Source organism: Streptomyces sp. G5(2025), from assembly GCF_049542075.1.
In the GTDB taxonomy this organism is placed as follows: Bacteria; Actinomycetota; Actinomycetes; order Streptomycetales; family Streptomycetaceae; genus Streptomyces.
The window spans coordinates 5,422,240-5,839,035 of sequence record NZ_JBMUZT010000006.1 but is presented as its reverse complement, the minus strand read 5'-3'; the positions used below and the strand labels follow the sequence as shown (position 1 = coordinate 5,839,035).

The following is a 416,796-nucleotide window of genomic DNA, read 5'->3' as shown; positions in this document are numbered from 1 at the left end:
GGCTCGGCGTCGGATGGTCGCCCGGTGGCAACTCACCGACCACCAGGCCCTGTTCCGCGATGCGCCCGATCAGCTCGGCGTGCCCGCGGGGGTAGGCCCGGTCCACCCCGCAGGCCAGCACGGCCACGGTGGCCCCGCCCGCTCCGAGCGCTCCGCGGTGCGCGGCACCGTCCACGCCGTACGCCCCGCCCGAGACCACCACCCAGCCGCGCTCCGCCAAGCCCGCGCCGAGCTCGGCGGCCATATGCGCGCCGTACTGCGTGCAGGCCCGGGCTCCGACGACGGCCACCGACCGCACCGCCCATATCCGCAGGGAAGGCTTCCCTCGCACCCAGAGCCCGATCGGCCGCGCATCCCCCAGGTCGTCCAGCGGCAGCGGCCACTCCGCGTCCCCCGGGCACACGAACCGCGCCCCGACGTCCCGCGCCGCTGCCAGGTCCTCCTGCGGCCGGGCCCTGGCGGCCCGCGCCCGCAGCCCCTCCCACCGGCGCGCGGTCACGCCCGAGAACCGCTTCGCCCCTCCGCCGAGCCGGCGCAGCACCTCGACGGCCCCGGCCTCGCGGAGCCACCGGCCGCCGACCTCGTCCCCAGGTTCGAGCACGCGGGTGAGGGCCACCCGCGCCAGGCGGTCCTCGGCGGTCGGGGGGCCCACGCTCACCTCGGTGCCCCGATCGGCTCGATCGCCGTCGGCACGCCGCGCGAGATGCCCGTGCGCAGTTGCAGCGCCAGGGCGACGTCCTGCGCGGAGGGCCGGTCGTGCCCCGCCAGGTCGGCGACGGTCCACGCCACCCGCAGGACGCGGTCGAGGCCGCGGGCGGTCAAAAAGCCGCGCTCCAGGTCCAGCTCGGCCGCGTCCAGTGCGCCGGGGGCGGCGGGCCACCGGGTGCGCAGCGCATGGCCGGGCACCTCGCTGTTGGTACGCCAGCCGGTGCCGGACAGCCTGGCCGCCGCTCTCTCCCGAGCGGTACGGACGCGGTCGGCGACGGTGCGGGTGGACTCTCCGGGCGTGCCGTACCCGGCCAGTTCGGACCGGGTGACGGCCTCCACCTCGACTTTGAGGTCGACGCGGTCGAGCAGCGGCCCCGAAAGGCGCGCCTGATAGCGGCGGATGACGGACGAGGGGCATTCGCAGCCGTCGCCCAGCAGCGTGTGCCGCCCGCAGGGACAGGGGTTGGCCGCCAGCACCATCAGGAACTTCGCCGGCAGCCGCACCACCCCGGCGCTGCGCGCGATCACCACATGGCCCGATTCGAGGGGCTGGCGCAGGGAGTCCAGCGCCCGGCTGCTGAACTCCGGCGCCTCGTCCAAAAAGAGCACCCCGCGGTGAGCCAACGAGACCGCTCCCGGCCGCGCCAGCCCCTGGCCACCGCCCACGAGCGACTGCATCGTCGCGGAGTGGTGCGGCGCGCAGTACGGGGCGATGTCCACCAGTGGCTTGCCCGGAGGGAGCATGCCCGCCACCGAGTGGACCGCCGTCACCTCCAGGGAGTCCTCGCGGGTCAGCCGGGGCAGGATCGCCGGCAGCCGCTCCGCGAGCATGGTCTTGCCCGCGCCCGGTGGCCCCTGGAGGAAGAGGTGGTGCGCCCCCGCGGCGGCCACCTCCACCGCGGTCCTCGCCGACGTCTGCCCGACGACGTCCGCCAGATCCAGCGTGTGGGCGTCGTCCAGCGCGCCGCCGACACCGAGGCCCGCGCCCACGCCTGCGCCCGGCACGCAGAGCCCGGCGAGCATCGGGTCGGGCCGTCCCGTCTCGTCCGGCTCCTCCAGCGGCACCGGCTCGTCAGTGAGCACCGCGATGAGCTGCCGCAGGCTTCGCACCCCGAGGACCGAGACGCCCGGCACCAGCGAGGCCTCCGCGGCCGTGCACTCCGGGACCACCACCTGTTCGTACCCCGCGTCGGCCGCCGCCAGGACCGCCGGCAGCACGCCCCGGACGGGTCGCACCCGTCCGTCGAGCCCCAGCTCACCGATCATCACGATGTCGGCCAGTACCCGTGGGTCGATCCGTTCGGCCGCCCCGAGGACGGCGCACGCGACCGCGAGGTCGAAGCCGCTGCCGCCCTTGGGGACCGACGCGGGGCTCAATCCCACCGTGAGCTTCTTCTGGGGCCACTCCGCGCCCGAGTTGACCACGGCGGCCCTGACCCGGTCCCGGCTCTCCGTCAGGCTTTTGTCCGGCAGCCCCACCAGCGTGAACGCCGCCACGCCGGGCTCCAGATCGGCCTGCACCTCGACGACGACGCCTTCGACGCCGACCAGCGCCACCGAACACGTACGCGCGAATCCCATCAGGCCACCCCCCGCGCGTGCTCGACCACGGGAGCTCCGCGCCGCGGCAGCAGAACGCCGATCAGGTCGATGCGGACGCCTCCGGGCGGTGGGCCGCCGCACTCCTCGATCCAGCGCTCCGCCAGGCGCCGCAGCCGCTCCGCCTTGGTCCGGCCCACGGACGCCATCGGATGTTCGAAAAGCGCCGAACCGACCAGGCCCGGCGCCCTGCGGGTCTTCACCTCGCAGACGACGAGGGCCTCGCCGTCCATGGCCACGATGTCGATCTCACCGGCCCTGCCCGCGCGCCAATTGCGCGCCAGGACCGTCATCCCCGCCTCGACCAGCCGCCGTGCGGCCAGGTCCTCGCCGTACTTGCCGAGTGCTCCCCGTGCGTTCATGTCGGCACCTCCGGCACCCACACTCACGGGTTCACCCGCACCTATTGGATCTTGGTGCACTACTCGCCGGTTGTGGATAACTCCGCCACCCCGACGGGTGAAACTCAGCCGCCCGGCAGCTCCAAGTCGCTCTTGTTCAGCTCTTCGATGTTCACGTCCTTGAACGTGAGGACGCGCACCTGCTTCACGAACCGAGCCGGCCGGTACATGTCCCACACCCAGGCGTCCGCCATCGACACCTCGAAGAACACCTCGCCCTGGACCGAGTGCACCTGCATCTCGTAGTCATTGGTGAGGTAGAAACGCCGCTCGGTCTCGATCACGTATTTGAACAGACCGACGACATCGCGGTACTCCCGGTAGAGCTTCAGCTCCATCTCGGTCTCGTACTTCTCGAGGTCCTCGGCGCTCATGGCATGTTCCCCTTCAGCCGTGCGTCCCCCTATTGTGCGTCAGCCCCGCGAACCCCTACACGATTTCCGTGTCGAGGATCTCGGGCCGGTCCGGGGGCCCCTCGTCGAGCAGTCTGCGAAACAGCTCGGCGAGTCTGGTCGGGTACACCGTCTCATGAGCCTCGGTCAGTTCCCGGCACGTCCACCAACGTGCTCCGGCCACACTGCGGCGTTCCAGCTCCGTCAGGCCCTCGGCCGCGGTCGCCGTCTGCGTCGTACGCGCCAGGTAGTACCACTCGTCCTGGTCCCAGCGGCGCCCGGCGAAGGGGAAGGAGCAGACGCGCCGCCACAGCACCGGGCCGAGCTCGACCTCCCTGATGCCGGTCTCCTCGCGCAGCTCGCGCAGGGCGGCCTGCTCCCGCGTCTCGTCGCCCTCCAGGCCGCCGCCCGGCGTGAACCACCAGTCGTCCCCAGGGTCACCCGGCTCATGGCCGTGCAGCAGCAGGATGCGCTCGGCCGGGTCCAGCAGCACCACACGCGCGACCTTGCGCAGCGGCCGCCCCGTCGCTGACGACTCTGCCGGGGCCGTCTCCTCCATCGGCGCCGACTCGGCCCGCGCGGGCTCCTCAGCCGACACCGACGGCCTCCCCCGCACGACCGCGCCCCCGCCTGCGGCCCAAACGCTTGGCCACCGGGCCGTACGCGGCGCCGCCGAGGACGAGCACCATGCCCGCCACGACCGCGCTCACCACCAGGCGCAGCGGCCCGGGCTCGGAGAGACCGCCCGGCATGTCCGCGAAGCCCGCAGGCCGCTCCAGCATGCCGAATTTGCCCATCGGCCACGCCACCGCGTCGACCCGCGCCCGCACGGCGTCGCGCGGGACCGTGCCCCCGTCCGCGTCGCCCAGGTGCGTACTGGAGTCCAGGGAGCCGCCGCGCTCGTCGCCGAGCAGGAACAGGCGGCCCTTGGGGACGGTCGTGGCGGGGATGCCGGTGACCGCGGCGTCCTTGCCCTCGGGCAGATACGGTTCTGCGACGGCCTTGCCGTTGACGGTCAGCTTTCCGTCCTGGCAGCAGGCGACCTTGTCACCGCCCACGCCGACCACGCGCTTGACCATCGGCAGGTCGCCCCACGTCGACTGCTCGAAGACGACGACATCACCGCGGCGCACCGCATCGCCCCCGATCCGCTGCGCGAGCACCCGGTCGCCCGCGTCGATCGTCGGCGTCATCGACCCCGTGGGCACGGTGTACGGCTGGTACAGGACCGCGCCCCACACGAATCCGCCGAGGAAGAGCACACAGCCGAGGGCCACGGCGATACCCGACAGCACGCTGCCGAGCCGGCCCTGGCCCTCGTCCGTACGACGTGTCCTGCTCATCCCGGTGCTCCCCCGTCTCGGAGACGACCCCGCCGCCCGTGCGTACGGACGGCGGAAGATCGGCGATCTGGGACGGCACCCTACCCGGCGGTACTGCCGCCAGAAACCCTCGCGGAACGGTCGCCGGAAACCCTCGCGTTCCGTGCGGCGGCGACCGTCAGCCGCCGCCTGCGCCACAGCACGAGCGGAGCCGCGCCCGCGAGGCCGAGGACGCCGGGGGCAGCGCTCGACAGGGCGTTGATGCCCGGCTGGTCGAAGGTGTCCGGCTTGGGCAGCGTCGACCAGCGGGTGGGCGGCCAGGCGACCACGATGGCGCGGCCCACGACGTTGTCCACGGGGACGGCGCCGCCGCCGGGCTGGTTCTGGTGGTAGCGGGAGTCCAGCGAGTTCTGCCGGTGGTCGCCCATGACCCAGATCTTGCCCTTGGGCACGGTGACCTTGAACTGGCCGCCCTGGTCGTCGACCGTGCAGGGGGTGTTCCCGGCGAAGACGTACGGCTCGTTCAACGCCCTGCCGTTGACCTTCACCGGGCCGGTCCCCTTGCACTCCACGGTGTCGCCGCCGACGGCGATGACGCGCTTGATCAGGTCCTTCTCGTCGGCGGACGGCATCAGGCCGATCCAGCCGAGGACCCTCTGGACCGCGTTCGGGTCGGGTGTGGGCTCGCCGTCCAGCCAGTGGCCCGGGTCCTTGAAGACGACGACCTCGCCGCGCTCGGGCTCGGAGCCGAACCACGGCGTCAGCTTGTCGACGAGGACGCGGTCGCCCTGCTGGAGGGTGTTCTGCATCGAATCCGACGGAATCGAGAACGCCTGCACCAGGAAGGACTTGATCACCAGCGCCAGGACCAGCGCGATACCGATGAGAAGCGGCAGTTCCTTCCAGAAGGACCGTTGCTTCTTCGGCGGCTTGGCGTCCTGGCCGCTCCGCGCCTCGTCGCCGTCCGCGGCGTCACTCCCGGGGTTCGTACCGCCCGCGGCGGCCTCGACGCCCGGCTCGTCGGATGGTCCCGGCCGCTCCTCGGGCCCCTCGTGTCCGGATCGTGCGCCGACCGCCAAATCCCCCACATCCACTCCTCAGTCCGTGCCGCCGCCTGCCCCAGATGCGATGCAGGCCCACCACTCCCATAACGAGCGGGAGTTCCGCAGGGGTCGGGAGTCGGATCAATCCATATCGATCGCCATGTGCCACCCTATGCGACACGCCTGTGGCGGTGTCCGATCCCGCACGCGCGTCGGGTACGGACGCATATGTCGCGGGTTCCTCCAGTTTGCGCCAGTGGCCGAAGGGCCAGGCGATGACGAGGGCCCGCCCGACGACCTCGTCCTCGGAGATGGTCCCGGCGAACTTCTCCGAGCGGTGGAAGCGGGAGTCGGCCGAGTCGCTGCGGTGGTCGCCCATCATGAAGAGGCGCCCCTCGGGGACCTTCACCTCGAACTCGAAGGCCGAGGGCTTGTCGCCGGGATGGATGTAGGGCTCGTCGAGCGGTACGCCGTTGACGGTGACCTTGTCGTTCTTGTCGCAGCACTTCACGGTGTCGCCGCCGACGCCGACGACACGCTTGATCAGGTCCCGCTCGCTGTCGGAGGGCAGCAGACCGATCTGGGTCAGCCCCTCCTTGACCTGCTTGACGACCACCGGGTCGTCCTTCTTCTTGCCCTGTTCCTCTTCGAGCCAGTTGCCCGGGTCCTTGAAGACGACGACGTCACCGCGCTCCGGCTTCGACCCGAACCAGGGGGTGAGCTTGTCGACCAGGACCCGGTCGCCGATCCGGATCGTCTGTTCCATGGAGCCCGTGGGGATCACGAAGGCCTGTACGAGGAAGGTCTTCAGTACGAGGGCGATCAGCAGGGCCACACCGATGAGGAGGGGTATCTCCTTGATCGCCGAGCGTCGCCTGCGCCGCTTGACCTTCTTGGCGAGCTTGCGCCGATCGGCCCGGCCCGGACGGGCCGGACCGCTGGTCGGCCGGGAGCCCGTGGGCAGCTGGGGCTCGGCCCCCTGGTCCGCTGCGCGTGTCCGCCCGCGGTTACCCATGCGCGCCGCCCGGCGCCGGCACGCGCGCGTAGCTGTCGGGGCGCTCCAGGGAGGTCCAGTGACCGACCGGCCAGGCGATCCAGTCGGCCCGGCCGATGACCTCGTCCACGGGGATCATGCCGCCGCCGGGCTCCCCCAGGTGATCGCGGGAGTCCCGTGAGTCGCTGCGGTGGTCGCCGAGCAGGAACAGGCTGCCTTCGGGGACGACGACATCGAAGGGCACCTGTGAGGGGCTGTCCCCCGGAAACAGGTACGGCTCGTCGACAGGCTCGCCGTTCACCTTGATCCTCCCCCGCTCGCAGCAGACCACCCGGTCTCCCCCGTGCCCACGACCCGCTTGATGTAGTCGGCATCTCCGAAGTAACCGCTGCCGTCAAAGACGACCGCGTCACCCCGCTGCGGCTCGGAACCGAAACGGTACGCCAACTTGTTGACGAGTACCCGGTCCCCGACCCGGAACGCGGGCTCCATGGAGCCGCTCGGGATCTGGAAGGGCTGCACCACGAAGGTGCCGACGAGGAGCAGTGCCGCCGCGCACAGCAGGAACGTCAGCGTGAACCCGCCGCCCGGCAGCCGGGAGACGAACGACATGAAAACGGAGCGCGACCGCTCCTCCGGCTCCTCGGCTGCTTCGGCGACGTGCGGGACGTCTCCGGAACCGGAGGGTGGGGAGGAGCGGTCGCGCTCCGTGTGCTGTGCTTCGGTGTCCATCGGGGCCAGATGCTATCCGGCCCCGCCGCGGACCCGCGCGGGAGCATCAGCGCTCGCGCTTCTCCTTGATCTTCGCGGCCTTGCCGCGCAGCTCACGGAGGTAGTACAGCTTCGCGCGACGGACGTCACCGCGGGTGACGAGCTCGATCTTCTCGACGATCGGGGTGTGCACCGGGAAGGTGCGCTCGACGCCGACGGAGAAGGAGACCTTGCGGACCGTGAAGGTCTCGCGCACGCCGGCACCCTGGCGGCGGATGACTACGCCCTTGAACTGCTGCACACGGGAGCGGTTGCCCTCGATGACGCGGACGTGGACGTTGACGGTGTCACCCGGGCGGAACGCCGGGATGTCGTCGCGCAGCGACGCGTTGTCGAGGGAGTCGAGCAGGTTGGCCATGATCGTCTGCTTTCTTCACTGATGCCACAGGTCATCAGCGGTACGTGGTGATGAGGATTCGGTAGCTGATCGCGTCGGACGGGCGTCTGGACCATCCCGTGGATGCGGGGAACAAGCTTTGGTCGATCCCCCTGTGGCAGGGGCGCACGCTGGACGTACAGCGGCCGCCTATTCTTCCACGGCCTCGGGGTCTCGCCCAAATCGGCCGTCCGGTCCCGGCCGCCACCCCAGGATCGAGAGCATTTCGCGGTCCTTCTTGTCGAAGGCCCTGGGGTCGCAGCGCTCGATGAGGTCGGGCCTGTTGCGGGTGGTGCGGCGCAGCGCCTCGTCCCGCCGCCAGCGGGCGATCTTGCCGTGGTGGCCGCTGAGCAGGACGTCCGGGATGCCGTGGCCACGCCACTGGGGAGGCTTGGTGTAGACGGGGCCTTCGAGGAGGTTGGCCATGGCGCCCGGCGCGAAGGAGTCGTCCTGGTGGGACGCGGCGTTGCCGAGGACGCCGGGCAGCAGCCGGGCCACCGCCTCGGTGATGACGAGGACGGCCGCTTCCCCGCCCGCGAGGACGTAGTCGCCGATGGACACCTCGTAGACCGGCACGCGGGTGGCGTACTCATCCGTGACACGGCGGTCGATGCCCTCGTAGCGCGCGGGCGTGAAGACCAGCCAGGGGCGCTCGGAGAGCTCGACGGCGAGTTCCTGGGTGAAGGGGCGGCCGCTGGGCGTGGGGACGACCAGAGCGGGTCCGTGGGCCCCGGACTCGTATCCCTCGGCGAGTACGTCGTCGAGGGCCGCGCCCCAGGGCTCGGTCTTCATGACCATGCCGGGGCCGCCGCCGTAGGGGGTGTCGTCGACCGTGTTGTGGCGGTCGTACGTCCACTCCCTGAGGTCGTGGACGTTCACGTCGAGCTGCCCACGCGCGCGTGCCTTGCCGACGAGGGAGACGTTCAGGGGCTCCAGGTACTCGGGGAAGATCGTGACGACGTCGAGCCGCATTAGGCCTTGCCCTCCGACGCCGACTCGCCCTCCGGCCCCGACCCGTCCTCCGGCGCTGCCCCGTCCCGCTCGGCCGCCTCGGCGTCACGGGCGGAAGCGATCTCCGCGCGGTCGTCGATGAGGCCCGGCGGCGGGTCGATGACGGCGCGCTGCTCCTCCAGGTCGATCTCGGAGACGATGTCCTCGACGAAGGGGATCATGACCTCGCTGCCGTCGGGCCGCTCCACGATGAACAGGTCCTGCGAGGGCAGGTGGGAGATCTCCGTGATGCGGCCGACCTCGACGCCGTCCTTGGTGACCACGTCGAGATCCATCAGCTGGTGGTCGTAGTACTCCTCCGGGTCCTCCGGGAGCTCCTCGGGGTCGACTTCCGCGATCAACAGGGTGTTGCGCAGCGCCTCGGCGCCGGTGCGGTCGCGTACGCCTTCGAAGCGCAGCAGGAGGCGGCCGCTGTGCACGCGGCCGGTCTCGATGGTCAGCGGTCCCACCGAGGCGGGGTCGGTGGCGAGCACGGCGCCGGGTCCGAGCCGCAGCTCCGGCTCGTCGGTCCGTACCTCCACGGTGACCTCGCCCTTGACGCCGTGGGCGCGGCCGATCCGAGCGACTACCAACTGCACTGCGTTCTCTCCTGTCGTGTGCCTACGGCTCTGCGCGCCCGCGGAGGCGCTCCGCAGACGACTACGGGCCGGGGAGGGCCCTGAAGCCCTCCCCGGCCCGAGCCGGTGCTGCTGTGGTTCTGTGAACCCGGTTCAGCGAACCTGGTCCACGTCGACGAGGTCGACGCGGACACCGCGGCCGCCGATGGCGCCCACGACGGTGCGCAGAGCGCGCGCGGTGCGGCCGTTGCGACCGATCACCTTGCCGAGGTCCTCGGGGTGAACCCGGACCTCGAGGACGCGCCCGCGGCGCAGGTTGCGCGAGGCGACCTGCACGTCGTCGGGGTTGTCGACGATGCCCTTCACGAGGTGCTCGAGAGCCTCCTCGAGCATGCTCAGGCCTCGGTGGACTCGGTGGACGCGGCCGCGTCAGCAGCCTCGTCCGCCTTCTTGTCAGCCTTCTTGGCCTTCTGAGTGATGGCCTCGCCCTTGGCGTCGTCGCCCTCAAGACCCTTGGTGAAGGCCTCGAACGCGGCGCGCTTGTCCTTGGGCTCAGCGACCTTCAGCGGCGCCGGGGCCGGCAGGCCCTTGTGCTTCTGCCAGTCGCCGGTGAGCTTGAGGATCGCCATGACCGGCTCGGTCGGCTGGGCGCCGACGGACAGCCAGTACTGGGCACGCTCCGAGTTGACCTCGATGCGCGAGGGGTTCTGCACCGGGTGGTACAGGCCGATCTCCTCGATGGCCCGGCCGTCACGGCGGGTACGGGAGTCGGCGACGACGATGCGGTAGTGAGGCGAACGGATCTTGCCCAGACGCTTCAGCTTGATCTTGACTGCCACGGAAGTGGTGTCTCCTGGTCTTGACGTGGGTGGGCACAAGAAGATGCCGCGTGGGGTTGCGGTACTCGAGTGCCCGATGGACGCGTCAGCCGGAGGAGAGAGGGGTCCTGTGCGGCTGTCGAGTACAGCTAGCCATTGTGCCATACGCCGCCGGGGCACCCGCACCCCGGACCGGGCGCCCCGGCGCTGCTCAGCCCACGCCCGCGCCGATCGCCTCCGGGATACGGAAGGGCTTGCCGCAGCCGCCGCACATGATGGGCGCCTGGGCGAGCACGGACGGGACGACGCGGACGTTGCGCCCGCAGTCGCAGACGGCCTTCACGCGCACGCCGCCTCCGGAGGAGCCGTGCCGGGCCGCCGGGCCCCGGAAGCTGCGGGCGGTGTCCGCCGTGGTCGCCGCGGTGTGCGCCTTGAGGGCACGCTGTAGCCGTTCGATCGTCGGGCGGTACCGCCTCTTGGCCTCGGGGTTGAGCGTGACCAGGGAGAAGCCGCTGCTCGGGTGCGGCTCCTCGGGGTGGTCGAGGCCCAGCTCCTCGGCGATCGCGAGGAATCTGCGGTTGTGGTACCGGCCTGCGCGTGAGGTGTCGCGTACGCCGCGAGAGGCGGCGATGCCATGGACTGCCTCGTGAAGCAGTCGCTCGAAGGAGAGCTCGGCGCCACACGCGGACGACGACTCTCCGATCAGGGATTCGGGCGCGGCAAGGTCGGGCAGCTCGGGGTGGTGCCGCTGAATGTCGGCCCACGCCTGTGCCAGCTCTGCGGCGAGAACAGGTGGTGTCGTGCTCACGTCGTGACAACGAGCCGGATGCCCCGGGGGTTCCATTCCGGGGCATCTCAAATAATTTGCACGTACCCGTCAGTTGCCGTTGATGCGTCCGGACGAGGGCGGGTGCGCTGATCTGCGGAGAAGCCTCGCAGCTCGCATCAAGCCGGTACGTAGCGGCGCGTACGCCCCGGCGCGTAGGGAAAGCCCTCACGCCGGGGCTTGTGTTGCCTCTAGCCGCGTACGAGACGAAAACGGGCACCCGCCGCCGGAATGGCGCTCCTCAGTAGGAGCGGGCCACGACAGCGACGTTACCCGGGGTCTCATCCGCGCCCGGCACCGCCCCGCCCTCGGCGACCAGACACCGTACGGTCACGGCCTGCTCGGCCGGGCTGGCCTCGCCGTCTTCACCGAGCGAGCGAGGTCCACAGGACCCGCACCGGTCGGCTGTGGGGGGCGTGCATCCGTTTCGCCCGGGGGGCGCACGGCGGTGGCACGCAAGCATTGGGCCACAACCTCTGGACGCCACGACGGATGCGGAGTTCTCTGGCATACGGGGGGAGTGCGAGCGCACTACACGGGGGCGAACGAACCGTTGAATTACGGCACGGCATTTACTCTCGGCGGATTGGGGCGCTTTCGATGACACCAACACTCGTGCAGTCGCACCTCCCTCACGCGGGCACCGCGCTCCGTGTGGACCTCGGTGCACGCGCGCGTGACTGGGCGGAGATCCAGGAACGGATGCTGGTCCCGCTCTATGAAGCGGTGTACGAACGGCTCGACGTGGGCGACGGCACCAGGCTGCTCGGTCTGGGCTGCGGATCCGGGCTGGCCCTGCTGATGGCGGCCTCCCGGGGCGCGACGGTGACCGGTGTCGATCCGTCGGCGCCCGAGCGGCTGGCGCTGGCACGGAAGCGGCTGCTGCCGGACGGCGCGCCGCAGGCGGAGGCCGGTGGGGCCAGGCTTGTGGCAGGCGGCCCCGGGGACGCGGCGGGCCCGGGCGTGCCCGCGTACAACCTCGTCACCGCGTTCCAGCCGATCGGCTGCATGGCGGGCGACTCCGAAGGGCTCTCCGGCCTCCTGGAGGCGGCGGCTCCGCTCACCGACCGGGGCACTCCGGTGGTGCTCGCCGGATGGGGCCCTCCGGAGCGCTGCGCCACGTCCTCAGTCATGAGGGTGGCGACCAAGCTCGCCGATCCGTTGCGCAGTGCGGGCAGTTGGCGTCCCGCCCTGCGGGACGACCTGGAGGAGGTCGCCCAGCGGGCGGGCCTCAAGCCGGACGGCTCCGGCCGCGTCGCATGCCCGTTCGGGTACGCGGATGTGGAGAGCGCGGTCCGGGGGCTGCTCTCGACGGGCCTGTTCGACGCGGCGGTAGGCGCGACGGACAAGGCGCAGGTCGACAAGGAGCTGACGGAGGCGCTGCATCCGCACCGGCGGCACGACGGGACGGTGTGGATGCCGAACGTCTTCCGGTATCTGATCGCGCGTACGCCGTAGCGCGGGGTGGTGCTCGGCGCGTTCGGTGGTTCAAGGTGGCCCGGGGTCCGCGGTCGTTCAGCCGACGGTCATCCGGCCGCGGCCCTTGACGTGATCGAGGCCGCCGGCGAAGCACTTCCGCACGTCGTTGGTCGGGACTGCCGAGCCGGTGACGGAGCGGCCGGCCATGCGGCCGGAGACGATCTTTCCGGAGAGGAAGGAGTCGACCGGCGTGTAGCCTCGGCGGCCGTTCGACACGGGGACGACCTTGGAGCGTCCGACGACCCGGCCGGTGCGGTGGGCTCCGGAGTACCACGTGAACGTACCGGTGCCCTTGACGTCGGTCACCTTCGAGCAGCTGGCCCGACCGCTGCCGCTCACCTCCAGGCGGCCCGACCGGATGCGGGGCTGACGGCCGTCGGGTGAGGTGCAGTTGTTCAGCTTGAGCGTGCCGCGGGCCGAGATCTGGCGCGGGGTGGTGGAGACGGCCCGGGAGAACTGGATCCGGCCGCGCGGTCCGGTGGTCAGGGCGCACTTGAGGGTGGCGCTCGGCCGCGCCGCCTCCACGACGGACGGCCGCAGCGGCGTGGAGGCGTGGCCGGCGGTGACACCTGTCGCCAGCAGCACGGCCACCGTGCCGACGGCGGCGAGCGCGCGGGTGCCCCGCCGCGACCAGGCGGTGCGAGCACCACGGATGGCATCGGCCTTTGCAGCCATGAGGACTCTCCCTTACGACGGCGAGACGGTCACCCGTCACGCGTTTCCGATCATTTGCCGCGCCGAACGTAGCTCACGTAGACCTTGTTTCATGACATAGCTACTGAAGGCGTGCTCCATACGGGTTGCTTTCTGTTTGCCGCGTTTGCTCTGTTTGCTCATCTTGGTGCCTCTTCAGAAGGATGTGCGGACCGATGAAAGGGCCCGCACATGCGAGGACACTTGCTCACGAACGCACCGGCCGTACGGCGTCCTTGGCCGGTGCTGTGGGCGGCGCTCGGCGTCGGCCTGGTACTGGCGCTCGCCGGGTTCGGCTCCCAGGGCCGGTTCTCCAACGGCGGCTACATCGCCGACGGCACCGAGGCGGTGCGTGCCGAGCGCATGCTCGCGCAACGCTTCGACGCCGGAATCCCCGACATCGTCCTGCGTGTCAGGGCCGAGCGCCCGGCCACCGATCCGCGGGTGGCCGCCGCGGGCACGCGGTTCGCCGAGCGAGCCGCCCGGCAGCCGGGCGTGCGCCGCGTGCTGTCGTACTGGACCGTCGGCGATCCGCGGCTGCTGAGCCGGGACGGACGAACGGCGCTCGTCACCCTCGATCTGCGCGGCGGCGAACACGAGGCCGCCCGGCGGGCGACGTCACTGGTGCCGCGGCTGACCGGGGCTCAGGGGCCGTTCCGGATCACGGCGACGGGCCGGCCTGGGTCATGGCCCAGGCCACCGAACTGAGCGAGCGGGAACTGCTGCGGGCCGAACTCATCGGCGTACCGCTGGCCGCGCTGCTCCTGCTGTTCTTCTTCGCCTCGCTGACGGCGGCGCTGCTGCCGGTGGTGGTCGGCGCCCTGGCCGTGGCCGGCACGTTCGCCGTCCTGCGCCTGCTGACGGCGGTCATGCCCGTCTCGACCTTCGCCTGCAACATCACCACCGCGCTCGGTTTCGGTCTGGCCGTCGACTACGGCCTCTTCGTCGTCACCCGCTACCGCGAGGAACTGGCCGCCCGCGGCGATCCCGCCGAAGCCATCGACCGCACCATGCGCACGGTCGGACGGACCGTGCTGTACTCCGCCGTCACGGTGATCGTCTGCCTCAGTACGCTGCTGCTCTTCCCGCTGGGTTTCCTGCGCTCGCTGGCCGTCGCCGGGATCAGCGTGGTGGCGCTGGCCGCGGCGGCGACCCTCCTTGTCCTGCCCTCACTGCTCGCCGTCGTCGGGACCCGCATCGACCGGGGCGATGTGTTCGCCCCGCTGCGGCGCAAAGGCCGGGGCGGCACCGTCGCGCCGTGGCGGCGCCTGGTTGTGATCGCCACGGCCCGCCCCGTGCTGGCCGGTGGCTGCGCCGCTCTCGTCCTTGCCGCGTTCGCCCTCCCCTTCGCCCATGTGCGGTTCGGCGTGGCCGACGAACGCGTTCTGCCCGCGCGGGCGGAGTCCCACGCCACGGCCGCCCGCATCGAGCGCGAGTTCGACCTGCCCTGGAACCGCGCCCTGGCGGTGCTGCTGCCCCGTGCCGACGTCGTCGACCGGCAGGAGGCGGTGGACGCCTACGCGCGACGGCTCTCCGCCCTGCCCGGCGTCGAGAAGGTGTCCGGTGGCCTCGGCGTCCACCGGGACGGCCGGCTCACGGCGGGGCCCGGCATGGAGTCACTGCTGCACGTCAGCAAGGGCGCGACCTGGTTGTCCGTCATCGGCAGCGGCCCGCCCGCCGACGACGAGCGTCTGGTGAGGGAGCTGCGGGCGCTGCCGTCCCCGGGACCGCACCTCGTCGCCGGCCGCCCCGCACGGGTGCTGGACACGAAGGACGCGGTGTTGCGCACCCTGCCCCTGGCGGCGGCCGTCGTGGTGGGCAGTGTCCTGGTGGTGCTGTTCCTCTTCACCGGCTCGGTCCTCATCCCGCTCAAGGCGGTGGCGATGGGTGCCCTCAGCCTCGGTGCCAGCTTCGGCGCCATGGTCCACGTCTTCCAGGACGGACATCTGCGGCGCCTGGTGGGCGACTTCACGGTCACCGGGGAGCTGGAGACGTCCATGCCGGTGCTCGTCTTCGGCGCCGCGTTCGCCCTGTCGGTCGATTACGAGTTGTTCCTCATCGCCCGCATCCAGGAGGAGTACCGGTCCACCGGTGACCACCGGGCCGCCGTGGTGGAGGGCATCGCCCGCTCCGGACGGGTGATCACAGCCGCCGCGGTGGTCTTCGCGGCCGCCCTGATCCCCCTGGTGTCGTCCGGCGTGAGCCTGCTCAAACTCTTCGGCTGCGGGCTGGCGCTGGCCGTCCTGATGGACGCCACCGTCGTACGAGGTGTCCTCGTGCCGGCGTTCATGACCCTGACCGGCGCCGCCAACTGGTGGGCGCCCAGGCCGCTGGCCGCCGCCCACCGGCGCTTCGCCCGTCGGCCCGAGGCCCGTCCCGCCGACCCCGCGTCACACTCCGGAGACGGCCTCCGCTCCGGCGCGCTCAGCGCTTCCGGCCGCCGCTGACGTGCCGCCCGTCAGGCCGAGGCGCAGCAGCACCAGGTGGGAGATGTCGGTGATGGTCCCGCCGCTGCGCAGCAACTCCAGCGGCGGGATCTCGATGTCGAAACGGGTGCGCAGGGACACCAGCATCTCGGCGAGCATGAGGGAGTCAAGGCCGTACTCGTCGAGCCGGCGGTCGGGGTCGAGGTCCTGCTCGTCCATGTGCAGCACCCCGGCCAGCAGGTGCGCGAGCGTCTCGGCGACGGCGCGCACCGCGTCCTGCGGCTCCATGGCGGCCAGCGCCGCCATGATCTCCTCGCGCGTGTGGCCGGCCTCGTCCATGCGCTCGGGCAGCAGCGTCGAGCAGCGGGGTGACGCGAGGGACGGCAGGAGATTGCGCAGCCGGGCCCAGTGGTAACGCCCGACTCCGGCCACCTCGGTGTCCTGCGCGGCCAGCAGCTCGGCGGCGGCGAACGCCTCGCGCGGCGAGACGGGTTCGATGCCCACCGAGGTGAGCGCCCCGGTCAGTCCGTTGCGGGCGACGTACCCGGTCTCCCCGATGGCCCCCCAGGCGATCGCCTGCCCCGCGGCGCCCGCTTGCCGGCGGCGACGCGCGAGCGCTTCCAGCCAGAGGTTGGCCCCCACGTAGTTGGCCTGGCGGATGTTGCCGATGAAGGTCGTGCCGGAGGAGTACAGGAGGAACAGGTCCAGCTCCCGGTCGCCCAGCAGCTGGTCCAGCACGGCCGCGCCGGCCGTCTTCGGGGACAGGGCGGCGGCGAAGCGTTCATCGGTGAGCTCGGTCAGCAGGTCGTCCTCCAGGCACATCGCGCAGTGGACGACTCCGCGAAGCGGGTGTGTGCCGGAGCCCCCGGAGTCGATCCTTGCGAGCACCTCTCGTACGGCGGACATGTCGGTGACGTCGGCCGCGTACGCGGTGGCCTGGACGCCGCGTTCGGCGAGCCGGGCCAGCACCGCCTCCGCCTCGGGTGACGTCGCGCCGCGTCGGCTCATCAGCGCCAGGTGCCGTGCGCCCCGGTCGGCGAGCCACGCGGCGGTCGCGGCACCGAAGCCGCTCAGGCCGCCCGTCACCAGGTAGGTGCCCCCAGGGTCCAGGGCGGGCGCCTGTGTCCGCCGCTCCACGGGCACCGGCTCGTCCAGCGGGTCCATCGCCACGACGACCTTGCCGACGTGGCGGGAGTGCTGCATGAGCTGGAACGCCTCGGCCACGCGGGCCGCGGGGTACACGCTGTGGGGCAGCGGGCGGTACGACCCGTCGCGTACGCGCTCGGTGACGTCCGCGAAGAGCTTGGCTCCACGGTCGGGGTCGAAGGCCAGCGTGGTCAGGTCGACTCCGAAGAAGCCGATGTTGTTGCGGAAGGGCCGCAGCAGCAGGGGCTTGTTCTCGTAGATGTCGCGCTTGCCCAGCTCGATGAACCGGCCGCCCGGGCACAGCAGCTCCAGACTGCGCGTGATCGCCTCCCCGGCCAGGGAGTTGACGACCACGTCGACCCCGCGCCCGTCGGTGATCTCCATGACACGGACGGCGAAGTCCAGGCTGCGGGAGTCCAGGACGTGTCCGGCCCCCAGGGTGCGCAGTAGTTCCCGCTTGGCGGGTGTGCCCGCGGTGGCGATCACCCGGGCGCCGCACCGGTGGGCGTACTGGAGGACGGCGAGGCCGATGCCGCCGGCGCCGCCGTGCACCAGGACCGTCTCCCCGGCGCCGAGCCGCGCCAGGTGATCGAGGCTGTAGTGGACGGTGGAGAAGACGACGGGCAGGGTCGCGGCCTCGGTGAAGCTCATCCCCTCGGGCATGTGTCCGAGTGCCTGGGCGGCGGTCAGGGTGTGGGAGGCCAGCGACGCGGGCGCCAGGCCGTACACCCGGTCGCCCGGCCGGAACTCGGTCACGTCGGGCCCGACGGCCGTCACCACCCCGGCGCACTCCAGGCCGAGGCCGACCTCCGTGGACGTCCCTTCGATCGCCTCGGCCGGCAGCAGACCGACCGCCTGCATCATGTCTCGGTAGTTCAGCGCCGCGGCCCGTACGGCCACGGCCACCTGGCCCGGCCCCGCGGGCAAGGGGGTGTTCTCGACCCAGGCCAGTCGGTAGGAGAGCCCGGGGGTGCGCACCTCAAGACCGAAGGGCGTCTCTCCCCCGGCGGTCGCCCGCGTACGACGGGCGGGCAGCTCCCGCTCCCGGGGCACGAACCGGCCGCCGCCCGCGGTGAGCACCACTTCCGTCTCGGCGTCGTCCGCCAGCAGTTCGCGGGCCACCCGGTGGGCGTCGATGGCGACCTCGCCGGAGCGGTCCAGTGAGACGGCACGGACGGGCAGGCGGGGCTCCTCGTTGGCGAGGGTGCGGGCGATGCCCCACACCGCCGCGTCGTGGGTCGCCTCGGCGCGCTCCGGATGCGGCAGGGCGCCGCTGGGCCGGGTCACCAGGGTCAGCGAGGCCCGCGCGGTGCCGTCGAGAGCCGCGCAGGCCCCGCTGAGCGACCGCAGGAGCGCCGCGCGCCGGGTGGTGAGCGCCACCGCCCCGGCCGGTTCGACGCCGGACGCGTCGCCGAGGAGTACGCACACGTCCGCGCCCTCGGCGCCAAGGGTGTGCGGCCAGTCGACCGTGTCGTCGCCGGTCACGTACACCGCGGGCCGGGCTCCGTCCCCGGAGGGCGGCAGGAGGTCGGCGACCGCGCGGGCAAGGGCGAGTTCACCGGCCGTCTCGGCGGCGATCACCCGACGGCGGCCGGCCGGGGCCGTCGGCAGCGCGGGCGGGGCGACGGCGCGGCGGGGAGTCGCGGCCAGGAGTACGGAGAAGTCGTCGCGGCACTCGGGGGTGTCGTCACCGGTGCGCACGGCGTCGACGAAGCCGCACCTGGTCAGCAGATCCGGCCAGCGGTCCCCGGGCAGCAGCGGTGCGGCGGGCCGCTCCTCGTGGTCGGTTCGGTCCCAGAAGGCGTCCACGGTGCCGAAGTAGGGCGCGAGGAGGAGCGTGTCATGGCTTTCGGCGGCTAGGAGCAGGCCGCCGGGGGTCAGGAGGGTGGCGACGCGGCGCACCGCGGCTGCGAGGTCCTTGGCGGTGTGCAGGGCGTTGGCGGCGATCACGATGTCGAAGCCCGCCTCGGGCAGCCCCTGCTCCGTCGGGTCGGCGTCGAGGTCGAAGGTGCGGTAGGTGACGAAGTCGTAGGCGGTGAAGCGGCTTTCGGCGCGGGCGAGGAACCCGGCCGAGACGTCGCTGTAGACGTACTGGGTGCGCTCGGCGGGCAGGAGGGGGAGCACAGCGGCCGCCATGCCGCCCGTGCCCGCGCCCACTTCCAGCACCCTCAGGGGCCGGTCCCGTGGCCACGCCCGTACCGTCTCCCGCAGGAGTGCCTGCGCGAGACGGTTGTGGAAGCGGCAGATGGCGGCGGTGTCGTAGAGCTGTTCGACGTCCGCCAGGCTTCCGTCGGACGCCACCAGGCCCGCTGGGTCGCCTTCGTCGGGGACCAAGAGGCAGCGCATGCGGCTGATGGCCAGTCGGCTCTCGGTGGAGTAGCGGGGGAAGTCCAGGGTCAGTCGGCGCAGGAGTTCCCTGTCCTCGAACCGCGACCGGGTCAGCCGCAGCCGCCCGCCCTCGGCTTCCTCGGCCAGGCCGTGGCGGATCATCTCGGGGCACATCGTCTCGGCGAACGGGACGCGCCGCGGATCCATCCCGGCGGCGACCAGGTCGTCGATGTCGAACGTGGCACCGGGGCCGGGCACCAGGGCGGCGACGGCGGCGGCGTACCGGTGGGCGGCGGCCTGCTTGAAGAGCGTGACGAAGCGGCCGTAGTCGGCGTCGTGCCAGGCCGCGCGGCAGGCGGCGATGCGGTCGGCGGCGGCCGAGGCGATCTGCCGGGGGGTGACCGGCGGGCCGTCACCGGGCCAGGGCTGCGGGCCGGACGCGGCACGCATCGTGGTGTGGTGGGTCGTCAGGGCGGTGCGGTGGGCGCCGGCCAGCTTGCGCAGGCGGCAGCGGAGCAGTTCGACGCAGACCCGTCCGTCCTCGTCGGTCACCACGATGTCCCAGCAGGTCTCGGTCGCCGAGAAGGATCGCCGGCGGACGTGGACGAAGCCTCGGGAGGCGGGCGCGCGCCACACGCGGGCGGACCCCACGGCGGCGGGCAGGTAGACCGTGCCGTCCGCCACGGCCGCGCCGATCAGCGGCGCGCCCGCCTGCAGGGCGCCGTCCAGCAGGGCGGGGTGCGCCTCGTACTCCTGGCTCGGGGCGTCGTGCAGGTACGACGCCAGCACTTCCCCTTCTCCGACGCGCAGTTCGCGCAGGACCTGGAAGGCGGGGCCGTACTGCAGACCGGCGCGGCCCACCGCCTCGTAGTGCTCCGCGCCGTCGACGGCACGGGGGCAGCGGGCCCGGACGGCGGCGAGGTCGACGTCCACGGGCGCCCGGCCGAGCAGTGCTCTCACCCTGGCGCGTACATGCGTGCGGGGCTGGGCGGTTCGGGCGTCGGTGCTGGTGATGCTCACCAGGCCGTCGTCCGGTGTGACGGCCAGTTGGACGCGTACGCTGCCGGCGTCCGCCCAGGCCACGACCAGCGGGCGGGTGATCTCCAGGCAGTCGACTTCCGCCGGGCCGTCGAGGATGAGACGCCCGGCGGCCATCGCCATCTCCACGTAGGCCGTCGCCGGTACCACCACCGAGCCCGCGAGGCGGTGGTCGGCGAGCCAGGGAGCAAGCGCCGGCTCGATGGCCCCCTGCCAGGTGGGGACGGGGGAGGGCAGCCGCTCGCCGAGCAGCGGGTGGTCCAGGTGCCCGGAGCCGCTGGTGCGCAGCCAGGTCTGCGGCGTCCCGTTCCAGTGGCGCTCGCGCTGCCACGGGTAGGCCGGAAGGTCGGCCACGCGGCCCTGGTGCGGGAAGTACGCGCCCCAGTCCAGCTCGGCGCCCTGAGCCATGAGCGTGGCCACGGCGTGGTCCAGGGCACCGGGTCCGGCGACGTCACGGCGCAGGGTCGGCGTCACCGCGACCGCGTCCCGTGTGCGGGAGCGGGCGACGCGGTGCAGGTAGGCGCGGAGGACCGGATGCGGGCCGATCTCCACGAAGACGTCGGCGCCGTCCTCCAGCGCCTTCTGCGCGGCCGCGGCGAAGAGGACGGGTTCGCGTACGTTGCGCCACCAGTAGGCCCCGTCCAGGCCGGGGCCCTCGACCCGGTCACCGGTCACGGAGGAGAACATCGGCAACCGGTCGGCGGCCGGACGCAGTGCGGACAGTCCCCGGCGCAACGGTCGCTCGATCGGGTCCATCGCCGCGCTGTGGAAGGCGTGGTCGAGGTCCAGCTCCTTGCAGGCGACTCCCTTGCGGGTCAGCTCGGCGAGGAACGCCCGCAGCACGTCGGTGGGGCCCGCCACGGTCACGTCCTGGCCGCTGTTCACCGCCGCCACTTCGACCCCGGGGAACACGGCCGCTTCCTTGGCCACCTCGTCGGCGGGGAGCGTCACGGCCGCCATCCGGCCCGCCCCGGCGGTGGCGGCCTGGGTGCGGCTGCGTTCAACGATCACGTGGGCGGCCTGTTCCAGGGTCAGCGCGCCGGCGACATGGGCGGCGGCGACCTCTCCCACGCTGTGGCCGAGCACGCTGTGGGGCCTGATCCCCCGCGCCTGAAGCAACCGCACCAGGCCGACCTGGACGGCGAACAGCAGGGGTTGCGCCACCTCGGTCAGCGCCAGCCGCGACCGCTCGGCCGGCGCCGCCAGCTCCTCGGCCACCGACCAGCCAAGCCGGGGGGCGAGTGCCGCGTCCACGTCCGCGACGGCGTCACGGAAGACGGTGCTGTCGGCCAGCAGGTCGGCCGCCATGCCGGGCCATTGCGAGCCGTTGCCGGAGAAGACGAACGCGATACGCCCCCGGGACACCGCCTGGGAGGCGGTGGCGACCGCGCGGCACTCCTCGCCCGCCGCACGCGGCGGCGGGATGAACGGCGGCTGTTCCGCGCAGGCCGTCCCGTCGGCGGGCATGGGGCCGCCGAGTGCCCGGAGCCGCTGCGCGGCGGCTTGCGGCCCGGCCAGGACGACCGCGCGGTGCGGGTGGGCGCCGCGGCGCAGGCAGCTGGTGTAGGCGATGTCGTAGAACTCCCGCTCGTCGCAGAACTCCCGCTCGGTGGCCGCGTCGAGCCGGTCCGCCATCCGCGCGGCGGCCTCGACCAGCGCCTTGGGGGTACGGGCCGTGACCACGACCGGCAGCGCCCGCACGTCCTGCGCGGTGCGGCGCGGGCCGGGCTCCTCGCGCCGGGGAGGCGGCACGGTCGGGGCGGCGGTGAGCACGACGTGGGCGTTGGAGCCGCCGAAGCCGAAGGAGTTGACCCCCACGACAGGACGCTCGACAGGCCCCAGCGGCATCGCGCGGTCGGCGGTCACCAGGTTCAGCGCCACGAAGTCGATGTCGGGGTTGGGCGGGGAGGCGTGCAGTGACGGCGGGATCGTCCGGTGCCGCAGGACGAGCAGGGCCTTCAGCAGGCCGGCGATACCCGAAGCCGGCTCCAGGTGCCCGATGTTGGTCTTCACGGAACCGATCGGCAGCACCCCGGTGGTGCGGCGGCGCCCCAGGGCGCCCCCGATGGCCCGGCACTCCAGAGGGTCGCCGACCAGGGTTCCCGTGCCGTGCGCCTCCAGGTAGACGAGTTCGTCGGGGGAGACACCCGCCTGGTCGTACACCGAGCGCAGCAGGTCCTCCTGCGCGTCCGGGTTGGGCAGTGCGAGTCCCCTCGTCCTGCCGTCGCTGTTGGAGGCGCTCGCGAGGATCACTCCGTGGATCCGGTCGCCGTCCGCCAGGGCGTGCGCCAGCTTCTTCAGGACGACCAGGCCGCCGCCTTCCGCCCGCACGAACCCGTCGGCCGCCGCCGAGAAGGAGGCGCATCGGCCGCTCGGCGACAACATGGCCGCCTGGGAGAACCCCACGTAGTGGTACGGACTGAGCAGCACGTTCACGCCGGCGGAGAGCACCACGCGGCTGCTGCCGTCGAGCAGGGTGCGACAGGCCCGGTCCAGTGCCACCAGGGACGAGGAGCAGGCGGTGTCCACGGCCATGCTCGGCCCGCGCAGGTCGAAGTAGTGGGAAAGCCGGTTGGCGGCGATCGAGGAAGCGGCGCCCGACATGGTGTAGGCGTTGACCGTCTCCGGCGCCATCATCTGCAGGCCGCCGTACGAGGTGTCCGACACCCCTACGTAGACGGCCGCGTCGGTGCCCGCCAGGCGCTCGGGGGCGATTCCCGCGTCGTCCAGTGCCTCGACCGCCAGCTCCATGAGCAGGCGGTGCTGGGGGTCCATGCGGGAGGCCTCCTTCGGCGCGATGCCGAAGTAGGCGGCGTCGAAGCCGGCGACGTCATCGAGGAAGGCGCCCGCGGCGGTGTAGCTCTTGCCGGTGCGCGGCATGGCGGTGTCGACGAACCGGGACGACTCGAACCGGTCGCCGGGGATCTCGCCGACCACGTCGCGCCCCTGCCGCAGCGCGTCCCACAGCCGGCCCAGGTCACTGATGCCGCCCGGCAGGCGACACGCCGCTCCGACCACCGCGATGGCCCGCTCCGTCGGTGCCGCCTCGTCGTCGTACATGCACAACCTCCCGGGAGGTGGAACGCCCGCGTATCAACACGATCCACACGATCCACACGTCAGCGCGCTATTTAACGCATTGGGACCGTTCCACCACAAACAGTCACTGAGCCGTGCGGGTTGCCCGCATGCTCGTCTACTCGTCTGCTGGTCTGCTCGTCGGAGGGGGCACGGCTGATCAGTGGGCCCCCGGCGGCTTGCGCGGGATGCCGGCGACCCGATAGGCCTCTGCCTCCTCCAGGGTCTCGTTCGCGAGCAGCGCCGCGGCCAGGGCGTCCAGCCGGTCGCGGTGGTCGCGCAGTTGGCGGCAGGCGTTCTCGTAGCACTCGTCGACGATCCGCCGCATCTCGCCGTCGATCACGTCCAGCGTCTGCGGGGCGGCGGACAGTCCGTACGCCTGCTGCGCGTCGCCCGGCAGGGCGGACAGGCGCCCCACGAGTTCGCTCATGCCCCAGCGGCCGACCATGCCGCGGGCGATGTTGGTGACCTGCTCCAGGTCGTTCTCGGCGCCGGTGGTGATGACTCCGTAGACGACGTGTTCGGCGGCCATGCCCCCCAGGGCGCCGATGATGCGCCCGCGGAGGTACTCCTCCGTGTACGCGTACTTGTCGGAGTCGGGGGTCGACAGCGTGACGCCCAGGGCGCGGCCGCGCGGCACGATGGTGATCTTGCGGACGGGGTCGGCGCCGGGCTGGAGCATGCCGAGCAGTGCGTGGCCGCTCTCGTGGTACGCCGTCCGCCGACGTTCCTCCTCCGGCATGACCAGCGGCCGTTCGGCGCCGAGCTGGACCTTTTCCATGGCTTCGGAGAGGTCGGACTGCGTGACCGTCTTCTTCTTGCGCTTGACGGCGATCAGAGCGGCTTCGTTGGCGAGGTTGGCGAGTTCGGCGCCGGTCATGCCCGGTGTCGTGCGGGCGACCTGCGCGAGGTCGACGTCGTCGGCCAGCGGGATGGTGCGCGTGTGGATGCGGAGGATGGCCTCGCGCCCACCGCGGTCCGGGGGCGAGACGTTGACGACGCGGTCGAAACGGCCGGGCCGGGTGAGGGCGGGGTCGAGGACGTCGGCGCGGTTGGTGGCGGCGAGGACGATGACACCCTCCGCCCCGGAGAAGCCGTCCATCTCGGTGAGGATCTGGTTCAGGGTCTGCTCGCGCTCGTCGTGACCGCCCATGCCGCTGCCGCCGCCCCGGGCGCGGCCGATGGTGTCGATCTCGTCGATGAAGATGATCGACGGGGCGACCTTGCGGGCCTCGGTGAAGAGTTCGCGCACGCGCGAGGCGCCCACGCCCACGATCATCTCGATGAACTCCGAGGCGGAGGCCGAGAAGAAGGGCACGCCTGCCTCGCCCGCGACGGCGCGCGCGAGGAGGGTCTTGCCCGTGCCGGGCGGTCCGGCGAGCAGGACGCCGCGCGGCATCTTGGCGCCCATGGAGCGATAGGCGTCGGGATTCTTGAGGAAGTCGACGACGTCGTTCAGCTCCCCCTCGACCTCGTCGATCCCCGCCACGTCCTCGAAGGTGGTCCGCTTCGCCCCGGGCTCCAGTTCGACCGGCTTGGGCGGTGTCTTGCGCCCGAGCATGCCGCCACCGCCCATGCCCGCGCTCATCCTCCGCGCGATGAAGAGCCACAGCGCCACGAGGAGGAGCATCGGCGCGAGCGAGATGAGCAGGTTGGAGAGGAAGCTGCGCTCCTGCACCACGGGCTCGGCGGTGACGGTGACGCCGTGCTTGGTCAGGTCGTCCCAGAGCTTGTCGTCGGCGAAGGCGGGCCGCTGCGTCGTGAACTTGGTGTACGTCCCCTCGTCGTCGCCCGGCTTCTCCTGCCCCTTCTTGAGCTGCCCCTGGATCGCGTCGCCCTTGGAGTAGATCTTCGAGACGTTCCCGGCGTCGACCTGTTTGCTGAACTCGGTGTACGAGATGGTCGGCTCGTCGCCCTCGTTGAAGAAGGACAGCACGAGGTTGGCGATGAGGTAGACGATCAGCGCCGTCAGGATCAGCCCGCCCCAGCCGCCCGGCATCTTCTTCTTCGCAGGCGGCGTCGGGGCGGGCGGAGGCGCACCCTCGGAGCGCCATGGCTGATCGGGCGCCCGGCGCGGCGGCACAGGGTTGCTCATATGCGGACGTTACGTCACAAAACACACCGCGGCACCCGCTCCGGTTCACCCGGAAGACGCCTGGGGCGCCCCTGTTCAGAGGGGCGCCCCAGGCGGTCGTACGAGACGCTGGTCCGTGCCCAGCGGCGGGACTCAGCCCATGAACTTCTTGAACTCGTCCGGCAGCTCGAAGTTCTGCCCGGCCTGCCCGCCCGGAAGGCCGAAGGCGCCGCCCTCCTGGCCGGCCTGCTCGCGGCGCGTGGCCGCCTCCAGCTCCTCCTGCTTGCGCTTCATCGGGTTGCCGGAGCGGCGCTTGCCCTTGGCCTGCTTCTGCTTCTTCTTCTGCTTGCCGGCGCCACCGCCCATGCCCGGCATCCCGGGCATACCCGGCATGCCGCCGCCCTGGGCCATGCGGGACATCATCTTCCGGGCCTCGAAGAACCGCTCGACGAGGCTCTTCACCGCGCTGACCTCGACGCCGGAGCCCTTGGCGATACGGGCGCGGCGCGAGCCGTTGATGATCGTCGGCTCGTGACGCTCGGCGGGCGTCATGGACTTGATGATGGCGGCGGTGCGGTCGACGTCACGCTCGTCGATGTTGTTGATCTGGTCCTTGATCTGCCCCATGCCGGGCATCATCCCGAGCAGCTTGCTGATGCTGCCCATCTTCCTGACCTGCTCCATCTGTGCCAGGAAGTCGTCGAGCGTGAAGTCCTTGCCCTTGCTGCTCGCCAGCTTGGAGGCCATCTTCTCGGCCTCTTGCTGCGAGAAGGTCTGCTCGGCCTTCTCGATGAGCGTGAGCATGTCGCCCATGCCGAGGATGCGGGACGCCATGCGGTCCGGGTGGAACGCGTCGAAGTCGTCCAGCTTCTCGCCGTTCGAGGCGAACATGATCTGGCGGCCGGTGACCTGCGCAATGGAGAGCGCGGCACCACCGCGGGCGTCACCGTCGAGCTTGGAGAGCACGACGCCGTCGAAGCCGACGCCGTCCCGGAAGGCCTCCGCCGTGTTCACGGCGTCCTGACCGATCATGGCGTCGACGACGAACAGGACCTCGTCCGGGCTGACCGCGTCGCGGATGTCCGCGGCCTGCTGCATCAGCTCCTGGTCGATGCCGAGGCGGCCGGCGGTGTCGACGACGACCACGTCGTACTGCTTGGTCCTCGCGAACTCGACGGAGTCCTTGGCGACCTGCACCGGGTCGCCCACGCCGTTGCCCGGCTGGGGGGCGTACACGCCGACGCCGGCGCGCTCGGCGACGACGCTCAGCTGGTTGACGGCGTTGGGGCGCTGGAGGTCGCAGGCCACCAGGAGCGGCGAGTGGCCCTGCCCCTTCAGCCAGAGGCCGAGCTTTCCGGCGAGGGTCGTCTTACCGGCGCCCTGGAGGCCCGCGAGCATGATGACGGTCGGCGCGGTCTTCGCGAAGCGCAGGCGCCGGGTCTCGCCACCCAGGATGCCGATGAGCTCCTCGTTGACGATCTTGATGACCTGCTGGGCGGGGTTGAGGGCCTGGGAGACCTCGGCGCCGGCGGCGCGCTCCTTGATCTGCTTGATGAAGGCGCGTACGACGGGCAGGGCCACGTCTGCCTCAAGCAGGGCGATGCGGATCTCGCGCGCCGTGGCGTCGATGTCCGCCTCGGACAGGCGGCCCTTGCCCCGGAGGTTCTTGAATGTCGCTGCGAGGCGGTCGGAGAGAGTATCGAACACGGCGGTCGCGAATCCTCAGGTCTGGGGGCGGGCTGACAGGTCGCCTTCCAGAGTATCTGCCGCGGGCCAGTGCCTGGGGCTCCGGTTCGGTTCTGCAGGGGCTGGGGGCGCTGCCCTGCCAGAACGGATACCCGGCGGTATCCCCCAGCCCGCCGCTACGCGGCGGCTGTCTCCGACCCACCCGCCCGTCAACCGGCGTCGAGATGTCGGGGGTGGGGGGTGGGCGGGGGCGCCCGTAGCTCGCGGCCGAGGTCGGGGCGGGCGAAGGCCCGTAACCCGGAGCCGAGACGTCGAGGTCGGGGCGGGCGGGGGTGCCCGTAGCTCGGAGCCGAGACGTCACGGTCAGGACAGGCGAAGGCCCGCAACCCAGAACCGAGACATCACCGCCAGCACAGACGAACCCCCGCAACCCAGAACCGAGACATCACCGCCAGCACAGACGAACGCCCGCAACCCAGAACCGAGACATCACCGCCAGCACAGACGAACCCCCGCAACCCAGAACCGAGACGTCGCGATCGAGGCAGGCGAGGGCCACACCCGCCTGAGGGAAACATGAGCCGACGCCGGCCCGCAGCCGCGTACGTGGCCGAGGGGACGTGGGGGTATGTGCGCGCGGAGCACAGTGGTGGTCATGACGGCGCCGAAGCGGCAAAGGGCCCGCGCCAAGATGGCGAGCACGGACATACCCCCACGTCCCCGCCCCACAGACGAACCCCAGGCGCCCACCCGCACCACCCACGCCCACCCACCGCTACCTACCCAGCGCCCCCTCCACCTCCCGAGCCACCCCCACCGCCCGCTCCCCCGCCAACGGCCCCCCATCCACCCCAGTCACATAAAACGCGTCCACCGCATTCGCCCCCAACGTCGACACATGCGCACTCCGCACCACCACCCCCGCCGCCTCCAACGCCCGCCCGATCCGATGCAACAGCCCCGGCGCGTCCTGGGCCCGTACCTCGATGACCGTCGCGAGACGTGACCCCGCCGAGGCCACCGTCACGCGCGGCGGCGGTGCCACCGTCCCCCGCCGCCGGGGATACGCGGCGTCCCGTTCGGCCAGCCGCCCCGCGATGTCCAGTGTCCCGTCCAGCGCCCGCACCAGATCGGCCCGCAGCCGCGCCGCCTGCGGCAACGCCCCGTACTCCGCCGCGACCCGCCACTCAAGCAGCAGGACCGAGCCCCCCGCACCCCCCACGCCACCCGCACCCCCACCCGCACCCGCACCCGCACCCGCACCCGCACCCGCCACACCTTCCACCCCGGCCGGCAACGGCACCTCCCGCAGCTCCGCCGCCCGCACAGTGAGCCGATGCAGCGCAAGGACCCCGGCCACGGCGGACAGCACCCCCGCCCGCTCCGGCACAGCCACCAGCAACTCCACCCCAAGCGGCTCGGGCTCGGCCTCAGCCGCCGGCTCCTCCGCCCGCAACGCCACCACCGGCCCACCCATACGGAACGCCTCCACCGCCAACCGCTCCTGCTCAGCGGTGGGCGCCGCCCCCGTCGCCCCCTCCGCTCCCTCCGCTCCCTCCGCCGACAAGCCACCCCCCGGCTCAGCCCCCGACAGCACCGCCGTCACCCGCTTCACCAGGTCGTCGACCAGCGCCCCCCGCCACGCCGACCACGCCGCGGGCCCGGTCGCCAGAGCGTCCGCCTCCGTCAGCGCGTGCAGCAACTCCAGCGTCCCCACAGACCCGACGGCCTCGGCGACCCCCCGTACCGTCGCCGGATCGTCGAGGTCGCGCCGCGTGGCCGTCTCCACCAGCAGCAGATGGTGCCGTACGAGACAGGCGACCACGGCCACGTCACCCGCGTCGAAGCCCACCCGTGCCGCGACGTCCCGCGCGATGATCTCCCCGGCCACGGAGTGGTCCCCGGGCCACCCCTTGCCGATGTCGTGCAGCAGCGCGGCCACCAGCAGCAGGTCGGGCAGGCCCACCCGCCGGGTCAACGCGGCGGCCCGTACCGCCGTCTCCACCAGATGCCGGTCGACCGTCCACGTGTGGACGGCGTTGCGCTGCGGCCGGCACCGCACCCGCTCCCAGTCCGGCAGCAGCCGCGTGACGAGCCCCTCGGCCTCCAGCGCCTCCCACACCTCGACGGTCGGCGGCCCCGCGCCGAGCAGCGTCACCAGTTGCTCGCGGGCCTCGGCGGGCCACGGAGTGGGCAGCGGCCGCACCGCCGCGGCCAGCCGCCGGACGGCGTGCAGGGAGAGCGGGAGCCCGGCCTGGGCAGCGGCCGCGGCGGCCCGCAGCGGCAGCACGGGATCGCGTTCGGGCCGGGCGGCGCGGGCGAGCACGACCTCCCCGTCCTGCTCCACCACCCCCTCCGCCAGCGGCGTCCGCTGCGTCCGCTCGGCCGCCGCGCCCCGTCCGCCGAGCATGGCCCGCAGCCGGGGCCGCGCGGAACGGGCCCGCAGGACGCGTCCGACCTCGCGCCAGGTGACGTCACTGGCGTAGGAGACGACGCGCGCGGCTTCGTACACCTGTCGGAGCAGGGTGTCGGCGTCCAGCAGGCCGAGCGCGGCCGCGACCTGGTCCTGTTCCTGGAGGGCGAGCCGGTCGGTGGCCCGCCCGGTGGTGAGGTGCAGCGCGTCGCGGACGTCGAGCAGCCGCCGCCGGGCGTCGGCGAGGCCCTCGCGCGGCGCGTCCGCGAGCCAGGACGCGGCGACGGCCCGCAGCGCCGTGGCGTCGCGCAGCCCGCCCCTGGCCTCCTTCAGGTCCGGTTCGAGGAGGTGGCCCAACTCGCCGTGCCGCACCGCGCGTTCCTCGCAGAGCTCGCGCAGCTCCGGCAGCCGCTTCGGCGCCTGGTTCCGCCAGTCGGCGAGGACGGCGGTGCGCAGCCCCGCGGTGAGCCCGAGGTCTCCGGCGACGTGCCGCGCGTCGAGCAGCCCGAGGTGCACCTTGAGGTCCTCCCCGGCGGTCCTGCGCGCCTCGCCGGGCGTACGCACGGAGTGGTCGAGCGCGAGCCCGAGGTCCCAGACCGGGTACCAGAGGCGGTCGGCTAGGGCCGCCACCTCCGCGGCGTCCGCGCTGCCGTCGTGCAGCAACAGCAGATCGAGGTCACTGCGCGGCGACAGCTCGCCCCGCCCGTACCCGCCCACCGCGACGAGCGCGACTCCCTTGGGCAGACTCCCGGAGCCCGCCTGGAAGAGCCCGGCCAGCCAGTCGTCCGTCAGCTCCGACAGGGCGGAACGGCGCGGCGGCCCGGACCGCGACTCCTCTTGGAGGAGCCGCAGCCGGGCCGCCGCGTAGCCGCTGGGTCCGGAGCCTTCCGCTTCCACTTCGGTTCGTACGCCCACACTCGCCACCCAGCAGCTCCTGTCCAGTCCCGTCCAGTTCAGCCCGGCCCCATGTCAAAGCCCACCCCACACCCTCACAACGCGTCGGGCCCCCGCTCCCCCGTCCGCACCCGCACGGCGGTGTCGACCGGAACGCTCCAGACCTTGCCGTCCCCGATCTTGCCGGTGCGGGCGGCCTTCACCACGACCTCCACGACCTGCTCGGCGTCGTCGTCCTCGACCAGCACCTCGATACGGATCTTCGGCACGAGGTCCACCGTGTACTCGGCGCCCCGGTAGACCTCGGTGTGCCCGCGCTGGCGGCCGTATCCGCTGGCCTCGGTGACCGTCAGGCCCTGGACGCCGAAGGCCTGGAGCGCCTCCTTGATCTCGTCGAGCCGGTGCGGCTTGACGACCGCGGTGATGAGCTTCATGCGTCCACCTTCTTGTCCTTCTTCTTGTCCTTGAGAGCCGGGCCCGTGGGCCGCGCACTGTCCACGACCGGGGCGGGGACCGCCGTACGCGGCGCCGCACCGCCACCCGCGCCGCTGAAGTCGTAGGCCGTCTCGGCGTGTTCGACCTGGTCGATGCCCGCGACCTCGTCATCCTCGCTGACCCGCATGCCGATCGTCTTGTCGATCAGGAGGGCGAGGACCGCGGAGGCGACCAGGGAGTACGCGAGGACTGCGCCGACACCGGCGAGCTGCTTCCACAGCTGCTCCAGGCCGCCTCCGTAGAAGAGGCCCTGGGCCTTGGACTGGCCGCCGCCGGTGGCGAAGAAGCCGACGAGGACCGATCCCGCGATGCCGCCGACCAGGTGGACGCCGACCACGTCGAGCGAGTCATCAAAACCGAACCGGAACTTCAACCCGACAGCCATCGCGCACAACACACCGGCGATCGCGCCGATGGCGATAGCGCCGAGCGGCGAGCAGGAGCCGCCGGCCGGGGTGATGGCGACGAGGCCGGCGACGGCGCCGGAGGCGGCGCCCAGCGTGGTGAAGGCGCCGTGGCGGATCTTCTCGTAGATGAGCCAGGCGAGCATGGCCGCGGCGGTGGCGACCTGCGTGTTGACGAACATCAGCGCGCCGACGCCGTCGTCGTTGCCGAGCCACGACCCGGCGTTGAAGCCGAACCACCCGAACCACAGCAGGGCCGCGCCGAGCATCACGAGCGGCAGCGAGTGGGGCCGCATCGGGTCCTTCTTGAAGCCGACGCGCTTGCCGATGACGAGGATGACGCCGAGCGCCGCGGCTCCGGCGTTGATGTGGACGGCCGTGCCGCCCGCGAAGTCGATGACGCCCAGCTCGAAGGCCCAGCCTCCGGTGCCCCACACCCAGTGCGCGACGGGGAAGTACACGACCGTGGCCCACAGGGCGACGAAGAGCGCCCAGGCGGTGAACTTCACGCGGTCCGCGAGGGCGCCGCTGATCAGCGCGGGCGTGATGACGGCGAACATCAGCTGGAAGACGGCGAAGACGTAGACGGGGATGGTGTAGCCGTCCCAGAGCTGGTTGATGCCGAGGCCGCTGAGCCCGACGTAGTCGCCCTCCCAGCCGAAGAGGCTGCCGTGATCGGTGCCGAACGCGACGGAGAAGCCGTACAGCACCCAGAGGACGGTGACGATCCCCAGGCTGATGAAGCTCATCATCAGCATGTTCAGGGTGCTCTTGACGCGGACCATGCCTCCGTAGAAGAAGGCGAGTCCCGGTGTCATGAGCATCACCAGGGCGGAACAGATGAGCATGAACCCGGTGTTGGCGGCAGACAGCTCGGGGGCGTCTGCGGCGATCGTGATGCCTGGGGGCATCGGCGTCTCCTCGTCGTCGTATGCGGCCCGTGCGGGCGAAGCCTGTGCGGTACCGAGGGGGCCCGTGCTCCTGGGGAGGGCGGGATGGTGGGCCGGTTATGCGCCAAGAGATTGGCGCAGCGCGGTTTCGGCGGGCGCCCCTCGGTGTTTCACCGCAGTGACGAAGAGGTCGTGTGTGTTACGCGTCCATGAACTGCCGGGTGGCGCGGGGCGCGGTTTCCTACCCTGCCCAGGGCGTACGAACCGGCCGCGGCGGCCATCCGGCTGACTGGCGTAGGGGGAGCCGAGTCGGGCTGTTCGGGATGGTCGCGCCGCGGCCGGAGCCGGTCGTGCCGGGCTTCAGACCGCCTCCGCGGTCTCCGGCATCTCGATGGCGAGCCGCTCGGTGATCTCCACGACCTCGGCGACGTCCCCGAAGTCCCGCACGGCGGTGTCGACGGTCTTGCGCAGGCGCGTGTTGACCCGCTCGGAGCGGACCTTCTTGGCGATGTCGAGGGCCTGCCCGGCCAGCACCGTGCTCTGCTCGGGCTCGCGCTGGAGCAGGTGGACGGTGGCCTTGCCGATGAGGTTCAGGGCGTACGAGCGCTGGTGCTCGGTGTCCGCCTCGAAGAGCTCCACGGCGCGGCCCATGACGGGCTCGGCGAGCGAGGCGTAGGTGGGGCTGCGCCCGGCCACGTAGGCCAGGTCGCGGTACGAGTGGGCGTTCTCGCCGTTCAGCTCGGCCTCGGAGAAGAAGCGGATCCAGTCCGGCTCGGGCTCGTCGAACTCCTCGGCGTCGGCGAAGGTGTCCTCGGCCATCCGCACGGCCCGCTTGCACTTGCCGGGCTGGCCCATGCTGGCGTAGGCGCGGGCCTCCATCGCATACAGCATGGCCTGGGTGCGGGGGCTGGCGCAGTCACGGCTGCCGTACTGCGCGAGGTGGATCAGTTCGAGCGCGTCGTCGGGCCGGCCGAGGTGGATCATCTGGCGGCTCATGCTGGAGAGGATGTACGACCCGAGGGGCTTCTCGCCCGCCTCCTTCGCGGCGTGCAGGGCGAGAACGAAGTACTTCTGGGCGGTGGGTTGAAGCCCCACGTCGTAGCTCATCCAGCCGGCCAGCTCCGCCAGCTCGCCCGCGACCTTGAAGAGGCGCTTGGCGGTGGCTTCGGGCTGGGGCTCCTGGAGCAGGTCCGTCACCTCGTGGAGCTGGCCGACGACGGCCTTGCGCCGGAGTCCTCCCCCGCACTGGGCGTCCCACTGGCGGAACATCACCGTGGTGGACTCCAGCAGGTCGAGCTCCGGCTTGGACAGGCGCGCCGGGCGGCGCAGCGCGGCGGGCTCGGGCTCCTCGCGGGGCGTCGACGGTGAGGGCACCAGCCAGCGCTGCATGGGCTCGATGAGGGCGGGCCCCGCGGAGAGCGCGAGCGAGGTGCCGAGGAAGCCGCGGCGGGCGAGCATCAGGTCACTGCGCGAGAACTCGCTGATGAGCGCGACGGTCTGCGGTCCGGTCCAGGGCAGGTCGACCCCAGAGGAGGCGGGGGTGCGGTGCGCGGCGCGCAGGCCGAGGTCCTCGACGGCGACGACGCACCCGAACCGCTCGGAGAACAGCTCGGAGAGGATGCGCGGGATCGGCTCGCGCGGATTCTCGCCGTCCAGCCAGCGGCGCACCCGTGAGGTGTCCGTGGAAATGTGGTGGGCGCCCAACTGGCGCGCCCTGCGGTTCACTTGGCGGGCCAGCTCGCCCTTGGACCAGCCGCTGCGCACGAACCAGGACGTGAGCATCTCATTGGGGCGCTTCTCAGCGTTCGCTCCGCTTCCGCCACTGCCGCCCACTGGAACGCCCCCATCCTTCAAGACACCTGTGCGCCGTCACGCTGCGCGCTCTCTACGCCAAGCCCTAACAGAATGCCGCCTCTTGCGGCCGTCCGTCCGGAGATTGTCACCCGTCGAACAGGAAACCGACTTGCCTCCGGCATACCCGCGGGTGGTCGAAATCCCGGGGTCGTGTACTCAAAGTAATCCTACGATCACCGCTCCCGCGAGGGCGATCCCACAAACGCCACCATTCGCCACCCCTTCGAATGAACTCCCGCTCTACGCAACGCGATTGACTTGACAGGACGACGGCAAACGGTGGAAAGGAGTGCGCCGGGGCGCATGTCGCCGGATACACCACCCCTGAGACCCCCAAGCGCCGTCTCAAGAGCAGAGGGTCACGTTCCGATTCCCTCACGTAACCGCGGCACGCTCGACCCGTTGGAGGGGGCATGGGCTTCACGATCGGCGGCACCCGGGGGACCGACAAGCTCCGGACCGTATCAAGGCGGCGCGGCCGCCCGTCGGACTGTACGGCGGTGGCGGAGTACACCGGACTGTGGGGCTGGGACGCGGTGCCCGGCGCCCGCGCCCTGGACGGTGCCTGCTCGTGCGGCGCCGCCGACTGCACGGCCCCCGGCGCGCACCCCCTGGGCTTCGCCCCCGAGATCCCGGCCGGCGCCACGCTCGACGAAGTGGCCGACACCTGGGCCGAGTTCCCCGGAGCGGCCGTGCTGCTGCCGGTGGGGCGCGCCTTCGACGTGATCGAGGTGGCGGAGACGGCGGGGCGACGCGCCCTGGTCCGGCTGGAGCGGATGGGCCTGCCCCTGGGTCCGGTGGCGGTCACGCCCGACGGCCGCGCGCAGTTCTTCGTCGCCCCGGGCGCCGCCGCCGAACTCCCCCGGCTGCTCTACCGCATGGGCTGGGACGACGCCGCCCTCGACCTGCACGGTCTCGGCCCCGGCGAGCACATCACGGCGCCCCCGTCCGACCGCGGCGGCCTCGGCCCGGTCCGCTGGCTCCGCTCCCCCGCCCTCGACTCGGCGACGGATCCGCCGCAGGCACGGCTTCTGCTCGGCACGTTGGCGTACGTGGCTCATCGCTCGTCGGCGTGAGTGCCGGGACGCACGAAGGCCCCCTCGCGGCCGCACCGTGCGAAGGGGCCTCGCGAAACCGTAGGGCGTACGGCGGTGGGGGTTACTCCCCGATGAGCGCGTCCACGAACGCCTCCGGCTCGAACGGCGCCAGATCGTCCGCGCCCTCGCCGAGGCCCACGAGCTTGACCGGCACGCCCAGCTCGCGCTGGACGGCGACGACGATGCCGCCCTTGGCGGTGCCGTCGAGCTTCGTGAGGACGATGCCCGTGATGTCGACGACCTCGGCGAAGACCCGCGCCTGCACGAGGCCGTTCTGCCCGGTCGTGGCGTCCAGGACGAGCAGCACCTCGTCAAGCGGGGCGTGCTTCTCGACGACGCGCTTGACCTTGCCGAGCTCGTCCATCAGGCCGGTCTTGGTGTGCAGCCGGCCCGCGGTGTCGATGAGCACGACGTCCGCGCCCTCGGCGATGCCCTCCTTGACGGCGTCGTAGGCGATCGAGGCGGGGTCGCCGCCCTCGGGGCCGCGGACGGTGCGGGCGCCGACGCGCTCGCCCCAGGTCTGGAGCTGGTCGGCGGCGGCGGCGCGGAAGGTGTCGGCGGCGCCGAGGACGACCGAGCGGCCGTCGGCGACGAGGACGCGCGCGAGCTTGCCGGTGGTGGTGGTCTTGCCGGTGCCGTTGACGCCGACGACCATCACGATGCCCGGCGTCTCCAGTCCCGACTCGGTCTTCACGGTGCGGTCGAAGTCGGTGCCCGCGCCCGTGCCGAGGAGCGCGATGAGCTCCTCGCGCAGCAGCGTGCGCAGCTCGTCCGGGGTCCGGGTGCCGAGCACCCGTACGCGCTCGCGCAGCCGCTCCACGAGCTCCTGGGTGGGCGCGACGCCGACGTCCGCGGTGAGCAGCGTGTCCTCGATCTCCTCCCAGGTGTCCTCGTCGAGGTGCTCGCGGGACAGCAGCGTGAGCAGCCCCTTGCCAAGCGCGTTCTGCGAGCGGGAGAGCCGGGCACGCAGCCGGACCAGGCGGCCGGCGGTGGGCTCGGGGGTCTCGATCTCCGGGGCGGCCGGTTCCTCCTCGACCACCACCGGGGCGGTCGCCGAGGGCTCGGCGAGCGGGAGGTCCACCTCCTCGATCGTGCGGCGCGGTTCGTCGCGCGGCGTCTCGGCCTCCTCGCCGACCGTAGGTTCGGCGGGAGGGGCGGTGATGGTGGGCGTACTGGACGGGGCCTGCGGGGGCAGCTGCTTCTTCTTGCGGCTGCCGATCACGAGCCCGCCGAGCGCGCCGATCACGACCACGGCGATGACTACAGCAAGGATGACGATTTCCATAACCCACCCAGTATCCGCCATGGCCCCTCCATGGGCCCAGATTGTGTCTTCCTCCAAAGAACATATGCCACTAGAAGGCACTACTCGGATTAAAGTACGATGGAGGTCCCCGCATCAACGCGCGTAGAGTCCATCGCGATTACCCCCACCGACGGATCGCGACGTTGCGAGCCGAGCGAGAGGCACGGACCCACCCCCATGAGCAGCACCACCGCCGAATCCGAAGGCGCCCTCGAAACACGCGGCCTTGAGCCCGTCCCGGACGCCGAGCGCACGGGCAAGACCCGTGAGCTGTTCCCCACATGGGTGGCGGCCAACATCAGCGTCCTGCTGCTCACCATGGGCGCGGGCCTGATCGTCTCCAACGGCCTGAACTTCTGGCAGGTCCTGGTCGTCGCCCTCGTCTCGCCCCTGCTGAGCTACGGCATGGTCGGCCTGATCTCCATCGCCGGCAAGCGCGGCGGTTCGCCGGGCATGACGCTCTCGCGCGCCGTCTTCGGCCAGCGCGGCAACCTCTTCCCGGGCGCGCTGATCTGGGTCGCCCGCTGGGGCTGGGAGACCATCAACGCGGTCACGGGCGCCTACGCGATCATCACGGTCCTCAACATCTGCTTCGACGTGGAGTCGAGCACCTGGCTGACCGTCGTCACGCTGGTCGCCTTCGTCGCCTGTACGTTCCTGATCAGCGGCCTCGGCCGCAAGATCCTGCACATCTGCAGCACGTGGTCGACGTACGCCTTCGGCGCGTTCAGCGTGCTCGTGCTGGTCTACCTCCTGGCCGAGACCGACTGGCCCGCCGTCTTCGACAAGCCCGCGGGCTCCACGGCGATGATGGTCGCGGGCGTCGGCACGATCGCCGCCGGCGGCATCAGCTGGGTGCCCACCGGCCCCGACTTCACCCGCTACCTCCCGCGCAACGCCTCGAACAAGCCGCTGGTCGGCCACGCGGTCGGCGGCGCCGCCATCGTCGTCGTCCCGATGGTCCTGATGGGCGCCGTCATGGCGGTCTCCGCGCCGAAGCTCTCCACCGCGCAGGACCCGGTCTCCTTCCTCGGCTCGCTGCTCCCGACGTGGATCGCCGTGCCGTACCTGATCATGGCCCTGGTCGGCATGCTGCTGATCAACTCGATGTCGATGTACTCCGCGGGCTTCACCGCGATGACCCTCGGCATCAAGGTCCCGCGCGCGTGGGCCGTCAGCGTGAACGCGATCATCAGCCTGATCTTCGGCTACATCCTGATGAACGTGGCGACGAGCTTCATGGGCTCGTTCATCTCCTTCCTGACCCTGCTCGCGGTCGCCTTCTCCGCCTGGATCGGCGTCTTCGGCATCGACATGCTGCGCCGCAAGACCTACGACGGCCAGGCCCTGATGGACACCAAGCGCACCAGCGCCTATTGGTACAAGGCGGGCTTCGCCTGGCAGGCCATGACGGCGTGGGCACTCGCCCTGGTGGTGGGCCTGCTCTTCACCAAGGTCGACTGGTTCAGCGGCCCGCTCGCCACGTCCTGGATCGGCCGCCACGGCCTCGGCTGGCTGGCCACGATCGTCGTCGCGGCGGTGCTGTACGCGGTGCTGCCGAAGACCCCGCTCGTCGAGAAGGACGCGCCCGGCAAGGGCGAGCCGGAGCTGGTCTCCGCCTGACCGAGGGCCGGCGGAGGCGGTGGTACCCGCCAACTTCCGCCGACTTCCGCGACGGTCTATCCATCTGACATCACGTCAACTAACGTCCCCCTTCGCCGCCCACGCTCGGTGAAGGGGGACGTTCCCATGCCCACCACAGTCGTACGGTTCAACCTCGTCGATCCCGCGGCGACGCCCGCCTCGCTGAACGAGCGCTACAAGGCCGCCCTGGAGATGGCCACGTACGCGGACGACCGCGGTATCTCCACCGTCCAGACCGAGGAGCACCACGGCGCCGGGAACAACTGGCTGCCCTCCCCCTTCGCCTTCGCCGGCGCGGTCTTCGGCGCGACGCGGCGGATCGCGGTGACGGTGTCCGCGATCATCGGCCCGCTGCACGATCCGCTGAGGGTGGCGGAGGACATCGCCGTACTCGACCTGCTCAGCGGCGGCCGGCTGGTCACCGTGGCGGGGATCGGCTACCGGCCCGAGGAGTACGCGCGAGCGGGCGTCGACTTCACGCGGCGCGGCAGGCTCCAGGACGAGCTCTTGGAGACGCTGCTCCAGGCGTGGACAGGGGAGCCGTTCACCTTCCGCGGCCGCACGGTGCGCGTCACTCCGCGTCCCTTCACCCAGCCGCATCCGCTGCTGCTGGTCGGCGGCTCCTCAAAGGCGGCGGCCCGGCGCGCGGCCCGGTTCGGCCTGCCGTTCTTCCCGAGCGCGCACCTGCCCGAGCTGGAGGCGTACTACACCGAGCAGCTCGCGGAGCACGGCACCGAGGGCTGGACGATGATGCCCGCCGCCGAGACCCCGCTGCTCCACATCGCCGACGATCCCGACCGCGCCTGGGCCGAGCACGGCGAGCACTTCCTGCACGAGGCCCGGACCTACGCCTCCTGGCAGGCGCAGGCGAAGGGGGCCATCCGCTCGGCGGTGAAGTCGGCGGCCACCACGGTCCAGGAGCTGCGCGCGGAGGGCGTCTACCGTGTCCTGACGCCGGAGGAGTGCGTGACGTACGCGAAGGGCGACATCGGCAGCCTGATCCTGCATCCGCTGGTCGGCGGGATGCCCGTCGACGAGGGATGGCGCAGCCTGCACCACTTCTGCGAAAACGTACTGCCCCGGCTCAAGGACAGGTGACAAGTGAGCACGAGTCCTTCAGCCGGGGCAGCTTCCTGGAGAGGAGGGGGCAGCGGGGTTTAGCCCATCTCCTCCAGGGCCTTGCCCTTCGTCTCCTTGACGAACTTCATGACGAAGGGGATCGAGATGGCGGCGAAGGCGCCGTAGATGATGTACGAGCCGGTCAGCGACCACTCGGACATGCTCGGGAAGGTCTTGGTGATCGCGAAGTTGGCGAGCCACTGGGCGGAGGCGGCCACACCGAGCGCGGCGGCGCGGAGCCGGTTCGGGAAGATCTCGCCGAGCAGCACCCAGACGACCACACCCCACGACAGGGCGAAGAAGAGCACGAAGACGTTGGCGGCGATGATCGCGGTCAGGCCCTGCGCGTTGGGCAGCGAGACGTGGTCACCGGAGCCGGTCCGGTACGAGAACGCCCAGGCCATGGTGAAGAGCGCGGCCGCCATGCCCGCCGAGCCGATGATCGCCAGCGGCTTGCGGCCGATGCGGTCGACGAAGATCATGGCGATGACCGTGCCGATGATGTTCACGATCGACGTCTCGAACGAGTACAGGAACGAGCTGGACGGGTCCTTGCCGATCGACTGCCACAGCTGGTTCGAGTAGTAGAAGATCACGTTGATGCCGACGAGCTGCTGGAAGACCGAGAGCCCGATGCCGATCCAGACGATCGGCAGGAAGCCGACCTTGCCGAGCAGGTCCTTGAACGACGGCTTGTGTTCCCTGCGCAGACCGTGCTCGATCTCGGCGACGCGCGCGTCCAGGTCGATGGCGTGGCCCTCGACCTCGCCGAGGACCTTCTTGGCCTCGGCGTGCCGGCCGGCCGAGACCAGGAAGCGCGGCGACTCCGGGATGATGAAGGACAGCAGCCCGTAGAGCAGGGCGGGGACGACCATGACGCCGAGCATCCACTGCCAGGCCTCCAGGCCCGCCAGCTTGCCGCGCTGGTCGCCGTCGGCCATGTTCAGGATGCCCCAGTTGACCAGCTGGGAGACGGCGATGCCGATGACGATGGCGGCCTGCTGGAAGGAGGCGAGGCGGCCGCGGTAGGCGGGCGGCGCGACCTCGGCGATGTACGCGGGGCCGATCACCGAGGCCATGCCGATGCCGATGCCGCCGATCAGGCGCCACATGGTCAGGTCCCAGGCCGCGAAGGGCAGGGCCGAGCCGATGGCGCTGGCCGCGAAGAGCGTGGCGGCGATCTGCATGCAGCGGATGCGGCCGATGCGGTCGGCGATGCGTCCGGCGAGGGCAGCACCGACGGCACAGCCCAACAGCGCGGTGGCGATGACCCAGCCGAGCATGTTGGCGTCGACGTCGAAGCGGTGCTGGATGGCGACGGTGGCGCCGTTGATCACCGAACTGTCGTAGCCGAAGAGGAAGCCACCCATCGCGGCCGCCGCCGTAATGAAGATGACATGGCCGAGATGGTCCGGATGGGCCTCTCTGGCTCCGGACTGCGGCGCCTGCGATGTGCTGGTCACGTGTACTCCTCGGGCCACCGGCTGCGCTGCCGGGGTGGGGGCGAGCTCTTCAAGTGGCGCACAACTTAGCGCCGCCCACCACCTGAAGGTAAAAGCAACGTTGCAGAGACTATGCCTTCAAGTTTCGAAGTCAATAGTTGTTCTGCTGTGAATTTTTAGGCAACGTGAGGCTCCTCATGTTCAAGTCTTGAAGCCACATGGCCCACCAAGATCAACGCTCAAGATCAACGGCGTGATGGGCTAACGGAGCCGCTGGCTGATCACCTTCGAGACACCGTCGCCCTGCATGGACACGCCGTACAGCGCGTCCGCGACCTCCATCGTGCGCTTCTGGTGCGTGATCACGATGAGCTGCGAGGCCTCCTGGAGCTCCTGCATGATGCGGATCAGCCGCTGGAGGTTCGTGTCGTCGAGGGCGGCCTCGACCTCGTCCATCACGTAGAACGGGCTGGGCCGCGCCTTGAAGATCGAGACGAGCAGCGCCACGGCCGTGAGCGACCGCTCACCGCCCGAGAGCAGCGAGAGCCGCTTGACCTTCTTGCCGGGGGGCCGGGCCTCGACGTCCACGCCCGTGGCGAGCATGTTGTCGGGGTCGGTCAGGACCAGCCGTCCCTCGCCGCCGGGGAACAGCCGCGAGAAGACACCTTCGAACTCGCGGGCCGTGTCCCGGTAGGCCTCGGTGAAGACCTGCTCGACGCGTCGGTCGACCTCCTTCACCACTTGGAGGAGGTCCGCCCGGGTCTTCTTCAGGTCTTCGAGCTGCTCGCTGAGGAACTTGTGGCGTTCCTCCAGCGCCGCGAACTCCTCCAGGGCCAGCGGGTTCACTTTCCCGAGCTGCTGGTACGCCCGTTCGGCTGACGTGAGCCGCTTCTCCTGCTCCCCGCGGACGAAGGGCACCGGCTTGTTGCGCGGATGCTCCGGGTCCTGCGGCAGTTCCTCGCCCTCGGCGGGGGGCGAGGGCGGCACGGGTTGGTCGGGGCCGTAGTCGGCCACGAGCCCCGCCGGTTCCACACCGAGTTCCTCCAGTGCCTTGGCCTCCAGCTGCTCGATGCGCAGCCGCTTCTCAGCACCTAGTACCTCGCCGCGGTGGACTGAATCCGTCAGCTTGTCCAATTCTTCCTTCAGCGCGCGCCCCCGGGCCCGCTCCGCCACCAGCTCCCGCTCCCGCACCTCCTTGGCGCGCTCGGCCGCGGTGCGCTCCTCATCGGCGCGTACGAGGGAGACCTCGACGTGGGCGAGCAGTTGCCGCCCACCGGCGGCGACGGCCTCGGCGACGGCGGCCTCATGGCGCAGCCGTGCCGTGCGCCGCTCGGCACGCGCGCGTGCCTCGCGTTCGGCGCGCGCGGCCCGGTCGAGCGCGTCGGCACGTCCCGCGAGGGCCTTCACCCGCTCCTCGTGCGTACGCGCCTGGAGCCGCGCCTCCATCTCGGTCTGGCGGGCGTTGGCCCCGTCGGCGGCGAGGCGATCGCGTACGGAGGTGTCGGGCTCCTCCTCCGCCGGTGTCTCCTCGGCCACGGCGAGCCGCTCCGCCAGCTCCTCGGCCTCCTCGACCGCCCGCTCCAGCGCCTCCTGCGCCTTGGCCGCGGCGGCCGCGGACCGCTCGGCCTCACCGGACGCGCCCCGCGCCTGCCCGGCGAGCCGTCCCAACTGCTGGGCCACGGAGGACTTCTCCCGGTCGGCGGCCCGGCGTCGCTCCCCCAACTCCTCGACGAGGACGGCACATTCCGTGCGCCGCTCCCCCGCCCTGCCCTGCCGATCCGCCAACTCCTCGCACCGCACGGCCAGTTCGGAGAGCTCCGCCGCGGCCTCGTCCACGGACGCCTGCACCTCCAGCAGGCTCGGCGCCCCGGCGGACCCGCCCTGCGCGAAGTGCGCCCCGAGCAGGTCGCCTTCCGCGGTGACGGCGGTCAGCTCCGGGTGGGCGTAGACGAAGTCCTCGGCGTCCTCCAGCGTCCCGACGGCCACGAACCCGCGCAGCAGCCGCCGCACCGCGGGCATCAGCTCCTCGGGCCCCCGCACGAGATCGGCGACGTACGGCGGCCCACCGGACCGCTTTGGCCGTACGTCCTCGGGGGCGCCGCCCAACAGCAGCGCCGCGCGCCCCGCGTCCTGCTTGCGCAGCAGCCGGATGGCCTCGGCGGCCGCGCCCGGACCGCTGACCGCGATCGCGTCGGCCCCGGCACCGAGCGCGGCGGCGACCGGCACCTCGTACCCGGGGGCGACGGTGAGCAGTGCGGCGGCCTGCCCGAGGAGCCCCGCCAGCTGGTCCTTGGCGGCGAGCAGCGCGCCGGTGCCGTCCTTGCGCCGCAGGCCGAGCGCGAGGGCCTCGTGCCGGGCGGCGACCGCGGCCCGCTTGCGCTCGGCGGCGGTCGCCTCCTCACGCGCCGCGGTGAGCGCGGCCTCGGCCTCGGCGAGGTCCCGCTTGGCCGCGTCGTGCCGTTCGCCCAGCTCCGCGTCGTCCGCGTCGAGCCCGTCGACCTCGGCCTTGAGCTGCTCGTACTCCTCCTGTGCGGCGACTGCGCGCTCGGCGGCCTCGTCCCGGGCGAGGGCGAGCCGGTCGATCTCGGCCTGGGCGGAGGCGGCACGCGAACGGGCCGCGTTCACCTGCCCGCCGAGGCGCGCGAGTCCTTCGCGGCGGTCGGCGATGGCCCGGGCCACGTCCTTCAGCCGCCGCTCCTCGACCGCCAACTGCCGCTCCAGCTCGGCGCGGTGGACCACCGTGTCCTCCAGCGCGCGCTCGGCGGCTTCGAGGGCGGCTTCGAGCTCGGCCTCCTGCTCCCTCACCCGCGCGGCCTCGCGCTCCATGTCCTCGGGGTCGCGCCCGCGCCGCTCCTCGGGCGGCGCGGCGGTGGCGCTCTTGACCCGGGCGTCGGCCAGCGAGACGGTGCCGCGTACCCGTTCGGCGAGTTGCGACAGCTCGTACCAGCTCTGCTGGGCGCGCTGGAGGCGCGGGGTGAGGCGGCGCACCTCGTCTTCGAGCCGGGCCTCGCGGTGGAGGGCGGCCTTCAGCTCGGCCCCGGCGCGCTCCTTGCGTTCCTTGAGGGCGGCCTCGTCGGCGACCTCCGCGTTCAGCGCCTCGCGCAGCCGGACGAGGTCGTCGGCGAGCAGGCGCAGACGGGCGTCGCGCAGGTCGGCCTGGATGACGGCGGCGCGGCGGGCCACGGCGGCCTGCCGGCCGAGCGGTTTGAGCTGGCGGCGCAGCTCGTCGGTGAGGTCCTGGACGCGCGCGAGGTTGGCCCGCATGGCGTCGAGCTTGCGCAGCGCCTTCTCTTTGCGCTTGCGGTGCTTGAGGACGCCCGCGGCCTCCTCGATGAAGGCGCGGCGCCCCATCGGGTCGGCGTGCAGCACGCCGTCGAGCTGGCCCTGGCCGACGATGACGTGCATCTCGCGGCCGATGCCGGAGTCGGAGAGGAGTTCCTGGATGTCGAGGAGGCGGCAGGTGTCGCCGTTGAGCTGGTACTCGCTGCCGCCGTTGCGGAACATGATCCGCGTGATGGTGACCTCGGCGTACTCGATGGGGAGGGCGCCGTCGGAGTTGTCGATGGTGAGGGAGACCTCGGCGCGGCCGAGCGGGGGCCGCCCGGTGGTGCCGGCGAAGATGACGTCCTCCATCTTGCCGCCGCGCAGCGACTTGGCGCCCTGCTCTCCCATGACCCAGCTGAGCGCGTCCACGACATTGGACTTGCCGGAGCCGTTCGGTCCGACGACGCAGGTGATGCCCGGTTCGAACTTCAGCGTCGTGGCCGACGCGAAGGACTTGAATCCGCGCAGAGTGAGGGCCTTGAGATGCACGCCGTCGGACTCTACCTTTCACTGGCCGTTTCACCGATGAAGGTGCAGGGCACATCAGACGGTAAAGAATGCAGCGTACGCCGGGTCGAGCCGGGCCAAGAAAGAAGGGACGCCGAAGCGGCGTCCCTTGCAGATTCGGAGACAGCGGCTGACAGGACAGCCTGACCACGTGCTTAGTGCGAGGTGCCTTCACGGGAGGAAGGCCCTGGTGCGTACGTCATCAAATGGTGGTCAGGTGAGCGCAGGCTCCGCCTGGGGTACGTCGATGCTCTCCATGAGCGATTCGTGAGAAGCGGCAGCCGCGAGCGCGTCGTTCTCCGCCTGGATCCGAACGAGCTCGGATTCCAGGTCCTGGACGCGCTGCTGGAGCCGTCGCATCTCGGCGAGGAGTCGCGGGTCGCTGCCGCCGACGTAACCGAGAAGCGCCTTTGCCATGATGGATGGTCCTCCACAATGAGTGACCGACCGAAGCGGTGCGGTGTAGGTCGTGAGGGAATCGCACCCGCGGTGTCTGGCACTCGTTGTTCTGCTGGTCGTGCTGGCCGTTCTCACATGCCAAACAGCTAAGGTGCGCGGGGCTTCCAGAGTCTCACCAAAAAGTTTGACGGTCAACACGATCACGCCCTGTATCAGCGGGCGACCCGGGGGCGCGCGGCCTCGGAACGGGCGGCGCGGCGACTCCTTCGGGGCCCTGGGGGCGTGGAGATCATCCTTACTTGCGGAGCCTGCCACGACAAGCCGTTCTTGGCAACCACCAGGTCTTTCCTGCCCCGGGCAGTTGCCCGGAGCACCCGAACACGGGCCCCGGATACCCGTCCGGTGACGTAAGCGCGGGTCATGTCACCGGATGGCGAAGCTGTCGTATATGCCACGCGGTGTGTCCCAGATCTCGGTGACGCCGTCGACGCGGCCGGGTGTGTCGCCCTCGCGGAGCCAGTCGAGCAGTGCCTGACAGCCGGCTCGGGGGCCTTCGGCGACGACTTGCACGCGGCCGTCCTCCAGATTGAGAGCAAAACCACTCAGGCCGCCGATCTCCAGCGCCTTGGCGCGCGTGAACCAGCGGAAACCCACGGCCTGCACGCGTCCGCGCACCCAGGCGGTGAGTCGTACGTCTTCGTTCATGGGTGCACGCTAACCGGCCGAATGCTCTGGAAGCACTTCGTCCCCATACGTCATCGCGTACAGTCGCGATTCGCTGAGCCTCACTCGAATGGGTGAGTCACGTTGATCATAAAGAATTGATCGAAAAGAACGAAAGGCCAGGAGATGGGACGCCACCGACGCTCCGGCGCTGGGCGGGCCGCCGCCACCCCTGAGAACCACCCGGCCGGGACCCGGTCCGCGGCGGTGTCGCACCGCCGCGGGGGCCGGGCCTTCGCCCCGGTGCGCACGGGGCTGCTCGGTGTCTCCGCGGCGGTCGCGTTGGGTGCCGTCGCGGTCGCCACGGGTGTCCTGCCCGGCGGTGACGGCATCCGGCTGAACGGTGGCGGCGAGCCCGGCGAGGTGCGTTCCGCGAGCGCTTCCGTCGAGGTGGACGCCCAGGGCGGCTCAGGGGGCGAGACCGACCGCGCCGAGCCGTCCCCGAGCCGGGGCGCCGGCCGTTCCGAGGCCCCGAAGCCCGCCCCGTCGAAGACGGCGGACGCCCCCAAGGCCACCGAGGCACCGTCGAGGACGCCGTCCGAGAAGGCTTCGGCGAAGCCGTCGCCGCGGGCGTCGAAGCCCGACGCACCGAGGAAGTCGACGCCGAGTCCCTCGCGTACGCCCGTGGAGAAGCCCACGGCTCCCGCGGCGAGCGCGCCGACGCCGTCGGGCGAGAGCGCGGCGGAGGCCGCGGTGCTCACGCTGGTCAACGCGGAGCGTACGAAGGCCGGCTGCCGTCCGGTGACCTACGACAGCGGGCTCGCCGCACTGGCGGACCGGTTCAGCGCGGACATGGCGGAGCGCGACTTCTTCGCCCACACCGACCCGGACGGCGCGACGCCGTGGGACCGCGCCGAGAAGGCCGGGAGAGCCGACCTGGGCGGCGAGAACATCGCCCGCGGCCAGGCCGACGCCCGTGCGGTCATGGCGGCCTGGATGGGCAGCCCCGGCCACCGCGCCAACATTCTCAACTGTGACTACAAGACCATGGGCGTCGGCGCGCACTTCGCGCCCGGCGGCCCTTGGTGGACGCAGGACTTCGGCTTCTGAGGCTCGGCGGGTCAGGCCGCGGTTGCCGCGCGGCCGGCGGTGAAGACGCGCGCGGTCTCGGCGACGCGGCGGCCGAGGTGCTCGGCGGTGGCGAGGTCCGCCTTGTGCACGCCCTCCGGGCCCTCGTCGGCGTTGGTCTGCGCGGCGGCGCCCGCGAAGAACCCGAGCCGGTTGAGGTCGTTCTCGGAACCGGTGGTGGAGTTCCAGCCCGGCGCCAGGCCGAGGTTGACCCAGTGCATGCCCTGTTGCGCGGCGAGGGTCTGGAAGAACTGCAGGGTGTGCAGCTTGTCGCCGCTCTTGGACGCGGAGTTGGTGAACCCGGCGGCCAGCTTGTCCTGCCAGGCACGGGTGAACCAGCGCTTGGAGGTGGCCTCCGCGAAGACGTGGAAGGCGCCGGACGCGGTGCCCATGTAGGTGGGCGAGCCGAAAATGATCGCGTCGGCGGCGTCGAGCAGCTCCCACTCGGCCTCGGTGATCTCGTCGACCTTGATCAGGCGCGCGTCGGCGCCGGCGTCGGCGGCTCCGGAGCGGACGGCCTCGGCGACGACGGCGGTGTGGCCGTAGCCGGAGTGGTAGGCGATGGCGACGACGGGGCTGGTCATGTCGGGGTACTCCTCATGCGTGGCGGTCGTTCGGGGCACAAGAGAAAGGAAAGCACTAACTTTTGGTAAGCGCAACCCTTTGGCTAGCGCTGCCGAAGAGTATGGTGTCTGCATGGATTCCACGGACATGGCGTACGACGTGTTCTCACGGCGGTGCCCCTCGCGGAGCACGCTGGAGCACGTCACGGGACGCTGGGGCGCGCTCACCCTCGGCGCGCTCCATGACGGCACGTTCCGCTTCAACGAACTGCGCCGCCGCGTCGACGGCGTGAGCGAGAAGATGCTCTCCCAGACCCTGCACGCACTGGAGCGCGACGGCCTGGTGCGGCGTGACGCGCAGCCGACCAACCCGCCGCGCGTGGAGTACGAACTCACCCCGCTGGGACGGGAGATCGCCGAGCGGCTGCTGACCCTGATCCACTTCGTGGAGGGCCGGCAGGACGAGGTCCTCAGCGCGCAGGAGCGTTACGACGCGACGCGCGGCGCCCTCTGACAGCTCGGGCAGAAATAGCTGGACCGGTTCATCCAGGGGCGGCGGCGGATCGCCGCGCCACAGCGGCGGCACGGCTCGCCCTCGCGGCCGTAGGCGTCCAACGACCGGTCGAAATACCCTGATTCGCCGTTCACGTTGACGTAGAGGCTGTCGAAGCTGGTGCCTCCGACGGCGAGGGCCGCGTTCATCACGTCCCGTACATGGCCGAGGAGTTCGGCCGTGCGCGGGCGTGTGAAGGTGGCGGTGGGCCGCTCGTAGTGCAGCCGGGACCGCCACAGCGCCTCGTCCGCGTAGATGTTGCCGACGCCGCTGATCAGCGACTGGTCGAGCAGCGCCCGCTTGATCGTCGTACGACGCCGGCGCAGCGCCAGGTGGAAGGCCTCGTCGTCGAAGGCGTCGTCGAGCGGGTCGCGCGCGATGTGCGCGATGACGTCCGGAAGCCCGTCCGGGGCGTTGTCGTGCAGCGAGAGTCCGCCGAAGGTCCGCTGGTCCACGAAGCGCAACTCGGTGCCCTGGACGTCGGCGAAGCGGACGCGGATGCGCAGATGTTTCTCGTCCGGGGCGTCGTGCGGCTGCACCAGGAGCTGACCGCTCATGCCGAGGTGGGCGAGGATCGACTGCCCGGAGTCGGCGAGCGGCAGCCAGAGGTACTTGCCGCGGCGTTGCGCGAGCCCGATCCGGTGCCCCTTCAGCCGGGCCCCGAAGTCCTCACCGCCCGCGAGGTGCCGCCGTACGGCACGCGGATGCAGCACCTGTACGTCCCCGACGACCCGTCCGCTGACCCACCGCTCAAGACCGCGCCGGACGACTTCGACTTCGGGCAGCTCGGGCATTTCTCCTCCGGGGAGACAGGGCGGCGGGTGGCTGGAGCGCGGGGACAAATACCGCGCGGGGGTGGAAATGGCGGTGCCGGTCACCCCCGGAAGGGGTGACCGGCACCAAAGGACAGGCGGCCGTCAGGCCGAGGGGGCGTCGGCGATCCCCTCGGACTGCGCGGCAGCGACAGCGGCCTCGGCCGCCTTCAGCCGCTCGTCCGCGGCCGCGCGGATCGCGCGCCACGCGGACTCGGCGGCCTGCTGCTCCGCTTCCTTCTTGCTGCGGCCGGTGCCGGTGCCGTACGAGACGCCTCCGACGCGGGCGGCAGCAGTAAAGGTCTTCTCGTGGTCGGGGCCGCTCTCCGTGACGAGGTACTCGGGTACGCCGAGGCCCTCCGTCGCGGTGAGCTCCTGGAGACTGGTCTTCCAGTCCAGGCCCGCGCCCAGGTTCGAGGACTTTTCGATCAGCGGGTCGAAGAGCCGGTGCACCAGCTCGCCCGCCGCGTCCAGACCCTGGTCCAGATAGACCGCGCCGATCACCGCTTCCAGGGTGTCGGCGAGGATGGATGCCTTGTCCCGGCCTCCCGTGCCCTCTTCGCCCCGGCCGAGCCGGATGAAGGAGCCGAGTTCGAGGCCGCGGCTGACCTCCGCCAGCGCACGCGAATTGACCACCGCGGCCCGCAACTTGGCCAGCTGGCCTTCGGGCAGGTCGGGGTGGGTGCGGTACAGCGTGTCCGTGACGACGAGGCCGAGCACGGAGTCCCCGAGGAACTCCAGACGCTCGTTCGTCGGCAGGCCGCCGTTCTCGTACGCGTACGAACGGTGGGTCAGCGCACGCACCAGAAGGGCGGACTCGAGCTTGTACCCGAGCCGCCCTTCCAGAAGCGTGTGGGACGAGGCCGTTGTCTCCGCCAGTTTCTTGGCGTCTTCCGCCTTCTTGGGGCTAGACACGGTGCCTCTCACCAGCCGCTCAGACCTCGAGGACCTGGCGCTTGTTGTAGGTGCCGCAGCTCGGGCACGCGATGTGCTGCTGCTTGGGCTCCTGGCAACGCTCACACGAAACCAGGGTGGGGACCGCAGCCTTCCACTGCGACCGGCGGTGGCGCGTGTTGCTGCGCGACATCTTCCGCTTCGGAACAGCCACGGCTACTTCTCCTGCTTCTCGTCGACGCCCGCTTCCGCTTCGGCGCCGCTCATCTCGTCCTTCTCGCCGTCCTGGATGGTGCCAGCGAGTCCCTGCAGTGCCGCCCAACGGATGTCGACGGCGTCATGGTGGTGGTCCGGGTCGTCCGCGAGCCGCACTCCGCACTGGGAGCACAGGCCCGGACAGTCGTCCTGGCACACCGGCTGCATCGGCAGTGCGAGCACCACCGCATCACGCAGCACAGGCTCGAGGTCGAACAAGCCGTCCTCGAGAAAGAGCCTGTCCTCATCGTCCTCGGCGTCGTCGGCCGGTTCCGCTGCGCGGCCCCGGTCGTCGGCGTCAGGGTACGAGAACATCTCCTGGAAGTCCGCTTCGAGCTCCAGCTCAAGCGGCTCCAGACACCTTACGCACTCCCCCTCGGCCGATGCACGGGCGGTGCCTGTGACAAGCACCCCTTCCATGACCGACTCCAGACGGATCTCCAGCCGGACGGGGGCGCCCTGCGGCACTCCGATGACCCCTTCGATCCCGAGGGCGGCCGGCGGACCGGGCGCCTCGATCTCGCGGGTCAGCCGCTGCATGGCACCAGGACGCCGACCCAGTTCGTGTGTGTCGAACACGAAGGGGTTTCGGTGATCGAGGCGCGTGCTCAGAGCTTTTCCTGCTTTCGAATCCTGGAAGTCCAAAGGAAGGGCCGCCGCACCGATGCGGCACATGTGCCACGAAGGCGGGCAGCCGGAGTCGCGGACGTATGCGCGACCGAAGAGCCAGGATACTTGACCTTTCGCTCTCGGCCCAATCCGGCCCGGTGCCCCTGCTGACGCTCCTACTGACGCCCCTGCTCGTACTGGCGCAGCTGTTCGGCGCTGATCATGGTCGTGTCGAAGAGGCTGGTCTCCTCCAGGGCCGGAGGCGCCTCGTAGGGGGGCTGGTGGGGCTGTTCTCGCTGATAGCCCTGCTGTTCGTAGCCCTGCTGCGCGTATCCGTACTGGTGCTGCTGGTCCTGGTGCTGATCCTGGGCCCGGTACGCATAGGGGTCCTGCTGGCCGTACGGCTGCTGGTAGGCGTACGGGTCCTGTTGCTGATACCCGTACGGGTCGGGCTGCTGCGGCTCCGGGGAGGCGTACGGCTGCTGGGCCGGGATCGGCGGGGCCTGGGGCGACCGCTGCGCCGCCGGGGCCGGGGCGGCGAGGTCCGCGAGGTACTCGGCGTCGGTGGTGTGCCCCTGGGTGGTGACACCCTCGCCGAGGCTGCCGAGCTCGTCGGCGGGGGCCCGGCCGTGCAGCGTCTGGCGGCCGCGGCCGACCGCCTCCAGGGTCTTGGCGAGGACCGCCTCGAAGGCGCCGAGCTTGGCGTCGACGTACGCGTCGGCGTTGCGGCGCAGGGTCTCCGGGTCGTGGCTGCGCTCGGGGGCGTCCTCGTCCGCGTAGCCGTTCTCGTCGAGACCCGGGCCGGTGCCGAGGAGTTTCTCGCGGCCGCGGCCGACCGAGCCGAGGGTCTTGGTGAGGACGACCTCGAAGTTGGCGAGCTTGCTGTCCACGTAGTCGTCGGCCTCGGCGCGGACCTCCTCGGCGGCCTGGCGGGCCTCGGCGAGGATGCGGTCGGCCTCGCCCTGCGAGCGGCGGGCGACCTCCGTGTCGGAGATCAGGGAGCCGCGCTCGGCGTGCGCGCTCTCGATGATCCGCTCCGCCTCCTGCCGGGCCTGCTCGACCAGCTGCTCGCGGCCGCCGATGAGCTCCTGGGCCCGGGCGAGGGAGCCGGGCAGGGCCTGGCGCACTTCTTCGAGCATCGAGAGCAGATCGGCGCGGTTGACCACGCACGAAGCCGACATGGGCATGGACCGGGCGCTGCCGACCGCCTGGACGATCTCGTCGATCTTCTTCTGCACGTCCACCGTGTGCTCGCCACTCTCTACAGCTGGTTGGGAGACGGACGGGACGACTGTAAGGCCGACGGGCACCTGTCCGACACCGGCTGACGAACTGTCACCGGGTCGGCCGAGGGGTCACTTCTTGCCCAGGCGTTCGACCAGGGCCTCGTGGACCACCGGCGGCAGCAGGTGCGCCACGTCGCCGCCCCAGGCGGCGACCTCCTTGACCAGCGAGGAGGAGAGGAAGCTGTAGGTGGGGTTCGTCGGCACGAAGAGGGTCTCGACGCCCGAGAGGCCGTTGTTCATCTGGGCCATCTGGAGTTCGTAGTCGAAGTCGCTGACCGCGCGCAGGCCCTTCACGATGGCCGGGATGTCGCGCTGCTTGCAGAAGTCGACGAGGAGGCCGTGGAAGGACTCGACCTCGACGTTGCCGAACTCGGCGGTGACCTGGCGGATCAGCTCTATCCGCTCCTCGATCTCGAACAGGCCCTTCTTCGACTGATTGATCATCACCGCGACGTGCACCACGTCGTACAGCTTGGAGGCGCGGGCGATGATGTCGAGGTGTCCGTTGGTGATGGGGTCGAACGACCCCGGACAGACGGCGCGGCGCAACGTGAGTCCCTCGCTCTCCGGTCCGGTCATGGCGCGATCACTGAGTCGTCGCACGTAGAGGCGGCGCGACCGTACCAAAACGTCCCTTCGCCGTAGCGACGGGACCTGAGGGGCTCAAAACCCTCCGGCCAACCGAATTCTCCGCCTCTTGTACTGCGTTCAACGGTGACGAGCGCTTCCTCCGTGAGCCAGCCCTCCGAGCGGAGTGTGAGCAGTATCTCCCGAAGATCGTCATCGGTGACGGCGTACGGCGGGTCGAGGAAGACCAGGTCGTACGGGGTGGTGGGCGCCCCCTGCTGGACGATCTGGGCGGCTTTGCCCGCTCTCACCTCGGCGCCGGGCAGCGCGACCGCCTTCACGTTCTCCCTGATGGTGCGGGCCGCGCGGGCGTCGGCCTCGACGAGCAGGGCGTGCGCCGCGCCCCGGGAGAGAGCTTCCAGGCCGACGGCGCCGGAGCCCGCGTACAGATCGAGCACGCGTGCCCCGTCGAGCGTGCCCTGGAGGGCCTGCCAGGTGGAGAAGAGGCCCTCGCGCGCGCGGTCGGACGTGGGGCGGGTGCCGTTGCCCGGCGGGACGGCCAGGCGGCGTCCGCCGGCCGTGCCGGCGATCACGCGGGTCATCTGATTCCTTCTGGCTGGTGAGTGGGGCGAGCGGGCTGCCTCCACGATATGGCGTGCACGGGCCTCACCCCTTGTCGAGGTACTGCTCGCGCTCGGCGTCGAGCAGGGCGTCCAGGGCGGTGCGCAGCGCGGGCAACCGCACCAGCTCGGGGTCGTCGGCGACAACGGCGACCGCTTCCTCGCGGGCGGCGGCGATGACCTCCTCGTCCTCGATGACGGCGAGCATGCGCAAGGAGGAGCGGACGCCGGACTGGGCCTGGCCGAGCACGTCGCCCTCGCGGCGCTGCTCCAGGTCGATGCGGGAGAGCTCGAAGCCGTCGAGCGTGGCGGCGACGGCGCCGAGGCGGGCGCGGGCGGGGCTGGCCTCGGGCATGTCGGTGACCAGGAGGCAGAGGCCAGGGGCGGAGCCGCGGCCGACGCGGCCGCGGAGCTGGTGCAGCTGGGAGACGCCGAAGCGGTCCGCGTCCATGATCACCATGGCGGTGGCGTTCGGGACGTTGACCCCGACCTCGATGACCGTCGTCGCGACCAGGACCTGTGTCTCGCCCGCGGCGAAGCGGCGCATCACGGCGTCCTTGTCGTCGGGCTGCATGCGCCCGTGCAGGACTTCCACCTTCAGGCCGCTCAGGGGGCCGCGCGCGAGCTGCTCGGCGACCTCGATCACGGCGAGCGGGGGCCGCTTCTCAGCGGTGGCCTCTTCCTCCGCCTTCTTCTTGGCCTTTTTGGGGTCCTCCTCCTCGTCACCGATGCGCGGGCAGACCACGTACGCCTGATGCCCCTTCTCCACCTCTTCGCGCACGCGCTCCCACGCGCGGGCGAGGAAGTGCGGCTTGTCCTGGGCGGGCACCACATGGCTGGCGATCGGCGAGCGCCCCGCCGGGAGCTGGTCCAGGACGGAGGTCTCCAGGTCGCCGAAGACCGTCATCGCGACTGTGCGGGGAATGGGCGTGGCCGTCATGACCAGCAAATGCGGGGGCTGCTTGCCCTTGCCGCGCAGGGCGTCGCGCTGCTCCACGCCGAAGCGGTGCTGCTCGTCCACGACGACCAGGCCGAGGTCGTGGAACTGCACCTTGTCCTCGATCAGCGCGTGCGTGCCGATGACGATGCCGGCCTCGCCGGTGACCAGGTCGAGCAGGGCCCGGCGGCGGGCTGCGGCGCCCATGGATCCGGTGAGCAGCGTGACCTTGGTGGCCTGGTCGGCGCCGCCGAGCATGCCGCCCTCGGCCAGCTCGCCCATCATCTCGACGATGGAGCGGTGGTGCTGCTGGGCGAGGACTTCGGTGGGCGCGAGCATCGCGGCCTGCCCGCCCGCGTCGACGACGGCGAGCATGGCGCGCAGGGCGACCATCGTCTTCCCAGATCCGACCTCCCCTTGCAGAAGGCGGTGCATCGGGTGTTCCGTCGCGAGGTCGTCGAAGATCTCCTTGGAGACCTTCTCCTGGCCCTCGGTGAGCGTGAAGGGCAGTTTGGCGTCGAAGGCGTCGAGGAGGCCGCCCGTCTTGGGCCTGCGGGCCACGGCGGGCAGTTGCGCGTCCGCGTACCGTCGGCGGGCGAGGGCCACCTGGAGGACGAAGGCCTCGTCCCACTTCAGGCGGTCGCGGGCGGCGGCGATGTCCGCCTTGGAGTGCGGGCGGTGGATCTTCAGGAGCGCTTCGGGGAGCGGGATGAGGGCGCGGCCGTCGCGCAGGGAGGGCGGCAGCGGGTCCACGGCCTCCTGGGCGCTGGGCAGGACCATGTCGACCGACTTGGCGATCTTCCAGGACTCCAGCTTGGCGGTGGCGGGGTAGATCGGCAGGAGGGCACCCGCCCAGTTGCCGACGGCCTCGCCGAGCCCCTGGTCGCCGTCGGTCCGCAGCAGTTCGTACGCGGGATGGGCCAGCTGCATCTTGCGGTTGAAGACCGAGACCTTGCCCGCGAACATGGCGCGGGTGCCGGGGAGCAGGTCCTTGTGGGGCTTGTGGATGCCGCGGCCGAAGAAGACGAGCTGGAGCTGGCCGCTGCCGTCGGTGATGGTGACTTCGAGGCGCTGGCCGCGGCCGGCGTTGAACTTCAGGATGCGTGCGCTCTCCACGCGGGCGACCACCGTGGCGTGCTCGTCCAGCGGGAGGTCGACGAGGCGGGTGAGCTCGCCGCGCTCGGCGTACCGCCGCGGGTAGTGGTGCAGGAGGTCGCCGACCGTGTGCAGGTCGAGGTGCTCGGCCATCACCTTCGCGGTGGCGGGTCCGACCACTTTCTTCAGGGGTTCATCGAGCGCAGGCACGAGATCCATTGCACACCACGCCACTGACAATCCGTCGCAGGTCCTTCGAACCCGCTGGTCAGCCGGGCCTACTCGACGCCGATCAGCATCAGCGCCGACTGGCGGCCGCCGCGGTAGACGACCGTGTCGACGGCCAGATACGTCTCGCGCACGTGCTTCTCCAGCCGCTCGGCGACCGTGTCGGGCACGGTTTCGCCGAGCACGAGCGTGACCATCTCGCCGCCCGCCGACAGCATGCGGTCCAGGACCGAGGTGGCGGTGGGGGCGACCTCCGAGCCGATCACCGCGACGTCGCCGTCGATCAGGCCGAGGACATCGCCGGCCTGGCAGATGCCCGCCATGGTCCAGGACTGCCGCTCGGCGACGGCCAGTTCGCCGTAGCGGGTCGCGCCGGCCGCCGAGGTCATGGCGACGACGTCCTCGTCGAAGCGGCGGTCCGGCGCGTGCACCGCGAGGGCCGCGATGCCCTGGACCGCGGAGCGGGTGGGGATCAGGGCGACGCGCACGCCTTCGGTCCTCGCCTGTTCCGCCGCGGCCGCCGCGGTGTGGCGCAGCTCGGCGTCGTTGGGCAGGAGTACCACTTCGCGCGCGTGCGCCCGCCGGATGGCGTCGACCAGCTCGCCGCTCGCCGGCGGCTCCCCCACGCGCGTGGGCACGGTGGTGGCCCCGGCCTCGGCGTAGAGCCCGGCGAGCCCCTCGCCGGGCACGACGGCGACGATGGCCCGCTGTGTGCGTTCCCTGGGGGCCTGCGCGGTGGTGTGCGCGTCGCCCGCTCCGAAGTGGGTGATGCGGATGCGGTGCGGGCGGCCCGCCTCCACGCCCGCCTCGACGGCCGCGCCCGCGTCGTCGACATGGACGTGGACGTTCCAGAGTCCGTCGCCGCCGACCACGACGAGCGAGTCGCCGAGCCGGTCGAGCCGGGTGCGCAGCCGTGCGACCGCGCTGTCGTCGGCCTCCAGGAGGTAGATCACCTCGAACGCGGGACCGCCCCCGTCGGCCGCCGGCTCCTCGCACTCGACGGCCTCCACGCGCGCGTGGACGCTGTCGGCGGCCTTGAGCGACAGCGTCTCGCCGGACAGGGCCCGCACGAGAGCACCGAGCACCGCGACGAGACCGCGTCCACCCGCGTCCACGACGCCCGCGCGCCCCAGGACGGCCAGCTGCCCCGGTGTCCTGTCCAGCGCCGCGCAGGCGCCGTCGTACGCGGCTCTGGCCACCGCCCCGCAGTCGGCGCTTCCCGCCGCGCCCGCCGCCTCGGCCGCCGCGGTCGCCACCGTCAGGACGGTGCCTTCGACGGGGTGCGCGACGGCCTCGTACGCCGACTCGGCGGCCCGGCGCAGGGCGAGCTCCAGAATGCGCCCGTCGGCGCCGACAGCAGCGTGATCCGCGTCACATGCCTCCACGGCCTCACCGCTGCCAAGGCCGTCGGGGCTGTCGGGGCCGCCGAGGATCTGGGCCATGCCTCTCAGCAGCTGCGACAGGATCGTGCCGGAGTTCCCGCGCGCCCCGATGAGTGCCCCGTGGGCCATCGCGCGGACGGTCTCCGCCAGCGACGGGAGGGCCGGGTCGTGGCCGGTGAAGGCCGCGTCGACCGCCTGGGAGGCCGACTCCACCGTCAGATAGAGGTTCGTGCCGGTGTCCCCGTCCGCGACCGGATAGACGTTGATGGAGTCGATCTCCTCGCGGGCCCTGCCGAGGGCGTCCAGAGCCAGTCGGCACCAGGCGCGCACCGCGACCGCGTCGAGGTTCTGCGGCACCTGTTCGCCTCCTTGACCATCCGGAATGGACGCAGCGTAGACCCGGGGTGAACACGGGGCCCGGGGCGGGGGCCGGGCGAGCCGTGGTAGTTTCGTTGCACCGAAGCAGTCGTTGTATGCTGCTCCGGTTGCCCGATACTCATCGGGACATTCCTCCTGGCAACGCCACTTCGATCATTGCACTGATCTCGGCATGCCGGGATTAACCGTAAGTGCATCTGAAGTCTTTGGAGTGACCCGTGGCTGCCAACTGCGACGTCTGCGGCAAGGGGCCGGGCTTCGGCAACAACATCTCGCACTCGCACCGCCGTACGCCCCGTCGCTGGAACCCGAACATCCAGCGTGTGCGTGCCGTGGTGAGCGGGACGCCGAAGCGCCTCAACGCCTGCACCTCGTGCATCAAGGCCGGCAAGGTCTCGCGCTGACGTCAGCGCGGCACCTAGCTGGTTGCTGAAACTGCCGGTCCCCGTAAGGGGGCCGGCTTTTTCGTGTGCCCTGCTTTTTCGTACGTCCAACTTTTTCGTGCGCCCGGCGCAGGCCGTACGGGGGCCACGCGAAGCCGCCCTCGTACCCTACGCCTCCTTGACCCGCCAGCCGTGATCCACCGGCCCGATCCCGCCGCCGAGCGCGAACCCCGCGGCGATCGCCCCCGTCACGTACTCCTTGGCCGCCGCCACGGCCGTCGGGACGTCCTGCCCCTTGGCCAGCTCCGCCGCGATCGCGCTGGCCAGGGTGCAGCCGGTGCCGTGCGTGTGGCGGTTGTCGTGGCGCGGGGCGCGCAGCACATGCTCCTCGGAGCCGTCGGTGAGCAGGTCCACCGCGTCGCCTTCGAGGTGGCCGCCCTTGATGAGCACCCACCGCGGTCCGTACGCGAGGACGGCGGCGGCCGCGCGCCGCATGCCGTCCTCCGAGGTGACCTCGACGCCGGTGAGCTGGGCGACCTCGTCGAGGTTGGGTGTGGCGACCGTGGCGGCCGGCAGCAGCTTCGTGCGGACCGAGTCCAGGGCGGACGCGGCGAGCAGCGAGTCGCCGTGCTTGGAGACGCCGACCGGGTCGACGACAGCGGGCGCGTCCGTACCCGCGAGCAACTCCGCGACGGTCTCGACGAGTTCGGCCGAGGCGAGCATGCCGGTCTTCACGGCCTGTACGCCGATGTCGTCGACGACACTGCGGTACTGGGCCCGCACGGCGTCCGCCGGAAGCTCCCAGAAGCCCTGTACGCCCAGGGAGTTCTGCGCCGTGACGGCCGTGACGACGCTCATGCCGTGCGTGCCGAGGGCGAGCATCGTCTTCAGGTCGGCCTGGATGCCGGCGCCGCCCCCGGAGTCGGAACCGGCGACGGTGAGCACCCGGGGCGGCGCGCTCACTCGGCGTCTCCGTTGTCCCCGAAGTGGTCCCAGCCCTTGCTGGTCCAGGGCGCGCCGTCCACGGTCACCTGGGGCAGCGCCGAGGGGTTCAGTACCTCGCCGATGACCTTCCAGCGGGCCGGCAGCTTCACGTCCGGCGGGAACGTCGCCACGATCGCGTGGTCCTCGCCGCCGTTGAGCACCCACTGGAGCGGGTCGACGCCGACGGCCTGGCCGATGTCGTTCATCTGCGTGGGCACGTCGACGTCTCCGGAGCGGATGTCGATGCGTACCTTGCTGGACTCGGCGATGTGGCCGAGGTCCGCGATGAGGCCGTCGCTCACGTCCGTCATGGAGGTCGCGCCGAGCCCGGCGGCGGCGGGGCCCGCGTGGTAGGGCGGCTCGGGCCTGCGGTGGGCCTCGACGAAGGCGCGCGGCGAGCGGAAGCCGCGGGAGAGCACGGCGTGCCCGGCGGCGGACCAGCCGAGCCAGCCGGTGACGGCGACGACGTCGCCGGTCTTGGCGCCCGCGCGCGTGACCGGCTCGTGGTTGCGCAGGTCGCCGAGGGCGGTGATGGCGACGGTGATGGTGTCGCCGCGGACGACGTCGCCGCCCACCACGGCCGCGCCCGCGACCTGGCACTCGTCGCGGATGCCGTCCATCAGCTCCGTGGGCCAGCTTGCGGGCAGTTCGGCGGGCACCACCAGGCCGAGCAGGAGCGCGGTCGGCACGGCGCCCATGGCCGCGATGTCGGCGAGGTTCTGCGCGGCGGCCTTGCGCCCCACGTCGTAGGCGGTGGACCAGTCGCGGCGGAAGTGCCGCCCCTCAAGGAGGATGTCGGTGCTCGCCACGACCCTGCGGTCCGGGGCGGACACGACCGCGGCGTCGTCGCCAGGGCCGAGCCGTACGGCCGGAGTGGAGGTGAGCCGGGAGGTGAGCTCTCTGATGAGCCCGAACTCCCCCAACTCGCCCACGGTTCCCTTCACCGAGTCTCACCATGCCCTTTCACGCTGCTCGGCTTGCGGTCGCGAGCCGTCTTCGTCGTCGGTACGGTCGACGGGAGCGTCGACTTCCGCTGTCCGTGCGTCACGATGTGCGCGCCACAGCCCTCGCGGGTCTCCCCGCGGCGAGTGGCGACGCGGTACCGTGGCGTCTCTTCTCCCCACATGATCCTCGTCGCCGCCCTGGAGGTTCCGTGGTACAGGCGTACATCCTGATCCAAACAGAGGTCGGCAAGGCGTCGACCGTCGCCGAGCTGATCGGCAAGATCCCCGGCGTGCTCCAGGCCGAGGACGTGACCGGTCCCTACGATGTCATCGTGCGCGCGCAGGCGGACACGGTGGACGAGCTGGGCCGCATGGTGGTCGCCAGGGTCCAGCAAGTGGACGGCATCACCCGAACCCTGACCTGCCCGGTCGTGCACTTGTAGCCCCCGTCTACGCTGGCCCGGTGAACATCCCTCGTCTCCGGCGCCGCTGTCTCATAGGAACGTCCGCTCTCGCCCTGTCGATCACGACAGCGGCCTGCTCAGCTACGGACGATCAGGCGTCGGTGGTGGTTCCGTCTCCGGAGGCGAAGGCCGCGGGGCTCTGCCGGGACCTGCACGCACAGCTCCCGCGGAAGGTCGACGGGCTGGAGCGCAGCGACCCCGGGCCGAAGTCCGAGTTGACCGCCGGGTGGGGAGACCCGGCGATCATACTGCGCTGCGGCGTGGAGCGGCCCCCCGAGATGATCGATCCCGAGTACGCGGGGAAGAACGGCGTGCGGGTGAACGGCGTCGCCTGGCTGCTCCAGAAGCGCGACGACGGGTCGTACACCTTCACCACGGGGGCGCGGCTCGCCTACGTCGAGGTGACGCTGCCCGAGGAGCGGGCGGGGGACGGCCTCGGCCCGCTCACGGACTTCGCCGCCCCCATCAAGAAGACGATCCCCAAGGGCATCGCCTGACACCCTCGGGGCCCGGCCGCTAGCGCAGGTCGGTGGAACGGTTCAGCGCCGCCTGGATGAGGCGGTCCACCAGCTCCGCGTAGCCGACGCCGCTCTTCTCCCACATCTGCGGGTACATCGAGATGGGCGTGAAGCCGGGCATCGTGTTGATCTCGTTGATCACGAACCGGCCGTCCTCGGTGAGGAAGAAGTCGGCGCGCACCAGGCCCTCGCAGGACGCCGCCTCGAACGCCTCGACCGCGAGCCGCTGGATCTCCGCGGTCTGCTCGGGCGTCAGCGGCGCGGGCACGATGCCGGGCGTCGAGTCGATGTACTTCGCCTCGAAGTCGTAGTAGTCGTGCGTCTGCACCGGCGGGATCTCGGCCGGGACGCTGGCGCGTGGGCCGTCCTCGAACTCCAGGACGCCGCACTCGATCTCGCGGCCGCGCAGGAGCGCCTCGACGAGGATCTTGGGGTCGTGGCGCTGAGCCTCGGCGATCGCCTCGTCGAGGCCTTCGAAGGAGTCGACCTTCGTGATGCCGATCGAGGAGCCCGCGCGCGCGGGCTTGATGAACAGCGGCCAGCCGTGCTCGCCCGCGAAGTCCGCGATGCGCTGCCGGGCGCCCGCCTCGTCCTGGCGCCACTCGCGCGGGCGGATCACCAGGTAGGGGCCGACGTTCAGCCCGAAGGACGTGAAGATGCGCTTCATGTAGTCCTTGTCCTGGCCGACGGCCGAGGACAGGACTCCGGAGCCGACGTAGGGCACTCCGGAGAGTTCGAGCAGCCCCTGGATGGTGCCGTCCTCTCCGTAGGGGCCGTGCAGCATCGGGAAGACGACGTCGACGTCGCCGAGCACCTTGGGCACGGAGCCGGGCTCGCTGTAGACGACCTCGCGGCTGCCCGGGTCGAGCGGCAGGAGCACGCCACCGTCCACGGAGTCCGCGATCTCGGCGACGTTCGGCATCCTGCGGTCGGTGATGGCCATCCGCTCCGGCTCGTCCGCCGTCAGCGCCCAACGGCCGTCGGTGGTGATGCCGATGGGCAGGACGTCGTACTTGGTGCGGTCGATGGCGCTCAGGATCGCGCCGGCCGTCACGACGGAGATGCCGTGCTCGGAGCTGCGGCCGCCGAACACGACGGCCACGCGCGGCTTGCGGAGCTGCTGCCCGGAGCTCGACTCGGGGCTCGCTTCAGGGCTCAGGGGGAGGTTCTCGCTGCTCATATCGCGTTGAGCGTACCTGCTGACCGAAAAACAGTCAGCGACGCTCGGGCTTGGCGCTGCGCGACATGAGCTCCTTGAGGGCCACCACCGGGGGCGTGCCGTCGTGGACGATGCCGACGACGGTCTCCGTGATGGGCATGTCGACCCCGTGCCTGCGGGCCAGATCCAGCACGGACTCACAGGACTTGACGCCCTCGGCGGTCTGCTTGGTGACCGAGATCGTCTCCTCCAGGGTCATGCCCTTGCCGAGGTTCGTGCCGAACGTGTGGTTGCGCGAGAGCGGCGAGGAGCAGGTCGCCACCAGGTCACCGAGGCCCGCGAGGCCGGAGAACGTCAGCGGGTCGGCGCCCATGGCGAGCCCGAGGCGGGTGGTCTCCGCGAGGCCGCGCGTGATGAGCGAGCCCTTGGCGTTGTCGCCGAGGCCCATGCCGTCCGCGATGCCGACGGCGAGACCGATGACATTCTTGACGGCGCCGCCCAGTTCGCAGCCGACGACGTCGGTGTTGGTGTACGGGCGGAAGTACGGCGTGTGGCAGGCCTTCTGGAGGCGCTGGGCCACCGCTTCGTCCTCGCAGGCGACCACGGCGGCGGCGGGCTGCCGTGCGGCGATCTCACGGGCGAGGTTGGGCCCGGTGACGACAGCGACGCGGTCGGAGGGGACCTTCGTGACGTCCTCGATGACCTCGCTCATGCGCATGGCGGAGCCCAGTTCGACGCCCTTCATGAGGGAGACGAGGACGGTCTCGGGGGCCAACAGCGGCGCCCACGCGGCGAGGTTGCCGCGCAGCGTCTGCGAGGGCACGGCGAGGACCGTGAAGTCGGCGTCGGCGGCGGCTTCGGCCGGGTCCGTGGTCGCCCGGAGGTTCTCGGGGAGTTCGACACCGGGGAGGTAGTCCGGGTTGGTCCGCGTGGAGTTGACCGCTTCGGCGAGTTCGGCGCGACGGCCCCACAGGGTGACGTCGCACCCCGCGTCGGCGAGCACCATGCCGAAGGCCGTACCCCAGGAGCCCGTTCCGAAGACGGCGGCCCGCACGGGCCTCGCCGGGTTCACGGGGTTCGCGGGGTTCGTCACTTGCTGTCCTCCGGGGTGCTGTGGGTGGTGCCGCGCCGCGCCTGGCGGCCCGCTGCCTTGCGTCGTTGCTCCAGCCGTACCCTGCGCGGGTCGTACGGCCGGTCGGGGGCCTTCTCGCCCCGGATCTCCTCCAGGAGTTCGGTGATCGCGGCCATGATGGCCTCGGTCGCCTCACGGAGCACCTCGGGCGTCGGCTCCTTGTCGTAGAAACGCGACAGGTCGACGGGGGATCCGGCCTTCACCTGAAGGGTCTTGCGGGGGAAGAGGTGGGGCTTCTTGCTGTACGGCGGCAGGGCGAGGTTGGCGCCCCACTGGGCGACGGGGATGACCGGGCACCTGGTCTCCAGAGCGACCCGCGCGGCGCCGGACTTGGCGGTCATCGGCCACATGTCGGGGTCCCGGGTGAGCGTGCCCTCGGGGTAGAACGCGACGCACTCGCCGCGCTCGATGGCGGCGACCGCGGCACGGAAGGCGTCGAGCGCGTTCGTGGTCTCGCGGTAGACCGGGATCTGGCCCGTGCCCTTCATGACCTTGCCGACGAAGCCGTCCTTGAAGAGGCCGTCCTTTGCCAGGAATCGCGGTACTCGGCCGGTGTTGTACTGGAAGTGTGCGTACGACAACGGGTCGATATGCGAGTTGTGATTCACCGCCGTGATGAATCCTCCGTCGGCCGGAATATGTTCCATTCCACGCCAGTCCCGCTTGAACAGAACCACCAGCGGCGGTTTTGCGATGACCGCCGCCAGGCGGTACCAGAAGCCGATTCTGCGGCGGGACACGCGGACACCTTCCTCCATGAGCCTGGTCGGCCGCACAAGTGTCGCCCCAGGCTGCCGGTCTGTCGAGAACACCGTACGCCCGCCCGGGTATCAAGGCCCCCCAGCAGGTCACAATGGGCGCGACGAGAAGGATGGAGCGCCCGTGCAGTGGAGCCTGGTCGTACCCCTGAAGCAGCTGGAGCGTGCCAAGAGCAGGCTCACCGCGGCCGCCGGTGACGGCCTGCGGCCGGGCCTGGCCCTGGCGTTCGCGCAGGACACCGTGGCCGCCGCGGTCGCGTGCCCGGCGGTGCGGGATGTGGCAGTTGTCACGGACGACGCCCTGGCGCGTCGCGAGCTGGCGGCGCTGGGCGCGCGCATCGTGCCGGACGAGCCGGGAGCGGGGCTGAACGCTGCCCTGCGCCACGGCACGGCGGCCGTCCGCGCGGAGCGGCCCACCGCGTATGTCGCCGCCCTGAATGCGGATCTGCCGGCGCTGCGCCCGCTGGAATTGGCCCGGGTCCTCGACGGCGCCGCCTCTTTTCCCCGGGCATTTCTCGCGGACGCCGCCGGAATAGGGACGACATTGCTGGCCGCCGCGGCCGGTACGGAATTGGGCCCCGCATTCGGCACGGATTCCCGCGCCCGTCACACGGCGTCCGGTGCGGTGGAACTCGCACTTGGCGGCGTCGATTCCGTGCGTCAGGACGTGGACACCGGTCAGGACCTGCGGGCCGCCCTCGCGCTGGGCGTCGGCGCGCGCACGGCGCGGGCCGCCGCCCGGCTGCTCATCGCCGACTGAACGACTGAACTGACTGAGCCGACTGAGCCGACTGAGTATGCGGCTGCCATTCAGTACGCTGCTGCCATGCAGGCCACCGCGTACACGTACGACTCCGAGACCCGCAGCGGCAGCGTGCTGCTGGACGACGGCACTCCGGTGCCCTTCGAGGCGCGCGCGTTCGACGCGGGCGGGCTGCGGCTGCTGCGGCCGGGGCAGCGGGTGCGGATCGAGGTCGACGGTGAGGGCGAGGCGCGCCGCATCACCTTGGTGACGCTCCAGACGTTCTGAGGCATCCGGGGGCCGCCTGCCCCAGGATTGCGGGCACACGACGCGGGCCGGGCTCCCCTGAGGGAGCCCGGCCCGGCGCGTGAGTGCCCTGTGCCCTTACTTCTTGCGGGCGGTGGCCTTCTTGGCGGTCGTCTTGCGCGTCGTGGCCTTCTTGGCGGGCGCGGTCTTCTTCGCGGTGGCCTTCTTGGCGGCGGGCGCGGTCTTCTTCGCCGTGGTCTTCTTGGCGGCGGGGGTGGCCTTCTTGGCGGTGGTGGCCTTCTTGGCCGCCGCCTTCTTGGTCGTCGGCGTCGCCGTCGCCTTCTTGGCGGTGGTCTTCTTCGCCGTCGCCTTCTTCGCCGTCGCCGTGGTCTTCTTCGCCGGCGTGGCCTTCTTGGCGGGCGCGGTCTTCTTCGCCGTGGCCTTCTTGGCAGTGGTGGCCTTCTTGGCCGCCGCCTTCTTGACCGTCGCGGAAGCGCCGCCGGTCAGGCTGCCCTTGGGCGCCTTCTTGACCGCGACATCGTTCTTCGGGAGCTTCTTCGAGCCGCTGACCAGGTCCTTGAAGCCCTGGCCCGCACGGAAGCGGGGAACCGAGGTCTTCTTGACGCGCACGCGCTCCCCGGTCTGGGGGTTGCGGGCGTAACGGGCCGGGCGGTCGACCTTCTCGAACGAGCCGAAGCCGGTGACCGAAACACGGTCCCCGCCGACCACGGCACGGACGATGGCGTCCAGGACCGCGTCGACGGCGTCGGCGGCCTGCTGGCGGCCCCCCACCTTGTCGGCAATCGCTTCTACGAGCTGCGCCTTGTTCACGTCTTCCCCTTCGGAGACATTGCCGGGAGCGAAATACTCCGGCTTTTTCGCACGTTAGGCAGATATATACCGCAAATCAAACACGAAACGGGCTAATCACCCTTGTGCCGCAACGGAGTGGACCATCTCGGAGTTCCTCGAAGGCCCGTTGAGGCTTGCCACTCAGCTGTCTTCGGGGAATCGGCCCTCGTCAGCTTCGTCGAGGGAGACCATCAATCGCTCCAGACGCCTTGCCGCATCGGCGAGATCGTGTTTGGCCGCGGCCGTAATGACCAGCAGCTTCCGGGTCAGCGCCATCCGTACGCCCTCCGGGACTTGCAGTGCGCGCACTCGTGAGTGCGCTTCCTTCAGTTGGTCCGCGACGAGCCGGTAGAGCTCGAGTTGGTCGTCGCGTCCCATGCACCGATTGTGCCATCTGGGGCGAGTTGTCGCCTCCGCAGGGGGTAACTACCGCCGTTCGCCGCCCTCATGAGGGTACCCGGTCCGGCCGAGTACAAGGGGATTTCCGGCCTCTTCTTCCGTCCGGTTCAAGGGAGTTGAGTCCACCCGTTCAGGCCATCGGGCGCCCCTCGGGAGCCACACACAGATGTACCCCCAACCGTCCACGATTGGGGGTACATCAGGGCGTTGCGGGGTGTTGCGTGACGTCAGACCTGCACGGTCCGCGGCTTGTAGGAGGGGCGCTTGGACTCGTACGCGGCGATGTCGGGCTCGTTCCGCAGCGTGATGCTGATGTCGTCCAGGCCGTTCAGCAGCCGCCAGCGGGCGTTCTCGTCGAGTTCGAAGTCGGCGGTGATGCCCTGCGCGCGGACCTGGCGGTCCTGCAGGTCGACGGTGACCTCGGCCTGCGGGTCCTTCTCCGTCAGCTCCCACAGCGCGTCCACGACCTTCTGGTCGAGTACGACGGTGAGCAGGCCGTTCTTCAGCGAGTTGCCGCGGAAGATGTCGGCGAAGCGGGAGGAGATGACCGCCTTGAAGCCGTAGTTCTGCAGCGCCCACACGGCGTGCTCACGGGAGGAGCCGGTGCCGAAGTCGGGTCCGGCGACCAGGACGGTGGCGCCGCGCCGCTCGGGCCTGTTGAGCACGAACTGCTCTTCCTTGCGCCAGGCCTCGAAGAGCCCGTCCTCGAAGCCGTCCCGGGTGACCTTCTTCAGCCAGTGGGCGGGGATGATCTGGTCGGTGTCGACGTTGCTGCGGCGCAGCGGAACGGCCCGGCCGGTGTGCGTGGTGAATGCTTCCATGGTTCTCAGACTCCGGCGGTCACGGGGGCGTCGGACAGGTCGGCGGGTGAGGCCAGGTGGCCGGTGACGGCGGTCGCGGCGGCTACCTGCGGGGAGACCAGGTGGGTGCGGCCGCCCTTGCCCTGCCTGCCCTCGAAGTTGCGGTTGGACGTGGACGCCGAGCGCTCGCCGGGGGCCAGTTGGTCGGGGTTCATGCCCAGGCACATCGAGCAGCCCGCGTGCCGCCATTCGGCACCGGCGGCGGTGAAGACCTTGTCCAGTCCCTCCTGGACGGCCTGGAGGGCGACCCGGACCGAGCCGGGGACGACCAGCATCCGTACGCCGTCGGCGACTTTGCGCCCCTGGACGATGGAGGCGGCCGCGCGCAGGTCCTCGATACGGCCGTTGGTGCAAGAACCTACGAAGACGGTGTCGACCTTGATGTCGCGCAGCGGCTGCCCGGCGCTCAACCCCATGTATTCCAGGGCCTTTTCGGCGGCGAAGCGCTCCGAGGCGTCTTCGTACGAAGCGGGATCGGGGACGTGGGACGACAGCGGTGCGCCCTGGCCCGGGTTGGTGCCCCAGGTGACGAACGGCGCGAGCGAGGCGGCGTCGATGTGGACCTCGGCGTCGAAGACCGCGTCCTCGTCCGTCTTCAGGGTCTTCCAGTACGCCACCGCGGCGTCCCAGTCCTCGCCGCGGGGGGCGTGGTCGCGGCCCTGGAGGTAGTCGAAGGTGGTCCGGTCCGGGGCGATCATGCCCGCGCGGGCGCCCGCCTCGATGGACATGTTGCAGATGGTCATCCGGGCCTCCATCGAGAGCTTCTCGATGGCCGGGCCGCGGTACTCCAGGACGTAGCCCTGGCCGCCGCCGGTGCCGATCTTCGCGATGATGGCGAGGATCAGGTCCTTGGCCGTGACATCCTCGGGCAGTTCGCCGTCGACGGTGATGGCCATGGTCTTGGGGCGGGCCATCGGCAGCGTCTGGGTGGCCAGCACGTGCTCTACCTGCGAGGTACCGATTCCAAAGGCCAGCGCGCCGAACGCGCCGTGCGTGGAGGTGTGGGAGTCGCCGCAGACCACGGTGGTGCCCGGCTGCGTCAGTCCCAGCTGCGGTCCCACGACGTGGACGACGCCCTGCTCGACGTCGCCCAGCGGGTGCAGGCGCACGCCGAAGTCGGCGCAGTTCTTGCGCAGCGTCTCCAGCTGGGCGCGGGAGACGGGGTCGGCGATGGGCTTGTCGATGTCGAGGGTCGGGGTGTTGTGATCCTCGGTGGCGATGGTGAGGTCGAGCCGCCGCACCTGGCGGCCGGCCTGGCGGAGGCCGTCGAAGGCCTGGGGGCTGGTCACCTCGTGCAGCAGGTGCAGATCGATGTAGAGGAGGTCGGGCTCGCCCTCGGCGCGCCGGACGACATGGTCGTCCCAGACCTTCTCCGCGAGTGTCCTACCCATCGCTTTCCCTCCGACCGGCCGCTTTTGCCGGCCTCACTAGAGAATCTGTTCGCCGACGCACGTACCCCTCGTGCCACACGTCGGCTGCGAAATCCGTTGTTCCGCGGATCGCTCCTACAGAGTGGCGGGTTCCACGGAAAATTGAACTTGCGTTTCACAGAGTGAGACGTGAGTATCGACGCATGGACAACTCTAGCGGCGTCGGCGTCCTCGACAAGGCGGCTCTTGTCTTGAGCGCCCTGGAGTCCGGTCCGGCCACCCTCGCGGGGTTGGTCGCGGCCACCGGACTCGCACGACCCACGGCCCACCGACTGGCCGTGGCACTGGAACACCACCGGATGGTGGCGCGGGACATGCAGGGCCGTTTCATTCTCGGCCCGCGCCTCGCTGAGCTCGCGGCGGCGGCCGGTGAGGACCGCCTGCTCGCCACGGCGGGCCCGGTCCTGACGCACCTGCGCGACGTCACGGGCGAGAGCGCGCAGCTCTACCGCCGCCAGGGCGACATGCGCATCTGCGTGGCCGCGGCGGAGCGCCTCTCGGGCCTGCGGGACACCGTCCCGGTCGGCTCGACGCTCACCATGAAGGCGGGCTCCTCGGCCCAGATCCTGATGGCCTGGGAGGAGCCGGAGCGCCTGCACCGCGGCCTCCAGGGCGCCCGTTTCACCGCGACGGCCCTTTCGGGTGTACGCCGCCGGGGCTGGGCCCAGTCGATCGGCGAGCGGGAGCCGGGCGTCGCGTCCGTCTCCGCGCCCGTGCGGGGCCCCTCCAACCGCGTGGTCGCCGCCGTCTCGGTCTCCGGACCCATCGAGCGCCTGACCCGCCACCCGGGCCGCATGCACGCACAGGCGGTCATCGACGCCGCCGGACGCCTCTCCGAGGCCCTGCGCCGCTCCGGCTGACGTACGCGACGCGGGAGGGGCCGCCTCAACGCCGCGGCGGCCCCTCCGAGCGAACGTACGCCCAGCGCCCCTCAGGCCGCCTTGAGGCGATCGGCCGCCCGATCGCCGCGACGGCCCACGGGCACCACGCCGGTGGCCCTCCCCAGGCCGAACGCCGGCATGTTGACGTACACCGCCTCATGGGCACCGGCCGGCACGAGGTACGTCTCGTGCCAGAAGCCGACCTTCCCCCTGCCTTCGCGCAGCCGCCGGTTGAAGGCCGCCCAGGCGGGGCGGTGCACCCTGTCCGGCGCCACCGAGTAGGCCAGCAGCTTCTCCCGCGACTCCCAGTACTGGACGACGTACAGCAGACGCGGACCGCCGAGCAGCAGCCGGTATCCCAGCATCCCGCTCCCCCGGTCCTGTGAGAGCTCCTTGAGCATGCGCGGCATGGCCAGGAAGAGAGGCCACCAACTGCGCACGGCAAGGAAGTTGTTGACGCGCATCCCGATGTGGAAGACGACCACGTCGCCTGTCGCCTCCGCGGTCATGCGCCCTTCGATCGGCTTGTCACTCATGGCGGTAACCCCCTCCGTAGAGCCCAGCCCAGAGCCCTGGACCGAGCGTTGGATAGTTGCGCTATCCATGATTGGATAGTGCCACTCTCCAAAGGGAGCCGCAAGAGGGACGCGACGGGAGACGCGAGCGATGAGACTGGCGGAGCTGAGCCGGCGCAGCGGGGTCCCCACGGCCACGATCAAGTACTACTTGCGCGAGGGCCTGCTGCCGCCGGGCAGGCGCGTGACGGCGACCCAGGCCGAGTACGACGACGCCCACCTCCAGCGGCTGCGGCTCGTCCGGGCGCTGATCCAGGTGGGCGGGGTGCCGGTCGCCTCGGCGCGCGAGGTCCTGACCGCCCTGGAGGACGAGTCCCTGGACCACAACTCCCGTCTGGGCACGGCCGTGTGGGCCCTGCCGCACGGTCCGGAGCCGTCGGGTGACGAGGTGCTCCAGGAGCGGGCGGGCCGCACGGTGGACGCGTTGCTCGACCGCCTCGGATGGGAGTCCGCCCAGGATCGCGCGGCCGAGTCACCGGCCCACCGGATGCTGGTGACCGCCGTCGCCGCCCTGACCCGGCTCGGATATCCGTGCACGGTCGACGACTTGGCGCCCTACGCCCGCGCAGGGCATCAACTGGCCGTGACCGACCTGGACTTGATCGAGCGGTACGAGTCCGCCGACGAGCAGTTGGAGGCGGCTGTCGCGCTCACGGTGCTGTACGAACCGGTGCTGCTCGCGCTGCGCCGGCTCGCGCAGGCCGAGGAGTCCCGGCTCCGCTACGGGCAGCGGAGCACGGGGGGATGACGAAGGGGCCCTCCCTTGCGGGAAGGCCCCTTGCCGTTTCTGTACCCCCGACCGGATTCGAACCGGCGCTACCGCCTTGAGAGGGCGGCGTGCTAGGCCGCTACACAACGGGGGCTAGCTGGTGCTGCTGTACTGCGCTGGGCTACCAGGACTCGAACCTAGAACAAAGGAACCAGAAACCTTCGTGTTGCCAATTACACCATAGCCCACTGGTGGTCTAGACCAGACCACAGTACCCCCGACCGGATTCGAACCGGCGCTACCGCCTTGAGAGGGCGGCGTGCTAGGCCGCTACACAACGGGGGCCCTAGCGATCCTGCATCAGGGACAGTGGGTGCGACCCGATCTGTCCCCACGGGAAGGATCTGTACCCCCGACCGGATTCGAACCGGCGCTACTGCCTTGAGAGGGCAGCGTGCTAGGCCGCTACACAACGGGGGCTTTGCGGATAAGATCCGCGGTTGCAGATGAGCTCTGCGAGCTGGCCTACCAGGACTCGAACCTAGACTAACGGAACCAGAAACCGTCGTGCTGCCAATTACACCATAGGCCATCAAAGCGCAACCCCGAGTGGGGGTTTTGTTTGATTTGCGCTTCCCGGCCGGACCTTTCGGCCCTCTCGGGCGGCGCAGAAAGAACATTACCCGAAGGTGGACTGCGCTCCAAAACGGGTATCGGAGCGCAGCAGCGCGGGCAGCTCACGGAGGCGTCTGATGCGGTGTACGCCCGCGGGGGCCTCGCTCACCGAGCCGTTGCGGTCGAGCCAGATTCCGACGAGTCCGGCGTCCCGGGCACCCCGGGCGTCGATCTCCGGTTGGTCACCTACGTAGGCGACCTCGGCGGGGGCCAGCGCCAGCGCCGTACAGACCGCGTGGAAGGCCTCGGCGGCGGGCTTGGAGACGCCGAGGTCGGCGGCGCACAGGACGGCCTCGAAGCGGTGGCGCACGCCGAGGACGCGCAGCTTGCGGTCCTGGACCAGCAGGGCGGAGTTGGAGAGGACCGCGTGGCGGTAGCCGTCGGCGAGGGCGTCCAGGGTGGGCAGGGTGTCGGGGAAGAGGGACCAGGCCGATTCGTAGTGCCCCACATAGCGGCCGAACCAGGCGTCCGCGTCGGCGTCGGACAGCTCCGGGGCGTCCAGGAAGTCCCGTACGCGGTCGCGGCGCTGCGCCTCGAAGGTCACGCCACCCGCGCCGAAGCGGGCCCAGTGGTGCTCGGTGAGAGTCCGCCAGCGCTCCAGGGCCCGCTCGGCCGACTCGTACCGCTCCAGAAGGCCCTCGGCGGTGAGGTGCGCGTGCATACCGGCGGTATCGGCGCGTGCGTAGTCGAAGATCGTGTCGTCGATGTCCCAGACCACGGCTTTGATGGGCATGCCTCGACGGTATCCGCAGCCGCCGCCCCCGGCTGGGGGCTCGGGGGTCATCCCCCGAAGAACACAGCGTCGATGTCCCAGACCACCGCCTTGATGGGCATGCCTCGACGGTATCCGCAGCCGCCGCCCCCGGCTGGGGGCTCGGGGGTCATCCCCCGAAGAACACAGCGTCGATGTCCCAGACCACGGCTTTGATGGGCATGCCTCGACGGTATCCGCAGCCGCCGCCCCCGGCCGGGGGCACGGGGGTCATCCCCCGAAGAACACAGCGTCGATGTCCCAGACCACGGCTTTGATGGGCATGGCTTTGATGGGCGTCTATCGACGGTATGCCAAGGGCCCGGGAGCCGTCTCGGCTTCCGGGCCCTTCGGGGCGTACCGCGGCGGTCAGGCGGTCAGCTTCGCCAAGGCCGCGTCGATGCGGGTGAGGGCCTTCTCCTTGCCCAGGATCTCCAGGGACTCGAAGAGGGGCAGGCCGATCGTGCGGCCGGTGACGGCGACGCGGACCGGGGCCTGGGCCTTTCCGAGCTTGAGGCCGTGCTCCTCGCCGGCGGCCAGGACGGCCTCTTTGAGGGACTCCGGAGAGGTCCAGTCGGCGGCCTCCAGCTTGGCGCGGGCCGTGCGCAGGAGGGCGTCGGAGCCCTCCTTCATGGCCTTGGTCCAGCTGGCCTCGTCGAAGACCGGCTCCGGCAGGAACAGGAAGTCGACGTTGTCGGTGATCTCGGAGAGGACCTTCACGCGGGTCTGCGCGTGCGGCGCGATGGCCTGCCAGGCGGCCTCGTCGAAGTCCTTGGGGGCCCAGTTGGCGTGCGGGGCCTTGAGCCACGGCTCGCAGGCCTCGGCGAAGGCCTTCACGTCCAGCATGCGGATGTGGTCGGCGTTGATCGCCTCGGCCTTCTTGAGGTCGAAGCGGGCGGGGTTCGGGTTGACGTCCGCCACGTCGAACTTCGCCACCATGTCGGACATCGAGAAGACGTCCTGGTCCGCGGAGAACGACCAGCCCAGGAGGGACAGGTAGTTCAGCAGGCCCTCGGGGAGGAAGCCCCGCTCGCGGTAGATGTTCAGGGACGCCTGCGGGTCGCGCTTGGAGAGCTTCTTGTTGCCCTCGCCCATGACGTACGGGAGGTGGCCGAACTCGGGGATCGTCTTGGCGATGCCGAGTTCGATCAGGGCCTTGTAGAGGGCGATCTGGCGGGGCGTGGAGGAGAGCAGGTCCTCGCCGCGCAGGACGTGGGTGATCTCCATCAGGGCGTCGTCGACCGGGTTGACGAGCGTGTACAGCGGGGCGCCGTTGGCACGGACGATGCCGTAGTCGGTGACGTTCTCCGGCTGGACCGTGATCTCGCCGCGGACCAGGTCAGTGAAGGTGGTCGCCTCGTCGGGCATCCGGAAGCGCACGATGTGCTTGCGGCCCTCGGCCTCGTACGCCTGGATCTGCTCGGCGGTCAGGACGCGGCACAGGCCGTCGTAGCCGGACGGCTTGCCGGCCGCGCGGGCGGCGTCGCGGCGGGCGTCGAGCTCCTCGGTCGTGCAGTAGCACGGGTAGGCGTAGCCCGCGTCGAGCAGCTTCTGGGCGACGTCCTTGTAGACGTCCATGCGCTGCGACTGGCGGTACGGCGCGTGCGGGCCGCCGATCTCGGGGCCCTCGTCCCAGTCGAAGCCCAGCCAGCGCATCGAGTCGAGGAGCTGCTCGTACGACTCCTCGGAGTCGCGCGCCGCGTCGGTGTCCTCGATGCGGAAGACCAGGGTGCCCTCGTTGTGCCGGGCGTAGGCCCAGTTGAACAGGGCGGTGCGGACCAGACCCACGTGGGGGTTGCCGGTCGGGGAGGGACAGAAACGTACGCGGACGTTCGTCGCGTTAGCCACGCTTGATCACCTTGTTGGTGAGAGTGCCGATGCCTTCGATGGTGACGGCGACCTCGTCGCCGACGTTGAGGGGCCCGACGCCTGCCGGGGTGCCCGTGAGGATGACGTCGCCGGGGAGCAGCGTCATGGCCTCGGAGATGTTGACGATCAGGTCCTCGATGGAGTGGACCATCTCGCTGGTGCGGCCGAGCTGGCGCTGCCGGCCGTTGACCGTGCACTGGATGGTGAGGTCGTTCGCGGCCGCCAGGTCCAGGCCCGTCTCCACCCAGGGGCCGAGCGGGCAGGCGCTGTCGAAGCCCTTGGCGCGGGCCCACTGCTTCTCGCGGCGCTGCACGTCGCGGGCGGTGACGTCGTTCGCGCAGGTGTAGCCGAAGATCACGTCCTTGACGCGCTCGCGCGGGACCTCGCGGCACATGCGGCCGATGACCACGGCCAGCTCGGCCTCGTGGTGCAGCTCCTCGGAGAACGAGGGGTACGTGATGGCGTCCCCGGAGCCGACGAGCGAGGTGGACGGCTTGAGGAAGGCGAACGGGACGTCCGGCGTGTCGTTGCCGAGCTCCGCCGCGTGCTCCGCGTAGTTGCGGCCGAAGGCCACGATCTTGTTGGGGAGCACCGGCGGCAGCAGGCGGACCTTGCTCAGCGGCACCTTGGTGCCGGACAGCTCGAAGTCGGCGTACGGGATGCCCTTGATGATGTCGAGGACGAGCCCGCCCTCGTTGCCGGGGGCGCTCTCCCCCTCGACCGCGCCGTAACCGACATTGCCGTCGATGGAGAACCTGGCGATGCGCACGTGAGCCTTAGCCTCTTGAGGTGGGTGGGGTCTGACACTCCAGGCTAACGTCGATCGCCGCCGGGCGGCTCGACCTCAGACGCCGGACGGGCTGAACGCCTCGGGGGTCTCCATGAGGATGGTGCGCCGGGGGTTGGCGGTCTGCGTCGGCAGGGTGACGGCGTGCTCCGGCAGTTCGGCCGCGCGCTGGACGTCGTCGGCGTCCTTCAGATGCGCGAGGGTGGTGCGGCGCGGGTTGGCTATGTTGCGGAACATCGTCGACTGGACAGTCTTCATCTGCTGTTCGGACCTCGTCGGTTGGGGCGTCATCGGATGGACGATCTGATGGACGCGGCTTTGTCGGATTCGCCATCCCTGTAAAGCGTCAGGCTAAACATCCAATTCCCGGCCAAAGCCAGGAAGAGGCCATGATCTTCATGTGAGTTTGCTCACGAGGGAGTGGGCAAAAGGGTCAAAACCGGCCCCTGGCCTGCCGCTTGGAAACGGACATTGCGCCACTGAAGGCATCATTCCGCTCCTGATCATGAAGACTGGGACACCCTCCCCTCGTAGCTGCTTTGCGGGGATGAGTCCGTTTTCTCCTAGATCACTTTCTACGTCTCGTGACTCTCCACTCACGCGGTGTCACCTCGCCCGTGGCGCGACACACGGGCCTTGTTGGAGATCCTGCACTGTGCTGGAATTCCCGGGACCGCCGCGGGATCGAACCGGCGCGCAGAGGCGCAACGCAGCGCCGAGTGGCGGCGGGGAGGGGGAGCAGCGCCGGTCACTCAACGACCACCCATGGGGCGCCTGACGCCCCACGACGCCGACACCGTCCCGCCGTTACGCGGCAGGACGCCTGGTCCAGAGGTTGCGACGCTAGTGCAGGGACGTTTCAAGAGGGATGGCAAGGGGTCTCCCCAGGCCGGTCGCGGCCGAGGGGATGCTGCCTCGGCGGAACCGGAGCGCGGCGCCGACCGCGGCTCCTCGCCCCAGCACGCCCAGAACCCCGGACCGGGTACGCCCGGTGGCGGCCCCGGCGCCGCGCGCCAGAGCGTGCCGGGCGGCGGACCGAACCCGACGACCGCCCCTGCCAAAGGCAAGGGGAAGGGCAAGGTCAAGGGTGCGGCCGAGTCCAAGACGCCCACCGGTCCCGGCTCGCGAATAGCTCTGCGCAACTGGCGCATCTCCACTCGCCTGGTCTCGCTGCTCGCGCTCCCCGTGATCACCGCGACCTCGCTCGGCGCGCTCCGCATCAACTCGTCCATGGACGAGATCCAGCAGCTCGACAACATGAAGCTGCTCACCGACATGACCAAGCAGGCCACCGCGCTGGCCGTGGCGCTCCAGGAGGAGCGCGACAAGTCGGCCGGTCCCCTGGCGCACGGCGCGAAGGCCACGGACTACACGGTCAAGGGCGCGCGCGAGAAGACCGACCGGGTCTACCGCAACTTCCTCCAGGGCACCCAGGACCTGAACGACACCGACGGCGAGAAGGGCCTTCTCGGCGTCCGGCACAGCGCGGTCCAGATCACCCAGCAGCTCCAGGGCATCAACAAGGTCCGCAAGGACGCCTACAGCGACGACGCCTCCACCTCGCAGACCGTCGAGGCCTACAGCCAGCTCGTCGAGCAGCTGCTCGCCCTGTCGCAGGACATGGCGCAGGCGACCAGCAACCCGGACATGATCCAGCGCACGCGCGCCCTGGCCGCCTTCTCCTCGGCCAAGGAGTACGCGTCCGTGCAGCGGGCGATCATCGCCGCCGCCCTGCCCGCGAACGACAGCGAGTACGGCAAGATCTCCGAGACCGACCGCACCTTCGGTCTCAGCGCCAACGAGAAGGAGCGCTCGCAGCTTCAGACGTTCAGCAAGATCTACGCGGGCGACCCGAACGAGCTGACCAAGCCCCTGGACGGCGGCAACCAGCAGATCAAGTCCGCCAACGAGTACGCCAAGCGCGTCCTTGAGCAGGAAGGCGGCATCAAGCTCCAGGACAAGCGGTCCTACAAGGACTGGATCGACGCCGACACCACCAAGATCGACGCGATGTCCAAGATCGAGCTGACGCTGCTCGGCGAGATGGAGCAGAAGGCGCGCGAGCTGCGCAACGAGTCGGAGCAGTCGGCCATCCTCAACGGTGCGCTGATCCTGCTCGTGCTCGGCGTCTCGCTCGTCGGCGCGTTCGTCGTGGCCCGGTCCATGATCCGCTCGCTGCGCCGGCTCCAGGACACCGCGACCAAGGTCGCCCAGGACCGCCTGCCCGAGCTGGTCAAGCAGCTCTCCGAGTCCGACCCGCAGGACGTCGACACCTCCGTCGAGTCCGTCGGTGTGCACTCCCGGGACGAGATCGGCCAGGTGGCCGCGGCCTTCGACGACGTGCACCGCGAGGCCGTCCGCCTCGCCGCCGAGCAGGCCCTCCTGCGGGGCAACGTCAACGCGATGTTCACCAACCTCTCGCGCCGCTCCCAGGGCCTCATCCAGCGCCAGCTCTCGCTCATCTCCGAGCTGGAGTCCCGCGAGGCCGACCCGGACCAGCTCTCCTCGCTCTTCAAGCTCGACCACCTCGCGACTCGCATGCGGCGTAACGGCGAGAACCTCCTCGTCCTCGCCGGTGAGGAGCCCGGCCGCCGCTGGACGCGGCCCGTGCCCCTCGTCGACGTGCTGCGTGCCGCCGCGTCCGAGGTGGAGCAGTACGAGCGCATCGAACTCTCCGCCGTGCCCGCCACCGAGGTCGCGGGCCGCGTGGTCAACGACCTCGTGCACCTCCTCGCCGAGCTCCTGGAGAACGCGACGTCGTTCTCCTCGCCGCAGACCAAGGTGAAGGTCACCGGTCACGCGCTGCCCGACGGCCGCGTGCTCATCGAGATCCACGACACCGGCATCGGCCTCTCCCCCGAGGACCTCGCCGCGATCAACGAGCGGCTCGCCTCGCCGCCCACCGTGGACGTCTCCGTCTCCCGCCGCATGGGTCTGTTCGTGGTCGGCCGCCTCTCGCAGCGCCACGGCATCCGCATCCAGCTGCGCCCCTCCGACTCCGGTGGTACGACCGCGCTGGTCATGCTGCCCGTCGATGTCGCCCAGGGCGGCAAGAAGGTGCCCGGCAAGCCCGGTGGCCCCGGTGTGACTGGTGTGACCGGCGGTCCCGCCGCGGCTCAGGCCGCCGCCGGTGCCGCGGCCGCGCGCCGCGGGGTCGGCGCGGGCAACGGCGGCCCCGCCCTCGGCGCGGGTCCCGGCCTGACCGGTGGTCCCGGCCGCGGTGGTCCCGCGCTCGGTGGCGGTCCCGCCGCCGGTGCGCCCGGCGGTGCGGGTCGGCCGGGTGCCGGTGCCGGCGCGCCGCGCCAGCAGGTCGCCGGTTCGGGGCCGCGGGCCGCGCTGCCCGCCCGCGACGCCGGTCAGCAGCGTCCGCCGGCCGCTCCGCAGGGACGCCGGCCGCAGGGCCAGCAGCAGGCACAGCAGCCGCAGGCGCAGCAGCCGCAGGCGGCCCAGGGCGGGCGCGGTGCCGGTGCGCAGCAGCCTCCGGTTCCCCAGCAGCGTACGAACGCCATGAACCCGCCGGCCGACGCCGGTGACCAGGGGCGCCGGCCTCAGCTGCCGCCCCGCGGCGGGCCGCGCGCCGAGCTGCCCGGGGGCAACCCGCAGCCGCGCGTGCCCAGTTGGAGCGACGAGAACGCGCAGCCGCAGGTCTCGCGTGAGCCCTTCGACACCCCGCGCGGTCACGAGGAGCACGAGTCCACCGGTCAGTTCGCGCAGCCCGCCGCGGCGCCCGACGACTTGCAGGGCCCCGGCTCCACCGCGGAGTTCCCCCGCCCCGACTTCAACGCGCCGCCGCCGGGCACCTCCGCCCCGCAGGACCAGGGCACGGGCCAGTTCGTCCGCTCGGACGTCTTCGGCGGCCAGGGCGACGCGCAGCAGAACCGTCAGCAGGGCCTGCCGGGCCGGCAGCAGAAGCAGCACGGTCAGCCGGGGCAGCCCGGTCAGCAGCAGGACCAGGCGGGCGGCCCGGCGCAGCAGGGCGGTCCGCAGGGCGGTCAGGGCATGCCCGACCACACCGTGCCGCGTCCGCCGGCCCCGCGCCGTGGCCTGGGCGGCGCCCACCAGGGCGCGCCCCAGCAGCCGCAGGCCACCGGACAGCACCCGCAGGTCACCGGGCAGCACGCGCTGCCCGCCCAGCCCGCGTCCGCGCAGCCGGGGTCCGCGCAGCCCGAGGACCTCCTGCCCGCCGCCGGTCCCGGTGACGGGCGTACGCCGCTGTACGACACGCTGGAGACCAACTGGTTCCAGCAGCAGCAGAACCAGCGGGCACAGGCCGAGCAGCAGAGTCGTCAGCAGGAGCAGCAGCAGGCGCCCCAGGGTCCCGACCAGCAGCGTCCGCTGCCGTCGCGGCCCCAGCGCCCGGGCACGGCCGCTCCGGCGAACGCGAACCCGAACCCGAACCCGAACGGCAACGGCGCCCCCGCCACCTGGCGTTCCTCCCCCAACGACGAGCTGGGCCGCCAGGCCGAGCGCGTCCGCCAGCCCACCGCGGGCGGCATCACCACATCCGGACTGCCGCGTCGCGTCCCGCGGGCCAACCTGGTCGCGGGCACGGCCCAGCAGCAGCAGGACAGCAGCACAGGTCCGCAGGTCTCGCGTGCGCCCGATGACGTCCGCGGCCGGCTGACGAATCTCCGTCGGGGCATTCAGCAGGGTCGCCAGGCCGGTACCGGCCAGACCGGCAGTTTCCCTCGCCCCACTCACCAGCAGGAGCGTTAGTTGAGTCCGATGAGCCAGGCGGCACAGAATCTGAACTGGTTGATCACCAACTTCGTGGACAACACCCCAGGGGTGTCCCACACGGTCGTGGTCTCCGCCGACGGCCTCCTTCTGGCCATGTCCGAGGGGTTCCCGCGCGATCGAGCCGACCAGCTCGCCGCGGTGGCCTCCGGCCTCACCTCCCTCACGGCCGGGGCCTCCCGGATCTTCGAGGGCGGCACCGTCACACAGACCGTGGTGGAGATGGAGCGGGGGTTCCTCTTCATCATGTCGGTCTCCGACGGGTCGTCCCTGGCCGTGCTCGCGCACCCCGAGTGCGACATCGGCCTCGTCGGGTACGAGATGGCGCTGCTCGTCGACCGGGCGGGCGCCGTACTCACCCCGGACCTCCGCGCCGAATTGCAGGGCAGCCTGCTCCACTAGCCCGAAGTCGGCTCCGCATGCTTTAGCCCCTTCGGCCGCCCCACCGACCGAACGTACTGACCAACCGTCCGGCCGCCACACTGCCCCCACCGGCTCTGTCAGACGGCACACGCAGATGACCTGCTGTCCCGCCCGGAGGATCCATGACCCCGCCCACCGCCTCTCACAACCCGTACGGCGATCCCTCGTACGGAATGGAGGGCGACCAGCCGCTGGTGCGTCCGTATGCGATGACCGGCGGCCGGACCCGGCCCCGCTATCAGCTCGCGATAGAGGCGCTGGTGAGCACGACGGCCGATCCGGCCCAGCTGATGGGGTTGCTCCCCGAGCACCAGCGGATCTGCCACCTGTGCCGTGAGGTCAAGTCGGTGGCCGAGGTCTCGGCCCTTTTGTCGATGCCGCTCGGTGTGGCCCGGATTCTGGTGGCGGACCTGGCCGAGGCCGGGCTCGTCGCCATCCATCAGCCCGGCGGCGACGAGTCCGCCGGCGGCCAGCCTGACGTGACACTGCTCGAAAGGGTGCTCAGTGGACTTCGCAAGCTCTAACGGCTCGGGCGGCTCAGACTCCGGCTCAGGCCGTTCCACCACCTCCGCCAAGATCGTGGTGGCGGGCGGCTTCGGCGTGGGCAAGACCACGTTCGTCGGGGCGGTCTCCGAGATCAACCCGCTGCGCACCGAGGCCGTCATGACGTCCGCGTCCGCGGGCATCGACGACCTCACCCACACCGGAGACAAGACCACCACGACGGTGGCCATGGACTTCGGTCGCATCACCCTGGACCAGGACCTGATCCTGTACCTCTTCGGTACACCCGGACAGGACCGCTTCTGGTTCATGTGGGACGACCTCGTGCGCGGCGCCATCGGCGCGGTCGTCCTGGTCGACACGAGGCGGCTCGCCGACTGCTTCCCCGCCGTCGACTACTTCGAAAACAGCGGACTCCCCTTCGTCATCGCCCTCAACGGCTTCGACGGCCACCAGCCCTACACACCCGACGAAGTCCGCGAAGCACTCCAGATCGGCCCGGGTACACCGATCATCACCACCGACGCGCGACACCGTGCAGACGCAAAGAGTGGCCTGATCACCCTGGTCGAACACGCACTGATGGCACGTCTCAAGTAGGCAGGTGTATACGGCAGTTGTCGTAGGCCAAACGGAGCGGCCCTGTGTCTTTTGACACGGCCGCCCTCCGTGTTCATAACGTTTCGACAGAGAATTGTCCGGGGACCGCCACGCGTCGCGGTCGCCTGGTGCCGCTGTGCGCACAAGAGCCCCGCCTTTTGGCGGGGCTCGCTCTTTATGACCGATTTATCTGAGGCTTACACCACTCGGAACTTCGGCTTCCCACTGTTTGGAAGAGCGGTGCCTGACGTGCTGGAATGCGCTGAACTGCCCAGTAGCACGGGCCTTGGAGACGACAGCGGCACGAGAGTGAGTGCCGCCGCCGAGAGGTTGTTGGTCGAGTGAGGCGAAGCAAGACGAGCCCCGCGGCACCCCCCACCGGGGACGCGCGGGGCAACTTCACCCCGCCGCCGCGCACAGCGGCGTCCCCCGTTGACGTGAGCCCCGCTCCCGGCAGCGAACCCCCGGCCCCCTCCGGCGGACGGATGTCCCCCGCAACTGGCGCGTACCGACCAGACTGAACGCGATCCTGCTCATACCCGTGCTCGTCGGTCTCGTCATGGGCGGCTTCCAGGTGAAGGGCTCCATCGACACCTGGAGCGAGGCCCAGGACGCCGAGAAGACGGCCCGCCTGGTGCGGGCCTCCCTCGACTACGGCAACCGCCTCATCGAAGAGCGCGACGTCTCCGCCGTCCCGCTGCTGAACGGCAAGCGCAGCGACCCGGCCGTCCTCAAGGCGCGCAAGGCCACCGACCAGGCGGCCGCCGTCTTCAAGGACGCCACGGAGAGCATGCCGGACAAGGAAGGCCTCAACCGTCGTCTCGACGCCTTCCACAAGGTGGAGCCGAAGCTGGCCGCGTTGCGTCAGGCCGCGTACACCACCAAGCTCAGTGGCGCGAAGACCGAAGAGGGCTACGTCGCCATCCAGCACCCCTTGATGGAGTTCGCCAACGAACTCGGTCTGGGCACCGGCAACATCACGAGCTACGGCCGCACCGTCTACGCGATCTCGCTCTCCAAGGCCGCGCTCTCGTTGCAGCGGTCCCTCGGTACGCATCTGCTGGTCAAGCCGGGCCCCGGCACCGGCTCGCTGACACTCCAGCGCACCTCGCTCTCCTCGTACGCCTACCTGGAGCGCATCGCCATCGAGGAGTACACCGGTGGTGGCACCCCCGAGGACGTCGCCAAGCTGGAGCAGGCGAAGAAGGACCTGAAGGCGGCCGCAGAGAAGCAGGCCAAGCCGGCGCCGAGCCAGGAGCAGATGGTCGCGGCGCTCGCCACCATGGAGAGCACGCAGCCGAGCGCGCGCGTCGCGCTGGCCGGCAAGGGCATCACGCGCGAGGCCTGGTGGGCCACCACCACCGCCAAGTTCGACGCCTACCGCACCATCGAGTCCGACCTCGCCGACAAGGCCGTGGACGAGGCGTCCGACATCGCCGCCACCGCGCAGCGCAACGCGTACATCACGGGCGCCATCGTGGTGCTCGCGCTGCTCGCCGCCTTCATCCTGGCCGGGATGATGGCCCGCCAGATGTCGACCTCGATGCGCCGCCTGCGCACCGCCGCCTTCGGCATCGCCGAGCAGCGCCTGCCGATGCTGGTCGACCAGCTCTCCCGTACGGACCCGGGCCGCGTGGACACCCGCGTGGAGCCCATCCCGATCACCTCCACGGACGAGATCGGCGAGGTCGCCCGCGCTTTCGACCAGGTGCACCGCGAGGCCGTGCGGCTCGCCGCCGAGCAGGCACTGCTCCGCGGCAACATCAACGCGATCTTCACCAACCTCTCGCGCCGCAACCAGTCGCTGATCGAGGGCCAGCTGACCCTCATCACCGATCTGGAGAACAACGAGGCCGACCCGGACCAGCTGGAGAACCTCTTCCGCCTGGACCACCTGGCGACCCGTATGCGCCGCAACGGCGAGAACCTCCTCGTCCTCTCCGGCGAGGAGCCGGGCCGCCGCTGGGACCAGCCGGTCCCGCTGGTCGACGTCCTGCGCGCCGCCTCCTCCGAGGTGGAGCAGTACGAGCGCATCGAGCTGTCGGGCGTCCCGGAGGCCGAGATCCACGGCCTCGCCGTGACCGACCTCGTGCACCTGCTCGCCGAGCTCCTGGAGAACGCCACCACGTTCTCCTCCCCGCAGACCAAGGTCCGCGTCACCGCGACCCGGCTGCCCGACGGCCGCGTCATGGTCGAGATCCACGACAAGGGCATCGGCCTCACCGCCGAGGACTTCGCGGACATCAACCACAAGCTGGCCAACCCGCCGACCGTGGACGCCGCGATCTCGCAGCGCATGGGCCTGTTCGTGGTCGGCCGCCTCGCCGACCGGCACGGCATCCGCGTCCAGCTGCGCCCCTCGGGCGAGCAGGCCGGCACGACCTCGCTGGTCATGCTGCCGGACGGCATCACCCACGGTGGCGGTGGCGAACAGCACGCGCAGGACCCCGAGTTCACCGTCTCGTCGATCATCCCGGAGCAGCAGGTCCTGGAGGCCGAGCCGCTGCGCACCGCCGCGGAGCTGGGCTTCGACGACAGCCGCTACCACGGCGACGGCTCCGACGGGCAGCCCGCGCTGGACCCGGTCGGCCGCTCGCTGATGCGCGAGGAGCGCCGGGCCGCCCTGGAGGCACAGGCCCAGCACCAGCCGGGCGCCAACCGCCCGCTCTTCCGTGACGAGGTCGAGCCGCAGCAGCAGGGTGCGTACGAGCAGCCCCAGCAGGGCGCGTACGAGCAGCCGCAGGCACCGGCGTACGACGAGCAGCAGCAGGTCGCCTACGACCAGGGCCAGAACGCTTACGGCAACGAGCAGTACGCGGGTGAGCAGTACACCGGTGAGCAGTACGCCGCCGATCCGTACGCCACCGGCCAGTACGCCAACACGCAGTTCGCCGAGGGCGGTTACGGCAACGAGCAGCAGGCGCCCGCGTACGACGAGCAGTACTACGACGGTGCGGCCCCGGACGCGGCCCAAGGCGGCTACCAGGACCCCCAGATCTCCTATCCGGAACGGTCCCGTCAGGATGACTGGCCCAGCGGTGACGGCTACCAGCCCGAGTACGGGCAGGAAGCGGAATCCGCTCAGGCGGCCCCCGCGGCCGACTCCGAGCGCGTAGGCTTCGACCGGCCGGGACCCACTCCGTCCGTGGTCCACGAGATGACCGACGCGGGTCTCCCCCGCCGGGGTTCCTCGTCGCCGAACGGGAACGGCAGCGGCCCCGCCGAGGGCCAGGGCGGTCAGGTCGAGCAGCAGGGCGGTCAGGACGGATCCGACTGGCGTTCGTCCAACGACGAGCGCTGGCAGCGGGCCGAGCGCCTCAAGGAGCCGAAGGCGGGCGGGGTCACCTCGTCCGGGCTCCCGCGGCGGGTGCCCAAGGCCAATCTGGTCGAGGGCACGGCGGAACAGACCCCACAGGGCGGCCCCCAGGTCTCCCGCGACCCCGAGGAGGTACGGGGCAGGCTGAGCAACCTGCGCCGGGGCGTCCAGCGGGGACGCAACTCAGGCAGTGACACGAATGGCCAGGGCTTCAGCCCTGATAGCACCTACAACCAGGAGCGTTAGTGTGAGCCCGATGAGCCAGGCGGCGCAGAACCTGAACTGGTTGATCACCAACTTCGTGGACAACACCCCAGGGGTGTCCCACACGGTGGTGGTCTCCGCCGACGGACTCCTTCTGGCGATGTCCGAAGGCTTCCCCCGCGACCGCGCCGACCAGCTCGCGGCCGTCGCCTCGGGTCTGACCTCCCTCACGGCCGGGGCCTCCCGGATCTTCGAGGGCGGTTCCGTGACCCAGACCGTTGTGGAGATGGAGCGAGGATTTCTCTTCATCATGTCCATTTCCGACGGTTCCTCGCTCGCCGTTCTCGCCCACCCGGATGCGGACATCGGTCTCGTTGGGTACGAAATGGCACTTCTTGTCGATCGCGCGGGCACCGTCCTCACGCCGGACCTGCGCGCGGAGCTCCAGGGGAGCCTTCTCAACTAACAGACAGACGGTGCGATTTCGCGTCCCGTGCCCGTAAGGTTTCGGGACGCGGCTCCACAGTGATGGTGCCCGGCACAGTCGGAGGAGGAAGCAACGTGGCAACACCCCCAGACGGTTCGTCATCGGCGAACTGGTCCCCTGGCCATGGCCAGGGTGGTCAGCACGACGGCGGGCCGAACCGGTACAACTTCCCCTCCGCGCCGAGCCACCGTCGCCAGCCGTACGCGCAGCCCCAGCAGCCGGGCCCGCGTCCGTACGACCAGGACACGCCGGCGCACGCGCCCCGTATCCAGCCCGTGCAGCCCCAGCGGCGCGCCCCCGCGCCGGCGCCCGCCGGGTCGGCGCACAACCCGCTGGTGCGGCCGTACGCCATGACGGGCGGCCGCACCAGGCCGCGCTACCAGCTCGCCATCGAGGCGCTGGTGCACACCACCGCGCAACCGCACCAGTTGCAGGGCCAGTTGCCCGAACACCAGCGGATCTGCAATCTGTGCCGCGAGATCAAGTCAGTCGCTGAGATCTCGGCACTGCTCTCCATTCCCCTCGGCGTCGCCCGAATCCTCGTAGCCGACCTGGCGGAGGCCGGACTTGTCGCCATCCACCAGCCCGGCGGCGACGAGTCCGCCGGCGGCCAGCCAGACGTGACACTGCTCGAAAGGGTGCTCAGTGGACTTCGCAAGCTCTAGCGGCGGAGCAACAGCCCGCTCCACCACCAGCGCGAAAATCGTGGTGGCGGGCGGCTTCGGCGTGGGCAAGACCACGTTCGTCGGGGCGGTCTCTGAGATCAACCCGCTGCGCACCGAGGCCGTCATGACGTCCGCGTCCGCGGGCATCGACGACCTCACCCACACCGGAGACAAGACCACCACGACGGTGGCCATGGACTTCGGTCGCATCACCCTGGACCAGGACCTGATCCTGTACCTCTTCGGTACACCCGGACAGGACCGCTTCTGGTTCATGTGGGACGACCTCGTGCGCGGCGCCATCGGCGCGGTCGTCCTGGTCGACACGAGGCGGCTCGCCGACTGCTTCCCCGCCGTCGACTACTTCGAAAACAGCGGACTCCCCTTCGTCATCGCCCTCAACGGCTTCGACGGCCACCAGCCCTACACACCCGACGAAGTCCGCGAAGCACTCCAGATCGGCCCGGACACGCCGATCATCACCACCGACGCGCGACACCGCGCGGACGCGAAGAGCGCGCTGATCACCCTCGTCGAACACGCGCTGATGGCGCGGCTGCGCTGACGGCCGTGTCAGCGGTCCCCGCCTGGCGGTAGTGGTCGAACTGCGTCACGCCCTGGTAGCCGTAGCTCTCGGGGTGCAGTTCGTGCAGGGCGACGCCGCCACGGGCGAGCGGGCCGAGGAGCTCCGTGAGGAACGCGTGCGCCCCGGTGATGAACGCGGCCTTCTCCGCCGCGCTGTTGGTGCCCGCGGTGATGCTGACTTCCAGGTGCGCGTCGCGGGCGGCGCCGGTCAGGGGCTTTCCGCCGACGTGGTACCGGTCGGCGGGGACGAGGTCGAGCTGCACGATGGTGCGGGCGCTCGACTTGCCGAGGGCCGAGACGGCCAGGCTGGTGAGGCCCTCGGCGAGGGCACGCCGCACGTCCGCGGGCAGGTCGGCGTCGGTGACGGTGGCTCGGATGTGGGGCATGGCTCTCTCCGCGGTGCGTTCGGTCCATTCGGTCCTTGTGGCAGAGAGCTTCGCCCCGACCGGCGTCCTGGGGCCAACGCATGTCCTTCACCGAGATATGAGGCCGCCGCATGAGCGTCAATCTTCCGCAGCTCAGAGCGTTCCTCGCGGTCGTCGACGCGGGTGGCTTCAGTGCGGCCGCCGATGAGCTCGGCATGAGCCAGTCCGCCGTGTCGCATGCCGTGGCCTCGCTCGAACGTGAGCTGGCCGGGACGCTGCTGATCCGCTCGAATCCGGCGCGCGCCACCGTGCTCGGTGAGCGCGTCCTGCCGTACGCCCGTACCGTCCTGTCGGCGATGCGGTCCCTTGAGGCCGTGGCGGCCGACGCCACCGGGTCCCTCACGGGCACCGTGCGGCTCGCGGCGACCCCGACGGTGTGCCGGGGGCTGGTGCCCCGCCTGCTGCGGCACTGGCGTGCGGCGCAGCCGAAGGTCACGGTGCGGGTCTTCGAGGGTGACAGCGCCGAGGTCGCGGAGTGGCTGGAGAACGGCACGGCCGACGCCGGCGTACTGATCGACCCGCCGCCGGGGCCCGGTGTCCAGCTCGCCCTGGACGGCTACCGCGCGCTGCTCCCCCGCGACCATCCGCTGGCGGGCGAGGCGGTCGTCGACGTGCGGGACCTTGAGGACGACGCGTACCTCGTCTCGCCGGGCGGCTGCGAGTCCCGCGTGCGCGAGCTGCACCGCCTCGCGGGGCTTCGGGTCACTCCCGCGCACCGGGTGCGGGACCTGGCCACGCTGATCAGCATGGTGCAGGCGGGGATGGGCGTGACCGTCCTGTCCGAGGTCTCCCGTCCGCTGGTGCCGGGCGACCTCGTGCTGCTGCCGGTGGCGCCCCGGGCCGCGCGCCGCCTGGTCCTGAGCGGACCCCGAAGCCGCCCCTGGCATCCGGCGGTGCGGGGGCTGGCGGAGTCGGCGGCGGCGGGGGTGGCTGCGGGGTTGTGAGGTGGGGGGGTGACGGCGCCGGGGCGTGACGGTGCCGGTGCCTGGTCTGGGTGCGGGTCGGTTGGGGCTGAGCGCGCAGTTCCCCGCGCCCCTTCGGGGGGCGTGGGCGTTGTGTCATGGTGCGGGTCGGTTGGGGCTGAGCGCGCCGTTCCCCGCGCCCCTTCGGGGGCGTGCAGTTCCCCGAGGCCCTTCGGGGGCGCGTAAGGCCCCGCTCTCTCGGAGGAGGGCGGGGCCTTGGTGGTGCGGGGGGTCAGTCCTGCCAGCTGTGGGGAGCGCGGAAGCCCGGGGTGCGTTCCAGGCGGCGCCAGCCGGCCTTGTCACGGCCGCGGCGGGCCGGGGCGGCGGCGGGCCGGGCGGCGGCGCGGGCCAGCAGGAGCGCGGTGATGGCCGCGACTTCCTCCGGTTCGGCGTGGCCCTTTTCGACGCGGATGTCGGGGGGTGTCATCTGCAGCGTTCTCCTTGTGGGCTACTGCGGGGGGTTGCCGTGCTTGCGCGAGGGCAGGTCGGCGTGCTTGTTGGCGAGCATCGCGAGGGACCTGATGAGCACCTCGCGGGTCTCGGCGGGGTCGATGACGTCGTCCACCAGGCCGCGTTCGGCGGCGTAGTAGGGGTGCATCAGCTCGGCCTTGTACTCCTTGACCATGCGGGCGCGCATGGCCTCGGGGTCCTCGGCGGCGGCGATCTGGCGGCGGAAGATCACATTGGCGGCGCCCTCGGCGCCCATCACCGCGATCTCGTTCGTCGGCCACGCATAGGTCAGGTCCGCGCCGATGGACTGGGAGTCCATGACGATGTACGCGCCGCCGTACGCCTTGCGCAGGATCAGGGAGATACGGGGAACCGTCGCGTTGCAGTAGGCGTAGAGCAGTTTCGCGCCGTGGCGGATGATGCCGCCGTGTTCCTGGTCGACTCCCGGGAGGAAGCCCGGGACGTCCAGGAGGGTGACGATGGGGATGTTGAAGGCGTCGCACATCTGGACGAAGCGGGCCGCCTTCTCGGAGGCCTCGATGTCCAGGACGCCCGCCAGCGCCTGCGGCTGGTTGGCGACGATGCCCACCACCTTGCCGTCCAGACGGGCCAGCGCGCAGATGATGTTGCGGGCCCAGCGCTCGTGGACCTCCAAGTAGTCGCCGTCATCGACGAGCTCCTCGATGACCTTGGCCATGTCGTACGGGCGGTTGCCGTCCGCCGGGACCAGGTCGAGCAGCACGTCCGAGCGGCGCTCGGCCGGGTCCTCCGACTCGTGCGCCGGGGGGTTCTCCCGGTTGTTCGAGGGGAGCATCGAGATGAGGTAGCGGACCTCGGCGAGGCAGGTCTCCTCGTCGTCGTACGCGAAGTGGCACACACCGGAGGTCTCGGCGTGCACGTCCGCGCCGCCGAGGCCGTTCTGGGTGATCTCCTCGCCCGTCACCGCGCGGACCACGTCGGGCCCGGTGATGAACATCTGCGACGTCTCGCGGACCATGAACACGAAGTCGGTGAGGGCGGGGCTGTATGCCGCGCCGCCCGCGCACGGGCCGAGCATCACGCTGATCTGCGGGATCACGCCGGAGGCCTTGGTGTTCCGCTGGAAGATGCCGCCGTAGCCCGCGAGCGCGCTGACGCCCTCCTGGATACGGGCGCCCGCGCCGTCGTTCAGCGAGACCAGCGGGGCACCGGCCGCGATGGCCATGTCCATGATCTTGTGGATCTTCGTGGCGTGCGCCTCGCCGAGGGCGCCGCCGAAGATGCGGAAGTCGTGCGCGTAGACGAAGACCGTGCGGCCCTCGACCGTGCCCCAGCCGGTGATGACACCGTCGGTGTACGGCCGCTTCGCCTCCAGGCCGAAGCCCGTGGCGCGGTGCCTGCGCAGCTGCTCGACCTCATTGAACGAGCCCGGGTCGAGGAGCAGCTCGATCCGCTCCCGTGCGGTCAGCTTGCCCTTGGCGTGCTGGGCCTCGGTCGCCTTCTCGCTGGGTCCGCGCAGCGCCTCCGCACGAATCTCGTGCAGTTCGGCCACACGCCCACGGGCGTCGGTGGGCTCGCCTCCGGTGGAGGCGGTCTCGTCCAAAACGGTCATGTAGCGACCTTACGGAGCGCCCATGGGGAAACGGACCGTCGACTCCGTACAGTCTCCGGGCCGTTTTCCTGGCACCCCCGGACAGAAGGGGGTGGGGTTGCTGAATAAGTGACTGTCCACGGGCCCACCCTCTGTAGGGTTTCCACAAAAACCGTCCACACATCGGCTGCGGAGGCGTTCCGGTCGGCTGAGAGACGCCTCACAGTGGCGGCTGGCGCACACTGTTCCCTTACCGTAGCCGCCGACCGGTGGTGCCGCCCGCCGAGGCGGGGCGAGTTGGCGGGGGCCGACAAGCGGCGGCGCCTCAGCGGGTGGCGTCGCGGTTGAACAGGGACCGGGCCCAGAGGAACCCGCCGACGGCGATCAGTACGCCCCAGCCGACGGCCAGCGGCCCGTACCGGCCGATCTCGTCGCCGAGGAGCAGGCCGCGCAGGGTCTCGATGAAGGCGGTGTAGGGCTGCCACTCGGCGAAGTGGCGCAGCCAGTCCGGCATGGAGTCGAGCGGCACGAAGGCGCTGCTGAGGAACGGCAGCAAGAAGGAGAAGGGGAGGGCGACGCTGCTTGCCGCCTCGGGGGCCCTGACCAGCTGGCCGAGCGCGACCGCGAGCCAGGTGAGGGCGGAGCACATGAGGGCGAGCAGGCCGGCCGCGGCGAGCCACTCGACCGGCTCGGCGCCGGAGCGGAAGCCCACGAGGAAGGCGACACCGAGCACGAGGACGATGCTGAGCAGCGTCTGGATGACGGCGCCGACGGCACGCCCCGTGAGGATCGAGGAGCCGTTGATCGGCATCGTCCGGAAGCGGGTCACGATGCCCTCGGTCATGTCGGTGCAGACGCCGACCGTGGTCGGCAGGACACCTGAACCGACGGCCATCAGCAGGATGCCGGGGACGAGGTACTCGATGTAGTCGCCGGAGCCCTGGCCGCCCATGCCGGCCGACATCGTGCCGCCGAAGACGTAGTTGAAGAGCAGCAGCATGGCGATGGGCATGCTCACCAGGCTGATCGTCATGGCCGGGTAGCGGCGGGCGTGCCTGAGGTTGCGGCGCAGCATGGTCAGGGAGTTGCGCGGTGCGGACGGGGCGGCCGGGCGCGGGCGGCTGACGGTGGCGGCGGTGGACGTGGAGGCGGTGGAGGCGCTCATCGGGTCGTCACTTTCTCGGTGTCGGGGCGGCCGGTCACGGCGAAGAACACGTCGTCCAGGTCGGGAGTGTCGATGGAGAGGCCCTCGACCTCGGTCTCCGTGGCCTCGACCCAGTCGAGCAGGGCCTTCACGGACTGCACGCTGCCGTCACCGGGGACCTGGAGGGTGAGGGCCTCGCTGTCGGCGGTGCCGATGCCGAGGGTGCGGGCGGCGCGGTCCAGACCGGCCGCGTCGGCGAACCGCAGGACGACGTGGCCGCCGGGGACGAGGCGCTTGAGTTCGTCGGGGGTGCCCTCGGCGACGAGCTTGCCGCCGTTCAGCACAGCGACGCGGTCGGCGAGTTGGTCGGCCTCTTCCAGGTACTGCGTCGTCAGGAAGACGGTGACGCCGTCGCCGACGAGTTCGCGGACGATCTCCCACATGCCGTGGCGGCTGCGCGGGTCGAGGCCGGTGGTCGGCTCGTCGAGGAAGATGACGCTCGGGTCGCCGACCAGGGTCATCGCGATGTCGAGGCGGCGCCGCATGCCGCCCGAGTACGTCGAGGCGGGCCGTTTCGCCGGCTCCACGAGGTCGAACCGCTCGACGAGGCCGGCGGCGAGGTGCCTCGCCTGACGGCGGCGGTATCCGTAGAGCTCCGCCATCAGGAGCAGGTTCTCCTCACCGGTCAGCAGGTTGTCGACGGCCGAGAACTGTCCGGTGACGCCGATCGCGGCGCGGACCGCCTCGGGTTCGCGGGCCAAGTCGTGGCCCGCGACGCGCACCTCGCCGGCGTCCGGCGTGACCAGGGTGGAGAGGATCTGCACGGCGGTCGTCTTGCCGGCGCCGTTCGGGCCGAGCAGGGAGAAGACCGACCCCTTGGGGATGTGCAGGTCGATGCCGTCGAGCACGGTCTTCTCACCGAAGGCCTTGCGCAGGCCGCTGGCGGTGATCGCGGCGGGGGGCGGTGAGTGGTGGGGGGCGGTCATGGCTGGTCCCTCTCGGTGTTGGGGCTGCGTGTGGGGCTGGGGGGCATGAGGCTGTGGCCACGAGGCTGTGGGCTTTGGGCAGCACTCATTACCGGACACCAGTTCGAAAGAGACGTCGCACTGATTCCGGGAGATCGAGGAGAAGAAGGTGTCAGGCCCGGCGGATCGTGATGTCGCCCATCCCGGTGCGCGCCCGCACCTTGAGCGTGGCCGTGATCGTGGCCGCGGACTCGGTCGGCGGCTCGGCCTCCTCCAGCAGGTTGCGCAGGACTCCCGCGCGCGTCCGTACGTCGAGCCAGGCCGCCGCGCCCTCGCGTACGCCGAACGCGACGTGGCCCGCGGCCGTTTCCAGGACGGCTGTGCCGCCCGCCAACTCGCCCACGCGGATGGCGCCATTGGCGGTCTTCACCGTCACGTCCGCCGCCGCGCGCTCGACGGTGACGGAGCCGTTGGACGCCTTGACGGAGAGCTCGCCCTCGATCTCGCCGAGGCCGACGACGCCGTTGGAGCTCTTGACCGTCGCGGCGCCCTTGACCTCCGCGAGCCGGATCTCCCCGGAGCCCGTGGTGGCGTGCACCTCGCCGTTCGCGCGGCCCACGGAGACGTCGCCGTAGCCGGTGGTCAGCCGCAGGGTGCCCGCCTGCTCCAGCTGGATGTCACCGGCGGACGTCTTGACCTCGCAGTCGCCGAGCCGGCCCTGGGCCGAGAAGTGCGCCATCCCCGCGGTGGCCCGCACCTCGGAGCCGGCCGGCAGCGTGACCTCCACGTCGATCGAGGAGCCCTTGGCGAACGGGGACAGCTCCTTGGCCCCCTTGACCAGCAGTTTTCCGTTCGCGAACTCGACACGGGTGCGCTCGGCGGCCCTGACGTCGACCTCCCGGGTCTCGCTGTTGGGTCGTACGTCGACGATCGTGGAGGCGCCGTCCCCCGCGATGACGCGAAGGTTCCCGGCCTCGATGGAGAGGGTGGCGGCGATGGGCTCGGGGGTGTCGAAAACAGGCATGGCTGTCCCGTCGTGATGGCTCGGCGAGCCCAGCGGGCTCGGTGTCGGTGAGGGTGGAGCAGCGGTGAGGGGTGCGGGCGGCCTCCGGTGAGAGCCGGTCAGCGCACCCAGCCCGTGAAGCCGCCGCCGAAGCCGCGGGCCTCGCGGTGGCCCGCGGTGGCGCCCGGTCCGCCGCCGGCCCGGTCCAGGGCGGCGGAGACGGCGCGGACCAGCCAGGCGTTGACCGAGAGGCCGTCGCGGCTCGCGGCCTCTTCCACGCGGGTCTTCACGTGGGCCGGAAGGCGGAGGTTGACGCGGGCCGTGCCACCGTCGTCCGGGATCTCGGGGGCGGGGGGCGCGGGCGGCTGCGCCGCCATCAGTGCCGCGTACTGCGCCTCGGCGTCGAACGGCTCCGCCGAGGGCGGGGGCGTCACCACGAACTCGGGGTCGAGTCCGCGCAGCCGTACGTCCACCGAGCCCGGCGCGAGATCGCTGGTGATCTCTTGAGCGGCGGCGGACAGGGCGTTCAGCAGGGTGAGCCGCGCGGCCGATTCGAGCGGGGCGGTGAGACGCTCGGCCAGGGCCCGGGCCTCCTCGCCGCCCGCCTCGGCGGCCACCGCGAGCTCCTGCCGGAGCTGGTCGACGTACTGCGTGAGGTTCATGGCGCCATAGTGGCACCACTATGGCGCCATCGCAAGCGTCCGTGACGCCCATAAGGCGCAACAAGAGCGTGCGGGCGACGCTTGTCGCAGGTCAGACCGGAGGTGCGACTTTTTGGCGCCACTATCGCGCCACAGCGGCGCCATACCTCCAGCGGACGCAACGTGGCGCCAGACCTGCCGCGCCAGGCCTCCGCCGAGCCCGCCACCAAGCCCGCCGCCAAACCCTCGCTAGAAGTTGAAAATTGAACTGAATCGCGCTACCTTGAATCTCGTTGAACCTTCAATAGAAGCTCCCCGAGCGGAGCTCGTCCCCAAGGAGCACGTCATGGGTCTCTTCGGCCGCAAGAACGACACCACCAGCACCACCAAGGGCACCACCAAGGGCACCGCCCAGGCCACCGCGCCCGCCGCGATCGACCCGGCGCTCGCCGCGCTGACCGGTGACTACACGATCGACCCCGCCCACTCGACGATCGGCTTCGTAGCCCGGCACGCCATGGTCACGAACGTCAAGGGCTCCTTCCGCGACGTCTCGGGCACGCTGCACCTGGACGGCGCCGACCCGTCCCGCTCGACGGCCTCCATCGACGTACGGATGGACAGCATCGACACCGGCAACGCCGACCGCGACGGTCACCTGAAGAGCGCGGACTTCTTCAAGACCGAGGAGTTCCCGGAGATGACCTTCCGCACCACCAAGGCGGAGGCCCTCGGCGGCGACGACTACCGCGTCACCGGCGATCTGACGATCCTGGGCACGACGAAGCCGCTCTCCGTCGACCTGGAGTTCAACGGCTCGGCCAAGGACCCGTTCGGCAACGAGCGCGTCGGCTTCGAGGGCAAGGCCGAGATCCTGCGTTCGCAGTGGGGTCTCACCTGGAACGCCGCACTGGAGACCGGTGGCGTGCTCGTCTCCGACAAGATCAAGCTGAACTTCGACATTTCGGCGATCAAGGCCGCCTCCTGAACCCGTCAGGCCACTGTGTGCCCCAGGATCGCCTCCGTGAGCGGCCCGAGCACGGCCGGAGGCAGGGCGTGCCCCATACCCGGTATCTCCACCAGCCGGGCCCCCGCGACGACTTGGGCCAGGTGCTGGGGGTGCGGGGGCGGGAAGACCGGCTCGGCGGGAGCCGAGACGACGAGGACCGGGACCGCGTTCCGGGCCAGCTCGGCGGTGCGCGGCATGCCGGAGTCGTCGGCGCGGCCGTGCGCGGTCGAGACCGCGTAGGTCCCGGCGTGTTCGATGACGCGCCGCTCCAGTTCCCTGAAGTACGCGGCGTCGAACGGGAGTTGGCCGCCGCCCAGCACCCGCCAGTGCTCCACCCGCCGGTCCAGCTCGGCCGCCGGGCCGTGGTCCGCGACCGGGCGCGCCCACAGCTCAAGCACCTCCGGCGCGATGCCGGGCAGCTCCGCGACGGGTACGCGCGTACCGTCCGGCCGCACGTACGGCGTCTCGCTCAGCGCGCACGTGCCCAACAGGGTCGCGCTCAGCACCCGTTCGGGGTGGTCGGCCAGCACCAGCTGGGCGAGCATGCCGCCCAGTGACAGTCCGACGAGGTGCGCTCGCTCGATCCCGAGGCCATCCAGGACCGCGACCACGTCCTGCGCCAGGTCCGTGACGCGGTAGGGATGTTCATCGAACGGGTGACTGGACCTGCCCGTGTCGCGGTGGTCGTAGCGGATGACGTGGTGATGCTCGGCGAGCGCGTCCACCAGCGGCTCCGGCCAGCCGATCCCGGAGGCCTGGGCCCCCATGACCAGGAGCAGCGCCGGGGCGCCGGCCGGCCCACGCCGCTCGGTCCACAGCCGCACTCCCGGTGCGACCTCGACATACTGCTCCCGCACCTGCACCCGCTGCACCTGCACCTGCTCGTCGACGCGCTTCATGAGCCACCCTCCCGCACGACAGGACCGCATCTCGATCCCGCACTATCGAGACGGAACGTATCGTCTCACGCGAAGAGGGGTCAAGTGCCGGGCGTCGGCGCCGCCAGGTCAGAAGCTGCCGCCGCCGAAGTCACCGCCTCCACCGAAGTCACCGCCCCCACCGAAGTCGCCTCCGCCCCCGAAGTCGCCCGGATCGAAGTCCGCCCCGGACTGGTCGCCGCCCTCGTAGCCACCACCGGCGTCCCCGTACCCGTATCCGTCGCCGTAGCCGTAGTCCGCCGCGTACGCGGGGCCCGCCATCATTCCGCCGAGCATCGTGCCGATCAGCAGGCCCGGCAGGATGCCTCCGCCGAAGTACCCGCCCGCCCACGGCCCGTACGCGGGCCCGGCCTCCCAGTAGGGGCGCCGCTCGCCCGAGTCCGTGGCCACCGTGCGCACCATCGGGTCCTGCCCGTCCGCCAGGCGTACCGCGTCGGCCGCGCAGACGGGGACCTCGCGCCGCGCGCCGCCGGGCGGCGCCCACGTCGCGTCCTGGACCGAGGGGCCGTGCCGGGGGTCGAAGAAGCAGGGTGCCCGGCGCTCCGGCAGGGGGCGGCGCTCGCGCCGCGCGGCGAGCAGCGCCAGGGAGAAGCGTCCGTCCTCCAGGGCCTGGGTCACCCCGCGCACGTCATCCGGGCGCGTCGCGGCCGCCATGTACGACTTGGCCTTCTCGTACGCGTCGAGCGCGCGTTCGTAGTCGGCGCGCATCGCGTCGTCCGCCCCGGGCTCGGCGGGGTGGAAGTCGAGCCGGTCCAGTTCCTCGCCGAACGCGGTGATGTCCTCGTCGACGACGACGGACAGTTTGCGCAGCGCCTCGGCCTGCGCCTGCTCGTGACGCCGCTTCTTGCGCCGGATCACGGCGTACGCGCCCACGCCGCCGGCCACGATGACCACGCCGACCCCGGCCAGGGTGCCCACCGAGACGCCCTCGCCCACGGGTCCGCCGCTCCAGAACCGCGGGGCGTCGCCCCGGGCCTGCGCGATCGCCTCGTCGACGAATTCGTTGAGCTGCGTGTTCGTGTCCTGGCCGCGGACCAGCGAGACGAGGTTGGTGACGGCGTTGCCCGTCAGCACCGACCGGTCGGCCTTGGCGTCGAACGCGTCGCCGAGCCGGACCGCGTACACACCGGTCACGCCCGTCTCGGTCCGCAGCTTCTGGAAGATGTCCTGTCGCGGGAAGTCCTGCGGCAGCACGGCCACGAACACCGGTTTGTCCGCGTCCTCGATCTTCTGGGCAAGGGCGTCGGCCTGGGCGTCGGACAGCTGGTCCGACGCCGCGGGATCGACGTACACCGGATCCTGCCGCCAGGCCTCGGCCACCTCCGAGGTGCTGGAGACGGCCGACGCCCCGGGAGCCGCCGTGAAGGACGCGGCGCCCAGGGCGAGCAGCAGCCCGGAAAGCCCCACACTGAACCGCTTCACCCGATTCCTCATACTTCGAACGTAACCCAGCGGGGCCGCCCGCGGAGGTTCGGGGAAGGGGTTACTCGGGCGGCTCGACCCCGGCCCGCAGCAGGCCGTACGTGTAGGCGTCCTCCAGCGCGCCCCACGAGGCGGCGATGACGTTCTCCGCGACGCCCACGGTCGACCACTCCCCCACGCCGTCCGACGTCGAGATCAGCACGCGCGTCGTGGACGACGTGCCGTGCTTGCCTTCCAGGATGCGGACCTTGTAGTCCACCAGCTCCAGCTTGGCGAGCTGCGGGTAGATCCGCTCCAGGCCGACCCGCAGCGCCCGGTCGAGGGCGTTGACCGGGCCGTTTCCCTCCGCCGTGGCGACGATGCGCTCGCCCTTGGCCCACAGTTTCACGGTCGCCTCGTTGGCGTGCGTGCCGTCGGGGCGGTCCTCGACGATCGCCCGCCAGGACTCGACGCGGAAGTAGCGGCGGGCCCGGCCCTCGGCCTCCTCCCTCAGCAGCAGCTCGAAGGAGGCGTCGGCGGCCTCGTAGGTGTAGCCCTGGAGTTCGCGCTCCTTGACGCGCTCCACGACCCGGCCGACCAGCGCGCGGTCGTCGCCGAGGTCGACGCCCAGCTCCTTGCCCTTCAGCTCGATGGAGGCGCGGCCCGCCATGTCGGAGACGAGCATGCGGATGCGGTTGCCGACGAGGTCCGGGTCGATGTGCTGGTAGAGGTCGGGGTCGACCTTGATCGCGGAGGCGTGCAGGCCCGCCTTGTGCGCGAAGGCGGAGACACCGACGTACGGCTGATGCGTGGAGGGCGTGAGGTTGACGACCTCGGCGATGGCGTGCGAGACGCGGGTCATCTCGCGCAGCGAGCCCTCGGGGAGGACCTGCTTGCCGTATTTGAGTTCGAGGGCGGCGGTGACCGGGAAGAGGTTGGCGTTGCCGACGCGTTCGCCGTAGCCGTTGGCCGTGCACTGTACGTGGGTGGCGCCGGCGTCGACGGCGGCGAGGGTGTTGGCCACCGCGCAGCCGGTGTCGTCCTGGGCGTGGATGCCCAGGCGGGCGCCGGTGTCGGCGGCGACGGTGGCCACGACGGCGTGGACCTGGGCGGGGAGCATGCCGCCGTTGGTGTCGCACAGGACGACCACGTCGGCGCCCGCCTCGGCGGCGGTGCGGACGACGGACTTGGCGTACTCGGGGTTGGCGCGGTAGCCGTCGAAGAAGTGCTCGCAGTCCACGAAGACGCGCCGCCCCTGCCCGCGCAGGTAGGAGACGGTGTCGCGGACCATCTCCAGGTTCTCGTCCAGGGTGGTGCGCAGGGCCAGTTCGACGTGGCGGTCGTGGGCCTTGGCGACGAGGGTGATGACGGGGGCGCCGGACGCGAGCAGGGCGTTCACCTGCGGGTCGTCGGCCGCCCTGGCGCCCGCGCGGCGGGTGGCGCCGAAGGCGACGAGCTGGGCGTGCCGGAAGGTGATCTCCTGCTGGGCCCGCGCGAAGAACTCGGTGTCGCGCGGGTTGGCGCCGGGCCAGCCGCCCTCGATGAAGCCCACGCCGAAGTCGTCCAGATGCCGGGCGATGGTCAGCTTGTCCGCGACGGTCAGGTTGATGCCCTCGCGCTGGGCGCCGTCGCGCAGCGTCGTGTCGAAGACGTGGAAGGAATCGTCGGGGATGCTGGTTTCCGTCATGCTGATCTGGCTCCTGTGTCGGATCTCGGTCTACCGGAAAGACCGGCTCCACCGCCCACAATGATCCCGCGTGCTCCGCGTCCGGCTGCGGTTGGGCCGGGAAACGAAAAAACCCCTCGCGGGTGCGAGAGGTCTGCGCGCGGGTCGAGGACGACGGTGTCCGCCCGTACGTGATGGGTACGAGACGGTCACTGCGGACCGGCGCGCCTGCTGCCAATAATCATGGCGAACGAGAGCACGGACGCAGCCTGCCACAGCGTGCCCCCGCCGCGCGGCCTTGTCTCACGATGCGGGCGGCGTGCCGGACACGCCGCCCGCCCGCACCACGGGGGCATCCACCGCGGAGACGTCAGCCCAGGTGGCGTCAGCGCAGGTGGCGTACGAAGGCGTCGTCGCCGTCGTTGGTGTCGCCGCTCAGCAGCTTCTCGTCGGCGGAGAGGAAGGCGATCCGGCGGCCGTTTGCCGAGATGCCGCCCGGGGTGACGCCCGCCGTGGCCGCGCCGCCGGTGGTGTCAGGGGTGACCAGCGTGGTGTCGCCCTCCTTCAGGTCCCGCAGGTAGACGGGCCACTCCTTGCCGTATTTCGAACCCGGCTCGGCCAGCTCCGAGAGGAAGGTGAGGTAGCGGCCGTCGGCGCTGAGGGCCGGCGCGCGGGTGTAGACCGCGCCGGATCCGCCCTGGGTGCCGTGGATCCGCTGGTTCGTGCCGGTGGCGATGTCGTGGACGAAGACGTTCCACGCGGCGTCGTCGTCGTTCGGAACCAGATGGGTGTCGCGGGACTCGAAGACGACCGTGCGGCCGTCGCCGCTGATGGACGGGGTCAGGGACTCCTTCTCGGTCCTGGAGCCGTCGTGGGAACGGTCGACCTGCGTCACCTTTCCGGTCCTGCGGTCGCGCAGCCACAGGTCGCTCCAGTCGTCGCCGCGCGGGCCGTTGACGAAGGAGTTGGCGTAGACGACGCGGCGGCCGTCGTCGCTGACGGTCGGCGAGTGGGCGTCGCGCTCCCCGTCGTCGCCCGTGTAGGGGTGGCTGACCTTCTCGGTGGTGCCGGTCTTCCGGTCGCGCAGGAAGACCGCGGTGCCGTCGAACTGCGGCCCGTCGGTGCTGAAGACGGCGTAGCGCGCGTCGGCGCTCAGGGAGACGCTGCCCGCGCCGTCGCCGGGGTAGCCGTCGGGCAGTTCGACGTCGAGGCGCTCGACCTTCCTGGTCCTGCGGTCGTAAAGGCGCACGTCGCGGTCGGAGTAGGAGTCCGCGGGGCTGGAGACGAACGCGACGTGGCGGCCGTCGGCGCTCAGGGCCGGACCGCCGACCTGGCGGCCCTTCAGGGCGATGCGCTCCGTCTTCCCGGTGCGCAGATCGCGTACGAAGATGTCGCGCGCGCCGTTCGTGTCGCCGGTGACCAGGTCGGTGGCCGCGGAGTCGAAGGCCGCGAACCGGCCGTCGCGGCTGATCACGGCCCCGGCGGACCGGTCGTTCGCGGCCTTGCCCCCGGGCGTGACGCTGACGCCCTCGGTGCGGGGCGCGGCCGGGGCGGCGACGGCCGCGGGCAGGGCGACGACGGTGACCGCGAGGACGGCGGCGGACAGGGCGGCGCGGTGCGTATGGGTGCGGTGCCTGGTGGTGCGGTGTGTGCTGGTGCTGGGCATGAGCTGTTCCCCCGTAAGTTCTCCTGGTCGGGCGACGCCGAATCGAGCCGGTCTGTGCGCACACACGTCCGCTCATGGACATGGCTTCCCCGAAGCCTGTCGCATCCCCGGCCCACCATCGAAGGCCCACTCGCATACAAGCGCACCCCTGGGCGGGCAGGCAATCCGCCGGTATGCGTACAACCTAGACAGGCCGCGGGGCGTCCCTACGCGTCCGAGGCGAGCGCCACGTCGAGGAACTCCCGTACGTGCGCGAGGACTTGGTCCCGGCCGGTGCCGCGCAGCCCGATCGCCACGTGGATGGAGAACCCGTCGAGCATCGCCCGCAGCCGGGCCGCGAAACGGTCGGTGTCGGGCAGGGCGAACTCACCGCGCGAGACGCCCTCGGCGAGCAGCGCCACCAGGTCACGGTGCCAGGCGCCCTCGATCGCGGCCTGCCGGTCGCGGCCCTCCTCGTCGGCGTTGAGGGAGCGGTTCCAGACCTCCAGCCAGAGCGTCCAGTGGGGGTCGCCGGGGCCGTCGGGGACGTACAGCTCGACATAGGCGTCCAGGCGCGCGCGGGCCGTGCCGGGGCGGGCCAGGAGGCGGCCGCGCTCGATACCGAGGCGGCCCTCGCTCCACTCCAGGGTGCGCAGGAGCAGCTCGTCCTTGGTGCGGAAGTAGTAGAGGAGGTGTCCGGAGCTCATGCCGACCTCACGGCCGAGCGCGGCCATGGTCAGCTTCTCCAGGCCACGCTCGGCGATCATCTCCATGGCGACGGTCAGCACGTCCTCACGCGGTGGGGCGTTCTTCCGCGCACGGACCTGACCGGCCATGTCACTGCTCCTTAGCTCACACCTTCGGCTGCTGCTGGGTGATGCAATGAATGCCACCGCCCCCGGCAAAGATCGTACGGGCGTCGACGAGCGTCACCGTACGGTCGGGGAAGAGGCCGCGGAAGATGCCCGCGGCCAGCTCGTCGTTCGGGTCGCCGAAGGCGCACAGGACGACGCCGCCGTTGCAGAGGTAGTGGTTGATGTAGGAGTAGTCGACCCAGCCCTCGTCGTCCTTGAGGACGGTCGGGGCGGGTACCTCGACGATCCGCAGGGTGCGGCCGCGCGCGTCCGTCTGCCCCTTCAGGGTGGCGATGATCTCCTTGCTGACCTCGAAGTCGGGGTGGGCGGGGTCGCGCTGGGAGTGGACGAGGACGACGCCGGGCGCGGCGAAGGCGGCGACGATGTCGACGTGGCCGAGGGTGCCGTAGCCGTGGCCGGGGTAGTCGGCGGTGAGGCCGCGCGGCAGCCAGATCGCCTTGGTGGTGCCGAGGTGGGCGTGGATCTCCGCCTCGACCTCCTCCTTGGTCAGGCCGGGGTTGCGCTCGGGGCCGAGCTGGACGGTCTCGGTGAGCAGGACGGTGCCCTCGCCGTCGACGTGGATGCCGCCGCCCTCGTTGACCAGCTTCGAGGAGTACGTCCGGGCTCCGGCCAGGTCGGCGACGTACGCGCCGATCTTGGAGTCGTGCTCCCAGCGGGCCCACTCCTGGGCGCCCCAGCCGTTGAACGTCCAGTCCACCGCGGCCAGTGTGCCCTTGCCGTCGGTGAGGAAGGTGGGGCCTATGTCCCGCATCCAGGCGTCGTCGAGCTCCCGCTCCACCACCTCGATGTCCGGGCCGAGCAGTTCGCTCGCGTACGCGGACTGGGCGGGCCCGCAGACCACGGTGACAGGTTCGAAGCGGCGTACGGCGCGGGCGACGTTCGCCCAGGCCAGGCGGGACTCGTCGAGGTCCGCGGGGTCGTCGAAGGTGGGGTTGGGGCACGGCCACGCCATCCAGGTGCGTTCGTGCGGGGCCCACTCTGCGGGCATGCGGAAGCCGTCGGCGGCAGCAGTCATGACGTACACCTTTAAAGGAAGTAGAGGCGGTTGAGGGAGACGGAGTCGGCCGGCTCGGAGCGGACCGGGTCGCCGTCGAGGGTGACGAGGCCGGTCTTCTGGTTCACGTCGACGGCGCCGGTACGGGAGTTCAGCCGCAGGTCGGCCGGGCCGATGCCGCGCGTGCCGCGCACCGCGACCCTGCGGCGGCGGGTGGGCATCGTGTCGTTGCCCTGGTCGACGGCGGCCTGCGCGACGAACGCCACGGAGATGTCGGCGGGCACGGCGCCGTGGGCGCCGAACAGCGGGCCGAGGACGAGGGGTTCGCAGGTGTCGGTGGCGGCGTTGGGGTCGCCGGTGACGCCGTAGGCGGGGAAGCCGGACTTCAGGACCATCTGCGGCTTGGCGCCGAAGTACTGGGGGCGCCACAGCACGATGTCGGCCATCTTGCCGACCTCGATGGAGCCGACCTCGTGGGCGAGGCCGTGCGCGAGGGCGGGGTTGATGGTCAGCTTGGCGATGTAGCGCAGGACGCGGGCGTTGTCGTCGTGCGGGCCGTCGCCCTCCATCGGGCCGAGCTCGGCCTTCATCTTCCCGGCCATCGCGAAGGTGCGGCGTACGGTCTCGCCCGCGCGGCCCATGCCCTGCGCGTCGGACGAGGTGATGCCGATGGCGCCCAGGTCGTGCAGCACGTCCTCGGCGCCCATCGTCCCGGCCCGGATGCGGTCGCGGGCCATGGCGGCGTCGCCCGGCAGGTCGGTCTTCAGGTCGTGGACGGAGACGATCATGCCGTAGTGCTCGGCGACGGCGTCGCGCCCGAAGGGCAGGGTGGGGTTGGTGGAGGAGCCGATGACGTTCGGGACGCCCGCCATCTTCAGGACGTTCGGCACGTGGCCGCCGCCACAGCCCTCGATGTGGAAGGCGTGGATGGTCCGGCCGTCGAGGACCTTCAGGGTGTCCTCCACCGAGAGGCACTCGTTCAGGCCGTCGCTGTGCAGGGCGACTTGGACGTCGTGTTCCTCGGCGACGCGCAGCGCGGTGTCCAGCGCGCGGGTGTGCGCGCCCATGTCCTCGTGCACCTTGAAGCCGGACGCGCCGCCCTCGGCGAGCGCCTCGATCAGCGGGGCGTCGTGCGAGGACGAACCCCGGCCGAGGAAGCCGATGTTGACCGGCCAGGCGTCGAAGGCGTTGAACGCGTGGCGCAGCGCCCAGGGCGAGTTGACGCCGACGCCCCACACCGGTCCGAACTCCTGGCCGATGATCGTGGTGACGCCGGAGGCGAGGGAGGCCTCCATGATGCGCGGCGAGAGCAGGTGGACGTGGGTGTCGACGGAGCCCGCGGTGGCGATCAGCCCCTCGCCGGAGACGATGGACGTGCCGGTGCCGACGACGACGTCGACGCCGTCGAGGGTGTCGGGGTTGCCCGCGCGCCCGATGGCGTGGATGCGGCCTTCCCTGATGCCGATGGACACCTTGCGGATGCCCTGCACGGCGTCGATGACGACGACGTTGCTGATGACGACGTCGCAGGTCTCGCGGATGGCGGCGGCCTTCAGGTGCAGCCCGTCGCGGGCGGTCTTGCCGAACCCGGCGAGGAACTCGTCGCCGTACCTCTGGGAGTCGGACTCCACGCGGATCGTCAGCCCGGAGTCGCCGAGCCGGACGTGGTCGCCGGCGCGGGGGCCGTGCGTGGCGGCGTACTCGTAGGGGGTGAGGCGGCGGGGTGCGGCGGGGTGGCCTCCGGGGCGGCTCATCGCTCGGCCTCCTGGTCGGTCTGGTCGGTCGTTTCCGGTACGCCGAGGTAGCCGCAGGCGGCGGCGCGGCGCAGCGCCTCTTCGCGGGCGCCCGGGGCGTCCAGCGGGCCGTCGACCAGGCCGGCGAAGCCGATGGCGATCCGCTCGCCGCCGATGGGCAGCAGTCCGACCTCGCCGCTCTCGCCGGGGCCGAAGCGGACGGAGGAACCGGCGGGTACGGCCAGGCGCAGGCCGTACGCGGCGGCGCGGTCGAAGTCGAGCCGGGGGTTGGCCTCGAAGAAGTGGAAGTGCGAGGTCACGGAGATGGGCACGGTGGCGGTGTTGCGCACGGTCAGCGTCACGGTGGGTGCGGGGTCGTCGTGCGCGGGGCCGGGCAGCAGGGCGCCGGGCGCCTCGCTGCCGAGGCTGCCGCTACCGCTGAGACCGTCGGGACCGCCGCCGATGGGGTCGGAGACGACGGCGAGGCGGGACCCGTCGTCGAAGACGGCCTCCACGTGCACCTCGGTGACCACGTCGGCGACGCCCGGCAGGACGTCGTCCGGGCCGAGTACGGCGCGGGCGCGCTCGACGGCCTCGGCGAGGCGGGCGCCGTCGCGGGCGGCCTCGCACACCGTGTCGGCGATCAGCGCGGTCGCCTCGGGGACGTTGAGTCTGAGGCCGCGCGCCTTGCGGGCCCTGGCGAGCTCGGCGGCCCCGAAGAGCAGCAGCCGGTCGCGTTCGGTGGGCGTCAGTCGCACGCCGTGCACCTCCCTGATCGCAAAGTTAGAACATCACTCTAACCACGAAATCCGCATGCTGGAAGCATTGACGGGAGAGGTTTGCACGGGTCACATTGAGCGCTGCTCAAAACTTGTGAGCGCCATCGAGATCAGCCGAGCGTCAGGGGCACCCTCATGCCGATAGAACAGCGCGGAGTCGACACCATCCCGGACGGGGAGCGCACCAGCGGCCCCAGAGACCTCGTGTCGATCCTGATCGGCTCCAACCTCTGCCTGGGGGTGATCGTCTTCGGCTGGCTGCCGGTGTCGTTCGGCCTCAGCTGGTGGGAGTCGGTGAGCGCGGTGGTGGCGGGCACGGTGATCGGCACCGCGCTCACCGCGCCGCTCGCCCTGGTGTCCCTGCGCACCGGGACCAACCTCTCCACCTCATCCGGTGCCCAGTTCGGCGTGCGCGGCCGGCTCGTCGGCTCGGTCGTCGGCCTGCTGCTCTCGCTCGGCTACACCGCGCTGACCATCTGGATCGGCGGCGACGTGATGGTGGGCACCCTGCACCGCCTGACCGGCCTGCCGGCCGGCGGTCTCTCGTACGGCCTGGTCTACGCCCTGCTCGCCGCCGCCACCGTGATCGGCGCGGTCTTCGGCTACCGTGTCCTGCTGCGGCTCTCCCGGGTCCTCGCCTTCGGCATGACGGCGCTGCTGCTCCTCGGCGTCATCGCGTACGCCCCCGACTTCACGACCTCGGCGCTGCCGGGCGCGGGCGGCTACCTCCTCGGCTCGTTCTGGCCGACCTGGCTGCTCGCCCTGGTGGCGGCGGGCCTGTCGGGGCCCATCGCCTTCATCACGCTGCTCGGCGACTACACCCGCTACGTCTCCCCGGCCCGCCACAGCTCCCGCGCGGTGCTCGGCGCGGCCTGGGTGGGGCTCCTCGCGGGGCTGCTGATCCCGCAGCTCTTCGGCACCTTCACGGCGTACGCGGCGCGCGCCGCCCTGGACTACGCGGGCGGGCTCGTCGACGCCTCCCCCACCTGGTACCTGGTGCCGCTGCTGCTCGCCGCCTCCGCCGGGTCGGTGGGCAACGCGGGCCTGATGCTGTACTCGATGGGCCTCGACCTGGACGCCATCCTGCCCCGTGCCTCCCGCGCCCGCGCCACGTACACCGTCGCCGTCGTCGCCACGGCCTGCGTCTTCGTCGGCCACTACGCGTGGGAGGCGCAGGACGCGATGACGTCGTTCGTCCTGCTCCTGACCGCCATCGGCACACCCTGGGCGGTCATCACCCTGATCGGCTTCGCGCGCTGTCGCGGGGAGTACGACGCTCAGGCCCTCCAGGTCTTCAACCGCCGCTCACGGGGCGGCGTCTACTGGTACCGCTCCGGCTGGAACGTGCAGGCCACCGCGGCCTGGGCGCTCGGCGCCGCCGTCGGGCTGCTCGCGGTCTCCCTCCCCTCGTACGAGGGTCCGCTGCTGTCACTGACGGGCGGGGTCGACTGCAGCTTCCTGCTGTCCGGGGTGGTGGGCGGCGCGGTCTACCTGGCGCTGACGGGGCGGGACCAGGCCGCCGGGGGCGCCCTGGAGACGGCTCCGGCGACCGCCGCTCCGGTGGCGCCTTCCGTCGATCACGTGGGCTGACGGAGGCTTCGGACGCCGCGCGGCGCCAATACCCCCGCGGGGCGCCGCGCCTCAGCCGATGTCCAGGATGGCCTTGCCGTGCAGACGGCGGTCGAGCAGCGCGTCGGCCGCCTCCCCGAACTCGCCCCAGGGGCCCCGCCAGGATGTGCCGGGGTCGAGCGCCCCGGACGCCACCTGCCGCGCGAGCAGGCCCAGGTCCCGGGCGAGGCCGGTGCAGCCGAGCAGGTAGAAGCTGACCACCGAACGGTCGTGGCGGCCCTGGTCCCCGTAGAGGGCCCCGTGCGGGAAGTGCTCGGCGTCACCGCCGGAGTGCCCGACGGACACGAGCGTGCCGTGCTGTTCCAACTGTTCGTAGGCCTCGACGAGTTGACGGCCGCCGATCATGTCCACCACGCCGTCCACCGGAGCCGCTGCCGCGGCAGGGGTGGCGATGACCTCGTGCGCGCCGAGGGCCCTGAGCATCTCGCCCCGCCCCTCGGGATCGCCGGTCACCGCGACGACCTCCGCACCGCCCTGCCGGGCGAGCTGCACCGCGTACCGCCCGACGCCGCCGGTGGCGCCCGTGACCATGACGCGCCTGCCGAGGATCGGGCCGACGCGGTGCAGGGCGCGCAGGGCGCTGGCACCGGCGACCGGCACGGTGCTGACGGCCCCCGGGTCGGCGCCCTCGGGCACGGTGCCGATCAAGTCCGTGGTGACGGCGCGGAGTTCGGCCCAGCCCCCGGCGGCGTCCATGGTCACCACCGGGGTACCGACGGCGGGCCCCGAGCCGTCGGCGGCGGCACGCTCGACCACGCCGGCCGCGTCCCAGCCGAGCACCGCGCCGTCGGGGGCTCCCTCCAGGACGTGGCGGACCTCTCCGTAGTTGAGGGAGGTGGCGGCGACCCGGACCAGGGCCTGGTGCGGTGCGGGCTCGGGGTCCGGGGCCTCGCCGAGGCGCAGGCCGCCGGGGGCGGAATGGTCGACCAGGAGTGCGCGCATGGGTGTGGAGCCTTTCGACGTACGCCAAGAGGGAGTGGGCCGGGCGCCGGGGGTGGAGCCCGGCCCGCGGCAATAGTGCCACTGAGTGGCATAAGCCTTCAAGGGGCGTTCGCTCCGGCGTCGCACTCGGCGGCTACACTCCCGGCATGGACGCGATGGACCTCGAAGAGCTGCCCCTGCGGGAACGCAAGAAGCTGCGGACGCGGCAGGCGCTTGTCGACACGGCTCTGGAGCTGTTCACGGAGCGGGGCTTCGACGGCGTCACGCTCGACGCGCTGTGCGACGCGGTGGAGGTCAGCAAGCGCACGTTCTTCCGTACGTTCAGCAGCAAGGAAGACGTGGCGATGGCGCCGACCCAGGACCTGTGGGCGGCGTTCCTCGAAGAGCTGGAGAAGGCCGAACCGGCCGCGGGACAGCCGCTGTTCGACGTACTGCGGGACACGCTGCTCGGCGCGGTGGCGCGGATGCCGGGTGAGGGGTGGGCCCACCGGGTGCTGCTCAGCCGGCGGCTGGCGGCGGTCACGCCGTCCATGGACGCGCACTGCCTCGCGTTCTGCGACCGCACGAGCCGGGCGGCGCTCGTCACGCTGCGGCGCCGGTTCGCCCTGCCGGGCGGGGGCGATCTGCGTCCTCGGCTCGCGATCGACCTGCTGGTGGCGGCGTTCCACCGGGCGCTGGAGGGGTGGGCCGAGAGCCCCGGGCCGACGCGGGACTCCCTCGCGGCGGCGGTACGGGATGCCTGCGGCGCGGTGCCGGGGAGTCTCGCCCTTGCCGCGCGGTAGCCCCCGGCGGACGGGCGGTTTCGTCCGCGGGCACGGTGGGGGCTGATCGCGCAGTTCCCCGCGCCCCTGAAGGCCGCGGCTGCCCACGGTCTTCGTCCGCGTGTCATCTCGGGTGCGCAGCGCGCGAGGCTCTGATCAGGGGCGCGAGGACTGCGCGACCAGCCACGACGGGCCCGCACCACAGAGCGGAAACCCCGCCCACCAGAGTCACGGAGACCACCTCACCACGCCACGCGCAACCCCCCTCAGGGGCGCGAGGAACTGCGCGACCAGCCCCCGCCGGCCCGCGCCAAAGAGCAAAGACGAGAACCCCACGCCCACCAAAGGCACCGAGACCACCTCACCACGCCACGCGCAACCCCCCTCAGGGGCGCGAGGAACTGCGCGACCAGCCCCCGCCGGCCCGCGCCAAAGAGCAAAGACGAGAACCCCACGCCCACCAAAGGCACCGAGACCACCTCACCACCCCACGCGCAAACCCCCTCAGGGGCGCGAGGAACTGCGCGACCAGCCCCCGCCGGCCCGCGGCCGAAGGCGAAGGGAACAGCCCCGCGCCCAGCACGGCCGCGGGGCCACAGAGATACCGCGAAGCCCTCAGCCGAGACCGTGCATCCAGCCGTGGCTGTCCTCCACCGTGCCCCGCTGGATGTCCAGCAACGCGTCCCGCAGCTTCATCGTGACCTCGCCCGGCTCGCCCCCGCTCTGCCGCCACTCCCCCGCGTTGCACTTGACCGTGCCGACCGGCGTGATGACCGCCGCCGTGCCGCAGGCGAAGACCTCCGTGAGCGTGCCGTTCTCGGAGTCCGCCTTCCACTGGTCGATGGAGACGCGGGCCTCCTCCGACTCATAGCCGAGGTCACGGGCGACCGTGAGGAGCGAGTCACGGGTGACACCCGCGAGCAGGGAGCCGGTCAAGGTCGGCGTCACGATCTTGTTGCCGTACACGAAGTACAGGTTCATGCCGCCCAGTTCCTCGACCCACTTGTGCTCGACCGCGTCGAGGTAGGCGACCTGGTCGCAGCCCTTCGCCGCGGCCTCGGCCTGCGCGAGCAGCGACGCCGCGTAGTTGCCGCCGGTCTTCGCGTCGCCCATGCCGCCCGGCACCGCGCGCACGCGGTCCTCGGAGAGCCAGATGGAGACGGGCTTGACGCCGCCGGGGAAGTAGGCACCAGCCGGCGAGGCGATGACGACGAACAGGTACTCGTTCGCGGGCTTCACGCCGAGGCCGACCTCGGTCGCGATCATGAACGGGCGCAGGTAGAGGGACTCCTCGCCGCCGTGCGCCGGAACCCACGCCTTGTCCTGCTTGACCAGCACGTCGCACGCCTCGATGAACGTCTCGACCGGCAGCTCCGGCATGGCGAGGCGCCGCGCGGAGGACTGGAAGCGGCGGGCGTTGGCGTCGGGCCGGAAGGTGGCCACCGAGCCGTCGGGCTGCCGGTAGGCCTTGAGGCCCTCGAAGATCTCCTGGGCGTAGTGCAGGACGTTCGTCGCCGGGTCGAGCGCCAGCGGGCCGTAGGGGACGAGCTGGCCGTCGTGCCACCCGCGGCCTTCCGTCCACTTGATCGTCACCATATGGTCGGTGAAGTGGCGGCCGAACCCGGGGTTGGCCATGATCGCCTCGCGCTCCGCCGCGGCCAGCGGCGACGAGGAGGGCTTGAGCTCGATGGTCGGCGTCGTCGGCGTCGTCGTCATGAGTGCTTCGTCCTTCACGGTGTGATGGTGACGGACCGCGCTCACGCCCGTACCGAGCGGTAACTGCACCGGTACTGGGACGTCCGAGCTTCCCTGTCGTTCACGGCCCCACGTTCGATTATCGCTCGCGGGGTCCCGAGGGAGAAACGGCAGGAATGCGGCCCGGGGGTCGATGGTGACACTCCGGAGCCGCATACGAGAAGCCGCCGGGTGCCCTGAGGACCCGGCGGCTTCTGTGTGGTCGTCGAGCCGCCGGGTCAGCCCGCTGCTCGTACGGCGAGCGCGTCGCCGATCTGCTCGGTGGTGCGCACGCTCTCCCCGCGCTCCGCGAGGTCCGCGGAGACGGCGGCCTCGATGCGGGCGGCCTCGGGCTCGTAGCCGAGGTGGCGCAGCAGGAGGGCGACGGAGAGGACGGTGGCCGAGGGGTCGGCCTTGCCCTGGCCCGCGATGTCCGGCGCCGAGCCGTGCACGGGCTCGAACATGGACGGGAACTCGCGGCTCGGGTTGATGTTGCCGGAGGCCGCGACGCCGATGCCGCCGGAGACGGCCGCGGCGAGGTCGGTGATGATGTCGCCGAAGAGGTTGTCGGTGACGATCACGTCGAAGCGGCCGGGGTCGGTGACGAGGTAGATCGTCGCGGCGTCGACGTGGATGTAGTCGGTGGTGACCTCGGGGAACTCCTCGGCCACCTTGTTGAAGACGTTCGTCCAGAGGTGACCGGCGTAGGCGAGGACGTTGTTCTTGTGGACCAGCGTCAGCTTCTTGCGCGGGCGGGCCTGCGCGCGGGCGAAGGCGTCGCGGACCACACGCTCCACGCCGAAGGCGGTGTTGACGGAGACCTCGGTGGCGACCTCGTGCGGCGTTCCGGTGCGGATCGACCCGCCGTTGCCGGTGTAGGGGCCCTCGGTGCCCTCGCGCACGACGATGAAGTCGATCTCGGGCTGGTCCTTGAGCGGGGTCGCGACGCCCGGGAGCAGCTTCGAGGGCCGCAGGTTCACGTGGTGGTCGAAGAGGAAGCGGAGCTTCAGCAGGAAGCCGCGCTCCAGGACGCCGGACGGGACCGAGGGGTCGCCGATCGCGCCGAGGAGGATGGCGTCGTGCCGCTTGAGGGCTTCGACGTCGGCGTCGGTGAGGGTCTCACCGGTGGCGTGGTAGCGCTTGGCGCCGAAGTCGTACTCCGTGGTCTCCAGCTTCACATCCGGCGGAAGGACGGCGCCAAGGACCTTGAGCCCCTGGGCCACGACTTCCTGGCCGATGCCGTCACCGGGGATCACTGCGAGATTGAGGATGCGAGAGCTGTCCGACATGCGGGCAGCGTACCTTCCGTCCCAGGGAATGACATGCGCTGTCCGGCATGCGGACATCTCCCCGGCAGACAGGTTCTGTTCACCCCGGCGTGTGGCGGGAGTTGGGCAACGCTGGGAAGTTCCCTGCCATGGACACACCGAACCTCGGCATTTCGGACCTCGGCATTCCGAACCTCGGCATTCCGGAGCGGCTCGCGGCCCGGATGAGCATGCCGGAGCAGCACGAGTACCTGCGCGCTAGGCTCTCGCGCCGCAAGGTGCTCGCCCGTTCGTTCGCGGCGGCCGGGACGGTGGCGGGCGCCGGCCTGCTCACGGGCAGTTCGAGCACCGCGTACGGCGGGGGCGCGCCGGCCGCGCACACGTCGAGCGCCCCGGCCGCCCCGGTGCGGGTCGACGGCAGGCTGGTCGCGCCCTTCGGCCGGCATCTGGCGTTCGGCGCCGACCCGAGGACACAGATGCGGATCTCCTGGCAGGTGCCGCTGTCCGTCAAGTCCCCCTATGTGCGAGTGGGCCCGAAGCCCTGGGAGCTGAGCCAGAAGATCGAGGCGGAGGTACGTGACCTCCACACGCCCTCGCTCTCCAAGAAGCTGCCGGCCGTGGAGCAGTACTACCTGCACGCGGCGCTCGACGGGCTCAAGCCCGGCGCCACGTACTACTACGGCGTCGGCCACGACGGCTTCGATCCGGCCTCACCCGAGCGGATGGCGACAATCGGCTCGTTCAGGACGGCGCCCGCGCGGCCGGAGAGGTTCGTCTTCACGGCCTTCGGCGACCAGGGCGTCAGCTATCACGCGCTCGCCAACGACCAGGTGATCCTGGGGCAGAACCCGGCCTTCCATCTGCACGCGGGCGACATCTGCTATGCGGACACCACCGGGCACGGGGAGGACTCGGACACCTATGACGCGCGCGTGTGGGACACCTTCCTCGCGCAGACGGAGACGGTCGCGAAGTCGGTGCCGTGGATGGTGACGACCGGCAACCACGACATGGAGGCGTGGTACTCGCCGAACGGCTACGGCGGGCAGTCCGCGCGCTGGTCGCTCCCCGACAACGGCTTCGACCCGCGCCGCGCACCGGGCGTCTACTCCTTCACGTACGGCAACGTCGGCGTCGTCGCGCTGGACGCCAACGACGTCTCGTACGAGATCCCCGCCAACAGGGGCTACACGGACGGGAAGCAGACCGCCTGGCTGGACAGGCGGCTGGGTGAGCTGCGGGCGGACGACGGCATCGACTTCGTCGTCGTCTTCTTCCACCACTGTGCCTACTCGACGTCGCGGCACGCCTCCGACGGCGGGGTGCGCGACGCGTGGCTGCCACTGTTCACGAAGCATCAGGTGGACCTGGTCGTCAACGGCCACAACCACGTCTACGAACGCACCGACGCCATCAAGGGCGGCGAGGTCGGCAAGCCCGTGCCCGTCGGCGCGTCGACCGATCCGACGCGCGACGGCATCGTGTACGTCACCGCGGGCGGCGCGGGCAAGGACCTCTACGAATTCGGCCCCGGGGTGCCGGACAGCCACGAGGGCGACGTCCACGATCGCGACGAGATCGCGACCTTCCACTGGACGAAGGCCCGGCGGTCCGACCCCGAGAAGGTCGCGTGGTCACGGGTGCGCTACACCGGTTTCTCGTTCCTCGCGGTGGAGGTGACGGCGGGCGCGCGCCCGAAGCTGTCGGTCTCCGCGCTCGCCGAGAGCGGCGAGCGCGTCGACCACTTCGAGGTCGTACGCGGGGTGCGCGGCGTGCGCGGGTCTCAGTGACCCGTCTCCCCGCCGTTGTCCCTGCGGTCGAGGGCCCGCTGGAGGGCCAGGGCGGCGTTCTTGCGCTCGGTGCGCTCGGAGTCGCTCTTGCGGGAGGTGTGACGGATTCGGCGGACGGTCGTCTCGGCCATGGGGATCCACTCCTTGAGGGGAAGGGTGTTTCGAGACGCCGGAAGCGACGGGGAGCGGCGGAGCGGCAGGGTTCGCCTGCGCGGGGCTCCGGCTCACGACCGCCATTCGCTTGATCGAGCGAGACGTTCGGCTCCTACAACGCTAAGGCAGCGCGGAGCGTCTGTCTCCACAATTACTCGGGCTTCCTACTATCTGAGACGGGCTTCACGCGTGTGCCGTTCTTTGCTCGCGGATCAGGGCCCCTACGGAGATCAGGGCCCATACGGCGAACGGACGGTCAGCACACGTCTAGAACACATCTCCGTCCCGCCAGTCGATCAGGAGCTCGTGGGCCGGGTCGAGGTCCGGGCCCGCTCCCGCAGCAGCGGCGGATCCTCGTCCGGCAGGTGGACGACCCCACCCGGGCCGAGCGTGCCGACCGCGCCCCGCCACTCCTGCCACCCGCGCGCGAGGTAGAGCCGCCGCCCTTCCGACGACGCCGACAGCGCCCCCAGCGCGTACGCCCCGTCGATGACCCGCTCCAGTGCGCTCATCACCTGCCCACCGAGTCCCTGCCGCTGCCGGCCGGGACGGACGGCGACCGCTTCGACGTAACCGACCCGCAGCGAACGGCCGTTGTGCAGGATCCGCCGCTGCACCACGGAGCCGTGTGCGAGCAGCGTGCCCGCGCCGTCGTGGACCAGGGCGTGGATACCGCCGAGCCCGTGGTCCCAGTCCTCGTCGCTGAAGTCGCCGTCGAAGGCCTCGTCGAGCAGGGCGCGGGCGGCGCGCAGGGCGGTGGCGGTCAGGTCGCTGGTGTGGGCGGTACGCAAGGAGTTCTCCGGCACCTGCCCACCGTACCCAGCCCGGATCTGAGGGGTGTGATTGGTCTGCACCATGGCGCCGAGACCCCTGCCCACAGCAGAATCGGACACATGCCTAAGACCGAGCAGCAACGACAGTGGACCCCCATCCATGGCGAGCCCTACCGCTCCGTGCCGTACCGGCCCGAGCGCATGCCCGAGGACGAATCCCTGGCGCAGGCCGCCGAGTTGCGGGCGCGGATGCGGGAGCGGCGCACGGTGCGGCAGTTCGCCCCGGACCCGGTGCCCGCCCAAGTGGTGCGGGACGCCATCGCGTGCGCGGCGACGGCGCCGTCCGGCGCGCACCAGCAGCCGTGGACGTTCGCCCTCGTCCAGGACCCGGACGTCCGCCGCCGCATCCGCGAGGCCGCCGAGCACGAGGAGCAGATCTCGTACGACGGGCGGCTCGGCGAGGAGTGGCTCGCGGCCCTGCGCCCCCTCGGCACGGACGAGGTGAAGCCGCACCTGACGGACGCGCCCGCGCTGATCGTCGTCTTCCAGCAGCGCTACTGGCTCGGCGAGGACGGCACCAAGCACAAGCACTACTACGTCGACGAGTCGGTCGGCATCGCCGTGGGGATGCTGCTGTCCGCCCTGCATCTGTCCGGCCTCGCCGCGCTGATCCACACGCCGAGCCCGATGCGGTTCCTGTCCCAGGTGCTCGGCCGCCCCGAGAACGAGAAGGCGTTCGCGGTGATCCCCGTCGGGTATCCGGCGCCGGACTGCCAGGTTCCCGACCTCGTGCGCAAGTCGCTCGATCAGGTCCTCGTGGAGGTCTGAGCGGACACCAGCCGCGCCGACAGGGCCGGATAGTCGGTGTACCCCTCGGCGCCTTCTCCGTAGAGGAGGGTCTGGTCGATCTCCTGGAGGGGCGCCCCGACCGCGAACCGCTCCGGCAGGTCGGGGTTGGCGATGAACCCCCGTCCGTACGAGACGAGATCGGCGGCCCCGGACGCGAGCAGCGCCTCGCCCGCTTCCCGCGTCGTGGGGTCGCCGTTCTCGCCGACGTTGGCGATGAGGACGCCGTGCCAGCGGGGGCGCAGGTCGGCGAGGGCCGGATAGCGGTCGTTGTCGGTGAGGTGGAGGTAGGCGAGACCGAGCCCGTCGATCTCGTCGAGCAGCGCGCGGTAGACGGGGCCGGGGTCGGCCTCCGCCATGCCGAACTGCGGGTTGCCGGGCGACAGCCGCAGCCCGAGCCGTGCGGCGCCGATGGCGTCGGCGACCGCGCGCACGACCTCGACGGCGAAACGGATGCGGTCGGCGACCGATCCTCTGCCGTACTCGTCGTCGCGGAGGTTGCTGTTGTCCGCGAGGAACTGGTGGATCAAGTAGCTGTTGGCGCCGTGCAGTTCGACCCCGTCGAAGCCCGCCGCGATGGCGTTGCGGGCGGCGGCCACGAAGTCCTGGACGGCCGTGCGGATGTCGGCCGTGCTCATCTCGCGCGGTGTGACGGCGTCCGCCTTGCGGTGTCCGGGCACGTGGACGCGGCTCGGGTCCACGAGCACGGCGGACGGCGCGGCGGGCACGTCGCCGTCGACGCGGGACAGGGGGTGGCCGTGGCGGCCGCCGTGCATCAGCTGGGCGTAGATCCGGCCGCCCGCGGCGTGCACGGCGTCGGTGACGCGCCGCCAGCCCTCGATGTGCGCGGCGGTCTCAAGTCCCGGGTAGCGCCAGCCGCTCTGGCCGCGGCTGCTGGGCCAGATGCCCTCGGTGACGATGAGGCCGGCGCTCGCGCGCTGGGCGTAGTAGTCGGCGACGACCGGCAGCGGCGTACCGTCGGCCGTCGCCCGCAGCCGCGTCATGGGCGCCATGACCATGCGGTGGGGAAGGAGGCCGAGGGAGCCTGCGGAATAGGGCGTCAGAAGCGCGTTGTTCGTCATGCCGGAACGGTAGAAGTTGACACTGGTGTGAGTTTCAAGTGCGGAGGTCCCCGGGCATGAGAATCGGCGAGCTGGCGAGGCGCACCGCCGTGAGCGAGCGATCCCTGCGCTATTACGAGAAGCAGGGCCTGCTGTACGCGGACCGCACCTCGGGCGGCCACCGCGACTACCCGGAGAGCGCGGTCGACCGAGTGGTCCACATCCAGGAGCTGTTCGCGGCGGGCCTGTGCAGCGCGACGATCGTCGACCTCCTGCCGTGCATGCGGGACAAGGACGGCGGCCCCTCCGACCGGGCGACACCGTGGCTGGTCGACGAACTGACCCAGCAACGCGCGAGGATCGACCGCCAGGTCGAGGACCTGCTGCGGGCCAGGGAGGTCCTGGACGAAGTGATCACGGCGGCGTCCGGGGCGACCCGCTGACACCTCCCGACCCTGTAACCCCTTAACGCACATTGACCAGTTAGACGCGCGCGTGCTCTACTCACCCCTCATCAACCGTCAAAGTTCCATTGAGGGGTTAGAGATGAGCAGCGCGCACCACCAGGACCGAGCCCACCGCACCCACTACCGCTCCACCACCGTCCGGGGCCACGAGATCGCCTACCGCGAGGCGGGCCCCGCCGACGCCCCCGCCCTCCTCCTGCTGCACGGCTTCCCTACCAGCTCGCACATGTTCCGGGACCTCATCCCGCTGCTCTCCCACCGCTACCGCGTCATCGCCCCCGACCACATCGGCTTCGGCCGCTCGGCGGCGCCGGACGCCGATGAGTTCCCGTACACCTTCGCCGAACTCGCCGACGCCACCGCCGAGTTCACCGAACGGGTCGCCCTGGACCGCTTCGCGCTGTACGTCCAGGACTATGGCGCCCCGATCGGCCTGCGCCTCGCACTCGCCCACCCCGAGCGCGTCACCGCGGTCATCACGCAGAACGGCAACGCGTACGAGGAAGGCCTCGGCGCCGAGGCCTGGGCGCCGGTCCTCGCCTACATCGCGGACCCGAGCGAGAAGACCGCCGCGCCGGTCCGAAAGATCCGCTCCCTGGCGGGCATCACGTGGCAGTACACGCACGGCGTCCCGGACCCGAGCCTGCTGGACCCCGACGCCTGGCACCATGACGCCGCCCTGATGGCACGCGAGGGCCAGGACGCGATCCAGCTCGCGCTCATCGGCGACTACGGCAGCAACATCGCCCTGTACCCGGCGTTCCAGGAGTACTTCCGCACCTCCCAGGTCCCGCTGCTCGCGGCCTGGGGCGCCCACGACGAGATTTTCGTGCCGCACGGCGCCCTCGCCTTCCTGCGCGACCTCCCGGAGGCCGAGGTGCACCTGCTGCCCACCGGGCACTTCGCCCTGGAGACGCACGCCGCGCGGATCGCCGGGCTGATCGACGGTTTCCTGGCCCGGCTCCCGGACGCCCGGGTACGGTCGTGATCATGAACGCGACTCCCTCCCGCAGAGCCCTCCTTGGCGCCGCCGCCGTGGCCCCCGTCCTCCTGTCCGTGCCCGGCACCGCGCACGCCACCGCCTTCCCCGACGCCCGGCGGCGGCTGCGCGAGCTGGAGAAGGACTACCCGGGCCGCATCGGCCTGCACGCGCTGAACACCGGCACCGGCGCCACCCTCGGCCACCGCGCGGACGAACGCTTCGCCATCGCCTCGACGTTCAAGGTCCTGGCCGCCGCCGCGATCCTGCGCAGGGCGCGCGAGCAGGAGCCGGGGCTGCTCGACGTACTGATCCGGTACGGGCGCGAGGACCTGGTCACGTACTCGCCGAGGTGCGAGCTGCACCTCGAAACCGGCATGACCGTACGGGAGTTGTGCGACGCGACCATCACCTACAGCGACAACGCGGCCGGCAACCTGCTGATGCGGCGCATCGGCGGGCCGTCCGGCATCACCGAGTTCGCCCGCTCGCTCGGCGACTCCCGCACCCGCCTCGACCGGTGGGAGACCGACCTCAACACCAACATCCCCGGCGACCGGCGCGACACGACGACCCCGGCCGCCATGACCGCGAACCTGCGCAAGCTCGTCCTCGGCGACGCCCTGCACCCGCTCGACCGCGGCCAGCTCACCCGCTGGCTCCTGGAGAACACCACCGGCGACCAGCGCATCCGCGCCGGGCTCCCCGCGGGCTGGCGCGTCGGCGACAAGACCGGCTCGCCCGCTTACGGCGGCGTCAACGACGTCGCCGTCGCCTGGCCGCCGAAGGGCGGCGCGCCACTGGTCATCTCCGTGTACACCACGCGCCTCGACCCGGACACCCCCGGCGAGGACCGCATCGCCGCCGACATGACCCGCGTCGCCGTCGACGCCCTGGCCTGACGAGGCCGGGAAGACACACGACCTGACGAGGCCGGGAAAAACACACCGCCTCCGACCGGGGTGGGGCCCAGGTCGGAGGCGGGGTTCAGGGGCGGGCCGTGGCCGGCACGGCCCGGGGAGGGGGTCAGCCCATGTGCGGGTAGCCGTACTCCGTCGGCGGGACCAGCGTCTCCTTGATGGCGCGCGTCAGCGTCCACCGCTGGAGGTTCTGCGGGGCGCCCGCCTTGTCGTTGGTGCCGGAGCCGCGGCCGCCGCCGAAGGGCTGCTGGCCGACGACGGCGCCGGTCGACTTGTCGTTGATGTAGAAGTTGCCCGCCGCGTAGCGGAGCTTGTCCATCGTGTACGCGGCCGCCGCGCGGTCGCCCGCGATGACGGAGCCGGTGAGCGCGTAGTCCGAGACCGACTCCATCTGTGCCAGCATCTCGTCGTACGCCTCGGCCTTGCTGTCGTCGTACACATGCACCGCGAGGAACGGACCGAAGTACTCGGTCGTGAAGACCTCGTTGGCCGGGTCCGTGCACTCGACGACGGTCGGGCGCACGAAGTAGCCGACCGAGTCGTCGTAGGTGCCACCCGCGACGATCGTGCAGGTGTCGTCCGCCTTGGCGCGGTCGATGGCCGCCTTGTTCTTGGCGAAGGCGCGCTCGTCGATGACGGCGCCGATGAAGTTCGTCAGGTCGGTGACGTCACCCATCTTGATGCCGTCGACCTCCGCCGCGAACTCCTCCTTGAAACCGGAGTTCCAGATGGAGGCCGGGATGTACGCGCGCGAGGTGGCGGAGCACTTCTGGCCCTGGAACTCGAAGGCTCCGCGGGTCAGCGCGGTCTTGAGGATCGCGCGGTCGGCGCTCGGGTGGGCGACGACGAAGTCCTTGCCGCCGGTCTCGCCGACGAGGCGCGGGTAGGTGCGGTACTTCGCGATGTTCTCGCCGACCGTCTTCCACAGGTGCTGGAAGGTCGGGGTCGAGCCGGTGAAGTGGATGCCGGCCAGGTCGCGGTGGTGCAGGGCGACCTCGGAGACCGCGATGCCGTCGCCGGTGACGAGGTTGATGACGCCCTTGGGCAGCCCGGCCTCCTCCAGGAGCTGCATGAGCAGCACGGCGGCGTGGGTCTGCGTCGGGGACGGCTTCCACACGACCACGTTGCCCATCAGGGCCGGGGCGGTCGGGAGGTTGCCCGCGATGGCCGTGAAGTTGAACGGCGTGATCGCGTAGACGAAGCCTTCGAGCGGGCGGTGGTCCAGGCGGTTCCACACACCGGGGGCGTTCGCCGGGGGCTGCTCGGCGAGCAGGTCACGGGCGTACTTGACGTTGAAGCGCCAGAAGTCGACGAGCTCGCAGGGGGTGTCGATCTCGGCCTGCTGGGCGGTCTTCGACTGGCCGAGCATCGTGGAGGCGGCCAGCGTCTCGCGCCAGGGGCCGGACAGCAACTCGGCGGCGCGCAGGATGATCGCGGCACGGTCATCGAAGGACATCGCGCGCCACGCCGGGGCGGCGGCCAGGGCGGCGTCGATCGCGTCCTGGGCGTCCTGCTGGGTGGCGCCGCGGCCGTGGCCGATGACGGCCTGGTGGTTGTGCGGCTGCACGACCTGGAACGGCTCGCCGCCGCCCAGGCGCTTGACGCCGCCGATGGTCATCGGCAGCTCGATGGGGTTCTCGGCCAGCTCCTTGAGCTTGGTCTCCAGCCGGGCGCGCTCCGGGGAGCCGGGGGCGTAACCGTGCACCGGCTCGTTGACCGGGGCGGGGACCTGAGTGACAGCGTCCATGAGTTCCGTATCTCCTTAAAAGGGTCGAGGGGGTGGGAGCTCAGCCCTTGGTTCAGTCCTTGGTGAGGATGGAGCGGGCGAAGAAGAGGAGGTTCGCCGGCTTCTCCGCGAGACGGCGCATGAAGTAGCCGTACCAGTCGGTGCCGTACGCCGTGTAGACGCGCATCCGGTGGCCCTCGGCGGCCAGCCGCAGGTGCTCGTCACCGCGGATGCCGTACAGCATCTGGAATTCGTACTCATCCAGTTTGCGCCCCGCGCGCCGCGCGAGCTCCTGTGCGATGGAGATCAGGCGCGGGTCGTGGGACCCGATCATCGGGTACCCCTCGCCCTCCATCAGGATGCGCAGGACGCGGACGTACGCCTTGTCGATCTCGGCCTTGTCCTGGTACGCGACCGCGGCGGGCTCCTTGTAGGCGCCCTTCACGATACGCACGCGGCTGCCGTTCGCGGCGAGGCGGCGGGCGTCGGCCTCGGTGCGGAAGAGGTAGGCCTGGATGACGCAGCCGGTCTGCGGGAAGTCCTCGCGCAGCGCGTCGTGGATGGCGAACATCGAGTCGAGGGTGGTGTGGTCCTCGGCGTCCAGGGTGACGGTGGTGCCGATCGCGGCGGCGGCCTCGACGACGGGCCGGACGTTGCTCAGCGCGAGCTCGTGGCCGCCCTCCAGCGCCTGGCCGAACATGGACAGCTTCACGGACATCTCGGCCTTCGTGCCGAGGCCGAGGTCCTTCAGGCGGTCGATGAGCTCCAGATAGGCGTCGCGGGCCGCGTGGGACTGCTCGACGGTGGTGATGTCCTCGCCCACCACGTCGAGGGTGACCTCAAGGCCCTTGTCGGCGGCGTCGACGATGATCGGCACGACCTGGTCGACGCTCTCACCGGCGATGAACCGGGCCACGACCTGCTTGGTGCCGGGGGCCGCCGAGACGAAGCGGCGCATCTTGTCGCTGCGCGACGCGGCGAGGATCACGGGACCCAGCACGGGGCACCTCCACGGGTGTACGAAATCGAGTGCCCTACCGACATAGTCCTACTCAGAGGTGACAAAGCGGTACGGCACGGAGAACCACCGTGAAATCTAAGGATCACCCCCGCCCCGAACCATCGACACCTGTCACGCATCCGTGCCCTGGATCTCATACAGATGTCTGAGAAACGGGGCGCCCTGGGCGAGAATGGACAGGTGAAGGGCGACTACCAAGAACTGGTCGACGAGATCTCGGCGCTGCTCGGCGCTCCCGCGACCCTGGAGAACCGCGATTTCGAGCTGATCGCCTTCGGCGCGCACGACGGCGGAGAGGACGGGGACAGCGGCTTCGACGCGACCGCCCTCGACCCGGTCCGCACCCGCTCGATCCTGACGCGCCGCTCCACAGCCGAGGTCCGCGCCTGGTTCGAGGGCTTCGGCATCACCCGCGCCACGGGTCCGGTCCGTATCCCGCCCACCCCGGCGGCGGGCGTCCTGCGGGGCAGGATCTGCCTGCCCGTACGCCATCGGGGCTTCGCCCTGGGGTACGTATGGCTGCTCGACGGCGAGCCGGGCCCGACCGACCGGCAGCTGGGCGCCGCCATGGAGGTGACGGCCAGGATCGGCGCGCTACTGGCCGACGAGGCGCAGGCCGGCGCCGACCTGACCCGGGAGTTCCGCGCGGTCCTGACCGCTGAGCGGGGCTGGCAGCGGGACATGGCGGTGGCGTCCCTGCGCACCGCCCTCGGCTCCGGCGCCGAGGGACTGCACGCGGTGGTGTGCGTGGCGCCGTGGCCCTCCGCCGACCCGGAGGCCGCCCCCGCCGCCCGTACGGTGCCGTCCGCCGCCGCGATCTGCACGGTGCCGTGGGGCACGACAGGCCAGTCCATCGCGGCGCTGGTCCGGCTGCGCTCGGCCGACGCCCTCTCCCCCGCGCACACCGCGGCCGCGCGCCTCCTGGAGACCGCGCGGGGCGCCGCGGCCGGGAGCACCGCCGGGATCGCCGGGGCCCGGCACGGCCTGGAGGATCTGGGCGCCGCCTGGTGGGAGGCGTCAGGGGCGGCGCGCGCGGCGCTCGCCGAGCAACGCTTCGGCCCGGTGGCCCAGTGGTCGGACGTGGGCCCCTACCGGCTCCTGACGGCGCTGCCCCCGGAGGCGGCGCACGACCCGGTGGCCCGGCAGCTGCTGTCCCCGCCCACCGCGAACTGGCCCGCACCGCCGAGGTGTTCCTCGACTGCGCGGGCCAAGCGGGGCGCACGGCCGCGGAGTTGGGCATCCACCGCCAGACGCTCTATTACCGCCTCTCGCGCGTGGAACAGCTCACGGGCCTCGACCTGGACGAGGGCGAGGACCGGCTGCTGCTGCACATGGTCCTGAAGTCGTCACGACTGTAAGGGGCGCCCTCCACACGGGAGAACGAACCCCTCACGAAGCTCAGGCTGTTGGCCTCCGCCGTCGCCGTCTCCGCCATCGCGCTCTCCGGCACTGTCCTCACCACGGGCACCGCGGCGGCCTGGCAGTCAGGCGGACGGCACTCCCTCGCGCGCACCCGTTTCAGGCCCCGTCCCGCGCCCGGTCCATCACCCGCCGCAGTCCCTCGGTCAACTGCTCGGCGGTGGTCGCCGATTCCGGGTCGAAGAGCCACTGCACCATCAGGCCGTTGAGCAGCGTGGTGTAGAAGCGCCCCTCGGTCTCGACGACGTCGGCCGGGAGCACGCTCTCGTCGATGCCGGTGAACAGGGCGGCGAGTCCGCTGCGCCCCTCGCTCTGCGCCTTGATCAGCAGGTCGCGGATCCCCGCGAGACGCTCGCCCTGCGTGATGACCTCCAGAGACATCATCCAGATGGGGCGCGCTTCGGGGACCGAGCGAATGATGTTCGCCCACATCTTCTGGAAGTGCTCCAGGCCGCCCTTCTGGACGCCCCCCTCCTGCCGCACACCCTGGAAGCCCTCACCCATCGGCTCCATGAGCGCGATGTACGCCTCCACGAGCAGCGCGTCCTTGGACCCGTAGTGGTAACCGATGGACGCGAGGTTCGTACCGGACTCCTTCACGATGTCGCGGGCCGTCGTGCGGACGAACCCCTTCTCCAGCAGGCAGCGCTTGGCGCCTTCGAGCAGATCTTCACGGTGCCCCATACGGGCAGCCTACGCCGACCCATACGGACGTCCCATACCACCGTCTCACACGGCCGTTTTATACACTCGTACTAGACACCCGTATAAGACGCCCGTACAGTCACCGCCATGCAAACGAACCCGCACGCGCCCACCCGCGCCACCCGCGCCACCCGCGCCACCCGCGCCACCCGCAAGGAATGGACGGCCCTCGCCGTCCTGATGCTTCCCCTGCTCCTGGTCTCGATGGACGTCTCCGTCCTGTACTTCGCCATCCCGGAGGTCAGCGCGGACCTGCGACCGAGCGGCACCCAGCAGCTGTGGATCTTCGACATCTACGCGTTCGTGCTCGCCGGCCTGTTGATGACGATGGGCTCACTCGGCGACCGCATCGGCCGCCGCCGGCTCCTGCTGTTCGGCGCCGTCGCCTTCGGCGCCGCCTCGCTCGTCGCCGCGTACGCCAACAGCGCCGAGACCCTGATCGCGGCCCGCGCGGTCCTCGGCATCGGCGGCGCCACCCTGATGCCGTCCACCATGGCGCTGGTGCGCACCATGTTCCTCGACGCGGGTCAGCGCGCGAAGGCGATCGGCATCTGGACCGGCGTCATGGTCGCCGGCATCGCGCTCGGCTCGGTGATGAGCGGCGTCCTCGTCGAGCACTTCTGGTGGGGCTCGGTGTTCCTGGTGAACCTGCCCGCGATGGTCTTGCTCCTGCTCCTCGCGCCCCTGCTGATCCCGGAGTCCAAGGATCCGGCGCCGGGCCGCTTCGACCTGCTGAGCGTGCCGCTGTCGATGGCCGCGGTGCTGCCGCTGGTCTGGGGCCTGAAGGAGATGCCCGCCGAGGGCGTCCGGATCGAGTACGTCGCCTCGGTGGCCGTGGGCCTGCTCTTCGCCGCCCTGTTCGTCCACCGCCAGCGCACCACCGCCTCGCCGATGATCTCGCCGGACCTCTTCCGGGGGCACGGCCGCGCGTTCGGCACCGCCGTCTCACTGAACCTCGTCTCGTCCCTGGCGGTGATGGGCTCGGCGTACTTCACCACCCAGTACCTCCAGTCCGTCCTCGGCAAGAGCGCCATCGAGGCCGCTCTCTGGGCGCTCCTGCCGTCGGTGCCGATCGGCTTCGCGGCGCCTGCCGCCACCGCACTGGTGCAGCGCGGCATGGACCGCGCCCACGTCGTGGCCGCCGGCTTCGTCATCGCCGCCGGCGGCTACGGCCTGCTCGCTCTGGCCGGCACCGACTCGCTGTGGCTGGTCCTCACCGGCGCGGGCGTCCTGGCCTGCGGCGCGGTCGTCGTCGGCTCGCAGCTCACCGACCTGGCGCTCGGGGCCGCCCCGGCCGAGAAGGCGGGCTCCGCCTCGTCGCTCCTGGAGACGGGCCAGGAGTTCGGCGGCGCGCTGGGCATGGCGCTCCTCGGCTCCATCGGCAACGCGGTCTACCGCGACGCGATGCCCGGCTCCGCCCCGGCCGAGGCCCGCGAGACGCTCGGCGGCGCGGTGGCCACCGCCCACCACCTGCCGGGGCGCACGGCGGACACGCTCCTCACGACGGCGCGCGAGGCGTTCACCACCGGCATGCACGCCGCGACCCTGACCGGCGCGGTGATCCTGCTCGCGGCGGCGGTGCTGGCGATGGGCGCGCTGCGCGGAGCGGGTGTGCGGGAACCCGAAAACGCCGGACGAGCCGGAGAGATCTCCAGCCCGTCCGGCGTTTGAGGACGAACTCGGCGCAGCCGGTGATGACGGCGCCCAGGGCTCCGGGGCCCGAAGCCTCAGTCCGTGAGGTTCACCGCGCGGGCGGACTCCGCACCGATCTCCGCCGCGAGCTCGGTGAGGACCGGCTGCGGGACCGTGTCGTCGACGGTGAGGACCGCGAGGGCCTCGCCACCCACGTCGGCACGCGCGACCTGCATGCCCGCGATGTTGATGCCCGCCTCGCCGAGGACGCGGCCGACGGTGCCGACGACGCCGGGGCGGTCGGCGTACCGCAGGACGACCATGTGCTCGGCGAGCGCCAGGTCGACGTCGTACTCACCGATGGCGACGATCTTCTGGAGGTGCTTGGGCCCGGCCAGCGTGCCGGAGACGGCGATCTCCTCGCCGTCGGCGAGCGTGCCGCGCACCGTGACCACGTTGCGGTGGTCGGGCGACTCGGAGCTCGTGGTGAGGCGGACCTCGACGCCGCGCTCCTGGGCGAACAGCGGCGCGTTCACGTAGGAGACGGTCTCGTCGACGACGTCCTCGAACACGCCCTTCAGCGCGGACAGTTCGAGGACCTTCACGTCGTGCTGGGTGATCTCGCCGTACACCTCGACGTCGAGGCGGGCGGCGACCTCGCTGGCGAGGGCGGTGAAGATCCGGCCGAGCTTCTCGGCGAGCGGCAGACCGGGGCGGACGTCCTCGGCGATGACGCCACCCTGGACGTTCACCGCGTCGGGCACGAGCTCACCGGCGAGGGCCAGGCGCACCGACTTGGCGACGGCGATGCCCGCCTTCTCCTGCGCCTCGTCCGTGGAGGCGCCGAGGTGCGGGGTGCAGACGACCTGGTCGAACTGGAAGAGCGGGGAGTCCGTGCAGGGCTCCTTCGCGTACACGTCCAGACCGGCGCCCGCGACGCGGCCCTCCTTGAGGGCGGAGTACAGCGCCTCCTCGTCGACGATCCCGCCGCGCGCGGCGTTGACGATGCGGACGGTCGGCTTGACCTTGTGCAGCGCCTCGTCACCGATGAGGCCGAGGGTCTCGGGGGTCTTCGGGAGGTGCACGGTGATGAAGTCGGAGACTTCGAGCAGCTCGTCGAGTGAGAGGACCTTCACGCCCATCTGCGCGGCGCGCGCGGGCTGCACGTACGGGTCGTAGGCGACGACCTTCATGCCGAAGGCGCTCATGCGCTGGGCGACGAGGGCACCGATGCGGCCGAGGCCCACGACACCGAGGGTCTTCTCGGCCAGCTCGACGCCCGTGTACTTGGAGCGCTTCCACTCGCCGTTCTTCAAAGCGGAGTTGGCCTGGGGGATGTTGCGCGCGGTGGCCAGGAGCAGGCCGCAGGCCAGCTCGGCGGCCGTCACGATGTTCGACGTCGGGGCGTTCACGACCATGACGCCGGCCTTGGTGGCGGCGGACACGTCGACGTTGTCGAGACCGACGCCCGCGCGGGCGACGACCCTCAGCTTCTTGGCGGCGGCGATGGCCTCGGCGTCGACCTTGGTCGCGGAGCGGACCAGAATCGCGTCGACGTCGGCGATGGCGGGCAGCAGCTCGGCGCGGTCCGCGCCGTTGCACTGCCGGATCTCGAAGTCCGGGCCCAGGGCGTCGACAGTGGCCGGCGACAGCTCTTCAGCGATGAGTACGACGGGTTTGCCGGTGGCAGCAGTGCTCACGTGAGTCCTCACAAGTCCCTTGCGGACGGCCGTCCCGACGGCCGCAGGCGGAGTCGCTTAGCCGCGTGGAAGACGCACGACGCTGTGGGCCCGACGCGAATGTTGAACAGAAGCATAGTGGCGCCGAACGGATCAGCATGCGCCTCTACGGAAGGATCACCCGTCCGTGGCTGGACGCGGTGGACAAGGGCCGGGGCTTGCGCCCCGGCCCTGTGCCGTACGACTTACGCGTCGTCGTCGTTGACCCAGCTCATGAGCTTGCGCAGCTCCTTGCCGGTGGTCTCCAGGAGGTGGTTCTCGTCCTGGGTCTTGTACTCGTTGTACTTCTTCAGGCCGCCGTGGTACTCGTCCATCCACTGCTTGGCGAACGTGCCGTCCTGGATCTCCGCGAGGACCTTCTTCATCTCGGCCTTGGTGGCGTCGGTGATGATCCGCGGGCCGGTGATGTAGTCGCCCCACTCGGCGGTCTCGGAGACCGACCAGCGCATCTTCTCCAGGCCGCCCTCGTACATGAGGTCGACGATCAGCTTCAGCTCGTGGAGGCACTCGAAGTAGGCGATCTCCGGCTGGTAGCCGGCCTCGGTCAGCGTCTCGAAGCCCGCCTTGACCAGCGCGGCGGTGCCGCCGCAGAGCACGGCCTGCTCGCCGAACAGGTCGGTCTCGGTCTCCTCGGTGAAGGTCGTCTTGATGACGCCCGCACGCGTGCCGCCGATGCCCTTGGCGTACGAGAGCGCCAGCGGGAAGCCGTTGCCGGTGGCGTCCTGCTCGACGGCCGCGATGCACGGGACGCCGCGGCCCTCCTCGTACTGGCGACGGACGAGGTGGCCCGGGCCCTTGGGGGCGACCATGCAGACGTCGACGCCCTCGGGGGCCTTGATGAAGCCGAAGCGGATGTTCAGGCCGTGGCCGAAGAACAGCGCGTCGCCGTCCTTGAGGTTGTCCTTGATGGACTCCTCGTAGACCTGGGCCTGGATCGGGTCCGGCACCAGGATCATGATGACGTCGGCCTCGGCCGCCGCCTCGGAGGGGGTGACCACGCGCAGGCCCTGCTCCTCGGCCTTGGCCTTGGACTTGGAGCCCTCGTGCAGACCGACGCGGACGTCGACACCCGAGTCGCGCAGCGACAGCGCGTGGGCGTGGCCCTGGCTGCCGTAGCCGATGACCGCGACCTTGCGGCCCTGGATGATGGACAGGTCGGCGTCGTCGTCGTAGAACAGCTCGGCCACTGGGAATCTCCTATGTGTGCTGGTGTTGCGTCCCACCGTACGGCGGGTTCAGTGAGGGAAGTTCGCGGGTCTCGGTATCCGAGAGGGATACGGGAGACCCGGGTCAGGCGCTGCGGTCGAGCGCCCGCAGGCTGCGGTCCGTGATGGAGCGGGAGCCCCGGCCGATCGCGATCGTGCCGGACTGGACGAGCTCCTTGATGCCGAAGGGCTCCAGCATCTTGAGCATGGCCTCCAGCTTGTCGCTGCTGCCGGTGGCCTCGATGGTGACGGCCTCCGGGGAGACGTCCACGGTCTTGGCGCGGAACAGCTGGACGATCTCGACGATCTGGGAGCGGGTCTCGTTGTCGGCGCGGACCTTCGCGAGGACGAGTTCGCGCCCCACGGCGGCGCCCGGCTCCAGTTCGACGATCTTCAGGACGTTGACGAGCTTGTTGAGCTGCTTGGTGACCTGTTCGAGCGGCAGGTCCTCGACGTTCACCACGATGGTGATGCGGGAGATGTCGGGGTGCTCGGTGACGCCCACGGCGAGGGAGTCGATGTTGAAGCCGCGGCGGGAGAACAGGGCGGTGATCCGGGCGAGGACGCCGGGCTTGTTCTCGACCAGGACGGAGAGCGTGTGCTTGGTGGACATGGCTCGTGGTCTCTCTTTCGCTCTCGGTCTCAGTCGTCTTCGTTGTCGCCGAAGTCGGGGCGGACCCCGCGGGCGGCCATGACCTCGTCGTTCGAGGTGCCGGCGGCGACCATCGGCCAGACCTGGGCGTCCTCGTGGACGATGAAGTCGACCACGACCGGGCGGTCGTTGATCGCGTTGGCCTCGGCGATGACCTTGTCGAGGTCCTCGGGGCGCTCGCAGCGCATCGCCACGCAGCCCATGGCCTCCGACAGCTTCACGAAGTCCGGGACGCGCGTGCCCTTGTTGGGGCCGATGTCCTCGGGACCGCTGTGCAGGACGGTGTTGGAGTACCGCTGGTTGTAGAACAGCGTCTGCCACTGGCGCACCATCCCGAGGGCACCGTTGTTGATGATGGCGACCTTGATCGGGATGTTGTTCAGGGCGCAGGTGGTCAGTTCCTGATTGGTCATCTGGAAGCAGCCGTCGCCGTCGATCGCCCACACCGTGCGGCCGGGCTGACCGGCCTTCGCGCCCATCGCGGCGGGGACCGCGTAGCCCATGGTCCCGGCGCCGCCGGAGTTGAGCCAGGTCGCGGGCTTCTCGTACTGGATGAAGTGCGCGGCCCACATCTGGTGCTGGCCGACGCCCGCCGCGAAGATCGTGTCGTCGGGGGCGAGCTGTCCGATGCGTTCGATGACCTGCTGCGGGGAGAGCGAGCCGTCCTCCGGCTGGGTGTAGCCGAGGGGGTAGGTGTCGCGCCAGCGGTTGAGGTCGTTCCACCAGGCGGAGTAGTCGCCCGTGTGGCCCTCGGTGTGCTCGGCCTGGACAGCCTGGACGAGGTCGGCGATGACCTCGCGGGCGTCGCCGACGATCGGCACGTCGGCGGCGCGGTTCTTGCCGATCTCGGCCGGGTCGATGTCGGCGTGGACGATCTTCGCGAACGGCGCGAAGCTGTCCAGTTTGCCGGTGACGCGGTCGTCGAAGCGGGCTCCGAGGGCGACGATCAGGTCGGCCTTCTGCAGCGCGGTGACGGCGGTGACCGCACCGTGCATGCCCGGCATTCCCACATGCAGCGGGTGACTGTCGGGGAACGCGCCGAGCGCCATCAGGGTGGTGGTGACGGGCGCTCCGGTCAGTTCGGCGAGGACCTTCAGCTCGGCGGTGGCCTGGGCCTTCAGGACGCCGCCGCCGACGTACAGGACAGGGCGCCTGGCCGCGGTGATGAGCTTGGCGGCCTCGCGGATCTGCTTGGCGTGCGGCTTGGTGACCGGGCGGTAGCCGGGCAGGTCCTGCTGCGGCGGCCAGGAGAACGTCGTCTGCGCCTGCAGGGCGTCCTTGGCGATGTCCACGAGGACCGGGCCCGGGCGGCCCGTCGAGGCGATGTGGAAGGCCTCGGCGATGGTGCGCGGGATGTCCTCGGCCTTGGTGACCAGGAAGTTGTGCTTGGTGATCGGCATGGTGATGCCGACGATGTCCGCCTCCTGGAAGGCGTCCGTGCCGATGGCCTTGGAGGCCACCTGGCCGGTGATCGCGACCATCGGGACGGAGTCCATGTGGGCGTCGGCGATCGGGGTGACGAGGTTGGTGGCGCCGGGGCCGCTCGTCGCCATGCAGACGCCGACCTTGCCGGTGGCCTGGGCGTAGCCGGTCGCGGCGTGGCCCGCGCCCTGCTCGTGCCGGACCAGGACATGCCGGACACGGGTGGAGTCCATCATCGGGTCGTACGCCGGCAGGATGGCGCCGCCGGGGATGCCGAACACCGTGTCGGCCCCGACTTCCTCAAGAGAACGAATGAGGGACTGCGCGCCCGTGACGTGCTCGACGGAGGCGGAGTGCTGTCCAGAGGATCGGGGCCGCGGCTGCGGATGGTGGGCCCCGGTGGCCTGCTCTGTCATCGGCATTCTCTTCTCGAAGCTGAGGGTTTTTGCGGGGGTTTTGCAGGGGTTTGACGGGTGCCGGTGCAACAAAAAACCCCTCGTGCCGTGAGGCAAGCGAGGGGAGCGCGCCGGGTGCGGTCGCTGGGATCCGGTGTTCGGACCGGTCGGTCCCAGCTTCAGCCGACGCGCTTTCCAAGTACGAGAATTCGGGTGCGCATGGCATTGACCCTCCCCCCGGCACGCAGTGCCTGTCAAGTAGGTGGGATGGGGGTCTCATTATGTGAACGGGCGTAGGGCGAGGGGCCGGTCGCGTACGTCGCCGGGGAGCCGCCCGCGTACGTTCCCGCGGAGCCGCCGGCGAAGGCCCCCGGCGCCCCGGCGACGTACGGCCCGGGGGCCCCGCCCACGAAGACAGCGGAAGGCCCTCCGACGTACGTCGTGCCCCCGGGGCCGCCCGCGAGCACCGGGGCCGTCCCGGCGGGGCCGCCCGCCAGTACCGGCGCCGTGCCCGCGGGGCCGCCCGCGAGCACGGGCTCGGCCGGGCCGCGCGGCACCGGGTACTCGCCGAGGGCGAGCGCCCGGCGCAGCCGGTACTCGTCGAGCGGCCCGGAGAAGGCCACGCCCTGCCCGTGCGTGCAGCCCATCGCGCGCAGGGCGACCACCTGCTCGGGCAGGTCCACGCCCTCAGCCACGGAGAGCAGCCCGAGGTCGTTCGCGATACGCAGCAGACCGGCGGTGATCTTGTGCAGCCGCGCGGACTCGACGACGCCCTCGATCAGGCTGCGGTCCAGCTTCAGCACGTCCACCGGGAGCCGGCGCAGCGCGGTGATCGCGGCATAGCCGCTGCCGAAGCCGTCGAGGGCGATACGGACGCCGAGCCTGCGCAGGGCGGTGAGCCGGCGCTCCAGGTCCTCCAGCGAGACCCTGGGGTCGCTGTCGGCCAGCTCGATGATGAGCGCCCCGGAGGGCAGTCCGTGCCGGGTCAGGAGCGCCTCGATGGAGCCGAGGGGCATGGAGCGGTCCAGCAGGCGGCGCGCGCTCATCCGGACGGCCACCGGCACCGCGTGACCGGAGCGCCCGCGCTCGGCGGCCTGCTGGACCGCCTCTTCGAGCATCCAGCGGCCGAGCTCGGCAGCGCGGTCGCTCTCCTTGCCGCCCCCGGCGTCTCTGCCGTGCCCGGTCTCGGACACGCGCAGGAACTCGGCGGGCGTGAAGAGGATGCCCTGCGCCGAGCGCCAGCGCGCCTGCGCGGCGACCGCCGTGATCCGGCCGTCGTCGAGGGAGACCACCGGCTGGTGGAGCAGCGCGAACTCGCCGTCGTGCAGGGCGGAGCGCAGCCGGGTGGCGAGCTGCGCCTTGCGGACGACGTCGGCCTGCATCTGGGGGGCGTACAGCTCGACGCGCCCCTTGCCCGCCGCCTTGGCGCGGTACATCGCGAGGTCGGCATTACGCAGCAACTCGCCCGCGCCGATGCCCGGTTCGGCGAACGCCACTCCGATGGAGGCCGCGACGCGCACGTCGTTGCCGTCGATGGCGTAGGGCTGGGAGAGGGTGATGCGCAGTCGGTCGGCGAGTTCGTAGATGTGCTGTTCCCTGGCGGCCTGGTCCCTGGTCCCGTCGCCGACGATGAGTGCCGCGAACTCATCGCCGCCGAGCCGGGAAGCGGTGTCGCCCGCACGCACCGCCTCCTGCAGTCTGCGCGCCGCCTGGATGAGCAGCTCGTCACCGGCCTGGTGGCCGATCGTGTCGTTGACGGCCTTGAAACCGTCGAGGTCGATGAAGAGCACGGCCGTGCCGCGGTCGGTCACCCTGCGGCCGGTCAGGGCCTGGCTGACCCTCCGGGTGAACAGCGCGCGGTTGGGCAGGTCGGTGAGCGGGTCGTGCTCGGCGTTGTGCTGCAACTGCGCCTGGAGGCGGACCCGTTCGGTGACGTCCCTGCTGTTGAAGATGAGGCCGCCGTGGTGGCGGTTGACGGTGGATTCCACGTTCAGCCAGTCACCGTTGCCCGACCGGAAGCGGCACTCGATGCGCGTGGTGGGCTCCTCGACGGGGTTGGCGGCGAGGAACCTGCGCACCTCATGGACGACCCGGCCGAGGTCCTCGGGGTGTATCAGCGAGGCGAGTTCGGAGCCGACGAGCTCTTCGGCGTCGCGGCCGTAGACCCCGGCGGCGGCCGGGCTCACGTACCGCAGGATGCCGTTCGGGGCGGCGATCATGATGACGTCGCTGGAGCCCTGGACCAGGGAGCGGAAGTGGTTCTCCTTCTGGGCCAGCTCCTGGGTGAGGGTGATGTTGTCCAGGAGCATGATGCCCTGGCGGGCGACGAGGGCGAGCACGACGGTGCCCGCCGTGAAAAGCACGACGCGGTCGACGCTCCGGCCACTCAGTACGTTGTAGAGGATCCCCAAGGTGCAGACGGCGGCGGCGAGGTACGGCGTGAGGGCGGCCAGTGATCCGGCGATGGGCCGGGGGGCGGCGGCCCGCGCGTCATCGGGGCCCTCGTCCGGCACGCGCGCGTGCTCCGTCCCGGCTTCCCCGCGCGGGTGCGTGGGTGCCGCCCAGGGGGCGTAGGCGAGGAGCAGTGAGCCCGCGAACCAGCCGGCGTCCAGCAGCTGACCGGAGCGGTAACTCGCGTGCAGCAGGGGCGAGGTGAACAGCGCGTCGCACATGACGGTCAGGGCGAGCGCGGCGATCGCGGCGTTCACTGCGGTGCGGTTGGCCGAGGATCGCCTGAAGTGCAGCGCCAGGACCATGCTGACCAGCGCGATGTCGAGGAGTGGGTAGGCGAGCGAGAGCGCGGCGTGCGCGACGCTGTGCCCCTGGAACTGTGCGGTGTGCGCGAGGGCGAGGCTCCAGGAGAGCGTGAGGAGCGAGCCCCCGATCAGCCACGAGTCGAGGGCGAGGCACCCCCAACCCGCCTTGGTCACCGGGCGTTTGGCGAGCACGAGAAGGCCGATGATGGCGGGCGGCGCGAAGCAGAGGAAGAAGAGGTCGGCCAGGCCGGGGCTCGGCACCTGCTGCCGGAGCACGACTTCGTACCAGCCCCAGACGCCGTTGCCAAGGGCCGCCATCGCCGAGGAGAGTGCGAAGAGCAGCCATGCGGGGCGAAACCGGCTGCGGCGGGTCCGGGAGTAGCGGAAGCAGGAGACGGCGGCGGCCGCGGCGGCGATGCTCAGCCCGAAGTCCCCCATGATCAGGGCGAGTCGCTCCGAGCCCCAGCCGAGTGCGGAGCCCATCGCGTACGCACCGCAGATGAGCAGCAGCGCGACCTGGGAGGCGAGGCCGGGGCCGCCCGGCACGGGGCGACGGTCCTGCGCCGTCCTCGGGGGCGGCGGGGCCGATGGGGGCCCCGCTTCGAGGACGGTCGTGGTCGGCGGGGCGCTCACCGGATCGCCCTGGTCTGTGCCGCCCGCAGGTCCGTCCGCCGCGCGCGTCGGCCGTACCGGTCGTGGCGCTGCGGGGTGCGGGGCCGCTCGCTCGTGCGGCTCGCGCCGCGCCGGCGCCTGCGGACCGGTGTGCGCGAGAGTCGGCGACGGCTTTCCCGCCGCGTCGGATCGTCCGCCCATAGGCCATACATCGCCTGTCGCCCCCCTCGCCGTTCTACGTCTCGTCCCCGCGCCGCAAGGTCCACGGCGCTCCCCTGTCGGGACGATACACCAGCATCGTCACACAGGGACATAGCCCCTCTACGCTGCGTGACGATCAATGCCGAAGTGAACACGGGGCGCACGCATACGAGCGCGTAGCGTGCACAATGCGCGCTCAGGTGATCAACTGCCTGTGATCCGGACGACGTTGTCAAGAGGCTCACCCGCGGCGTACTTGGTGAGCTGGGCGGTGATCAGGCGTTGGGCGCGGGGCAGGAACGCGGACGTGGAACCGCCCACGTGCGGGCTGATGAGCACTCCAGGAGCGTGCCACAGGCGGTGACCTGCGGGCAGCGGTTCCGGATCGGTCACGTCAAGAGCGGCGGTGAGGCGGCCCGACTCCAGTTCGGCGAGGAGTGCCGAGGTGTCGACCACGGGTCCGCGGGCGACGTTCACGAGCAGCGCGCCGTCCTTCATGCGGGCCAGGAAGCCGGCGTCCACCAGCCCTCGGGTGTCCTCGGTGAGCGGCGTCGAGACCACGACGACGTCGGCTTGGGGCAGCAGGGCCGGCAGTTCGGTGAGCGGGTGCACGGGGCCGCGCTCCGTGGCACGGGCAGAGCGCGCGACGCGCGCCACCCGCGCACACTCGAAGGGGGTGAGCCTGTCCTCGATGGCGGAACCGATCGATCCGTATCCCACGATGAGCACGGACTTGTCGGCGAGCGCCGGGTAGAACCCGGACCGCCACTCCTCCTGTCGCTGTCCCTCGACGAACCGCGGGATGCCGCGCAGCGACGCGAGGATCAGGGCGAGGGCCAGCTCGGCGGTGCTGGCCTCGTGCACCCCGCGCGCGTTGCACAGCCGCACTCCGGGGGCGAGGAACGGGAGCCCCGGCTCCATGTTGTCGATGCCCGCGGTCAGCGTCTGCACGACGCCTACGGATGTCATCGCGGACAAGGGGCGTACGGAGATCTCCGTGCTCTTGAGGTAGGGCACCACGTAGAAGGCGCAGTCGGCCGGATCGGCGGGGAAGTCGGGGCCGCCGTCCCAGTAGCGGTAGTTGAGACCCGCCTCCGACGCCTCGGGCAGCCCCTGGATCTCGTGGGCTTCGTAGGGAAGCCATACATCTTTCGCCATGGCCAGGAGGCTAATGCGCCCCTGCGGGGGGCCGCCCGCGGGGAGGCCGCGCTCGGGCCCGGGACGGCAGCGGTTAGGTTGGGGTGATCTCCGAACGAGGGGTGGGAGGGCACGGCCAGGTGGAGCGCAGGACGATCGGCGCGGGGGCGCTCGAAGTGGGTGCCGTCGGACTCGGCTGCATGCCGATGAGCTGGGCGTACACCGGTTCGCGGCAGCGCGGCGACGCGTCGCTGCGCACGGTGCACGCCGCACTGGATGCCACGGGCGCCGCCGGTCCGGGGCTGACACTGCTGGACACCGCTGACATGTACGGCCCCTTCACCAACGAGCTGTTGATCGGCCGGGTGCTGAAGGAGCGGCGTGCGGAGGCGTTCGTGTCGACGAAGTGCGGGCTGCTCGTGGGCGAGCAGCACATCGTCGCCAACGGCCGCCCCGGCTATGTGAAACGGGCCTGCGACGCGTCGCTGCGGCGGCTCCAGACCGAGACCATCGACCTGTACCAGCTGCACCGCGCCGACCCCGAGGTCCCCATCGAGGAGACGTGGGGCGCGATGGCCGAACTCGTCGCCGCGGGCAAGGTGCGGGCCCTGGGGCTGTGCGCGGTGGGGGCGCGCTCGCGTCGGCGTATAGCGCCGGGGCGGCCGGGGGCCGGGCTGCACGACGTGACGATCCGCCAGCTGGAGCGGGTGCAACAGGTCTTTCCGGTGAGTGCGGTGGAGGCCGAGCTGTCGGTGTGGTCGCCCGAGGCGCTGGAGGCGCTGCTGCCGTGGTGCGTGGCGCGCGGGGTGGGGTTCCTCGCGGCGATGCCGTTGGGGAATGGTTTCCTCACCGGGACGCTGACACCCGGCCAGGGCTTCGAGCCGGACGACCTGCGGGCCCGGCACCCACGCTTCACCGCCGAGATGATGGCCGCCAATCAGCCGCTGGTAGTGGGGCTGCGCCGGGTGGCGGAGCGGCACGGGGCGACGCCGGCGCAGGTCGCGCTGGCGTGGGTGCTCGCGCAGGGCCGGCATGTGGTGCCGATCCCCGGGGCCAAGCGGGCGCGCTGGGCGGTGGAGAACGCCGCGGCGGCGGCGCTGCGGCTGACCGGGACGGACCTGGCGGAGATCGCGGCACTGCCGGCGGCGCTGGGGTCGTGGGACTGAGAGGGCCGGGGATGGCGAGAGGGCGGGGGGAATCGAGGGGGCTCGCGGCGGCGTGGTCGGGGCTCGTGATCTCGTGGTGGCGGAATGGGAACCTGCGGGGCGCGGGCGGTGTATGAACAGTAGAAGCGCTGCGTCGAAGGGACCCTGATCATGCAACGACCCGCTGTTACCGCCGTGTTGACCGCTGCTGCCCTCGTCCTCGCGGTCGGGTGCTCGTCGGATGGAAAGGACGCGCCGGAGAACCGCAAAAGCCCCTCCGAACGGGAGGCGCCGAGCAAGTCCCCCACCGGGGAGCCGGGCGCTCAGCCCCCACCGGAGAAGGGCTCGGCGAAGGTGACCCGCACCCTCGCCACGGGCCTCGCCTCCCCCTGGGGCCTCGCCGCGCTGCCCGGCGGCGACCTCCTGGTCTCCTCGCGCGACGAAGGAACCATCACCCGAGTGGACGGCGCGACAGGCAAGAAGACGGAGCTCGGCTCGGTGCCCGGCGTCTCCCCCGGCGGCGAGGGCGGCCTGATGGGCCTCGCGCTCTCCCCGTCGTACGCCTCGGACCACATGGTGTACGCGTACTTCACGACGGAGTCCGACAACCGCATCGCCCGCATGCTCTACGACGAGAAGAAGCCCGCCGGCGAGCAGCTGGGCGCTCCCGACACGATCTTCAAGGGCATCCCCAAGGGCATGATCCACAACGGCGGCCGGATCGCCTTCGGCCCGGACAAGATGCTCTACGCGGGCGCGGGCGAGACGGGCGACACGGACCTGGCGCAGGACAAGAAGTCCCTCGGCGGCAAGATCCTGCGCCTGACCCCGGACGGCGAGCCCGCTCCCGGCAATCCCTTCCCGGACTCCCCCGTCTACTCCCTGGGCCACCGCAATGTGCAGGGCCTGGCCTGGGACGAGCAGAAGCGGCTGTGGGCCTCCGAGTTCGGCCAGGACACATGGGACGAGCTGAACGAGATCAAGGCCGGGGAGAACTACGGCTGGCCCAAGGCTGAGGGCAAGGCCGGCGAAGAGGGGTTCCGCGATCCGCTCGCCCAGTGGAAGACCTCCGAGGCCTCACCGAGCGGCATCGCCTACGCCGAGGGCTCGGTCTGGATGGCGGGTCTGCGGGGTGAGCGGTTGTGGCGCGTCCCGGTGAGAGGCGTGGAGGGGGAGCCGAAGTCCCAGTCGTTCCTCAAGGGTGAGTACGGCCGGCTGCGCACGGTTCTCGCGGCGGGCGGCGACAAGCTGTGGCTGGTGACGAACGAGACGGACTCGCGGGGCACGCCGGAGGAGGGGGACGACAAGATTCTGGAGGTGGAGGTGAAGTGAGTCAGCCGCCGCTCGACTCGTCGGCGGACGCTATTCGCTCGCCGGGAGCGGGAGCGGGAGTGACCTGATCGCCCGGCGCTGCCTGCTCGGCGGAGTCCGACGTCTCGTGGGAGTCTCGGTCCTCATGCGAGTCCGGCGTCTCGTCCGCGCGGGGCGAGGGGACGGGTGGGCGTACGACCACCTTGCCCGAGGACAGGTCGATCGGTCCGCGCCCGGGGTCGCCGTCGGCGAGGTCGACGCGGGTCAACTCCAGACGCTTCTTCTCGTCGTCGGTGTGCTTGCGCCCCGGCGCGAAAATCGCCTCGATCGCGTTGAACACTGCGCCTCCCTGGAGCCGAGTCTCTGTCGTCAAGCGTAAGTGAGGCCGCGCATAACGGGCCGGGGCTGCGAAGGCGCAGGTCACTGCGGTGCACCCCCCGTGGGGAACAGCCGCAGCCGGTGGGCGAGCGCGGCGGCCTCGCCGCGGCCGGTGACGGAGAGCTTGGCGAGGATGTTGGAGACGTGGACGCTCGCCGTCTTCGGGGAGATGAAGAGCTCCTCGGCGATCTGGCGGTTGCTGCGGCCCACCGCGACCAGGCGCAGTACGTCCCGCTCCCGGCTGGTCAGACCGAGCGCCTCGGCGGGATCGGTCGGGACGGCGGGGGCACGGGGGCCTCGGCGGGGTTCAGGGTGAGGCGGGCGCGCTGGGCGAGCCCGGTGATCGACTCGGCGAGCGGCCGCGCGCCGAGCCGTTCGGCCACCTCGCCCGCCTGGCGCAGCAGTCGGGCGGCGCCGTCGCGGTCGGTGCCGTCCGGGGCGAGGAGGGCCTCGGCGAGGCGCAGGCGCACGCGGGCGAGGTCGTAGGGCCGCTCCAGCGGTTCGACGGCGGCGACCACGGCGGCCCAGTCGGCGGCTCCGTCGCGGCCCTCGGCGCGCAGCAGTTCGGCACGGGTCCACTCGTCGTAGGCACGCCAGAGAGGGATGGGGGTGGCGAGGGATCTGGTGATGCGGCGGATCTGTTCGACGGCGGCGGGGCGGCCCGGCTCGGCGGCGGGCAGACCGCGGGCGTCGGCCTCCATCGCGGCGGCGTGCAGCAGCAGCGGCCAGCCGTACTTGTAGGTACCGAAAGGGAGTCCGGAGGCCAGGCCGCGTTCGACCTCGGCGCGGCCGTCGAAGACGCGGCCCTCGGCCGCCGCGATGCCGAGGGAGATGCGGGCCAGCGGGAGGACGTACTGCGGTTGTGGATCGTGGGTGCCGTAGTGGTGGTAGGCGGCTTGGAGGTGGCGGGTAGCGGCGGCGAGGTCGCCACGGAAGAGCGCCATGCGCGCGGAGCACTGGGCGGCGGAGCCCCGCGGCTTGGAACTGTGCACGCAGCGGTGGGTGTGGGCGACGGCCTCGGCGGCCTCGTCCCAGCGGCCCAGGGAGACGAGGGATTCGGCGGCGTTGGCCCAGATCCAGCCTTCGGTGTCCATCAGGCCGTATTTCCGGCAGAACTCGATGCCCTCCATCGCGACCTTCACGGACTCGGCGGAGCGGCCGACGCCTTCCAGGGCGGAGGGGAGGTTGATGTGGGCGCGGCCGAGGTCGGTGACCAGGCCCTGCTCGACGACGCGGTCCCTGACCTCGTACATCTCGGCGAGGCCGGACTCCGGGTCGCCCGCTTCGATGAGGAGGTTGCCGCGGGTGAGCCGGGCGTTCAGCTCGATGGTGTCGGCCTTGACCATGCGGGCGAACTCGACGGCTCGTTCGGCGGCGGCCATGGTCTCCGGGCCGGGGTCGTGCAGCATGCCCCAGGAGGCGCGGTAGACGAGCACGTCCGCGTGCACCTCGGAGGGCGGCAGGCCGCGCATCAGCTCCTGCGCCTTCGCGATCTCGTCCCAGCCGTCCCCGCGGCCGAGGGTGGAGACGAGGCGGGAGCGCTGGACCCAGAACCAGGCGGAGCGCAGGGGGTCGTTCTCGCCCTCCAGGAGGCGCAGGGCGCGCTTGGTGATCTTCAGGGCGCGCTCGCGTTCACCGCACAGGCGTCCGGCGACGGTGGCCTCGGCCATCAGGTCCAGGAAGTGCAGCGGGGTGGTGCCGGGGTCGCAGGAGGAGGCGGGATAGCCCTCGACGTAGTCGGCGGGGCGGAGTTGTTCGCGTACGGCGTCGGGGGCGTCGTCCCACAGCTCCATGGCCCGTTCCAGAAGGCGCAGTTGCTCGGCGTAGGCGTGCCGGCGGCGGGCCTCGACGGAGGCGCGCAGGACGGCGGGCAGGGCCTTGGCGGTGTCGTGCGCGTAGTACCAGTAGGTGGCGAGGCGGGCGGCGCGCTGGTCGGCGGAGACGAGCGAGGGGTCGGCCTCCAGGGCTTCGGCGAAGCGGCGGTTGATGCGGGAGCGCTCGCCCGGCAGCAGGTCGTCGCTGACGGCCTCGCGGACCAGGGAGTGCCGGAAGCGGTAGCCGTCGCCTTCGGGCGAGGCGAGGAGGATGTTCGCGCCGACGGCGGCCCGCAGGGCTTCGATGAGGTCGTCCTCGCCGAGCCCGGCGACCTCGGCGAGGAGTTCGTACTCGACGGTGGAGCCGCCCTCGGCGACGATTCTGGCCACCCGCTGGGTGTCCTCGGGGAGTTCCTCGACGCGGACCAGGAGGAGGTCGCGCAGGGAGTCCGTCAGGCTGGCGCAGCTGCCGCCGTGGGAGGCGACGGCAAGCTCCTCGACGAAGAAGGCGTTGCCGTCGGAGCGGTCGAATATGTCGTCGACCAGGGCCTGTTCGGGTTCGGCCGCGAGTATTCCGGCCATCTGGCGGGCGACTTCGGCCTTGCTGAAGCGGCCGAGTTCGATGCGGCGCACCGTGCGCAGCCGGTCCAGTTCGGCGAGGAGGGGGCGCAGCGGGTGGCGGCGGTGGATGTCGTCGGCGCGGTAGGTGGCGAGCAGGACGAGGCGGCCGCCGCGCAGGGTGCGGAAGAGGTAGGCCAGGAGGTGGCGGGTCGAGGCGTCGGCCCAGTGCAGGTCCTCCAGGGCGACGACCAGCGTACGGTCGCGGGAGAGGCGTTCCAGGAGGCGGGCGGTCAGCTCGAAGAGGCGGGCCACGTCCTGCTCGTCGGACCTGCTGGCGGCGCCGTATCCGTGACCGTTCCCGAAGGTGGCGGCGCCCGCCAGTTCGGGCAGGAGCCGGGCGAGTTCTTCCTCCTGGCCCTCCGCGGCGGCGGCCAGTTCGTCCGGGAGCTGTCGGCGCAGGGCGCGCAGGGCGGTGGAGAAGGGGGCGAACGGCAGACCGTCGGCCCCGATCTCCACGCAGCCCCCGAGCGCGACGACGGCGCCGCGCTTCCGGGCGGCTTCGGTGAACTCCTCGATGAGGCGCGTCTTGCCGACGCCCGCCTCACCGCCGAGCAGCAACGCCTGCGGCTCGCCCGTGCCGGGGCCCCCAGCTCCTTCGAGCGGGGTCCCCGTGGCGCGGGCGAGCGCTTCGTTCAGTACGCCCAACTCGTCGGCGCGGCCGACGAACACCGGGCTGACGGATCTGGTCTCCACGTGCGCGAGCATCGCACAGCGCGCGGACGACGCGGCACCCCGTGTCCGCGAGACGGACCCCGGCGGGTGCCGGTCCATCTCAGGCGGCCCGGGTGAAGCGGGACTTCCAAAGAGGCACGCTCACCCGCCCTTCGGCTTCGTCGCGGGCCGAGCGGCGGGCCTCGGCGCGGCGGTTCCTGCGGACCTCGCGGATCAGGTGGCGGCGGTGCGCGTCGCGGGCCAGCTCGGCGGCGCGCATCTGGTGCAGCTCGTACTCGAACATCTCGTACCCCTCGGATCGTCGGTGGTGCCATCGCTCTCTGCGATGGCTCCACTCTGGTCTCCCAGGGGGGTGTGCCACATCGGGCGAGTGCCGCATCTCCGGTGGGCCGGGGGCCTTAGGTACGGCGAAGGGCGGGCCGGGGGCCTTAGCCCCTGGCCCGCACCTGCCTTACGTACGGCTCACGGAAGGACACCTACGTACGGGATGGCTCAGGAAGGTGCCGAGGGAAGGCCGAGCAACAGGTCCGCGTACTTGAGCACGGCGAGGATCAGTCCGATCACACCGAGCACGACACCCGCCCACGCCACGGACTTGATCCACGGCGCCTGTTCCGGACCGGGGGTGCCGAACGCGGGCCTGACCAGGACCACGAAGCCGGTGACCAGGGCGGCGAGCGCGAAGATGCCCGCGATCAGGGCGGTGGCCTTCCAGGAGTCGCCGTACATGGCTTCGATCGTCTTGGCCACGCCCGCGGTCTGCGAGGTCTCCAGCTGCCCGAAGAGGTTCTCGCGCGCGGCGGCGACCGTGCCGAGCCAGCCGCCGGAGAGGCCGATCACGCCGAGCGCGGCGGAGACCACGGCGGCCGCGCCCTGGCCGACCCCGGCGGCCTTGGCGGGCCGGGCCCCGACCAGGGCCTCGTCCGCCTCCTCCGCCTCGTCGGCACCCTCCGCGTCGTCGGCGGCCTTCGCGTCGTCGGCGGCCTTCACGTCGTCGGCGGCCTTCGCGCCCCGCAGGTCGCCGGGCGCCGCCGTGTCGGCGCTGTCCCCGGACTTCGTGACGTCGACCGTGGCCGCCTCCGTCGTCGGCGCCGACTCCTTGGCCCCGGTCACTTCCTCGGTCCCGGTGGCATCCTTGGCCCCGGTGGCATCCTTGGCCCCGGCCGCGTCCTCTGTCTCAGTACCCATGCGCCGCACCGTACGGACGGAGTCTGAGAGGTGTCTTAACGAACGCCCTCGGCGGGCCCGTCCGCGGCCTCCCGCGCCGCCCGCCACTCCGGAGCGAGCACGGACCACACCTCCATGTCGTGCCGCACGCCCTGCCAGGGGAAGCTCTCCCGCAGCACGCCGTCCCTGGTGAATCCGAGCCGCGCGGCGGCGGCCTTGCAGCGGTCGTTGAGGGACGACACCAGCCACTCCACGCGGTGCATGCCGCGCTCTTCGACCGCCCAGTCGATGAGGGTCCGTGAGGCCTTGTTCACCAGGCCGCGCCCGGCGGCCGACGGCTCCAGCCACACGCCGATCTCACAGCTGTCGGAACTCGTGTCGAAGATCCGGAAGAGGACGCCGCCGACCAGGGTGCCCTCCAGCCAGATGCCGTAGAGGCGCCCGGTGTCGGAGGCCTGCTTGTCGGCGTACGACTGGAGGAAGCCCTTGGCCGTCTCCAGGTCCTTCACCGTCACGGTGAAGGGCACCCACGCGCCCGCGTACTCCCGGGCGCGCTCGACGTGTGCGAGAAACTCCTGCGCCTGCCACGGTTCGATCGGCCGCAGCTCAGCGCCCTCGCCCAGCGATATCGCGAACATCCCGCTCCCGCTCCCGCTCCTCAGGTCCACTCACATCCTCGTGCGGCGCCGGGGTTCCACGCCGCTCGGGGATCTTCGCACGCACGTCGCTCGCGTTCGGACGATATTCGGCCGGCTCGATGCTGATGCGCGGCAGGAGACGGTCCAGACGCCGCGGCAGCCACCAGTTGGCGCCGCCGAGCATGTGCATGAGGGCGGGGACGAGCAGGGTCCGCAGGACGAAGGCGTCGAGGGCGACGGCCGCCGCGAGGGCGATGCCGAACATCGCGATGACGCGGTCGCCGCTGAGGACGAAGGCCAGGAAGACGGAGATCATGATGACGGCCGCGGAGTTGATCACACGGCTCGTCTCGGCGAGGCCGACGCGGACGGCCCGCCGGTTGTCGCCGGTCTCCAGCCACTCCTCGTACATCCGGCTGACCAGGAATACCTGGTAGTCCATGGAGAGGCCGAAGAGGACGGACACCATGATCACGGGCAGGAAGGGCTCGATCGGCCCGGCCGCGCCGAGCCCGAGCAGTTCGCTCCCCCAGCCCCACTGGAAGATCGCGACGACGACCCCGAACGCGGAGGCGACGGCGGCGACGTTCATCACGGCGGCCTTGAGCGGGATGCCGATCGAGCGGAAGGCGAGCAGCAGCAGGACGCAGCCGAGCCCGATGACGACGCCCACGAAGAGCGGCAGTTTCCCGACGATGATCTCCGCGAAGTCGTCGTAGCTCGCGGTGACGCCGCCGACCGCCACGTCCAGGGAGCTGCCCGCCTCGGCCCCGGGCAGGACGTCGTCGCGCAGCCGGTCGACGAGGTCGCTGGTCTCCTTGGACTGCGGGGCCGAGTCGGGGACGACAGTGAGGAAGGCCGTGCGGCCGCTCTCGTCGTACGTCGCCGGGCTGACGGAGGCGACGCCCTCGGTGGACCTCAGGGTCGTGCCGAGGTCGTTCAGGGCGTTGCGGTCACCCGCGCCGTAGACCTCGCTGACCAGCGTCAGGGGGCCGTTCACGCCCGGTCCGAAGCCGTCGGCGAGCAGGTCGTAGGCCTGCCGGGTGGTGGCGGACGCGGGGTTGTTGCCCTGGTCGGAGGTGCCGAGGTGGAGGGCGAAGGTGGGCAGTGCGAGGACGGCCATGACGAGGACGGCGACGGCACCCAGGAGCTTGGGGTGGCGTTCGACGAAGGCGGCCCAGCGGGCGGCGAGCCCGGTCGGCAGCTCCGGCGCCGGCCCGTGCTCGGCGAGCCTGCGGCGTTCGCGGCGGCTCAGGGCGCGCGGCCCGATCCAGGAGAGCAGGGCGGGCAGCAGCGTGACGGAGGCGGCGACGGTGAGGACGACGGTCAGCGAGGCCGCGATCGCGACGCCGTTGAGGAAGCTGAGCCGCAGGATGAGCATGCCGAGCAGGGCGATGCAGACGGTGGCGCCCGCGAAGACGACGGCGCGCCCGGTGGTGGCCACGGCGCGCTCGGCGGCCTCGGCCACGGGCAGGCCTCGTTTGAGGCCCTTGCGGTGCCTGGTCACGATAAACAGGGCGTAGTCGATGCCGACGCCGAGGCCGATCAGCGTGCCCAGCATCGGGGCGAAGTCGGCGACGGTCATCACCTGGCCGAGCAGCACTATCCCGGCGTACGCGGTGCCGACGGAGACCAGCGCGGTGGCTATGGGCAGGGCGGACGCGGCGAGCGAGCCGAAGGCCAGGAAGAGCACGACGGCGGCGACGGCGACCCCGACGATCTCGGCGACCTGGGCGCTCTTGGCCTCGGTGAGGCCGATGGCGGTGCCGCCGAGTTCGACCTCCAGGCCGTCGGACTCGGCGGCCTTGGCGGTGTCGACGACCCGCTGGGCGTCGGCCCTGTCGATGTCGTCAGCCTGCTCGCGAAAGGTGACGGTGGCGTAGGCGGTGCGGCCGTCCCGGCTGACCTGGCTCGCGCCCTGGCTGTCGTAGGGGCTCGTCACGGAGGCCACGGCGGGCAGATCGGCGATCTTGTCCAAGGTGGCGGACACGGTCCGCTCGACGTCGGCCGCGCGGACGGAGTCGCCGGGTCCGGTGTGCCAGACGACGGTGTCGCTGTCACCGCCGAGACCGTGGAAGCCGCGGTCCAGGAGCTGGGTGGCGCGGCCGGACTCGGTGCCGGGGACCTCGTAGTCGTTCGAGTACGCGGATCCGGCGACGGCGGCGGCGGTCGTGGCGCCGCCGAGGGCGACCAGCCACACCAGGACGGCGAGAAGACGGTGCCGGACACACCACCGTGCGAGTGCTGCCACGTACTGGCTCCCTGGGTGATTTGTGGATCTTCATCGGGAACAGCAGTGAATCGACTGAACAGCCCGCAAAGAACGCATGTGAGACGACATGAGCGCCTCAGTCACCTTGACAGCCCCTGAAGATCGTTGGTCCCTTTCGTGGCCATGCTCACAGCGGGACGAGGGGTGCGCGGAGGTTCCCCAGAGGTTTCCCGGGTATCTCCGCGCACTCGCGCGCGCCGGGCGTCAGCCCGAGACGCTGGCGCGGCCGTTCTCGATATGGCCCATGAGGCGGCGCCGGAAGGCGGTGTCGCGGTCCGTCGTGATCTCTATGTCGTACCAGCCGTGCTCGTCGTCGGTCCGCCAGGCGACGGTGCGGCTGCTGCCCGCCTTGACGCGGACGGTGCGCGTGCGGCGCCTGACGTCGTCCTCGTCCACGTATCCGAGCGGCTTGACCGTGAAGACCAGCTCCCCGCGGCCGCGGTTGGCGAGGGTGAGGTGGATCTCGCGGCGGGTGATCGCGGAGGCGAGCCGCGCGCCGCCGTCCTTGCCGTCCTTGCCGTCTTTGCCCGGCGTGCCGCCCTCGAACTCCCGTCGGAAGCCGTTCGGCCCGGTGACGGTGAAGTCGTACGCGTCGCCCCGCACCGGCACGGTCCAGGAGCCCTTGCGGACGACGTCCTGATGCTGCGGGACCGTGAACTCACCGGCGTAGGGGTAGAGCGCGAAGTGCGCGCTGGAGCTGCCGCCGTTGCGCAGCCGCACCGTGAGCGTGCCGTCCTCGGCGGGCCGCACGTCCGCGTCCGGCTGGTACGGCAGCGGCCGGGCACGCCGCACGCCCGGCTCCTGCACCGGCATGGCCTGCTCCAGGGGCGGCTGCGGCCTCCAGCGGCCGCTGAACGCCGGGATGGGGCCCGGCTGTTCGACGTCCGGCTGCCGGTGGGCGCGCCGGAAGTCGAAGGCACCGGTGAGGTCGCCGGTGACCTTGCGGCGCCAGGCACTGATGTTCGGTTCCTGGACGCCGGTCCACTTCTCCAGGAAGCGCACGACGGAGGTGTGGTCGAAGACCTCGGAGCAGACGTAGCCGCCGACGGTCCACGGCGAGATGACGAGCATCGGCACGCGCACGCCGAGCCCGGTCGGCCTGCCCTCCCAGCGCTCCTCCTGCTCCTCGGCCGAGTCGCCGCCGGGGACGGGCGGCGGGACGTGGTCGAAGAAGCCGTCGTTCTCGTCGTAGTTGATGAAGACGGCGGTACGGCGCCACACCTCGGGGTGCGAGGCGAGCGCGTCGAGGATCTTGTAGACGATGGTCGCGCTGTGGATCGGCGACGAGACGCTGGGGTGCTCGGAGTCGACCGCGGACGGCACCAGGTAGGTGACCTTCGCGAGTTTGCCGCCCGCGACGTCCAGGGCGAACTCCTCGGCGAGCTTGCCGGTCGGCACGCGCCGCAGGCCGCGCTCGAACAGCGACCGCTCGTGCTTGCTCAGCGTGGCGACGCCCTCTTCCAGGGCGGCGAGCAGCCTGGCGCGCTCGGTCTCGTCCTTGGTGTCGCGCACCTTGGCGTAGAAGGCCTCCATGAAGGTGAGGCCGGTCTTGGCCAGGGCCTTGCGGGCGATGGCCTTGAAGGTGGTGAAGAACTCGATCTGGTTGTCGGTGAAGTTCTCCCACTCCGTGTACGTGCGCCAGCTCACGCCCGCCTTCTCCAGGCGCTCGGCGTACGTTCCCCAGCCGTAGCCGGGGTGGGTGCCCTCGGCGTACGCGTCGTTGCCGACGGCCCGCTTGCCGTTCGCCTCGTGGCCCGTCTTCCCGCTCCACAGGTGGTTGCGGTTGGGGCTGGTGGAGGTGTGGATGGAGGAGTGGTAGGCGTCGCAGACGGTGAAGGTGTCGGCGAGTTCGTAGTGCAGCGGGATGTCCTCGCGCGTGTAGTACGCCATGGTCGCCGCGGTCTTGGCGGTGATCCAGCCGTCCATCCAGCCGTCGTGCCAGGCCTTGGCGCCGCCGCTCCAGGAGTGGTCGAGGTCGCCGATGTACTGGAGGTCCTTCTTCTGCGTCTTGGCGGCCTCCCGGACGGGGAAGGGCAGGACGGTGCGCAGGCCGTCGGGCTGCTCGAACACGGACGTGCCGCTCGGCAGCCGGATGGCGTTGCGGTCGCCGAAGCCGCGCACGCCCCGCAGGGACCCGAAGTAGTGGTCGAAGGAACGGTTCTCCTGCATCAGGATCACGACGTGCTCGATCGAGTCGAGACCGCCTCCGCGCGGCGGCTCGTGCGCGAGCGCCTCCCGCAGCGACGGCGGCAGGAAGGAACCGGTGGCGGCCGCGCCGAGCGCGCCGCCGCCGATCGCCATCAGGCGTCTGCGCGAAATCTCCGGAGTCACGTACGACCTCCCAGTCGTCCTGGCCCAGTAGTCCTGGCCGACAGTCAATGGTTCTCGGCTGATCCATTGATCCGTTCGGCGGGGACGCTAGTGACGTCCGGTTTCGTTGTGAAGGCTGAGGGACGAAGTCGGGGTGAACGTCCAAAAGGTCCGGGACGCGAAGACCCGGGGGCCCGCTTCGGCGGCGCTCGGCGCGGGCGTTGTCAGTGGCGGGTGCCATCCTCGGACGCATGGAGATCACCGCACGCCTCGCCGCCTTCACGGACCTGGTCGGGCCGCCGCCGGACCCTGTGCCCGCCGTCGACTGGGCGGCGGTGGAGGCCTGGCTTGAGGCTCCGCTCCCCGCCGACTACAAGGCGCTGGTGTCGGCGTACGGCCCGGCGGAGATAGGCGGACCAGGCGGCCCCGACGCCCCGTCCGTCCGGCTGCACACTCCCTGCGTCAGCGCCGACGGCCGCTACGACTTCGCCGCGTGGGTCCTGGAAACCCACCGCCACTCCGCGATCAGGCCGTACCTGTTCACCAAGGAGCAGCGCCGCTTCCTGCCCGACGAGGGCGGCCTGCTCGCCTTCGCCACCACCTCGGGCGGCGACCACCTCTTCTGGGACACGTCCGTGTCGAAGGACCCCGACGCGTGGCCGGTGGTGCTTCTGACCACGTCCGTGGCGGTCGGCGGCGCCGAGCCCTGGGTGGCGTACGAAGTCCCGCTCCTGGAGTGGCTGTTCGCGGCCGTCCGCGGTGGCGTGCCGAACCCCGGCGAGCCCGGCGGGCTCCTCGGCCCCCTGCCGCCCGCCGTGCGCACCTGGCCGCCTCTCGCCGACGCCACGCCCTGGGCGCCGCCGCCCCGGGGCACGTATGTGGACGCCCGCCAGCACGCCGCGCTCACCGAGGGCGAGGGCCTGGAGGCGGTCACCGCGCTGATACCCCCGCCGCTCGACCCCCACCTGGGCGCGGGCACGTGGGAGCAGGTCTTCGAGCGGCTCGGCACCCGGCTGCCCGCGGACTTCGTGGCGCTCAGCGAGCGGTACGGCGCGGGGAACTGGAGCTGGTGGCTCGACATGCCGGCCCCGCTCGACCTCGACCACCGGCTCGGCCTGGCGGCGGGCGTGGAGGAGATGCTGGAGGGATACCGGAGCCTGCGCGAGGCGCATCCGCAGTACTACCCCATGCCCGCCTGGCCCGAGCCCGGAGGTTTCCTGCCCGCCGTCTCGACGATCGACGGGGACCAGATCGGCTGGTGCGCCGACGGCGAGCCCGAGCAGTGGCGCGTGGCCGTCAACCCCCGGCACACGGACCAGGGCCCGCCCTTGGAGGGGGACTTCACCGAGACGCTGCTGAACTGGCTGCGGGGCGGCCCCGGCAACGCCGGCTTCTACGGCCTGCGCAAGGACCAGGACCCGCTGGAGGAGATGTTCTTCGAGCCGTTCGGGCCACCGCGGCCAGACGTGCCGTAGAGGTCTTGGCGGTAGGCGAAAGCGGTGGCCATACGCGAAAAGGGCGACGCCCCTTTCGGGTGCGCCGCCCCTCTCATGGCCGGAGCAGGGCTCAGCCCTCGCCGGCGCCCAGCTTCTCCAGGATGAGTTCCTTGACGCGGGCCGCGTCGGCCTGGCCACGGGTGGCCTTCATGACCGCGCCGACCAGGGCGCCGACCGCCGCGACCTTGCCGCCGCGGATCTTGTCGGCGATGGCGGCGTTGCCCGCGATGGCCTCGTCGACGGCGGCGGTGAGCGCGCCCTCGTCGGAGACGACCTTCAGGCCGCGCTTCTCGACGACCTCGTCCGGGGTGCCCTCGCCCTTCAGGACGGCCTCGATGACCTGGCGGGCCAGCTTGTCGTTCAGGTCACCGGCGGCGACCAGCTCGGTGACCCGGGCGACGTGCTCCGGCGTGATCGACAGCGAGCCGAGGTCCACACCCTGCTCGTTGGCGTGCCGGGCCAGCTCGCCCATCCACCACTTGCGGGCCGACGCGGCGTCCGCGCCCGCGTTGATCGTGGCGACGATCGGGCCGATGGCGTCGGCGTTGAGGATCGACTGCATGTCGTGCTCGGAGACGCCCCACTCCTCGCGGAGCCGGTTGCGGCGCAGCCGCGGCAGCTCCGGGAGACCGGCGCGCAACTCCTCGACCCACTCACGGGACGGGGCGACGGGGACGAGGTCGGGCTCCGGGAAGTACCGGTAGTCCTCGGCGTTGTCCTTGATACGGCCGGAGGTCGTGGAGCCGTCGTCCTCGTGGAAGTGACGGGTCTCCTGGATGATCGTGCCGCCCGAGGAGAGCACCGCGGCGTGGCGCTGGATCTCGTAGCGCGCCGCGCGCTCCACGGAACGCAGCGAGTTGACGTTCTTCGTCTCGCTGCGGGTGCCGAACTCCCGCTGCCCCTTGGGGCGCAGCGAGAGGTTGACGTCGCAGCGCATCTGGCCCTTGTCCATGCGGGCCTCGGAGACGTCGAGCGCCTTGATGAGCTCGCGCAGCTCGGCGACGTACGCCTTGGCGACCTCGGGGGCACGCTCGCCCGCGCCCTCGATGGGCTTGGTGACGATCTCGATCAGCGGGATGCCGGCGCGGTTGTAGTCCAGGAGCGAGTGCGAGGCGCCGTGGATACGACCCGTCGCGCCGCCCACGTGGGTGGACTTGCCGGTGTCCTCCTCCATGTGGGCGCGCTCGATCTCCACACGGAAGACCTCGCCGTCCTCCAGCTGGACGTCCAGGTAGCCGTTGAAAGCGATCGGCTCGTCGTACTGGGAGGTCTGGAAGTTCTTCGGCATGTCCGGATAGAAGTAGTTCTTCCGGGCGAAGCGGCACCACTCGGCGATCTCGCAGTTCAGCGCGAGGCCGATCTTGATGGCGGACTCGACGCCGATCTCGTTCACGACCGGCAGCGCGCCGGGCAGGCCGAGGCAGGTCGGGCAGGTCTGGCTGTTCGCGTCCTGCTTGAGCGTCGTCGAGCAGCCGCAGAACATCTTGGTCTTGGTGCCGAGCTCGACATGGACCTCAAGGCCCATGACGGGGTCGTACGTCGCGAGGGCTTCCTCGTACGACACCAGGTCTGTAGTGACAGTCACGGTGAAACTTTCCCTCTCAGCCCAGCAGAACGTCGTCGTCGCCGAGGCGCTTGAGCTCCCGCAGGAGCAGCGCGACGCCGGTGGCGATGGCGGCAGCGGAGACGACGGCGTCCACGAGGCGGAGCGTGTCGTTCTCGCGGCGGGCCAGCTTGGCCTGCTTGAGCACGGAGACCGCGCCGAACGCGGTGGTGCCGATCGACAGATACGTACCGGTCTTGGACTTCTTGAAGCCCTTGGCCTTGTTCAGAGCGCTCACAGCGACGGTGCCTCCTCCAGCAGCGGGTGCCCCCACTTTTCCACGAAGGCGGCCTCGACGGCGGCTCCCACCTTGTACAGGCGGTCGTCCTTCATGGCGGGAGCGATGATCTGAAGTCCGACGGGCAGGCCGTCCTCCGGCGCGAGACCGCAGGGCAGCGACATGGCGGAGTTGCCCGCCAGGTTGGTCGGGATGGTGCACAGGTCGGCCAGGTACATCGCCATCGGGTCGTCGGCGCGCTCGCCGATCGGGAAGGCGGTGGTCGGCGTCGTCGGGGAGACGATCACGTCGACCTGCTCGAAGGCCGCCTCGAACTCACGGGTGATGAGCGTGCGGACCTTCTGGGCGCTGCCGTAGTACGCGTCGTAGTAGCCGGAGCTGAGCGCGTACGTGCCGAGGATGATGCGGCGCTTGACCTCGTCGCCGAAGCCGGCCTCGCGGGTGAGCGCGGTGACGTCCTCGGCGGACTTCGTGCCGTCGTCGCCGACGCGCAGGCCGTAGCGCATGGCGTCGAACCGGGCGAGGTTCGAGGAGCACTCGGAGGGCGCGATCAGGTAGTACGCGGAGAGCGCCAGGTCGAACGTCGGGCAGTCCAGCTCGACGATCTCGGCGCCGAGCGACTTGAGCAGCTCGACGGACTCGTCGAAACGCTGGACGACACCGGCCTGGTAGCCCTCGCCGCGGAACTGCTTGACGACGCCGACGCGCATGCCCTGGACGGAGCCGTTGCGCGCGGCCTCGACGACCGGCGGGACCGGGGCGTCGATGGACGTCGAGTCCAGCTCGTCGTGCCCGGCGATGGCCTCGTGCAGCAGCGCGGCGTCCAGGACGGTGCGGGCGCAGGGGCCGCCCTGGTCCAGGGAGCTGGAGAAGGCGACCATGCCGTAGCGGGAGACGCCGCCGTAGGTGGGCTTGACGCCGACCGTGCCGGTGACGGCCGCGGGCTGGCGGATGGAGCCGCCGGTGTCCGTGCCGAGGGTGAGGGGGGCCTCGTAGGCGGCGAGGGCGGCGGCGGAGCCGCCTCCGGAGCCGCCGGGGATGCGAGTGAGGTCCCAGGGGTTGCCGGTGGGGCCGTAGGCGCTGTTCTCGGTGGAGGACCCCATGGCGAACTCGTCCATGTTGGTCTTGCCGAGGATGACGACGTCGGCGGCCTTGAGCTTCTTGGTGACCGTCGCGTCGTACGGCGGGATCCAGCCTTCGAGGATCTTGGAGCCGACCGTGGTCGGAATGCCCTCGGTGGTGAAGATGTCCTTGAGCGCGACGGGGACGCCGGCCAGCGGGCCGAGCTTCTCGCCCTTGGCGCGCTTCTCGTCGACGGCGCGGGCCTGCGCGAGGGCGCCCTCGCGGTCGACGTACAAGAAGGCGTTCACCTTCTCGTCGACGGCGTCGATGCGGGCCAGGTGGGCCTCGGTGACCTCGACGGCCGTGAGTTCGCCGGAGGCGATCTTCGCGGCGATCTCGGCGGCGGTGAGCTTGATGATGTCCGTCATGATCTTTAGTCCTCCCCCAGGATCTGCGGCACCTTGAAACGCTGCTGCTCCTGGGCCGGGGCGCCGGAGAGCGCCTGCTCGGGGGTGAGCGACGGACGGACCTCGTCCGCGCGCATGACGTTCGTCAGCGGCAGCGGGTGCGAGGTCGGCGGTACGTCTTGGTCGGCGACCTCCGAGACGCGGGCGACCGCGCCGATGATGTCGTCGAGCTGTCCGGCGAAGTGGTCGAGCTCCTCGGCCTTCAGCTCCAGACGTGCAAGGCGGGCGAGGTGGGCGACCTCCTCGCGCGTGATGCCAGGCATGCGGCGATCCTCAGGGGTGAGTGTGCGGGTGGTGACCCCCAATCCTATGGGGCGGGGCGGCGTGGCCGTTAAACGGTTTCCCTCCGCGGCGCAGCGATGGCTCTGCACCGGGCCGTGACGGGGTTCCGGCGGCTGCCGGGTGCGCTGGGGAGGTACGCCCCGAACAGGCGCCGCTGCGCGACCGACCAAGTCGCTCCGCGACGGGCCTCCCCCACCCGTTTGCCCCGCATCTGCCTCCCACCGGACAAACGCCGCCGCGCGGCCGAACCCCGTCCCTCGCGAGGGGCTCCCCACCTGGGGGGGGCAGCCCCTCAGCACCTAGGGGACAGCCCTTCAGCCCGGCCCCGCGCCCCACCATCCGCAGCCGCCGACGGCCGTCCGCCCTCACGTGAGGGCCCGCCCCCGGCAACTCATCTGCACGGGTGGTGCGGGTGGGGACGAAAGGAGCCCGGCCGAAGGCCAATGCTCCAGACGCACAGGTCAACCGACGGGCCGCTACTTCACTACATGCCCCGACGACTCCTCCACCTCAGAGCCCTCGGCCAGCGCCGCCGCCGCTTCCGCCGCCACGTCCGCGGGGCGGCGCCAGCCGCGCGACCCCCGCGCCCGCAGCCACGCCGTCGTCTCCTCCGGAGGCATCGCCGCGGCGACCAGCCACCCCTGCACCGCGTCGCACCCGAGATCCCGCAGCCGCTCCCACGTCTCGTCGTCCTCGACGCCCTCGGCGACGACGAGCAGCCCCAGCGAGTGCGCGAGGTCCACCGTGCAGCGGACGATCTCCGCGTCCTCGTTGTCCACGGCGAGCCGCGCCACGAAGGAGCGGTCGATCTTCAGCTCGCTGACCGGCAGCCGCCGCAGGTGGACCAGCGAGGAGTACCCCGTGCCAAAGTCGTCGAGGGACATCTTGACGCCGTGCCCGGTCAGCCCGGCCAGCGTGTCCGCGGCGCGCTGCGGATCCTCCAGGAGCACGTGCTCCGTTATCTCCAGTTGCAGCGCCCCCGCGGGGACCCCGTGCCGGGCGAGCCGCGCCGCGACCGAGCCCGCGAAACCGGGCGTGTGGACGTCGCGCGGCGAGACGTTCACAGCGACCGGGACCTTCAGGCCCTGCGCCTGCCACTTGGCCACCTGGCCGAGGGCCGACTCCAACACGTACTCCGTGAGGTGCGGCATCAGCCCGGACGACTCGGCGATGGCGATGAACTCGTCCGGCGGCACCTTCCCGCGCTCGGGGTGCACCCACCGCACCAGCGCTTCGAGCCCCGCCACCTTGCCGTCGAAGCGGACCTTGGGCTGGTAGTGCAGTTCGACGTCGCCCGCGTCCAGCGCCCGCCGCAGGTCCCCCAGCAGACCGAGGCGGTCCGGGGTGTTGGAGTCCCGCTTGGACTCGTACACCTCGACGCCCGTGCGGTCCCGCTTGGCCTGGTACATCGCCACGTCCGCCCGCCGCAGCAGCCCCTCCGCGTCGAGCGCGTGGTCGGGGAAGACGGCGAGGCCCGCGCTGGCCTCCAGGACCAGCGTGAGGCCGTCGAGGTCGAGCGGTGAGCCGAGAGCCGCGACCAGCTGCCGTGCCACACGCGTGGCGGAGGTCGTGGAGTCGGCGATGGGGAGCAGCACGGCGAACTCGTCGCCGCCGAGCCGGGCCGCCTCCGCGCCGCCCGGCAGCGCGAGCCGCAGCCGGTCCGCTATCTGCAACAGCAGGCGGTCACCCGCGAGGTGCCCGAGGGTGTCGTTCACCGAGCGGAAACGGTCCATGTCGATCAGCATCAGGGCCGAGCGGGCCCCGATGCGCTCGGCGTCGTCGAGGGCCGTCCAGGTCCGCTCCAACAGCCACTGCCGGTTGGGCAGTCCGGTGAGCGGGTCCCTCAGCTGCTCCTCGGCGCGGGCGCGGGCGATCCACAGGGTGGAGTCGAGCGCGACCAGCGGGATCGCGAAGAGCGGCAGCAGGATCGGCAGGGAGATCGCCACCACGCAGATCAGCGGGGCGATGCCGAGCAGCGCGATGCCGAGGAGACCCTGGCGCACCAGGGCCGTTCGGGTGACGGTGGGCAGGGCGCCGGTGCGCGGCGCGTGGACGTACCAGAGCAGTACGCGGGTGACGACGAGGTAGGCGACGGCGACCAGGGCCACTTCGGGGGCGGTGTACAGGTCCCAGGTCTCGGGCAGCCAGGGCGACTCGGCGGTCGGCGAGGTGCCGAACGCGGCCAGGGTGAGCGCGCCCGCGCCGATGCCGAGGATGTCGACCGCGCCGTGCAGCACGCCCTGGCGCCAGCGGTGTCTGCGCGCGGCGCCGACCAGGACGACGACGGTGAGGCTGACCATGCCGGCGGGAACCCAGCCGTACAGCAGCAGGACGGCGACGGTGAGGGCCCCGCCGGAGCCCGTGCCGCCCCACCAGCGGTCCCGGCCGAGGGCGACGAGGTGGCCGACGATGAGCCCGGTGAGGACGGCGAGGGACCAGCCGGCGGCGCCGGAGGGGAACAGCGTGTGCCGGCCCGTGAAGGCCTGGAAGAAGCCGGTGCCGAGCAGGGCCGCGGCGGCGGTGACGACCGTGAGGGGCAGCAGCGGCCAGGCGTCGCGCGGGTCCGGCTCGGTGGGGCCGCCCGCCAGGGCCACGGCGCTCTCCGTGCCTCGTCCCGGGGTGGGGTCGGTCCAGGCCCGCTCGCGGGGCTCGATGGCCGTGCTCAGCGGCGCCGAAGGCCCGCCGGGGGTGGCGGAGTCGGCGGCCGGTTCGGTCCGGCGGCCGCGCAGCCAGGTGCCCGGCGCGTGCCACCGGCGCGCGCGCAGCGGTGAGTCCGGGGCGGCGCTCTCGGTCGGTTCCATTCCCGTCCCTCTCACTGCCGGCGGTGCCCACGCCATACGGACTCGGCCCGGAATCGGCCGCGTCCGAAAATCCGTTCCCTCGCTCTCCACGAGCGAGGGGGATGCTCTGCTCCCGAACTCGTGCCGAGTGGGGGATGCTCCTTTCCAAGCTCTTGGTGAGCAGGAGATGCCCCACTCGCAGCGGGGCACGGCAGGCGCACACCTCAACAGTAGGCCGCAGAAGGCTTCCACGGGCAGCGGTCGACTACGGTTGCCCGAATGCGACCCGGCCACCCGTATGCATCTGGTATGCGCTGAACGGGTGGCCTTCAACCGCTACTCCTCGGTCGGAAGCGCGACTTCCCGCGCCGCGTCCGGTCCCTGTTCCAGCAGCACAACGAAGCCTTCCTCGTTGAGAACCGGAACCTTCACCTGCATCGCCTTGTCGTACTTCGAACCGGGGTTGTCCCCCACGACCACGAATGACGTCTTCTTCGAAACGGAACCGGTCACCTTCGCGCCCCGGGTCTGGAGCGCCTCTTTCGCGCCATCCCGGGTGTAGTGCTCCAGCGTTCCGGTCACGACGACCGTGAGCCCCTCAAGGGGGCGGGGGCTCTCGTCCTCGCCGCTCGACTCCTCCTCCATGCGCACCCCGGCCGCCCGCCACTTGCGGAGGATCTCGCGGTGCCACTCCTCGGCGAACCACTGTTTGAGGGAGGCCGCGATGACCGGGCCCACTCCCTCCGTCGTGGCCAGCTCTTCCTCGGTGGCCTGTTCGATCCGGTCGATGGAGCGGAACTCGCGGGCCAGCGCCTCGGCGGCCACCGGGCCGACGTGCCGGATCGAGAGGCCGGTCAGGACGCGGGCGAGCGGGCGCTCCTTGGCCGCCGCGATGTTCTCCAGCATGGCGAGGGTGTTCTTCTTCGCCTCGCCCTTCTGGTTGGCGAAGAAGGTGACCACCTTCTCCTCGCCGGTCTTGGGGTCGCGCTTGGGCAGGCCGGAGTCCTGGTCGAGGACGTAGGACTTGATGGGGAGCAGTTCCTCGACCTTGAGGTCGAAGATGTCGCCCTCGTCGAGGATGGGCGGCTCGGCGGGCTCCAGGGGCCTGGTCAGCGCGGCGGCCGCCACATAGCCGAAGTTCTCGATGTCCAGGGACTTGCGGCCGGCGAGGTAGAAGAGACGTTCACGCAACTGGGCCGGGCACGTCTGGGCGTTGGGGCAGCGGAGGTCGATGTCGCCCTCCTTCATGGGCCGCAGCGCCGTGCCGCACTCGGGGCACTCGGCGGGCATCACGAACTCCCGCTCGGTGCCGTCCCGCAGGTCCGCGACGGGGCCGAGGATCTCCGGGATGACGTCACCGGCCTTGCGGATCACGACGGTGTCGCCGATCAGGACGCCCTTCTTCTTCACCACGTCCTGGTTGTGCAGGGTCGCGAACTCGACCTCGGAACCGGCGACGGTGACGGGCTCCACTTGGGCGTACGGCGTGACGCGGCCGGTGCGGCCGACTCCCACGCGGATGTTGATGAGCTTGGTGTTGACCTCCTCGGGCGCGTACTTCCAGGCGATCGCCCAGCGGGGCGCGCGCGAGGTGGAGCCGAGGCGGCCCTGGAGCGGGATCTCGTCGAGCTTGACGACGACGCCGTCGATCTCGTGCTCCACGGAGTGGCGGTGCTCCCCGAAGTACGCGATGAAGTCCCGCACGCCCTCGACATCGTCGACGACCTTGTTGTGCTTGGCGGTGGGCAGACCCCATTCGCGCAGCAGCTCATAGGCGTGGCTGAGGCAGTCGATGTCGAAGCCCTCGCGGACGCCGATGCCGTGCACGACCATGTGCAGCGGGCGGGTCGCGGTGACGCGCGGGTCCTTCTGGCGCAGCGAACCCGCCGCCGCGTTGCGGGGGTTGGCGAAGGGCTTGTCGCCCGCCTCGACCAGGCGGGCGTTCAGCTCCTCGAACTTCTCCATCGGGAAGAAGACCTCGCCGCGGATCTCCACGAGGGCGGGGACGCGCTCGCCCTTGAGGCGCTGCGGGATGTCCGCGATCGTGCGGACGTTCGGCGTGATGTCCTCGCCGGTGCGGCCGTCGCCCCGGGTGGCGGCGCGGGTCAGCCTGCCGTGTTCATAGGTGAGGTTGACCGCGAGGCCGTCGACCTTCAGCTCGCACAGGAAGTGATACCCCGGCGAGCCGACGTCCTTGGCCACGCGGTCGGCCCAGGCGGCCAGTTCGGCGTCGTCGAAGGCGTTGTCCAGCGAGAGCATGCGCTCGCGGTGCTCGACGGCCGTGAACTCCGTCTCGTACGAACCGGAGACCTTCTGGGTGGGCGAGTCCGGTGTCCGCAGCTCCGGATGCTCCTCCTCCAGGGCTTCGAGGGAACGCAGGAGCTTGTCGAACTCGGCGTCGCTGACGACCGGCTGGTCCTTCACGTAGTACCGGAAGCGGTGCTCCTCGATCTGTTCGGCCAGCTGGGCATGTTGATCCCGTGCCTCGGCGGGCACAGAGCCTTGCTGTTCGACAGCCACCGTAAAGTCCTCCCGTTACGTCATACCCAATTACTCAGGGTTGTCTGCGAGCGATCTCGCCGCCTTGACGCAGTGGGCGAGCACCGCGCGCGCGTACGCGGGAGAAGCCCCCGCGAGACCGCACGACGGAGTGACCACGACCGACTCCGCGAGCGATCCCGGATTCAGCCCCAGCCTGCGCCACAACGTCCTGACACCCATGACGCTACCGGCAGGGTCTGACAATCGGCCGTCCACGCCCGGCACGACACCGGCGAAGAGCTTCGTGCCGCTCTCGACGGCCTCGCCGAGCGTCTCGTCGTCACGCTCGGTGAGGAGTGAGGCGTCGAATGAGATCGCGTGGGCGCCGACGCGGCGCAGCAGCGCGAAGGGCACATCCGGCGCGCAGGAGTGGACGACCGTCGGGCCCTCGCCCTGGACGGCCAGGACGGCCCGCAGGGTGTCCTCCACGACCTGGCGGTCCACGGCCCGGTGGGTGCGGTACTCGCTCGCCGTCTTGACCTGCCCGCGCAGCACGGCGATGAGCGAGGGCTCGTCGAGTTGCAGCACCACCTGGGCGCCCGGGACCCTGCGGCGTACGTCGGCGAGGTGCTCGCGCAGGCCCTCGGCGAGCGATCCGGCGAGGTCGCGGCAGGCGCCCGGGTCGGAGAGCGCCGCCTCGCCGTTGCGCAGCTCCAGGGCGGCGGCGAGCGTCCAGGGGCCGACGGCCTGGACCTTCAGCGGGCCCGCGTACCCCTGAGTGAACTCCTCCAGGGCGTCGAGGTCCTCGCCGAGCCAGGCCCTGGCCCGCTTGGTGTCCCGTCCGGGGCGGTCGCCGACGCGCCAGCCGCTGGGCTCCACGCGCGCGTACACGTCGACGAGGAGGCCGGCCGTGCGGCCGATCATGTCGGCGCCGGGTCCGCGCGCGGGCAGCTCGGCGAGGTAGGGCATGCCCTCCTGTGGTCCGTCGAAGCTGCCGGTGACGGTTTTCGCGGCCTCGCGGGCGTCCCCGCCGGGCATGGACCCGACGCCGGTCGCCGGGCCCCAGGTGAAGGTGTCGCTCATCGGCCCGGCCGCACCGTCAGGTCGTTGACCTCGGCGTCACGCGGCAGGTCCAGGGCCATGATGATCGTCGTGGCGACCGAGTCGGGGTCGATGAAGCGGGAGGCGTCGTACTCCTTGCCCTCCTGCTGGTGGACCTTGAGCTGCATGGCGCTCGCCGTGCGGCCGGGGTAGACCGAGGTGACCCGGACGCCGTTGCCGTGCTCCTCCTGGCGCAGGGAGTCCGCGAGGGCCTTCAGGCCGTGCTTGGAGGCGGCGTACGCGGACCAGTCGGCGTGGGCGTTCAGACCCGCGCCCGAGTTGACGAAGACCACGTGCCCCTGGGCCAGGCGCAGTTGAGGCAGGAAGTGGCGGGTCAGCTCGGCGGGGGCGATGAGGTTGACGTTGAGCTGGTGGCGCCAGGACTTGGGGGTCAGCTCGCCGACCGGTCCGAGGTCGACGACGCCCGCGATGTGCAGGAGCGAGTCCACGCGCGCGGGCAGCGACTGGTGCCCGAAGGCCCAGGAGAGCTTGTCGGGGTCGGAGAGGTCGCCGACGAGCGTGCTCGCGCCGGGGAACTGGGCGGCGAGCTCCTTGGCGCGGCCCGCGTCGCGTGCGTGCAGGACGAGGTCGTCGCCGCGTGCGTGCAGGCGGCGGGCGACGGCCGCGCCGATGCCGGAGCCGGCCCCGGTGATCACATGTGTTGCCATACCCGCCATGCTCGCATCACTGGGTGCCGATCGATTCCTCCAGGTAGGCCAGTGCGCCGACGGGCTCCTCGGCGAAGAAGACCAGGTCGGTCAGCGGGAGGGGCAGGAAGCCCTCGTCCTCCATGCGGCGGAACTGCTCCTTGAGGCCGTCGTAGAACCCGGCGGAGTTCAGCAGGACCACCGGCTTGGTGTGCTTGCCGTGCTTCTTGAGCTCCAGGATCTCGGTGGCCTCGTCGAGGGTGCCGGTGCCGCCGACCATGATCACGATCGCGTCGGCCTTCTCCAGGAGCAGCGCCTTGCGCTCGGCGAGGTCGCGGGCGATGACCATCTCGTGGGGTTCGGCGACGGCTCTGGCCTTGGCCGCGAGGAAGTCGACGGAGACGCCGACGAGCCGGCCTCCCGCCTCCTCGACGCCGTCCGCCACGACCTTCATCAGGCCGCTCTCGGAACCGCCCCACACCAGGGTGTGCCCTCCTTTGCCGAGCAGTTCGGCGAACTCCCGCGCGGGGCGGGTGTAGCGGTCGTCGAGGTCGGCGGCGGAGAGGAAGACGCAGATGTTCATGCGCCCACGGTACGGTCCGACACTGACAGCACCGGTCGAGGAGGGTACGTCGTGGCCAAGGGACACCGGATCACCGTCGAGCAGGGCACGGACCACGTGCGGGTGGTGCACGAGGGGCAGGTGGTGGCGGAGAGCAGCCGCCCGCTGGTGCTGCGCGAGACGGGCTACCCCGTGCGCTACTACCTCCCCCCGGAGGACGTACGCACCGACTTGCTGACGCCGTCCGAGACGACCACGCACTGCCCCTTCAAGGGCACGGCCTCCTACTGGTCGCTGCCGGGCGCGCGGGATGCGGTGTGGGCGTACCGGGAGCCGAAGCCGGAGGTGGCGGCCGTCAAGGACCACTACTGCTTCTACGACGCGGAGGTCACCGCACAGCAGGGATAGTCATCGGCCGGCGGCGGCGAACGTCTTGCGGTAGGCGGCCGGTGAGACACCGAGCACCGACCGCATGTGCTGGCGCAGCGAGTTGCCGGTGCCGAACCCCGCCCGGTGGGCGACCACGTCGATGGGCAGGTCGCTCGACTCCAGGAGCTGGCGGGCCAGTTCGATGCGCTGAGCGGTCAGCCAGCGCCCCGGAGGCATGCCGACCTCCTCCTGGAAGCGGCGTGTGAAGGTGCGCAGGCTCATGCGGGCGTGGGCGGCCAGCTCGCCCAGTGGCAGTGGCTCGTGGAGCCTTTCGAGCGCCCACGCGCGCGTGGCGGCCGTCGTGGCGAGCGTGGGCTCGGGGACGGGCCGCTCGATGTACTGCGCCTGCCCGCCCTCCCGCCAGGGCGGGACCACGCAGAAGCGGGCGACGCGGTGGGCGACGGCGCTGCCGTGGTCGCGGCGCAGCAGATGCAGGCAGAGGTCGATGCCCGCCCCGACACCGGCCGCCGTCAGGATGTCGCCGTCGTCCACGAAGAGGACGTCCTCGTCGACCGCGACCCGGGGGAAGGTCCGCCGGAAGTGACCGGCCTCCTTCCAGTGCGTGGTCGCGGGGCGCCCGTCGAGGAGCCCCGCGGCGGCGAGGACGTACGAGGCGGTGCAGAACGACACCCAGCGCGTGCCGGGCCGCACACGGGCGAGCGCGGCGGCGAGCGATTCCGGCAGGATGCCGTCGTCCGTGCCGCCGCACAGCCGCTCCGTCGGCGGAATCACCACGGTGTCTGCTGCCGCGAGCGCCTCGGGGCCGTGCTCCACCGCCATCTGAAACCCGGCGTCGGTCCGCACCGGTCCGCCGTCCACCGTGCAGACGACGACGTCGTAGAGCGGGCGCCCCTGGGCGTCCTCGGCGGCTCCGAAGATGCGGGGCGGGATGCCCATCTCGAAGGCGTACACGCCGTCCAGCGCGAGGACCGCCACCCGGTGTCGTCCGTCGTTCGAAGCCATGGCCGAATCCTGTCACATCATGGCCAAACTGCCAGCACTGTGGTCGGCGGTCCCGCCGCACTCTGGGTCCTCAAGCCGTTCCGGTAAGAGTCCGGGACAGTCCGGAAGAGGATGACCATGAAGATGCGTGCCGTCAGCCCGAGCGCCTGGGGCGCCCCCGAGAACCTGGTCCCCGTGGAGGTGGATCGCCCCGAACCGGGCCTCACCGAGATCCTGGTCCGGGTGCACGCGGCGGGCGTCAACCCCGTCGACTGGAAGACCCGCGCGGAGGGCGCGTTCGGCACCTGGGGCGACACCCCGATCCTCGGCTACGACGTATCGGGCGTCGTCGAGGAGGTGGGCCCGGGCGTGACCCTGTACTCCCCCGGCGACGAGGTCTTCGGCATGCCGCGCTTCCCCGAGCAGGCGGGCGGGTATGCGGAGTTCGTCGTGGCACCGGCCCGGCGCTTCGTGCCCAAGCCGCAGGGCATCGACCACGTCCAGGCCGCCGCGCTGCCCCTCGCGGCGCTCACCGCCTGGCAGGGGCTGGTGGAGACGGCGGGGCTGCGGGCCGGGCAGCGGGTGCTGATCCACGCGGCGGCGGGCGGTGTCGGCCACCTGGCCGTGCAGATCGCCAAAGCGCACGGCGCGTACGTCATCGGAACGGCCCGCCAGGACAAGCACGACTTCCTACGGGGCCTCGGCGCGGACGAGATCATCGACTACGCGCGCGTGGACTTCACCGAGGCGGTGAGCGACGTGGACATCGTCCTTGACGGGGTGGGCGGCGCGTACGGCACGCGGTCCCTGGAGGTCCTGCGCCCCGGCGGCCACCTGGTCACCCTCCCCGACCCGGGCGGCCTCCCGGACGCCGCCCGCGCGCGGGAGCGCGGCATACACGCGGGCTGGACGGTCGTCGAGCCGGACCGCGCGGGCCTGCTGGAGATCGCCCGCCTCGTGAACGAGGGGAAGCTCCGCGCCGAGATCGACACGGTGCTGCCTCTGGAGGACGCCGCGAAGGCCCACGCCTACGGCGAGCGGGGCCGGACGCGGGGCAAGATCGTGCTGCGGGTCGTCTGACCGGCACCTGCGCCCGCCTTGCCGGGCTAATGCACAGTCAGTTCGAACCACACGGTCTTGCCGTCCGGCCGCCCGTACGGGCCTTCCCCTATGGCGCATCCGCCCCAGCGGTCGGCCACGGCGTCGAGGATCACCAGGCCCCGGCCGCTGTCCGCGTGGACGCTCACAGGCGGGGGCGGGGTGAGCGGAGGCAGGTCGGGGCTCATGTCCCACACGCTGACGCGCAGCACGGGGCAGAGCCAGTGAAGTCGTACGGAAGCGGGGCCCTTCGTGTGCTGCACGGAGTTGGTCGCGAGCTCTGTGGTCAGCAGCTCCGCGCGGTCCGTCAGTTCGGCGAGGTGGTGAGCGGCGAGGACAGCGCGGAGGGTGAGGCGGGCGATTCCGGGACTGCGGGGGTCACAGGGGAAGTGGAGTTCGTAGGCCCAGGGGGCGGTGAAGGGAAGGGGTGCCGGGTGGCTGCCGTGCGCCTCTTTGCCGGGGAGTGGGGCGGGTTCGGGGCGCGGGACGCCGGTACGGATGTTGCGGGGTGAACTCACGTGGCACCTCCGTTGGTGCGGGGCGCTCTGCGGAGCGCGTGGACGTGAATGCGGACGTGAACGTCGGCTCCCGGTTCTGGTCCTTGCGTCGGGGCGGTGTGCCTGTCGGCGGTGCATGCCGGTGCGCTTCCGCTGGGCGCGGGGCCTGAGCGGTGGCCTGGGTCACACGCTAGCCGTTGCACTAAAACGCGTGCTACCTAGTTCACTAAAACGAGTAATAACGTCGGTTCTGATGGACGATCACGACCCAAGGTCGGCAAACTGTCCTGCTGAGCGAGGAGTTGTGATGGCACCACGTCAAACCCCCACGATCCGCCAACGCCGCTTCGGCGCCGAGATCCGCAGACTTCGCGAGGCCGCGGGCCTGTCTGCGCCCGTCGCCGCCGCGCAGCTCGGAGCCGACCGAACGATGATCTCCAATATCGAATCGGGCCGGTTCGGCATCAGTGAGGAACGGTTGCGCCGACTGGCGAGCATCTACGAATGTGACGATCCCGAACTGATCGACGCCCTTGCCGCGATGACGGGAGGCCGCACTCGCGGCTGGTGGGACGAGTACCGGGGCAAGATCCCTCCGGATTTCCTGGATGTGGCGGAACTTGAGCACCACGCCACGAACTTGCGCACACTCCAAACGGCCCACATCCCAGGCCTTTTCCAAACCGAGGAGCATGCCCGCGCACTGTTCGACCTCTTCGTGCCGGCACTCCCGCGACTGGAGGTCGAGCTACGGGTGGCGCACCGCCTGGCCCGGCATAGCGTGATCAAGGCCGAGCCAGGCCTGCCGTACGTGGGACTGATCTACGAGGCCGCTCTCCACTTGCGCATCGGCGGCCGCCGGGTGGCAAAGGCCCAGCTCAATCGCCTCCTGGAGGAGAGCGAGCGCCCTAACGTGAGCCTACGGGTGATCCCGCTGGCAACCGAGGGCTTCCCCATGGCGGGCGACGCGATGATGTACGCCGCTGCCGACAGCCCTCGCCTGGACACCGTGGAGGTGGACTCACCTATCGGCGCCGTCTTTTTCGACTCTCCCACCCAATTGTCCAACTTCCGTCGGCGTCTGGACTTGGTCGAACAGGTGGCGTTGAATCCGAGTGAGTCGAGGGATCGAATCCTCGAAATCGCCGGAGAACTGTAGAGGTACCCGTTTTGTCCGAGCTGAAGTGGCTCAAGTCCTCGTTCTCGGAGGCTTCTGGCAACGCGTGTGTCGAGGTTGCCGCGATGTTCGGTGCGAGGCTCGCCATCCGGGAAAGCGAGAGCCCCGCCGACGTCTTGACGACGGACCGGGCTGCACTGGAGGCTCTGATACGGAGCCTCAGGCGGCGGACGCCTTCGAGTGACCGGTGAGCAGGTCTTCGACCACGCCTCGCTGAACCGTACGGAGCCTGGCGATCCGCCTCCGCGATGCCTCAGCCCCGCACTCCAGCGGCGGCACCGTACGGGGAGGCGGCCCCGTCGTACTACCGCCCCCCCCCGGCGGCCGAGGCCGGGCACACCAGGGGCTCAGACCCCCGCCGTCGCCCGCTCCGTCGTCGCGATCGTCGCCGAGCCCACCACGCGCGTGCCGTCGTACAGGACGATCGCCTGGCCGGGGGCCACGCCCCGCACCGGCTCGGTGAAGGCGACCCGCAGCTGTGAGCCGTCGACGAGTTCGGCGGTGACCTCCGTCTCGCCGCCGTGGGCCCGCAGCTGTGCCGTGTACGTGCCGGGCCCGGTGGGGGCCGCTCCGCACCAGCGGGGCTTGATGGCGGTCAGGCCGGTGACGTCCAGGGCGGCGGCCGGGCCGACCGTCACGGTGTTGTTCACCGGGGAGATGTCCAGGACGTAGCGCGGCTTGCCGTCGGGGGCGGGGGTGCCGATCCGCAGGCCCTTGCGCTGGCCGATGGTGTAGCCGTACGCCCCTTCGTGCGTGCCCAGGACCGCCCCGGACTCGTCGACGATGTCGCCCTCCGTCTTGCCGAGGCGGGCGGCGAGGAAGCCCTGGGTGTCGCCGTCGGCGATGAAGCAGATGTCGTGGCTGTCGGGCTTCTTCGCGACCGCGAGGCCGCGGCGCTCGGCCTCCGCGCGAATCTCCTCCTTGGTGGTGACCGTGTCACCGAGGGGGAACATCGCGTGGGCGAGCTGGCGGTCGTCCAGGACCCCCAGGACGTAGCTCTGGTCCTTGGCCATGTCGGAGGCGCGGTGCAGCTCGCGCGTGCCGTCCTCGCGGACGATCACCTTGGCGTAGTGGCCGGTGACGACCGCGTCGAAGCCGAGGGCGAGGGCCTTGTCGAGCAGCGCGGCGAACTTGATCTTCTCGTTGCAGCGCAGGCACGGGTTGGGGGTGCGCCCCGCCTCGTACTCGGCGACGAAGTCCTCGACCACGTCCTCACGGAACCGCTCGGCGAGGTCCCACACGTAGAACGGGATGCCGATGACGTCCGCGGCGCGGCGGGCGTCGCGCGAGTCCTCGATGGTGCAGCAGCCCCGCGCGCCCGTGCGGAACGACTGGGGGTTCGCGGAGAGCGCGAGGTGCACTCCCGTCACGTCGTGTCCGGCTTCGGCGGCGCGGGCGGCGGCGACGGCGGAGTCCACGCCTCCGGACATGGCGGCCAGGACACGGAGGGGGCGCTGGGCGGGCTGCGGGGTCTCGGTCAAAGTCATAGCCCTAACAGAGTACGGGCCCTCGGGAACCGGAAGCCCGTGAGTAAGCGTTGACGATCACATGGGGGAAACAAAAGGGCAGAAGCCGGGGGGCCGCACCGTCAGTCGGCGCACCCTCTTGATCGGGGGCGGCGTGGCCGCCGCCGGCACCGCCGTGCTCGCCCGGGACGACCTGGGCCGGCTGTGGTGGCGGCTGCCCGGCGTGGTCAAGAAGCGCAAGGAGGGCGAGGTCGACGCCAAGGGCGCGCAGTGGACCGCCGCCTCGGACTACAACTGGCGGCGCGCGGACCGCCCCGACGACTACGGCATCGACCGCGTCATCATCCACGTCGTCCAGGGCGGTTACGCGACGGCGCTGCGTGTCTTCAAGGACCCGAGCCACGGCGCCGCCACGCACTACGTGGTCCGCAAGGACGGTCATGTCGCGCAGATGATCCGCGAGCTGGACGTGGCCTTCCACGCGGGCAACAAGAGCTACAACGAACGCAGCGTCGGCATCGAGCACGAGGGTTTCGTCGACGAGAAATCGTCGTTCACCGATGCCATGTACGCCTCTTCGGCGCGGCTCACGGCCGGGATATGCGACCGGTACGACATCCCGGTCGACCGGGAGCACATCATCGGTCACGTGGAGGTGCCGGGCACGGACCACACGGACCCGGGCCCGCACTGGGACTGGGACCGGTACATACGCCTGGTGCGGGCCGCCCGCGAAAGGCCCAGGAAGGCCGCCGAGAAGGCCTAGGCGGCGCCCTCCTCGCGCTCCAGCTCGCTGTGCCCTAGCTCAGGCCCGCCGTGCGCGCCCGCTCCACCGCCGGGCCGATCGCCGCGGCCACCGCGTCGACGTCCGCCTTCGTCGACGTATGGCCGAGCGAGAAGCGGAGCGTGCCGCGTGCCAGGTCGGGGTCGGTGCCCGTGGCGAGCAGGACGTGGCTGGGCTGGGCGACGCCCGCCGTGCACGCCGATCCGGTGGAGCACTCGATGCCCTGCGCGTCGAGCAGCAGCAGCAGGGAGTCGCCCTCGCAGCCGGGGAAGGAGAAGTGCGCGTTGGCGGGCAGCCGGCCCGCCGGGGAGGGGTCGCCGCCGAGTACCGCCTCGGGGACCGCCGCGCGGACGGCGGCCACCAGGTCGTCGCGGAGCGCCCCGACCTCGGCCGCGAAGCGCTCGCGGTGCTCGGCGGCGTACTCCCCCGCGACGGCGAAAGCCGCCACGGCGGGCACATCGAGCGTTCCGGAGCGCACATGCCGCTCCTGGCCGCCGCCGTGCAGCACGGGCACGGGGCTGTACTCCCGGCCGAGCAGCAGCGCCCCGATGCCGTACGGCCCGCCGATCTTGTGTCCGGAGACGGTCATCGCGGCGAGCCCGGACGCCCCGAAGTCGACGGGGAGCTGGCCGTAGGCCTGCACGGCGTCGGCGTGCAGCGGAACGCCGAACTCCGCGGCGACGTCGGCCAGTTCGCGGATCGGCTGGATCGTGCCGATCTCGTTGTTGGCCCACATGACGGTGGCCAGGGCGACGTCGTCGGGGTCGCGTGCGATCGCCTCGCGCAGCGCGTCGGGGTGGACCCGGCCGTGGGTGTCGACGGGGAGGTACTCGACGGTGGCGCCCTCGTGCTCTCCGAGCCAGTGGACGGCGTCGAGGACGGCGTGGTGTTCGACGGGGCTGGCGAGGACGCGGGTGCGGGCCGGCTCCGCGTCGCGGCGGGCCCAGTACAGGCCCTTCACCGCGAGGTTGTCGGCCTCGGTGCCCCCCGAGGTGAAGACCACCTCGCTGGGGCGTGCGCCGAGCGACTCGGCGAGTGTCTCGCGGGCCTCCTCGACAGTGCGGCGCGCCCGGCGGCCCGCCGCGTGCAGCGAGGAGGCGTTGCCGGTGACGGCGATCTGCGCGGTCATCGCCGCGATCGCCTCCGGGAGCATCGGAGTGGTCGCTGCGTGGTCGAAGTAGGCCATGGTGCGCACGATTCTACGAGTCATGCGGCACCGCGGGACCCGGCGGTATCAGCCTGCGAGACCCCAGGACACGGTGCCGTCCATCGAGACGAGCACACCGAGGACCACGAGGTCGGCCACGCCGAGCCCGAGTCCGAGCAGCGCGCGGCCCCTTCGGCCGGTGCCGCGCCACAGGGCGAGGCTCGCGAGGACGATCGCGATGGGGCCGAGGAAGACGTTCAGGACGAGCAGTCCGAGCAGTCCGCAGACGAACGAGGCGACAGCCATGCCGTCGGTGTCGCGGCGGCCGGTGGGGCGCTCCGGGGCACGGCCGGTGCCGCGCTCAGCGGTGCGCGCAACCGTGCGTTCGGCGGCGCGTTCAGCAGTACTTTCAGCGGTGCGTTCGGCGGTGAGTGCCATGGTCGGACTCCTTCCGGCTCAGTGGTGGTGACGCGTGCGGCGCTCGCGGATCGCGAAGACCGCGAGCCACGCGCCGATGACCACGGCGGCCGCCAGTGTGACCGGCACCGGGAGGTGGGCCACGGAACCCATGGCGACACCCAGCAGGAGCAGGGCGGCGACAAGGAAGAGCATGAGATCCCTCTCCAATCGGTGAACGGGCCGGTGGGCCGGGTCCCATTCGGTGAACGCTTGTAGTAACAACTGTTCACTGATTTACAGAGTACTCGTCTCCGCGCTTTCAAAACTCGGAGAACAGTTGTTAACTGCATGGCATGAGTCACACTCTCGGCGTCCGGCAGGCCCAGAAGCAGAAGACCCGGCAGGCACTCCTCGACGCGGCGCTCCAGCTGCTGGAGGAGCAGAGCCTGAGCAGCCTGGGCCTGCGCGAGGTCACCCGCGCCGCGGGAGTCGCCCCCACCGCCTTCTACCGGCACTTCCGCGACATGGCCGACCTGGGCGTCGCGCTTGTCGAGGAGGCGCTCGGCAGCTTGCACACGGCGCTCACCGCCCTGCTCTCGGCGACCGGCGACCGCGCGGGCGAGGACGACGGGGAGGAGCGCATCGCGGCCACCGTCGAGCTGATCGCCGTGTACGTCCGCACCCACCCCGCCCACGTCCGGTTCATCGCCCGTGAGCAGCACGGCGGCGTGCAGGCGGTGCGCGCCGCGATAGGCGGCCAACTCGACCTGTTCGCCCGGGAGGTGAAGGACCAGTTCGCACGCGAGCCGGAGGCGGCGGGCTGGGCCGAGGACGATCTGCTGATGCTCGCCGGGATGTACGTCGACCACATGGTGATGACCGCGTCGGCACTCCTAGAGGCAGGCGCGGCAGGCGCGGCAGGCGCGGCAGGCGCCGACAGCCGGGCCACGGAACGGGTGACGGCCAGGGCGCGCCGGCAGCTGCGCCTGGTCAGCCTCGGCCGCCGCCACTGGCTGGACGAGCGCTGACTGACCGTCGGCACTCACCGAGGAGTGGCCTCTCGACTCCCGCGTAAGGGGCAACTAGTTTCTACGGTCATGACGACCGCGCATGACATCTGGACCCCCGACCAGTGGACCCTCGACCACACGTTCCCCAGCTCCTCGGGCGCCGTCCGATGGGCCGCGCTCGGCCCTGCCGACGCCCCGCCCGTCGTACTGGTCCACGGCACGCCCTTCTCGTCGTACGTCTGGCGGGGCGTCGCCCGCGCCCTCGCGCACGAACACCGCGTGTACGTCTGGGACCTGGCCGGATACGGCGCCTCGGAGATGCGGCAGGGGCAGGACGTCTCGCTCGCCGCGCAGGGCCGGGTCCTCACCGAGTTGCTGGGCCACTGGGGGCTTGAGCGGCCCGCGGTCCTCGCCCATGACTTCGGCGGCTGCGTGGCCCTGCGCGCGCACCTGCTGCACGGCGCCCGTTACGCGCGCCTCGCCCTCGTCGACCCCGTGGCCCTCGCCCCCTGGGGCTCCCCCGCCTACCGGCTCCTCGGCGCGCACGCCGAGGTCTTCGGGCGGCTTCCGGCCAACCTGCACGAGGCACTCGTACGCGAGTACGTGACCTCGGCGAGCCACCGCGGGCTGCACCCCGCGGTGCTCGACCGGCTCGTGGCGCCCTGGTGCACGGCCGAGGGGCAGCCCGCCTTCTACCGGCAGATCGAGCAGAACGACCAGCGGTACACCGACGAGATCCAGGGCAGGTACGGGGAGTTGGGCCTGCCCGTGCTGATCTGCTGGGGCACCGACGACACCTGGATCCCGGTGGCGCGCGGCCACGAGCTGGCCGCGGCGATCCCCGGCGCCGAGCTGCGCCTGATCGAGGGCGCGGGCCACCTCGTACAGGAGGACGCGCCCGCCGAACTCACCGCTGAGCTGGCTCGTTTCCTGCGGGCAGACAGTTCTCCGCGGGCAGCCGGTTCTCCGCATACAGACGGGTGACGGCCGCGGCGGCCCGGGCCAGTTCAGCGCGCACCTCGGGCGGCGAGAGCACCTCGACGTCGTCGGCGAAGGGCAGCAGGGTCCGGGCCTCGCCCACGGCTTCGAAGGCGAGGCGGGCCGTCAGCCACTCGCTGTCGCCGTCGCGGTCCTCCGGCAGGTGGGTGACCGACTTGCCGATGACGCGCAGGAACAGGTCGTAGCGGACGCGCCGCACCCGGACCGTCACCTGGAGGTCGCCCGGCCGGTTCTCCACCGCGTGCTTCAACACCGCCCATACGTCCGCCAGTTCGACGTCCGGGCGCCGCCGCACCGGGGCGTCGGTGACGGCCGCCGAGCGGATTCGGTCGGCCCGGAAGAGGCGCGGGGTACCGCGCCGGTCGGCGACGAGGTACCAGATGCCGGCCTTGCACACCAGGCCGTACGGGTCGACGGTGTACGTGCGTGCCTGCGCCGCGCCGCTGTGCCGGTAGCGCAGTCTCAGCCTGCGGTCGGCGAAGACCGCGTCCTGGAGCACCTCCAGGTCGACGGGCAGGGGGCCCTTCATCCAGCGCGAGGCGTCCACGAGAATGCGGCGGCTGGCCAACTCCGCGCCGGGCCGGTGCGGTTCGGGCAGCGCAGCCATGACCTTGCGCAGCGCGCTGCCGAGCGCTTCGTCCAGGCCGAGCGCGGCGTGCGCGCCCTGCGCGGCAAGGACGAACAAGGCCCGCGACTCGTCGGCGGTCAGCCCCGTCACGTCGGTGCGGAACCCGGCGAGCAGTTCGATGCCGCCGTGCCGCCCGCGCTCGGCGTACACCGGGACACCGGAGGCGGACAGGGCCTCGACGTCCCGGTAGATGGTGCGGACGGAGACTTCGAGCCGGGCGGCCAGCTCGTGCGCGGGCACCCGGCCGCGCGTCTGGAGCAGGAGCAGGATCGAGAGCAGCCGGTCGGATTTCACGCGGACCAGGATCTCGTAGGTACGTACGCGCGGGCCCCCGAGACGGGCGGCGACTAGCTCAGCCGGGCCCGCGCGAGCTGGCGCGACTGGGCCACCAGGCGGTCCGCGCTGTCCCAGACCTCCGCGTCCTCCTCCAGGAAGCCGCCCGCGAGGTTCCGCGTGGTGATCGCGACGCGCAGCGGGCCGGGGGCGGGGCGGTGGCGGACGTGCACCGTGAGTTCCACGGTGGGCACCCAGCCGGTCAGCCCCATCTCGAAGGCGGTCGGCGGCAGCGCGTCCACCGCGAGCAGCAGCGAGAGCGGGTCGGCGTCGCGGCCGTCCGCGAGGCCGAACCAGGCGCGCATCTCGCCCTTGCCGGAGGGCTGCCCGAGCGCCCAGCCGAGCGTGGCGGGGTCGAGCTTCAGGAAGAGGCGGTCGGCGATGGCGGAACTGCCCGGCACGGGGCGGTGATCAGGGGCGTCCGCGGCCCCGAAGCACTGGTCGAGCGGCGGGATCGCGGGCGGCTCGGCGGTGGTGCGGACGTCGTCGGGGAGCGCGTCGAGGTCTCCGTACGCGGCGAGGACGCGGATCCGCTCGACCTCGCGCCCCTCCTCGTCGTACTGGAAGAGCGAGGCCTGCCCGGTGGAGAGGGTCCGCCCGGCGCGCACCACGTCCGTGCGGATCACCGCGGGGCCGGGGGCCGAGGCGGTGAGGTAGTGCGCGGAGACGGTGAAGGGGTCGGCGTGCGGCAGGGCGTCGGCGAGGGCGCGGCCGAGGACGGCCAGGAGATAGCCGCCGTTGACGGCGCTGATGATCGTCCAGCCGGCGGAGAGTTCGGTGTCGTAGACGCCGGGCTCGCGCCGGGTGACCGCGGTGTCGCGGTCGAACTCGCTGTCGCCGATGCGCGCGGTCGCCGATGCGGGGAGTGCGGCCGCCGAGGTGGCCGATGCTGCCGTTGCCATGGCAGCAACGTACAACATCGAATTACTGAGCGGTAGCTTTCCCCTTACGGCGTCTCCTCGACCTCCGCCTCGACGGCCGTGGAACGCCGGTTCCAGGCGCGCGGCGCCCGCCAGTGGTAGCGCAGGGCCAGCAGCCGCAGGACGAACGTCGTCACCACGGCGAGGCCGCTGGTGAACGCCGTCAGCTCATCGAAGCGGATGCACAGGGCGACCATCGTCGCGCCCACGATGGCGGGCACGGCGTAGAGGTCGCGGTCCCAGCGGACCAGCGAAGGCACTTCGTTGGCGACGATGTCCCGGAGCACGCCGCCGCCCACCGCGGTCATCAGGCCGAGGGCGGCCGACGCGGTGAGGCCGAGGCCGTAGTCGTACGCCTTGGTCGTGCCCGCCACGCAGAAGAGGCCGAGCCCGGCGGCGTCGAAGACGTTCACCGCGAGCTGGGTGCGCTCCACCTCCGGGTGCAGGAAGAAGACCAGCGCCGCCGCGAAGAGGGGGGTGATGAAGTACCCGAGGTCGGTGAAGGCGGCCGGCGGGACCGCCCCGATGACCAGGTCGCGGAAGAGGCCTCCGCCCAGCGCGGTGACCTCGGCGAGGACGGCGATGCCGAAGACGTCGAAGTTCTTGCGCACCGCGAGCAGCGCGCCGGAGATCGCGAAGACGAAGATCCCCACAATGTCGAGCGCGTGCTGGACGGAGGGGGTGAACAGATCCTGGAGCACGCGCCATTCTTACCCGCGTCCGGCCCGGCCTCTCCGCCGGCCTCACCCCCATTTGAGGGTTGGTGAACCGTCACCGGCGCCAAACCGGCGACGTGCGTCCGGAAAGTCTCACGAAGGACTTCAATGAGAAAGTTGAAGCACGGGTGTCGAGAGGCGACGCGCGGCGACGAGAGGGGCACCGCAGCCATGAAGTTCCTGCTGGAGGTCGACATGGGCGAGGACGCCTTCGAGGGGAAGGCCGCGGAGGAACTGGGCCGCATCCTGCGGTACTGGGGCGGCAACCTCCGCCATTACGCCCTGACGCCCGGTGACGGTGAGGCCGTCCACGACTCGGCGTACCGGGAAGTGGGCCGCTGGAGCGTCGTGGAGCGGTGACGCGGACGCGCGACGGGAGGGTGCGATGTCCTCGCACCCTCCCGTCGTCGGCCCGGCCAAAGGAGCTACTTCTCCACCGACTTCGCCGTAGGCTCCGTCGCCGTCTCCTCCGCCTTCGGCACCAGCGTCACCACCTCGATCGCCTCCTTGGCGGCCGAGAGCAGCGTGGTGTCCTCGGGCGCCTGGTCCGCCGCGTTCTCCGGGTGGTGGCACGCCACCTGATGCCCCGTGGCGAGCGGGATCAGCGGCGGCTCCTTCGTCGTGCAGATCTGTGTCGCCTTCCAGCACCGCGTGTGGAAGCGGCAGCCGGCGGGCGGATCGATCGGCGAGGGGACGTCGCCGCGGAGCAGGATGCGCTCGCTCTTGACGCCGCGCCGCTTGGGGTCGGGCACCGGCACGGCGGAGAGCAGCGCCTTGGTGTACGGGTGCATCGGCGTGGAGTAGAGGTCCTTACGGTCCGCCAGTTCCACGATCTTGCCGAGGTACATCACCGCGATGCGGTCCGAGACGTGCCGGATGACCGAGAGGTCGTGCGCGATGATCACGTACGTCAGACCGAGCTCGTCCTGGAGGTCGTCCAGGAGGTTGACCACCTGGGCCTGGATGGAGACGTCCAGGGCCGAGACCGGCTCGTCCGCCACGACCAGCTTGGGGCGCAGGGCGAGCGCCCGCGCGATGCCGATGCGCTGGCGCTGGCCGCCGGAGAACTCGTGCGGGTAGCGGTTGTAGTGCTCGGGGCTGAGCCCGACGCGCTCCAGCATCTCCTGCACGGTCTTCTTCACGCCGCCCTCGGGCTTGACGCCCTGGAGCTTGAAGGGCGCGCCGACGATCGTGCCGATGGTGTGCCGCGGGTTCAGCGACGAGTACGGGTCCTGGAAGATCATCTGCACGTCGCGGCGGAGCGGCCGCATCTTGCCGGTGTTCAGGTGCGTGATGTCCGTGCCCTCGAACTCGACGCGCCCGCCGGTCGGTTCGAGCAGCCGTGTGATGAGGCGGCCCATCGTCGACTTGCCGCAGCCGGACTCGCCGACCACGCCGAGCGTTTCGCCGGGACGGACGTCGAAGGTCAGCCCGTCGACCGCCTGCACGGCCGCCACCTGGCGCTGGAGCAGCCCCTTCTTGATGGGGAAGTGCTTCACCAGGCCGTCGACCTTGAGCAGCGGCTCGGGTGCACTCTTCGTCTGGGCCGGGCTCGTCATCTTCCGGCCCTCCGCCGTGTCTTTCGGGTCCTTGGCTTCGTCTTTCACAGCTTCGGCGCAATCTCTTCGGTCCAGATCCGGGTGCGCTCGTCCTGCGCCATGTGGCAGGCCGAGTAGTGCCCGTCGGCCACAAGGCGCAGCTCGGGGCGTTCGCGGCGGGTGATCTGATCCTTGGGGATGTCCGCGTAGGGGCAACGCGGGTTGAAGGCGCAGCCGCTCGGCAGGTTGATCAAGCTGGGCGGTGAGCCCTTGACCGGGATGAGCCGCTCGGTCTCCTCGCGGTCGATGCGGGGCATCGAACCGAGCAGACCCCAGGTGTAGGGGTGCTGGGGCTCGTAGAAGACCTTCTCGGCGGTGCCGCGCTCCACGCACCGGCCGCCGTACATGACGAGGAGTTCGTCCGCCATCTCGGCGACCACGCCCAGGTCGTGCGTGATCATGATGACGGCGGAGCCGAACTCCTTCTGGAGGTCCCGGATCAGGTCGAGGATCTGCGCCTGGACGGTGACGTCCAGGGCGGTGGTCGGCTCGTCCGCGATGAGCAGCTCGGGGTTGTTCACCAGCGCCATGGCGATCATCGCGCGCTGGCGCATGCCGCCGGAGAACTCGTGCGGGTAGCTGTCCACGCGCTTGTCGGGCTGCGGGATGCCGACCCGGTCGAGCATCTCGATCGCACGCTTGCGGGCGGTCTTCTTGTCGACGTCGTTGTGGACCCGGTACGCCTCGGTGATCTGCTTGCCGATGGAGTAGTACGGGTGGAGCGCGGAGAGCGGATCCTGGAAGATCATCGCCATCTCGCGGCCGCGCATCTTGCGCACCTCGGTGGGGTCGGCGCCCAGCAGTTCCTTGCCATTGAGCCAGATCTCGCCGGAGATCTGCGCCCTGCGGGCGCCGTACTGGCCGGCGGTGTGCAGGCCGAGGATGCCGAGCGAGGTGACCGACTTGCCGGAGCCGGACTCGCCCACGATGCCGAGGGTCTTGCCCTTCTCCAGCGAGAAGCTGAGCCCGTCGACGGACTTGACCAGGCCGTCGTCGGTCGGGAAGTGCACCTTGAGGTCGCGCACCTCCAGGAAGGCGGAGGGAGCCGGGGAGCCGGCGACGGGCTCGCCCACCGCGGCCCCGGTCTTGGACAGTTCGGTCATCCCAGCCTCACTCGCGGGTCGATGACGGCGTACAGAAGGTCGACGACGAGGTTGGCCACGGCGATCGCGAGCGCCGCGCACAGGGTCACGCCGAGGATGACGGGCAGGTCCTTGCTGCTGATGGCCCTGACCGCCTCCAGGCCGAGGCCCGGCAGGTTGAACGTGGACTCGGTGAGCACGGCGCCGCCCATCAGGACACCGAGGTCGAGGCCGAAGACGGTGAGGATCGGCGTCATCGCGGAACGCAGCGCGTGCCTGCGGATGACGACGGACTCGCCGAGGCCCTTGGCGCGGGCGGTGCGGATGTAGTCCTCGCCAAGCACTTCCAGCATGGTGGCGCGGGTGAGGCGGGCGTACATCGCGGCGTTGAGGAAGGCGAGCACGATCCACGGCAGGATCAGCGTCTGGAGCCAGACGCCGGCCGAGTCGTCGGTGCTGAGGCTGTCCGCGATCTTCACCCAGCCCAGCTGGTGGACGAAGATGCCCATCGCGATCATGCCGGTGAAGAAGACGGGCAGGGAGACACCGGCGAGCGCGGTGGTCATCGCGGCGCGGTCCCAGACGGTGCCCCGGCGCAGGGCGGAGATCACGCCGGTGATGACACCGCCGGCCAGCCACAGCACGCAGGCGCCCGCGGCGAGAGCGCCGGTGACGGGCAGGGCGTCCTTGAGGGTCTCCCAGACGGGCGCCTCGGTGCGGAAGGAGTAGCCGAAGCAGGGGGCCGGGCAGTGCGTGACGTCGCTTCCGTTGACGTAGTCACGGCCCATCGGGATGCCCTTGACGAAGTCCCAGAACTGGACCAGCAGGGGGTCGTCGAGGCCCAGTTTGACGCGGATGCCTTCGAGCTGCTCGGCACCCGACGCCTTGCCGGCGAAGAGGACGGCGATGTCCTGTCCCGCCCACTTGGGCAGCATGAAGAAGATGGTGAAGGTCGCGAGCAGTACGACCAGCACCATGATGATGACGGCGATCAGGCGCCGGATGAGGTAAGCAAGCACTGTGCGCGGCCCGGCGGTGGCCGGGGCCCCCTCGTGAGGGGTCCCGGCCACCGCCCGGGGCCATCACCTGCCCTTCGGACTGGCGGGATGCGGCGGCGGTGGGACGGTCAATCAACTACGGGTCGAGCGGGCGTGGTTACTTGACGACGCCGAGCGAGACGTAGTCGTAGCGGCCGTTGTAGGCGTCGGACATGTAGGCGTTGGTCAGCCGCGGTCCGCGCCAGGTGATGTTCTTCTCGTAGAGGAAGGGCATCCAGTCGGCGTTGTCGAGGATCCGCTTGTCGAGCTGCTTGTAGATCTCGCCGGCCTTGGCCGGGTCGGTCTCCGCGATCGCCTTGTCGAAGAGCTCGTCGACCTTCTTGTCCTTGATCTGCGACTCGTTGTAGTTGCCGTTGTCGATCAGGAAACGGCTGTCGAACAGCGGCTGCGCATAGCCCTGGCCGGACGGGAAGTCGGGGCCCCAGCCGGACATCTGCATGCTGTAGCCGCGCTTCTTCACGACGGACGGCGAGCCGGTGATGCTGGCGGAATCGGCGCCGTCCAGGGACTCGACGCTGACGTCGATGCCGACCTTCCCCAGCTGCTCCTGAAGCGCCTCGGCGGCGTCGACCTCACCCGGGTTGTTGTTGCGGGCGGTCAGCTTGGCCTTGAAGCCGTTCGGCTTGCCGCACTTCTTCAGCTCTTCCTTGGCCTTGGCGGCGTCCGGCTTGCCCTTGCGCGCCAGGACGCCGTACGGGTCGTAGTCGCTGTGGCCGGGGATCGCCACGGGGAACGTGCTGTTGGCGATGTCACCGGCCGCGACCTTGCCGCCGCGGGTCTGCTGGAGGCCCGCGAAGTCCGTGCCGTAGAAGACCGCCTTGCGGCAGTGCACGTTGTCGAAGGGCTTGGCGGTGTGGATCAGGGCGACGTAGCGCACGAAGGCCGTGTGCATGTTGTCGACGCTGTCGCGGTGCTTCTGCACGGCGGTGACGCGGCCGGACTGGGTCATGCCGGTGCCGTTGAGGTCGACGTCGTAGTCGCCCGCCATCAGCTTCTTGTCGTTCTCCTCCAGGTTGGCGGAGATCGTCACGTCGATCTTGTCGGGCAGCGCCGCGCGGATCGGGTCCGAGGACTTCTTCCACTTGTCGTTGCGGACCAGGACGATCTTCTTGCCGGGCTTGTACTGCTCGAACTTGTACGGGCCCGAGGAGAACGGACGCGCGGTGTACTTCTCCTTGGTGTCCTTGGACTCCTTCACCGGCGAACCGGTGGGCATGGCGAGGAACTGCTCGAAGTCACCGTTGCGCTTGGGCAGCTTGAAGACGATGGTCTGGTCGTCGGGCGTCTGGATCGCCTTCAGGCCGCCCTTGTCCTTGTAGGGGCCCTTGTACTTCTTGTCGGGGTCGAGCGCCTGGCGGATGTAGCCCGGACCACCGGTGATGGTGTCCGTCGCCCAGGAGCGCTCGATGCCGTACTTGACGTCCTTGGAGGTCAGCTTGGAGCCGTCCTCCCAGGTCACGCCAGCACGCAGCTTGTACGTGTAGGTCTTGCCGTCGTCGGAGATCTTCGCCGTGGAGGTGGCGAGGTCGGGGACCAGCTTCGTGCCCGCCTTGCCCGGCTTGGTGTCGTAGGACACGAGCTGGCGGGTGTAGAAGCGCATGAAGTCCCACGACATGCCGTAGTACGCGCGCTGGGGGTCGGCCGAGTCGAGGTCCTGCTTGCCGACCATCCTCAGCGTGCCCCCCTTCTTCTTCGACGGGTTGGCGACCTTGTCGAGCGCCGCGTTGTAGCCGGCGCCCTTCGAGCCGCCGTCGCCACCGTCACCGTCGCCGCACGCCGTGGTGGTCACCAGCGCCGCGACCACGAGGGCCGCGCCGGCGGCGAGCCGTCGTTTCGAGGAAACTGTGGGCATTTTCTCGTAACCTCCGAGATTCGCGGTCCCTGGCCTTGTGCTGCCGGAGAACCATGGTGAGAGCCACCTGACATGCGGCAGGGGCACGTGGGTCGAGGACTTCTAGCGCGTCCCCTTCGGGTCGAGCGCGTCGCGCAGCCCGTCGCCGAAGAGGTTGAAGGCCAGGACCGTGATGAAGATCGTCACGCCGGGGAAGACCATGAACATCGGGTCGTGCTCGTACGTCTCCAGCGCGTCGCGCAGCATGCCGCCCCACGAGGCCGTGGGCGGCCGGACACCGGCGCCGAGGAAGCTGAGGGCCGCCTCCGTGAGGATGTTGGTCGGGATCATCAGCGTCGCGTAGACGGTGATCGGGGCGACCAGGTTGGGCAGCAGCTCGCGGAAGAGGATGTGGCGCTTGCCGCCGCCGAGGCTGCGGGCCGCTTCCACGTACTCGCGCTCGCGGAGCGAAAGTGTCTGGCCTCTGACGATGCGTCCTACGTAGGGCCAGCCGAAGAAGCCGATGACCAGGACGAGGATCGCGACGCGCACGCTGGAGCCGGTCAGGCCCAGCAGGTCGTCGGGGAGCACGGAGACGAGGGAGATGATGAAAAGCAGCTGCGGGAAGGAGAGCAGCACGTCCATCACGCGGCTGATCAGCGCGTCGACCCAGCCGCCGAAGTAGCCGGCGATGATCCCGAAGAGCGTGCCGAGCGCCACGGCGACGACGGCGGCGAGGAACGCCACCAGGAGTGAGATCCGCGCGCCGTACACGATGCGGCTGAAGACGTCACGGCCCTTGTTGGGCTCGACCCCGAAGAGGAAGTCACTGCTCACACCGCCGAGCGCACCCTTGGGGAGGTTGGTCAGCTCGTCGAGCTCCTCCTGGTGGAAGTCGTTGGGCGGGTGGCCGAGGAGGCTCACGATCAGGGGCGCGAAGACCGCGACCAGGACCAGGAGGACCACCGTGATGCCGCCCGCGAGGGCGACCTTGTCCCGCTTCAGGCGATTCCAGGCGATCTGCTTGAGGGACCGGCCCTCGACCTTCTTCACCCCTGCATCAACTGCGGGGGCGACGTCCTCGGTCGGGTCCGCGTCCGCAGGTGTGTCATGCAATGGTGCCGTCATCGTGGCAGGGACCCCTCTCAACCGGTGGTGACCGGCCCGCACTTGCCGCTGTAGCGACGTGATCAGTCCGTCGTACACAGGGGGCGAAGGCCCCTGGTGCGGGAGTCTTCATCCACGTCGCGATCTGTTACCAGCCTTGTTGGTGAATGGATGCGCAACCGTGATGCTGATCGAGGTGTTCCGTTATCCGGACGCGTCTGAACGAGGGGCGAACACGGGGCAGTTGGGACGCAGGGCGCCACCGGAGCCCATAGGGCCCCACCCTCATCAGAACGGACATCGTGTCCGTTCTCGCTGTTCAGGGCCGTACAGGACGGTTCAGTACTGCGCCGGGTACCCGTACCCGCCCGCCGGGGCCGGTGCGGCCTGGGCCTCGCGGTCGTAGAACGGCCGGGCGTTGGCGCGCAGCCACATGGCGACCGGGTCGTGGTCGTCGGACATCGCGACCGTCGACACGGGCAAGCCGTCAGGGACGGCGGAGATGGACTGCTGCATCATCGCGCGCACCGCGTCGACCGACGGCGGCGAGGTGTCGTACACGTCGAGGCCGATGGCCAGATAGGGCGCCCCGAGCGCGGGCTGCACCCAGGCGCGGCGCAGCGAACGCACCGCTGGGGTGCGGTGCGCGTTCTGCGTCAACAGGGCGTAGAACTGGGGGATCTGGATGCTCGGCTCGGTCAGCCTCAGGGGTCCCGCGGGCAGCAGGTCGAGGCCTGAGGCGATACGGCGCAGATCCAGCCAGGGGATGCCGACGCCGCCGCCGGGGGCGTGCGGGTTGAGCCACAGGCCGTAGTGGTCGGGGTACAGGGTGCGGGCGACGTCGATGCCGCGTACGACTTCGTAGCTGCGGTTCCAGCCGCTGGCGGAGAGTTCCTGGGCGGAGGTCACGCAGGGGGCGTAACCGAGGCCTTCGACCTCCATGTTGCCGTACTGGGCGTCGGGGGAGCCGGCCTGGCCGTGCCAGAGCAGCATCCACAGCTGGTCGGCGGCGAGCGCGCGCAGCAGTGCCTCGTACGCGTCGTAACGCCCCGGCGTCACCTGGCGCAGCAGCTGCTCGACCTGTCCCCCAGGTCTCGGCTGTGCTCGACCGGCGGAGACCCCGTCGCCCGCGGCCGTGCCCGACGCACTCACCCGTAACCGCCCCTTCACGCCGAACCCGACGACTCGATGAACTCGATGAACCAGATGAACCCGATGAACCCGATCAACCTCATGCACCCGGACGGCATGGCGGTGCCCCGGCCGGGTCATGGAACCAGCTTAAGCGTCGATCCCCGCCCGGACTTGACGTACGCCACGTCAACCCACACGGACGCGCGGCCTCCGCCGCCGGGGGCCAGGGGACGGCCTCTCACACCCCGCGCAGGTAAAACGGCCGTACCTTCGCCCGCAGCCACTCGCCCACCGGGTCCTGGGCCACGTCCAGCAGGACGAGGTTGACCGGCCAGGGCACCGGGATCTGGGTGAGGGCGCGGCCGAGGGCCCGCATCGGGAGGTCGCGGGCGTCGCCCTCCCAGGTGGTCAGTTCGACGCCGACGAAGAGCGTCGGGTCGTCCGTCTCGATGGCGGCCAGACAGCGGCGCGCGGTCAGCACGGCGCCCGCCGCCTCGAATTCCCGGCCCGCGGCGGCCAGGAAGTCCACCGGGTCCTCCTGCCAGTCCGGCTCGAAGAGGCGGACCCGGCCGCCGGTGGTGGGCCCGTCCAGCGGGGTGCGGCCGGCCCGGCACAGTTCGGCCACGGCGGGCGGCGGCAGGGGGGCGCCGACGGTGCCGTCGGGGTTCAGCGCGATCCCCAGCTGCGGCGGGAGGCCGCGGGCGAACTCGACGGCGGGCGCCACCGTGTACCCCATGTGGTCCGCCGCGCTGCCGAGCGCCTGGCGGAACTGCTCCTCGGAGGTGAAGACGGGGACGTACGCCTGTCCGTCGATCTCCAGGGTCGGCAGGTCGAGGGTGCCGCTGTCGGGGCCGCCGCCGTTGGGCAGCGGGACCCAGATCCGGCTGCGGCCCAGCACCTCGACGATGCGGGCACCCGCCGAGGAAGGGGCGCCGAGGGAGGCCGCGAGGACCTCCTCCAGTTCGTTGCCCGGCCATCCGCCGTACGGATGGGCGTGTGCCTGCGCCGGAAAGTCCATCTGTGCCAACCCCTGCTCGCGACCGCTCTGCCTGCGGCTCGCACCCTAACTCCGGCGGTCCTCAGCGGTCGAAGGCGATCCCCCGCAGCACCTGCGCCGCCGCCCGGTCCAGCAGCACCGCGGAGCCGCAGCCGCGCGGCAGGTCACCTCGCTCGGCGGCGTCCACGAGCCTGGCGATCATTCTGCGGTGCCGGGCGAAGGCGTACCGCGAGACGCCGCGGCCGCGCTCGCGCTGGCCCTGGAGGGCGGTGTCGGCGGGGACGTCGAGGAGGAGGAGATGCAGCGTCCTGCCGCGCCGCAGGGCCTCCCGGGCGAGCCAGCGGCGCACCCATGCCTGGGTGCCGCAGTCGTGGACGACGACGCCGGCCCCGGACCGCAGGGTGCGGCGCAGGCCCGCGTAGTGCGCGAGGCGGACCACGGGGCGGTAGACCGCGTACGGCAGCCATCCCGGCATGCGGGCCGCCCAGCGGTCGCGGGTGTCCTGGGAGTCGATACGGGCGCCGGTGACGGCCTGCCGCATCAGCGTCGACTTTCCGCCGCCGGGCAGCCCGGAGACGACGACCAGGTCGCCCTCGGCGAAGGTGAGGCGATGGGGGCTGTGCCCGGCCCGCTGCCGCAGATCGCGGACGACGGCCACGGGGTGCGGGCCGCAGCCCTCCCGGAGCGGGGCGGCAGCCTGCTTCGGCAGCGCCACCCCCGTGGTAGTGGCGTAGACACTCGTCCTGCTGCGCACCGTGATCGGCCTCCCCATAGCGGTCACGTACTGCTTTCCCCGGCAAGTGTAAAGAGAAGGTAATGCGGCACAAGAGGATTGCTCGACCACACGTCCCCGCCGGCCGAAGCCGCGTGCAATGATGTGCGCGCCAACTCCATACCGGCCGTTTGAATCCGCGCGGGAGAGTTCCCGGACCAGCATGTACGGGTCCGGGGCGCCGAAGGAGCAAGTCCCTCCCTTGAATCTCTCAGGCCCCGTACCGCGCGGGCGAGGCACATCTGAAAAGCGGGCCGGCAGCCGTCGGCCCCACCCAAGGTGCAAGCCGGGCTCTCGAAGCCGAGACGCTCCGGCGAACCTCTCAGGTTCCGATGACAGATGGGGAGGATCGACCTCGCCCGTCATGCCCTGGGAGTTTTCTTCATGAGCACTGCCCCCCGTCTGACCGCCCTCGATGCGACACATCGCGCGCTCGGCGCGACCATGACCGACTTCGCGGGCTGGGACATGCCGCTGCGGTACGCCAGCGAGCGCGACGAGCACAACGCCGTGCGCACCAAGGCCGGCCTCTTCGACCTCTCCCACATGGGTGAGATCACCGTCACCGGCCCCGAGGCCGTCGACTTCCTGAACTTCTCGCTGGTCGGCAACATCGGCTCCATCGGGGTCGGCCGCGCCCGCTACACGATGATCGTCGCCGAGGACGGCGGCATCCTGGACGACCTGATCGTCTACCGGCTCGGCCGGACCGAGGCCCCCGAGTACATGGTCGTCGCCAACGCCTCCAACGCGCAGGTCGTGCTGGATACCCTCACCGCCCGCGCCGAGGGCTTCGACGCCGAGGTCCGCGACGACCGCGACGCCTACGCGCTGCTCGCCGTCCAGGGCCCCGAGTCCCCGGCATCCTGAAGTCCCTCACGGACGCCGACCTGGACGGCCTGAAGTACTACGCGGGCCTGCCCGGCACCGTCGCGGGCGTCCCCGCGCTGATCGCCCGCACGGGCTACACCGGCGAGGACGGCTTCGAGCTGTTCGTCGCCCCCGGTGACGCCGAGAAGCTGTGGAACGCGCTGATGGAGGCCGGCACGCCCGTCGGCATGGTCCCGGCCGGTCTCTCCTGCCGCGACACGCTGCGCCTGGAGGCGGGCATGCCGCTGTACGGGCACGAGCTGACCGCCGGGCTGACGCCGTTCGACGCGGGCCTCGGCCGGGTCGTGAAGTTCGAGAAGACGTCGCAGGCGGACTCCTTCGTGGGCCGCGCGGCGCTGGCCGCCGCCGCCGAGCGCGCCGAGTCCGCGCCGCCGCGCAAGCTGGTCGGCCTGATCGCCGAGGGCCGCCGGGTCCCGCGCGCGGGCTTCTCCGTGGTCGCCGACGGCAAGGTCATCGGCGAGGTCACCTCCGGCGCCCCGTCCCCGACGCTGGGCAAGCCGATCGCGATGGCGTACGTCGACGCGGAACACGCCGCTCCGGGCACCCCGGGCGTGGGCGTGGACATCCGCGGCACGCACGAGCCGTACGAGGTCGTGGCGCTGCCGTTCTACAAGCGCCAGAAGTGACACCTCCGCGGCGGTCATCTCACGCACGGCAGAAGCACGGCAGAAGCCCAGCAGCAGTGACCCCGCGCACATCTTTCCCGTTCCGCAGCACCCACCCGCGTACAGGAGAATTCAGGTCATGAGCAACCCCCAGCAGCTGCGTTACAGCAAGGAACACGAGTGGCTGTCGGACGCCCAGGAGGGCGTCTCGACGGTCGGCATCACGGAGCACGCGGCCAACGCGCTCGGTGACGTCGTCTTCGTGCAGCTTCCGGCGGTCGGTGACACGGTGACCGCGGGCGAGACCTGCGGTGAGCTGGAGTCGACCAAGTCCGTCAGCGATCTGTACTCCCCGGTGACCGGCGAGGTCACCGAGGCCAACCAGGACGTCGTGGACGACCCGTCGCTGGTGAACTCCGCGCCGTTCGAGGGCGGTTGGCTCTTCAAGGTCCGCACCACGGAGGAGCCGAAGGACCTGCTCTCCGCGGACGAGTACACCGAGTTCTCCGGCAGCTAAGGATCTCCCCGATGTCGCTTCTGAACACCCCTCTGCACGAGCTGGACCCGGAGGTCGCCGCCGCCGTCGACGCCGAGCTCCACCGCCAGCAGTCCACCCTGGAAATGATCGCCTCGGAGAACTTCGCTCCGGTCGCCGTCATGGAGGCCCAGGGCACGGTCCTCACCAACAAGTACGCGGAGGGCTACCCCGGCCGCCGCTACTACGGCGGCTGCGAGCACGTCGACGTGGCCGAGCGACTCGCGATCGACCGGATCAAGGAGCTGTTCGGCGCCGAGTACGCCAACGTCCAGCCGCACTCCGGCGCCTCCGCCAACCAGGCCGCCCTCTTCGCGATCGCCCAGCCCGGCGACACGATCCTCGGCCTGGACCTGGCGCACGGCGGTCACCTCACCCACGGCATGCGCCTGAACTTCTCCGGCAAGCAGTTCAACGTGGTCCCCTACCACGTGGACGACGCCGGCCTGGTCGACATGGCCGAGGTCGAGCGCCTGGCCAAGGAGAACAACCCGAAGGTGATCATCGCGGGCTGGTCCGCCTACCCGCGCCACCTCGACTTCGCCGAGTTCCGCCGCATCGCCGACGAGGTCGGCGCGAAGCTGTGGGTCGACATGGCGCACTTCGCCGGTCTCGTCGCCGCCGGTCTGCACCCGAACCCGGTGCCCTACGCGGACGTGGTGACCTCCACCACGCACAAGACGCTGGGCGGCCCGCGCGGCGGCGTCATCCTCTCCCGCAGCAAGGAGTTCGCGAAGAAGCTGAACTCCGCGGTCTTCCCCGGCTTCCAGGGCGGCCCGCTGGAGCACGTGATCGCGGCCAAGGCCGTCTCCTTCAAGGTCGCGGCGAGCGAGGAGTTCAAGGAGCGCCAGCAGCGCACCCTGGACGGCGCCCGCATCCTGGCCGAGCGCCTGGTCCAGGACGACGCCAAGGCCGTCGGCGTCGACGTCCTGTCCGGCGGCACGGACGTGCACCTGGTCCTGGTGGACCTGCGCGACTCCGAGCTCGACGGCCAGCAGGCCGAGGACCGCCTCCACGAGGTCGGCATCACGGTCAACCGCAACGCGATCCCGAACGACCCGCGCCCCCCGATGGTCACCTCGGGCCTGCGGATCGGCACCCCGGCGCTCGCGACGCGCGGCTTCCAGGCGGAGGACTTCCGCGAGGTCGCCGACGTCATCGCCGAGGCCCTCAAGCCGGGCTTCGACGCGGACTCCCTCAAGGCCCGCGTGACGGCCCTGGCCGACAAGCACCCGCTGTACCCCGGCCTGAACTAGTTTCGTACGCTTTTCGTACACTTCAGGCTGGAGCAGTTTCGTACGCTTTTGTTCGTACGTACGAAAGGTCGGGGCACCCCGCACACTGGACAGTGAGCAGGGTGCCCCGCACCACGTCCGCCTCTTGATCTTTTCGTCTTTGGAGTCTCCCCGTGGCCATCTCGGTCTTCGACCTGTTCTCGATCGGCATCGGCCCGTCCAGCTCCCACACGGTCGGCCCGATGCGCGCCGCCCGCATGTTCGCGAGCCGCCTCAAGAACGAGGGCCTCATGGCCCACACCACCGCCATACGGGCCGAGCTCTTCGGCTCGCTCGGCGCCACCGGCCACGGCCACGGCACCCCGAAGGCCGTGCTGCTCGGCCTGGAGGGCGAGTCGCCGCGCACGGTGAACGTGGAGAGTGCCGACGCCCGGGTCGAGGCGATCAAGAGCAGCGGCCGCCTCAACCTCCTCGGCATGCACGAGATCGGCTTCGACTTCGACGAGGACCTGGTCCTGCACCGCCGCAAGGCCCTGCCGTACCACGCCAACGGCATGACGATCTTCGCGTACGACCATGAGGGCGCCCTCGTCCTGGAGAAGACGTACTACTCGGTGGGCGGCGGCTTCGTCGTCGACGAGACCGTGCTGGAGCAGGAGGGCGCGGCGGGCGAGAACCCGATCGTGCCCGACGACACGGTCCTGAAGTACCCCTTCCGCACCGGTGACGAGCTGCTGCGCCTCGCCCGGGAGACCGGCCTGTCCATCTCCGCGCTGATGCTGGAGAACGAGAAGGCCTGGCGCACGGAGGAGGAGATCCGCGAGGGCCTCCTCGACATCTGGCGCGTCATGCAGGCCTGCGTCTCCCGCGGCATGTCCCGCGAGGGCATCCTGCCGGGCGGCCTGAAGGTCCGCCGCCGGGCCGCGAACTCGGCCCGCCAGCTGCGCGCCGAGGGCGACCCGCAGGCCCGCGCGATGGAGTGGATCACGCTCTACGCCATGGCCGTGAACGAGGAGAACGCCGCGGGCGGCCGCGTCGTGACCGCTCCGACCAACGGCGCCGCGGGCATCATCCCGGCCGTCCTGCACTACTACATGAACTTCGTGCCCGGCGGTGCCTCCCAGGAGGAGAAGGACGACGCCGTGGTCCGCTTCCTGCTCGCCGCGGGCGCCATCGGCATGCTCTTCAAGGAGAACGCCTCGATCTCCGGCGCGGAGGTCGGTTGCCAGGGCGAGGTCGGCTCGGCCTGCTCGATGGCGGCGGGCGCCCTCGCCGAGGTCCTCGGCGGCTCCCCGGAGCAGGTCGAGAACGCCGCGGAGATCGGCATGGAGCACAACCTCGGCCTGACCTGCGACCCGGTCGGCGGCCTCGTCCAGATCCCGTGCATCGAGCGCAACGGCATGGCGGCCGTGAAGGCCGTGACCGCCGCGAAGATGGCGATGCGGGGCGACGGCTCCCACAAGGTCTCCCTCGACAAGGTCATCAAGACCATGAAGGAGACCGGCGCCGACATGAGCGTCAAGTACAAGGAGACGGCGCGGGGCGGGCTCGCGGTGAACATCATCGAGTGCTGAGGGCGCGTCGGCGCTGTGCGCCGCCGCTGCGCCGGCTCCCGGCTCCCGGCGGATCACCCCGCCGTGAACAGCGCCTCCGAGCCCACCGGCCGGTATCCCGCCGCCTGGAAGGCCCGCACCCCGCGGGCGTTGCCCGGGGCCTGCTGCGCCCACACCACGTCGCCGTCCGGGACGAGGTGGCGTGCCGCGTTCGCGAGGGCGCGGCCGAGGCCCCGGTGGCGCGCGTCCTCGTCGACCTCCACCGCCGTCTCCCAGCGGCCCGCGACGCCCCGGCCGAGGACCAGTACGCCGCCGCCCGCGGACGCCCACACGCGTACGTCGTCGCGGCGCTTGCGGGCGCGGGCGACGCGTGGATGGTCCGGGTCGTCCAGCTCGCGCAGCTCAAGGCGCGGGTCGGGGGCGCCGGGCCGGGCGGTGGCCGCGGTCAGCAGGTCGATGGTGTCCGTCGTACGCCCCGTCCGGTCCTGGAAGGCGGCGTGGAAGCGCGCGTTCATGGTGGCCGCGAGCGGATCGCAGTCGAGGGCGGCGAGCGTGGCCCGCACCCAGGCGGGGTCCTCGTCGGTGAAGACGACGGAGTGCGCCGTGAAGGCGATCACGCCCGCGTCGCGGTGGCCGGGCTGCGGCACGACGGTGATCGCGCCGTCCGGCGGCGGGAACGTACCGCGAGCGGCCGCGACCAACATCGTTCCGAGCGCGTCAGAGGCAATGGCCATGGGTGTACTCCTTGTGATCCGGTGGTGAGGCGGCGGATACCCTGACCCCCGTCAGTAGTGCACCAAGAAGGGGTGGATCCGGTGGCGGACATCGAGGAAGCGCGCAAGACGTTCGACCAGTTCGACGCGGACGGCGACGGCTTCATCACGGCGGCCGAGTGGAAGAGCGCCATGGCCAAGATGGGCGACTTCTACATGACCGAGACGGTGGCCGAGGCCGTCATCGGCACGAAGGACAGCGACGCGGACAAGCGGCTGTCGTTCGACGAGTTCTGGGCGAGCCTGAACAAGTAGCGGTTTTTGGAGTTCGCGGGTGGAGCGGAGGGGCCCGGCGCATGGGTCGATGGACCGCGCCGGGCCCCTCCGTCATGTCGCTCAGCGGTGCGTACGTACGCTCCAGCGCCCCTCCGTGCGCTCCAGGCGTACGGGGTGGTCGAAGCACTTGCTGATCCAGTCGCCGGTCAGTACGTCGTCGACGGCGCCGGAGGCGAGCGCGGCCCCGTCGCGCAGGAGCAGCGCGTGGGTCGTGCCGGCGGGCAGTTCCTCCAGGTGGTGCGTGACCAGGACCGTGGCCAGCTCCGGGTGGGTCGTGCGCAGGGTGTCCAGGCTGTCGAGCAGGCGTTCCCGTCCGGCGAGGTCGAGGCCGGTGGCGGGTTCGTCGAGCAGGACGAGGCGCGGGCTCGGCATCAGGGACCGCGCGATCAGGGTGCGGCCGCGTTCGCCCTGGGAGAGCGTGGGCCAGCGGGCGCCGGCGCGGTGCGCGAGGCCGAGCAGGGCGATCAGGTGGCCGGCCCGCTCCTCCTGCTCGGGTGCCGGGCGCCAACGGGGCACCGGCTCGATGCTGTTCGTCAGCCCGGTCAGGACGACCTCGCGGACCGGCAGCGGGGAGCGCAGCGGATGGCGCGGGTCGACATGACCGACGTACGCCCGCAGGTCCCGCAGGTCGACGCTGCCCAGTCGGCGACCGAGCACCTCGACCGTGCCGCGCGTGGGGTGGGTGACGGCGCCGCAGAGGGCGAGCAGGGTCGACTTGCCCGCGCCGTTCGCGCCGAGCAGCGCCCAGTGCTCTCCGGGGCGGACGGTGAGGCTGACGTTTTCGAGGATGGCGCGGCCGTCGCGGACGACGGTGACGGCGTCGGCGCGCAGGACGGGTGGGGCCGCCTCCGCGGGCCTCGGGGCCGGTGGGGCCTCCCGGGTCACCGTGCCGTCCCCGCCCGGTTCACGGCGGCGAGGACGGCCTGTACGGACGCGGTCAGCACCGAGGTGTCCAGGCCCGCGCCCCAGCGGACGTCGTCGCCGATCCGGCACCGCGCGTACGCGACGGCCTCGCTGCCGCCGCCCTCCCCCACCGCGTGCTCGGCGTAGTCGAGGATGTCGACGCTGATCCCGGCACCGGCGAGGGCGTCGGCGAACGCGGCCAGCGGGCCGTTGCCCACGCCCTCGACGTCCCCCGCCTTCTCCCCCACTTGGAGAGCGCAGACGAAACGGTGCGTGCCGTCCGGGGCCCGGTCGGTGGTCCAGGAACCCAGCATCACCCCGCCGTCCAGTCCTGGCGCGACGTACGTCGCCCGGAACAGCTCGTACAGCTCCTTCGCCGTCGCCTCTTGGCCGCTGTCGTCGGTGGCCTCCTGCACCACGCGTGAGAAGTCGGGGCGCATGCCCTGCGGCAGGTCGAGCCCGTGCCGGGTCTGGAGCAGATACGCCATACCGCCCTTGCCGGGCTGGGAGTTGACGCGGATGACGGCCTCATAGGTGCGGCCGATGTCGGCGGGGTCGATGGGCAGATACGGGACCTCCCATGGCGCCTCGCGCTCCGGCACCCCCAACTCGGCGGCGCGGCGGGCATGGTGGGCGAAGCCCTTGCTGATGGCGTCCTGGTGGGTGCCGGAGAACGCGGTGTGGACGAGATCGCCGACGTAGGGGTGGCGGGGGTGGACGGGCAGGCGGTTGCAGTACTCGACGACCTCCCGCACGGCGTCGATGTCGGAGAAGTCGATCATCGGGTCGACGCCCTGCGCGTAGAGGTTGAGGGCGAGGGTGACCAGGTCGACGTTGCCGGTCCGCTCGCCGTTGCCGAAGAGGCAGCCCTCGACGCGCTGGGCCCCGGCGAGGACGGCGAGTTCCGCGCCGGCGACGCCCGTGCCGCGGTCGTTGTGCGGGTGGACGGAGAGGATGACGGAGTCGCGCCGGGCAAGGTTCCTGTGCATGTACTCGATCTGGTCCGCGTACACGTTCGGCGTGGAGATCTCGACGGTCGTCGGCAGGTTGTGCGTGACGGGCCGGTCGGGACTCGCGTCCCACAGCTCGGTCAGGCCGTCACAGACTTCCAGGACGTAGTCGGGCTCGGTGAGGTTGAACGTCTCCGGCGCGAACTGGAAACGGATGTCGGCATGCGGCCGCGCGTCGGCGAGCCGCGCCATGTGCGCGGCGGCCTCCTTGACGACGTCGAACACCTCGGCGCGTGACCGCCCGAGGACCACGTCGCGCCAGACGGGCGAGGTGGGGATGTACAGGTGGACGACGGCGCGCGGCAGCCCCTCGATCGACGCGAAGGTACGGTCGATCAGCTCGGGCTTGGCGGGCGTGAAGACGACAGCGGTCACGTCGTCGGGCAGCGCGTCGGCGCCGCGGCGTTCAGCGAGGTGGCGGACGAAGTCGAAGTCGGTCCTGCTGGCCGAGGGGTAGCCGACCTCGATCTCCTTGAACCCCATCGAGACGAGCAGCTCGAAGAAGCGCCGCTTGCGGTCGGTGTCCATCGGCTCGGCGAGCGCCTGATTGCCGTCGCGCAGATCGACGGGCACCCACAGGGGTGCGCGCTCGATGCGCGCGCTCGGCCAACTCCGCCGCGGCTCGGGGGCGTTCACGTCCACCCGCTCCTGGTAGGGCCGGTAGCGGTGGTGCGGCATGGGACCGGGGCGCTGCGGATTCCAGTCGTACGCGGGTGCGGTGCCGGAAGGGGCGGTGCCGGCAGGCGTGGCGCCGGAAGGGGTGGTCACGGGAGGTCTGCTCCTGGGGCTCGGTCGGATGACCGGCAGCACGGCACCCCGCGGCGGGGTGCCGGTCGCTTCAGGCCCCGCCGCGGCAGCCGAGAAGGAGGAGACCGCGGAAGATCATGGCGCTACAGTAGCGACACCTCAGGTCCTCAGACACGTACTCTTCAGACAAGTACTCTTCGGGCGACCACTCCTCAGACAACCACTCCTCAGACAAACCACTCCTCAGACAACCACTCCTCAGACCACGCCCCCCGAGGAGCCGTCAAGAGAAGACAACCGTCCGCCTCCCATGGCACAGAACCCGGTGCTCCGCATGCCACTTCACCGCGCGGGCCAGGACCTGGCCCTCCACGTCCCGTCCGAGGGCGGCGAGCTTCTCGGGTACGGCGCGATGGTCGACGCGGATGACGTCCTGCTCGATGATGGGGCCTTCGTCGAGCTCCGCCGTGACGTAGTGGGCGGTGGCTCCGATGATCTTCACTCCGCGCTCGTGGGCCTGATGGTAGGGCCTGGCCCCCTTGAAGCTCGGCAGGAACGAGTGATGGATGTTGATCACGCGGGACTCCAGTCGCTTGCAGACGTCCTCGGAGAGGATCTGCATGTACCGGGCGAGGACCACCAGTTCGACGTCCGACTCGGCGACGATCTCCATGAGTCGCCCTTCCGCCTCGCTCTTCGTGTCCCGGGAGACCGGGATGTGGTGGAAGGGAATGCCGTATGACTCGGTCATGGCGCGGAAGTGTTCGTGGTTCGACACCACCCCCGTGATGTCAATGGGCAATGCCCCCGCGTCGGCCCGGAAGAGCAAGTCGTTGAGGCAGTGGCCGTACTGGCTCACCATGACCAGCGTCCGCATGCGCCGGGCCACGTCGTGGATGTGCCAGTCCATGGAGTAGACCGCGGCGAGGGGCTGGAACTCCTCACGGAGCCGGGCGAGTCCGCGGTGGGCGCCGTCGGTGAAGTGCACGCGCAGGAAGAACAGGCCCTCCTCGGCGGTCCCGAACTGCTGGCTGTCGACGATGTCGCAGTCGGCCGCCAGGAGGAAGCCCGACACCGCGTGGACGATGCCGACGCGGTTGGGGCAGGACAGGGTCAGCACGTACTCACTGCGAAGCGGCGCCTCGGGCATCGGTTCCTCTTTCGGGATGGGGGCGGCTGGAGCGGAGGGCTGGCCAGGGGACTGCGGCCCGGGCGGACGGGCGCCCGTCCGTCCGCCCGCCCGGGCGATGGCGTGGCGGGGCCCGCGGGCCCCGCCACGTGGACCTCAGGCGCCGCGCAGGTGACCGCGGCCTTCGGGCGAGTTCAGCCACGCCACCCGGGTCGGGGAGGCCGAGCGAGGGCGGTTCGGCGCCGATCCCGTCGGCCCGCGCCTCGATGTGCTCCCGCCACGTGGTCGGCTCCGGGTCGCGCAGGTTGTACGTCCTGCCCGCCGCCCGCTCGTTGGTGCGGGCCGCGATCAGGACGTCGGCGGCGTGCTCCGAACAGGGGAGATCCACGGTGGCCGAGGGGCTCGCCCGGCGGGGTCCGGGCGGCCCGTGGCGGGGCTCAGGCCGCGCGGCGGGTGGGCGCGCGGAACGTCAGGGCGACGTTGTGGCCCCCGAACCCGGCCGAGTTCTTCACCGCGACGGTCTGCTCGTCACCGAGCTTGCGCGGCGCGCCGTGCACGACGTCGATCGACAGGTCCCCGTCCAGGCACGTGAAGTTGCGGGTCGGAGGCACCAGGCCGTGGTAGAGGGAGAGCACCGTGGTGATCGACTCGATCGCGCCGGCCGCGCCGAGGGTGTGACCGGTCATCGACTTGTTCGCCGAGACCGCGGGCCCGTGTGAGGCGTCACCGAAGACCTCCCGCATCCCGCGTGCCTCGCCCGCGTCACCGGCCGAGGTCGCCACGCCGTTGGCGTTGAGGCAGGCGACGTCCGCGGGCGACAGGCGGGCGTCGGCGAGCGAGGCCCGGATCGCCCTGGCGGTGCCCGCTCCGTTCGGCTCCGGCTGCACCATGTGGTGGGCGTCCGAGGAGACGCCCACTCCGGCGATCTCCGCGTAGATCCGGGCGCCCCGTGCCCGCGCGTGCCGCTCCGACTCCAGGACGAGCAGGCCCGCCCCCTCGCCGAGCACCATGCCGTCGCGTTGTACGTCGTACGGGCGGCAGGCGGCGGCCGGGTCGTCGACGCGCTGCGACAGGGCCCGCATCGACGCGAACGACCCGAGGACCATGGGGTGCAGGGGGGCCTCGGCGCCGCCCGCCACCACGACGTCGGCGGCCGAGCGGCGGATCAGGTCGACCGCCGTCGCCAGCGCCTGGGTCCCGGAGGAACAGGCGTTCACCGTGGCGTACGCGCCGGCCCGCGCGTTCACGACCACGCTGACGGCCGCCGCGGAGGCGTTGCCCATGGACAGAGGCGCGGTCAGCGGCGGTACGCGGTTCCAGCCGCGCGTCCGCAGCGTCTCCCAGCCGTCGATGAGCGCGGTCATGTCGGCCACCGCGGCCGAGACGACCACGGCGATCCGGTGCGGGGACACCGTGTCCGAGTCGAGGCCCGCGTCGCACCACGCCTGCGACGCCGCCGTCACGGCGAACTGTGCGGTACGGCTCAGGCGTACGCGTTGGAGGGGGTTGAGGCCCGGCCCCGGTTCGACCCGGACGCGTCCGCCCATCTGGGGCGGCATGTCCTTGGCCCACGGTGCGTCGTCCAGCAGACGGATGCCGTTCTCACCGCGCAGCATCGCCTCCCAGGTGCTGGGGACGTCGCCGCCGAGCGCGGTCGTCTCGCCGAGGCCGGTGACGACGACCTTGATCCGGTCCCGTTCCTCCTCGGCACCGGCCCCCGGCCGGGCGTGTTCCGGCACGCCTTCCATCTGATGAGCTTCCCCGCATGACTTCTCCTGTTCCAGCGTTGTGATGTGGTCCGAATGGGTGGCCCAGGTCGCCGCGGGCCGTGCGGCCCGCGGCGACCTGGGCGGGTGAGGGACGGGTGCGCGGTCGGACCGCTCAGGCCTGGGGACGCGCCGCCTGCGCGAGCCGGTCGGCCAGCTTCCCGGAGTCCTTCTTGACCTGGTTGACGAGCACCTTGCGCACCAGCGGCTTCGGCATGATGCCGAAGTAGTCGCCGGGGTTCACGTCGAAGGTCCAGTGCACGCCCGTGGTGCCGTCCGGGTGTTCGGTGTAGACGTAGGTGCCCACGTAGCCGAACGGGCCGTCCAGCGTGTGGAACTTCGAGCGGTGGCCCGGCTCGAACTCGTCGATCTCGACGGTGAAGGTCATCCGCTTGCCGATCAGCTGGAACGTGATCTCGTAGCGGCAGCCCGGTCGCGGTTCCCCGTTGAGCAGCCGCGCGTCCACACAGGCCCCCTGCCATTCGGGGTCCCTGGCCGGGTCCGAGAGGAGCGCGAACGCCTCCTGCGGCGGTACGGGGAGGTCGAAGGCGTACTCAGCTCTGATCATCGTCGGTGCCTGCTTCCATGTGGGGTGCGATCGCCTGGGCGGCGAGGGCGGCGTGCGGCGGATACATCACGGAGTTGTGGTCCCCGACGACGTCGATGACGTGCAGCGACCCCTTGATGAGGGCTTCCCAGCCGAGCTTCGGTCCGTAGTCGGCCGTCTCGTCCGCGGCGCGCAGCAGCAGCAGGTCGAGGTCGTTCGGCTCGGGGAGGTAGGTCTGCAGGGCGATGCCGTTGGCGAGGTAGGCCTCGAAGTAGCGCAGGATCTGCGCGCGGTCCGCGTCCTCGGCCAGGACGCCGATGGCGGCGGCCTCCTTGAGGATGTGGTCGAAGGCCGCGTCGCCGCCGAGTCCGCGCAGGAGCTCCGCCGGGATGTCGAGGGTCTTCCCGTACGGCACGGCGAGGTCGCGGGCGAACCAGGAGAGCATCGTCGAGTCGTCGGGCGCCTCGGGGATGTTCACCTCGATGGGGGCGCGGCTGTCGATGGCGGCGATGAGCTCGATCTCCTCACCCGCCGCGCGCAGCTGCCCGGCGACCTCGTAGGCGATCACACCGCCGAAGCACCAGCCGCCCAGCAGGTAGGGGCCCGTCGGCTGGATCTCCCGGAGGTATGCGATGTAGCGCGTGGCCATGGCCTCGACGCTGACCTCGGCCTCGCCCTCGTTCTCGATGCCGGGGGCCTCGACCGCCACGACCGGCCTGCCCAGCGGCAGGTGGCGGGTCAGTTCGACGTAGCAGAAGACCGTGCCGCCGAAGGGGTGGAACAGGAACAGCGGCCGCCGGCCCGCCTCTCCCTCCCGCAGCATGACGACCGGGACGCGCGAGCTCTCCTGGCCTCCTTGGCGTACGAGGGTGGCCAGCTCGGCGATGGTGCCCTGCCGCAGCATCACGGAGATCGGGATCTCCACGTCCCACTCCTCGCGGATGGCCGCGCTGAGCCGGACGGCGAGCAGGGAATGGCCGCCCACGTCGAAGAAGTTGTCGTGGATGCCGGCCTCGGGGATGCCGAGGATCTCCGTCCACATGCGGGCCAGCGTGATCTCGGTGGCGTCGCGCGGCTTCTCGAACGCCGCGTCCGAGGTCGCGGTGGGCGCGGGCAGCCGGTTGCGGTCGATCTTCTTGTTGGCCGTCAGCGGCAGTTCGTCCAGCGTGACGACGATGCCGGGCACCATGTACGAGGGAAGCGACACGGCTGCCGCCTTCTTGACCTGTGCCGCCGTCAGTTCGGCGCCGGGCTCCGCGACGAGGTAGCCGACCAGGCGGTCGTCGCGGACGACGACGACAGCCGCCGACACCCCCGCCACCGCTTGGAGAACGGCCTCGACCTCGGCGAGTTCGATGCGGTAACCGCGGACCTTCACCTGGTTGTCCAGGCGGCCGTGGTGCAGCAGCCGGCCGTCGCTCGTCCACCGGGCCCGGTCCCCGGTGCGGTACAGCCGCTGCCGGGGAGCGGCGGGCAGCCCCGTGACGAACCGTTCGGCCGTCAGTTCCGGCCGGTCCCAGTACCCGTCGGCCAGCCCGTCGCCACCGATCCACAGCTCGCCGGGGAAGCCCGGCTCGACGCGGCGGCCCTGCGGGTCGAGCACGTACAACTGCGTGTGGGCGAGGGGTACGCCGATGTCGACGCCGGAGGCGGGGTCCACCGGGCCCGCGGTGGACCAGATGGTGGTCTCGGTCGGCCCGTAGACGTTGCGCAGGCTCGCCACCCGGCCGGCCAGGAACTCGGCGAGGTCCAGGGGCAGTTCCTCGCCGCCGCACAGGACGTTCAGCCCCGGGCCGCCGCTCCAGCCGGCGTCGCGCAGCATGCGCCACGAGGTGGGGGTCGCCTGCATCCACGTCGCGCCGCAGTCCTCGATCCGGGCGGCCAGGCGGCCTCCGTCGGCAGCCGTCTCGCTGTCGCAGACGATGACACGGCCGCCGGTCACCAGGGGCAGGAACAGTTCGAGACCGGCGATGTCGAAGGAGATCGTGGTCACGGCGAGGAGGCTGTCCGAGGCGGTGAATCCGGTCTCCTCACCCATCGCGAACAGCAGGTTCACCAGGGCGCGATGAGGGATCGCCACCCCCTTCGGCCGCCCGGTGGAGCCGGATGTGTAGAGGATGTACGCCAGGTCCGGCGGGGCGGGTGCCCGGGTGTCGTCGCCGTCGGCCGCGAGCGCCCGCGACGCGGCGGTGCCGTGGACGCCGGCCGGCAGGTCGTCCAGGCGCAGTACGGGAAGGCCGAGCAGCCAGCTCTCCCGCAGGCTCTCCTGGCTCAGCAGCAGCCGCGCCCGGGAGTCGTCGGCCATGTAGGTCAGCCGCTCGACGGGGAGGTGGGGGTCCAGCGGCACATAGGCGGCGTCGGCCGCGAGGACGCCGAGGAGCGCCGCCACGAGGGGCGCGCCGCGCTCGGCCAGCACCGCGACGCGGTCGCCCGGGGTGACGCCTGCCGCCCGCAGGGACTCGGCGACCTCCCCGACCGCCGACTGGAGTCCGGCGTAACTCCACTCCTCCCCCTCGGCGACGACGGCGATCGCGTCGGGCGTGCGCCGGGCCTGTTCGCGGACGAGCTCGGGGAGCCTCGCCGCGGGCAGTTCGCGCTCCGGTCCCGTGCCCCAGGCGGTGAGCCGCGCCAGCTGCCGCTCGTCACCGCGGATGAGGCCGCCCAGCGGCTCGTCCGGGGCGCCGACCAGGGTCTCCACGGTGCTGACGTACGCGGCGGCCAGTTCCCGGGCCGTGCCCGCGTCGAAGATGTCGGTGTTGTACCGCAGGACACCCGCGTACGCCCCGGTCCGCTCGGCGCCCATCTCGATCCACAGATCGGTCTGGCCCTCCTGCTGGGGCACGGGGTACGGGCGCAGGGTGGCGCCCGCGACGGTCAGCTCGCTGCCCGCGTCGGGTTCCAGGAGGAAGAAGTTGTCCATGTCTCCCAGGAACGGGAGCCGGTCCCAGGCGAAGCCCGCCTGGTACAGCGGGGTCCGGCTCGGCTCGCGCGGCGGCGCCAGTTCGCGCACCAGCCAGGGGAAGGGCAGTTCCTGGGCCTGCATGGCGCCGAGCACGCGCTCGCGGGTGGCCGCGAGCAGTTCGCGGTACGTCGCCCGCTCGTCGACCTCGCCGCGGACGACCACGGTGTTGACGAAGTTGCCGAGGGCGTCGCGGACCTCGCGCCTGAGGCGGCCGGACGTCGGTGTGCCGACGAGGATGTCCGTCTGGCCGCTGAGCCTGCTCAAAAGCACGAAGTAGGCGGAGACCAGCACCATGTACGGGGTCGACGACGACGCGCGGGCCAGGGCCCGCACCGCTTCCGTCCCTGCGGCGGAGAGCGCGAAGGGCGCCGAGCCGCCGTCGTACGTCGGGGCCGGGGGCCGCGGGTGGTCGCCGAACAGGTCCAGGCCGGACGGCGCGTCCGCCAGCCGCTCGGCTTCGGCGCCGAGCAGCGCCGCGGCCGTGTCGGTCGTCAGGAAGGCGTGCTGCCGCTCGGCGTACGAGGCGAAGGCGGTGCCGTCGAGCGTGAACCGGCTCGGTGTGCCCTCCAGTCGGTTGCGCACCTCGGAGAGCAGGAGCCCGAGCGACCAGAAGTCGCACGCGATGTGGTGCGCCACGACCGTGAACGTCCAGGTGCGCTCCGCGGTGCGGTAGAGGTGTACGCGCCACAGCGGCGGCCGGGCCAGGTCGAACGGCGCGCGGCTGTCCGTCCGGATCAGGTCACGCAGGGCCTGGGCGGACAGGTCCCGCGCGTCGACGTGCCGCAGGTCGAGCGGCACGGTGTCCTGGACCCACTGCTGGGGCCCGTCCTCGCCGGGGCGGAAGCCGACGCGCAGCGCGTCGTACTCGCGCATGAGGTCGTCGAGGATCGCGGTGACCTCGCCGCCCAGCTCCGCGTCGGCGGTCGCCTCGGCGGCGAACACGACGTGGTAGGCGGAGCATCCGGGGTCCGTCTCGTGGATGAACCAGAGGCCGGCCTGCTGCGCGTTGACGAACGGCGTCGGGGCGGCCGAGCCCTCGGCGCCTGTGGTCGTCTGCGCCGTCATCACTCGGCGCCCGCGGTCGCGGGGACGAGCCGGGGGTTCAGCAGCGCCGAGAGCGCCTCGGCCAGGGAGTCCACCGTCGGGTGGTCCCACAGCAGGCTGGCGGGCAGGCCGGAGATCCCGCAGGTGTCCTCGATCTCCATGCTGATCGAGAGCGCCGCCATGGAGTCGAGGCCGTACGCGGTGAAGGGCTGGTCGGTCGCCATGTCGGCGGGGGAGATCCCCGCCTCGGCGGCCAGCGCCTTCACGAGGATGTTCCGGATGTCGTCGATCGTCATGTCGCTGTCGCTCATTACGGGGTGAGACCTTCCGATGGGTGAGAAGTCTGTTCAGAGGGCGTCGGCGGATGCGTGGCCCGGGCTCGCCTCGCGGGCGCCCGGCTGGGCCTGACGGACCGTCATGATGGAGAAGAAGGCGTTGTCGGCGCGCTGGGAGTTCATCCGGGTGAGGAGCGCGAGCGCCGTCGCCGGTGCGAGGTCGCCGACCTGGTACTGGTGGACTTCCTCGCGGTCCAGGGCTGCCTGGAGCCAGGCGCCGTCGGCGAAGAACACGCCGAGGTGGTCGCGGTTGAACAGCCAGATGCCGAGCGCGGCGACCTTGGCGTGCAGGGAGCAGAGCTCCTCGGCCAGCCTGATCAGCGGGGGCGCGGTGGTCTTGGCGGACGCCGTCGGCTGCCCGGCCGGCGCCGCCGTCCACCGCCGCGCCTCATCGACGCGTGCGAACACCGCGTCCAGCTCTTGGCGCAGTCCCTCGGCCCGGGTGCGCAGGGCGGCGAGCCGTTCCTCGTCGCAGCCGTCCGAGGGGGAGAGCTCGGCGAGGCGGCCGATCAGCGCGGGGAGGCCGGCGAGGACGGCGTCCCTGCCGCGGCCGAAGACGCTGCCACGGGCCGGGTCGAAGGCCGGCAGTTCGGCCCGCAGGTCGTACAGGGCCCGCCAGTCCTCGTCGCGCTCCCGGCCGTGGGCCTTGGCCATGGCGGGCAGCTGAAGGGCGATGCTGTCCAGGCACACCGGCTCGCTGCCGTCGAAGACGGAGACGACGGCGCTGTCACGGAGCATCTTCTGGAAGATGCCCTCGTGTTCGGGAGCGCGCATGTAGTAGCGGGCGCCGAGCGTGCGGGCGAGCACCTTGCTGTTGGCGTCGATCAGGCGGGTCACCTGCACCTTGGTGAGGTTGCCCCAGACGCTGAACTCCTCGGCGTACAGGTGCAGTCCGCGCATCGCCACGAGGCTCTCGCATTCCGCGACCAACATGCTCAGGTAGGCGTTGGCCAGGGATTCGGAGACGTAGGGGATCTCGCTCGCCGGGCCGTCGTACAGCATGCGCCGGGAGAGGAATCCGCTCGCCGTGCGCAGCATGGTGTCGCCCGCGCCGAGCGAGAGGCCGGTGCAGAAGGTCCGGGTGATGAGCAGGCCGCGCAGGGCCAGTTCGAGCCCTTCGCCCTCGGCGCCCAGCCGGGCCGAGGCGTCCACCCGGGCCCCGTCGAAGGCGACGCCGCTGATGTCGCAGCCTCGCAGGCCGTACGTGGGAACGCGGGGCACTCCGGCCACCGTGCCGGCTGTGACGTGCGCCTTCTCCAGCAGGAACAGGGACTGCCGGCGCTTGGCCGGGGTGCGCTCGTCCCCGGTGGTGCCGAGCAGCACGACGTGCGTGGACGTCTGTCCGCGGTTGATGGGCCATTTCTCGCCGGACAGGACGTACTGTCCGGCGTCCGGTGTGGCCAGGAATTCATTGGCGGCCAGGTCGGCTCCGTGCGCCGGCTCGGAGTAGGCAAGGCAGGGCACGACTTCTCCGCGGAGCGCTGCCGCCGCGTGCCTCGTCTGTTGTTCGGTGTCACCGCCGAGCCAGGCGAGCATCATCCAGATCTGCGTGGTCTCGCTCACCGCGAGGTTCATGTCCCTGCGCGCGATCACCCGGCTGAGCATGAGGATGTCCTCAGCCGTACGCAGCGCGCCGCCCAGGCGCTCGGGAACGAAATACCGATGGAATCCAAAGGCACGCAGCCGGTCGATGCCGACATCCGGCAGCTCTTCGCGTTCATCGGACTCCAGAGCCCGGACAAAGGACGCGGAGTTGCTTTCGAGCTCCGGATCCCCCAGCCACCGCTCCAGGCCCTCCGCCAGGGCCCGAGCGCCGGCGGGACGCCGTGCGGCCTCGTCGGGCACAGCACTCTCGGCGGGTCTTACGACCGTCGACTCCGTCATGTACCACTCCAATTTCACACAAGAAAAGAGCAGGGCTCACCCAGTGAGTCATCCGGTGACATACCGACCAAATCATCAGCGAAATGGATCGGAGTGAGGTGGAAATTCCTGAGGAGGCGCGAAAAAGCGCAGACACTCTCTTCTTACTGCGAGCCGGCCGCTTTTACGACCAGCAATTCGCAACCCCCGGAAAGTCGGAGCACGCGTCCAAGGCGGCATCGACCGGCGCGACCTGAATGACCCTCACCACATTGAGAGGGCATCGGTCCTCGCACTCACAAGGGCGAGTTTACGCCACTCGCGTTACCGAAGCCAGGACTTTCCACAAGATGACTTCCCGCCATTTCCGGAATTACTAACTCCGGGCCCCCGCGCTAGGGGAATGCACAAAAACGTACTCCCTGTTCTCGGCTCAATCGCCAACAAGAGAACAGGGAGTAAGCAGGAGGGCGGGCGGCGGACGACGGGGAGTAAGGGAGGGAGGGAGTGGCGGTGGGTTCCGCCCTCCGGGGTTCACAGTGCCGACGCACCGCTCACCGTGCGGTGCTCGACGAAAACCGTCAGCCTCAGCGCCGCGTACCGCCCGACACCGACGAGGCCGGCGGCGCAGAGGTAGACCACTTGCTGGTGCAGCGGCCCCGCGTCGGGGCGCAGCGCGTACAGAGCGGCGACGGCGCCCGAGGTGACCAGCCAGCCGACGGCGACGGTGGCCGCGCTCCGCAGATGCCGGGCGAGGTCCGGCGGGCCGTACCGAAAGGTGACCCGGGCGTGGAGTTCGGTGGTCACCACCGTGGAGGCGACCGTGACCAGCGCGTTGGCCACGATCCACGGAAGCCACTGCGAGAGGGGCACGAGCACGGCCGAGGCGGCCACCGTGACTCCCCCGCCGAGCCCGGCGTAGCGGGTGAAGCGGCCGAAGGCGACCGCATGACGGCGGGTCCTGATCATGGCGGAAAACCAACTCCGGGGGGCTCCGCGTCCCCTTCGTCGACCGGTGTGCCGGCACAACTGAGCGCGACCGTGTGTACGAGGGTCCTGCGCAGCGCCCGCCGCACCGCCGCGTCCCGCATGACGTGCGGGTACGCCGACGCCGACGATGACACCAACGGCGGTGACGGTGACGGCGCCGACGACGGTGACGGTGACGGCGTGTCGGGGGATTGCGCCGAGGCCGTCGCCACCGCGGCCCAGGGCGGTCGGCTCGGGCCCGCCCCGCCGTTCCCGGCGGACCTCATGCCGCGGTGAACAGCAGTACGGCGTTCTGCCCGCCGAATCCGAAGGAGTTGCTGACCGCGGCCCGGACCTCGCCTTCGCGCCCCGCCTTGGCCACCACATCGATGTCGGCCTCGACGTCCTGGCTCTCCAGATTGGCGGTCGGCGGCACGAACGAGTGCTCCATGCTGAGCACCGTGACCGCTGCCTCGATGGCCCCGGCCGCGCCCAGCGAATGGCCCAGCACACCCTTCACCGAGGTCACGGACGGCCGGTCGCCGAGGACCCGGCGGATGAGCCGGGCCTCCATCGTGTCGTTCAGCGGGGTGGAGGTGCCGTGCGCGTTGACGTGGTCGATGTCGCCGGGGCTCAGCGCGGCGTCCGCGAGAGCCGCGCGCAGCGCCAGTTCGGCGCCCGCGCCCTCCGGGTCCGGCGCGGTCGCGTTGTACGCGTCGGCCGAGGCGCCGTAGCCGCTGACCCTCGCCCGGACCCGGGCGCCACGGGCCTCCGCGTCCGCCTGACGCTCCAGGACGAGCACCGCGGCCCCCTCGGCGAGCACGAAACCGTCGCGCCGCGCGTCGAAGGGCCGGGACGACCTCGCGATGTCCTCGTGGCGTTCGGACAGCGCGCCCATCTGGCTGAAGCCGGTGGAGATCGAGGGGACCACGCACGACTCCGTGCCCCCGGTGAGCACCACGTCGCACGCGCCGCTGCGCAGCAGTTCCCGCGCCATGCCCACGGCCGTGGTCCCAGAGGCGCAGGCCGTCGCGGTGACCATGTTGGGCCCGCGGGCGCCGATCTCCATGGCCACGTAGCCGGCCGACATGTTGGGCACCAGCATGGGGATGAGTGTGGGTGAGACCTGCCGCGGGCCCGCCTCCCGCAGGACGTCGTACTGCTTCTCCCAGCTCCCCGCGCCGCCGAGGCCGCAGCCGAGCACCACGCCGACGCGGGCGCCGTCCCAGGCGGAGGGAACGAGTCCGGCGTCCGCCACGGCCTCCGCCGCGGCGGCGATCGCCAGCTGGTTGCTGCGGTCCAGCCGCCACGCCTTGCGCCGGCCGATCAGCGTGGCGGCGTCGAAGTCCGGCACGACACAGGCGAAGCCGACGGGCATCCCCGCGAGGCCGGGGACCTCCCGTGCCGCGGTGCCCGCGGCCTCACACACCCGGTCCCAGGTCGCCGTCGTGCCCACGCCTCCCGCCGTCACCATGCCGATGCCGGTGACGGCTGCGTCGAACGAGCCCGTACGCGCGGGCCCGACGGCGGGCATCAGGCACTCACCAGCTTCGCCTCGATCACCTTGACGGCCTGGTCCATGGTGTCCTCGGCCCGCAGTTCGTCGTCGTCGACGGCCACGCCGAACTCGTTCTGCAGGGCGAGGGAGATCTCGACCAGGGCCAGCGAGTCGAATTCGAGCTCGCTGAAGGTGCTGTCGTGACGCACCTCGTCGGTCTCTATGCCGAAGCCGCTCAGCAGGCCCACGAAACGCTCGTACACATCGTTCATCACATGACTCCATGATCTCGGTCGGAAAGAATCGGAAAGAATCGGAGAAAAATAGAAAAAGTATGGGCTGACCCGGATCGGAAATACGGGAATACGGGGTCCTCTCGGTCCGAGCGGGCTCAGGCCGGGCTGATGTCCGGCCAGCGCAGGGCGGCGGCGCCCCAGGTGAGGCCGCCACCGAAGGCCGTGGTCAGGACGCGGGCCCCAGGGGTCAGACGACCTGACTCCACGGCGTCGGCGAGGGCCAGCGGAATAGAGGCGGCCGCCGTGTTGCCGACCCTGTCCAGGTGGACGTGGCAGCGCGACCGCGGCAGCCCGACGCTGTCGGCGACCCCGTGCATGATGCGGATGTTGGCCTGGTGGGCGACGAGCAGATCGATGTCGTCGACGCTCCACCCGAACCGCTCGGCCACGGTCAGAGAGGACTGCGCCATCCGCTCCACGGCGCTACGGAAGACCTTCTTGCCCTGCATCCGGAAGAAGGGGTCGGCCTGCTGGGCCGTCGCCGCGCGGAACGGGTCACGGGAGCCACCCGAGGGCACCATGATCAGATCGCAGCCGCTGCCGTCGCTGGCGAGTTCCACGGGGCCGAACGCGCCCGGCTCGTCCGCCCGTCCGGCGCGCACGACGACCGCCCCGGCGCCGTCACCGAAGATGGCGCGGGCCGAGCGGTCCGCGGGGTCGAGGATGGTCGAGTAGGTGTCGGCCCCGACCACCAGGACCGTGCGGGCCGTGCCCGCCGCCAGGAAACCGGCCGCCGTGGCCAGCGCGTAGAGGAAACCGGTGCAGACGGCGCCGACGTCGAACGCCGGGACCGTGCCCAGGCCGAGCCGCGACGCGACGAGCGGGGCGGTGGCGGGGCACTGCCGGTCGGGCGTGGTGGTGGCCACGATCACCATGTCGACGGTGTCCAGACCGGCGGACTTCAGCGCCCGCCGCCCCGCCTCCACGGCCAGGTCCGAGGTCGCCTCGCCCGGCTGGACCACATGGCGCCGTCCGATGCCGGTGCGGCTGCGGATCCACTCGTCCGAGGTGTCCAGTTCCCGGCTGAGGTCTTCGTTCGTGACCACGTGCGGTGGCAGCCAGGTGCCCAGACCGCACAGGACGGGCGCGGGTGAGTGCGCGGTCGCCGTCATCCGTTCGGTTCCCCACTCCTCGCGTGGATGGTTGCGATCTCGTTCCGCCTGGCGGGTCAGACGGACGCACCCACTACGTCGTCCTTCGCGGCGTCCGGACGGACGGCGCCGTCCTCGTCGACGTCCGGCGGGATGGTCGACGACACCGCGCTGGGGTGCAGGTCCTTCGTACGCAGCATGAGGAAGCCGATGAGGGCTGCGGTGAACCCGAGGCCCGCGCAGAGGACCATGGCGTCCTGGAAGGCGCCCACGAACGATTCGCGCCCGGCGGCCGTCACCTGGTCGCCCAGCTCGCCCGCGCCCTTGGCCACGGTGTCGATGGCCCCGGCGCTGATGCCGTGGGAGGCCTCCTCCGCGGCTTCGGCGCCCATGGCCTTGCCTGCCTCGGAGGCGGCGAAGTCGTCGGCCACCCGGTGCTGGAAGAAGGCTCCGACGCCCGCGATGCCGACCGCGATACCGATCTGCTGGAAGGTCTCGTTGATGCCGGAGGCGACACCGGACTTCTCCGGTTCCGCGACGCCGATGGCGAGCGCGGCCCGGGCCGGGTTGAAGGCGCCCATGCCGAAGCCGGTGATGAGCATGCTCGGGAGGAGCACCGTCCACTTCGAGTCGGCCTCGGCCAGGTAGAGGAGCACCAGGCCGATGGACATGACGGCCGTGGAACCGCCGAGCAGCAACCGGAAGGGCGCCTTGCCGATCATGTTTCCGGCGATCGCGCCGGCCACGAACATCGCTCCGGTCAGCGGCAGGAAGCGCAGGCCCGTGTCCCAGGCGTCGAAGTGCAGGATGTTTTCGAGGTAGCTGGTCTCGAAGAAGATCGACGGCAGTGCCGCCGCGTTGCCCACCATGGCGACGAGGGAGATGCCGACGAACGTGGGGTTGCGGAAGAACGCGAGGTCGATCATGGCGCGCTCGCCCAATCGCCGCTCGATGGTCACGAACAGCGCCAGGAAGACCGCGCTGATGGCGAAGAGGCTGATCGTGAAGCCGCTGGTCCAGCCCTCTTCAGGCGCCCGGATGACGGCGAAGACCAGGGTGCCGAGCGAGACGCTGAAGGTGAACAGGCCCGCCCAGTCGGTGGCGGGAGCCTTCCGGTTGAACGACTCGCGGACGCGCAGCACGCCGATGACCATGGCGATGATGCCGACCGGGACGTTGATGTAGAAGATCCAGCGCCAGGAGAGCGACTCGGTCAGCGCACCGCCGATGAGCGGGCCGGCCGCGACGGCCAGACCGACAGCGGCACCGAAGGCGGTGAAGGCCGTCGCCCGCTCCTTGCCGTGGAACTCGTGGCCGAGCATGGCCGGGCCCACCGCGAACATGACCGCCGCGCCGACGCCCTGGACCGCGCGGAAGACGCTCAGTGCCGTGGCGTCACCGGCCAGGCCACAGGCCAGCGAGGCGGCGATGAAGATGGCGAAGCCGATCTGGAAGAGCTTCTTGCGGCCGTGCCGGTCGGCCAGTGAGCCCGCCGCCACCAGGAAGATCGCGAGCGTCAGGGCGTAAGCGTCGAACACCCACTGCAGGTCGGCGAAGCTGCCCTGCAGATCGTCGTGGATCTGCGGGAGTGCGATGGCCACCACGCTCAGATCGAGCATCAGCATGAACGTCCCCAGCGAGACGATCCCAAGAGTCCACCACCTCATGGGGGATGGCGTGTGTTCCGTGGTCATGCAGGGCTCCTCAACCGTCGGTGTTCAAGACCATCGAAATTTAGACGATCCAGAGAACAATGGTCAAGGTTCATTGCGTCGCAGACATTGATCTGCGGCACGGGGACTCCGGCGAACAGCCGTGGCCGAAAAACGGAGGCACGCCCCCCGCTCATGGCACATCCCAACGGAACGTTGGTACCTTCGATGCTAGAAACAACCGATGATTGGAGGAGAGGGCTTGTGACTCGCAACTGCGACGCCGAGCAGGGCACAGCACGGCAATCGCCCCGGGAGGACTTCCTCGTTGCCGAGAGTCCTGGGTACTTGCTCCACAAGGCGGCGATGCTGCTGGACGAGGACGCGGAGAGCGCGCTGACCGGTGCGGTCAGCATGCGCACCCGCTACTTCCTCGTCCTGGCCTCGCTGGCCAGTGGCCCCGAGCTGTCCCAGCAGGATCTGAGCAGACTGCTCAATCTCGACCCGACCACGGTGGTGTCGGTGATCGACGAGATGGAACGCAACGGGCACGTCGAACGCAAACGCAACCCGGCCGACCGGCGACGCTACAAACTGCACCTCACGGACGCCGGCCGTGAGGCGCTGGCCGAGGCGAACAAGGTGGCCTCGGAGGTCGAGTCGGCCTTCTTCGCCCCGCTGACACACCACGAGCTCGGGATGTTCCGGGACATGCTCAGCAAGGTGATGGCAGGCCGCTGGCCCGCGTCCGTCTGCTCTTGAGGGCAGCCTCGGGAAGCGGATTCGGGCAGCTGCGCCTGCGGGCGCGGCGCCGGGCCACGGAAGTCCTTCCCAGCCGGACACACCGTGACCTGGCGCCGCGCCCGCCAAGTAGCCGTCAGACAAGCAACCGTCAGACAGGCAGCCGTGAGACAAGCAACCGTCAGACAGGCAGCCGTCAGACAAGCAGCCGTCAGACAAGCAACTCCCGGACGAGTAGCTTGTCTGACGAGTAACTTCCAGACACGTTCCGCTCCGCCCCCGTCCGCCCGAAAGGCCCCCGCCCGATGCCGCTCGACTCCGTACGTCCCAGCCCGCTCGTCGAGCAGGCCGCCGCCAGCCTGCGCAAGCAGATCACGGGCGGCCAGTGGCCCGTCGGCACCAAGCTCCCCGGCGAGACGACGCTCGCCAAGGAACTGGGCGTGGGCCGTTCCACCCTCCGCGAGGCCCTGCGCGCGCTCACCGGTGCCGGGCTCGTGCGCGCCCGGCAGGGCGCCGGCGTCTTCGTCGTCGCCACGGAACCCGTCGCGGACTGGCCGGCCCGGCTGCGGCGGGCGGCGGTCACCGACGTGTACGAGGTGCGGATGCTGGTGGAGGTGCAGGCTGCCCGGCTGGCGGCGATGCGGCGCACCGACGAGGACATCACGGCGATGCGGGCCGCGCTCGACGCGCGCAGGGCGGCGGCGGCCGAAGGCGACGCGGCGTTCGTCGACGCCGACATCGCCCTGCACGCGGCAGTCGTGGCAGCGGCGCGCAATCCCGTGCTGACCGACCTGTTCGCGGAGTTCATGCCCGCGCTGCGGCAAGGCCTGATCGGCCTCCTCGAACTCATCGACGTACGCCGCGAGGAGGCGAGCCACGGCGAGGCCTCGCACACCGAACTGGTGCGTGCCGTGGAGTCGAGGGACGCCGAAGGAGCGGCGCGGGTGGCACAGGCCGAACTCCAGGCGACGCTAGGGCTGTTGCTCGGTCAGAACTGAGGGGTCCGCCGCCCCTCGTACGCCCCCTCACTCACCGCCCGGCTCCTTCGCCGTCCGCCCTCTCACCCTCCGAACCCTCCTCCGAACCCTCCTCCGAACCCGCCTCCGCCCCGCCCGCCCCGCCCCCATAAAGCCGCACCGAGGCGTCCACATGTGCGAGTCTGCGCATCGCGTTGAACACCGCCTCGCCGAGGACCGTGCCGATCACCACGCTCTCCACGCGGTCCTCGACCGCCACCCGCCGGTCCACGTAGCCGAGGTCGGCGCGGGCGACGAGTTCGGCGGCGTCGGCGTACTCGTCGAGCAGTTCCGCGTACGCCCCGTGGCCCAGCCAGGCCAGGGCCGCCAGCGCCCGTGACAGGTCCCCCGCGGCGGGGTTCGACTCGTGTGTCCGCCAACCGCGCCGCGCGATCAGCGCCTCGACCGCGGCGTTCGCGGCGTCCGCCTCGGCGTCGTCACCGGGGATGACGCCCCCGCCGCCGAGCCGGTCCGCCGCCGCGCCGAGGACCTTGTGCAGGGGGCGGCCCGGGTCCTCGACGGCGCCGAGTACCTCCGCGACGGCGGCCACCTTCAGCCCGCCCACCTCCAACAACGCGCGGATCAGCCGCAACCTGCGCTCGTGCGTGTCGTCGTAGTGCGCCTGGTTGGGGCTGGACAGTTCGCCCGGCGGCAGCAGGCCTTCACGGACGTAGTACTTGATCGTCGGCACCGGAACGCCGGTCCTGCGGCTCAACTCACCAATACGCACGGCCCGCTCCCGCTCCAGTTCATCAGATCCCCCTTGCCAACCCCCGGACCCATCATAGATAGTGGCGCTATCAGATAGCGGATAGCGCCACTATCTATTCTCGCGGACCGACCGCAGACCGGCCACAGGCCTGAGACCAAGGGGAACCCATGCCCATCCGCACACCCATCCGCACACCCTTATGGCGTTCATGGCACCAGCCACTCGTACTGTTCTCGGCATCCATGGGCGCCCTGGCCCTCGTGTCCGCGGTGGGGCTCGTGGTCGACGACCGGGTCCTCACGGGTGCCCGGATCTGGGCCAAGCCGTTCAAGTTCTCGCTCTCGTTCATCGCGTACGGACTCTCGCTCGCCTGGCTGCTGTCGCTGCTCGACCGCGGGCGACGCGCGGGATGGTGGGCGGGCACGGTGGTCGTGGCGACGAGCGTCGTCGAGATGGTGATCATCACCGGCCAGGTGATACGCGGGGAACGCAGCCACTTCAACCACCAGACCCCCTTCGACGAGACGCTGTTCAACGTGATGGCCATCGCCGTCGTCATCCTCTGGCTCGGCACGCTCGCCCTCGCGGTCCTCCTCCTGCGCGCCCGGATCGCCGACCGGGCCTCTGCCTGGGCGTTGCGCTGCGGCATCGCCATCGCGCTGGCCGGAGCCGCCGTCGGCTTCCTGATGACACAGCCCACGGCCGGCCAGCGGCGCGGCGAGTCCCCCGTGGTCGGCGCGCACAGCGTGGGCGTCGCGGACGGCGGCCCCTCGATGCCGCTGACCGGCTGGTCGACGACCGGCGGCGACCTGCGCGTCCCGCACTTCGTCGGCATGCACGCGCTGCAACTTCTCCCGCTGCTCGTCATGGCACTGACCGCGCTCGCGCCACGCGTCGCCCGCCTCGCCGACGCGCGGGTGCGGCTGCGGCTCGTCCTGCTGGCCTCGGGGGCGTACGCGGCACTCTTCGCCCTGGTCACCTGGCAGGCGTTGCGCGGTCAGCCGCTGATCCACCCGGACGGCGCGACCCTGACGGCGGCGGGCCTGCTCGCCTGCGCCACAGCCGCGGCGACGTACGCGGCGCTGCGGGCCCCGGCCCGGCCGCCCGGCCCCGAAGCCGCCGCTCCACCACGGGACTTCCCGAAGCAGTCTCCCCCGCAGGACGCGGAGCTCGTGTCATGACCGGATTCCTCTTCGAGCTGTCGTTCTGGCTGGCCGCCCCGGTCTGGCTCCTCATGATCTTCGCGCCCGGCCGGCGCCCGACCGACCGGCTGGCCGCGTCACCCCTGACCGTCGTCCCGATCCTCGTCGTCCACCTCGCGATGGCGCTCCCGGTCATGCCCGAACTGTGGTCCGCGGTCAGCGGCCCCGACATCGACGGCTTCCGCGCACTGACGGCGCGGGCCAACGGGGCCGGGGCGATCTGGGCGCAGGTCATCGCCTGGGATCTGCTGCTCGGCCAGTGGATGTACCGGGAGTCGCGCCGGCTCGGCGTGCACCCGGCGGTGACCGGGCCGCTGCTCGTCCTGACGATCCTGCTCTCACCGTTCGGCCTGCTGGTGTTCCTCGCGCTGCGTACGGCACTCACCCGGCGGCGAGCGGTTTCCGGCGCCGTACCCGCACCCTCCCGAACGGGCCCCTCCTGAACGGGCCCTTCCGAACGGCGGCGGGCGGGCCGGAATAGGCGGCCGGATCCGGAGGTTACCTCCGTTACGACAGTGCTTCACCACGACCGCGATTCACCCAAGGGGCAGGCATGAAGATCGGCATCATCGGCGCGGGCAACATCGGCGGCAACCTCACCCGCCGCCTCACCGCCCTCGGCCACGACGTCTCCGTCGCCAACTCGCGCGGCCCGCACACCTTGACCGCCCTCGCCGAGGAGACCGGCGCGACGCCCGCCCCCGTCGAGGAGGCGGCGCGCGGCGCGCAGGTCGTCGTCGTGACGGTCCCGCTCAAGGCCGTGCCCGAACTCCCGGCGGGCTTCCTCGACGGCGCGGCGGAGAACGTCGCCGTCATCGACACCGGCAACTACTACCCCCAGCAGCGCGACGGCAGGATCGCCGAGATCGAGGAGGGCCTGACGGAGAGCCGCTGGACGGAACGGCAGATCGGCCACCCCGTCATCAAGGCGTTCAACGGCACATACGCCGACGACATCCTCGACAAGCCGCGCCCCAAGGGCGCCCCGGACCGCGTCGCCCTGCCGGTGTCCGGTGACGACGAGGCCGCCAAGAAGGTCGTACGCGAGCTTGTCGACGAGCTCGGCTTCGACACCGTCGACAACGGCGGCCAGGACGAGTCCTGGCGTCAGCAGCCCGGAACTCCCGTGTACGGCAACAGGGGTGGCGTCGAGGAGATCCGCAAGGCCCTCGAAGCGGCCTCCCCGGAGCGCGGGGCCGACTGGCGCGCCTGACACCGCGCTCCCCCTGCCCCCGCCCCCCGCTTCCCGCTCCCCCGGAGCAGCGGGCTAGGGCGACGCCCACTCCCGCAGCGCGTCCTCGCTCTCGAAGCGGGCGACGTTCTTGTCCAGAGGCGTCGACGTGTACTGGTGGAACTTCCACTTCGCCTTGATGCGGGGCTTGCCCGCGCTCACGTAGTCGGCGATCCACAGGCCGTCGCCCGCGTAGGACGTGGTGTCCCGGTTCAGCCAGAAATCGCGATTCGCGTACAACAGGACCCTGTGGTTCGGCCGCAGCCGCTTCACCTCGCGGATGAAGCGGTCCTTCTCGCCGTTGGTCGCACGCGTGTGGTCCCCCGTCCACTCCCAGTCCACCGCGAGCAAGTCCCCCGCTTTCTCGGGGGCCTTGCTCACGAAGTACTTGGCCTGGTCCGCGATGTTCCCCGGCCACAGGAAGTGGTAGTAGCCGACGACACAGCCGCCGTCACGGGCCAGCTTCGTCTGGGCGGTCAGTTTCGGGTTGACGTACGAACGTCCCTCCGTCGCCTTGATGATGACGAAGGAGAGGCCCTCGGTATTGAAGGTCGACTGGTGGGAGCTGACATCGATGCCGCGCAGCATGGGGAGACCTCCGGGCGGGGCGGTACGGCGGGGGGGTTGTGAACTGCCCCTTTTGTGCCCGGCGGTGACATTGATCAACCGTCAACCGTCAAACTGTCAACGGAAGATGCCGGTGTGTCCCAGTGAGTAGCGGCCGGGCTGCGGGTACACGGCCAGACCGTGCGGACCGCTGCCCACGGGGATGCGGGCCAGCTGGACGCCGGTGCGGGTGTCGATGGCGTACACCTCGGAGTCGTAACGGCCCGACAGCCAGAGGGTCTTGCCGTCCGCCGAGACGCCGCCCATGTCGGGGCTGCCGCCCTGCGGGAGCTTCCACTTCTTGGTGATCTTGTTCTTCGGGAAGTCGAAGACGGAGATGCTGCCCTCGCCGCGGTTGGAGACGTACATCTCCTTGGAGTCGCGGCTGACGTACAGGCCGTGGCAGCCCTTGCCGGTGCGCAGCAGCTTCGGCTTCGTGAACTTCTTGCCGTCGAGGACCCACATGCCGTGGGCCATCATGTCGGCGATGTAGAACTTCTTGCCGTCGGGGGACATCTTCACGTCCTGCGGCATGGCGCCCTTGAGGGGGAGCTTCTGCTGGTCGACGATACGCATCTGTTCCGTGTCTACCTTGAGGAGTTCGCCGGAGAACTCGCAGGAGACGATGAAGTAGCGGCCGTCCATGGAGAAGTCGGCGTGGTTGACGCCGGCGCAGCTGACGGGGACGGTCTTGACGCGGTTCATGGTCTTGGGGTCGCGGAAGACGAGTTCGCGGTCCATGGAGGCCATGACGACGGCGTACTTGCCGTTCGGCGTGAAGTAGAGGTTGTACGGGTCGGAGACCTCGACGGTGCGGCCGGTCTTGCCGGTCACCGGGTCGATGGCGGTGAGGCTGTCGCCGAGGTCGTTGTTGACCCACAGGGTCTTCATGTCCCAGGAGGGGACGACGTGCTGCGGCTGGTCGCCGACCTTGATGGTCTTGACGACCTTGAACTTCTTGGGGTCGATGACGGAGATGGTGTCGGACTCGGTGTTGGGGACGTAGACGCGCGGCAGGAACTTCTCCGCCACGGGCGCCAGGGCGTTCGGCCGGTCGGCGGCGTACGCGTCCTTGGGGTCGAGGACCGGCGGCATGCCGGGCAGGCCGGGGGCCACCTTGGGCTTGGCGGGCTCGCGGGCGCCCTGCGTACCGAGGGCTTCGTCGGTCCGCTTGTCGGCGCCGCAGCCGGCGAGGGCGGCGAGCACCGCGCCCGCGGCGAGCAGAGCGGCGGTGCGCGTGGTCAGGTCGAGTTTCGTGGGGGGCATCAGGTCAGCAGCTCCGTGGTCGTCACCGCGTGCAGTCCGCGGCGTTCCAGTTCTTGCAGGACGTCGGGGAGCGCGGCGACCGTGTCCGCGTACCCGAAGTGGAGGCTCACCACGGATCCCGCGCGGACCTCGGCGGCGATCTTGCGGGTGATGGCCGGGGCGCCCGGCGAGGTGTGGTCGAGGGAGTCGACGTCGTACGAGAGGACGTGCGGGTAGCCGGCGCGGCGGGCGAGGCGTTCGACGAGGGGGGTCGCCGTCCGGGTGCGCGAGGGGCGGAACCAGGTGCCGATGGAGCCGGTGAGACGGCGCAGGCGGTCCGCGCAGCCGGTGATCTCGGCGTAGGCGTCGGTCTCGGACATGGTGTTGATGTCGAGGTGGCGCAGGGTGTGGTTGCCGAGGTCGTGGCCGCCGTCGAGGATGCGGCGGGCGAGGCCGGGGTGTTCGTCGAGCCAGGTGCCCACGGCGAGGACGGTGACGCGGGCGCCCGCTTTCTCCGCCTGGGCGAGCAGAGCCTTGGCGGTGGCGGGGTCGCCCTGGCCGTGGAAGGTGAGCGCGACGTCGGGCCGGGTGCGGGTGCCGTGGGTGATCTGGACGGGCCGGCCGGGGAAGCGGTGAGGGGCGGGGGCGGCCGCCGGGGCCGGGCGGGGGATTCCGGACGTGGGCGGGCGGGCGCGGGCGGGGGCGCCGCCGGTCGCCGCGCACCCGGCGGTGAGCACGCTCGCGGCGGCAAGGGCGGCGCCCGCGCGCAGGGCTCTGCGGCGGTCGGTCTCGATCACGCGACCATTTAATAGGGAAGGGGGGGCAAAGATGCCGATTGCTCGCATTTGTCGCCTTGCGGGTCGAAGACCGGAGGGACGGCCTCCACTTACCGACCCCTTGCGTATCGACAGCCACAGGGAGCGCTTAACCAGCGTTTACCAGGCAGGTGTCCCATCTCACCAAGGATTCACCTCTAAACTGTCATGTTTTGCCCATCTATGGGCTGATGAGTACTTTTGGATCGGTGACGCCCGTCTGCCATAGTCGGAGACACGACCCCCATTGACCCGGGCCAGGTCGTCACGGCGCCGTGGAACACACCCCATACATCCACGGCGCTTCCCGAAAGCCCCCACCGTGCCCGACAGCGGCCGCCGGGGGCTTTCGCGTATCCGCCCCCGCGCCGCGTATCCGCCCCCGCTTCCCCGCAGCCGCCCTCAGCGGTCGCAGATCCGCATCTCGAACCAGGTCGTCTTGCCGCGCGGCAGCAGGTCCGCGCCCCACCGGTCGGAGAGCTTGTCGACGAGGGAAAGGCCGCGGCCGCTGATGTCCATCTCGTGGACCGGCATCAGGCAGGGCAGCCCGCGCGAGGGGTCGCGGACCTCGACGCGGATCCAGCCGCGCCGCTTCTCCATACGCAGGCCGAAGACGCGGGCGCCGGTGTGCCGCACGGCGTTCCCGACGAGCTCGGAGACGAGCAGGACGACGTCCTCGGTGAGCTTCGGGGAGAGCCGCCAGGTGCGCAGGACGACGACCTGGGCGAGGCGGCGCGCGATGGCGGCGGACTCCGGGCGCGACGGCAGCGGCACCTCCGCTTCCGTCGGATTGCCGAACAACTCCAGCGCTTTCAGCGCGTGTTCGTCCTCTACCGCCGGCGACCAGCGTGCCGCGGTCGCACTCCCGTGCCGCCGCGGGTGTTCGTAACCCTCCAGCCCCGCCATGCCCCCCATCATGGCCGCCCAGAGGGCCCTCCGGGGGCGTTCCTGCGGAATAAGCCCCCCGGAACCAACCATTCCGGGGGACGGAAAAGGCATATGCCAGTGGCAGAAAACTGCCGAAAAAACGTGCATGACCTGTGGCATTCTCCCACTCAGGGGCGATTGCCGAGCGCCGGGCGCGGGGCGGACTCAAGGTTGCGTCAAGCCGCTCGTAAACCGCCCCTTCGGGGGACAGCCCCGGCTGACGCCACCCCAACTAGGGGTGTGGCGGCCCTAGTTCAGTGGAACGCGGTGGCCTTCGCGTCAGAGGAACTTGGCCTTGCCCGGGCCCTCCTCGACGAAGCTGCGCATGCCCCGCTCCCGGTCCTCGGTGGCGAACAGCCCCGCGAACCACGTGCGCTCGATGGCCAGCCCCGTGTCGAGGTCCGTCTCCAGGCCCGCGTCGATGGACTCCTTGGCGGCGCGCAGCGCGATGGCCGGGCCCTGGGCGAGGCGGGCGGCCCAGGCGTGCGCCTGCTCGTACACCTCGGCGGCGGGTACGACGCGGTCCACCAGGCCGATGGCGAGAGCCTCCGGGGCCTTCACTTGGCGCCCGGTGAAGATGAGGTCCTTGGCCTTGGACGGGCCGACCAGGCGGGCCAGGCGCTGGGTGCCGCCCGCGCCGGGGATGAGGCCGAGCAGGATCTCGGGCTGGCCGAGCTTGGCGTTGTCGGCGGCGATGCGGAAGTCCGCGCAGAGCGCCAGCTCGCAACCGCCGCCGAGGGCGTAGCCGTTGACGGCGGCGACGACGGGCTTGGGGATGCGGGCGACGGCGGTGAAGGACTCCTGGAGGGCCCCGGAGCGCGCGATCATGGCCGCGTGGTCCATGGCCTGCATCTCCTTGATGTCCGCGCCGGCCGCGAACACCTTCTCGCCGCCGTGGATGACCACGGCGCGCACGTCGTCGCGGCGCGTGGCCTCGGCGGCGAGCTCCTTGAGGCGGTCCTGGGTGGCGATGTCCAGGGCGTTCATCGGGGGGCGGTCGAGTCGGATCGTGCCGACGCCTTCGGCGACTTCGAGGGTTGCAGTCATGCGCAGCAGGTTAACGGGGGCTAACGCGGAAGAGGAGAGGGGCCCGGCGCACTGGTCCGCAGTGCGCCGGGCCCCGCAGGTCACTCATCGGGCGGCGTTACGCCTTCCACTGCTCCCACGGCATGTTCCAGCCGTTGAAGCCGTTCTCCGGCTGGATCTTCTTGTCCGCGGAGTTCTTCACCACGACGACGTCGCCGATCATCGAGTTGTTGAAGAACCATCCGCCGGGCGTCGTCTTGCTGTAGCCGCCGCGTACGTCGCTCAGGCCTATGCAGCCGTGGCTGGCGTTGGTGTTGCCGAAGGCGCCGCCCGACCAGTAGTTGCCGTGGATGAACGTGCCGGAGGTCGACAGGCGCATCGCGTGCGGGACGTCCTTGATGTCGTACTCGCCGCCGAAGCCGACGGTCTCGCCGTTCATCCGGGTCACCTGGAGCTTCTCGCTGATGACCATCTCGCCGTTGTACGTGGTCGTGCCGGGCGCGCCCGCGGTGATCGGGATCTTCTTGATCTGCTTGCCGTCGCGGACGACCGTCATCTGGTGCGTCTTGGCGTCGACGGTGGAGACCTGGCTGCGGCCGATGGTGAAGTCCAGGGTCTTGGACTGCTTGCCGTAGACGCCCGGGCGGCCCTCGACACCGTCGAGGTTGAGCTTGACGGTGACCTTGGTGCCGGCCTTCCAGTACTTCTCCGGGCGGAAGTCGAGGCGGTCGTTGCCGAACCAGTGGCCCTCGACGGGCACCGACGGCTCGGTCTTGATCCGGATGGCCTTCTCGACGGCCTCCGGGTCGGTGATGCCCCGGGTGAACTTCACCGAGAACGGCATTCCGACGCCGACCTTCGAGCCGTCCTCCGGAGTGAACTGGCCGATGAAGGTGTTCTTCGGGGTCAGCGTGGTGAAGGTGGTGTCCTTGGCGGACGCGCGGCCCTCGGAGTCCTTGGCGACGGCGTGGACCTTGTACGTGGTGGCCGCCGCGAGGTGGTGCGCGGGGGCCCAGCCGGTGCCGCCCGAGGTGATCTTGCCGGGGACCGGATTGCCCTTGCTGTCCTCGACCTTGACCTCGGCGAGCTTGCCCTTGTCGGCGGATATCTTCAGGGCGCCGCTGGTGGCCACCGACTCCGCCCCGTCCTTGGGGGCTATCGTCACGACGGCCGCGGAAGGGGCGTTCTTGTCCGCCGTGTCCTTGCCGCCGTCGCCCGCGTCCGAGCCGCCGCCCCCGCCGCATGCCGCGACCGCCAGCAGTGCCGCTCCCGACAGCGCCGCCGTCAGTCCTCTGGCGCCCCTTCGCCGCACGCGCCCGCGCGCGTCCGCCGAAGCCCCCGATATAGGTCGCCCGTTCACGATGTGTCTCCCCTCGCACGGCCTGGATCCAGGCCCGCACCCCAGTGCACCTGCGCGTTTCAGACACGCGCAAGCGATAGATAACCACACGGATCCGGGAGGCGACTCCCCGCCAATGTCACCGTTCCGTTCCAACTGCCCGTGGGGTGCGGATGGATCTTGGTCAGCCGTCCTTCACCCGGACTTCACCCAGTCCTTCCACTCCATGTTCCAGCCGCCGAGGCCGTTGTCGGGGGCGACTTTCTTGTCCTTGCTGTTGACCACTTCGACGACGTCCCCGATGAGGGTCCGGTCGAAGAACCAGCCCGCGGGCGTCTTCGCGCTGCCGCCCTTCACGTCGCGCAGACCGACGCAGCCGTGGCTGACATTGGTCTCTCCGGGGGCGTCGGGCGCCCAGTAGTTGCCGTGCAGGAAGGTGCCGGAGGTCGTCAGGCGGATGGCGTGCGGCACGTCGGGGATGTCGTACTCGCCGCCGAAGCCGACGGTGCGGCTGTTCATACGGGTCACCTCCAGCATCTCCGTGACCACCATCTTCCCGTTGTACGTGGGGGTCTTGGGGGCGCCCGCGGTGATCGGCACCGTGGAGAGCAGCTCGCCGTCGCGGCGTACCTCCATGGTGTGCTCGGCGGCGTCGACCAGGGACTCCTGGTGGCGGCCGACGGTGAAGGCGAAGGTCTTGTCCTGGAGGCCGTAGACCCCGGGGGCGGCCTCGACGTCCCGCAGGCGCAGGGCGACGGTGACCTTGGTGCCGGGCTTCCAGTACTTCTCGGGGCGGAAGTCCACCCGGGTGCGGCCGAACCAGTGCGGGCGGATGTCGACGGCGGGGCGCGCGCTCACGTGGATGGCGCGCTGCACGGCCTCGCGGTCGCGGACCTCCTCGTTGAACTCCAGGGAGACGATCATTCCGGTGCCGACCGTGGCACGGTTCTCGGGCGCCATGTAGGCGACGAAGCGCTCGTCGGGGACGGCCGTGCGGAAGGTGGTGTGCCGGGCCGAGCGGCGGCCGTGGCCGTCCAGGGCGACGGCGTCGACGGCGTACGTGGCGGCGACCGCGAGCGGGCCCTTGTCCACCGGCCGCCAGGTCATGCCGTCCACGCTGATGCGGCCGGGCACCTCGAACTTCTGCGCGTCCTGCGTCCGGACCACCTTGACGGACTCCAGCCGCCCGCCCGGGACCTTCACCGTCAGCCGTTCGTGGGGCTTGACCCCCTTGCTCCCGTCGTCGGGCGACACCCGGATCGCGTCCGCGGGCGAGCGCGATTTGCCGAGGACCGTGTCCAGTCCACCACCGGTACAGCCCGCCGCCCCCACCAGCAGGCCTGTCCATGCCACCACCGCGGCCAGCGCGGTCCCTGCGCGCCGTGCGCGCCTCGCAACCTGTCTCACGTGGGACCCAACGACCGTCGTCCCCCGGGGAAACGTGAGTGCGACGCGCGCGCTGGGCAGAACAGTGGGGAGGACGACGTAGGGGGAGCCGCGGCCGGGACGCCGTATGCCCTTCTTCGCGCGTCGGCCGACAGAGCCGCGGGAGGCTGACAGGTGTCGAGCGCATCCGAGCAAGGGACAGTGCGGGAGGCACGGGCGAAGGGGCGCGCCGCGCCCGAGGGGCCGGCCCCGCGGTCAACGGGAGCCGGCGGGCCGTGGCACGCGCGGCGCCCACGCGGCCGGTGTGGCCGGGGGCGCCGACGCCGCTCGGCGCGCGTTGCAAGGCCGGTCCTGACGGCGTGGCGGGCACCAACTTCGCGCTGTGGGCGGGCGGGGCGGAGGCGGTGGAGCTGTGCCTGTTCGACACCGAGGGGTCCAGGGTCGTCGAGACGCGCTGCGCGCTGACGGAGCTGACGCACGGGATCTGGCACGGCTTCGTGCCGGGCGTGCGCCCCGGGCAGCGGTACGGCTACCGCGTGCACGGCCGGTGGGACCCGTGGACGGGCGCCCGCTGGAACCCGGCGAAGCTGCTCCTGGATCCGTACGCGCGTGCGGTGGACGGCGACTTCACGCTGCCGGCGGAGGTGTACGGGCATGTGCGCGACTGGCCGCAGCAGCATGTGGCGGACACCGTGCGCGACGACCGGGACTCGGCGCCGTACGTCCCCAAGGGCGTGGTCGTGCACGACGACGCGCCGGACGACGAGTGGGCCGACGACCGGCGGCCGAAGACGCCGTGGGCGGACTCGGTCATCTACGAGCTGCATGTGCGGGGCTTCACCAAGCTGCACCCGGGGGTGCCCGAGGAGCTGCGGGGTACGTACGCGGGTCTGGCGCATCCGGCGGCGCTGGAGCATCTCGTACGGCTGGGGGTGACGGCGGTGGAGCTGCTGCCGGTGCACCAGTTCGCGCACGAGGACCACCTGCTGCGGCGGGGGCTCAAGAACTACTGGGGGTACAACTCCATCGGCTACTTCGCGCCGCACGCGGCGTACGCGGCGTCGGGGACGGCGGGGCAGCAGGTCGGCGAGTTCAAGCGGATGGTGCGGGCGCTGCACGAGGCGGGCATCGAGGTGATCCTCGACGTGGTCTACAACCACACGGCGGAGGCCGGTGAGCTGGGCCCGATGCTGTCGCTCAAGGGCATCGACAACCGCGGCTACTACCGGCTCCAGCCGAACGACGCGCGGCGGTACGCGGACTACACGGGCTGCGGCAACACGCTCCAGGTCGTCCAGCCGCACGTGCTGCGCCTCATCACGGACTCGCTGCGGTACTGGGTGACGGAGATGGGGGTGGACGGCTTCCGCTTCGACCTGGCGGCGGCGCTCGCCCGGTCCTTCCACGACGTCGACATGCTCTCGCCGTTCCTCGCGGTGATCGCGCAGGACCCGGTCCTGCGGCGCGTGAAGCTGATCGCCGAGCCGTGGGACGTGGGGTCGGGGGGCTACCAGGTGGGTGCTTTCCCGCCGCTGTGGACGGAGTGGAACGACCGCTACCGGGGGGCGGTACGGGACTTCTGGCGGGGCGCGCTGCCCGACGTACGGGATCTGGGGTACCGGCTCTCGGGGTCGAGCGACCTGTACGCGTGGGGCGGGCGCAGGCCGTACGCGTCGGTGAACTTCGTGACCGCGCACGACGGCTTCACCCTGCGGGACCTGGTGACCTACGAGCGCAAGCACAACGAGGCCAACGGCGAGGGGAACCGGGACGGCGCCGACGACAACCGCTCCTGGAACTGCGGCGCCGAGGGCGAGACGGACGACGAGGGCGTCGCGGCGCTGCGACGGCGGCAGCTGCGCAACCTCATGACGACGCTGCTGCTCTCCACCGGCGTGCCGATGTTCGTCGCTGGCGACGAGATGGGGCGCACGCAGCGCGGCTCGAACAACGCGTACTGCCAGGACAACGAGGTCAGCTGGGTCGACTGGGGGCTGCGGGACGAGCCGGGCTGGCGTGAGCTGTTCGCGCTGACGGCACGCCTGGTGGAGCTGCGGCACCGGCACCCGGTGCTGCGGCGCCGGGCGTTCTTCTCCGGGCGGGCGCACTCGGCGGACGGCCTGCGGGACCTGGCGTGGTTCACGCCGCGGGGCACGGAGATGACGGAGGCCGACTGGTACGCGCCCGCCGCGACGCTCGGGATGTACCTCTCCGGGCGGGACATACCCGGCCGGGACGCGCGGGGGGCGCCGGTGGTCGACGACAGTTTCCTGGCGGTCCTGCACGCGGCGGACCGGCCGCTGGAGTTCGTGCTGCCGGGACCGCCGTGGGCGCGGTCCTATGAGGTCGTGGTGGACACGGCGCTGGAGGAGCAGGAGGCGCCGCCGGGCACGGTGCACCGGGCGGGGGCCGCGGTGACGGTGCCGGGGCGGTCGGTGCTGCTGCTGCGGGTCGGCCACACCTGACGTGGCGGCGGGCACGGGCCCGCCGCCACTTTCGCAAGCCCGCGCTCCGGCACTTGGTCCAGACCGGAGTATTGCCGCGCCCCCGGGCGGGCGCCAAGCTCGGGCCATGGACCTTGAGTTGCGGCACCTGAAGACGATTCGGGCGATCGCCGACGCGGGCAGCCTGACCAAGGCCGCCACCGTGCTCGGGCTGGCGCAGCCCGCGCTGAGCGCGCAGCTGAAGCGGATCGAGCGCGCTCTCGGCGGGGAGCTGTTCGAGCGGGGGCGGCACGGGGTGCGGGCCACCGCGCTCGGTGAGTTCGTCCTGGCGCGGGCGCGGGTGGTGCTGCCCGCGGTGAGCGGACTGCGGGAGGAGGCGCGGCGGTTCGCGCGGGCCTGGGAGGGCGGCCGCGGGTTCCGGCTCGGCGGGACGCACGGGCCGCTGCTCGGCGCCCTGGTGGACCGGCTCGCCACCGCGCATCCGGGGGTGCCGGTGTCGACGCACATCTCCTGGTCGGAGCGGGAGATCGCGGCGCTGACGGCGGCCGGGAACCTCGACTTCGCGCTGGTGGGCACGTGCGGGCCGAGCGCGCCGCCCGAGAGCGAGGTGCTGGTGTGGCGGGAGGTGGGCCGCGACCCCGTCTTCGTCATGCTGCCGACCGGCCATCCGCTCGCCGGCCACCAGGAGATAGAGCTGGGGCGGTTCGCCGGCGAGGCGTGGACGGACGTACCGGGCGACGGCTGTTTCGCGGACTGCTTCACCGCGGCGTGCGCGCGCGCCGGGTTCACCCCTTCGCGGGTGTACGAGACGGATGTGGCGTCCTGCGTTCATCTGGTGCAGGTGGGGCGGGCGGTGGGGCTGTGCCGGGCGACGTTCCCGCCGACGCCGGGGCTGGTGACGCGGGCGCTCGCGGGGACGCCGCTGTACTGGCGGCACGTGCTCGGCTGGCATCCGGCGGCCCCGGCCCACGACACCGCGGCCGCGGTCTTCGCGCAGGCCCGCACGGCGCACGCCGAGGCCGCGGCCCGCAGCGAGAGTTACACGGCGTGGCTCGCGGCGCCTTCCATAACGCCGGGGACGGGGGTCGACTGACAGTTACCGGGGGGAGGTTGAGGCTTCTACGGTGTGGGCGATCCCCGCTCGTGTCTGCTCGATCCGGCTCGGGCCTGCTCGTTCGGGTCGTTCCGGCTCGGGCCTGCTCGTTCGGGTCGTTCCGGCTCGGGCCTGCTCGTTCCCCACTCATCCCTCGCGAACCGAGGAGTCCCCCGCATGCTCCCCACCCCGCACAGACAACCCGTCCCCCGCAGAGGTGCCACCGCTCACCGACGTGCCGCCGCGGCCTGTGCCGCGTTCGCCGCGGCCGGTGCCCTGGTCCTCGCCGGGCTGCCCGGCAGCGCGTCCGCCCAGGCCGGTCCGGCCGCCGCCGCCCCGTTGCCCTCCCCCGCCGAGAGCGCCGCCGTCGGCAAGACCTCTCCCGGAGTCTTGAAGGCGATGCAGCGCGACCTCGGCCTGACGTCGGCGCAGGCCAAGGCTCGTCTGGTCAACGAGGCCGACGCCGGCGCCGACGCGGGAGCCCTGCGCAACGCGCTCGGCCGCACCTTCGCGGGCGCCTGGGTGCACGGCGCCACCTCCCAGCAGCTCACCGTGGCCACCACCGACGCCGCCGACGTGCCCGCCATCGAGGCGCGCGGCGCGAGGGCCGAGGTCGTGCGGCACTCCGTGGCCCGCCTCGACGCCGCGAAGGCCCGCCTCGACCGGGCGGCGAAGAAGACGGCGACGCGCGACGCGCCCGTCTGGTACGTCGACGTGCGCTCCAACGCGGTCGTGGTGCGCGCCGTCGAGGCCGCCGCCGCCACCTCCCTGGTCTCCGCCGCGGGGGTCGACTCCGGCCTCGTACGCGTGGAGGAGACCACGGAACGGCCGCGTCCGCTGTACGACCTGGTGGGCGGCGACGCGTACTACATGGGAGGCGGGCGCTGCTCCATCGGCTTCTCCGTCACCAAGGGCGCCCAGCAGGGCTTCGCCACGGCGGGGCACTGCGGACGCGCGGGAACGGCGACCACCGGCTACAACCGGGTGGCGCAGGGCACCTTCCAGGGGTCCGTCTTCCCCGGCAGGGACATGGCCTGGGTCGCCACGAACGCGCAGTGGACCGCCACCCCGTACGTGAAGGGCCCGGGGGGCCAGCGGGTCGGCGTCGGGGGCTCCACACAGTCCCCGGTGGGTGCGTCGATCTGCCGGTCCGGCTCCACTACGGGGTGGCACTGCGGCACGATCTCGCAGCACAACACCAGCGTCACCTATCCCGAGGGCACCATCAGCGGCGTGACCCGGACGACGGTCTGCGCGGAGCCCGGTGACTCGGGCGGCTCCTACATCTCCGGCAGCCAGGCGCAGGGCGTCACCTCGGGCGGCTCGGGCAACTGCCGCAGCGGCGGCACGACCTTCCACCAGCCGATCAATCCGCTGCTCCAGCAGTTCGGCCTGACGCTGAGGACCACGGGGGGCGGCGACCCCGGTCCCGGTCCCGGCCCCGGCGATCCCGAGCCGGGCGGCACGTGGGCTGCCGGCAAGGTGTACGCGGCGGGTGACTCGGTCACGTACGGCGGCTCGACGTACCGCTGCTTGCAGCCGCATCAGGCGCAGCCGGGCTGGGAGCCGCCGAGTACGCCCGCGCTGTGGGAAGCCGTCTGACCGCCGGTCAGTCGGCTGCCGGCGTGCGTGGCTGAGGGGTCCGGGGCCTCCCCGGGCCTGCCCAGCCCTACGACCAGCGGAGTACCGCGTACGGGCCAAAACTCGGTGGGCACTGTCAGTGACGGTCCGTAGGCTCGCTCCTGATGCCGAAATCAGATGACCCCGCCTCGGATTCCGCCACCAAGGAACGGTCCACGGTCCGGACGCTGCTGCGCCTGTGGCCGTACGTGCGCCCGGTCCGAACCCGCCTGATCACCGCGGCCGTCGTCGCCGTCATCGCCTCCTGTACGGGACTGCTCTTCCCCCTCGTACTGAAGTGGATGGTGGACGGCCCGGTGGCCGACGGGGACGGGGCGGGCGTATGGCTGGGGGCGCTCCTGCTGCTTCTGCTCGGCGTGACGGAGGCGTTGCTCTTCGGGCTGCGGCGGTGGCTCGTCGCCCGGCCGCTGGCGAGCGTGGAGGCCGCCATGCGGGCGGACCTCTTCCGCCACCTCCAGCGGCTGCCGGTGGCCTTCCATGACCGGTGGGCGTCGGGGCAGTTGCTCTCGCGCGGCACGACGGATCTGATGCTGCTGCGCATGTTCCTCGCCTTTCCGCTGACGTTCCTGCTGGTCAACGGCGCGACGATCGTGGTCGGCGTGATCATTCTGCTGGGCCAGGACTTCATGCTCGGCCTTGTGCTGCTCGCACCCGTGGCCCCGATGGTGATCGTCTGCGCGTACTACGAGGGGCGCTACACCGCGGTGGCGCGGCGCGCGCAGGACCAGGTCGGCGATCTGACGACGGTCGTCGAGGAGAGCGTGCTCGGCATCCGCATCATCAAGGGCTTCGGCCGCCACCGCAGCCAGGCGCGGGCGTTCCGCGAGCTGTCGCACACGCTGCGGGGCACGGAACTGGCCAAGGCACGTATCCTCGCGGCGATCTACGCGGTGATCATGTCGCTGCCGGAGGCCGCGATCGGGGCGGCGCTCGTGCTCGGCACGGTGCGGGTCGCCGACGGCGGCCTGTCGGCCGGCACGCTGGTCGCCTTCCTGTCGACGGCACTGGCGCTGCGCTGGCCGGTGGAGTCGATCGGCTTCCTGCTCGCGATGACACAGGAGTCGGCGACGGCCACGGAGCGGTACTTCGAGGTGATGGACGCGGAGCCGGAGGACGGGGGCTCGGCGGCGCGGGGTGGCGGAGGTTCGGGGGTACGTGCCGGCGGTTCGGCAGCGCGGGGCGGCGGTGCGGAGGCGCGAGCCGGCAGCTCCGGAGCACGCGGCGGGGGCGGCTCGGAGACGCCCGCCGACGGCTCCGGGGCACGAGCCGGAGACTCGACGGCGCGAGCCGCCGGACAAGAGCCGCAAGCCGACGCTCGGGCCACGCGAGCCGCCGGCTCGGACACGCGGGCCGGCAGCTCCGGAGCACGCGGCGGGGGCACGGAGGCGGGCGTGGCCGACTCCGATGGGGGCGGCGGCGGACTGCGTTTCCACGGCGTCGAGTTCAGATACCCCGACGCCCCGCCGGACGCGCCGCCCGTTCTCAGCGGCGTCGATCTGCGCATCCGCCCCGGCGAGACCATGGCTCTGGTCGGTGCGACCGGGAGTGGCAAGACGACCCTCGCCGCGCTGGTGCCGCGTCTGCACGAGGTGAGCGGGGGCCGCATCACGCTGGACGGCGAGGACATCACGGCGATGGACCGCGAGCGGCTGCGCGCGCTGGTGGCCGTCGCCTTCGAGGAGCCCACGCTGTTCTCCGCGACGGTCGGCGAGAACGTCCTGATGGGCGCCGAGGAGGGCGCCGGGGAGGCCGAGTTGGCGCGGGCGCTCGACGTGGCGCAGGCCGGCTTCGCGCACGCCCTGCCGCAGGGCACCGACACCCAGGTCGGCGAGCAGGGGCTGAGCCTGTCCGGCGGTCAGCGCCAGCGCCTGGCCCTGGCGCGCGCGGTGGTGGGCCGCCCCCGCTTCCTCGTCCTGGACGACCCGCTCTCCGCGCTCGACGTCCACACGGAGGCGCTGGTGGAGGCGGCGCTGCGGCGGGTCCTCGCGGATACGACCGCGCTGATCGTCGCGCACCGCCCCTCCACGGTGCAGCTCGCCGACCGGGTCGCGCTGCTGTCCGGCGGCCGCGTCGCCGCCGTCGGCACCCACCAGGAGCTGCTGCGGGAGAACGCGGAGTACGCCTGGCTGATGTCGGGCTCCGAGACCGCCGACCACACCGCCCCCGCCGACCGCGCCGCCGAGGAGGCTGCCCGATGACCACATCGTCGACACGGCCGCTGCCCCCTGCCGACAGGACCCCGGCCGACTCGGCGCCGGTGGAGCCCACGGCCGTGCACGAAGACCCCTTCGACAAGGACGACCTGCCCGCACCGCCCGGCGCCACCCGCGCGCTCCTGCGCTCGCTGCTCTCGCCGCTGCGCGGGCGCGTCGTCCTCGCCGCGGTCCTGCTCCTCGTGCAGCAGGCCGTCGTACAGGCCGGGCCGCTCCTCGTCGCGTACGCCATCGACCGGGGCGTGCCGGCCGTGCGCGCCGACGACTACGGCCCGCTGATCGCGGTCGCCGTGGGCTATCTGCTCTGCGCGGGCGCGTCGGGCGCCCTCCAGTACGCCTTCATCGTCGCCTCCGCGCGCGTCAACCAGGACGTGCTGCTCGATCTGCGCGGACGCATCTTCCGGCACGCGCAGGCGCTCAGCGTCGACTTCCACGACCGGTACACCTCCGGCCGGCTGATCTCCCGCTCCACCACCGACGTGGAGTCGCTGCGCGAGCTGCTCAGCGAAGGACTCCAGGAACTCATCACCGTTCTGCTCTCCTTCGTCTACATCTCGATGATGCTGCTCTGGCTCGACCTGGGCCTGGGCGGGCTCGCGGTGGCGTCCTTCGTGCCGCTCTACGCCCTCGTACGCCTCTACCAGCGGCGCGCCGGGGTGATGTACCGCAACCGCTCGACCGCGATCGCCGCGGTCATCGTGAAGTTCGCGGAGACCATGAACGGCATCCGGCCGGTGCGGGCCTTCCGCAGGGAGCGGGCCAATGACGCGGAGTTCGCCGTGCTCAACGGCCGCCACGAGCGCAGCAACGGCGACGCCATACTGGAGATGGCCCGCTACGTCGTCGGCTCCCGCCTGGTCGCCAACATCGCCGTGGCCGGGATCGTCCTGTGGGGCGCGCACCGCGTCGCGGACGGCGGTCTTGCGCTCGGCGTGCTCGCCGCCGCCGTGCTGTACCTGCGGCGGCTGTACGACCCGATCGACCGGCTCGGCATGTTCCTCAACTCCTACCAGTCGGCGGCCGCCTCCCTGGAGAAGGTGGCGGGCCTGCTCGCCCAGACCCCGACCGTGCCGGAGCCGGAGCCCTCCGCCGCGCGTGAGCTGCCCGCGCCGGAGTCGGCGCACCCGGGCCGCGAGGTGCGCTTCGACGGCGTGCGGTTCGCCTACCGCACGGGCGGTGAGGTGCTGCCCCGCTTCGATCTGACGCTGCCCGCCGGGCAGACCGTCGCCGTGGTCGGCTCGACCGGCGCGGGCAAGTCGACGCTGGCGAAGCTGCTCGCCCGCTTCTACGACCCGACGGAAGGCCGCGTCCTGCTGGACGGCGTCGATCTGCGGGAGCTGCCCGTCACGGAGCTGCGGCGCGGGGTGGTCATGGTGACGCAGGAGGCGTTCCTGTTCTCCGGCACGGTCGCCGAGAACATCGCGATCGGCCGCCCCGACGCCACCCGCGAGGAGATCGAGCACGCCGCCAAGGCCATCGGCGCGCATGACTTCATCGCGTCGCTGCCGGACGGGTACGACACGGACGTACGCAAGCGCGGTGGCCGGATCTCGGCGGGCCAGCGGCAGTTGGTGGCCTTCGCGCGGGCGCTGCTCGCCGACCCCGCGGTGCTGATCCTCGACGAGGCGACCAGCTCCCTGGACATCCCCGGCGAACGGGCCGTGCAGCGCGCCATGCACACGGTGCTGCGCGGCCGCACGGCGGTGGTGATCGCCCACCGCCTCTCCACCGTGGAGATCGCCGACCGGGTCCTGGTGATGGAGCACGGCCGCGTCGTGGAGGACGGCAGCCCCGCCGAACTCATCGCCGGCAAGGGCTCGTTCGCGGACCTGCACCGTGCGTGGCGGGAGAGCGTGGTGAGCTGAGGGCACGTTGGTCAGGGGCGTCGGCATCGCCTGCGGTGGGCCGCCTCAAGGCGCGATGCTCACACCGGCATGGCGGCTGGTACCGGCGCGTTCCCCGCCACCGTCCGGGCCGACAGGTGACGCTCGGCGTCCAGGGCCGCGGCCGCGCCCGTCCCCGCGGCGGTGATCGCCTGCCGGTAGGTGCGGTCGACCACGTCACCGGCGGCGAACACCCCGGGCAGGCTCGTACGCGTCGCCGGGGAGTCGACCGTTACGTGGCCCTCGGCGTCGAGGGCGAGCCGGCCGGTGAACAACTCGGTGCGCGGGTCGTGGCCGATCGCGATGAACAGTCCCGTCACATCGAGGTCGCGGGTGGCGCCGGTGAGGACGTCGCGCAGGACGACGCCCGCGAGCATGCCGCCGCTCTCCTTGATCTCGGCGATCTCGCTGTCGAAGGCGAAGGCGATCTTGTCGTCGGCGAAGGCCCGGCCCTGCGTGACCTTCGAGGCGTGCAGCGTGGAGCGGCGGTGGACGACGGTGACCGACGCGGCGAAGCGGGTGAGGAAGGTGGCTTCCTCCATGGCGGTGTCGCCGCCGCCGACCACGACGACGTCGCGGCCCTTGAAGAAGAACCCGTCGCAGGTCGCACACCACGAGACGCCCCGGCCGGACAGTTCGTCCTCCTTCGGCAGGCCGAGCTTGCGGCAGCCGGAGCCGGTCGCGATGATCACCGTCTTCGCGCGGTGCACGGTGCCCGTGGTGTCGGTGAGCAGCTTGGTGTCACCGGTGAGGTCGACGGCGACGATGTCGTCGTCGATCATCTCGGCGCCGCACTTCTCGGCCTGGGCCCGCATGGTCTCCATGAGGACGGGTCCGTCGACGCCGTCGGGGAAGCCGGGGAAGTTCTCCACCTCGGTCGTGGTCGTCAGCGAGCCGCCCACGAAGACGGAGCTGCCGAACAGCGGGGGCTTCAGCCGGGCGCGGGCGGTGCAGAGGGCGGCGGCGGGCCCGGAGCCGATGATGACGACGTCGCGTATCCCGCTCACGCCGTCGCCTGCGGCCGCGCCGGGGCGATCTCGGCGATCAGGCCCTCGACGAGGGTCTTGATCTCGTCGCGGATCGGGCGGACGGCCTCGACTCCCTGGCCCGCCGGATCCTCCAGCCGCCAGTCGAGGTAGCGCTTGCCGGGAAAGACGGGGCAGGTGTCGCCGCAGCCCATGGTGATGCAGACGTCGGACTCCTTCACCGCGTCGACGGTGAGGATCTTCGGCGTCTCCTTGGAGATGTCGATGCCGACCTCGGCCATGGCCTCGACAGCGGCCGGGTTGACGGCGGCGCCCGGGGCGAGCCGGCCGAGCGGACCTCGACGCGGTCCCCGGCCAGGTGGGTCAGCCAGGCGGCGGCCATCTGGGAGCGGCCGGCGTTGTGGACGCAGACGAACAGGACGGACGGCTTGTCGGCCATGGTGATCGTTCTCTCTCGTCGCATGGCGGAACCCGGCCGCCAATGACCTCAGCGCTCGCTCGTATCAGCGGGTGATGATGTGAGAGTATCAGCGCATGCTGACTTCAGTCGATCCTGACGTGATCCGGGTGCTGGGCGATCCGCTCCGCCTGAAGATCGTGACCCTGCTGGCGCGCGAGACGCTCTGCACGACGCACCTGGTCGAGGAGACCGGAGCCAGGCAGACCAATCTGTCCAACCACCTGAAGGTGCTGCGCGAGGCGGGGCTGGTGGAGACCGAGCCGTGCGGCCGCTTCACCTACTACAAGCTCAAGCCGGAGGTCCTGACCGGGCTCTCCGAGCACTTCGCCGAGCTGGCCGCCTCCGCCCGCACCGCCGCCGAGAACAAGAGGGCCTGCCCGTGACCTCCACCGAGGCCACCACCGCCGCGGGCCCCGCCGGGGGCGGGGACGACTCGATCGTCAAGAAGCTCTCCACCCTCGACCGCTACCTGGCGGTGTGGATCCTGCTCGCCATGGCCGTCGGTCTGGGCCTCGGCCGCCTGATCCCGGGCATGAACGACGCGCTCGCGAAGATCGAGATCGGCGGCATCTCCCTGCCGATCGCGCTCGGCCTGCTGGTCATGATGTACCCGGTCCTCGCCAAGGTCCGCTACGACAGGCTCGACCGTGTCACCGGCGACCGCAGACTGCTGCTCTCCTCGCTGGTCATCAACTGGATCGTCGGGCCCGCGGTGATGTTCGCGCTGGCCTGGGTCTTCCTGCCGGACCTTCCCGAGTACCGCACCGGCCTGATCATCGTCGGCCTCGCCCGCTGTATCGCCATGGTCATCATCTGGAACGACCTCGCCCGCGGGGACCGCGAGGCCGCCGCCGTGCTGGTCGCCCTCAACTCCGTCTTCCAGGTGGTCGCGTTCGGTCTGCTGGGCTGGTTCTACCTCGACCTGCTGCCGCGCTGGATGAACCTCGGCGACGGCCAGGGCCTGGACGTGTCCGTGTGGCACATCGCACTGAACGTCGTCATCTTCCTCGGCGTCCCGCTGCTGGCCGGCTTCCTCACCCGCCGCATCGGCGAACAGAAGCTGGGGCGTACCGACTACGAGGCGAAGTTCTTGCCGAGGATCGGTCCGTGGGCGCTCTACGGGCTGCTGTTCACCATCGTCATCCTCTTCGCCCTCCAGGGCAGGACGATCACCTCCCAGCCGCTGGACGTCGCCCGGATCGCGCTGCCGCTGCTGGTCTACTTCGCGATCATGTTCTTCGGGACCTTCCTCCTCGGCAAGGGCCTCGGTCTGGCCTACGACCGCACCACGACGCTGGCGTTCACCGCGGCGGGCAACAACTTCGAACTGGCCATCGCGGTCGCCATCGCCACCTTCGGCGTCACCTCCGGCCAGGCCCTGTCAGGCGTCGTCGGCCCGCTCATCGAAGTCCCGGTCCTCATCGGCCTGGTCTACGTCGCGCTCGCCTGGCGCCGGAAGTTCGCCGCCGACGCGGTGACGACGGCCCCGTGACGCAGTACCCGGACGTGGTGGTGGCCGGCGGCGGCCAGGCGGGGCTCGCCGCCGGTTACCACCCGCGGCGACGCGGCCTCGACTGCGTGATCCTGGACGCCGGTCCGGTGCCCGGCGGGTCCTGGCAGCACATGTGGGACTCGCCGCACCTGTTCTCCCCGGCGGAGCACTCCTCACTGCCGGGGCGGCTCATGCCTGCCCAGCCCGGCGAAACGTACCCGAACGCCGGGCACGTGGTGGACTACCTCACCGACTACGAGAAGCGTTACGAGCTGCCCGTGCGGCGCGGGGCCCGTGTGGACGCCGTACGCCGCGACGGCGACCGGCTGCGGGTCGAGGCGGACTCCGGCACCTGGCGGACCCGCGCGGTCATCAGCGCGACCGGCACATGGTCGCGGCCTTCCTCCCCGCCGTGCCCGGCCGCAGCGTCTTCGCCGGCCGGCAGCCGCACACGGTGAACCACCGCCACCGCCGTCACCGACCGGTGGGGTACCACCCACTACGGCCGTCTCTCCGGGCTCCTCGCCGCCCCGGGGACCGCCGCATCCGCCCTCGCTCCGTTCGCCGGCGCCGCCCTCGCCGCGCCGCTCGGCGGCTACCCCCACCTCTTCGGCCTGCTGGCCCGGCCCTGGTCTCCGGGCTCGCCGCGCTCAGCGCCCTCGGTACGGCACACCCGGGGACGCAGAGTGACGCCAACTCGCCCGTCATGCGGTGAAGGCCGCGGATGGCGGTGCCCGGCGGCCCGTGCGCGGTGACGCCACAGCCGCCCGACCCGCATACCTGCCTGGCGCACAGGCCAGGACTCCGCATACCGAACGTGCTCAACCGGCCAACGGACTATTTCCGGCCAACTCTTGATGCGCCCCTGACAGAGACACGGCTCTGGTGCCACTCTTCCCCTCGACCGCCGCGCGGCTTTCAACAACGCGACGGTTTCTCTTCACGCAATACCCGTTGTGCACCGCCCAGTTCTGCGTACCGCCCCCGCACTGCCCGGACGGCGATCCAGCCGGCCGGTAGCTCTGGCCGCGCAACCCGCGGCCGCGCAGAAGGAGTCCGTGTTGAGAAACACCTCCCACAGACGTCTCGCCGCAGCCGGTGCCCTCTCCGCCGTCGCTGCTCTTCTGGCCGTCGCCGTCCAGGCCGGCCCCGCCACGGCCGACGGCACCGCCGCGAAGGGCGCCCCCGCCGCCCAGAAGCTCGGGAAGGTCGACCCCGGCGCCCTCGCCGCCAAGCTCTCCCCGCCCAGCGCGCGGAGCTCCTGCGCGAGGCCAACGCCACCAAGGCGGACACCGCCAAGGACCTCGGCCTCGGCGCCAAGGAGAAGCTCGTCGTCCGCGACGTCACCAAGGACCGTGACGGCACGGTGCACACCCGCTACGAGCGCACCTACGACGGCCTGCCCGTCCTCGGCGGCGACCTGGTCGTCGACACCGCGAAGTCGGGGAAGACCGAGGGTGTCACCAAGGCCGCGAAGGCGCGGCTCAAGGGCATCGACATGAGCGCCGAGGTCAAGGCGTCGGTGGCGGAGAAGCAGGCGCTGAGCGCCGCGAAGGCCGAGGGCTCGAAGAAGACGGACGCGGACCGGGCGCCGCGCAAGGTCGTGTGGCTGGCCAAGGGCGAGCCGGTCCTCGCGTACGAGACCGTGGTCGGCGGTCTCCAGCACGACGGCACGCCGAACGAACTGCACGTCGTCACGGACGCCGCCACCGGCAAGAAGCTCTTCCAGTGGCAGGGCATCGAGAACGGCACGGGCAACACCCAGTACAGCGGCCAAGTGCCGCTGGGCACCGCTCAGTCGGGGTCGAACTACACGCTTACCGACACCACCCGCGGCAACCACAAGACGTACAACCTCAACCGCGGCACCTCCGGCACCGGCACCCTCTTCTCGGGCGCCGACGACGTGTGGGGCAACGGCCTGCCCGCCAACCTGGAGACCGCCGGCGCCGACGCCCACTACGGCGCCGCGCTGACCTGGGACTACTACAAGAACGTGCACGGCCGCAGCGGCATCCGCGGTGACGGCGTCGGCGCGTACTCCCGGGTCCACTACGGCAACAACTACGTCAACGCCTTCTGGTCGGACTCCTGCTTCTGCATGACGTACGGCGACGGCGCGGGCAACGCCAAGCCGCTCACCTCCATCGACGTGGCCGCCCACGAGATGACGCACGGCGTGACGGCCGCGACCGGCAACATGACCTACAGCGGCGAGTCCGGCGGCCTCAACGAGGCCACCTCGGACATCTTCGCGGCGGCCGTCGAGTTCAACGCCAACAACGCCCAGGACAAGGGCGACTACTACGTCGGCGAGAAGATCGACATCAACGGCGACGGCACCCCGCTGCGCTACATGGACAAGCCGAGCAAGGACGGCTCGTCCAAGGACGCGTGGTACTCGGGCATAGGCAACATCGACGTGCACTACTCGTCGGGTGTCGCCAACCACTTCTACTACCTGCTGAGCGAGGGCAGCGGCAAGAAGGAGATCAACGGCGTCCAGTACGACTCGCCGACCTCCGACGGCCAGCCGGTGACCGGAATCGGCCGGGACAAGGCCTCGCTGATCTGGTTCAAGGCGCTCACCACGAAGTTCACGACCACGACCAACTACGCGCAGGCCCGCACCGGCACGCTCGCGGTCGCCGGTGAGCTGTACGGCACGACGAGCGCGGAGTACAAGGCCGTGGCGCACGCCTGGGCCGCGGTGAACGTCGGCAGCCGGCCGGGCGGCGAGACGCCGGGCGGCACCTCCTTCGAGAACACCACGGACGTCGCCATTCCGGACAACGGCGCCGCGGTGACCTCCTCGGTCAACGTCACGGGCCGCACCGGCAACGCGCCGAGCGCCCTGAAGGTCGACGTCGACATCGTGCACACCTGGCGCGGTGACCTCCAGGTCGACCTGGTGGCCCCGGACGGTACGGCGTACCGCCTGAAGAGCACCAGTTCCTCGGACTCGGCGGACAACGTCAAGGAGACCTACACGGTCGACGCGTCGTCCGAGGTCGCCAACGGCACCTGGAAGCTGAAGGTCCAGGACAAGGCCGCGCAGGACACCGGCTACATCAACAGCTGGAAGGTCACCTTCCCGTAGACCTGACCGCTGTACGGACGGCGCCGCCCCGGGTGAGAACTTCCCCGGGGCGGCGCGCATTTGTCTGCCCCGGTGATGGCCCCGCTGTTCGTATTACGTATGTTGACCATCGCTCATCGGACCACTTCCGGCCAATATCCGGCCAAAGCCCTGACATGTACCTGGCCCGAATGTCACTCTTCCCGGCAAGTCCCCCACAGAAGGAGCCCGTGTGACCTCCCGCATATCCCGCATATCCCGCAGACGTTCGACGCTGACGATCGCCACTGGCGTCGCCGCCGGAGCGCTGCTCACCGCCGGCCTGACCACCGGCGCCTCCGCCCAGCCGGAGAAGAGCGCCGCGTCCTCCGACGCGCCGGTCGCCCTCTCCGCGTCGGCGCGCGCGGAGCTCCTCCAGGACGCGAACGCCGACAAGTCGGCGACCGCCGACCGGATCGGTCTCGGCGCCAAGGAGAAGCTCGTCGCCCGCGACGTCGTCAAGGACCCCGACGGCACCACCCACACCCGCTACGAGCGCACCTACGACGGCCTGCCCGTCCTCGGCGGCGACCTCGTCGTGCACACCGCGAAGAGCGGCAAGGTGGAGGGCGTCACCAAGGCGACCGAGGCGACCGTGAAGGTCCCCTCCACCGACGCCGGGCTGGCCAAGTCCTCCGTCGCGAAGTCCGCCGAGTCGAGTGCCGCGAAGGCGAAGACCGCGCAGGCCGACGCGCAGGCCCCGCGCAAGGTGATCTGGGCCGCCTCCGGCAAGCCCGTCCTCGCGTACGAGACGGTCGTCACCGGTGTGCAGAAGGACGGCACGCCCAGCAGGCTGCACGTCATCACGGACGCCGCGACCGGCAAGAAGCTGTACCAGTACCAGGACATCGAGAACGGCACCGGCAACAGCCAGTACAGCGGCAAGGTCACCGTCGGCTCGAAGAAGGGCACGAGCGGCTACGAGCTGACCGACAAGGCCCGCGGCGGCCACCGCACCTTCGACCTGAAGCACGCGGAGAGCGGCGCGGGCAAGCTCTTCAAGGACGCCAACGACGTCTGGGGCAACGGCAAGCCCTCCAGCGCGCAGACCGCCGGCGTCGACGCCGCCTACGGCGCCCAGCTCACCTGGGACTACTACAAGGCGGTGCACGGCCGCAAGGGCATCAACGGCGACGGCAAGGGCGCGACCTCGCGGGTCCACTTCGGCAACGGCTACGTCAACGCCTTCTGGGACGACAGCTGCTTCTGCATGACGTACGGCGACGGCGAGGGCAACAAGAAGCCCCTCACCTCGATCGACGTCGCGGCGCACGAGATGACGCACGGCGTCACCTCGGCGACCGGCAACATGGAGTACAGCGGTGAGTCCGGCGGTCTCAACGAGGCCACCTCGGACATCTTCGCCGCCGCCGTGGAGTTCAGGGCGAAGAACCCCAAGGACGTCGGTGACTACCTCGTCGGCGAGAAGATCGACATCAACGGCGACGGCACCCCGCTGCGTTACATGGACAAGCCCTCCAAGGACGGCGGCTCCTTGAACTACTGGCGCGCCGGCGCCGGGAACGTCGACGTCCACTACTCCTCGGGCATCGCCAACCACTTCTTCTACCTGCTGTCCGAGGGCAGCGGCAAGAAGCGGATCAACGGCGTCCAGTACAACTCGCCGACCGTCGACGGCTCCAAGGTCAAGGGCATCGGCCGCGCCAAGGCCGAGAAGATCTGGTTCCGGGCCCTGACCCGGTACTTCACGTCGACCACCGACTACAAGGCGGCCCGCAAGGCCACCCTGCGCGCCGCGAAGGACCTGTACGGCGCGACCTCCACGGAGTACAAGCGCGTGGCGGCGGCCTGGTCCGGCGTCAACGTCAAGTAGTACGCGGGGACTCCAGTAGAACCCCGGCAAGGGGCGGCGTCCGGACGGGACGCCGCCCCTTTCGCGGTCACCTCATCAGCAGCCCGGCCGCCTCCCCCGTCGTCTCCGAGGGCACCGCCACCAGCCCCAGTTCCGCCCCGTCGGCCAGCAGCCGATGCGCCGGCAGAATCCGCACGGTGTAGCCGAACGACCCCGTCCGGTCCAGGGCGAGCGGCCCCTCGTACACGTGCCGCCCCTCCATGTCGGGCCCGCTCGCCGGCTTCAGCGGCACCGGCGTGGCCCCGGTGATGTGGTCCTCGGGGTCGACCCTGCCGGCGACGGCCTGCACCTCCACGTCGTCCGGGGTCAGCTCCCCCAGGTGGACCCGGACCCGCAGGGCGAGCGTGGCGCCCAGTTCGGCGGTGGTGCCGGTCGCCGACGCCTCCACGTGGTCGACGGCCACCCGCGGCCAGGCCGCGCGCACCCGGGCCTTCCACGCCGCCAGTTCCCCGGCGGCCGGGACGTCGAGCGCGCGGTGGGCGCGGGCGGCGGGGGCGTACAGCTCCTCGACGTACTCACGCACCATGCGGTCCGCGAGGACCTTCGGGCCGAGCCGGGTCAGCGTCCTGCGGACCATCTCGATCCACCGGTCGGGCAGCCCGCCGGGGCCCCGCTCGTAGAAGCGGGGGGTGACGCGGCGCTCCAGGAGGTCGTACAGCGCGGCGGCCTCCAGGTCGTCCCTGCGGTCGTCGTCGGTGGCGGCGCCGTCCGCCGTGGGGATCGCCCAGCCGAAGTCGGGCTCGAACCACTCGTCCCACCAGCCGTCCAGGACGGAGAGGTTGAGGCCGCCGTTGAGGGCGGCCTTCATGCCACTGGTGCCGCACGCCTCCAGGGGCCGCAGCGGGTTGTTCAGCCACACGTCGCAGCCGGGGTAGAGCTTCTGCGCCATCGCCATGCCGTAGTCCGGCAGGAAGACGACGCGGTGGCGTACGCGGGGGTCGTCGGTGAAGCGCACCAGTTCCTGGATGAGCCGCTTGCCGCCGTCGTCCGCCGGGTGCGCCTTGCCCGCGACGACGATCTGCACCGGCCGCTCCGGGTGGAGCAGCAGCTCCATCAGCCGGTCCCGGTCGCGCAGCATGAGCGTGAGCCTCTTGTACGAGGGGACACGGCGCGCGAAGCCGACGGTGAGGACCTCGGGATCGAGGACCTCGTCGATCCAGCCCAGCTCGGCGGTGGCGGCGCCGCGCTGGCGCCAGGAGGCGTACAGGCGCCGCCTGACCTCGTCGACGAGCTGCCCGCGCAGGGTGCGGCGCAGTTCCCACAGGTCGGTGGCGTCGACGTCGGCGAGGTCGCGGGCGCCGAGCGCGAGGACCTCGGGGGCGACCCAGGTCGGGGCGTGCACGCCGTTGGTGACCGAGGTGATCGGGATCTCCTCGGGGTCGAAGCCCGGCCACAGGCCCGCGAACATCTCGCGGCTGACAGCGCCGTGCAGCGTGGAGACGCCGTTGGCGCGGCTGCCCAGGCGCAGGCCCATCACGGCCATGTTGAAGAGGTTGGGCTCGCCGCCCGGGTAGGTCTCCATGCCGAGCCGCAGGATGTCGCCGACGTCGACGCGGGGCAGTTCGGCGTCGGGCCCGAAGTGGCGGGCGACCAGCTCCCGGTCGAAGCGGTCGATGCCCGCGGGGACGGGCGTGTGGGTGGTGAAGACGGTCCCGGCGCGGACGGCCTCCAGGGCGGTGTCGAAGTCCACGTCGGTGCCGGTCAGTTCGTGGATGCGCTCCAGGCCGAGGAAGCCCGCGTGCCCCTCGTTGGTGTGGAAGACCTCCGGCTCGGGGTGGCCGGTCAGCCGGCAGTACGTCCGTACGGCGCGCACCCCGCCGATGCCGAGGAGCATCTCCTGGAGCAGCCGGTGCTCGCTGCCACCGCCGTAGAGCCGGTCGGTGACGTCGCGCTCGCCGCGGTCGTTCTCCTCCACGTCGGAGTCGAGCAGCAGCAGCGGCACGCGACCGACCTGCGCCTGCCAGACGTGGGCGCGCAGCGAACGGCCGCCGGGCAGGGCGAGCGCGACGAGGGCGGGGGTGCCGTCGGCCTCGCGGAGCAGGGTCAGGGGCAGTTCGTTCGGGTCGAGGACGGGATAGTGCTCCTGCTGCCAGGCGTCGCGGGAGAGCGTCTGGCGGAAATAGCCGTGCCGGTAGAGCAGCCCGACGCCGATGAGCGGCACCCCGAGGTCGCTGGCGGCCTTCAGATGGTCCCCGGCGAGGATGCCGAGGCCTCCGGAGTACTGCGGCAGGGCGGCGGTGATGCCGAACTCCGGTGAGAAGTACGCGACGGCGCGCGGCAGTTGCGCGTACCCCCCGGTCTGCTTCTGGTACCAGCGCTCTCCGGTGACGTACTCCCGCAGCTCGTCGGCGGCTTCGCCGAGGCGGCGCAGGAAGTCCTCGTCGCGCGAGATCTCGGTGAGCCGTGCGGCCGGTACGCCGCCGAGCAGCCGCACCGGGTCACAGCCGGACGCCTCCCACAGGCCCGGGTCGAGGGACCGGAAGAGTTCACGGGTGCGTGGCTGCCAGGACCAGCGCAGATTGCGGGCCAGCTCGGCGAGGTCGCCGAGGGGCCCGGGAAGGACGGGACGGACGGTGAAACGACGGATTGCCTTCACGGTCTCCACCTTCGCGGGAATTCGCGGGGATGTGTCACATATCGGCCTACGCGACACGAAGGTAGCGGCGGGCCGCCTGGTGCCACCACGGCGCACGGGGCGCACGCTCGGCGGCCCGGTGACCCCCGTCGGTGGCCCGGCCGGCGGTCCGGGCGGCCGGGATCAGCCGAACCAGCGTGCGCGCTCCGCCCGGAACGGGTCCGCCACCAGGGCGGGTCCGTCCGCCCAGAGCCGGGCGGCGCGGCGGTCCCGCGTGTAGCGCGGCCATGCCCCGCCCGGGTCGAGGTCGCGCACGAAGGCGGTGAGGGCGGCGTGCACCGCGTCGGCCAGGTGCTGCGGCGGGGCCTCGCCCGCGGCGGCCATGACGCCTTCGACGCCGAGCAGGTCGAACGCGAAGGGCAGGTCCAGGCAGTGGACGGCGAGGCCCCGCGTGCCGCCGCCCGGCACGGGCGGGGCCCACCCGAACTCGTACAGCCAGGTGGGACGTCCGCGGGCGGCGCGGGCCTCCGCCACCGCGAGGTTCGGCCTGCGGAAGACGAGGTCGGTCAGCTCCTGGCCGCCGAAGGCGTGGAACTCGTGCCGCGTGAAGCCGAGCAGCAGCGGCACCTCGGCGCCCAGGTCGCCCCCGGTCAGCTCGGCGAGCACCGGCCGCGGGATCAGTTCGCCGTCGGCGCGGGGCTGGAACGGCGGGCCCGGCAGGTGCGCGCGGTCGGGGCCCGGCGCGTCCACGGCCTCCTGGAGCGCGAGGAGCCTGTCGTCGCTCAGGCCGCGCAGCGCCGCGGCGGTTGCGGGCACGCCCGTACGCCGCGTGAACAGCTCGGCGACGGCGGGGCCCGTCCACCGCTCCTGCGGCTCCATCAGCGGGGCCGACATACTGATCGCCGCGCGGAACAGGCCGCGCGCGGCGGGGGTCACCAGCAGCGTCTGGACGGCTCCGGCGCCCGCCGACTGCCCGGCGACGGTGACCTTCGCGGGGTCACCGCCGAACGCGGCGATGTTGTCGCGCACCCACTCCAGGGCGGCGATCCAGTCGCGTACGCCGCGGTTGTCCGGGGCGTCGGCCAGGTGCAGGAAGCCCTCGATGCCGAGCCGGTAGCCGATGGAGACGAGGACGACGCCGTCGCGGTTGAACGCTGCGCCGTCGTACCAGGGACTGGCGGCGGACCCGGCGGTGAATCCGCCGCCGTGGATCCAGACCAGGACGGGGAGGGCCGCGCGGGCGCCGGGGGCGGGGACGGGGGCGGGTGTGAAGACGTTCAGGTTCAGGACGGCGTCGCCCGGTACGGACGGCTCGGGAACCGTGGCGCCTTCACCGACCGCGCGGCGCTGCGCGGTCGGTCCGTACGCGGTGGCGTCCAGCGGGGCGGCCCATGGCGCGGGGGCGGCGGGCGGCGCGAAGCGGAGGGCGCCGACGGGCGGGGCGGCGTAGGGGATGCCGAGGAACCTGAACGCGTGGGCACCGTGGACGCGGCGGCGCTCGCCGCGGACGGGGCCGTGGGTGGTGGTGACGGTGGCTGTGGCGGTGTCGGTGGCGGTGGCGGTGGCGGTGGCGGTGGCGGTGGTGGCCGGGTGTTCGGGCATGGGGGCAGCCGACACCTGATTCGGCCGAATGAGCAAGGCCGGCGGATCCGGCCGCACGGGCAAGTCGGCGGCCCTCTGACCACGACCCCGTACCCGCTGTAATCTGCGAAGCCGCAAAGCTGCGAAGTGCTGACGCGTCCGGCGCGTCACAGGAGTTGACAACAGAAACACCGGGGGGGCGGGGCGCATGATCGGCCGGTTGCGGGAGAATTCGCCGCTGCGGGTGGGGCCGTACGAGACGCTGGCCCGGCTCGGCTCGGGCGGCATGGGCGAGGTGTTCCTGGCCACGCCGGGGCCCTACGAACCGGACGCGCTCGTCGCCGTCAAGGCCATCCGCCCCGATGTCGCGGGCGACGCCCCGTTCCGGGCCCGGTTCCGGCGTGAGATATCCGTGGCGACCTCCGTGGACAGCCCCTACGTCGCGCAGGTCGTCGCCGGTGACGCGGACGCCGGACAGCCGTGGCTCGCCACGGAGTACGTCGCCGGGCCGAACCTCGCCGAGGCCGTGCGGCGGCAGGGCCCGCTGCCGGTCGCGTCCGTCGCCGCGTTGGGCGCCGGCGTGGCCCGCGCCCTGGCGGCCGTGCACGCGGCGGGCGCCCTGCACCGTGACCTGAAGCCGGCGAACGTCCTGCTCGGCGCGGCGGGGCCGAAGCTCATCGACTTCGGGGTGGCGCGGGCGCTGGGCGCGACCACCATGACGTCGACGGGCCTGCTCGTGGGCACGCCCGGCTTCATGTCCCCCGAGCACGTGGCGGGCGGACGCCACGTGGTGGCCGCCTCCGACGTGTTCTGCCTCGGCTCGGTCCTGGCCTACGCGGCGACCGGCAGCGACCCGTTCGGAGACGGCCCGGTGGCGGCGGTGCTGTACCGCGTCTCGCGCGCCGAAGCCGACCTCGACGGCGTACCGGCAAAGTTGCGGGACATCATCGCGTCCTGCCTGACACCGGACCCGGCACGACGTCCGGAACCGGCAGAGCTGGCCGCGGGGTTGGAGGCGCTGCGGGGCGGTGGTGAAGGGGGCGGTGGCGAACCCGGCGGCCCCGGCGGCGTGCGGAACGGCGGCGCACACGGCGGCGCCCGCGACGCGCGGGACGGTGCCGGCCCGGGCGGCCCGCGCGACATGCGGGACGGGGCCGACCGCGACACGCGCCGCGACGTGCGAGAGGACGACCTCGGCGGCCCCCGCGACGCGCTGGACAGTGCCGCCCACGGCAGCTCCCGCGACGTGCGAAACCCCCACGGACACACCGGCCCCCGCAACGTGCGGAACCCCCAAGGAGCCGGCGCCCCCCGCGACGGACGCCCCGCCACGGAAGCGGAAACGGAAGCCGAAGCCAGAACCAGGACCGAAGCCCAAGCCAGAACCGAAGCCCAAGCCGGAGCCGGAACCGAAGCCGAAGCCAGAACCGAAGCCGGAGCCGGAGTCGGAACCGAAGCCCAAGCCCAAGCCCAAGCCGGAGCCGGAACCGAAGCCGAAGCCAGAACCGAAGCCGGAGCCGGAGTCGGAACCGAAGCCGAAACCGAAGCCCAAGCCGAAGCGGAAGCCAGAGCCGGAGTCGGAACCGAAGCCGGAGCCGAAGTGGCCGTCGGAGGCTACCGTGCCCCCTGGCCCCCGGCCCTGCTCGCCGCCATCGTCGAGGTGCGGCGCGACGTCGAGCAGCTGTGTGCCTCGGGGCGGCCCCTGCTGCCCCTGCCCGCGCCGCCCGCCGCCGCCCCCGCGCACCCGCCGACGCAGACCCCCACCTGGACCCCGGCCACGGCCGGCGCCTCCCCGCAGAGCTCCGAGGTGCACGGGCTGCCCACCATGAGTTCCGCCCCGCCGCCGCCCGCCCGGCGCGGCCTCGGGCGCCGTGGCACGGTCGCGGTCGTCGCCGCCGTGGCTGTGGCGGGGGCAGCCGTCGGCGCGCTGCTCACCCTGCGCGGCGGCGACTCCGGCTTCGGTTCCGGTTCCGAGGCGGGCGGCAACGGCGCGGGGAGCGGCGCCGCCACGGGGTCGAGGGCGCCGGGGGCCGCGAAGCCGTCGCTCTCCCCCGCCCAGTTCGCCGCCCGCGCCGGGGTCGACGCGTCCGGCACCGCCGACCGCAGCGGCCTGGTCCCGCAGTACGAGGAGCAGCGGCCCAAGGGCTGGCAGCCGTGGCGGGCCAGGTTCGGCCACGCACCGCTGAGCTGCGCGGCCGACACCCAAGCGGTGGTGTGCTTGCTGACCAACGGCACGTACGAGGCGCGCGACGCCGCCGACGGGCACCGCCTGTGGACCTCCGACGGCCGCTCGGCCGAGGAGCGCGACACGAACGGCGAGGCGTACGTCGGTCCGACCGGGGCGTTCTTCATGCCGGGCGACGACCAGGACCCCGTGGTGCGCGGCGGGACGACCGTCATCGCGTACCAGGGACGGTTGCAGGTGCGGGAGTCCCGCTCCGGCGACGTGCGCTGGACCGCCGGCGCTCCCGCGGGCAAGAAGGTCACCGGCGCCCTGCTCACGGATGACCACCTGATCGTCTCCTCGGAGGGCAAGCCGGGCGGCCCGGACGGCCCCCTGGGCGCCACGCTCCAGGCCTTCCCGCGCGAAGGGGGCGGCGGTGACGCCGTGTGGACGTACGACCTCGCCACCGGCACCCTGGCCAAGGCCGAGCAGGGCGGCTACACGGCCGAACTCGCCCACGACGGCGTCGTCTACGCGGACTCCGAGGACGGGGTCGTCGCGATCGACGAGAAGAAGGGCGCCCGCGTGGGCGACGCCTACGACGACGGCCAGTGCCGCACCCTCATGGCCGACGCGGCCTCCGGACAGCTGCTGTGCTCCCAGGTCATCGGCGACACCGGCGACTTCGAGGACCCGACCGCCGACCCGCAGACCCGCGTGACGCGCCTGGACCCCCGTACGCTCGCCGTCGAGGGGAAGTTCGGCTTCAAGGCCCCGCCGATCGGCTCCGACGGACATCCGGGACTGGACATCGTGGTGAGCGCGGTCACCCCCGACGCCGCCCTCGCGTACGACACGACGGGCGGCAAGCTGCTCGTGGCGGACCCGAAGAACGGCCGCGTCATCCGCGAGGAACGCCTCTCCGTCGTCGACCACCTCATCGAACGCCCCGTCTCCTCCGGGGCCCTGGTCATCGGCGACCGCGCCCTGACCGCCGACAACACCACCCTGCGCACCGTGCCGCTCACCGAGTCGGGCGGGGTGCGCGCCGTCAAGGTCCCCGGCGCACCCGGCAACCGCCGCCCGAAGCCGCCGCAGGACACCGGCAGCGTCCTCGCGGACCAGCCGAAGCCGCCGACGGTCCTGCCGCTCGGCGGGATCGCCACGATCGTGTACGACCAGGGGACCGTCGTCTCGGTCGAGCTGCCCTCCTGAGTCCCCCCGCCCCGGCGTACGCCCGCCGTCCCGCCCCCGTCCAGCGCCCTTTGGAGAAGCCGTGCTCGACCCCCTGCCCGGGCCGCCGCGCCACGTCGGCCCGTACCGGCTGCTCGCCCTGATCGGCGCGGGCGGCATGGGCGAGGTGTATCTCGCCCGCGCGGCACGGCCCGGCGCGCCGCTCGTCGCGGTCAAGACGGTGCGGCCCGACCTCGACATCGACCAGGAGTTCCGCACCCGCTTCCGCCGTGAGATCGCGGCGGCGCGCGCGGTGTCGGGGCCCGGCACGGCCGAACTGCTCGACGGCGACGCGGACACGGAGGTGCCGTGGCTCGCCACGGGGTACGTCGCCGGGCCCTCGCTCGCGGAGACGGTACGGCGGTGCGGGCCGCTGCCGGCCGACGCGGTGCGCGCGCTCGGCGCCGGTCTCGCCCGCGCGCTCGCCGCGGTGCACGCCGCGCAGGTCCTGCACCGGGACCTGAAGCCGGGCAACGTACTGCTCACCCCCGAGGGCCCGACGCTCATCGACTTCGGCATCGCCCAGGCCTTCGACGCGACGGCGCTGACGACGGCGGGCATGGTCGTGGGCACCCCCGGTTTCATGGCGCCCGAGCAGATGGAGGGCAGCCACGCGGTGGTGCCCGCCTCCGACGTGTTCACGCTGGGCGCGGTGCTGTGCTTCGCGGCGACGGGGCGCGGCCCCTTCGACGACCAGGAACTCGCCTCGGTGATCTTCCGCATCGCGCGGGGCGACGCCGACCTGTCCGCCGTGCCCGACGAGCTGCGCGACGTGGTCGCCGACTGCCTGCGCCGGGCGCCCGGCGACCGGCCCACCGCGGCCGCGCTCGCCGACCGCCTGGCGGGCACCGCCGGGGCGGGCGTACCGTGGCCCGCCCCGGTGCTCTCCCTCTTCGCCGAGCACCGGGAGGCGGTGGCGCGCTGCGAACAGGCCGTGGCGCGCGCGTCGTTCGCGGCGGCGGACACCGCCACGGCCACGGACGGCCGCCCTCCGCTCCCGCCCCCGCCTCCGGCTCCCTCCTCCCCGGCGCTTGCGGGCCCGGCGGCTCCCCACCCCCCGAGCACCCGCCGCCGGGCGCCGTGGATCCTCGCGGCAGCCCTGGCGGCCGTCGCGGTGACACTGGCAGCGGTGCTGCTGCCGGGGAACGGCGAGGGCGGGGACTCCCCGGGCAGGAACGGTTCCGCCGACGGCACCAGCAAGGGCGGGGGCAAGGGCCACGCCGACCGCGTCGTCACCGCGTACGGAAACCCCGGGCGCACCGGCGACTTCGGCGCCGCGACCACCCGCGCCTCGGCCCGCCCCAAGGGCTGGAAACCCTGGACGGCGGCGCGCCCCAAGAGCCTGGACGACCAGGGCAACGGCTGTGTCCTCGTGACGTCCACGCTGGTGTGCCGGGACGGCAAGGGCGCCGCGACGGCCCTGGACGCGGCGACCGGCGGCCACCGCTGGACCTCGCGCGGCTTCACGGCGGAGGCCGGTGCCCTCCAGGGCGTCCAGACCGTGCCGCCCGAGAGCGACGGAGAGCGCGTCTACGTCCCCAGCGAGCGGGGCGTGATCGCGGTGGACGTGACCTCCGGCGCCGAACGCTGGCGCGAGCCGCTGCCGTCCGACACGGCGGTCATGCAGCTCACCTACGCGGACGGCGTCGTCTACACCGCCGAGTTCGGCTTCTCGGACGAGGCGGCCGCACCCGGCGAGGCCCATGTCCGCGCCCGCCGGGCACGTGACGGCCGCGAGCTGTGGAGGTCGCCGCGGCTGCCCGCCAAGGTCCAGGACGCGCTCCTGATCAAGGGCGGCCGCCTGTACGCCGCCATCGAGGGCAAGGGCGTGCTGGCCCTCTCCGCCGAGACCGGCGGGATCGTCCGCACCGCCCCCGCGCAGCCCTGCCACGGGCTGCTCGCCTACCGCGCGTCCCTGCTGTGCTGGGACCACGGCGCCCGGGGAATCCGCGAGCTCGACCCCGAGACCCTGGCCACGCGCCGCACCCTGGCCCCCGGCCTGGAGCCCGCGCTCCCTCCGGTCGTCGGCGACGCGGGCGTCCTGGTGGTGACGGCCCGCAACCCCGACGCCGACGACCCCGTCACCCACCACATGTCGGCCTTCGACTGGCGTACGGGCAGACGCCTGTGGCGCTACGGCGCGCCGCAGGACACGGTGACCGTGGCCCTGGCGGGCAAGCGGGTGCTGGCCGTCGGCCTGTACGAGATGTGGGGCCGCTCCACCGCCGACGACCTGGACTCGTACCGCAGGAAGAACATCCCCCGCCCCGACGGGGAGACGGAGTTCGACGACGCCCGGCCGCTCGGCGCTCCCCTGTACGCGGGCGGCGCCCTCTTCGCCGCTACCGACGACGGCAGGATCCTCTCGGGTTACGCGCCGTGATCACGCGCCCTGACCGCTGCCGGGGGCGGCAGGCCGCCGCGATCCGTGCCGTGTCCCAGTAGAAGGGCCGCACCTCCACGATCCGGCCGCCCGCCACCGCCACGGTCTGCAGGATCGGGAAGGCGAGGTCGCTGCCCGTGGCGCGCGCCGTCGCCCGCACCTGTGTGTGGACGACGGCTGTGGCGCCCGTGGCGAGGAACTCCTGTTCCGTCATGGCGAACGACTCCCACGTCTCACTCATCGCGAGGAAGAAACGCGCCAGTCCCTCGTGCCCGCGCCACGTGCCGCCGTACGGCAGGCCGGGCGCCTGGTGGAGGACGACGTCGGGTGAGAAGTAGGGGGCGAGCGCGTCGAACGAGGCGCGGCCTGGGCCGCCCGCCGCGAGGTACTCGGCCTCGGCCGCGTACATGCCGGTCAGGACACGCACGGAATCCGTGGTGTGCATGGTTTCCATGGCCCTCGTCCGACCCCGAACAGGCCGTAGGGGACCGGCGGTTACCGGAGCCGTACCTGGGCGCCGGGGCGGCGGACCGCCGGACTTCCCGCCGACCACCCTGAGGGCATATGCGGCTGTCCCGTACCGAACAGTGTGTTTTCGGACCCGTGACGCCCTTCTCAGCGGGGCCGGTCTTGCACGGGCCATTACGCACTAGTAGTTAACAAAGCGCCGGATTGCCCACCCGGAGGGTGTGGGAAGGCTCCTGCGGTACACACTCCGGCACACCGCGGCCGGCACGCGCCGCGAAACCTCTCCACACCCCCGTATCCGTGCACGCGGACAGGAGCGGTCAGACATGCCTCTTGGTTCAACCCCTCAGCCCACCATCCCCGTTCTGGACGTTTGGCCCGCCGTCCACTGCGGCCGAAAACCGGCGAAGGCCGTGCCCGGCGAAACGTTCCAGGTGTCCGCCACCGTCTTCCGCGAAGGGCACGAGGCGGTCGCGGCCAACGTCGTGCTGCGCGACCCCGAGGGCCGCGCCGGGCCCTGGACCCCGATGCGCGAACTCGCGCCCGGCACCGACCGGTGGGGCGCGGAGGTCACCCCGGACGCCGAGGGACGCTGGACGTACGCCGTCCAGGCCTGGGGCGACCCGGTCTCGACCTGGCGCCACCACGCGCGGATCAAGATACCGGCGGGCATCGACACCGACCTCGTCCTGGAGGAGGGCGCCCGCCTCCACGAACGCGCCGCCGCCGGGATGCCGGACGATGACGGGATGCCCGGCGAGGCGCGGGCCGCCGTGCTCGGCGCGGCGAAGGCGCTGCGCGACCCGGCCCGCGGGCCCGCCGCACGCCTTGCGGCCGCCCTCACCCCGGAGGTGGTGGCGGCGCTCGACCGCCATCCGTTGCGTGAACTGGTCACGTCCTCACCGGAGTTCCCGCTCGTCGTGGAGCGCGAGCGAGCGCTGTTCGGGTCGTGGTACGAGTTCTTCCCGCGCTCGGAGGGTGCGGTGGTCCGCGAGGGCGAGCCGCCGGTGTCGGGGACGTTCCGCACGGCGGCCGAGCGGCTGCCGGCCATCGCGGAGATGGGCTTCGACGTGGTGTACCTGCCGCCGATCCATCCCATCGGCGTCACCTTCCGCAAGGGCCCGGACAACTCTCTCTCCCCGGCCCGTACGACGTGGGCGTGCCGTGGGCGATCGGTTCGCCGGAGGGCGGGCACGACGCCGTGCACCCCGACCTCGGGACGCTGGACGACTTCGACGCGTTCGTGCGGCGCGCGAAGGAGTTCAACCTTGAGGTGGCGCTGGACTTCGCGTTGCAGTGCTCGCCGGACCACCCGTGGGTGGACAAGCATCCGGAGTGGTTCCGGCAGCGGGCGGACGGTTCCATCGCGTACGCCGAGAATCCGCCGAAGAAGTACCAGGACATCTATCCGATCGCCTTCGACAGGGATCTGCCGGGTCTTGTCGCGGAGACGGAGCGGCTGTTGCGGTTCTGGATGGGGCACGGCGTGCGGATCTTCCGTGTCGACAATCCGCACACCAAGCCGGTGGTGTTCTGGGAGGAGGTGATCGCCCGGATCAACGGCACCGACCCGGACGTGATCTTCCTCGCCGAGGCCTTCACCCGGCCCGCGATGCTGCACACCCTCGCCGCCATCGGTTTCCAGCAGTCGTACACGTACTTCACCTGGCGCAACACCAAGGAAGAGCTCACCGACTACCTCACCGAGCTGTCGCGGGAGACCGCGCACTTCCTGCGGCCGAACTTCTTCGTGAACACCCCGGACATCCTGCACGGTTACCTCCAGGAGGGCGGGCGCCCGGCCTTCGAGGTGCGGGCGGTCCTTGCCGCGACGCTCTCGCCGGCCTGGGGTGTCTACAGCGGCTTCGAGCTGTGCGAGAACACGCCCGTGCGGCCCGGCAGCGAGGAGTACCTGCACTCGGAGAAGTACCAACTGCGGCCCAGGGACTGGGCGGCGGCCGAGCGGGAGGACCGCACCATCGCACCCCTCATCGCACGGCTGAACCAGCTCCGGCGCGCCAACCCGGCGCTGCGACAGCTGCGGGACCTGCACTTCCACTCCACGGACAAGGAAGCGGTGATCGCCTACTCGAAGTCCGCCGCGGACGCGCACGGCTCGAACACGGTTCTGGTGGTGGCCAACCTCGACCCCCACCACACCCAGGAAGCCACGGTGTCGTTGAACATGCCGCTACTCGGCCTCGACCGGCACGAGAGCGTGCCGGTGCGCGACGAGCTCACCGGTGAGACCTACCACTGGGGCAGGGCCAACTATGTGCGCCTGGAGCCGGGCCGCGCGCCCGCCCACGTCTTCCGCGTCCTGCGACCGTCCTCACCGCTGATCGGAGGGTCACCCACATCATGATCGTCAACGAGCCCGTCCAGGACACGTTCGAGGACACGCCCGCCAAGGACCGGCACCCCGACTGGTTCAAACGCGCCGTGTTCTACGAGGTACTGGTCCGTTCCTTCCAGGACAGCAACGGCGACGGCATCGGCGACCTCAAAGGCATCACCGCCAAACTCGACTACCTCCAATGGCTCGGCGTCGACTGCCTGTGGCTGCCCCCCTTCTTCAAATCCCCCCTCCGCGACGGCGGCTACGACGTCTCCGACTACACCGCCGTCCTCCCCGAATTCGGCGACCTCGCCGACTTCGTGGAATTCGTCGACTCCGCCCACCAGCGCGGCATGCGCGTCATCATCGACTTCGTCATGAACCACACCAGCGACCAGCACCCGTGGTTCCAGGCTTCCCGCACCGACCCCGACGGCCCTTATGGCGACTACTACGTCTGGGCCGACGACGACAAGCAGTACGGCGACGCCCGCATCATCTTTGTCGACACCGAAGCCTCCAACTGGACCTTCGACCCGGTGCGCAAGCAGTACTACTGGCACCGCTTCTTCTCCCACCAGCCCGACCTCAACTACGAGAACCCCGCCGTCCAGGACGAGATCATCTCGGCGCTGCGGTTCTGGCTCGACCTGGGGATCGACGGTTTCCGGCTGGACGCGGTGCCCTACCTCTACCAGGAGGAAGGCACCAACTGCGAGAACCTGCGGGCCACCCACCACTTCCTCAAGCGGGTCCGCTCGGAGATCGACGCGCACTATCCGGACACCGTCCTGCTCGCCGAGGCCAACCAATGGCCCGAGGACGTCGTCGACTATTTCGGTGACTTCTCCAAGGGCGGCGACGAATGCCACATGGCGTTCCACTTCCCCGTCATGCCCCGCATCTTCATGGCCGTACGCCGTGAATCGCGCTATCCCGTCTCCGAAATCCTCGCCAAAACGCCCGCGATCCCCTCCGGCTGCCAGTGGGGCATCTTCCTGCGCAACCACGACGAACTGACCCTGGAGATGGTCACCGACGAAGAACGCGACTACATGTACGCGGAATACGCCAAGGACCCGCGCATGCGCGCCAACATCGGCATCCGCCGCCGCCTGGCCCCCCTCCTGGACAACGACCGCAACCAGATCGAACTCTTCACCGCCCTGCTGCTGTCCCTGCCAGGATCGCCGATCCTCTACTACGGCGACGAGATCGGCATGGGCGACAACATCTGGCTCGGCGACCGCGACGCGGTGCGCACCCCCATGCAGTGGACGCCGGACCGCAACGCGGGCTTCTCCTCCTGCGACCCCGGCCGCCTCTACCTGCCCACGATCATGGACCCGGTCTACGGCTACCAGGTCACCAACGTCGAGGCCTCCATGTCCTCGCCGTCCTCCCTCCTGCACTGGACCCGCAGGATGATCGAGATCCGCAAACAGAACCCCGCCTTCGGCCTCGGCACCTACACCGAACTGCCCTCCTCCAACCCCGCCGTCCTCGCCTTCCTCCGGGAGGCGCCCGCGCAGGAGGGGGACGACGACGACCTCGTGCTGTGCGTGCACAACTTCTCGCGTTTCGCGCAGCCCACCGAGCTGAACCTGCGGGCCTACGACGGACGCCACCCGGTGGAGCTGATCGGCGGAGTGCGTTTCCCCGCCATCGGTGAACTGCCCTACCTCCTCACCCTCGCGGGCCACGGCTTCTACTGGTTCCGCTTGCGCAGGGAACCGTCGTAGGCTCCAGCGGCGCGACGCCTTCGCGGGGCGGTTTCCACCGCCCCGCCCTGGGCACTCCTACGCACAGCCGGCACTCCCGCACTCTGCCTTGTCCGCCCCGCGGAAAGGACGCGACGCCATGTCGGAAGCCGCCATTCGCCCCACCGCGCACGCCGCGGCGCTGCTCGCCTCACTCGATCCGCTGCTGCGCGAGTGGCTGCCGAGGCAGCGATGGTTCGCCGGGAAGGGCCGCCCGATCGGCTCCTTCGAGCCGGTGGCCGTGACCGAACTCCTGCCCCGCAGCTCCCCCTCGGGCCTGCTGCACCTGCTGCTGCGGGTCCGCCAGCCGCTGGTGCCCGCGCAAGGCACCGCCCCGGAGGGCACGTCGGCCGAACGCGCGGGTGACTGCTACCAGTTGCTGCTCGGCGTACGCCGCACCCTGCCGCCCCAGCTGGCACCCGCCCTCATCGGACACGTCACCGAGGGGCCGCTCGCCGGGCAGACGGTGTACGAGGCGCTGCACGACCCGTGGCTCACCGCGCTCCTCCTGGAGCGGCTGCGGATACCGGGCCGGCACGGCGTGCTCCGCTTCGAACGCGACCCGGGCCTCGACATCCCCTCCGGCCTCGCCCCGCGCCCGCTCGCCGCCGAGCAGTCCAACTCCTCGCTCGTGTACGGAGATACGTTCATCCTCAAGCTGTTCCGCCGCGTCGTGCCCGGCGTCAACCCCGACCTGGAGCTGCCGCTGCACCTGGCCCGGCAGGGCTGCGGGCGGGTACCCGCGCCCGCCGCGTGGTTCCTCGCGGACCTGGCGGACGGCCCGGCGGGCGAGGCGTGCGGCCTCGGTGTACTCCAGCCCTATCTGGCCGCCGCCGAGGACGGCTGGGAGCTCGCCCTGCGCATGCTGGGCAAGGGTGAGGCCTTCGTCGGCGAAGCGCGGGCACTCGGGCGTGCCACGGCCGAGGTGCACGCCTCGCTGGCCGCCGCGCTGCCGACCGTCACGCTCGGCCGGGCCCAGGTCGAGCGGATGGCCGACGCCATGGCGCGCCGCCTGGCCGCGGCGGCGCGGGCCGTCCCGGCGCTGCGGCCGTACGCCCCCGGGCTGCTCACCGCCTTCGAAGCGCTGGCCGACCTGGGCGGCGAGGGCCAGTCGTGGACCGCCCAGCGCGTCCACGGCGACCTGCACCTGGGGCAGTGCCTGCGCTCCCCCGACGGCCTCTGGTCGCTCATCGACTTCGAGGGCGAGCCGGCGCGCCCCCTCGCCGAGCGGCGCATGCCGCAGCCGCCGGTCCGCGACGTGGCGGGCATGCTGCGCTCCTTCGACTACGCGGCGGCCACTCGCGAGCCCTGGGCGCGGGAGTGGGCGACGGACTGCCGGGCCGCCTTCTGCGTGGGGTACGCGGACGTCTCGGGCCGCGACCCGCGCACGGATCCCGTGCTGCTGCGCGCCCACGAGACGGACAAGGCGGTCTACGAAGTCCTCTACGAGGCCCGGCACCGCCCCGACTGGCTCCCCGTGCCCCTAACCGCCGCCCGCCGCCTGTCCGAGAGCGGTTCCGCCGACGCCGCCCCCTGACCACCCCTCCCGAGGAGGCCTCTCCCGTGACCCCCCGCCCCCGCAAACCGTCCGCCGAAGCCCCGGCTCCGGTCCCGCCGCCGGTCCCGCCCCCGCCCCGCACTCCGGAACCGGCCCCGGCCCCGGAACCCGCTGAGCAGCGGCCCGCACCACAGAACACGAAGAGCTCGAAGAGCGCGCAGAACACGGAGAGCCCGCGCAAGACACCGGCCCAGAAGACGGGCAGGACAGCGAAGGCGGCCGGCGCGGCCAAGGCGGCCAAGACCGCGAAGAGCCCGAGGCCCGCGCGGAAGGCGGCCGCGAAGACGCCCCCCAAACGCACACCGAAGCCACGCACCCCCCAGGCCCCGCCCGCCGCCGCACCGGTCCCGGTGACCGCCGTCGCCGCGTCCCCCGTCCCCGACGAGGACCGCGTACGCCTCCTGGAGGGCACCCACCACGACCCGCACGGCGTCCTCGGCGCCCACCCCGTCCCGGGCGGCACGGCCTTCCGCGCCCTGCGGCCCTACGCCAAGGCGGTCGCCGTCGTCGCCGAGGACCTGCGCGCCGAACTGCGCGACGACGGCGGCGGGTTCTTCTCGGCGGTGCTCCCGCTGGACGCCCCGCCCGAGGAGTACCGGCTGCACATCACGTACGAGGACGCCGAGCTGGAGATCCACGACGCGTACCGCTTCCTGCCCGCGCTCGGCGACTTCGACCTGCATCTGATCGGTGAGGGCCGGCACGAGGAACTGTGGAAGGCGCTGGGCGCGCACCCCATGTCCCACCAGGGCGTGACCGGCACCCGCTTCACCGTGTGGGCGCCCAACGCGCGAGGGGTGCGGGTCGTCGGCGGCTTCAACTTCTGGGACGGCACCGGCTTCCCCATGCGCTCGCTCGGCGGGACCGGTGTCTGGGAGCTGTTCGCGCCGTCCGTCGGCGAGGGTGAGCTGTACAAGTTCGAGATCACCCGGCCCGACGGCACGAAGACGATGCGCGCCGACCCGCTGGCCCGCCGCACGGAGACACCGCCCGCCAACTCCTCGGTCGTCCACGAGTCGCATCACGAGTGGCACGACGCCGAGTGGCTGGCCCGCCGAGCGGAAAGGCCCGCACACGAGGCGCCGTTCTCGGTGTACGAGGTGCACCTGGCCTCCTGGCGCCCGGGGTTGACCTACCGTCAACTGGCCGAGCAGTTGCCCGCGTACGTCTCCGATCTCGGCTTCACCCACGTCGAGCTGATGCCCGTCGCCGAGCATCCCTTCGGCGGCTCCTGGGGGTACCAGGTCACCGGCTTCTACGCGCCGACGGCCCGTCTCGGCACCCCCGACGACTTCAAGTACCTGGTGGACGCGTTGCACCGCGCGGGGATCGGTGTCCTGATGGACTGGGTGCCCGCGCACTTCCCGCGCGACGACTGGGCGCTCGCGGAGTTCGACGGGCGGCCGCTGTACGAGCACGAGGACCCGCTCAGGGCCGCGCACCCCGACTGGGGCACCCTGGAGTTCGACTACGGCCGCAAGGAGGTGCGCAACTTCCTTGTCGCGAACGCCTCTTACTGGTGCGAGGAGTTCCACATCGACGGGCTGCGCGTCGACGCGGTCGCCTCGATGCTCTACCTCGACTACTCCCGCGAGCACGGCCAGTGGACACCGAACGAGCACGGTGGCCGGGAGAACCTCGACGCGGTCGCCTTCCTCCAGGAGATGAACGCCACCGTCTACCGCCGGGCCCCCGGCGTCGTCACGATCGCCGAGGAGTCCACGGCCTGGGACGGCGTGACCCGCGCCACCCACCACCAGGGGCCGGGCGGCTTCGGCGGGCTCGGCTTCGGCCTGAAGTGGAACATGGGCTGGATGCACGACTCCCTCGGCTATGTCTCGAAGGAGCCGGTACACCGCAAGCACCACCACCACGAGATGACGTTCTCCATGGTGTACGCGTACAGCGAGAACTACGTCCTGCCCATCTCCCACGACGAAGTGGTGCACGGCAAGCGCTCGCTGGTGTCGAAGATGCCGGGCGACTGGTGGCAGCAGCGGGCCACCCACCGCGCCTACCTCGGCTTCATGTGGGCCCACCCGGGCAAGCAACTCCTGTTCATGGGGCAGGAGTTCGCGCAGGGCGCCGAGTGGTCGGAGAGCCACGGCCCGGACTGGTGGCTGCTCGACCCGGCGTACGGCGCCGAGGCCGACCACCGGGGCATACGGGACCTGGTCCGCGACCTGAACACCCTCTACCGGAGCGAAGAAGCCCTGTGGCAGCGCGACACGGACCCCGGCGGCTTCGCCTGGGTGGAGGGCGACGCGGCCGAGGACAACGTCTTCGCCTTCCTGCGCCACGACGAGCGAGGGGCGCCGCTGCTCGCCGTCTCCCACTTCTCACCGGTCGTACGGCACGGCTACCGGCTCGGCGTGCCGGACGAGTTCGCCGCCTGGCAGGAGGTCCTGAACACGGACGAGGCGCGCTACGGCGGCAGCGACGTCACCCACCCCGACCCGCTCAAACCGGAGCCGGTGGCGTCCCACGGCCGTCCCGCGTCCCTGCGGCTGGCCCTGCCGCCGCTGGCTACGGTGTGGCTGCGGCCGGTGTGACCTCCTCGACCTGCTTGAGGGCCGTCGGCAGTGCGTCCGCGTACAGCACGCCGAGACGCTGGGTGGCGCGGGTCAGGGCGACGTACAGGTCGCTCGCGCCGTACCGCGCCGGCTCGACGACCAGGACCGTGTCGAACTCCAGGCCCTTCGCCTGACGCGGGTCGATCAGCACCATCGGCCGCGTCAGGTTCGGGGCCTCCCCGGCCGTCACTCCGGGGAGCTGTGCGGCGAGCTCCTGGTGGAGTTCGCGCGGGGCGATGACCGCGAGGCGGCCGTCGTCCCTGACCTCGGCCGCCACCGCGTCGGCCACGGCGGCGGCGAGGTCGTCGGCGCGGCGCGCCCAGGGCCGTACGCCCGTGGACCGCACCGAGCTGGGCGGGCGGAAGTCGGGGTTCCCGGCGAGGCGCGGCACCTCGGCCGCCACGTCCATGATCTCCACTGGCGTGCGGTAGTTCACGCCGAGCCGGGTGTACTCCCAGCGGTCCGCCACGTACGGCGCGAGGATGTTCTCCCACGAGCCGCAGCCGCCCGCCTCCGCGGTCTGCGCCGGGTCGCCGACGAGTGTCATGGAGCGGGTCGGGCAGCGCCGCATGAGCAGCCGCCAGGCCATGGCGGACAGCTCCTGCGCCTCGTCGACGATGATGTGCCCGAACGCCCAGGTGCGGTCGGCCGCCGCGCGCTCGGCGGCGCTGCGGTGGTCGGCCTCCTCCTGCCGCTCGGCCATCCGCTCGGCGTCGATGATGTTGTGCGCGAGCAGGACCTCGGCGTCGTCCTCGTCCTTGTCCTCGAACTCGTACGTCCGCGAGGCCCGCGAGACGTCCAGGACGCCTTGCGCGTACGCGATCTGCCGGGCGCGCTCGGCCTCGGCCGCCGCCCGCTCGGCGCTGTCGTCGTGGCCGAGCAGTTCGGCCGCCTCGTCGAGCAGCGGGACGTCGGCCGCCGTCCAGGCCGCCCCGCGCGGGCGGCGGATCGCCTCGGCGTCATCCTCGCCCAGGCCCGTGGGCTCCTCCAGGAAGTCGGCGAGGAAGGTCTGCGGGGTCAGCGTCGGCCACAGCTCCTCGATGGCCGCGTGGACCTCGGGGCTGGCCGCGATGGCCTTGCCGAGCTGGGCGATGTCGTCGGGGCCCAGGAAGTTCGGGCCGCCGTACGGGTCATGCCCGATGCGCTCGGCCAGCTGTTCGGTCAGCGCGTCGATGACCCGGAACGCGAAGTAGGGGCGCCCCAGGTTGTGCGGCACGTCCGCCTCGCGGGCCGCCTCCCGTGCCTCGTAGGCGATCGTCCAGTCCAGGATCAGGTCGCCGTCGTCGTGCGCGATGATCATCGGCTCGCCCGGCTCGGGGATGCGCTGGCGGTCGCGTACCGCCGTGGCGAGTACCTCCGCCATGCCGGCGCGGCCCTTCACCTCGGCCGCCTCGGGGGTGTCGGTGCCGGTGGCGCTCACGCCGGGGAACAGCTCACCGACCGTGGCCAGCAGGACGCCCGTCTCGCCGAGTGAGGGCAGGACCTCGCCGATGTAGCCGAGGAACGCCGGGTTCGGGCCGACGACGAGGACCGCGCGCTTGGCGAGCAGCTCGCGGTGGGCGTAGAGGAGGAAGGCGGCGCGGTGCAGTGCCACGACCGTCTTGCCCGTGCCGGGGCCGCCCTCGACGACGAGGACGCCGCGGTGCGGGGCGCGGATGATGCGGTCCTGCTCGGCCTGGATGGTCTGCACGATGTCGTGCATGCGGCCGGTGCGCGCCGAGTCGAGCGCGGCGAGCAGCACCTCGTCGGCGTCGGCGCTCTCGTGTCCGGTGCGGGTCGTGTCGCCGAGGTCGAGGATCTCGTCGTGCAGGGCGGTGACCTCGCGGCCCTCGGTGGTGATGTGCCGGCGGCGGCGCAGGCCCATCGGCGTATGGCCGGTCGCGAGGTAGAAGGGACGCGCGACATCGGCGCGCCAGTCGATCACGAGCGGAGTGCGCTCGGCGTCGGAGGCGCGGATTCCGATGCGCCCGATGTGATGGTCGCGGCCGTCGCGGAATTCGAGTCTGCCGAAGCAGAGGCCGTTCTCCCCCGCGTCGAAGGCGGCGAGCAGACCGGACTGCTCCGCTACCAGGACGTCCCGCTCAAGGCGCGCCTGGAGACCGTTGCCCACCTGCGACAACGAAGCCTGTACGGCGTCCTCGGCCTCTGCGCGCAGCGCGTCAAGGCGCGCGTACAGCCCGGAGACGAATTGCTGCTCTTCCCGCAATTCCTCGCTTGACAATTCAGCCCCTCGCCAGTTACGGTACTCTTATAAAGCTTCCCGCGAAGTTGTCATGCCTGAATGGCTACAGCTTCTCGAAAGAATCCATAATACGCAGAGAAATGCCCCGGACGTCAATTCGTCCGGGGCATTTCTCTGGTGCGCGTGCGGATCCTCAGAGCACGTCGGCCAGCTCCGCGAGGAGCTTGCGCTTGGCCCGCGCGCCCACCAGCTGCTTGACGGGCTCACCACCGCTGAACACGATCATGGTCGGCGCCGAGAGCACCTTGTACGCGATCGCGGTCTCGGGGCTCCGGTCGACGTCCAGCTGGAGGATCTTGATCCGGTCCGCCTCCTCCCGCGCGATCTCACTCAGCACCGGCGCCAGCTGCCGGCACGGGCCGCACCAGTCCGCCGTGAACTCCACGAGCACGGGGCGGTCCGCCTCGCGCAGCACCTCCCCCTCGAAGTCCGCGTCCGTCACCTCGGCCACACCTGCTGCCTTCACTGCCACCACTCTCCTCATCCCGTCAGTTCGCACCGCGGCTCGGGGCCGCCTTCGAGCGCCGCCTCGGCGCGCACGAGCTGCGCGCCGACCTGCGCGCGCACCGCGTTCAACTCGCCGATCAGCGCGTCGAGTTCGGTGAGCTTACGGCGGTAGACGGCGAGCGACGCCGGGCACGAGTCGCCCTCCGGATGGCCGGAGCGCAGACACTCCAAGAAGGGCCGGGTCTCCTCCAGGTCGAACCCGAAGTCCTGCAAGGTCCTGATCTGTTCCAGGAGCCGCAGATCGTCCTCGTCGTAGGTGCGGTATCCGTTTCCGGCACGCTGTGCGGGCAACAGCCCGCGGGACTCGTAGTAGCGCAGCGTCCGCGTGGTCGTCCCCGCGCGCGCCGCGAGCTCGCCGATTCGCATGCCCCGACGGTAATCGTTGACGTGGGCGTCAAGGCCAGGGGTGTGCGAGAGGTGCGCCTCCCGCGCAGGTCAGGCGGGGCTGCGGATGCCCTCGATCGTCGAGGTCCAGGTATCGGCCCCGTGCCCGAGGTCCACCGCCCGGCGGGCCGCCGTCAGGACCCCGCGCAGCGCGGCGGCGTCCAGGCCGCGGTGCTCGGCGGCGTGGACGATGTGCTCGATGCCCTCGGCCTCCATGGCGAGGTTGTCCAGGCCGCCGGGGTAGGTGCCCGCGTCGACGTCGGCGGCGGTGCCTTCGACGACGCTCTCCAACAGCGCCACGTTGGCCTTCAGGTAGGGGACGAGCGCGGCGGCCCGCACGCCGTCCTTCGCCGCGAGGGCGAAACCGTGCACCAGGCCGTGCATCGCGGTCCAGAAGAAGTCCAGGACGGAGAGGTCGTACACGGCGGCGAGACCGTGGTCCTCCCCGACGTAGGCGCTCTGTCCGCCGAGCGCCTTGAGCGTGCCCTCGTACTTCTCGTACGCGGCCCGCGCACCGCTGTGGAAGATCAGCGCCTGCGGGGTGCCGATCATCGGGACCGGCACCATGACCGCGCCGTCCAGGTAGTCGACGCCGAGGGCCGCGGCGCTGGCGGCGGCCTCGCGGGCGCGCTCAGGGGTGTCGGAGGTGAGGTTCACGAGGAGACGGCCGTCGAGGTCGTCGGCGGTGACCTGGTCGAGGATCGCGTGCGCGGCGGCGTAGTTGAGGACGCACACGACGACGACCTCACCGGCGCGGACGGCTTCGGCGGGGGTGGCGGCGCGCGTGGCCCCGCGGGCGACGAGTTCCTCGCCCTTGCCGGGCGAGCGGTTCCAGACGGTGGTGGGGTGGCCGGCGTTCAGGAAGGCGCCGGCGAGGGCCTGGCCCATGGCGCCGAGGCCGAGGACGGTGACGGCGGGGAGAGTGGGGTGAGCAGTCATGTCCCTATCGTTGGCGGGAGCTCAACACCCCACAAGTACCGACTAATTAGTGAGGTACGCACCAGAAGGTAAGCACGGCGGGCGGCGCGGGACGCCTCGGAGGAGCGCCGTCCCACAGCCTGCCCGCCGCCTCACCCCTGGGCGCGGGCGACACGACCGCGCCGAACAGCGCCCCGGCCCCCTCGACGGGGAGCGCCGCGTCGCGTGCCGTTCGCGGACGGTGGCGCACACCCGGCCGTGCGCCTTCATGTGGGTGGCCGCGGGGAGGTTGAGCGCGGCGGACGGCGCGAAGGTGGTGTCGACGGCGAGGAGGGCGTCATACGTCGCCTGAGGCCGGAGCCGGGGCTCAAGCCGGGTCCGGAGCCGGGTCCGGTGCCGGGTCCGGGTCCGGACGGGCGTCCCCGCACGCGCCGTTCCCCGGGCCGAGCGTCACCGCCGTGCCCGTGCCCCGCTCGGCCTTCACCCACAGCCCGTGCGCGACCACCGCGTCCAGCCGCAGGAACGGGACGGGCACGGGCGGCACCGCCCGGGTGGAGACGGTCAGCGGCAGCACGCCCAGGAGCCTCCCGTGCAGGCTCGCCGCACGGAAGAGGACGGCGCCGGTCAGTGACAACTCCTCGGCGACCAGGCACGAGGCGGCCTCGCCCTGCCCGTGCCGGATGCGGGGCCCGGACAGGTGGATCGAGGAGGCCCGGCACACGTCCGCGCCGGGGGGACAGTAGAGGCCGGTGACGGACAGCGTGGCCGCCCGCAGCGTGCTCCCACCGGACCCCGCGATCCCGCCGGCCCCTGCGGTGCCACCGGACCCGGTAGTCCCGCCGGACCCAGTGGTCCGCCCGCTCGGTGTGGCCGCGGTCAGGCAGTCGGCCAGTGCGCGCGCCGCCGTCACCCGCTCCCCGCGCCGCGGCTGCGCGGAAGGCAGCGCACCGGGAGCGCAGCCGCGGTCACCCGCCGCAGCGGTGCCCTTCGGCCCCTCGGAGGGCGCGGCACTTTCCGGGGCGGGAGCGGAGGCCTCCCCGGAGCGGTCGTCGGGCCCGGCGTCGGCGGCGGTACCCGCCCAGGCCGGGGCGAGGGAGGCGGTGAGGCCGGCGCCCACGGCGAGCCACAGCCGCGCACGGCCAGGGCTCACCCGCCACTCCCCGCGGCCTGGACGGGCGGGCACTGCCACGCGATGGCCAGGGCCCCACCGACCAGCGCGAGGAGCATGCCCAGAAGGAATCCGCCCAGGTTGGCGAACGGATAGGAAAGGACGCCCAGGACGACGGCGGCGGCCCCGCTGACGTGGGCGCGTACCGGCACGACCCACATGTGGACCGCGCAGCCGGCCAGCGCCAGGGCGATCATGACGGTGGCCGCCCCGCTGACACCCTGCACCGGCAGCAGACCGACCTGGGCCAGCGGGAAGTAACCGATCTCCACCCCGGCGCCCGCGACGCACGCGATGGCTCCCCGCGGGCGGTGTCCTCGCCTCAGTCGCACGGGTGCTCCCCGGCGCGGACGTCCATGGTGGCGTCGCCCAGCGTGAACAGCCCGGCGGTCAGCGACCAGGCGTCCATCTCCATGTGCCGGATCGTCAACGCGTCCGCCTGCTGGCCGTACGTTCCCGCCGCCCCTCGGGCGCCGCCGCGCAGCGTGGCGGCGTCGCGCCCCATCTCCACGGCGTGGAACCGCATGTCTCCGCGGATGGACGACAGGTCCAGCGCCAGCGATGACGCCTTCACCGCCCGGTGGTCGCCGGAGCGGATCCGCAGTGTCGCCGTACCCAACGGTGTCCGTGCCACCGCGGACTGGCACAGCCCGTACAGCGCGGCCTCTTCCAGCCCGACCACCGCGACCGCGTGCCGCCTGCCGGACGTCTCCTGACGGAACGAGGCGAACTGCGTCACCCCCTTGGCCTCCAGCTTGTGCGCCGTGACGGCGAAGGGGCTGCCGGCGACAGCGAACGACACCGGGACCGCCGCCGCCGTCGTGGTCGCGACCGTCGCACCGGCCAGCACCAGCGCGCCGCTCACGGCGAGCGCGAAACGCCGCCAGTTCGTCCGTCCCCCGGCGGCCCGGTGACGCGGCCCGGTGACACCTGGTACGCGTACGCCGCTGCGCCTCATGAGGTTGCCTCCCGGAAGACGGTCTCTCGCCGGTTAACGTGCCGTGTCCGGTGAGGGTGTGCCCGCCATCCGGGTGGTCGGCGGGCGCGGTCGCCGGTGACGCCGCCCCGATCTCCTCGCCGCCCGGGCCGACAGGACGGGGACAGTGCGATGGTGTCGCCCATGTCCATTCTGTTCACCGGAGCCACCGGCTTCCTGGGTTCCCGTCTGCTGTACGCCCTGCTCGTGGAAGAGGGTTGCGAGGTCACGGCGTTGGGGCGCGGCACGCCCGCCACGCTGCGCGCGCGTCTCGTCGCGTCCCTCACCGGCCTGGCCGGCGGGCCGCTGCCCCAGTCGGCACTGGACCGCTTGCACTGCCTGCCGGGAGACGTCTCCCGGCCGCGCCTGGCGCTGCCGCCGGCCCACTACAGCCGGCTCGCGGGGCGGACGACCGAGATCTGGCACAGCGCCGCCGACATCTCGCTCTCCGCGCCGCTGGAGTCACTGAGAGGGACCAATACGGCCGGCACGGCCCACATCCTCGAACTCGCGGAGTACGCGGGCCAGGGGTGCCGCGTCACGCACGTCAGTACCGCCTTCGTCGCCGGGCGCCGGCGCGACGGGTGCATGGCGGAGACGGAGCTCGACGACTCGGCCGGCTTTGAAACGGCGTACGAGCAGAGCAAGTTCGAGGCGGAACGGCTCGTGCGCGTGTGGGCTCAGCGGTGGGACCGGCCGGTGACCGTGCTGCGGCCCAGCGTCCTGGTGACGGGCAGCCGCCCCGAAGAGGGAGCGCCCCAGCACCCCTTCGGCGAACTGGGGCGGAGGACCGAGAAATCGAGCGGGGTTTTCGGGGGAGTGACGGGGCGCGTGCGGCTGCCCCTGCTGCCCGAGGGCACGATCAACGCGGTGCAGGTCGAGTACGCGGTCCAGGCGATGCTGTGTCTCGCCGCGCGCGCCCCGGACACACCCGGAGTAAGCACCTTCCACGTGGTCCACCCGGTCGACACCCCTGTACGTCTGCTCCTGGAGGCCATCGAGAACCGGCACCCGGGGCTGCGGCTGGAGCAGGTCGCGCGCGTCACCGACCCGGATCCGGCCGAGACCCTGATCGCCGCGCAACTGCCCGACTTCCTCTGCCGGTACGGCATGCAGCGACGCCGCTACGAGCGGTCGGGCCTGCTCTCGCTCGTACCGGAACTGACGGATCCGCCGCCGCTCGACGCGTCCTACGTGCGGGCCGCACTGGGGTACGGACCGGCTGTGCGCGGCGCCACCCGCACGGGGGCAACGGCGTAGCAGAAGGGGCGATTTGTCGCACATGCCGCAACCAGGGGGCTCTCCGGCCGTTACCCGGGCGTGCCCATCGGCCCGTTCCCTGTGCCCCCACTCCGAGGATGCCGTATGCCTGCCTCTGGTCCCGACGCCAACGAACCGATCGCCATCGTGGGGGCTTCCTGCCGTCTGCCCGGCGGCATCGCCACCCTGGACGACCTGTGGGGTGCTCTGGAACTGCGGCTCGATCTGGTGACGACCATGCCAAGCGACCGGTTTCCCGCCGAGCGGTTCACCGACCCCGAGCGGCGCAGGGCCTCCCGCAGCTACACGGCGGCGGGTGGTTTCCTCGACGACGTCGCGGGGTTCGACACGAGCTATTTCGACGGGATCTCGCCGCGTGAGGCCGCGGCGATGGACCCCCAGCAGCGGCTGCTGCTGGAGCTGGCGGTCGAGGCCGTGGACGACGCGGGCGCGTCACGGCAGGCACTGGCGGGTTCGGACACGGCCGTGGTGATCGGCGGCAGCTCCCACGACTACGAACAACTGCAGACGCTCGTCGGGGGCCGGGCGGACCCGCACATGATGGCCGGTCTCGCGAGCTGCAACCTGGCCAACCGCCTTTCCCACGCCTTCGACTGGCACGGCATGAGTACGACCGTGGACACCGCCTGTTCCTCCGCGCTGACAGCCGTGCACCAGGCCTGCGAGATCCTGCGCCGCGGGCGTTCGCGCACCGTGCTCGCCGGCGGTGTCCAAGTCCTCCTGGGTCCCTCCTCGTTCATCGGCTTCTCGGCGGCCGGCATGCTCTCGCCGACGGGGCGCTGCCGGCCCTTCTCCGCCGACGCCGACGGTTTCGTCCGCTCCGAGGGCGCGGGCCTCGTCCTCCTGAAGCGGCTCTCGGACGCCACGGCCGACGGGGACCGGATCCACGGGCTCATCGTGGCGAGCGGTGTCAACAGCGACGGAAACACCCCCGGCCTCACCCTGCCCAGCGGCACGGCCCAACAGGCCCTGCTGACCGCGGTCTACGACGAGGCCGGCCTCAGCGCCGACGAACTCGGCTACGTGGAGGCGCACGGCACCGGCACACCGGTCGGCGATCCGGTCGAATGCGCCGCCATCGGCCGCGCCCTGGGCGCCCGCCGCCGCGGTGGCGCCCTGCCCATCGGATCGGTGAAGGGCAACTTGGGCCACCTGGAGGGCGCGGCGGGCATGCCGGGCCTGTTCAAGGCGCTGCTGGTGCTGAGGCACGGGCGCGTTCCCGCGACCGTCAACGCCGAGCCGCTGAACACGGACATCGACTTCGACGCCCTGGGCCTGCGCCCCGTCGTCGAGGCGGAGGACCTGGGCGAGCTGCGGCGGCCGCTGGCCGGGGTGAACTCCTTCGGATTCGGAGGCGCCAACGCGCACGTCGTGCTGGCGCCCGCGCCGCGCGTTCCCGCCTCCCGCAGGGAGCGGACGACGGCGGGGCCCCTGCCCGTCGTCGTCTCGGCGCGCACCCCCGAGGCGGTGGCCCGAGCCGCCGAGAACATGGCCCAGCGTCTGGAGTACGCCGCGCCCGAGGAGTTCTACGACATCGCCTATACGGCCACCGAGCGGCGCGGCCGGCACGAGTACGCCACCGCCGTGCTCGCCGCGACCCCCGCCGAAGCCGCGCGGGCCCTGCACGCGGCGGCCCTCAGCCCGGACGCGGCGCTGCGCACCGTCACCGGCGCCGCAACCACCGGCGAGGCGGCGTGCCGTACCGTGTTCGCCTTCTCGGGCAACGGCTCCCAGTGGCCGGGCATGGGGACGGCCCTGCTGGACGCCGAGCCCGCCTTCCGCCGGGCGGTCGAAGAGGTCGACGGTCTGCTGCGCCCCCGGCTCGGCTGGTCGGTGACCGAGGAACTGCGCCGCCCGGCGCGGCAGACACGCCTGCATCTGACGGAGGTGGCCCAGCCGCTGCTGTTCGCCGTGCAGATGGGCCTGGTCGAGCTGCTGGCCGCCTACGGCATCCGCGCCCAGGCCGCCGTCGGCCACAGCATCGGCGAGGTGGCCGCCGCGTGCGCCACGGGCGCCCTGGACCTGCCCGCCGCGTGCCGGGTCGTGGCCGCCCGCAGCCACGCGCAGGCCTCCACCGCGGGCACGGGCAGGATGGCCGCGGTGGGCATGAGCGCCGAGGACATGGCCAAGGAACTGGCCGCCTTCGCCCCCAGGCTGGAGCTGGCCGGGGTCAACGGTCCCGGGGACTGCACCATCGCCGGAGAACGGCAGGCGCTCGCCCGGCTCGGGACGGAACTGACGGCGCGCGGCGTCTACTTCAAGGAACTCGACCTGGACTACGCCTTCCACAGCCGGGCCATGGACCCCGTCAGGGACGAGCTCCTCGACGCCCTGACCTCCCTCACGTGCCGGGATCACCGCGTTCCCTTCTTCTCCACCGTCACCGGCGGACCGCTCGCCGGGGATCGGCTGACCGCCTCGTACTGGTGGCGCAATGTGCGCGAGCCGGTCCTTTTCGACCAGGCGGTCACCGCCCTGCTGACCCAAGGGCCCGCCGTCTTCCTGGAGATCGGGCCGCACAGCGTGCTCACCCCCTACCTCAGGCGGCGGCGGGAGGACACCGGCCCCCTCCCTGGCGCGGTCGCCGTCTGCCGCCGCCGGAAGGACGATCCGGACACCGTCCGGGCCGCCGCCTCGGCCGCCATCGCCCTGGGCGCACGGACGACCGGCGGTCACTTCCCCCGGCCCGGACACGTCACCACGCTGCCCGCCTACCCGTGGCAGCGCGAGCGGTGCTGGAACGGATCGCCGGGGGACTGGGAGCGTGTGCCCGGGGATCGCGGCATCGCGCACCCGCTGCTGGGTGGGCCCGCCCAGCTCGCCCAGCCCGCCTGGCGTCAGGAGATCGACACCGCGCGCGTGCCGTGGCTGGCCGACCACCGGGTGGGTGACGCGGTGGTCATGCCCGCCGCCGCCTTCGCGGAGGCCGCGTGCGCCGCGGGCCGCCTGCACCTCGACGGCCCCGCGGAGGTCACCGATCTGCACGTGGTCCAGGCCCTGACCCTGCCGGGCCGGACGGACCCCCGGGATGTCGTGACGCAGACGACCCTGTCGCCGGAGGACGGTGTCGTCCGTATCGCGGCCCGGCCCGACACCGGGTCTCCTTGGCAGTTGCACGCCCGTGGCCGCGTGCGCAGGCTCCTCGCCCCGGCGCCCGGCCCCCTGGACCTCGCGGCGGTGCGCTCCCGGCTGCCCGCCGTGGACGTGGGCCCGGAGGCGTTCTACGCGTCGTTCGCCGCCGTGGGCCTGCACTACGGGCCCGCCTTCCGCGTCGTCACCGGGGCCCGGGCCGGCGAGGGCGAAGTGTTGAGCGGCTACCACCTCACCGTGCCGGGCGACGGCTTCGAGGCCCATCCCGCGATCCTGGACGGCGCGCTGCAGAGCGCCGCGGCTCTGCTCGCCCGGTCCGGGGAACACCACTTGTTCCTGCCCGCCGCGATCGGCGCCGTCCGCGTGTGGCGGGCCCCGGCCGCCCAAGGCCACATCCACGTCAGGTCCGTCCACCTCACCGACCGCGACGCCCGGTTCGACGTCCTGATCACCGACGACAGGGGCGAGGTCGCCGCCGAACTGCGTGACTGCCGGATGCGGCGGGCGGACCTGCTGGCCGGCACAGCGGTACATCAGGCCTCCGTCGTCCTGCGCTCGGCCACGCCTCCCGGCACGGTCCGCCCCGCGGCCCTGCCCGCGCCCCGCGAGGTGGCGGCGGAGACAGCGGCCGCGCGCGCCGACCTCACCGACGACGGGCTCACCGGCTTCCTGGCGCGTCTGCGGGAGTCGACGGCGCACTGGAGCGCGTACGCGTTCGCCCGGCTGCTGCCCGGGCACACCCGCTTCGGCCTGGACGATCTGCACGCCGCCGGAATGCCCGAACGGTACGTGGCGCGGGCCGCCCTGCTGGCCGGGCTGGCCGTCGACCACGGCCTGCTGTCGGCCACCGCTGACCCCGGGCGCCCCGGCTGGCGGTGGCGTACGACGAGCGACCCGGGCGGGCGGGCCCGGGCCCTGCTCGCCGACCACCCCGGCATGGCCGCGCTCCTGGCGGTCCACCAGCGGTGTGGGCTGCGGCTCGCAGCCGTGCTGAGCGGGGATCGCGCTCCGCGGGAGCTGTTCGCCACGGAGGGGGACCGCCACCTGTGGGAACGCTTCCAGGCCTGCACGCTGCGCCCCGCCCTGCGCCGCGGTGCCCGGCTGCTGCTCGCCCGGGTCCTCGCCGACCGGCCCGCGGGCAGCCCTCTGCGGGTGCTGGAGCTCGGTGCCGCGGCCGGTGACCTGAGCGCCGAACTCCTGCCGCTGCTGCCGCCCGAGTTGACGGAGTACGTCTTCACCGACCGCTCCGCGGACACCTTCCCGCGCGCGCAAGCACGCCTGGAGACCTACGACTTCGTCGACTACCGGACGTTCGACCCCGACGCCTCCGATGACCCCGATGCCCCCTGTGACCCCGGCGCGTACGACCTGGTGATCAGTTCCGGCGCCCTCCAGCGGTCGAAGGCACCGGCCGCGGCCGCGCGCCGCGTCGGGCGGATGCTCGCCGAGGGTGGGCTGCTGCTGGCCCTGGACCGTGGCCCGCTGCACCACACCGCGCTGTTCCAGGGGCTGTTCGACACCGCTTCGCCCGCTCTTCCGTGCGACGGCGGCGAGACGCTGCGCTCCGCCCTGCACGACGCCCACTTCACCGACATCACGGCCGGCGGGACGGCCGACGGCCCGGGCAGCGTGCTCCTGGCCCGGCCGCCCCGGTCCACGGGAGCCGGGACAGCGGCGCCGCCGGGTGGGACACCCGCGGCCGGCACGGCGGCGGCTCCTGGGGCCCTGTCCGGCCGGTGGCTGCTGCTCTCGGAGAGCGCCACGACCCCGCTGCCCCCGGCGCTGGCCGCCGCCGTGGCCGACGCCGGAGCCGACGACGTCGTATGCGGCACGGTCCCTGACCCGGAGGGCTGGGAAGAACTGACGGCCGGCACGGAGTCCGCCCATTGCGTACTGATCGTGGACGGCCGGGTGCCCTCCGGTGCCGAGGCGCTCACCCGCCAGGCCGTCCAGCGGGCACAGACTCTCCGCGCGGCGGCGCGGGCCCTGTCCACCGGCTCCCCGGACCACCGCTCCACGCTCTGGCTGGTCACCCGGCCCACCGGCGCCCTCCCCTCCCCCGAACGCCCCCTCGACCCCGCCGCCGCGACCGTCTGGGGCACCGCGCGTACGCTCGCCAACGAACGTCCCGGCCTTGCCGTGCGCCGCGTCTCGCTCGAAAGCGGCCCGGACACCGCCGCGGACGCCGACCGGCTGGTACGCGAATTCCTGCACGCCTGCGCACCCGCCGCGGAGCCCGCCGAGGACGAGGTCGTGCTGACGCCCACGGGCCGCTTCGTGGCACGCCTGACCGACCGCCACCCCACCGCGGGCCCGCCCGCGGGCCGCGACGAGCCCTACGCCCTCGAACTGCGCGACCAGGGTCTGCGCAGCCGGACCACCTGGACGGCCGTAGAGCCCCCGCCCTCTTGCGCCCCCGGTGAACTCCTGGTCCGTGTCCACGCCGCCGCGCTCAACTACCGCGACGTGATGCTGGCCACCGGCATGCTGCCCCCGGACGCCGAGGTGCCACTGCCCGGCGGCCCCGCCCTCGGCCTGGAATACGCGGGCGAGGTGACCGCCGTCGGGCACGGCGTGACCGGGTACGCCCCCGGCGACCGCGTCTACGGCCTCGCGCCGCGCTCCTTGGCCTCACACGTACGCGTACGGCCCGAGTCGGTGGGCCGTACCCCCGCCGCCATGAGCCACGAGCAGGCGGCCACTTTGCCGGTCGTCTTCCTCACCGTCCACTACGCACTGGCGCGCCTGGCCCACCTGCGACCCGGTGAGACGCTGCTGGTGCACGGAGGAGCGGGCGGTGTGGGCCTGGCCGCGCTCCAGTACGCGCGCCACCTCGGCGCGCACGTGATCGCCACCGCCGGGACGCCCACCAAGCGGGACCTGCTGCGCGCCCTGGGCGTCACCCACGTCTTCGACTCCCGCACGCTCGACTTCGCCGAACAGGTGCGGGAGGCCACGGACGGACACGGCGTCGACGTGGTCCTCAACTCCCTCTCCGGGGAGGCGATCACGCGCGGCCTGGAGGCCTTGCGGCCGGGCGGGCGGTTCGTCGAGCTCGGCAAGCGCGACATCTACGCCAACCAGCCGCTGCTGCTGCGGCCGTTCCGCCACAACATCTCCTTCCACGCCCTGGACGTCAACCAGTTGACCGCGCACGCGCCCGAGGCGCTGGCCACCGCCTTCGACGAGGTCGACCAGCGCGTGGCCCAGGGCGTCTACCGGCCGCTGCCCCATGAGGTGTATCCGGCCGCGGGGGTCCACGAGGCCTTCCGCACCCTCCAGCACTCCCGGCACCTCGGCAAGGTCGTCGTCTCCCTCGCCGAACCGCCCCCACTGGAACGGCCCGCCCCCACCCCGGCCCCGGCACCCGACGCCACCTACCTCGTCACGGGCGGCACCAGCGGCTTCGGCGCGGCCACCGCCCGCCACCTGGCGGCCCGCGGCGCCCGGCACCTGGCGCTGGTCAGCCGCCGCGGCTCCGGGTCCCCCGAGGCCGCCGAGCTGGTGCGGGAGCTCGCCGCCCTGGGGGCCACCGCGCACGTGCACGCCGCGGACGTGACCGATCCGGTGGCGCTGCGTGCAATCTTCGTACAAGCGCACGATGCGGGCCGTCCCCTGCGGGGCATTGTCCACGCGGTGATGCAGCTGGACGACGCGCCCCTGGCGGAACTGGACGCCGACCGGTTCCACGCGGTGCTGGCCGGGAAGATGCAGGGCGCTCTGGTGCTCGACGCGTTGAGCCGGGAGCACGCGGTGGAGCACTTCGTCCTCTACTCCTCGATCTCCGCCCTCATCGGCAACCCGACACAGGCCCCCTACGCCGCGGGGAACCTCTTCCAGGAGGCGCTCGTCCGGGCCCGCAGGGCCGACGGGGCCGCCGGTCTGGCCGTGGCCTGGGGCGGCATCGGCGAGACGGGCTACCTCCACCGCGCCGGGATGACGCAGACGTTCGATCGCCTGGGGGCCGGCACCCTCGCGCCCGCCCAGGCCCTGACCTGCCTGGACGACCTGCTGGGTCAGCGGGCGCAGGTGAGGGCGGTGGGGCGGTTCGACTGGCCGCGCATGGCGCGCGCCCTGGCGTCCCTGCGGTCCGCCGCCCGCTTCGTCCCCCTGACCGGCGCGGGGAACCCGGGGGAGGGTGTGGACGCCGCGGACGAGTTCGCCGCGCGCTACCACGGGGCCAAGAGCGACGACGAGGCCCGCGCCGTCCTCACCGAAACACTGATCCGGCTGGCGGCCGGCGTGCTACAGACCCCGGCCGAACGCCTCGACGCCGCCAAGGACATCAGCTCTCTGGGCCTGGACTCCCTGATGCTGGCCGAGCTCACCGTCTCCGTACGGCGCACCCTCGGCTGTGAACTGCCGGTCATGGAGCTGGTGACCGTCAGGTCCCTCACCGACCTCACCGAGCGGATCCACCGCACCCTCCGACGCGCCGAACCGGCCAACCCCACTCATCCCCCGAGTCCCACGAGTCCCCACGAGCACGCGGAGGCCCCCGCACCGTGAGTCATACGTCCTCGCCCCGGCCCTCGCCCGTCGACCGGCACCTGCACCGCACCATCCGCACACTCCCGCACCACGGGGGCTACCTGGGTGTCCTGGGCGTCCTGGAGGGGCGGCCACCGGGCATCGAGGAGCTGCGCGACGCGGTCGCCGACGCCGTGGCCCGTGTTCCCGCGTGGCAGTACCGGGTGTGCGCCGACAACCGGCGGGTCTGGGAGCCTGCCCACGGCCAGGACCCACGGGAGCACGTCCACGAACTACGCCTGCCCGAGGGCCCCGCGGCGCTCGAAGACATCGCACGGGCCGCGCACCGCGCGCCTTTTCCGGAACGGGCCGACAGCTGGGGCGTCAGGCTCGTCACCGGCTGGGCCCCCGACCGCTACGCCCTCGCCTGCCGGGTGCACCACGCCCTCCAGGACGGCGTCGGGGGCATGGCGGGGATCAGCGCCTTCATGGCCCCTGGCCTGGAGCTCCCGCTGAGCGTTCCCCCGGACGCCGAGCCGCCCTTCCGGCCGGTCGACACCGCCCGCTGGGCCGCCCGCACCCTGCCGCCCCTGCTGCGGCCGACGGCCCGCTGGACCCCGGCACGTCAGGCGGCGGGCACCACCCGCACACTGCACGTCACGAGCTGCGGCACCGGGCGCCTCAAGGCGCTCGCCCGCGCGGCGGAGGCCTCGCTGAACCAGATCTATCTGGCCGTCACCGCCGGTGCCCTGCGCGCCTGGACACCCGAGGACTGGGCGGCCCGCGACGCCGGGCCATTGCACGCCTGCGTCCCCGCCGAGAGCCGTCCCGCGGGCCACGAGATGGCCACCCTCGGCAACCACCTGGTGGCCCTGCGGGCCGAACTGCACTGCGCGGAGTCCGACCCCCGCCGCCGCCTGGACCTGATGCGCCCGAGCACCGACACGCGAGGCGCCCTGATCCCGCAGCAACGGGCGGCCCTGCGCGCCCTGCCCCGCGTCGCGGGCCTCGCCACCCGTTGTCTGCTCAACCCGAGCCGGACCGCCCTGCTGATCACCAACGTCCAGCTGGGGGCGGGGCTGACGGTCGACGGACACCCCGTACGCCAGATCGCCAGCCTGCCGCCCCTGCTCTTCGGCCAGCCGCTGACCGTGGCCCTGACCACCTACGAGGAGCAGGCCACCGTCTGCTTCACCAGCGACCGCGGCGACCCCGACCCCGGCCTCCTGCCGCAGCTGTGGCAGGAGGCCCTGACGGAGCTCGAAGAGGCCTACGCGCCGGTCTGAACGCGCGGGGCGCGGGCCCGGCGGCCGGACCCGGTGGCGTCGGCCAGTGCGGCGCGCAGCCAGTTGTCGGCGGCGCCGGGGGTCGGCTCGGGCGGGCCGGGCGGCGGGCTCATGACCTCGGCGGCGAGCTGCCAGTAGTGGTCGATGCGGGTCTCGGTGGCGAGCATGCGGCTCAGGCCGTGGCGGAAACCGGCGGTCTCGCGGGCGTTGAGGGCGGCGGCGTGGACGGCGACGAAGCAGTCGAGCGCCTCGCCCGGGCGCGGCGCCCGGCCCGCCCGCAGCTCCGCCGAGGCCAGCGCGAAGGCCTCGGGGAGCCCTTCGTAGAGCATGGCGGGGCGGTAGCCCTTGCCGGACTGGTGCACCTCGGGCAGGCCGCTGTCCGGGGGCGGGCCCGAGTCGAAGCAGCTGCCGGAGACGAACGCGTGCAGCCGGGCGAAGGCGAGCACCTGGGCCGGGGCCGGGTCCTCGGGCAGCTGCGGGACCGCCTGTTCGACGACCGCCGACACGACCCGGGCCGGTAGCCGCGCGGGCAGCCAGCGCCGCCAGAACCGGGCGAGCGCGGCCGTGCTGGGCGGCGTCGTCAGGCCGCCGACCAGCTGCAGCCGCTCGGCGCGCTCCTCGGCGGTGCAGTCGCGCAGCAGGCGCAGCGCGGCCTGGCGCCAGCGCAGGGCGGTCAGGCGGGTGCCGAGGTCACGCAGTTGGACCTCGACGACGTCGACCAGCGCGTCATCCAGCGCGTCCTCTTGTTCGAGGACTCGGCTGACGTCACGGACCGGCACGTCGAGGCCGCGCAGGGAACGGATGAGGCGGAGCCGCTCCAGCGCCTCGGGGCCGTAGCGGCGGTGGCCGCCGCCGCTGCGGGCGGCTTCGGGCACCAGGCCGCTGTCGGAGTAGAAGCGGACGGTCTTGACGGTGACGCCCGCCCGCTCGGCGAGCTGCCCGATGCTCCACCGGCCGTCTTCCCGCTCGCCGTCTTCCCACTGGCCATGTCGCGGCACGACTTGAACCTCCCTCAGGGGGAGTTCCTAGCGTACGGGCGAGCGCGGCGGGGCGGTCCTGACGGTCGGCCCGGCCGCGCGGGCAACGGCGTACCCAGGTCCTATCGGGAGGAATCATGACGGCGTTCGTGCTGGTGTCGGGCGGTCACACGGGTGGCTGGATCTGGCGGGACGTGGCGCCGCCGCTGCGCGCGGCGGGCGCCGAGGCGCATCCCGTGACGCTGACCGGGCTGGGGGACCGCCGCCATCTGGCGGGCCCGGACACGGACTTGGAGACGCACATCGAGGACGTGGTCCAGGCGATCGACCACGTCGACGCGGACGAGGTGGTGCTCGTCGGGTACTGCTACGGCATCTATCCGTCGGCGGGCGCCGCCGACCGGCGCCCGGAGCGGATCGCCCGCCTCGTGTACCTGGACTCGCCGCTGCCGCAGGACGGCCGCTCCATGCTGGACCAGGTACGGGAGCTGATGCCCGCCGGGGAGGCCCGCGAGCGAATGCTCGGCATGGCCGACCGGGCCGAGGACGGCTGGCGGGTCCCCGCGCCCACGGCCGAGGAGTGGCGGGCACAAGGGGACCTCGCGGGCGTCGGTCCCGAGGGGCTCGCCCGGATCGCGCGCCTGGCCTCGCCGATGCCGATCGGCCCGGCCACGCAGCGGTTGCGGATCTCGGAGGCGGTCGCCGCGCTCCCGATGACCGGCGTCTTCTGCACGACGGGCGGGGCGACGGACATCGCCGCGCTCGAAGCCCTCGTGGCCTCGGGGCTGCCGATGGTCCAGCATCTCGCCGACCCGAGGGCGACCTTCTTCGAACTGGCCACCGGCCACTGGCCGATGCTCTCCGCCCCCGGGGAGCTGGCCGGGGTGCTGCTGCGGGCGGCGGCGGGCGAGGGGCACCGCCTCGCTGCCCAGAGTGCCGCCTAGGCGCCGCCCTGCGCCTTCTTGTCGTACGTGAGGAACACCGTGCCGCTGTCGAGGACGACGGCGTCCGTCCTGTCGTACAGCGTGGGCTCGAAGGCCGTCTTGTGCGAGAACAGCGGTGTGCCCGAACCCAGCGTCATGGGGGCCAGCTTGACGACCAGGCGGTCGATCTCGCCGCGCAGCGCCCCGGCCAGTTCGCCGCCGCCGCAGAGCCAGATGTCCTTGCCGTCCTCGCGCTTCAGCTCGCGCACCTTGGCGACCGGGTCGGTGGTGACGAGTTCGACGCCGGGGTCGGGGCTGTCGGTGAGGGTGCGGCTGAAGACGTAGTGCTTCAAGTGCGGGTAGCAGTCGGTGAATCCGGCGTCCACGCCGTTCATGTATGTCCTGCGGCCTTCGAGGACGGTGTCGAAGCAGGACCCCTCGGTGGTGACGCCGAGGGCCTGCCTGGCCGGGGCGGGCAGGGTCTCGGGGTACGTCTGCGCGAGGTGCTGGACGTAGTCCTGGGCAACCGGCCAGAACCCGTCGGGGCCCGTGGGGTCGGAACCGTCGGGCCCGGCGATGAATCCGTCGATGCTGACGGCGATGAAGTAGACGAGCTTTCGCATGCGGACTCCTGGGAAGCGGCGGTCGTGGTCGTTCGGAAGGTCGAGGTGGCCGGTCAGCTGCGGCTCCCCGGCTTGGGGAGCGGCCGGGGCCGCGGCACGGACTGCGGCCTCACCGGCCGCGGGAACCGCCTGGGGCTGCGCATGTGGCTCCTTGTCCGACGCACCGGGCGGCGCGTCATTCGTTGTACTCTAAGTGAAGTGGTTAGAACGTAGTACTCCACCCGAAGTGGTGTCAACGGTTTTCGGCGTCTTCTTTCGCCCGCTTCCCGCGGGTGCGCCTACGCCTCGGCGAGCATCTTGCGCACGCGGCCGCAGAACGCCTCCACCGCGGCCGGCTCGGGCTGCCCGCCCGCGCGGAACATCGCCGCTTGAAGGGCGGGCCCGTACGCGCCGCCGTGCCGGTCGATGTCGGACGTACGGGCGGGCTGTACGACGAAGTGAAGGTGCCCGGGGGTACGCCCGGCGTGCGACCAGAGCCAGACGTACACCTGCTCACAGCCGTCGACGCAGGCCCGGGCCGCGGCGCTCAGCTCATGCGTACCGGTGGCGTGCCGCAGGGGATTGACCAGCAACGTACCGCCCTGATCGGGACGGTAACTAACCGTCGATGAGGGCCAGTTGGTCGAGCGCCTTGTGTACGCGGGCGGTGAGGTCGGCCCGGCCCGCCTCGTGGTGTGCGACCGCGAAGGTGCGTACCGGGGGTTTGTCCGACCAGTCGTACGTCGAGCGGGCCGCGCGGCGGACGTGGACCAGGGCTCCGACGACGTTCTGGAAGAAGACGACCTCCAGCTCCCCGAACCGGTCCGCGCCCCGCGAGCGGTCGCCGAGGAAGAAGCTCTGGTAGAGGCCCCGGTGCGCCTCGACGTCGGGGATGTACCCGTCGATCAACTGCGAGCCGTCGACGAGGTAGCCCGCCTCGCCGAACGCGTCCAGGACGGCCTCGTACAGCGGCGGGGCCGCGATGTGCAGGAAGTCCACGTCCCTGACCGGCGATTCCGTCTCCCACGACAGCCGGGTGGCCAGCGACACGTCGACACCGAGGGTCTGGCCGCGCAGTTCGGTGACCGGGCACTCCCAGGGCAGCTTGCCGTGGAACGGCACGCGCTCCTCCGCGCCGGGCGCCACGGTGATCTCGTAGCGGCCGGTGCTCAGGCCGGTCACCTCGTCGTCCGTCATCGTGCCGTCGTAGTAGCGCCCTTTGGCCACGACATCGAGATTGAGGTGGCTGATCCTGAGGCCCTGGCTGCCGCCCTTGAGCAGCACCTCGCCCTCGACGGACCGCCCCGGCATCGGCGCGACCGTGGTGATCTGCGTGTCGATCTCCGGCGGCTCCTGGTCACCGCCGCCGCTCCCCCACCCGAACAGTCTGCGAAACCCCATGGCGCGTCCCCTCCCCTGTACCTGCGGCGCAGCTTAACCCCTGGCCACAGGCTAACCGTGACGGGCGCCGAACACGCGGACGGGGCAGGGAGGTTCACCCTCCCTGCCCCGTCCTCCGTGCCCCGTCCTCCGGGCTACTTCTGGTGACCGGCCCCGGCGGCGACGGGCTCCGGCGCCGACGCGTCACCCTCGGGCTCGGCGTCCCGGCCCTTGCGCGGCAGCAGGACCGCCACCAGGACCGTGCCGACGCCGAGGATCACCGCGCCGACCAGGCTGGTGTGCGCCACCGCGTCGGAGAAGGCGGAGCTGACCGCGTCGGCCATCTTGCCCGCGCCCTGGGCGAGTTGCTCGGCCTGGCCCTTGAGCTGGGCCGCCTGCTGCCGGGAAGAGGCGTGGGCCGCCTGCTCCGCCACCGCGTGCGCCTTGTCGCCGATGCCCTGGGCGACCGCGTAGCCCGCGCCGACCGAGTCCTGCGCGGTCTCCAGCGTGCCGTCGGGCAGCTTGGTCCCGGAGGCCGAGGCCGCGTCCGCCAGCTTCGAGGAGTACGAACTGGCGAGCACCGAGCCGAGGATGGCGATGCCGAGCGAGCCGCCGAGCTCAAGGGACGTGTCGTTGACCGCGCCACCAACGCCCAGCTCCGACTCGGGGAACGCGCCCATGATCGCGTCGGTGCAGGGCGACAGCGCGAGGCCGATGGCCAGGCCGAGGACGATCAGCGGGGCGACGAAGTCCCCGTACGACGAGGAGACGTCGACCTGGGTGAGCAGCGCGAGCGCCACCGTGCCCGCGACCATGCCCGCCGTCACGGTGATCTTCATGCCGATGCGCGGCGTGAGGAAGCCGGTGAGCGCCGAGCCGACGAAGACCGCGCCCGCGAGGGGCAGCATGCGCACGCCCGTCTCCAGCGGGTTGTAGCCGAGGACGAACTGGAGGTGCTGGGTCAGGTAGTAGAACGCGCCGAAGACCGCGAGGAAGAACAGTGCCACCGCGAGGTTCGAGCCGGCGAAGCGGCGGTCGAGGAAGCGGCGGACGTTCAGGATGGGGTGCGGGTGGCGCAGCTCCCAGGCGACGAAGGCCAGCAGGCCGACGCCCGCGACGACGGCCGCGGAGATCGCCTTGGCGTCCCAGCCGAAGTGCGGCCCCTGAATGATCATGTAGACCAGCGCGCCGGTCCAGATGACGGAGAGCAGCCCGCCGACGTAGTCGATCCGGTCGTGGTGCCCGGCCTTGGACGGCGGGATCAGCACGAAGGCGCCGACGATCGCGAGCACGGCGACCGGCACGTTGATCAGGAACGTCGAGGACCAGCCGTGGTCCTCCAGGAGCGCGCCCGCCACCAGCGGACCGGCGGCGATCGCGAGGCCCGCGGTGGCGGTCCACAGCACGATGGCCTTGGCCCGCTCGGCACGCGGGAAGGTCGCGGCGAGCAGCGACAGCGTGGCCGGCATGATCATCGCCGCGCCGAAGCCCATGACCGCGCGGGCCGCGATGACCCCGCCCGAACTGTCGACCAGCGAGCCCGCGACGGAGCCCGCGCCGAAGACGACGAGGCCGAGCACCAGCGCGCCGCGGCGGCTGTATTTGTCGCCGATAGCACCGAGGAGCAGCATCAGCGCGGCGTACGGGACGGTGTAGCCGTCGATGACCCACTGGAGGTCGGAGCTGGAGAGGCCGAGGTCCTTGGTCATGTCTGGGGCGGCGACGGTCAGCGCCGTGTTCGCCATGACGATGATCAAAAGGCTCAGGCAGAGCACGCCCAGCGCCCACCAGCGACGTGCGTACGGCCCCTTCATCTCTTCGACCGGTTGCTTCATGAGTAGAGCCACCGAAGTCTCACCCTTCCCTGCTGCCGCGCGTTCTTGCTTTCCGGTGACCTTGCACAGCACTGTGCAAATACACACTGGTGTGCAATTTACGCCATTGCACACAGCTGTGCAAAATAGTCGCGGCCACCCCCTGGGGCGCGCGTGCAGAATGGACGCCATGAGCCGAGCCGACGCCAACCGCCGCCGCATCCTGGAGGTCGCCCTCGTCGAACTCCTCCGCGATCCGGACGCGTCCATGGACCAGATCGCGCGGGCGGCCGGGGTCGTGCGCAGGACCGTGTACGGCCACTTCCCGAGCCGGGAGGCCCTGATCGGCGCGCTCATCGACGGCGCGGTCGAGGCGGTCGCCGCCGCCCACGCCTCCGGGCGGGCGCGGTCGGACGACCCCGCCGAGTCGCTCGCCCACTCGATGGTCGCCGTCTGGGAGATCGCCGACGGCTACCGCCTCCTGGTCGGCCTCGCGCAGCGCAGCGTCGCGATGGAGGGCATCAGGCAGCGCCTCGCCCCGGTCCGCGCCAAGTGCGTGGACGTCCTGCGGGCCGGCCTGGCGGACGGCTCCTTCACCTCGTCACTGCCGCCCGCCGCGCTCGCGTACGTTCACGAGCAGCAGCTCTTCGGCCTGATGGAGGCTGTGAACGACGGGCTCCTGCCCCCGGGCGACGCGGGCCGCGCCGCCGCGACGACGGCCCTGCTCTCGGCGGGCGTTCCGGTGGAGAGGGCGCGGGGGATCGTCGGGGGGCTGGGGTAGGGCCGAGCCGTCCCGGCCCGCCGGGTCACTCTATGAACAGGCGTTCTGGCGGGAAGAGGTCGAGGCCGGTGACCTGGGGGCAGTTGAAGAGCGTGACGTGGATGTTCTCCAGCGCGGCCAGGGGAGTCAGGTCAAGGGGGCCGCAGTTTCCGAAGTCGACTCCCCTCAGCTGGGGCAAACCGGCGAGCGCGTCGAGCGCGTCGACTTGCCGGGCGTGCCCGACGTGCAGCGTGGTGAGTTCCTGGTGTGCCACCAGAGCGGACAGGTCGACTCGGGGTACGTCCAGGATCTGGAGCGTGGACAGAGGGGAGAAGACCCCTGCGGCCAGGAAGCTGCGCCACTGGTGGTCCTCGTTGACGGTCAGCCAGCGCAGGGAGGTCAGGGCTTCGAGCCCGGACAGCCGCATCCGGGAGGCCTGTCGGTAGCACCCGAAGCTGGTGAGCCGAGGGGCGAACGGCAGCTCGTGCAAGGCCTTCTCCACCGGCATGAAGTCGAACACCAGATGGCGCAGCTCGGGCAGGTCGGCCAGCGGGGCCAGCGACATCGGGAGCGACGGCGAGTAGACGTAGACGTGACGCAGGGGCAGGCCCGCCAACGAGCGCAGGTCGGTGACGGACGGGCAGCGGTTGAGGCCCAAGCTCTCCAGACGCGGCAGCCGACTCAGGCGCGAGAGGTCGGTGAGCGAGTGGTTATCCCAGAACTGCAGGAATTCCAAGGGCTCGTGCTCCAGCACGATGTCCGGCATGCCGTGATCACCCAGTAGGTTCAGGTGCGTCAGTTCCGGCAGGCGCGGGAGCAACGCCAACTCCTCCGCGGTAGCCATGGGCACGATCTGGTCGGCCCCCACGGTGCCCTCAAGGACTGTCTCGAAGTACTCACGGATATCGAAGGCCGACCATGCGTAGCCCAGCGCGGTGCGTACCCGAGGCCTCCGATCCGTGCGGAACCGGGAAATCACCGTCAGCGCCGCGTCTCCCCCGACCCGCCCGGCCGTACGCACCACCGCCGCCGCCTGCTGATCCGTCAGCCCCTCGGGCCCCGGCAGCAACTCCAGTACCAGCTGCCCCACCTTGGCGAGGGACTCCGACTGCGCGTACGACTGCGGCGGCATCAACTCCCCCGCCCGCTCCTCCACCTCCCGTCGCACCTCCGGATCAAGCTCCGGCGCATGCTCCAGACTCGCCGCCGCCAGCAGCACCAGCCGCTCGCGGTGCCTGCGCACCTTCTCCGCGCGCCGCAGCAACTGCCGCAGCAGTCGCGTACGTTCCTCCACGCGCGCGTGCCCCACCGCCATCCGCACCACGTCGTCCCACTGGTCGTCGTGGGCGTTGCGCACCAGTACCCCGAAGTCGCGGGCCTCGACCGCCGCCTTCGCGCCCAGGTAGTCCTGGAAGGTGCGGTGCACGAAGCCGACGGAACCGGGGACGGGTTCGCGGAGCAGGCCGCTGCGGATGAGCAGGTGGGTGAAGACCTGCTCGGCGTCGCCCTGCGCGCGCACCTGCGGCATCGCCGCGAGCCACTCGTCCAGCATGGCGACGGCGTCCTGCCGGTCCGCCTCGGCCTGGCCGTTGCGGATCATCCAGTACGCCAGCCGTTGCAGCAGCGCGGTCTGCTCGTCCCGGGAAAGCGAGACGCCCTCGACCGACGTGACCTCGCGTTCCGTGTCCCGGCGGATCAGCAGCAGGTCCAGGGCCGCGTCGTAGAGCTCCTTGCGGGCGCGCGGCAGGTGCATGCGGCGGTCCCGGTGGAGGGCGCACAGCAGCGCGCACATCAGCGGGTTGGTGGCCAGGCGTCCCAGGTCGCGCCGGGTCGTCACCGCTTCGACGAGGCTCTCCTCGTAGCGGTGCAGCACCTCCCGCTCGCCGGGGGCCGCGCACTCGCGCCGGGCCGTGTCGTGCCAGTGCGTGATGAAGGCGCGTACCTCGTCCCGTTCCATGGGCAGCAGGGTGAACGCCGTGAAGCCCTGCCCCGCCGGCCAGCCCTCCGGGACCGCCGAGGGGCGGGTGGTCACCACGTAACGCGCGCGGGGGAACGCCGCGATCAGCGACCTCAGCCAGCTCTCCGTACGGCTGCGGAGCTTGACCGGCACCTCGTCGACGCCGTCCACCAGGACCAGCGCCCGCCCACTGTCCAGCAGCCCCTGCACCCAGCCCTCCGGCGCCCGCAGCGGCACACCCGCCGCGGCCAGGAACTCCTCCGGCAGCGGCAGCCCCTCGGGCAGGCGGAAGGACCTCAGCCGCAGGACGAACGGCACGCAGAGGTTCCAGTCGGCCAGCTCCGGGCCGAAGCTCTGCCGCGCGGCGTTCAGCGCCAGCCACTGCACGAGGGTCGACTTGCCCGAGCCCGCCGCGCCGCGCAGCATCAGCCGGTGGCCGCCCGCCAGCGCCTGCTCCACGCGTACGGCGGGCTGCGCGACGCCACCCGGCAGGCCGTCCTCCTGGGCCTGCGGGCCGTGCGCCCTGTCCCCGTTCACCGCGAGGCTCAAATACGCCGTGTCCAACGACCACTCGGCGCGTGCGCGGCCGCCCAGGGTGACGCCGAACAGCTCCAGGCGGCCGTGGGTGTCGGCGATGAACCGGGCGTACCGCTGCTCGAAGTCCGACGGACCCGGCGCGGCCGACGCTGCCGTCACCGGCCGCTTCTCACGCAGCAGCTCTCCGGTGCGCCGGGTCTGCTCCACCGCGGCGCGCGCCGCGAAGGAGGGGTGGGCCGTCAGCTGCTCGACCAGGTGCGCGCAGCACAGCTCCAGCAGCTCGGCGTAGAGGGCCTGCGCCTCCTCGGCGAGGTCGGGCACGGGGCGGCGTATCTCCGCCGCCAGTCGCCGCGGATCCAGGTCCACCGCGAACAGCCGCTCCGCGTCCAGCGTCCCCGCCGCCACGAAGCCGTCCTGCACGGCGGCCGCGGCGGCCAGCCGCTCGTGTTCGGGGAGGCGCCCGTACCCGCCCTCGATCCGCCGGGACAGCACCCTGGCCAGCCTCTCCGGCCCCGCCGGTTTCGGTAAGGGCCGTACGCGGGCCGTGACCAGGCCGGCGCCGGGGTGCGGGGCCACCACCGTCTTGGCGAGCGTCGCCAAGACGGTCGCGGCCAACCGGACGAGCACCGTTTCCAGCCCTTGCATCCCTGCCCGCCTCCGTTCCTCCGCCGGCTCTCTCCCCCTGCGTCGGCGAAGGCTTCCCCATCCGAGGCGGGAGGACACCCGAACCGCGGGGCGCGGGCCGGGCCTACACCTTCGCCGGCTCCTTGCCGCCCTCGCTCCGCCGCTCCGGCACGAGTCCCCCGGTCTGCTCCGCCGCCGGCCCATGTCCGTCATCGACCAACGTACGTTCGTCGAACGGAAGGTCACCGGCGAGGACCGCCGCGACCCGCTCCTTGTCGACCTCCTTGGTCCACGTGCCGATCAGCAGCGTGGCCACCGCGTTGCCCGCGAAGTTGGTCAGGGCGCGGGCCTCGCTCATGAAGCGGTCGACGCCGATGATCAGGCCGACGCCGTCGACGAGGGCGGGCTTGTGCGACTGGAGGCCGCTCGCGAGGACCGCGATGCCCGAGCCGGAGACGCCCGCCGCGCCCTTGGACGCGATCATCATGAAGAGCAGCAGCGAGATCTGCTCGCCGATGCCGAGCGGCTGGTCCATGGCGTCGGCGATGAAGAGGGAGGCCATGGTCAGGTAGATCATGGTGCCGTCGAGGTTGAAGGAGTAGCCGGTCGGGACGGTGATGCCGACGACCGGGCGGCTGACGCCCAGGTGCTCCATCTTCGCGATGAGCCGCGGCAGCGCGGACTCCGAGGAGGAGGTGGAGAGGATCAGCAGGAACTCGCGGCCCAGGTACTTGAGCAGCTTGAAGAGGTTCACGCCGGCCACCATGCGCACCAGCGTGCCGAGCACGATCACGATGAACAGCGCGCAGGTGACGTAGAACCCGATCATGATCGTGGCGAGTGCCTTGAGGGCGTCGGCGCCGGTCTCGCCGATGACGGCGGCCATCGCGCCGAACGCGCCGACCGGAGCGGCCCACATGATCATGCCGAGCACCCGGAAGACCAGCTTCTGGATGTGTTCGACGCCGCGCAGCACCGGCTCGCCCGTACGCCCCATGGCCTGGAGGGCGAAGCCCACGAGCAGGGCGACGAGGAGCGTCTGGAGCACCTCGCCCTCGGTGAAGGCGGAGACGAGCGTCTTCGGGATGACGCCGAGCGCGAAGTCGACGAGGCCCTTGTCCGCCTCGTCGGCCGCGTCGTGGCCCGCGCCCTTCACGGACTCCGTGAGGTCCATGCCGGAGCCCGGGTGGAGGATGTTGCCGACGACGAGGCCGATGGCGAGCGCGACGACCGACATGGCGACGAAGTAGGCGAGCGCGAGCCCGCCCACCTTGCCGACCTTGGCGGCCTTGCGGACCGAGCCGACGCCGAGCACGATCGTGCAGAAGATGATCGGCGAGATCATCATCTTGATCAGGTTCACGAAGCCCGTGCCGACCGGCTTGAGCTCCTTGGCGAAGTCCGGCCAGATGAAGCCGACGGCGACGCCGAGCAGCACGGCGCCGATGACGGCGATGTAGAGGTAATGCGTGCGGTCCCGCTTGGCGGCGGGGGCCGCGGGTGTCTCCTGCGGGTCAGCCGTGCTGGTCACGGGCCCTCCTTGAACGACGACGTCGGCGTTGTGTGGTGCCGGGCGGTGCCCGGTGTCGCCTGGCGGTGCCCGCAGTGGGTGCGGCTCACGTCCTGGGCGATCCCGGCGGTACTGGCGATCCCGGCGGTCCTGGTGACCCCGGCGGTCCGGTGACCCCGGCCGTCCTGGTGATCCCGGCGACTATCTCCCGCGTTGTGAGGGCGGTCACCCTTGCGTTCATTTAGTTCGCGCTTATACGACGGTCCCGCGTCGCCGCCGGTACGTCGGCCGTACGACCGCCGGACGTCCGCCGTACGAGCGCCGCCGCGCCCTCTGGACCGAAGAGGCAGACTGACAGCATGTCCCGCACCCGTCCGCCCCGCCGTCGCCGTCTGCCGCGCAGTCTGGCGGGCCAGCTCTTCGCGATGCAGATTGTGCTGGTCACGGCCGTGGTCGCCGGGTGCGCGCTCTTCACGTATCTGAGCGACAAGCACCAGGCGGAGGAGGGCGCGCGTCGCCAGGCGACCGCGGCGGCCCGCGCGGTCGCGGACTCCCCTTCCGTACGGGATGCCATACACGGCGACGGCGACCCGTCCAGGGAGCTCCAGCCGTACGCGAGCCGGGTGCAGCGGCACACCGGCGTCGACTTCGTCACGATCATGGACCCGCGCGGCATCCGCTGGACGCACCCCGACGAGCGGCGCATCGGCGAGCGCTTCCTCGGCCACACGGCACAGGCGCTGCGCGGCAGGACGTTCGCGGAGACGTACACCGGCACGCTCGGCCCGTCCGTGCGGGTGGTCACACCGATCCGGGCGGACGGGACGGACGACGGGCGGATCATCGGCCTGGTCAGCGCGGGCATCACCATCGAGGAGATCACCGCCAAGGCGCGCGGCCAGCTCCTCGCGCTGCTCGGTGTCGCCGCGGCGGCGCTCGTCCTCGGCGGCATCGGCACGTACGTCATCAACGCCCGCCTGCGCCGCAGCACCCACGGCATGAACGCCGCCGAACTGAGCCGCATGCACGACTACCACGAGGCGGCGCTGCACGCCGTGCGCGAGGGCCTGCTGATGCTCGACGGGCAGCGGCGGATCGCGCTGATCAACGACGGCGGCCGGGAACTCCTCGGCGTCCACGGCGCTCACGGCGACATCGTGGGCCGCAACGTCGCCGAGCTGGAGCTGCCCGCGCCGCTCACGGGTGCGTTGCTGGCCTCCGAGCCGCGGGTGGACGAGCTGCATCTGAGCGCCGACCGGGTCCTGGTCGTCAACACCTCGCCGGTCACCGGCGGCGAGCGCAGGGGCACGGTGGTCACCCTGCGCGACCACACCGAACTCCAGGCGCTGACCGGCGAGTTGGACTCCGAGCGCGGCTTCACGCAGGCGCTGCGTTCGCAGGCCCACGAGGCCGCGAACCGCCTCCACACGGTGGTCTCGCTGATCGAGCTCGGCCGCGCGGACGAGGCCGTGGACTTCGCCACCGCCGAACTGGAGCTGGCGCAGGCCCTGACCGACCAGGTCGTGGCGGCCGTCAGCGAACCGGTCCTCGCGGCCCTGCTCCTCGGCAAGGCGGCCCAGGCCAACGAGCACGGCGTGGAGCTGGTGGTCTCGCCCGACAGCAGCATCGACGACGGCATGCTGCCGCCCGGCCTGCCCGCCCGCGACCTCGTGACCATCCTCGGCAACCTCATCGACAACGCGGTCGACGCGGCGCAGGGCTCCCCGGCGGCGCGGGTCACGGTGACGGCGCGGGCGGACGAGGCGGGCCTGCTCCTGCGCGTCCGCGACACCGGCCCCGGGGTCGACCCCGCGCAACGCGAGACGGTCTTCGAACGGGGCTGGTCGACCAAGGCCGCGGCGGGCCGGGGCCTCGGCCTCGCGCTGGTCCGCCAGACGGTGACGCGCGACGGCGGCACGCTGACGGTGCGCGAGTCGCCGGAGGGCGGGGCGGAGTTCGAGGTGACGCTCGCGGCGGGCCTCGTCGGCAGTGCGCGAGCCTCCGGCGGGCGGGGCGGCGGCACCGCACAGGGAGGCGCCACGTGACCATCCGCGTACTCGTGGTCGAGGACGACCCGGTGGCCGCCGACGCCCACGTCCTCTACGTCAACCGCGTCCCCGGTTTCGCGGCGCTCCCCAAGCCCGCGCACACCGCCGCGGAGGCCCGCCGCGCCCTGGAGCGCACCTCCGTCGACCTGATCCTCCTGGACCTGCACCTCCCCGACGGCCATGGCCTCCAGCTCGCCCGCACCCTGCGGGCCACCGGCCACCCGACGGACGTGATCGCGGTGACGTCGGCCCGCGACCTGGCGGTGGTCCGCGAGGGCGTCTCCCTCGGCGTCGTGCAGTACGTCCTGAAGCCCTTCACCTTCGCCACCCTCCGCGACCGCCTGAACCGCTACGCCGAGTTCCGCTCGGCCGCCGCCGAGGGCGAGGCCACCGGGCAGGACGAGGTGGACCGCGCACTCGCCACGTTGCGCGCCCCGGGCCCGGCCGCGCTCCCGAAAGGCCTCAGCGGCCCCACCCTGGAACGCGTCATCCGCACCCTGCGGGCCGCCCCCGAGGGCCTGACCGCCACCGCGGCGGCCCAGGCGGCGGGCCTGTCCCGCATCACCGCGCGCCGCTACCTGGAACACCTGGTCGACACGGCCCGCGCGGCCCGCAGCCCCCAGTACGGCCATGTCGGGCGGCCCGAGCTGGTGTACCGGTGGCTCACCGCGCCGGAGTGAGCTCCGCTCCCTCCGAGGAACCCTCAACACCGCCACCGCCACCACCGCCATCACCGTAGGTCCTATAACAACGTTGTCACGCGGATGACAAGCGCCAACGCCCATCCGAGGCACGGGCATTGACCTTGCTCCGAACGCGCCCGTACGTTCACCGGGCAGCCCCGCGTCGCAGCCCCGCGTTGCAGCCCGCGTTGTAGCCCGCGTTGTAGGAGGTCGTGCCTGTGCGTCCCACCACCACCACTCCGCTGATCCTCGCCGCCGCCACCCTGCTGACCGCCGGCACCCTCTCCGCGTGCGGCGGCGGCTCCGGCGACGACCCCGACACCGTGAAGATCTCGTTCAAGCAGTCCACGGACAACGAGATCCGCGTCATGGACAGCTATCTGGCGGACATCAAGAAGCAGTTCGAGAAGGCGAACCCCGGCAAGAAGGTCAAGCTGGTACCGATCAAGGCGCCGGACTCCGAGTACTACACGAAGCTCCAGCAGATGCTGCGCTCCCCCAAGACCGCGCCCGATCTGGTGTACGAGGACACGTTCCTGATCAACTCCGACATCACCAGCGGGTACTTGAGACCGCTGGACTCCTACCTCGACAAGTGGAAGGACTGGGACCAGTTCATCGGCACGGCCAAGACGGCGGCGAAGGCGGCCGACGGCAAGACGTACGGCGTGCCGGACGGCACGGACACGCGCGGCCTGTGGTTCAGCAAGGCGATCTTCAAGAAGGCGGGCCTGCCGGCCGACTGGCAGCCGAAGAACTGGGCCGAGGTCCTCGACGCGGCCCGCACGATCAAGAAGAAGGTCCCGGGAGTCACCCCCCTGAACGTCTACACGGGCAAGCCGGCGGGCGAGGCGGCGGCGATGCAGGGCTTCCAGATGCTCGCGTACGGCACGGGCAAGGACCCGCTGTACGACACGGAGGCCAAGAAGTGGGTCACGGGCAGCAAGGGTTTCAAGGACTCCCTGAAGTTCGTCGAGACGGTCTACAAGGAGAAGCTCGGCCCTGACGTCTCCGACGCCCTCGACCCCAACTTCATGACGCGCGTACGCGGTGAGCTGCTGCCCGAGGGCAAGCTGGGCATCGCCCTCGACGGTTCGTGGCTCCCGCAGGACTGGGGCAAGGGCGCGGGCCACGAGTGGCCCGAGTGGCCGCAGGAACTGGGCCTCGCCGCCATGCCGACGCAGAACGGCCAGGCTCCCGGCAAGGTGAGCATGTCCGGCGGCTGGACCTGGGCGATCCCGTCCAAGGCGAGCAACCCCGACCTGGCGTTCGCCTTCATCGAGACGATGCAGACCAAGGCCAACGCCAAGAAGTGGTACGTCGCCAACTCGGGCATCGCGGTCCGCAAGGACGTCGCGGCCGACCCGTCGTACGTGAAGGCGCAGCCCGGCATCAAATTCTTCACGGACCTGGTCGCCACGACGCACTACCGCCCCGCGTATCCCGCGTACCCGAAGGTCTCCACGGCGATCCAGCAGGCGATGGAGTCGGTGACGACGGGCGACAGCTCGGTGGAGGAGGCGGCGAGAAGCTACGACGAGGAGGTGGAGTCGGCGACGGATGGGGAGGTCGTCGAGAGGTAGGGGGCGTGGCGGTAACGGTTTCGGCGGGTGCGGCTGAGGTTGCGGCTGGTCAGCCGCAGGACCGGTGATCGCCGCCGACCGGTCACCACGGGCCCGGGGCGGGCCGCCGGTGGACGCCGTCGGCCGCCAGTGGTGCAGCCGCCGAACGCCGCCACCCCATCCCGTCCCCACCGCCCCGTCGCCAGAGAGTGAGGGCCCGTACGTGACCACCGCATCCCCCACCGGACCGGGCGGGCTCGGCAAGGCGTCGCCGGGGCCCGGCGGCGCCGCGCCGCCGGATCCCCACGCCCGCCCCGGCGCCCGCACCCTGGCCGGCGCCCGCGTCCGCCGAGGGCTGCTCCGGGCGTTGCCCGTCTCCCCCGCCGTCGTCCTCCTCGCGCTCTTCCTCGCGGGACCGATCGGCTACTGCGCGTACATCGCCTTCACCGACCTCCAGTTGACCGGCCAGGCCGAGTCCGGCTTCATCGGGTTCGACAACTTCCGCGAGGCGTTCGGCGACGAGCGGTTCCTCAACGCGGTCTGGCTGACCCTCGTCTTCACCGTCCTCTCCTCCCTCATCGGCCAGAACACCCTGGGCCTCGCCCTCGCCTCCCTCATGCAGCGCGCGTCGAAGCCGGTCCGCACGCTCACCGGCGCGATCGTCGTCACGGCCTGGGTGCTGCCGGAGGTCATCGCGGGCTTCCTCCTCTACGCCTTCTTCCGTCGCGAGGGCACACTCAACGCCGTCCTGGACTTCCTCCACCTCCCTTCCCAGAACTGGCTGTTCACCCTGCCGATCCTCGCCGTGTCGTTCGCGAACGTATGGCGCGGCACGGCCTTCTCGATGCTGGTCTACTCCGCCGCACTGAACGAGATCCCCAAGGAGATCACCGAGGCCGCCCAGGTGGACGGCGCGAGCGGCTGGCGCCGCATGTGGCACATCACGCTGCCGATGATCCGCCGCTCGATCGGCACGAACCTCATGCTCAACACCCTCCAGACCCTCTCCGTCTTCGGCCTGATCTGGGTGATGACGCGCGGCGGCCCGGGAAACCGCAGCCAGACCCTGCCGCTGTTCATGTACGAGCAGGCCTTCCAGAAGAGCATGATCGGCTACGGCACGGCTGTGGCCCTGCTCCTCCTCCTCGTCGGCTCGCTCTTCTCCCTCGTCTACATGCGCCTGCTGCGTACGGAGGTCTGAGTGACCGTCAACAAGCGTCCACGCACCGGCCGTTCACGGTGCGCCAAGCACCGCCTGGCGGCGGACGCCGGCCTGCTGGTCGTGGCGTCCGCGTTCATTCTCCCCCTGGCCTGGGTGGTCCTGTCCTCCTTCGACCCGGAGGCGGACCTCAGGGTGCGCCTGCCGGACAGCCTCACCCTGGACAACTACGACAAGGTCCTCACCCCCGAGATCACCTTCACCCCGCTGCTCAACAGCCTCCTCCTGTGCGGCGGCGGCACCCTGCTCACGGTGGTCTGCGCGGCCCTCGCCGCGTACCCCCTGTCCCGCTACCGGTCCCGCCTGAACCGTCCGTTCATGCTGACGGTCCTCTTCGCGACGAGCCTGCCGATCACGGCGATCATGGTCCCGGTGTACGCGCTGTTCGTGCAGGTCGACCTGATCGACACGATGCAGGGCACGATCTTCTTCTTCGCCGCCTCCCAACTCCCCTTCGCCATCTGGCTGATGAAGAACTTCATGGACGGCGTCCCGAAGGAGCTGGAGGAGGCGGCGTGGACGGACGGCGCGTCGTCCTTCCAGTCCCTGCTGCGGATCGTGCTCCCCCTGATGGGCCCGGGCGTGGCCGTGGTGACGGTCTTCTCCTTCGTCATGATGTGGGGGAACTTCTTCGTCCCCTTCATGCTCCTGCTCACCCCGGAACAGATGCCGGCGTCGGTCAGCATCAACGACTTCTTCGGCAACAAGGGCACCGTGGTCTACGGCCAGCTGGCGGCCTTCTCGATCCTCTACTCGACGCCGGTGATCCTGCTGTACGTCCTGGTCTCCCGCCGCCTGGGCGGCGGCTTCGCCCTGGGCGGGGCGGTGAAGGGCTGAGGGGCCGTGCCGCCGCCCGCGGGCACAGAACTGTGACACACGTTCACGGCGATACGTCCCCCACGCCCCATTCGTGACGGGACATCTCCCTGGTATCAGGCCCCGCCTCGCACTAGCGTGCTGAGCCCGCACCCTCTCCCCCACCTGCCAGGAGCCGACAGTGAACCGCCCTCTCCGCCTCGCGACGGCCACGCTCACCGCGACCGCGGCCCTGCTGCTGACGTCCTGCGGCAGCGACGACAAGTCCTCCGGCGCCGATGACAAGATCGCCGGAGCGGAGCAGGGGAAGGGAGACGCGAAGAAGACGACGCCCCCGAGCGAGCCCGCCGACGCCGCGGCAGATCGCCCGAAGATCGAGCTGCCCTCGGACCTGACGTACAAGTTCGAGTGGGCCAAGACGGGCGACAAGAACAAGGACGCGGTCCTGGCCGACACCGAGCAGTACGTGAAGGCCGTCGACATGGCCATCGCCGAACAGGACCCGCTGCACAAGGCCTACCGGTTCTACTCCGAAGGCGACGCGGCGGCCGGCAGTCAGAAGTTCGTCGAGGAGTACGTCGAGTACAAGGACCGGATCACGGGCGTCAAGCGTTTCTACAACGCGCGGGTGGACGTGACAGGCAGCAAGACGGCAGGCCTCGTCTACTGCGAGGACCAGCGCAAGGCGCACAACAAGAGCCTCAAGACGGGTAAGACCGCCGAGGCCCCCGCGCCGTCCAAGGACGACTTCGTGCTCTACAGCAGCCGACTGCACAAGAACGAGCAGGGCGTCTGGATCACCGAGACGACCACATCAGACCGGGGGAATGCCATATGCCAGCCGTGAGAAGGAAACCGCTCATAGCCGCCGGAGCCGTGGCGGTGGCCGCGACCCTGCTCCTGCCGGGTCCGGCGTCGGCGCGTACCGGCCACGGCGGAACCACCAACGGCGACGCCCAGGGCCCCACCAAGGACGGCGGCGACGGCTCCCTGACAGCCACCGCCGGCGGCATCAGCTACGACGAGTCCAAGAACGGCTCCGGACCCAAGTCCGGAACCATCGCCCCGACAGGCGACTACAGCCCGCCGCCCTGCTGGTACGGACCGGCCTACACCCCCGCGCAGTTCAAGAAGGAGCGCGAGGCCGTCTGGGCGGTGGACTCCACAGGCCCCTCGTGGGACCTGGATCAGCGCAAGCGGTACGTCGAGGGCGAGCCGTACAAGAACTTCAACCTCGACAAGGCCGGCAAGGGCTACTGGTGGTCGGGCTTCCCCAACACCACCTACCCGCCCGGCTGGGACAAGTGCAACGAGCAGACCTTCTGGGTCGACGAGAACGAGCCTCCCGCCGGCCTCCCCGCCATCGACGCGGAGATCCTGGCGAAGCTGGCGTACGCCAGGATCCGCGTACCCGGCACGAAGGTTTCCCTGGCCCCCAAGGGTGAGACGAAGGTGAACCTCCCCACCTGGGCGTGGCTGGACGGCGCCGAGTTCAAGCCGGTCTCGGTGACGGCGAGGGTCGACGTCCTGGACATCGAGGCGACGACGACAGCCGTACCCGTCTCCCTCAAGATCGACCCCGGCACCCCGGACGCCGAGACCTACCCGCATCCGGCGTCTGCGACCTCGTCGGCGACAAGATCGGCACCCCGTACGCGAAGGGCAAGGCCAAGGAGACCCCGCCCTGCGGCGTGAAGTACCTGCGGTCCTCGGGCGACGGTTCGTACCCGCTGAAGGCGACGGTCACCTGGAAGATCACCTGGACAGGGACGGGCGTGGACCGCGAACAGACGCTCCCCGACGGTGAGTTCGGAGCCGAGCAGGACGTGGCCGTGCAGGAGATCCAGTCCATCAACCGGTAACCGGAACCACCGCCACCAGGATCACCTGCGTCGAAGGAGGAACGCCGTGCGGGGGCGGTCGCCGAGTCGGGCAGGGTGGTTGAGGTTGAGCGGTGCCCTCCCGGCTCGGAGATCCTGCCGCGGCGCGGCGGATGAGCCGCATGGGAGCGGATCCGCAGTTGCCCCGGCTTCTCCAGGCAGTGGTCGACGCGGCGATCGCGCGTGGCCCCGAGGTCGCGCGGGGCGCGGAGTCGATCGCCGAGGCGACGCGGATCGCGACGGGGCTGGTCGCGGGGGTGCTGGACGGCGACGCGGCCACCGCCCGGCGGACCGCGTTCAGGATGTGGCGGGTCGCTTTCCTGGCTGATCTCCTGCTGCCCCGTTCGCCTGCGCGCCCAGAGGCACGGCCGCGCTTCCGCGAGTACGGGCACGCGCTGGAGGAACTGCTCGGGGCGTGACTGCGGCGATCCAAGGGCCCTGGGGTGAGCGGCACGAGGGAAGAACCCTACCCAGACCTGGTCGACACGGCGGTCTACAACAAAGCCTTGTTCCAAGCGGCCGGACAGAAAGGCATGGATCTCGGTGCGATCGAAGCGGCGACCTCGCCCACCCTGGACGACCTCCACTGCGCCAAGCTGCCGTCCGGGAGAGGGACCATCATGGTCCACCTCGGAGCCGAGGAGCGGCGCTTTTACGTCGCTCGGCGGCGCGGCGCTCGCGCTCCTCCGGCGCCACGCGGCGCGTTACGGACCCCGTACCTTCCCACCACCCGCAACCTCGTAGGAACGCACCGTAGTCGCCACCCTCACAGGCGCCTACGGTGTGCCCGTGCAACCGAGCCGACCGAGCCAGCCCTCGCACCAGCCCACGCCGCCCTTCAACTTCCCCGCCGCCCGTCGCCTGCGAGAGGCGCTCGGGATGGCGCACGGGCATGTCGCGTACGGGATGCGGGCCAGTTACGGGCTCTCGTACATCACCGCCGACACCATCGCCGCCTGGGAGCGCGGGCTCGCCGCGCCCACCTCCGGCGAGCTCACCGCGCTCGCGGCCACGCTCTGGTGTTCGCCCGGGGAGCTGATGGGCGCCGCCCGGACCCTGCGTGAGCACCGCGTCGCCCGCGGGCTCGCGCCGGAGGACGTCGCCCGGGAGTCCGGCGTGGAGATCCAGGCATATCTGCGCATGGAGGAGACCGACACCTGGCGCGGGAACGAGCGGCAGTCCGACGCCCTCGCCCGGGTCCTCCAGCTCTCCGTGCCCGACTTCGTCACCGTCACCGGCCGGTCCGAGCAGCTCGCCGAGCTGCTGCGCAGTGCCGTCACCACCCGGTGGCAGGGGTATGTGCGGCCCGTCAGCAAGCTGCTGCCCGTGGAGAAGCGGCACGTGGAGGACGTGCTGCGGCAGATGCACGACGACTACCAGTCCCGGATGACGCGGACCCTGAGCTGGGGCGGCGGCGCCAGCTCCGACGCGTCCGGGGAGGCCGGGCGGGACTTCCTCGAACGGATCCTGGAGCACTTCTGGACGCTGGTCCGGGGCGGGGCCGGCGGCAACGCCCGGGCCTGATCGCCCGCCCCAGGGGCGGCCGAGCAGCAGTGCCTAGAAGACCGACTCCGCCTCGTCCATCCGGTCCTTCGGCACCGTCTTCAGCTCCGTGACCGCCTCCGCCAGCGGCACCATCGTGATGTCCGTGCCCCGCAGCGCCGTCATCTTGCCGTACTCCCCGCGGTGCACCGCCTCCACCGCGTGCCAGCCGAAGCGGGTCGCGAGGACGCGGTCGTACGCGGTGGGGGTGCCGCCACGCTGCACGTGGCCGAGGATGACCGGCTTGGCCTCCTTGCCGAGGCGGGCCTCCAGCTCGTACGCGAGAGCCGTGCCGATGCCCTGGAAGCGCTCGTGGCCGAACTGGTCGATGGCGCCCTTGCCGTAGTTCATCGTGCCGTCCTGCGGGTGCGCGCCCTCGGCGACGCAGATCACCGCGAACTTCTTGCCGCGCGAGAACCGCTCCTCGACCAGCGCCACCAGGTCGGCGGGGTCGAACGGCCGCTCGGGCAGGCAGATGCCGTGCGCGCCGCCGGCCATGCCGGACTCCAGGGCGATCCAGCCCGCGTGGCGGCCCATGACCTCCACCACCATCACGCGCTGGTGGGACTCGGCAGTGGTCTTGAGGCGGTCCATGGCCTCCGTGGCCACGCCCACCGCCGTGTCGAAGCCGAAGGTGCGGTCCGTGGAGGAGATGTCGTTGTCGATCGTCTTCGGGACGCCGACGACCGGCACGCCCGCGTCGGCCAGCATGCCCGCCGCCGTGAGGGTGCCCTCGCCGCCGATCGGGATGAGCGCGTCGAAGCCGCTCTTCTCGATGAGCTCCTTGGCGTTGTGGCAGGCGGCGCGGAAGCGGTCGCGCTCCAGGCGCGAGGAGCCGAGGATCGTTCCGCCGCGGGCCAGGATGCCGCTGACCGCGTTCAGGTCGAGGGGGCGGTAGCGCCCTTCGAGCAGGCCCGCGTAGCCGTCCTCGAAGCCGATGACCTCGTCGCCGTAGTGCGTCACGGCGCGGTGCACGACCGACCGGATCACGGCGTTGAGGCCGGGGCAGTCGCCGCCCGCGGTGAGAATTCCGATACGCATCGCGCTGTGTCTCCTGCTCGCTGTTGGTGCTTGTGAGCCGGTCGTCTGGTGCTGGTGAGCCGGTCGTCGGTACTGGTGAACCGGTCCGAACCGGTCCGATTGTTCCACGGCCGGAAGGGGGGCGCCGCTCACGGTTGTCCGACGGACGCGTGTGCGATAGGGCGGCGATACGGGGGCAGGGGCACGGTGAGCCCTCCTGCCGGGCCCTTCGTCCCGTACTGCCGGGCCCTTCGTCCGGCGGGCGGCTTAACCAGCCACAGAGGTATTGTCAAGAGGGCACAGCCGCGATATCGGGTAATTTGTCCTGCTCACCCGGCGTCTCCCGCCGGGCGGCCAGCGGGCAGCGAGGAAGGGAAGAGCACGCGTGACGCGCAGCGTGTACGTGACCGGGATCGACCGCGGCGACGGCCGCCAGGTCGTCGAGCTGGGAGTGATGGAGCTCCTGACCCGTCAGGTCGACCGGGTCGGCGTCTTCCGGCCCCTCGTCCACGACGGCCCCGACCGCCTCTTCGACCTGCTGCGGGCCCGCTACCGCCTCTCGCAGGACGCCGCGACCGTGTACGGCATGGACTACCACGAGGCGTCCGCGCTCCAGGCCGAGCAGGGCACCGACGAACTGGTCTCGCGGCTCGTCGACCGCTTCCACCGGGTGGCCGGGGAGTACGAGGTGGTCCTCGTCCTGGGCACGGACTTCGCCGCCACGCAGCTCCCCGACGAGCTGGCGCTCAACGCCCGCCTCGCCAACGAGTTCGGCGCCTCCGTGCTCCCCGTGGTCGGCGGCAAGAACCAGACCGCCGAGTCGGTGCACGCCGAGACGCGCAACGCCCACCGCGCGTACGACAGCCTCGGCTGCGACGTCCTCGCCATGGTCACCAACCGCGTGGCGCCCGCCGACCGCGACGAGATCCACCGGCGGCTGGAGGCCAGCCTGCCGGTCCCCTGCTACGTCCTGCCCGACGAGCCCGCGCTCTCCGCGCCGACCGTCGCGCAGATCACCCACGCGCTGGGCGGCCGCGTCCTGCTCGGCGACGACTCGGGGCTCGCGCGCGACGCCCTGGACTTCGTCTTCGGCGGCGCCATGCTGCCGAACTTCCTGAACGCCCTAACCCCGGGCTGCCTGGTGGTCACCCCCGGCGACCGCGCCGACCTGGTGGTGGGCTCGCTGGCCGCGCACAGCGCCGGTACCCCGCCCATCGCGGGCGTCCTGCTGACCCTGAACGAACAGCCGGGCCCGGAGATCCTCACCCTCGCCGACCGTCTCGCGCCCGGCACCCCGGTCGTCGCGGTCTCCGGCGGCTCCTTCCCCACGGCGGCGGAGCTCTTCGCCCTGGAGGGGAAGCTGAACGCCGCGACGCCCCGCAAGGCGGAGACCGCGCTCGGCCTCTTCGAACGGTACGTCGACACCGCGGACCTCCTGAAGCGCGTCTCGGCGCCGAGCAGCGACCGCGTCACGCCGATGATGTTCGAGCACAAGCTCCTGGAGCGGGCCCGCGCCGACCGGCGCCGCGTCGTGCTGCCCGAGGGCACCGAGGAGCGGGTGCTGCGCGCCGCCGATGTGCTCCTGCGCCGGGGCGTGTGCGACCTGACGCTGCTCGGCCCCGTCGAGCAGATCCGCAAGAAGGCCGCGGACCTCGGCGTGGACCTCGCCGACTCCGAGCTCATCGACCCGCAGACCTCCGAGCTGCGGGATCGTTTCGCCGGGAAGTACGCCGAGCTGCGCGCCCACAAGGGCGTCACCGTCGAGCTGGCGTACGACGTGGTGGCGGACGTGAACTACTTCGGCACGCTGATGGTCCAGGAGGGCCTGGCCGACGGCATGGTGTCGGGCTCCGTGCACTCCACGGCCGCCACCATCCGGCCCGCCTTCGAGATCATCAAGACCAAGCCGGACGCCTCGATCGTGTCGTCCGTCTTCTTCATGTGCCTCGCCGACAAGGTCCTGGTCTACGGCGACTGCGCCGTGAACCCGGACCCGAACGCCGAGCAGCTGGCCGACATCGCCGTGCAGGCGGCCGCCACTGCCGGGCAGTTCGGGGTGGAGCCGCGGATCGCGATGCTGTCGTACTCGACGGGCACGTCCGGTTCGGGCGCCGACGTGGACAAGGTGCGCGAGGCGACCGAACTGGTGCGCGCGCAGCGCCCGGACCTGAAGATCGAGGGCCCGATCCAGTACGACGCCGCGGTGGAGCCCTCGGTGGCGGCCACCAAGCTGCCCGGCTCCGATGTCGCGGGCCAGGCCAGCGTGCTGATCTTCCCCGACCTCAACACCGGCAACAACACCTACAAGGCCGTGCAGCGCTCGGCCGGCGCGATCGCCGTCGGCCCGGTCCTGCAGGGCCTGCGCAAGCCGGTCAACGACCTGTCCCGGGGCGCGCTCGTCCAGGACATCGTCAACACCGTCGCCATCACGGCGATCCAGTCCCAGACCCCGGCCGCCGGCTGAACCCCCACCGCCCGGACCCCCACAGAAAGCACCCCGAATCCGTGACTGCTACGCGCGTCCTCGTCCTCAACTCCGGCTCCTCGTCGGTGAAGTACCAGCTGCTCGACATGCGCGACAGCTCACGTCTGGCCGTCGGTCTCGTCGAGCGGATCGGCGAGGAGACCTCGCGGCTCAAGCACACCCCGCTGACCGGCGGCGGCGCCGAGCCCCGCGAGCGCGAGGAGCCGATCGCCGACCACGAGGCGGCGCTCAAGGCCGTCGCCGCGGAGCTGGCCGCCGACGGCCTCGGCCTCGACTCCCCCGAGCTGGCCGCGATAGGCCACCGCGTGGTGCACGGCGGCCTGAGGTTCACCGCGCCGACCGTGATCACCGACGAGGTGCTCCAGGAGATCGAGCGGCTGGTGCCGGTGGCGCCGCTGCACAACCCGGCCAACATCACCGGCATCCGCACCGCCCACGCGCTGCGCCCGGACCTGCCGCAGGTCGCCGTCTTCGACACCGCGTTCCACACGACGATGCCGGAGTCAGCGGCGCGCTACGCGATCGACGTGAAGACCGCCGACGAGCACCGCGTGCGGCGCTACGGCTTCCACGGCACCTCCCACGCGTACGTCTCGCGCGAGACCGCGAAGCTGCTGGGGAAGGCGCCCGAGGACGTGAACGTCATCGTGCTGCACCTGGGCAACGGCGCCTCGGCGAGCGCCGTGCGGGGCGGGCGCTGCGTCGACACGTCGATGGGGCTCACGCCGCTTGAGGGGCTCGTGATGGGTACCCGTTCCGGTGACATGGACCCCGCGGTCATCTTCCATCTGGCCAGGGTCGGCGGAATGTCCATCGACGAGATCGACATTCTCCTCAACAAGAAGAGCGGTCTGATCGGACTCTGCGGCGACAACGACATGCGGGAGATCCGGCGCCGTATCGACGAAGGCGATCAGGAGGCGGCGCTCGCTTTCGACATCTATGTCCACCGGCTGAAGAAGTACATCGGCGCCTATTACGCCGTCCTCGGCCGCGTCGACGCCGTCGTGTTCACGGCCGGTGTCGGCGAGAACGCGGCCCCGGTGCGCGAGGCGGCGGTGGCGGGCCTGGAGGAGCTGGGACTCGCGGTCGACGGCGCGCTCAATTCCGTACGTTCCGACGAGGCTCGGCTGATTTCGCCCGAGTACGCGCGCGTCGCCGTCGCCGTGGTGCCGACGGACGAAGAATTGGAGATCGCCACTCAGACGTACGCATTGGTCGGCGACCGCAACGCCTGAGCGCGCATCCGCCCATTTGTAGATTCCACCAGACGGAATATTCCGTAGCGAAACAAACCGATAGGATCGCCCCATGCGCCGTTCCAAAATCGTCTGCACGCTGGGCCCCGCCGTCGACTCCGAAGAGCAGCTCGTCTCGCTGATCGAAGCCGGCATGAATGTGGCCCGCTTCAACTTCAGCCACGGCACGCACGCCGAGCACCAGGGCCGGTACGACCGGGTCCGCTCGGCCGCCGCGAAGACCGGCCGCGCGATCGGCGTCCTCGCCGACCTCCAGGGCCCGAAGATCCGTCTGGAGACCTTCGCCGAGGGCCCCGTCGAGCTGGTGCGCGGTGACGAGTTCACCATCACCACCGAGGACGTGCCCGGCGACAAGTCGATCTGCGGCACCACCTACAAGGGGCTGCCGGGCGACGTCTCCAAGGGCGACCAGGTCCTCATCAACGACGGCAACGTCGAGCTGCGCGTCGTCGAGGTGGACGGCCCGCGCGTGAAGACGATCGTCGTCGAGGGCGGTGTCATCTCCGACCACAAGGGCATCAACCTGCCCGGCGCGGCCGTGAACGTGCCCGCGCTGTCCGAGAAGGACATCGAGGACCTGCGCTTCGCGCTGAAGATGGGCTGCGACATGGTCGCCCTGTCCTTCGTCCGCGACGCGAGCGACGTCAAGGACGTCCACAAGGTGATGGACGAGGAGGGCCGCCGGGTCCCCGTCATCGCCAAGGTGGAGAAGCCGCAGGCCGTCGCCAACATGGAGGGCGTCGTCGCGGCGTTCGACGCCGTGATGGTGGCCCGTGGCGATCTGGCCGTCGAGTACCCGCTCGAAAAGGTCCCGATGGTGCAGAAGCGCCTCGTGGAGATGTGCCGCCGCAACGCCAAGCCGGTGATCGTCGCGACCCAGATGATGGAGTCGATGATCACCAACTCCCGCCCCACGCGCGCCGAGGCGTCCGACGTCGCCAACGCGATCCTGGACGGCGCGGACGCGGTCATGCTGTCGGCCGAGTCGAGCGTCGGCGCCTACCCGATCGAGACCGTCAAGACGATGTCGAAGATCGTCGCGGCGGCCGAGGAGGAGCTGCTCTCCAAGGGCCTCCAGCCGCTCGTGCCCGGCAAGAAGCCGCGTACGCAGGGTGGTTCGGTGGCCCGCGCCGCGGCCGAGATCGCCGACTTCCTCGGCGGCAAGGCCCTGGTCGCCTTCACCAAGTCGGGTGACACGGCCCGCCGCCTGTCCCGCTACCGCGCGGCCCAGCCGGTCCTCGCCTTCACCACCGACGAGTCGACCCGCAACCAGCTCACGCTGAGCTGGGGCGTGGACACCTACGTCGTGCCGCACGTCGACAACACCGACGCGATGGTCGAGATCGTCGACGCCGAGCTGATCAAGCTCAACCGCTTCAACGACGGCGACACGGTCGTCATCACGGCGGGCTCGCCTCCCGGGGTCCCCGGCACCACCAACATGGTCCGGGTACATCATCTTGGCGGCGGCGAACGCGACTAATCGTCGGTTGCTGTTCAAACGCGAGGGCGCCCCCTGGTCCAGGGGGCGCCCTCGGCGCGGTTCGGGCCGCCGTCACCGCGTGATCGTCTGCTCCAGACCCGGCACCTTCAGGGTCCCGCCGAACTGGGCGGCCTGAACCACCTTCACCTTGGTGAAGTACGCGATCGGAACGTTCAGCGGCGGCGGGTGCTCGGGGTCGAAGACGATCGGGATCAGGCCGAACAGGTTGCCCTGCAACCGCTCCGTGTACATGACCGTCTGTCCGTCGCGGATCGTGGACGTCGAGCCCTCGTCCGCCCGGATGTGGTACTTCGTCCCGTCGGGCCCGGGGGCGATCTGGTGCAGGTCGCCGATGTCCGTGCCGTTGTCGACGGTGAACTTCAGCGCCTGCTTCGTCTTGCCGCCGGCCGTCGTCAGGTTCACGACGCCCTTGTAGTCGAGGCCCTTGAGGAGCAGGAAGCTGGCCTCCAGCTCCCACGGCTCGTCCGCGACCGGAACGGGGGCCTCCTCGGCCTCGCCCTCGACCTTCTTCTCGACCACGCACGGGAACGGCTTCTTGCCGTCCGCGTCCGGGGCCATCGGGTCGGTGGCCTCGTCGCCCTCGCCGCCGTCCTCGGCCTCGCCGGTCGCGTCCCCTGCGGCCTTCCCGGCCTCGTCCTCAAGGCCGCCGGTCTTGTCCCCGGCCTTGTCCCCGGTCTTCTCCCCGGCCTTGTCCGCGCCGTCCCCGACCTCGTCGACCGTGTCCTTCGCGTCGTCGGCGGGTTCGGTGGCCTTGTCCGTCGTGTCCTGGCCGGGCCCTCGGTCCTCGGGGGAGTTCGTCCCCTCCGGGGCGGAGGGCGTCGGCGCCGGGCCCGGGGACTCCTTGTCGTCGGGCGTGAACACGTCCTTGAGCGCGTCGCCCAAGCCCAGCGGGTCCAAGGGGTTCCTGGTCTTCGACGGTTCGGGGGCCGGCTGCGCGGCCTCGCCCTTCGCATCGCCGGACGGCGTGTCCTCGGCCTTCTCGCCGGCCTTCTCGCCGTCCTTCTCACCGGCGTCCGGGAGGGTCGAGGGGGCAGGTCCCGCGGAGTCCTCGCCCGCCGCGTCCTTGTCCCCGACGCCACCGCCCTTCTCGTCCTTGGCGGCCTCGTCCTGACCGGCCTTGTTCTTGGCGTCGTCGGCCTTCTTGGCGTCGTCGGCGTCCTTGGCCTCCTTCTCGACGTCCTTGGACGCCTCGTCCGGCGCCGTGACACACGGGCCGTCCTGGAAGGGATTCTTCGGGATGCCCGGCTTGGCCTGCGCGAGCGTGGGGGTCAGGCCCATCCCCATGAGGACCGCGGTCGGCATGGCCGCGAGGGCTATCGCCTTGCCCGCGGGCATCTGGAGACGGGTGAGCAGCGGCTTCCTGGGGGCCGCGTGGCGCGGCCCGGATCTCGTACGGGACTCCCCCGCGGAGTCCTCGTGGCGCACCTCGTCAGCCTGCACGGTGCCTCCCGTTCGTCCCGTCCACCGGGATCGTTCCTGACAGTTCGTCGGTCGCGCTCACACCGTCCGCACCGTTCGGGCCGCCCGCGGTCGCGGGCTCGGGCTCCTTATCCGTACGCCCCTTCGCGGGGACGCTCTCGGGCTCACCCCAGGAGACGCCGAGGGCACCGCCGAACAGTGCGAGCAGGAAGCCGACGAGAAAGCCGCCGAAGTTGGAGACCACCAGGGAGACCAGGGCGAGCAGGATGGCCGCGACGCCCGCGAAGACCCGCGTGTGCACCTGGAACCACATCGTCAGGCCGAGCACCATCAGGAGGACGCCGATGATCAGCGAACCGGCTCCCGCCGTCGTCGCCAGGGCGAGCGTCAGGTTGCCGAGCTTGATGTTGCCGTAGGGCAGGTAGGCGATCGGCACGCCGCCGAGGATGGTAAGGAGGCCCGCCCAGAACGGACGGGTGCCCCGCCAGGCCCGGAACTTCCTGCGGTAGACCTGGAGGAAGTGCTCGTTCGGCCCCGGTGACTTGGCGCTCATGGGAAAACAGCTCCTTGGAACCGGCGGTACGTGAATTCAGTGAAGCTCTGTGGTGGCGGGCGGGAGAGCGGATCTCCGCGCCCGCCGGGCCAGCAGCTGTCCCGTGCCCGCCCTGACGGGCCGGCGGGTCCAGGGCTCAGCGAGTGCTTAGAAGCACTCCTTCTTGCCCTTGTGCAGCTTCATGTTGAGGCCACTCAGCTTGAAGGTGCCGGCGCTGGTAGCCCAGGCCGTCTGCTCGATGTCGGTCAGGATGGCGCGGTCGGCTTCCTGGGCGAAACCGTTCGGGTTCGCCTGCTCCTTGCCGCCCTTCATGCCGGGGCCCTTGGTGGACTTCCCGGCTGCGACACCGATGTTGATGTTCCTGAACTCGGCGTCGGCATCCAGCTGCGCCACGTCGATGTACAGGTTCTTGGCCTCGACCGGCTTCTTGCCGCCACCCGCCTTGAGCTGGAGCGTGACATCGCCGAGTACGGGGATGTGCGTCACGACGGACTGGCACATGTTGGTGATCTTGGCCTTCTTGAAGGCCGAGACCGACACGGGGTGCGCGGCTTCCTTGCCCTCCATGTCCACGCCGACGTCAACGCCGCCGTACTGGACCATGCCGCGGCCGTCGAGCTTGTCGGCCGAGACCTTGAACGACTGGCCGGACACACTGAACGATGCCGCGAGCGCGCCCTGCGAGAGGGCGACACCTATCGCGGCGGTAGCCGCGACGCTCGGCACCATGACCACGGCGAACCGCTTCCATCTGGTCCCGCCACGAGCCACAGATTCCATGACTTTCCTCCTTCTCGGACGTACATCTCCGGCCTGACTGCTCCCGCTCGGGCGGCTCAGCCGGGCAGGGATGGGAGAAGTGCTACGTCCTCGGGAAGGAGAGCGCCGCATCGTAAGGCGCTGGCCGCACCACACATCACCGGCGATCACCCCCGAGCGACAACCACTGGTCGCGCCTGACGCATCACGCACAACCTCACGGACAGGCCCTGCCGGGGACGGCAGAGACCCCCCTGTCCAAGACCGGCGACGGCGTCACCGGTCTGCTCGGTGGGGACCCGAAGGCCCCGCTCCCGACCGGCTGTCGGGTGGCGGTTCATCGGACCGAGCGTCGCCGATCGTGGTGCATTCTCGGGCCCGGCACAAGGGGGTTCGTTACTGGCTAGTAACGGGCGGATAACCGAACCGCGACCGCGCGGTATCGGTCAGCCACGGACGGTGGCTCAACAGGCGGGAGCAGAACGGGACATGTACGAGCGAAAGAGCCCAGATGGGCGCCCACGACTTACTCCAAGTAACAGTGGCCGTGTTTGCCAAGTTTTGGCAAAGCACGGCCACTGTCGCGTCCTGGGACCAGAGTTTTCACTCCGGCATCACAAGCCCCTGCGTTGAGGGACTGGTCAGCCGACGGGCCGGTGGACGGACCGGCCGCGGGCTCGGCGCACGGCTCAGAAGAGCACCCGGGCGAGCGCCGTGCGCGCCGACGTCACGCGCGGGTCGTCCGAGCCGACCACCTCGAAGAGTTCGAGCAGCCGCACGCGCGCGGCGTCGCGGTCGTCGCCCGCCGTGCGCCGCACCGTGTCGATGAGCCGCCCGAAGGCGTCCTCCACATGACCGCCCACCAGATCCAGGTCGGCTGCGGCGATCTGCGCCGACACGTCCGCGGGCTTGTCGGCGGCGTCCTTGCGGACCTGCTGCGGGTCGAGACCCTGCACGCGCTGGAGCAGTTCGGCCTGGGCGAGACCGAGCTTGGCCTCGGTGTTCGCCGGGTCGTCGCTGAGTACGTTCTTGTACGCCTGGACGGCACCGCCCAGATCACCCGCGTCCAGCGCCCGCACGGCCGCTTCGAGCAGCGCGTCGTAGGGACCGGCGGGCACCTCGGCCGCGGCGGGGGCCTGCCGGCCCTCGGCGCCGGGGTCGACCACCAGGCCGGTCAGGCCGAAGCGCTCCTCGCCGACCTGGACGAGCTGGTCGAGGGTCTGGCGGATCTGCGCCTCGGGGGCCGCGCCCTGGAAGAGGGGCAGGGCCTGGCCGGCCACCACCGCGAAGACCGCCGGGATCCCCTGGACCCCGAACTGCTGCATCAGCATCTGGTTGGCGTCGACGTCGATCTTGGCGAGGAGGAAGCGGCCGTTGTACTCCTGCGCGAGCCGCTCCAGAAGGGGGCTCAGCTGCTTGCACGGCTCGCACCACTCGGCCCAGAAGTCGATGACGACCGGGACCTCGGTGGAGCGCTGGAGGACCTCGCTCTCGAAGCGGGCCTCGTCGACATCGATGACGAGGGAGGCCGGGGACACCGCGGCGCCTGCCGCGCCCCCGCCCTGCCGCGCCGCTTCGGCGCGCGCCTGCTCCGCCTTCGCCTTGGCCTCCTGGGCCGCCTTCACCGCGGCGAGGTCGACGACTCCGCTCATGGACATGTTCCGTGGCTGCATGAGTACATCCTCCCCCAAGCCGTGCGGGAACCGCGCCCGTCTGTGAACCCCCGCCGGATTGCGGGGCCACGGAGGCCTTGGTCCAAGGTCCCGAGGAGGACCGGTGGTTGGCCCGGGGTCCCCACCCCGTGCCGTCGTACGTGTGTACCGCGTGGTTGCCGCTTGTGGTTGTCGCTCGTGGCTTTCGCTACGGGTCGTAGCGTAACTGGCGTGCCCCGGGCGTGGACAGCCCCGGCCGGTGATCTCCCTCACTGCTGAGGGCCAAGGGGTCCCGGGCCGGTCCGTACCGACCGGTATGGTCGCGGCCATGCAGAGCCGTACGTCCCCCACTCCACCCGCCCGTACCGGCGGCCGCCCGCGCAGCGCGACCGCCGACGCCGCGATCCTGGAGGCGACCCGGCAGGGCCTCGTGGAGCTGGGCTGGTCCAAGCTGACGCTCGGCGCCGTCGCCACGCGCGCGGGGGTCGCCAAGACCACCCTGTACCGGCGCTGGGCGGGCAAGAGCGAGCTGGTCGTGGACGCGGTGGCGGAACTCTTCGACGAGCTGGAGCTGCCGGACCGGGGCAGCCTCGCCGCGGACATCGAGGGCGTGGTCCTGCAGTTCGCGGCGCTGCTCGGCCGCCCCGAGACGAAGACGGCGCTGATGGCGGTGGTCGCGGAGTCGACGACGGACGGGCCGCTGCGGGAGCGCATCCGCGAGTCCATCGTCGACCGCCAGAAGCGGCTGGTCCTCGCGGGGCGCAAGCGGGCGCAGGAACGGGGCGAACTCCCCGTCGAGCCGGACCCGTCCGCCGCCGCCCGCACGGCGGACCTCATCTTCGACGTGATCGCCGGCGCGGTGGTCCACCGCGCCCTGGTCAGCGCGGAACCGGTGGACGAGGAGTGGTCCCGCCGCTTCACGCTGCTGCTGCTGGGAGGATTGGCAGCGGCGGCGGCGCAGGCGTAAGGGCCGCGGGCCCGCAACATCAGCGACCCCACCACAGGGCGCGTCCAACCCCCGCAAGGGGCACGGGCCCGCAACATCAGCGACTCCACCGCGGGGCGCGACCAGCCCCCACAAGGGGCACGGGCCCGCAACATCAGCGACTCCACCGCGGGGCGCGACCAGCCCCCACAAGGGGCACGGGCCCGCAACATCAGCGGCTCCACCGCGGGGCGCGACCAGCCCCCACAAGGGGCACGGGCCCGCAACATCAGCGGCTCCACCGCGGGGCGCGACCAGCCCCCACAAGGGGCACGGGCCCGTGACATCAGCGGCTCCACCGCGGGGCGCGGGCCCGTGACATCAGCGGCTCCACCACAGGGCGCGACCAGCCCCCACAAACCCGCACCCGCCCCACACCCGCGGGCCCGCAACATCAGTGACCCCACCACAGGGCGCGCCCAACCCCCACAAGGGGCACGGGCCCGTGACATCAGCGGCTCCACCGCGGGGCGCGACCGGCCCCCACAAACCCGCACCCCCAGCTCAAACCTGATACCGCTCCGGCGCGAACAGCCGCAGGTTCCCCGCCACCCACTCCGACGTCCGCTCAAGCCCCTCCGAGAGAGAAACCCGCGGCTCCCACCCCGCCCACTCCCGCGCCCGGGAGTTGTCCGACAGCAGCCTCTCCACCTCACTGCCGGAAGGCCGCAGCCGCGCCGGGTCGACCACGACCGAGGCCTCGCGGCCCGACGCCGCGATCAACGCCTCCGCCAGCTCTCCGATGGAGATCTCCCGGCCCACCCCCAGATTCACCGCGTGCCCGAGCGCCCGGTCGCACACCGCCATCGCCATGAAGCCCCGCGCCGTGTCCGTGACGTAGGTGAAGTCCCGCGTGGGCGTCAGCGAGCCCAGCCTGATCTCACGCGCGCCCGCGTGCAGTTGCGCGAGGATCGTGGGGATCACGGCCCGGGCCGACTGCCGCGGACCGTACGTGTTGAAGGGGCGGACCACCGTCACCGGCAGCTCGAAGGCGTGCCAGTGCGAGAGCGCCATCATGTCGGCGCCGATCTTCGAGGCGGAGTACGGGGACTGCGGCTGGAGCGGGTGGTCCTCGCTGATCGGCGCGGTCAGCGCCGTCCCGTACACCTCACTCGTCGACGTGTGGACGAGGCGCCGCACACCGTGCCGCCGGCACGCCTCCGCGACGTTCTCCGTGCCGACGACGTTCGTCTGGACGTACGCGCCCGGCGAGTCGTACGAGTACGGGATGCCGATCAGCGCGGCGAGGTGGAAGACGGTGTCGCACCCGGCGACCGCGTCCATCACCCGCCCCGCGTCCCGCACGTCCCCGGCGATCATCTCGACCCGCGGGTCGCCGAGGAGGTGCGCGAGGTGGCCCTTCTCCGCGTACGGCTTGTAGTGGACGAAGGCGCGGACCTTCGCGCCCGCTTCGAGGAGCAGGTCGACGAGGGTCGAGCCGATGAAGCCCTCGGCTCCGGTGACGAGGACGGTGCGGTCCTGCCAGGAGAAATCCTGCCGAGAGAAAGACGTCATCATGCGTACTCCAGGTGAGGGGTGGTGGCGTGGGCGAGGTGGAGGACCCGCTCGGCGAGCAGGTCGGCGGCGCGGGCGTGCGGGCCGGGGTCGGCGGCGCCGCTCATCGCGGCGAGCCGCGCCGGGTCGGCGAGCAGCGGGCCGACCAGCTCCGCGAGGCGGTCCGCGGTGGTCTCGGCGTCGGGCAGCAGGAGGCCCGCGCCCGCGTCGGTGAGGACCCGGGCGTTGTGGGTCTGGTGGTCACCGGGAGCGTGCGGGTACGGCACGAGGACGGCGGGCACCCCGGTGGCGGCCAGTTCGGCGACGGTCGCCGAGCCCGCGCGGCAGACGACCAGGTCGGCGGCGGCGTAGGAGAGGTCCATGCGGTCGAGGTAGGCGACGGCGCGGGCCACCGAGGACCCGCCCGAGGCCGCGAGTCCGGCCCGCGTCTCCTCCAGCGCGGCGGGGCCGGTCTTGACCAGGAGGTGGACGTCCCCGCGCCCCTGCCACCGCTCGGCGAGGCCGACCGCGGCCTCGGTGAGCCGGGCGGCGCCGAGGCTGCCGCCGTTGAAGAGGACCAGGCGGACCCCGTCCGGTACGCCGAGCGCGCGCCGCGCCTCGGTGCGCAGCGCGGCCCGGTCGAGCCTGGCGAGGGGCTCGGCGATCGGCATGCCGGTGGTGTGGGCCCGCTCACCGCCCGGCAGGTGCGCGCGGCTGCGGTCGAAGGCCACCGCGATGTTGGGGGTGAGGCGGGCGGCGAAGCGGTTGGCGCGGCCGGGCACGGCGTTGGACTCGTGGATGAGGCTCGGCAGGCCGGCCATGCGGGCGCCGACGACGACGGGGGCGCTGGGGTAGCCGCCCATGCCGACGGCGACCTGCGCGCCCTGATCCCGCAGGATGGCGCGGCACTGGGCTCCGGACTTCAGCAGCGCGGCGGGCAGCAGGTAGCGGCGGGCGCCGAGCGAGGGGTCGAAGGGGATCATGTCGACGGTGTGCAGGCGGTAGCCGGCATCCGGTATCAGCCGCTTCTCCAGGCCCCGTTCGGTGCCGACGAAGGAGATCACCGCGCCCGGCACGGCCCGGCGCAGCGCGTCGGCGAGGGCGAGGCCCGGATAGATGTGCCCGCCGGTGCCGCCCGCGCCGATGACGACGGAGAGGGCGGGCGAGCCGGGGCGTCCCGGAACGCCGGAGTGAGAGGTTCGCATGACGAAGGAGCATCGCGAGAGGGTCTAAGAGGGTTTTAAGAGCCGCGTTTGGCACCTTTGCTCCATGAGTTTCCTGAGCGTCACGAGCTTGACCGGCAGAAGCGGCCCGCCGGGCGGTGCGCCCGAACCCGTACCGCACAAGATCCTCGTCGTCGACGACGACCCCGAGGTCCGCGCCGCCGTCGAGGACGCCCTGACCGTCGAGGGGCACCTGGTGCGGGGCGCGGAGGACGGCCACCGCGCGCTCACCGCGGTGGCCCGCTGGCAGCCCGACCTGCTCGTCCTCGACGTGCTGATGCCCGTCATGGACGGCCTCGCCGTCTGCCGCCGACTGCGCGCGGCGGGCGACCGCACGCCCGTGCTCGTGCTGACCGCGCTGGACTCGGTGAGCGAACGCGTCGACGGCCTGGACGCGGGCGCCGACGACTACCTGGTCAAGCCCTTCGCCCTCGACGAACTGGTGGCCCGGGTGCGGGCGCTGCTGCGCCGCGCGACGCCCGAGCCGGCCTTGGCGGACGGCGACGACCTCGCGTACGGCGATCTCGTCCTGGACCCCGCCACCCGCACCGGCCGCCGCGGCGGGCGCCGGGTCGAGTTCAGCCGCACCGAGGCCGCCCTCCTCGAACTGCTGCTCCGCAACGCCGGACAGGTGCTGCCGCGCGAGCTGATCCAGCGGGCGGTGTGGGGCCGCGACTTCGGGCCGGACTCCAACTCCCTTGCCGTGTACGTGGGTTACCTGCGCCGCAAGCTGGAGTCGGGCGGTGAGCCGCGGCTCGTCCACACCGTGCACGGCGTCGGCTACCGCCTGGGCTCGCCGTGAGCGCGCGGCGCGGGCTCGGCGCGCGCTGGCGGCGCCGCAGACCGCTGCGGACCCGTCTCGCAGTGGCCGCGGCGGCGGCCGTGGCGCTGGTGGCGATCGGGGTGTGCGCCGCCGCGTTCTTCGTGATCCGCTTCAAGCTGTACCAACAGCTCGACCAGAACCTCGCCCAGTCGGCGACGCTCACCGTGCAGCAGCACCGCGACGAGGACCCCGGCGTGATGACGGGCGAGTGCCGGTTCCTCGGGGCGCCCGCCTGCTCGCAGATCGTCCCGGCGGACTCCGCCGACGATCCGGCGAAGCCGTATCTGCTGCCGGTGAGCGGGGCGACGCGTGAGGTCGCCGCCAGGCGGGCCCCGTACTACGCGAGCTTCACACTCCCCGGCGGCAGGCCGGGCCGGATGTATACCACCACCTTCGGCGACGGCGAGGCCGTGCAGGTCGCCCTGCGGGCCGACATCGCCGAGCGCGGGGTGCGCCAGGCCGCGACACTGCTCGCCGCGGTGGGCGGCGCGGGCGTGCTGCTCTCGGCGGTCGGCGGCTACTGGGTCTCGCGCACCGGCCTCGCCCCGATCACCCGGCTCACCGCCACGGCCGAGCGCATCGCCGCCACCCGTGACGCCCGGCACCGCATCGAACTGCCGCCGGGGCCGTCGGGCCGCGCGGGCCATGACGGCCGACAAGACGAGGTCACCCGCCTGGCCGCCACGTTCAACACGATGCTCGCCGAGCTGGAGGAGTCCGTCGCGGCCCGCCGCCGCCTGGTCGCCGACGCCTCCCACGAACTGCGCACTCCGCTGACCGCGCTGCGTACGAACGCCGAGCTCCTCGCCAAGGCGGACCGTCTCACCGCGGCGCAACGGGAGCGCGCGGCCGGGGCGCTCGGCCGCCAGCTGCGCGAAGTCACCGGCCTGGTCAACGACTTGATCGAGCTGGCCAGGGAGGAGGAGCCGCAGCCCCTCCTTGAGGAGGTACGGCTCGCCCCGCTGGCCGCCCACGCGGTGGACGCCGCCCGCGGCCACTGGCCCGCCGTCCCCTTCACCCTCCAGATCGCGCCGGAGGCGGCGGACCTCAGCGTCCCCGGCGTACCGGCGCGCCTGTCCCGGCTGCTCACCAACCTCCTGGACAACGCGGCCAAGTTCTCCCCGCCGGGCGCTCCCGTCGAACTATGGCTCACGGCCACGGAGTTGACGGTACGCGACCACGGTCCAGGCATCGCGGAGGAGGACCTGCCCCACGTCTTCGACCGCTTCTACCGCGCCGAGAAGGCCCGCGCCCTGCCCGGTTCGGGCCTCGGCCTCGCGATGGCCCGCCAGATCGCGCACGCGCACGGGGCGGAGCTGACGGCCGAGCGGGCACCGGGCGGCGGCGCGCTGTTCCGCCTGGCGCTGCCAACTTCTTAGCTCAGGTTCTTGGCTCAGGTTCTTGGCTCAGGTTCTTGGCCCAGGCGCACTCGCGCCACCTACTTCTTGGCCCAGGCGCAGCTGCCCAGCGTGGCGCTGCCCTTGGCGAGAAGGCGGTCCGCCTCGCGCGCGACGAGGACCCGGGTGTGCGCGCCCTTGCAGACGACCGTCCGCTCGCCGTGCCCCGCCAGGTCCACCAGGATCTGGTCCCAGTGCCGGTACTGCACGTCGTGCCCGGAGTCGTCGTACGTCCGCACCTTCGGTGTGCCGGGCAGCTCCCGCCGCCACGTCTCGATCGTCGCCGGGGGCACGGTGGTGTCCTTCTTCCCGGCGTAGACGTAGACGGGCGCGTCCAGCTTCGACAGGTCGGGGCCCGGGCGCTCGCAGTACAGCCGCTGCTCGTGCACCTGGGGCGCGGGTTCGGACCGCTGGCCGCGCTGGTTGTAGGTGCGCGCCCCCTCCTCGTACGCCGTGTCGGCGAAGCCGGGAATCGACTTCACGGCGCTGTCGTCGGGGAAGGCCCACCACTTGCGCGGGTCCTTGATCTGGTCCTTGACTGCGGCGGCCAGCGCCTCGTCGGACAGGTCGCAGAACGCGGGCCGGGCGCCGTAGGGCGGGAGCGCGGCGGCGAGGTGCAGCGCCGAGACGCGGCCGGGGGCCTTGGCGGCGAGTTCGGCGGCGTAGGGGCCGCCGCCCGAGATCGCGACGACGGAGAAGTCCTTCACCTTCAGCCGGTCCATGACCGCCAGGGCGTCCTCGGCGAAGTCGGCCTTGCCGAGCCCCTTGTCGAACTCCGTGTCACCGAAGCCGTTGCGCTCCACGGAGATGAGCCGCAGGCCCAGGTCCTCGCGCGTGCTGCGGAAGAAGTCCGTCAGGTGGGCGGCGCGGGCGCTCGTGCCGGTGCCGCCGATGTACAGGACGGGCCGGCCGTCGCGCGGCCCCTGGTCGATGTAGTGGGCGGTGCGCCCGCTGTCCAGCTTCGCCGCGCGCACGGCGGGGCCGAGCGAGTCGAAGTCGTCCTGCACCTTGGGCTCGGGCGGCGGGCTCGCACTCACTTCACCGGACCCGCCGACCAGCAGCGCCCCGAGGACGGTGAGGGTGGCGGCGCCTATGGCGATGGCGGCGGTGCGGGCGTGGCCGGTCGAGGTCACGGACGACTCCAGGGGCGGGGACGGGGAACGCGGCGCGCCTACCCAGGCCTTCGGATTTAAACCTGGGAGTTTCTGCACCGTCCCCAGGGGCGCGGGCCGTGACATATGCGGCTCCGCCGCGTGGGCGCGCCAAGCCACATACGGCCCGCAGGTCCCCGCTCGCCCGGGAAACCCCGCGCCTAGAACCCCGGCGGCTCCGTATAAACCCCCCACTCGTCCCGCAGCACCCCGCAGATCTCCCCGAGGCTCGCCTCGGCCCGCACCGCCTCCAGCATGGGCCCGATCATGTTCGAACCGTCCCGCGCCGCCGCCAGCATGGCGTCGAGGGAGGCCCGTACCTTCGCGTCGTCCCGCCCCGCCTTGCGCTCCGCGAGCTCCCGCACCTGCTCCCGCTCGACCTCATGGCTGACCCGCAGGATCTCCAGGTCACCGGTGACGGAACCTTCATGGCAGTTGACGCCGACGACGCGCTTGTCGCCCTTCTCCAGGGACCGCTGGTACTGGAAGGCGGACTCGGCGATCTCGCCGGTGAACCAGCCGTCCTCGATCCCGCGCAGGATGCCGGAGGTGATCGGCCCGATCGGGTACTGCCCGTCGGGGCAGGCCCGCCGTCCCCGCTCCTTGATCTGCTCGAAGATCTTCTCGGCGTCGGCCTCGATGCGGTCGGTGAGCTGCTCGATGTACCAGGAGCCGCCGAGCGGGTCGGCGACGTTGGCGACGCCGGTCTCCTCCATCAGCACCTGCTGGGTGCGCAGCGCGATCTCGGCGGCCTGCTCGCTGGGCAGGGCGAGGGTCTCGTCGAGGGCGTTGGTGTGCAGGGAGTTCGTGCCGCCGAGCACCGCGGCGAGGGCCTCCACGGCTGTCCGCACCACGTTGTTGTACGGCTGCTGGGCGGTGAGCGAGACACCGGCGGTCTGGGTGTGGAAGCGCAGCCACTGGGCCTTGTCGGTCTTCGCGCCGTACTCGTCGCGCAGCCAGCGGGCCCAGATGCGGCGCGCGGCGCGGAACTTCGCGATCTCCTCGAAGAAGTCCACGTGCGCGTCGAAGAAGAAGGAGAGCCCGGGCGCGAAGACGTCGACGTCCAGACCGCGGCTGAGCCCCAGCTCCACGTACCCGAAGCCGTCCGCGAGCGTGTACGCCAGCTCCTGCGCGGCCGTCGCCCCGGCCTCGCGGATGTGGTAGCCGGAGACGGAGAGCGGCTTGTACGCGGGGATGTCGCGCGCGCAGTGCTCCATCAGGTCGCCGATGAGGCGCAGATGCGGCTCGGGCTGGAAGAGCCACTCCTTCTGCGCGATGTACTCCTTGAAGATGTCGGTCTGGAGCGTGCCGTTGAGGATGTCCGGGTCGACGCCCTGGCGCTCGGCGGCGACGAGGTACATGCAGAAGACGGGCACGGCGGGCCCGCTGATCGTCATGGAGGTCGTCACGTCGCCGAGGGGGATGTCCTTGAAGAGGACCTCCATGTCGGCGGCGGAGTCGATGGCGACGCCGCAGTGCCCGACCTCGCCGAGGGAGCGGGGGTCGTCGGAGTCGCGGCCCATGAGGGTCGGCATGTCGAAGGCTACGGAGAGGCCGCCGCCGCCGTTGGCGAGGATCATCTTGTAGCGCTCGTTCGTCTGCTCGGCGTTGCCGAAGCCCGCGAACTGGCGGATGGTCCAGGTGCGGCCGCGGTACCCGGTGGGGTACAGCCCGCGCGTGAAGGGGTACTCCCCGGGCCAGCCGATCCGCTCGAATCCCTCGTACGTGTCACCGGGGCGCGGCCCGTAGACGGGGTCGACCGGGTCGCCGGAGAGCGTGGTGAAGTCCGCGTCGCGCTTGCGGGCCTTGTCGTAACGGGCCTGCCAGCGTCGGCGGCCTTCCTCGATCGCGTCAGCGTCCATACCTCGAATTTACTAGGACGTCCTAGTAAAAGTCGATGGCAAACCGCCACGGACCTGTCCGTGGCGGTGGAGGTTACGCCTTCGCGGTGACCGGCGAACCGTCGGTGATCAGCGGCTCGACCTCGCGGGCGACGTTGCGCTCGACGAAGAACGCGGCGGTCGGGATGGTGCCGGAGACGAGCACCCACAGGAGCTTGCCGAACGGCCACTTCGCCTTGGAGCCGAGGTCGAAGGCGAAGATCAGGTAGATGATGTAGAGCACGCCGTGGACCTGCGACACGACGAGCGTCAGGCCCTCGCCCTTGTCGAAGCCGTATTTGAAGATCATGCACGCGCACAGCACGAGCAGCATCACGGCGGTGACGTAGGCCATCACCCGGTAGCGGGTCAGCACGCTTCGCTTCATGCGTACGAGCGTAACGGCCCGTCTCGCGCGATCTTCGCCGCCCCCGCCGCGACCCCGCCACGAGCGGAACGAGCGGCTCTACTTCTCCTCGAAGTCCCGCGCGGCGATCCGCAGCGGCCGCAGCATCGCGAAGATCTCCCCGCACTCCTCCGCGTCGTACACCCCGAGCCCGAAGTCCATCGCCATCAGCTCGCGCGTGGCCGCCTCGACGACCTCGCGGCCCTTGTCGGTGATGGAGGCCAGAGTGCCGCGGCCGTCGTTGGGGTTGGGGCGCTTGTCGACGAGGCCGGACTTCACGAGCCGGTCGACGGTGTTGGTCACGGAGGTGGGGTGCACCATGAGCCGCTCGCCGATCTTCGACATCGGCAGTTCGCCGGCCTGGGAGAAGGTGAGCAGCACCAGGGCCTCGTAGCGCGCGAAGGTCAGTCCGTACGGCTTGACGACCGCGTCGACCTCGGCGAGCAGGATCTGGTGCGCACGCATGATCGAGGTGATCGCACCCATGGCCGGGACCGCTCCCCAGCGCTGCTTCCAGAGCTCGTCGGCGCGGGCGATCGGATCGAAGGGGAGGCTGAGCGGCTTCGGCACGCCAAAGACCTTACCCGCCGGTCATATGGCGGTCAGCCCCGTCTCGCAATCCGGGCGTTCGTTGCTTCTCGCCCCTGGCCCCGCCACTCACCGCGCGGCACGCCCCCGCCGCGAGGGGCGGCAGCGGAGGATGCCGCTCACTCCGGCGCCCGCGCCGAGCCGCGAGGACTCGGCGGCGGAGGAGATCGCCGGGGTGCGGGCGCCCCGCCCCGAGACGGCGCGGGAGGACATGACGCGGCCGTGGGCCGCCGGTGCCGGGATCGCGCGCTGCTCACCAGAAGTGGACCCGGTGTCGCACAAGGGGATGATTGACCCCATATGCAACGATTGCCGGGCTGACTGACCGTCACCGTCGCCCAAGGGGTCTGGATGTACCGGCTGCTCCGCACGTTCACGGCACTCACGGCTCTCACCGCCATCGGGCTCACGGCGGGCTGCTCCTCGGGATCCGGGTCCAAGGCCGGGTCCGCCACGTCCCGGGCCGCCGACGTCGCCGCCGGGCCCTCGACGGCCGCCGCGAAGGCCCCGAACGCGTTCTGGGTCGATCCCGACAGCCCCGCCGCCCGCCAGGTCGAGAAGTGGGAGCGGCAGGGCCGTGCCCGGGACGCCGAGGCCCTCAAGCGGATCTCCGAGCAGCCGCTGGCCGTGTGGCCCGCCGGTGACGACCCGGCGCCCGACGTCAGGGCGGCGACCGAAGGGGCGACCAAGGACGGCCGCACGGCGGTACTCGTCGCGTACAACATCCCGCACCGCGACTGCGGCCAGCACTCCGCGGGCGGCGCGCACAGCTCCGCCTTCTACCGGGAGTGGGTGGACGCCTTCGCCGGGGCGATCGGCGGCGCCCCCGCCGTGGTCGTCCTCGAACCCGACGCGATCCCGCACATCGTGGACGGCTGCACGCCCGCCGAGTACCACGCCGACCGCTACCAGCTGCTCTCCGAGGCGATCGAACGGTTCAAGCGCCAGCCGAAGGTGAAGGTGTACCTCGACGCCGGGAACCCCGGCTGGATCACCGACGCGCACAAACTCTCCGAGCCCCTCATCAAGGCGGGCATCGCGCAGGCCGACGGTTTCTCGCTGAACGTCTCCAACTTCCAGAGCGACGAGGTCACCAAGGCGTACGGCCGCACCCTGTCGGCGACGGTCGGCGGCAAGCACTTCGTCATGGACACCAGCCGCAACGGCAAGGGCCCGCTGGCCGGCGACCGGGAGGACGCCTGGTGCAACCCGCCCGGCCGTGGCCTCGGCACGCCGCCCACCGACCGCACGGGCGACCCGCTCCTCGACGCCGTCCTGTGGATCAAGCGGCCGGGCGACTCGGACGGCCCGTGCCGGGGCGGCCCGGCGGCGGGACAGTGGTGGCCGGACTACGCGCTCGGTCTCGCGCGGAACGCCAAGGACGCGTAGCCGCGGGGCACGGCCCGCTCGTGGCCGTGGGGCACGGCCCCGGTCATCGTTTCTCCTGGCCCACGTGGATCCACTTCGCCTCCGAGGACGTGCCGTCCTTGTCGGTGACGAACAGCATGTACCAGCCCGGTGGGACCAGCGCCGCGTCGCCCACCGGGACCTCCACCGTCACCGCCCCCTTGCCCTTGGTGAGCCCCAGCGCGATCGAGCGCTGCTCGACGTCGGTCGTGTGCGTCACCGCGCTCGGCCGCATCAGGCGGGCCGTCACGATGTCCCCGGGCCGGTCGGCGGCGAACGTCGCGCGGCCGTCCGCCGCCAGCTGCCGCGGGCCCTCGCCGAGCACCGGCCGGTTCTTGCCGCCCCTGTGCAGCGACGGCGGCGTGAAGATCTCCATGCGCTGCTCGAAGTGGCCGAGCTTGGTGTTCTGCTGGTTGTCGAAGAGCGGGTCCGAGCCGAAGGTGACGACCCGCCCGTCGGGCAGCAGCAGCGCCTCCGAGTGGTAGTTGCGGCCCACCTTCGGCGCCGCCGCCTCATGGAAGACGTTCTGCTTGGGGTCGTAGAACTGCGCCTTGAAGATGTTGCTGGCGCTGCGGCCCCGGTAGTCGGAGGAGCCATTGGAGGTGAACACCGAGTCGTCCGGCATGATCACGCTGTTCAGGTAGCGCGTTCCCTGCGGGAGTTGCGGGCCGGTCTTGAAGGACGGGTTCTCCTCCTTGAGGTCGATCACGGCCGTGCGGCGCGTCGCCTTGTCGGACTCGCCCACTCCCCCGCCGCCGAGGATCATCACCTTCTGGTCCTGCGCGGGCGGCAGCAGCACGGACGCCGACGTCTCCGTCTGGTCCATGTCGGTCAGCCCGGGAACCTTCTCGAACTTGTTCGTCGCCAGGTCCCACAGCCCCGGCTCACGGCCCTGGTCGGCGGGCCCGTACCCCGCGTTGGACGCCGGGTAGAAGAGCTTGCCGCCCTTGGTGAGGAAAAGCGCGGGGTAGGTCGGGAAGTACCGCTTGGGGCCGTCCGTCCACTTCTTCGTCCTCGGGTCGTAGATCTCGTTGTCGCCCGGGTCGACCACGCCCACGTCGTCGAGGCCGGAGACCGCGAGCACCTTGCCGTCCTCCAGGCCGACCAGGGTCGGGTACCAGCGGGCCTTCTTCATCGGCTCGACCGGGACATACCGCTCGGCCCTGGGGTCGAACTCGTACGCCGCCTTGATCCCCTGGAAGTCCTGCTTCTCCATGTCGATCTTCTCGGCGATGCCGTACGTGTTGTCGGCCTCGTCGCCGGTCAGACCCTCGATCTCGTACTGCGCCGTCGTCTCGTTGACCGACTGCTCGCCCGGCTCAAGCGCCTCGACGAAGACCCGCGACTCGCTCGCCTTGATGTCCGTCTTCCAGGGCTCCATCTCCCCGGACTTGGAGTACGAGATCTTGAAGTCCCGCTTGGCCTTCGGTACTTCGACGTCGAACTTGCTGACGTACTCGATGCCGGACGGCGAGCGGAACTTGGTGCCCTTCTTCAGGAACACCGCCTTGTCCGGGTTCTCGTTCTTCACCCGCATGCCGCCGCCGGCCCGCTCCACCTCGCCGTCGAGCAGTTCATAGCGCGCGGTGCCGCCCGCCACCAGGAGGCGGCCGTCGGGGAGTTGGGCGTGCCCGGCGCAGAAGAAGTCCACGGGGGTGTCGATCTTCTTGAAGCTGTTGTTCTTCGGGTCCCACAGGACCGTGTCGAACGACCCCGCGTCGAACTTCTTCTGCTCGTTGCCCGAACCCGCCACGATCAGCACCTTGCCGGTGTGCAGGAGCGCGGCGTGAATGGCGTTGGTGCGGAACTCCTTGGGGATGTCGACCATCTTCCACGAGCCGTACTTCGCCTTGTAACCGGGCCGGGAGATCTTGTACTCGTGGTACTGCTCCTCGGCGAAGGAGAGCGCGGCGGGCGCGTTCAGCCCGATGAGCAGCGCGCCCGCGCCGGCTCCGATGAGTGTCTTCCTCGTACGCCTTGAGGGCCGGTAGGCCATGGGTGCCATGTGTCAGTTCCCTCCTGTCGTCGTACCGGTGGCGAACGCCGGCTCGGGCTCGCCCTCCGCCTCCGGGACCGGATGTCCGGCCTCCCGGCGCGCCTCGCGCTCCTGCCCGGCCCGCCTGCGCTCCCTGGCGACGGTGAAGGTCCACACCGCGACCGGGGCCAGCGAGATGCCCATCGCGAGGACCGCCCACGTGCGCATCGCCACATGCGTGTGGCCGAGCACGAAGGAGACGACCAGCGACGTGGCGAGCAGCACCGCCCAGAAGAGATGGATGCGGAAGGTGAGCAGCCGGTCCGGGCTCGCGTCGTGGCCCTTGGGCGTGACCACGAAACGGCACGGGCGGCGCATGACGGCCGCGCCGAGGGACTTGGCGTAGATGGGTGCGGAGAGCGCCGACATCGCCATGCCGGCGAGGCCTCCCGAGCCCTCGGGCTCGTGCGGGGAGACGTTGTGGCGGCGGTTCCAGAGGTAGAGGCCGATCTGGAGGGCCGCCGCGTCGCTGTAGAGCATCAGCCACACGGAGGCCGCCACCTGGGTGCCGGACGCGCCGAACCAGAGGAAGAGGACGCAGCTGAGGATGCCGAGCAGCCAGTTGACCGCCGTCATCGGGTAGTACACGAGCATCAGCGTGTACGAGAAGAGCCGTCCGGGCGGCATCGTGAACGGCGCCCTCCAGAACTGCTTGAACAGCGTCTCGTACGTACCGCGCGACCACCGCATCTGCTGGGTGAAGAAGTCCGTCCACGAGGCCGGGCCCTCGCCGACGGCCAGGACGTCGGGGGTGTAGACCGAGCGCCAGTGGTTGTGGGTGGCGGGGTTGCGGCGGCGGTGCAGTTCGAAGCCGGTCGCCATGTCCTCGGTGATCGAGTCGTACAGGCCGCCGACCTGGGTGAGCGCGCTGATGCGTACGACGTTGTTGGTGCCGACGAACATGGGCGCCCGGTAGCGGTTGCCCGCGCGCTGGATGAGCGCGTGGAAGAGGAACTGCTGGGACTCGGCGGCCTTGGTGACGGGGGTCTCGTAGTTGCCGTAGACCTGCGGGCCGACGACGAACGCGACGTCGGGATCGCGGAAGTACCCCATCATCCGCTCCAGGAAGTTGGGGAGCGGGACGTGGTCGGTGTCGACGGACGCGAAGAAGTCGTACTCCGCGTGGTGCATCGCCAGCCAGGCGTTGTAGTTGCCGTGCTTGGTGCGGGCCTTGTGCGGGCCCTTCTCGCGGTTCCACTCCGGTACGCCGAGGCGCGTGAAGTGACGCACGCCCAGCTCTTCGCAGAGGGCCTTCGCGTCGGGGTCGTTCCCCTCGTCCAGGAGCCATACGTCCATGGGCCCCGTGTGGTGTATCCGCACCGCGCCTTCGAGGGTGGCCCGGACCATGGAGAGGGGTTCCTTGCCCGGCACGTACGTGGTGAGGAAGGCGACGCGGGTGCCGTCCTCCGGGGTCACCGGGACCGGGTCCCTCGCGACCAGCGTGGCGTGCGCGATCGATATGACGTTGACCAGCATGAACAGCTCGATCAGGCCGATCGCCACGAGCATCGTGACGTCGAGGCCGATGAGCCAGCGTTCGCCGCCCTCGCGTTCGGTCCAGTGGGTGGGCCAGACGAGGTAGACGAGGAGGAGGCCCGTGAGCACGGGGGCCAGTGCCATGAGGAACACGGCCCGTATTCGATGGGGCTCCGAGGAGAGAAGCTTGCGGTACTGGACTTGATAGCCGCCGCCGTTGCCGCCGCCGTCCTTGCCGCCGCGCGGCTCGGTGAGCGGGCCGGCGAGCGTGCTGTGGGTGTCGTAGTCGTAACCCTCCGGCTGCCGCACAGCGCCCTCCAGGTTCTGGTGACTGGTGATCGAACGAGCCGATACCCCCACCAAAGTGGAGTTTCCGGGGCGTGTCGAACCGGGTGCGTCCGTGCGGGCGGTTTTGGGGTGAGGGGGTTTGGTGGGGTTGCGGTGGGGCGGGGGGTGTGGGGGGTGGGGGGAGTTGGGGTGGGAGCTGGGGTGGGAGTTGGGGTGGGAGTTGGGGTGGGAGTTGGGGTGCGGGTGGGCGCCTTGGGTTCGTCTGTGGGGCGGGGACGTGGGGGTATGTCCGTGCTCGCTATCTTGGCGCCGGCCCGCGGTTGCTCATCGGCTGGGCATGACCACCACTGTGCTCCGCGCGCACATACCCCCACGTCCCCTCGGGCCGCCTGGCGCCCGCGGACCGCCGTCGGCTCACGCAGCCCTTGGGCCGCCTGACGCCCGCGGACCATCACCGCCTGCCCGCGCACACACCCACCTCCCTCGGGCCACCTGACGCCCGCGGACCGTCACCGCCTGCCCGCGCACACACCCCCCACCTCCCTCGGGGCACCTGACGCCTGCGCGCCGTCGCCGCCTGCCCTACGGCCTCTACCTCGACATCTCGACGCCGAGCATCGGGCGGGTGGGTGGGAGACATCCGGCGCGAAGCGGCGGGACAGGGGACACCGCCGGGCACCCCCGCCCGCCCCTACCTCGGCATCTCGACGCCGGTTGACGGGCGGGTGGGTGGGAGACATCCGGCGCGGAGCGGCGGGGCAGGGGAGGCCGCCGGGTGCGCGTTCGCGGGGGAGGGCAAACCCCCGGACGCGCGTTCACGGCGCGGTAGGCCATACCGCCAAGCGACCGGCAGGTCAGAGGCGCCGCAGGCGGTGGCGGACCGCGCGTTGGGCCAGCGGGCCCAGGTCCTCGACCGCGGTCACCAAGAGGGACAGCCGCTCCAGCGCCGCCAGCGCCCGCTCCGTACCCTCCGGGTCCACCCCCTCGTACAGCTCCATGCCCACGAACGACGCCGCCACCGCCCGCGCCAGCCCCACCGGATCCGTGAACTCCCCCAGCGGCGACGCCCCGAGCACCCGCGTCAGGGCCTTCTCGATCTCCTCGATCCAGAGCGCGAGCCCCGCCGCCGTCGCCGCCGCCAGCCGAGGCTGCGTCTGCGACCCGGCCAGCAGCTGCCCCAGGACCGCGACGTGCCCGGCCTCCCGCTCCTCCTCGTGCATCTCCCGCCCGAAGGAGAGAAGTTCGGAGAGGGAACCGATCGACGCCAGCCGCCCCCGGTAGCGGGCCACCCGCTGCTCCGTGCCGTGCCGACAGGCCGCCGAGAGGAGTTCGTCGACCGAGCCGAAGTGGTAGAAGACCAGCGCCTGGTTGACCCCGGCGGCCGCCGCGATCGTCCGCGCGGACGTCTTGGCGATGCCCTGCTCCGTGAGCGTCCGCAACGCCCCTTCGAGCAGCTTCTCGCGGGTCTCCTGCCCCTTGGCGGGATCCTTGGCGGCACTCACGCGCGCGCCTCCTCGCGGACGGGCCGCAGCCCGGGCCGCACCCCGCACGTGCGGACATCGGTGTACGTCGCCTCGAACGACCCCTCGTACCCGAAGAGCGGCCCGAAGCGCCGGTTGACGACCCGGACCTGGATGCGGAAGCGGCCGCTGTCGTCGTCGTAGGACTCACGCACCTCGGCGTCGCCGCCGATCAGCGCGGGCACCCGGCAGTCCACGGGCCCCTCCCGGAACCGGTGCTCCCCGGAGCGGATCACGAGCGAGCCGTCCGGCCCGGCCCGGAAGTGGAGGTCGCTGGCGAGGTGCTGGTGCGTGCCGAGGTAGTCGAGCACGCGGTCCCCTTTGGGGCTCAGGACCATCTGGGCATCGAAGCGGCGCGGGCCGCCGGGCAGGTCGAAGGTGCGCACGAAGCTCACCGTCTCACGGCCGTACGTGTCGACGTACGGCACGTTCTCGATCACGAAGGGGACGGCGCGGCCCTGGCGCGGGACGAGGATGTTGCGGGTTCCGCCGACCGCGAGGAACGGTTTCACGAAGCCCCGGCCGTGCCAGATGCGGTCCATCACGCCTCTGCCCGTGCAGGCCTCGCCGCTCGCGAGGCCGACGGAGAATCGGCGGCGCAGCTGCGGGTGCAGCCGCTCGAAGTCGGCGCCCATCACGGTCTCGAAGATCGACGTCATGAGCGCTGCTCCTGGGCGGTGGTGAGGGTGGACAGCAGGCGAGGGGCACGCGCGCGTGCCGGTGGGGTGCGCAGGCAGCGGCGGGCCGCGGGCGTGGTGGGCAGGGGCGGCAGGATCACCGCGAGCGCCGCTGCCGCGAGGGCCGTCATGGGGGCGAGGAGGACCGCCGCCGTCACGAGGAGCATCCGCAGGACGATCTCGGCCGCGGCGTGGACGAGGGCGCGTTCGGGGGTGATGCCGCGCTCCAGCCAGAGCCGGAGGCGGTCGAAGGACCAGGCCGTCGCCCAGCCCATCAGGGGGCGCAGAACCGCGCGGTCGACGAGTGCCCCGAGGCGGCCCCAGCGCGGGCGGTAGTCGTAGCCGGTGAGGAAGCGGACGCCGTCGCCGTCCGGCTCGGGCACGTAGCGCCAGTAGCCGCCGCCTTCTTCGAGGGGGGAGAGCGGGTGCGGGGACGCGAAGCGCAGGGCGGAGGTCCGGGTACCGTCCGGGCGCCGCTTCTCCCCCGCGCTGACCCCGGTGCCGGCGATCGTCAGGAAGGGCAGCACGCGCGTGGCGTACCGGAAGTGCTGCGGCTCGCCCTCCTCGCACGGCAGGTAGGTGATCTCGGTGAAGCGCAGGTCCCAGCGCTGGTGCTGACCGGGTTCCTGGGTGCGGGCCCAGAGGTCGTCGAGGTCGGCGCGTATGCGTGTCTCTATGTACAAGCTCATCCGAAACCCCCACGTCGGCCTGGTTTTGAGCGAGTGCTCAAGTGAAAGGTAGCGGCATTTGAGCACTCGCTCATACAGAGCAAGCCCCCGCCAGGAGGCGGGGGCTTGCTCTGTATGTCTGGCTAGGAGGAGAGGTGGCGCTCCACCGTCTCGACCTTGGAGGTGAGGCCGTCCGTCACGCCGGGACGGATGTCGGCCTTCATGACGACCGAGACGCGCGGTGCCCGCGCCTCCACCGCGGCGACGGCGCGCTTGACGACGCCCATCACCTCGTCCCACTCGCCCTCTACGGACGTGAACATGGCGTCGGTCTTGTTCGGCAGCCCCGACTCGCGTACGACACGGACGGCTTCGGCCACGTACTCGCCGACGTCCTCACCGACGCCGAGCGGAGTCACGGAGAAAGCGACGATCATGCGTTGACGATCCCTTCCTTGCGGGCACGCGAGGCGATCACCGCGGCCTCGGCCTCGCGCTTCAGCTTGCGCTCGGCGAACAGGCCGCCGAAGGGCGGGATCGCCAGCAGGAAGTACACCGCGGCCTTCTGCCACGGCCACTTGGTCCGGTTCCAGGCGTCGAGCAGGAAGACGACGTAGAGGAGGAACAGGATCGCGTGGATCCACCCCATCACCGGGACGGCGTTGAACTCGGTGGTGCGCTTGAGCACCGAGCAGACCAGCAGGATCGGAAACGAGATGGCCTCCGGGATCGAGACCAGTCGGAGTCGGTGCAAGGCAGCGGCAGTCTTGATGTCCACGGGTCACCTTCGGTGAGGGGGGCGGGGCGGAAAGAGGCGGGACGGAGCAGGGGCGGCGCACGCTCGGCGGCGCGATCTTGTGAACGCGCGCACAAGCGGCCCCCATTGTGACATCGGGGTGTGCTCCGGGTTCGCTCAGGGGCCTTCACCCTGTTCTGGGCGGGTACGGGGCGGCTACCGTCGATTCGTGGCTACTTTCCGGCTCCAGGGGAGCAGAGTGCTCGCCGTCGACATGACCGGCGACGCCGTGAAGGCGAAGAACGGCTCGATGGTCGCCTATGACGGCCAGATGGCCTTCAAGAAGATGTCCGGCGGCGGCGAGGGCATACGGGGCATGGTGACCCGCCGCGTCACCGGCGAGCAGATGACGGTGATGGAGGTGAAGGGGCACGGCACCTGCTGGTTCGCCGACCGCGCCACCGAGATCAATCTGGTGCGGCTGACCGGCGAGAAGCTGTACGTCGAGGCGAGCAACCTGCTGTGCACCGACGCCGGCCTGCGCACCGGCACCAGCTTCACGGGCCTGCGCGGCGCGACGCAGGGCAACGGCCTGTTCACGACCACCGTCGAGGGCACGGGTCAGGCGGCGATCATCTCCGACGGCCCGGCGGTGGCCCTGCGCGTCTCCCGGCAGTATCCGCTGACGGTCGACCCAGGGGCGTACATCGCCCATCAGGGGGACGTCCGCCAGAGCTTCCAGTCGGGCGTCACCTTCCGCACCTTCATGGGCGAGGGCGGCGGCGAGGCCTTCCAGATCCGCTTCGAGGGCGACGGCCTGGTCTACGTACAGCCCAGTGAGCGCACCACGATCGCGGGAGACGTCTGACATGCCCTTCCGAGAGATCAACGCGAAGATGATCGAGGCGACGGTCCAGCCGGGCGTCAAGATCTTCAGCCAGCGCGGCGCCATGCTCGCCTACAAGGGAGATGTCTCCTTCACGCCCAACCTCCAGGGCGGTCAGGGCGGCCTCACCTCCATGATCGGCCGCCGGGTGGCGGGCGAGGCGACGCCTCTGATGACCGTGGAAGGCAGCGGGACGGTCCTGTTCGGGCACGGCGGGCACCACATCCAGGTGATCGGCCTCTCCGGAGACACGCTGTACGTGGAGGCGGACCGCCTGCTGGCCTTCGACGGCACGCTCCAGCAAGGCACGATGTTCATGGGCGCACAGGGCGGCGTCATGGGCATGGTGCGCGGCCAGGTCACCGGCCAGGGCCTGTTCACCACCACCCTCAAGGGGCACGGCGCGGTCGCCGTCATGGCGCACGGCGGCGTCATCGAGGTCCCCATCGCCCCGCAGCGCCCGGTCCACGTCGACCCTCAGGCGTATGTGGCGCACCACGGCGACGTGCGCAACAAACTCTCCACGGCGCTCGGCTGGCGCGACCTGGTGGGCCGCGGCTCCGGCGAGGCGTTCCAGCTGGAGCTGTCGGGAAGCGGCGCGGTGTACGTCCAGGCTTCGGAGGAGAAGCTGTGAACCCCAACGTCTCGACCCCGGCGGGCGCGCCCGCGGTCTTCGACCCCACGACGCTGCCGAGCGACGACAACGTCAACGCGTACACCTTCTGCGTGGAGCTCACGGGAAGCCAGTGGTTCCTGCAGAAGGGAAAGATGATCGCCTACTACGGGCGGATCGACTTCAACGGCATCGGGCACGGCAGGCTCGACCGGCTGGTCCGGACCAGTTTTCATTCGCCGTTGCACGCGAGTGACTGGGTCGTGGCGGACGGCCAGGGCAAGATGCTCCTGGCCGACCGGGCCTTCGACGTGAATTCGTATGACTTGAATGAGGGCAACCTGACCATTCGCTCGGGCAACCTCCTCGCTTTTCAGCCAACTCTCGCGTTGAAGCAGTCGATCGTTCCGGGGTTCCTGACCCTGATCGGGACCGGCACGTTCGTGGCCGCGTCGAACGGCCCGGTGGTCTTCATGGAGCCGCCGATCCGCGTTGATCCACAGGCGCTCGTGGGGTGGGCGGACTGCCCTTCACCGTGCCACCACTACGACCACGGTTACCTCACAGGAGTGATCGGGGGCGTGCGGGCACTGACCGGCATCGGCGGCACCTCCGGGGAGGAGCACCAATTCGAGTTCGTGGGCGCCGGCACGGTGCTGCTCCAGTCGACCGAGACGCTCATGTCCGAGCAGGCGACGGGAGGGGTGCCGGACGAGGCGGGGGTGCCGGGAGGGAGGAGCGCTCCCACTCAATCGGGTCAGCAGCCGGGGGTACCGCGCCTTCCCGGACAACTGGGGGACCTCCAGCGTCGCTTCGGGCTGTGAGCGGTAGTCTGCGGAGTGTGACGGCGAACGCCTGTGCCCCTCCCCGTGACCAGGGGATGCGAGGCGTGTCACATCCCACCATTCGTTCACCTTTCAACTTCTTAGGTAGAATCGATTCCATGGAGACCGAGACGGCCCCGCAGTGGCTGACCGACGAGGAACAGTGCGCTTGGCGCACCCACGTGGAGGTCAACAGGATGCTGACATATCAGCTCGAAAAGGACCTTCAGCCGTTCAACCTGACCATGAACGACTATGACATTCTCGTGCATCTCTCCGAATCGGAAGACCTGCGGATGCGCATGAGCGATCTCGCCGCTGCCACTCTGCAGTCCAAGAGCCGCCTGTCCCACCAGATCACCCGTATGGAGAACGCGGGCCTGGTACGCCGGGAGAACTGCGAGTCCGACCGGCGCGGCCTCTACACCGTCCTCACCGACGACGGCATGGAGACCATGCAGAAGGTGGCCCCGCACCACGTCGCCTCCGTGCGGCGGCACTTCGTCGACCTCGTCTCCCCCGAGGCGCTCTGCGAGCTGCACAAGGCCCTGACCCCGATCGCGGAACATCTGCGCTCCCAGCGCGGAAAACCCTGACAGACCCCGCACACCCTGACCCGCTCCGCGGCGACCGGCCGTATCCTCCCTCAATCCGCCGACGACTGAGGGCCTGGCAGCCGGAGCTCGAAGAGCGCACCCCCCGACGGCGCCTCCCCGACCACGAGGGTGCCGCCGTGCCGCGCCGCCACGTCCCGCGCGATCGCGAGGCCGAGACCGGCCCCGCCCTCGTCGCGGGTCCGCGCGTCGTCCAGACGGACGAACCGCTCGAAGATCCGCTCCCGCTCGCCCGGGGGCACCCCACTCCCGTCATCGGACACCGCGAGGACCGCCCACATGCCATCGGTCCGCGTGGTGACCGTGACGCGGGAGCGGGCGTGCCGCTGCGCATTGTTCAACAGATTGCCGAGCACCCGCGCCAACTGACCGCGGGAGCCCACCACTTCGACGCTCCTGAGGTCCGTGTGCACGTCCACACGGTCCCGGGTGCGCTGCGAGAGCTCCTCCCGGACGAAGGCCGCCAGATCCACGCGCGCCCCGCCGGGCTTCTCGCCGGCGTCGAGGCGGGCGAGCAGGAGCAGGTCGGCGGCGAGTTCCTGGAGCCGCACGGTGTCCTCGACCGCGCCGTCGACGTCCAGCAACTCCGGGTGCGCCGCGCCCACTTCGAGCTGCGTGCGCAGTGAGGCGATGGGGCTGCGCAGCTCGTGCGAGGCGTCCGCCACGAAGCGCCGCTGCCGCTCCACCGAGGTCTGCAGGGCGGCGAGGGTCTCGTTCGTGGTGCGGGCGAGGCGGGCGATCTCGTCGTGCGTGTCCGGCTCGGGCACGCGGCGCGCGAGGTCCTCCGACGCCGTGATCGCGGACATCTCCGCGGTGATGGCGGCCACCGGGCGCAGCGCCCTGCGCGTCACCAGCCAGGTGACGCCCGCCACGACACCGAGCAACAGGGGGAAACCGATCAGCATGGACGTCAACGCCGTGGACACCGCGCTCTGTTCGTCGGCGAGGGAGCCGCCGGCGTAGACGGTGAGGTCGCCCTTGTCCTCCGTACTCACCTCGACGGCGGCGAAGCGGTAGTCGCCGCTCTCGCCGTCGACGGTGGCGGAGCCGTCGGTGTACTCGGCCTCGTCGTCGATCTCGCCGGTCTCCCCCGGCTCGGGCTTCTCCCCGCCCCCCTCCCCATCGGCGTCACCGTCGGCCGGGCGGGTCGCGGGGCCGGGTTTGACCGCGTCGGTCCCGGTGCCGCTGATCCGCTCCAGGTCCTCGCTGGCCGCGACCAACGTGCCGTTCTCGTCGACCACTTGGACGGGAGACTCGTCGCCGTCCGGCAGGTCGAGGTCCGCGTACGGCCGGTTGGCCACGAGCTGCGAGGCGACCTCGCGGGCGGCGGCGTTCGCCCGGCCGTCCGCCTGGCCGGTGAGGTTGGCGCGGAGCGAGAACAGCACGGCGGCGCCCGCCACCACCAGGGCCAGGGCGACGACCAGGCTCGCGCCCAGCGTGGCGCGGGCGCGCACGGAGCCGAAGAGCCGTTTCACCGCGGGGTCTCCAGGCGGTAACCGGCGCCGCGCACCGTCTTGATGAGGGCCGCGCCCAGCTTGCGGCGCAGGGTGCTCACGTACACCTCGACGATGTTCGGGTCCCCCTCGTACGCGAAGTCCCAGACGTGTTCCAGGATGTCGCCCTTGGAGACGACCTCCCCGGCCCGCAGCACCAGCTGCTCCAGGACCGCGAACTCCTTGGTGGTGAGGATGACTTCGGCCTCGCCGCGAAAGACGCGGCGCGCGGCCGTGTCGACCTTGAGATCGCCCAGGGTGTGGACCGGCGACGGGCCGCCGTTGCCGCGGCGGCGCAGCAGCGCCTTCACGCGGGCCACGAGCACGACGTACGAGAAGGGCTTGGTGAGGTAGTCGTCGGCACCCGTGTCCAGGCCCTCCGCCTCGTCGTACTCGCCGTCCTTGGCGGTGAGCATCAGGATGGGTACGTCGTTGCCCGCGGCGCGCAGGGTCGAGCAGATGCGGTAGCCGTTCATGCCGGGCAGCATGATGTCGAGGACGATCAAGTCGTACGTGCCTTCGCTCGCGCGGTGCAGCCCGTCGATGCCGTCATGGACGACGTCGACGGCGTAGCCCTCGGCGGTCAGGCCCTTGGCGAGCGACAGGGCCAGCCGCTTCTCGTCCTCGACGATCAACAAGCGCATGCGTTCCTCCACGATCAGCGAGCGCGTGCGTTCAGGGTCGCAGAGCGAACCTGAAGACTTCTTCAGGTGGCTTCAGCTTCGGTTCAGGATCGTTCGGCCAGATTGGTCCTCGTCGAAAGCGAACGGCAGCTGCCCCCCCGGCCGCCGCCCACTCGCCCACCGTCTCGGGAGGAACCCTCATGAAGCGCAACATCGTCATCGCCACCGTCGCCGCCGCGGCCCTGATCACCGGCGGTACCGCCACCGCCCTCGCGACCACCGGCGACGACGAGAGCGCCGCGAAGCGGTCGAGCGTGCAGCTGAAGGACGACGACCGCAAGAGTGACGACGAGGGCAAGGCCGATCGTGACGACCGCGACGACGCCGCCGAGAACACCGCGGAGGCCAAGGCCGCCAAGGTGACGGCCGCGGACGCGATCAAGGCGGCCCTCGCGAAGACCCCCGGCACCGCCGTCTCCGCCGAGCTGGACGAGGAGGACGGCGGCCTGGTCTGGGACGTCGACATCCTGAAGGGCAACACCTGGCACAACGTCGAGATCGACCCCGGCACCGGCAAGGTGCTCGGCACCTGGATCGACAAGGACGACAAGGGCGCCGATGACGACGCCGGTGAGGACGCCGCCGACGCCGCCCGGGTGAACTCCGCGCTCAAGGGCTCCTCCACCAGCGCCGAGGACGCCGCGCGCACCGCCGCCGCCAAGGGCACGGTGACCTCCGTGGACCTGGACGACGACGGCACGGCGGGCGCCTGGGGCGTGGAGACGACGGGCACCAAGGGCGCCGAGTCCGAGTGGAACGTCGACCTGAAGACCGGCAAGGTCACGGCGGACCGCGCGGACCACGACGACGACCGTGACGACCAGGACGACAGCGACGACCACGACGGTCAGAACGACCACGACGACCATGACGACAACGACGGTCAGGACGACTGACCGCCGCCACAGACGAAAAGCCCCGGGACACACCGCCCCGGGGCTTTTCCGTCACCCCTCAAACCGCGGTAACAGCCTCCACCAGCTCATCGGCGGCCCCATACGGGTCAAGCTCCCCCGCCACGATCCGCTCCGCCAGCGCCGACAGCCGCCGGTCCCCGTGCAGGGACCCGACCCGCTCCCGCAGCGCCGTGACCGCGATCGTCTCGACCTCCCGGGCGGCACGGGAGACACGCCGCTCGGCGAGGACCCCCCGCTCCTCCATCCACGCCCGGTGCTTCTCCAGCGCCTCGACGACCTCGTCGATGCCCTCGCCCCGCGCCGCGACCGTCTTCACGATGGGCGGGCGCCAGTCGCCGGGGCCCCGGGACTCCCCGAGGCCGAGCATGTGGTTCAGCTCCCGGGCGGTGGCATCGGCGCCGTCGCGGTCCGCCTTGTTGACGACGTACACGTCACCGATCTCCAGGATCCCGGCCTTCGCCGCCTGGATGCCGTCGCCCATGCCGGGCGCGAGCAGGACCACGGAGGTGTCGGCCTGCGAGGCGATGTCGACCTCGGACTGGCCGACGCCGACGGTCTCCACCAGCACCACGTCGCAGCCCGCCGCGTCCAGGACGCGGATGGCCTGCGGCGCGGCCCAGGCGAGCCCGCCGAGGTGGCCGCGCGTGGCCATCGAGCGGATGTAGACGCCGGGGTCGGAGGCGTGGTCCGACATGCGGACCCGGTCGCCGAGGAGCGCGCCGCCGGAGAAGGGGGACGACGGGTCGACCGCGAGCACGCCGACCCGTTTGCCCGCCCGCCGGTAGGCGCTCACCAGCGCGGATGTCGACGTCGACTTGCCGACGCCGGGCGATCCGGTGATCCCGACCACGTACGCGTGTCCCGCCAGTGGAGCAAGTGCCGCCATCACTTCGCGCAGCTGCGGTGACGCCCCCTCGACCAGTGAGATCAGCCGGGCCACGGCCCGTGGCCTGCCCTCGCGGGCCTGCGCCACCAGGGAGGGGACGTCCTGCATGAAACAGCTCCGTTCGCTACGTACGGGACACCGCAGGCCGCGGGGTCGTCAGGCCTTGGCCACCTTGAGGATCAGCGCGTCGCCCTGGCCACCGCCACCGCACAGCGCGGCCGCACCGACGCCGCCGCCGCGCCGCTTCAGCTCCAGGGCCAGATGGAGTACGAGGCGCGCGCCGGACATCCCGATCGGGTGACCGAGGGCGATGGCCCCGCCGTTGACGTTCACCTTTTCCGAGGAAACTCCGAGGTCCTTCATTGACTGCACCGCGACGGCGGCGAAGGCTTCGTTGATCTCGATGAGGTCGAGGTCGGCGACGTCCAGGCCCTCCTTCTTCAGGGCGTGGCGGATGGCGTTGGACGGCTGGGACTGGAGGGAGTTGTCCGGTCCCGCCACGTTGCCGTGGGCGCCGATCTCGGCGATCCAGTGCAGGCCCAGCTCCTCGGCCTTGGCCTTGGACATGACGACGACGGCCGCGGCGCCGTCGGAGATCTGCGAGGCGGAGCCGGCGGTGATCGTGCCGTCCTTGGCGAAGGCGGGGCGCAGCTTGCCGAGGGACTCGGCGGTGGTCTCGGGACGGATGCCCTCGTCCTTGGCGAAGAGGACCGGGTCGCCCTTGCGCTGCGGGATCTCGATCGGGGTGATCTCGGCCTCGAACAGGCCGTTCTTCTGCGCGGCGGCGGCGCGCTGGTGCGAGAGGGCGGCGATCTCGTCCTGCTCGGGGCGGGCGATGCCGAGGCGGCCGTTGTGCTTCTCGGTCGACTCGCCCATGGCGACGCCTTCGAAGGAGTCGGTCAGGCCGTCGTACGCCATGGAGTCGAGCATCTCGATGGCGCCGTACTTGTGGCCCTCGCGGGACCCCGGGAGCAGGTGCGGGGCGTTGGTCATGGACTCCTGGCCGCCCGCCACGACGATGTCGAACTCGCCCGCGCGGATGAGCTGGTCGGCCAGGGCGATGGCGTCGAGGCCCGAGAGGCAGACCTTGTTCACGGTGAGTGCCGGGACGTTCATGGGGATGCCCGCCTTGACGGCGGCCTGGCGCGCCGGGATCTGCCCCGTACCGGCCTGGAGCACCTGGCCCATGATCACGTACTGGACCTGGTCGCCGCCGATGCCGGCGCGGTCGAGCGCGGCCTTGATCGCGAAGCCGCCCAGGTCCGCACCCGAGAAGGACTTCAGGGAGCCGAGGAGGCGGCCCATGGGCGTGCGCGCGCCCGCGACGATCACTGAGGTGGTACCGGACGTTCGAGACATGTGCCACGGCCCCTTGGGAGGAGAAGTTAACGAGGGTTTATCTGAATGTACTGAGCGGTACGTCGCGCGTCATCGGGCGGCGAGTGTGATCGCGCGCACGTTGCGTAATCACCGCCACAAGCGCTGCACTTGAACCATGCTGACGCGAATCGACCACATCGGGATCGCCTGTTTCGACCTCGACAAGACCGTCGAGTTCTACCGGGAGACATACGGTTTCACGGTCTTCCACACGGAGGTGAACGAGGAGCAGGGTGTGCGGGAGGCCATGCTCAAGATCAATGATACGAGCGACGGAGGGGCTTCGTACCTCCAGCTCCTGGAGCCGACGCGGGACGACTCGGCGGTCGGCAAGTGGCTGGCCAAGAACGGTGAGGGCGTGCACCACATCGCCTTCGGTACCGCGGACGTGGACGGTGACGCGGCGGCCATCAAGGACAAGGGCGTGCGGGTCCTGTACGAAGAGCCGCGGATCGGCTCCATGGGGTCACGCATCACGTTCCTCCACCCCAAGGACTGCCACGGTGTCCTCACCGAACTCGTCACTTCGGCGCCCTCCGAGTCACCGGAGCACTGACCTCCGTATATCTGGGCCGGTAGGGTGAGGGACTGCCGTCCGATGTCTGGGCGGCAGGCTGCCCGCAGGCTGGGCGGCCGCGTGCCGGGGTCCGGGTTTCGGGGGACGAGCGTCGGGGCAGCAACCCATGCTCCGCCGTTGATCTGACACCATTCCCCCGGGGGCACCGTTCGGCGGATGGACGGGGCTCGTTGGAGAGAATTGCGACCAGGAGTGGGGCCTCCCCTGCTCGAGCGCAGCCGAGAGCTCGGGGAAGGATGGGACCGCGCAGTGCGGGGCTACGAACGCCAAGAGAACTCGCGGGCTGAGACCGACAGTCTTTCGCGGTTCGAGGCCGAGATGGACCGGCTGAAGACCGAGCGGGAGAAGGCCGTCCAGCACGCCGAGGACCTCGGCTATCAGGTCGAGGTGTTGCGCGCCAAGCTGCACGAGGCGCGCCGCAACCTCGCGAACCGTCCTGCCTATGACAGCGCGGACATCGGCTACCAGGCCGAGCAGCTGCTGCGTAACGCGCAGATCCAGGCCGAGCAGTTGCGTGCTGACGCCGAGCGCGAGCTGCGCGAGGCCCGCGCGCAGACGCAGCGCATCCTTCAGGAGCACGCGGAGCAGCAGGCCCGGCTCCAGTCGGAGCTGCACGCCGAGGCCGTCTCGCGCCGCCAGCAACTGGACCAGGAGCTCGCGGAGCGCCGCCAGACCGTCGAGTCGCACGTCAACGAGAACGTGGCGTGGGCCGAGCAGTTGCGGGCCCGTACCGAGCAGCAGGCGCGCCGTCTCCTGGACGAGTCGCGTGCCGAGGCGGAGCAGGCGCTGGCCGCCGCCCGCGCGGAGGCGGAGCGGATCGCGGCACAGGCGCGTCAGCGTCTGGCGAGCGACGCCGAGTCCGCGCGCGCCGAGGCCGAGGCCCTCTTGCGCCGGGCCCGTTCGGACGCCGAGCGGCTGTTGAACGCGGCCTCCACGCAGGCCCAGGAGGCCACCGACCACGCCGAGCAGCTGCGCTCGACGACGGCGGCCGAGTCGGAGCAGGCGCGCCGTCAGGCCGCCGAGGCGAGCCGGGCCGCCGAGCAGCGCATGGCCGAGGCCGACGCGGCGCTGCGTGAGGCGCGGGCCGAGGCCGACAAGGTGCTCGGCGAGGCCAAGGAGAGGGCGGGCAAGCAGCTCGCGGCCGCCGAGGCCGCGGGCGAGCAGCGCACGCGTACCGCCAAGGAGCAGGTGGCGCGGCTGGTCGGCGAGGCCACCAAGGAGGCGGAGACCGCCAAGTCCGAGGCCGAACAGCTGATCGCCGACGCGCGGGCGCAGGCCGAGAAGCTCATCGCGGAGGCCGCCGAGAAGGCGCGCACGATCACCGCCGAGGAGACCGCTGGTCAGCTCGCGAAGGCGGCGCGGACCGCGGAGGACGTCCTCGACAAGGCGTCGAAGAACGCCAAGGAGACCACGAAGGCCGCCACCGAGGAGGCCGAGCGGATCCGTTCGGAGGCGGAGGCCGAGGCCGACCGGCTGCGCGCGCAGGCGCACGACATCGCCGAGGAGCTCAAGGGCGCGGCGAAGGACGACACCAAGGAGTACCGCGCCAAGACCGTCGAGCTTCAGGAGGAGGCGCGCAGGCTGCGCGGCGAGGCCGAGCAGCTGCGGGCCGACGCGGTCTCCGAGGGTGAGCGCATCCGGGGCGAGGCGCGGCGCGAGGCCGTCAAGGAGATCGAGGAGGCGGCCAAGTCCGCCGAGGAGCTGCTCGCCAAGGCGAAGGCCGACGCCGAGGAGCTGCGGACGGCCGCGGCCACGGACAGCGAGCGGCTGCGTTCCGAGGCGCTTGAGCGGGCCACGACCTTGCGCAAGCAGGCCGAGGAGACGCTGGAGCGCACCCGCGCGGAGGCCGAGCGGCACCGCGAGGAGGCCGCCGAGCAGGCCGAGGCCACCAAGTCGGAGGCCGAGGACGCGGCGCGGGCGCTGCGCGAGGAGACCGAGCGGGTCATGGCGGCCCGGCAGGCGGAGGCCGCCGAGGAGCTGGCGCGGCTGCACGCGGAGGCCCAGGAGCGCCTCGCCACCGCCGAGCAGGCGCTGAGCGACGCCCGCGCGGAAGCGGCGCGGATGCGCAAGGAGGCCACGGAGGAGACCGACCGGCTGCGGGCGGAGTCCGCCGAGCGGGTCCGTACGCTCCGGGCGCAGGCCGAGGAAGAGGCCGAGCGGCTGCGTGACGAGGCCGCCGCCGACGCCTCGCAGACCCGCGCGGAGGCCGAGACCCTCGCGGTGCGCCTGCGTTCGGAGGCCGCGGCCGAGGCCGAGCGGCTCAGGACCGAGGCGCAGGAGTCCGCGGACCGAGTGCGCGCGGAGGCCGCCGCCGCGGCCGAGCGGGTCGGCACGGAGGCCGCCGAGGCCCTGGCCGCCGCGCAGGAGGAGGCCGCCCGGCGCCGCCGCGAGGCCGAGGAGACGCTGGGCTCGGCGCGCGCGGAGGCCGACCAGGAGCGTCAGCGAGCCCGCGAGCAGAGCGAGGAACTGCTCGCCTCGGCGCGCAAGCGGGTCGAGGAGGCGCAGGCCGAGGCCGTGCGCCTGGTCGAGGAGGCCGACCGCCGCGCCACGGAAATGGTGTCGGCCGCCGAACAGACCGCCCAGTCCGTACGGGACTCCGTCGCCGGCCTGCACGAGGCGGCGCAGGAAGAGGTCGCGGGCCTGCGCTCGGCCGCCGAGCACGCCGCGGAGCGTACGCGCACCGAGGCGCAGGAGGAGGCCGACCGCGTCCGCGCCGACGCGTACGCCGAGCGGGAGCGCGCCGCCGAGGACGCCCACCGCACGCGGCGTGAGGCGACGGAGGCCTCGGAGGCCGCCAAGGCCCTCGCGGAGCGCACCGTCTCCGACGCGATCGCGGAGGCCGAGCGGATGCGTTCGGACGCCTCGGAGCACGCCCAGCGGGTGCGCACGGAGGCTTCGGACACCATCGCGCAGGCCGAGCAGGACGCCGCCCGCACGCGTGCCGACGCCCGTGAGGACGCCAACCGCATCCGCAGTGACGCGGCGGGTCAGGCCGACACCCTGATCGGCGAGGCCCGCAGCGAGGCCGAGCTGCTGCAGAACGAGACGATCGCAAAGGCCGAGCGCCTGCGCGCCGAGTCGACGGAGCAGGCGGACCGCCTCAAGGCGGAGTCGACCGCGGAGGCCGAGCGGCTGCGCGCGGAGTCCACGGCCGAGGCGGAGCGGCTGCGTGCCGAGTCCGCCGCGGAGGCGGAGCGGCTGCGCGCCGAGACGGCCACGGAGGCCGAGCGCGTGCGCGCGGAGTCCGTGGCCAAGGCCGAGAAGCTCATCTCGGACGCCTCCGGCGACGCGGAGCGGCTGCGCGCGGAGGCCGCGGAGGCGGTCAACTCCGCCCAGCAGCACGCCGAGCGGATCCGGAGCGAGTCCGAGCGGGTCAAGGCGGAGGCGGCGGCGGAGGCCGAGCGGCTCACGTCCCAGGCGCGCGAGGAGGCCGAGCGCACCCTGGACGAGGCGCGTCAGGCCGCCAACAAGAAGCGTCAGGAGGCGGCCGAGCAGGTCGACACGCTCATCACGGAAGCCGCGGCCGAGGCCGAGAAGCTGACGGCGGACGCCCAGGAGAAGGCCCTGAAGGCGACCACGGACGCCGAGGCGCAGGCCGACACGATGGTCGGCGCCGCCCGCAAGGAGGCCGAGCGGCTGGTCACCGAGGCGAAGATCGAGGGCAACACCCTGGTGGAGAAGGCCCGTACGGACGCGGACGAGCTGCTCATCGGCGCCCGGCGCGACGCGACGGCCATAAGGGAGCGCTCCGAGGAGCAGCGCGACCGGCTGACGGCGGAGATCGAGGAGCTGCACGAGCGTGCGCGCCATGAGTCCGCGGAGGCGATGAAGACCGCGGGCGAACGTTGTGACGCGTTGGTGAAGGCCGCCGAGGAGCAGCTCGCCGAGGCGCAGGCGAAGGCCAAGGAGCTGGTCTCGGACGCCGATTCCGAGGCGGGCAAGGTCCGGATCGCCGCCGTGAAGAAGGCCGAGGGGCTCCTGAAGGAGGCTGAGACGAAGAAGGCGTCGCTGGTCGCCGAGGCCGAGCGGATCAAGGCGGAGGCGGAGGCCGAGGCGACGCGCATGGTCGAGGAGGGCAAGCGCGAGCTGGAGGTCCTGGTGCGGCGCCGGGCGGACATCAACGCGGAGATCTCCCGTGTCCAGGACGTGCTGGAGGCGTTGGAGTCATTCGAGGCCCCGACGGGCGGCGGGAAGTCGGCGTCCGGCGGTGGTTCCGGTGCGGGCGGTGTCAAGGCCGGCGCGGCGGCCGGATCTACTCGATCGGGTGGCAAGACGACAGAGGGGTAGCCAAAGAGGGCTTACCGTGCTGAGTGAGGACCTTCGGCCCTGTCCCTGGCAAGGCCTCTGACGTCTTGCCACTCAAAAGGGGTGTCATTCTCCAGATCAAACGGGCATCTGCTCGATGACACGCCGCCCGGGCCCCTAGGATTCCCTCTATCACCTCACCGGTCTCATTCGACAGGAACCCCATGAGCGACACTTCCCCCTACGGCTTCGAGCTTGTGCGGCGTGGGTACGACCGCGCTCAGGTGGACGAACGTATCTCCAAGCTCGTCTCCGACCGTGACAGCGCTCTTGCTCGTATCACTGCTCTGGAAAAGCGCATCGAGGAGCTGCACCTCGAAACGCAGAACGCGCAGGCCCAGGTGGCCGACGCCGAGCCGTCGTACGCCGGGCTCGGCGCCCGCGTCGAGAAGATCCTCCGCCTCGCCGAGGAGGAGGCGAAGGACCTGCGCGAGGAGGCCCGCCGCGCGGCCGAACAACACCGCGAGCTGGCCGAGTCCGCCGCGCAGCAGGTGCGCAACGACGCCGAGTCGTTCGCGTCCGAGCGCAAGGCGAAGGCCGAGGACGAGGGCGTTCGGATCGTCGAGAAGGCCAAGGGCGAGGCGAACGCCCTGCGGGCCGAGGCGCAGAAGGACGCGCAGTCCAAGCGTGAGGAGGCGGACGCCCTCTTCGAGGAGACGCGCGCCAAGGCCGCGCAGGCCGCCGCCGACTTCGAGACGAACCTCGCCAAGCGGCGCGATCAGTCCGAGCGGGACCTGGCGTCGCGTCAGGCCAAGGCGGAGAAGCGCCTCGCGGAGATCGAACACCGCGCGGAGCAGCTGCGTCTTGAGGCGGAGAAGCTGCGTACGGACGCGGAGCGGCGCGCGCGCCAGACGGTGGAGACGGCGCAGCGTCAGGCCGAGGACATCGTGGCGGACGCGAACGCCAAGGCGGACCGGATCCGTTCGGAATCCGAGCGGGAGCTTGCCGCTCTGACGAACCGGCGCGACTCCATCAACGCCCAGCTGACCAACGTGCGGGAGATGCTGGCGACGTTGACCGGTGCGGCTGTGGCTGCCGCGGGGACGCCTGCCGAGGATGAGCCCATTTCGCGTGGGGTTCCGGCGCAGCAGACTCGTTGAGGTGGTGGGGAGCTGCCGGCCCGTTGTGGCTGGGCGCGCAGTTCCCCGCGCCCCTTTCATGGACGCTGAGCCCTCTGCCGCTCCTAAGTGGCAGGGGGCTTTCACCCGTTTTAGCGTTGCCGCATGATCGAGCTTGAGGGGCTGACCAAGCGGTACGGCGAGAAGGTGGCCGTCAACAACCTCACCTTCACCGTCCGCCCCGGTGTCGTCACCGGCTTCCTCGGTCCGAACGGCGCGGGGAAGTCGACCACCATGCGCATGATGCTCGGGCTCGACAACCCGTCAGCCGGTGCCGTCCGCATCGACGGCAAGCGCTACTCCCAGCTGAAGGACCCCCTCAAGCGCATCGGCGCCCTCCTGGACGCCAAGGCCGTGCACGGCGGGCGCAGCGCCTTCAACCACCTGCTCTGCCTCGCGCACAGCAACGGCATTCCGCGCGCCCGCGTCGGCGAGGTCCTCGACACCGTCGGGCTGACCGCCGTCGCCAGGAAGAAGGCCAAGGGCTTCTCGCTCGGCATGGGCCAGCGCCTCGGCATCGCGGGCGCGCTGCTCGGCGACCCCGAGATCCTGATGTTCGACGAGCCGGTCAACGGCCTCGACCCGGAGGGCATCCACTGGATCCGCACCCTCATGAAGTCCCTCGCCTCACAAGGGCGTACGGTCTTCGTCTCCTCGCACCTGATGAGCGAGATGGCGCTCACCGCCGGCCATCTCGTGGTCATCGGCCAGGGCCGTCTCCTGGCGGACACCTCGATGTCCGACTTCATCCGGCGCAACTCACGCTCGTACGTCCGACTGCGCTCCCCGGAGCGGGAGCGTCTCCTTGACGTGCTGCACCGGGCGGGCGTCACCGTCGCCGCAGCGGGCGACGGCGTCCTCGAAGTGGACGGCACGGCGGCCGAGGAGCTCGGTGAACTGGCCGCGAGCCACCGGATCGTCCTGCATGAGTTGAGCCCCCAGCAGGCCTCCCTGGAGGAGGCGTTCATGCGGCTCACCGCCGAGTCGGTCGAGTACCACGCGCACGCCGACCACGCCGGCCACGCCGGTCCGCCGCCGGGCCGGGCCCCCGGCTGGGGCGAGGCCTGGGCCGACGGCCGGCAGCGGCGGAAGGGGAACTGAGCGATGGCCACGGCGCAGGTACTGCGATCGGAGTGGACCAAGATCCGCTCCGTCTCGTCGACGGTGTGGACGCTCGGCCTCGCCGGTGTCGTCACGATCGCGCTCGGAACGCTGATCAGCATCCTGTCCCGGAACGACTACGACGGCCTCGACGCCGAGGACCGGCTGGCCTTCGACCCGACGTACATCAGCTTCGCCGGGATGTCCCTCGGCCAGCTCGCGATGATCGTCTTCGGGGTGCTCGTCGTCTCCAACGAGTACAGCACCGGGCTGATCCGCACCTCCCTGGCGGCGGTCCCGCGGCGCGGCACGTTCCTGTTCGGCAAGGTCGCCGTGGCCACGCTGCTCGCCTTCGTCGTGGGCCTGGCCACCAGCTTCGTCACGTTCTTCGTGGGGCAGGCGATGCTCGGCCCGTACAAGGCGCAGCTCGGTGACCCCGGTGTGCTGCGGGCCGTCGTCGGCGGCGGGCTCTACATGACGCTCATCGCGATGTTCTCGATGGGCGTGGCGGCGATGCTGCGCGGCCCGATGCTGTCGCTGGGCATCCTGATGCCGTTCTTCTTCCTGATCTCCAGCATCCTCGGCAACGTGTCGGCGACGGAGAGACTCGGCCGCTTCCTGCCCGACCAGGCCGGCAGCAAGATCATGCAGGTCAAGTCGCCCCTCGACGACGACACCCCGTACGGGCCCTGGGGCGGTCTGGCGATCATGGTGGCGTGGGTCGTGGTGGCGCTGATCGGGGGGTATGTGGTGCTGAAGAAGAGGGACGCGTGAGCCGGACACCCGCTCCCCACGTTTTACTTGCTCTTGGCCGGAACCGTCAGCTCCCCGTTATCCTCCTAACCCTTACGGGGGCGTGTGCCCCGACGTCCTGAACCATTCGATGGGTGCGGAGAATGATCGAGGCAGTCGGCCTGACGAAGCGCTATGGCGCCAAGACAGCCGTGTACAACCTTTCCTTCCAGGTGCGGCCCGGTACCGTCACCGGCTTCCTCGGGCCCAACGGCTCCGGCAAGTCGACGACGATGCGCATGATCCTCGGGCTCGACACTCCCACCACGGGGCAGGTGACGATCGGCGGTTACCCCTACCGCAAGCTCCCCAACGCCCCCCGGCAGGTCGGCGCGCTGCTCGACGCCAAGGCCGTGCACGGCGGCCGGCACGCCCGCAACCACCTGCTCTGCCTCGCGCAGCTCTCCGGCATCCCGGCCCGCCGGGTCGACGAGGTGCTCGGCGTCGTCGGCCTCCAGGACGTGGCGAAGAAGCGCTCCAAGGGCTTCTCGCTCGGCATGGGCCAGCGCCTCGGCATCGCGGCGGCGCTCCTCGGCGACCCGCAGGTGCTGCTCTTCGACGAGCCGGTCAACGGCCTCGACCCCGAGGGCATCCTCTGGGTCCGCAACCTCATGAAGTCGCTCGCGGCCGAGGGGCGCACGGTCTTCGTGTCGTCCCACCTCATGAGCGAGATGGCCCTCACCGCCGAACACCTGATCGTGATCGGCCGCGGCCAGCTGCTCGCCGACATGAGCGTCAGGGACTTCATCTCGCACAACTCCGCCGACTTCGCGCGGGTGCGTACGCCGGACACCGAGCCCCAGCAGCGCGAGAAGCTGACGACCGCGCTGACCGAGGCGGGCGGCCAGGTCCTGCCCGAGCTGGACGGCGCGCTGCGCGTGACCGGGCTGCCGCTGCCCCGCATCAGCGACCTCGCGCACGGCGCGGACGTCCGCCTGTGGGAGCTCTCGCCGCACCAGGCGTCGCTGGAGGAGGCGTACATGCGGATGACGCAGGGCGCCGTCGACTACCGCTCCACGGTCGACCAGCGCGCGGGGCTCCAGCAGCCGATGCAGCCCGGCGCCATGCCGCCCGGCATGATGCCACAGGGCCAGCTGCCGGTGCCCGGCCAGGACCAGCCCGGCTGGTACGCGCCGCCGCCGCCCCAGCAGGGCGGTCAGCCCTTCGCGATGCCGCAGCCGCAGGGCGCGCCCGGGACGCCGAACCCCTACGCCGCCGCACCGCAGCCGCAGGCCTCCCCCGCGCCTGCTCCCGCTTCCGCTCCCGAGATGACCAAGCGCGCCACCGACAACGAGGATGCTCCCCGATGACCACGCCTGAGACTCCGCAGCAGCAGCCGCAGGCGCAGCAGGCCCCCCAGCCCCAGCAGGCGTACGCCCAGGCCGGCGCTCCCGCGCAGGGTGCCCCGATGGGCCCGCCGCCGGGCGCGCCGATGGGCGCCCCGATGGCTCCCCCGCCCGCCGCCCCGGCGCCGCCCTCCGCCTGGGAGCAGGCGATGGCCAACGCCTATACCTCGCCGATCCCGGTCAGGAAGACCCACCTCGGCAACGCCCTCGCCTCCGAGTGGACGAAGATCAAGTCGGTGCGCTCCACGATGTGGACGCTGGGCATCTTCCTCCTCCTGGTGATCGGCATCGGCCTGCTCGCCGCCGCGAACACCACGCCCGAGAACTACTCGGACATGCCGTTCACCGTGCCGGCCTTCTTCGGCCTGATGCTGGGGCAGATCTGCCTGATCACGCTCGGCGTCCTCGTGACGTCGTCGGAGTACGGCACGGGCATGATCCGTACGACCTTCACGGCGTCCCCGCAGCGCTACCGCGTCCTGACCGCGAAGATCCTGGTCTTCTTCGTCACGGCCTTCGTCGTCTCCGCGGGCTCCATCCTGCTGGTGGGCCTCGTGACCTCGTCGTTGAACAGCGGCCCCGGGGCGGGCGACGTGCCGTGGGCGGGCACGGTCCTCAAGGGCGGCCTGTACGTGTCGCTGCTCGGCGTCCTCGCGCTCGCCGTCGGCTCCATGCTGCGGCACTCCGCGGGCGCCATCACCGCGATGCTCGGCGTGGTCCTCGTACCGGCGATCCTGCCCGCGTTCCTGATGATCTGGGAGAGCACGCAGTCGCTCGCCGAAAAGATGTCCGACTACAACGCCATCAACTCGCTCGCCAAGATCTTCGGCGCGGACGGCATCGACGGCTCCGGCGGCACGTCCCAGCTGGTCGTGCTCGTCGTCGTGACGCTCGTCGCGATCGCCGGCGCCTACGCCCTCCTGGAGAAGCGCGACGTCTGACGTACCACGGAGCCGCTAGTACCGCGGCGCGTTACGGGACCGCTGCACCCGCGTGGTGCGGCGGTCCTTCGCGTTCCAGCACGCCTTGTGCCAGTGCCTGCGCTCGTCCACCCCGGAGTGCTCGGGCCAGGCCACCACGTGCGCGAGCGCCGAGGGGATCTCCTGGTCGCAGCCGGGGCAGCGGTACCGCTTGCCCTGCGAACTCGCGCCCGCGACATGGCGTACGCTCCACTGCTCGCCCTGCCAGGTCTCGGCGTTCTGGAACCCGCCGTAGCGGCCCGGCGGCTCCGCGTCCGCGGACGCCCTCGGCTCTCCGACGCCCTTGGGGCGGTTGCGACGCGGGGACACAGGACACCTCGCTGGCTGTACGGCGGTCAGGGGGGTGACCAGCCTACGCGCCGCGCCACGGGGTACTCGTCGCGTACCTACTCCCGCAGCGCCCCCGCACTGCACGGAAAATCCAACAATCTTCATGCCAGGCCGTGCCTTTGGCACGTGTCACGCGTTGTTGCCCGTGGGGGGAGTGCCTGCGTCGGTGCCAAGGAGGCAGGAGTTCGATGCGTGTAGGTAGTTTTGTTCTGGCCGCCCAATTCCCCGGACAGGGGCAGGGAGAGGCTCTGCACCGGGCGGTGCGGTCCGCCGAGGTGGCGGAGGAGGCGGGGCTGGACTCGGTCTGGCTCGCCGAGCACCACTTCGTGCCGTACGGCACCTGCCCCTCGGCGGTGACCCTGGCGGCGCTGCTCCTCGGACGGACCCGGCGGATCCGGGTCGGCACGGCCGTGAGCGTCCTGCCCACCGTGCATCCCGTCGCGCTCGGCGAGCAGGCGGCCCTGCTCCACGTCACGTCGGGCGGCCGGTTCTCGCTCGGCGTCGGCAGGGGCGGGCCGTGGGTGGACCTGGAGGTCTTCGGCGCGGGCCTGGACGCGTACGAGAAAGGGTTCCCCGACTCCCTCGACCTGCTGCTCAGGTGGCTGACCGAGCCGCGTGTCGAGAGCTCGGGCGAGCGGTTCGCCTTCCGGGAGGTCGCCGTCGTACCGCGCCCGCAGGAGGCCCTGAGCGGGCACGGCGACAGCGGTCCCGAGGTGATCCTCGCCTGCACCTCGCCGACCAGTGTGCGGCTCGCCGCGCAGCGCGGTCTGCCGATGCTGCTCGGCATGCACGCGGGCGACGAGGAGAAGGCCGAAATGGTGGCCTTGTGGAAACGGCACGCACGTGCCGCCGGGCATACGCCGGAGGTAATCGCCACGGCTTCACATGTGTCCGCCGGCGTGGTGCAGATCGGGGACCGCCCCCTGGAGGCCGCCGAGACGTTACAGAAAGCGATGCCGGGCTGGCTCAAGCAGGGCCTGGACGCCCATGTGACCGTCGACGGCCGCCGCCGCGCCATGCGGGACCCCCTGGCGTACACCGAGCTGCTCTGCGGGCTGCACCCCGTGGGAACCCCACGGGTGTGCGCGGACCGCCTCGCGGCCACGGCGGAGCGCACGGGCATCACGCGCTTCGCGCTGCTCGTGGAGGGCTCCGGGGACCTCGCGGCCACAGAGGAGAACGTACGGCGGCTGGGGGCCGACGTACTGCCCCAGCTCGTGTGACGCCCGGCCCACAGTGGGCCGGGACGGGAGCTGCCGCTCCGGACTGATACACCTCCCGCGTACGGAGCGGCAGCAACAAACGTCAGCAGTCCCGCAGTTCGGGCGACTGGTTGAGCAGCTGGCCCCGGATCGAGGTGAAGCGGGCAAGCCTGTCGTCCACCGAGGAATCCAGCGGGAACACCGCCACACGGTGGCAGTTCTGGAATGCCAGACGCACTCCGAAGTGCCGCTGCAGAGCGCCGCGAATCGCGTCACTCGCGAGCGCGCGCAGCAGCTGTCCACGTGCCTGCTCGTCCGGGGGCGGCGTCTGGTTGTCGGCGAACTCTCCGCCGTCGACCTTCAGCTGGGCCACCAGGGAGCTGATCATCTCCCACGCGTAAGGCAGGGAGGTCCGGACGCAGTCGACGAAAGCTGCTTCGTCCACCTCGCCTCGCTCGGCCTGTTCCAACAGTGCCGGTGAGACGTCGAGCGACATGGGTTCTCCTCTCGCACCCCCGCCGAGCGAGGGCTTACGGACAGGGATGGAGTCCGCATACGCAGCGTGCACGGATGACGACCTCCCGCTTCTACGGTAGGCAACGCGCGGGGGCCGCACCAGGAGATTGGGCGCATAACCGGCCAGGATCGAACGGGTCCATCGGCGGACAAGTCGCACGATCCCCACAGGGCCCACCGGCCCCCGACAGGCGAATCGCGTGCACCGCCCCGAGTCGAGTAGCGTTGCGCCCCATGCGTCTCGTCATTGCCCGATGCTCCGTGGACTACGCGGGCCGGCTCACCGCCCATCTCCCGTCGGCCCCCCGTCTGATCCTTGTGAAGGCGGACGGCAGCGTCTCGATCCACGCGGACGACAGGGCCTACAAACCCCTCAACTGGATGTCCCCGCCCTGCACGCTGAAGGAGGGATCAGGGGACGACGCCGGTGTGTGGACCGTCGTGAACAAGGCGGGCGAGAAACTCATCATCACGATGGAGGAAGTCCTGCACGACTCCTCGCACGAGCTGGGCGTGGACCCCGGTCTCATCAAGGACGGCGTGGAAGCACACCTCCAGGAGCTCCTCGCCGACCGGATCGAGACACTCGGTGAGGGATATTCGCTCATCCGCCGCGAGTACATGACGGCCATCGGCCCGGTGGACATCCTCTGCCGGGACGCCGACGGGCAGACGGTCGCCGTGGAGATCAAGCGGCGCGGCGAGATCGACGGCGTCGAGCAACTGACCCGCTATCTGGAACTGTTGAACCGCGATCCGCACCTGGCGCCCGTCAAGGGCATCTTCGCCGCCCAGGAGATCAAGCCGCAGGCCCGCGTCCTCGCCACGGACCGCGGCATCGGCTGCGCGATCCTCGACTACAACGCGCTGCGCGGCATCGAGGACGACAAGCTGCGGCTGTTCTGAGAGGCATGTTCTGAACGACGTGTTCTGAGACACATGTTCTGAGCGACATCACACGTACGCGTGAGGGGCCGGGTCCGGTGGGACCCGGCCCCTCACGTGCAGGGACGGTCAGGTGGCCTACGACGACCCTGCCGGGCCGCTCGCCGAGTTCGAGGTGTCGGGCGAGGAGGGCGGCGGGGCTTCGGTCGTGGGCGGGTTCGTCGGCGGCGTGGTCGGCGGGTCCGTCGGCTTGTCCGTGGGTTTGTCGGTCGGCTTGTCGGTCGGCTTGTCCGTGGGTTTGTCAGTGGGTTTGTCGGTCGGCTTGTCCGTCGGCTTGTCCGTGGGCTTGTCGGTCGGTTTGCCGGTCGGCTCTTCCGAGGGCTTCTCGGAGGGCTCGCCGCTGTCGCTCGGCTTGGCCGAGGGCTCGCCGCTCGCGGACGGCTTCGGGTCGTCGGCGGTGCCGACGACGCCGTCCTTGCCGGGGTCGCGGGGCCCGCTCGTGGCGCCCTTCTGCGGCTCGTCGGCGCTCAGACCGCCGTCGTCGCGGTCCTCCCGCGCGGACTGCTCCGTCGTGACCCGGTCGCTCTCGGGGCGGTCGTTGTCGGAGGTGGCGCCGAGCGTGACGACGGTGCCGAGGACGGCGGCGAGCAGGGCTCCCGCGCCCGCGGCGACGAGGTTGCGCCGGGTGCCGCTGAGGAGGGAGCGGCGGCTCGGCGCCGGGCCCGCGCCGGGCACGGCCTTGCCCGCGACCAGGGTGACCGGCTCGGTGGGCGGCTCGGGCAGCGCGAAGGCCGCCGGGACGCCGCCGGGGGGCGACGCGGACTCCTCGTAGCGCGCGTCGGGGACCTCCTCGCCCGCGGCCGTGCGCCCGCCGGGCGGTGTGCCGCCGGAGCGGTCCGCGACCAGGGCGAGGGCCCGGCGTCCGGAGATCATGCCGCGCTTGTCGGCGAGGGCGCCGCGCAGCCCGATGGAGGCCTCCAGCTCGGCGCGGGCCCGGTCCAGCCGCCCGCCGCAGAGCGCGAGGACCCCCAACTCGTGGTGGAAGTACGCCTCTTCGGCGACCTCCCCGGCGTTGCGTGCCGCTTCCTGGCCGGACCGCAGGGCACGCTCCCAGGCGCCCCAGTGGAGCCCTCCGGCGAAGGCGGGCGCCGCGGTGCGGGCCAGCAGCACGGCGGCGCCGCTCTCCGAGGCCACCAGGGCGGCGAGGGCGGCCTGCACGGCGTCCGCCTCGGCGGCCACCCGCTCCGGGGTGACCGAGGGGTGCCCGGCCCACCAGGCGTAGTGCTGGGCGGCGGTCCGGGCGTGCTCGGCGGCCTCGTCGGCGTACCCGGAGCTCTCCAGCTGGGCCCGGACTCCGGCGGCGAGGCGGTAGCGCGAGCCGACGGCGGTGACCAGGGCGCAGCCGACGAGCTCGGCGAGGGCCGCGTCGGCGTGGGTGTCGCCGACCAGGGCGGGCAGGTGGGCCTGGTGCGGCAGTTCGCCGCCGAGGGCGACGGCGAACTTCAGGGTGTCGCGGGCGGACGGGCTGAGCCGCGAGGCGAGCAGGGCGGCGGGCGCGGCTCCGTCGGCGAGCGAGGGCAGCGGGATCTCGGCGTCACCGGCGTCGAAGGGCGCCTCGTCGGCATTGAAGGGCGCGTCGCCGGCGGGCTGGGCGGAGGCCTGAGCAGGGGCCTGGGCGGAGGCCTGGGCGAAGTAACCGTTCTCCTCGAAGGCGTGCGGGTCGGCGCGGAGTTGGTCGCGCTGGCGCAGCAGGGCGCCCGCCTGGACGAAGCGCAGGGGCAGGCCCTCGGACTCGAACCACAGGTCGCCCGCCCAGTCGGCCTCCTCGTCGTCGAGGACCCGGCCGACGGCGCGCTCCAGGAGCTCCAGGGTGCTGCCGCGGCCGAGGCCGGCGAGGAAGACCTCTTCGAGGCGGGAGTCGGCGGACGGGGCGGCGACGTCGGGTGTCGTGGAGAGGAGGAAGGCGCACTCGGGTGTCGCGTCGAGCAGTTCGTCGAGGCCCGCGCCGCCGAACTCCAGGTCGTCGAGGATGACGACCGCGCCGATGTCGTGGACGAGTTCGAGCAGCAGGGAGCGCTCGGGGCGGTGCAGGGGCGCGTTGTAGACGGCGGCGAAGAGGTCGTGGAGCAGTTCGCCGGGCGTCTTGCGGTAGCCGCAGAGCCGGACGACGCCGTCGGGCGCGAGGTCCGCGCAGTCGTCGGCGACGGCGTTGAGAAGCGCTGTGCGGCCCGATCCGGCGGGCCCGGTGAGCCGGACCGAGCGGCCGCGCGCGAGGAGCCGTACGAGGCGCTCACGCTCTTCCTGGCGTTCCAGGAGGGGGAGCCTCGGCAGGGCGGGGCCCGGCGGGACGGGCGGCGCGGCGGCGCGGCGCAGTTCGGCGCGTTCGCCGGTGGTGCGCCTGGTGGGCCGGTCGGGGCGCTCTCCGGGCGGGCAGGGCTCTATCTCGCTGCCGTCGACGGGGTTGACGGTGAGCAGGAAGTCGCCCGAGACGAGCTGGACGGTGCGGGCCAGCGCGGGTGCGGGCTGCCCGAAGTCGGGCGTCAGCGGGTCGCGTGGACGCGACGGACGCGGGCTGTCGTGGTCGTCGTGGTGGTCATGGGCGCGGCCACCGCGGTCGTGGCCGTACTCTTCGGGTCGCCGGTTCTTCGGGTCCATGGTCAAAGCCCCCCAGATGCGTGGTGTGCAGAGCCCCCTCCGGCCTTCGTGCACACTGCGCTGTCGCTTCTGGTCCGGTGCCCCCGTGCGGGTTCGTCTATCGGTGGGCGACCGAACCCTAGGCCTTCGCACAGTATCTACGAGAGGGCGGGGTGCCGTCCCGCCCGAGACGTCACGGTCTCGTGAGAATTGCGGGAGAGGTTCCGCTTCAGGCCCTGGGGAGCGATTCGACGCCGATGCCGCCCTCGATGGCGAGGATGCGGTGCAGCCTCGTCGCGACGAGCAGGCGCTGCATCTGCGGCGGCACGTGGCGCAGGACGAGCCTGCGTCCGCACCGCCCGGCGCGGCGGTGGGCGCCCATGATGACGCCGAGTCCCGTGGCGTCCCACGAGTCGAGTTCGGACAGGTCGAGCACCAGGTCGCCGGCGCCGTCGTCGACGGCCGAGTGCAGGACCGTACGGGCGTCCGCCGCGCTGCGTACGTCGAGGCGGCCCCCGACGACCAGCTGGGCCTGGTCGCCCCTGATGTGCATATACGCTCCCCGAGAGTGCCGTGTCTGCTGTGACGTCTGATCCTTGAGCCGTCTGCGTATGTCACTGCAACTGACTGCCGCTTGGGCGAGGAAGTTGCCGTCTGTAAGCGAACCGATACCGAATTCACTCCGAGGGGTGACCCAGGAGAGCGACGAACGGGCGGGACGAAGCGTCAGAAGGCGTAGAGGGTTTACGTGGTCACGGGTCAGTGCTTGTAGAAGCCCTGCCCGCTCTTGCGCCCGATGTCACCGGCGTCAACCATCCGGCGCATCAGCTCCGGGGGCGCGAACTTCTCGTCCTGGGACTCCGTGTAGATGTTGCTCGTGGCGTGCAGCAGGATGTCGACGCCGGTGAGGTCGGCGGTCGCGAGCGGGCCCATGGCGTGGCCGAAGCCGAGCTTGCAGGCGATGTCGATGTCCTCGGCGGTGGCGACGCCCGACTCGTAGAGCTTGGCGGCCTCGACGACGAGCGCGGAGATCAGACGGGTCGTCACGAAGCCGGCGACGTCGCGGTTGACGACGATGCAGGTCTTGCCGACGGACTCGGCGAACTCCCGGGTGCGGGCGAGGGTTTCGTCGCTGGTCTTGTAGCCGCGCACGAGTTCGCACAGCTGCATCATCGGGACCGGCGAGAAGAAGTGGGCGCCGACGACGCGCTCGGGGCGCTCCGTCACGGCCGCGATCTTGGTGATCGGGATGGCGGAGGTGTTGGAGGCGAGCACCGCGTCGTCGCGCACGAGCTTGTCGAGCGTGCGGAAGATCTCGTGCTTGACCTCCAGCTTCTCGAAGACGGCCTCGACGACGATGTCCGCGTCGGCGACGGCGTCCAGGTCGGTGGTGGTCGTGATGCGCGCGAGCGCGGCCTCGGCGTCGTCGGCGGCGAGCTTGCCCTTGCCGACGAACTTGTCGTACGACGCCTTGATCCCGTCGGTGCCACGGGTCAGGGCCTCATCGGTGACGTCGCGCAGGACGACGTCCCAGCCCGCCTGGGCGGAGACCTGAGCGATGCCGGACCCCATGAGTCCGGCTCCGATGACGGCGAGCTTCCGTGCCACTGTTCCGACTCCCCTACCGCTTATGACCGCTTATCACGGTTGGCTCACACGCTGTTTACGTATGCCTCTGGAGCGGACATTAGCGGCCGTGAGGGCACCTGTGGCGGCGAAGAGATGCGCGTCACGTCTCAAATGACGGACGTCACACCGGTACGCCTCACCGGGCGCCGCGCATCGCGTAGTTGAGCACCTTCTCGCCGAGGAGGGACTCCATCTCGTCGAGCAGGCCGAGGGCTTCGCGGGAGACCTCGGCGGCTTCGCGGCCCTTGGTCATCTCGTCGCCGATCCAGCTCATGAGCGTGCCGTGGAGCCAGGAGAGCTGTCCGGCGACGAGCGCGGGCAGCGGGTCCCCCTCGGCCGCGCCCGTCTCATCGGCGAGGGTCCTGGTGAGGTTGTCGAGGGCTTCCTGCTGGATGGCCCAGAGGCGGGAGCGCAGCGGCTGCGCCTCGGTGATGACCTTCATGAAGTCGGCCCAGCCGGGGAAGAGCCCGACGGCCGGCGACAGGCCCTCGACGTCGGCGCGCAGTTCGCGCAGGACGGCGTCGGCGGCGGACTCGCCGTCGCGGCGGCCGCGCACGTGGCGGGAGAGCCGGTCGACGGCGTCATCGCCCCGGTCGAGGAAGAGGTCCTCCTTGGCCGGGAAGTAGTTGTAGACCGTGTTGACGGAGACATCGGCGGCCTCGGCGATGTCGGCGATGGTCACCGTGACGAAGCCGTGCTCCAGGAAGAGCCCGGTCGCGATGTCCGAGATCCGCTGCTTCGTCTGCCGCTTCTTGCGCTCCCTGAGCCCCTCAGCCATGCCTCCCATCCTAGGCATTCCTAGGCACCATCAAAACTTGGCAGCCACCAAAAGTTGGTGACGTTGCAAAATTTAATCGACTCTGTTTTTGTGGTCGCTATGGCAATCATCAGCACCGCCGGGCTCGCCCGGACCTTCGCGACGAAGAACGGCGCCGTCGAGGCCGTGCGCGGCATCGACCTCACCGTCCAGGCCGGCGAGATCCTCGGCTTCCTCGGGCCCAACGGCGCGGGCAAGACCACCACGCTGCGCATGCTCACCACGCTGCTGGCGCCCACCGGCGGCGCCGCCACCGTCGCGGGCCACGACCTGCTCAAGAACCCCGCCGGCGTACGGGAGAAGATCGGTTACGTCGCCCAGTCCGGCGGCGTCGACCTCAGCGTCTCCGTACGCGAGGAACTGATCACCCAGGGGCGCCTCTACCGCCTGACGAAGGCACAGGCCGCCGCCCGGGCCGAGGAACTGGCGCGGGACCTCGGGCTGACCGGGCTGATGGAGCGGCCCTGCGCCGACCTCTCCGGTGGTCAGCGGCGGCGCCTCGACATCGCCATGGGGCTCATGCACCGGCCCGAGGTGCTCTTCCTGGACGAGCCGACCACCGGGCTCGACCCGGGCAGCCGCGCCGACCTGTGGACGCTGGTGCGGCGGCTGCGCGACGAGCACGGCACGACGGTCTTCCTCACCACGCACTACCTCGACGAGGCCGACGCGCTCTCCGACCGCCTGGTCGTCGTCGACCAGGGCGTCGTGGTCGCCGAGGGCACGCCGAGCGCGCTCAAGCTCCGGTACGGCGGCTCGATCGACGCCTCGCTCCAGGACACCTTCCTCGCCATCACCGGGCGCGACATCGACCCCCATCACACCGCCGACACGGCCCCCCTCGCCGTCTGACACCCCAGGACCCCACCGATGCCCGCACTGCTCTCCGACACCGCGCTGATCTTCGGGCGGTACGCCCGGCAGACCCTTCGCTCCAAGTTCCAGATCCTCTTCGGCGTCCTGACGCCCCTGCTCTACCTGCTCTTCTTCGGCCCCCTCCTGACCGATCTGCCGCTCGGCTCCGAGGGCGACTCCTGGCAGGTGCTCGTGCCGGGACTGCTGCTCCAACTCGGCCTGTTCGGCGCGACGTTCAGTGGGTTCGCGCTCATCATCGAGAAGCAGTTCGGCGTGGTGGAGCGGATGCGGGTGACGCCCGTCAGCCGCCTCGCGCTGCTGCTCGGCCGGATCCTGCGCGACGCCGCGCTCTTCGTCTTCCAGGCGGTGCTGCTGGTGCTCGCCGCACTGGCGATGGGGCTCAGGGCGCCGCTGGGCGGCGTACTGATCGGGTTCGTGTTCGTGGCGCTGCTGAGCGCCTCGCTCGCCGCGCTCTCGTACGCGCTGGCGATGAAGGTCGCCAAGGCGCACGAGTTCGGGCCCGCGGTGAACGCCATCAGCATGCCCTCGATGCTGCTCTCCGGCCTGATGCTGCCGATGGCGCTCGCGCCCACCTGGCTGGACGTCCTGTCGCACTTCATGCCGTTCCGCTACCTCGTCGACGCGATGCGGGCCGGATACGTGGGCGACTACGCCTCCACGACCATGCTGTACGGCGCGCTGATGGCGCTCGCCTTCACGCTGCTGTCCGTGACGGTCGGCACACGCGTCTTCAAGAAGGCCGGCGCGTGACGGGAACGAAGCGTGGCGAGACCCGCGGGCGCCTCACAGGAACCGGCGGATGGGCTGGACGCTCATCTCACGGGCCCGCTGGACGAGGGAGCGTCTCTTCCACCGGCCCTGCCGGACCACTTCACTGGCCCGCACATCGTCGTCGAAGTGCTCGTCCAGTGTCGCGGTGAACTCCTGGTCCAGGACGGCGAGCATGACCTCCTCGTCGTGGTCGAGGGAGCGGCGGTTGAAGTTGGTCGAGCCGATCAGAGCGGCGACGCCGTCGACGGTGATGACCTTGGCGTGCATCATCGTCGGCTGGTACTCGTAGATCCTCACCCCACAGCGGACGAGGTCCTCGTAATGGTGCTGCCCGGCCAGCCGGCAGACCCGCTTGTCGGTGTGCGGCCCGGGCAGCACTATCTCCACCTCGACCCCGCGCCGCGCGGTGGCGCAGAGCAGTTCGACGAAGTACGCGTCCGGGGAGAAATAGGCCGTGGACAGACGGAAGCGTTCCTCGGCGGACTCCAGCATGACGCGGATCAGGGTCTGCATGTCCTGCCAGCCGAAGCTGGCCGAGCCGCGCACCACCTGCACGACGGCGTCGCCCTGGGGGCGGTGCCCGATGAACCGGTCCCGGGCGTCGAAGAGTTCGCCGTGGCACTCGGCCCAGTTCTGCGCGAACGCCGCGGCGATGCCGTCCACCGCGGGGCCGTGGACCTCGACGTGGGTGTCGCGCCACTCGTCGGGGTTACGGGCGTCGCCACACCATTCCTCGGCGATGCCCACCCCGCCGGTGAAGGCGGTCTCCTCGTCGACGACGAGGACCTTGCGGTGACAGCGGTGGTTCTGCTTGAGGGGCGACAGATGCAGCGGCTTGCGGAACCACGTCACCTGCACCCCGGCCCGCTCCATCACCCGCAACTGCTCGGCCTCGATCAGCCGGCTGCCGAAGCCGTCAAGGAGCAGCCGCACCCGCAGCCCGGCGCGGGCCCGCTCCGCGAGGGCGTCGGCGAACCGGCGGGCGATGTCGCCCTTCCAGTAGACGAAGGTCATCATGTCGACCGTGTGCTCGGCGGACCGGATCGCGGCCAGCATGGCGGCGAAGATCTCGTCACCGTTGCGCAGGACGGTCAGCGCGTTGCCCTCGGTCGCCGCGATGCCGATCAGCCGCTCCAGGCGCCGCCGTATCCGCGCGACGCGATCCGGCACGGACGGGCGACCCGGCGCTCCGGTGGCATCCGAGGTCAGGTCGGGAGACTCCTGCGTACCGGTCATGGCGTTCCCTGGCCGGAACACGACGAGGATACGTCGGGCCGCGGCGCCCGGTCCGGCGCGGGCTGAGCGGCGAGCCGACTGTACCCCCGCCCCACCGGCGGGCGGCGATCGGCGCATGGGCCCCGGTTGCCGGGGCAGACGGCAGACGTACCCCACCTCAGGGAGCCCGTCATGATGGTTGTCGGCATCGTCGCCGTATGTGTCGTTCTGGCCCTCCTCGCCTTCTTCGTCCCCCGCCTGTCCCGGCACCCCGAACGCGGCACCCAGCGCACCCTGGGAGCCGGTTCGCGCGTCGGCGGCAAGGCCCCCGGAATCCTGGGCCGGCTCTTCAGCAAGCCCTTCCGCAGCAGCTCCAAGGCGGTGGGCCGCAGCGGCTCCGCCGGCCGCCGCGCCCGGGGTCGCATGCCGTTCTGACTACGCTGGCCGTATGGTCAATCTGACGCGCATCTACACCAGGACCGGCGACCAGGGCACGACGGCCCTCGGCGACATGAGCCGCACCGCCAAGACCGACCCGCGGATCGCGGCCTACGCCGACGCCAACGAGGCCAACGCGGCCATCGGCACGGCGATCGCGCTCGGCGGGCTCGACGAGGAGGTCGTGAAGGTCCTCGTCCGGGTCCAGAACGACCTCTTCGACGTGGGCGCCGACCTGTCCACACCGGTCGTCGAGGACCCGGAATATCCGCCGCTGCGCGTCGAGCAGTCGTACGTCGACAAGCTGGAGGCGGACTGCGACCGCTTCCTGGAGGAGCTGGAGAAGCTGCGCAGCTTCATCCTGCCGGGCGGCACGCCGGGCGCGGCGCTGCTGCACCAGGCGTGCACGGTGGTGCGGCGGGCCGAGCGCTCCACGTGGGCGGCGTTCGAGACGCACGGCGACACCATGAACCCGCTGACGGCCACCTACCTCAACCGCCTCTCCGACCTCCTGTTCATCCTGGCCCGTACGGCCAACAAGGAGGTCGGGGACGTGCTGTGGGTGCCGGGCGGCGAACGGTAGGCCTCGTCAGACCTTGGTCAGGGGGCGGTCCTCGTCCCGCCCCTCGCGGGCCGGGGCCCGCCTCGGGAACAGCGTGTAGGTGAGGGCGACCACGCCGTGGATGGCCGCCGCCCGCCAGGCGGTGTGCATCCAGCCCTCCAGCGACGAGGCGCGGCTAGGGTCGTCGACGTACCACATGGCGAGCAGCAGCAGCCCGGTCGCGACGGCCGCCGCGACCAGGGTGCCGAGCCAGACCCTCGCCTCGTGCCGGGCCCGGGCCCGGCCATAGCGCGGCGGGCGCGGCAGCGGCGCGCCGGCGAAGCGGTGCGCCGCGTGGCCGTCGAGCCACTTCACCGTGCGGTGGCCGTGGCCGACGGTGTAGCCGAGGTAGACCGCGGCCAGGCCGTGCTTCCAGCTCGGGTCGGCGCCGTTCTTCAGGTCGACGGCGGTCACGACGAGCAGCAGGACTTCGAGCAGCGGCTCGCACAGCAGGATCGCGAGGCCGAGGCGCGGCTTGCGCAGCGGATAGCGGGCGGTCAGGCCCGCGGCCAGCAGCACCCAGAATCCGACCTCACAGATGACGATCAGCGTGACGATCACGGCTCGCTCCTCTCGGTCACCTCTCAAGGCTCCCGCCGAGCCGGGCGCGGATCGTCGTCGCCAATGACGAAGTGGGACTGCATCCTTCGATGTAGCGGGCGGTTCCTCCCCCAGGATCAGGCGTGTGGGCCGCTCGCCGTGTTGGATGGAGGACATGGCCCTGCCCCTCCCCCGCCCACAGCGCGTCGACGTACGGATCGCCGTGGCCAGCCTGCTCTGCGGGCTCGCGCTGTGGGCGCTCGGGCTGCACTCACAGGCCGGCCGGCCGCTCGGCTCCGACTGGGCGCTGGTCCCCATGGTCGCCCTCGCCGGCATGGAGCTGCTGCGCAGCCGCGCACCGCAGCTCGCCCTGGCCGTCGGCACCCTCGCGGTGGTGGCGGACCAGTTCACCTCGGGCAACCTCGCGTCGATCCTGATGTTCACCGACGTCGTGTACGCGGCCGTGGTGTACGGCACCCCGGCCGCCGCCCGGCGTATCCCGGTCACCACGGGCCTGGTGACCGTGGCGGTCACCGTCGGGTTCCTCGCGTGGTTCCGGCAGCCGGAGGCCGTCCTGATCGGCGTCGTCACCGCCGCGATCTCCTTCGCGCCCGCCACGACCGGCGCCCTGGTGCGCAATCACCGCGAGGCGACCGCCGCGGCCAGGCTGCGGGCCGAGCAGACCGCGCTGCTCGCCGAGATGGACCGTGTCCAGGCCGTCACGGCCGAGCGCGCCCGGATGGCCCGCGAGCTGCACGACATGGTCGCCAACCACCTCTCGGCGATCGCCATCCACTCCACGGCCGCGCTCTCCCTGGACAACCCGGCCACCAGCAAGGACGCGCTCGCCGTGATCCGGGAGAACAGCGTCGAGGGCCTCGCCGAGATGCGCCGCCTCATCGGCATCCTGCGCGACGACAGCGGCGACCTGGAACCGGCCGCGGCCCCCACCCTCGACGGCCTCGCCGCCCTCCTCGACGGCGCCCGCACCAATGGCCTCGACGTCACGCTCGACCACGCCCGCGTCCCGGACGGCCCGAAGCTGCCCGCGCCGGTCGAGCTCGCGGCGTACCGCATCGTCCAGGAGTCCCTGACGAACGCCCTCAAGCACGCCTCTCCCGGCCGGGTCACCGTCACCCTGGCCCAGGAGCCGCGCGCCCTGAAGGTCCGCGTCACCAGTCCGTACGACGATCCCGCCGGGCCCCGCGCCCCCGGCTCGGGAGCCGGCCTCGTCGGCATGCGCGAGCGCACCGAACTGCTCGGCGGCACCTTCGGGTCGGGCCCCGAGACCAGCCCGGAGAGCGAGGGCGGCGGCAAGGTCTGGACCGTCTCCGTGACCCTGCCCGTCGACCCCGCGGACGAAGGAGCCAAGGAATGATCCGAGTGCTGGTCGCCGAGGACCAGTCAGCCGTACGCGCGGGACTGGTCCTGATCCTGCGCAGCGCCCCCGACATCGAGGTGGTCGGCGAGGCGGCGGACGGCGAGCAGGCCGTGGCCCTCGCCCGCGAGCTGCGCCCCGACCTCGTCCTGATGGACATCCAGATGCCGCGCCTGGACGGGGTGTCGGCAACGCGCCAGGTCGTCGCCGAGGGACTTGCGGACGTCCTCGTCCTGACCACCTTCGACCTCGACGAGTACGTCTTCGGGGCGCTGCGGGCGGGCGCCTGCGGTTTCCTCCTGAAGAACGCCGAGGCGAAGGACCTCATCGAAGGCGTCCGTACGGTCGCGCGCGGCGAGGGGCTGATCGCCCCGGCCGTCACCCGCCGCCTGATCGCCGAGTTCGCCGCCCCGCCCAGGCCCGTACGCAGGGAGAACGCGCCGGACCCCGCCGTCCTGGACAGTCTCACGCGCCGCGAGCGCGAGGTCCTGTCCTGCATCGGTGAGGGGCTGTCGAACGCGGAGATCGCGAACCGCCTCGCCATGGCGGAGGCGACGGTGAAGACGCACGTCAGCCGGCTCCTCGGCAAGCTGGAGCTGCGCAGCCGGGTGCAAGCGGCCGTGCTCGCGCAGGAGTTGGGGGTCTGAGCGGGGATGTGATCGCGCCGGACCAGAACAATTCGGCCATTGGTTCAGACCTCTTGACCGCTGGTCCAGACCTTTCTATTCTCGCCGCACTGCGGTGAGCACTCCCCCACGTGTCCACGTGCTCACGGGCGGCGCAGGGTCCCACCCCTCAGACCCCCGGATCTCACCCGAGGAGCACTCCGTGCGCTTCACACAGAGCGACACCCGCTCAGGACTCAGAATCAGACATCGAGCCGTGGCCGGACTGACCACGCTGCTGCTCCCGCTCGCCACCCTGGTCGCCCTCGGCGCACCCGCCGAGGCGGCCCCGGACGCCGCCTCCGAGGCCACCGCCACGTACGCCAAGACTCAGGACTGGGGCAGCGGCTTCGAGGGCAAGTGGACCATCAAGAACACCGGCACCACGACGCTCAGCTCGTGGAACGTCCAGTGGGACTTCCCCGCCGACACCAAGGTGACGTCCGCCTGGGACGCCACCGTCACCAACTCCGGTGCCCGCTGGACCGCCAAGAACCTCGGCTGGAACGGCACGCTCGCCCCCGGCGCCTCCGTCTCCTTCGGCTTCAACGGCACCGGCTCCGGCGCCCCGTCCCAGTGCACGCTCAACGGCGGCAGCTGCGACGGCGGCAGCGTCCCCGGCGACAACCCGCCGAGCGCGCCCGGCGCCCCGACGGCATCCGACATCACCAACACGTCCGTGAAGCTGTCCTGGAAGGCCGCCACCGACGACAAGGGCGTCAAGAACTACGACGTCCTGCGCGACGGCGCCAAGGTCGGCACGGTGACCGGCACCTCGTACAGCGACAGCGGCCTGACCGCGGGCACCGACTACTCGTACACCGTCCAGGCCCGCGACACCGCCGACCAGACCGGCCCCGCCAGCGGCGCCGTCAAGGTCCGCACCACGGGCGGCGGCGACCCGGGCCCGGGCCCCGGCGACAAGGTCAAGCTCGGCTACTTCACCGAGTGGGGCGTCTACGGACGCAACTACCACGCGAAGAACATCGCGACCTCCGGCTCCGCCGGCAAGATCACCCACATCAACTACAGCTTCGGGAACGTCCAGAACGGCAAGTGCACCATGGGCGACTCCTACGCGGCGATCGACAAGGCCTACACCGCCGACCAGAGCGTCGACGGCGTCGCCGACACCTGGGACCAGCCCCTGCGCGGCAACTTCAACCAGCTGCGCAAGCTGAAGGCCAAGTACCCGAACATCAAGATCCTCTGGTCCTTCGGCGGCTGGACCTGGTCCGGCGGCTTCACCGACGCCATGAAGAACCCGGCGGCCTTCGCCAAGTCCTGCCACGACCTCGTCGAGGACCCGCGCTGGGCCGACGTCTTCGACGGCATCGACCTGGACTGGGAGTACCCGAACGCCTGCGGCCTGTCCTGCGACACCTCGGGCCCGGCCGTCTTCAAGACGATGATGCAGGCCTTCCGCAACGAGTTCGGCGCCAAGAACCTCGTCACCGCGGCCATCACCGCGGACGGCTCCAGCGGCGGCAAGATCGACGCCGCGGACTACGGCGGCGCGGCGCAGTACACCGACTGGTACAACGTCATGACGTACGACTTCTTCGGCGCGTGGGCGGCCAAGGGCCCGACGGCCCCGCACTCCCCGCTCACCTCCTACGCCGGCATCCCGCAGGAGGGCTTCAACTCCGCGGCGGCGATCTCCAAGCTGAAGGCCAAGGGCGTGCCGTCCGCCAAGCTGCTGCTCGGCATCGGCTTCTACGGGCGTGGCTGGACCGGCGTCACCCAGAAGGAGCCGGGCGGCACGGCGACAGGCGCGGCGCCGGGCACGTATGAGGCGGGCATCGAGGACTACAAGGTGCTGAAGAACTCCTGCCCCGCGAACGGGACGGTCGCCGGGACGGCGTACGCCCACTGCGGTACGAACTGGTGGTCGTACGACACCCCGGAGACGATCCGCGCCAAGATGGCCTGGGCCAAGCAGCAGGGTCTTGGCGGGGCGTTCTTCTGGGAGTTCAGCGGTGACACCAGCAATGGTGAGCTGGTGAGTGCCATCAATGACGGTCTGAAGTAGCCGTCCCTGGTACGAAGCCGGGGAGACAGGATCGCCCCCTGTCTCCCCGGCTTCTTCATGGCTGCGGGCCGTATGTGGCTGAGCGCGCAGTTCCCCGCGCCCCTATGGGGCGCCCCTACGGGGCACATCACCACTACGCCACATTGACACGTTGCCCGGGAGGCGCCGCCTCCAGCCAGGCCAGGAAGCCCGTCAGCGCGTCCTCGCTCATCGCCAGTTCCAGGCGGACGCCACGATGCAGGCAGCCGAGGACGATGGCGTCGGAGAGCAGGGCCAGCTCCTCCTCGCCGTCCGGGGCGCGGCGGTCGACGACCTCGATGCCCGAGCGTTCGAGGACCCGGCGCGGCCGGGGAGCGTAGGAGAAGACGCGGTACCACTCGACGCGGTCGCCGTTGTAGCGGGCGACCCCGTACCCCCAGCCCTTGCCGGAGGTGTCGCCCTTCTCCGGGGCGTCCCAGCGCAAGGAGCAGTCGAAGGTGCCGCCGGAACGCTGGATCAGCCGGCGTCGCAGTCCGAAGACGAAGAGCCCCACCAACACCAGCGCGATCAACGCAAGTCCGCACACGAGCAGAGTGAGGATCATCGGCACCGACCTCCTCGCCTCTACTGTCGGTCGGCCGACCGACAACGGACCAATACATTGCACCCGCATTGCCTCAGCCGCGACCCGGTCCGGAATGTTCCCGGACCTGGCCGCGGCTGAGTCACGTTACGCCGCGCGCTGGGGTCAGCGCGCCGCCACCGCACGCAGTCGGACGTCGGCGCGCCGCTCGGCGGAGGCGTCGGCCTCCGACTTCGCGCGCTCCAGCGCCCGCTCCGCACGCTGGACGTCGATCTCGTCGGACAGCTCCGCGATCTCGGCCAGCAGCGACAGCTTGTCGTCCGCGAAGGAGATGAATCCTCCGTGGACGGCGGCGACGACGGTGCCGCCGCCACTCGTACGAATGGTCACCGGGCCCGACTCCAGCACACCGAGCAGCGGCTGGTGACCGGGCATGACGCCGATGTCGCCGGACGTGGTGCGCGCGACGACCAGGGTGGCCTCGCCGGACCAGACGCTGCGGTCCGCGGCGACCAGCTCGACATGCAGCTCAGCAGCCAAGGGTGGCTCCTCGGGTCACCACCCGGCGGCTTCGCCGGGTGTTGGGTCAAATTCTAGTGGGCGTACGGGAGGGGCGGGACACTGCCCTCGCGGGGTGGCACCCCGCCCCTCACCGGGACGAGCTACGCGGCTCAGGAGACGCCGAGCTCCTTGGCGTTCTTCTTGAGGTCCTCAAGACCACCGCACATGAAGAACGCCTGCTCCGGGAAGTGGTCGTACTCGCCGTCGCAGATCGCGTTGAACGCCGCGATCGACTCGTCGAGGGACACGTCCGAACCGTCCACACCGGTGAACTGCTTGGCGGCGTGGGTGTTCTGGGACAGGAAGCGCTCCACGCGACGGGCGCGGGCGACGACGAGCTTGTCTTCCTCGCTGAGCTCGTCGATACCGAGGATCGCGATGATGTCCTGGAGGTCCTTGTACTTCTGCAGGATTCCCTTGACACGCATGGCGGCGTCGTAGTGGTCCTGCGCGATGTAGCGCGGGTCCAGGATGCGGGACGTGGAGTCCAGCGGGTCCACGGCCGGGTAGATGCCCTTCTCGGAGATCGGACGGGAGAGCACCGTCGTCGCGTCGAGGTGGGCGAACGTGGTGGCCGGGGCCGGGTCGGTCAGGTCGTCCGCGGGGACGTAGATCGCCTGCATCGAGGTGATCGAGTGACCACGGGTCGAGGTGATGCGCTCCTGGAGGAGACCCATCTCGTCGGCCAGGTTCGGCTGGTAACCCACCGCGGAGGGCATGCGGCCGAGCAGGGTCGAGACCTCGGAACCGGCCTGCGTGAAGCGGAAGATGTTGTCGATGAAGAACAGCACGTCCTGCTTCTGCACATCGCGGAAGTACTCCGCCATGGTCAGACCGGCCAGGGCGACGCGCAGACGCGTGCCCGGCGGCTCGTCCATCTGGCCGAAGACCAGCGCGGTCTTGTCCAGAACGCCGGCTTCCTCCATCTCGACCATGAGGTCGTTGCCCTCACGGGTGCGCTCGCCGACACCGGCGAAGACGGAGACACCGTCGTGCAGCTTGGCCACACGGACGATCATTTCCTGGATCAGCACGGTCTTGCCGACACCGGCACCACCGAACAGACCGATCTTTCCACCCTTGACGTACGGGGTGAGAAGGTCGACGACCTTCAGGCCGGTCTCGAACATCTCGGTCTTGGACTCAAGCTGGTCGAAGGCCGGGGCCTTGCGGTGGATCGTCCAGCGCTCGGCGTCCGCGACGGTGGACGCGTCGTCGTTCAGGACCTCACCGAGGGTGTTGAACACCCGGCCCTTGGTGACGTCACCGACGGGCACCGAGATGCCCGTGCCGGTGTCCTTGACCGGGGCCTGGCGGACCAGGCCGTCGGTGGGCTGCATCGAGATCGAGCGGACGACGCCGTCACCCAGGTGCTGGGCGACCTCAAGGGTCAGCGTCTTGCGGCCGCCCGCGGTCTCCGGGTCGTCGACCTCGACATGCAGGGCGTTGTAGATCTCCGGCATCGCGTCGACGGGGAACTCCACGTCGACGACCGGGCCGATGACCCGGGCGACGCGGCCCGTGGCAACGGCCGTCTCAACAGTGGTGGTCATTACTTGTCACTCCCCGCGGTCGCGTCGGCCAGGGCTGCTGTGCCGCCGACGATCTCGCTGATTTCCTGGGTGATTTCGGCCTGGCGGGCCGCGTTGGCAAGCCGGGAGAGGCTGTTGATCAGATCCCCGGCGTTGTCGGTCGCCGACTTCATCGCGCGGCGCGTGGCGGCGTGCTTGGAGGCGGCCGACTGGAGCAGCGCGTTGTAGATACGGCTCTCGACGTAGCGCGGCAGCAGGGCGTCGAGGACGTCCTCCGCCGACGGCTCGAAGTCGTACAGCGGAAGGATCTCGCCCTTGGCGGGCTTCTCCTCCGCTACCTCTTCGAGGCTGAGCGGCAGCAGGCGGCCGTCGATGGCCGTCTGCGTCATCATCGAGACGAACTCGGTGTAGACGATGTGGAGCTCGTCCACGCCGCCCTCCGCCGTCTCCTTCTCGATCGCCTCGATCAGCGGCGCCGCGACCTTCTTGGCATCCGCGTACGTGGGCTCATCGGTGAAGCCCGACCACGATTCCACGACCTTGCGCTCGCGGAAGTTGTAGTGGGCCAGACCACGGCGGCCGACGATGTACGTGTCGACCTCCTTGCCCTCGGCCTCCAGGCGCGCGGTCAGCTGCTCCGCGGCCTTGATGGCGTTCGAGTTGAAGGCGCCGGCCAGACCGCGGTCGCTCGTCAGGAGCAGAACCGCGGTACGGGTCGCCGTCTCCGCCTCGGTCGTCAGCGGGTGCTTCGTGTTCGAGCCAGTGCCGACCGCCGTGACCGCGCGGGTGAGCTCGGTCGCGTACGGCGTGGAGGCCGCCACCTTGCGCTGCGCCTTGACGACGCGCGAGGCGGCGATCATCTCCATCGCCTTGGTGATCTTCTTGGTCGCGGTGACGGATCGGATGCGACGCTTGTAGACCCGGAGCTGAGCTCCCATGAGTCAGGTCCCTTCCTTACGTCACTTGGCGGCGGCCGGAGCGTCCTCGCCGAGAAGCTTCCCGTCCGAGGTCTCGAACTGCTTCTTGAACTCCACGATGGCGTCGCCGACGGCCTGGAGGGTGTCGTCCGACATCTTGCCGCCCTCCTTGATGGAGGTCATGAGGCCCTGCTCCTTGCGGTGCAGGTACTCCAGGAGCTCCTTCTCGAAGCGGCGGATGTCGGTCACCGGCACGTCGTCCATGCGACCGGTGGTACCGGCCCACACGGAGACGACCTGGTCCTCGGTCGCCATCGGCTGGTACTGCGGCTGCTTGAGCAGCTCGACCATGCGCTGGCCGCGCTCCAGCTGCGCCTTCGACGCGGCGTCCAGGTCGGAACCGAAGGCGGCGAACGCCTCCAGCTCGCGGAACTGGGCGAGGTCCACGCGCAGTCGGCCGGAGACCTGCTTCATCGCCTTGTGCTGCGCGGAACCGCCGACTCGGGAGACGGAGATACCGACGTTCAGCGCGGGGCGCTGACCGGCGTTGAAGAGGTCCGACTCCAGGAAGCACTGGCCGTCGGTGATGGAGATGACGTTGGTCGGGATGAACGCCGACACGTCGTTCGCCTTGGTCTCGACGATGGGCAGACCCGTCATCGAGCCCTTGCCCAGCTCGTCGGAGAGCTTCGCGCAGCGCTCAAGGAGACGCGAGTGCAGGTAGAAGACGTCACCCGGGTAGGCCTCGCGCCCCGGCGGGCGGCGGAGCAGCAGGGACACGGCGCGGTAGGCGTCGGCCTGCTTCGAGAGGTCGTCGAAGACGATGAGGACGTGCTTGCCCTCGTACATCCAGTGCTGGCCGATGGCCGAGCCGGTGTACGGCGCCAGGTACTTGAAGCCGGCCGGGTCGGACGCCGGGGCGGCGACGATGGTCGTGTACTCCAGCGCGCCGGCCTCTTCGAGCGCACCACGCACGGAGGCGATGGTGGAGCCCTTCTGACCGATGGCGACGTAGATGCAGCGGACCTGCTTGTTCACGTCGCCCGAGCGCCAGTTGTCGCGCTGGTTGATGATCGTGTCGACGGCCAGGGCGGTCTTGCCGGTCTGGCGGTCACCGATGATCAGCTGACGCTGGCCACGGCCGATCGGGGTCATCGCGTCGACGGCCTTGTAGCCGGTCTCCATCGGCTCGTGCACCGACTTACGGGCCATGACGCCCGGTGCCTGCAGCTCCAGGGCGCGTCGGCCGCTGGTCTCGATCTCGCCGAGGCCGTCGATCGGGTTGCCGAGCGGGTCGACGACGCGGCCGAGGTACCCCTCGCCCACGGCGACCGACAGCACCTCGCCGGTACGGCTGACCGGCTGGCCTTCCTCAATACCGCTGAACTCGCCGAGGACGACCGCGCCGATCTCGCGCTCTTCGAGGTTCAGCGCGAGGCCGAGAGATCCGTCCTCGAACTTCAGCAGCTCGTTCGCCATGGCCGAGGGCAGACCCTCGATCTTGGCGATACCGTCGCCGGCGACGGTGACCGTACCGACCTCCTCGCGCGAGGCCGCGTCCGGCTTGTACGCCTGGACAAAGTTCTCCAGCGCGTCCCGGATCTCCTCCGGCCGGATCGTGAGCTCCGCCATCTGGGTTCCCTGCTCTCCTTGTTGGGCCCGAAGTTTTCTTGGGGGGTCTGGGGTCAGCCCCCAGGAATCCTCTGCACGGCCCAACTAGGGCCGTATTTCGTGCGTGTTGAGTTACTGGCCGGCCACGCGGCGGCCGGCTTCCTCGATGCGGTCCGCGATGGAGCCGTTGATGACCTCGTCGCCGACCTGGACCCTGATCCCGCCGAGGATCTCGGGGTCCACGTCGAGGTTGAGGTGCATCTGCCGTCCGTACACCTTGACCAGCGCGGCGCCGAGACGCTGCTTCTGCTGGTCCGAGAGCGGAACAGCGGAAGTGACGACGGCGACCATGCGGTTGCGTCGGTCCGCGGCCAGCTGGAAGAGGGACTCGAGTCCCTCTTCCAGGCTACGTCCACGCGGCGCGGTCACCAGGCGTGCGACCAGGCGCTCCGTCACGTTCTCGGCGCGACCGCCGAGCAGGCTGCGCAGCAGCTCGCTCTTGGCCGTGCCCGTGGCGGCGCGGTCGGTCAGTGCCGCCCGCAGCCCGGTGCTTGAGGAGACGATCCGGCCGAACCGGAAGAGTTCGTCCTCGACGTTGTCCAGCGCGCCGGACTTCTGCGCGCCGGTCAGGTCGGCGAGGTCGGCGAGCTCCTCCAGGGCGTCCACCAGGTCCCGCGACTGCGACCAGCGCGAGCGGACCATGCCGGCCACCAGGTCGGCGGTCTCGCCGCCCACCTGGCCGCTCAGCAGCCGCCCGGCCAGGTCGGCCTTGGCCTCGCCGGACTGCGCCGGGTCGGTCAGGACCCGACGCAGCGAGACCTCGCGGCCCAGCAGCGCGGTGACCGCGGCCAGCTCGTCCGCGAGCCGCTTGGCGTCGACCGACGTGTTGTCGGTCAGCGCGTCCAGACGCTCACGCGCGGCGGCCAGTGCCTCGCGGCTGGCTCCGTGCGCTGTCATCGAGCCGCCTCGGCCTTCTCCTCAAGGTCATCGAGGAAGCGGTCGATGGTGCGGCTCTGCCGGGCGTGGTCCGCGAGGGACTCACCGACGAGCTTGCCGGCCAGGTCGGTGGCCAGCTGGCCCACGTCCTGACGCAGCGACTGCGCGGCGGCCTTGCGGTCGGCCTCGATCTGGGCGTGGCCCGCGGCGACGATCTCCTCGCGCTGACGCTGGCCCTCGGCCCGCATCTCGGCGATGAGCGTGGCGCCCTGCTCCTGCGCCTCCTGGCGCAGACGCGCGGCCTCGTGCCGTGCCTCGGCGAGCTGAGCCTTGTACTGCTCAAGAACGCTCTGGGCCTCGGTCTGAGCGGCCTCGGCCTTTTCGATGCCGCCTTCGATCGCCTCGCGGCGCTCTTCCAGAACCTTGTTGATGTTCGGGAGGAACTTCTTGGCGAAGAAGCCGAAGACGATGACGAACGCGATCAGGCCGATGACGAGCTCGGGGATTGCCGGAATCAGAGGGTTTTGAGGCTCCTCCGACGCCAGCTGTACCAGGGAGATCACATCAGTGCCTTCCGTTGAAGTTTCTCGTCAACGAGACCGGATCAGGAAGGAACCGGGTAAACGAAGCCCATGACCAGACCGATGAGCGCCAGGGCCTCACAGAGCACGAAGCCGAGGATCTGGTTCTGGCGGATGAGGCCGGCGGCCTCGGGCTGACGGGCGAGGGCCTGCGTGCCGTTACCGAAGATGATGCCGACGCCGATGCCGGGGCCGATGGCGGCGAGGCCGTAGCCGATCGCACCGAAGTTGCCCTGGACGTTGACCGCGGCGAGGGTCTCGAGAGCGGACATGCCGTAACTTCCTTCTTTTTACGGGCCGGTGGGGGTTGGCCACCGGATGTATCGGGGGGAGAGGCCAGGCGTACTCAGTGGTGCTCGGCGAGCGCGCCCTGGATGTAGCTGGAGGCCAGCAGGATGAAGACGTAGGCCTGGAGCGCCTGGATGAAGAGCTCGAAGATCGTCATCACGATGACCATCACGAACGAGACACCCGCGTAGGCGATACCGATGCCGTTCAGCAGGTACCAGCTCGCGATGGTGAAGATCACCAGCAGGACGTGGCCCGCGAACATGTTGGCGAAGAGCCGCACCGCGTGGGTGAAGGGCCGGATGATCATGTTCGAGAGGAACTCGAAGAACATGACCATCGGGAAGACCGGGCCGAGCGAGCGGTCGTAACCGGTGATGTTCTTCCAGCCACCGATGAAGCCGTGCCTCTTGAAGGTGACGCTCACCCAGAGCACGTAGACGATCGCCGCGAGACCCGCCGGCAGTGCGATGACCGAGGTCACCGGGAACTGGGCGAGCGGGACGATCGACCAGATGTTCATGATCCAGATGAAGAAGAACAGCGAGACCATGAGAGGGACGTACTTCTCGCCCTCCTTCTTGCCGAGCGTCTCGTAGACGACCCCGCGGCGCACGAAGTCATATCCGATCTCGCCGACCATCTGGAGCTTGCCGGGGATCAGCTTCGGCTTATTGAAAGCGGCCCAGAAGAAGCCGATGACGACGACCGAACTCACCAGGGCCAGCAGCATCGGCTTGTTGAACTCGAAGCCGCCAACGGTGAAAATCGGCTCGAAGAGGAAGGAGTGCAGGCCGGGGGTCGGGAAACCGCACCCTTCAAAAATGTGGCAATCGGTCTCGAAGGCGAGCGTCTGGGCGTTACTCACCGCGAGCTCCTTCAACGTGGCGCATGGGTACGGCAACCTCGATGTGTCGGCGCGGTCGATGTCCGCGGAGCGGCACTGGACTGGACTTGCGGATTTGGGGGCGGCGGCTGGGCTCCGAGCCGTATGGCTTCACGGGCACGGCCGCCTCCCGCGCCAGCTCTGCCGCAGTTGTGGCGAGACCATAGCAAATGAGCGGAGGTCTCCTTACGCTGGCCCTACAGCTCACGATTGCGGCCGGGCGGATTCCGGCTCCACATAGAGGACCTTGGCCTTCATATGGGAACGCACCTGCGCTCCCATCCACACCAAAGTGGCGGCGAGCAGCGTGAACGCGAAGCACTTGGAGTTGAACGCCGAGGTACCGCTGATCATGCTCAGCACCACCATCAGGATCAGGATCTGCACGGTGTAGACCAGCAGGCCCATCATCTGGAACAGATGGGGGAAGGAACGCGCGCCTCGCTGGAGCGCCACAAGCCCGCCACCCATGAACAGCAGGACGAGAAGTGCGCCGAAGGTGGCACCGAGCGCACCCTTGCCGCCGGCAACGGCGGCACTGACCGCGACTCCCGCCACACCCGCGGCAGCGGTGGGCAGGGCACAGTGAAGCAGTGTGCGGGCGTCGTTGGACTGCATGGCGGCAGCTCCTCCGGCGGAATTGGGGGCGTGGCATTGCGATACGTCGAGCGATGGCCCTGATCCGGACGCGAGGCGCACGGAGACGAAGAGGCGCACCTCACCAGGGCGGCCGGTCTCGTCGGGGCCGCCCCAATATATCTCGGGTTCTCGTGAACCGTATCACAAACTATTTGATGCAGTCTTTACCTGAAAGTGTGCCGACCATCACACGATCGGTCCATGATGCACGTTTCGTGTTGGCCATGCACACCTTGGGGTGATAGCCGCGCCTAGTCACGCTCGTGCGACCGTACACGGGGCCGCTCGGACACCGCTGTGCTGCCGTGCGGGCGCCTGACACCGCTCAGGTCGGGCACGGCGGCGGGCACCGGGCCGGCGGGCGTCCCGGCACCCTCATGGGCCGTCTGCGTCTCGGCGGTCTCGGCGGTCTCGACGCTCTCGGCGGTCTCGGCGGTCTCCGCTCGTCGGCGGCGGTAGCGCGGCGGCACGAACGCCTCGGCCCAGCGGGGAGTACGCGGCCTGAAGCGCGGCAGCAGGAGCAGCACGAGCCCCAGCGCGCTGAGCGCGACGATGAGCAGCAAGATCCACACGCTCGTGGAGTGCACGGAGTACGCGACGGTGCCGAAGGCGATGAGCGCCGACCAGAAGTACATGATCAGCACCGCGCGGCTGTGCGAGTGGCCGATCTCCAGGAGCCGGTGGTGCAGATGCCCGCGGTCGGCGGCGAAGGGCGACTTGCCGTTCCATGTGCGCCGCACGATGGCGAGGACCAGGTCGGCGAAGGGGATCGCGATGATCGTCAGCGGCATCAGCAGCGGGATGAAGACCGGCAGCATCGCGTGCGTGGCGTCGCGGGTGCCACCGAAGTTCAGCTTCATCGCCGCCGGGTCGACCTGGCCGGTCACGGAGATGGCGCCCGCCGCCAGGATCAGGCCGATGAGCATCGACCCCGAGTCGCCCATGAAGATGCGGGCGGGGTGCATGTTGTGCGGCAGGAAGCCCAGGCACATGCCCATGAGGATGGCGGCGAAAAGCGTGGCGGGCGCGGCGGCCTCGATGCCGTAGCCGTACCAGATGCGGTAGGCGTACATGAAGGACGCGGCGGAGGCGATGCAGACCATGCCCGCCGCGAGGCCGTCGAGGCCGTCCACGAAGTTGACGGCGTTGATGGTGATGACGACGAGCGCGACAGTCAGCAGGGTGCCCTGGCCGGAAGTGAGCGACACCGTGCCGACGCCGGGGACCGGGATCCACAGGATCGTCAGGCCCTGCATGACCATGACGCCCGCGGCAATCATCTGGCCGCCGAGCTTGATCAGGGCGTCGATCTCGAACTTGTCGTCGAGGACGCCGATCAGCCAGATCAGCGCCGCTCCGGAGAGCAGCGCGCGCGGTTCGTTGGAGTTCTCGAAGACCGCGTTCAGGTTCGGCAGGTGATCGGCGACCAGCAGGCCCGCGCACAGGCCGAAGAACATCGCGATCCCGCCGAGCCGGGGCGTGGGCTCCCGGTGCACGTCGCGGGCGCGGATCTCCGGCATGGCACCGGCCACGATCGCGAACTTCCGCACCGGCCCGGTCAGCAGATAGGTCACCGCGGCCGTGATGCAGAGCGTCAGCAGGTATTCACGCACGGGCTTCCCCACAGGTATCGCTGGCCATCTCAGCCCCACAGCCTAGCTTTGCGCGCATACGGTTGGGGACTTACGGGTAGCGACGATGGTTGCACGAGAACGCGTGCGTCTCTGACGCGGCTACCCCGTCCTATCCCGGATACGGCGGAAATCTGCCCGCCAGTTCACGAACCTCGTCCCGTACGTCCGTGCTCTCCCCGGTACCGCGGACCGCGCCGGCCAGCAGCTGCGCGACGCGCGCCATGTCGGGTCCTGTCATGCCCTGGGTGGTGACGGCGGCGGTGCCCAGGCGCAGTCCGCGGGCGTCGCCGTGCGGCAGGGCGCAGGTGTCGAGGACGATCCCGGCGGCCGCGAGCCTGCCGCGGGCGATGTGCGCCTCGACTCCGAGGGGGGCCGGGTCGGCCAGGATCAGGTGGGTGTCGGTGCCACCGGTGGTGATCGCGAACCCGCCGTCGGCCAGGGCGGCCGCCAGCGTCCGCGCGTTGGCGACCACCTGATGGGCGTACGCGGTGAAGGACGGTGCCGACGCCTCGCCGAAGGCCACCGCCTTGGCGGCGATCGTGTGCATCTGGGCGCCTCCCTGCGTGAACGGAAAGACGGCCCGGTCGATCCGGTGGGCCAGGTCCGCCCCGCACAGCAGGAGGCCGCCCCTGGGGCCGCGGAGGACCTTGTGGGTGGTGGCGCAGACGACGTCGGCGTACGGCACGGGGCTCGGCGCCGCTCCCCCGGCGACCAGGCCCATGGGGTGCGCCGCGTCGGCGATGAGGTACGCGCCCACGTCGTCGGCGATGGCCCGGAAGGCCGCGTAGTCGATGTGCCGGGGGTAGGAGATCGAGCCGCAGACGATCGCCTTGGGGCGGTGGGTGCGGGCCAGGGCGTGCACCTGGTCGTAGTCGATGAGGCCGCTCTCGGCGTCGACGCCGTAGCCGACGAAGTCGAACCAGCGCCCGGAGAAGTTCGTGGGTGAGCCGTGCGTGAGGTGGCCGCCGTACGGCAGGCCCATCGCGAGGACCGTGTCACCGGGCCGCAGCAGCGCGGCGTACGCGGCGAGGACGGCGGAGGAACCGGAGTGCGCCTGGACGTTGACGTGCTCGGCGCCGAAGAGGGCCTTGGCGCGGTCGACGGCGATCCGCTCGGCGACGTCGACGAGTTCGCAGCCGCCGTGGTGGCGGGCCCCGGGGTACCCCTCGGCGTACTTGTTGGCGAGCGGGGAGCCGAGGGCGGTCAGGACGGCGGGCGAGGTGAAGTTCTCGGCGGCGACCAGCTGGAGCCCGCCGGACTGCCGGGCGGCCTCGGCGATGAGGACGTCGGCCAGCTCGGGGTCCTGCCGGCGCAGCGCGCCGAGGTCCGTGTACGACGCCTGGTGGGCGGTGGGGGCGGTGCTGACCGTGCTGAGCGACATCGTGGGCTCCGGGGCCTGGCGGGGGTGACCTCAGAATCCAATGTAGGCCCGTGGCGACGGGCATGCGCGGGAGTACGGCTACATGTGTGCGGGCACCCCGGTCAGCGCCGTCACCACGGGGTCGAGCGCCTGGTTGATCTCGTCGCCGACGGAGCGGAAGAACGGCAGGGGCGCACCGTAGGGGTCGTACACCTCGTCGGCCTCCACGCTGGGCGCGAGCAGCCAGCCGCGCAGGGCGGCGGCGGCCCGCACCAGGGCGCGGGCGCGCTCCACCACGCCGTTGCCGTCCGGCTCCGGCAGGGTCGTGGGGTCTATGGCCCGCACCAGCCGGGTGAACTCCTTGAGGGTGAAGGTGCGCAGGCCCGCCGAGTGGCCCATGGAGATGACCTGCGCCCGGTGGTCGCGGGTGGCGGTCAGCACCAGGTCGGCGCGGATGACGTGGTCGTCGAGGAGTTCGCGCCCCATGAAGCCGCTGGCGTCCGCCCCGAAGTCCGCGAGGACCGTCTCGGCGTTGGTCTCCATGGGGGCGCCCTCGTGCCCCCACGTGCCCGCGCTCTCCACGATCAGGCCGCCGGTGAGGGGGTCGCCGAGGCGGTCGGCCAGGGCATGCCGGGTCAGCCGCTCGGTGATCGGCGAGCGGCATACGTTGCCGGTGCTGACGTGGAGGATGCGGAAGGTGCCCGCAGAGCCCGGGAAGCCCGCTATGCCACGCCCCGTCTCAGGGGCTGTCAATTCGCCACCTCGAGGTCGGGTACCACCTTGCGCAGCTCGTCCGCGTCGAGCGCGCCCGCGCGGAGCAGGACCGGCACCTTGCCCGTGACGTCGACGATCGACGAGGGGACGATGCCGGGAGTCGGGCCACCGTCCAGGTAGACGGAGACGGAGTCGCCGAGCATCTCCTGCGCGGCGTCGCAGTCCTCGGGGGCGGGGTGCCCGGTGAGGTTGGCCGAGGAGACGGCCATGGGGCCGACCTCGGTGAGCAGCTCGATGGCGACGGGGTGCAGCGGCATCCGGATGGCGACCGTGCCGCGGGTGTCGCCGAGGTCCCACTGGAGGGAGGGCTGCTGCTTGGCGACGAGGGTCAGGGCACCGGGCCAGAAGGCGTCGACGAGCTCCCAGGCCATCTCGGAGAAGTCGGTGACCAGGCCGTGCAGGGTGTTCGGGGAGCCGATGAGGACGGGGGTCGGCATGTTGCGGCCGCGGCCCTTGGCGTCGAGCAGGTCGGCGCACGCCTCCGGGCTGAAGGCGTCGGCGCCGATGCCGTAGACGGTGTCGGTGGGGAGCACGACCAGCTCGCCCCGGCGGACGGCGGACGCTGCCTCGCGCAGACCGGTCGAGCGGTCGGTCGCGTCATTGGTGTCGTATCGCCGTGCCATCAGCGGGCCTCCTCGTACACGTACTGCTGCGGTGAAATCTTGGTCGTCACGGCATCGCCCTGCGAGCGGTCGCGAAGCGCGGCCGGTTGTTCAGGTCGGGGTGGTCGGCCGCGTCGGCCCAGCCCCGCTCCTCGGTGAAGATCCACGGAACCTGGCCGCCCTGGGTGTCGGCGTGCTCGATGACGACGACGCCGCCGGGGCGCAGCAGCCGGTGGGCCGTGCGCTCGATGCCCCGGATCAGGTCGAGGCCGTCCTCGCCGGAGAACAGGGCGAGCTCGGGGTCGTAGTCACGGGCCTCCGGAGCGACGTACTCCCATTCGGTGAGGGGGATGTACGGCGGGTTGGAGACCACCAGGTCCACCTGGCCGTCCAGCTCCGGGAACGCGTCGCGGGCATCGCCCTGGACCAGCTTGACCCGGGACCCCTCGACGTTCTTCCGCGTCCACTTCAGGGCGTCCTCGGACAGCTCCACGGCGTGCACGCGCGAGCGCGGCACCTCCTGGGCGAGGGCGAGCGCGATGGCGCCGGAGCCGGTGCACAGGTCGACGATGAGCGGCTCGACGACGTCCATCGCGCGCACCGCGTCTATCGCCCACCCGACGACCGATTCCGTCTCGGGGCGCGGCACGAAGACGCCGGGGCCCACCTGGAGCTCCAGGTAGCGGAAGTAGGCGCGTCCGGTGATGTGCTGGAGCGGCTCGCGGGCCTCACGGCGCGCGATCGTCTCCCAGTAGCGGGCGTCGAAGTCGGAGTCCTTGACGGAGTGCAGCTCGCCCCGCTTCACGCCGTGCACGAAGGCCGCGAGCTCCTCCGCGTCGTTGCGCGGCGAGGGCACGCCGGCGTCGGCCAGCCGCTGGGTGGCCTGGGCCACTTCCGCGAGCAGCAGGTTCACGCTGGTCCTCCGGGGGCGTCGTACGAGGGATGGGGACGTCAGGCCGCGGCGAGCTTGGCCGCGGAGTCCGCGTCGACACAGGCCTGGATGACCGCGTCGAGGTCGCCGTCGAGCACCTGGTCCAAGTTGTACGCCTTGAAGCCGACGCGGTGGTCCGAGATGCGGTTTTCCGGGTAGTTGTACGTCCGGATCTTCTCGGAGCGGTCAACGGTGCGGACCTGGCTGCGGCGGGCGTCCGCGGCCTTGCTCTCCGCTTCCTCCTGGGCGGCGGCGAGCAGCCTGGAGCGCAGGATACGCATGGCCTGCTCCTTGTTCTGGAGCTGGCTCTTCTCGTTCTGGCAGGAGGCGACGACGCCGGTCGGCAGGTGCGTGATGCGCACCGCGGAGTCCGTGGTGTTGACGGACTGGCCGCCGGGCCCGGAGGAGCGGTAGACGTCGATCCGCAGGTCGTTCGCGTGGATCTCGACGTCGATCTCCTCGGCCTCGGGCGTCACCAGGACACCGGCGGCGGAGGTGTGGATGCGGCCCTGCGACTCGGTGGAGGGCACACGCTGCACGCGGTGCACGCCGCCCTCGTACTTCAGGCGGGCCCAGACACCCTGGCCGGGCTCGGTGGCGCCCTGGCCGCCCTTGGTCTTCACGGCGACCTGGACGTCCTTGTAGCCGCCGAGCTCGGACTCGGTGGAGTCGATGATCTCGGTCTTCCAGCCGACGCGCTCCGCGTACCGCAGGTACATGCGCAGCAGGTCACCGGCGAACAGCGCGGACTCGTCGCCGCCCGCGCCGGCCTTGATCTCCAGGATGACGTCCTTGTCGTCGGACGGGTCCCGGGGCACGAGCAGCAGCCGCAGCTTCTCGGTGATCTCGTCGCGGCGGCGCTCCAGGTCCTTGACCTCGGCAGCGAACTCGGGGTCGTCGGCGCCCAGCTCGCGGGCGGTCTCGATGTCGTCGCCGGTCTGCTTCCAGCTGCGGTACGTCGCGACGATCGGGGTCAGCTCGGCGTAGCGCTTGTTGAGCTTGCGCGCGTTGGCCTGATCGGCGTGGACCGAGGGGTCCGCGAGCTTCTTCTCCAGATCGGCGTGCTCGCCGATCAGTTCCTCGACCGCCTCGAACATCGGGGGCTCCTGGTTTTCTGCGCGAAGGTTCTCCGCGCGGTTCTACGCGAATTGGCTGCGGGACGGCAAAAGCGCCGGTCCCGGCCGCCCCCTGGTGAGGGCGGCCGATGACCGGCGCAGTGGCTCGCTACTTCTTGGCAGCCGCGGCCTTGCCGAAGCGGGCCTCGAAGCGGGCCACGCGGCCACCGGTGTCGAGGATCTTCTGCTTGCCCGTGTAGAACGGGTGGCACTCGGAGCAGACCTCGGCGCGGACGGTGCCGCTGGAGATCGTGCTGCGGGTGGTGAACGACGCGCCACAGGTGCAGCTGACCTGGGTCTCGACGTACTCGGGGTGGATGTCGCGCTTCAAGGTGTCTCCTAGTTTCGGGAGGGCACCGGGTCGTACGCGCGGATTGCTCGTACGTGAACCGGGGCCGACGTACCAGTCTGCCAGGACCGGCCGTATCTCCCAAAACGGGGGTGGGTGCCGATCTATTCCGGCTCTGTTCCGGCGGGCCTCAGTGACCGGCCACCACGTCGCCCACGTCGCCCTTGTCGCCCGCGGACTTCTCGGTCGCGGACTTCGGTATGGGCTTGTCGGCCCTGAGCGCGTCCCAGACCTGCTGGTCGGCCTCTTCGAGGGGCAGGACGCGGTTGGGGTCGGCGGGGTCGTACTGGATGGGCATCGTGACCATCTTCATGTCGCCCGCGCCGATGCCCTTGAGGCCGTTCGCGAAGCTCATGAGGCTCTTGACGTCGTTCAGGTCGGAGTCGGTGGTGACGGCGCTGGTCGCGTCGTCCGCCAGGTCGAAGAGCTTCTTCGGGTTGCCGAAGACCCCGACCTCCTTGACCTGGTCGAGCAGGGCCTTGATGAAGGCCTGCTGGAGCTGGATGCGGCCGAGGTCGCTGCCGTCGCCGACGCCGTGGCGGGTGCGGACCAGGCCGAGCGCCTGCTCGCCGGTCAGCGTGTGCGTGCCCGCGTCCAGGTCGAGGTGGCTGTCCTTGTCGTGGATGGCCTTCTTGGTGGTGATGTCGACGCCGCCGAGGGTGTCGATGAGCTTCTTGAAGCCTGTGAAGTCCACTTCGAGGTAGTGGTCCATCCGGATGCCGGACATCTTCTCGACGGTCTTGACGGCGCAGGCGGGGCCACCGACCTCGTACGCCGTGTTGAACATCTGCCGCTGACCGCCGGGGTCCGTCCTGCCGTCGTCCGTCTCGCACTCGGGGCGGGATATCAGGGTGTCGCGGGGTATCGAGACGACGCTGGCCTTCTTGTGGCCCTTGTAGACGTGCACGATCATCGCCGTGTCGGAGCGGGCCGCGCCCTCGTCCTTGCCGTACTTGCTGTTCTTGCCGGAGCGCGAGTCGGAGCCGAGGACGAGGATGTCCTGGGAGCCGTTGTCGATGTCCTCGGGGCGGTCCGTGCCGAGCGCGGCGTTGATGTCGACGCCCTTGAGGTTGCCGTTGAGCTTGAAGTAGACGACGCCGAGACCGGTGCCGCCGAGGACGACGACCGAGGCCGCGGCCCATGCCGTGAGGACGAGCGCCTTGCTGCGTCGGCGCGGCTTGCGGCGCTTGCCGCCTCCGCCGCGGGGACGTCTGGGCCTCGTATCGGCCGGGCCCGCCGGGGTGCTCTCGTCAGTCATGGGCTCCTCAGTCCTCGTCGGTCGGTTACCCCCTGTTGGCAGGGTCAGGTGCGGTTTGTCGTCACTTGTCAGACGGGGAAACCGGTTGAAGGGTTGCACAGCGCCCTGGCTGCGCCCCGGTGTCAGGCGGTCACGGAGCGCGCCCAGGAGGCTTCCGTTTCCCGCCTCTCACCTGCGGCTTTTCGGCGCGGCGGGCTACTGCCCGTGACCGTGAGAATCTCTTATGCGTGTGGCCAAGGTCTCGCGTGGGACAAAAGGCGCGTGACAAAAGGGCCGCCCCGTCACCGGAGTGACGGGGCGGCCCTTATCTGGTGCGGGGACGACTAGTCGTTGCCGTTGCCCGGCGTCGGGGTCGTCTTCTGGATCTGGAGCAGGAACTCGGCGTTCGACTTCGTCTGCTTCATCTTGTCCAGGAGCAGCTCGATCGCCTGCTGCTGGTCGAGCGCGTGCAGCACACGGCGCAGCTTCCAGGTGATGGCGAGCTCGTCGCTGCCGAGCAGGATCTCTTCCTTACGGGTGCCGGACGCGTCCACGTCCACCGCCGGGAAGATGCGCTTGTCGGCGAGCTTGCGGTCGAGCTTGAGCTCGGCGTTGCCGGTGCCCTTGAACTCCTCGAAGATGACCTCGTCCATGCGGGAGCCGGTGTCGACGAGCGCGGTCGCGAGGATGGTCAGCGAGCCGCCGTCCTCGATGTTGCGCGCGGCACCGAAGAAGCGCTTGGGCGGGTACAGCGCCGTCGAGTCGACACCACCGGACAGGATGCGGCCGGAGGCCGGGGCGGCGAGGTTGTACGCACGGCCCAGACGGGTGATCGAGTCGAGCAGGACGACGACGTCGTGGCCCAGCTCCACCAGACGCTTCGCGCGCTCGATGGCGAGCTCGGCGACCGTGGTGTGGTCCTCGGCCGGGCGGTCGAAGGTCGAGGAGATGACCTCGCCCTTGACCGACCGCTGCATGTCGGTGACCTCTTCCGGACGCTCGTCGACCAGGACGACCATCAGGTGGCATTCGGGGTTGTTCACCGTGATCGCGTTGGCGATCGCCTGCATGATCATGGTCTTGCCGGTCTTCGGCGGGGCCACGATCAGACCGCGCTGGCCCTTACCGATGGGGGCGACGAGGTCGATGATGCGGGTGGTGAGCACGCCCGGGTCGGTCTCCAGGCGGAGCCGGTCCTGCGGGTAAAGGGGCGTCAGCTTGCTGAACTCAGGGCGTCCGCGCCCGGATTCGGGCGCCATGCCGTTGACGGAGTCCAGACGTACGAGCGCGTTGAACTTCTCGCGGCGCTCGCCGTCCTTGGGCTGGCGGACCGCGCCGGTGACGTGGTCGCCCTTGCGCAGGCCGTTCTTGCGGACCTGGGCCAGCGAGACGTAGACGTCGTTGGGGCCGGGGAGGTAGCCCGACGTGCGGATGAACGCGTAGTTGTCGAGGATGTCCAGGATGCCCGCGACGGGGATCAGGACGTCGTCCTCGGAGACCTGCGGCTCATTGCCGAAGCCCTGCTCGTCGCGGCCACGACGGCCACGGCGGTCGCGGTAACGGCCCCGGCGGCCGCGGCGGCCACCCGCGTCATCGTCGTAGCCGTCATCCTGCGGACCGTTGTCACGCTGACGGTCCTGCCGGTCCTGACGGCCGCCGCCCTGCTGCTGGCGGTCCTGGCGGTCGGGGCGGTCCTGGCGGTCGGGGCGGTCCTGGCGGTCCTGACGGCCACCGCCCGGCTGGTCCTCGCCCTTGTTGCCACGGCGGTCGCGGTCGCGGTCACGGCCGCGGCCCTGGCGGTCCCGGCGCTCGCGACGGCCCTCGGCGCTGTTGTCAGCGCCGTCACCGCGGTCGGCCTTGGCCTCGGCCGTGTCGGCCTTGACCTCGGTCCTGGTGTCGGTCTTCGCCTCGGCGGTGACGGTCTCCGGGCTGCCCGCGTCGGCGGTGGCCCGGCGCCGACGGCGCTCGCCGACGGGCTGGTCGTCGCCGCCGCGCTCGGCTTCGCTCGTGCGGGCGGGGCTCCCGGCCGGCTGACCGGGGATCTCGATCTGCTGCTGGGCGACGGCCTGCTCGGCCTTGCCGCCCTCGGCCTTGTCGGCCTTGTCGGCCTTGCTCGCCTTGCCGGCGCCCTCGGCGCCCTGGTCCTCGCCTGTACGGGCCTTCGAGGTGGCCCGGCGCTTGGGCTTGGTCTCGGCGGTGTCCGCGGAAGGCGCGGCGCTCTTGGCCGGGGCTCCGCCCCCTGCCTGCGCCTCCTTGATGACCTCGATCAGCTGGCTCTTGCGCATGCGCCCGGTTCCCTTGATCCCAAGGCCCGAGGCGACCTGCTGCAGTTCCGCCAGCACCATGCCCTCAAGGCCGGTGCCGCGGCGCCGCCGGGACCCGGCCGAAGCACCGGTGGCAGGCGCCGCGGAGGCGTCCGTGGCGGGCGTGTCGGCAGTCACGCCCATCAGATCGGTGGTGTCGCTCACGAAGGGTCCTTCCCTGGAGCGGACGTCGGCCTGTCTGGCTCGGCGACCGGTTGTGCTGTCCGGCGGTCCTATGCGTATGGACCGTGCCGGGGCGGTGGTCCGCCAACGAGGCGGAAGAATTCATTGGTGATGGCGATTCCCGGTGCGGTGCCACTGAAGTGCGGTGTCACCCGGCTCGGTCACGCCGGTTCCGGAGCGTGCTCAGGACCGCTCAGTGCGGGGCACGAAGCAGTTTGGGAGGCTCCCGGAAGAATGATTGTCCCGGACGGGGACACAAAGCACCTCGCCATGGTGAGGTCGGGTGCAGACTTGAGATTAACACTACCGGATCCAACAAACATTCCCCCTCTCGAAATCGGGTCGCCCCGAAATCCCTGCTGCATTGCTTTCAGGGCGCGAGCGGCAGCACGCTCGCTCCTGCGGCGTCGAGCGCCAGGCGGTTGGCCGCCCAGCCCTCGCCCGCCAGGCGTGCGACCTTGTCGGCCGCACTGTCTTCGGCCAGCGCGAGGACCGTGGGTCCCGCGCCGGAGATCACCGCGGGCACGCCGTCGGCCCGCAGCCGCTCCACCAGGGCGGCGCTCTCCGGCATCGCCGGGGCGCGGTACTCCTGGTGCAGCCGGTCCTCGGTGGCGGGGAGCAGCAGCTCGGGGCGCCTGGTCAGGGCCTCGACGAGCAGGGCCGCCCGGCCCGCGTTGGTGGCCGCGTCGACGTGCGGGACGGTGCGCGGCAGCAGGCCGCGCGCGGTCTCGGTGAGGACGGGCTTCCCGGGCACGAAAACCACCGGAACGATGGAACCGGCGGGTTCCATCCTGATCGCCCGCGCCGCTCCCCCGTCCATCCAGGAGAGCGTGAAGCCGCCGAGGAGACAGGCGGCGACGTTGTCGGGGTGGCCCTCGATCTCGGTGGCGAGTTCGAGGAGCGCCGCGTCGTCGAGCCTGGCCTCGCCGCCTATCGTCACGGCGCGTGCGGCGACGATGCCCGCGCAGATGGCGGCGGACGACGAGCCGAGGCCGCGGCCGTGCGGGATGCGGTTGGCGCAGACGATCTCAAGACCGCGCGGCTGTCCGCCGAGCAGGTCGAAGGCGGTGCGCAGGGATCGTACGAGCAGATGCGACTCGTCGCGCGGAAGAGTCTCGCTGCCCTCCCCCGCGATGTCGATGTTCAGGCCGGAGTCGGCCACCCGGACGACCACGTCGTCGTACAGCCCCAGCGACAGGCCCAGGGCGTCGAAGCCCGGACCGAGGTTGGCGCTGGTGGCGGGGACGCGCACCCGGACGGCGGCGGCGCGGAACGCTGGACCGGCCATCGCTCGATGACTCTCCTTGAGCTGCGTGTTGTCGAGGCTGCGTATTTTCGGTACGTGCCACATGTACGGAACACCCGAAGGCCGCGAACTACGGCGGCACCGCGGCATATGCGGCGGGGCGGGTTCAGTACAGCCTATCGAAGGAAGGTTCTGTGGCGACATAGGGCGCACAGGAGGCGCACGATGCGTGTCGTAAGCCCCCTGTGCCACCCCTCGCAGACGGCCGGAGGCTTACGCCCGCGGCCGGCGGGTCACGCCAGGCCGAGGCGCTCGGCGGCGGTGGCCGCGTCGACCGGGACGGTGACCGGCTGCGGGGCGCCCGCGACGGCCCAGTCGGGGTCCTTCAGGCCGTTGCCCGTGACCGTACAGACGATCTTCTGGCCCGGGTCGACCAGGCCCTGCTCGGCGGCCTTCAGCAGACCGGCGACCGAGGCGGCCGACGCGGGCTCCACGAAGACACCCTCCTGGGATGCCAACAGCTTGTAGGCGCGCAGGATCTCACGGTCCGTCACCTCGTCGATGACGCCGCCGGACTCGTCGCGCGCCGCGAGCGCGTACTGCCACGAGGCGGGGTTGCCGATGCGAATCGCGGTGGCGATCGTCGAGGGGTCCTTGACGACCTCGCCGCGCACGATCGGCGCCGAACCGGAGGCCTGGAAGCCCCACATCCGGGGGGTACGGGTCGCCACGGCGTCGGCGGCGTACTCCTTGTAGCCCTTCCAGTAGGCCGTGATGTTGCCGGCGTTGCCAACGGGAAGGACGTGGATGTCGGGGGCGTCGCCGAGGGCGTCGACGATCTCGAACGAGGCGGTCTTCTGGCCCTCGATGCGGAACGGGTTGACCGAATTGACCAGCGCCACCGGGTAGTTCTCGGACAGGCCGCGCGCGAGGTCGAGGCAGTCGTCGAAGTTGCCGTCGACCTGGAGGATCTTCGAGCCGTAGACGAGCGCCTGGCCCATCTTGCCGAGCGCGATCTTGCCCTGCGGCACGAGGACGGCGCAGACCATGCCCGCGCGGACGGCGTAGGCGGCGGCGGACGCCGACGTGTTGCCGGTGGAGGCGCAGATGACGGCCTTCGCGCCCTCCTCCTTGGCCTTGGTGATCGCCATGGTCATGCCGCGGTCCTTGAAGGACCCGGTGGGGTTCGCACCCTCGACCTTGAGGTGGACCTCGCAGCCCGTGCGCTCCGAGAGCACCTGCGCGGGGACGAGCGGCGTGCCGCCCTCGCCAAGCGTCACGACCGGCGTGGTGTCGGAGACCGGAAGTCGGTCCCGGTACTCCTCGATGATTCCGCGCCACTGGTGGCTCATTGCTGCTTACTCCCCTTCAACCCGCATGATGCTGGCGACACCACGCACGGTGTCGAGTCTGCGCAGCGCGTCGACAGTGCCGGTGAGGGCGGCGTCGGGCGCGCGATGGGTGACGACGACGAGGGAGGCCTCGCCGTCCTTGCCCGTCTGACGGACCGTATCGATCGATACGCCGTGCTCGGCGAAGACCGTCGCGACCTGGGCGAGGACGCCCGGCTTGTCGGCCACGTCGAGGCTGATGTGGTACCGCGTGACGACCTCGCCCATGGAGCCCACGGGCAGCTGGGTGTACGCGGAGTCGCCGGGTCCGGTGGTCTCGGCGAGCTTGTTGCGGCAGACGGCCACGAGGTCGCCGAGGACGGCGGACGCGGTGGGCGAACCGCCGGCGCCGGGCCCGTAGAACATGAGCTGGCCCGCGGCCTCCGCCTCGACGAAGACGGCGTTGTACGCCTCGCGGACCGACGCCAGCGGGTGGCTGAGCGGGATCATCGCGGGGTGGACGCGCGCGGTCACCGACTCACCGTCGGCGGCCCGCTCACAGATGGCGAGCAGCTTGATGGTGCAGCCCATGCGTTTCGCGGACGCGAAGTCGGCGGCGGTCACCTCGGTCATGCCCTCGCGGTACACGTCGTCGAGGCGTACGCGCGTGTGGAAGGCGATGCCGGCGAGGATCGCGGCCTTGGCGGCGGCGTCGAAGCCCTCGACGTCGGCGGTGGGGTCGGCCTCGGCGTACCCGAGCGCGGTGGCCTCGTCGAGCGCTTCCTGATACCCGGCACCGGTGGTGTCCATGGCGTCGAGGATGAAGTTCGTCGTCCCGTTCACGATGCCGAGAACGCGGTTGACCTTGTCTCCGGCGAGGGACTCGCGCAGCGGCCGGATCAGCGGGATGGCACCGGCGACGGCGGCCTCGTAGTACAGATCACGCCCGTGCTCGACGGCGGCCTCGTGGAGCGCGGCGCCGTCCTGCGCGATGAGCGCCTTGTTCGCGGAGACGACCGAGGCGCCGTGCTCGAAGGCGGTGGTGATGAGGGTCCGAGCGGGCTCGATGCCGCCGATCACCTCGACGATGACGTCAATGTCACCGCGCTTGACCAGCGCGGTCGCGTCGGTGGTGATCAGCTCGGGCTCGATTCCCTCGCGCACCTTCGAGGGGCGGCGGACGGCGACCCCGGCGAGCTCCACCGGGGCGCCGATCCTGGCTGTGAGGTCGTCGGCGTGCGTCGTCATGATGCGCGCCACCTCTGAGCCGACAACCCCACAGCCCAGCAGCGCCACCTTCAGCGGACGCGTACGCATCATCCGACCTCACTTCTCATACATCTACGGTGGGACCAGTCTCACCCACCGGAACGGACTTTCCGTCCATTGTCCGGATGGTGAGACATCTATTCCATATTTTTCATTACCCGACATCGAGACGCAGGAGATCTTCCTCCGTCTCACGCCGGACGATCACCCGCGCCTCACCGCCATGGACGGCGACGACGGGCGGGCGAAGAGCGTGGTTGTAGTTGCTCGCCATCGAGCGGCAGTACGCACCGGTCGCGGGCACGGCGATCAGGTCACCGGGCGCCAGATCGGCCGGAAGGAAAGCGTCGCGCACCACGATGTCACCACTCTCGCAGTGCTTGCCGACCACACGCACCAGCATGGGCTCCGCGTCGGAGGAGCGGGAGACCAGGGCGACGGTGTACTCGGCGTCGTAGAGCGCGGTACGGATGTTGTCGGACATGCCGCCGTCGACGGAGACGTACGTACGCAGTCCTTCGAGCGGCTTGATGGTGCCGACCTCGTAGAGCGTGAAGGCGGTCGGGCCGACGATGGCGCGGCCGGGCTCGACGGAGATGCGGGGTGTGCGCAGTCCTGCCGCCGCGCACTCACGCGTCACGATCTCGTTCAGCGCCCTCGCGATCTCGTGCGGCTCGCGCGGGTCGTCGTCGGAGGTGTACGCGATGCCGAGGCCGCCGCCGAGGTCGATCTCGGGAAGCTCGATGCCGTGCTCGTCGCGCACCTCGGCGAGCAACTGCACGACGCGGCGGGCGGAGACCTCGAAGCCGGCCATGTCGAAGATCTGCGACCCGATGTGCGAGTGGATCCCGATCAGCTCGATCCCGTCGAGCTGAAGAGCACGCCGCACGGCCTCGGCGGCCTGCCCCCTGCCAACGCGATCCCGAACTTCTGGTCCTCGTGCGCGGTGGCGATGAACTCGTGGGTGTGCGCCTCGACGCCCACGGTCACGCGGATCTGCACGGGCTGGCGCCGCCCGAGCCGCTCGGCGACGTGCGAGACGCGCACGATCTCCTGGAAGGAGTCGAGCACGATGCGCCCGACGCCGGCTGCGACGGCCCGCTCGATCTCCTCCTCGCTCTTGTTGTTGCCGTGGAAGGCGATGCGCTCGGCGGGCATGCCGGCGCCGAGGGCGGTGGCGAGCTCACCGCCGCTGCACACGTCGAGGTTGAGCCCTTCCTCGTGCAGCCACCGCACGACGGCCCGCGAGAGGAAGGCCTTGCCGGCGTAGAAGACGTCGGCGTCACTGCCGAAGGCGTCGCGCCAGGCGCGGCAGCGGGCGCGGAAGTCGGCCTCGTCGAGGAAGTAGGCAGGGGTCCCGAACTCTTCGGCGAGCCGCGTCACTTCGATGCCGCCCACGCTGACGACGCCTTCGGGGGTACGGGTGACGGTGCGGGACCAGACCTTGGCGTCCAAGGCGTTGAGGTCGGCCGGCGGCGCGGTGTAGTGGCCCTCGGGCAGCACGTCGGCGTGGCGGGGTCCTGCGGGGTGTGCGGAACGGCTCATGGCTCGTGGGTCTCGTCTCTCACGGGTGACACCGGTCGCTCGTGTCCCGCGGGCGGCGCGGGGGTCGCGGGCGGCATCGCGGGGGTCACGTGCATCACAGGCGTCACGGATGTCACAGGTATTCGGGTGCGCTGATGCCGAGCAGGGACAGGCCACCGGCGAGCACCGTCCCGGCGGCTTCGGCGAGCGCGAGCCGGGCGCGGTGGGCGGCCGAGGGTTTCTCGTCACCGCGGGGCAGGACGGCGTGCTGGTACGCGAGCAGCGCGTCGGCGGTGACGACGAGATGCCGGGCGAGGCGGTCCGGGGCGCGGTGGCGGGCGGCGGCGGCAAGGACGGCGGGGTGGTCGCCGAGGGCGCCGAGCAGGTCACGCGCGTGCTGTACGTCACCGGGGTGGGCGTCGAAGCCGAGCGCGGCGGCGTTGCGGGTCAGGGCGCGGCAGCGGGCGTGGGCGTACCGCACGCGGAAGAGGGGGTTGCTCTCGCGCTGGGTGAGGTGCGGGTCGCCGCCGTGGGCGGGGGCGGTGCGGGGCCGGTCGTGGGCGGCGGGGTGGAGCAGGGCCCAGCGGGCGGCGTCACGGCCGAGGGGGAGGGGGTCGGTCGGGGCGGGCACGGGCCGGAGGCTCGGAAGCGGCTGCGGCGGGATGCCGTACGCGTCGACGCGCACCCCGAGGATGTCCACCCACCGCGGATCGGGGGCGGCGTCGCAGGTGAGCCGGACGAGGGCGCCCTGGGAGCGGAGGATGCGGCGGGCGGCGTCGGCGACGACGAGGGCGCGGACTTCGTGGGGGGTGTGGAGCTGGGCGAGCTGCCCGGTGTCGGGGCGGACGTGTCCGTAGCAGCGGCCGCGGGCGAGTACGTCACGCACCAGGGCTTCGGCGGGCGACTGCGCGAGGGTGATGTTGAGGAACCCGGGCCCGGTGATGTCGACCCCGGCGATCCCGGCTTCGGCGGCGAGCCGCGGGGCCACGGCTTCGGCGACCTGCCGGGGGGTGCGGCCGGCGGCGCGGGCGACCTGGAGGGCGACGTTGGTGGCGTAGTCCCCGCGGCCTCCGGGCCGGGGCCGCTCCACTCCCACGCGCTCCGGCAGGGCCACGCTGAACTCACCCGCGTCAACGACATGACGCAGGGCACGCAGCACGGTGCGGGAGAGCTCGACGGGGGTCACGGGTCAAGCGTAGGGGAGGAGGGGGGTGGGTCGGCGACTTGGTTTCGGGGTGGTCTTGGGATGTGGACGGGGGTGGGGGCGTGCCTTGGCTCCGAACCTGTGGCCCTCTGGCCCTGGGGCGGCCTTGAGGTGGGTGTCAGGCGCCGGGCTGCGCGGCGCGCTCGGCTTCGCCGACGAGGCCGGTACCGTCGCCGTCCCCGCCTCCGTCCCCATCCCCGTCTCGGTCCCGACAACCGTCGCCACCCGACGCCCCGCGCCGCCCGACGCGCTCCATCAACCGGCGCACCGTCCCGACCAGTTCGCCGGGCTCGAAGGGCTTGGCGAGAAAGGCGTCGACGCCGACTTCGAGGCCGCTCTCGACCTCGTACTGCGTACACGCGCTGACGATGACGATGGGCAGATGCCGGGTCCGCGCGTCGGCGCGCAGCCGGGCGGCGGTCCGCAGACCGTCGAGCCGGGGCATCACGACGTCGAGGGTGACCACGTCGGGCTGGACCTGGTGCACGACGTCCAGACACTCGGCACCATCAGCCGCGGTCACGACCTCGAAGCCCTCCAGCTCGAGGTTGACCCTGATCAATTGCCGGATGACCTTGTTGTCGTCCACAACAAGCACACGGCCGGGCGCGCCTGACACAACTCGAGAGTAGGTCCACGCCCACCGCCGCGTCCCGGTTTTCCCCACTTCCGCCCCGTGCGAGGCGAGCGGGGCGCGGACGGAGGGCTCACGGGGGCGGAGCGCGCCCACCGCGGCGGCTTCGGAACCCCGGAAATACCTGTTCATGGACAGCCCCGCAGAGCTGGTAGGGTTCTACCCGTCGCCGCGCAACCGCGACGATACGCCCCCGTAGCTCAGGGGATAGAGCAACGGCCTCCGGAGCCGTGTGCGCAGGTTCGAATCCTGCCGGGGGCACCTTGTATGAGGTGCCTTAAAGGCCCCGTAACCAGCGGAAACGCTGAGTGCGGGGTCTTCGCGTATGTGCAGCGTGTGCCGCTCGGAGAATATTTGGGGCTGTCGCCCCCGGCCCGCCGCGGCGTCGTCGGAAACCTCCATCAGCCCGCGTCCGGCAGCTCCTCGGGAGTCGGAGGGGGCTCCGGGTCGTTCTGTCGTTCCGCTTGCCGCGCGTTCTCCCCTCGCAGGGTCGTCAACCACGGCCACAGGTCCGGCAGGGGCTGTGCCGGACAGGCGAGACCATGCTCGATGCGACACCGCTGGAATGGGTCCGGCGGACACACCTCGTAAATCGTCACCCGCCCATCGGACAGCTCAATCCACCGATGCTTCGCCGGCACTGTATGGGCCAGCGGTTTCATGTGCGGCTCCAGCAGCACCCAGTCTTGCGCGAGTGTCGGCACCCGATCCTGCGGCAGCCCGCAGAACAGACAACGGGACTGCCCACCACCCAGCCGCAAAAGCGGCTTCTCCTCCGAAAGGCCCATACCTCCGAGCATCGCCAACCCGTCGGCCAGGGCGTAGCACGCGAACCGGACGGAACGCGTGGGGCAGCAGTCCGCCGGCGAAACGAAACACGACGCGGCAGGTGCAGCCGGCACCCAACGGCCGACGCCACGCGGGCCGATATAAGGCGACAACGGCAGTGCCAGGGGCGTACCGGGTCACGCTCGCCGCCACGGCTCACACCGCCCGTGCTCGTTCAGGATGGCGCCGGTTCCGCATGCCCTCAGGCCGCGGTGTTCGCTCCGTAGTCCGGGTCGTACAGGCGCAGCATGGAGACGAAGCTGTCCAGCAGGTCGAGTTGTTCGGGCCTGAGCGACGGCGCGTTGAAGTGCATGACCGTGTTGCGTACGTCTTTCACCCGGCTGAGCATCCCGACGAAATAGGCCCGGTCGACGAGGGGCCAGCCGAGCTTGCCCCAGCGTTCCTCGTTGTTGAGGAGGCGGATGTACTCACTGAACATCATCTCGTCGACGGACCGCTTGTTCTTGTGCACCTTCTGGATGTCGTCTTCTCCGTAAGCACGGCCGAGGCAGCGTCGCAGTCGCCGCTCGATCTCTCCCAGCGTGAAGAAGGGCCTGGCGACCGTGCCGAACTCATCGGCGAGGTCAGCGGAGGTGACGATGCCGGTCACCCGCCCGTCGGCAGCCCGGACGAGGACGAATTCGTGTGCCCGGATGACCGGCAGAGCCGGGAGCAGGTGGGCCGAGGCGTTGACGATCTCGTACTCGCTGCTGATGGAGCTGGTCAGGCACGGCTTGCGCCCGGTCGCGTGCATATGGGCGATCGATGCCCACGTGACGACACCGTGCAGGACCCCTGAGGCATCGATCACCGGAAGCTGCGAGTACCCGTGCTCCGCCATTTTGGTCATCGCGACGGACAGGGGCTCCTCAGGTGTGGTCGATGTGACCCGGTGGGCGCACGGCAGGTCGTGCACCCGCATCGCCGCCTGCGGGAACATGCCGACGGCCTCCTCGCAGTCGTCGGCCGGGTCCTGCTCGGTACCGCTTCCCTCATCATCCGCGCCGACGCCCTTGTCGTGCTCGTGGGTGATCGGGCCGACCGCGACCTCACCGTCCAGCGATCCGGTCGCGAAGTCGGGCACCGTGTTCAGGCCCGCGTTCGTCAGGTCGAGCCTGATCTGCGGGACGGACGCGTGATCACGGACTTTGAAACCCCACAAGGACAGGAGGCGTCGGACCGACAGGGTCGTCCCTTCCAGCCCCTTGACGGTGGCGTCATCCGGCGTGGGCATCGCTCGCCTCCTCACGCACAGCGGCCTTGCCCATTTCCCGTTCCGCGAGCTCCAGAATCCTGGCCGTCCTGTCTCGGTAGAAGGCCTCGAAGTCATCCGCGCGCAGTGTCTTGGCGTCGATGAGATGGGTGCCGACGATGTCGTCGAACCAGTCGCCCGGACTGCCGGTGTGCCGTTCGAAGGCGGGCAGGTAGGCGGACGGCGCACTGGCGCCCATGGTCTGCAGTGCCTGGTAGGACAGCGGCGTCTTGTTGACGATGCTGTTCATCCAGGCGCTGTCGACGCCGTTGTGCTCGAACCAGGCCTTGGGGAAGACCTGGCGGATGTCCACGTACTGTCCGATCAGGGTCTGCTCACTGATCGGCTCTCCGTGGAAGAACCAGTCGATCGCCCCCTCCTTGAGGAGAAGGGCGTGGATTCCCTTGTACGCCGCGCTGTTGCGCGTGGTGAGCCGGTGCAGGCGTTGTTCCTGGAAGGTCGCTTCCGTGATGGTGTCGGGCTCCGGCCCTCCGTCCCTGACCCAGCCGACCACCTGCTCGACGTCGCGTACGAACCGAGTGTCCGTGACTCCTCCGTAGAGTTCGCCGAGCACGCCGCACCAGTACCAGCGCGCGAGCTTCTCATGGACGGCCCGGTCTTCCACCGCGTCCCCGAGAAGTACGCCGATCGCCGCGAGGGGCACCACCTGGGACCCGTACGGCAAGTCACGTTCGCGGAAGACGTGCTGCGTCGCGAGAAAGCGGCCGACCCAGGACAGCGCTTCAGCCGCCTTCGGTGCGATCCGCGTGTAGTCGGCGAGCGGCAGGTGCAGCAGATCGCGGCGCTTGCAACTCACCGCCGGCGCGTTGGTCGCCCCGGGGTGCTCCGCCAGAAACGCCTGCTTGCGGCGGTACGTACGCACCAGCGCGATGGTCTGGAGGAAGTCCAGGCTCGTAAGTCCTGTCTCCTGACCGCCCTCCTTGTCCAATGCCCCGAACACCTGGTGGTCCGCGCACAGGTTGCCCTTGATGGCCTGCCAGTCCTTGGTGAGGCTGAAGTCCTCACCTCCGTTGCGCTGCGCGTACTGGGTGTCGCCGGCGTAGGTTGCCGTAAGCAGCTCGAAGACGTTGAGGACGACGCCGCCGGTGTTCACCCGCTCGAACACCGAGCACACCGCTTCCTTACGGGTTTCCTTCGGCAGCCGGATCAACGGCACCTTGAACCCCTTGACGGTGTCGATGACCCGGGCCTGGAACGCCGACCACAGGTCCCAGCGGTCGTCGCCACCGCTGACGTAGGCCCGTTGCCACTTGCCTGTCCGGTCCGGCTCGAAGATCAGGTTCAAGGGGAACAGTCCGCTCGCGCATTCGTGCTCCCGCGAGGTGAGGTCCCAGGCCGTGCGACCGTACGCGCCACGCACGACTCGGTCCTCGGGGACGGACACAATCGCCTCGTCCCGGTCCGCGGTGTCGTCCACCGCCTTGGCGATGTCGATGTAGTACCAGCGCTTGAGCGGCTTGTTGCGCGCACCCGTCGTCTCCACCGGCCGATCCGACCGGAGCGCCTGGAACAAGGACGTCAGGCGCTGTTGACCGTCGAGCAGCAGCTGTTCCGGAACCACCCGCGGGCCCACCTCGGTGCCGTGCAGCGGCCTGGCCTTGAACTGAGCCTCACCACCGGTGTCCAGCGTCATGGCGACGCCCAGCGGATAGTCGAGGGTCACCGTCGCCAGCAGAGCGCGGATCCGGTCGTCGTCCCACTTCCACTGCCGCTGGAAGTCGGGCAGCTGGATCCTTCCGGCCGCGACATCGTCCAGCATTTTGCCCAGGCTGGGCCCGTCGAGCGCCACCCCACACCCCCAATGACAAGGACGCTCCCCTGCGTCACAGGAAGAACATGCTACTGGCGCCCGGCTCCCCATAAGTGGAGTCCGGCACAACCCTTGCACCAAGACTTCCAAACTTCTAAACTTCAAAGTATTGGTGTCTAAGCTGGACGCACTGGCGTCCCAGCCTGATGGAGGTCGGTCATGCCCAAGCGTTCCATCGATGTGGACGACGAGGTGTTCGCGTTCCTGCAGAGCCAGAGCGAACCCTTGGTGGACACCCCAAATGACGTGCTGCGGCGGCTGCTTCTCGAAAGCTCCGGGCACCCGTCGGCCACCACCGCTGAGCGTCGCCCCGGAGACTTGCTGCCGTTCATCAATGCCGGCCTGCTGAAGGCCGGGGACAAACTGATCCACGTTCAGCCGCGTCGCGGGCTGACCCATGAGGCCACCGTGACCCCGGACGGCTGGCTTCAGATCGAGGACGGCCGCGCGTTCTCCAAGCCCTCCCCGGCCCTCAAGGCGCAGACCGGGGTCGACATCAACGGCTACGGCAAGTACGTCCTCAAGACGGATCCCGATGTCCGTCTCCAGGACCTCCGCGAGCAGTTGCGAGGCGGGGCCTGATGGCGACCCACCTGATCATCATCGGTGACCGGGAACCCCTGGCCTGGGTGCTGGAGAACCAACGGATGGCTTTCCCCGCCGGACGCACAACGGGCCTCCCCCAAAAGGGGGATGAGGTCCTGCTCTACACGACCCGGGGCTGTTACCGGAACCCCGGGCGCGACCGGGGGCGGATCATGGGCCTGGCGACCGTCACCTCCGAGGTGGCAGCGCTCCCGGCCCCCGTCTCCTTCGGCGGACGGGACTTCACCGCCGGATGCACTCTGCGGGTGCACGGGCTCGCCCCGCGTCACCAGGGCGTGATCCTGGCCGAGCTCGTCGCACAGCTCCAGGTCTTTCCGGACCCGAAGACCTGGAGTGTCCGCATGCGTCGCGCTTCGCTCGGACTCCCCGAATCGGACGCCGATCTGCTGCGCCGGGAGCTTCAGCCGACGCTCCGGCCCTGCGGGGCGGTTCTCGGCCAGTACGCGGTGTGATCCTGCTACGGCACCGGCCCCCACCCGCGTCGGACCCCGGTCCTCGGTTTCGTCGGCGATGCGTGCGGCTCTGGGGCCCGGACCCACGGGACGCGAGCCATGTGCGAGCTGAACGAGACGCGATCCAGCGCTGCTGAGGCCCGAATTGAGACGGCGTCGCCGTCGAGCCGCGCCGACTTCGAGCCGGGGAACGTCGGCGGTGGTGAAACGTGCGCTCTGGTCGGGCCGGGACAGCACCCGGCGAGCCGCGACGTGGCCGTCCTGACCGCCCGCGTCCCCGCGGCCGATCCGGGTCCCGGTTACTCCTGAGCGCCGCGGGCCCCCGCCGCCCGTTCCGCCCTGCGCTGGAACTCGCCCAAGTCGTAGTTGGCCAGGGCCGAGTCCAGGTTGGTGAGGGCTCCCAGGTGTTCCACGAAGCCCTGTGGGTCGTACTCGATCTGGAGGGTTACTCGGCTCTCCGTGTCGCTGAGGCGGTGGAAGGTGACCACTCCCGCGTGGTGGACGCCCTCCGTGGTGCGCCAGGCGATGCGCTCCTGTGGGACGACCTCCGTGAGTTCGGCCACGAAGCTCTTGTCCGCGCCGGGCAGGGAGAGCTGCCAGGCGAACGTCTTCGCGTCGATGCTCTGCACGTGCTTCACGTGGCTCAGGAAAGTCGGCCAGCGCTCCACGTCTTCCCAGAGTGCCCAGCTCACGGCGGTCGGTGCCTTGATGTCTACGGCTTCCAGCAGTGAGGACGCCATCGGGTTTCCGCTCCCTAGGGTGTCGTTGGGGGCCTTGTCTCTTCCCCTTCCCGGTACCCCGGTGCTGCGGGGCCACCCGGAAAACCTCGTCCTCCGCCGCGTTCGTCCGGCATGCTGGCCCGCGGCAGGGGGCCGGTCGGCGGTTCGCTGCGGTACAGGAAAGGAGGGTGCGCTCGTGGGTGACTGGATACGTTGCCGCCACCCCGCACCCGGCGCCGGGGTCCGTCTGCTCTGCTTCCCGCACGCGGGAGGCTCCGCCAGCGCCTATCACGCGCTGTCGGCCGCCGTCTCGGGGAGTGTGGAGCCGCTGATCGTGCAGTATCCGGGGCGTCAGGATCGGTTCGGTGAGCCGTTCGCCGCGGGGGCGGACGAGATCGTCGACGCCGTGCTCGGCGAACTGGCCTCGGAGGAGGCAGAGCCCCTCGCCCTGTTCGGGCACAGCATGGGCGCCCTCCTGGCGTTCGAGACCGCGCGGCGCCTGGAGCGTGAGGGGCGGCCACCCGTGGCCCTGTTCCTCTCCGGGAGGGCGGCGCCCTCGCTGCCCGGGCGGGCCGTCGGCAAGCGTGCGGTGCGCGACATGGACGACACCGAACTCATCGGGGTGGTGCGGAAGTTGGCGGGGACCGCTGAGGAACTCCTTGCCTCCCCCGAGATGCTCTCCATTTTCCTGCCGCCGATGCGGGCCGACTACCAGATCGTCGAGGAGTACGTCTATCGCGACGGGCCCCGGCTGAGCTGTCCTGTCGTCGTCCTGACCGGCGACGACGATCCCCGCGTCACGCCCGACGAGGCGCGGGCCTGGGAGAGCGAGACGCGGGGCGGCTTCTCCTGCCATGTCCTCGCTGGGGGGCACTTCTTCCTCGACGGCCATCTGCCGTACGTCGCCGGCGTCATCGCCTCCTCGCTGCCCGATCGGGAGACGACGACGGCACGGTAGGGGGCGGTCGGCTCCACTGCCTAGTTCCGCGGGTCCTCCGACTCGAACTCCGCCAGGAGCGCCTCCAAGGAGGTAACCGAGTTCTCGGAGCCCCCCGCGTCCTCCCCTGCCGCTGGCCCCTTCGGCTTCTTCGATTCGACGATGCTCGACGCCAGTTCCTGGAGCGGTAGTTCCTCCAGGAACAGCGTGATCGGCACGTCGATGCCGAAGTCGTCGCGGAGCCTGCCGACCAGGTGGACGGCCGTCAGCGAGTCGCCGCCCGCCGCGAAGTACGTCGTCTCCGGGGTCGGTGGGGTGCTTTCGTCCAGGCCCAGCGCCTCGGCCAGCAAGGCGGAGACGGACTGTGTGAGGTCGTCCCGCGGAGGGGCCGCCGTCCCGGTGGCCTCGGGCGTGCGGGGGTGGGCCGTCGCGTCCGGCAGCGGCGGGGGCAGCGTCAGCGCGCCGAAGCTCCGGGGCTCGAACGGGTATGTCGGCAGGCTCACCCTCCGCGCTCCGGGCGCCGGTTCCGGCCACGGGACCGAGCCGCCCTTCAGCCACAGCTCGCCCAGGCCGCGCAGCCCGTCCGGGTCGGGGCCCTCCCCCCGGTCGGCCGCCGGGCGGCCCTCCGCGAGCGCCGTCAGCCGGTCGGCCGCCTCCGCCGGGTCCGTGGCCAGGACGTACGCGCGTACGTCCATGGGGGTGCGGGCGGTGCGCAAGGTGTGCGCGGTGTCGGTGAGGGAAGGGGCGTCGGGGGCGCGCAGGGCTGTCGCGAGGCGGGCCGCCAGGGCGGTGAGCGCCTCCTCCGTGCGGGCCGAGAGGGGGAGGATCTCCGTCGCCGCGGGGCGGCGTCCCGGCGGGGCGGGGGGTGTGGGGCGGTGCGGGGCCTGCTCCAGGACGACATGGACGTTCGTACCGCCGATGCCGAGGGAGCTGACTCCCGCGCGGCGCGGGCCTTCGGCGGGGCGCGGCCAGGGAGCGGTGCGGTCCACGACGCGGAACGGGGAGGCGTCCAGGGCGAGTTCGGGGTGGGGACCGGTGAGGTTGACGGTGGGGGCCAGCGTGGCGTGTTCCAGCATGAGGACCGCCTTGATGAACGAGGCCACGCCGGCGGCCGCGTCCAGGTGGCCGATGTTCGACTTCACGGAGCCGATGCCGATGGGGGCACCGCCCGGCGCGCCGTTCGTCGTGAACGCCGCTGTGGCGGCCGCGAGTTCGATGCGGTCGCCCAGCTCGGTGGCCGTGCCGTGCGTCTCCACGTACTGGGCCGCCGAGGGGGTGAGGCCCGCCGCCGACCAGGCCTCGACGATCGCCGCCGTCTGCTGTTCGACGCCGGGGGCGGTGAAGCCGACCTTCATGGCGCCGTCGTTGGTCAGGGCGCTGCCGCGCAGGACCGCGCGGACCGGGTCGCCGTCGGCGAGCGCGTCGGACAGGCGGCGCAGGACGACGATGCCCACGCCGCTGCCCGGCACGGTGCCGCCCGCCCGCTCGTCGAAGGGGCGGCAGCGGCCGTCCGGCGAGAAGATGCCGCCCTCGTGGTGGACGTACCCCTGTCTGCGTACGGTGTCGACGCTGACGCCGCCCGCGAGCGCGGTGTCGCACTCGCCGAGCAGCAGCGCCTGGGCGGCGAGGTGCACGGCGGTCAGCGAGGTCGAGCAGGCCGTCTGCACGGTCAGGCTCGGGCCTTGGAGGCCGAGGCGGTAGGAGATCCAGGGGGCGAGGAACTCCCGGTCGGTGAGGACGCGGATCTGCATCGCGCCGAGGGACGCGGCGAGGGCGCGGTCGGTGTGGGCGGCCAGCATGTGTTCGGTGGGGCTGCCGCCGACGTACACGCCGGTACGGGCGGTGACGGCGAGCGGGTCCTGGCCCGCGTCCTCCAGGGCGGCCCAGGCGGTCTCCAGGAGGAGGCGGTGCTGGGGGTCGAGGGCGGCCGCCTCGGTGCGGTTGAAGCCGAAGAGGGCGGCGTCGAAGCGGTCGGCGCCGGCGAGGTACCCCTTGGCGGGCACGTGTTCGGGGCGGCGCAGTTCCTCGGGGCCGGCGCCGTCGGCCAGCAGCTGCGCCTCCGTGAAGTCGGTGATGGAGCAGACGCCGTCGCGGAGGTTCGCCCAGTACGTGGCCAGGTCGGGGGCGCCGGGGAATCGCCCGCTCATCCCGACGACCGCGATCGCGGAGTCGGCGTCGAAGCCCGGGTCCGGGTCGAGGTCGCGGTCGCGGTCGCGGTCGAAACCCGGGTGCAGGGCGGGGTCGTCGGGCTTGCGTGCCGGCTCGGTCATCGTGACGTGCCCTTTCTGGAGCGACTGGAGCGGAGCCGCTGTGCGGCGGCGTTCTGGCGTGCGCGGCGCTCGCCGCCCCGGCGCTCGGCCGCTGTGGCGGGGGTGGGGGCGGGGGCTTCCGCGCAGGCCTGGTCGAGGTGGGCCGCGATCGACGTGACGGTCGGGTGGCGGAACAGGTCGACCAGGGTGAGGTCCGGAAACCCCGCCTGATCGTCGGCGGCCGGCTCGCGCAGGGCGTCCAGAACGCTCAGCAGCCGCACCGAATTGCCGCCCAGCTCGAAGAAGTTGTCGTGGACACCGACCCGGTCCAGGGTCAGCGCGCGGGCCCATACGCCCGCCACCCGCTGTTCGGTGGCGGTGCGCGGGGCGACGTACGTACGACCTGACGCGCGCCCCTCCGCGTTCGGTGCGGGCAGGCGGGACCGGTCGATCTTGCCGGAGCGGTTGAGGGGCAGCTCGTCGAGGTGGACGTAGAGCTCGGGGAGCATGTAGCCGGGGAGGCGTTCGGCGAGGTGGGCGCGGAGGCCGGCGTCGGAGGGGGCGGCGCCGGCCCGGTGCACGACGTAGGCGACGAGGCGCTGTTCGGCGCCGTCGCCATGTACGGCCGCCGCCGCGACCGCGACGTCCGGGGAGCCCGCGAGCAGGGCCTCGATCTCGCCGAGTTCGATGCGGATGCCCCGCAGTTTGACCTGGGAGTCGGAGCGGCCGAGGTAGTGGAGGCGGCCCCGCGCGTCGACGCGGGCGAGGTCGCCCGTGCGGTACATGCGGGCGCCCGGGGGGCCGTACGGGTCGGCGACGAAGCGTTCGGCGGTCAGGCCGGGGCGGTGGATGTAGCCGCGGGCCAGGGAGGCGCCCGCGATGTAGACCTCGCCGGTGACGCCGGTGGGCACCGTGCGCAGGCGGGCGTCCAGGACGTACACGCGGGCGCCCGGCACGGGGGCGCCGATCACCACGGGCTCGCCGGGTTCGAGGTCGGCGGTCGTGGCGTAGACGGTGGCCTCGCTCGGCCCGTACGCGTTGACGATCCGGCGGCCGGGCGCGCTGAGCCGCTCGACCAGTTCGGCGGGGCAGGCCTCGCCGCCGACGGCGAGCGTACGGAGGTGGGGCAGCCGCCGGTCACCGGCGGGGCCGCCCGAGGTGTCCGGCAGCAGCATCGCGGCGGACGGCGGCAGGAACACGTACGTGATGCGGGAGTCCCGCAGCCGGGCGTGGAGCGCGTCGCCGAAGCGTTCGTCGTCGCGGGCGATGTGCAGTTCGGCGCCCGCGACCCAGGGGAAGAACAGGTCGGACACGGCGACGTCGAAGCCGAAGGAGACGAACTGGAGGACGCGGTCCTCGGCGGTGACGGGGAACGCGTGGCGCACGGCTCCGGTGAGGTTGGCCAGCGCGCGGTGCTCCACGGCGACGCCCTTCGGGACGCCGGTGGAGCCGGAGGTGAACAGGACGTAGGCGAGGTCGTCGGGGGCGGGGGTGCGGGTCGGCTCCGGGGGCAGGGTGGGACGGGTGCCCCCGGGGTGTCGGCGCGCAGGCATCGGATGCCGAGTTTCTCCCCCTGGGCCGCCGTCTCCGCCGCCGTCACCAGCAGCCCCGTACCGGACGTCTCGACCATGTGCGCGAGGCGGGCGTGCGGGTGGGCCTGGTCCAGGGGGACGTACGCGCCGCCCGCGCGCAGTACGGCCAGCGCCGCGATGCCCATCTCGGGCGAGCGGGGCAGCAGCAGGCCGACCCGGAAGCCGGGGCGCACGCCTGCCGCGCGCAGCCGGTCCGCCAACGCGTCCGCTCCGGCGAGGAGTTCGCGGTACGTGAGCCGTACGTCGCCGCAGACCAGAGCCGTGGCGTCGGGCCGGGCGGCGGCGACGTCGGCGACCAGGTCGGGCACCAGCCGGTCGGTGGGCGCGGCCTCGGCGGTGCGGTCGGCGGCCGTGACGGTGCGGTGGCGCTCGTCGGGCGGGACCGCGTCGAGGGTGGAGAGCGGGGCGTCGGGGTGGGCCAGGGCGGCGTCCAGGAGCGTCTGGAAGGTGCGCACCCAGGCGCGGACGGTGGCGCGCTCGAAGAGGTCGCTGCGGTAGATGAACTGGGCGGCGAGGGCGGTGCTCTCGTCCGCGCTGCCGCCTTCCGCGCTCTCGCCCCAGCGCTCGACATGCAGGTGGAAGTCGAACTTGGCGGTGGCCAGGGCGATGTCGACGCGCTCGACTCGGGCGCCCGCCAGCGCGAGGGAGAGTTCCGTGTCGTCGTCGTAGGCGAAGACCAGTTGCACCACCGGGTCGTGGCTCGTGTCGCGGACCGGGGCGAGGGTGTCCACGACGGTCTCGAACGGCGCGTCCTGGTACGGCTGTCCGGCCAGCAGCTCCGCGCGGATCCGGCCGATCAGTTCGCCGTACGAGGGGTCGCCGGACAGGTCGATCCGCAGCGCCAGGGTGTTGGTCAGCATGCCGACCATCTCCTGGAGCTCGGGGCGGTCGCGCCCGGAGACGGGGAAGCCGATGACCAGGTCGTCGCGGCCGGAGAGGCGCCCGAGGAACGCGGCGTACGCGGCGAACAGCGCCATGAACGGTGTGGCACCCCGGGTCCGTGCCGCCTCGGCCACGCGTGTGCGGAGCCCGGCGTCGAGCAGGAACCGCTCGCTGCCGCCCGCCGCCGAACGCACCGCCGGGCGCGGCCGGTCCAGGGGCGGCGAGACGACCTCGGGGGCGCCGCGCAACCGTTCGGCCCAGTGGGCGACGGCCTCGGCGTAGGCGCCTTCGGCCTGGCGGTCGCGCTGCCAGGCGGCGACGTCCGGGTACTGGAGGTGAAGTTCCGGGAGGCGGTGGGTCGCCGTTCCCCGGCCTCCATCTCGTACGCGGCCGACAGGTCCCGCAGGATGACGCCGAGGGACCAGCCGTCGCAGATCAGGTGGTGGGCGACGAGCAGGACGCGGTGACTGCCGTCGTCGATGGCGTACACCGTGCAGCGCAGCAGGGGCCCGGCCGCCGGGTCGAAGGGGCGGGCCGCGTCCGTACGCATCCGGTCGTCCGTCTCGGACGCCGGTACGTCCTTCTCTACCGTGAGGTGCGCGAGGCCGCTGGCGGAGACGATCTGGGCTTGCGTGCCATCGGCGGCGGTGCGGAAGACGGTGCGCAGGGCTTCGTGGCGGGCCACGACGACGTTCAGAGCGCGGGCCAGGGCGCCGAGGTCGAAGGCGCCGTGGACGGCGAAGGCGGCGGGGACGTTGTACTGGGCGGTGCCGGGGTTCATCCGGTCCAGGACGAGCAGGCGGCTCTGGGCGTCGGAGACGGGGAACTCGTACTCCTCGTCGGCGGGTGCGGGGGTGGGTGATACCGGCGGGGTGGGTGATGTCGGCGGGGCCGGTGGTGTCGCCGGGGCTGGTGGTGTCGCCAGGACCGGCGGGGCCGCCAGGGCGGATGAGGCCCCCAGGGCGGATGAGGCCCTCAGGGCGGGTGATGCCGCCGAGGTGGTCGGGGGCTCAGAGGCAGCCACCGGGGGCGCGGAAGCAGTCGAGGGCGCGGAGTCCGCCGAGGACTTGGAGGCAGCCACCGGGAACGCAGAACCAGACGAGGGCGCGGAGTCCGCCGAGGACTTGGAGGCAGCCGAGGGCACGGAGCCGACCGAGGCCCTGGAGACAACCGGGGGCACGAACCCGACCAACGGCTCAGAGACGGCTGACGGCGCAGAGACCGCCAAGGGCACAGAACCAGCCAGGGGTACGGATACAGCCGAGGCCCTGGAGACGACCGACGGCACAGAACCAACCCAGGGCGCGGAGGCGGCCGAGGTCTCGGAACCGGTCGCGGCCACGGAGACAGCCGAGGTCTCGGAACCGGTCGCGGCCACGGAGACAGCCGAGGTCTCGGAACCGGTCGCGGCCACGGAGACGGTCGGCTGCGCCGGGTGTGGCGGGTGCGCCGGGGGTGTTGTGTGTGCCGGCTGGGGTGCGTCCACTGGGGTCACTCTCCCTGGAGGGGGGCTTGGGGGCGGCCGGTGAGGGTGGCTTCCAGGGCCGCGGCGATCTGGGCGGCCGGGTTCGCGTGCAGCACCTCGGCGTGGGCGCAGGCCAGTTCGTGCACGTCGACCGCCGTGGCGGCGCGGCGCCAGGCCGCGGCCTTCTGTCCTGTGGGGATGGCCTCGGGGTCGCGGGTGGCCGCGAAGAGGGTCACGGTGCCGTCGTAGGGAGACGGCACCCAACTCCTGCCGATCACCACATGGTTGGCGATCGCTTCGGTGAGCGCGGCGAGGCGGTGCTCGCCGATGCCGTCCAGCGCGGCTCCGTCCTCGCGGAGGATGCGCCGGGCCTCCGTCTCGACGACGGCCGGTGCGAGCGGGGTGCGGACGGCCTCGGGCGGCTTCGGCATGGCGTCCACCACGGCGAGCAGCGCGACCTCCTCGCCGGACGCGCGCAGCCGCACCGCCATCTCGTGGGCCACGGGGCCGCCGAAGGACGTGCCGAGGAGGAGGTAGGGGCCGTGCGGACGAACGGTACGGATGTGGTTCAGGTATCGCTCCGCCAACTCCGCTACAGAGCGCGGGAGTTGAGCGGTGCCCGGGTCGTTCGCGACTGCCGAGAGGGCCGGGGTCTGGAGGGCGTAGACCGGGCGGTCCGGGGCGAGGTGGGGCAGCAGGGCGGTGTACGCCCAGCTCACGCCCAGCCCGGGGTGCACGCAGAAGAGGGGGGCGCGGTCGCCGCCCGTCCGCAGGGCGAGCAGCGGGGCCAGGCTCTCCGAACCGCCGGGAACGGAGTCGCCGGGTAGGGAACCCCCGCCCACGGAACCGCCGGGTTCAGCCGTGTCCAGGCGGGCGATGAGCCGCGCGGGCGTCGGCGCCGCGAAGAGGGTGGCCACGGGGACCCGTACGCCCCAGGCCTCTTCGATCCGCCCGGCCAGGCGCAGCGCGCTCAGCGAGTGGCCGCCGGACGCGAAGAAGTCGGTGTCGGGTCCGGCCTCCGTACCGCCGAGCACCTCGCCGAAGAGCGCGCACAGCTCCTTCTCGCGGGCGGTGCGCGGCGCGCGCGTCGGCACCGCCGCCGGTGCCGCCGCCGGTGCCGCCTCGGGCTCGGGCAGCGCGGCGCGGTCGGCCTTGCCGTGCGGGGTGAGCGGCACGGCGTCGACGCGGACCCAGGCGGTGGGGAGCAGGTGCGGGGGCAGGACACGGGCGGCGGCCGTCCGGACGCACGCCAGCGGGTCGGGGTCGGGGGCAGGGTCCGGGGTGCCGTCCGCCAGGTTCGGGGCCGGGCGGCCTCGCTCCTCGTCCAGCACCAGCCACGCCACCAGCCGCTTGCCGCCGCCCGGCGCGGGCCTCGCGCCGACCACCGCGCGGGTCACGCCGGGGCAGGACGTCAGCGCCGCCTCCACCTCCGCCGGTTCGATCCGGAAGCCGCGGATCTTGACCTGGTCGTCCGCGCGGCCCACGAAGACGAGGGTGCCCTCGGGGGTTCTGCGGGCCAGGTCGCCGGTGCGGTACATGCGGGTGCCAGGAGCGCCGTACGGGTCGGGCACGAAGCGTTCGGCGGTGGCGGCGGGGCGCCCGAGGTAACCGTGGGCGAGCCCGGCGCCCGCGAGGTACACCTCTCCCGCGCAGCCGTCCGGCACCGGGCGCAGCCGGGCGTCGAGGAGGTGGACGCGGGTGCCGTCCAGCGGGCGGCCGATGGGCGGCGGGCCGCTCGGACCGGGTCCGGTGACGCGGTGGGCGGTCGCGAACACCGTCGCCTCGGTGGGCCCGTAGCCGTTCACGACGACCGTGCCGGGACAGTGCCGCCTGACGCGGCGCACCGCTTCGCCGTCCACGACGTCGCCGCCGGTCCACACCTCGCGCAGCCCGCGCAGCGTCCCGGGGGCCAGCTCCGCGACTGTGCGGAAGAGCTCCGCCGTGAGCCACAGCGCCGTCACGCGCCGCTCGGGCAGCACCCGCGCCAGGAGGCCGGGGGTGACGGGCTCGTCGGGGCAGATCACGACCGTGCCGCCGGTCAGGAGCGGCACCCATACCTCGTAGGTGGCGGCGTCGAAGGTGTGCGGGCTGTGCAGCAGCACGCGCTGGTGCGCTCCCGGGCCGTCCCCGCCGTCGAAGCTCGTGTCGGCGGCCAGTTCCACGATGGCCCGCTGCGGGACGACGACCGCCTTGGGCTCACCGCTCGACCCGGAGGTGTACATGACGCACGCCGGGGCCTCGGGGTGCGGCGCGGCGGCCGGTTCCGCGGACTCCGGCGCGCGGCCGCGCACGGCCATGGCGCGCACCCCGGCGGGCAGCGGCACGGGCGGCGGCTCGTCCTCCGTCAGGACCAGCCCCGCCGCCGCCCCGCCCAGCAGACGCGCGAGCCGCTCCGCCGGCTGGGCCGGGTCCAGCGGCAGCCAGCACGCCCCCGCCTTGAGCACCGCCAGCTGCGCCACGACCAGCCACGGCGACCGGCTCAGCAGCAGGCCGACGACCGCGCCGGGGGTCACACCCGCGGCGGCGAGGCGGCGCGCCAGGCGGTCCGATTCCGCGGCGAGGCCGGCGTACGTGAGGACGTCGTCGCCGCTCTCGACGGCGGGCGCGTCCGGCGTACGGGCCGCCTGCGCGGCGAACCGCCCGGTCACGGTGGCGGAGCCGGACGGTGGCGCCGCCGGGGCTCCCGCGGACCGCGCCAGCAGCCGGCGGTGCTCCACCTCAGGGAGTACGTCGATCCGGTCCACCGGCGTCGCGAGGTCCCCTGGCGTCGCGGGGTCCCCCGGCGTCGCGAAGTCCCCCGCCAGCTGCTCGAAGGCCCGTACGACGCGTGCCGCGACAGCCGCCGCGTCCAGGCCGTGCCGGCAGCCCACCGACAGGAGCATCCGCTCCCCCGCGACGGCGGCGAGCGTCACGGGGTAGTGCGTGGCATCGCGTACGTCCAGGACGCGCACGGTCTCCGGGCCGTCGTCACCCGGCTCCCGCGACCCGCGCGGGAAGTTCTCGAACGCGAGGACCGAGTCGAAGAGTTCTCCGGGGCCGGACGCGGCCGCCCCCGCCATGCGCCGCACGTCCGCGAGCCGCACGTGATGGTGGGGCGCCAGGCGCCACTGCTCGTCCTGGAGGCGGGTGAGCAGGTCGCCGACCGTCTCGCCGGCGCGGAGCCGCACCCGTACCGGCAGGGTGTTGATGAACAGGCCCACCATCTCCGCTGCCCCGGGCAGGTCGTGCGGACGGCCCGCGACGACGCCCCCGAAGACCAGGTCCCGGCCGCCGGTCATCCGGGCGAGCACCAGGGCCCAGGCGGCCTGCGTGACGGTGTTGAGGGTGACGCCCGCCTCGGCGGCACGCCGCGAGAGGGCGGCCGTCAGCTCGGCGGTGAGGTACAGCCGCGCGGTGTCCGGCACCCCTTGGCCACTCGTGGGCGCCGCGGGCACGAGCGGTGCCGGCCGCTCCAGGCCCGCGAGCGCCTCGCCCCAGGCCGCCTCCGCGAGGCCCCGGTCCTGGCGGCTCAGCCACAGCGCGTACTGCCGGTAGGGCACGGCGGGCGGCAGCGGCCTGCCGGTGGCCAGTGCCGCGAGGTCCCGCTCCAGGATCGGCACGGACCAGCCGTCGAGCAGGATGTGGTGAAAGGTGAGGACGAGTTCGCTTCCGGTGTCGTGCCGCAGGAACAGGGCGCGGATGACGGGTGGGCGCGCCAGGTCGAAGCGGCGCGTGCGGTCCTTTGCGAGCAACTCCTCTGCCCCCGCGTCCACTTCGGGCGCCGTGCGCCCGGTCAGATCGGCCTCCTGCCACGGCAGCGCGACCGCGTGCGGGATCACCTGCACGGGGCGGTCCAGGCGTTCGTACCGGAAGCAGGCGCGCAGGTTCGGGTGCCGGTCCATGAGCGCGGCGAGGGCGCCCCGTACCGTCTCGGCGGGGAGCCCGGAGCCGATGTGGAAGCGGGCCTGGACGAGATACGGGTCGGGGCCCTCGCGGTCCCGCACGGCGTGGAAGAGCAGCCCCTCCTGGACCGGCGTGAGCGGCAGGACGTCGGCGATACGCCCGCTCACCGGCCACCCTCCGGTTCCGTCGCCGACCCGGAGAGATCGAGGCCGCCCAGGTCGCCCTCCAGCATCGCGAGTTGCTCTGCCGAAAGTCCCACCAGCGGGAAGTCCGACGGCGTGGCGCCGACCGGGCCGCCCTCCTCCGTCTCCCGCACGAGTACGGCGATGGCCTCGCGCCACAGCCGTGCCAGCTCCCGCACCTCGCCCTCCGCGAGGACCCCGTCGGCGTACGAGAACGTCGCTTCGAGGCGCAGCCCGCCGTCGGGGCCCTCCAGGGCGACGGCGTCGATCTCCACCGCGTGGCCGAGCGGTACGGCGTGGGAGGCCGCGTCGAGCAGTTCGCCGCCCGCCGCGTCCTGGGCGGTGAGCCGGCCGAGGTAGTTGAACCGCACGTCGGGGACGGGGAGTCCGGCGAGGGCCGGGGCGGTGTCCGGGTTGAGATGGCGCAGGAGGCCCCAGCCGATGCCGCCGTCGGGCACGGACCGCAGCTGCTCCTTCACCGCCTTGAGCACCTCGACGGCCGCGCCCTGCCCCGTCCCACCGACACCGGACGGCACCGCGTCGACGCCGGGTACGGCCACGTCCAGCAGCACCGGGTACTGCGTCGTGAACCAGCCGACCGTCCGCGACACGTCCGCCGGCGCCGACAGCGCTTCCCTGCCGTGCCCTTCGAGGTGCACGAGCAGGCCGGTTCCGGTGCCCCGGTGGCGTACGGCCGCCGAGGCCAACGCGGTGAGGAGTACCGCGTCGGGACCGCAGTTGAACGCGGCGGGCAGCGTGGCGAGCGCGGCCGCGGTGAGGTCCGCGGGCAGCTCGACGGTGAGGGCGGCCCGACGGGAACTCGCGCCCCGGCCCGCGGCGAACCGCGCCTCGTCCGCCGCCGCCAGACGGCTGTGCCACCACGTCGCCTCCGCCGCGCGTTCGGGGCGCACGGCCTCCTCGGCGAGCAGCCCGGCCCAGCGGTGGAAGGAGGTCGCCGGGGCGGGTGTCGCGTCGGAGGGGCCGCCGCCGAGGTCACCGCTGAGCGCGGCCGCCACTTCAGGGCCGATGACCCGCCACGAGACGCCGTCGACGGCCAGGTGGTGCAGGGTCAGGAGCAGCAGCCCGCGCCGCCGCGGCCCGGCGTCGAGCCAGATGGCCCGCAGCATCTCGCCGTCCTCCGGGGCGAGGCGGATGCCGGCCGCCAACTTCCTTGCCCTCGTGCGCGCTTCGGCCTCGTCGGCCACCTCCACGTGCTCGACGCCGACGCCCGGCGGCACCTCCTCGGCGACCTCCATCTCGGCGCCCGTTGCCAGCAGCCGCATCCGGAGCGCGCCGTGCCGTCGCGTGAGTCCGCGCACGGCGGCCTCGATCCGCTCCCGGGCCGTGCCGGGCGGCACGGGAAACGCCATCGATTGCGTGAACGCCCACGGATCGCCGCCATCGCCGCCCTGTTCGCGCCACCACCGCATCACGGGCGTGAGCGGGAAGCGGCCGACGCCGGTGTCCGATTCATCCGGGCCGCCGCCGTCCGAGGACCGCGCGTGGACGGCCAGCTGTGCGGGCGTACGCAGGGTGAACACGTCGCGTGGGGCGAGGACGAGGCCTGCCGCCGAGGCCTGGCCCGCGAGCTGGATGGCCATGATGCTGTCGCCGCCGAGCCGGAAGAAGTCGGCGTCGGCGCCCACCTCGCCGACGCCGAGAATCCGCGCGAAGAGGCCGCACAGCTCCTTCTCGCGGGCGGAGGCGGGGGCCCGCGTCACAGCGGCAGCGCGGGGTGCGGGCAGGGCGGCCCGGTCGAGCTTCCCGCTGCGGGTCAGGGGCAGTTCGGGCAGTTCTACGACGTCCGACGGCACCATGTGCGCGGGCAGCAGGGTGGCGGCGTGGGCGAGGAGGGCGGTCGGGTCGAGGGTGTGGCCGGGGGCGGGCACGGCGTAGCCGGTCAGCTGGGGGCGGCCGTCGGCGTCCGCGCGTACGACCGCGGCGGCCCGCGCCACCGAGGGGTGCCGGGTGAGGGCCTCGGCGATCTCGCCGGGTTCGATGCGCAGACCGCGCAGCGTGATCTGGTCGTCGGTGCGGCCCAGGTAGTGGAGAGTGCCGTCGTCATCGCGGTACGCCAGGTCGCCCGTGCGGTACATGCGGGAGCCGGGCGGGCCGTACGGGTCGGCGACGAAGCGTTCGGCGGTGGCGCCCGGCCGGTTCAGGTAGCCGCGGGCCAGGCCCGCCGAGGAGAGGTACAGCTCGCCGGCGACCCCGGTGGGCACGGGCCGCAGCCGTGCGTCGAGGACGTGGGCGGCGGTGCCCGGGACCGGCGTGCCGAGGGGCGGGGCGGTGCCGTCGCCCCTCAGAGGACCGGACAGGGTGGCGGCGACGGTGGCCTCGGTGGGCCCGTACGCGTTGTGGACGCGGCGCCCGGCGACGGCCCAGCGGGCCACGAGGCCGGGCGGGCAGGCCTCGGCGCCGACGGCGAGCGCGCGCAGCGCCGGGTAGGGCCCCTCGGGCACGGTCGCGAGGACGGACGGCGGCACCATGGCGCAGGAGATCCGCCGCTCGGCGAGGACCGTGCCGAGGGCGTCCCCCGCGAGGGGGCCCGGCGGCGGCACGACGAGGGTGGCGCCGGGGCCGAAGGCCATGCACATCTCGGCGACGGAGATGTCGAACGCCGGGGAACCGAGCTGGAGGACCCGCGCGCCGGCGTCCAGCGCGAAGCGGTCGACGAGGCCGCGGGTGAGCGCGGCGACCCCGGCGTGGGTGACGACGACGCCCTTGGGGGTGCCGGTGGAGCCGGAGGTGTGGATGACGTAGGCGGCGTGCGGCGGGTCGAGGGGCGCGGGGGCCAGGGGCTCGCCCGCGTACGCGTCGTCGTACTCGTCGTCGTACGCGCCGCCGTACTCGTTGTCGGGCAGGACGAGGCGGGGCACATCCGTCGGCGGCAGCACCCCCGCGGCGGCCGTGCGCGCGTCGGTGACGAGGAGCACGGGCGCCGCGTCGTCGAGCACGCGGCGGACGCGCTCGGCCGGGTAGTCGGGGTCGACCGGCAGGTACGCCGCCCCGGCCCGCTGTACGGCCAGCGCCGCCACCGGGAGGGCCGCGCCGCGCCCGAGAGCGAGGGCGACGGTCCGCTCGGGCCCCGCGCCGCGGCGGACGAGGAGGCCCGCCAACCGGGCGACCCGATCGGCCAGTTGGGCGTACGAGAGGTGTAGCCCCTCGGCTTCGACGGCGGGGGCGTCGGGGGTGCGGGCGGCGTGCCGGGCGACCATGTCCGGCAGGGACTCGGGCGCTGGGGCGGCCGGTCCGCGCGCCAGGGCGAGCAGGCGACGGCGTTCGGCGCCGGGCAGTACGTCGAGGTCCCGCAGGGGCGCGGCCGGGTCGGCGGTGACGTGGCGGAGCAGGGTCAGATAGCTGTCCGCCCAGCGGGTCACCGCCTCCGGGGAGAACAGGTCGGTACGGATCTCGAAGCTGCCGTCCATGCCGTCGCCGCTGTCCCGCACGACGCCCACCAGGTCGTGTTCGCCGCCGGTGTGGATGCGCTCGGGCTCGGCGAACTCCCGTACGGCCGAGACGCTCGGCTGCTCCGTCAGGTGCATGAACACCCACTGGAAGAGCGGGGAGCGGCCCGCGCTGCGTTCGGGCGCGGCGGCCGAGACGATGCGGCCCACCGGCAGGTCGGCGCCCGCCATGAGGGCGGGGAAGTCGGCGCCGAAGCGGGCGAGGACGTCGGCGAAGGAGTCGCCGTCGGCGATGCGCCAGCGGGTCGGCACGGCGTTCATCACGTAGCCGATGACCTGTTCCAGGCCCTTGGCGGAGCGGTTGGCGACCGGGGTGCCGAGCACCAGGTCGTCGGCGCCGGTGACGCGGTGCGCGAGGACCGCGAAGGCCGTCATGAGGACGACGTACACGGAGGCGCCGCGCTCGCGGGCCAGCGCGCGGACGGCCCGGGTGGTGTCCGCGTCGACGCGGAAGCGGATCTGGACGATGCCGTCGTCACCGCCCGCTTCGGGGTTGCCGTGGCCCGGCACCGTGAGTGGGCCCGGCGGGTCGGCGAGGTAGCGGCGCCAGAAGCCGAGGCGGTCGTCGAAGACCCCGGCGGCTTCCAGCTCGCCCTGCCAGGAGGCGAAGTCGGCGTACTGGATCACGGGGCGGGTGAGCTTCGGCTCGGTGCCCTCGCGCACGGCGCGGTACGCCTCGGCGAACTCGCTCTGGAGGACGTCGAAGGACCACCAGTCGGTGATGATGTGGTGCAGGCTCAGCATCAGCGTCGTACGGGTGTCGTCGACGCGGACGAAGCGGCCCCGGATCAGCCGGTCGGCGGTGAGGTCGAAGGGGCGGCGGCGGAAGGCGCGGAAGGCCTGTTCGATGGTGGTGCCCGTGCCGCGGAGGTCCTCGCGCTCCAGGGCGAAGGGGCCCTCGTCGGGGAAGTCGACGCGCGGGTCGTCCGCCGTGCCGGAGATCCGGGTGCGCAGGATGTCGTGATGGCGCTGGACGAGGGTGAGCGCGGCCTCCAGGTGGGCGGGGTCGACCGGGCCCAGCGCCGCGTCGAAGTGGTAGGCGCAGCAGAGGTTGAGGGCCGGGGTGCCGGGATACAGCGACTCGTACACCCACAGGTCCCGCTGGGCGGGGCTGAGCGGCACGCTGCCGTCGGCGTCGCGAGGCGGCACGACCGCGGGGATCTCCCGGGCGCGGCCGGCTTCGACGAGGCGGCGCATCAGGCGCACCCGCTGCCCGCTGCTGAGCGCGCTGAAGCGGTCGGCGGGGGACGGCTGCGGGGGTGCCGAAGGCTGACCCGGGCGCGGCGAAGGCTGGTTCGGGGGTGCCGAAGGCTGACCCGGGCGCGGCGAAGGCTGACCCGGGGGTGCCGAAGGCTGCTTCGGGGGCGGTGAAGGCTGACCCGGGGGTGCCGAAGGCTGCTTCGGGGGCGGTGAAGTCTGCTTAGGGAGTGCCGAAGGCTGCTTCGGGAGTGCCGAAGGCTGGTTCGGGGGCGGCGAAGGCTGCTTCGGGAGTGCCGAAGTCCGGTCCGCGGGCGTCGCAGTCCGGTCCGCGGGAGTGGGAAACGGAGCCCTGGGAGGCTGGTCCGCGGACACGGAAAGCGGGGCCCCAGAGGGCTGGTTCGGGGTCACAGTGCGGCCTCTCTCAGCTCGGCGAGGCGGTGCAGCCCCGCGAGTACCTCGTCCCGTCCGATGCCGAAGTCGATGAAGCAGGCCACCTCGTCGCAGCCCAGGTCGCGCAGGTCGGCGAGCATCTTGGCGCAGGTGCCGGGCGAGCCGAGCAGGCTGCCCCAGTTCAGATAGCGCCGGAAGGCGAACTCGGCCAGCATCGCGGTCTGTTCGCCGGTCAGCTCGGCGGTCGCCTCCCGTGCTCCCGCCGCGCGGTTGGTGGCGGTCTGGCGCAGATACGAGCCGACGTACGCCTTGAGGGGCGCGGCGGCCAGGCGCCGCACCTCGGCGTCGTCCGCGCCGACGTAGGTGTGCGCCATCAGCGTCACGCGGCCGTGCGCGTCGGTGCCCGCCTGGTCGGGGGCGGCGGCGCAGGCCCTGCGGTAACGGGCGATCTTGTCGGCCAGTTCGTCCCTGCTCTGGCCGACGGTCGCGCCGAGCACTCCGGCGCGCAGCCGTCCGGCGGTCTCCCAGGTCTCGGGGTTGCCGGACGTGGTGATCCACAGCGGCAGTTCCCGCTGTACGGGACGCGGTTGCGGGACGACGGTGACGGGCTGCCCGGTGCCGTCCGGGTAGGCGGTGGCCTCGCCCGCCCACAGCCGCCGCAGTTCCGGCACGGCTTCGAGGGTGCGCCGCCTGCGGTCCTCGTAGTGGCCGGGGGCGAGGGTGAAGTCGGTGGAGTGCCAGCCGGTGGCGACGGAGAGGCCGGCCCGGCCGTGCGAGAGGTTGTCGACGACCGCCCAGTCCTCGGCGACCTTCAGCGGGTGGTGCAGGGGCAGGACGACGCTGCCCGCGCGGATCTTGATGCGCTCGGTGGCGACGGCGAGGGCCGCGCTGAGCACGGGTGGGCTGGGGAAGACCTGGCCGACCTGCTGGAAGTGGCGCTCGGGGGTCCAGACGGCGTGGAAACCGAGGCGGTCGGCGGTGCGGGCGACGGTGAGGATGTCGTCGTAGGTCTGCGCGTGCGACGTGGCGGTACCGGAACCACCGCCCGGACCGCTGTCCGCACCACTGCCCGAACCATGGCCCGAACCATGGCCCGAACCGCTGTCCGCGCCGAAGAACATCACGCTGAGGTCCATGGCCTCTCCTCCTGTTCTCCGCCGAGGCGGCTCTGCGAAACCTGCGCGCGAGGTACGCGCGGCCGCCTCGGGATGGGGACGGGGCCGGGGGCGGTGGTGACGGGCGCCCGGGCCACATCGGCGGCGAGGGCGGCGACGGTGGGGGCGGCGAAGAGCTGCGCGGCCGTCACGGTCCTGGCGTCGGTGGTGAGGCGGGCGGCGACCCGCACCGCGCGCAGCGAATTGCCGCCGAGGGCGAAGAAGTCGTCGTCCCGTCCGATCTCCGGCACGGCGAGGACGTCGCTCCAGACGGCGGCGATCTCCCGCTCCAGAGGGTCGACGGGGTGTGCCGACGGGAGCGGGGCCGGGAGCGGGGCCGAGGCGGTCACCCGGTCGCTGTCGTCGGCGCGGCGCGGCGGCCCGGCGGGGAGGAGCGCGGACAGCGGCGTGTCCGGTGCCGTGGCCGCCCTCTCCAAGGCGTGGGGCAGCGCGTCCGCGAGCCACGTCACGAAGCGTTCCTCCAGGGAGTCCGCGCGGTACTCGAAGGTGAGCGTCAGGCCCTCGGGGGTGCCGCCGGGCCCGGGCCCGGTCGCCTCGGTGACGTCGACGAGCAGTTCGAAGCGGGCCTCACCGGTGCGCACCACTTCGACGCCGGTGCCGGCGCCGGGCAGGTCCACCTCTGCGCGCGTGTTGTTCTGCAGGGCGAGCACGACATCGGTGAAGGGCTGCCGTCCTCGCGCGCGCGGCGGGTTCAGCTCGCCCACCACCTGCTCGAACGGCACATCCTGGTGGGCGAAGGCGCCGAGGTCGCTCTCACGGACCCGGGCGAGCAGCTGCCGGGCGCTCGGGTCGCCGGACACGTCGGTGCACAGGACGAGCATGTTCACGAAGAACCCGACGGCGTCCTCGACGCTGCCGTCCCCGGCGCGCCCGGCCACGGGCGCGCCGATCACGAGGTCCTCCCCCGCGCCCGCCCGCGTGAGGGCGGCGGCGAGCGCGGCGTGCAGGGCCATGAAGAGGGTGGCCCCCTCGGCGCGGGCGGCATCGACGAGGCGGGCGTGGGCCGCCGCGTCGAGGCGGCGTACCACGGTCGCGGCGGCGGGCCCCGGTACGGCGGGCCGGCCGGGGCGGCGGGGCAGCAGCGGCCCCTCGGGGGCGACTCCGCGCAGGGCCCCTCTCCAGTAGGCGAGTTGGCGTGCGGCGAGCGAGGCGGGGTCGGCGGGCGAGCCGAGGCGTGCCGCGTGGCGGCCGGCGTGCTCGGCGTAGGTGACGGGGAGGGGCGGCAGCGCCGCTTCCCGCCTGTCCGCCGCCCCGGCCCTCGCGGCGTAGGCGCGTGACAGGTCACGGAAGAGCGGGGCGAGGGACCAGCCGTCCCCGGCGATGTGGTGGACCAGGACGAGCAGAGCGTGCTCGTCGGGCCGCTCGCGGACGCTGAACAGCGTGCCGCGCACCGGCAGTTCACGGCTCAGCTCGAAGCGGTGCCGGGCGGCGGCCTCGACGGCGTCCGCCAACACGCCTTCTGCCACAGCGGTATGACGGAACGGCGGCCGGGCGGCGGCCCCGTCCAGCACGCGCCGCACGGGGCAGCCGTCCACCTCGTCGAAGACGGTACGGAGCACCTCGTGCCGGGTGACGACGTCGCCGAGGGCGTCGGCGAGCGCGTCCGCGTCGACCGTGCCGCGCAGCCGCACCAGCATGGGCAGGTTGTACGCGACACCGGCGCCGAGCCGGTCGAGGAACCACAGGCGGTGCTGGGCGTGCGGGACGGGGAGCGGGCAGGTACCCGCGTACGGCGAAGGCTCCGGCGGTAGGAGGGTCTTGGCGGCCTCGTCCACGTGCGGTGCCAGGCGTGCCGGGGTGGCCGCCGCGAAGAGCGTCCGCAGGTCGAGTTCGGCGCCCAGCCCGGCGCGCACACGGCCGAGCAGGCGTGAGGCCAGCAGCGAGTGGCCGCCCAGGGCGAAGAAGTCGTCGTCCGCGCCGACCGAGGAGACCCCGAGGACGTCGGCGAACAGCCCGCACAGCGCGCGCACCGTCTCCCCGCGCGAGGCATCGGCCGCCCCTCGCGAGCCGACCGCACCCCGCGGTACGGGTACCGGTGCCGGCAGCGCGGCCCGGTCCAGTTTCCCGCCGGCCGTCAGAGGGAGCGCGTCCAGCAGCACGAAGGCGGCGGGCACCAGGAAGTCGGCGAGTTCACGCTGGGCGTGGGCCCGCAAGTCGGCTGCGGAGAGGGGCGGTTCGGCCCGGGAGGCCTGGTCGTTCCGGGCGGCCCGCACGCCCGGAACCACGTACGCGACGAGCCGGCGCTCCCCGTCCGGCTCCGCGTCCGGCTCCCCGTCCGGTTCCGCGCGGGTGGCGATCACCGCGGCGCGGTCGACCCCGGGGTGGCGGGTCAGGGCCGCCTCGACCTCGCCCGGCTCCACGCGGAAGCCGCGGATCTTCACCTGGTCGTCGGCCCGGCCGCGGTACTCGAAGGTGCCGTCGGGGCGCCGGAGCGCCAGGTCGCCGGTGCGGTACAGGCGCGCGCCACTCTCACCACGCCCCGCCACGAACCGCTCCGCCGTCAGCGCCGCCTCGCAGTAGCCGCGGGCGACGCCCGCCCCGGCGGCGTACAGCTCGCCGGTGACTCCGTCCGCGACCGGCCGCAGGCGGTCATCGAGGACGTACAGCCGTTTGCCCGCCAGCGGACGGCCGATCGGTACCGGACGGCCGTCGCGTACGTCCTCCGGAGTGACGCGGTGGACGGTGAGGAAGACCATGCACTCGACGGGGCCGTAGCCGTTGCTGAGCCACAGGCCCGGCTCGCGCTCCAGGGCGCGGGCCACGTGCGGGGGCGACAAGGCCTCGCCGCCGACGATCAGTTCGCGCAGCCCGGTGAGCGCGCGCGGGTACTCGTCGACGATCACGTTGAACAGGGACCCGGACAGATACATGGACGTGACCCCGTGCGCGGCGACGAGCCGCGCGATCACGACCGGGTCGGGGCGCCGCCCCGGGTGCAGTACGCACGTCCCGCCGCCCAGCAGCGGCCCCCACAGCTCCAGAGCGAACGCGTCCCACGACACGGGCGCGCACTGGAGCCACACCGCGCCCGGCCCGAAGGAGGCGAAGTCCTGGCCGGTCAGCGTCTCGGTGACGGCGCGGTGCGGGGCCACGACGCCTTTCGGCCGCCCCGTCGACCCGGAGGTGAACATCACGCAGGCCACGTCGTCCGGCGCCACCCGCACCGCGCCGCGCGTCAACGGGCGTGCGTGCGCGGCGTCCTCGACGTACACCACCGCCGGCGCGGCCCCGGACCGCGAAGCTTCCGGTTCCGGTCGCAGGGCCGGTTCCGCCCCGCGACGCGCGAGTACCGCCGCGATGCCCGCGTCCCGCGCCATGCCGCGCAGCCGCCCGGCCGGGAAGCCGGGGTCGAGCATCACGTACCCGGCGCCGGCCTTGAGCGTGCCGAGGACCGCGACGACCAGCTCCGCGGAGCGCTCCAGGCAGACGCCGACGGTGTCGCCGCGGCGCACTCCGCGTGCCGCGAGGAGGCCCGCCAACCGGGCGGCCCGGGCGTCGAGTTCGGCGTACGTCAGCCGTTCGTCCTCGTACACGATGGCCGTCGCGCCGGGAGTCCGTGACGCCTGCGCTTCAAAGAGCTCATGCACACAGAGGTCATGCACACAGTGATCACCCACACAGAGGTCACGCACGGACCGCGTCGTCCTTCTCATCCCTCTCCCCACCGCCCTTGCGCTCAGCCCCTGCCCCCGCCCCTGCCCCTGCCCCCGCCCCGTCGTCGGCGTCGCCGTCGATGTCCGGCAGTAGTACGTCGATGTCCCGGATCGAGCGGCTCGCCAGGCCCCAGAGCGCGACCGCGACGCCCGCGACGCCGGCGAGGAAGAGCATCGCCGCCATGCCGCTGCCCGGGGCGTCGTCGAACAGCGGGCCGAGGAGCACGAAGACGCCGGTCCCGTCGGCGGCCTGCGGCTCGAAGAGGCCGTCGGCGAGCGGCCCGGAGAACGCCATGGCCAGTGGCCCGGAGATCTGCGACAGGAACATCACCGCGCCGAAGACCCGGCCCTGCCACTCGTGGGGCACCTTGGTCTGCACGATCGACTGCATCGAGGCGTTGACGACGGTCATGAGCACCGCGCCGACCAGCATGGCCGCGCACCAGCCGACGACTCCGCCGACCAGGGACATGCCGATCTGCGCCGACAGGCACATGCCGAGGATGCCGAGCATCATGCCGCGGCCGCGGTTCTTGGGGCCGCCCCACGCGGCCATCGCCAGGCCGCCGACGACTCCGCCGACTCCGATCGCGCTGTTCACGGCGGCGAGCGCGCCGTTGCCCGACTTGAGCAGGACCATGGGCTGGACGACGGCGAAGCCGAAGACCATGACGAGGTTGACCGTGCAGAAGTTCACGGTCATGTCGCGCAGGCTCGCCTGCCGGAAGAGGTAGCGCATGCCCTCGACGGCCTCGGCGGTGATCTTCGTACGCGGGGCGCCCGCACCCTCGGGGACCTTGTCGCCCCGCATCCGCGCGACGCGTATGCCGATCAGCGCGAAGGCGTAGCTGGCCAGGTCGATGACGAGGATGGCGCCGATCCCGCTCAGGGCGATCATGATGCCGCCGAGCGCCGGGCCGCAGATGCCCGCGGCGCTGCGGGCACCCGCCAGCAGACCGTTGGCGCGGCCCAGTTGGTCCTTGCGGACCAGCAGCGGGACGGCGGCGGTGAGCGCGGGCAGCTGGAAGGCGGCGGAGATGCCGAGCAGCACGGTGGCGGGGTAGACCTGCCACGGCTCCAGGCCGCCGCCGAAGAAGTGCACGAGGGTGAGCAGGCCGACGGCCAGAATTCCGCCCGCGTCCGCGATCTGGAGCGCCGACCGCTTACGAATGCGGTCGATGATCGCGCCCGCAAATGGGCTGAACAGCGCCTGCGGAAGCACGGCGCAGAGAGACAGCGCGGTGACGGCGGACGCCTGCTCTCCCGTGGACCACACCTCGATGATGAAAGCGAATCTGAGAACGGCGCTTCCGACCAGTGAGACGGCCTGTCCCGACCAGACGAGCATTAAGGGCCCGGCACCACGGAAACGGCCCGCCTCCTGCTTTTCCCCGCCCCGCGGCGCCACTTTCCCCGTCACCTTTTCGCGATCGCCCACGTCAGGGGCCGGATATCAGGCTCGCCGGACGCCTACCGGTCCAGTGTTCCTCTACGTGGACCAGGGAATCAGCCCGTGAACTCGCCTCTTGTACGACGGCCCAGCCGGCCGGGATATCGGGTCCGACGGGCCAGAGGGTGTGCTGATTCTCGTCATTCACGAGCACCAGGTATTGCGCACCATCGCCTTCTAATGGATTGCCGACCATATACCGCAAACCCCCCGGAAATTCTAAAGAATCCCATTGTGTCCGCAGTGATCATTGCGCGGAATATCTAATTCCATCAAGCGATTGTGAGGCAGATCACAGGCTCCGTAAGGGCGAGAGAGTGCGGTTTGACCGTATTCAGCCGGGGGCTTATACGACTTGTTCACGAAGCTCCCCGTCAAGGGCCACTCCAGGGCCGCTCCAGTCGCCGGCCGAACTTTGCAATTTGCCCTCCCGCGTCAACCGCGGGCGGTAACCGGAACGGCCGCTCACCTCTTCACGCCGACGCGCGGCGCTTCGCCGTGGCCTTCTTCGCCGGGTCCGTCTTCTTCTGAGCCGTCTTCTTGGCCGCGGTCTTGGCCGCGGTCTTGGCCGCGGTCTTGGCCGCCGTCCTGCCCGCGGTCGCCTTGCCCGCATCGGCCTTCCCCGCCGTCGATTTGCGGGCCGTCGCCGTGGACTTCGTCGCCGTCTTCTTGGCGGGAGCGTCCTTCTTCTTCGCCGCGGTCGACGTCGACTTCTTGCCTCCGACCTCCTTGGGGGCCGGGGGCACGGACCCACGCGCCGAAGCCGTCCTGCGCGAAGAGGAGGAAGACGATGAAGACGACGCGGACGACGCGGCCTTCTTGGCGCGGCGGTCCCCGAGCCGGGTGACCTCCGCCTCCTCCCCGGCCGCCGCACCGGACCCGGTGGACGCGTCGGAGTCGGTGGCCTCCCCGGGCGGTGCGGGCCGCCCGGACGCTGCTCTCCAGGGCGGCCATCAGGTCGATGACCTTGCCGCCGCCCGCCTCGCCGGCCGGGGCCTTCTCGGCGGGAGCCCCGCCCTCGACCTTCGTGGCGATGAGTTCCTCGACCGCCGCGCGGTAGTCGTCGTGGAGCGTGGACATATCGACCTCGCCGAGCGTGTCCATCAGGGCGTCCGCCAGGTCGAGTTCGGCCTCGCGGACCGTGACCTCGGCCTCCGGGGCCACGCCCTCCGGCTGCCGGATCTCGTCCGGCCACAGCAGCCCGTGCATGGCGATCACGTCGTCGACCACGCGCAGCATGCCGAGCCGCTCCCGGCCGCGGAGCGCGTACTTGGCGATGGCCACCTTCTGGCTCCGCTTGAGGGCCTCGCGCAGCAGCGTGTAGGGCTTGGCGGCGGGGACGCCGTTCGCCGAGAGGTAGTACGCCGCGTCGATCTGGAGCGGGTCGATGCGGTCCTCGGGGACGAAGGCGACGATCTCGATCGTCTTGGCCGTCGGGATCGGCAGTGCGGCCAGGTCCTCATCCGTGATCGGGATGATCGAGCCGTCCGCGTCCTCGTACCCTTTGCCGATCTCCGCCGAGGTCACCTCGCGCTCCTCCAGCTCGCACACCTTGCGGTAGCGGATCCTGCCGCCGTCCTCCGTGTGGATCTGGCGGAAGGAGACCGAGTGGTTCTCCGTGGCGTTCACGAGCTTGATCGGGATGCTGACCAGACCGAAGGAGATCGCACCGTTCCATATGGATCGCACGTCCGGGACCTCTCACTGGGGGATGGCAATATGCGCGTTTCATCCGATTCTGCACGCTTTGTGCGCTCTGATCACTTGTGAGCATTGCGAGCGTTATGCGTGTTTTATGGGAGCCTCATCGTATGACGCCGATCACAGAGGTGGAGGGGCGACGGATCTCGCTCAGCAACCTGGACAAGGTCATCTATCCCGCGAGCGGCTTCACCAAGGGCGAGGTGCTGCACTACTACGCCAGCACGGCCGACGCCCTCCTCCCGCACCTCGTGGACCGGCCCCTGTCCTTCCTGCGCTATCCCGACGGACCCGACGGCCAGCGCTTCTTCACCAAGAACGTGCTGCCGGGCACCCCCGAATGGGTGCGGACCGCCGAGGTGCCGCGCTCCGAGGGGCCGACGCGCCAGATCCTCGTACAGGACCTGCCGTCGCTGATGTGGTCGGCCAATCTGGTGACCGAGTTCCACACGCCGCAGTGGCGGGCCGACGCCCCGGCGCGGGCCGACCGGCTGGTCCTCGACCTGGACCCCGGCCCGCCCGCGACCGTCGTCGAATGCTGCCGGGCCGCGCTCTGGCTGCGCGAGCGGCTGACGGCCGACGGCTTCCACGTGTACGCGAAGACCTCCGGGAGCAAGGGCCTCCATCTGCTCGTCCCGCTGGAACCGACGCCCTCCGAACAGGTCAGCGCGTACGCCAAGACCCTGGCCGTCGAGGCGGAGCAGGAGATGCCCTCGCTCGTCGTGCACCGCATGACGCGGAGCCTGCGGCCGGGCAAGGTCTTCGTCGACTTCAGCCAGAACGCCGCCGCGAAGACGACCGCCGCGCCCTACACCCTGCGGGCCCGCACCGAGCCGACCGTCTCCACCCCTGTGACCTGGGAGGAGGTCGAGACCTGCGAGGAGCCGGAGCAGCTCGTCTTCACCGCGGGCGACATCGCGCCCCGGCTGCGGAACCACGGTGACCTGCTCGGCCCCCTCATCACCCTCGACCAGGCCAGACCCCTGCCCGCCAGGGCCGCGCGATGAACGTCCGGCAGCCCGTCCAGCAGCCCGTACGGGTCGCCCTCGCGGAGGCGGTCAGCGCGCTGCCGGAGGGCGGCGGCTGGGCGTACGAGCCCAAGTTCGACGGCCACCGCATGGTCGTCCTCCGGGGCGAGGGAGGCAACGTCACCCTCCAGGCCCGCTCCGGACGGACCGTCACCAGCGCCTTCCCCGACCTCGCCGAGGCCGCGGCCCGGCTGCCCGAGGGCACCGTGCTCGACGGTGAGGTCGTGGTGTGGTCCGGCGGGCGCATCGACTTCGCCGCCGTGCAGCAGCGGGCGGCGGCCACGCGCGCGCGTGCGGGCGTCCTCGCGCGCACCCTGCCCGCCTCGTACGCCGCCTTCGACCTGCTCGCGGAGGGCGGCGAGGACTGCCGCCGGCTGCCGTACGCGGAGCGGCGCGCGCGTCTCGTACGGCTGCTCGCGCCCTGGGGGCCGCCGCTCCAGGCGGTGCCGTCGACGACCGACCGGGGCCTCGCCCTGACCTGGTACGAGACGCTGCCGGCGACCGGGGTCGAGGGGCTGGTGATCAAGCGGCTCGACGCGGCGTACCGGGGCGGCACGCGCGCGTGGCTGAAGCTGCGGCACAGCGACACCCGGGACGCCGTGGTGGTCGGCTGCACCGGGAACCCCGCCCGCCCCCAGGCGCTGGTCCTGGCCCTGCCGGGGGACGGCACCCCGGTGGTGTCGTCCCCGCTGTCCCCGGCGGTGCGGTCGGCGGCCGCGCAGGCGCTGCCGGAGCCGGTGGGCGAGGGGGTGGCGACCGCGATCGGCATCGGGGACCTGACGTACGCGGCGCTGCCCGCGGAGCCGGTGGTGATGGTCGAGGTCCGGCAGAACACGACGCGGCACGCGACGGCGGTGGTGGTCCGGTTCCGTTGAGCGGGCGCCCGGTTTCGCCGAGCAGGCCTCGGACCGGCCCGGCGCCACAGGCCCCCCGCTGCCACCGCCGCTGCGACCGGCTCCTGTGACCGGCATCACGTCTGATCAAGTTTGACTAGCACGCTCCCGAGGCATACCGTCCTGGTCAGTAGTCAAACTTGATGAGCCTGTGCGAGGAGAACGCGTGACCTTTCTGCCCGAGACCGGATACGTGCCGACCCCCGAGGACCGCGCGAGCCTGGACGCCTGGTTCGCCGAGTACGACGCGCACAGCGCGAAGCGCGACGTGGAGCGCATGGCCGACCTGGCCGTCTTCCCGCTCAACCTGGTCAGCGACGACTCCGCGGGCGACGGCCGGGCCGCGCAGTGGGACCGGGAGCGGTTCGTCCGGACGATGACCCACGTGATGGGGGAGGGCGGCGAGGACATCACCTTCGAGTCCACGCGCACGCCCGTCTTCCTCTCCCCCGCGATGGCCGTCGTCTTCACCGACTCGGTGATGACGGCGGGCGGCGGGACACAGCGGCTGCGCTACGCCGACATCCTGATCAGGCGCGGCGGGGCATGGGCCTTCCAGACCATGATCCAGGGCGGCTGGGGGACAACCTCTGAGCCACGGGTGGCGGCTGAGCCACCGGTGACGGCGGTTCAGGCCCGCCGCCAGGTGTGGCGGTCCCTGGCCAGGGCGTGCAGCGCCTCCACATCGGCCGGTTTCAGTACGCCGCCCAGGCGGGCCAGCGCCGGCAGCTCCCCCTCGCGCAGCACCCGTACGTCGCGAGGGGACCCCGGCGGGCCCAGGTCCGCCGCCGCTGTTCCGGCCAGCGCCAGGACGGGGCGGACCTCCGCCGTGAGCGCGAACGAGGCGCGGCTCGCGGCGGAGCGGAGCGTGCGCAGCAGCGGGACGGGCTCGCGGCGGCCCACGGTCACCATCGGGTCGGCGATGCGCACGCGCTGCTTGCGGACGGCGAGGGCGGCCACGCAGAACAGGCCGCCGGGGCCGATCAGCAGGTGCTGGATGCGGGCCCCGCCGGGCAGCGGCAGCGAGTGCAGCGTGCGCCAGCCCGCGCCTGCCAGGCCGTCCAGGGCGCCGCCGACCGCCTGTTCCGCGGCGAGCGCGCGGTGCCGGGGGTCGGCGCGCAGCCTGCGCGCGGGTGCCGGGTCGCGCTCCAGGGCGATGTGGAGGGCCTCGCCGGGGCGGTTCGGGGCGAGGTCGTCATCGGGGTGCAGGGCGAGCCGGGCCAGGTCGGCGGGGGTGGGGACCGGCGGTGGGCCCACCGTGACGTCGCCGACGAGGAACGGCGCGAGGACCCGCAGGACCTCCGCCTCGTCATCCTCGCTGAGCAGGTTCACCCGGGCGGTGTCCCGGTCGTACCAGGCGACGTTCCCGCCGCCCGCGCGACAGACGTACAACCGCTCCTGCCCGTGCCGCCAGGCCGGTACGACGCGCAGGCCGCTCATGCCGCATCACCCCCCGACCATGGGACCAGCCGACGGGCCGCCAGGGCAATAACCCGGCCCCGGTCCCGGCCCCGTACCGGACGGAACCCGCCCGCCACCCGTGCCCCCGGACGGGACTCGCCCCGCTCCCGTAACCACACCGCCCGCACAGGTATGGCGCGCTGTTACACAGCCGAGGGAGGGCCGCAATGGCGGACGTCTAGCTTCGGTGGCATCCGCCCGGACCAGCAGACCGACCGAAGGAACGCCCCGTGAGCACCCGCCGCCACGCCCTCCACGCCGCCGCCGTCACCGCGCTCGTCGGCGGTGTGCTGCTCGCGCCGGCCGCCGGGGCCTTCGCGGGCGCGCCGGCGCCGGACCCGAAACCGGGGGCGGCGGGGGGCCACGAGGTCACGGTCACGCTGGGCCACGGCGCGAAGGCCGAGGTGCGCAACCGTGACGGCGCCTATGTCGCGACGCTCTCGGTGGGGGACCAGCAGATCGCCACCCTCTCCGCCCGGCACCCCACGGTGACCGAGAGCGGCGTGCGGTACGAGCTGTACCCGTCCAACGGACACATCGGCGTCACGCATCTCGACGGCGGGGACGGTGCCGCGACCGCCACCCCGCGCGGTGGCGTCGGCGCCGGGGCCGACGGGGCTCGGGGCGCGGGCAACCCCGCGTTCCTCGCCGCGGGCGGCGGCATGGCGGCGGCCGGCGCCGCGGGTCTCGGCTACGCGATGCTGCGCCGCGGCCGCACGGACGCCTGACCCGGACCCCGCCTTCCCCTCCCGCCCCCTCCGCCCCCCTCCCGCAAGAGGAGCCCCCCGTGCACACCTCCCCCACCGCCGAGCCCGGCCCGGACCCACACCGTTCCCCCGGCGTCCAGCCCGGCCCCGACCCGCGCCGTCACAGCACCCGCATCGCCGTCGCCTCGGCCCTGACCGCCGCCCTCGGCATCGCCCTGATCGCCTGCGGCCAGGGCGGCGGCACCGGCGGCACCGCCCCCGACGTCAAGGTGAACAACGCCGCCACGACGCGGGCCCAGCAGGCCTCGGCCCCGCTGAAGGCCTCCGAGCCGACCGGTCTGCGTATCCCCGCGGCGGGCGTCGACGCGACGTCGATGCTCCACCTCGGCCTCGGCGCGGACCAGGAACTTGAGGTGCCGCCGGTGGCCAAGGCGGAGAAGCCCGGCTGGTGGACGGGCTCGGTCACGCCCGGCGAGAAGGGGGCCGCCGTGATCGTCGCGCACTACGACACGGTGAACGGCCCGGCGCTGATGCGGGACGTCGCGAAGATCGACGTGGGCGACGCCATTGAGGTACCGCGCGCGGACGGCAGCACGGCGAGGTTCAGGGTGCGGGAGATCCAGCAGGTGGACAAGAAGGACTTCCCCACCCATAAGGTGTACGGGGCGACCAGGCGGCCCGAGTTGCGCCTGCTCACCTGCGGTGGGCCGATCGTCGGCGGCCACCGGTCTGACAACATCATCCTCTACGCCGACCTGGTCTCCTGAACCTACGGCCGGCCGCCGTGACGACAGGCCGCACCCGCGGCAGGCAGGAGTGCAGTGAACCGCAGCCGGCTCGCGCTCGCCGCCGCCTTCGCCGCGCTCGCCGCGGCCCTGGCGGGCGGCTGCGGCGACCCGGGCGGGCTGCGCGGCGCCGGTGCGACCCCCAGCGCCCAGGGCCCCACGCACCTGTGGCCCGACCTGCCGCCCCCGTCCGCGCCCGCCGAGGACTACGGCGCCATAGAGAGCGTGCGCGTCAAAGGCGTCGAGGTCCCCGGCGGTGACCTGCGCAAGGTGAACCCGGCCGACGTGGTCCGCGCGGACTTCGACCAGAACCCCGGGACGTACGACACCTCGGACTCCGTGTACGAGGAGACCGTCGCGCGGCTGGAGGACTGCGCCGAGGAGGACTCCGGCGCGCAGGAGCGGTGCCCGGTCCTCAAGGCGTACTACCGCGATCTGACCGGTGACGGCGCGGACGACCTGATCGTCGGCGTCTCGACACCCGACGACAACCTCGACATCCGCGTCTACGCCGAACAGAACCGGCGGCTGACGCAGATCATGGAGATGAGCGACGCCGTGCTCGGTGTGGAACTGGCCGGGCGCGACCTGATCATCCGCGCCGTCTCCAGCCTGCCGGGGTACGAGTACCACACGGTCTGGTCCTGGGACGCGCACCAGAAGACGATGCTGCCGAAGCGGGACGAGATCGTGCGCTCCTCGGACGCGCCCCGGCCGAAGGCTCCCCGCCCGGCCCCTTCCGAGAGCGGGGGACGATGATGCGGGGGACGATGATCCGGCACCGGCCGCGCGGGCCGCGGCTTCCCGCGTGGACGGCGACGCTCACCTGGAAGGCGGCCGTCTTCATCACCGTGATGTGCTGCGCGCTGGCCGCGCTGCTCGGCATGCTCGTGCACGTCTCGGTGACCAACCAGACCGTCGGGCAGGCCAGGGAGCGGGCCCTCGACCGGCTGACGGAGGTCACCGAGCGCTACGAGGCGGGCGACCGCCTCGGCTTCGGCGCGGGCGTCGACCCCGAGGGCCTGCCCGGGCCGCTGCGTGAGCTGGCGCTGAGCGGGGAGCGCGGCACGATGGTCGCCGCCCACGACTCCCGGCCGACGATGTGGGCGGCGGGGCCCGCCGCCGGGGGCCGCGCCATCGCCGTCCAGGTCGACTACGCGCAGGGCGCCCGGACCATCGACGGGCTCGACCGGGCGATCCTCGGCTCCTCCGTGCTCGCGATCGGGGCGACGCTGCTGGTCGGCGCGTTCGCCGTGACGCGGGTGACCCGGCGGCTGCACCAGACGGCGCAGGTCGCCCGGCGGATCAGCGCCGGCGACCTCGACGCGCGCGTCAACGACCCGCGCACCAAGGACCCCGCGCGCCGCCAGGACGAGGTGGCCGCGGTCGCCGGGGCGCTGGACACCATGGCGTCCTCGCTCCAGGGCAAGCTGCTGAGCGAGCAGCGGTTCACCGCCGACGTGGCGCACGAGCTGCGGACGCCGCTGACCGGCCTGCACGCGGCGGCCGAACTCCTTGAGCCGGGGCGCCCCACCGAGCTGGTGCGGGACCGGGTGGCCGCGCTGCGCACGCTGACCGAGGACCTCCTGGAGATCTCGCGGCTCGACGCGAAGAGCGAGCGCGTGGATCTGGACGCCCATCAGCTCGCCCCGTTGGCGGAGCGTGTGGTGCGGGGTTCCGGCGAGGGCACGGAGCTGGTCGTCGTCCACGACGTGTGCGTGGAGACCGACCGGCGGCGCCTGGAGCGGGTGCTCGGCAATCTGGTCGCCAACGCGCTCAAGCACGGCCGGGCGCCGGTGGTGGTGACGGTCGACGGGCCGGTCGTGACGGTGCGGGACCACGGCGACGGCTACCCCGACTACCTGGTGGAGCACGGTCCGCAGCGCTTCCGCACCGAGGGCACGAGCAAGGGCCACGGCCTCGGGCTGACCATCGCGCTCGGCCAGACGGCGGT

General features: G+C 71.5%; 338 protein-coding genes, 6 tRNA genes, 18 pseudogenes and 2 riboswitches (1 of these 364 only partly in view). Of the genes and pseudogenes, 128 read left to right on the top strand and 234 right to left on the bottom strand.

Annotated features, from left to right (window positions below):
- The 15 genes and pseudogenes from ACOBQB_RS37380 to ACOBQB_RS37310 form a co-directional block, all read right to left on the bottom strand.
- Positions 1-652: DNA-processing protein DprA (locus tag ACOBQB_RS37380; protein ID WP_423598408.1), on the bottom strand; the 652-nt coding region annotated here is incomplete at its 3' end.
- Between the two features lie 2 nt (positions 653-654).
- On the bottom strand, positions 655-2,289 hold the full coding sequence (locus ACOBQB_RS37375) for a YifB family Mg chelatase-like AAA ATPase (RefSeq protein ID WP_423598406.1): 1,635 nt from the start codon (positions 2,287-2,289) through the stop codon (positions 655-657).
- A complete protein-coding gene (locus ACOBQB_RS37370) occupies positions 2,289-2,669 on the bottom strand; it encodes a YraN family protein (RefSeq protein WP_423598404.1) in 381 nt (126 codons plus the stop codon). The genes ACOBQB_RS37375 and ACOBQB_RS37370 overlap by 1 nt, the downstream gene beginning before the upstream one ends.
- Before the next feature lie 104 nt (positions 2,670-2,773).
- A complete protein-coding gene (locus tag ACOBQB_RS37365) occupies positions 2,774-3,082 on the bottom strand; it encodes a DUF2469 domain-containing protein (protein ID WP_003965949.1) in 309 nt (102 codons plus the stop codon).
- Between the two features lie 55 nt (positions 3,083-3,137).
- The gene (locus ACOBQB_RS37360) at positions 3,138-3,659 is read right to left on the bottom strand and encodes an NUDIX hydrolase (RefSeq protein ID WP_423599004.1); all 522 of its coding nucleotides are present in this window, start codon (positions 3,657-3,659) and stop codon (positions 3,138-3,140) included.
- A gap of 28 nt (positions 3,660-3,687) precedes the next feature.
- Positions 3,688-4,443, bottom strand: a complete 756-nt coding sequence (lepB, locus tag ACOBQB_RS37355) for a signal peptidase I (RefSeq protein WP_423598401.1) — start codon at positions 4,441-4,443, stop codon at positions 3,688-3,690.
- An 80-nt stretch (positions 4,444-4,523) separates the two neighbouring features.
- A complete protein-coding gene (gene lepB / locus ACOBQB_RS37350) occupies positions 4,524-5,510 on the bottom strand; it encodes a signal peptidase I (protein ID WP_423598399.1) in 987 nt (328 codons plus the stop codon).
- Positions 5,395-6,480: a signal peptidase I gene (gene lepB / locus ACOBQB_RS37345; RefSeq protein ID WP_423598397.1), complete on the bottom strand. Its 1,086-nt coding sequence runs from the start codon at positions 6,478-6,480 to the stop codon at positions 5,395-5,397. Before lepB (ACOBQB_RS37345) ends, lepB (ACOBQB_RS37350) begins: the two co-directional genes overlap by 116 nt.
- Positions 6,473-7,191, bottom strand: a pseudogene (gene lepB, locus ACOBQB_RS37340) (signal peptidase I). Before lepB (ACOBQB_RS37340) ends, lepB (ACOBQB_RS37345) begins: the two are co-directional and overlap by 8 nt.
- Positions 7,192-7,237: 46 nt before the next feature.
- Complete coding sequence (gene rplS / locus ACOBQB_RS37335) at positions 7,238-7,588, bottom strand: 50S ribosomal protein L19 (RefSeq protein WP_423598395.1); 351 nt, start codon at positions 7,586-7,588, stop codon at positions 7,238-7,240.
- A gap of 168 nt (positions 7,589-7,756) precedes the next feature.
- Positions 7,757-8,578, bottom strand: a complete 822-nt coding sequence (gene trmD, locus ACOBQB_RS37330; protein ID WP_423598393.1) for a tRNA (guanosine(37)-N1)-methyltransferase TrmD — start codon at positions 8,576-8,578, stop codon at positions 7,757-7,759.
- The gene (gene rimM, locus ACOBQB_RS37325) at positions 8,578-9,195 is read right to left on the bottom strand and encodes a ribosome maturation factor RimM (RefSeq protein WP_423598391.1); all 618 of its coding nucleotides are present in this window, start codon (positions 9,193-9,195) and stop codon (positions 8,578-8,580) included. Before rimM ends, trmD begins: the two co-directional genes overlap by 1 nt.
- A 132-nt stretch (positions 9,196-9,327) precedes the next feature.
- Entirely contained in the window at positions 9,328-9,567 is a 240-nt protein-coding gene (locus ACOBQB_RS37320; protein WP_376259160.1) for an RNA-binding protein, read from the bottom strand.
- Between the two features lie 2 nt (positions 9,568-9,569).
- Positions 9,570-10,013 carry a 30S ribosomal protein S16 gene (gene rpsP, locus ACOBQB_RS37315; RefSeq protein ID WP_030787581.1) on the bottom strand — a complete coding sequence of 148 codons (444 nt, stop codon included), beginning with the start codon at positions 10,011-10,013 and terminating at the stop codon, positions 9,570-9,572.
- Between the two features lie 190 nt (positions 10,014-10,203).
- Positions 10,204-10,836 (bottom strand): hypothetical protein, encoded by a 633-nt coding sequence (locus tag ACOBQB_RS37310; protein WP_223777029.1) that lies wholly within the window; start codon positions 10,834-10,836, stop codon positions 10,204-10,206.
- Between the two features lie 582 nt (positions 10,837-11,418).
- On the opposite strand from ACOBQB_RS37310, the gene ACOBQB_RS37305 reads away from it, so the two are divergent.
- A complete protein-coding gene (locus ACOBQB_RS37305) occupies positions 11,419-12,276 on the top strand; it encodes an SAM-dependent methyltransferase (protein WP_423598388.1) in 858 nt (285 codons plus the stop codon).
- A gap of 57 nt (positions 12,277-12,333) precedes the next feature.
- Here the strand turns inward: ACOBQB_RS37305 and ACOBQB_RS37300 are convergent, their stop codons facing one another.
- A complete protein-coding gene (locus ACOBQB_RS37300; RefSeq protein WP_423598386.1) occupies positions 12,334-12,972 on the bottom strand; it encodes a hypothetical protein in 639 nt (212 codons plus the stop codon).
- A gap of 210 nt (positions 12,973-13,182) precedes the next feature.
- On the opposite strand from ACOBQB_RS37300, the gene ACOBQB_RS37295 reads away from it, so the two are divergent.
- Entirely contained in the window at positions 13,183-13,698 is a 516-nt protein-coding gene (locus tag ACOBQB_RS37295; RefSeq protein WP_423598384.1) for a hypothetical protein, read from the top strand.
- Positions 13,677-15,437 carry an MMPL family transporter gene (locus tag ACOBQB_RS37290; RefSeq protein WP_423598382.1) on the top strand — a complete coding sequence of 587 codons (1,761 nt, stop codon included), beginning with the start codon at positions 13,677-13,679 and terminating at the stop codon, positions 15,435-15,437. Before ACOBQB_RS37295 ends, ACOBQB_RS37290 begins: the two co-directional genes overlap by 22 nt.
- On the opposite strand, the gene ACOBQB_RS37285 is transcribed toward ACOBQB_RS37290, so the two are convergent.
- The 7 genes from ACOBQB_RS37285 to ACOBQB_RS37255 form a co-directional block, all read right to left on the bottom strand.
- Positions 15,381-22,988 (bottom strand): SDR family NAD(P)-dependent oxidoreductase, encoded by a 7,608-nt coding sequence (locus tag ACOBQB_RS37285; protein WP_423598380.1) that lies wholly within the window; start codon positions 22,986-22,988, stop codon positions 15,381-15,383. The genes ACOBQB_RS37290 and ACOBQB_RS37285 overlap by 57 nt on opposite strands.
- A 178-nt stretch (positions 22,989-23,166) precedes the next feature.
- Entirely contained in the window at positions 23,167-25,101 is a 1,935-nt protein-coding gene (gene ftsH, locus ACOBQB_RS37280) for an ATP-dependent zinc metalloprotease FtsH (protein ID WP_423598378.1), read from the bottom strand.
- A 132-nt stretch (positions 25,102-25,233) separates the two neighbouring features.
- Positions 25,234-26,787: a signal recognition particle protein gene (gene ffh, locus ACOBQB_RS37275; RefSeq protein WP_423598376.1), complete on the bottom strand. Its 1,554-nt coding sequence runs from the start codon at positions 26,785-26,787 to the stop codon at positions 25,234-25,236.
- Positions 26,788-27,541: 754 nt separating this feature from the next.
- Positions 27,542-30,103, bottom strand: a complete 2,562-nt coding sequence (locus ACOBQB_RS37270; RefSeq protein ID WP_423598374.1) for a [protein-PII] uridylyltransferase — start codon at positions 30,101-30,103, stop codon at positions 27,542-27,544.
- 65 nt (positions 30,104-30,168) lie between these two features.
- Positions 30,169-30,507 carry a P-II family nitrogen regulator gene (locus tag ACOBQB_RS37265; protein ID WP_127912634.1) on the bottom strand — a complete coding sequence of 113 codons (339 nt, stop codon included), beginning with the start codon at positions 30,505-30,507 and terminating at the stop codon, positions 30,169-30,171.
- Positions 30,504-31,883 (bottom strand): ammonium transporter, encoded by a 1,380-nt coding sequence (locus ACOBQB_RS37260; RefSeq protein ID WP_423598371.1) that lies wholly within the window; start codon positions 31,881-31,883, stop codon positions 30,504-30,506. Before ACOBQB_RS37260 ends, ACOBQB_RS37265 begins: the two co-directional genes overlap by 4 nt.
- Before the next feature lie 339 nt (positions 31,884-32,222).
- A complete protein-coding gene (locus ACOBQB_RS37255) occupies positions 32,223-33,695 on the bottom strand; it encodes a hypothetical protein (protein ID WP_423598369.1) in 1,473 nt (490 codons plus the stop codon).
- A 434-nt stretch (positions 33,696-34,129) separates the two neighbouring features.
- On the opposite strand from ACOBQB_RS37255, the gene ACOBQB_RS37250 reads away from it, so the two are divergent.
- Positions 34,130-34,792 carry a bifunctional DNA primase/polymerase gene (locus tag ACOBQB_RS37250; protein WP_423598367.1) on the top strand — a complete coding sequence of 221 codons (663 nt, stop codon included), beginning with the start codon at positions 34,130-34,132 and terminating at the stop codon, positions 34,790-34,792.
- Between the two features lie 82 nt (positions 34,793-34,874).
- Here ACOBQB_RS37250 and ftsY read toward each other — a convergent pair whose 3' ends face one another.
- Positions 34,875-36,098, bottom strand: a complete 1,224-nt coding sequence (ftsY, locus tag ACOBQB_RS37245; protein WP_423599002.1) for a signal recognition particle-docking protein FtsY — start codon at positions 36,096-36,098, stop codon at positions 34,875-34,877.
- 198 nt (positions 36,099-36,296) lie between these two features.
- Between ftsY and ACOBQB_RS37240 the strand changes: the two genes are divergently transcribed.
- Together ACOBQB_RS37240 and ACOBQB_RS37235 are read left to right on the top strand one after the other, a co-directional pair.
- Positions 36,297-37,742, top strand: a complete 1,446-nt coding sequence (locus ACOBQB_RS37240) for a purine-cytosine permease family protein (protein WP_423598365.1) — start codon at positions 36,297-36,299, stop codon at positions 37,740-37,742.
- A gap of 126 nt (positions 37,743-37,868) precedes the next feature.
- Positions 37,869-38,861 carry an LLM class flavin-dependent oxidoreductase gene (locus tag ACOBQB_RS37235; RefSeq protein WP_423598363.1) on the top strand — a complete coding sequence of 331 codons (993 nt, stop codon included), beginning with the start codon at positions 37,869-37,871 and terminating at the stop codon, positions 38,859-38,861.
- Positions 38,862-38,920: 59 nt separating this feature from the next.
- Here the strand turns inward: ACOBQB_RS37235 and ACOBQB_RS37230 are convergent, their stop codons facing one another.
- The 4 genes from ACOBQB_RS37230 to ACOBQB_RS37215 all read right to left on the bottom strand — a co-directional run bounded on the left by ACOBQB_RS37230 (position 38,921) and on the right by ACOBQB_RS37215 (position 45,259).
- Positions 38,921-40,345: a sugar porter family MFS transporter gene (locus tag ACOBQB_RS37230; protein WP_423598361.1), complete on the bottom strand. Its 1,425-nt coding sequence runs from the start codon at positions 40,343-40,345 to the stop codon at positions 38,921-38,923.
- Between the two features lie 240 nt (positions 40,346-40,585).
- On the bottom strand, positions 40,586-44,137 hold the full coding sequence (gene smc / locus ACOBQB_RS37225) for a chromosome segregation protein SMC (protein ID WP_423598359.1): 3,552 nt from the start codon (positions 44,135-44,137) through the stop codon (positions 40,586-40,588).
- A 231-nt stretch (positions 44,138-44,368) separates the two neighbouring features.
- Positions 44,369-44,572 (bottom strand): hypothetical protein, encoded by a 204-nt coding sequence (locus ACOBQB_RS37220; RefSeq protein ID WP_223777016.1) that lies wholly within the window; start codon positions 44,570-44,572, stop codon positions 44,369-44,371.
- A 405-nt stretch (positions 44,573-44,977) separates the two neighbouring features.
- Positions 44,978-45,259 (bottom strand): acylphosphatase, encoded by a 282-nt coding sequence (locus ACOBQB_RS37215; protein ID WP_423598357.1) that lies wholly within the window; start codon positions 45,257-45,259, stop codon positions 44,978-44,980.
- Between the two features lie 144 nt (positions 45,260-45,403).
- Between ACOBQB_RS37215 and ACOBQB_RS37210 the strand changes: the two genes are divergently transcribed.
- Complete coding sequence (locus ACOBQB_RS37210) at positions 45,404-46,327, top strand: CAP domain-containing protein (RefSeq protein WP_423598355.1); 924 nt, start codon at positions 45,404-45,406, stop codon at positions 46,325-46,327.
- Positions 46,328-46,338: 11 nt separating this feature from the next.
- On the opposite strand, the gene ACOBQB_RS37205 is transcribed toward ACOBQB_RS37210, so the two are convergent.
- On the bottom strand, positions 46,339-46,929 hold the full coding sequence (locus tag ACOBQB_RS37205; RefSeq protein WP_423598353.1) for a flavodoxin family protein: 591 nt from the start codon (positions 46,927-46,929) through the stop codon (positions 46,339-46,341).
- 112 nt (positions 46,930-47,041) lie between these two features.
- Here ACOBQB_RS37205 and ACOBQB_RS37200 point away from each other — a divergent pair, with 112 nt between their 5' ends.
- Positions 47,042-47,422, top strand: a complete 381-nt coding sequence (locus tag ACOBQB_RS37200; RefSeq protein ID WP_423598351.1) for a winged helix-turn-helix transcriptional regulator — start codon at positions 47,042-47,044, stop codon at positions 47,420-47,422.
- On the opposite strand, the gene mutM is transcribed toward ACOBQB_RS37200, so the two are convergent.
- From mutM to ACOBQB_RS37155, 9 genes are all read right to left on the bottom strand, one after another.
- Positions 47,395-48,255: a bifunctional DNA-formamidopyrimidine glycosylase/DNA-(apurinic or apyrimidinic site) lyase gene (gene mutM, locus ACOBQB_RS37195; RefSeq protein ID WP_423598349.1), complete on the bottom strand. Its 861-nt coding sequence runs from the start codon at positions 48,253-48,255 to the stop codon at positions 47,395-47,397. The genes ACOBQB_RS37200 and mutM overlap by 28 nt on opposite strands.
- A gap of 123 nt (positions 48,256-48,378) precedes the next feature.
- Positions 48,379-49,200 carry a ribonuclease III gene (gene rnc / locus ACOBQB_RS37190; RefSeq protein ID WP_392143152.1) on the bottom strand — a complete coding sequence of 274 codons (822 nt, stop codon included), beginning with the start codon at positions 49,198-49,200 and terminating at the stop codon, positions 48,379-48,381.
- Positions 49,201-49,207: 7 nt separating this feature from the next.
- Entirely contained in the window at positions 49,208-49,381 is a 174-nt protein-coding gene (gene rpmF, locus ACOBQB_RS37185) for a 50S ribosomal protein L32 (RefSeq protein WP_026165248.1), read from the bottom strand.
- 2 nt (positions 49,382-49,383) lie between these two features.
- The gene (locus tag ACOBQB_RS37180) at positions 49,384-50,097 is read right to left on the bottom strand and encodes a YceD family protein (protein ID WP_423598346.1); all 714 of its coding nucleotides are present in this window, start codon (positions 50,095-50,097) and stop codon (positions 49,384-49,386) included.
- A gap of 110 nt (positions 50,098-50,207) precedes the next feature.
- Positions 50,208-51,275: a cell division initiation protein gene (locus ACOBQB_RS37175; protein ID WP_423598344.1), complete on the bottom strand. Its 1,068-nt coding sequence runs from the start codon at positions 51,273-51,275 to the stop codon at positions 50,208-50,210.
- Positions 51,276-51,386: 111 nt separating this feature from the next.
- Positions 51,387-51,866, bottom strand: coding sequence for a pantetheine-phosphate adenylyltransferase (gene coaD, locus ACOBQB_RS37170; protein ID WP_423599000.1), 480 nt, complete (start codon positions 51,864-51,866; stop codon positions 51,387-51,389).
- Positions 51,867-51,892: 26 nt separating this feature from the next.
- The gene (gene rsmD, locus ACOBQB_RS37165) at positions 51,893-52,486 is read right to left on the bottom strand and encodes a 16S rRNA (guanine(966)-N(2))-methyltransferase RsmD (RefSeq protein ID WP_423598342.1); all 594 of its coding nucleotides are present in this window, start codon (positions 52,484-52,486) and stop codon (positions 51,893-51,895) included.
- Between the two features lie 64 nt (positions 52,487-52,550).
- Positions 52,551-54,755 (bottom strand): ATP-dependent DNA helicase RecG, encoded by a 2,205-nt coding sequence (gene recG, locus ACOBQB_RS37160; protein WP_423598340.1) that lies wholly within the window; start codon positions 54,753-54,755, stop codon positions 52,551-52,553.
- 59 nt (positions 54,756-54,814) lie between these two features.
- Positions 54,815-56,503: a DAK2 domain-containing protein gene (locus ACOBQB_RS37155; protein ID WP_423598338.1), complete on the bottom strand. Its 1,689-nt coding sequence runs from the start codon at positions 56,501-56,503 to the stop codon at positions 54,815-54,817.
- Between the two features lie 239 nt (positions 56,504-56,742).
- Between ACOBQB_RS37155 and rpmB the strand changes: the two genes are divergently transcribed.
- Positions 56,743-56,928 (top strand): 50S ribosomal protein L28, encoded by a 186-nt coding sequence (rpmB, locus tag ACOBQB_RS37150; RefSeq protein ID WP_016642993.1) that lies wholly within the window; start codon positions 56,743-56,745, stop codon positions 56,926-56,928.
- A gap of 147 nt (positions 56,929-57,075) precedes the next feature.
- Here the strand turns inward: rpmB and thiD are convergent, their stop codons facing one another.
- Both thiD and ACOBQB_RS37140 read right to left on the bottom strand, forming a co-directional pair.
- Positions 57,076-57,870: a bifunctional hydroxymethylpyrimidine kinase/phosphomethylpyrimidine kinase gene (thiD, locus tag ACOBQB_RS37145; protein WP_423598336.1), complete on the bottom strand. Its 795-nt coding sequence runs from the start codon at positions 57,868-57,870 to the stop codon at positions 57,076-57,078.
- Complete coding sequence (locus ACOBQB_RS37140; protein ID WP_423598334.1) at positions 57,867-58,835, bottom strand: thiamine-phosphate kinase; 969 nt, start codon at positions 58,833-58,835, stop codon at positions 57,867-57,869. The genes thiD and ACOBQB_RS37140 overlap by 4 nt, the downstream gene beginning before the upstream one ends.
- Before the next feature lie 209 nt (positions 58,836-59,044).
- Between ACOBQB_RS37140 and ACOBQB_RS37135 the strand changes: the two genes are divergently transcribed.
- Positions 59,045-59,278 (top strand): Lrp/AsnC family transcriptional regulator, encoded by a 234-nt coding sequence (locus tag ACOBQB_RS37135; RefSeq protein WP_127912072.1) that lies wholly within the window; start codon positions 59,045-59,047, stop codon positions 59,276-59,278.
- A 20-nt stretch (positions 59,279-59,298) separates the two neighbouring features.
- Positions 59,299-59,796, top strand: a complete 498-nt coding sequence (locus ACOBQB_RS37130; RefSeq protein WP_423598332.1) for a DUF3515 domain-containing protein — start codon at positions 59,299-59,301, stop codon at positions 59,794-59,796.
- 19 nt (positions 59,797-59,815) lie between these two features.
- Here ACOBQB_RS37130 and ACOBQB_RS37125 read toward each other — a convergent pair whose 3' ends face one another.
- The 3 genes from ACOBQB_RS37125 to ACOBQB_RS37115 are packed head-to-tail and all read right to left on the bottom strand — an operon-like array spanning position 59,816 to position 62,848.
- A complete protein-coding gene (locus tag ACOBQB_RS37125) occupies positions 59,816-60,997 on the bottom strand; it encodes a D-alanine--D-alanine ligase family protein (protein WP_423598330.1) in 1,182 nt (393 codons plus the stop codon).
- Between the two features lie 34 nt (positions 60,998-61,031).
- Positions 61,032-62,048: an NAD(P)H-dependent glycerol-3-phosphate dehydrogenase gene (locus ACOBQB_RS37120; protein ID WP_423598998.1), complete on the bottom strand. Its 1,017-nt coding sequence runs from the start codon at positions 62,046-62,048 to the stop codon at positions 61,032-61,034.
- 17 nt (positions 62,049-62,065) lie between these two features.
- A complete protein-coding gene (locus tag ACOBQB_RS37115; protein ID WP_423598328.1) occupies positions 62,066-62,848 on the bottom strand; it encodes a lysophospholipid acyltransferase family protein in 783 nt (260 codons plus the stop codon).
- Positions 62,849-62,990: 142 nt separating this feature from the next.
- On the opposite strand from ACOBQB_RS37115, the gene cofC reads away from it, so the two are divergent.
- A complete protein-coding gene (gene cofC, locus ACOBQB_RS37110) occupies positions 62,991-63,626 on the top strand; it encodes a 2-phospho-L-lactate guanylyltransferase (RefSeq protein ID WP_423598326.1) in 636 nt (211 codons plus the stop codon).
- 66 nt (positions 63,627-63,692) lie between these two features.
- Complete coding sequence (locus ACOBQB_RS37105; protein WP_423598324.1) at positions 63,693-63,896, top strand: hypothetical protein; 204 nt, start codon at positions 63,693-63,695, stop codon at positions 63,894-63,896.
- 96 nt (positions 63,897-63,992) lie between these two features.
- Here ACOBQB_RS37105 and ACOBQB_RS37100 read toward each other — a convergent pair whose 3' ends face one another.
- The 4 genes from ACOBQB_RS37100 to leuC all read right to left on the bottom strand — a co-directional run bounded on the left by ACOBQB_RS37100 (position 63,993) and on the right by leuC (position 67,356).
- On the bottom strand, positions 63,993-64,685 hold the full coding sequence (locus ACOBQB_RS37100; RefSeq protein WP_423598322.1) for an HU family DNA-binding protein: 693 nt from the start codon (positions 64,683-64,685) through the stop codon (positions 63,993-63,995).
- A 162-nt stretch (positions 64,686-64,847) separates the two neighbouring features.
- Positions 64,848-65,084, bottom strand: a complete 237-nt coding sequence (locus ACOBQB_RS37095; protein ID WP_423598320.1) for a hypothetical protein — start codon at positions 65,082-65,084, stop codon at positions 64,848-64,850.
- 248 nt (positions 65,085-65,332) lie between these two features.
- Positions 65,333-65,926 carry a 3-isopropylmalate dehydratase small subunit gene (leuD, locus tag ACOBQB_RS37090; protein ID WP_423598318.1) on the bottom strand — a complete coding sequence of 198 codons (594 nt, stop codon included), beginning with the start codon at positions 65,924-65,926 and terminating at the stop codon, positions 65,333-65,335.
- Positions 65,927-65,931: 5 nt separating this feature from the next.
- Positions 65,932-67,356 carry a 3-isopropylmalate dehydratase large subunit gene (gene leuC, locus ACOBQB_RS37085; RefSeq protein ID WP_423598316.1) on the bottom strand — a complete coding sequence of 475 codons (1,425 nt, stop codon included), beginning with the start codon at positions 67,354-67,356 and terminating at the stop codon, positions 65,932-65,934.
- A gap of 182 nt (positions 67,357-67,538) precedes the next feature.
- On the opposite strand from leuC, the gene ndgR reads away from it, so the two are divergent.
- Positions 67,539-68,255, top strand: coding sequence for an IclR family transcriptional regulator NdgR (gene ndgR / locus ACOBQB_RS37080; protein WP_058942291.1), 717 nt, complete (start codon positions 67,539-67,541; stop codon positions 68,253-68,255).
- A gap of 71 nt (positions 68,256-68,326) precedes the next feature.
- Here the strand turns inward: ndgR and ACOBQB_RS37075 are convergent, their stop codons facing one another.
- Positions 68,327-68,812, bottom strand: a complete 486-nt coding sequence (locus tag ACOBQB_RS37075) for a DUF4188 domain-containing protein (RefSeq protein ID WP_423598314.1) — start codon at positions 68,810-68,812, stop codon at positions 68,327-68,329.
- A 130-nt stretch (positions 68,813-68,942) separates the two neighbouring features.
- Between ACOBQB_RS37075 and ACOBQB_RS37070 the strand changes: the two genes are divergently transcribed.
- Positions 68,943-69,599: a MerR family transcriptional regulator gene (locus tag ACOBQB_RS37070; protein WP_423598312.1), complete on the top strand. Its 657-nt coding sequence runs from the start codon at positions 68,943-68,945 to the stop codon at positions 69,597-69,599.
- 42 nt (positions 69,600-69,641) lie between these two features.
- Here the strand turns inward: ACOBQB_RS37070 and ACOBQB_RS37065 are convergent.
- From ACOBQB_RS37065 to ACOBQB_RS37025, 9 genes are all read right to left on the bottom strand, one after another.
- Positions 69,642-69,714: transfer RNA gene (locus ACOBQB_RS37065), tRNA-Glu, on the bottom strand.
- 22 nt (positions 69,715-69,736) lie between these two features.
- Positions 69,737-69,808 (bottom strand) — tRNA-Gln (locus ACOBQB_RS37060).
- Between the two features lie 24 nt (positions 69,809-69,832).
- Positions 69,833-69,905, bottom strand: a tRNA-Glu gene (locus ACOBQB_RS37055).
- Between the two features lie 62 nt (positions 69,906-69,967).
- Positions 69,968-70,040, bottom strand: a tRNA-Glu gene (locus tag ACOBQB_RS37050).
- Positions 70,041-70,080: 40 nt separating this feature from the next.
- A tRNA-Gln gene (locus ACOBQB_RS37045) sits at positions 70,081-70,152 on the bottom strand.
- 87 nt (positions 70,153-70,239) lie between these two features.
- Complete coding sequence (locus tag ACOBQB_RS37040; RefSeq protein WP_423598310.1) at positions 70,240-70,968, bottom strand: HAD family hydrolase; 729 nt, start codon at positions 70,966-70,968, stop codon at positions 70,240-70,242.
- A gap of 387 nt (positions 70,969-71,355) precedes the next feature.
- Positions 71,356-72,834: a glutamate--tRNA ligase gene (gene gltX / locus ACOBQB_RS37035; RefSeq protein WP_423598308.1), complete on the bottom strand. Its 1,479-nt coding sequence runs from the start codon at positions 72,832-72,834 to the stop codon at positions 71,356-71,358.
- Positions 72,827-73,624 carry a fumarylacetoacetate hydrolase family protein gene (locus ACOBQB_RS37030; RefSeq protein WP_423598306.1) on the bottom strand — a complete coding sequence of 266 codons (798 nt, stop codon included), beginning with the start codon at positions 73,622-73,624 and terminating at the stop codon, positions 72,827-72,829. The genes gltX and ACOBQB_RS37030 overlap by 8 nt, the downstream gene beginning before the upstream one ends.
- Positions 73,625-73,699: 75 nt before the next feature.
- A complete protein-coding gene (locus ACOBQB_RS37025; protein WP_423598996.1) occupies positions 73,700-73,900 on the bottom strand; it encodes a hypothetical protein in 201 nt (66 codons plus the stop codon).
- A 588-nt stretch (positions 73,901-74,488) separates the two neighbouring features.
- Here ACOBQB_RS37025 and ACOBQB_RS37020 point away from each other — a divergent pair.
- The 8 genes and pseudogenes from ACOBQB_RS37020 (at position 74,489) to ACOBQB_RS36985 (ending at position 85,143) form a co-directional block, all read left to right on the top strand.
- Positions 74,489-78,358, top strand: a complete 3,870-nt coding sequence (locus ACOBQB_RS37020) for a nitrate- and nitrite sensing domain-containing protein (RefSeq protein ID WP_423598304.1) — start codon at positions 74,489-74,491, stop codon at positions 78,356-78,358.
- A 9-nt stretch (positions 78,359-78,367) separates the two neighbouring features.
- A complete protein-coding gene (locus ACOBQB_RS37015) occupies positions 78,368-78,781 on the top strand; it encodes a roadblock/LC7 domain-containing protein (RefSeq protein WP_030787430.1) in 414 nt (137 codons plus the stop codon).
- A gap of 143 nt (positions 78,782-78,924) precedes the next feature.
- Positions 78,925-79,326 carry a DUF742 domain-containing protein gene (locus ACOBQB_RS37010; protein ID WP_030787427.1) on the top strand — a complete coding sequence of 134 codons (402 nt, stop codon included), beginning with the start codon at positions 78,925-78,927 and terminating at the stop codon, positions 79,324-79,326.
- Entirely contained in the window at positions 79,307-79,906 is a 600-nt protein-coding gene (locus tag ACOBQB_RS37005; protein WP_205039833.1) for a GTP-binding protein, read from the top strand. The genes ACOBQB_RS37010 and ACOBQB_RS37005 overlap by 20 nt, the downstream gene beginning before the upstream one ends.
- A gap of 341 nt (positions 79,907-80,247) precedes the next feature.
- A pseudogene (locus ACOBQB_RS37000) lies at positions 80,248-83,468 on the top strand (nitrate- and nitrite sensing domain-containing protein).
- 10 nt (positions 83,469-83,478) lie between these two features.
- The gene (locus ACOBQB_RS36995; protein ID WP_055564496.1) at positions 83,479-83,892 is read left to right on the top strand and encodes a roadblock/LC7 domain-containing protein; all 414 of its coding nucleotides are present in this window, start codon (positions 83,479-83,481) and stop codon (positions 83,890-83,892) included.
- 95 nt (positions 83,893-83,987) lie between these two features.
- Positions 83,988-84,578, top strand: a complete 591-nt coding sequence (locus ACOBQB_RS36990; RefSeq protein WP_127913212.1) for a DUF742 domain-containing protein — start codon at positions 83,988-83,990, stop codon at positions 84,576-84,578.
- Positions 84,559-85,143 carry a GTP-binding protein gene (locus tag ACOBQB_RS36985; RefSeq protein ID WP_030361923.1) on the top strand — a complete coding sequence of 195 codons (585 nt, stop codon included), beginning with the start codon at positions 84,559-84,561 and terminating at the stop codon, positions 85,141-85,143. The genes ACOBQB_RS36990 and ACOBQB_RS36985 overlap by 20 nt, the downstream gene beginning before the upstream one ends.
- Here the strand turns inward: ACOBQB_RS36985 and ACOBQB_RS36980 are convergent.
- Positions 85,103-85,549 (bottom strand): tautomerase family protein, encoded by a 447-nt coding sequence (locus ACOBQB_RS36980; protein WP_423598300.1) that lies wholly within the window; start codon positions 85,547-85,549, stop codon positions 85,103-85,105. The two genes, ACOBQB_RS36985 and ACOBQB_RS36980, sit on opposite strands and share 41 nt — an antisense overlap.
- A gap of 110 nt (positions 85,550-85,659) precedes the next feature.
- On the opposite strand from ACOBQB_RS36980, the gene ACOBQB_RS36975 reads away from it, so the two are divergent.
- Complete coding sequence (locus tag ACOBQB_RS36975) at positions 85,660-86,532, top strand: LysR family transcriptional regulator (RefSeq protein WP_423598298.1); 873 nt, start codon at positions 85,660-85,662, stop codon at positions 86,530-86,532.
- Between the two features lie 250 nt (positions 86,533-86,782).
- On the opposite strand, the gene ACOBQB_RS36970 is transcribed toward ACOBQB_RS36975, so the two are convergent.
- The 6 genes from ACOBQB_RS36970 to ACOBQB_RS36945 form a co-directional block, all read right to left on the bottom strand.
- Positions 86,783-86,977, bottom strand: coding sequence for an acyl-CoA carboxylase subunit epsilon (locus tag ACOBQB_RS36970; protein ID WP_423598296.1), 195 nt, complete (start codon positions 86,975-86,977; stop codon positions 86,783-86,785).
- Between the two features lie 21 nt (positions 86,978-86,998).
- Positions 86,999-88,591: an acyl-CoA carboxylase subunit beta gene (locus ACOBQB_RS36965; RefSeq protein ID WP_423598294.1), complete on the bottom strand. Its 1,593-nt coding sequence runs from the start codon at positions 88,589-88,591 to the stop codon at positions 86,999-87,001.
- Positions 88,592-88,895: 304 nt separating this feature from the next.
- Positions 88,896-89,735, bottom strand: coding sequence for an ABC transporter permease (locus ACOBQB_RS36960; RefSeq protein ID WP_423598292.1), 840 nt, complete (start codon positions 89,733-89,735; stop codon positions 88,896-88,898).
- Positions 89,732-90,700, bottom strand: coding sequence for an ATP-binding cassette domain-containing protein (locus tag ACOBQB_RS36955; RefSeq protein ID WP_423598290.1), 969 nt, complete (start codon positions 90,698-90,700; stop codon positions 89,732-89,734). The genes ACOBQB_RS36960 and ACOBQB_RS36955 overlap by 4 nt, the downstream gene beginning before the upstream one ends.
- 151 nt (positions 90,701-90,851) lie before the next feature.
- A complete protein-coding gene (locus ACOBQB_RS36950) occupies positions 90,852-91,703 on the bottom strand; it encodes a DUF4097 family beta strand repeat-containing protein (RefSeq protein WP_423598288.1) in 852 nt (283 codons plus the stop codon).
- 98 nt (positions 91,704-91,801) lie between these two features.
- On the bottom strand, positions 91,802-92,344 hold the full coding sequence (locus ACOBQB_RS36945) for a hypothetical protein (protein WP_423598286.1): 543 nt from the start codon (positions 92,342-92,344) through the stop codon (positions 91,802-91,804).
- 325 nt (positions 92,345-92,669) lie between these two features.
- Here ACOBQB_RS36945 and ACOBQB_RS36940 point away from each other — a divergent pair, with 325 nt between their 5' ends.
- On the top strand, positions 92,670-93,311 hold the full coding sequence (locus ACOBQB_RS36940) for a YceI family protein (protein ID WP_423598284.1): 642 nt from the start codon (positions 92,670-92,672) through the stop codon (positions 93,309-93,311).
- A 5-nt stretch (positions 93,312-93,316) separates the two neighbouring features.
- Here ACOBQB_RS36940 and ACOBQB_RS36935 read toward each other — a convergent pair whose 3' ends face one another.
- The 8 genes from ACOBQB_RS36935 to ureA form a co-directional block, all read right to left on the bottom strand.
- The gene (locus tag ACOBQB_RS36935; RefSeq protein ID WP_423598282.1) at positions 93,317-94,231 is read right to left on the bottom strand and encodes an alpha/beta fold hydrolase; all 915 of its coding nucleotides are present in this window, start codon (positions 94,229-94,231) and stop codon (positions 93,317-93,319) included.
- Between the two features lie 108 nt (positions 94,232-94,339).
- Entirely contained in the window at positions 94,340-95,704 is a 1,365-nt protein-coding gene (locus ACOBQB_RS36930; RefSeq protein ID WP_423598280.1) for a hypothetical protein, read from the bottom strand.
- Positions 95,705-95,753: 49 nt separating this feature from the next.
- On the bottom strand, positions 95,754-97,358 hold the full coding sequence (gene cimA, locus ACOBQB_RS36925; protein WP_423598278.1) for a citramalate synthase: 1,605 nt from the start codon (positions 97,356-97,358) through the stop codon (positions 95,754-95,756).
- Positions 97,359-97,722: 364 nt separating this feature from the next.
- Positions 97,723-99,003, bottom strand: coding sequence for a TolB family protein (locus ACOBQB_RS36920; protein WP_423598276.1), 1,281 nt, complete (start codon positions 99,001-99,003; stop codon positions 97,723-97,725).
- Between the two features lie 206 nt (positions 99,004-99,209).
- The gene (locus tag ACOBQB_RS36915; RefSeq protein ID WP_423598274.1) at positions 99,210-99,818 is read right to left on the bottom strand and encodes a TetR/AcrR family transcriptional regulator; all 609 of its coding nucleotides are present in this window, start codon (positions 99,816-99,818) and stop codon (positions 99,210-99,212) included.
- 16 nt (positions 99,819-99,834) lie between these two features.
- Positions 99,835-100,872 carry an agmatine deiminase family protein gene (locus ACOBQB_RS36910; RefSeq protein WP_423598272.1) on the bottom strand — a complete coding sequence of 346 codons (1,038 nt, stop codon included), beginning with the start codon at positions 100,870-100,872 and terminating at the stop codon, positions 99,835-99,837.
- Between the two features lie 11 nt (positions 100,873-100,883).
- Positions 100,884-102,605: an urease subunit alpha gene (locus ACOBQB_RS36905; RefSeq protein WP_423598270.1), complete on the bottom strand. Its 1,722-nt coding sequence runs from the start codon at positions 102,603-102,605 to the stop codon at positions 100,884-100,886.
- On the bottom strand, positions 102,602-103,342 hold the full coding sequence (gene ureA / locus ACOBQB_RS36900; protein ID WP_423598268.1) for an urease subunit gamma: 741 nt from the start codon (positions 103,340-103,342) through the stop codon (positions 102,602-102,604). The genes ACOBQB_RS36905 and ureA overlap by 4 nt, the downstream gene beginning before the upstream one ends.
- Before the next feature lie 156 nt (positions 103,343-103,498).
- On the opposite strand from ureA, the gene ACOBQB_RS36895 reads away from it, so the two are divergent.
- Positions 103,499-104,953, top strand: coding sequence for a cytosine permease (locus tag ACOBQB_RS36895; RefSeq protein WP_423598266.1), 1,455 nt, complete (start codon positions 103,499-103,501; stop codon positions 104,951-104,953).
- 51 nt (positions 104,954-105,004) lie between these two features.
- Here ACOBQB_RS36895 and ACOBQB_RS36890 read toward each other — a convergent pair whose 3' ends face one another.
- Positions 105,005-105,934: a zinc-binding dehydrogenase gene (locus ACOBQB_RS36890; RefSeq protein WP_423598264.1), complete on the bottom strand. Its 930-nt coding sequence runs from the start codon at positions 105,932-105,934 to the stop codon at positions 105,005-105,007.
- A 146-nt stretch (positions 105,935-106,080) separates the two neighbouring features.
- Between ACOBQB_RS36890 and ACOBQB_RS36885 the strand changes: the two genes are divergently transcribed.
- Entirely contained in the window at positions 106,081-106,716 is a 636-nt protein-coding gene (locus tag ACOBQB_RS36885) for a TetR/AcrR family transcriptional regulator (protein ID WP_423598262.1), read from the top strand.
- A 594-nt stretch (positions 106,717-107,310) separates the two neighbouring features.
- Here ACOBQB_RS36885 and ACOBQB_RS36880 read toward each other — a convergent pair.
- Both ACOBQB_RS36880 and ACOBQB_RS36875 read right to left on the bottom strand, forming a co-directional pair.
- Positions 107,311-108,411: a branched-chain amino acid aminotransferase gene (locus tag ACOBQB_RS36880; protein WP_423598993.1), complete on the bottom strand. Its 1,101-nt coding sequence runs from the start codon at positions 108,409-108,411 to the stop codon at positions 107,311-107,313.
- Positions 108,412-108,668: 257 nt separating this feature from the next.
- Positions 108,669-109,718, bottom strand: coding sequence for a 3-isopropylmalate dehydrogenase (locus tag ACOBQB_RS36875; protein WP_423598260.1), 1,050 nt, complete (start codon positions 109,716-109,718; stop codon positions 108,669-108,671).
- 128 nt (positions 109,719-109,846) lie between these two features.
- Here ACOBQB_RS36875 and ACOBQB_RS36870 point away from each other — a divergent pair, with 128 nt between their 5' ends.
- A complete protein-coding gene (locus tag ACOBQB_RS36870; RefSeq protein ID WP_423598258.1) occupies positions 109,847-111,487 on the top strand; it encodes a purple acid phosphatase family protein in 1,641 nt (546 codons plus the stop codon).
- On the opposite strand, the gene ACOBQB_RS36865 is transcribed toward ACOBQB_RS36870, so the two are convergent.
- Positions 111,481-111,618, bottom strand: coding sequence for a hypothetical protein (locus tag ACOBQB_RS36865; protein WP_423598256.1), 138 nt, complete (start codon positions 111,616-111,618; stop codon positions 111,481-111,483). The two genes, ACOBQB_RS36870 and ACOBQB_RS36865, sit on opposite strands and share 7 nt — an antisense overlap.
- A 289-nt stretch (positions 111,619-111,907) precedes the next feature.
- Positions 111,908-112,497, bottom strand: a pseudogene (locus ACOBQB_RS36860) (GNAT family N-acetyltransferase).
- 36 nt (positions 112,498-112,533) lie between these two features.
- On the opposite strand from ACOBQB_RS36860, the gene ACOBQB_RS36855 reads away from it, so the two are divergent.
- Positions 112,534-113,241 carry a nitroreductase family protein gene (locus ACOBQB_RS36855; RefSeq protein ID WP_423598254.1) on the top strand — a complete coding sequence of 236 codons (708 nt, stop codon included), beginning with the start codon at positions 112,534-112,536 and terminating at the stop codon, positions 113,239-113,241.
- Here the strand turns inward: ACOBQB_RS36855 and ACOBQB_RS36850 are convergent.
- Positions 113,220-114,341: an alkene reductase gene (locus ACOBQB_RS36850; protein ID WP_423598252.1), complete on the bottom strand. Its 1,122-nt coding sequence runs from the start codon at positions 114,339-114,341 to the stop codon at positions 113,220-113,222. The two genes, ACOBQB_RS36855 and ACOBQB_RS36850, sit on opposite strands and share 22 nt — an antisense overlap.
- A 56-nt stretch (positions 114,342-114,397) precedes the next feature.
- Here ACOBQB_RS36850 and ACOBQB_RS36845 point away from each other — a divergent pair, with 56 nt between their 5' ends.
- The 3 genes from ACOBQB_RS36845 to bla all read left to right on the top strand — a co-directional run bounded on the left by ACOBQB_RS36845 (position 114,398) and on the right by bla (position 116,668).
- Positions 114,398-114,763, top strand: a complete 366-nt coding sequence (locus ACOBQB_RS36845; protein ID WP_423598250.1) for a MerR family transcriptional regulator — start codon at positions 114,398-114,400, stop codon at positions 114,761-114,763.
- Positions 114,764-114,866: 103 nt separating this feature from the next.
- Entirely contained in the window at positions 114,867-115,775 is a 909-nt protein-coding gene (locus ACOBQB_RS36840; RefSeq protein WP_423598248.1) for an alpha/beta fold hydrolase, read from the top strand.
- Positions 115,776-115,777: 2 nt separating this feature from the next.
- Positions 115,778-116,668: a class A beta-lactamase gene (gene bla / locus ACOBQB_RS36835; protein ID WP_423598246.1), complete on the top strand. Its 891-nt coding sequence runs from the start codon at positions 115,778-115,780 to the stop codon at positions 116,666-116,668.
- A gap of 124 nt (positions 116,669-116,792) precedes the next feature.
- On the opposite strand, the gene pruA is transcribed toward bla, so the two are convergent.
- Together pruA and ACOBQB_RS36825 are read right to left on the bottom strand one after the other, a co-directional pair.
- Positions 116,793-118,433 carry an L-glutamate gamma-semialdehyde dehydrogenase gene (pruA, locus tag ACOBQB_RS36830; RefSeq protein WP_423598244.1) on the bottom strand — a complete coding sequence of 547 codons (1,641 nt, stop codon included), beginning with the start codon at positions 118,431-118,433 and terminating at the stop codon, positions 116,793-116,795.
- 52 nt (positions 118,434-118,485) lie between these two features.
- Positions 118,486-119,412 carry a proline dehydrogenase family protein gene (locus tag ACOBQB_RS36825; protein WP_423598242.1) on the bottom strand — a complete coding sequence of 309 codons (927 nt, stop codon included), beginning with the start codon at positions 119,410-119,412 and terminating at the stop codon, positions 118,486-118,488.
- A gap of 162 nt (positions 119,413-119,574) precedes the next feature.
- Between ACOBQB_RS36825 and ACOBQB_RS36820 the strand changes: the two are divergent.
- Positions 119,575-120,791 (top strand): annotated as a pseudogene (locus ACOBQB_RS36820) (PucR family transcriptional regulator).
- A 160-nt stretch (positions 120,792-120,951) separates the two neighbouring features.
- On the opposite strand, the gene ACOBQB_RS36815 reads toward ACOBQB_RS36820, so the two are convergent.
- A complete protein-coding gene (locus ACOBQB_RS36815; RefSeq protein WP_423598240.1) occupies positions 120,952-121,536 on the bottom strand; it encodes a TetR/AcrR family transcriptional regulator in 585 nt (194 codons plus the stop codon).
- A gap of 108 nt (positions 121,537-121,644) precedes the next feature.
- Between ACOBQB_RS36815 and ACOBQB_RS36810 the strand changes: the two genes are divergently transcribed.
- Positions 121,645-123,228, top strand: a complete 1,584-nt coding sequence (locus tag ACOBQB_RS36810; protein ID WP_423598238.1) for an MFS transporter — start codon at positions 121,645-121,647, stop codon at positions 123,226-123,228.
- Positions 123,229-123,284: 56 nt separating this feature from the next.
- Here the strand turns inward: ACOBQB_RS36810 and serA are convergent, their stop codons facing one another.
- The 6 genes from serA to ACOBQB_RS36780 form a co-directional block, all read right to left on the bottom strand.
- Positions 123,285-124,889: a phosphoglycerate dehydrogenase gene (serA, locus tag ACOBQB_RS36805; RefSeq protein ID WP_423598236.1), complete on the bottom strand. Its 1,605-nt coding sequence runs from the start codon at positions 124,887-124,889 to the stop codon at positions 123,285-123,287.
- Positions 124,890-125,113: 224 nt separating this feature from the next.
- A complete protein-coding gene (gene ilvC / locus ACOBQB_RS36800; RefSeq protein ID WP_127909881.1) occupies positions 125,114-126,115 on the bottom strand; it encodes a ketol-acid reductoisomerase in 1,002 nt (333 codons plus the stop codon).
- A gap of 103 nt (positions 126,116-126,218) precedes the next feature.
- The gene (gene ilvN / locus ACOBQB_RS36795; RefSeq protein ID WP_423598233.1) at positions 126,219-126,746 is read right to left on the bottom strand and encodes an acetolactate synthase small subunit; all 528 of its coding nucleotides are present in this window, start codon (positions 126,744-126,746) and stop codon (positions 126,219-126,221) included.
- 29 nt (positions 126,747-126,775) lie between these two features.
- Entirely contained in the window at positions 126,776-128,623 is a 1,848-nt protein-coding gene (locus ACOBQB_RS36790) for an acetolactate synthase large subunit (protein WP_423598231.1), read from the bottom strand.
- 233 nt (positions 128,624-128,856) lie between these two features.
- Complete coding sequence (locus tag ACOBQB_RS36785) at positions 128,857-131,991, bottom strand: putative bifunctional diguanylate cyclase/phosphodiesterase (protein ID WP_423598229.1); 3,135 nt, start codon at positions 131,989-131,991, stop codon at positions 128,857-128,859.
- A 384-nt stretch (positions 131,992-132,375) separates the two neighbouring features.
- Positions 132,376-133,329 carry a 2-hydroxyacid dehydrogenase gene (locus tag ACOBQB_RS36780; RefSeq protein WP_423598227.1) on the bottom strand — a complete coding sequence of 318 codons (954 nt, stop codon included), beginning with the start codon at positions 133,327-133,329 and terminating at the stop codon, positions 132,376-132,378.
- A 119-nt stretch (positions 133,330-133,448) separates the two neighbouring features.
- On the opposite strand from ACOBQB_RS36780, the gene ACOBQB_RS36775 reads away from it, so the two are divergent.
- Positions 133,449-134,474: an aldo/keto reductase gene (locus ACOBQB_RS36775; RefSeq protein ID WP_423598225.1), complete on the top strand. Its 1,026-nt coding sequence runs from the start codon at positions 133,449-133,451 to the stop codon at positions 134,472-134,474.
- Positions 134,475-134,624: 150 nt separating this feature from the next.
- Positions 134,625-135,785, top strand: coding sequence for a PQQ-dependent sugar dehydrogenase (locus tag ACOBQB_RS36770; RefSeq protein ID WP_423598223.1), 1,161 nt, complete (start codon positions 134,625-134,627; stop codon positions 135,783-135,785).
- 1 nt (position 135,786) lies between these two features.
- Here ACOBQB_RS36770 and ACOBQB_RS36765 read toward each other — a convergent pair whose 3' ends face one another.
- The 7 genes and pseudogenes from ACOBQB_RS36765 to ACOBQB_RS36735 all read right to left on the bottom strand — a co-directional run bounded on the left by ACOBQB_RS36765 (position 135,787) and on the right by ACOBQB_RS36735 (position 145,657).
- Positions 135,787-136,104, bottom strand: a complete 318-nt coding sequence (locus tag ACOBQB_RS36765) for a DUF6191 domain-containing protein (protein ID WP_423598221.1) — start codon at positions 136,102-136,104, stop codon at positions 135,787-135,789.
- 80 nt (positions 136,105-136,184) lie between these two features.
- A pseudogene (locus ACOBQB_RS36760) lies at positions 136,185-139,282 on the bottom strand (helix-turn-helix transcriptional regulator).
- A 67-nt stretch (positions 139,283-139,349) separates the two neighbouring features.
- The gene (locus ACOBQB_RS36755; RefSeq protein WP_423598219.1) at positions 139,350-139,532 is read right to left on the bottom strand and encodes a hypothetical protein; all 183 of its coding nucleotides are present in this window, start codon (positions 139,530-139,532) and stop codon (positions 139,350-139,352) included.
- Between the two features lie 209 nt (positions 139,533-139,741).
- Positions 139,742-140,437, bottom strand: a complete 696-nt coding sequence (locus ACOBQB_RS36750; RefSeq protein WP_423598217.1) for a hypothetical protein — start codon at positions 140,435-140,437, stop codon at positions 139,742-139,744.
- Positions 140,438-140,472: 35 nt separating this feature from the next.
- A complete protein-coding gene (locus tag ACOBQB_RS36745) occupies positions 140,473-141,054 on the bottom strand; it encodes a GNAT family N-acetyltransferase (RefSeq protein WP_423598215.1) in 582 nt (193 codons plus the stop codon).
- A complete protein-coding gene (locus ACOBQB_RS36740) occupies positions 141,023-143,305 on the bottom strand; it encodes an MMPL family transporter (RefSeq protein ID WP_423598213.1) in 2,283 nt (760 codons plus the stop codon). Before ACOBQB_RS36740 ends, ACOBQB_RS36745 begins: the two co-directional genes overlap by 32 nt.
- A 225-nt stretch (positions 143,306-143,530) precedes the next feature.
- Complete coding sequence (locus tag ACOBQB_RS36735) at positions 143,531-145,657, bottom strand: phosphocholine-specific phospholipase C (protein WP_423598211.1); 2,127 nt, start codon at positions 145,655-145,657, stop codon at positions 143,531-143,533.
- Between the two features lie 230 nt (positions 145,658-145,887).
- Here ACOBQB_RS36735 and ACOBQB_RS36730 point away from each other — a divergent pair, with 230 nt between their 5' ends.
- Positions 145,888-147,111, top strand: a complete 1,224-nt coding sequence (locus ACOBQB_RS36730; RefSeq protein ID WP_423598209.1) for an SMI1/KNR4 family protein — start codon at positions 145,888-145,890, stop codon at positions 147,109-147,111.
- Positions 147,112-147,202: 91 nt separating this feature from the next.
- On the opposite strand, the gene gatB is transcribed toward ACOBQB_RS36730, so the two are convergent.
- The 9 genes from gatB to ACOBQB_RS36685 all read right to left on the bottom strand — a co-directional run bounded on the left by gatB (position 147,203) and on the right by ACOBQB_RS36685 (position 158,376).
- Positions 147,203-148,717, bottom strand: a complete 1,515-nt coding sequence (gene gatB / locus ACOBQB_RS36725) for an Asp-tRNA(Asn)/Glu-tRNA(Gln) amidotransferase subunit GatB (protein ID WP_423598207.1) — start codon at positions 148,715-148,717, stop codon at positions 147,203-147,205.
- A 16-nt stretch (positions 148,718-148,733) separates the two neighbouring features.
- Positions 148,734-148,973, bottom strand: coding sequence for a hypothetical protein (locus ACOBQB_RS36720; RefSeq protein ID WP_127909556.1), 240 nt, complete (start codon positions 148,971-148,973; stop codon positions 148,734-148,736).
- Positions 148,970-150,463 carry an Asp-tRNA(Asn)/Glu-tRNA(Gln) amidotransferase subunit GatA gene (gene gatA / locus ACOBQB_RS36715; protein WP_423598205.1) on the bottom strand — a complete coding sequence of 498 codons (1,494 nt, stop codon included), beginning with the start codon at positions 150,461-150,463 and terminating at the stop codon, positions 148,970-148,972. The genes ACOBQB_RS36720 and gatA overlap by 4 nt, the downstream gene beginning before the upstream one ends.
- A 5-nt stretch (positions 150,464-150,468) precedes the next feature.
- A complete protein-coding gene (gene gatC / locus ACOBQB_RS36710; protein WP_010984178.1) occupies positions 150,469-150,765 on the bottom strand; it encodes an Asp-tRNA(Asn)/Glu-tRNA(Gln) amidotransferase subunit GatC in 297 nt (98 codons plus the stop codon).
- A 495-nt stretch (positions 150,766-151,260) separates the two neighbouring features.
- Entirely contained in the window at positions 151,261-153,585 is a 2,325-nt protein-coding gene (locus ACOBQB_RS36705) for a putative bifunctional diguanylate cyclase/phosphodiesterase (protein WP_423598202.1), read from the bottom strand.
- A gap of 315 nt (positions 153,586-153,900) precedes the next feature.
- On the bottom strand, positions 153,901-156,084 hold the full coding sequence (ligA, locus tag ACOBQB_RS36700) for an NAD-dependent DNA ligase LigA (RefSeq protein ID WP_423598200.1): 2,184 nt from the start codon (positions 156,082-156,084) through the stop codon (positions 153,901-153,903).
- A gap of 30 nt (positions 156,085-156,114) precedes the next feature.
- On the bottom strand, positions 156,115-157,128 hold the full coding sequence (locus tag ACOBQB_RS36695) for a methionine synthase (protein WP_423598198.1): 1,014 nt from the start codon (positions 157,126-157,128) through the stop codon (positions 156,115-156,117).
- On the bottom strand, positions 157,125-157,823 hold the full coding sequence (locus tag ACOBQB_RS36690; protein ID WP_423598196.1) for an SDR family oxidoreductase: 699 nt from the start codon (positions 157,821-157,823) through the stop codon (positions 157,125-157,127). Before ACOBQB_RS36690 ends, ACOBQB_RS36695 begins: the two co-directional genes overlap by 4 nt.
- 7 nt (positions 157,824-157,830) lie before the next feature.
- Positions 157,831-158,376, bottom strand: coding sequence for a TIGR00730 family Rossman fold protein (locus ACOBQB_RS36685; RefSeq protein ID WP_423598194.1), 546 nt, complete (start codon positions 158,374-158,376; stop codon positions 157,831-157,833).
- A gap of 51 nt (positions 158,377-158,427) precedes the next feature.
- Here ACOBQB_RS36685 and ACOBQB_RS36680 point away from each other — a divergent pair, with 51 nt between their 5' ends.
- On the top strand, positions 158,428-158,763 hold the full coding sequence (locus ACOBQB_RS36680; RefSeq protein WP_423598192.1) for a DUF427 domain-containing protein: 336 nt from the start codon (positions 158,428-158,430) through the stop codon (positions 158,761-158,763).
- Here ACOBQB_RS36680 and ACOBQB_RS36675 read toward each other — a convergent pair whose 3' ends face one another.
- Positions 158,764-159,747, bottom strand: coding sequence for a GlxA family transcriptional regulator (locus ACOBQB_RS36675; protein WP_423598190.1), 984 nt, complete (start codon positions 159,745-159,747; stop codon positions 158,764-158,766).
- Positions 159,748-159,870: 123 nt separating this feature from the next.
- Here ACOBQB_RS36675 and ACOBQB_RS36670 point away from each other — a divergent pair, with 123 nt between their 5' ends.
- The gene (locus ACOBQB_RS36670) at positions 159,871-160,806 is read left to right on the top strand and encodes an NADP-dependent oxidoreductase (RefSeq protein WP_423598991.1); all 936 of its coding nucleotides are present in this window, start codon (positions 159,871-159,873) and stop codon (positions 160,804-160,806) included.
- A gap of 26 nt (positions 160,807-160,832) precedes the next feature.
- On the opposite strand, the gene ACOBQB_RS36665 is transcribed toward ACOBQB_RS36670, so the two are convergent.
- Entirely contained in the window at positions 160,833-161,342 is a 510-nt protein-coding gene (locus tag ACOBQB_RS36665; protein ID WP_423598188.1) for an ATP-binding protein, read from the bottom strand.
- Positions 161,343-161,628: 286 nt separating this feature from the next.
- On the opposite strand from ACOBQB_RS36665, the gene ACOBQB_RS36660 reads away from it, so the two are divergent.
- Complete coding sequence (locus ACOBQB_RS36660; protein ID WP_423598186.1) at positions 161,629-162,480, top strand: helix-turn-helix domain-containing protein; 852 nt, start codon at positions 161,629-161,631, stop codon at positions 162,478-162,480.
- A gap of 11 nt (positions 162,481-162,491) precedes the next feature.
- A complete protein-coding gene (locus ACOBQB_RS36655; protein WP_423598184.1) occupies positions 162,492-162,689 on the top strand; it encodes a DUF397 domain-containing protein in 198 nt (65 codons plus the stop codon).
- A gap of 156 nt (positions 162,690-162,845) precedes the next feature.
- On the opposite strand, the gene mnmA is transcribed toward ACOBQB_RS36655, so the two are convergent.
- Positions 162,846-163,979, bottom strand: coding sequence for a tRNA 2-thiouridine(34) synthase MnmA (gene mnmA, locus ACOBQB_RS36650; RefSeq protein WP_423598989.1), 1,134 nt, complete (start codon positions 163,977-163,979; stop codon positions 162,846-162,848).
- A gap of 67 nt (positions 163,980-164,046) precedes the next feature.
- On the opposite strand from mnmA, the gene ACOBQB_RS36645 reads away from it, so the two are divergent.
- Positions 164,047-164,730, top strand: a complete 684-nt coding sequence (locus ACOBQB_RS36645) for an N-acetylmuramoyl-L-alanine amidase (RefSeq protein ID WP_423598182.1) — start codon at positions 164,047-164,049, stop codon at positions 164,728-164,730.
- 34 nt (positions 164,731-164,764) lie between these two features.
- Here ACOBQB_RS36645 and ACOBQB_RS36640 read toward each other — a convergent pair whose 3' ends face one another.
- From ACOBQB_RS36640 to ACOBQB_RS36630, 3 genes are read right to left on the bottom strand one after another with little or no spacing between them, the layout of a single operon-like run.
- Complete coding sequence (locus ACOBQB_RS36640) at positions 164,765-165,934, bottom strand: cysteine desulfurase family protein (protein ID WP_423598987.1); 1,170 nt, start codon at positions 165,932-165,934, stop codon at positions 164,765-164,767.
- Between the two features lie 48 nt (positions 165,935-165,982).
- A complete protein-coding gene (locus ACOBQB_RS36635; protein ID WP_423598180.1) occupies positions 165,983-166,333 on the bottom strand; it encodes a hypothetical protein in 351 nt (116 codons plus the stop codon).
- Between the two features lie 18 nt (positions 166,334-166,351).
- On the bottom strand, positions 166,352-166,507 hold the full coding sequence (locus ACOBQB_RS36630; RefSeq protein WP_423598178.1) for a hypothetical protein: 156 nt from the start codon (positions 166,505-166,507) through the stop codon (positions 166,352-166,354).
- Between the two features lie 140 nt (positions 166,508-166,647).
- Between ACOBQB_RS36630 and ACOBQB_RS36625 the strand changes: the two genes are divergently transcribed.
- Positions 166,648-167,322 (top strand): TetR family transcriptional regulator, encoded by a 675-nt coding sequence (locus tag ACOBQB_RS36625; protein ID WP_423598176.1) that lies wholly within the window; start codon positions 166,648-166,650, stop codon positions 167,320-167,322.
- 69 nt (positions 167,323-167,391) lie between these two features.
- A complete protein-coding gene (locus tag ACOBQB_RS36620; protein ID WP_423598174.1) occupies positions 167,392-168,288 on the top strand; it encodes an alpha/beta fold hydrolase in 897 nt (298 codons plus the stop codon).
- On the opposite strand, the gene ACOBQB_RS36615 is transcribed toward ACOBQB_RS36620, so the two are convergent.
- From ACOBQB_RS36615 to ACOBQB_RS36605, 3 genes are read right to left on the bottom strand one after another with little or no spacing between them, the layout of a single operon-like run.
- Positions 168,212-169,225, bottom strand: coding sequence for a helix-turn-helix transcriptional regulator (locus ACOBQB_RS36615; protein ID WP_423598172.1), 1,014 nt, complete (start codon positions 169,223-169,225; stop codon positions 168,212-168,214). The genes ACOBQB_RS36620 and ACOBQB_RS36615 overlap by 77 nt on opposite strands.
- Before the next feature lie 53 nt (positions 169,226-169,278).
- Positions 169,279-170,166: a thioesterase family protein gene (locus tag ACOBQB_RS36610; RefSeq protein WP_423598170.1), complete on the bottom strand. Its 888-nt coding sequence runs from the start codon at positions 170,164-170,166 to the stop codon at positions 169,279-169,281.
- Positions 170,167-170,210: 44 nt separating this feature from the next.
- Entirely contained in the window at positions 170,211-170,885 is a 675-nt protein-coding gene (locus tag ACOBQB_RS36605) for a trimeric intracellular cation channel family protein (protein ID WP_423598168.1), read from the bottom strand.
- A 186-nt stretch (positions 170,886-171,071) separates the two neighbouring features.
- Here ACOBQB_RS36605 and ACOBQB_RS36600 point away from each other — a divergent pair, with 186 nt between their 5' ends.
- Positions 171,072-171,260, top strand: a complete 189-nt coding sequence (locus ACOBQB_RS36600) for a hypothetical protein (RefSeq protein ID WP_127909565.1) — start codon at positions 171,072-171,074, stop codon at positions 171,258-171,260.
- 65 nt (positions 171,261-171,325) lie between these two features.
- Here the strand turns inward: ACOBQB_RS36600 and ACOBQB_RS36595 are convergent, their stop codons facing one another.
- From ACOBQB_RS36595 to ACOBQB_RS36560, 8 genes are all read right to left on the bottom strand, one after another.
- Positions 171,326-172,459, bottom strand: coding sequence for an ABC transporter ATP-binding protein (locus ACOBQB_RS36595; RefSeq protein WP_423598165.1), 1,134 nt, complete (start codon positions 172,457-172,459; stop codon positions 171,326-171,328).
- 44 nt (positions 172,460-172,503) lie between these two features.
- Positions 172,504-173,601: an ABC transporter ATP-binding protein gene (locus tag ACOBQB_RS36590; RefSeq protein WP_423598163.1), complete on the bottom strand. Its 1,098-nt coding sequence runs from the start codon at positions 173,599-173,601 to the stop codon at positions 172,504-172,506.
- Entirely contained in the window at positions 173,598-174,599 is a 1,002-nt protein-coding gene (locus ACOBQB_RS36585; protein ID WP_423598161.1) for an ABC transporter permease, read from the bottom strand. The genes ACOBQB_RS36590 and ACOBQB_RS36585 overlap by 4 nt, the downstream gene beginning before the upstream one ends.
- Positions 174,600-174,735: 136 nt before the next feature.
- Positions 174,736-176,490 (bottom strand): ABC transporter substrate-binding protein, encoded by a 1,755-nt coding sequence (locus ACOBQB_RS36580; protein ID WP_423598159.1) that lies wholly within the window; start codon positions 176,488-176,490, stop codon positions 174,736-174,738.
- A 102-nt stretch (positions 176,491-176,592) separates the two neighbouring features.
- Positions 176,593-177,597, bottom strand: a complete 1,005-nt coding sequence (locus tag ACOBQB_RS36575) for an ABC transporter permease (RefSeq protein ID WP_423598157.1) — start codon at positions 177,595-177,597, stop codon at positions 176,593-176,595.
- A gap of 318 nt (positions 177,598-177,915) precedes the next feature.
- The gene (locus tag ACOBQB_RS36570; protein WP_423598155.1) at positions 177,916-178,728 is read right to left on the bottom strand and encodes an enhanced serine sensitivity protein SseB C-terminal domain-containing protein; all 813 of its coding nucleotides are present in this window, start codon (positions 178,726-178,728) and stop codon (positions 177,916-177,918) included.
- 220 nt (positions 178,729-178,948) lie between these two features.
- Positions 178,949-179,728: an enhanced serine sensitivity protein SseB gene (locus ACOBQB_RS36565; RefSeq protein WP_423598153.1), complete on the bottom strand. Its 780-nt coding sequence runs from the start codon at positions 179,726-179,728 to the stop codon at positions 178,949-178,951.
- Between the two features lie 61 nt (positions 179,729-179,789).
- A complete protein-coding gene (locus ACOBQB_RS36560) occupies positions 179,790-180,479 on the bottom strand; it encodes an AAA family ATPase (RefSeq protein ID WP_423598985.1) in 690 nt (229 codons plus the stop codon).
- A 132-nt stretch (positions 180,480-180,611) separates the two neighbouring features.
- A riboswitch (glycine riboswitch) is annotated at positions 180,612-180,715 on the top strand.
- Positions 180,716-180,828, top strand: a riboswitch (glycine riboswitch).
- 35 nt (positions 180,829-180,863) lie between these two features.
- On the opposite strand from ACOBQB_RS36560, the pseudogene gcvT reads away from it, so the two are divergent.
- The 4 genes and pseudogenes from gcvT to ACOBQB_RS36540 all read left to right on the top strand — a co-directional run bounded on the left by gcvT (position 180,864) and on the right by ACOBQB_RS36540 (position 185,319).
- A pseudogene (gcvT, locus tag ACOBQB_RS36555) lies at positions 180,864-181,996 on the top strand (glycine cleavage system aminomethyltransferase GcvT).
- A gap of 118 nt (positions 181,997-182,114) precedes the next feature.
- Entirely contained in the window at positions 182,115-182,492 is a 378-nt protein-coding gene (gene gcvH, locus ACOBQB_RS36550; RefSeq protein ID WP_423598151.1) for a glycine cleavage system protein GcvH, read from the top strand.
- A gap of 11 nt (positions 182,493-182,503) precedes the next feature.
- Positions 182,504-183,766, top strand: coding sequence for a serine hydroxymethyltransferase (gene glyA / locus ACOBQB_RS36545; protein WP_423598149.1), 1,263 nt, complete (start codon positions 182,504-182,506; stop codon positions 183,764-183,766).
- A 152-nt stretch (positions 183,767-183,918) separates the two neighbouring features.
- Positions 183,919-185,319 carry an L-serine ammonia-lyase gene (locus ACOBQB_RS36540; protein ID WP_423598147.1) on the top strand — a complete coding sequence of 467 codons (1,401 nt, stop codon included), beginning with the start codon at positions 183,919-183,921 and terminating at the stop codon, positions 185,317-185,319.
- A gap of 53 nt (positions 185,320-185,372) precedes the next feature.
- On the opposite strand, the gene ACOBQB_RS36535 is transcribed toward ACOBQB_RS36540, so the two are convergent.
- Complete coding sequence (locus ACOBQB_RS36535; protein WP_423598145.1) at positions 185,373-186,032, bottom strand: GNAT family N-acetyltransferase; 660 nt, start codon at positions 186,030-186,032, stop codon at positions 185,373-185,375.
- 81 nt (positions 186,033-186,113) lie between these two features.
- Between ACOBQB_RS36535 and ACOBQB_RS36530 the strand changes: the two genes are divergently transcribed.
- Positions 186,114-186,326, top strand: a complete 213-nt coding sequence (locus tag ACOBQB_RS36530) for an EF-hand domain-containing protein (protein ID WP_127909582.1) — start codon at positions 186,114-186,116, stop codon at positions 186,324-186,326.
- Positions 186,327-186,407: 81 nt separating this feature from the next.
- Here the strand turns inward: ACOBQB_RS36530 and ACOBQB_RS36525 are convergent, their stop codons facing one another.
- The 9 genes from ACOBQB_RS36525 to ACOBQB_RS36485 all read right to left on the bottom strand — a co-directional run bounded on the left by ACOBQB_RS36525 (position 186,408) and on the right by ACOBQB_RS36485 (position 199,622).
- The gene (locus tag ACOBQB_RS36525; protein ID WP_423598143.1) at positions 186,408-187,232 is read right to left on the bottom strand and encodes an ABC transporter ATP-binding protein; all 825 of its coding nucleotides are present in this window, start codon (positions 187,230-187,232) and stop codon (positions 186,408-186,410) included.
- Positions 187,229-188,938: a 2-isopropylmalate synthase gene (leuA, locus tag ACOBQB_RS36520; protein ID WP_423598983.1), complete on the bottom strand. Its 1,710-nt coding sequence runs from the start codon at positions 188,936-188,938 to the stop codon at positions 187,229-187,231. Before leuA ends, ACOBQB_RS36525 begins: the two co-directional genes overlap by 4 nt.
- Positions 188,939-189,290: 352 nt before the next feature.
- Positions 189,291-190,157, bottom strand: coding sequence for a formyltetrahydrofolate deformylase (gene purU, locus ACOBQB_RS36515; protein ID WP_423598141.1), 867 nt, complete (start codon positions 190,155-190,157; stop codon positions 189,291-189,293).
- A gap of 416 nt (positions 190,158-190,573) precedes the next feature.
- Positions 190,574-191,884 carry a beta-ketoacyl-[acyl-carrier-protein] synthase family protein gene (locus ACOBQB_RS36510; protein WP_423598139.1) on the bottom strand — a complete coding sequence of 437 codons (1,311 nt, stop codon included), beginning with the start codon at positions 191,882-191,884 and terminating at the stop codon, positions 190,574-190,576.
- 133 nt (positions 191,885-192,017) lie between these two features.
- On the bottom strand, positions 192,018-192,470 hold the full coding sequence (locus ACOBQB_RS36505) for an SRPBCC family protein (RefSeq protein WP_423598137.1): 453 nt from the start codon (positions 192,468-192,470) through the stop codon (positions 192,018-192,020).
- Positions 192,457-196,476 (bottom strand): non-ribosomal peptide synthetase, encoded by a 4,020-nt coding sequence (locus ACOBQB_RS36500; protein WP_423598135.1) that lies wholly within the window; start codon positions 196,474-196,476, stop codon positions 192,457-192,459. The genes ACOBQB_RS36505 and ACOBQB_RS36500 overlap by 14 nt, the downstream gene beginning before the upstream one ends.
- Positions 196,476-196,766: an acyl carrier protein gene (locus tag ACOBQB_RS36495; protein WP_423598133.1), complete on the bottom strand. Its 291-nt coding sequence runs from the start codon at positions 196,764-196,766 to the stop codon at positions 196,476-196,478. The genes ACOBQB_RS36500 and ACOBQB_RS36495 overlap by 1 nt, the downstream gene beginning before the upstream one ends.
- Positions 196,767-196,802: 36 nt before the next feature.
- Positions 196,803-198,674, bottom strand: a complete 1,872-nt coding sequence (locus tag ACOBQB_RS36490; RefSeq protein ID WP_423598131.1) for an acyl-CoA dehydrogenase — start codon at positions 198,672-198,674, stop codon at positions 196,803-196,805.
- 513 nt (positions 198,675-199,187) lie between these two features.
- The gene (locus ACOBQB_RS36485; RefSeq protein ID WP_423598129.1) at positions 199,188-199,622 is read right to left on the bottom strand and encodes a GtrA family protein; all 435 of its coding nucleotides are present in this window, start codon (positions 199,620-199,622) and stop codon (positions 199,188-199,190) included.
- Between the two features lie 72 nt (positions 199,623-199,694).
- Here ACOBQB_RS36485 and ACOBQB_RS36480 point away from each other — a divergent pair, with 72 nt between their 5' ends.
- Positions 199,695-199,919 (top strand): hypothetical protein, encoded by a 225-nt coding sequence (locus tag ACOBQB_RS36480; protein ID WP_423598127.1) that lies wholly within the window; start codon positions 199,695-199,697, stop codon positions 199,917-199,919.
- Here ACOBQB_RS36480 and ACOBQB_RS36475 read toward each other — a convergent pair.
- From ACOBQB_RS36475 to ACOBQB_RS36460, 4 genes are all read right to left on the bottom strand, one after another.
- A complete protein-coding gene (locus ACOBQB_RS36475; RefSeq protein WP_423598125.1) occupies positions 199,906-201,156 on the bottom strand; it encodes a beta-ketoacyl-[acyl-carrier-protein] synthase family protein in 1,251 nt (416 codons plus the stop codon). The two genes, ACOBQB_RS36480 and ACOBQB_RS36475, sit on opposite strands and share 14 nt — an antisense overlap.
- The gene (locus ACOBQB_RS36470) at positions 201,156-201,392 is read right to left on the bottom strand and encodes an acyl carrier protein (protein WP_423598123.1); all 237 of its coding nucleotides are present in this window, start codon (positions 201,390-201,392) and stop codon (positions 201,156-201,158) included. The genes ACOBQB_RS36475 and ACOBQB_RS36470 overlap by 1 nt, the downstream gene beginning before the upstream one ends.
- 119 nt (positions 201,393-201,511) lie before the next feature.
- On the bottom strand, positions 201,512-202,528 hold the full coding sequence (locus ACOBQB_RS36465) for a beta-ketoacyl-ACP synthase III (protein ID WP_423598121.1): 1,017 nt from the start codon (positions 202,526-202,528) through the stop codon (positions 201,512-201,514).
- Between the two features lie 56 nt (positions 202,529-202,584).
- Positions 202,585-204,201 (bottom strand): MFS transporter, encoded by a 1,617-nt coding sequence (locus ACOBQB_RS36460; RefSeq protein ID WP_423598119.1) that lies wholly within the window; start codon positions 204,199-204,201, stop codon positions 202,585-202,587.
- Between the two features lie 222 nt (positions 204,202-204,423).
- Here ACOBQB_RS36460 and ACOBQB_RS36455 point away from each other — a divergent pair, with 222 nt between their 5' ends.
- Both ACOBQB_RS36455 and ACOBQB_RS36450 read left to right on the top strand, forming a co-directional pair.
- On the top strand, positions 204,424-204,921 hold the full coding sequence (locus ACOBQB_RS36455) for a MarR family winged helix-turn-helix transcriptional regulator (protein WP_423598117.1): 498 nt from the start codon (positions 204,424-204,426) through the stop codon (positions 204,919-204,921).
- Between the two features lie 284 nt (positions 204,922-205,205).
- Positions 205,206-205,898 carry a FadR/GntR family transcriptional regulator gene (locus ACOBQB_RS36450; RefSeq protein WP_423598115.1) on the top strand — a complete coding sequence of 231 codons (693 nt, stop codon included), beginning with the start codon at positions 205,206-205,208 and terminating at the stop codon, positions 205,896-205,898.
- Positions 205,899-205,929: 31 nt separating this feature from the next.
- On the opposite strand, the gene ACOBQB_RS36445 is transcribed toward ACOBQB_RS36450, so the two are convergent.
- Positions 205,930-206,646: a MerR family transcriptional regulator gene (locus tag ACOBQB_RS36445; protein WP_423598113.1), complete on the bottom strand. Its 717-nt coding sequence runs from the start codon at positions 206,644-206,646 to the stop codon at positions 205,930-205,932.
- 224 nt (positions 206,647-206,870) lie between these two features.
- On the opposite strand from ACOBQB_RS36445, the gene ACOBQB_RS36440 reads away from it, so the two are divergent.
- The 3 genes and pseudogenes from ACOBQB_RS36440 to ACOBQB_RS36430 all read left to right on the top strand — a co-directional run.
- Positions 206,871-207,809: a hypothetical protein gene (locus ACOBQB_RS36440; RefSeq protein ID WP_423598111.1), complete on the top strand. Its 939-nt coding sequence runs from the start codon at positions 206,871-206,873 to the stop codon at positions 207,807-207,809.
- Entirely contained in the window at positions 207,806-208,273 is a 468-nt protein-coding gene (locus ACOBQB_RS36435; RefSeq protein ID WP_423598109.1) for an ABA4-like family protein, read from the top strand. The genes ACOBQB_RS36440 and ACOBQB_RS36435 overlap by 4 nt, the downstream gene beginning before the upstream one ends.
- A gap of 101 nt (positions 208,274-208,374) precedes the next feature.
- Positions 208,375-209,043: pseudogene (locus ACOBQB_RS36430) on the top strand (NADPH-dependent F420 reductase); the annotation flags it as partial.
- A 54-nt stretch (positions 209,044-209,097) separates the two neighbouring features.
- Here the strand turns inward: ACOBQB_RS36430 and ACOBQB_RS36425 are convergent.
- The 7 genes from ACOBQB_RS36425 to ACOBQB_RS36395 all read right to left on the bottom strand — a co-directional run bounded on the left by ACOBQB_RS36425 (position 209,098) and on the right by ACOBQB_RS36395 (position 216,384).
- Positions 209,098-209,649, bottom strand: a complete 552-nt coding sequence (locus ACOBQB_RS36425; RefSeq protein WP_423598107.1) for a glycoside hydrolase family 25 protein — start codon at positions 209,647-209,649, stop codon at positions 209,098-209,100.
- Positions 209,650-209,745: 96 nt separating this feature from the next.
- Positions 209,746-210,933, bottom strand: coding sequence for a YncE family protein (locus ACOBQB_RS36420; RefSeq protein ID WP_423598105.1), 1,188 nt, complete (start codon positions 210,931-210,933; stop codon positions 209,746-209,748).
- Positions 210,933-211,709 carry a polysaccharide deacetylase family protein gene (locus ACOBQB_RS36415; RefSeq protein WP_423598103.1) on the bottom strand — a complete coding sequence of 259 codons (777 nt, stop codon included), beginning with the start codon at positions 211,707-211,709 and terminating at the stop codon, positions 210,933-210,935. The genes ACOBQB_RS36420 and ACOBQB_RS36415 overlap by 1 nt, the downstream gene beginning before the upstream one ends.
- Before the next feature lie 420 nt (positions 211,710-212,129).
- Positions 212,130-212,633, bottom strand: coding sequence for an ATP-binding protein (locus ACOBQB_RS36410; RefSeq protein WP_423598101.1), 504 nt, complete (start codon positions 212,631-212,633; stop codon positions 212,130-212,132).
- Between the two features lie 300 nt (positions 212,634-212,933).
- Positions 212,934-213,701 (bottom strand): enoyl-CoA hydratase/isomerase family protein, encoded by a 768-nt coding sequence (locus tag ACOBQB_RS36405; RefSeq protein WP_423598099.1) that lies wholly within the window; start codon positions 213,699-213,701, stop codon positions 212,934-212,936.
- A gap of 97 nt (positions 213,702-213,798) precedes the next feature.
- Positions 213,799-215,040: a L,D-transpeptidase gene (locus tag ACOBQB_RS36400; RefSeq protein ID WP_423598097.1), complete on the bottom strand. Its 1,242-nt coding sequence runs from the start codon at positions 215,038-215,040 to the stop codon at positions 213,799-213,801.
- Between the two features lie 174 nt (positions 215,041-215,214).
- Positions 215,215-216,384 carry an Ig-like domain-containing protein gene (locus ACOBQB_RS36395; RefSeq protein ID WP_423598981.1) on the bottom strand — a complete coding sequence of 390 codons (1,170 nt, stop codon included), beginning with the start codon at positions 216,382-216,384 and terminating at the stop codon, positions 215,215-215,217.
- Between the two features lie 296 nt (positions 216,385-216,680).
- On the opposite strand from ACOBQB_RS36395, the gene glgX reads away from it, so the two are divergent.
- From glgX to ACOBQB_RS36370, 5 genes are all read left to right on the top strand, one after another.
- A complete protein-coding gene (glgX, locus tag ACOBQB_RS36390) occupies positions 216,681-218,870 on the top strand; it encodes a glycogen debranching protein GlgX (protein ID WP_423598095.1) in 2,190 nt (729 codons plus the stop codon).
- 106 nt (positions 218,871-218,976) lie between these two features.
- On the top strand, positions 218,977-219,942 hold the full coding sequence (locus ACOBQB_RS36385; RefSeq protein ID WP_423598093.1) for a LysR family transcriptional regulator: 966 nt from the start codon (positions 218,977-218,979) through the stop codon (positions 219,940-219,942).
- A gap of 177 nt (positions 219,943-220,119) precedes the next feature.
- On the top strand, positions 220,120-221,544 hold the full coding sequence (locus ACOBQB_RS36380; RefSeq protein WP_423598091.1) for a carbohydrate-binding protein: 1,425 nt from the start codon (positions 220,120-220,122) through the stop codon (positions 221,542-221,544).
- Positions 221,545-221,687: 143 nt separating this feature from the next.
- The gene (locus ACOBQB_RS36375) at positions 221,688-223,781 is read left to right on the top strand and encodes an ABC transporter ATP-binding protein (RefSeq protein WP_423598090.1); all 2,094 of its coding nucleotides are present in this window, start codon (positions 221,688-221,690) and stop codon (positions 223,779-223,781) included.
- Positions 223,778-225,661: an ABC transporter ATP-binding protein gene (locus ACOBQB_RS36370; protein WP_423598088.1), complete on the top strand. Its 1,884-nt coding sequence runs from the start codon at positions 223,778-223,780 to the stop codon at positions 225,659-225,661. Before ACOBQB_RS36375 ends, ACOBQB_RS36370 begins: the two co-directional genes overlap by 4 nt.
- A 59-nt stretch (positions 225,662-225,720) precedes the next feature.
- On the opposite strand, the gene ACOBQB_RS36365 is transcribed toward ACOBQB_RS36370, so the two are convergent.
- Positions 225,721-226,686, bottom strand: a complete 966-nt coding sequence (locus ACOBQB_RS36365) for an NAD(P)/FAD-dependent oxidoreductase (RefSeq protein ID WP_423598086.1) — start codon at positions 226,684-226,686, stop codon at positions 225,721-225,723.
- Positions 226,683-227,104: pseudogene (locus ACOBQB_RS36360) on the bottom strand (arsenate reductase ArsC). Before ACOBQB_RS36360 ends, ACOBQB_RS36365 begins: the two are co-directional and overlap by 4 nt.
- Positions 227,105-227,199: 95 nt before the next feature.
- Between ACOBQB_RS36360 and ACOBQB_RS36355 the strand changes: the two are divergent.
- From ACOBQB_RS36355 to ACOBQB_RS36330, 6 genes and pseudogenes are all read left to right on the top strand, one after another.
- Entirely contained in the window at positions 227,200-227,508 is a 309-nt protein-coding gene (locus ACOBQB_RS36355; protein WP_423598084.1) for an ArsR/SmtB family transcription factor, read from the top strand.
- Complete coding sequence (arsB, locus tag ACOBQB_RS36350; protein WP_423598082.1) at positions 227,505-228,617, top strand: ACR3 family arsenite efflux transporter; 1,113 nt, start codon at positions 227,505-227,507, stop codon at positions 228,615-228,617. The genes ACOBQB_RS36355 and arsB overlap by 4 nt, the downstream gene beginning before the upstream one ends.
- Positions 228,614-229,083: pseudogene (locus ACOBQB_RS36345) on the top strand (NAD(P)-binding domain-containing protein); the annotation flags it as partial. The gene arsB and the pseudogene ACOBQB_RS36345, both read left to right, overlap by 4 nt.
- Positions 229,082-229,372 (top strand): annotated as a pseudogene (locus ACOBQB_RS36340) (hypothetical protein); the annotation flags it as partial. The pseudogenes ACOBQB_RS36345 and ACOBQB_RS36340, both read left to right, overlap by 2 nt.
- Positions 229,373-229,678: 306 nt before the next feature.
- Positions 229,679-231,717 (top strand): annotated as a pseudogene (locus ACOBQB_RS36335) (M4 family metallopeptidase).
- A gap of 211 nt (positions 231,718-231,928) precedes the next feature.
- On the top strand, positions 231,929-233,569 hold the full coding sequence (locus tag ACOBQB_RS36330; RefSeq protein WP_423598080.1) for a M4 family metallopeptidase: 1,641 nt from the start codon (positions 231,929-231,931) through the stop codon (positions 233,567-233,569).
- A 67-nt stretch (positions 233,570-233,636) separates the two neighbouring features.
- Here ACOBQB_RS36330 and glgP read toward each other — a convergent pair whose 3' ends face one another.
- Entirely contained in the window at positions 233,637-236,204 is a 2,568-nt protein-coding gene (gene glgP, locus ACOBQB_RS36325) for an alpha-glucan family phosphorylase (RefSeq protein ID WP_423598077.1), read from the bottom strand.
- A 162-nt stretch (positions 236,205-236,366) separates the two neighbouring features.
- The gene (locus ACOBQB_RS36320; RefSeq protein ID WP_423598075.1) at positions 236,367-237,785 is read right to left on the bottom strand and encodes a carboxylesterase/lipase family protein; all 1,419 of its coding nucleotides are present in this window, start codon (positions 237,783-237,785) and stop codon (positions 236,367-236,369) included.
- A gap of 199 nt (positions 237,786-237,984) precedes the next feature.
- Here ACOBQB_RS36320 and ACOBQB_RS36315 point away from each other — a divergent pair, with 199 nt between their 5' ends.
- Entirely contained in the window at positions 237,985-241,143 is a 3,159-nt protein-coding gene (locus ACOBQB_RS36315) for a protein kinase domain-containing protein (RefSeq protein WP_423598073.1), read from the top strand.
- A gap of 61 nt (positions 241,144-241,204) precedes the next feature.
- Entirely contained in the window at positions 241,205-243,544 is a 2,340-nt protein-coding gene (locus tag ACOBQB_RS36310; protein WP_423598071.1) for a protein kinase domain-containing protein, read from the top strand.
- Here the strand turns inward: ACOBQB_RS36310 and ACOBQB_RS36305 are convergent.
- Positions 243,504-243,998 (bottom strand): nuclear transport factor 2 family protein, encoded by a 495-nt coding sequence (locus tag ACOBQB_RS36305; protein WP_423598069.1) that lies wholly within the window; start codon positions 243,996-243,998, stop codon positions 243,504-243,506. The two genes, ACOBQB_RS36310 and ACOBQB_RS36305, sit on opposite strands and share 41 nt — an antisense overlap.
- A 340-nt stretch (positions 243,999-244,338) precedes the next feature.
- Here ACOBQB_RS36305 and ACOBQB_RS36300 point away from each other — a divergent pair.
- The 4 genes and pseudogenes from ACOBQB_RS36300 to glgB all read left to right on the top strand — a co-directional run bounded on the left by ACOBQB_RS36300 (position 244,339) and on the right by glgB (position 252,220).
- A pseudogene (locus ACOBQB_RS36300) lies at positions 244,339-246,377 on the top strand (alpha-1,4-glucan--maltose-1-phosphate maltosyltransferase).
- The gene (gene treS / locus ACOBQB_RS36295) at positions 246,374-248,092 is read left to right on the top strand and encodes a maltose alpha-D-glucosyltransferase (protein ID WP_423598067.1); all 1,719 of its coding nucleotides are present in this window, start codon (positions 246,374-246,376) and stop codon (positions 248,090-248,092) included. The pseudogene ACOBQB_RS36300 and the gene treS overlap by 4 nt, the downstream one beginning before the upstream one ends.
- 118 nt (positions 248,093-248,210) lie before the next feature.
- The gene (locus tag ACOBQB_RS36290) at positions 248,211-249,647 is read left to right on the top strand and encodes a maltokinase N-terminal cap-like domain-containing protein (protein ID WP_423598065.1); all 1,437 of its coding nucleotides are present in this window, start codon (positions 248,211-248,213) and stop codon (positions 249,645-249,647) included.
- A 26-nt stretch (positions 249,648-249,673) separates the two neighbouring features.
- Complete coding sequence (glgB, locus tag ACOBQB_RS36285; RefSeq protein ID WP_423598063.1) at positions 249,674-252,220, top strand: 1,4-alpha-glucan branching enzyme; 2,547 nt, start codon at positions 249,674-249,676, stop codon at positions 252,218-252,220.
- On the opposite strand, the gene ACOBQB_RS36280 is transcribed toward glgB, so the two are convergent.
- The 8 genes from ACOBQB_RS36280 to ACOBQB_RS36245 form a co-directional block, all read right to left on the bottom strand.
- Positions 252,195-254,462, bottom strand: a complete 2,268-nt coding sequence (locus ACOBQB_RS36280; RefSeq protein WP_423598061.1) for a HelD family protein — start codon at positions 254,460-254,462, stop codon at positions 252,195-252,197. The two genes, glgB and ACOBQB_RS36280, sit on opposite strands and share 26 nt — an antisense overlap.
- A gap of 154 nt (positions 254,463-254,616) precedes the next feature.
- The gene (gene trxA, locus ACOBQB_RS36275; protein WP_423598059.1) at positions 254,617-254,967 is read right to left on the bottom strand and encodes a thioredoxin; all 351 of its coding nucleotides are present in this window, start codon (positions 254,965-254,967) and stop codon (positions 254,617-254,619) included.
- Positions 254,964-255,356, bottom strand: coding sequence for a MerR family transcriptional regulator (locus ACOBQB_RS36270; RefSeq protein ID WP_423598057.1), 393 nt, complete (start codon positions 255,354-255,356; stop codon positions 254,964-254,966). The genes trxA and ACOBQB_RS36270 overlap by 4 nt, the downstream gene beginning before the upstream one ends.
- Before the next feature lie 69 nt (positions 255,357-255,425).
- Positions 255,426-256,313 carry an NAD(P)-dependent oxidoreductase gene (locus tag ACOBQB_RS36265; RefSeq protein ID WP_423598055.1) on the bottom strand — a complete coding sequence of 296 codons (888 nt, stop codon included), beginning with the start codon at positions 256,311-256,313 and terminating at the stop codon, positions 255,426-255,428.
- A gap of 46 nt (positions 256,314-256,359) precedes the next feature.
- A complete protein-coding gene (locus ACOBQB_RS36260) occupies positions 256,360-256,542 on the bottom strand; it encodes a hypothetical protein (protein WP_423598053.1) in 183 nt (60 codons plus the stop codon).
- A gap of 117 nt (positions 256,543-256,659) precedes the next feature.
- On the bottom strand, positions 256,660-257,442 hold the full coding sequence (locus tag ACOBQB_RS36255) for a hypothetical protein (protein WP_423598051.1): 783 nt from the start codon (positions 257,440-257,442) through the stop codon (positions 256,660-256,662).
- Entirely contained in the window at positions 257,439-257,792 is a 354-nt protein-coding gene (locus ACOBQB_RS36250; RefSeq protein ID WP_423598049.1) for a DUF6114 domain-containing protein, read from the bottom strand. Before ACOBQB_RS36250 ends, ACOBQB_RS36255 begins: the two co-directional genes overlap by 4 nt.
- Positions 257,783-258,418, bottom strand: a complete 636-nt coding sequence (locus ACOBQB_RS36245) for a DUF6230 family protein (RefSeq protein WP_423598047.1) — start codon at positions 258,416-258,418, stop codon at positions 257,783-257,785. The genes ACOBQB_RS36250 and ACOBQB_RS36245 overlap by 10 nt, the downstream gene beginning before the upstream one ends.
- A 162-nt stretch (positions 258,419-258,580) precedes the next feature.
- Here ACOBQB_RS36245 and ACOBQB_RS36240 point away from each other — a divergent pair, with 162 nt between their 5' ends.
- From ACOBQB_RS36240 to ACOBQB_RS36230, 3 genes are all read left to right on the top strand, one after another.
- Positions 258,581-259,696 carry an SDR family oxidoreductase gene (locus ACOBQB_RS36240; protein WP_423598045.1) on the top strand — a complete coding sequence of 372 codons (1,116 nt, stop codon included), beginning with the start codon at positions 258,581-258,583 and terminating at the stop codon, positions 259,694-259,696.
- 105 nt (positions 259,697-259,801) lie between these two features.
- The gene (locus ACOBQB_RS36235; RefSeq protein ID WP_423598043.1) at positions 259,802-267,316 is read left to right on the top strand and encodes an SDR family NAD(P)-dependent oxidoreductase; all 7,515 of its coding nucleotides are present in this window, start codon (positions 259,802-259,804) and stop codon (positions 267,314-267,316) included.
- Positions 267,313-268,563: a wax ester/triacylglycerol synthase domain-containing protein gene (locus ACOBQB_RS36230; RefSeq protein ID WP_423598041.1), complete on the top strand. Its 1,251-nt coding sequence runs from the start codon at positions 267,313-267,315 to the stop codon at positions 268,561-268,563. Before ACOBQB_RS36235 ends, ACOBQB_RS36230 begins: the two co-directional genes overlap by 4 nt.
- On the opposite strand, the gene ACOBQB_RS36225 is transcribed toward ACOBQB_RS36230, so the two are convergent.
- A complete protein-coding gene (locus ACOBQB_RS36225; RefSeq protein WP_423598039.1) occupies positions 268,548-269,561 on the bottom strand; it encodes a MerR family transcriptional regulator in 1,014 nt (337 codons plus the stop codon). The genes ACOBQB_RS36230 and ACOBQB_RS36225 overlap by 16 nt on opposite strands.
- Before the next feature lie 116 nt (positions 269,562-269,677).
- Between ACOBQB_RS36225 and ACOBQB_RS36220 the strand changes: the two genes are divergently transcribed.
- On the top strand, positions 269,678-270,484 hold the full coding sequence (locus ACOBQB_RS36220) for an alpha/beta fold hydrolase (RefSeq protein ID WP_423598037.1): 807 nt from the start codon (positions 269,678-269,680) through the stop codon (positions 270,482-270,484).
- On the opposite strand, the gene ACOBQB_RS36215 is transcribed toward ACOBQB_RS36220, so the two are convergent.
- The 4 genes from ACOBQB_RS36215 to ACOBQB_RS36200 all read right to left on the bottom strand — a co-directional run bounded on the left by ACOBQB_RS36215 (position 270,481) and on the right by ACOBQB_RS36200 (position 274,280).
- Positions 270,481-271,086 carry a dihydrofolate reductase family protein gene (locus ACOBQB_RS36215; protein WP_423598035.1) on the bottom strand — a complete coding sequence of 202 codons (606 nt, stop codon included), beginning with the start codon at positions 271,084-271,086 and terminating at the stop codon, positions 270,481-270,483. The two genes, ACOBQB_RS36220 and ACOBQB_RS36215, sit on opposite strands and share 4 nt — an antisense overlap.
- 278 nt (positions 271,087-271,364) lie before the next feature.
- Positions 271,365-271,658 (bottom strand): hypothetical protein, encoded by a 294-nt coding sequence (locus ACOBQB_RS36210; protein WP_423598033.1) that lies wholly within the window; start codon positions 271,656-271,658, stop codon positions 271,365-271,367.
- 25 nt (positions 271,659-271,683) lie between these two features.
- On the bottom strand, positions 271,684-272,466 hold the full coding sequence (locus ACOBQB_RS36205; RefSeq protein ID WP_423598031.1) for a sporulation protein: 783 nt from the start codon (positions 272,464-272,466) through the stop codon (positions 271,684-271,686).
- Between the two features lie 134 nt (positions 272,467-272,600).
- The gene (locus ACOBQB_RS36200) at positions 272,601-274,280 is read right to left on the bottom strand and encodes an MFS transporter (protein ID WP_423598029.1); all 1,680 of its coding nucleotides are present in this window, start codon (positions 274,278-274,280) and stop codon (positions 272,601-272,603) included.
- Between the two features lie 169 nt (positions 274,281-274,449).
- On the opposite strand from ACOBQB_RS36200, the gene ACOBQB_RS36195 reads away from it, so the two are divergent.
- A complete protein-coding gene (locus ACOBQB_RS36195) occupies positions 274,450-275,040 on the top strand; it encodes a TetR/AcrR family transcriptional regulator (protein ID WP_423598027.1) in 591 nt (196 codons plus the stop codon).
- A gap of 25 nt (positions 275,041-275,065) precedes the next feature.
- Here the strand turns inward: ACOBQB_RS36195 and ACOBQB_RS36190 are convergent, their stop codons facing one another.
- Together ACOBQB_RS36190 and ACOBQB_RS36185 are read right to left on the bottom strand one after the other, a co-directional pair.
- Complete coding sequence (locus ACOBQB_RS36190) at positions 275,066-278,158, bottom strand: NACHT domain-containing protein (protein ID WP_423598025.1); 3,093 nt, start codon at positions 278,156-278,158, stop codon at positions 275,066-275,068.
- A 103-nt stretch (positions 278,159-278,261) separates the two neighbouring features.
- Positions 278,262-279,668, bottom strand: coding sequence for a cation:dicarboxylate symporter family transporter (locus tag ACOBQB_RS36185; RefSeq protein ID WP_423598023.1), 1,407 nt, complete (start codon positions 279,666-279,668; stop codon positions 278,262-278,264).
- Between the two features lie 9 nt (positions 279,669-279,677).
- Here ACOBQB_RS36185 and ACOBQB_RS36180 point away from each other — a divergent pair, with 9 nt between their 5' ends.
- From ACOBQB_RS36180 to ACOBQB_RS36135, 10 genes and pseudogenes are all read left to right on the top strand, one after another.
- Complete coding sequence (locus ACOBQB_RS36180; protein ID WP_423598021.1) at positions 279,678-279,821, top strand: hypothetical protein; 144 nt, start codon at positions 279,678-279,680, stop codon at positions 279,819-279,821.
- Positions 279,822-280,006: 185 nt separating this feature from the next.
- Positions 280,007-281,692 (top strand): sensor histidine kinase, encoded by a 1,686-nt coding sequence (locus tag ACOBQB_RS36175; RefSeq protein ID WP_423598019.1) that lies wholly within the window; start codon positions 280,007-280,009, stop codon positions 281,690-281,692.
- Positions 281,689-282,375: a response regulator gene (locus ACOBQB_RS36170; RefSeq protein WP_423598017.1), complete on the top strand. Its 687-nt coding sequence runs from the start codon at positions 281,689-281,691 to the stop codon at positions 282,373-282,375. Before ACOBQB_RS36175 ends, ACOBQB_RS36170 begins: the two co-directional genes overlap by 4 nt.
- A 215-nt stretch (positions 282,376-282,590) precedes the next feature.
- Positions 282,591-283,961 (top strand): extracellular solute-binding protein, encoded by a 1,371-nt coding sequence (locus ACOBQB_RS36165; RefSeq protein ID WP_423598015.1) that lies wholly within the window; start codon positions 282,591-282,593, stop codon positions 283,959-283,961.
- Positions 283,962-284,163: 202 nt separating this feature from the next.
- On the top strand, positions 284,164-285,141 hold the full coding sequence (locus ACOBQB_RS36160) for a carbohydrate ABC transporter permease (protein WP_423598013.1): 978 nt from the start codon (positions 284,164-284,166) through the stop codon (positions 285,139-285,141).
- Positions 285,142-285,996 (top strand): carbohydrate ABC transporter permease, encoded by an 855-nt coding sequence (locus ACOBQB_RS36155; RefSeq protein WP_423598011.1) that lies wholly within the window; start codon positions 285,142-285,144, stop codon positions 285,994-285,996.
- Between the two features lie 160 nt (positions 285,997-286,156).
- Positions 286,157-286,822 (top strand): hypothetical protein, encoded by a 666-nt coding sequence (locus ACOBQB_RS36150; protein ID WP_423598009.1) that lies wholly within the window; start codon positions 286,157-286,159, stop codon positions 286,820-286,822.
- A pseudogene (locus ACOBQB_RS36145) lies at positions 286,810-287,837 on the top strand (hypothetical protein). The gene ACOBQB_RS36150 and the pseudogene ACOBQB_RS36145 overlap by 13 nt, the downstream one beginning before the upstream one ends.
- 140 nt (positions 287,838-287,977) lie before the next feature.
- Positions 287,978-288,274 (top strand): hypothetical protein, encoded by a 297-nt coding sequence (locus ACOBQB_RS36140; protein ID WP_423598007.1) that lies wholly within the window; start codon positions 287,978-287,980, stop codon positions 288,272-288,274.
- Positions 288,275-288,638: 364 nt separating this feature from the next.
- Positions 288,639-289,379: a helix-turn-helix domain-containing protein gene (locus tag ACOBQB_RS36135; RefSeq protein WP_423598005.1), complete on the top strand. Its 741-nt coding sequence runs from the start codon at positions 288,639-288,641 to the stop codon at positions 289,377-289,379.
- A gap of 33 nt (positions 289,380-289,412) precedes the next feature.
- On the opposite strand, the gene ACOBQB_RS36130 is transcribed toward ACOBQB_RS36135, so the two are convergent.
- A complete protein-coding gene (locus tag ACOBQB_RS36130; RefSeq protein ID WP_423598003.1) occupies positions 289,413-290,438 on the bottom strand; it encodes a 6-phosphofructokinase in 1,026 nt (341 codons plus the stop codon).
- Positions 290,439-290,802: 364 nt separating this feature from the next.
- On the opposite strand from ACOBQB_RS36130, the gene pta reads away from it, so the two are divergent.
- The 3 genes from pta (at position 290,803) to pyk (ending at position 295,644) form a co-directional block, all read left to right on the top strand.
- Complete coding sequence (gene pta, locus ACOBQB_RS36125) at positions 290,803-292,881, top strand: phosphate acetyltransferase (protein ID WP_423598001.1); 2,079 nt, start codon at positions 290,803-290,805, stop codon at positions 292,879-292,881.
- A gap of 41 nt (positions 292,882-292,922) precedes the next feature.
- Entirely contained in the window at positions 292,923-294,140 is a 1,218-nt protein-coding gene (locus ACOBQB_RS36120; RefSeq protein WP_423597999.1) for an acetate kinase, read from the top strand.
- Positions 294,141-294,213: 73 nt separating this feature from the next.
- Entirely contained in the window at positions 294,214-295,644 is a 1,431-nt protein-coding gene (pyk, locus tag ACOBQB_RS36115) for a pyruvate kinase (protein ID WP_423597997.1), read from the top strand.
- 72 nt (positions 295,645-295,716) lie between these two features.
- Here pyk and ACOBQB_RS36110 read toward each other — a convergent pair whose 3' ends face one another.
- From ACOBQB_RS36110 to ACOBQB_RS36095, 4 genes are all read right to left on the bottom strand, one after another.
- Complete coding sequence (locus ACOBQB_RS36110) at positions 295,717-297,105, bottom strand: hypothetical protein (RefSeq protein WP_423597995.1); 1,389 nt, start codon at positions 297,103-297,105, stop codon at positions 295,717-295,719.
- Complete coding sequence (locus ACOBQB_RS36105; protein WP_423597993.1) at positions 297,095-297,637, bottom strand: DUF6114 domain-containing protein; 543 nt, start codon at positions 297,635-297,637, stop codon at positions 297,095-297,097. Before ACOBQB_RS36105 ends, ACOBQB_RS36110 begins: the two co-directional genes overlap by 11 nt.
- 147 nt (positions 297,638-297,784) lie before the next feature.
- A complete protein-coding gene (locus ACOBQB_RS36100) occupies positions 297,785-298,417 on the bottom strand; it encodes a DUF6230 family protein (protein WP_423597991.1) in 633 nt (210 codons plus the stop codon).
- 668 nt (positions 298,418-299,085) lie between these two features.
- Entirely contained in the window at positions 299,086-300,069 is a 984-nt protein-coding gene (locus tag ACOBQB_RS36095) for a tetratricopeptide repeat protein (RefSeq protein WP_423597989.1), read from the bottom strand.
- Positions 300,070-300,376: 307 nt separating this feature from the next.
- Here ACOBQB_RS36095 and ACOBQB_RS36090 point away from each other — a divergent pair, with 307 nt between their 5' ends.
- Positions 300,377-301,015, top strand: a complete 639-nt coding sequence (locus tag ACOBQB_RS36090) for a TetR/AcrR family transcriptional regulator (RefSeq protein ID WP_423597987.1) — start codon at positions 300,377-300,379, stop codon at positions 301,013-301,015.
- 522 nt (positions 301,016-301,537) lie between these two features.
- Here the strand turns inward: ACOBQB_RS36090 and ACOBQB_RS36085 are convergent.
- Both ACOBQB_RS36085 and ACOBQB_RS36080 read right to left on the bottom strand, forming a co-directional pair.
- Positions 301,538-302,548 (bottom strand): GDP-mannose 4,6-dehydratase, encoded by a 1,011-nt coding sequence (locus ACOBQB_RS36085; protein ID WP_423597985.1) that lies wholly within the window; start codon positions 302,546-302,548, stop codon positions 301,538-301,540.
- The gene (locus ACOBQB_RS36080) at positions 302,548-303,732 is read right to left on the bottom strand and encodes a UDP-N-acetylglucosamine--N-acetylmuramyl-(pentapeptide) pyrophosphoryl-undecaprenol N-acetylglucosamine transferase (RefSeq protein WP_423597983.1); all 1,185 of its coding nucleotides are present in this window, start codon (positions 303,730-303,732) and stop codon (positions 302,548-302,550) included. Before ACOBQB_RS36080 ends, ACOBQB_RS36085 begins: the two co-directional genes overlap by 1 nt.
- 64 nt (positions 303,733-303,796) lie before the next feature.
- Between ACOBQB_RS36080 and ACOBQB_RS36075 the strand changes: the two genes are divergently transcribed.
- A complete protein-coding gene (locus tag ACOBQB_RS36075; RefSeq protein ID WP_423597981.1) occupies positions 303,797-304,552 on the top strand; it encodes a response regulator transcription factor in 756 nt (251 codons plus the stop codon).
- Positions 304,549-305,952 (top strand): sensor histidine kinase, encoded by a 1,404-nt coding sequence (locus ACOBQB_RS36070; RefSeq protein ID WP_423597979.1) that lies wholly within the window; start codon positions 304,549-304,551, stop codon positions 305,950-305,952. Before ACOBQB_RS36075 ends, ACOBQB_RS36070 begins: the two co-directional genes overlap by 4 nt.
- 59 nt (positions 305,953-306,011) lie before the next feature.
- Here ACOBQB_RS36070 and ACOBQB_RS36065 read toward each other — a convergent pair whose 3' ends face one another.
- From ACOBQB_RS36065 to ACOBQB_RS36045, 5 genes are all read right to left on the bottom strand, one after another.
- Positions 306,012-307,103 carry an alpha/beta fold hydrolase gene (locus ACOBQB_RS36065; RefSeq protein WP_423597977.1) on the bottom strand — a complete coding sequence of 364 codons (1,092 nt, stop codon included), beginning with the start codon at positions 307,101-307,103 and terminating at the stop codon, positions 306,012-306,014.
- Between the two features lie 179 nt (positions 307,104-307,282).
- Positions 307,283-308,983, bottom strand: a complete 1,701-nt coding sequence (locus tag ACOBQB_RS36060; protein WP_423597975.1) for an acyl-CoA mutase large subunit family protein — start codon at positions 308,981-308,983, stop codon at positions 307,283-307,285.
- A 73-nt stretch (positions 308,984-309,056) separates the two neighbouring features.
- A complete protein-coding gene (locus ACOBQB_RS36055; protein ID WP_423597973.1) occupies positions 309,057-309,389 on the bottom strand; it encodes a DUF3817 domain-containing protein in 333 nt (110 codons plus the stop codon).
- Between the two features lie 78 nt (positions 309,390-309,467).
- Positions 309,468-309,977, bottom strand: coding sequence for a MarR family winged helix-turn-helix transcriptional regulator (locus tag ACOBQB_RS36050; RefSeq protein WP_423597971.1), 510 nt, complete (start codon positions 309,975-309,977; stop codon positions 309,468-309,470).
- An 87-nt stretch (positions 309,978-310,064) separates the two neighbouring features.
- On the bottom strand, positions 310,065-310,295 hold the full coding sequence (locus tag ACOBQB_RS36045) for a hypothetical protein (RefSeq protein ID WP_423597969.1): 231 nt from the start codon (positions 310,293-310,295) through the stop codon (positions 310,065-310,067).
- 51 nt (positions 310,296-310,346) lie between these two features.
- Between ACOBQB_RS36045 and ACOBQB_RS36040 the strand changes: the two genes are divergently transcribed.
- Positions 310,347-311,384, top strand: a complete 1,038-nt coding sequence (locus ACOBQB_RS36040; RefSeq protein WP_423597967.1) for a glycoside hydrolase family 6 protein — start codon at positions 310,347-310,349, stop codon at positions 311,382-311,384.
- 43 nt (positions 311,385-311,427) lie between these two features.
- On the opposite strand, the gene ACOBQB_RS36035 is transcribed toward ACOBQB_RS36040, so the two are convergent.
- The 7 genes from ACOBQB_RS36035 to ACOBQB_RS36005 form a co-directional block, all read right to left on the bottom strand.
- Positions 311,428-313,398 (bottom strand): galactose oxidase-like domain-containing protein, encoded by a 1,971-nt coding sequence (locus tag ACOBQB_RS36035; RefSeq protein WP_423598979.1) that lies wholly within the window; start codon positions 313,396-313,398, stop codon positions 311,428-311,430.
- 12 nt (positions 313,399-313,410) lie between these two features.
- A complete protein-coding gene (locus ACOBQB_RS36030; RefSeq protein ID WP_423597965.1) occupies positions 313,411-315,273 on the bottom strand; it encodes a glycosyltransferase family 2 protein in 1,863 nt (620 codons plus the stop codon).
- A 782-nt stretch (positions 315,274-316,055) separates the two neighbouring features.
- The gene (locus ACOBQB_RS36025; RefSeq protein ID WP_423597963.1) at positions 316,056-316,703 is read right to left on the bottom strand and encodes a TetR/AcrR family transcriptional regulator; all 648 of its coding nucleotides are present in this window, start codon (positions 316,701-316,703) and stop codon (positions 316,056-316,058) included.
- Complete coding sequence (locus ACOBQB_RS36020; protein ID WP_423597961.1) at positions 316,700-317,380, bottom strand: DUF4166 domain-containing protein; 681 nt, start codon at positions 317,378-317,380, stop codon at positions 316,700-316,702. The genes ACOBQB_RS36025 and ACOBQB_RS36020 overlap by 4 nt, the downstream gene beginning before the upstream one ends.
- A complete protein-coding gene (locus ACOBQB_RS36015; protein ID WP_423597959.1) occupies positions 317,377-318,087 on the bottom strand; it encodes a hypothetical protein in 711 nt (236 codons plus the stop codon). The genes ACOBQB_RS36020 and ACOBQB_RS36015 overlap by 4 nt, the downstream gene beginning before the upstream one ends.
- A 122-nt stretch (positions 318,088-318,209) precedes the next feature.
- Positions 318,210-318,503 carry an MTH1187 family thiamine-binding protein gene (locus ACOBQB_RS36010; protein WP_423597957.1) on the bottom strand — a complete coding sequence of 98 codons (294 nt, stop codon included), beginning with the start codon at positions 318,501-318,503 and terminating at the stop codon, positions 318,210-318,212.
- On the bottom strand, positions 318,500-318,844 hold the full coding sequence (locus ACOBQB_RS36005) for a DUF3817 domain-containing protein (RefSeq protein ID WP_359646272.1): 345 nt from the start codon (positions 318,842-318,844) through the stop codon (positions 318,500-318,502). The genes ACOBQB_RS36010 and ACOBQB_RS36005 overlap by 4 nt, the downstream gene beginning before the upstream one ends.
- A 187-nt stretch (positions 318,845-319,031) precedes the next feature.
- Between ACOBQB_RS36005 and ACOBQB_RS36000 the strand changes: the two genes are divergently transcribed.
- The 4 genes from ACOBQB_RS36000 to ACOBQB_RS35985 all read left to right on the top strand — a co-directional run bounded on the left by ACOBQB_RS36000 (position 319,032) and on the right by ACOBQB_RS35985 (position 321,721).
- The gene (locus ACOBQB_RS36000; RefSeq protein ID WP_423597955.1) at positions 319,032-319,670 is read left to right on the top strand and encodes an AIM24 family protein; all 639 of its coding nucleotides are present in this window, start codon (positions 319,032-319,034) and stop codon (positions 319,668-319,670) included.
- 1 nt (position 319,671) lies between these two features.
- Complete coding sequence (locus ACOBQB_RS35995) at positions 319,672-320,322, top strand: AIM24 family protein (protein WP_423597953.1); 651 nt, start codon at positions 319,672-319,674, stop codon at positions 320,320-320,322.
- Complete coding sequence (locus ACOBQB_RS35990) at positions 320,319-321,125, top strand: AIM24 family protein (RefSeq protein ID WP_423597951.1); 807 nt, start codon at positions 320,319-320,321, stop codon at positions 321,123-321,125. The genes ACOBQB_RS35995 and ACOBQB_RS35990 overlap by 4 nt, the downstream gene beginning before the upstream one ends.
- Positions 321,126-321,244: 119 nt before the next feature.
- Positions 321,245-321,721 carry a MarR family winged helix-turn-helix transcriptional regulator gene (locus tag ACOBQB_RS35985; RefSeq protein WP_423597949.1) on the top strand — a complete coding sequence of 159 codons (477 nt, stop codon included), beginning with the start codon at positions 321,245-321,247 and terminating at the stop codon, positions 321,719-321,721.
- 50 nt (positions 321,722-321,771) lie between these two features.
- Here the strand turns inward: ACOBQB_RS35985 and ACOBQB_RS35980 are convergent, their stop codons facing one another.
- Together ACOBQB_RS35980 and ACOBQB_RS35975 are read right to left on the bottom strand one after the other, a co-directional pair.
- Entirely contained in the window at positions 321,772-323,214 is a 1,443-nt protein-coding gene (locus ACOBQB_RS35980) for a sensor histidine kinase (RefSeq protein ID WP_423597947.1), read from the bottom strand.
- Positions 323,211-323,876 (bottom strand): response regulator transcription factor, encoded by a 666-nt coding sequence (locus tag ACOBQB_RS35975; protein ID WP_423597945.1) that lies wholly within the window; start codon positions 323,874-323,876, stop codon positions 323,211-323,213. The genes ACOBQB_RS35980 and ACOBQB_RS35975 overlap by 4 nt, the downstream gene beginning before the upstream one ends.
- A gap of 179 nt (positions 323,877-324,055) precedes the next feature.
- Here ACOBQB_RS35975 and ACOBQB_RS35970 point away from each other — a divergent pair, with 179 nt between their 5' ends.
- Positions 324,056-324,811, top strand: a complete 756-nt coding sequence (locus ACOBQB_RS35970; protein ID WP_423597943.1) for a PepSY domain-containing protein — start codon at positions 324,056-324,058, stop codon at positions 324,809-324,811.
- A gap of 58 nt (positions 324,812-324,869) precedes the next feature.
- On the opposite strand, the gene meaB is transcribed toward ACOBQB_RS35970, so the two are convergent.
- Positions 324,870-325,826 carry a methylmalonyl Co-A mutase-associated GTPase MeaB gene (gene meaB / locus ACOBQB_RS35965; protein WP_423597941.1) on the bottom strand — a complete coding sequence of 319 codons (957 nt, stop codon included), beginning with the start codon at positions 325,824-325,826 and terminating at the stop codon, positions 324,870-324,872.
- A 48-nt stretch (positions 325,827-325,874) separates the two neighbouring features.
- Positions 325,875-327,077 carry an acetyl-CoA C-acetyltransferase gene (locus tag ACOBQB_RS35960; RefSeq protein WP_423597939.1) on the bottom strand — a complete coding sequence of 401 codons (1,203 nt, stop codon included), beginning with the start codon at positions 327,075-327,077 and terminating at the stop codon, positions 325,875-325,877.
- A 136-nt stretch (positions 327,078-327,213) separates the two neighbouring features.
- Here ACOBQB_RS35960 and mce point away from each other — a divergent pair, with 136 nt between their 5' ends.
- The 7 genes from mce (at position 327,214) to ACOBQB_RS35925 (ending at position 337,278) form a co-directional block, all read left to right on the top strand.
- Positions 327,214-327,654, top strand: coding sequence for a methylmalonyl-CoA epimerase (gene mce, locus ACOBQB_RS35955; RefSeq protein ID WP_205039298.1), 441 nt, complete (start codon positions 327,214-327,216; stop codon positions 327,652-327,654).
- A 270-nt stretch (positions 327,655-327,924) separates the two neighbouring features.
- Positions 327,925-331,962, top strand: a complete 4,038-nt coding sequence (gene scy / locus ACOBQB_RS35950) for a polarized growth protein Scy (protein ID WP_423597936.1) — start codon at positions 327,925-327,927, stop codon at positions 331,960-331,962.
- Positions 331,963-332,144: 182 nt separating this feature from the next.
- The gene (locus ACOBQB_RS35945; RefSeq protein ID WP_423597934.1) at positions 332,145-333,080 is read left to right on the top strand and encodes a cellulose-binding protein; all 936 of its coding nucleotides are present in this window, start codon (positions 332,145-332,147) and stop codon (positions 333,078-333,080) included.
- Between the two features lie 123 nt (positions 333,081-333,203).
- The gene (locus ACOBQB_RS35940; RefSeq protein WP_423597932.1) at positions 333,204-334,199 is read left to right on the top strand and encodes an ATP-binding cassette domain-containing protein; all 996 of its coding nucleotides are present in this window, start codon (positions 333,204-333,206) and stop codon (positions 334,197-334,199) included.
- A 3-nt stretch (positions 334,200-334,202) separates the two neighbouring features.
- Positions 334,203-334,973: an ABC transporter permease gene (locus ACOBQB_RS35935; RefSeq protein WP_423597930.1), complete on the top strand. Its 771-nt coding sequence runs from the start codon at positions 334,203-334,205 to the stop codon at positions 334,971-334,973.
- 122 nt (positions 334,974-335,095) lie between these two features.
- Positions 335,096-336,301 (top strand): ABC transporter ATP-binding protein, encoded by a 1,206-nt coding sequence (locus ACOBQB_RS35930; protein ID WP_423597928.1) that lies wholly within the window; start codon positions 335,096-335,098, stop codon positions 336,299-336,301.
- A gap of 134 nt (positions 336,302-336,435) precedes the next feature.
- The gene (locus ACOBQB_RS35925) at positions 336,436-337,278 is read left to right on the top strand and encodes an ABC transporter permease (RefSeq protein WP_423598977.1); all 843 of its coding nucleotides are present in this window, start codon (positions 336,436-336,438) and stop codon (positions 337,276-337,278) included.
- 15 nt (positions 337,279-337,293) lie between these two features.
- Here ACOBQB_RS35925 and ACOBQB_RS35920 read toward each other — a convergent pair whose 3' ends face one another.
- On the bottom strand, positions 337,294-337,626 hold the full coding sequence (locus ACOBQB_RS35920; RefSeq protein ID WP_423597926.1) for an ATP/GTP-binding protein: 333 nt from the start codon (positions 337,624-337,626) through the stop codon (positions 337,294-337,296).
- 209 nt (positions 337,627-337,835) lie between these two features.
- On the opposite strand from ACOBQB_RS35920, the gene ACOBQB_RS35915 reads away from it, so the two are divergent.
- Positions 337,836-338,870, top strand: coding sequence for an LLM class flavin-dependent oxidoreductase (locus tag ACOBQB_RS35915; RefSeq protein WP_423597924.1), 1,035 nt, complete (start codon positions 337,836-337,838; stop codon positions 338,868-338,870).
- A gap of 82 nt (positions 338,871-338,952) precedes the next feature.
- Here ACOBQB_RS35915 and ACOBQB_RS35910 read toward each other — a convergent pair whose 3' ends face one another.
- A complete protein-coding gene (locus tag ACOBQB_RS35910; RefSeq protein ID WP_030789356.1) occupies positions 338,953-339,345 on the bottom strand; it encodes an SCO5389 family protein in 393 nt (130 codons plus the stop codon).
- A gap of 254 nt (positions 339,346-339,599) precedes the next feature.
- Here ACOBQB_RS35910 and nucS point away from each other — a divergent pair, with 254 nt between their 5' ends.
- The gene (gene nucS / locus ACOBQB_RS35905) at positions 339,600-340,271 is read left to right on the top strand and encodes an endonuclease NucS (RefSeq protein ID WP_030789353.1); all 672 of its coding nucleotides are present in this window, start codon (positions 339,600-339,602) and stop codon (positions 340,269-340,271) included.
- 117 nt (positions 340,272-340,388) lie between these two features.
- On the opposite strand, the gene ACOBQB_RS35900 is transcribed toward nucS, so the two are convergent.
- The 4 genes from ACOBQB_RS35900 to ACOBQB_RS35885 form a co-directional block, all read right to left on the bottom strand.
- The gene (locus ACOBQB_RS35900) at positions 340,389-342,905 is read right to left on the bottom strand and encodes an ATP-binding protein (RefSeq protein WP_423597922.1); all 2,517 of its coding nucleotides are present in this window, start codon (positions 342,903-342,905) and stop codon (positions 340,389-340,391) included.
- A gap of 208 nt (positions 342,906-343,113) precedes the next feature.
- Complete coding sequence (locus tag ACOBQB_RS35895; protein WP_030792181.1) at positions 343,114-343,437, bottom strand: STAS domain-containing protein; 324 nt, start codon at positions 343,435-343,437, stop codon at positions 343,114-343,116.
- Positions 343,438-343,643: 206 nt separating this feature from the next.
- The gene (locus ACOBQB_RS35890; RefSeq protein ID WP_127909439.1) at positions 343,644-344,492 is read right to left on the bottom strand and encodes a 3-hydroxyacyl-CoA dehydrogenase family protein; all 849 of its coding nucleotides are present in this window, start codon (positions 344,490-344,492) and stop codon (positions 343,644-343,646) included.
- Between the two features lie 157 nt (positions 344,493-344,649).
- The gene (locus ACOBQB_RS35885) at positions 344,650-345,291 is read right to left on the bottom strand and encodes a TetR/AcrR family transcriptional regulator (protein WP_423597919.1); all 642 of its coding nucleotides are present in this window, start codon (positions 345,289-345,291) and stop codon (positions 344,650-344,652) included.
- A 99-nt stretch (positions 345,292-345,390) separates the two neighbouring features.
- Here ACOBQB_RS35885 and ACOBQB_RS35880 point away from each other — a divergent pair, with 99 nt between their 5' ends.
- A complete protein-coding gene (locus ACOBQB_RS35880) occupies positions 345,391-346,182 on the top strand; it encodes an ABC transporter ATP-binding protein (RefSeq protein WP_423597917.1) in 792 nt (263 codons plus the stop codon).
- An 18-nt stretch (positions 346,183-346,200) separates the two neighbouring features.
- Complete coding sequence (locus tag ACOBQB_RS35875; RefSeq protein ID WP_423597915.1) at positions 346,201-346,956, top strand: ABC transporter permease; 756 nt, start codon at positions 346,201-346,203, stop codon at positions 346,954-346,956.
- Positions 346,957-346,989: 33 nt separating this feature from the next.
- On the opposite strand, the gene ACOBQB_RS35870 is transcribed toward ACOBQB_RS35875, so the two are convergent.
- A complete protein-coding gene (locus tag ACOBQB_RS35870; protein WP_423597913.1) occupies positions 346,990-348,213 on the bottom strand; it encodes a phospholipase D-like domain-containing protein in 1,224 nt (407 codons plus the stop codon).
- Positions 348,214-348,384: 171 nt separating this feature from the next.
- Here ACOBQB_RS35870 and ACOBQB_RS35865 point away from each other — a divergent pair, with 171 nt between their 5' ends.
- Positions 348,385-348,627, top strand: a complete 243-nt coding sequence (locus tag ACOBQB_RS35865) for a DUF6411 family protein (RefSeq protein ID WP_423597911.1) — start codon at positions 348,385-348,387, stop codon at positions 348,625-348,627.
- 13 nt (positions 348,628-348,640) lie between these two features.
- Positions 348,641-349,213, top strand: a complete 573-nt coding sequence (locus ACOBQB_RS35860) for a cob(I)yrinic acid a,c-diamide adenosyltransferase (protein ID WP_423597909.1) — start codon at positions 348,641-348,643, stop codon at positions 349,211-349,213.
- Between the two features lie 6 nt (positions 349,214-349,219).
- Here ACOBQB_RS35860 and ACOBQB_RS35855 read toward each other — a convergent pair whose 3' ends face one another.
- Positions 349,220-349,792 carry a hypothetical protein gene (locus ACOBQB_RS35855; protein ID WP_423597907.1) on the bottom strand — a complete coding sequence of 191 codons (573 nt, stop codon included), beginning with the start codon at positions 349,790-349,792 and terminating at the stop codon, positions 349,220-349,222.
- Positions 349,793-349,946: 154 nt separating this feature from the next.
- Here ACOBQB_RS35855 and ACOBQB_RS35850 point away from each other — a divergent pair, with 154 nt between their 5' ends.
- The 3 genes from ACOBQB_RS35850 (at position 349,947) to ACOBQB_RS35840 (ending at position 353,846) form a co-directional block, all read left to right on the top strand.
- Positions 349,947-351,149 (top strand): sensor histidine kinase, encoded by a 1,203-nt coding sequence (locus ACOBQB_RS35850; protein WP_423597905.1) that lies wholly within the window; start codon positions 349,947-349,949, stop codon positions 351,147-351,149.
- The gene (locus tag ACOBQB_RS35845) at positions 351,146-351,796 is read left to right on the top strand and encodes a response regulator (RefSeq protein WP_423597903.1); all 651 of its coding nucleotides are present in this window, start codon (positions 351,146-351,148) and stop codon (positions 351,794-351,796) included. Before ACOBQB_RS35850 ends, ACOBQB_RS35845 begins: the two co-directional genes overlap by 4 nt.
- Positions 351,797-351,977: 181 nt before the next feature.
- Positions 351,978-353,846 carry a glycosyl hydrolase family 18 protein gene (locus ACOBQB_RS35840; protein ID WP_423597901.1) on the top strand — a complete coding sequence of 623 codons (1,869 nt, stop codon included), beginning with the start codon at positions 351,978-351,980 and terminating at the stop codon, positions 353,844-353,846.
- A 133-nt stretch (positions 353,847-353,979) separates the two neighbouring features.
- Here ACOBQB_RS35840 and ACOBQB_RS35835 read toward each other — a convergent pair whose 3' ends face one another.
- The 25 genes and pseudogenes from ACOBQB_RS35835 to ACOBQB_RS35715 form a co-directional block, all read right to left on the bottom strand.
- Positions 353,980-354,429 (bottom strand): DUF2550 domain-containing protein, encoded by a 450-nt coding sequence (locus ACOBQB_RS35835; RefSeq protein ID WP_423597899.1) that lies wholly within the window; start codon positions 354,427-354,429, stop codon positions 353,980-353,982.
- Positions 354,430-354,573: 144 nt separating this feature from the next.
- Complete coding sequence (locus ACOBQB_RS35830) at positions 354,574-354,948, bottom strand: F0F1 ATP synthase subunit epsilon (protein WP_205036291.1); 375 nt, start codon at positions 354,946-354,948, stop codon at positions 354,574-354,576.
- Positions 354,949-355,079: 131 nt separating this feature from the next.
- Positions 355,080-356,522 carry a F0F1 ATP synthase subunit beta gene (gene atpD, locus ACOBQB_RS35825; RefSeq protein WP_423597897.1) on the bottom strand — a complete coding sequence of 481 codons (1,443 nt, stop codon included), beginning with the start codon at positions 356,520-356,522 and terminating at the stop codon, positions 355,080-355,082.
- Positions 356,522-357,439, bottom strand: coding sequence for a F0F1 ATP synthase subunit gamma (locus ACOBQB_RS35820; protein WP_423597895.1), 918 nt, complete (start codon positions 357,437-357,439; stop codon positions 356,522-356,524). Before ACOBQB_RS35820 ends, atpD begins: the two co-directional genes overlap by 1 nt.
- 21 nt (positions 357,440-357,460) lie before the next feature.
- A complete protein-coding gene (gene atpA, locus ACOBQB_RS35815) occupies positions 357,461-359,050 on the bottom strand; it encodes a F0F1 ATP synthase subunit alpha (RefSeq protein WP_423597893.1) in 1,590 nt (529 codons plus the stop codon).
- Between the two features lie 111 nt (positions 359,051-359,161).
- A complete protein-coding gene (locus tag ACOBQB_RS35810) occupies positions 359,162-359,986 on the bottom strand; it encodes a F0F1 ATP synthase subunit delta (RefSeq protein ID WP_423597891.1) in 825 nt (274 codons plus the stop codon).
- A complete protein-coding gene (locus ACOBQB_RS35805) occupies positions 359,983-360,528 on the bottom strand; it encodes a F0F1 ATP synthase subunit B (RefSeq protein ID WP_423597889.1) in 546 nt (181 codons plus the stop codon). Before ACOBQB_RS35805 ends, ACOBQB_RS35810 begins: the two co-directional genes overlap by 4 nt.
- 41 nt (positions 360,529-360,569) lie before the next feature.
- On the bottom strand, positions 360,570-360,818 hold the full coding sequence (atpE, locus tag ACOBQB_RS35800; RefSeq protein WP_205036302.1) for an ATP synthase F0 subunit C: 249 nt from the start codon (positions 360,816-360,818) through the stop codon (positions 360,570-360,572).
- Positions 360,819-360,892: 74 nt separating this feature from the next.
- Positions 360,893-361,702 (bottom strand): F0F1 ATP synthase subunit A, encoded by an 810-nt coding sequence (gene atpB, locus ACOBQB_RS35795; RefSeq protein WP_423597886.1) that lies wholly within the window; start codon positions 361,700-361,702, stop codon positions 360,893-360,895.
- A 222-nt stretch (positions 361,703-361,924) separates the two neighbouring features.
- Complete coding sequence (locus ACOBQB_RS35790; protein ID WP_423597884.1) at positions 361,925-362,338, bottom strand: hypothetical protein; 414 nt, start codon at positions 362,336-362,338, stop codon at positions 361,925-361,927.
- Positions 362,339-362,610: 272 nt separating this feature from the next.
- Entirely contained in the window at positions 362,611-363,972 is a 1,362-nt protein-coding gene (locus ACOBQB_RS35785) for an MraY family glycosyltransferase (protein WP_423597882.1), read from the bottom strand.
- A 130-nt stretch (positions 363,973-364,102) separates the two neighbouring features.
- Positions 364,103-365,374, bottom strand: coding sequence for a serine hydroxymethyltransferase (glyA, locus tag ACOBQB_RS35780; RefSeq protein WP_423597880.1), 1,272 nt, complete (start codon positions 365,372-365,374; stop codon positions 364,103-364,105).
- A gap of 78 nt (positions 365,375-365,452) precedes the next feature.
- Entirely contained in the window at positions 365,453-366,106 is a 654-nt protein-coding gene (locus tag ACOBQB_RS35775; RefSeq protein WP_423597879.1) for a protein-tyrosine-phosphatase, read from the bottom strand.
- Positions 366,103-366,750: an L-threonylcarbamoyladenylate synthase gene (locus ACOBQB_RS35770; RefSeq protein ID WP_205036317.1), complete on the bottom strand. Its 648-nt coding sequence runs from the start codon at positions 366,748-366,750 to the stop codon at positions 366,103-366,105. Before ACOBQB_RS35770 ends, ACOBQB_RS35775 begins: the two co-directional genes overlap by 4 nt.
- A 46-nt stretch (positions 366,751-366,796) precedes the next feature.
- Positions 366,797-367,642 (bottom strand): peptide chain release factor N(5)-glutamine methyltransferase, encoded by an 846-nt coding sequence (gene prmC, locus ACOBQB_RS35765; protein WP_127909460.1) that lies wholly within the window; start codon positions 367,640-367,642, stop codon positions 366,797-366,799.
- A gap of 38 nt (positions 367,643-367,680) precedes the next feature.
- Positions 367,681-368,757 carry a peptide chain release factor 1 gene (gene prfA, locus ACOBQB_RS35760; protein WP_423597876.1) on the bottom strand — a complete coding sequence of 359 codons (1,077 nt, stop codon included), beginning with the start codon at positions 368,755-368,757 and terminating at the stop codon, positions 367,681-367,683.
- Positions 368,758-368,884: 127 nt separating this feature from the next.
- Positions 368,885-369,106, bottom strand: coding sequence for a 50S ribosomal protein L31 (gene rpmE / locus ACOBQB_RS35755; RefSeq protein WP_010984345.1), 222 nt, complete (start codon positions 369,104-369,106; stop codon positions 368,885-368,887).
- Positions 369,107-369,254: 148 nt separating this feature from the next.
- Entirely contained in the window at positions 369,255-370,382 is a 1,128-nt protein-coding gene (locus ACOBQB_RS35750; protein ID WP_423597873.1) for an LCP family protein, read from the bottom strand.
- 323 nt (positions 370,383-370,705) lie between these two features.
- Positions 370,706-372,829, bottom strand: coding sequence for a transcription termination factor Rho (gene rho / locus ACOBQB_RS35745; RefSeq protein ID WP_423597871.1), 2,124 nt, complete (start codon positions 372,827-372,829; stop codon positions 370,706-370,708).
- A 388-nt stretch (positions 372,830-373,217) separates the two neighbouring features.
- Positions 373,218-374,135, bottom strand: a complete 918-nt coding sequence (gene thrB, locus ACOBQB_RS35740; RefSeq protein WP_423597869.1) for a homoserine kinase — start codon at positions 374,133-374,135, stop codon at positions 373,218-373,220.
- A 251-nt stretch (positions 374,136-374,386) separates the two neighbouring features.
- Complete coding sequence (gene thrC / locus ACOBQB_RS35735) at positions 374,387-375,445, bottom strand: threonine synthase (protein ID WP_423597867.1); 1,059 nt, start codon at positions 375,443-375,445, stop codon at positions 374,387-374,389.
- A 6-nt stretch (positions 375,446-375,451) separates the two neighbouring features.
- Positions 375,452-376,744 (bottom strand): homoserine dehydrogenase, encoded by a 1,293-nt coding sequence (locus tag ACOBQB_RS35730; protein ID WP_423597865.1) that lies wholly within the window; start codon positions 376,742-376,744, stop codon positions 375,452-375,454.
- A gap of 103 nt (positions 376,745-376,847) precedes the next feature.
- Positions 376,848-378,238, bottom strand: a pseudogene (gene lysA / locus ACOBQB_RS35725) (diaminopimelate decarboxylase).
- A gap of 112 nt (positions 378,239-378,350) precedes the next feature.
- Positions 378,351-379,403, bottom strand: a complete 1,053-nt coding sequence (nrtL, locus tag ACOBQB_RS35720) for an ArgS-related anticodon-binding protein NrtL (protein ID WP_423597863.1) — start codon at positions 379,401-379,403, stop codon at positions 378,351-378,353.
- A 136-nt stretch (positions 379,404-379,539) separates the two neighbouring features.
- Positions 379,540-380,019 carry a response regulator gene (locus ACOBQB_RS35715; RefSeq protein WP_423597861.1) on the bottom strand — a complete coding sequence of 160 codons (480 nt, stop codon included), beginning with the start codon at positions 380,017-380,019 and terminating at the stop codon, positions 379,540-379,542.
- Between the two features lie 225 nt (positions 380,020-380,244).
- On the opposite strand from ACOBQB_RS35715, the gene ACOBQB_RS35710 reads away from it, so the two are divergent.
- A tRNA-Arg gene (locus ACOBQB_RS35710) sits at positions 380,245-380,316 on the top strand.
- Between the two features lie 140 nt (positions 380,317-380,456).
- On the opposite strand, the gene ACOBQB_RS35705 is transcribed toward ACOBQB_RS35710, so the two are convergent.
- The 3 genes from ACOBQB_RS35705 to ACOBQB_RS35695 form a co-directional block, all read right to left on the bottom strand.
- Positions 380,457-380,843 carry a DUF6083 domain-containing protein gene (locus tag ACOBQB_RS35705; protein ID WP_423597859.1) on the bottom strand — a complete coding sequence of 129 codons (387 nt, stop codon included), beginning with the start codon at positions 380,841-380,843 and terminating at the stop codon, positions 380,457-380,459.
- Between the two features lie 242 nt (positions 380,844-381,085).
- Positions 381,086-382,117: an HPP family protein gene (locus tag ACOBQB_RS35700; protein ID WP_423597857.1), complete on the bottom strand. Its 1,032-nt coding sequence runs from the start codon at positions 382,115-382,117 to the stop codon at positions 381,086-381,088.
- Complete coding sequence (locus ACOBQB_RS35695; RefSeq protein ID WP_423597855.1) at positions 382,101-383,915, bottom strand: GmrSD restriction endonuclease domain-containing protein; 1,815 nt, start codon at positions 383,913-383,915, stop codon at positions 382,101-382,103. The genes ACOBQB_RS35700 and ACOBQB_RS35695 overlap by 17 nt, the downstream gene beginning before the upstream one ends.
- Before the next feature lie 210 nt (positions 383,916-384,125).
- On the opposite strand from ACOBQB_RS35695, the gene ACOBQB_RS35690 reads away from it, so the two are divergent.
- Entirely contained in the window at positions 384,126-384,548 is a 423-nt protein-coding gene (locus ACOBQB_RS35690) for a hypothetical protein (RefSeq protein ID WP_423597853.1), read from the top strand.
- Positions 384,548-385,024, top strand: coding sequence for a hypothetical protein (locus tag ACOBQB_RS35685; RefSeq protein WP_423597851.1), 477 nt, complete (start codon positions 384,548-384,550; stop codon positions 385,022-385,024). Before ACOBQB_RS35690 ends, ACOBQB_RS35685 begins: the two co-directional genes overlap by 1 nt.
- Positions 385,025-385,323: 299 nt before the next feature.
- Here ACOBQB_RS35685 and ACOBQB_RS35680 read toward each other — a convergent pair whose 3' ends face one another.
- The gene (locus ACOBQB_RS35680) at positions 385,324-385,764 is read right to left on the bottom strand and encodes an SRPBCC family protein (protein WP_423597849.1); all 441 of its coding nucleotides are present in this window, start codon (positions 385,762-385,764) and stop codon (positions 385,324-385,326) included.
- Positions 385,765-385,939: 175 nt separating this feature from the next.
- On the opposite strand from ACOBQB_RS35680, the gene ACOBQB_RS35675 reads away from it, so the two are divergent.
- Positions 385,940-386,701, top strand: coding sequence for a thioesterase II family protein (locus ACOBQB_RS35675; protein WP_423597847.1), 762 nt, complete (start codon positions 385,940-385,942; stop codon positions 386,699-386,701).
- 20 nt (positions 386,702-386,721) lie between these two features.
- Here the strand turns inward: ACOBQB_RS35675 and ACOBQB_RS35670 are convergent, their stop codons facing one another.
- The 4 genes and pseudogenes from ACOBQB_RS35670 to ACOBQB_RS35655 form a co-directional block, all read right to left on the bottom strand.
- Positions 386,722-388,950 (bottom strand): beta-ketoacyl synthase N-terminal-like domain-containing protein, encoded by a 2,229-nt coding sequence (locus ACOBQB_RS35670; RefSeq protein WP_423597845.1) that lies wholly within the window; start codon positions 388,948-388,950, stop codon positions 386,722-386,724.
- The gene (locus ACOBQB_RS35665; RefSeq protein ID WP_423597843.1) at positions 388,947-390,482 is read right to left on the bottom strand and encodes a non-ribosomal peptide synthetase; all 1,536 of its coding nucleotides are present in this window, start codon (positions 390,480-390,482) and stop codon (positions 388,947-388,949) included. Before ACOBQB_RS35665 ends, ACOBQB_RS35670 begins: the two co-directional genes overlap by 4 nt.
- 89 nt (positions 390,483-390,571) lie before the next feature.
- Positions 390,572-391,828 (bottom strand): annotated as a pseudogene (locus ACOBQB_RS35660) (condensation domain-containing protein); the annotation flags it as partial.
- Between the two features lie 2 nt (positions 391,829-391,830).
- Positions 391,831-392,184: pseudogene (locus ACOBQB_RS35655) on the bottom strand (condensation domain-containing protein); the annotation flags it as partial.
- Between the two features lie 73 nt (positions 392,185-392,257).
- Between ACOBQB_RS35655 and ACOBQB_RS35650 the strand changes: the two are divergent.
- Positions 392,258-392,932 carry a hypothetical protein gene (locus ACOBQB_RS35650; protein WP_423599030.1) on the top strand — a complete coding sequence of 225 codons (675 nt, stop codon included), beginning with the start codon at positions 392,258-392,260 and terminating at the stop codon, positions 392,930-392,932.
- Here ACOBQB_RS35650 and ACOBQB_RS35645 read toward each other — a convergent pair.
- The 7 genes and pseudogenes from ACOBQB_RS35645 to ACOBQB_RS35615 form a co-directional block, all read right to left on the bottom strand.
- Positions 392,895-396,917 carry an amino acid adenylation domain-containing protein gene (locus ACOBQB_RS35645; protein ID WP_423597841.1) on the bottom strand — a complete coding sequence of 1,341 codons (4,023 nt, stop codon included), beginning with the start codon at positions 396,915-396,917 and terminating at the stop codon, positions 392,895-392,897. The genes ACOBQB_RS35650 and ACOBQB_RS35645 overlap by 38 nt on opposite strands.
- Positions 396,914-401,596: an amino acid adenylation domain-containing protein gene (locus ACOBQB_RS35640; RefSeq protein ID WP_423597839.1), complete on the bottom strand. Its 4,683-nt coding sequence runs from the start codon at positions 401,594-401,596 to the stop codon at positions 396,914-396,916. The genes ACOBQB_RS35645 and ACOBQB_RS35640 overlap by 4 nt, the downstream gene beginning before the upstream one ends.
- 407 nt (positions 401,597-402,003) lie before the next feature.
- Complete coding sequence (locus tag ACOBQB_RS35635) at positions 402,004-403,125, bottom strand: MupA/Atu3671 family FMN-dependent luciferase-like monooxygenase (protein WP_423597837.1); 1,122 nt, start codon at positions 403,123-403,125, stop codon at positions 402,004-402,006.
- Positions 403,110-406,751 carry an amino acid adenylation domain-containing protein gene (locus tag ACOBQB_RS35630; RefSeq protein WP_423597835.1) on the bottom strand — a complete coding sequence of 1,214 codons (3,642 nt, stop codon included), beginning with the start codon at positions 406,749-406,751 and terminating at the stop codon, positions 403,110-403,112. The genes ACOBQB_RS35635 and ACOBQB_RS35630 overlap by 16 nt, the downstream gene beginning before the upstream one ends.
- Before the next feature lie 37 nt (positions 406,752-406,788).
- Positions 406,789-408,165, bottom strand: a complete 1,377-nt coding sequence (locus tag ACOBQB_RS35625; protein WP_423597833.1) for an MFS transporter — start codon at positions 408,163-408,165, stop codon at positions 406,789-406,791.
- A gap of 91 nt (positions 408,166-408,256) precedes the next feature.
- The gene (locus ACOBQB_RS35620; RefSeq protein ID WP_423597831.1) at positions 408,257-408,463 is read right to left on the bottom strand and encodes an MbtH family protein; all 207 of its coding nucleotides are present in this window, start codon (positions 408,461-408,463) and stop codon (positions 408,257-408,259) included.
- Positions 408,464-408,740: 277 nt separating this feature from the next.
- Positions 408,741-409,956 (bottom strand): annotated as a pseudogene (locus ACOBQB_RS35615) (Ku protein).
- A 122-nt stretch (positions 409,957-410,078) separates the two neighbouring features.
- Between ACOBQB_RS35615 and ligD the strand changes: the two are divergent.
- The 3 genes and pseudogenes from ligD to ACOBQB_RS35600 form a co-directional block, all read left to right on the top strand.
- Entirely contained in the window at positions 410,079-410,975 is an 897-nt protein-coding gene (gene ligD / locus ACOBQB_RS35610) for a non-homologous end-joining DNA ligase (RefSeq protein WP_423597829.1), read from the top strand.
- Positions 410,972-411,871: an ATP-dependent DNA ligase gene (locus ACOBQB_RS35605; RefSeq protein WP_423597827.1), complete on the top strand. Its 900-nt coding sequence runs from the start codon at positions 410,972-410,974 to the stop codon at positions 411,869-411,871. The genes ligD and ACOBQB_RS35605 overlap by 4 nt, the downstream gene beginning before the upstream one ends.
- A gap of 184 nt (positions 411,872-412,055) precedes the next feature.
- Positions 412,056-412,472, top strand: a pseudogene (locus ACOBQB_RS35600) (nuclear transport factor 2 family protein); the annotation flags it as partial.
- Positions 412,473-412,519: 47 nt separating this feature from the next.
- Here ACOBQB_RS35600 and ACOBQB_RS35595 read toward each other — a convergent pair.
- Positions 412,520-413,329 (bottom strand): nuclease-related domain-containing protein, encoded by an 810-nt coding sequence (locus tag ACOBQB_RS35595; protein ID WP_423597825.1) that lies wholly within the window; start codon positions 413,327-413,329, stop codon positions 412,520-412,522.
- A gap of 251 nt (positions 413,330-413,580) precedes the next feature.
- On the opposite strand from ACOBQB_RS35595, the gene ACOBQB_RS35590 reads away from it, so the two are divergent.
- The 4 genes from ACOBQB_RS35590 to ACOBQB_RS35575 all read left to right on the top strand — a co-directional run.
- Positions 413,581-414,078 (top strand): hypothetical protein, encoded by a 498-nt coding sequence (locus ACOBQB_RS35590; protein ID WP_423597823.1) that lies wholly within the window; start codon positions 413,581-413,583, stop codon positions 414,076-414,078.
- Positions 414,079-414,230: 152 nt separating this feature from the next.
- Positions 414,231-414,824: a class F sortase gene (locus tag ACOBQB_RS35585; protein ID WP_423598975.1), complete on the top strand. Its 594-nt coding sequence runs from the start codon at positions 414,231-414,233 to the stop codon at positions 414,822-414,824.
- A 54-nt stretch (positions 414,825-414,878) separates the two neighbouring features.
- Complete coding sequence (locus ACOBQB_RS35580; RefSeq protein WP_423597821.1) at positions 414,879-415,601, top strand: hypothetical protein; 723 nt, start codon at positions 414,879-414,881, stop codon at positions 415,599-415,601.
- 11 nt (positions 415,602-415,612) lie between these two features.
- Positions 415,613-416,796, top strand: partial view of an ATP-binding protein gene (locus ACOBQB_RS35575; protein ID WP_423597819.1) — the 5' portion only. Its footprint extends 121 nt past the window's final position; the window shows 1,184 of its 1,305 coding nt (coding positions 1-1,184); it begins with the start codon at positions 415,613-415,615; its stop codon lies off the right edge, out of view.

Bases quoted from the DNA above. Each gene is read 5' to 3' on its own strand.
- ACOBQB_RS35680 (WP_423597849.1), bottom strand. From the start codon at position 385,764: ATGGCGTCCTCACTGCTGGAAGCCGTAGACATCAAGGCACCGACCGCC.
- ACOBQB_RS35915 (WP_423597924.1), top strand. From the start codon at position 337,836: ATGCGTGTAGGTAGTTTTGTTCTGGCCGCCCAATTCCCCGGACAGGGG.
- trmD (WP_423598393.1), bottom strand. From the start codon at position 8,578: ATGCGGCTCGACGTCGTCACGATCTTCCCCGAGTACCTGGAGCCCCTG.
- ACOBQB_RS36590 (WP_423598163.1), bottom strand. From the start codon at position 173,601: ATGACCGAACTGTCCAAGACCGGGGCCGCGGTGGGCGAGCCCGTCGCC.
- ACOBQB_RS35705 (WP_423597859.1), bottom strand. From the start codon at position 380,843: ATGGGCCTTTCGGAGGAGAAGCCGCTTTTGCGGCTGGGTGGTGGGCAG.
- ACOBQB_RS35895 (WP_030792181.1), bottom strand. From the start codon at position 343,437: ATGCACATCAGGGGCGACCAGGCCCAGCTGGTCGTCGGGGGCCGCCTC.
- ACOBQB_RS36085 (WP_423597985.1), bottom strand. From the start codon at position 302,548: ATGACGTCTTTCTCTCGGCAGGATTTCTCCTGGCAGGACCGCACCGTC.
- ACOBQB_RS36440 (WP_423598111.1), top strand. From the start codon at position 206,871: ATGGGCGCCCTGGCCCTCGTGTCCGCGGTGGGGCTCGTGGTCGACGAC.
- ACOBQB_RS35880 (WP_423597917.1), top strand. From the start codon at position 345,391: ATGGCAATCATCAGCACCGCCGGGCTCGCCCGGACCTTCGCGACGAAG.
- ACOBQB_RS36960 (WP_423598292.1), bottom strand. From the start codon at position 89,735: ATGAGCGCCTCCACCGCCTCCACGTCCACCGCCGCCACCGTCAGCCGC.
- ACOBQB_RS35865 (WP_423597911.1), top strand. From the start codon at position 348,385: ATGATGGTTGTCGGCATCGTCGCCGTATGTGTCGTTCTGGCCCTCCTC.
- ACOBQB_RS35625 (WP_423597833.1), bottom strand. From the start codon at position 408,165: ATGCTCGTCTGGTCGGGACAGGCCGTCTCACTGGTCGGAAGCGCCGTT.
- ACOBQB_RS36845 (WP_423598250.1), top strand. From the start codon at position 114,398: ATGAGAATCGGCGAGCTGGCGAGGCGCACCGCCGTGAGCGAGCGATCC.
- ACOBQB_RS36915 (WP_423598274.1), bottom strand. From the start codon at position 99,818: ATGGCCGGTCAGGTCCGTGCGCGGAAGAACGCCCCACCGCGTGAGGAC.
- ACOBQB_RS36245 (WP_423598047.1), bottom strand. From the start codon at position 258,418: ATGAGGCGCAGCGGCGTACGCGTACCAGGTGTCACCGGGCCGCGTCAC.
- ACOBQB_RS37375 (WP_423598406.1), bottom strand. From the start codon at position 2,289: ATGGGATTCGCGCGTACGTGTTCGGTGGCGCTGGTCGGCGTCGAAGGC.
- ACOBQB_RS36810 (WP_423598238.1), top strand. From the start codon at position 121,645: ATGCAAACGAACCCGCACGCGCCCACCCGCGCCACCCGCGCCACCCGC.
- ACOBQB_RS35985 (WP_423597949.1), top strand. From the start codon at position 321,245: ATGGAGACCGAGACGGCCCCGCAGTGGCTGACCGACGAGGAACAGTGC.
- ACOBQB_RS36575 (WP_423598157.1), bottom strand. From the start codon at position 177,597: ATGACGGCACCATTGCATGACACACCTGCGGACGCGGACCCGACCGAG.
- ACOBQB_RS36510 (WP_423598139.1), bottom strand. From the start codon at position 191,884: ATGGAAGGCGTGCCGGAACACGCCCGGCCGGGGGCCGGTGCCGAGGAG.
- ACOBQB_RS37370 (WP_423598404.1), bottom strand. From the start codon at position 2,669: ATGAACGCACGGGGAGCACTCGGCAAGTACGGCGAGGACCTGGCCGCA.
- ACOBQB_RS37365 (WP_003965949.1), bottom strand. From the start codon at position 3,082: ATGAGCGCCGAGGACCTCGAGAAGTACGAGACCGAGATGGAGCTGAAG.
- ACOBQB_RS37105 (WP_423598324.1), top strand. From the start codon at position 63,693: ATGCAGGCCACCGCGTACACGTACGACTCCGAGACCCGCAGCGGCAGC.
- ACOBQB_RS36755 (WP_423598219.1), bottom strand. From the start codon at position 139,532: ATGTTCGAGTACGAGCTGCACCAGATGCGCGCCGCCGAGCTGGCCCGC.
- leuA (WP_423598983.1), bottom strand. From the start codon at position 188,938: ATGCCGCACCACCGCTACCGGCCCTACCAGGAGCGGGTGGACGTGAAC.
- ACOBQB_RS37290 (WP_423598382.1), top strand. From the start codon at position 13,677: ATGGCCCAGGCCACCGAACTGAGCGAGCGGGAACTGCTGCGGGCCGAA.
- ACOBQB_RS37015 (WP_030787430.1), top strand. From the start codon at position 78,368: ATGAGCCAGGCGGCACAGAATCTGAACTGGTTGATCACCAACTTCGTG.
- ACOBQB_RS37040 (WP_423598310.1), bottom strand. From the start codon at position 70,968: ATGCCCATCAAAGCCGTGGTCTGGGACATCGACGACACGATCTTCGAC.
- ACOBQB_RS36745 (WP_423598215.1), bottom strand. From the start codon at position 141,054: ATGTTCGCGATATCGCTGGGCGAGGGCGCTGAGCTGCGGCCGATCGAA.
- ACOBQB_RS35930 (WP_423597928.1), top strand. From the start codon at position 335,096: ATGATCGAGGCAGTCGGCCTGACGAAGCGCTATGGCGCCAAGACAGCC.
- ACOBQB_RS35960 (WP_423597939.1), bottom strand. From the start codon at position 327,077: ATGTCTCGAACGTCCGGTACCACCTCAGTGATCGTCGCGGGCGCGCGC.
- ACOBQB_RS36190 (WP_423598025.1), bottom strand. From the start codon at position 278,158: ATGCAAGGGCTGGAAACGGTGCTCGTCCGGTTGGCCGCGACCGTCTTG.
- ACOBQB_RS36645 (WP_423598182.1), top strand. From the start codon at position 164,047: ATGGGGGAAACAAAAGGGCAGAAGCCGGGGGGCCGCACCGTCAGTCGG.
- ACOBQB_RS36565 (WP_423598153.1), bottom strand. From the start codon at position 179,728: ATGGACTTTCCGGCGCAGGCACACGCCCATCCGTACGGCGGATGGCCG.
- ACOBQB_RS36140 (WP_423598007.1), top strand. From the start codon at position 287,978: ATGGGAGCGGATCCGCAGTTGCCCCGGCTTCTCCAGGCAGTGGTCGAC.
- lepB (WP_423598401.1), bottom strand. From the start codon at position 4,443: ATGAGCAGGACACGTCGTACGGACGAGGGCCAGGGCCGGCTCGGCAGC.
- ACOBQB_RS37235 (WP_423598363.1), top strand. From the start codon at position 37,869: ATGCCCACCACAGTCGTACGGTTCAACCTCGTCGATCCCGCGGCGACG.
- ACOBQB_RS37075 (WP_423598314.1), bottom strand. From the start codon at position 68,812: ATGAGTGACAAGCCGATCGAAGGGCGCATGACCGCGGAGGCGACAGGC.
- ACOBQB_RS35910 (WP_030789356.1), bottom strand. From the start codon at position 339,345: ATGTCGCTCGACGTCTCACCGGCACTGTTGGAACAGGCCGAGCGAGGC.
- ACOBQB_RS36435 (WP_423598109.1), top strand. From the start codon at position 207,806: ATGACCGGATTCCTCTTCGAGCTGTCGTTCTGGCTGGCCGCCCCGGTC.
- ACOBQB_RS35820 (WP_423597895.1), bottom strand. From the start codon at position 357,439: ATGGGAGCTCAGCTCCGGGTCTACAAGCGTCGCATCCGATCCGTCACC.
- ACOBQB_RS37300 (WP_423598386.1), bottom strand. From the start codon at position 12,972: ATGGCTGCAAAGGCCGATGCCATCCGTGGTGCTCGCACCGCCTGGTCG.
- thrC (WP_423597867.1), bottom strand. From the start codon at position 375,445: ATGAGCCACCAGTGGCGCGGAATCATCGAGGAGTACCGGGACCGACTT.
- ACOBQB_RS35940 (WP_423597932.1), top strand. From the start codon at position 333,204: ATGATCGAGCTTGAGGGGCTGACCAAGCGGTACGGCGAGAAGGTGGCC.
- ACOBQB_RS35860 (WP_423597909.1), top strand. From the start codon at position 348,641: ATGGTCAATCTGACGCGCATCTACACCAGGACCGGCGACCAGGGCACG.
- ACOBQB_RS37205 (WP_423598353.1), bottom strand. From the start codon at position 46,929: ATGACCAGCCCCGTCGTCGCCATCGCCTACCACTCCGGCTACGGCCAC.
- ACOBQB_RS36385 (WP_423598093.1), top strand. From the start codon at position 218,977: ATGGACCTTGAGTTGCGGCACCTGAAGACGATTCGGGCGATCGCCGAC.
- ACOBQB_RS36495 (WP_423598133.1), bottom strand. From the start codon at position 196,766: ATGAGCGACAGCGACATGACGATCGACGACATCCGGAACATCCTCGTG.
- recG (WP_423598340.1), bottom strand. From the start codon at position 54,755: ATGGATCTCGTGCCTGCGCTCGATGAACCCCTGAAGAAAGTGGTCGGA.
- ACOBQB_RS36505 (WP_423598137.1), bottom strand. From the start codon at position 192,470: ATGATCAGAGCTGAGTACGCCTTCGACCTCCCCGTACCGCCGCAGGAG.
- ACOBQB_RS35595 (WP_423597825.1), bottom strand. From the start codon at position 413,329: ATGAGCGGCCTGCGCGTCGTACCGGCCTGGCGGCACGGGCAGGAGCGG.
- ACOBQB_RS36580 (WP_423598159.1), bottom strand. From the start codon at position 176,490: ATGCCCACAGTTTCCTCGAAACGACGGCTCGCCGCCGGCGCGGCCCTC.
- ACOBQB_RS35925 (WP_423598977.1), top strand. From the start codon at position 336,436: ATGGCTCCCCCGCCCGCCGCCCCGGCGCCGCCCTCCGCCTGGGAGCAG.
- ACOBQB_RS36490 (WP_423598131.1), bottom strand. From the start codon at position 198,674: ATGACGGAGTCGACGGTCGTAAGACCCGCCGAGAGTGCTGTGCCCGAC.
- ACOBQB_RS36630 (WP_423598178.1), bottom strand. From the start codon at position 166,507: ATGCTCTTCCTTGTCGCCGCCCTGCTCCTGCTGGGTGTCGCCATGGGT.
- ACOBQB_RS36855 (WP_423598254.1), top strand. From the start codon at position 112,534: ATGCCTAAGACCGAGCAGCAACGACAGTGGACCCCCATCCATGGCGAG.
- ftsH (WP_423598378.1), bottom strand. From the start codon at position 25,101: ATGAGCAACCCTGTGCCGCCGCGCCGGGCGCCCGATCAGCCATGGCGC.
- ACOBQB_RS36420 (WP_423598105.1), bottom strand. From the start codon at position 210,933: ATGCCCCCCACGAAACTCGACCTGACCACGCGCACCGCCGCTCTGCTC.
- ACOBQB_RS37250 (WP_423598367.1), top strand. From the start codon at position 34,130: ATGGGCTTCACGATCGGCGGCACCCGGGGGACCGACAAGCTCCGGACC.
- ACOBQB_RS36595 (WP_423598165.1), bottom strand. From the start codon at position 172,459: ATGACGAGCCCGGCCCAGACGAAGAGTGCACCCGAGCCGCTGCTCAAG.
- cimA (WP_423598278.1), bottom strand. From the start codon at position 97,358: ATGACGGAAACCAGCATCCCCGACGATTCCTTCCACGTCTTCGACACG.
- ACOBQB_RS36940 (WP_423598284.1), top strand. From the start codon at position 92,670: ATGGGTCTCTTCGGCCGCAAGAACGACACCACCAGCACCACCAAGGGC.
- ACOBQB_RS36885 (WP_423598262.1), top strand. From the start codon at position 106,081: ATGGACGCGATGGACCTCGAAGAGCTGCCCCTGCGGGAACGCAAGAAG.
- ACOBQB_RS36075 (WP_423597981.1), top strand. From the start codon at position 303,797: ATGAGTTTCCTGAGCGTCACGAGCTTGACCGGCAGAAGCGGCCCGCCG.
- ACOBQB_RS35790 (WP_423597884.1), bottom strand. From the start codon at position 362,338: ATGCAGTCCAACGACGCCCGCACACTGCTTCACTGTGCCCTGCCCACC.
- ACOBQB_RS35995 (WP_423597953.1), top strand. From the start codon at position 319,672: ATGCCCTTCCGAGAGATCAACGCGAAGATGATCGAGGCGACGGTCCAG.
- ACOBQB_RS36895 (WP_423598266.1), top strand. From the start codon at position 103,499: ATGCCGATAGAACAGCGCGGAGTCGACACCATCCCGGACGGGGAGCGC.
- ACOBQB_RS35875 (WP_423597915.1), top strand. From the start codon at position 346,201: ATGCCCGCACTGCTCTCCGACACCGCGCTGATCTTCGGGCGGTACGCC.
- mce (WP_205039298.1), top strand. From the start codon at position 327,214: ATGCTGACGCGAATCGACCACATCGGGATCGCCTGTTTCGACCTCGAC.
- ACOBQB_RS37360 (WP_423599004.1), bottom strand. From the start codon at position 3,659: ATGGAGGAGACGGCCCCGGCAGAGTCGTCAGCGACGGGGCGGCCGCTG.
- ACOBQB_RS36485 (WP_423598129.1), bottom strand. From the start codon at position 199,622: ATGATCAGGACCCGCCGTCATGCGGTCGCCTTCGGCCGCTTCACCCGC.
- ACOBQB_RS35970 (WP_423597943.1), top strand. From the start codon at position 324,056: ATGAAGCGCAACATCGTCATCGCCACCGTCGCCGCCGCGGCCCTGATC.
- ACOBQB_RS36020 (WP_423597961.1), bottom strand. From the start codon at position 317,380: ATGACGTCGATCTTCGAGACCGTGATGGGCGCCGACTTCGAGCGGCTG.
- ACOBQB_RS35730 (WP_423597865.1), bottom strand. From the start codon at position 376,744: ATGATGCGTACGCGTCCGCTGAAGGTGGCGCTGCTGGGCTGTGGGGTT.
- ACOBQB_RS37305 (WP_423598388.1), top strand. From the start codon at position 11,419: ATGACACCAACACTCGTGCAGTCGCACCTCCCTCACGCGGGCACCGCG.
- ACOBQB_RS36010 (WP_423597957.1), bottom strand. From the start codon at position 318,503: ATGATCGTCGCTTTCTCCGTGACTCCGCTCGGCGTCGGTGAGGACGTC.
- ilvN (WP_423598233.1), bottom strand. From the start codon at position 126,746: ATGTCCACCAAGCACACGCTCTCCGTCCTGGTCGAGAACAAGCCCGGC.
- ACOBQB_RS36685 (WP_423598194.1), bottom strand. From the start codon at position 158,376: ATGAACATCTGCGTCTTCCTCTCCGCCGCCGACCTCGACGACCGCTAC.
- ACOBQB_RS36670 (WP_423598991.1), top strand. From the start codon at position 159,871: ATGCGTGCCGTCAGCCCGAGCGCCTGGGGCGCCCCCGAGAACCTGGTC.
- ACOBQB_RS35665 (WP_423597843.1), bottom strand. From the start codon at position 390,482: ATGCCTGCGCGCCGACACCCCGGGGGCACCCGTCCCACCCTGCCCCCG.
- ACOBQB_RS35850 (WP_423597905.1), top strand. From the start codon at position 349,947: ATGGCCCTGCCCCTCCCCCGCCCACAGCGCGTCGACGTACGGATCGCC.
- ACOBQB_RS36265 (WP_423598055.1), bottom strand. From the start codon at position 256,313: ATGACTGCTCACCCCACTCTCCCCGCCGTCACCGTCCTCGGCCTCGGC.
- rplS (WP_423598395.1), bottom strand. From the start codon at position 7,588: ATGGCCAACCTGCTCGACTCCCTCGACAACGCGTCGCTGCGCGACGAC.
- ACOBQB_RS36625 (WP_423598176.1), top strand. From the start codon at position 166,648: ATGAGTCACACTCTCGGCGTCCGGCAGGCCCAGAAGCAGAAGACCCGG.
- ACOBQB_RS36175 (WP_423598019.1), top strand. From the start codon at position 280,007: ATGTCCCGCACCCGTCCGCCCCGCCGTCGCCGTCTGCCGCGCAGTCTG.
- ACOBQB_RS36205 (WP_423598031.1), bottom strand. From the start codon at position 272,466: ATGGGGTTTCGCAGACTGTTCGGGTGGGGGAGCGGCGGCGGTGACCAG.
- ACOBQB_RS36840 (WP_423598248.1), top strand. From the start codon at position 114,867: ATGAGCAGCGCGCACCACCAGGACCGAGCCCACCGCACCCACTACCGC.
- meaB (WP_423597941.1), bottom strand. From the start codon at position 325,826: ATGCAGGACGTCCCCTCCCTGGTGGCGCAGGCCCGCGAGGGCAGGCCA.
- ACOBQB_RS36890 (WP_423598264.1), bottom strand. From the start codon at position 105,934: ATGCGCGCACTCCTGGTCGACCATTCCGCCCCCGGCGGCCTGCGCCTC.
- mutM (WP_423598349.1), bottom strand. From the start codon at position 48,255: ATGCCCGAGCTGCCCGAAGTCGAAGTCGTCCGGCGCGGTCTTGAGCGG.
- ACOBQB_RS36910 (WP_423598272.1), bottom strand. From the start codon at position 100,872: ATGACTGCTGCCGCCGACGGCTTCCGCATGCCCGCAGAGTGGGCCCCG.
- ACOBQB_RS36405 (WP_423598099.1), bottom strand. From the start codon at position 213,701: ATGACTGCAACCCTCGAAGTCGCCGAAGGCGTCGGCACGATCCGACTC.
- lepB (WP_423598397.1), bottom strand. From the start codon at position 6,480: ATGGGTAACCGCGGGCGGACACGCGCAGCGGACCAGGGGGCCGAGCCC.
- ACOBQB_RS36130 (WP_423598003.1), bottom strand. From the start codon at position 290,438: ATGCGTATCGGAATTCTCACCGCGGGCGGCGACTGCCCCGGCCTCAAC.
- bla (WP_423598246.1), top strand. From the start codon at position 115,778: ATGAACGCGACTCCCTCCCGCAGAGCCCTCCTTGGCGCCGCCGCCGTG.
- ACOBQB_RS36055 (WP_423597973.1), bottom strand. From the start codon at position 309,389: ATGAAGCGAAGCGTGCTGACCCGCTACCGGGTGATGGCCTACGTCACC.
- ACOBQB_RS35635 (WP_423597837.1), bottom strand. From the start codon at position 403,125: ATGGACCTCAGCGTGATGTTCTTCGGCGCGGACAGCGGTTCGGGCCAT.
- ACOBQB_RS37070 (WP_423598312.1), top strand. From the start codon at position 68,943: ATGAGACTGGCGGAGCTGAGCCGGCGCAGCGGGGTCCCCACGGCCACG.
- ACOBQB_RS35750 (WP_423597873.1), bottom strand. From the start codon at position 370,382: ATGACTGACGAGAGCACCCCGGCGGGCCCGGCCGATACGAGGCCCAGA.
- glyA (WP_423598149.1), top strand. From the start codon at position 182,504: ATGTCGCTTCTGAACACCCCTCTGCACGAGCTGGACCCGGAGGTCGCC.
- ACOBQB_RS36930 (WP_423598280.1), bottom strand. From the start codon at position 95,704: ATGAGGAATCGGGTGAAGCGGTTCAGTGTGGGGCTTTCCGGGCTGCTG.
- ACOBQB_RS36815 (WP_423598240.1), bottom strand. From the start codon at position 121,536: ATGGGGCACCGTGAAGATCTGCTCGAAGGCGCCAAGCGCTGCCTGCTG.
- thrB (WP_423597869.1), bottom strand. From the start codon at position 374,135: ATGGCCGGTCCAGCGTTCCGCGCCGCCGCCGTCCGGGTGCGCGTCCCC.
- ACOBQB_RS35605 (WP_423597827.1), top strand. From the start codon at position 410,972: ATGAACGTCCGGCAGCCCGTCCAGCAGCCCGTACGGGTCGCCCTCGCG.
- ndgR (WP_058942291.1), top strand. From the start codon at position 67,539: ATGGACAACTCTAGCGGCGTCGGCGTCCTCGACAAGGCGGCTCTTGTC.
- ACOBQB_RS36850 (WP_423598252.1), bottom strand. From the start codon at position 114,341: ATGACGAACAACGCGCTTCTGACGCCCTATTCCGCAGGCTCCCTCGGC.
- leuC (WP_423598316.1), bottom strand. From the start codon at position 67,356: ATGGGTAGGACACTCGCGGAGAAGGTCTGGGACGACCATGTCGTCCGG.
- ACOBQB_RS35640 (WP_423597839.1), bottom strand. From the start codon at position 401,596: ATGCGCCGCCTCGTCGAAGCCGGCCGCGCCCGGGAGATCCCCGCGGTC.
- ACOBQB_RS36200 (WP_423598029.1), bottom strand. From the start codon at position 274,280: ATGAAGCAACCGGTCGAAGAGATGAAGGGGCCGTACGCACGTCGCTGG.
- treS (WP_423598067.1), top strand. From the start codon at position 246,374: ATGATCGTCAACGAGCCCGTCCAGGACACGTTCGAGGACACGCCCGCC.
- ACOBQB_RS36370 (WP_423598088.1), top strand. From the start codon at position 223,778: ATGACCACATCGTCGACACGGCCGCTGCCCCCTGCCGACAGGACCCCG.
- ACOBQB_RS36040 (WP_423597967.1), top strand. From the start codon at position 310,347: ATGTACCGGCTGCTCCGCACGTTCACGGCACTCACGGCTCTCACCGCC.
- ACOBQB_RS35810 (WP_423597891.1), bottom strand. From the start codon at position 359,986: ATGACAGCGCACGGAGCCAGCCGCGAGGCACTGGCCGCCGCGCGTGAG.
- ACOBQB_RS35870 (WP_423597913.1), bottom strand. From the start codon at position 348,213: ATGACCGGTACGCAGGAGTCTCCCGACCTGACCTCGGATGCCACCGGA.
- ACOBQB_RS36215 (WP_423598035.1), bottom strand. From the start codon at position 271,086: ATGCGAAAGCTCGTCTACTTCATCGCCGTCAGCATCGACGGATTCATC.
- ACOBQB_RS37125 (WP_423598330.1), bottom strand. From the start codon at position 60,997: ATGAGCAGCGAGAACCTCCCCCTGAGCCCTGAAGCGAGCCCCGAGTCG.
- ACOBQB_RS35695 (WP_423597855.1), bottom strand. From the start codon at position 383,915: ATGCTGGACGATGTCGCGGCCGGAAGGATCCAGCTGCCCGACTTCCAG.
- atpD (WP_423597897.1), bottom strand. From the start codon at position 356,522: ATGACCACCACTGTTGAGACGGCCGTTGCCACGGGCCGCGTCGCCCGG.
- ACOBQB_RS37010 (WP_030787427.1), top strand. From the start codon at position 78,925: ATGACCCCGCCCACCGCCTCTCACAACCCGTACGGCGATCCCTCGTAC.
- ACOBQB_RS36660 (WP_423598186.1), top strand. From the start codon at position 161,629: ATGGCACCACGTCAAACCCCCACGATCCGCCAACGCCGCTTCGGCGCC.
- ftsY (WP_423599002.1), bottom strand. From the start codon at position 36,098: ATGGAAATCGTCATCCTTGCTGTAGTCATCGCCGTGGTCGTGATCGGC.
- gatA (WP_423598205.1), bottom strand. From the start codon at position 150,463: ATGACGGACATCATCAAGCTCACCGCCGCCGAGATCGCCGCGAAGATC.
- ACOBQB_RS36460 (WP_423598119.1), bottom strand. From the start codon at position 204,201: ATGACCACGGAACACACGCCATCCCCCATGAGGTGGTGGACTCTTGGG.
- ACOBQB_RS36105 (WP_423597993.1), bottom strand. From the start codon at position 297,637: ATGAGCGCCAAGTCACCGGGGCCGAACGAGCACTTCCTCCAGGTCTAC.
- ACOBQB_RS36705 (WP_423598202.1), bottom strand. From the start codon at position 153,585: ATGGAACCGACCGAGAGCGCCGCCCCGGACTCACCGCTGCGCGCGCGC.
- ACOBQB_RS36080 (WP_423597983.1), bottom strand. From the start codon at position 303,732: ATGCGAACCTCTCACTCCGGCGTTCCGGGACGCCCCGGCTCGCCCGCC.
- ACOBQB_RS36100 (WP_423597991.1), bottom strand. From the start codon at position 298,417: ATGGAATCTGTGGCTCGTGGCGGGACCAGATGGAAGCGGTTCGCCGTG.
- ACOBQB_RS36950 (WP_423598288.1), bottom strand. From the start codon at position 91,703: ATGCCTGTTTTCGACACCCCCGAGCCCATCGCCGCCACCCTCTCCATC.
- ACOBQB_RS36470 (WP_423598123.1), bottom strand. From the start codon at position 201,392: ATGAACGATGTGTACGAGCGTTTCGTGGGCCTGCTGAGCGGCTTCGGC.
- leuD (WP_423598318.1), bottom strand. From the start codon at position 65,926: ATGGAAGCATTCACCACGCACACCGGCCGGGCCGTTCCGCTGCGCCGC.
- glyA (WP_423597880.1), bottom strand. From the start codon at position 365,374: ATGTCGCTCAGCACGGTCAGCACCGCCCCCACCGCCCACCAGGCGTCG.
- ACOBQB_RS36220 (WP_423598037.1), top strand. From the start codon at position 269,678: ATGACGGCGTTCGTGCTGGTGTCGGGCGGTCACACGGGTGGCTGGATC.
- ACOBQB_RS36905 (WP_423598270.1), bottom strand. From the start codon at position 102,605: ATGAGCCGCCCCGGAGGCCACCCCGCCGCACCCCGCCGCCTCACCCCC.
- ACOBQB_RS36270 (WP_423598057.1), bottom strand. From the start codon at position 255,356: ATGCGAATCGGCGAGCTCGCGGCGCGCGCGGGGACGACCACGCGGACG.
- ACOBQB_RS36375 (WP_423598090.1), top strand. From the start codon at position 221,688: ATGCCGAAATCAGATGACCCCGCCTCGGATTCCGCCACCAAGGAACGG.
- ACOBQB_RS35690 (WP_423597853.1), top strand. From the start codon at position 384,126: ATGCCCAAGCGTTCCATCGATGTGGACGACGAGGTGTTCGCGTTCCTG.
- ACOBQB_RS36965 (WP_423598294.1), bottom strand. From the start codon at position 88,591: ATGACCGTTTTGGACGAGACCGCCTCCACCGGAGGCGAGCCCACCGAC.
- ACOBQB_RS36450 (WP_423598115.1), top strand. From the start codon at position 205,206: ATGCCGCTCGACTCCGTACGTCCCAGCCCGCTCGTCGAGCAGGCCGCC.
- ACOBQB_RS36475 (WP_423598125.1), bottom strand. From the start codon at position 201,156: ATGCCCGCCGTCGGGCCCGCGCGTACGGGCTCGTTCGACGCAGCCGTC.
- ACOBQB_RS35900 (WP_423597922.1), bottom strand. From the start codon at position 342,905: ATGGACCCGAAGAACCGGCGACCCGAAGAGTACGGCCACGACCGCGGT.
- ligD (WP_423597829.1), top strand. From the start codon at position 410,079: ATGACGCCGATCACAGAGGTGGAGGGGCGACGGATCTCGCTCAGCAAC.
- ACOBQB_RS36240 (WP_423598045.1), top strand. From the start codon at position 258,581: ATGTCCATTCTGTTCACCGGAGCCACCGGCTTCCTGGGTTCCCGTCTG.
- ACOBQB_RS36690 (WP_423598196.1), bottom strand. From the start codon at position 157,823: ATGGCGGGTATGGCAACACATGTGATCACCGGGGCCGGCTCCGGCATC.
- ACOBQB_RS36535 (WP_423598145.1), bottom strand. From the start codon at position 186,032: ATGGCCATTGCCTCTGACGCGCTCGGAACGATGTTGGTCGCGGCCGCT.
- ACOBQB_RS36060 (WP_423597975.1), bottom strand. From the start codon at position 308,983: ATGGACGCTGACGCGATCGAGGAAGGCCGCCGACGCTGGCAGGCCCGT.
- ACOBQB_RS37265 (WP_127912634.1), bottom strand. From the start codon at position 30,507: ATGAAGCTCATCACCGCGGTCGTCAAGCCGCACCGGCTCGACGAGATC.
- trxA (WP_423598059.1), bottom strand. From the start codon at position 254,967: ATGAGGAGAGTGGTGGCAGTGAAGGCAGCAGGTGTGGCCGAGGTGACG.
- ACOBQB_RS36770 (WP_423598223.1), top strand. From the start codon at position 134,625: ATGCAACGACCCGCTGTTACCGCCGTGTTGACCGCTGCTGCCCTCGTC.
- ACOBQB_RS37285 (WP_423598380.1), bottom strand. From the start codon at position 22,988: ATGTACGACGACGAGGCGGCACCGACGGAGCGGGCCATCGCGGTGGTC.
- ACOBQB_RS36090 (WP_423597987.1), top strand. From the start codon at position 300,377: ATGCAGAGCCGTACGTCCCCCACTCCACCCGCCCGTACCGGCGGCCGC.
- gatC (WP_010984178.1), bottom strand. From the start codon at position 150,765: ATGCCTGGCATCACGCGCGAGGAGGTCGCCCACCTCGCCCGCCTTGCA.
- ACOBQB_RS37180 (WP_423598346.1), bottom strand. From the start codon at position 50,097: ATGTGCCGCATCGGTGCGGCGGCCCTTCCTTTGGACTTCCAGGATTCG.
- ACOBQB_RS36870 (WP_423598258.1), top strand. From the start codon at position 109,847: ATGGACACACCGAACCTCGGCATTTCGGACCTCGGCATTCCGAACCTC.
- ACOBQB_RS36975 (WP_423598298.1), top strand. From the start codon at position 85,660: ATGAGCGTCAATCTTCCGCAGCTCAGAGCGTTCCTCGCGGTCGTCGAC.
- gcvH (WP_423598151.1), top strand. From the start codon at position 182,115: ATGAGCAACCCCCAGCAGCTGCGTTACAGCAAGGAACACGAGTGGCTG.
- ACOBQB_RS36780 (WP_423598227.1), bottom strand. From the start codon at position 133,329: ATGGCGAAAGATGTATGGCTTCCCTACGAAGCCCACGAGATCCAGGGG.
- ACOBQB_RS36410 (WP_423598101.1), bottom strand. From the start codon at position 212,633: ATGGCGGGGCTGGAGGGTTACGAACACCCGCGGCGGCACGGGAGTGCG.
- ACOBQB_RS37295 (WP_423598384.1), top strand. From the start codon at position 13,183: ATGCGAGGACACTTGCTCACGAACGCACCGGCCGTACGGCGTCCTTGG.
- ACOBQB_RS35685 (WP_423597851.1), top strand. From the start codon at position 384,548: ATGGCGACCCACCTGATCATCATCGGTGACCGGGAACCCCTGGCCTGG.
- ACOBQB_RS36095 (WP_423597989.1), bottom strand. From the start codon at position 300,069: ATGCAGCCACGGAACATGTCCATGAGCGGAGTCGTCGACCTCGCCGCG.
- ACOBQB_RS36980 (WP_423598300.1), bottom strand. From the start codon at position 85,549: ATGCCCCACATCCGAGCCACCGTCACCGACGCCGACCTGCCCGCGGAC.
- ACOBQB_RS37240 (WP_423598365.1), top strand. From the start codon at position 36,297: ATGAGCAGCACCACCGCCGAATCCGAAGGCGCCCTCGAAACACGCGGC.
- ACOBQB_RS37200 (WP_423598351.1), top strand. From the start codon at position 47,042: ATGGATTCCACGGACATGGCGTACGACGTGTTCTCACGGCGGTGCCCC.
- ACOBQB_RS37025 (WP_423598996.1), bottom strand. From the start codon at position 73,900: ATGAAGACTGTCCAGTCGACGATGTTCCGCAACATAGCCAACCCGCGC.
- ACOBQB_RS35935 (WP_423597930.1), top strand. From the start codon at position 334,203: ATGGCCACGGCGCAGGTACTGCGATCGGAGTGGACCAAGATCCGCTCC.
- ACOBQB_RS35835 (WP_423597899.1), bottom strand. From the start codon at position 354,429: ATGATCCTCACTCTGCTCGTGTGCGGACTTGCGTTGATCGCGCTGGTG.
- ACOBQB_RS36995 (WP_055564496.1), top strand. From the start codon at position 83,479: ATGAGCCAGGCGGCGCAGAACCTGAACTGGTTGATCACCAACTTCGTG.
- ACOBQB_RS36600 (WP_127909565.1), top strand. From the start codon at position 171,072: ATGAAGTTCCTGCTGGAGGTCGACATGGGCGAGGACGCCTTCGAGGGG.
- ACOBQB_RS36635 (WP_423598180.1), bottom strand. From the start codon at position 166,333: ATGGCACTCACCGCCGAACGCACCGCTGAAAGTACTGCTGAACGCGCC.
- nucS (WP_030789353.1), top strand. From the start codon at position 339,600: ATGCGTCTCGTCATTGCCCGATGCTCCGTGGACTACGCGGGCCGGCTC.
- rsmD (WP_423598342.1), bottom strand. From the start codon at position 52,486: ATGACCCGCGTGATCGCCGGCACGGCCGGCGGACGCCGCCTGGCCGTC.
- ACOBQB_RS36970 (WP_423598296.1), bottom strand. From the start codon at position 86,977: ATGACACCCCCCGACATCCGCGTCGAAAAGGGCCACGCCGAACCGGAG.
- ACOBQB_RS37095 (WP_423598320.1), bottom strand. From the start codon at position 65,084: ATGGGACGCGACGACCAACTCGAGCTCTACCGGCTCGTCGCGGACCAA.
- ACOBQB_RS36920 (WP_423598276.1), bottom strand. From the start codon at position 99,003: ATGCCCAGCACCAGCACACACCGCACCACCAGGCACCGCACCCATACG.
- ACOBQB_RS36750 (WP_423598217.1), bottom strand. From the start codon at position 140,437: ATGGGTACTGAGACAGAGGACGCGGCCGGGGCCAAGGATGCCACCGGG.
- ACOBQB_RS36500 (WP_423598135.1), bottom strand. From the start codon at position 196,476: ATGACGGCGCAGACGACCACAGGCGCCGAGGGCTCGGCCGCCCCGACG.
- ACOBQB_RS36695 (WP_423598198.1), bottom strand. From the start codon at position 157,128: ATGAGCGACACCTTCACCTGGGGCCCGGCGACCGGCGTCGGGTCCATG.
- ACOBQB_RS36610 (WP_423598170.1), bottom strand. From the start codon at position 170,166: ATGGCAACGGCAGCATCGGCCACCTCGGCGGCCGCACTCCCCGCATCG.
- ACOBQB_RS35670 (WP_423597845.1), bottom strand. From the start codon at position 388,950: ATGACCGAGCCGGCACGCAAGCCCGACGACCCCGCCCTGCACCCGGGT.
- ACOBQB_RS36195 (WP_423598027.1), top strand. From the start codon at position 274,450: ATGAGCCGAGCCGACGCCAACCGCCGCCGCATCCTGGAGGTCGCCCTC.
- ACOBQB_RS35945 (WP_423597934.1), top strand. From the start codon at position 332,145: ATGAGCGACACTTCCCCCTACGGCTTCGAGCTTGTGCGGCGTGGGTAC.
- atpE (WP_205036302.1), bottom strand. From the start codon at position 360,818: ATGTCCGCTCTCGAGACCCTCGCCGCGGTCAACGTCCAGGGCAACTTC.
- pyk (WP_423597997.1), top strand. From the start codon at position 294,214: ATGCGCCGTTCCAAAATCGTCTGCACGCTGGGCCCCGCCGTCGACTCC.
- ACOBQB_RS35845 (WP_423597903.1), top strand. From the start codon at position 351,146: ATGATCCGAGTGCTGGTCGCCGAGGACCAGTCAGCCGTACGCGCGGGA.
- ACOBQB_RS36620 (WP_423598174.1), top strand. From the start codon at position 167,392: ATGACGACCGCGCATGACATCTGGACCCCCGACCAGTGGACCCTCGAC.
- ACOBQB_RS36015 (WP_423597959.1), bottom strand. From the start codon at position 318,087: ATGAGCTTGTACATAGAGACACGCATACGCGCCGACCTCGACGACCTC.
- ACOBQB_RS36035 (WP_423598979.1), bottom strand. From the start codon at position 313,398: ATGGCCTACCGGCCCTCAAGGCGTACGAGGAAGACACTCATCGGAGCC.
- prfA (WP_423597876.1), bottom strand. From the start codon at position 368,757: ATGTTCGAGGCGGTCGAGGAACTGATCGGCGAGCACGCCGATCTGGAG.
- ACOBQB_RS36045 (WP_423597969.1), bottom strand. From the start codon at position 310,295: ATGGGGTCAATCATCCCCTTGTGCGACACCGGGTCCACTTCTGGTGAG.
- ACOBQB_RS37260 (WP_423598371.1), bottom strand. From the start codon at position 31,883: ATGCCCCCAGGCATCACGATCGCCGCAGACGCCCCCGAGCTGTCTGCC.
- ACOBQB_RS36955 (WP_423598290.1), bottom strand. From the start codon at position 90,700: ATGACCGCCCCCCACCACTCACCGCCCCCCGCCGCGATCACCGCCAGC.
- ACOBQB_RS36235 (WP_423598043.1), top strand. From the start codon at position 259,802: ATGCCTGCCTCTGGTCCCGACGCCAACGAACCGATCGCCATCGTGGGG.
- ACOBQB_RS35700 (WP_423597857.1), bottom strand. From the start codon at position 382,117: ATGCCCACGCCGGATGACGCCACCGTCAAGGGGCTGGAAGGGACGACC.
- ACOBQB_RS36425 (WP_423598107.1), bottom strand. From the start codon at position 209,649: ATGCTGCGCGGCATCGATGTCAGCTCCCACCAGTCGACCTTCAATACC.
- ACOBQB_RS37210 (WP_423598355.1), top strand. From the start codon at position 45,404: ATGGGACGCCACCGACGCTCCGGCGCTGGGCGGGCCGCCGCCACCCCT.
- ACOBQB_RS37310 (WP_223777029.1), bottom strand. From the start codon at position 10,836: ATGGAACCCCCGGGGCATCCGGCTCGTTGTCACGACGTGAGCACGACA.
- ACOBQB_RS35620 (WP_423597831.1), bottom strand. From the start codon at position 408,463: ATGGTCGGCAATCCATTAGAAGGCGATGGTGCGCAATACCTGGTGCTC.
- ACOBQB_RS36305 (WP_423598069.1), bottom strand. From the start codon at position 243,998: ATGGAAACCATGCACACCACGGATTCCGTGCGTGTCCTGACCGGCATG.
- purU (WP_423598141.1), bottom strand. From the start codon at position 190,157: ATGCCCGAGGCGCCGCTTCGCAGTGAGTACGTGCTGACCCTGTCCTGC.
- ACOBQB_RS35975 (WP_423597945.1), bottom strand. From the start codon at position 323,876: ATGCGCTTGTTGATCGTCGAGGACGAGAAGCGGCTGGCCCTGTCGCTC.
- ACOBQB_RS35885 (WP_423597919.1), bottom strand. From the start codon at position 345,291: ATGGCTGAGGGGCTCAGGGAGCGCAAGAAGCGGCAGACGAAGCAGCGG.
- ACOBQB_RS36935 (WP_423598282.1), bottom strand. From the start codon at position 94,231: ATGAAGCGCGTCGACGAGCAGGTGCAGGTGCAGCGGGTGCAGGTGCGG.
- ACOBQB_RS36945 (WP_423598286.1), bottom strand. From the start codon at position 92,344: ATGAACCTCACGCAGTACGTCGACCAGCTCCGGCAGGAGCTCGCGGTG.
- ACOBQB_RS36355 (WP_423598084.1), top strand. From the start codon at position 227,200: ATGCTGACTTCAGTCGATCCTGACGTGATCCGGGTGCTGGGCGATCCG.
- ACOBQB_RS36730 (WP_423598209.1), top strand. From the start codon at position 145,888: ATGGAGATCACCGCACGCCTCGCCGCCTTCACGGACCTGGTCGGGCCG.
- ACOBQB_RS36320 (WP_423598075.1), bottom strand. From the start codon at position 237,785: ATGCCCGAACACCCGGCCACCACCGCCACCGCCACCGCCACCGCCACC.
- ACOBQB_RS36865 (WP_423598256.1), bottom strand. From the start codon at position 111,618: ATGGCCGAGACGACCGTCCGCCGAATCCGTCACACCTCCCGCAAGAGC.
- ACOBQB_RS36875 (WP_423598260.1), bottom strand. From the start codon at position 109,718: ATGTCGGACAGCTCTCGCATCCTCAATCTCGCAGTGATCCCCGGTGAC.
- ACOBQB_RS35770 (WP_205036317.1), bottom strand. From the start codon at position 366,750: ATGGCACGGCGATACGACACCAATGACGCGACCGACCGCTCGACCGGT.
- ACOBQB_RS36560 (WP_423598985.1), bottom strand. From the start codon at position 180,479: ATGGGGAGGCCGATCACGGTGCGCAGCAGGACGAGTGTCTACGCCACT.
- ACOBQB_RS36640 (WP_423598987.1), bottom strand. From the start codon at position 165,934: ATGGCCTACTTCGACCACGCAGCGACCACTCCGATGCTCCCGGAGGCG.
- pruA (WP_423598244.1), bottom strand. From the start codon at position 118,433: ATGGACGCTGTCACTCAGGTCCCCGCCCCGGTCAACGAGCCGGTGCAC.
- ACOBQB_RS36880 (WP_423598993.1), bottom strand. From the start codon at position 108,411: ATGACGACGACGCCGACGACGCCGACCATCGAGCTCAAGCCCTCCTCG.
- ACOBQB_RS36790 (WP_423598231.1), bottom strand. From the start codon at position 128,623: ATGACAGAGCAGGCCACCGGGGCCCACCATCCGCAGCCGCGGCCCCGA.
- ACOBQB_RS37220 (WP_223777016.1), bottom strand. From the start codon at position 44,572: ATGGCAAAGGCGCTTCTCGGTTACGTCGGCGGCAGCGACCCGCGACTC.
- ACOBQB_RS36380 (WP_423598091.1), top strand. From the start codon at position 220,120: ATGCTCCCCACCCCGCACAGACAACCCGTCCCCCGCAGAGGTGCCACC.
- ACOBQB_RS36675 (WP_423598190.1), bottom strand. From the start codon at position 159,747: ATGGCTTCGAACGACGGACGACACCGGGTGGCGGTCCTCGCGCTGGAC.
- atpA (WP_423597893.1), bottom strand. From the start codon at position 359,050: ATGGCGGAGCTCACGATCCGGCCGGAGGAGATCCGGGACGCGCTGGAG.
- ACOBQB_RS36465 (WP_423598121.1), bottom strand. From the start codon at position 202,528: ATGACGGCGACCGCGCACTCACCCGCGCCCGTCCTGTGCGGTCTGGGC.
- ACOBQB_RS37320 (WP_376259160.1), bottom strand. From the start codon at position 9,567: ATGCTCGAGGAGGCTCTCGAGCACCTCGTGAAGGGCATCGTCGACAAC.
- ACOBQB_RS37215 (WP_423598357.1), bottom strand. From the start codon at position 45,259: ATGAACGAAGACGTACGACTCACCGCCTGGGTGCGCGGACGCGTGCAG.
- ACOBQB_RS36290 (WP_423598065.1), top strand. From the start codon at position 248,211: ATGTCGGAAGCCGCCATTCGCCCCACCGCGCACGCCGCGGCGCTGCTC.